This window comes from Candidatus Sulfurimonas baltica (assembly GCF_015265455.1).
GTDB lineage: Bacteria > Campylobacterota > Campylobacteria > Campylobacterales > Sulfurimonadaceae > Sulfurimonas > Sulfurimonas baltica.
This window is the reverse complement of sequence record NZ_CP054492.1, coordinates 1,439,534-1,900,906: the sequence shown is the minus strand read 5'-3', so window position 1 is coordinate 1,900,906 and position 461,373 is coordinate 1,439,534. Positions and strand designations below refer to the sequence as shown.

Sequence of the window (461,373 nt, the reverse complement as noted above, 5' to 3'; positions counted from 1 at the left end):
GAACAACTGAAAAGTGAGCTTATCAAAAATGATTTATTGGATAAAGTTTATATTCCTCCGGATGGTGAAATTTTAGAAATAGCTTTATGATAAATACTGTATTTGAAGGCAAAAAGAAGGTCTCCACAATTAGTAGGTTGTGGAGCATTCTCTAAGTTATTGAACTATAATATCAGCTACTGACACAAAAAGAAAGTTGATGCCACCCCAATATATCAAGTGAGCTATGTAAAGATGCTATCTAACCATAGCATTCTTCAAGTCTTCATCTGTAGGATTGATATATCTCATAGTTGTCTTAACATCACTATGTCCGATGAACTTACTGATGATTTTAGTATTAATTTGTTTACTTCCCATCTCTGTTATAAGACCTTGTCTAAATGAGTGTGAGGTATAGCCATTCCCCAGTATTGATTTCATCTTTGAATTTACCTGCTTAATAAACACATCATGATTGATACCTGTTCTTCCAAATTTCACTGAACCTTTTGTGATTACTCTTGCATCAAGGTCTGTTGTATTATCTATAGTAAAAAGTTTAACTATCTGTTTCTTGAACTCATCTCCTGCAAAGAGTTTTCTCTCACTTTTTGTTTTTGGTAAGATTAACTTACTACTACCTTGTTCTATTAATTCTTTTATATGGGATAGCCTCATTTGTTGAAGTTCATTCAGTCGTAGTCCTGTAAAATAGAGAATTGTAAATGTACGAAGTAAATTCTGTTGAGTGGTTTCTCTAAGAGTATCATCTCCTCTGACACTATTCATCAAATTCTTGTACTCATCTTGTGTTATGGATTCTTTGATCCTCTTAATCGTTTTTGTCTTTTTCATCGTAAACCTCTCTTTATATGCTTTTATTAGGGTAAAAAAAGATGTTTTATAATTTTACTTTTCTATCTAACCCTTGGATAGCCCTTAATTACGATAAACGACATAAACCAATGTAGTTTATGTCGTTTGGATAAACATTTTGTAAAATTTAAACTATCACTAATCTAGTCCACTATAAACCTCTCTTTGTTAAATCATCAGCTATCTCGATAAAATAGTCAATTGCAATATCTGGGATGAATGTTGTACAAGTGCCACCATCAATAGAACTCTCATCTTGCTTGTATTCTTTTTGAGAGTAGTAGATGTCGCCCTCATAATCTCCATCAGAGCGTTCTTGAATGTAGATGAAGTGATTATTATGTTTAAATTTAACCTCTTGGTATTTGAGTAGCTTGGCTACAAGTACTTCGTTATTCATTGTTTTGTGTCCTTGTTGTGGGTTTGTGGTAAGTGAAAAGAATATGTAGTTTTAAATGGCATCTCTCTTTTCTCCTTCAAGTATAATTTAGCTAGTTTCTTTTCTATTAAAGCAATTTGTGAGGTTGTTAAAACATCAGTGTAATTCATTAGTAGAAATTCTAAACCACCCTTTGCCCAGTCTTTGAATTTTATACCTTCTTCTTGTCTGTAGTATGCTTCTGATGCACTCATAATGGCACCTCTTCAATAACGACATTTACACTATCTTCAAAGTCATGATAGGTACTAGAGGTGTAATATTCGTTGATATGGGTAATAGTTTCTATCTTAGAGCCATTAAAAAACTTAGCGACGCCATCATTAGAAAAAAACTCATTTGCCAAATCTATAGCAGTAGCCTGAGCGTCAATAAGAGTGTTAACAGGTTTTAGGACTTGGATGTCATTGTGACTGAGAACAATGACAAGATATTTCATTATAGAGCCACTCATGAGTGGAGCTTCTTTACTTCTGAGAATGGTGTTGGTGTGAAATGAAAATCTCTCTCAATAGCCAGTCCTAACGGTCCATGTGTAGATTCAAGTTCTTCAAGAGAGAAGTAACCCAGCTCACTTTCCATACCTTGTACATATCCAAAGCAAGTTGAGGCATCTTCTTTTGAAAACTCTATGATGTACCAAGTCCAATTTGCAATAAAAAGTTTGATATGGCAAATTGGATCTAAACTATTTTCGGTTTCATACAAATCTGGAATATCTGATAGCAGCGCATGTGGAATAAGTTTACTCATATCTGACACCCTCTTTACATGTTAACACTCCTATTGAAAAGCCAATAATCAAACAGACAACTAAAAAGTTACTCGCTAAAGGTTTGTTATACATTTTGACCACCTTTATGCAGCTTGTTGCTGTTGAATTGGCTTGTACCACATCTTGCTAGAGCCTTCCCACCTGAAACCGCAAGCTTTGATACTGTCTCTTTTACTGAAAATATCATCGCCTATAACTACGAGATTTTGACCTTGTTCCATAATGGTTAATCCGATATTGTAAAGTGAAGAATAATCATTTGGATTATGAGATGATGGTGCTTGTTGTTGATTTGCTTGAGAGTATTGCTGTGGCTGTTGTAGTTGCTGAGCAGGTTGCTGTTGGTAGTTCTGATTTATATTCGGTGACTTGCTATATAGGTCATTACCAAATTGTCCACCTAATGAACGGAGTGATCTCTTAAGAGAATCGCTGACTGCACTTTTTGAGGCATTGTCAATTGCTTCTCCGATAGTACGAGCTGTTCCAGTTCCAACCCCAGTATCTTCTCTTTCTATGAAGTTTCTTTGGTTGTCGTATATCTTGACTTTTACTATAGCGCTAAAAGTTATGACATGATTGCCGTTTTGGTTAGTCTCTCTAGCAACTTCTTCAAGTCGAGTAATTGTGTAGTCCCACATGTAGCTAAAGATTGTGTTTGCAACATTTATGACATCATAAGTCTCAATGTACTTAAAGCTTATACCTGCCTTATCTATGGTCTTTATGCGACTTTCATCCAGTGTATACCCGAGAGCTTTTAATTGATTTTCTGAAAACATAATCTATCTCCTTTATGCTGCTACTTGCGAATCTACTAGGTTTAGTAGTTCCGTAGCTTGATTGTTTGTGCTAGAGCGTCTAGCATTAACTTTGATACGAGCTGGTGTTTCTTCTGTAGTAATGCCAACTTTTACGAATGTGTCTATCTCGTCCATACCTTCAACCGTTAGCATTGCGTCTTTTACACTCTGCTCATCCACTACCACTGAAAAGTATCCTAATTTAATAAGCGCCTCTGCGTTTATGATTTCAAAAGTTTCAGTCAGTTTTGTTTTTTTAGGAGTAATGGTTATTGAAGATATTGAAGTGCCATCAAGTCTATCTACACCATATTCTTCAAGAACTTCAGCAGTAGCAATGAGGGCTAAAGTTTTTGCGCTGGTAAGAGATTTTTTTAATACTGACATTTCTTGTATATCTGCTGTGAGGTAGTCAATTTTATTCTGAATTTCTTGGATGCTTAATCCTAGGTAGTCAGCTTTTGCATGGTATGGTTTATTAGATTCTAGAACTTGTCTTACATAATCTTTGAACCACTCTTGTTTATCCGGTTTGATATTCTCCATCTCTGTTTGGAGTCTGTAGTTTGTCATTTTCATTGTATCTCTCTTTTATGCTGCTAATGCCATCTCAGGCTCTTTAATTGAAGCTATGCGCTCTACTATGTCCCATAGACCTTGATTAACGTCAACGTCTTTCGAGATAGAGGTGATTTCTCTGCTAGTAAAACGTCTACCTGTCTCTACATTGGTACCAGATATGTTTCCACGAAGTAGATTCTCTTGGATTACATTTAGCACTGTGTATAAATCATCGTTAGTGTCTTCATCTCTATGTGGAACTAGTAAATCTTGATAATCTACTTTTAGGTGTTTATCAAATCGTAGAGGAATTGCACTTCGAGCGAATGATTCTTTTTCAAGTTGGCTTAGCTTTATGGTTTCAAGTCTTTCTATCTTCTCCATTAGTTTTGGTTTAATATTCGTTATGTTTGCAACGGCACGTGCTACATCGTTTTCCCTATCACCGAGGTGTTTTATCTTATAACTCTCAAATACGCTATCGGCTATAACGAGCCCATTAGCACAAACAAATCTGTATATACCTGCTGAGATACTGAAGCTCTTACTTCTATCATGGCTATTGAATAAAAGTAGCTCAACTGCGTTATCTTGGGGTGCTAAGAGGTCATCGAAGTGTCTGAAGCGTACGAGATGCTGCTGATATCCTTCTTTGTCTTCCTGACGGACTTTAGCTTCTGAGACTGACACTGGATACCAGTTATTAGCCTTGATTTCATTAATAACATCGATTGTTGGGATAAAGTGATATTTATCGCTTACATCGAAGTGTGGTTCCTCTGTGAAGAGTGCTGGGGCTTGTGACATTAATTCTGCGTGAGTTAGTGGAAATTTCATTGTAAACCTTTTATGTTTTTGTAATAGACTAAGAGTCTAAGTCAAATGGATTCTTTTTTGAATCAAGATTATTTACTACGATAGTAACGACTGCGATAACTAGGGTTATACATTTAGTGATGGATAGCATGATGCTCCTTTAGATTAAAGTGGTCAGTTTTTCAACTATAGAACCGTCTCCATTTGGAGACAGCTCTATGCTATATTTATTATATATGGTTATAAATATTTTAAAGTTAATTCGGAGGGTGTGGTTACTAGACTGCATTGGTAGTTTGATTGATTTTTGCAAAATTTAGAGTTATCTTCTACTAGTCGCTATTATATGATAGCTATATATTTTATCTTATAGTTATTATTTTTGATTACTCATAATGGGTTCACTACGTAACACTTTGTTATAGCTTGCTTTATACTTTTGTACATACTTACTTAATCGACTATACTTATACCAACCATGACTAATGACATTTTCATTAGGGGAGGGAGAAGGCAGGAGAGAAGAGGACGATGCGCGGAGCGGAGAGACTAGTATATGTACAAATGGTAATGTAAGTTAGTAGAAGAAACAAAACTTAGGTGCGAAGCACCTTAATAATAATAATACTCACTTAATAGGAACTTTTAAAAAGTTATATAACTAAATATAAGTAAGTGAGCTAATCTAGCTTGAATATGCTTGAAATAAGAGGTATATATAGAGAAGACCTACATAAAGCCCACTTGAACTAGGGCTTTATGCTTTTTTATAAAATATATTAGAATTTGCTAAGGTTATAATAGTGAGTAGAGCCGATATGTGACTTATTGTCATCAGTAAACAAATGATAAGGTTTAAATGCTCTAAGCTTACTCAAAATGCTTGTTGAGCTTATATTAGCTTGATATAATGCATTGTATGCCTTTTTGATATTAGCACGATTGATTTTATAGCAATTAAAATCCATTACTATATTTGCAAATAGTTCTGGATGAGTGTCTTGCAGGATATCAAAGAATGCTATGTTCATGTCTCTTATAGCATTAAAAAAGTCTTTAAGAGTGTCTTTGGTCGCATTGATTATTACATCCTTCTCTGGTGTCTGTAATGCGCTATTTGCTAATGCAATATCAACATCATAATTTTTAAGATACAGAGAAAAATCTAAAGAAAAAATACAGAAGCCATACAAAAGACTATACCCATACAGGGTATGATCGGGGGCATTTAGCGAATGACGCTTCATTTGACTATGATGAGAAAGTTGTGCGTAAAACATACTCTATGGCTAATATAATACCACAGGCTCCACAAGTTAATAGAAAGACTTGGATTAAAGCTGAAAAGCTTGAAAGAAGCGTAGCTTCAAAACTAGGTGAGGTAAGTGTAATTAATGGTGTTATATATTCTAGTAATCCAAAAAGAATTGGTAAAAATAAAATAGCAATTCCAGATGCGTTTTGGAAAATGATTTATAACGATGATAAAAAATACAAAAAATGTTTTTACTACGAGAATGATTTATCAGCTACAGTTAAAGGGGATAAGTTAAAACATCATCTTGTTGATTGTAATAAATTATAATAAATTAGATAAAATCTTATAAATAATAATAAATGGAGAAAAAAATGGAAAACACCTCTGATATAAAACAAGATGGTTTTGATGTTGCACTAGGTTTAACTCGTGATGAGATCAAAATCATTGAATCCTATAACCGTTTATATACTGGAACTGTTATTATGGGGCAGTACCATATAGATGTACATAAAGATTTAAGTACAGAATTGGAGTTATATTATAAAGAGTGTTTAGAACATTCAAATGATATGTCTAATCCTATTCATTTTAAAGACTGGGATGATCTATCTAGCATCTTTAATAGTGAAGATAAAGGAAGTGGAATAGTAGTTATTTTTTCTCATTTGAATAAAACAGATAAGAGCATGGAAGAAAGATTGGAGAATACTAATAAAGATAGCCAACTATTCAAAGTGTTAAAAAAGCTTGAGAATACATATTTAGAGCTTAAGAAAATAATAGAGAGTAGAGACACTATAAAAGATTTACTAACAGAAATATTTAAAAATATTCCAAATTACAAAGAGAAACAAGAATTAATAGCAACACTACATGAAAATGTACTAGCTGAAAGCAGTAAAATAAATCAAGTTTTTCAAGATATCAAGATCCTTAATACGAAAGATCTTTATGAAATTGATGGAGATAGTCCTATGGTAAATTATATTCAAGAGATTAAATGTTTCGAATGATAGTATCAGTATAGTATTATTAGTAGGTTGTAGCATACAAAGAATGAATCATCATCTTATTTGTTGTAGTAAGCTATAATAAATAAATTCTACTAAAAAGATACAAAAATACGCTAGTATTAGAAATAAGTATAATAAAAGTATACTTTTGTATTTTAAACCTCTACTAAACCCCTATAATACTATATATGTAATACATTTACGAAGGGTATTACTCTCAGTACTGTGCATACGATGAAAGGACAAGAATTTGATATTGTTTTTTTAATTGGTATGGATGATGGAACTTTCCCAGACTATAGAGCTGTTCAAAAAAATGGAGTTGATTTGAAACAAGAGAAAAATAATCTTTATGTTGCATTTACTAGAGCGAAGAGATTTTTATATGTAACTTATCCTATGCAAAAAACAATGCCTTGGGGTGCTCTTAAAGGCAGAACAAAATCTAGATTTTTAGAGGTTTTTGATGATTACTGCCTTTAGCCACAATCAATAGTTTAAAAAAGATATAGATACTATTTACAGTAAAGATTAAAAGTAATGCTATAGGTATTAATAGTGTAAATGAAAAATCCCTACTAATGTATTTTTATTAATACATTAGTAGGGATATGATCTCTTCTTAAAGTACTCGTTTATGGGACATAGTTGCTATTCTTTAGTAACAATATAAAGTTGTTCGTGTTTTAGTCGTTTTAAAATATCCATAACGCTGACAAAGTCTTGAAACTTTGAATCTTTATCACTTCTAAGAACTACTGTCTGCTCTTTTGAGATTTCAGATAATTTTTTCTCAAGGGCTTGTAAGTCTACTTTTTCTTTGTCAATAAAAAGCTCACCTTTAGCATTCACATAGATGGCAATCTCTTTTTTAAGTTCCTCTTTTGTGCTTGTTTTAGCACTTGGCAGGTCAACAGGGATAACACCTTGTTTTATAAAAGTAGCGGTAGTTAAAACCATAACCAGTAGTACAAGCATTATGTCAATAAACGGTATAACATTTATCTCGTCAAATCTTTTTCTCTGTTTTTTATACTTAGGCATATAGAATTACTTTATTTTTTTGTCTTGAGCTACATCAAAAACAGTCAATATCTTCTCAACTTTACGCAAAACTATTGTATATGCAACTATTGCAGGCATCGCAACTATAAGACCCATCGCAGTAGCTTTAAGTGCCAGAGCTAGACCTACCATGATTTTTTTGGCATCTACAGCTCCTGCATCGCCCATAGTATAAAATGTAAACATAATCCCCAAAACAGTCCCAAGAAGACCGACATACGGGGCATTTGAACCAATGGCACTGATTACGCTGATGTTGTCAGTTAAATCCATCTCAAGTGTGTCTCTATGGTCATAATCATCTGTTCGTACACTTGAGTAAAACATCATTCTCTCTATAAATAACCAAAAAGTAACTATACTCATAAGTAGCAATACTCCCATAACTCCATAATCTATAGCACTCTCTGCATAAGCTAAAAAATTGTTTTCCACTAATCTTCCTTGAATTTTAATATAACTGTTGTGCCGTTGTTTGGCTCTGATTTTAAATTTAATAAAACTTTATTTGAATCACAAAATCTTTTTACCATGCTAAGACCTATCCCAAAACCCTGCATATTCTCATTGCTTTGATAGTAGTTGTCAAATATTTGAACAAGTTCTACTTCATCCATTCCGCAACCGTAGTCTTTTACATGTAAAGTATAATCCTGTAATTCTACATCAATTTTATGAATGTTCTGTGAATATTTCACACCATTGTCTATAAGATTGTCTATTACTTTAGATAAACCTATTTTATCACTATGTATTTGTGTTGGTTGAAGATTTAGTTTAAACTCTACATGTGGATATATAGGCTTTAAGAACTCAACCCTTTGTCTTAGCAACTCATCAAGGCTGAAACTCTCTTTTACAATATTTGAACTCTGCAGTTTAATCATATAGTCGAGCTCGTTATACCTCTGCTGCAACATATCGCAGGCACTCTCAATTCTTAGTGCTCTTTTTAAATCCTTCTCACTATTTAAACTTTTTTTTAACATGTGGAGGTTGGTTTTTATAGTGCTGATAGGAAGGTTTAGCTCATGAAGAGTCTCTTTAGAAAGGTTTTGAAGGTTGGTCACATGTTGAGATAATGGGTCAACAGAGAGCTTAGCGATAATTAGACCGCTAAAAGTAAGAAGAACTAACAGGATTGCAACAATAAACAGATTATTTTCTACATGTACAACATTTAAAAAGTAGTACAAAATGCCCAAAAAAGTAGCGGTTGTAACGAAGTAGTATATAAAAATATGAATTTTAAGATTACGAAACAAGTTTGTATCCAATACCGCGAATATTCTCTATCGTTATTTCAGGGATTAACTGCTTTAAACGGGTTATATATACCCTTACAGCACCCTCGCTTCCACCCTCTGAACTACTCCAAAGTTCAGCTAGAATCAGCTCTTTTGGGACATTGTTATTTACATGTAGCATAAGTAAGAGAAGAAGTTCGTACTCTTTTTTTGATAACTCTAACTCTCTCTTGTCATATAAAATGCGTTTGTGAATCTCGTCATGACATAGTAAACCTATGCACTCTGTTTTGTTAGGTTTCACTCTTTTTAAAAGTGCATTAATCCTAAAAAACAGCTCATCCGTGTCAAAAGGCTTAGTTATAAAGTCATCTGCTCCACTTAAGAAACTTTTTTTAAGAACTTCTTTGTCTTTGTGTGATGTTAAAAAGATGGTTGGAGTATTGTCATTTGCCTCTCTGAGCTCTTTTAACAGAGTTATCCCATCAATAAGAGGCACATTGATATCAAGCAGATATAGATCAAACTTTTGTGAAAACGTTAAGTCTAAAGCACTCTGTCCGTTTGGAGCGTGAGTTACATGTAAGCCACTATCTTCTAGCAGATCCACAATAGTCTCTGCAAAAAGAAGATTATCCTCTAGGAGTAAAACTTTAATCGACACTCGCAATTGCCCAGTTTATAACTTCTCCTGCATACATCGGCACTACGGAGCCGTAATGTTCAGGGACAACAAATGGTCGTTTTTCTAAAGTAATCTCTTTAAACTCTGGACAGATTCCATATATTCGTTGTGCATTATCACTGATAAAATCTTGAAGGTTCTCAAGTTTGTTATACTGTTCAAATATTTCACATAGAAGCTGTAGTGCTATTGGTGCTGTAAAAACACCTGCTGCACATCCACAAGACTCTTTTTTATGTTGAGGATGAGGTGCCGAATCTGAGCCAAACATAACTTTAGGGTGGGCATTAAGCGCAACACCTAAAAGAGCATCTAAATCCTCCGGTCTTTTTGCTATAGGTTTGCAAAAAAGATGAGGTTTCATCATCCCGCCAACTACATCATCAAGAGTTAAAAGGAGGTGGTGAACAGTTATAGTCGCATAAAGGTTCTCGTATTTGTCCAACATCTCAACAGCGGCTTTTGTTGTTATATGCTCCATAATGATTTTCAATTTTGGAAAGTTTTTAGCTAAAAGCTCATAAATACTCATAAACTCAGCCTCTCTGTCCATAACAAAACCATCAGTCTCACCGTGAACGCAAAGCGGAATCTCTAACTCACTCATAACCTCTAGGGTCTCACGCATCTCCTCAATGTCAAAAGATGAGACACCACCCTCAGAGTTGGTAGTAATTCCGGCAGGGTAAAGCTTTATAGCAGTGATGTCATCAGCAACACTTTGAAGAAATGCTTTGTCGTAGTTTCTGTAAAAAAGTGTCATATATGGTTCAAAAAAATCATTAGGAACTGCCGCCATAATACGGGCTCTATAAGCTTTTACATCCTCTAGGGTATTAACAGGCGGAACTAGATTTGGCATAATAATACCACCGCTGAAACTATATGCGGTAAGTGGGGCAACATTTTCGAGCATCACCCCATCACGAAGATGAAGGTGCATATCAAGTGGCATTAAAAGAGTATGAGTTTTCATAATTTGTCCTTAAAAAGAGTTGATTTTTTATGATTTTATTATATCAAAATAAGATTAAAAAGCTATTTTAAGATTGAAAACTCTGATTAAAAGAGTATGAGAGATTCCAAATCAAGTTTGGAATGACGACATCAAGTTTGGAATGACAACACCTACGTCACCCTGAACTGGATTCAGGGTCTAGCTTATTATAAACAATAACTTCTATATACTCTCTTTAGCCTCTAAGATAAGATTGTTTATAGCTTTTTCATAAAGTTTCGCCTCTTCTTTGGAAGTTGATTCAAAACGTGTTACCAAAACAGGTGTCGTGTTACTAGCTCTAACCAATCCCCATCCGTTTTCAAAGTTTATGCGAACACCGTCTATGTCGATAATATTTCTTATTGTTGGAAAATCTTTCGCTGGGTTTTTCAGTAACTCTTTTACTCTATCTATAATTTTAAATTTCTCTTTTTCAGTTGTCTGTACTTTTATCTCCTCGGTTGAGAAAACCTGTGGAAGCTTTGCAAGTTCCTTGTCCAAGTCTATACCATCATAAATAAGTTCTAACATTCTTAGAGTTGCGTAAATTGCATCATCGTAGCCAAAGTAACGGTTTTTGAAAAAAATATGACCGCTAACTTCACATGCCAAATCTGCGTTAGTCTCTCTCATCTTTACTTTTAGGTTTGAGTGACCTGTTTTGTACATGATAGCAGTAGCACCGCGGCGCTCTAGCTCATCATACATAACTTGAGAGCATTTCACTTCGCCAATTACTGTAGGTTTGTCCATTTTCATAGAGTATAAAAGAGCCATCATATCGCCCTTTATATTGTTCTTGTGTGTCAAAACCGCAATTCTATCGGCATCGCCGTCATAGGCAAAAGCGATATCCCCTTCAGCAGCAAGTAGTTTTTTAACATCTTCAAGATTATGCTCATCGGACGGGTCAGGATGGTGATTTGGAAAAGTTCCATCAGGCTCAATATATAATCCCTTTGTTTTAAGCTCTAACCTAGAGAAAATATCTTCAGTTACAACTCCTGCAACACCATTTCCACAGTCATAAACAATTTTTGTATCCATCCCTTTTAGGTGAGCAAATTCGTTTACCAAAAAGTCAACATATCTACTCACTGCATCTATATCAGTAACATCTCTTGGGGCTACATGTGGGAACTCCATTGCATCGCATTCACGACCAAGTGCATATATCTCTTCGCCGAAAAACGGTGCTTTGTCTATAGTGATTTTAAAACCGTTATATTCACTTGGATTGTGAGAGCCTGTAATCATAACAGAAGCTGATGGAGTGATGCCACTCCACTCTTGATAGTTTGTAAAATAGTTTACAGGAGTAGGTACAAGACCCATCCCTAAAACTTTTTTGCCTCCGGCGTTAAGACCGGCAACAAGATACTCAAATAAAATAGGGGAGTGGCTTCTGGCATCATAGCCGACTGCGACATAATCACCATCGATTTTTGAAGCCAGTGCGTAACCGATACGGGTAACACTCTGCTCATTTAACTCTTTTTCGTAGATGCCTCTGATGTCATATTCTCTGTAGATGCTCATATGTTATACCTTATATATTTGTTTCGTTATTTTACAACAAACCACCTATGATATATCATATAAGAGAGTTTTATCTTGTTTTCATCCCTTTTATCTTCTCTATCAGAGAAGTTATAGACGCAATTTTTTCATTCTCTTGAGCTATTGAATTGACAGCCTTCATATGAAAAAGTTCCAGTTTATCCTCAAGATAGCTGGTAGTAAGATTTCCAGCTATAAAATCTTCATCCCTCACTATTTCTCTGTGAAGAGGTATATTTGTGGGGATACCCTCTACATGAAATTCATCCAAAGCTCTCTTGGCTTTTCTGACCGCACCTTCCCAGTCAAGTGACCAAACAATAAGTTTACCTACCATTGAGTCGTAATTTGATGGAATTGTATACCCTGTGTATGCGCTGGAGTCAATTCTAACACCTGGACCACCTGGGACTATATAGTTTGTGATAGTTCCGGCAGATGGCATAAAATTTAGCTCAGGATTTTCGGCATTTATTCTAAACTCTATCGCATATCCTCTGAAGTTTATCTCTTCTTGTGAAAATCTCAGCTTCTCTCCATCGGCAATTTTTATCATTTTCTGTATTATATCTATCCCCGATATTATCTCAGTTACTGGGTGCTCAACCTGAACTCTTGTGTTCATCTCCATAAAATACATATTATCTTTGTCGTCTAGTAAAAACTCTACAGTTCCAACACTCTCATACCCGAGTTTAAACATTGCTTTTTTAGAAATTCTGTAAAGTTCTCTTCGCACAGAATTATTTAATCCTGGTGAAGGTGCAATCTCGACTACCTTTTGATGGCGTCTTTGAATTGAGCAATCTCTATCACCTAAATGGAGTACATTTCCATACTTGTCGGCGATAATTTGTACCTCAATATGTCTAGGACCTTGTATATATTTTTCAATGAAAACATCTTTTTTACCAAAATATTTTATTGACTCATTTGTAGCGGAGTCATACATTTCATCAAACTCTTCTGCACTGTTTACAATTCTCATCCCTCTGCCACCTCCGCCAAACGCAGCTTTGATGATAATAGGAAAACCTATCTGCTCAGCAATTTTTACACCCTCTTTTTTATCTATAACCGGTTCGTCTGTCCCTTCTAAAACAGGGACACCAATCGCTTTCATAGCGGCTTTAGAAGCCATTTTGTCTCCAAATAGCGCGATGTGTTCAGGTTTTGGACCGATAAAAATTATACCTTTGTCTTCACACGCTTGTGCAAATTCAGCATTTTCTGATAAGAATCCATATCCTGGATGGATTGCATCACAATCCGCTTTAATTGCCAAAGATATAATTTTCTCATAATCAAGATAAGCAGCAAGAGGGTCTCCCATCATCGGGTAGCACTCATCGGCTTTTCTAACCCAAATTCCCTCAATATCAACTTCAGAGAATATAGCAACACTTTTAATCTCGAGCTCTTTACATGCTCTAATAATCCTAAGTGCTATCTCGCCTCTGTTCGCTATTAAAACTTTTAATATTTTTTTCATGATAATCCAATCTTTTATTGTTTTTTATAATTGTACAATATTTTTTTCTAAACACCTCTCAATCTTATTTTTCATTCCTATTTAAGTTTAGTTTCTTGAATATGCTATCATTATAAAAAATTATTAAAGAGAAATTATGAGTAAAGTTCAAACTACATATCTAAAAGATTATAAAGCGCCGGAATTTGAAATAAAAAATTGTGATTTAGTTTTTGAGTTATTTGAAGAGTATACCCAAGTTACAAATATGATGAGTATAACAAAAGTAGACAAGGGGTCTAAAAACATAGTCTTAAACAGCGTAGATTTGGAGTTAATAGAACTCTATATTAATGACTTAAAACTAAAGGAGAGCAGATATGTTATCGATAAAGAGACACTTACTGTATTAGACGTTCCGGATAATTTTAAGCTTATAGTAATTAACAAAATCTACCCTCACCTAAACAGTGAACTAGACGGTCTTTATAAATCAGGGGATATCTTTTGTACTCAAAATGAGCCGGAAGGTTTTAGAAGAATAACTCCTTATTTAGACCGTCCGGATGTAATGGCGGTTTTTAAAACAACGCTTGTTGCTAACAGAGAAAAATATCCAATTTTACTAAGCAATGGAAACACTGCATCAAACTTTAAGCTAGACGATGGAAGACATGGAATTACATGGGATGATCCACACCCAAAACCATCATACCTTTTTGCTCTTGTTGCTGGAGACTTAGGTGTTGTTAAAGATACTTTTAAGACAGCAAGCTCAAAAATAGTTAGACTTAACATATACACAGACAAAGGAAATGAGTCTAAATGTAAACACGCTATGAAGTCGCTTAAAGAGGCTATGCTTTGGGATGAGGAGAAATATGGCCGTGAGTATGATTTGACTCTCTATAATATAGTTGCCGTAGATAGTTTTAATATGGGTGCTATGGAGAACAAAGGACTAAACATTTTTAACTCAGCCTATGTTTTAGCAGATGAGGATACAGCTACCGATGCTAATTTTATGGGTATTCAGAGCGTTATCGCACATGAGTATTTTCATAACTGGACAGGAAACAGGATTACATGTAGAGATTGGTTTCAGCTGACTCTAAAAGAGGGTTTGACTGTTTTTAGAGACCAGTGTTTTTCCGCCGACTTAAACTCCAAAGAGGTTCAGCGTATAGAGGATGTAAAAGCTCTCAGAGAAAGACAGTTTGTTGAAGATGCCTCACCGACGGCTCACCCGATTCAGCCAGACTCTTATATGGCTATAAATAATTTTTATACGGCAACTGTTTATGAGAAGGGCGCTGAAATAATCCGCATGATTCATACTCTTTTGGGTGAAGAAAATTACCGTAAAGCAACAGATCTTTATTTTGATAGCTTTGATGGTCAGGCGGTAAGAACTGATGACTTTTTATGGGCTATGAGCAAGGCAAGCGGAGTTGACTTAAAAGCTTTTGAGACCTGGTACCATCAATCAGGCACACCAAAGCTGCATGTAGATGAGAGCTTTATAGATGGAGAGTATAAACTGACGCTGACTCAAGAGGTTCCAAATGCTGTTGATGGAAGTGAGCAAAAGCCATACTATTATCCTCTTAAAATAGCTCTTTTGGCTGATAGTGGAGATGAGATACTAGCAGAGACTCTGATAGTGTCAAAAGCTAAAGAGGAGTTTGTATACAAGATTGAGTCAAACCCTGTCTTGTCGATAAACAGAGACTTTTCTGCACCTATTATAATTGAACAAAAAAAGAATAATTATCCATTCCTTATGAAGTTTGATAAAAATAGTTTTGTCAAGTATGAATCGGCTCAATCTTTTGGAGTTCTAACGATAGAGTCTATCATGGAGGGTAAAGCTGTAGATGAAGAGTATATAAAATCATTCGAGTCTCTTTTAAATGGAGATATGGATCTTTCATATAAGGCTCTGATTTTGGAACTGCCAACTGTTTCCACACTTATGCAGAGGCAAGATGAAATAGATTTTGAGCTTATATATGAAGCCAAAGAGAAGTTGGAGCTTCATTTGGCGACAACATTCAAAGATGAACTTTTGGAGATGTACAAAAAATATCATAAACCTACATGTAAAGATATAAATGCGAAAAGTATTGGAGAGAGAAGTATTAAAAACCGTTGTTTAAAACTTCTCTCTGCACTCAAAAATGATGAGGTGATAGAGTTGGCCAACAATCAATATAACGACTCTATAACTATGACAGACAGAGCAGTCGCACTAGATATTTTAGAAAACACTTCATCGGCTTTTGCAAAGACTGCACTTGCTGATTTTTACAAAAAATACAAAGATGACACATTGGTTATGAATAAGTACTTCTCAATCTTAGCAGCATCACACAGAGATGGAACACTTGATAGAGTAAAACTTCTTCAAGATGATGATGTATACAATGAACTTGTGCCAAATCTAGTTCGTTCACTAATCGGGGTATTTGCAAGAAATTATAAACATTTTCATGCAAAAGATGGGAATGGATATAAGTTTGTAGTAGATAAAATAATTGAAATAGATAAAATAAATCCGCAGATAGCATCCGGACTCGCAGGAGCCTATAAAATATATGAAAAACTTAATTCTAAGAACAAGATAGCGATGAAAATTGAGCTTGACCGTGTAGTTTCTACACAATCAATCTCAAAAAATGTTTATGAAATAGTGAGCAAGATTATAAAAATTTGATTTTATTCTATGTTGAATCCCTAAAATAGGCTGTTTTAAGCATAGTATAAATTTTTAATATAATTATTATTTTTAAAGTTATAATTATTTGTATAATATTTTTGGTACAATGTTTTCAGAGTTATTTATACTTTAAATAAAGAGGATTTTTATATGGCAAGATTAGTTGTTCTTGGTGGAGGGGTTTCAGGTCATACTGCAGCTACTTTCGCGGCAAAATGGTTAGGTTCGGCGCATGAAGTAGTTGTTGTTACTCCAAATTCAAAATGGAATTGGATTCCATCGAATATTTGGGTTGGTGTTGGTCAAATGAGTAAAGAGGATGTTACTTTTGATTTAGCTCCTGTGTATGCTAAAGCTGGTATTATTTACCATCAAGCAAAAGCACTTGGTATTCATCCAGAAGGTAATGAGACAAGTGACAAACCTTATGTTGTTGTTGAATCTACTATTGATGGTGAAGATGGCAAGATTGAGAATATAGAGTATGATTATTTAATTAACGCTACAGGTCCAAAACTTAATTTTGCAGCAACACCTGGTCTTGGTGATGCTAACGGTCTTGGTGAATTTACTGTTTCAGTTTGTACAGCAGATCACGCTGTTCATGCAAATGAAGAGCTAGAGAAGACTATCGTAAAAATGAAAAACGGTGAGCGTCAAAAATTCTTAATCGGTACTGGTCATGGTCTTTGTACATGTCAAGGTGCTGCATTTGAATATATCTTCAATATTGAGCATGAGTTAAATAAAGCTGGTGTTCGTGACATGGCTGATATCAAGTGGATTTCAAATGAATCATTCCTAGGCGACTTTGGAGTTGGTGGGTTACATATGAAATCTATGGGATTTGCTGTTAGTTCAAAAATCTTTGCTGAGTCTCTATTTACAGAAAGAAACGTTGACTGGATCATCGGTGCTCACGTAAATAAAGTTGAAAAAGGAAAAGTTCACTATGAACTATTAAGTGGTGAAATGGGTGAAGAGGAGTTCGATTTTTCAATGCTTATCCCTCCATTCGCTGGTGTTGGTCTTAAAGCAATTGCTAAAGACGGCACAGATATAACTGCTACTCTTTTTGCTCCAAACGGTTTCTTAAAAGTTGATGCTAACTATGCTGCAGGTGCTTATGAGAATTGGAAAGCTTCAGATTGGCCTAAAACTTACCAAAACCCGACTTATGGAAATATCTTTGCTTGTGGTATAGCATTTGCACCACCACATCCAATTTCAAAGCCAATGAGTTCTCCAAACGGAACTCCAATTAATCCAACTCCTCCAAGAACTGGTATGCCTTCAGGTATTATCGGAAAAGCGGTAGCTCACAGTATCTGTGACCGTATTACAAAAGGTGAGAATGCTCCATTACATGAGGCTTCAATGGCTGATATGGGTGCTGCTTGTGTTGCTTCTGCTGGTAAAGGTCTATTTGACGGTACTGCGGCTGCTATGACAATCTATCCTGTTGTTCCTGATTTTGACAAGTACCCTGGTACTGGTCGTGATACAGATTATACATTTGGTGAAATTGGTCTTGCGGGTCACTGGATTAAGCATATTCTTCATCACTTGTTTATTTGGAAAGCTAAACTAAAGTTTGGTTGGACATTAATTCCAGAATAGAAATAAATATTCTGATATAAGTTTGTAAAACACTGTCAATTGGAGCTTGTTTCAATTGGCATTATAAATAATAAAAAGGAAATACTATGAGTAAGAAAGTAGAATCAAACATAAAAGCGTATGGAAATAACTTTACTACAATGACACCAGGTCCATTAGCTATTGCAATGAGAACTTGTAAAATTTGGCAATTAATCAGATTTGTTGTTATAAACATCAAAATGATTATAGTGGTAAATAAAAGCCACTAATTCTGCAGTTTATAGAGACCTTTATTATCAAAGTCTCTATAACACAAAACACATTACTCTTATTCAAAGAGTATAAATCCTATTTTTTAACAAGGTACAATAATGATTAGAGATATAATCAAATATCCTACCCCTCCAAGTGTCCAGTATGCAACGGATGTAAGATTTTTCAATGAAGAGATACACTCTTTAATAGAAGATATGAAAGATACAATAAAAGCAAATTCTTTAGATGGTCTTGCTGCTTTTCAGATAGGTAGTTATTATAATATTGTTGTTGTTAAAGAGTATGATGGTAAATATTTAGAACTTATTAATCCAAGAATAATAAGCACAAATGGTAAAGTCACAACCACAGAGAGAACAGCTTATTTTCCTGGATTAAGTGCCAATGTTACTAGATATGAGTCGATTAGTTTGGTCTATCAAGATAGAGAAGGAGATAATCACTCCTTAAAGGCTGATGGTGCCCTTAGTATTTTACTTCAAAGAAAGATTGATTATACATTCGGGTCTAGTTTTTTAAATAAATTGACAAAAGATGAAAAGAAAATATTTCAAAAGAAATTAGAGTTTGGAAGCGATGTTGCAATTTCTGAGAGTTGTCCAACAACGTTCAAAAGAGACTATATAATTAAAGCTATTAATATTTCAATGATAGTAATGGTTATTTTATTAATAGGCTCTTTTTTTATAGATAATCTTTGGTCTTATCAACTAAATCTATCTTTTGGCGTAGTAGGTTTAAATATTGTTTATTTTTTCTACGCACAATATGAAGGTAAAAAGTTTACATCATGCACAAGCTGTCAGATTGGAAATATAATAGGAACAGCTGTAGTCTCTTTGGTCAAACTTACTCTGCTTATGTCATTGTCTTATTTTATAATGTAGCCTATGAAAAAGACACTTCCCAATCTAATAAGAACACAAGACATCTTTATGGCGTCAAAAGACAATATACTCTCACAGTGGATATCTTATGAAACTCCACAAAAGATTCTACAACTTCACAATATTAACAATGAAAAATTTTTAACTGATTATGCAAGTGGTGTTTTTGACTACTTTATGGGTGTAATTGCAGGTGAGTTGGAGATAGGCGATTGTCCGGTAATGCATAGCCTTTTGGTATATTTGAAACATAGAGATATCAGAGCCGATGAACTTTTTGAAATTTGCAGTCACTTTAGACGCTCAATGATAGATTTTACTTATGATGTTCAGCTTAACTCAAAAGAGACATTTGATGAAATATCATATATTTTTGATAAAAATTTTCAAGGTGTTTTACAACATTACACAGATACTATCTTTCAAAAGGAACAAGAGATTGACAGGCATGTTGAACTTCTTAGTGAATACCAAAAGGCACTTGATGAGAGTGCGATTATCTCAAAAACTGACTCTGAAGGCAGGATTGTATACGTTAATGACAAATATGTACAATTAAGCGGATATAGCGCTTTGGAGCTTATAGGAGAAAAACACAGTATCATAAAACACGAAGATATGCCACAATACTATTTTGACGATTTATGGTTTCAGTTGAGGAATGCCGGAATATTTAGAGGAACGATTAAAAATCTTAAAAAAAATGGTGATTATTTTTACATAGATGTGACTATTGTAAAAATAAGGGACCCATATGATGACTCTATTGAATACATGTCAATTGCGAATGATGTTACAACACTTATAGATGCAAGACTCGAAGCACAAAAAGCTTCTCAGGCAAAAGAGTACTTTTTGTCAAATATGTCTCATGAAATTAGAACCCCTCTTAATGCTATTTTGGGATTTGTAAATTTATTAATTGAACAAGATCTTTCAAAGCAACATAGAAAATATTTAGAGATTATTCTAAACAGTGGTGAAAACTTATTGAGTATAATTAATGATATTTTAGACTTTTCAAAATTAAGAAGTGGTGAGTTTACAATAGAACCTAAGATATTCTCTATTCATGATGAGATTAGCCATACTTTAGAGCTTTTTGTTGCTTCTGCAAACTCAAAAGATATAACAATCACATCTTTTATAGACCCAAAAATACCAAAAGAGCTCTATGCCGATTCACTAAGAATAAAGCAGATTTTATCTAACTTTTTAAGTAATGCTATAAAATTTACAAATGTCGGCGGACACATAAGAGTTGAAGCTACATGTCAAGAGAGTGTCTTGCGGGTTAGTGTCCATGATAATGGTATAGGAATAGCAAAAGAAGATATAGTGAGTGTGTTTTCTGCATTTACGCAAGCTCAGCATGGTGGACGTGAAAACTTAGATGGGACAGGCTTAGGATTGTCAATTTGTCACCAATTGGCAGAGCATATGAACGGTAGTGTAAAAGCTGAATCAACTTTTGGGGAAGGCAGTATATTCTGGCTTGAATTACCTGTTGAAATACATAATAAAGCATGCCAAATTTTCAGTGATTTAGATGATATTAAAGCACTAAAAATAGTTTTTTACTCTGAAAATATGCAAAGCAGTTATAAATCGGAATCATTTTTAAAGTACTCTAATATTTTTAATCTTAGTATTGATATGGTGAATACTCTTAATATGGAGTATGATATAGCCATATTTTTAGAAGAGGATTCTAATCAACGTTTTAAAGAAACGATTCTAAAATCAGACAAAAAATATATTGCTCTTACTAGCAAGCCAAACGATATTTATGAGAAGTATTCACATATTACAAGTATATGTTTTCCTCTATATTGCTCAAAAATAAAAACATCTTTTGATGAGTTGTTATACCCTGACTCTTATTCCCCTTATATGAAAAGTGCAAGCATGAAGTTTGAAGGGCATATTTTAATTGCGGAAGATAATGAAGCAAATCAAGAGTTAATAAAAATTTTACTTTTAAAGTATGGTTTGAGCTATGACTTGGCATCAAATGGTTTAGAAGCATTGACACTGTATAAAAAGAACAACTATGATTTAATTTTAATGGATGAACAGATGCCGATAATGGATGGCAATGAGGCAGTTAAAAATATTTTAAAATATGAGATAGAAAAAGGTCTTAGACACACGCCAATATCTGCACTAACAGCCAATGTAATAAAGGGGGCAAAAGAGAGGGGTCTTTCAAGCGGTTTTGATTCATTTTTAGGAAAACCTATTGTAATTAAAGAGCTAGAGAGAATCTTTTTTAATTATTTAAAAGTTGCAAATGGTGAAGTGGAAAAATCAATCAACAGTAGTAATAACAAAGATGTTATAGAAGGCCTAGATTTTAAAATATTAAGCAAAGAACTTATGTTAAATGAAGATGAGATAATAATGCTTGTAGATATGTTTGTAAAAAAGATGGCAAAACAGCTGCCTGAACTAAAAAATGCAATAGAGAGTAAAGATTATAAAAAGATTTCACTCATCTCTCATAGTATAAAGGGCTCTAGCGGTAATTTTAGAATGGAGTTTTTGCAAGAGAATACTTCCATAATGGAGAGAATGGCAAAAGAGGAAAATAGTAAGTTTGATTATGAAGCTATTTTTGAAAAAATTGAAAATATATTATCTAAAATAAAAATATCTTAGAGATTAGAACTATTTTTCAATAAGATAGCCTATTCCTGAAGCATTTTTTATTATATCAGTAGGAAGCTTGTTTCTAAGTCTCCAAACTAGTGTTCTAATGCTGTTTTCAGTTGCCCCATTATCTTGCCACACATAATCTATAGCTTGTTTAAAACTTATAACACTACCTAGTTTGGCAACAAGAAGCCGCAATATAGCATACTCTTTTTTAGTAAGTTTGATTTTTTCATAATTGTAAAATATCTCATTTTTGGTGATATCCATATAATAAGCATCTCCGAAAGAGATGAACGGCTTATCTGGGTCTCTTTTTGCATATAGCAGTTTATCTAAGTGTTGTTTATCTATTTTAGAAGCATTTATTTCTTCATTTCTATCATTTTCAACGCTGAACTTAAAAATAGCCATCTGTATTGTAGCGTGTAGTGAAACTGGATCAAATGGTTTAACTATGTATCCATAAGGTTCCGTTTTTATTGCTTCAGCGATGATGTCATCATCACTGTGAGAAGTTAAATATATAAACGGTATAGAATATTTTTTTCTAATTGTTTTTGCCAACTCTATACCATCACTACTCTCCTGAAGAGATATATCTATAATAATGATATTAGGTTTGTATTCATCAATCTTTTTTTTAGCTTCAGAGGCATTGTCACATATAGCAATAATATCATACCCATGTTTTTGTAGAGAGAGTTCTAGATTAAGAGCAGTAATCTCATCATCTTCTACAATGATAATAGTGTGTTTTTTCATGTCCAGCCTAAATTAAAATATAATTATTTTGTGATAACTGATATGATAACATTATATTACATTTATTTATAATATTATAGCTATTAATTTAAATGTTGTGATAATATTGTTACAATCTTACACTAAACTTGTGTTTATTAATTAATCGTACAATACAAAATTGTATTATCAATAGCTACGCAAGTATTTAAAGAAATCATGCACAATACACCTCAAATCGTGACACTGTAAAGAGGAATAAGGATTTTACATGTATAATCGCCATACTACGAAGCACTACTTAAGATTTTAACAAAAAAGGATTTAAGATGCAAAGAATAATTGATGGTATAAATGTTAAGACTTTTGGTGAAGTTACCAACCAAGCTATAGTCTTTATACATGGGTTTCCATATGATCAAACACTTTGGGATGATGTGATAGATGAGTTTAAAGATGAGTATTATTGCATCTCGTATGATATTAGAGGTTTTGGCAAGTCTGCTCTTATCACAGCTCAATTTACAATGGAGAGTTATACCCAAGACTTAGAAAGTGTTATCTTTGGTTTAAAGTTGGATAAGCCCATTATTTTTGGATTTTCAATGGGTGGTTATATTGCACTTAGGGCAAATGAAAGAGAAAATTACAAGGCATTGATACTTGCAAACACTACAACAAGCAGTGATGATGATAAAGCAAAACTAAAACGGGCTGCCGGCATTTCAGACATAGATGCTAAAGGGCTTGAACCTTTTATAGACGGTTTTTTATCAGTTGCTTTTAGTGAAGATTTTATCAAAAAAGAGCCATTGAAGATAAAAAAAATTAAAGAAAATATCATGAGTTTTAATCCCATTTGTTGGATCACCGTCAGTGTCAAGAGACTGCAACAATACAAGAATATTTTTTATTTCTTGATCGTTAACAGTTTTTGTTCCACCAAAAAAATCAAGAGGGGATACCGGGTCAACTGATCCAGTTATGGTTCCAAGTGAAATACTTGTTCCAATCAAAAACTCAACTTGATCTCCAGCTATAAAAGAGTAATGACCACCTGCATCTGTTTGCCCCGTTAACGTACCCTTATAGTTAAGCCCTTTTACCGGAGAGTCAATAAAAGTCCCCTCCAACGCTGCTGCCGCCGTCGTATCAGCGGTATTGGAATCACTGCAACCGACAAATGTGCTTACACCCACTATTGCAATGACAGTTGCTAGTGAATTTATGATTTTTGTTTTCATAATAAAATTCCTCCAAGAATATTTTATAAAATATAAAATAACCATTTATATTTTTTATCAACAGCTAATAATATTAAAATATTAAAAATATTACATCACACTAATGGGTGAGAAGATTATATTTTTGAAAAAATATATGAAATTAGATGGGAAAGTTTATACTGTAAGTAAAGTTGTAAATTAAAAGTAAAGCTTTATGCAAAACAGGAGAGTATTCTAATGAATTCCTGTTTTTACATTTAGTAATATGCGGCAATTATCGCAAAGGCAAAAAAGAACATTAAGTGGGATATTCCCTCAAAATAGTTTGTGTGACCCTCGTCCGTTGTTTTCCATGCTAAGATTATTGTAAGAAACAGTGCCCCAATTTCAAGTGGGTTAAAATTGAGAGTAAATCTGATTCCGCTGGCATATGCAAGAGCCATTAAAATAGGAACAGTTAGTAAAATTGATACAGTTGATGCTCCCATCGCTATGTTGACAACTCTTTGTATCTCATCATTTTTGGCCGCTTTAATTGCAGTAATAATTTCAGGCGAAACAGCGACGATTGCGATTATAAGCCCTGAAATGCCTGCAGATATACCATACTCTTTTGCTAATTTAATTCCATCACTTGCGAACACTTCAGCACCTAAGGCAATAATAGCTATGAAGATGAAAATAGATAGAATAAGTCCAAGTTTATTGAATTTTTCAAAGATATAACCGTCATCCTCTTCTTGAACTTCCTCTAGGCTTTTTTCAGCCATTTTTCTTTTAATCCTAAAAATTCTGCTTCTGGCAGTTTGCTTAAAAAAGTGTGTATGAGTCTTTGTTTGAAAAATCAATATTATTATGTAAAACAGCATTAGTAAAACAGCAATAGCAATCGAGGCATTTTCAATAACTGATTGAGAATGTTTTCCTAGCCCAAGTACTCCAGGCACGAGCAGAGCAGCCCCCGTTACAAAAAGTATGGTTGTGTAGGCACTTGAAGTCTCTTTGTTGTGTTCTTGTTCAGTAAATTTAAGTCCACCTAAAAATACTGCTAGCCCAAGCAAAACATTCATATCTACAATAACCGCTGAGATAATACCACCCTTAACAGTGTTTACTACCTCCGGATCTGAAACTGCCTGAAGAAGGATAATATAAAGTAGTATTATCTCAACAATTACAGCACTTAGTGTTAATACAAAACTGCCATAAGGCTCTTGCAATCTCTCTGAAAGTATCTCTGCAATTTCTGATACGCTTAGGGAGAGTGCACCGATGCCAATTGCTGCGAAAAGTGTTGCTGCTCCACCGCTGCTTACTTTATGAAAGTAGAATGCTATTATAATACTTGCAATACCTAAAAAAATATCCCAATAATCATTTATAAAATATTTTAACTTATTATTTGTGCTGTAAGCTATTTCTTCCAATCTATCTCCTCTATAATAAAATAAGGGTAGCTAAACCCAAGAAACTAAAAAATCCAACAATATCAGTTATTGTGGTTAGTAAGACGGTGCTGCCTATTGCCGGATCAACACCTGCTTTTTGAAGAACAAGAGGTATAATACTTCCAAAAAAGCCGGCACTTACTAGGTTGATAATCATAGATATGGCTATAACCAGACCTAACATCGGTATATTGAACCAAAAATAAGAAACAATACCGATTAGTGTGGCAAAAATAAAGCCGTTAGCCAAAGATATCAACACCTCTTTAATTATTGTTTTTTTTGCATCAGCACCCTCAATATCTCCAAGAGCCATTTGACGTACCGTAACTGTCAGTGTTTGAGTGCCGGCATTTCCTCCCATTGAAGCAACTATCGGCATTAAAATTGCGAGTGCCACTAAAGACTGAATTGTGGTGTCAAACAACCCTATTACAATAGACGCAGCAATCGCTGTTAAAAGATTTAACCCTAGCCATATTGCCCTTGTTTTTCCAATCTCAAACATATTCTCTTCTTGCTCAGCCTCATCATTAACCCCTGCTAGATTAAAGATTTGTTCCGTAGCAGTCTCTTGGATAATATCATAAATATCATCTGAGGTAATCCTTCCTATGAGTCTGCCGTAGTTGTCAACAACTGGAACAGATGTCAGGTTGTAGTTTGTTACCATATCCACAACATCTTTAATATCCGTTTTGTGATTTACAAAAAAAGTTCTGTGTTTATCCAAAGATATATCTTCAAATTTTAACTCATGTTCAAAAATTATTAAATCTTCAAGACCTATGGAGCCGATGTATTTTTTTTTGTCATTTACTAGATGTACATGCCAAATATTATCTACTTCTCCGCTCTCTTTTAAATATTTCAATCTTTTAATTGCAGTACCGATATGTTCAGTGATGTTTGCACTAAAAAGTTCGGCTTGCATGTAGGAACCTGCTTCATCCTCTTCATAGGCAATAAGTTGTTCTATTAACTCTTTGTCTTCATCATTAAAAGTTTTAAGAATATGTTGTGATATCTCCTCATTCTCTTCACTAATATTTTGAATCAGAGTTGCTGCATCATCTGTATCCATTTTTGAGGCAATGTCGGCGAGTTTTTTTACACTTAGTAAATCTGCTGTCTCTTCTTGGACGTAGTCTGGAAGCTCTGAGAGTACTTCTGCAAATAAATCATGTGGTATTTTCTTTATAACTTTTACGTATTCATCACTGTTAAGCTCTCTTAGCTTTAGTAGCGACATTGCTATATCATAAGGGTGAATATTGGATATATTATCTTTATATAATTCAGTGTGTAGTGCGATTAGTTCAATGAGCGTTTCTAACTCTTCTTGATTTGTTTTCAATTTTGCCAACTAGTAATTATTTTTTTATTTGATTAGTATACAATATTATATAGCTGATATTTTGTAAAAATGATATAGTTGATAGGAAACATGGATAAAAAAAATGGGTTTACTTGATATAATCATAAATTAAATATGCAAAGATAATGATTTTGTATAAGTATAAAATAGGAAGTGTAATGCATGAAAAAATAGTAGTAGGAAAAAAAGAGTTAATATCTATTGTAGATTTAGAACTCTACAATCTAGATGCAAAAGTTGACACCGGAGCTGACTCAAATGCTTTACATTGTGATCATATATTTGTTGATAATCAAAATTTAGTCCATTTTAGATTATTGGATGAAGTTCATGAATCATATCACGGTAAAAAAATTATTATGCCGCTATATAAGATGAAGCATGTAAAAAGTTCTAACGGAACAATACAAGAGAGACCTTCGATTAAGGTCACTGTAGAGTTTTTTGGCAAGATGTACAACACAATCATCTCATTAACAAATCGTGCTGATATGAAGTATCCAATGCTAATCGGAAGAAAGTTTTTAGCAAATAAGTTTTTAGTTGATGTCTCGCAAGAGTATCTATGCAAACAAACTATAAAGGAAAAATAAATAATGAGAGTATATATATTATCTAGAAATAAAAATCTTTATTCTACAAAAAGATTGGTTGAAGCAGCCAAACAAAAAGGGTGGGAAGTTAGGGTTATAGACTACTTAAAATGCAGTATTGAAATAGCAAAAGGAAAACTGGGCATTAATTATCTGGGTGAACAGTTGCCTGTTCCGGATGCAATTATTCCAAGAATCGGAGCAAGTAGAACGTTTTATGGAACGGCTATGGTTAGACACTTTGAGATGATGGATGTTTTTAGTGTTTCAGGGAGCTTGGCTGTTTCTAGAAGCAGGGATAAGTTGAGAAGTTTGCAAATTTTGTCAAAAAACGGTGTTGATATGCCAAAAACTGTTTTTGCCTCAAATAAATCTACTGCGAAAGACGTTATTGAACTTAGCGGCGGAGCACCTTTGATATTGAAAATACTTGAGGGGACACAAGGTGTCGGGGTTGTTTTGGTTGACAGCGAAAAGGCTGCCAAATCAGTTCTTGATGCATTCTACGGAATGGATGTGAATCTACTTGTTCAAGAGTACATCGAAGAAGCAGGCGGTGCAGATATAAGAGTATTAGTTGTTGGTGGAGAAATTGTAGGAGCCATGAAACGACAGGGTGCAGAGGGTGATTTTAGGTCGAACTTGCACCAAGGTGGGAAAGCGACAGCTCATAAACTAACAAGAAAAGAAAAATCAACAGCATTATCTGCTGCAAAAGCTATGGGTCTTGGAGTTTGTGGAGTTGATATGATAGAGTCATCAAGAGGGCCTCTTGTTATGGAAGTAAACTCCTCTCCAGGTCTTGAGGGAATTGAGAAGTCAACAAATATTGACATAGCTGAAAAAATTATGGATTACATTGAAAAAAATGTCACTCCAAAAAGTGATACTAAAGTAAAACAAAAGAGAATAAAAAAAGATAGTATCGGGGCTTAGAAATGTCAAGTTCCAAATTAATTTTAGCCGGTGTAGAGATACCAAAGGGTGTCAACACAACGATTAATATCGAAATGCCAAAGCTTTATAATACCCCTACAAATCTCCCTGTAAGGGTAATAAGAGGAAAAAAAGATGGTCCAACTGTTTTTATAAGTGCAGCAATTCATGGAGATGAATTAAATGGCATAGAGATAATAAGAAGGTTTAGAAAGCTAGAGATTTTAAAAAAACTTAAAGGAACTATTATATTGGTTCCAATTGTAAATGTATATGGAATTATGACATTATCAAGATATCTGCCAGATAGAAGAGATCTAAATAGAAGTTTTCCAGGAAGTTCAAAAGGTTCATTGGCAGGTAGAGTTGCTAAAATATTTTTTGATGAAATTGTAACAAAATGTGATTTGGGGATAGATTTGCATACGGCATCTATACATAAGTCTAACCTGCCACAAGTTCGGACAAATATAGATAATGAGTATACATTCAACCTAGCAAAAGCTTTTCAGGCTCCTGTGATTTTGCACTCTGAGTTAAGAGATGGGTCACTACGTTCTGTTGCGCAAGAAGCCGGAATTCCAATTTTGCTTTATGAAGCGGGAGAAGCTCTGCGTTTTGATGAGACTTGCATTAGAATAGGGGTTCAGGGAATTGTTAACGTGCTAAGAGAAAACGATATGTTACCAATGGTATTTAGAAAAACAGCTAGAAAAACACCAATAGTTACAAGAGATAGTAAGTGGATACGTTCTAGTGAAAGTGGAATGCTGAGAACTATAAAAGCACTTGGTGATACCGTCGAAAAAGGTGAAATAATTGCATATATTGATGAGCCGTTAGATGATGAAAATTTCGAGATAATATCACCTTTTGATGGTGTTATAATAGGTAAATCAGAGATTCCGCTTGTTCAAGCCGGTGATGCAGTTTTTCATATTGCAAAGTTTAACAATCTTGAAATGGCAGATGACAAAATAGAACACTTTAATGAAAATATAATCGAACAAAGTGAATTTTACGAATTAAATAGTGAAGATATTATAGAATAATTTTTTAGAAATATATGTAGGATAAAACATGGAACGATTTTATGACATTTTAAAGCAACTTATTCGTATTCCGAGTGTAGTTGGAGCAGAACACTCTTTTTTTATGTTTATAAAAAGAGAGCTTGAAGAAATTGGTATAAAAGTTGAATATTATGATGGTGTGTTGGTAGCAAAAGGCAAGGACCCTACGAGCGGATATATCTCTGCTCACGCAGATAGGCACGGTCTTATATGTACCGGACATAATGAATTTCAGTATGCTGCTTTTATTGCAAAAAATAGAGCAGACTTAACAGGTACTTCAAACTCTGAGCAACTTTTGCATAGGTTCACATCAAGATTTGTTGATGAAAAAGTTCAAGCTTATGAGCCATGGTCAGGAAGTTATCTCGGACTAGGTGTTATTCGAGATGCTTACTTATGTGAAAGAAGAAACAATATAATTTTCAATGTTGAGGGCTTTGACTTTTTGTTTCCTGGGACACCGATAGCTTTTATGGACAAATTGGAGTTTAAAGATGACTTGATATCTGCACAGCTGGACAATGTACTCTCTGTTGCAATTATTATCTACATGTACATGACTGGCTATAAAGGAACTGCTTTTTTCACTTCCTCAGAAGAAGCTGGAAAAAGCTGGAGGTTCTTGTTGGAGTGGTTTAGAAGATTCGATATATCAACTAACGAGTTGCTAGTTCTAGATACTAGTCCATATGAAAATTTAGAAGATATAAAAAACCTAAATGTTATTTTAAGACATAGAGATGAAAACGCAGTTTTTAGGTCTCCGCTTAAAAATATAATAAAAAACATAGCAATAGAAGAGAACATAAAATATCACTTTAAAGATGCTTATCTGAAAAATAAGATGTTGCAAAGTGGCATAAAAGGCTCACTTGGAACTACAGAACTTGGAAGAATAATTCACGCTACCAAAGGAACTATCCAAGGTGCAACGCTTCAAATTCCAACTATCGGTTATCACACTGTAAATGAAACAGCTTCTATAAAAGCTGTTGAGAGTATGATAACTATTCTTAGAAGATTGTATATTGAGAAAACATGAGATTTTTAATATTAATCTTTTTAGTCTGCACTCTTTACTCTCAAGAGATATTGGGAAAAGTAGATAGATTTGATTTGCCTGAATTCAATATTTATAACATTCAGGCAAAAATAGATACGGGTGCAAAAACTTCCTCTTTACACTGTACAGAGATAACGCAGATAGAAGATAGTTTAGTAAAGTTTATAGTACTCAATAACAAAAATGAAAGATTGACAGACGGTTATGTTGTAAAGCCAATTTCAAGAATATCGGATGTAAAGAGTTCAAACGGAAAAACTGAAAAAAGATATTTTATAAAAACAAAAATAGTAATCTACAATAAAACCTACGATATAGAGGTCTCTCTTGCTTATAGAGATACAATGCGCTACCCGTTGTTGATTGGAAGAGAACTTTTAAAACAGGGCTTTGTCGTTGATGTTAATAAAAAAGATTTATCTTACAATTCAAAACAACAATAACTATTTATTACTCTTCGTCATCTTGTTTTTGTTTTGAAGATTTACTAGCACCTCTTTTAAGCACAATTGTCGGGTGTTTTTTATACTCGTTTAATAATTTTATAGTAAATTCACCTCTGTTTTTTAGAGACTCTTTGTAATGTGTTTCATACCAAATTTGAGCACTAATAGCAGTTTTAGAAGAGTTCAATTGTACAGAAAAATCATTATTTGTATTTTCATTTTGAAAAACTTCTCTGGTTATGTTTTCAATGTCTTTAAAGTCATTTTCAATATCAAAGTCTATCTCTATAAGGTCTTTTATAATCACATTTTTTGCTGTAGAGTAGTTGTTGTCATCGGCGGAGTTAAAATAGGCAGTACGGAAAGCTGCTAAAAAGTAGTTTTTACAACCAAAAGCTTAAAGAAACAAATTAATTTTGTTAAAGTCTTTTTTCAAAAATTTGGAAGGAGATGAATGCTTAAAAAAGGTGAAGTAAAAATGATTCATAAAATGCTCAAAGATGGACTTAGTAAAAGTGCCATAGCTCGTAAACTAGGCATTAACAGAGATACAGTTGCTAAATATGCAAAGATGCCTGAAGGCTATGTTCCAGTCATTAAACGAGATGCAGTTGAAACAACAGTTGATCCATACCTTCCAAATATTGCCAGAATGCTAGAAGAGGCACATAAACTAGGTGTTTCTATTCCTTCATCGTCAATTTATCAAGAGATTCAGAAATTAGGCTATAGAGGTTCACTTCGCTGGATGAATGATGTTGTGCTTCGTCATGAGCTCCGCCAAAAAGTAAAAGATGAAGAACCGCTAGTTAGGTTTGAGACAGACCCTGGTAAACAGATGCAAGTTGACTGGGTAGAATTTCCAAAAGAAGGCTTGTCTGCATTTGTGGCAACAATGGGCTATTCTCGAGCGTCATATGTTGAATATGTATCTGATGAAAAAGTAGAAACCCTAATAAAATGTCATATGAACGCATTTAGTTACTTCGGTGGAGTTCCACAAGAAGGTCTATATGACAACATGAAGACAGTAATTATTAAAAGAAATGCTTATGGATTTGGTAAGCATAAATTTAATGAGCAGTTTCGAGATTTCGCAGAGAAACATTGCGGAATGCAACTTAAAGTTTGTAAGCCATATCGTGCTCAAACTAAGGGCAAGGTTGAGAGATTTAATCACTATTTGAGATACAGTTTTCACAACATGTTTAAAACTAGACTCTCTATGATGGGTTATAAAATGACCTTGGAGAATGCAAATGCGGAAGTTATGGATTGGCTGGATTTCACAGCTAACTCTAGAATACATCAAACAACTATGCATAAGCCATTTGATATGTTGGCAGAAGAGCAATTGCATTTGCTACCTCTACCGAAGCCTTATCACGGTATCCACCCAATAAAAGCTACAGCACAAAGTGTATCAAAAAATAGCCAAACATCCAATAGAATTACCATTCATATTCCAAATCGTGATTTACAAAGCTATGATGAGTTTATCCCTGTTATGGCTTATATGCTTATTCCTGCTTATGCAGTTGGAGGTGCTTTATGGAACTAAATGAGAAGATAGAATATTTGTGTAAAGAGTTGCAACTGCCAATGTTTAACGAGTTTCATCATGAGCTTGGAAACCGTGCAGCAAAAGAAGGTTGGAAATATAGTGAATATCTTTATGAAGTGCTAAAACTCGAAGCAGACAGCAGAGCTACTCGTTCGCGTGCAACGCTCACAAAAATGGCAGGATTTCCAACTATAAAAACACTTGAGCAGTTTGACTTTGATTTCACTGTCGGAGTTAATCGTAGACAGATAGAAGAACTCTCCACTCTTGAGTTCATCAAACGCAAAGAGAACATTATATTACTTGGCCAGTCTGGAGTTGGTAAAACTCACTTAGCAATAGCACTTGCTTATCAAGCTGTTCAAAAACGCATCAAAGCCAGATTTATAACAATCTCTGACCTTATTATGCAGATGAGCAATGCCAAAAAAGAGAAACGCTATGACTCTTTTATCCGTCAGTCTATCATGACACCATCTCTGCTTGTAATAGATGAAATAGGCTACTTTCCAATGAGCAAAGAAGATGCCCATCACTTTTTTCAAGTAATATCCAAACGCTATGAAAGAGGAGCAACAATTGTCACTTCAAATCTTGTGTTTAGCCAATGGAGTGGAATATTTGCAAATGATAAAGTTGTTACTACAGCTATTTTAGACAGACTTTTACACCACTCTCATATTATAAATATACTTGGAGATTCATATCGATTGAAAGAAAAAAAAGAGGAGGGAATGGTAGATTCAGACTTGTATAAGTTTAAAGCCAAAAAATCAATCAAAGGGATAAATTAAACCATCGTCGCTTAAGGTTACAATTCGTAATATTTCTTACGAAAAACTGCCGAATTTAACTCCGCTCTTGACAGGTACAGTAAATATATTTTTCAATTAGGATACCTTGCCGATTTTTTTGCAATAAAAAGAAAAAAATAATGATTTAGCCTGAAATATTTTACGATAAATCGTAACTTGCTAGTTGATTCCAGCTTTCTACTTTTTAAAAATCCAAAAAAATATTTATTTTGGACGTATTTTAGAGCTTTTTATAATCTTTACTTAGGTTTCCTACACCCATTTTTCATTACGTTATAGTTTAAAAGCACTAAGCTTTACATCAAGCTTAGGGTCTAAAAAGAAAATATTTTTTTGTAATTTTCCTGAATTATCTAAAATATTTAAACCTCTTCCCAAATTAAAGTTCCCTTTAGTACCCATAAGTAGGAAATTTATTTTTGATATGTTCTTATCACTATTTATTACTTTAATTTTATTATAACTGTATATAGCCTTTAGATAATCATCTACCATTAGATAATAATTATCATCATCCTCAGTGACTAATGGTAAATAGGCAATAATTATATAATCATTGTTTTTTAATAAAGAGAGTTGTTCTTTTAAGTCCTTTAAGGTTGATATCTTTATATATAGATCTTTTTTATAAGGTCTATTTAGCCACTTAGGAAAGCTTTTATAACATGAATATATATCTGATATATTTATGTCTTGGCAACTATATTGTGAAAAACTTTTTCCTTCAAGAAAAAAAGTAGGGATAAAAACATTTTTACTATCAAACTCAATTTTTATTGATAAATTATTATCTTTAATATTAGTAATGTGTTCTTCTACAATATTTCTAGTAAAATATAGGTACTCTTTATTTGGAATTTTTATTGTAAGTGTAGATTTACTATCAGTATTATTTTCTTGTTTAGCTATATTACTAAGATATGCTCTATCTGTTGAAAAATCATACAATTCAGCTTCTATAGTAAATAGATTGTTTCTATTTTTAACTTTTGTTTTCATTCCTGATGGGTAATAATTTTCTTGTGATTTATCAATCTTATCTAGACTACACTGATTTATACTTATTTCCAAATTACTAACTAAACTTCTTAATCCTCGCTCATCTTCAATTAAGAAATCTATCATTCTACCTGATGAAAATGAAGAGCTTTCATATATGTTTATAAACTTAAATTTACTTCCAATAGGGTAAGTTTTAACAACAGACATATAATCCTCTTTCCCATCATTTAGATGATATGTAAAACGATATGTTTTGTTTGCACTTGAAGAACTACCAGTAAAGTTGTAGTGGTAAAGTATAGCAGGAGCAGTAAGAGTAAAATCTTTATCCTTACATTTGAAGGTACTATATTCATAAAGAGATGTATCATGAGAACTAGCATCATCAAATATAGTGAAAATTGTTGTAGCAATATACAGAATAAAAGCCACTATAAATATACTTATAATAGATAATGTAATTTTGATAATATCCACGGGAAACTCCAATATTTATATTTTTAATAACAAATATAAAGTCAACAATTATATATAAAAAACCTTAAATACAAAAAATAATATAAAAAAACAAATGACTTTCGAAATTTTACTCAAAATACTAAATATACAAAATTAATTAAACTAATCTAGGTAACAGCAACCACCTATATAACAGCTTCTAGTAAACTATTTAAGTGATTTCATATACTAAAGCGTAGATATTTTTAGCCCATAATAGGAATAATTAACATAAGTTGAATAGCTCCAGATACTGGAAATTCTTAAATAATATACAAAAAACTATAAAAGACCACAATCAAGGACTTTGTAACTCTATCAAAATTTTTTTAGGTGAAATATAGTGGGCACACTTGGGCACAGTAAGTATATAATTCAGTTGGAAAGTACGGTATTTAGGAGTTTAAAAAGTAATGGCTCCGGATACTGGATTCGAACCAGTGACCAAGTGATTAACAGTCACCTACTCTACCGCTGAGCTAATCCGGAATGTTTAAGAGGTCGAAATTATACTTTATGGTGCTTGAAAAGTCAAGGCTTTTCAAGCTACTTTTTTAGTTTTCTTTTTTCGTTTACATGTAGAATCAAAAACTCTAAATTTCCGACTATTTTTTTTACTATTTTTGACTCTTTTATTAGTGTTTGAAGTCGTTTTTTACTCTCTTCATCGAAGAGTAAGTTAATGTCATCCATAGTTAATGGTCTTTTATCAAGTGTATTTAGTATCTCTTCATTTGTGTAGTTTGAGTTGTTTGGTTCTGCATGAACCCTTGATGCTATATGTATGGGTAAAGAGCTGTCAAACTCTAAAGATGCCTCGTGTAGCTCTTTGTAGCTTATTCCGCTAACTGGGTAAGCTGGAGGTCTGTCTATCGTCCCTAGGTCTACCCTTGTAACATTCAATTGCAGTAAAACTTTATTTAGTTTTTGTATCTCTTGCTTTGTATCATTTAAACCATACACAAAAAGTATCTCTATAAAAAGTTTGCCTTTGTAAACTTTACTAAACTCTATTACTTTTTCAACAATACTTTCTACATGCATACTTTTATGCGGTCTATCTATTTTTTTAAACACATCTTCGCTTACAGCATCAAGTGAGAGTTTTACCTGGTCAAGTTTTAAAAGTGAGTTAAATACCTTTTCATCAACAAGAGTAGCGCTGTTTGTAAGTATGAGAGTTTGAGTTTTATTTTTTATTTTGTCTATCTCATCTATAAGTTCACTTAGTTGTGGATAAAGTGTAGGTTCGCCATTTGCAGTAAGTGTTATAACATCAATCTTGTCGTTTAAATGCTCTTTTAGCTCATTAATAATTGTTGGGATATCTACTGTATTTGATTGAGTATCTACAGTTGCGCTTGGTGCTAACTCGCAGTAAAGGCAGTCAAAATTACACTGTTTAAGGGCAGGGGAGAGGTCTATACCCAAAGAAGAACCAAATCTTCTTGAGTTTATAGGACCGAAAATCGTTTTCACTATTTTTTACTAACTCTTTGACACTCTTTAACAAAGTGTATAGCATTTTCAACTGGAACATCAGGTAAAATCCCGTGACCTAGGTTGAAGATATGTCTTTTAGTTCCCATAGTCTCTTGTATAACTTCTACACAGTGAGTAGTTGCTTCTTTAGAGTAAAGACGACAAGGCTCCATGTTTCCTTGAAGAACGTACTTGTCACCAAGTTTTTCTTTTGCAAGTGACATTGGAGTTGACCAATCAACACCAAATACATCAAAGTTTCCGTATACTTTATCTAAAAATGCAGGGATACCTTTAGGGAACATGATTACTGGAATATGTGGGTATTTCTCTTTTAAGTACTCAGCAATCTCTACCATGTAACTCCAAGAGAACTCATCATACTTACCCGGCTCAATAGCAGCTGCCCATGAGTCAAAGATTTGTACAACATCAATACCGGCTTGAATTTGTTTTTCCATATATAGTTTAACAACTTCAGTAACTTTTCTAAGTATATTGTGTAAAAGTTCAGGGTTTGAGTACATCATTTTTTTACAAATGTTGTAAGTTTTTGTACCTTGACCTTCAATCATGTAAGTAGCAAGAGTCCAAGGAGCACCAGTAAAACCGATAAGTGCTTTTTCATCACCTCTGGCATCAAGTTGCTCTCTTAGTAGTTCAATAGTCTCATAAACGTAAGTAAGTTTTGAAGCTGCTTCTTCACCACCTAGAAGTCTGTCTAAGTCTTCTTGAGTTGAAAGAGGGTCGTTAAACTTTGGACCTTCACCTTTGATAAACTCTAAATCCATACCCATTTCATCAGGTATAACAAGGATGTCACTAAATAAAATAGCCGCATCAACACCAACAATATCAAGTGGTTGAATAGTAACCTCTGCTGCTCTTTTAGGGTCATGACAAAGGTTTAAAAAGTTTCCTGCTTCTGCACGAACTTTCATATATTCTGGAAGATAACGACCTGCTTGTCTCATCATCCAAACTGGTGTGTATGGAGTCTCTTTTCCAAAGCATGCGTCTACAAATATTTTACTCATTTTTTTCCTTTTACTTATAATTTAATGACTTTTTCCGACTTTCCCCAAGAAGAAAAGACCAACTGCAACGGCAGTAATTGATAGCGCGAAGTATAACATATCTAAGGCACCATCATAGTGAGTATGACCTACTTTTTGAAAAAAACCAACAACAAGTACCATTACAATAACTTTTGAAATTTTATCTTTTAGTTGATCAAGGGAGTGTATAGACAATATTTTGTTTTCTCCTCCTGTATCATCTCTCGCCGCATCTATGTCAGAAATGAACAGTTCATATAGACCAAAAGAAAAAAGAAGCATAACAACACCTATTAGGTATAAATCAACAGCGCCTATGATTCCAGCTACAACATCTTCGTGAAAATTCTCTGGATGGGCGTTATTAAAGTATGTGTTTATAACAAATTTTGCAGTGTCATATATATCAAAACTAGCTACAATAAATAGTACAACTGCTCCAATAAGACCAAAAACAACAGCGAGAATTATTATAAATCTTGAGCCCCACAGGGAGTTTTCAAATAATCTTTCAATCATAACTACTTCTCCTCTTGCATCTCAGCCCATTTTTGAGCAATTCTTACAGCATTTGTAGCTGCGCCAACTCTAAGATTGTCAGCAACTATAAACAGGTGAATCATTTTTTTAGAGAAGTTGTCATTTCTTATACGTCCTACAAAAGTTTCATTCATATCCACACATGTAGCAGGCATAGGGTAGAGAGCTTCTTCTGGCTTGTCTAAAATCACAATGTTTGGTGCTTTGCTTAAAATCTCTCTAACCTTGTCTGCTTGAACATCAGAGTTAAAAGTAAGAGACAAGGCTTCTGCATGACCACGAAGAGTTGGAACACGAACACATGTAGCACTAAGAGGAATCTCTTTATGCATGATTTTAGTAGTTTCGTTAATCATCTTCATCTCCTCTTTTGTGTATCCATTTTCCATGAAAACATCAATTTGAGGGATTACATTTAGAGCAATTTGTTGGTTGAAAACTTTATGCTCAGAGTCGCTTAGTTTAAAAGCAAAAAAGTCTTGCATTTGCGTCACTAACTCTTCCATCGCCTCTTTACCAGCTCCTGATGTTGCTTGATATGTGCTAACATCAACTCTAACCAAGTCATAAGCTTCATCAAGAGGTTTTAGAACTTGTACCATCTGAATAGTTGAGCAGTTTGGATTTGCTATGATTCCGCTAGTTTCCCATTTTGCGATGTCTTCAGGGTTTACTTCAGGGACAACAAGAGGAATATTTTTATCCATTCTAAAGTGAGATGTATTGTCAATAACAACAGCACCAGCTTTAACAGCGTATGGAGCGAACTTTTCACTAATATTTCCACCAGCACTAAAAAGTGCAATTTCAATCTCTTCTTCTTCAAAAACATCAGTAGTAAGCTCTTGTATAGCTATGTCTTTTCCATTAAACTCTACAGTTTTGCCTATACTTCTAGCACTTGCCAATGGAACCAGTTTGTTTAAAGGGAAGTCAATCTCTTGTAATATTGTTAATATCTCTTCACCAACCGCCCCATTTGCTCCAACTACTGCTACATTGTATTTTCTCATTTTTCTCTCCTATAGTTTATAAGTTTTTATTTTTTTTACTAAAATCGATATACTCATTCCAAGAATCTCAGATGCTTTTTCTATATCGCCATCCTCAGAACTAAGTACTTCTTTAATTAGCTCTTTTTCCATGCTTGAAATGTCTTTGTCCTGCGTTAATCCACGAGATTCCAAAAAAAGCTCCTCGGGTGTAATCTCATCTGTTTCACTTAAAATAACGGCTCTCTCTACAACAGAGATAAGCTCTCTTATGTTTCCAGGCCAACTATAAGATAAAAGTTGTTTCTCCGCTTCACTCGAAAAACTCTTAAGATTAAAATTGTACTTTTGGCAGTTTTGCTCAAGTACTTTATAAGCAATCTCTAAAATCTCTTCCACTCTATCTTTTAGCGGTGGAATATTTAGTGGAATAGTGTTTAAACGGTAATAAAGATCTTCTCTAAATGTCCCATCTTTAATCTTGTTGTTAAGATTTGCATTTGTTGCTGAAACTACTCTTATATCTATTTTTATGCTTTTAGAAGAGCCAAGTCTTCTTACCTCTTTTTCTTGAAGGGCACGAAGCAGTTTAGCTTGGACACCATAAGGCATTTCCCCAATCTCATCTAAAAACAGTGTTCCACCTTGCGCAAGCTCAAATAGTCCTGCTTTTGCTTCACTCGCGTCAGTAAAAGCACCTTTTTCAAATCCAAAAAGCTCACTCTCAATCAAATTTTCAGGTATCGCAGCCATATTTATAGCAACAAAAGGTTTTTTTTGCTCTTGGAGAATTTTCATGGATGTAAGAGGCAAATACTTCCTTCCCAACACCACTTTGACCTAAAAGTAAAATACTTGCATCAGTTTTACACGCTTTATCGGCAATGTTTAAAACAGACTTTAGTGCTTTTGATGTTCCTAAAAAGCCGTTAGTAGTGTTCTTGGTATTAGCAATAGGGAGCTTTTTTTTGGCTTTTTGAACTTTGTCTTCTCTTCTTATTGCTGTAATTAAAGTATCTACGTCAAAAGGTTTAAGTAAAAAATCTTTCACTCCGAGATGAATAGACTCTATTGCCCTTTGGAGAGTTGCGTTTCCTGTCATCATAATAACTTCAAATTTACCATTTAAAGTTTTAATAAACTCTATACCATCCATTCCTGGCATGTTGATATCAGTTATGACTAAATCAAAACTATCATCAAGGTTTTTTAGGGCATCTTTTGCATTTTTAAATGTTTTAATTTCAAACTCTTCATAGTCGCTCATAGCAATCTCAAGAGATTTTCTCATATTAATATCATCTTCAACGATTGCAATTTTCACTAATAGCCCTATGTTTTTGGGTGATTTAAACCCTTATTTTAATGGTGAAATTCTAGCAAAATTATCATTAAAATCGACTTTGAAACAAGTTGTTTTAAGCGTGAGTATTGTTGTTGATCTGTTTTGCAAGTTTATAGTCTCTTCTTTATGTTCTACATGTAGACCAAGTTTATGTATGTACTTTAAAAAATCTTCAGAGTTTTGAGAGATGAGTTTTTTTAAATTTTTATTATTGTTGTTTTCTAAAACAAAATATTCATATGGTTTTCCATCGCATTTTGTCATAGCTTCTGATATATTAAGTGTTTCATTGTAAAGAAGAGAGTCTTTTACGACATATCGGTAGGAGATAAGGAATTCACTCGCATTTAGTGCAAGTGAATTAAAAAATATTATTGAGCAAAGTCTGAGTGTGAAATTACGATTTCCATCTCTACTTCGCATAGTCCCTCTTTAAAAGTTGTTTCAACAACATTGGCATTTCTAATCATTGCATTAACAGAAGTACGAATAACTGATCTTTGAACCATCATATTTTTGATTAAGTCTTGACCATCAATACGAACACCTTTTACTTTTTCAGCTATAGCTCTGTAAGCATCTGCAATTGCTGCTCTTTTTGCTAAAGCATAAGCTTGAGCAGGAGAAACAGTATTCATAGGGGCAACGCCTTGACCTGTAACGCTTATATGAATAGTTTGATTAGCACTTAAAACAGCTTCTCTTTGCATAGCTGCTCTTGCTTCATCAGCCTCAGCAGCACTTAAAGCTTCTTGCTCTCTCTCAAGGTTTACTTGAAGAAGATCAGCTTTTGCTTGATTCGCTTCAGCTCTTGCTTTAGCAAGCTCTGCATTTGTCTGCTCCATAACCGAAGTGTCAACTGATTGAATTTTATCAGTTCCAAATAGTGAAGAAACACTTAAAAGCAGTGCAAGTAATATAGAATATTTCATGGTTTGTCCCTTAGCATGATTTAATATAGGAGCTAAAGCAACTACTATACCAACTCACTTGGATCAAGGAGAAGATTCTCATCTTCTTCTTCATCATCTATCGGTTGTTTTGGACAACGAGAAACACTTGCAACATCATCACCCTTTACAATATATACTCCAGATGTGTTTCTGCTAGATTTTGAGATAGTCTGCATATCTACTCTAATCATCTTGCCGGCTTTTGTAAGAGCCATCATATCCATACCTTCATCAACCATCAGACATCCAACAATGTACTTTCCAGTTTTAGCAGTCATTTTCATAGCTATAACACCAGAACCACCACGATTTGTCAATCTGTATTCGCCAGCATCAGTTCTTTTTCCGATACCTTTTTCTGCAACAATTAAAATCTCCTGCTCATCACTTGCGATAATATTTGCATCAATCACTTCATCATCTTCGTGTTTGAACTTAATACCTCTTACACCACGAGTACTACGACCTTGTTCACGAGTTTTTTCAATGTCAAATTTAATACATTGAGCAAGTTTTGTTACTATAAATAGATACTTAATATCTTGATCAGCTATTTTTGCAGTAATTAGTGCATCATCATCATCAAGAACTATTGCTCTAACTCCGTTGCTTCTGATATTTGAAAACTCACTAAGGTTTGTTCGTTTAACAATACCTTTTTGTGTGAAAAATACTAGACCCTTCTCTTCACTGAAATCAGTTGTAGGGATAATAGAGCGAATTTTTTCATCAGCCATAAGGTTAAGAAGATTTACAACAGCTTTGCCTTTAGCAATTCTGCTTCCTTCAGGGATTTTGTAAACTTTCAACCAGTGTAATTGACCACGGTCTGTTACAAACAGAAGTGTATCGTGAGTGTTACATGTAAAGAATCTCTCTATAAAGTCATCTTCGTAAGTAGTTACAGCAATTTTGCCTTTTCCACCACGTTTTTGTTTTTCATAAGAAGCTAGAGGAACTCTTTTGATGTAGCCTCTGTGAGTGATAGTTACAACCATTGGCTCATTAGGGATTAAATCCTCAATATCTATATCGTCGTAATCATCCTCAATTTCTGTACGTCTAGCATCAGTATATGTAACAAGAAGTTCATCAAACTCATCATTAATTATCCCGTGTAAAATTTCTTCACTCTTTAGAATTGACTCTAGATATTCAATAAGTGTAAGAAGCTCTAGTAATTCATTTTCAATTTTCTCACGCTCTAAACCTGTAAGTTTCCCAAGACGCATATCTACAATGCTTTGTGCTTGGATTTGAGAGAATTCAAACTCTGAAACTAGATTGTCACGTGCTTCTTCTACATTTTTACTTGCTTTGATTACTTTTATAATTTGATCAATAATATCAAGTGCTTTTTTAAGACCTTCTAAAATATGCGCTCTCGCTTTTGCTTTTTCAAGGTCAAAAATTGTACGGCGAATAATAATAGTTTTACGGTGATTTATAAAGTGTTTTAATATAGTTATGATTCCAAAGATTCTTGGCTCTTGATTTAATATAGAAAGCATGATAATACCAAATGTAGTCTGCATGCTCGTTTGCTTGAAAAGATTGTTAAGAACTATTTCACTCATAGCATCTTTTTTTAGTTCAATAACAACTCTCATACCGTCACGGTCAGACTCATCACGAATCTCTGAAACACCATCAATCATTTTGTCTTTAACAAGGTTAGCTATATTCTCTATTAAACGTGCCTTATTTACTTGATAAGGAAGCTCATCAATAATAATAATATCTCTGTGCCCTTTTTTCTCTATATGGGTTTTAGCACGAACTTTTATACGGCCACGGCCAGTTTCGTACGCATCCATAATCCCTTTTTTACCAAAGATAATACCGCCGGTTGGAAAATCGGGAGCTTTGATATGTCTCATTATTTCAGACAGTTCAATATCTGGATTTTTAAGAAGAGCTTTTAATCCATTCATGATTTCAGTTGGATTATGAGGTGGAATATTTGTTGCCATACCAACTGCAATACCTGATGAACCATTTATAAGAAGGTTTGGAGCACGGGTTGGCATTACATCAGGCTCTTTTGTAGTTCCGTCGTAGTTGTCTATCATATTAACTGTGTTTTTATCAAGATCTTTTAAAAGCTCACCAGCGTACTTGGTCATACGAGCTTCTGTATATCTCATAGCAGCCGCACTGTCGCCGTCCACAGAACCGAAGTTTCCTTGACCGTCAACAAGTTGCATTCTCATAGAGAAATCCTGAGCCATACGAACAAGAGCATCATAAACTGCAGTATCGCCGTGAGGGTGGTACTGACCAATAACGTCACCGACTATACGAGCAGATTTTTTAAACTTCGCACCGTGAGAAAGGTTTAGTTTGTCCATCGCATATAGAATTCTTCTATGAACAGGTTTTAATCCGTCACGAACATCAGGGAGTGCCCGACCTACGATTACACTCATAGAGTAATCAAGGTAGCTGTTTTGAAGAGTCTCTTCAATATTTATAGTTTGTATCTCATCGTTGTTTAGCAAATCGCCCATATACACACCTAGTCTTTCAAAAATAAAATTCTTTTATAATATCTGATTGTCCCTTAAGGTATTTGTAAAATTTATAAAAAATACAAAATAAATTATTTTTTATGTAGTTGTATCTAATTTCTCTCAACAATCTTCTAGAAAAATATTTTCAAAATTCATAAACTAGATTCCAAGTCAAGCTTGGAATGACAACAACTCTGTCACTCTGAACTTGATTCAGAGTCTAATTGCTCTTTATACAAATATTTATATTCACAAAATAGCGCATTTGGTGATGTTGATTAAAAATTAATCACTTTTATGATTAATACATCACACATAACTTGTATAATTTTGGAAGTTAAACAAAAAAGGATAATAGATGAAGAGATTTTTTCTTGCTCTGTTGGCATTGCCAACATTTGTATTTGCAGAGGATACGTTAAGCAGCGGTGACACTGCTTGGATGTTAGTTGCTACGGCTTTAGTAATGTTAATGACACCTGCGGGGTTAGCACTATTTTATGGCGGTCTTACTCGTAGTAAAAATGTTATTAATACTATAAGTATGAGTTTAGGTGCTTTCGCAGTTGGTAGTTTAGTGTGGGTATTAGTTGGTTACTCAGTAGCATTTGGTGATGGTGATTTAATTGGTAGTGGTAAAGTTTTACTTTCTGGAATTACTTCAGACACTTTAAGTGGAACAATTCCTGAGTTACTGTTTGTAGCATTTCAAGGGACATTTGCAGCGATTGCAGTTGCTATTGCTAGTGGTTCAATGATTGAGAGAGTTAAATTCTCTACATTTATGGTGTTTGTTGCATTATGGATTGTAGCTGTTTATGCTCCTATTACACACTGGGCGTGGAGTGGTAATTCGACTACATTAAACTTTGGTGAGATGGACTTTGCCGGTGGTACTGTTGTTCACTTAAATGCTGGTGTTGCAGGTTTTGTTGTTGCAATGATTTTAGGAAGAAGAAAAGATTATGGAAAAGTTGCTATTAAGCCATTTTCTCCTGTATTAGTATCTTTAGGTGCTGCTCTATTATGGTTTGGTTGGTTCGGTTTTAATGCTGGATCTGAACTAGCTGCTGATGGCGTTGCTGCATCTGCTTTTTTAGTTACAAATGTTGCTGCGTCTCTTGGTGTTATAGGCTGGATTGCAGTTGAGTGGTTAGTTTACAAAAAAGCTACTCTAGTTGGTGGTGCTTCTGGTGCTGTTGCTGGTCTTGTTGCTATCACTCCTGCTGCTGGTTCTGCTGGTGTTGAGGGTGCGATTATCATAGGTTTAGTTGGTGGTGCATTAGGTTTTTATGGTGTTTCTAAGCTTAAAAACATGTTCAAAGTTGATGACTCTTTAGATGCATTCTGGATTCACGGTTTAGTTGGTATCTGGGGTTCAATTGCTACGGCAATCTTTATTGCTGATTATGCAATGGCTAAAGATTATGACATGATGTCTCAACTTCTAAGTCAATTTAAAGCAATCGGATTAACAATTGTTTACAGTGGTGTAGTAACAGCAATAGTTTACTTTATTGCGTCTGCTTTAACTGGTGGTGGTAGAGTTGATGAAGAGACTGAAGCAAAAGGTCTTGATGAAACAGTTCACGGTGAAAAAGCGATTAACCTATAACTGGAACGCTTAGAGGGAGAAGTTAATTCCCCCTTTAGGAATAGAGATATGATAAGTTGCATTAAACCTTAAATATGGTTACAATTTTAAACTAAAATTTGGAGATATTATTATGAAAAGAGTAGAAGCGGTTATTAAACCATTTAAATTAGAAGATGTAAAAGATGCCTTAGCAGAAATTGGCATCGATGGAATGACAGTAAGTGAAGTTAAAGGTTATGGTCGTCAAAAAGGTCATAGTGAACTTTACCGTGGTGCTGAGTACGTAGTAGACTTTTTACCAAAAATAAAAATGGAAATGGTAGTGTCTGATGATATGGTTGATCAAGTTACGAGTACAATTGTAGAAGCTGCTAGAACTGGTAAAATAGGTGACGGTAAAATATTCGTTACAAACATTGAAAAAATTATCCGTATACGTACTGGTGAAACTGACATCGAGGCTATATAAAACACACACTAAAAGGGAGAAATTCCTTTTAGCTGTACTTACATGTAGAGACTTCCAAAAACTTTAAATATTCACAATTGATTAAAAAATAATCAATAAAATAAAATCCTGTATAATCATTAAGCTATAATACTTCCTTAAATTTTAAAAGGATACTTACATGTTAGAAGCTGATTTTAAATATATAATCGATACTTTCTTTACGCTATTCACAATGGTCTTAATAATCTTTATGGTTCCTGGTTTTGCAATGCTTGAAGCTGGACTTGTACGTACAAAAAATGTCTCTGCCGTTCTTACAATAAATGTAATGATTTACGCAGTTGCCTCTTTGGCATTTTTGTTAGTAGGTTATGAGCTTGCTTTTGGTAGCTGGGAGAGTGATACTCAGAGTATATGGGCTGTTTTTATGTTTCAAATGGCATTTGTTGGTAAAACTGTAAATATTATGAGTGGTGGTGTTAGTGAGCGTGTTCGCATTATTCCTCTAGCTATTTTTACAGTTGTAATGGGTGCAGTAATATATCCTTTGGTAGTAAATGTCACTTGGGGTGCAGATATTATTGCAGGTACAATGCTTGATATTGACATGTATGACTTAGCAGGCTCAACTGTGATTCACTCAACAGGTGGCTGGGCTCTTCTTGCTGCTATTATGATAATGGGTCCAAGAAAGGGTCGTTATGTAGATGGAAAAATTAGAGTTATTCCAGCTTCAAACATACCACTTGTTGTTTTAGGTGCACTTCTTTTATGGATAGGTTGGTTTGGATTTAATGGTGGAAGTGTTGGCTCCATCTCTTCTGTTGAGAATGCGAACAGTGTTGCTAAAACTATTATGAATACTAATACAGCAGGTCTCGCAGGTGCAATTATCGCTGGTTTTATTATGTACTTCAGATATAAACTTCTTGATATTACTATGATTTTAAATGGTGCGCTGGGTGGTTTAGTTGCAGTTACTGCTGGACCTGATTTGTATGACATGTACACACCTATTTTAATTGGTCTTATCGGTGGTGCTTTAGTTGTCTTTGCAGTTCCTATTTTTGATAAACTAAAATTAGATGATCCTGTTGGAGCACTCTCTGTACACTTGGTGAATGGTATATGGGGAACATTGGCAGTTGGAATATTTGTAGATAGCGTCTCTTTTATGGCACAGTTAAAAGGTGTTGTAATCGTAGCGGTTTTTGCATTTAGTGTTTCATTTGTAGTTCTATATGTTATAAATAAAATATCAAGATTTAGAGCAGAAGATGATGCTCAAGTTGAAGGTATGGATGTTAACGAGTGTGGTGTAGAAGCTTATCCAGAATTCAAACGTGCTATCTAACTAGACCCTGAATCAAGTTCAGGGTGACGTAGTTGCTGTTTCAGAGTGACCGAGTTGCTGTTTCAGGTTGACGGGGTTGTCGTCATTCCAAACTTGATTTGGAATCTCATTTATTCTTTAATTCACATCTTAACAAAATAGTAACAATCTTTTTGTTACTATTACCATCATGATTAACCACAGACGCCCATTAATAATATCACTTATCTTTCACTCCATTCTTATATTAACAGTGCTGTTTACATGGAGATATTATTCTGAAAATAAAAAAGCAGAGTGTGAAACTACAATTTGTGTTCAACTCAGTGCGCTACAAGCTAAAGAAATTACCAAAGAGCCACTACATGTAGAAAATAAAAAGCCTCAAACAAAACCAAAAAATACAACCACAGAAGATAAAATTCCATCCAAAAAAATAGAGATAGCTCCAGTTATAGCGCCGATAATTGAAGAAGTTGTTGAGCCCAAAGCACAAGATAGTGAAAAAATAAAAGAGATTCACAAAATCAAAGAAAAAGTAATTGTTAAAGAAGATGTAATAGAAAAGAAAATAGTTATAGAAGAAAAAATAGCTGTAAATATTGCCGATAAAGTGTCACATGTAGAGCCTAAAAAAGAGGAAGTTGCAAAAGAGTATCTGAAAATTAACACAAAAAAAATCACCCAACTTTTACAAGATAATTTGTACTATCCAAGAAGTGCCAGAAAAAGGAACATAACCGGTGAGGTAATTATAAGATTTACACTTGGAGTTGATTGTGAAGTTTATGATATTGAGATTGTGAACTCAAAAAATAATATTTTAAGTCGTGCGGCAGTTAAAACAATAGAAGATTTATCAGGAAAATTTCCAAAACCTGATAAAAAAATCATTTTAAATGTACCGATAAATTATAACTTGAGTGAATAAACAGTTTTATATTTAATATAATAAAGATAAAATCCAATATTATATTCAAAGTAAGGGTTCTGATGTCATTAAAAAGAGTAAATTTACTGTTTGTTTTAGTCTTAGGTATAGTTATGTATGGAGGTTTTTTCTACACATACAGTGCTACTAACAAGTATTTTGAAAATGAAAGCTTACAAAGAATGAAAAAAGATATTCTTGAGCTTGGATATTCTATAGCAACTCTGATTGAAAATAACGGAGTTGAGAGTTCAAAAAAACTGCTGCAAAAAAGTTTACAGGCAAATAAAGAGTATAAAACCCTCTCTATAGCCATAGATGATAAAATAGTGGTTTCTACAGATATAAATAAAATAAATACGGATTACTATGCGGATTCTCACCTTGATACGTTATATGACTATGAACTTGAAGGGCATAAAGTTTTTTATAAAGAGTTTGCATATTTTGATAAAGGCAAAAGAGTATATTTAAATTTAATAATTGATTTAAATGATGATTATATTAAAAGTGATAATAAGGAGCTGCCTTCTTTTGTTATTACGATTTTAATATATTTTATTATTCTGATGGCAGTATTTCTTATAGCTTTGTATTATATAAATATTTTGCCGATACTCAGGCTTAGCAAATATGTAAAAAGAAATGAATTTTATCCAATAAACTTTTTTATAAAAGATTATGCCTCTCTCTATAACTCCTTTACTTCAAAATATAATGAGATTGCCCTTCTAAACAAGACACTAGAAGACAAAGTTGCCAATAGAACAAAGTTGGTCTCAAAAACTAACATACTTTTCAAAGAAGCTCAAAAACTAACAAAAATAGGCAATTGGGAGTGGAATCTATCGGACAATACAATTGTGTGGTCTGATGAAATATATGTAATTTTTGGACTGCAGCCACAAGAGTTCCTAGCAACATATGAGACATTTATAAACACTGTACATGCAGAGGATAAAGCACTGGTACAAGACGCTGTAAGTAAAGCATTGCAAAGTGGAGAGGAGTACTCTGTTAAACATAGAATTGTGCTTCCAGACGGGAGCGAAAGAGTTGTATATGAAAAAGGAAAAGTAGAGTTAGATGAAAATAACAAGCCTATTAGAATGATGGGAACAGTACAGGACATTACTCAAAGCTTTAAAAGAGAACAAGAACTTGAATTTCAGTCAAGACTGCTTAATTCTGTAACAGACTCAATACTGGTACACAATATTGATGGAAGTTTTATCTACGTTAATGAGTCTGCATATGCAACCAGAGGGTATACAAAAGATGAATTAATGAGTATGAAAGTTCAAGACCTTGATTACAGCGATGAGAAAGAGGGCAGTGAGATATATAATGAAAATATTAAAAAAATTAAAGCTCAGTTAGAAAAAAACCACCATGCCGTTTTTGAAGTATCGCACAAATGCAAGAGTGGCACTTCTATACCATTGGAAGTCACAAGCAGATTAATGAATGAAGGAAATAAAACTTATATTATCAGTATAGCAAGAGACATCAGCGAGAGAAAAATTATGGATATGAGTCTTAAAATATCAGAAAAAAGATATAGAACTTTAGTAGAAAACTCCCAAGTCGGCATTTTTACCAGTACAATCGGCGGAAAAATTATTTATGTCAATGATGCTATGGTACATATAATGGATTATGAGTCGGCAGAAGATATGTGCAGTTATAATTCATCAAGAATATATAAGTACTCTAATGAACGTATAGAATTTCTTAAAGAACTCACCGCAAAAGGTAAGGTAGAAGAGATAGAGATACATGTACTGACTAAAAATAATGATGAAAAAATAGTACTTCTAAGTGCACATATTGAAGGAGAAATAATCTCCGGAATAGTTATGGATATAACTGAATCAAAAAAATCTATGCAAGAGATAACAAAACTATCAAAAGCTATTGAAGAGATTGATGATATTATTATGATTTCCGACAGAACCGGTGTTTTAACCTTTGTTAATGATGCATATGTGGTGCATACAGGTTTTACGCGCGAGGAGAGCATAGGCAAAACAGCTAGCATATTGAAATCCGGCAAACATGATAAAACTTTTTATACTGATATGTGGAAACAGATTCTTAGCGATAAAGTTTTTCGTGGAGTTTTCGTCAATAGAAAAAAAGATGGAGAACTTTATTATGAAGAGAAAACAATAAGTGCAATCAAAAATGAAGAGGATGAAATAATCTCTTTTGTCTCAACAGGTAAAGACATCACTCAAAGAATTGAGATGCAGCAAGACCTGGAAAAACTTGCTTCAACAGATCAACTTACAGGCATTTACAACAGACATAAATTTGAAGAGTTGTTTAAATTAGAGCTTGAGCGTGTCGCAAGATATAAAAATCCACTTTCAATAATTCTTTTTGATATAGATTTTTTTAAAAAAATTAATGACACTCATGGACATGACGTAGGTGATACGGTTTTAAAAAGCATTGTAAGTGTAGTAATTGAAAATATTAGAAACATAGATATATTTGTAAGATGGGGCGGTGAAGAGTTCCTAATTTTATGCCCTGAAACTGACTCGGAAAATGCAGTGATTTTAGCGCAAAAGCTTAGAATAAAGATAGAGAGCACTACTTTTGGAGTAGCTGGAAATGTAACCTCTAGTTTTGGAGTTACATCATACAGAGAAGACGATACTGAAAACAGTTTTATAAAACGTGCAGATGATTGTCTGTACAAAGCAAAACATGAAGGTCGAAACAGAGTAGTGGCAATATTATAGGCTAAATATATTTGTAAACAAGTATAGAATTAGTTATTAATATTGTGAGATGATAAATTTTTTTTTGAATTGTTTTGAAAAGAGTTTGAAGTATTAAGTGGTGACCCCGAGGAGAATTGAACTCCTGTAACATGGATGAAAACCATGGATCCTGACCGCTAGACGACGGGGCCACAAAATAAAAAAAATGGTGTCCTGTGATGGATTCGAACCATCGGCCACATCATTAAAAGTGACGTGCTCTACCAGCTGAGCTAACAAGACTTGTTACAAACATATTGTTTGTGGATGGGAATTATAGGCAAAAATATTTTCTAAGTCAAGAAAAAAAAGGCAGAATTTGCACATATTTTAAAATTTGTTCTCTATTGCCACAGTTTTGCCGAAAATTGTTACATTTTGGCTAAAATATTGCCAATGAATTACTATAGTTTTGAACATGCATATCTGATATTATTGTTACTCCCAATCATTTACTGTCTATATAGATGTAAAGAGTATATGAAGCCAATATTTTTTGTACATCTGCAGTTTTTGTCTTCAAAAAAAAGTTTTTTAAAGCTGGAGTGGATTTTAAAGGTAATTGTTTTTATATTGCTTTGTATCGCTCTGGCTTCTCCTATAGTAATAGATAAATTCAACCCGCTTAACAGACATGGAAAAGATATAGTTTTGTGCATAGATGCAAGTGGTTCTATGAACTCATCAGGACTTGATTTTGAAAATGAACTGGGCAAAGGCGAGAGATTAAGCAGGTTTGAAATTACAAAAATAATAGCAACAGAGTTTATTCATAAAAGAGTTAGCGACAATGTTGGCGTAGTCTTGTATGGAGATTTTGCTTTTATAGCTTCTCCTATAACCTATGAAAAAGAGATTGTAAGTGATATGTTGAGTTATCTCTCTCAAGGGATGGCGGGGCAAAATACTGCAATTGGTGAAGCAGTGGCTATGAGTGTGAGAGCATTTAAACACTCCTCGGCAAAGACAAAGGTGATAATCCTCTTAACAGACGGCGAGCATAACAGCGGGAAAATTTCCCCAAAAGATGCTCTAAAGCTTGCAAAAGAGCAAAATATTAAAATCTATACAATTGGTCTTGGTAAAAAGGGCGAATCGGATGAGAAACTTTTAGAAAAAATTGCACAAGAGAGCGGAGGGAAATTTTACACTGCTGTCTCAGCAAAAGAGTTACAGAGTGTTTATGAAGAGATTGACATGCTTGAATCTTCAAAAATTAAAAGCAGAGAGTATATTTTAAAAGATTATTACTATTGGATAGTTTTACTTTTAGTTCTTCCTCTGTTACTATTTTTACTATTTAGGGAGATTGAAAAATGAGTTTTTTATCTCCTGAATATTTTTGGCTTTTAGTGCTTCTTCTGCCTCTGTTTATAAAAAAAGATTTCAGAAACTTTAGTATTACAGCAATAGGATATATTTTAACCTTTATTCTAATAGTTTTAGCTCTTTCTCGTCCGGTTATCGAGCAGGAGCCTATTAAGTCAAAGCAGGCACTTAGCGATGTTGTAGTAGCAGTCGATTTATCTTTTTCAATGTTTGCACAAGATATAGAACCCTCAAGACTTGCAAAAGCGAAAGAAGTTTTAAAAGAGCTGCTTATGTCAGAGTACAAAACTCGTTTTGGAGTTTTGGGCTTTACAACAAATGCTATTGTATTGTCCCCTCTAACACAAGATAAAGAGCTTTTGCTACATCTATTTAACTCACTTGATGAAAAGTTTATAATTACTAAAGGGAGCAACGTTATGCCGGCTCTAAAGTTAGCTAGAAAAATGTCAAATTCTAAGATGCTGAGCGTTGTTCTTTTAACAGATGGTGCAGATGAGTTTGGTTATGAGAGTGAAGCTATATACGCAAAAGAGAACTCAATGAGAGTCAATATTTTTATGCTTGGCTCAGCAATAGGAGCAACTTTAAGACTTGAAAATGGTGAGCTTTTAAAAGATGAACTTGGAGATATTGTAGTAAGCAGAGAAAATAGTGCAATTAAAGAGATATCAGATGCAACCGGGGGAGTTTATACAAAAGATTTCAGCGAACTCCTTGAGGCCATTAGTTCACAAAAAGAGAAGGACAAAGAGAGTGAAACAACAATAGTTCAAAATTTAGAACTGTTTTACTACTTTGTATTTTTGGCAATTCTTACATTTTTGGTAAGTGTGACAACACTTAAGCGGTATGTTTTGGGCTTTTTGCTTCTGGTTGGAGTTAATCTACATGCAGACAGATACACAAAGCTTTTCAGTGAGGCAAATGAGTTTTACAAAAATGGAAACTATGAAAAAGCACTAGATGGTTATAGAGGCGTGAAATCCTCACATGTAGAGATTAAATCGATAGTTTATTATAATATGGGAAATGCATATATAAGACTTCAAGAGTTTGAAAAAGCAAGAGAAGCCTACTTAAAGTCTCTTACTCTAACTTACACTAAAGAGGCAGACGAAAACTTGGCTTATATAAAAGATGTAGGTGAAAAAGTAGAGATGAATACAGGTCAGCAAAAAACAGATAAAAAATCATCATTGGCAAAAAAAGAGAAGAGCTCAAAAGAACAAAAAGAGGGCGGTGGTTCAAATATGAAAGTAAGTGCAGCAGCTAGTAGCGGAGCAGATGATGGCGGCAAAAAGAGTGAGTCCCAAAGTATGCTTGACTTAAACAGCGGCAAGGCAAAACTAAGCTCAAAACAGTATGAGCTGATTAATAAAAAGGTAATAGATGAAAAACAGCCATGGTAAGGTTCTTTTAATACTGTTAATATTTCTACATGTAGAGATATTCGCTTCAACTTATGAGTGGAGTGCGACAGCAAGTAAAAATAAAGCCTATGTAAATGAAGCAATACATCTTAGTTATATATGTAGATTCAGCGATGATGCTGAACTTTATAGTATTGAGTTTAATCCTGATGGGGATTATGAAAACTACACTATAAAACTTTTAACTAAGAGTGAAAGACTAATAAATAATAAAAAAGTAAATAGCTATGAGTTTGTTGCATTTATAAAAAAATCTATTGATGTTGACTTTGCCTTTGATACGGTTATGAAAAAAACAAATAAAGACTCTATCAAAAATACTGTTTTGGGCCGTGATAATGCTTCTTATGAAGAGTATACAAAAACAAAAATAAAACAAAAAAACTTACATGTAGAGGTAGTAAAAACAGATATAGCTCTAGTTGGAAACCTTGTACTTGAAGTTAAAAAAGATACCCCACATGTAAAAGCTTATGAGCCTTACCATATGGAGATAATAATCAAGGGTGAGGGGAATTTGGATGAGATTAAGCCCCTTGAGTTCAAAATAGATAATGTAAAAGTATTTGCCGGTAAAGTTATAAAAGACATTCAACTTACAAAAGATGGTTACAGCGGAATTTTGAGTCAAAAATTTGCGTTTGTGGGGAGTGAAGAGTTTATAATTCCTAAGTTAAATATAAAATATGTTAATTTGAAGCTAAAAAAAGAGGATGCTTTGGTTGTAAACGCCGTTAAAGTTGAGGTTGAAAAAGGTTTTAAGGCAGAGGAACTTTTAGACAAGGCTGATGAAGATTTTAAAATAAATTATGAGTATTTTTACTATTTTTTCGCCTTTGTTTTAGGATTTTTAATTTCAAAAATCAAGTTGAAAAAGCCAAAAAAACAGCTCCTTGAGGATGAAGCTTTTAAAGAGAAAGTAAAAAATACAGATTCTCTGGGGGAGCTTTCGGTTATTTTGGCTTTAAAAGATAGAAAAAAGTATGAAAAACTGATATTGGAAATAGAGACTAAAAAGGCTACAAACATAAACAAAATCAAAAAAGAAATTGGTTTAATATAGTATTAAATGCAATTGAACTAAAATGATTTAAATCTTAATAAAGTGAAAAAAATGAAAATATTTTTAATTATTATTACTCTGCTACTGACACAATCTTTTGCAGATAAAACGGTTATAAAAACAATAACTGTAAACCAGATGCTATATCCGAATAAAACACTCTCTGAGCTTAAAGAGATAGCTGTACAAAAAGCAAAACTCTCAGCCGCAAAGGAAATTTTCGGGGAATTTTTACTCTCCGAGACAGTGATGGTTAACGGAAAAATCCTTGATGATGTTGTTCGTGAAAAATCTGGAGGAGTAGTTCACATAAAAGGTGAGCCAAAGTTTCAAAACGGTGAAAATTTCGGTGACTTGCAGGTAACTATAGAGGCATATGCAACAGATGAGGAGATTCAAGATATGACTCCGCAGTTTATAAGGTTGGATGATTTTACATACACCAATGCCGATATTGCGCAAAGAGACCTAAAAGGGGCAGCAGAGGGTGCATTTATTGTTGAGGCAATATCATCAAAAAAACCTTCTGCTAGAAATACTTCTGCAGATGAGGCACGTAAGCTTGTCCTATCGGTTGAGATTACAAAAGCCAGTTATGATGAGGAGTCTGCAACCTATACTATGTCTGGAGCAGTAGAGTATATTCCGGCATTTTTAAGAAATGCTGATTTAAGCAAGAGCAACGAAGAGACAGTAGAAAACAGTAAAAATATTTTATATAGTTCCCAAGAGCGTATACAAAAAGTAAAACGTGGTTTTTATGGGGTTTGGAGTGGCTTTATTATGCGTTCAAACGGCGGAAGCGGAGATGTTATGATAGAGATAACACAAAGCGGTGTCGGGACAATTGACTACAACTCATTAAATTGCGGAGGAGAACTTATTATACAAAGCAAAACTGCAAATATAGTTAAGTTTAAAGAGATTCTTACTTATGGTGAAGATAAATGTGTAGATAAACATTTTATAGATTTAAAGAAATTAAATAATACACAACTTCTCTTGATGCAATATAATGAAGAGAATAAAGAGGTAGCCAGAGGGACTCTATATAGAGAACAATAGTCTTTTTAACAATTTGGGAGTTACATGTACAAAGTTTTTTTATTAATTTTAATCTATTTTTTTGCAGGGTGTGCTCCGGCAGTTCAAGTAAAGCCTAGTGAACAACTTCCAAAATGGGTTGATTCTCCTGACGCTTTACGAGGAGTGGGCTCGAGTGAAGTTAATTTTCAGGGTGTATATACTCAACGTCTTGCAGCTGTTAATAAGGCAAAAAGTGATTTGGCGCATAGTTTAAAATCATACATTACCTCAGTATACAACAGTAGTGAAAAAATCAATGAAGATAAAATCTTAAATAAAAACCATAATAAGATTACAGCTTTATCGGAAATTTTTTTAAATGAGAGTTATCAGGTCGATGCATACTTTGATGAGAACAGAAAACTATATGTTCTAGTGGAACTTTCAAAACCAAGGCTAAACAATCTTTTAGGCATAAAGAGCGAGTACGCAAAAACTATGCAGACTCTGCCAAAACTAAATACGAGAGCGTTTGACAAAGATGAACTTATGCAAAGCAGATGTTATCCTCAGAATATATTAAAAACAATTGATACTAAAGCCGACTTGTACCAAAACAAACCTGTATGGTTTTTTAGACCAAATCAAAATACTTATCAGGGAAGTGTCGGTATCGCAGAAAAAGAGAGTTTGAAAAGTTATGAAGAGCAAAAAAAAGTTGCTACAATCTTGGCGAAATCAGCTCTTTCAAAGCGAAAAAAAACACAAATTGCATCAGAACATGAAGCATTGGAAATCTTACATAATGATACATCAGGAGAAATCTTTGAAACATCGTCAATTGTAAGAAGTGCAAATAGATCCCAACCAACGACTGTAAAAGATATATGGCTTGATCCGCAGAGTTGTGAGCTGTATGTTTGGATTGTTAATAATTAAAAAAATAAAATACAAAGTATATAAATGAAACTATTAAAACATTTACTTTTTGTTACTCTCTTGCCTCTATTGTTCTCTGGATGTGTATCTAATCTTGCAAACTCCATAGGTGTTGATTTAAGTAACTCCTCACAGCAGGATAAAATGTATATTGCGGGTCATTACGCAGAAGCGGCAACTCTGGCATATGAGAGCAAAGATAAGAGAGCTTCATTAGATGAGGCAAATTTACTCTCAATTCTAAAAGCAGGAAACTCATATTTTTATGCAAAAGATTATATTAACAGCATTAAGATGCTTGATGAATCAGAAAATATTATCAAATTTCACCATGAGGAGACAATAGGGGGGAGTGTGGCAGACTACATGTCACAGCTGATGCTTAATGATGCGGCGATAGATTATCATGCAACTATAAGTGAAGCGATAATGGTAAACACATACAAGTCTCTCGATTATATGGCACTAGGAAAATACGCAGAGGCTAGAGTCGAACTAAACCGCGCTATTGACCGTCAAAGACGTGCAAAAGAGACATATGCAGAGTTGATAGGCAAGCAAAAAGATGCAATAGCAGAAAAAAGGAGAGAGAAAAGAAGTGCCGGGTTTGATAAAACACTCTCCAATGCAACAATTAAAAACATAGCGCAAAGAAACTACTCATCTTTGGAGCAGTTTCAGGCCTATCCTGATTTTGTGAATCCCTTTACAACCTATTTGGCAGGTCTGTTTTTTGCAATAGAGGGTGACTACTCAAAATCATCATCACTTTTAAAAGAGGTTCATGGGATGGTGCCCAAAAATAAAACAGTAAAAGCTGATTTTGAGATGGTAGAAGATGCACTCTCGGGCAAGCCCATTAGTGAAAAGTATGTATGGGTGATATACGAGAACGGTTTAGGAGCTATCAAGTCTGAGTATAGAGTAAATATACCAATGTTTCTTTTCACTCCTAAATTAGTATATGCAGGGATAGCCCTGCCAAAAATGAATACAAGAGAGCAGGCAACATCAAACATAACCGTTTTTTCTCATGGGGAAAAACTAGAAGATACATCATTAGTCGCCGACATGGACAGAGTAGTGTTAACAGAGTTTAACTATTCGTATAACGATATTTTGACCCGGGCAGTTTTCTCGGCAATATTAAAAACTTATGCGCAGTATAGGGCAAACGAGAAAGGGGGAGCTGTTCTTGGTCTCGCAACCGGCATTTTTCAGTCTTTAACTACTCATGCCGACACTAGAGTTTGGAACTCTTTGCCAAAAAATTTTCAAATTGCAAGGGTAAAAATGCCATCTGACGGAAAACTGCTTCTTAAAGCCGGAGTTAAAAATTTGGATGTAAAGATTGATATCAATGCCAAACATTCTATGATTTATGTTAAAATTCCAGCAGTAATTTCAACACCAGGCATTAGTGTTATCAGCTTTTATTAAAGGCGATAAACTGCATTTTGTTAATAACTAATTTTATACACAAAGATTCTCATGTCAACAAATACATTTAAGTACCAATTTTTACTTGTTTTAGCTTTTCTTGTTTCATTTTTTATTGTGTTCTTTGTCCTCACGAACGACAAAAAACAAAGAGTTAAAGAACACTTGCGCCAAACTATTTCAGCCAACCAGATGAATTATGATACAAATTTAAGATTGTATAAAAAAATAGCACAACATACATTTGATTTAATAGTTCAAGAGCCCGATATTTTAAATATTTTGGAAGAGGCGCTAAATGCAGACGATATCAGAAGAGGTGTTTTGAGAGAAAAACTCTATGATTTGACAAAAGGGGATTATGCAAAGTTGGTAAAATTGGGTGTTTTGCAATTTCAATTTGTCTTTCCAAACAGTCAGAATTTTTTAAGGACGCACAAGCACGAAAAATTCGGGGATGATTTGAAAGGTATTAGATACAGTTTTGATTATGTTAATAAGCACAAAGAGTTTATAGAGGGGTTTGAGGGAGGGAGAACTATACATGCCTACAGATTTGTTTATCCTGTTTTTTCAAGCAAAAACATCTACTTGGGGGCTGTTGAAATCTCATTTTCCTCAGGAGCATTGCAAAAGTCTATTGAAGAGAATCATAAAACACATACGCACTTTATTGTAAATAAAAAACTTTTTGATACAAACCTGTGGAAACCGGAGATTTTCAACAAATATCTCCAAAGTCTTGAGCATGAAGACTATTTATACACGGTCACCTCAAAACTTGATATAGAGGAGGCAAGAAAAAAAGAAAAAGCAATCATAGATAAATACATGAAAAAAGATATAGAAAAAAACTTTAAACATGAAAAGTCTTTTGCTTTGTGTCATGAGTTTGACGATTCCGTGCAGGTGGTTACTTTTATACCTGTTAGGCACACTGACAATAAAAGTGTTGTTGCATATTTTGTTTCATATGCAATGAATGATGAGCTAAAGAATATTATCAGCGACTATAAACATATTAATGCAATAATCGCTATCGCCTTAATGGTGTTATTTTATTTTCTTTATAGAATTTTAAAATCAAATATTAATATAAAGATTGCACAAAAGGAGACAAAATCAATTATTAATTTTTTGCCCTCAATAATTATACTCTATAGAAATAAAAATATTATAGAGGTCAATTTAAAGTTTTTAATGTTTTTTAATCAATATAAAGACTTGGAAGAATTTTTAAATCAATATGAGTGTGTTTGCGATTTGTTTGAAGTGCACGATGATAAAAACTATATTCAGAGTAAGTATATAAATGGAGTCTACTGGACAGACTATATAAAAAACAAAGATAAAGTACACAAAGCCATGATAATAAAAGATGGCAAAGAGTATCACTTTGCCGTTAAAGCGAGAGAAGTTATCTATCAAAATGAGACTACAGACATAATCCAGTTGATCGATATAACAAATGAAGTAGAGTTAAATAATAGTGTTAAAGACAAAGAGAAACAACTGTTTCAACAGGCTAAAATGGCCTCAATGGGAGAGATGATAGGTAATATAGCTCATCAGTGGAGACAGCCTCTAAATATAATAAGCGTTATGAATATGAAAGTGGAATTTATGTTAGAGCTAAACGGAAGCGTGAGTTATGAAGATTATAAACCGATGTCAGAGGCAATAGCAGGTCAGCTTGAGTATATGACAAAAACTATTGATGATTTCAGAAGTTATTACAATCCAAATAAATTAAAAGAAAACTTTTGTGTTAAACAAAGCATACAGGATGTTTATAATTTAATAACCCCTCAATTAAACAGCCATTCGATAACACTTAGCATTATAGATGATTCCTCCGATGAGGAGTTGATTCTGTATGGTTATGCGAATGAGTTCAAGCAAGTTATTATAAACATAGTAAACAATTCAAAAGATGCTATTTTACAGTGCCAAAACAGTGATAAAGAAAAAGTTGGACATATAGAGATAAAAATCAAAAAAATTAATGACGAAATAATTATTGCAATAGAAGATAATGGAGATGGGATACCGCTTGATATTATCGATAAAATATATGAACCCTATTTTACGACTAAACATAAATCTAAAGGGACAGGTCTTGGGCTGAATATGAGTCACCAAATCATTACTGACCATATGAATGGAACAATAGTAGTTTATAATTCAACAGAGAATAATCATGATAAAGGAGCAATCTTTATTATTACCCTACCTGTAAACAAGAACAATAATGTAAGTTGATGCCAAAGATTGTTTATGTTAGAATATAAAGAGCAATAAGGAGTGTTGATGAGGTCTCATATATTAATTGTTTTAGCATTGGTTGCTTTTTTTGGCTGTAGTAAATCGCCGGAACCTGCCGGTGCAATAGTAAAAGTTGTAGATGGGTGTGGCAGTGGAGGTATTGTCATCACAGATATAAAAGGGAGAAAAAAACCTGATGGTTTTATGCAGGCTCAGGTTATCGGTGAAAATAGTTCCAACAACTATCAGGCTCTTGAGTACCGTGTAGTTTGGCTTGATAAAGAGGGTTTTAAAATAGAGAGTATTCTCTCAGGCTGGAAAAAAGCTCCGGCATATGCAAACCAGCCTTTTTACATTAATGCAACATCACCAAATACAAAAGCGACAACGTTTCGCTTATATATAAAACAAGACAAGGAGATAACATGCGACAAACAATACGATGGACAATAATTTTAGGTGCAGTTGGACTTTTATTTAGTGGATGTGCAACAAAAACCACAAATATTGATATAAACAACGACAAAGGCGATGCTGTGATGGGTCTTGATTACCGTGATTTTCAAGGCGCGGCTCAAGACATGATAGAGTCACTTCTAGCTTCAGGAGCTGTAAATAAACCAAATGGCGAGCGTTATGTTCTTGTGGTCTCTAGAATTATCAATGATACGATGCAGCATATTGACACAGATCAGCTTGTTAAGAAAATACGTGTAGGTCTTTTGCGCAGCGGTAAAGTTGTTGTGACAACTGCTGTAGGGGCAAACGGTGCTGAAGATACGATGGCTATGAAAACGAGAAAAGAGCTTAGAGGAGATGATGAGTTTAATCAAAAAACTGTTGCAGGAAAAGGGTCTATGATAGCACCTGATTTGAGTCTCTCTGGAAAAATTCTTCAGCGTAATATTAGTGTAGATAAATCTACCCAGCGTGTTGAGTACTATTTTCAAATGTCTTTGACAGATATCAAGACAGGCTTGGCTTTTTGGGAAGATGAGCGTATTATAGGAAAACGCGGCAGTAATAAATCTGTAGCGTGGTAAAAACTTTTATGAATCTGGTAAAAAAAATATGAAATATTACATACTGGCGATTGCAACGGCAGCACTGCTAATAAGCGGGTGTGCCCAAAAGGCGACAGTTTACGCAATACAGCCAGCGGAAGTTGACCGTATGGCAAGTACTAAAAAGGTTGCGGTTAGCACTTTTTCACATGATACAGTGGGACTATCTAATAAGATTGAGGTTGAGTTGGCGGGTAAGAAGGTTGACGAAAAGAACTATTTTACAACAATCAGCCGCAGCGATATAAATAAAGTGATAGAGGAGCAACGTCTTCAAAATTCAGGTCTTTTTGATGAGTCAAGCTCTGTAAAAATGGGCAGATTGCTCGGTGCTCAAGCGCTTATCAGCGGTGATATCTCGGCAGCATCGATGAGTGACAAATCTTTTTATGAAAAAAGAACCAAATGTTCAGATGAGAAGTGCAAAGAGACTTACAAATATAGTGTTCGCTGCATAAGACGTGATATGGCTATAGTTGCTCAAATAAAAATTGTTGATATACAAAAAGGGGATATTATCTATGCAGAGACTCTAAGCAAAAATGGAGCATGGAAACATTGTTCAGATGACACAGATGATCTCCCCTCAAAAGCTTATGGTTTGAATATGTTGGCTGATGAGGTAAGCAGAAGTTTCGTTCAAAAGCTTGTTCCATATTATGCCACATACAGAGTTTTACTTCTTGATGAACCTGACATAGAGTATTCAGATAAACAAGAAGATGAACTTGAGCATGCACTTGAATATATACAGCATAAACGCTACGACAGAGCAGAAGAGCTTTTAAGCAAACTCCTTGAATCAACTTCTGATAAAAGTTATGTAGCAGCATACAATCTGGCAATAGTCAAAGAGGTTCAAGGTGACCTCACAAGTGCAAGACAACTTTTTGAACTTGCTGATTCTTTAACTGTAAAACCTGTAGAAGCCGTTGATTTGGCAATTTTACGTATAAACAGCTCAATATCGTCGCATAGACATGCTCAAGAACAGATGCAACAATGAGAATATCAGTAAACATTTTACTCGCACTGTTGGCTCTTTCATTTGGCGGATGCAGCGTGGGCAAACCATCTCAGGCTCTACATGTAGAAAAACAACTCCCTTTGTGGTATATAACTCCACCAGTGAACAACGGAGTCTTTATTTATGGTGTTGGAGATGGAATAAATAGAGAAGAAGCAATTAAAAGTGCACTGGACAACCTTGTTTCAAAGCTTGGAATTACCATATCGTCTCAGTATAACTCTGCAACAAACACTCAAAAAGGGTATAGGGAGTATTTCACACAAACTAGCAGTTCTGATATCAGAAGTGAAGTAAGTAAAATAAGAATTAGCAATTATGAGGTTGTTGAGGTTCATAAACAAAACTATAAGCACTTTGTAACTCTTGTGAGTTCAGATAAAAAAATATTGACAGAAAGTTTGTTAAAAACTTTAAATCAAATATATAAAAAGATTGAAGATAAGCAAAAATATATCAGTGATATGAATATACTAAGCCGATATTCTTTTTACAAAGAGTCGCAGCAAACACTCTCACAAACACTCTCAACACTTTTGGTTCTTGACTCATTAGATAAAGACTTTGATGATGCACCTTACTTAAAAACAATGCAGATTCTTAATAATGATTTTGATTTGTTACTTAAAAACATGAGTATCTCTTTTTCTAGCTCTAAAGAATCAAGAGCATTTGCAAATGCAGTGAAAACAGCTTTAAGTGAGACTAAAATAGCTATAAAACCAAACAGCCAAAATGATAAAAACAATATTAACATATCGCTCTCACATAAACTAGACAAAGCTTTCTCTCATGGAGTTTATATCGCCAAGAGTTCCGTGCTGATCGAGGTTAAAGATGAGAAAAAAAATATTATACACAGTGAGCAAATAAATGTTGTTGGCTACTCGCCACAAAGTGATGATATTGCTATGTCTGATTCTGTTGAAAATTTCAAACAAGAGATACAAAAAAGAGATGTTTTAAAGATTCTTGGAGTCAATTAAAAAAGCAGTTTAATATTACCATCCATTTACTCCCAATTCGTTATACTTCCCTAACTTTAACACAAGGTCTAATACTTATGATTTCTAAGATTGAGTTAATAAAAAAAGAAGTTTCTAAAGTAGTTGTAGGACAAGAGAAGATGATAGATTCTCTTCTTATAGCACTTCTTTGTGATGGACATATCCTTATCGAGGGTGTCCCTGGACTTGCAAAGACTACAACCGTAAATGCATTGGCACAAAGTTTAGGTCTTAACTTTAAACGTGCCCAATTTACTCCGGACTTACTCCCATCAGATATACTTGGTGCAGAGATTTATGACCCGCAAAATAACAGTTTTAAAATCAAAAAAGGTCCTATTTTTACAAACCTGCTATTAGCAGATGAGATTAACCGTGCTCCTGCGAAAGTACAATCTGCTCTTCTTGAGGTTATGCAAGAGAAACAGGTTACGCTAGGTGATACGACTTTTAAAATAGAGCCTCCATTTTTTGTTATGGCTACTCAAAATCCGGTTGAGCAAGAGGGTGTTTACCAGCTTCCAGAAGCTCAACTAGACAGATTTATGCTAAAACTGATAGTTGACTATAATACAAAAAAAGAGGAACTGGAGATAGCAAGACGAATCTCAAGCGGAAACTTTGAATCTATAAAAGCAGTAGTTACAAATGATGACTTGCAAGAGATAAAACAGGCCATAAAAAATGTACATGTAGATGAAGAAGTTGAAGAGTACATGATAGAACTTGTTAATGCAACCAGAAATCCTACACTTTATGGTCTTGATGATATAAAAGATTATATCCAGTTTGGTGCTTCACCTCGTGTAAGTATAGATATGTTTAAGGCTGTAAAAGCTATGGCGTTTATGCGCGGAAAAGATTTTGTTACTCCTGTTGATGTGGCATATATCGCAAAAGAGCTTATGAGACATCGTATAGTTTTAACTTATGAAGCAGAGGCTGAGGGTGTTACAACAGATGAAATTATTCAAAAAGTTTTAGAGACTGTAGCAATTCCGTAGGTCGTAAATGAGCAAGCTATCTCAATACGGTTTATCCGTGCAAAAAATATTAGTTCGAGCAAAGCGTCAAGTCTTTAGTGAAATGGTCGGTAACAACCCGTCGATTTTTCAAGGCGAGGGGTATGACTTTATAGAGCTTCGTGAGTATATGCCAGGGGATGATATCCGCCATATCGACTGGAATATTACAGCAAAACTTCAGAAGCCTTTTATTAAAATATTTCGTGAAGAGAGAGAGCTAAATGTTGTTATAGTCTCTGTTTTAAACGGAAGTGTACATTTTGGCTCAAAAAAGTTTAAACAAGAGTCTATTGCTGAAGTAGCTGCACTGCTTAGCTACTCAACTCTAAAAAATGGAGATTTGCTTAGTTCATATATTTTTACCGACGAGATGATCTCTAGCTCAAAACCAAGCAAAAAACTCCACCAGATTCAAAAAAGCGTAGAAGATATCTTAAGTTTTGATGCAATAAACAAAAAAGTAGATTTTAAAGTTATTGCAGACACTTTGTTTAAGAGACTAAAAAGAAAATCTGTAATTTTGGTTATCGGTGACTATTTTGAGATTCCAGATTTTAGACTTCTGGCTAGAAAACATGAAGTGCTCTCCATAATTGTTAGAGATAGACTAGAAGAGAATCCTCCGGCTATGGGTTTCGCCTCTTTGGTTGACCCTGAGAGCGGAGCTGTTTTAGAGGGGGACTTTAACTCTTCAAGTGTAAAAGCTTACAGTAAAAAAGTTCAGGCACACGACCACATACTTTATGACTCTCTTAGAAAAGATCAAATTAGATTTTGTAAAATATATACTGACTCTCTTGCAGGTGTAGAACTTCGCAGATTGTTTGAGGGTAGATAAATGAAAGCACAACAAGCTCAAAGTTATGACATTCCCCTACACGATATTAAGACCATAGTTGATGTGACTGAGTACTCTTTATACTATCTTTTAGGTGTAAGTTCTGTTGTGCTTATTGTTTTGTTTTTAGGGTTATATCTTTTATACATGTGGTATAAAAAAAGAAATGCTTTTAATATCAAAAAAGAGCACTACAGACTTCTGCATGAACTTGATTTAAGTGATACAAAACATAGCGCATATGCCATTACAAGTTATGGTCTGACATTTAAAGATGACAGTCCAAGGCATCAGGAGATGTATACAAATATAACCAACAGACTTGAAGTTTATAAATACAAAAAACATGTTGATAAGTTTGATAGTGAAACACTAGGTTATATAGAGCTATATAAGGGCATGATTGATGTTTGACGGACTTTATTTTGAGTTCCCATATCTGATTTTAATACTCTTGGTTTTTATGGTTTGTGCCAGAGTGTGTAAGATGAAGATACCATCTATATATTTTCCTCATACAGGGAGTTTTTTAAAGAACTCCGTTTCGGCTTCAAAACCTCTTTTATTTCTTAAATGGCTTGGAATCACGATGATGATTATAGCTCTTATGTCTCCTGTGAAAGATGAGCCTTATGAACTTGAGCCAAAAGAGGGGTATGAGATAGCTCTGATTTTAGATGCTTCCCAATCAATGCAAGCCAGAGGGTTTGACACAAACAACCCTATGCTTACAAGATTTGATGCCGTAAAAGAGATAGTTAGTGACTTTATAAATCAGAGAAAAAGCGACAATATCGGTCTTGTAGTTTTTGGAGCATACTCTTTTATTGCTTCTCCGCTAACTTATGATGAAAACATTTTAAATAAAATAGTCTCTCAACTCTACATAGGGATGGCAGGAAAATATACAGCGCTAAATACCTCTTTGGCTCAAGGTGTAAACCTTTTAAAGATGAGTAAGTCTAAAAGCAAGGTGGCAATTTTACTTACCGATGGGTACAGTACGCCAGAGATAGATAAAATTCCTCTGGATATTGCTATAGAGATGGCAAAAAAAGAGGGAGTAAAAGTTTACCCAATAGGAATAGGCAACTCTAACGAGTATAATCAACACGTTTTACTAAAAATTGCCAAGGAGACTAGTGGAGTTGCATTTGGAGCTTCAAGTGCCGCAGAGCTGAAAGCTGTATATAAAAAGATTGATGAGCTTGAAAAATCAGAGATTAAGAGCGAGAGTTTTACATATATAAACTACTATTTTATGTTTCCGCTGTTTATCTCACTAATATCTTTAATGCTATATATATTTATAAGAAACAAAAGGGGATATGCATGAGTTTTTTACACCCTGAGTTTTTATACTACATGTTGCCACCGCTATTTATACTTTTTGCTTTACTCCTTACCCAAAAGGAGTCTCAAGCAGAGTACTTTAGTGAAGAGGTGATGAGTAAATTGCGTGTAAGTGCAAACTCTCTTACTTTAAAAGCAAGAAATACTCTGTTTTTACTTATGGGAGTGTTTATGATTTTGGCACTTGCACAGCCTGTTATAAAAGAGGGTACTGTAGAAGTTAAAGCAAAGAGTGCAGATATTATGATTGCACTTGATATATCAGACTCAATGCTGGCAGAAGATATCTATCCAAACCGTTTAGAGTCTGCAAAACAAAAAGCACTAACCCTTTTAGACGAAGCGCCAAATGAGCGGATAGGAATAGTGGCATTTGCTAAAAACTCATACCTTGTCTCACCTCTGAGTTTTGATACAAGCGCTGTTTCTTTTTTGCTTCGCCAACTAGACACTACCTCTATAACAGAAAAGGGGACTGACTTTTTATCTGTGATTGATATTGTAAGTAAGTCGCAAAAAGAGCAAAAGAAAAAGTATCTGTTAATACTGAGTGACGGTGGAGATAAAAGTGACTTCTCGCAGGAGATAGAGCTGGCAAAAGAGCAGGGTGTTACTGTTTTTATCTTGGGTGTTGCTACGAAAAAAGGTGCTCCTATAAAGCTTAGTGATGGAACTTTTATAAAGCACAACGGAGATATAATCATCTCAAAACTAAATGAAAATATTATAGAGTTAGCTACAAAGACCGGCGGAGTGTACATAGAGAGTTCTACATCATCAAATGATATAAAAACAATGCTCAGAGAGATTACAAATATTAGTGATGAAAAAGAGTTAAAGAGTGAAGAGATTCAAAGATTTATACCTCTTTTTTACTATCCACTGGCAATAGCACTTATGATTTTACTGATTGCAACAAGTTCAATAAGCAAGAGGCAAAAGTCAAGTCTGCCGTCAGTTTTCGTTCTTTTTATACTGCTGTTTTCAAATCTACATGTAGAAGCAGGAATGCTCGATTTTATGGAACTGAACAAGGCAAAAGAGGCTTATGAAAAAGGTGATTTTGAGAACTCCGCAAAACTTTATGAAGAGTATGCAAAAGAGAGTGGAAGTGGCGAGGGTTATTATAATTCAGGTAACTCTTACTATAAACAAAAGAAATACAAAGAGGCATTAGAATCTTATAAGAAAGCGACTTTTGATACTCCAGAGGGCAGAGCAAAAAACTTTTCTAACATAGGAAATGCTCATGTTAAAGAAGCCTCACAAGGCTCACTTGAAAAAGCCGTTGAGGCTTATGAAAAATCTTTAGAAGAGAGTGAAGACAAAAACACAAGAGAGAATCTAGAAGCAGTTAAGAAGCTTATAGAAAAACAAAAGCAAGATTCCAAAGAGGATAATAAAGAGGATAGTGACAAAAAAGATAAAGATAAAGACCAAGATAAAAAAGATAAAGAGTCAAAAGAGAACGATAAAAAAGATGGCGACAAAAAAGAGTCTGAAGATAAACAAAAAAAAGAGTCAGATGAAAAAGATGAAAATAAAGAGGAAAAAGATAGTTCAAAAAGTGAAAACTCAGAAGATAAGCAAAAAAACAAAGATGATATGAAAAGCAAAGAAGAGAAAGAAAAAGAAGAGAAAGAGAAGAGAGAAAAAGAAAATAAAGAGAAGAAAAAAGATGATTTAAAAGAGTTGAACAAGGATGAAAAAGATAATTCTAAAGATAAAACTCAAGAGTTTGACACATCGAAAATGAGTGAAGCAGAGGAACAGAAGTGGATGCAACAGCTCAATACAGACAGTAATACATACTTATATCAGCTAAATAATGAAAAACCAAAAAACAGCGACTCAGATGAGAAACCTTGGTAGAAAAAATAAATAAAAGAGGAAACAATGAACAATATATTTAAAATACTATTTTTATTACTTATATCTGCAAATATCACACATGCAGCGGTTACAGCAAGGGTAGATTCAAAAAGTGTAGAACTAGGAGAGATGGTTACCTACTCTTTGAATGTATCTGGCGAGAATATTGCAAGACCTGTTATTCAAAGATTATGCGACACAGACGTAATATCTACAAGCTCTCAAACAAGTGTACAGATAATAAACGGAGATGTAACAAAAAGTTATATACTAAGCTATAAATTTTTGCCACTAAAGAGTTGTACAATAGAACCCGTAAAGGTTGAAATTAATTCTAAAACAGAGTTGAGCAACTCAGTCAGTGTAGAGGTCAAACCGGCAACAGCCGCAAAAGATTCAGACTTTTTGCTAACGCTAAGCAGTGAGAAAAAAGAGTTGTTTGTCGGTGAAACATTTGATTTAACTCTTACCTTTAAACAAAAAGCAGACGCTGGCGCTGTAGATAGTGAATTTTTACCACCTGAGTTAAGTGGATTTTGGATAAAAAATGAATCTAAACCGCTAAGGCATCAAGAGGGTAAATATACTATTACAAAGCTTACCTACACAATGGCTGCTCAAAGGGCAGGGAAGTTAAATATTCCAAAAGCTCAGATGCGCATAGCTTCAAGAGGTGGCAAAACTGATATTTGGGGTGCTTGGTCTCCATCAATAAAATGGAAAACATATTTTTCAAATGAGTTGGAGTTAAATATTAAACCGCTTCCAGCAGGAGTAAATTTAGTTGGCGACTTTACTATATCAACAGCGGTTGATAAAAAAGTTGTAGATGTAAATGAGGCTGTAAATATTACAATAAAGGTTTTAGGAGCCGGCAATTTAGAGGATATAAAAAGCTTTAAGCCCTCCATAGATGGAGTTAGTGTCTTTGATGAAAAAATATCTATTAAAGAGAAGTTGCTAACTCAGAACATTGCCTTTGTAGCAGAGAGAGACTTTGTTATACCATCATTTAGTATAAAGTTTTTTAATCCAAAGACAAAAGAGACAAAAACCATTGCTACAGATAAGATAAGCATAAAAGTTAATAATGCAAAATTAAAAGAGGAGTTAAATATACAAAAAGAGGAGAAGCCTCTTTCTGATGATGTGTCACATGTAAATACTCAAAATGATAGATTTACTCTGCTTGTTACTTTTTTAGCAGGCTTAACATGTGGAATTTTAATTATGCTTTTAAAGCCGTTAAAACTATTGAAAAAAAAGAAGAGCTTATCCGTAAAAGAGCCGAAAATTCTTTTGATGAAATTACTTCCATATAAAGATGATACAGAAGTTAAAGAGATAGTTGACATCTTAGAGAAAAACATCTACTCAGGGCAGAAGCTAGAGTTAGATAAAAAAGCTTTAAAAGGGCTTCTAAAGAGATATGAAATAGACTAATCTAAAATATCGTGAAGTCTGTTTCCACTTTTTATATTGTTATGAACCTCGCTCCAGTTGTCATCTTCTATATTTTTTTTAAGAAGTTTTAGCTCATCTTCAAAAAGTTCTATTGCCTCTATGAGGTTTGATTTATTTTGTCTGAAAATATCTTCCCACATGTTTGCAGAACTTTTTGCCAAACGGCTCATAGAACGAAAACCACCGGCAGCTAGGGCTAAAATATTGTGCTTATTCTCTTGGTTCATAACCGTATTGGCAATTGAGTAAGAGATAGCATGTGGCATATGCGATATAAACGCTGCATGTCTGTCGTGTTCCTCTGCATCCATAAAATATTTTTTCATTTTTAGTTCTTTAAATATTTTTTTAGCAACTTTAGTCTGTGTTTCTCCACTATTTTGTAAGTCACATAAAACTACTACCTGATTTTCATAAAGACCTTCAATCGCTGCATGTGGTCCAAAGTTCTCTGTTCCGGTCATTGGATGAGCTGCTACAAAATTTTCTCTTATCTCAGCTGGTATAGAGGAGACAATTTTAGCTTTTGTACTTCCCAAGTCTATGATAGTTGTGTTTTTTGAGACATCACAGAGATTTTGCAATGCTGAGATTACTCCATCAACAGGAATCGCAAGAAATATTACATCGTAACTTTTTATATCATCAAACTCTACAATTTTTTCAACCAAGCCGAGTTCTAATGCATCTTTTTGGTGGAGTAGATTGTGATCGCTACCGACAATACTTTTAATGAAATCTAATTTTTTTAAACTAAGGGCAAGTGAGCCACCCATAAGCCCTAACCCTACTATTGCTACATTCATATCAATTCTTTTCTTTTATTTGTCAAATTATACAAAGTTTACTTAACATTAACCTCATAAAAGGTAAAATCCCTTCTTAATTTTATAACTATGGAACCTTAATGAGAATATTTTTAGCAACATTGCTAACCCTACTAGCCGTAAACTCTTTCGCATACACAATTGAATCTATTAAATACAATGGCATGGTTCATATATCAGAGCCAGTCGCACTAAGAATGCTGAAGTTTGAAATTGGTGATACAATCGATGATGAGATGATTGATAAGTCGATTAAAACTTACTATAATCAGGGGTATTTTGAAGATGTATGGGTTGAAATGGAAAATGGAAATTTAACATTCAACTTTAAAGAGAAAGCCCTTATCTCCAAGATTGAGCTAAAAGGGTGGAAAGAGAATGATGCTGAAATTAATGACAGTGTTATTAAGATAAAAAAAGGCTCTTTGTATGATGAGCAAAAACTCGAAGAGGCAAAAAAAAGAATTATTGAGGCAATAAGTCAAGATGGTAAAATAGACAGTGTAGTTGAGATTCAAAAAGAGATTCTTGAAAATGGAAGTATTAAAATAATTTTTGTAGTGAACGAAGGTGAAGAGATTACTATAGAAAATTTAGATTACAGCGGTGTTTTTGGTCTTGAGAGTGATGAGTTTAATGAAGTTTTAGCAAATAAAGAGAGAGAGTTTATGGGCTGGTTCTGGGGGCAAAATGATGGAAAAATGAGACTTCCGGATTTAGCAAATGATCCTCTTAGAATTCGTGATTTGTATATGCAAAATGGATATCTTGATGCTGATGTAAAAGAGCCGTTTGTAAAAGTTAATTTTGATAATTACACAGCTGATATGAGTTATCAGATTAGCGAAGGTGAAGTGTATACAATTAGTGCAATAACAATCAACCAGACTAAACATGTTATTGATGATGAACTTATAAAAGAGTTGATAAAACTAGAAATCGGTAAGCCTTTTAATATTAAAACATTTCGTGATGATTCACAAAAAATTAAAACTCTTATAGCAGACTTAAGTTATGCTTTTGTTCAGGTTATCCCAGATTTGAAAAAAGATAAAGAGAAACAAACAGTTGAAGTAATTTTTAAAGTTATGCCTGGTGAGAGGGTTATGATAAGAAATGTAATAATATCAGGCAACACAAGGACGCTTGATAGAATTGTTAGAAGAGAGTTGTATTTGGGACCTAACGACATGTACTCACTTACAGACCTTACAGACTCAAGAAATGCACTTGGGCGACTTGGTTTCTTTGATGGTAACACTATTGAAGAGAGAAGAGTTGACAACAAGACTATGGACCTTGTGGTAAAGCTTAAAGAGGCACCTACTGGAAATATTCAACTAGGTGGTGGATATGGAAGCTATGGAGGTCTTCTGGTAAGTGTATCAGTTGATGACAGAAATGTTTGGGGTTCTGGTATAAATGTAGGTGTAAAAGCTGAACGTTCAGAGCTTACATCAAGCTATTCATTTAACATTTCTAATCCAAGATTAAATGATAGTGACTTTAGCGGTAACTTTTCGGTATATACAAACGATACTGAATATAATGATTACTCTGTCTCTTCAAATGGTATAAGTACCGGATTAGGACATAGATTTACTAGGCACATAAGTGGTTACCTAGGTTATGGATTTTCAGATAATAGTTACACGTTTGATCAGAATACAACAGTTGATACTACGCTCTTTGAAGATTACTCAAAAAGTTCAGTTACGGCTAGTGTTAAATTTGACAATACAGATGATTTTTATCTCCCTAGAAGTGGATTTACACTAAGTCAAAGTTTTGAAGATGCAGGAATTGGCGGAGATGCTAGTTTTATTAAAGCCAGAACAAATTTTGGTATTTTTAAAGGTCTGGAGAGCTATTTAGGTTTCGATGCCATAATAAGATATAAGGCTAGAGTTTATTATGCTAAAGAGACAGGCTTTTTACCACTGGCAGAGAGATTTTATATGGGTGGTATTGGAAGTGTAAGAGGGTATGAATCATACTCTCTATCTCCGACAACAGAGGATGATGCAGCAGTTGATAACTTAAGAAGAGTCGGCGGTGAGTTGACAGCTTCAAATAGTTTGGAGCTTAGTTTACCTCTTGTTCCAAAGGCTAAAATGCGTCTAGTTACATATCTTGACTATGGATATATAGGTGCTTCAGGTAATGAACTAAAGAGCAGTACAGGCACTTCAGTGTATAAATCAAATGATATTACCCGCGGTGGTTTTGGTTTTGGTCTAGAGTGGTTCTCTCCTGTCGGGCCGATTCAGTTGATGTTCTCAAAACCAATAGGACAAGAAGAGGGTGACAAAACAGCAGTGTTTGAGTTCACTATGGGTCAAAGGTTTTAGTCGGTTCTTTAAACCCTAAAACCATCCATTTGCCATCTATATTTTGTACGAGTAGTGTCACGCTACTTGTTTTGTTATTGTTGGTCACTTCTACATCTGCATAGGTGTTTTTTTCGGTCAATTTTTCTATTTTAATGTTTTTATACTTTAAATCTTGGTATTTTTCTTTTAAGCAGACATTAGCTAGCTTTATATCATCAGTATAACTTTTTTTATCAACACTACATGTATCTAAAGCTCTAGAGAGGAAAAAAATACTAGCATTGTCATTTGCATTCCTAGATACTTTTGCCATATCTCCTTCTTTAAGAGCATCATACATATTAGATACAGCATCTTTTGGTGAGCTACAGCCTATAAATAAAAGTCCTGGTAGTACTAGTGATATTTTCAGTAAGTTCATAATTTTCCTTTTTGTTAGTTTAAGTTTGTCCAATTAGCATCAGTCTGAGAATATATCTTTAATTTAGAGATGCTGGTATCATACCAAAGGGCACCATTAATAGGTGTTGTAGGCTCTGTAGCAGAGACTATAGCACTATTATAACCTCTTGTCTCAGTAATTATTTCGGAGCTTCCATAAAGCTTGAAATGGTTAATCTCACCAACACCAATCTCAAGCATAATATCATCTCCCTGCGAAGAAGTATGCGTAGCATTAGTATCTAGTGTTGAATCTTGACCATAACTGATTAACCTACCTGCAATATTTGAATTTGGTGATATACTTGTATTGGTATTAGCATATGTTGAATCAATCAGGTTTGTATCACCAAGGTCTATAGTAGAATAATAAATTGCTTTGCCCCAAGCATCTACTCCAATCCCTACACTTACTGGTAGCGTATTGTTTGCATCTTCTTTAAGTAGTTCAAAGTATGAGTCTCTATCTGGATCTGATGATAAATTAATTAACCTGCTTCTGATTACCTCTAGTAGAGTTTTAGTATTTTGTTGTTTAAGCAAATCTGATTGGATTTTAGTATAGTAGTTCATCATAGTAAATGCACCAGCAACAATACCAGTTATAATGATTGCAATCATTGCTTCGACTAAAAAATATCCTTTGCGCATTAGCTGAACATACCTGTTCTGCTAGCATCTATAAAACCTTTTTGTATAATAATTTGTGTTAGCACGACTGTGTAGTATTCTATAAATACAGCAAATGCCATCATGAAAATTGACATTATAGTAATCAGTCTAAAAAACTTTGTGCTTAATTTTAATGCATCAGTTCTAGCTCTATCACTTATCTCTATCATCACAGAACCTACTTGTTTTGAAGATCCAACACCTGTTAGAAGACCTTTTTCTATATCATCATATAGATGAGAGTGTAAGATTAACTTACCATTGTATTTTATATTATCTAAGGTACTTTTTATTGCTTTTTTAAATTTTGTAACTGATGTAGTAGAAATGGCAGTACTCATTGACTTTTGAAAAGAAATACCACTTTGAAGCATCTCTCCTAGCATACTAAAAAGCATAAATTTTTCAAATTTCATAACAATTGATGATGTTAATGGAAGAATTAAAGCTAGCTGCTTAGAAATTGCTTGCATATTTTTTGATTGACCAAAGAGAGAACCTAATAGAATAAAAAAGTAACTAGCAAGTACTACAAGTATTATAAACAGCACATCTGTCATTGTTTGCGCAAGTTGCAGGTGATTTTCTACCAAGTCTCTTACTAGTTTATTATATCCTGCAACTTCTTTCATTTGATACGGAACAGCAAAAAACTTTACTCCAAGCACAATGAGCGCTGCAATGCTAAAGTAAATTACTGGAAGTGTAGTTTTTTCATTCGATTCTCTTTCAAACTCATCTTTAACTTCAATATAGTGTAAAATTTTTTCTAAAGCAGCTTTAAAATCAGTACCTTTTTCAGCCATATTGATAAAATTAATTATATCAGCTGAACAAATCTTATGTATAGATAATGCTTGAGAAAGGGTATGTCCATTTTTTATATCAGTGTAAATTTTTTTAAATACTTTTTTTTCTTTTTTTGTATTAGAAGTAGTAGAAAGAAGTTGCATGCCACTTGATATACTTTTCCCATTTTTGATAGTAAAATGAAGTGTTTTAAGCATAGTGTATATATTAATCTTCATCTACATATCCTAAGGAGAATAACTCTGATGACAGTGATTCATAGTCACATAGACCTTGCTCATAAAGGTACTGAGCAGATTGGTAGTAACTAAAAGTAATTAGTTGGTCCCATGCTTGCAAAACAGTGCTATTTTTAAGTGCCATATAAAATGTATATCTAGTTTTCATATCTGGTGGTATAAATACGATATCCGTAAGCAATACTCTACTGTTGTAACCACTGAAATTACACTTTATACATCCTCTTTTGTTAAAGCCAAAATCATCTGATTTAAAATACTTTTTTCCAATTTCATCTGTTGATTGTGTCTTACATGTACATAGTTTTGGAACAAGCCTTTGAGCAATTACTCCACTAAGAGAGTATGCTAATATAAAAAGGTCACCACCTTCATCTCTGATACGCTCTAGAGCCATATATGAGTTTGTAGTGTGAAGAGTAGAGTAGACCATATGTCCACTATGCGAAGCTTTGAGAGCAATTTCAATACTTAATTTATCTCTCATCTCTCCAATTACAATAACATCTGGATCTTGACGCATTATAGACTTCATAGCAGTGTCAAAATTAAATCCAACAGCTTCATTCACTTGATATTGAGTAATAAAGTCTATTTTATACTCAATAGGGTCTTCAATTGTATAAATAACTTCATGTAGTCTGTCTCGTTGTGTGAGTATAGCATTTAGAGTTGTCGTTTTACCGCTACCAGTAGGACCAACAGCTAAGAAAAAACCATTTTTTTGATTTATGTAGCGAAAAATATGCTCACTCATAGGATGATCTTTTGGAAATAGTTGTTCAAGTGATTTAAGATTATTTGATTTATCGAGTATACGAATAACAATATTTTCACCAAAGTGTGATGGTGCTATCTCAATACGAAAATCTACATTGTCAATGCCGATATTTTCTGTAAATCCACCACTTTTTGGTGATTTTACATCTATAAGATCTATTCTTGCTTTTTCTTTTAGTATAAGAGAGAATCTGTCAGCTAAATCTTTATTTAAAAGATATTTTGCATTAATTTTCCCATTTTCTCTATATCTAAGCCATGAGAATTCTTCATAAGCATTTATATGAATATCGCTTATATTGTTTCTTACAGCATGTTTCAATATCATTCTTAATAATTCTAATATTTCAGTATCATCAGAATCAAATGCATTAAATTGTTTAATTTTTTTTTCAATTATATCAGGGTCTATGCTAAGAATTGCATCGAATTTTTCATTAAATTCTCTTACTGGAATTGAAGTCTGGATTATTTTTTTATGTAGTTGAGATTCTAGTTCTTTTAATCTATTGGGACCTAGTAGTTCTTTACACTCTATATAAAAGTTTTTTTCATCTTCATTTATGATTATTATTTCATATTTTTTTAGTAATTCTAAACTGTATTGAGCTTTTTTCTCTTTTTTCTTTATAAAATTATGTTCTATAGCTATTTGTAAAATATTTTTTTTTATACCAATACGTTGATAGTAAGATTTTTCTTCTTTACATATCTCTATTTGTTTTGGAGTTAAGATTTTGTTTATATTCATAGTTGCTTTTTTTTAAATAATTATACCATTATATTTAACGAGATAGATAGAAATTTAAATAAGCTGTTGAGGCATCATGTGTCAGTTCATATTGATTTTGAGAATACGTAGTGTTTAAATCAATTAATACTTCATCACTTGTAGAATTTATAGCTGTAGTTGTAGTAAAATAAAATTCACTGCCATTTTGTGTCGCACGATATTGTGTGAAATTTTCAAGAGCCGGTGGTATAAAACTGCCTTTACCGCCGTCGAGCAAATATGGTGTAGAAGTATTACACTCTAATGTACTTAAAAGAGTTGCACTCGCTAGTGAACCATTGTTTTGTATGGGAAATACATTACTGTACTCTTTACATTGCAAAATTACTGATGTGATAATATTTAAGTGTGATTGAAACTGAGTCTTAATGTTTTGTTTTGAGATTGAGTCTATGTCTAGGTAGAAAGATGCAGTATATGCCATAACCCCTGAGAGGGCTATAGCGAGTAAGAGTTCAAGCAGAGAAAATGCTTGACGCAATTATTGAATCTTAGTTAAGAATACTAACTGTTGACCAGCACCAGTAGTAACATTGCTATCCCAACAGAAGAATGTATTGTTACCTTGTGCTGCGCCTAAACTTAGAGTAGTCCCTAAACTAGCTTCAACTGCAGTATACAGTATTACACCATTAGATGCTATATTATTAAGAGCATTACAGAAGTCTTGTCTATCAGAACCTGTAGCGTCACCATCTAGATTGTAAGTAAGAAACTGATCTTCAGTATCTGTATCTCCCTGAGTAGTAAGAAATGTACTATTAATATCTGATACACTAGTTGATACTCTCCAGCCATATGCTGACATATCTGGAACTCTAGCAGGTACAGAAGTAATAATACTTTGAGCTACAAGCAACTCTAAACCAGTTGAAGCATTTGCATCAACTGATGTAATTGCGTCAATACCAGTTTTTACATTATATAACTCAAGACCATTTTTCAGCTGTGCAGCTTGATCAAGAATAATAGCAACTTTAATCTGTTTTGCAGCTAAGCTTGTATCATAGTAGTTTTTGTAGTATGTGAAACCTACTGACGATAAAATTCCTAGCAAAATAATTGCAACTAACATCTCCATTAAAGAGATACCTTTTCTCATTCCGATTTTATTATGACTTCTTGTCATTTTACTTCCTTGTGTCATGTGTGTGTCCTTTTTTTTTCGTATCAAGATGTACCTATATCGGCAACTATTATTTTAACTTTAACAAGTATGGTCTAAATTTGATTAAAAATCCGTAGTCGTTATCTGTACACTCCTTTCCCACACACGCGGTCATTAGATTTACTTCATCGTTTTTGATGATGTTTAGTAGTCTTTTAAGTAGAATGTATGAATAACTATTGTGAATCTCACCGCGAACAACCATAAAACTGCTATCTGCCTCAGCGATAGCATCTATATTTAGTTCTTGTATAATTTCATTGTACTTAAAAACTTTTTCTTCAATTTCTGTAGCATTCGCATAAGCCACTATAGGTTTGCCAGCTATGCGTGTTAAATCGTATAGTGATTCAACATCTTTTTTCACAAGCTTATCTTTATATATGATGTCCAAATAAAAGAAGTAGCTTGATACACTTATTGTAATCAAAATGAGAATAAATAGAATAACTATATTATATTGTTTCATAACAGTACTCCACTTTCCCATTGAGATTGTCTTTATTTTTTACACTAGTTTTTTTAGGTAACATTCCTATAAACTGCTCAATCTCCGGTGCATTTACTTTTACGCATATATCTCCTTTATTGTATTCTACTTTCTCAAGAGTAGAATGTGATGATTTTGTTAGGTGTTCAATATTCTCAAGTATGTCAACTAAATCAACTTTTTCAAGAATTTTTTCAGACTGTTTAAATTTGCTTGTCACTATCTTTTTATACTGACTTTCCAAAGATGCTTTGTTTCCGCTATTTATTTTTGTATCTTGCATGTAGTAAAAACCACTATAGAAAATTGTTGTCGTTAAAAGAATTGTAAATCCAAGAGAGACAAAACCTGCTTTTGCTGCACGGCTAGTCTTGTCTAGGTTAAATGATACTAGCTTTACACCATCAGCATTATCAACAAAAGCTGTTTCATATCCTCTCTCCTGAGCAAACTCTTTTGGTTTATCAAGTATGTAGTCTATTATTCTTCTGTATTCACATACTACGCCTACATGTTTATAGTCCAGCTCGAAAATTACTACAGTTTTATTTTTGCATTCAGAAACTTTCTTTAAAATGTTCTCTTGGTTTATTTTGTCTTTTGGCAAGAACGCTATAAAGTTTATACATGTAGGTGATTTTCTAACGGATATTTTCATTGCCGGCGAGTCGAGATCATGCTTTGCTAATTCATATACACGATTACGTATAATATTGCTATTGTTAGTAGATTCAATACATCCTGCTGTAAAAATTGCCATGACTAGTCCATCACTTCATCACATACTTAATAACTCTAGGAGTTACTATGATGACCATTTCACTTTTAGACATTGATTTATATTCACTGCCCCCAAGTATGCGAGCTTCAGTAGCTGCTAAACCAGGTATTCCTTTATACCCTTTGTCGTTTTTGTGTCTAAATAGTCCTGAAATAACAATAGGTACACCAGGTTGTACTCTTATATTATTGCTAATGGTCTTAGTGCGAACTTTTGGTTGAGTATAAGATGTATCCCCTACACTAAAGTCACTATACCCAACAATATCGTTGACTATTAAATCTATGTTTGTAATAACAGTTCCATCCATGATATTAGAGTTTAGTGTAATTTGCAGACCGCTTTGTGCAGTTGCATTTTGAGTTGTTGTTTGTATGCCAGTATCTCCAACAGCAGTAGTTGTTAAGCCAGATATGTACTGCTCTGACTGACCATCAATAAGAGTTACGTCTGTTCCTGCTATTCCAAGAAGTTTTGGTTTTTGAATACTCTCAACAGTTCCAAACTTTGTTAACGCCTCTCCTATCATGGATGCGGAAAAATACTTATTATTAAGTAATGTACCAAATACTGCTGATGTTGCTACTGCCCCTGCCGCACCAAAAGTAGAAGAAGTAGTAGAAGTAAACTCCAAGTTTCTTGCTCCTGTTGGTATCAGACTCCAGTCTATACCTAGGTTGTAGTTATCATTAAGGGCTACATCATAAATAGCTATGTCATACTCTATAACATAAAGGTTGTTTCTAAGTATTGTAAGATACTTCATTATATCTTGATACTCTTTTTCCCTTGCAGAAAATGTAACAGTTGAAGTTACGTTATCTAATACAACATTAAGTGCACCAAGAGTAGATAGTGTGCCTTTTAGTTGTGATGCTAGTTCAGTTATAGATGGTATTTTAAGAGTGACAGTTTTTACATAACCAAGGTAATATGTTCCATCATCATAGTTAATGCTAAGTTTTTCACCAACGGTCTTTTGTAGTAGTTTTCCAAATCCAATATTTGATGCTGATAAGAAAACATTAGCCGTACCTGTTTCTCTATTTCCAACATCTAAATTGGTGTCATTTGTTGTATTGTTTTGATATCTATTGTTTTGATATCTATTGTTTGTATTATTTTGATATCTATTGTTTGTATTGTTTGTATTGTTTGTATATTGATTGTTAATTCCTGATTGAGCTACTGGAGATTGAGTCTGAAATATTATATCTTGATTTGTAGCTTCACTAAGTAATGCAATTACATCATCAAGTGGCGCACCAAGAATTTTTATACGTTTTATCTGCTCGTTATCTGGAATTATATTTTCACTAACCTGAAAGTTTTCAGCACTAACTTCTATAACCTTTATAGCAGACTCTTGCGGCACTTGCTTTGTTAAATCATTGAATTCTTGCTTTAACTCTTTTTTTAGCACTTCTTTTTTATATTCATTAGAGCAACCATACATAAAAAGTGTTACTACAAATAAGATAAATAAATTAGTTTTACTTAACATTATTATTGCGCTCTTGATTATTGTACTCAGGTGTTCTTGAACTAAAGTATATTGTTTGTGGAGAATTGTATCCATCTTTTAAAATTATGAAGTTACTAGAGAGAGTAAGAACCTTTACTACTTTTTCTCCAATATACACTGAGTCTTTTTGTTTTAAGACGATATTTTTTCCATTTATTTTTACTAGAGCGAATTTCCCTTTGTTGCTCTCTATAAAACCGAAGTAATTTATTTTTATGTCTGTTCTTTTTATTTCAGGTTTCTGCTTCTGGATAATAACCTTCACCGAAGGTTCTATAGGCTTTTGAGCCTGTATGTCTGTAAAAAAAGGATTGTATGATGCATAAATAAACATAGGCATAATAATCAAAGTAATGAATATCTTTTGCATACACAAATCCCTTTTTTGCTAATTGTTTTAAATTAAAGCAATTATTGTGCCAAAAAAAGTGAAAGCGTAAAAAATGCAGGTTTTTAAGAAGAGAAAATAATGTTGAAATTTTTTAGTGAATTTAATTTTTTTACACTCTCTTTTGCCAAAAATAAACTATTTTTTGATGTAACTGTCAAGTTTTTGTCACTTAACTCAAACATAAAGTCAATATTTCTAGGTTTATGAGATAAAAGTGCAATGCTCAGTGATAAAAGGTAACTAAGTCCATTTAGTTCATCTTTGCTAGGAAGTAATTCCTTATACTTTTCTACATGTAGAGATGATGGGAATCTTTTTTTTGCATATTTTGCAAGGGTTGAAATAAGCGTTATCTGCTTATGTGTAAATCCAAACTCCAGAGCGTCTTGTATAAGAAAATAGCTGTGTCTGTTCTGTGAATAAAAGTGCATACTAGAGCCACTTATACAAAGTTTTGCAGCTATTGCTAGCTCATAGCGGTATTTTATATCTATGCCAAGTTTTTTGTGCGTTATATCAAATAATTGTTTTGAGAGCTTGCTTAGTTGATTGGAGTAAGCTGAATCATCCACATGTGAGTCAAGGATTTGTCTTACGGAGGTGTTGTAGTTAATCGGAAATTTGTCTTTTGAATTTCTAAGTAAATCAGCTAGATAAACCCCTTCTCTTAAGCCTACACCGCTTGTTATTAAATTATCTACTTTGAATTTGTTTAGAACCCTGTCTAGAATTAAAGCACCTGGTTTTATGGTGTCAAATCTTGCACTTTTAATCCCTAGTTTTTTTAATCCATTTTCATCAGATTTTAAAATTTTTGTTAAAAATTTACTAAATTCACTATAGTATGACTCATAAGCATGTAATTTTTTCATAGGGTATTTGTTATTGTTCATAAGAGCAAGTGAAATTGCCCTGAATGTTCCGCCAATTCCGATTATAGTTGATATATCAATATTATCAAGTTGCTTTAACTGCAAATCTATAAGCTCTTTTGCACCACTTATCTCATTGTTGTCAAAAAAAAGTTCTTTGAGCCTTACAGTTCCTAGGTTGAGTGATATATTGTTGGCTATATCATTTTTAGATATTATTGAAAATTCAGTTGATCCGCCACCAATATCTATACTTAAGGCTCTATCTTGTTGTGGTAATAAGTTTGCACAGGCAATGGCTCCTAGGTAAGACTCTCTTTGCCCATCAATTATTTTTATTTTTAGCCCAAGATTATGTCTGGCTTTATGTAAGAACTCTTTTTTATTCGGAGCATCTCTAAGTGCCGATGTTGCTACACACAGAGTTTTTCTTGCTTTAAATGAGGATATGATTGTTAAAAAGTTTTCAAGAGCATAAAGGGTTCTTTGCATAGCTTTTTCTTGAAGAATCCCATCATTTTGGTAGGCATTTTCAGATATTCTAACCCTGCTTTTTTCCTCATGAAGTATACGAAATGCAAAACGAGAAGTTTTTTCATAGACTACCATTCTAACTGAGTTAGAACCTATGTCTATGACTGCTACTCGTTGTGCCATAAATGCTCTTCTACTCTTCTAGTTGGAGGTTTTTGTACTTAAACTGAAGCTCAGCGATTGACTCTACATTATCTTTGTCTGGTATGATACAGTCAACAGGACAAACAGAAATACATGCAGGCTCATCATATATATTCACACACTCTGTACAGCGATCTGGATCAATATAGTATATAGGATCTCCTTCTTCAATCGCTTCTGTAGGGCACTCTTCTCGGCATGCATCGCACGCAATACACTCGTCATTTATAATTAAAGCCATTAGTTCACCTTGTAATTTAGAAGTTCATCTTGAAATATATGTTTTGATATATTTTTTGGTGTTCGATTTATAGCAAAATAAAGCTTTATTATTTTTTAAATTTTAATATTCTATTGACTTTAGGGTAAAGTACAAGAAAGTTTTGAACTTAGGTTTAAAGAAGCAATCGTTCCATTTGTCCCATCTGTTCTATTTTTTATGCTAATATTTGCTCCAAGGGCATCCGCAGCACTTTTAGCTAGAAAAAGACCCAGCCCAACTCCTTGTTTATTCCCTTGTCTTTTGAACGGTGCATATAGGTCAACGCTTTCATCTACTCCGCACCCCTCGTCAATGACTTCAATAAGTAACCCATACTTATTTAATGAACTTTGTAGCGTAACTTTGCCATCCTTAGGTGTGAATTTTAGTGCATTTTGCAAAAAGTTTTGAACTATTTGGTTCAGCAAGCCTACTTGAAGCATTGCAGTAAAACCACTGGGTTCAAAGTTCATTTGTAACTCTTTACCTTCATTTTCAGCTAGAAGTTTAAAATCATCAGCTTTTTTCGACAGAATAGCGATAACATCCACTTCTTGAGGTTTATCGAGTTGCATACCCTCTTGTCTGCCTATGTTTAGTATATTTGAAACTATGTTGTTCATCTCATCAATAGTTTTATTTGTAACTCGCAGAGCTTCTATATACTCATCAGGAGAGCGTTTTTTTAATAAGGTTACTTGATTTTTTAATTTAATGACAGCTAGCGGGGTCTTTAGCTCGTGAGCAGTACCTATAAAAAGTTCTTTTTGATACTTGACAAAATTTTGAATTCTTAAGATAAGATGATTAATTGTAGCACCTAGAGATTCAAACTCTTCAGGAAGGTTCTCGGTCTTTATCGGTCTTATTAGATGCTCATTCATATCTGAGAGTTTATTACTAAGAGCTTTGATTGGACTTACCAACATTTTAGAAAGTGTTATTGAATATACTACTGCAAGTAAAAAACCTGCAATATTTATTATAAAAATATAATGAAGAATTTTATCCAGCAGTTTTTTTGTTCCTGAAATATCCTTTGTTATTTTTAGATAACTTAAGTCATCTAAATTAAAAGGGTAAATAAGGGTAAGGTAGGTCTTGTCTATTTTGCTAGTTTGATATAAATCTTCTTCAATATGTGATTTTTTAAGTTGTACAATTTCTACATCTAACCCAAGATATAAATCCGGTATCAAAGGGGTTACTGAGTCATATAGTGATTTATTATGTGCAATATTTTTTGCATATTTCACAATCTCCTGATACTTCTCTTCTAAAATAGAATTTTCTATATAAAAATATAAAAAAGATGAAAATATAAGTATAAGAGATGCTAGAGAGAAAATTAATTTTATTAGAAAAACTTTTCTAATACTTTTTTTTGAAAACATTTTTGCCCAATTTATAAGTGATATATGTAAGTATAGCAAATTAGTTTAAAACTAATATGTTTATGCAAAATGGTGAAGTTTTTAAGGGAAGCATTTTTTTATAATGTGGAGAAAAGGAGTGAACTCCTTTTCTTATTAAAATTAGTTGATTTCTTTTGGAAAACAGAAACGGTATCCACGACGACGAACAGTTTCAATTGTAGTTATTCCTAATGGTTTGTCCATTTTTTGACGAATTTGGTTGATAGCAACTTCAATAACGTTTGGAGTAACAAGCTCTGGCTCTTCCCAAATCGCGTCTAGTAATTGCTCTTTAGAAACAATTTGATCACGGTGACGAGCTAGGTGAGTAAGAACTTCAAAAGGTTTACCTTTAAGCTCTATATCTTGCTCTTTGTAAGTAATTTTTTCTTCTTCTGGGTTGATAACTAAATCGTCTATTGAAATTATATTACTTCCTCCAAAACGAAGACGAGCTTCAATACGAGCAATAAGAACATCAAAATCGAATGGCTTTCTAATATAATCATCAGCACCGCTTCTTAATGCTTCAATTTCACTCTCGTTGTCATCTCTTGCAGATAAAACTATTACAGTAGTTTTTGGAGTCTTTGTTTTTATGTCACCTATAATATCTACAGAGTTTCCATCAGGAAGCATCCAGTCCATTAATACTAAATCGTAGTTTCTGATATCTAAGTAATATTCACCGTCTTTAAGTGTTTCAACAACATCGCTTTGGTAGCCAAATTCTTTTAATCCTTCAGCAAGCATTTTGTTTAATGTAACTTCATCTTCTATAATAAGAATGCGCATTATTTATGTCCTATATTTGAATATTTTGGCGGAATGATATCATAATTTTAGAAAACTTTAAAGAAAAATTCAATTTTCTTTAATAAAATTTTAACTTATAATTAAGATTGAGATTTATAATGATTGCCTACACTGACCTTGCAGTCGGGTAAAATCGAAGGTTTTGTTATCTTTATTTTTATGTTATTTATGGAGTTGTATTCTTTAATTAACTTTAAATTTAAGCTATTTAAAGCATCTTCTATAAGAAAAAATTCACTTTTTGTCATGTTTTCTTTGACAATTTGTACTATGTCTGCATAATTTATAAAGCCATTTTCATAGTTATAATTAATAGTCAAATTAACTATTACATCTTGCTTTTTAATTCTTTCAAAATCTAAAATTCCAATAATGCATTGGAACTTTAAATCTTCTACATGTATAGTCATTAAACTACTCTTTTTTCTTCACCTTTAATTAGACGAATAATATTTGGAATATGTTTATAAAAGAGAATAAATCCTATTAAAACAACAGGAGCGTGTGCCATCTCTGGGTGAAGAACAAAGCTAGCAGCTATTAGAGCAGCTAACGCAGTAAGTGAAGAGAGAGAAGAGATTCTTATAACTTTTGCACCAACTGCCCAAACCATAAGTGCAATTATTGTCTCGACAGGAAGCATAAACATCATTACACCCATCCCCGTTGCAACACCTTTTCCACCTTCAAAGTTAAGGTAAGGACTAAAGCAGTGACCTATTACTGCTAATACTGATATCCCCCAAAGTGTTGCTTCACTAACACCAAAAAAGTATGCTACAGCTAAAACTAAAACACCTTTAAGAGCATCAAGCGCTAAAGTTGCAGCACCTAGTTTTTTTGCTAAAACAGGGTTACTCTCTTTTACAACTCTTAAAACATTAGTAGCACCAATGCTCCCTGAGCCACTAGATTTAATATCTACTCCGGCAAACTTTTTTGCTAAAAGCAGACCAAAAGGGATTCCCCCGACTAAATAAGCTGCTATAAAAAACTGCACATTTGTGTTAAATAAAAAATCCATTAATTACCTTGTAAATTATTTTTGACATTTTACTTGATATATCATAACAAGCATATAAAATAGATTTTAATTATTTGTTTTTTTAGCTATACTTTAAAGAATATTTTTAAATAGGAATAAACGATGGTAAAAACTTTTATGAAATTTTTTAAGGCACTTAACTCTTCTCAGACACCATGGCAAATGTCGCTTGCTTTATCTTTGGGTATGGCTATGGGACTTACACCATATAGTGGTCTTCAGACAATAATCTTGATATTTATTGTTTTGGTAGTTAATATACATATAGGTCTTTTCCTAATTTCATCTGCTTTTTTCGCAGGTATAGGGTATATGTTTGATCCATACTTTGAGCAACTAGGTTATTCTTTACTAAATATGCAAGCGCTTGATGGGGTGTTTACAGCTGCGTATAACTCAGCACTTCTTCGTTTGACATACTTTAACAACACTATTGTTTTAGGCTCAAATATTATTGCGTTTATATTTGTGTTGCCAATGTTTTTTGTTTTAAACAGAGTCGTATACATTTACAGAGATAAAATTGCTTCTAAGTTGCAACAATACACAATTCTTAGAAAACTTGGCATCTCAGTAAGTGATAAAAAAGACAAATTCTTTAGAGTATCTGGAATAGGTCTATTTTTAATTCTTGGTGGTGTTGTAGTAGTATTTAATATTTTGTTTTTTGATGCACTGCTAAAATATGCCATTGAAGAAAATTTCACAAAAACTCTCAAGAAAAAAGTAACTATTGAGAATTTGGATGTGTCATTTACAGAGGGAAAAATCAATATAGACAACCTACATGTAGCAGATGATAAAAAAGCAGTAGTGAGCACTAAAAACATAAATGTTGATATAGATTTAAATCAACTTCTTTTTAAGCGTTATCATATTGAAAGTATAAATGTCTCAGGAATGGCTTTCAACAAAGAGGTGAAACCTGAACTTCTATATATTGCTCCTCAAGAAGCATCACCAGAATCAGCCCAACAAATAAAAGAAAAAAAGAGTGAAGATGTATTTAAAATCCCATCTCTCTCATTGGAAGACCCTAAGGCTTTAATAGCAAGAATGGGACTAAGTTCACTGGGTAGTTTTGATGCTACAAAAGAAAAAATTAGCGCAATTAATACAAAATATAAAAACATAATAGAAAATGATTTTTCCAAAGATGAGTTGACTAAGATAAGCAGTGAGATTAAAGATATACAAGAGAGATTAAAATCAAAAGATATTAGCTCAATGCTTCAACTAAAAGAAGATGTCTCTGCATTAAACAAAAAAATAAAAGACAAAAAAGAGCTTTTAAACAAAACTAAAAAAGAGTTTTCCCAAGATAAAAATAGCATACAACAAGATTATAAAGATTTGACTAAAGGTGCTGCAAAGGATTACAATAATTTAAAATCACAATACACTTTTGATTCAGAGGGTGGTGTAAATATTGTCGGTGTACTGTTTGGCGATAAACTAAAAACTTATTTAGGCAGTTTTTTAAAGTACTATGAAATAGCAAAGCCATATCTTAAAAGTGGTCCTAAAAAAATAGAACAACCTATTCCACCTCGTGGCGAGGGACGATGGGTGGCTTTTAAATACACAATCCCAACTGTTGATTTTTTAATCAAAAGTACAAATATTAGTGGCGAGCTTCAAAAGCAAGATTTCAAATTGGCAGTAAAAGACATAAGTTCAAATCAAAAGTTGTTAAAGGCTCCAATGACATTTTTGTTTAGCAGTGATGGGGATGAGTTAAAAGGCTTGGTAGCAAAAGGTGAAGATAATCATCTAAAAGAACATGTCAAAACTACATCGAGTTTTTCACTTGTTCAGGGTGTTTTAGAAAATACAGATATGAGTTTCATGAATTTAGAGAAGGCAAAATACAGTTTTAAGGGAGAATTAAATGCAGATGACTATATTAATTTAAACGCTCAGACAAAAATTCTGTTTTCTAATGTATCTCTTAGTTTGAAACAAACTGACAGTAAATTAATGAAAAGTCTTGCTGCTGTTGTAAGTAAAATTGATAACTTTGATTTGGATGTTAAACTAAATGGATCAGTTGAAAACCCTGAGGTGTCTGTAAAATCAAATCTGGATAAAAAACTCTCTAGCGTTTTTTCAAGTGTTTTTGAAAATGAGGTTAAAAAGTACCAAAGTGAGCTGAAGGACTTGATTGATACTCAAGTAAAAAGTAAGTTAAACGAGTTGAAAATTGGACAAGATGGTCTCGGCGATATAGATAAATTGCTAAACACTCAAGGTCTTGGACTTGAAAATATGCTCTCAGGTACAAATAAAATTGAAGATACTATTAAAAACAAGGCAGGTGACGGGCTTAAAGATAAGGCAAAAAATTTATTTAAGGGTTTTTAATAACCCCTTAACCTGCCATATACTTTTTTGTCATTTAATAAAGAGGTTTGATGCTTAAGTCCTTTATCAAGTTTTCAAATATTTCCAATATATAAACAATTATGCTGTTTATAAAATCAGTAAATAAAATATAATCATTTTGTGCTACTGATATAGAGCTGGCAACCACCGGCAACAGAATTAGTAATAGTAAAGGCAATCGTTTCATTCTCCATCCTCGTTTTAATTTAACATATATAAAACTAAATGTTTAAGAGGGTAATATTATGTTCTTACTATGAAGAAAGAGTGAAGAAACTGATATAATTACAAAAATATTTAGCAGAGGGATTGTTTTTGCAACTTACAAATGAAGAATTAAAAGATAAAATTAATGAATATAAAAAAAAGTTAAGTGTAGCTGTTGTTGCGCACTTTTATCAAAGAGATGAAGTTTTTGAGATGGCAGACATTACTGGCGATTCACTAGAGCTTGCTATTAGAACGAGAGATGATAATGCAGAATTTGTAGTTTTTTGCGGTGTCGGCTTTATGGGACAAAGCGTGAAAGTACTTTCTCCGAACAAACGAGTAGTTATGCCAAAAGCAGCTTGCTGTGCTATGGCTACCATGATTGATGGTATTCAGTTTGATGAGTCTGTAAAAGCTTTAAACGAAAGCGGTATAACTAATGACAATATTTTACCAATCACTTATATCAACTCAAATGCAGATGTAAAAGCAAAAGTCGGTGAAATGGGCGGTATGGTTTGTACCAGCTCAAATGCAAAAAAAATTATAACAACTGCACTTAAAGAGGGTAAAAAAATTCTTTTTGTACCAGACAGATGTTTAGGGCAAAATATAGCAAACCAGATGGGACTGAAATCTTGTGTTATCGGGGACGGCTCAAACCCTGCTGATTCTGACATAATCTGTTTTAATGGTTTCTGCTCAGTTCATCAGCTTTTCTCAGTAGATGACATAACCTTTTACCGTAAAAAGTTTCCAGGAATTCTTATAGCAACTCATCCTGAATGCGATCCGGCAATTTGTGACGCATCTGATTTTGTCGGTTCAACTTCTCAACTTATAAAGTATATAAAAGAGTTGCCCGCAGAGCAAAAAGTTGCTGTTGGAACAGAATTTAATATGGTAAATCGCCTTCGTCCTAGCAATACTTATATATTGTCTTCCACTAAGCCTGAATGCCCTACAATGAATGAGACAACACTTCAGGATTTATATGACATACTTAAATCAATTGATGAGGGTACACCGCTAAACGAGATACATGTAGATGAAAATACACAAAAATGGGCAAAAATTGCACTAGAGAGAATGTTGGCATTATGATGGATGATTTTGTAAAAGAGTCACTTGCTCAAGATGTTGGACGTGGAGATTTATATGCTTTAGTAGAGCCAAGTATAAGTGCAAGTGCCAGAATTATAGCCAAGAGTGATGGTATTGTCTCAGGAGTTGAATATATAAATGTTTTGGCAAAACTAGAAGATTTTGAGATTACATGGAACGTAAAAGATAGCGAAAGCTTTGTTAAAGGCGATATTTTAGCAACTATTAGTGGAACTTCACATGTACTTCTACGCATAGAGAGAACTCTCTTAAATATGCTTTTACATGCAAGTTCAATCGCAACACTTACTAGAAAGTATGTAGATGTTGTAGAACCTTATGGTGTTAAGCTTTTAGATACAAGAAAAACAAGACCGCTCTTAAGAGTCTTTGAGAAGTATGCTACGAGATGTGGAGGTGCTGTAAACCATAGAATGGGTTTAGATGACTCGCTTATGATAAAAGACACGCATTTAAAAACTATTAGAAACCTAAAAGAGTATATACAAAAGGCTAGAAAACATATCCCATTTACATCAAAGATAGAGGTTGAAGCTGAAACATTTGAGATTGCAAAAGAGGCTTTTTCCAGCGGATGTGACATAGTGATGTGTGACAATATGACGCCAGATCAGATAGTAGAAATTGTCAAATACAGAGATGAAAATTTTTCACATGTACTTTTAGAAGCAAGCGGAAATATTTCACTTGACACTATAGAGTCTTATGCTAAAACAGGTGTCGATGCTATTAGCAGTGGGGCACTGATTCATCAGGCAAATTGGATAGACTTATCTATGAAAATGGACTAAAGTTATAACCAATGGTTGCTGATGCTAAAAAAGAAGAAGATTACATTATTTTGAACGAAAAAGGGACTAGCCCCTTTTTCTGCGCTAAAGCCGCTATGGCTACTAAAGTGAAATTTTTGCAAAATTTTATTGAGTTCTTCTAGGAGATTTTAGATGGCTGATGATGCTGAAAAGACAGAAGAACCCACCCCCAAGAAGATTGAGGATGCCAGAGAAGAGGGGAATGTACCTAAGTCGCAAGATACTTCAGGTGTAATTACTCTCTTTGTTGCAATACTTGCTTTTTTAATGCTTTTTCCATATATGAGCTCACATGTAGTGTTTTTATTTAAATATTACTTTTCACTTATTGGTTCACCACTCGACAAAGCATTTATGATAGATATAGCGATTATTACAATCAGAGAGTTTCTTTTAATTATCATGCCTCTTGCTATTACGGTTGCCATATCTGGTGTTGTTGCTGCACTTGCCCAGTTTGGTTTTTTATTTACAACAAAAGCCATTATGCCAGATTTTAAAAAGATTGACCCAATTAAGGGGACAAAAAATCTTTTTTCTATGAAGAAACTTATAGAGGGCGTTAAGGTGACCTTTAAGTCTTTTACTACTCTAGGAATAGGGTTTTTATTTTTCTTTATATTTATTTTGGAACTACCTACAGTTGCACTTTTTGGACTAGGCGATCAGCTCGATTGGCTTAAGGACAAGATGTTGATAATAGCCTTTGTAATGCTTTTAATTATTTTTATTTTTGCAATAATAGATATTATTATTGTCAGAAAACAATACTTCGATGGGCTTAAAATGAGTAAGCAAGAGATTAAAGATGAGATGAAAAATATGGACGGTGATCCGCTTATAAAAGCAAAAATTCGTCAAATTCAGATGCAGGCATCAAGAAAAAGAATGATGTCGCAAGTTCCAAATGCAGATGTTGTTATAACAAATCCAACCCACTATGCAGTGGCTATAAAATATGATGAAGAGAAGTCACATGCACCCATTGTTGTAGCAAAGGGGATGGATAATATTGCTCAGCAGATTAAAAAGATAGCCCGCGAAAACAATGTACATGTAGTGCAAAATCCACCACTTGCTAGAAGTTTGTACGCCCAAGTCGAGATAGATAAACCAATACCTACCGAGCTTTTTGCAGCAGTAGCAGAGGTGTTGGCGTATGTTTACAAGATGAATAAGAAATAGTATATAATTTTAAAAATAAAAGAGCTTTATGAATGAAATTATACAAAGAATAAAGAATGCAAACCATATTGTTGTTATCTCGCATGTAAATCCTGATGCCGACTCTATTTGCAGTGCGAGTGCTATGTACACTTACCTACTTCAAGAACACAAAAAAGTTTCATGGTTTTGTAAAACTAAAAAAATAGATAGTAAATTGTCATTTATTCCATGGTTTGAGAAAATAAGAGATTCATTCCCATCATCTGCTGATTTAGCCATCTCTCTAGATTGTGGAGATATAAAGAGGTTGGGTGTAGAGTTAGAGTGTGATTTAATAAACATAGACCATCATGCAAGCAATACGAATTTTGGTATGCTTAATCTTGTTGACAGTAATGCGATAAGTACGACTATGGTCTTATTTGATTTGTTTAAAACAAACGGCATTAAGATAAATAAAAAGATGGCAACAGCTCTGTATGGTGGTCTTTTAGATGACTCCAATGGGTTTATGGATGAGAATGTTGATGGCACAATATTTGCTACAATCGGGGAATTGTTAGAGTGCGGTGCAGAGCATAATATTTGTAATAAATTTATTATGAAGAGTGTCTCTTTGGCCGCACTGAGGTTAAAAGCGATAATGTTTAAAAATATGAGACTAGAAGCCGAGGCGCGAATCGCAATCTTCTGTGTAAGTGATGAAGATATGAAATCTACCGGAGCTATCGGACAAGATTGTGAAAGTCCTCTTGAAGAGTCACTTTATTTGCCACATGTAGAAGTTGCATTGCTTTTAAAACAAAATAGTGATTTTACATTAAAAGGCTCTATCCGTTGTACCTCTGGCGTTGATGCTTCAAAAATAGCATCAAACTTTGGAGGCGGAGGACATGCCAGCAGAGCTGGTTTTAACATAAACTCTGTTGTACAGATAGAAGATGTACAAAAAGAAGTTTTAAATTTGATAAAGAAGGAATTATAGTTGAGAAAAAGAAAAAGTAAATCTTCTCTTGTTGCATCATTGTTGTTCGCAACAATAATAGTAGTGGCGTTATATGTATACAACTCTGCAATGTTTGAAAGAGAGATGCCTAATGTTTCTATTAAAAATAATGGTTATTGGAACCTGAAAAACCCACTTGAAGTTTTGATAGAAGATACAAGTGGATTAAAATCATATAAAATTACTTTGAAAAACGGTAATGACGAAACAACTTTAGAACATGAGCGGTTTTTGGTGTTTAAAGAGTCTGTAAAAACAAAAATTGAAGTTCCTAGAAGTGTGTATAACATGAAAGAGAAAGAAATTTCTATTTTAGTTGAGGCAACCGATGCAAGTAAGTGGAACTTTCTTAATGGTAACAGCACGGTAGCAGAGTATAAGTTAAAGATTGACAAGAGAAAACCAAAGCTTAATATTGTTGCACACTCTTATAAGATTAAAAAAGGGGGAGCAGCACTTGTTATTTTTAATGCTGCTGATGAGAATTTAAAAGATATTTATATCCAAACAAACTTTGGAAAAAACTTTAAAGCACAGCCATTTTATAAGGATGGTTATTATATTTCCCTGCTTGCTTGGCCAGTTACTCAGTCAGACTTTAAAGCTACTATCATTGTAAATGATTTTGCGGATAATGAGTCAAAAAGTTATATACCGCTATACCTAAAAGATAATAAATATAAATTGTCAAATATTGAGTTAAGTGATAAGTTCTTAGATGGAAAAATTGCTGAATTAGCTGCAGAATTTTCTGAGACTCAAGGTGTGACAGACAGAATTGAGCAGTTTAAGATTATTAATGAGGATATAAGAGCTAAAAATGAAAACCTTATTCATGACATAACATCTAAAATTTCAGATAATATGATTAGTGATTTTAAAATTAAAGAGATGTACCCGTTGAAAAATGCAGCTATTGTTGCACATTTTGGCGACCATAGATATTACTCCTACAAAGGAAAACAAGTAAGTGAGGCATACCATTTGGGTTTAGACATGGCAAGTAATGCAATGGCAGAGATAAAACCACAAAATGGTGGAGAAGTTGTTTATGCTGATTACAATGGACTTTATGGAAATATGCCAATAATATCTCATGGTTTAGGATTGTATACACTTTACGGTCACTGCTCAAGCCTTAATATTAACAGTGGAGACACAGTAAAGGGCGGTTCACATATAGCAAATACAGGCAAAAGCGGATATGCTATGGGAGATCATTTGCATTTTGGAGTAATAATTCAAGGTGTGGAAGTTCGTCCAGCAGAGTGGATGGACACTACTTGGATGAAGTTAAACATAAGTAATATAATAAAGAGTGCTAAAGATATTATAGACAGAGGATGAGAAATGATATTTTTTCATCAATTAGGTCTAGTTTCAGTGAGGATAATTTATCAAAGAATTCACTTCTTTGGTCAAGGAGATAAATAATGTATCAAACAACTATAAAAAAACCTGTCGAGTTAGTAGGAATTGGTCTTCATAAGGGATCAGCAGTTAAGTTAAGACTAGAACCATTGGATTCAAACAGTGGCATAATATTTTATCGCAGCGATGTAGATGTCGCAATACCTCTTATTCCGGCGAATGTAGTTGATACAAGGATGGCAACTGTAATAGGAAGAGATGGTTATGTTATCTCTACAATAGAGCATATGCTTTCTGCGGTCTACGCATATGGAATAGATAATCTTAAAATCATAGTTGATGCAGATGAAGTTCCGGTTATGGATGGAAGCAGTGCAAGTTTTTGTATGCTTTTGGACGAAGCAGGCAGACAAGAGTTGGATGAACCTAAAAAAGTAATGAAAATTAAAAAAGATGTCATAATTCAAGAGGGTGATAAGTATGTTAAACTTTCTCCATCACCTGATTTAAAGTATGATTTTACTATCAAATTTGCTCATCCGGTTATACAAAAACAAGAGTATGTTTTACATTTTAATAAGCAAAGCTACAAGGAAGAAATATCACGTGCAAGAACTTTCGGCTTTTTGCATGAGGTGCAATATTTGCGTTCAAAAGGGTTAGCTCTTGGAGGCTCACTTGAAAATGCTGTAGTATTGGATGAAAAAAAAGTTCTTAACCCAGAAGGACTGAGGTTCCCAGATGAGTTTGTTCGACATAAAATTTTAGATGCTATTGGTGATATGGCACTTATTGGTATGAATTTTGTAGGAAATTATGAGGCTATGGCAGGTAGCCATGATTTAAACCATAAGCTCACGTTGGAGCTACTAAAAAATCCGGATAATTATGAAGTAATAGAACTTGTTGGTGAAAAAACAAAAGAGTTAGAAAAAGCGTATGCTTAAGAGCGTTGATTTAGTTTTTATAACTCTCTCTTCCCCTATACAGATTGGAATATATGAAGAGAGTAAATTAATAGAGACTATACTCTCTAAAGATAAAAGTTCGGATGTTTTGCCAAAAATATTCAGTGAACTTTTGGGCAGATATAAAATAGAAAAACTTTTTTATACAAATGGACCTGGCAGCTTTATGGCTATAAAAATTGCATATATTTTTTTAAAATCAATAAGTATTTTAAAAAATATACCTCTTTTTGCTACAGATGCATTTTATTTCAATGATAATACACCAATAAAAGCGATTGGAAAGCTACATTTTGTTAAAATTTCGTCAGAAATAAAAACAATAAAGTTAGAAATAGCACCTGAGCCTAATTTTAGGCTTCCAGATGTGCTTGATTATAATGAGTTTAGCACAACAGCAACACCCGTTTATGGTATTGGAGCTGTAGGATAGGAGCAAAGTGACAATAAGTGTACCAGCAACAAGTGCCAACCTTGGACCAGGATTTGATTCATTGGGATTGGCGGTTGATTTAAGAAATATAGTTGAATTTCATCAATCGAAATTTTTTAGTGTATGTATAAAAGGCGAGGGTGAAAATAACCCAAGACTAAAAGGAAATAATCTTTTCGTTAGTATCTTTAATGAACACTACGATAGATTGACTAAAAAAAAGCAAAATTTTAAGTTTACTTTTTACAATCAAATACCAATGTCAAGAGGACTTGGAAGTTCATCTGCTGTAATTGTTTCTGCAATAGCAAGCGCACATGAAGCTGCCGGAATAAGAGTTTCTAAAAGAAGAATACTTAATCATGCCTTAGTGTATGAATCGCATCCTGACAATATTACTCCAGCCGTTATGGGTGGGTTTAATGCTGCAACAGTAGAAAAAAATAAAGTATTTTCTCAAAAAAAACATTTACCAAATTATATTAAAGCGGTTGTAGTTATTCCAAACAAACCGATTAGTACAGCTAAAGCTAGAACGCTTCTTCCAAAATCGTATTCCAAAGAGAATGCAATATATAATCTGTCACATACAGCGCTTAGTGTTGCTGCATTTTTCAATGAAGATTGGGAAATTTTAAAATTGGCATCACAAGACAGATTTCATCAAAAAGCTAGAATGAAATCTTTACCGGAACTGTTTAGTGTTCAAAAAATAGCATATGAGAGTGGGGCATTGATGAGTACTCTGTCTGGAAGCGGTTCTACGTTTTTTTCAATGGTGTATGATGAAGACTCAGCAGTTATTGCAAGTAAACTAAAGCAAAAATTTCCTGATTTTATAGTTAAAGAGTTAGATTTTGACAATGATGGTCTAATAATAGAGAGATAAGTTGTTAATATCATCTATAAATCAAGGAACTTTTAGGTACAATGGCGAAAAAATTTAACCAACCTCTTAGAATGTGTATATCTTGTAGAGAGAGAGATACGCAGAGTAATCTTCTTAGACTTCAGTGTGTTGAAACGCAACTTAGTCTTTTTAGAGGAACCGGTAGAAGTTTTTATTTATGTAAAATTTGTCAACAAGACCAAAAAAAAGTCTTAAAAGCACTTATGCGACAGTGTAAAAGTGGCGATAAAGATAAATTTTCGAATATACTAAAGGAGATCATCACTGATGACAGAAAAAGTTAGAGTACACGAAATTGCAAAAGAGCTAGGAATAGCTTCTAAAGATGTAGTTAAAAAAGCCTCAGATATGGGTATCGAAGTAAAATCAGCAAATAGTACAGTGTCTATGGAAGAAGCTGAAGGATTGATGAACTATATTATGAATGGTGAAGTTGCAGAGGCTCCTACATCGGTAAGTAAATCGCCTGCAAAAGTTACAAGTGAGACTCCTAGTGTAAACGAAACTCCTGAAAAAAACGAAGCAAATAAAGAAACTTCTGATGTTAAAAAAATTGTGCCAAATAAAGTAAAAATAGAGACACAAGAGGAGAGCCATGTCGAGAAGACTACTCCTACAGAAGAAAAAGAAGTAAAAAAAGAAGTAGCAGAAAAGCCTGAGACGGAATTAAAAGAAGTTAATAAAACTGCTCTTAATATAGTAGAACCTAAAAAAATGTTGATTAAGAGATCAGGGCTTAAGATTGTAAAAAAGAAACAGCCAAAAGTTGAAGAAAAATTTGCTCTTCCTGAAAAACAAGCAACAATATCTTCATATGGTAAAATGAGCGCAGAAGCTTTAGAAGAATTGGCTACTAAGAAAAAAACAAAGCAGCATTCCGCTACAGCTAAAAAACAAACTCAAGGTACAAAAATAGATGTTTTTGGTGGTTCAATGGCAGAAGTTTCTATGGATATGGACAATCAGGTTACACTTCTAGACCTTAACTCTACAGAGCGTAGAGATATGATGCCTGAACAACCAAGAAAACCAAGAGAGCCTAAACCAATAGGTAGAAATGCCAACAAAAAAGCAGCACCAAGAGGAAGAAAAGTTTCTCGTGATAAGAGAAAAACATACCTGAAAAATAAACCTGAAGATGTAATAGTAACTCATGTAGAGATACCCGAAGATATTCGTGTTTATGAATTTGCAGAAAAACTAAACCGTCCTATATCAGATATTATTAAAGTTCTTTTCGATCTTGGTATGATGATGACAAAAAATGATTTTTTAGGAAATGATGAGATTGAAATTCTTTCTGAAGAGTTTGGTGTAGAGGTTACTATTATTGATCCTAAAGATGAGTTTACTCATACTGAAGAAGACATAGAAGAGGATCCAGATGCTACTGAAAGACCTCCTGTAATTACGATAATGGGTCACGTAGATCATGGTAAAACTTCACTTTTAGATGCTATTCGTAAGGCAAAAGTTACTCAAGCAGAAGCTGGTGGGATAACTCAACATATTGGTGCTTATACTATAGAACAACATGGTAAAGCGATTACATTTATTGATACTCCTGGTCACGCAGCATTCTCTCATATGCGTCAGCGCGGTACAGATGTGACAGATATTATCGTAATCGTTGTTGCGGCTGATGATGGTGTTAAGCCTCAAACTGAAGAGGTTATTAAGCTTGCTAAAGAGTCGGGTGCTCCGGTTATAATAGCTTTAAATAAAATGGATAAAGAGACTGCTCAACCAGATATGGTTAAAGGTCAAATGGCAGAGCGTGGAATGAACCCTGTTGATTGGGGTGGAGATATTGAGTTTATTCCAGTTTCTGCAAAAAGCGGAATGGGAATTGATGACTTACTTGAAAATATTCTTCTTGTAGCAGATGTATTAGAGCTTAAGGCAAATGAAAATGCTATGGCTAAAGCAGCTGTTGTTGAATCATCACTTGAAAAAGGTCGTGGTCCTGTTGCAACAGTAATAGTTCAAAACGGTACACTTAAAGTTGGTGATTTTGTTGTTTGTGGTAGTGCTTATGGTCGTGTTAAAGCGCTTATAGATGAGAACAATAAACAAGTTAAATTTTTAAAACCTAGTCATACTGCTGTTGTTGCAGGTCTTAATGAAGTTCCAGCTTCAGGTGAAGTTATGATGGCTATGGCTAATGAAAAAGAAGCAAAAGAGTATGCTCAAAAAAGACATGAGTATGATAGACATAAAGAGCTTTCACATAGTACTAAGTCGTCATTAGAAGATATGACTTCTATGATTGCAGAGGGTAGACTTAAATCTCTTAAAGTTGTACTTAAAACAGATGTTCACGGTTCACTAGAGGCTATCCAAAGTTCACTTAATGAATTGAGAAATGAAGAAGTTAAAGTAAATGTAATTAGTTCTGGTGTTGGTGGAATTACAGAAAATGATGTAGAACTAGTAAACAACAGTGAAAATTGTGTACTTCTTGGTTTCAATGTTCGTCCAACAGGTAGTGTTAAGGCACTAGCAAAACAGAAAAATGTTGAGATAAAAACTTACTCAATTATCTACCAATTATTAGATGATATTACAGGAATGCTTACTGGTATGATGGCTCCTAAATACACTGAAGAAAACACTGGACAAGCAGAAGTTAAAGATGTGTTTAAAATACCAAAAGGTATGGTTGCTGGTTGTACAGTTGTGGATGGTAAACTTGTACGTGGCGGAATGGTTCGTGTTATACGTGAAGGCGTCGTAATTTACGAGGGTAAATTGACATCTCTAAAACGTTTTAAAGATGATGTTGAAGAGATTGGACGCGGTTATGAGTGTGGTGTCGTTATAAGTGGTTACGATGATGTAATAGCTGGCGATGTTATTGAAACATTCAAAAAAGTTGAGCAAAAAGTTTCTCTGTGACAGAAGCTCAAATAAAGCTAAAAAGAACAGAATCACTTCTTTTGGAGTTGATTCCTGAAGCTTTAGGCAGTTTAAATGATAAAAGGCTACATGTACTGAGTGTCATTGAAGTTAAATGTTCTCGCGGAAAAAGTGATGCTAAAGTTTATCTTGATCCAGCTTCATTTACAGAAGAAGAAAAAAAAGAGTATATGAAATTACTCCGTAATGCACGCCCGATTGTTGAAACATTTTGTCTTAAAGATCAGGGTTGGTTTCGTAGTCCGAAATTAACATTTGAGTTTGACGAACAACTAAAAAAATCTCAAAGTATAGAAGAACTTTTTAAAAAAATAGCTAAGGATTAAACATGAGTCTAGAGAGTGATATTAATTCATTAGTCAAGTCGGTTGATTTAGAACTATATGATACATCAATAGTTAGAGAAGGTGATGATACAATCTATAGAGTCAGTGTTTTGTCTTCTGAGATAGAAGATGGGAAAAGAAAAGGTGTGAGTCTCGATTCATGCGTTGAGTTGACTCATCTTATATCTCCGCTTCTTGATGTAACACCTCCAATTTCAGGAGATTACAGACTTGAAGTTGGTAGTCCTGGAATTGAGAGAAAAATATCTTCTGTTAAACAGTTTGAAATGTGTGTTGGTGAAAAAGTTTCTATTAGTTTAAAGGCTGTCGATAAAATTAGGGATAAAATTAGAGGTTTGCTTACAAAAGTTGAAGACTCTAAAATTTTTCTAGAAATTGATGGTGAAGAGATCTCTATAGATTATGGAGAAATTTCAAAAGCTAGAACATATTTTGAATGGTAATCAACGCTAACTTTTATATGGACCTAGCCGTTAGAGAGGCTTGGAGATATCAAGGTTTAACTTATCCAAATCCGGCAGTTGGCTGTACAGTTGTCGGACTTAGCGGAGAAATTCTTGCTGTAGAGGCTCATAAGCGTGCGGGGGGACCACATGCTGAAGTTGAAGCTCTTAAAACTGCATACTTTAAACTAACAAATGATGAAGGTATTTTAAATATTTTATCTTCATCTGAAATACACGCTTACCTTTTAAAAAATCACAAAAACTGTTTTAAAAATGTTTCACTTTATACAACACTAGAGCCATGTTCACACATTGGTAAAACACCATCATGTGCCACGCTTATATCTTCATTGGGGATAAAAACTCTTTTTGTCGGCTCAAATGATACAAATGAAGAAGCCTCCGGCGGCAATGAAATTCTAAGTAAATCAGGCCTACATGTAGAGATGAATATTTTAAAAGATGAGTGTGATGCTTTATTAAGACCTTTTAATAAATGGACTCAAAAAAGTTTTGTTTTTTTCAAATGGGCACAAAGGCTCAACGGCACAACAGATTGTGGAATTATAAGCTCGCAAGAGTCTAGAATAAACGTGCACGCTATGAGAGACAAATGTGATTTATTGGTTATTGGCGGAAATACTGTTAGAGTTGACAGACCAACTTTAGATGCTCGTTTGATTAACGGCAAGGCACCGGATGTTTTGATTATATCAAAAAGCAAAGATTTTGACATGAGTATCCCTCTGTTTGGTGTAAAAAATAGAAAAGTCATAATATCAGATAATTTTTCTACATGTAGAGATTATAAAAATATTATGATAGAGGGAAGTTCAAAAATGCTTGAGCTATCTCGTGACATTATTGATTATTATCTATGTTACTTAGCTCCAACAGTCGGAGGAAGTAACAGTTTCACAAAATTAGATGATAAGTTTAAGATTTTAAATGTACAAAAAGAAGCACAAGATATAATTATGTGGATGAAAAGGGAATTATAAATTATGGAAAAACAAGAAAAAATAGTATCTATGTTTGATAACATAGCTCCAACATACGATACCGCAAATCGTGTTATGAGTATGGGAGTAGACAAAAGCTGGAGACGCAAAGCTTGTGATTTAGCTTATGAGTTTTATGCTAAAGACTCTTTGGATAAAATTGTAGATGTTGCTTGTGGAACTGGTGATATGATGGACTTCTGGAAAAAAAGAGCAGAAGTAAACGGCATATCAATTGGTGAAATAGTCGGTGTTGATCCCTCTAATGGCATGGTCAATGTTGCAAGAGAAAAATATCCAAAGTTTATGTACCATATATCAAAGGCGACAGAAATCCCAATGCCAGATTGTGGTGCAGATATTTTAAGTATTACATATGGAATCAGAAATGTTGTTGAGAGAGCAGAAGCGCTAATAGAGTTCAACAGAGTTCTTAAAAAAGATGGACTTGTTGTAATATTGGAGTTTATGAAAAATGAAAATCCTTCAATATTTGGAAAAATTAGAGATTTTTATATGAATAAAATATTGCCAAAGATTGGTGGATTTATCTCTAAAAATTTAGAAGCATATGAGTATTTACCAAATTCAATAGAAGATTTTTCAACAGTTGAGAATATGAAAAAAGAGCTTGAAAATGCAGGTTTTGAAATGCTTTACGTGAAAAGTTTTTCAATGGATATTTCAACTCTTCTTATTGCTAAAAAAATATAATTTCCTACAAAGATGAAACTTTGAATATATTAAATGTTTCATCGCTGAATGAGCAGATTAAGACTCTTCTTGAGAGTACTTTCTCTCGTGTATTGGTTGATGGAGAGCTCTCCCGCATAACTTTTCATAACAGTGGACATATCTACTTCACTCTAAAAGATTCAACATCAACAATTAAAGCAGTAATGTTTAAAGGCAATGCTTCAAAGTTGAAATTTCAACTCAAAGAGGGGCTAAAAGTTATACTCGATGGTGCAGTTACTCTTTATAAACCACGCGGCGAGTATCAGATTAACTGTTTTAGCATTGAACCATCAGGACAAGGTGCTTTGGCCTTGGCCTATGAGCAACTAAAAAGTAAGTTGTCAGAACAAGGATATTTTGATACGCAAAGAAAACAACAACTTCCAAGATTTCCTAAAAAAATAGCACTTATTACCTCCGCAACTGGTGCAGCCTTGCAAGATATGTTAAGAGTAGCAAATACAAGATACAGAGCTTTGGAGATAGATATATATGATGTTTTAGTTCAAGGTGAGAGTGCGGCTTATTCCATAGCAAATGCAATTGGATATAGTGATAAAAAAGAGTATGATATTATCGTTATAGGTCGTGGCGGTGGAAGTATTGAGGATTTATGGGCTTTTAATGAAGAGATTGTAGCAGATGCAATATTTAAAGCTAAAACTCCTGTAGTCTCCGCAGTCGGTCATGAAATAGACTGGGTTATAAGTGATTTTGTTTCAGATTTGCGAGCACCAACACCTAGTGCCGCAATGGAGATGATTCTTCCAGATACCAATGAGTTGTACCAATATATGGACTCTTTATCAACGCAGTATTCACAAATATTGTCACAGAAGCTATTTAACTCAAAACAAGAACTTACTCACCTGATAAACTCATACTCGCAGCACTCTGTAGAGAGAAAAATTACGCAAAAACTTTACGAAATAAAACAGATAAAAGAGTCATTTTACCAGACAATATCGTTTAAAATGCAAAACTTTTCCAAAGAGATGCAAAGTGTTAAAGAGAGCTTCCCTCATATTATTGATTCAAAAGTAAATATTGCTAAAAATCAGATTGTTACTCTACAAAAGATGTTAGAATCTAATCATCCAAAACTAAAGAGCAAAAAAGGTTTTGCACAAATATCTAAAAATGCAAAAGTGATAGATATTTCGTCCCTACATGTAGATGAAATTTTTGATGTTCAAAGTGATAAAATAAGTATAAGTGCAAAAGTTATTAAAATAAGTAAAAAATAGGAGCTATATATGAATTATCCAGAGTTTTTCAAAAGTTTAGAGCTTATTAAAGTTCAAGACCCGCTATCAGCCATTTTAGGTGCATTCGAGATGGGGATATATGAGTTTAATTATTTGGATGTTGTAAAATCGGCAGGGCACAGTTGCCCTACGGTTGCAGGCGCTTACCTTATTACATTAGAGGCAATAAAAGCACTCTACCCAAATGGACCGGCAGTTAGAGGAGAGATAAAGGTAGAGTTTAAAGAGGAGTTACAAGAGGGCGTTGCAGGTGTTATAAGTAATGTTGTTTCTCAAATAACAGGAGCAACCGATAAGAGCGGATTTAAAGGATTGTCTGGCAAATTTGCCCGTCATTCATTAATGAACTTCAGCTCAAATATTAGTTCATCCGCAAGATTTACAAGAGTAGATAGCGGTAAAAGTGTGGATGTTTTTTATGATCCATCTCCAGTTGCTCCAAGCCCTAGTATGAATCCGCTAATGCAAAAAATTATGGGTGGTTTGGCTGAGCCAAAAGAGATAAAAGAGTTTGGTGAACTTTGGCAAGAGAGAGTAAAAAGAATTTTTGAGAATAGTTCTAGTGTAATTAGAGTTGTAGAGCTCTAATTACATCTACTTTAAGGTAAGAGCCGGAAAATATGTATGAAGAGTCACAGCAGTGCTTGCTGAGAGTTTTTTCATAAGTTTTTCGAACTTATCTTCTTTGTTCCATATTGGGTTTGCCACTCCACTTAGTTCAACAACTCTTATCTTTGCATCATAGCTCACACCGATACTATCTATTAGACCAACATCTTTTGCCTGATGCGCCGTAAATATATGAGCATTGGCATAGAAATCTCTTTTATTAATATCTAGACCTCTAGCACTTGCTACATCAGTTGTAAACAGATCGTAAGTCCCATTTATTACCTTGTTTAACTCATTTATTTCATAAGGAGCCCAAGCTCTATCACCTGTTCCGACTTTTTTATATTTACCAGCCTGCACACTTTGGGATTTTACACCTATTTTGCTCATAAGCTCACTTAAGTCAGCTCCCTGCATAATAACTCCAATACTTCCAACCATTGAACCAGGGTTTGCAATAATTTCATTTGCCCAAATACTTGCATAATAACTACCGCTTGCGATAGTTCCTCCAGCATAAGCAACAACAGGTTTTTTCTCTTTTAGTCTTTTTATTGCATATGCCACCTCTATAGATGGAGCGACAGCCCCTCCTGGAGAATCAACAACAAATAAAACACCTTTTATAGAGTCATTATAAGTTGCATCATCAATCTGCTGTAAAACTTCAGAGACCTCCATTATTGGTCCTACCAAGTTTATCTGCTGCAAATTGTTTGGTGTAAAATCTTTTTCATTATCAGGTGCGAATATCAAAAAAAGTATGAGTAAAAATATCATAGCTTTGAAGTGATTTTGAATAAATCCTAAAGTTGCAGTAATTGGTGAAAATATTGTTTTTAATGTTTGCATTAAATACCCTTTTTTAGTTTTCCGTTTATATAAATTTTAGAGACATTATATCTATGAAGTATTAAATGGATGGCTAACTCATCATTTGGTTCATTATCCAAATCTAAAACAATCATATCAGCATTTTTACCCTGACTTATCTCTCCCGTGTTAAGTCCAAGTGCCAAAGCAGCACCCTTTGTAACGCTATTTATAAGTTTTTTTGCCAACTCTAACAAAGGCATGTCAGTATGCATAAAAAGTGCAATTTTCATCTCTTCAAAAAGGTCAAGTTTATAGTTTGAGCTAAGTCCGTCGGTGGCTGTAATCCAGTTGATATTTAATTTATCAAGTTTGGCTAAATCAAGTGCTCCGTTTCCTAAAAGTCTGTTTGAAATTGGACAATGAATGACAGTATGTCCATTGGATGATATATTGTTTAGTTCTTTATCCTCAGCTTTAACCGCATGTGTAAGGAGAGTTTTTTGTCCATCGAAATATTCTAAAAATTCATGAGAATCACTAATAGCGCTATTTTGATTTAATAAGTTTTTAAAAAAATCTTTAAAATCTCCATCACTGTTGTCAAGCCACTCTCTTTCGGCTTTACTCTCCATAAAATGGGCAGTAAGTTTTAATTTTTCATTTTTAACAATACCAAGAGCTTTTTTGATTAAAACAGGATGTACAGAGTAGGGTGAATGAATCGCTACAGCCGGGTAAAATCCTTCTCTTTTTACACTTTTAGAGGCATCTAAACGAGCTAAAAAATCACCAAATAATGCGTCAGCCATAGTCGCTTGAGAACCAATAAGTTCATTGAAAAACACAACATTCTGGGGGGCATTTTGACAAGCTTCTAAATCCATTCCATGAGAGCTTATTGCCCCAAATGTTGTTATCCCTGACTCTAACATTGAGTCTATTGCTTTTACCATACAGTCGTTTTTACACCCATCTATAAGCTCTTCGCGATTCTCTATAACACTATAAAGCCAGGAGATAAAATCACCATAACTAAGGTTTGTCTTGTTGGCGCTAAACTCTACATGTACATGTGCGTTTATTAGCCCTGGCATCAAAAGTGAGTTCTCTTTTAAAATTGTAATTTCAGCATCAGGAAACTCTTCTTTAAGCTCATTAAGAGGAGCGATTTTTTTGATTGTTTTGTCAAAGGCTACTGACATATTTGAAAGTAGTTTATTTGGTGTTAAAATATAATTTGGAACTATAATTTGCATATATACTCTTTAGAAGTTGAATTTTGTATAATTTAAAATAGATTATGCTTAATTTAGATAAAATAACTCCTTAAAAGTTTAAACAATTAAATAAAAAGGTAAAAGATGAAGATAGCAGTAATTCAAGGACCAAACTTAAATATGTTAGGTGTAAGAGAGCAACAAATTTATGGTCCAATGAAGTTAGAGCAAATTCACGCTCAAATGAAAGAAGTTGCAACACAAAACAATGTAGAGATAGAGTTTTTTCAGAGTAACCTAGAGGGTGAAATTGTAGATAAAATTCAAGAGTGTTTTGGTGATGCAAACGGTATTATAATTAATGCTGCAGCCTATACTCATACATCTATCGCTATTCGTGATGCAATTGCTGCTGTAAATCTTCCAACTATAGAGGTTCATATCTCTAACATCCACCGTCGTGAAGAGTTTAGAAAAGTTAATATGATTGCGCCGGTATGTACATCATCAATCGTTGGTTTCGGTCCTTTTGGTTATCATTTGGCGATGGTTGGAATGACTCAGATAATGAATGAGATTCAAGCAGCCCAAGAAGCTCAAAGAGAAGCTGCTCAAGCTAAATAGTTATGTATTTAAAATGTAAACTTAGTAATAGTTTAACAACTTTTAAAGGTTTGCATTTTAGCACTACATGTAGAGCTAAAAGTTTTCACCGTTATACAGCAACTGTAGGTGTAGGCGGAAATATAGGTGATGTTAAACGAAGGTTTGAACATTTGTTTGTTTATTTAAAAAAAGATAAAAGAGTAGAACTGTTGCAAACATCATTGATTTTGAAAAATCCTCCATTTGGTTTTAGCAGCCAAGATGATTTTTTTAATTCAATAATTGTTATGAAAACCAGTATGCAGCCTATGGTTTTTTTAGATTATTTAATGAGATTAGAGAAAAAATTTGCTCGCAAAAGAAGTTTTGCAAATGCTCCGAGGACATTAGATTTGGATATTATATTTTTTGATAATAGAATTATAAATAAACCAAAACTGCAGGTTCCACATGTGGATTGGTCTAAACGAGAAAGTGTGTTAATACCATTAATGGATATATATAGATGAAAATACTGACTTTTACTGGTAGAACACCATCAGACGCTCTTAAAAAAGCAAGGATGGATATAAACTACGATCATATGATACACATTGATACTAAAGAGGTCCAAAAAAAATCATTGGGCAGAGAAGCTATGTATGAGATTGTTATGGGAATAGAGAACAACTCTTCTCATAATACGTATGACAAAATAGGAAATAAAAATGAAGACGAGCGCCCTCTAACTCAAACGAGCGCAGATGTTTTATTTAATATTTCCAGAGAAGCTCGACAAATTTCAAAAATAGAAGAAATTAAAGACCCACTCTATGATTATCAAGAAAAGTCTCACCATAGTTCGCTTGAGCCAAAAGAGTTAAAGGCTATAAAATCAGAAATCTCAAAACTTGGTGATAAGGTTAAAATTATTCAAAATATGTTTTGGGAAGAGAAATCTCCAGAACTTGATAGAGCAATACCATCAGAGTTTGCAGAGATATACCGTCTCGCTTCTCAAAGCGGAATGAATAAAGAACACTTAGACTCCATTATGAGAATGACACTAGAGCATATGCCATTTAAGATGAGAGAGAATTCATCTACAGTTAAGCGCTATTTTCAAACTCTTTTGAGAAAGATGGTGCCAGTAAGAAGAGAAAGTAAGGCATCTGTAGGAAATAAAAAAGTTATTATGCTTGTCGGCCCGACAGGCGTAGGTAAAACAACATCAGTTGCCAAGCTTGCTGCAAGATATTCATATTTACTTGAGAAAAAGTATAAAGTTGGGCTGGTGGTTCTAGACACTTACCGAATTGGCGCCGTTGAGCAGCTAATGCAGTATGCAAGAATGATGAAACTTGGCATTGAGATTGTTGTTGATCCTCCTGAATTTTCAAGTGCTCTTGATTCACTAAGGTATTGTGATTATATTCTTATAGATACGATGGGTTCAAGTCCATACGACAAAGGTAAAATAAAAAAAATTTATGAGTGCCTTGAGGGAAACACCACGTCATACAGCATAGATGTGGTTCTTGTAATGCCAAGTTCTATTAAATATGAAGATTTAAAAGCTACATACGATAACTTCGATTCTCTAAACGTAGATACTTTGATGTTTACAAAATTAGATGAGACAAGAGGTTTTGGAAATATTTTTTCACTTGCGTATGAAACAAAAAAACCAATAAGTTACTTTTCAGTCGGACAAGAAGTTCCTGAAGACTTGGTAGTAGCAAGCAGTGATTTTTTAATTGAATGTTTGCTTGATGGCTTTAATCGGAGTAAAGCATGATGAATCATCAAGCTAAAAAACTCGAAGAGTTAGTTGCATCAAATAAAAAGAATAAATCTAAAAAGACTCGTTTTGTAGCCATTACCAGTGGAAAAGGCGGAGTTGGCAAAAGTACAATTAGTTCTAATTTAGCTTATGTTTTGTCTCAAAGCGGTCTAAACGTTGGGATATTCGATGCTGATATAGGTCTTGCTAATTTAGATGTGATGTTCAATGTAAAAATTAAAAAGAATATTTTACATGTACTAAAAGGTGAAGCTACTGTCTCTGATATTTTAATCCCTATTACTAGAAATTTAATTTTAATTCCTGGCGAGAGTGGTGATGAGATACTAAAGTATTCTAATCAAGCTCTTTTTGAGCGTTTTATGAGTGAAGCTGAAGTTTTAGACAAGCTGGATGTTATGATAATAGATACAGGTGCAGGAATCGGTGAACATATTAGAATGTTTATAGATGCGGCTGATGATGTAATAGTAGTCACTGTTCCAGATCCAGCAGCAATAACAGATGCATACGCTACCATAAAAACAATCGCCGCATTGCGTAACGATATTGGTCTTATCATGAATCAAGTAAAGAGTGAAAAAGAAGCTGTTGCAGTATATGAAAAAATTAAAAAAGTTGCATTAGCCAATATTGGAACAAATTTAGATCTAAAATTAATTGGAAAAATCAATAGTGATATTAAAGTTTCATCTTCAGTAAAGCAAAGAGCCCTGTTCAGTGCAAACTACCCATCTTCAGGCGTCCACAAAGATATAATAGCAATAGCTGATAAAATAAGCAAAAATTTGGAACGTAATATGCTTGTAACCGCTAGTGAAAGCGGATTATCAGGGCTTTTTAGACGTTTAGTAAAACATTTTTAAATAAATTTGGGGTAAATATAGATGCTAGGTGAGAATTTTGTACATTTTTTTACTGTTCAGGGTTTTTTTGTCGGAATTATTTTCGGTATTTTAAAATCATTTGATGCAGAGGGATTATTGTTGTATACATTTGTAATAACAATATTTTTCTATCTGTTTTCACACGTAATTATCGCATTTTACTATAGAACAACAACTATCAGAACATACATTTTCCCAAAAGATGTACATGAAAGACGACTGGATATATTTGTACGTGAAATTAACAACAGAGAAAAACTTATTGATTCAGCTGTCAAAATTACAGATGTTGCAATAAAAATGAATGCTCAAGATATGGAACTTAAAAATGCTTAGTATATACACCCAAGATATTAAGCACAAAGAGGACGAACTTGCCTTACAATATCTTCCTGCGGTTAAGGCAATGTCTTTTAGGCTCAAAGAGAGACTCCCAAGCTCTGTTGATTATATGGATCTTTCAGCTATCGGAACAGAAGAACTTATAAAATTAGCCAGAAGATATGATGAAAAATTAAATGATTCTTTTTGGGGTTATGCAAAAAAAAGAGTTTATGGTGCTATGCTTGATTATCTAAGAAGCTTAGATATAGTAAGCCGCGCCAGCAGAAAACTTATTAAGGCTATTGATTACGCTGTAGAAGAGTATAGAGTTACCAATGACGAAGATCCAACAGATGAAGAGTTGGCAGTTATCTTGGATGAAAGTGTAGAAAAAATACATGATGCTAGAATTGCTTCTACGATCTATGCGGTAATGCCTCTTCATGATCAACTTCATGTTGGTGATGAGGGTGCATCAATTGTAAAAATAGAAAAAGAAGAGCTTATTGATATTATTAAAACCGTTCTTGGTGAGTATAGCGAAAGAGAACAAATGATAATACAATTTTATTATTTTGAAGAATTGACGTTAAAAGAGATAAGTGAAATTTTAAATATTACAGAATCAAGAATTTCACAAATACACAAATCAGTTATTCACAAAATCAAAGAAAGTGTAGGGGCATAACAATGGCAGATATACTTTCACAAGAGGAGATAGATGCTCTTTTAGATGTTGTTGATGATGAAGGAGATGATGCCCTTGAAGGAACAGATAATGAGTTGGGTTATCAAAGACAGGTAACACTCTACGATTTTAAAAGACCAAATAGAGTTTCAAAAGAGCAACTTCGTGCATTCCGTGGTGTGCATGATAAAATGGCAAGATCTCTAGCCTCTCAAATATCTGCAATTATGCGATCTATTGTTGAGATTCAGCTTCATTCAGTTGATCAAATGACATATGGCGAATTTTTGATGTCACTTCCAAACCCTACAAGCTTTAATGTTTTTTCAATTAAACCGCTAGAAGGAAGTGGAATTATAGAGATAAACCCATCTATAGCTTTTCCGATGTTGGATCGTCTTCTTGGTGGAAAAGGTGAGCCGTTTGATGCAAGTCGTGAGTTTTCTGATATAGAACTAAGTCTGTTTGAAACCATACTGCGGGTTATGATGGCAACGCTTAAGGAGGCATGGGCCCCTGTTATGGATATATTCCCTGTTGTAGATTCTAAAGAGTCTAGTCCGAATGTTGTGCAGATTGTTGCCCAAAATGAGATAGTTGTAATGGTCGTAATGGAGATTATAATTGGACAAAGTTCTGGAATGATGAATATATGTTATCCTGTTATTGCACTTGAACCAATTTTACCAAAGCTAGCCAGTAGAGACCTAATGCTTAATGAAAGCACTAGTAGAAAAAAAAGCAGAAATACAGAGTTGCAAGTTCTTCTTGGCGGGGCAAAAGTTTCAATAGAAGCAATGCTAGGTACCACAGAAATTAGTTTGAGAGAACTTTTAGAGTTACAAAATGGTGATATTGTTAGACTCTCTAGTGCCGCTGATGATATTGTGACCTTAAGTGTTGATGGTAAAAATAGATTTAGAGGTCAAATAGGACTAAGAAGATTTAGAAAGTCTATTCAGGTTACAGATATAATAGATACTGAAAAAGATGCAGTAAAAAGAGCTTTAGAGAATTTTGAGACATCAAGAGAAGAAAAAATATCTGGCGTAAAAGCAATGATTGACAGAGACCAAGAGACAGCAGATGAGGAGTAGGTAATGAGTGATTTTATGAAACTGTTTGAAGATGAGACAGTTGGAACTGTTGAGGCATTAATTGGTCAAGCTCCTGCATTTAGTCTAAAAGAGGAGCAAAAACTAAGTATTGTTTCAAATATTATTCCTCCAATAGTACTTCTAAAAATCGCTATTAGCGGAGATGTTAATGCTTCAGCGATGTTAGCGCTAACGCCAAATCTAGCCACTACACTTTCAGATATGATGATGGGTGAAGAAAATAGTGACAGAGAAGATGTCAGTGAGGATGATTTAGATGCTGCAAAAGAGATAGCATCAAATATATTTGGAGCTATCTCAAACAGCCTTTCAGCCCAAAAAGAGCTACCAATACTATCTTTTAGTATAGATAGTATCGAATTGATACCAGAGGATACAGAGGTTTCTTTAGATAAATTTACTAAAATGTTTGTATATAACTTCAGTATTGGCAGTATGAAGTCTCTTTTTATGTTTATTATAGATGAAAATTTAGAAAATTCTATATTTGGTTTAAAGAAATCGTTTAAAGAAGATAATATTTCAAATGTTTCAAGTTCTTCACAAAGAAGTAGCTCAAATATTTCTTTTGACTGTGATGAAATGAATAATATATCACTAATAATGGATGTTAAGCTACCGGTTAAAGTCAGAATAGGAAAGAAAAAGATGCTTTTAAAAGATGTCCTAAATATGGATATCGGTTCGGTAATAGAATTAAATCAATTAGCTAATGATCCTTTAGAGATATTAGTTGATGACCATGTTATCGCTGAGGGTGAAGTTGTTATTGTTGATGGTAATTTTGGTGTTCAAATAACTTCAATCGGCACAAAAAAAGAGATATTAAATCAACTAAAATCATAGGACTGGATAAAATATAAATGCAACACAACAAAAACGATTTAATTAAAAAATATACAAAAGAGATAAAGTCAGGTGATGTTTGGAGTGTATTCAAAATAATTGCAGATTTTGTTAAAGGTTTTGATGAACTGGGGGAACTTGGACCATCAGTGACTATTTTTGGTAGTGCTAGAACAAATAAAAATGAAACATACTATAAAAAAGCACAAAAGCTTGCTTCACTTCTAGGTTCTAGAGGTTTTAACGTAATGACAGGTGGTGGTCCAGGTATTATGGAGGCAGCCAACAAAGGCGCACATAAGCATGATGTTGAATCAATTGGTTTAAATATAGACCTCCCTTTTGAGCAGGTTGCAAACCCATACACTTCAAAAGAGCTAAGTTTTGATTACTTTTTTTCAAGAAAGGTAATGTTAGTTAAATACTCTATTGCATATGTGATTTTCCCTGGCGGCTATGGTACGTTAGATGAACTGTTTGAGGCATTAACACTAATACAAACTAGAAAAGTAACAGGTGTGAAAGTTTTCATAGTCGGAGTTGACTTTTATTCACCATTAATGGATTTTATAAAAACTAAGTTGTTAGTACATGGTATGATTGATGAAGAAGATATAGATTTAATTAGTCTAACAGATGATTTAGAGTGTATTGCCAATGATATTGAAGAGTCTTTATTGGAACAAATTCGTGTACTAAAAGAGGTTGGATTAGGAGATACTTCATATTATAAATCACTTTTAGAGTTCTCTTTAGATAAAAATATAAAAAAGAAATAGAGACCTCATTATGAAAAAAAAAGTATTAGTAGGTATGAGCGGTGGAGTTGACTCTACTATATCTGCTTTACTTTTAAAAGAAGATGGTTATGAAGTAGAGGGTTTGTATATGAAACTTCATTCAAATCCTGGATATCATGAAATTCACCTTGCCCGCGCACAAAAAGCTTCTGACTTTGTTGGAATCAAACTCCATGTATTAGATTTACAAGAAACATTTAATGAAAAAGTATTTAAACCATTTGTTGATACATACGCCCAAGGGAAGACACCAAATCCATGTGCTTTATGCAACCGAAGTTTAAAATTTGGCGAGATGGTCTCTTTTGCAGATGAAATTGGAGCTGACTATATAGCGACAGGTCATTACATAAAAACAGATGGAGAATATTTTTATGAAGCCAGCGATGATACAAAAGATCAAAGCTACTTTTTATTTTACGTGCAAAAAAAGATTTTAACAAGATTACTTTTTCCTCTAGGAGATAGAAAAAAAAGTGATATTAAAGAATTGGCCGCATCCATTTACGGACTAGAGTCATTTGCTTCTCAGGGAGAATCAAATGAAATATGTTTTGTTGACACTACATACACTGACGTGTTAAAAGATTATGTTGATGTAGATAAAGTTGGTGAAGTCTTAGATATAGATGGAAATGTCGTAGGGGAGCATAAAGGTTATATGCACTATACAATCGGCAAAAGAAAAGGTTTTACAGTAAAAGGCGCACACGAACCACATTATGTGATAGAGATAGATGCAAAAAAAAATCAAATTACTGTTGGTAAAAAAAATGATCTTCTCTGTAATAGTGTTGTCTTAAGTAATCTTAATATGTTTACAGATAAAACTGAGTTTGATACAACGGTAAAATTGCGCTTTAGAACAAAAGCGGTGGAATGTAATGTCTCTATAAAAGATGATAAAGCGTATGTTACGCTAAAAGAGAGTGTTTTTGGTGTTGCAAAAGGTCAAGCGGCTGTATTTTATGATGAAAATAAATTAATTGGCGGCGGCTGGATAGAGCAAAATTAAACGCGTTAATCTTCAAAAAAACTATACTCTCTAAAAAACTACACATAACTTTCAGCGATTAAGAAATAACTAAGCACAACTTGCCTATAATTCCCATCCACAAACACAGAGACCTTAAGTTAAGGCCTAGAGAGACTTCGAGTAGAAGCTTTTGAATATGTTTGAGATCATTGAAAACTAAGCAAGTAAACAGACGAAATAACTAATATAGTTTAGTTAGTCACTATAAGTTTACTTAGAAATAACTAATATAACAACAACCGTCTATTCTGTTTGGTCTATAGCAATATAGATACCCAATAGAAATAGATACTATACAAAAAGTCCACTAGCTATTTATAGCGAGTGGCAACAAAGCCAATGATTTAATAATCTTGGGCAATGATCAGTAATGCACAGCAATGTGTTCTTTACATAATTAATTATGGAGAGTTTGATCCTGGCTCAGAGTGAACGCTGGCGGCGTGCTTAACACATGCAAGTCGAACGATGAAGAAGAGCTTGCTCTTCTGATTAGTGGCGCACGGGTGAGTAATATATAGTTAATGTACCTTCAAGACCGGGATAGCCATTGGAAACGATGATTAATACTGGATATACCTTCTCTACTTAAGTAGAGTTGGGAAACGTTTTTTCGCTTGAAGATCAGACTATATCCCATCAGTTTGTTGGTGAGGTAAGAGCTCACCAAGGCAATGACGGGTAGCGGGTTTGAGAGGATGATCCGCCACACTGGTACTGAGACACGGACCAGACTCCTACGGGAGGCAGCAGTGAGGAATATTGCACAATGGGGGAAACCCTGATGCAGCAACGCCGCGTGGAGGATGACGCATTTCGGTGTGTAAACTCCTTTTATGAGTCAAGAAAATGACGGTAGCTCATGAATAAGCACCGGCTAACTCCGTGCCAGCAGCCGCGGTAATACGGAGGGTGCAAGCGTTACTCGGAATCACTGGGCGTAAAGGACGCGTAGGCGGGTTGGAAAGTCAGGTGTGAAATCCTACAGCTTAACTGTAGAACTGCACTTGAAACTTCCAACCTAGAGTATGGGAGGGGGAGATGGAATTAGTGGTGTAGGGGTAAAATCCGTAGATATCACTAGGAATACCTAAAGCGAAGGCGATCTCCTGGAACATTACTGACGCTAAGGCGTGAAAGCGTGGGGAGCAAACGGGATTAGATACCCCGGTAGTCCACGCCCTAAACGATGAACACTAGTCGTCGGGATGCTTGTCATCTCGGTGATGCACTTAACAGATTAAGTGTTCCGCCTGGGGAGTACGGTCGCAAGATTAAAACTCAAAGGAATAGACGGGGACCCGCACAAGTGGTGGAGCATGTGGTTTAATTCGAAGATACGCGAAGAACCTTACCTAGCCTTGACATTGATAGAACACACCAGAGATGGAGTGGTGCCCTTCGGGGAACTTGAAAACAGGTGCTGCACGGCTGTCGTCAGCTCGTGTCGTGAGATGTTGGGTTAAGTCCCGCAACGAGCGCAACCCTCGTCCTTAGTTGCCAGCAGGTTAAGCTGGGCACTCTAGGGAGACTGCCTTCGCAAGGAGGAGGAAGGTGAGGACGACGTCAAGTCATCATGGCCCTTATGGCTAGGGCTACACACGTGCTACAATGGGGCGTACAGAGAGTTGCAATACCGCGAGGTGGAGCCAATCTCACAAAGCGTCTCTCAGTTCGGATTGAAGTCTGCAACTCGACTTCATGAAGCTGGAATCACTAGTAATCGTAGATCAGCAATGCTACGGTGAATACGTTCCCGGGTCTTGTACTCACCGCCCGTCACACCATGGGAGTTGATTTCACCCGAAATTGGGAAGCTAACCTTCGGGGGGCTACCACTTACGGTGGAATTAGCGACTGGGGTGAAGTCGTAACAAGGTAACCGTAGGAGAACCTGCGGTTGGATCACCTCCTTTCTAGAGTAAAGTCAATCATTCATTTGAATTGACATACAAAGAAAATCTCACGAGAGATAATATTAGTTATTAGTTTGTTTGCTTGCTTAGTTTTCAGTGATTTGAGTTCATTTGAATTTTGTAACACACTTTAGGGCCTATAGCTCAGCTGGTTAGAGTGCACCCCTGATAAGGGTGAGGTCCCTGGTTCAAGTCCAGGTAGGCCCACCATTCAAAACAAATTTTCAAGTTTAATAAAAGAACTAACATTAGTTTTTCTATTAGACTTCAAAGTCTATCGTTCATTAAATTATTATTGTCAAAGTCAACATATATAAAAGATAAAAGAATTTATTCAATTATTAATTATATTAACTAAATAACTACAATCAACAGTACACTGACTTGCTTTAAGTAGAGATACATTAAGTAAGGTAGTGAACGCAAATTAGAAAAAAAGATATTAAGGGCCATAGGTGGATGCCTTGGCTAGTAGAGGCGATGAAAGACGTATTAGGCTGCGATAAGCCTCGGGGAGCTGCCAAAGAGCTTTGATCCGGGGATTTCTGAATGGGGCGACCCAGCATGGCGCGAGTCATGTTACCCTACGGGGGGCGAACTCAGGGAAGTGAAACATCTCAGTACCTGAAGGAAAAGAAATCAAACGAGATTCCCATAGTAGCGGCGAGCGAAATGGGATTAGGGCACTTAGTGATAATATATTTGTTAGCCGAACACTTTGGAAAGAGTGGACATAGAGGGTGATATCCCCGTAAGCGAAAACATTTATATGGTACTAGACTAAGGAACGAGTAGGTCGGGACACGTGTTATCTTGACTGAATATGGGGGGACCACCCTCCAACCCTAAATACTACTACTAGACCGATAGCGAACAAGTACCGTGAGGGAAAGGTGAAAAGGACCGCGGTGAGCGGAGTGAAATAGAACCTGAAACCTATGGCTTACAATCATTCGGAGCACTATTGTCGTAAGACAAGTGTGACGGACTGCCTTTTGCATAATGAGCCTGCGAGTTGTGGTATCTGGCAAGGTTAATCAAACGAGAAGCCGTAGCGAAAGCGAGTCTTAATAGGGCGAATTAGTCAGATGCTGCAGACCCGAAACTGAGTGATCTATCCATGAGCAGGTTGAAGCTGGTGTAAGAGCCAGTGGAGGACCGAACCCGTAAAGGTTGAAAACTTTTGGGATGACTTGTGGATAGGGGTGAAAGGCCAATCAAACTCAGTGATAGCTGGTTCTCTCCGAAATATATTTAGGTATAGCCTCGAGCATTAGCATGAAGGGGTAGAGCACTGACAGGGCTAGGGCTGCTTACCGCGGTACCAAACCCTATCAAACTCCGAATACTTCATGTGTAACCTCGGGAGTCAGGCGGTGGGTGATAAAATCCATCGTCGAGAGGGGAACAACCCAGACTAGCAGCTAAGGTCCCAAAGTCTTGTCTAAGTGGAAAAGGATGTGAAGTTGCTGTGACAACCAGGAGGTTGGCTTAGAAGCAGCCACCCTTTAAAGAAAGCGTAACAGCTCACTGGTCTAGCGATTTTGCGCCGAAAATATAACGGGGCTAAGACAAGCACCGAAGCTCTAGATTCATAGTTTACTATGAGTGGTAGGAGAGCGTTCCATTCAGCGTTGAAGGTACACCGGTAAGGAGTGCTGGAGCGGATGGAAGTGAGCATGCAGGCATGAGTAGCGAGAAAAGAAGTGAGAATCTTCTTCGCCGTAAACCCAAGGTTTCCTACGCGATGCTCGTCATCGTAGGGTTAGTCGGGACCTAAGTCGAGTCCGAAAGGGGTAGACGATGGCAAATCGGTTAATATTCCGATACCGACGGTTGTTCGTTTGAGTGATGGGGGGACGCATAGAGTTAATCGAGCTCACTGATGGAATAGTGGGTCGAAGGACGTAGGTCGACAAATAGGAAAATCCGTTTGTCATTCGACCGAGATCTTACAGGCTCTGCAATGGCTTCGGCCAGCGCGGAGAATCGATGATACTGTCGTGCCGAGAAAAGCCTCTAAACGAGAACAACCGTTGCCCGTACCGTAAACCAACACAGGTGGGTGAGATGAGTATTCTAAGGCGCGTGGATGAACCATTGTTAAGGAACTCTGCAAACTAGCACCGTATCTTCGGTATAAGGTGTGCCCTATTTGTTAGGAGATTTACTCTCCAAAGCATTGACGGGTCGCAGCAAAGTGTCCCTCCCGACTGTTTACCAAAAACACAGCACTCTGCTAACTCGTAAGAGGATGTATAGGGTGTGACGCCTGCCCGGTGCTTGAATGTTAAATGGATTTGTTAGCTCTGCGAAGCATTGAAATGAAGCACAAGTAAACGGCGGCCGTAACTATAACGGTCCTAAGGTAGCGAAATTCCTTGTCGGTTAAATACCGACCTGCATGAATGGCGTAACGAGATGGGAGCTGTCTCAACAATGGATCCAGTGAAATTGTAGTGGAGGTGAAAATTCCTCCTACCCGCGGAAAGACGGAAAGACCCCGTGCACCTTTACTATAGCTTGACACTGCTATTGGGATATTCACGTGCAGGATAGGTGGGAGCCTTTGATTCATAGACGCCAGTTTATGATGAGGCATCCTTGAGATACCACCCTTGAATATTCTGATAGCTAACTCGGTACAATTATCTTGTGCGAGGACAATGTCTGGTGGGTAGTTTGACTGGGGCGGTCGCCTCCTAAAAAGTAACGGAGGCTTACAAAGTTCGGCTCAGGTGGGTTGGAAATCCACCGTAGAGTATAATGGCACAAGCCGGACTGACTGTGAGACATACAAGTCGAGCAGAGTCGAAAGACGGTCATAGTGATCCGGTGGTTCTGTGTGGAAGGGCCATCGCTCAAAGGATAAAAGGTACGCCGGGGATAACAGGCTGATCTCCCCCAAGAGCTCACATCGACGGGGAGGTTTGGCACCTCGATGTCGGCTCATCGCATCCTGGGGCTGGAGCAGGTCCCAAGGGTATGGCTGTTCGCCATTTAAAGCGGTACGCGAGCTGGGTTCAGAACGTCGTGAGACAGTTCGGTCCCTATCTTCCGTGGGCGTAGGAACGTTGAGGAGAGCTGACCCTAGTACGAGAGGACCGGGTTGGACATGCCACTGGTGCACCAGTTGTTCTGCCAAGAGCATCGCTGGGTAGCTACGCATGGATGAGATAACCGCTGAAAGCATCTAAGCGGGAAGCCAACTCCAAGATGAACGTTCCCTGAAGTACGCTTGAAGACTACAAGCTTGATAGGCTGGGTGTGTACGCATAGTAATATGTTTAGCTGACCAGTACTAATAGTACGTTTGTCTTTTTTTACAGTTCTTTGAATAGAACACAACTTCGTTCACTACCTTACTTAGTGTAAACACACTATTTAATGAACCGTGCACTGATACAGTTATTTAGCAAAATGTTGACTTTACAATAATCTATACTAGAAATAGTATAAACACTCACTTTAATTGACTCTAGCAGTCAAATGTAAGAACATCTAGATGTCTTTACACTTGATTGTCTAGGTGGCTATAGAGAGAGGGAAACGCCTGGCTCCATTCCGAACCCAGAAGCTAAGCCTCTCATCGCTGATAATACTGCATCTTTCAGGTGTGGAAATGTAGGTCGCTGCCTAGTTGATCAATTTACTTCTTATCTTTACAAATAATCAAATTTATCTCAATCAAATCAAATTTTTTATATAATTTTTTCAATTTAATCACTTAGGTTTTTTATGCTTTTAAACAAAGAATGGTCACTATTATTACAAAATGAGATGCAGCTTCCTTATTTTAAAAAATTACAAGGTTTAGTTGAGCAAGAGTATAAAACTAAGAGAGTCTTTCCGGAATATGGAAATATATTTAGAGCTTTTAATTTAGTATCTCCGGAAAAAATAAAAGTTGTAATTATGGGTCAAGATCCATATCATGGAGTAAATCAAGCAAATGGATTGGCTTTTTCAGTTTGTGATAGTTGTAAAATTCCTCCATCACTTAATAATATTTTTAAAGAATTAGTAGATGATATAGGCTGTGCAATTCCTGCAAATGGGAATCTTACTCAATGGGCAAAAGAGGGAGTTCTCCTTATAAATAGTGTTCTTACTGTTGTAGAATCAAAACCTAATTCTCATAAAAATATTGGCTGGGAAATATTTACAGACTGTGTAATTAAAAAGTTGTCATTTGAGTATGAAAATATTGTTTTTATTTTATGGGGCGGCCCATCACAAAAAAAAGAGTCTATAATTGACACCACGAAGCACTGTGTACTAAAAGCTCCGCACCCTTCACCGCTATCTTCATATAGAGGTTTTTTTGGCTCTAAGCCATTCTCTCACTCAAATAACTATTTAAGAGAACATAATAAAAAAGAGATTGACTGGTGTCTCACTTCACAAAAAACTTTGCTGTAACTGCTAAGTGGTCTGAGTAGCCTTTACCTTTGTGTTTTTGTATATTGCCGCGTGAGAGTTGCCATCTATAAATATTTTTCTTTTTAAATAGATATTTTGCATCAAAGTTCGATGCAGTGCTATTTATATATGAGATATCTTTTTTATTTAAGAGTGATTGAGATATCAATATATTATCTAACGCCTCTTTTTTACCTCTAAATATGTATGAATACCTATCTGCCACCTCCACGTCATACCAAAGATTGTAAAAATTATCTTTTATATATTTAACATAAGAAGCTTTTTGATTTTGTTTTATACTTTTTAAAACATGATTAATAGCTGTCTTCCCATTTGTATCATTATGTTCTCTTTTTTTTATAAATTTTATATACTCTTCATAGTCTGAATTGAAATCTCCGACTAAGATAATATTTTTCTCATACCCTATCTCTTCAACCCTTTTTTTTAGAGCTTTTGCAGAGACTATTCTCATGCTCTCTGGTCCGGCTTTTGATTTCCAGTGATTTACAAATATATACAAATCTTTGCCATTTATATTAAATTTTGTCTCTAGTATATTTCTATATATATAGGATGATGTAACACTGACTTCTTTGGAATATAAAATAGGTATTTTACTTAGTATTGCTACTTTTATATTTGTATTTTTCTTATCTGCTATCTTATAGTATTTGTAATACAAACCGCCCTGAGTAAGGGTTGTTCTTAAATCTTTTAGTGCTTCAAGTGAACCTACCTCTTGTAGAGCAATTATATCAGCATCAATATCTTTTATGACTCTTGCAATATTTTGGAGTTTTATTCTGTAGTTTTTTAAGTTCCAGTTTGATTTAGAATTTGGGATATACTCCCCATATCTATTTTGACCATTCTTTAAATCAAAAAGATTTTCAATATTATAAGTTGCAATCTTCAAAGTGGTTTCTCCATATATCAACGAAATAAATAAAAATAAAAGAGCAACAATGCGCACTATTTAATGCCATTGAGTCTTAATAAATTGTCTGGATTAGGTTCTCTTCCCATAAGCTCTTTAAAGAGTACACCCATACTTTTTGCACCACCACCGTTAAGTACTACATGTAGATATTTTTTTGCCGTATTTGAGTCAATTATACCCTCATCAACTACACTGAAAAAGGCATCCGCACTTAAAACTTCAGCCCATTTGTAGCTGTAGTAGCCAGCTGCATATCCACCTGCAAATATATGTGAAAAACCATTTTGGAACTTATTGTAACTAGGCGTTTTTATTAGTGCTGTGTCTTCTCTGATACTATCTAGTAAATTTTGAACTTCATCACCTTGATAGATTTTAGAGTGAAGCTTAAAATCAAATATAGAAAATTCCAGCTGTCTTAGCATACCTGATGCAGAAAGAAAGTTTTTACTTCTAACCAGTTTATCGATCATTTCGTCTGGAATAATTTCTCCAGTTTCGTGATGGATTGCAAATAGTTTTAAAACATGAGGCTCATAGGCAAAATTTTCTAAAAACTGTGATGGAAATTCAACCGCATCCCACTCAACCCCATTGACGCCGCTAACCTCATTTTCGTCTACATTACTCAACAAATGATGAATTGCGTGACCCATCTCATGAAATAGAGTAACTACATCATCATGTCTAAGTAGTGAAGGATTTTTTTCTTTAGAAGGCGGAAAATTGCACACAATGAATGCCGAGGCTAATTGCTCATCTCCATTTTCATCTTTGCAGTGTGTTTGGAAATTATGCATCCAAGCGCCACCTTTTTTGCTCTCTCTTGCTTCTAAATCTAAATAAAGTCTGGCAACAAGTTTATCTTCTACATGTAGATTGTATGAGAATGCTTTTTTATCCCATAACTCTTCATCCACTTTTTCAAATTTAATTCCAAATAGTCTGTTTAAGAATTCAAACATACCATTAACTACACTTTTTTGCTCAAAATATGGACGGTAAAGCTCTTCATCTAAATCATATTTTTCTTTTTTTAGGATTTCACTGTAATAAGCTGTGTCAAAACTTTGAAGAGGTTCTTTGGCGATACTTTGAAGCTCTTTTAGCTCCTCTTGTGCTTGAGCTTTTGAGTTTATAATTAGTGTTTGGAGAAAATCAACAACACTCTTTTCATTTTTTGCCATTTTGCTAGCCAAGGAGTAAGAGGCATAGTTATCAAAGCCTAAAAGATTGCTCATCTCATTTTTTAGACTTAGAAGTTCATCAATAATTATTGCATTTTCCGGCGATCTTGTTACATAAGCTTTATATAGTTCTTCTCTTATTTTTGCATTTTTACCATATGTCATATAGGCAATATATGATGGCATTTGAAGTGTAAACTTATATTTTGTTTTTCCATCCTCTTCAAACTTTGCATTTTCTATGTCGCTTTGTGGTAATCCTTCTATGTCTTTTTCGTCTGTAATTATGTATTTATAGGCATTGGTGGCGTTTAAAAGATTTTGAGAAAAATTATTTGAGAGCTCACTCTTTTTTATATGTATCTCCTGAAGCCTCTCTTTGGTTTTTTCATCCAGGTGTGCACCACTGAGTTCAAAGTTCAAAATATTAAGTTCTATAACCCTTTTTTGCTCATAGTTTAGTGTCTCTTTTTCATTTTTTTCAATCTCTTTATATGCCTTGTATATATCTATGTTTTGAGATAATTTTGTTGAGTACTCTGTGATAATTGGCAAAGAATCTGCATATATATCTTGTGTTTTATCAGAATTATTTACTGAATTTATATGAGACAGAGGAGTAAAGAATTGTTCTAGATACTCTTCCATCATTTGCAATGGTTTTACAAAGTTTGTATATGTTTTTTGTTTTATTTTTAGAAGTTTTTCTACATGTAGATTATTAGCTTTTATTTTTTTATTTAAATCACTTATAAAGTCATTTAAATTGACTTTAACACTCGCAAAGTTTGACATTTTTTTCCTTGATTATTTTAAATATTATACATATTTTCAAGTAGTATAATACTTGCTTGAGCATTATAGTGTCCTGAATGTTTATCTCAATGTGATATAATTATTATAAATAAAGTTAAGAGGGTTTTTTATGAATTTTTTGAATTTAAAATTAGTGATAATATTATTTGCAATAACATTTAATTTAATAGCATCAGATATAGAAAAAGGTGCAAGAGCGTATATTAATAAAGATTATGCAGGTGCGTTTACTATGCTTGAGCCATTTGCAACCAATGGTGATGAAAGAGCTCTTTATATGCTTGCTAACATGTATTATGCCGGCAAAGGTACAAATCAAGACAAGCAAAAAGCAGTTCTTTTTTGGCATAGAGCAGCAGAGGGCGGTTTTTTGCGTGCGGAGTATAAACTTGGTAATGCTTACTACAAAGGTGAAGGGGCTAAGTTAGATAAAGCCAAAGCCTTTGAGTGGTATAAAAAATCAGCAATTCATGGAAGTGCAAAAGCACAAATGCTACTTGCGTCAATGTATGATTCTGGAGATGGAGTAGAAAAAAATCAAGGTGAAGCTTTGCTCTGGTATGAAAAAGCTGCAAATAGTGGTAATTTAGGAGCACAGTTTCTTTTGGCAATGAAGTATGAAAAAGGTGAAGGGGTTGACAAGAACTTAGAAAAGTCATTTTATTGGTACAAAAAAGCAGCTGATTCAGGCGATGCCGGAGCACAATCTTTTTTAGCTAGTATGTATGAGAGCGGCAAAGGCGCATCTGGAGATTTTAAAAAAGCATTTTATTGGTATGAAAAATCTGCAATGCAAGGATATACGAGATCTGAGCACAGGCTAGGATTGATGTACTATGATGGGGTTGGGATGCCTGTAGATAAAGAAAAAGCACAATACTGGGTTAAAAAAGCTGCTGACAAGGGGGATATAATGGCACAGTCTTCTCTTGGTGCAATCTATTGTAAAATAAATCAAGACCACAACCACGCAGAAGAGGGGCATAACCACTAAGAGTAATCTTTTTAATCCTCTTCATCCCTTTTTTGTTGCACGGCGCCATATTTGTTTATTAAAATATCATCATATTTATTTGAGTATTCTAATAACCTTTCAAGCGCTACTTTCCCTTCTTTTAGAGTTAAGGATGAGTCTATAATAAGGTATGATAGATATATGCTGTTCTCGTTTATAGAAAATCGCAGATATGAGAGTTTTTGATTTTCATTAAGCAAATAATCATATATTTCATCTATATTTTTATTTGGAATAGCACATAGTTTTGTTTCGCCTATAATAATACCATTCTCATAATAGCTTATCTCTACCCTTGCGGTTCCGCTATCAATTCTCCAAGATGCCTGACTTCTTCTTGCTAAAGTGACATTTATATTTAATGAGGCAAGTATATCTTCCATCATTTTTGTGGCACCTGTTGGAATATAGCCTTTTCTTCGTTGTTTTGCTACTTGAAGTTTAACTCCGCAAACGGGGCAATAGTCATTGACAATATCCTCTTCATTAGTGAGATTTTTACATGATGGACATTTAATAATATTTTCTTTGTTCAATTTTTTGAAATTTTCAAGTGCTTCTTTAACATAAAAATAGGGGAGTGAAAAACCTAAATTATTCGCATTTTGAATTATAAAAGTATTTACACCTATAACATCTCCATCGGCATCAAGGAGAGGGCCACCGCTGTTTCCAGGGTTTATAGCTGCATCAATCTGTATATACTCTAAATCACCTTGAAGCCTTGATGCCCTAGAGACTATACCTTCGGTAGCAGTGTAGTTTAGTCCGTATGGGTGACCGATAGCTATAGTGCTATCTCCATTTTCCACTATTTTTGTTGTAAGTTTCAAAGGATTTTTTGGTGATTCAAAGTTAAAGCTGATAAATGCTAAATCATAGTATGGATCATCATAAACAACTTTAGCGATAGTCCTTTGAACCTTTTTAGAACTTATTACGACCTCTTTTAGTCCAGAGACTACATGTGAGTTAGTTATGATTAAATCATCTATAATAAAACCGGTACCGGTTCCATAAGGCGTCATAATCTGTATGATATTTTCAATATATGTTTCGAGGATTAATTGAGTATTCATAATTTATATCTCCTCAAAGTTTAAATTTTGTAGTTGAAGGTAGAAACTATTGTTAAATTCATTCATAGAATTGAAGTTAAGTTTATTGCCAAAAGGTTGTAACAGTTTAAATTGGTTCTGATAAGGGGCAATTGCATCCTCGATTTTTGAAATAATAGCCCTTTTAGAAAATGATTTATCCTCTTCATCATATAGTGTAGCATAACCAAGTGCTTTGAAAAACTTAGGATATTGGATAGCAATAAGTGTATGAAGTAGCTCTTTTATAACTGGGTGAATACCATAGTTGTAAAGAATATAAAATGCTATATATCTGTAAATAGTAGGAATTATTTGTCTATATCGATTGTTTTTATACCATCTTATTTTTATGAGTGATTCATTTATGAAGTTGTTAATCTCTTCATTTGATGCTCTCTCCGTTGGGTTGAAGGTATATCTAGCATTATAAAAATTCTTACTAAACTCTTCAATACTTGTCTCTTGAAGTACTTCCAAATACTGTTTTAACTCATCATTTCTAGATTCGGGAGTAGTATTTTGCTCACCAAAGTACTCTTGTACTTTTTTAGTTATGTTTTGATAGATATTATATTTTGGTACAAGAAGATAATCGATTTTAAAAAGGGCAGTTAAATATATAAACGACTGCATACCTGTATTGTCATTTGATGGAAGTGTTTTAACTTTTTTATCTAGTTCTTCTATCCACTCTTTTAAAAAATCATATTTAATTTTTATTTCATCTTCGCTCAGCTCTTTTAAATGTGCTATATCTTCGAGCTCCATATCTGGAAATTCGTGTCTGATATATTCTTTGTCAAAGTCGGCATTTAGAGCTAACTCTCTTAAAGGGAAAAATATTTTTTGAGGACTCATGGTTATGTTATCGTGGAAAAGTTTTAGTTTTATATACTCTTCGTCAGTAAAGTAGCTAGCATAGGTAAATTGATAGTTTCTCTCAAGTATTTTTCTTTTTAGGGCAACATTTGCTTTGTCACTTTTCACCATAATCACTTCTGCATAAAGCTTTTCATTGGTTATTGTGCCGATGATTCTTGCACTTCCTTGGTAGATTTCAAACTCTAACTTATCATCTTCTATTTTAGTTATTATATTTTCATTTGAGATATCGTTTGTGAAGTTTTCAAGAGATTCAAAAAAGTACTTATATGCATTTATAATATCTTTTTTTTCAAATGCTTCATAAGACTTGTTAAACAGTTCTTCTTCTTCAGGATGCAGATTTGAATTTATACCTCTTCCAAAAGGGTGTCTATGTTGAGTGCTGTGTTCAAAAAAATTAAGCCAGTTCATTTGCCTACTTTATAATATTGATTTATGAATTCATCCATGTTGAGAGTATGAAATTTATAAGTGTCATTATAATAAAACCACCCTTATAAAACGCCAAAGGTGAGTGTTCTATAAGTGAAGTGGTACTGTTAAATTTTCTTTTTTGTAAAATATATAAATAAACCCAATGCCAGTATTAAGACAGAGACTCCGCCAATAAGGTAAAAGGCATGAACCATATGCGAGTAATCATCTATAGCAATTTTAAACACTACCATAAGAGATTCTATAAGCATGGCTATAATAATAGTAATGGAAAATTTTGTCAAAACCTTATACTCAGCATTGGAGTTTTTTGAGTAGCTTTTAAAAACCACTTCTTGTGCAAAAACAGTTTTTGCAAGATCAAAAATTGCCAATCCAAGAGTAAGTGCAATAACAGGTTTAAAAATCAACTCTATTGTCAAGCCCTCTTTAAAAAGAAGTGAATTTATAAATTCATACATCGCATAACCAATCGTAAAGAGTGCTAAAACCATCATAATACTTGCAGTAATGAAGTAAAAACTTTTACTTACAAGGTTAAAGCCATTGTGAATTTCAATCAAACCAAGTCTTTTAAGCAGGGCGGAGATGTTAAAATCTAAAAAATATATTTTGCCATTCTCTTTTTTAGCTACCGTAATACAAGTCTCACCTGTAGCACTGCTTATATACGCTTTAGATATTGCAATGTTAGTAGAGTCAAACTGCACTTTTTCAAGCAGATAGTTTCTATCTCTGCCTATTGGTATATCGCTTGTTTTATTTCTATATATATTTTGGGACAGCTGAAGCATACTCTCTTCATCGCAAACATACATTAACTCCAAAGATGGGAAAACTTTAAAAACATTGATAAACTTTTTGTTTTCTCTCTCACTTAGATTTCCAAGATTGAAAATAGTTTCTACTAAAAAATTTTCTATATCCTTGATGTTGTTTTTATATATATCCATAAACTCTTGCATGCTATTCCTTGTTCTTTAAATTACTACGTTGACATTTTCTTAAATCTGCATTTTTAAAATGTCTTTAAGAAATTATACGATTAAAAATATACTTAATAAGCAATGTATTGATTAATATTTATACAGATAATCTTAACTTTACATTAAACTTATACTAATATAATGGCATTAGTTTAATTGGAATGAGTTTTGTACAATGATAAAATCTGTGTGTGGTTATTGCGGTGTTGGTTGTGGGTTGGAGTATGATGAGAGTAAGCTTATCGGTGATGTTGCATATCCTGTAAATGAGGGGAAGTTATGTTCAAAAGGTGTATCAGAGCTTGTAAGCATTGACACATCGACAAGACTTCTTAGACCACAGACAAGAGATAGCATAGACGATGAGTATAAAATTAGCTCTTGGGGCGACTCTATTAGAGCTATTGCCGAGAAAGTAAAAAAAACTAAACCTAAAAAGATAGGTTTCTATCTCTCGGGACAACTTTTAACAGAAGACTACTATATTGCAAACAAGTTGGGAAAGGGTTTTATAGGTACGAATAATGTAGACACAAACACCCGTACATGTATGTCTAGTGCAGTTGTTGCTTATAAAAAATCAATCGGGGCAGACTTTGTTCCCCTTAGAATGGAAGATATTTTTAAAAGTGACCTTCTTATCCTCACGGGTGCTAATACCGCCGAATCACATGTATTGTTTCACAACCAGATAAAAAAGGCTAAAAAGCAGGGGCTAAAAGTTATTGTGATAGACCCTAGGTATACCGAAACTGCAAAAATTGCTGATTTATACCTTCCCATAAAAGCCAGCGGTGATATAGACTTTTTCAATCTAATCTCAAAGCGGTTGATTGATGAAGAGATGTATGACAAAGAGTTTGTAGACTTACATGTAAACAATTTTGAACTCTTGCAAAACAAGTTTAAAAGAGTTCCTGTAACTAAAATGCTAAAAAGAACCGGATTGAGCAAAGAGCAGTTTGAATGGTTTTGGATGTTTTATAAAAACAGTAAAAATATTATAACAGCATGGACCATGGGTCTTAACCAGTCTGTTCAGGGCGTTGATAAAAATTTGGCACTTATAAACACTCATCTTTTAACTGGAAAAATATTTAAACCTGGAAACGGGCCACTTAGCCTTACCGGTCAGCCTAACGCTATGGGTGGCAGAGAGGTTGGAGGTTTGTCCACTATGTTGGCTGTTCATTTGGGTTTTGATGTAAAGTCTATAAATAAAGTATCAAAGTTTTGGTGTACAAATAAAATTTATAGCAAGCCTGGGCTTACTGCAACGCAGATGCTTGAAGCAGATTTGGATTTGCTTATAATTTGTCACACCGACCCAATCTATCATCTCCCAAACAGACATAAGATGGAGAAGTTAATTAAAAAAATTCCTATGGTTGTGGAGATAAATGCGTATGACAATAGTGAGACTTCTAACTTTGCCCATATAAGATTACCGGCAGCTCCATGGGGTGAAAAAGAGGGTACTCAGACAAACCTAGATAGAAGTATTACAAAGCAAGAGAAGCTCTCTCGAACTTCTATTGATTGTAAAGCTGATTGGCAAATATTTCAACTTTTAGCATGGGAGCTTGGCTTTGAAAAAGAGTTTAGTTATAAAAATACAAAAGAGATTTTTCAAGAGTATCAGGAGATGACAAAGTTAAACGATTATATGGATATTCATTTTGCAAATTATGATGAGTTGTCAGATAAACCTTTTGTTTGGGGTGAAAATATCAAAGGCTTTTTAACAAAAGATAAAAAAGCAAATCTTCATTTTGTTGAGAACAGACTGCTGAGCGAGAAAACAAGTATAAAATACCCTTTTGTTCTTTTGACAGGTCGCACAAGGGACCAGTGGCATAGCGGCACAAAAACAAATCTGCCAAAAACACTGCAAAAGTGTAAAGCACTTGAATTTGTAGAGATAAATAGCGAAGATGCAAAATTGTTAAATATAAAAAGTGATGACATAGTAACGGTCACATCGCTCAGAGGAACAATAACTACTGTAGCTGTGGTAACTGATGACATAAACAGAAAAACTATTTTTATGCCAATTAGTAATAGAGATATAAATTATTTAACCAATGATTTACTAGACAGTGAGTCTTTGCAACCTGACTATAACTACAGTGCAGTGAAAATCACTAAAGTATAAGAGAGAGAGCGGTTTAATTTTATTACTGATTTTATTTAAAAAAGATGTATAATTGCGCACTCAAATTATTGGTTCACTTTAGTAGAACCTTTGGGTCAAAAGAGATACCAAAAATTGGTATTTCAGGTTTTTTTGGCTGTGTTTGGTAATGTTTATCAAACGGTAATCTCACGTAGAATAATTTATTTATGAGGGCGTAATGAACGTTTCTGATGTAGTGTTTGAAATGGAACTTGGTGGCGTTGATGAAGCAGATATTGCTGATATCGTTTTACTTTGCGAGGACAAAGGATTTAATCGTAATTTTATAGATGAAGAACTAGTTAAACTAGGTTATCCAAAACTTTTTACTATAGATTATGATGCATATAATGAATACGATGGTTGGGAAGATGATGAGTATGACTCAGTTCAAAAATTTCCACACAAACGTAGTTATACTGACTAGAAAGAAACAAATATGACAAACAAAGAACTAATTAGTGCTTATTACCAAATGTGGAATGATAAGGACTTTGACAAAGCAAATATAATTTGTGACAAAGATATTCGCTTTAGAGGCTCACTCGATATTACAGCGAATGGGATAGATGGTTTTAAAGAGTATGCACAAATGTTGATTGGTGTATTCCCAAACCTTTATCATGCTGTAGAGATGTCGGTATATGAAAATGATATGGTGGCAATTTATGTTACCTATACAGGCTCTCATGAAGGTGCACTATTTGATTATGCACCAACTGGTAGACGAATATGTTATTCTGGCGCTTCTTTTTTCCAAATAAGAGACGGTAAGATAATGAGCATAAATATATTAGGTGATTTAAACTCACTTCATAAACAACTTAGCGAGTAATAAAAGGCAGTTTTAATGGATTACCAATCAATACTAGACGAAATTTCAAATGAGATTACTCCTTTGTTTGGTACCGGAAAAGTTGCAAACTACATACCGGCCTTAGCCGGAGTAAATCCAAAACAATTCGCTATGACTCTAACACTGTTTGATGGAACTCAGTATAGTGTCGGTCAAGCAGATACACTTTTTTCAGTTCAAAGTATCTCAAAGGTTTTTACATTTACATTGGCGCTGAAGTTTTACTCTAAAGCCCTGTATAACCGCATAGGACATGAGCCATCTGGCAATCCATTTAACTCCCTTGTTCAGCTTGAATATGAAAACGGCAAACCGAGAAACCCCTTTATAAATGCAGGTGCTATCAATGTCACAGATGCACTGATGAGTCATTACGGCGGCTGTGAAGTTGCATATAGAGAAGTTGTTGAGTTTATAAGAGATATTTCAGATGATATCTCAATTGATTCAAGCGAGATAGTATCTGCCTCTGAAATGCAACATGGACACAGAAACTTAGCCCTAGCAAACTTGATGAAAAGTTTTAACAATCTTGACAACGAAGTTGAAGATGTAGTCGGTACATACTTTAAACATTGTGCTCTGGAGATGAATACTAAAATGCTCTCAAGGGCTATGCTTTACCTTGCAAATCATGGAGTTGACCCAATAACTGACAAGTGTTACATAACCCCATCTCAAGCAAAACGGATTAATGCGGTTATGCTTACATGTGGACACTATGATGCTTCTGGGGATTTTGCCTTTCATGTAGGTCTGCCTGGAAAAAGCGGAGTAGGCGGAGGCATTGTCGCTATCGTTCCCAAGCTTATGGGCATCTGTGTATTTTCACCAGAACTTAACGCACAGGGAAACTCTCTTATCGGGACTAAAGCATTGGAGCTATTTACAGATAAAACAGGTCTCTCTATTTTTTAGTCTCATCTTCCCACCAATATTAAAATCAATCAATATGCAACTTTTATTAACACATTATTCATCTTTTTTATAATATTTTGTTATTTGTTATCAAATAAAAATTAAAAATGTAAACTTGTTCAAATTTATAATATTGTAATTGAGACTTGTGAATAATTCATAAACTAGATTCCAAGTCAAGCTTGGAATGACGATATGCCGTTAATTTGAATAAGTGGTCATTGAAAACACGTCCATTATTGGAAAAATGCTGTCATTGACGACACACCCGTCATTCTGGACTTGAACCAGAATTTAGTTGCTATTTATTAGTCCCTTTTCTAATAATAGTATAAAAAGTGTCTGCATTTAGTTCTACCATTCTTGATTCATCTTCATGCCATTGCATAGCCTCAAAGTACATCTCTTTAACTGATTCATAATCATCGCAAGAGAGCTGCAGCAACATACCTCTGTGAGCTGTGTCATTGTTTAAGCTCCACCACTCAGGCAGACTCAGTGGGTAGCGTATAGCTTTTTCATGAACATCAAAATCTTCTATGTCGGCTTGGTTGCAAAGGTAGGTTATCTCCTGAGTAGTTTGAAGAGTTTTCCAGCTTTTTTGAGGTGTTTTAACCTCAAATGATTCAAACAAATCAGCAAGTATTTTAGATGAGGGAGAAAAAGCATTTTGTGTAAAAGATGTAAAGATGAGTGTTCCACCGGTTTTTACATGTGCATAAAGTATTTTAAGCGTATCTATGGGATTTGGTAAAAAAAACAGAGCGTATGAACATGTAACTATGTCATACTGCTTTTGCATGTCGAGAGTTTCAATATCACAGCAGTAAAAAGTGATATTTGTTATGTTTTGCTCTTTGGCTTTTTCTTTTGCACACTCGAGCATCTGTGTTGAGATATCAACTGCGTCAAAGTTGGCATCTGCAAAAGTTGAAGCATACTCCAAGACAACATTGCCCGTACCGCATGCTACATCTAAAACATTACTCACACCTTTACATGGGAGTAAATCAGCTATATTTTTAGCTGAAATCTTAAAAAAGTCTATATTTTCATATCTGGTTGCAACTTCATCAAACATATTTTTAACATTGTTTTTTATATCTTCATCACTCATTTTTTCTCTCCATGATGTATACATTTTAATAATTCTATCATAATGAACTTCAAAACCTTAAAACACAATTCATATTTATACTATAATTGCACCAAGGAAAAACAACATGTATAAAGAGATTGAGCTAACTGTAAAACCCGAATATATTGATGAATACAAAGATGGATACCCGCTTATATCAAAAGAGTCTATTGCAGATTTGAGTAGATTGACAAAAGAGGGGACAATAGTAAATTTAATGGACAGTAAAAAAAAGTTCATTGCTAAAGGTTACTACGGTATTCAAAACAAAGGTTACGGTTGGGTACTCTCGTCAAACAAAGATGAACAAATAGATGCGAAGTACTTTGCAAAGAGAATAAAATCTGCCATAGAGTACAGAGAAGAGTTTTTTAGCGACGAAGAGACTACGGCATTTAGAGTTTTTAACGGCGAGGGTGACGGAGTAGGCGGTTTAACCATAGACTATTTTGATGGTTTTTATATGGCTACATGGTATAGCATTGGTATATATGAACTTAAAGATGAGGTTTTAAAAGCGCTTAAATCTTCAGTAGAGTACAAAGGGATATATCAAAAGAAAAGGTTTGACGCAAAAGGTCAGTACTTGGACGATGCGGATGATTTTGTTTGCGGAACTAAATCGGATGCTCCCATCATAGTAAAAGAAAACGGTGCAAATTTTGCCATCTACCTAGACGATGGACCAATGGTCGGTGTGTTTTTAGACCAAAGAGAAGTGCGAAAAACAATACGTGACAAATACGCAAAAGGAAAGACAGTTCTCAACACTTTCTCGTACACTGGTGCATTTTCTGTTTTTGCAGCTCTTGGCGGTTCGAGCAAAACCACAAGTGTTGACTTGGCAAACAGAAGCCGCAGTAAAACAGAGGAACAGTTTAGTATAAACGCCATACATGTAGAGAGCCAAGAGATTATAGTTGAAGATGTTTTTAACTACTTTAAGTATGCCGTAAAAAAGAGTTTATTGTTTGATTTGGTAGTTCTTGACCCGCCTAGTTTTGCTAGGTCTAAAAAGGTTACATTCTCTGTGGCAAAAGACTATGTAAAACTTCTTAAAGAGGCTATACAGATAACAAACAAAGGCGGTGTGATAGTTGCCTCCACAAACTACGCAAACTTTGGGATGATGACGTTTAGAGACTTTATCTTTAAAGCATTTAAAGAGCTTGGCGGGAAATACACAGTTGAAGAGAGTTTCACTCTGCCAAAAGATTTCAGGGTTGCAGAGAAGTTCAAAGAGGGCGACTACCTCAAAGTTGTATTTATTAAAAAGGTTAAGTAATTGAAAAAGTATCTTCTGTTTGACAATGACGGTGTACTTGTAGAGACTGAAAAGTGGTATTACGAAGCTAATAAAAAATCTTTGAATGAGATAGATGTAGAACTTCCGTTTGATGTCTATATGGAGATAATGGCAAGAGGCGGAACAGCATGGGAAGTGGCAAAGAAGCATGGACACACTCAAAAAACAGTTGATAAACAAAGAAAGCGAAGAGATATCTACTACCGAGAGTTTATCTCATCAGAGCATATAGAGATAGACGGAGTAGTCGATGTTCTTGAGGAGTTGTCTAAAGAGTACAGTTTTGGGATAGTAACTACTTCAAGAAGAGTTGATTTTGACCTGATACACTCACAAAGAGAGATAGTAAAGTATATGGATTTTACACTTTGTGTTGAAGAGTATGCTCGTGCTAAGCCACATGCAGATCCATATCTTGCAGGTATGAAAAAGTTTAACGCTCTAAAAGAGGAGTGTTTAGTAATAGAAGATTCACAAAGAGGGCTTAGTTCGGCTGTCAATGCAGGGATAGATTGCGCGGTAGTAGAAAATGCATTTACAGTATCTCATGACTTTAGCAGCGCAACTTACAAGATTAAAACACTAAGAGAGTTGCCAACACTGCTCAAATCGTTGAAGCAGTAAAAATCAGCTATAATTCGCTCAAATATTAAGGAAATAACTACATGTCAGAAGAGAAAACTAAAAAACCTAGCAAAAAAAAATACTATGACAATGTAAGTGTCGGAAAACGCACTAAACAAGTAGCTTATCTAGTGAAAGAGGGCGACAAAGCTTCTATGCTTGAGTTCTTTATTAAAAACAGTGACAAAAAACAGAGTGTCGTTGTTGTAAGAAGTAAACGCAGAGCAGATGAGCTCAATGAATATCTAAAAACTAAAGATATTTCAGCTACTTCAATTCATGGCAATCATAGAGTTGAGCAACACGAAGAGGCAGCTAAAGCCTTTAACTCAGGTGAATTAAATATACTAATAACTACTGATATGATTTTGCAATCTTTGGAGTTAAACAATATACAAACTATCCTAAACTATGACCTTCCTCCTCAGCATGAGGATTATTTTAACCGCCTTATACTTGTTGACGGAGTAGGGGAATCTATATGTTTTGTATCTCCTGAAGAAGAGGGGCTGTTAAGTATTTTAGAGTTGAGGTTGAAAAATGAAATGCCACAAGAAGAGCTAGAAGGCTTCACTCCAGAAGTATCCGATGAGGTAGCTCACGTTGCTAAAGATAAGAAAAAGAAACCACGTCACCGCAAACAGATAGTAAAAAAAGTTAAAAAGAAGAAAGCAGAGTAAAAAAGTTCATTCAAATAAATGAATGACCTCTTACTTTAAGTTATTTCTCAATTATCCAAAAATGGCTGTGCCAATACCATTTTGCATCTTTGGCTTGTGCTGTACATGTATACTTGTCTCTTGGTGGTTTTAGCTCTTTATCTGCACTGATTTCAAACTCTGTTTTTGAAATCCAATTTACTTTTATAGCTTCTCCATTGGATGTATAGCACCCTATATTTTTAACTTCTTCTTTTAGCTTTATGCGTAATTTTGGTGGGTTCTCTTTTATAAATGGTTCTCTCGGCTTAATAGTTTCTATTGGGATAGGTATTGTGTTTAACTTGGTTTTAAATCCATCTGGAGTGGCAAATGCCTCTGCCATTGGAAATCTTGTTATTGCCATTAAGTCACTCTCCTCACCAACTGGACCTGATGTTTGGGTGATTCCAACATACCCTAACTCTCTTACCAACTCTGCGGTTTTCATTGTGTACTCCCCAAAAGGGTAAGAGAAGAGTTTTTGGCTGTTTACATCTTCTCCAAGCTCCTCTTTTAGGCGTTTCTCAGCACCTTGTATCTCGGCAGAAATCCATTTTTTCCACGTCTCTTCCGGCTCATTTTTTTTAGGGAGAAGAAACTCATGACTAAGTGAGTGGTTAGCAAACTCAGAACCATTTTTTTGCATCTCTCTCATCTGCTCCCATGACATGTAGGAGTTAGATTTGCTGTCAACCTGGTTAGTGCTAACAAAAACAGTAAATGGAAAACTTTTGCTCTTTAGCATAGGGTAAGCTTTTGTAAAAGTACTTATATAGGCATCATCTATTGTAATGGCAACTGTTTTTGGTGGGAGAGTTTTTTTGTTTCTTATATGGTCTATTACTTTTGATAGCGGCCAGACGTTGTAGTCGTTTTTTTGCAGGTAATCGAGTTGATACCTAAACTGCTCAATTGTAATATTGGTAGATGGGTATTTCGACTCGCCAAAACGGTGATACATAAATACAACAGCACTGTTGGCATATAGAGGAATGGTAAGAAAAAAGGTTAATATAAACAGTGCAATTCTTGAATTCATAAACTCTCCATGTTGCTATCAGATTTTAGTTATACAGGACATTATATTTTCATTACCCTTAATCAACTATTGGCATTAAAAGCATATAATGACAATATGTGAAAAATAATATATTTTAAAACGCAGGAGTGAGAAAATGATAGAACATATACCGTTTAACTCATTGTATTTAGCAGACCATGGTTGGTTAAAAAGCCGTTTTCATTTCTCATTTGCTGAATATAGAGATTTTGACAACATTCACTATGGTCCTCTTCGTGTTATGAATGATGACCTTATAAAAGGAAATGAGGGGTTTGGAGAACACCCTCACAATGATATGGAGATTATTACCTATGTATTAAGAGGTGAACTTACACATCAGGACTCTATGGGGCACATGGAGAGTCTTGGTAGAGGCTCTGTTCAGTATATGAGTGCCGGAACAGGCATCACCCATTCTGAGATAAATGCAGCAGAGCAAGAGCTTCATCTTATTCAGACATGGATTATTCCAAAAGAAAAAGGTCTGAATCCACAGTATGGCTCGAGAGAATTTGAACTAAAAGATAGACATAACAAGTGGCTACATGTAGTTGGACCTGAGGGGAGTGGTGCAAAAATAAAAATCTACCAAGATGCCTCAATGTATGCGTCAGAGATAGATGATGGAAAAAATCTGGAGTTTAAGCTTTCAAAAGGTCGAGCGCTTTATGTAAAAGTTATGGAGGGGAGTGCAAAAATAAATGGGATTGTTTTCGCACAAGGAGATGCTGCTAAAGTAGAAGATGAGAATCTACATGTACAAGCAATCAAAAATGCTCATATACTTTTACTTGACCTCGATATTAAAAACTTCATCGAGTAAAATAAGCAGCTCTTTTTTTGCAGAACCAGCAAAAGAGTTCTCTAAAAAGTGGTTTATCCCTTTGCCTGCATGTTGGACTAAAGGGATAATCTTTATGCCCGTTATCTCAGATAGAAAGTGTGACTTATCACCCTCTTCGTAGGCATGAAGCAAAATAGAGCGTGAAAAGTTGTTAAGTATATGGTAGTAGATATGCAAAAACTCAGCTTCTAGAACTTCAAGTCCGTAAAGATGAGTGGCTATCTTCCACTCGTGTGAGGCAATAGGGCGGACTTTGTCTGGCTTTACATTTATCCCTATCTCCTCTTTGACCTCTCTTACAAGTGCATCCAAAAGCTCTTCGCCCTCATCAACTGTTCCACCAGGAAAGCCCATTCGTCCATCCCATCTGTCTATCATGATTATTGCCGGACATCTCATGCTTTTAATCTCATCGTTAAAGTACTTCCACGGTGAGATTTCATTTACATATATAACTAAGAATACAGCATTCTTTTTATCTCTGTAGTGGTCACCGAACTCTACTCTTTTCATTTCGCTCATATTTGCTCATTATAAAATTTTATAGAATTTTACATCAAATAAGGGTACTTTAGTATTAATTGAAACAAGAATTTGAGTTTTAGATTAAATCTTTTTTTGTGAAGTGAAGTCCTATTAATTTTTCCAGAACTTTTAGTACTTCATCTTCATCACTTAGTGATTCAACTATTGAGTGAATACATGCATCGTAAGGGTTAAAACCTTTGGTAATAAGTTTAGCTGCATAGATTAATAGCCTTGTAGAAACTGCTTCTTGAATCTCGTTATCACTAAGTTGTCTAATCTCCCCTGCTATATTTACAAGTTTTTGCGCCACATCTGCATCTACTCCACTCTCTTTGATAATTATCTCTTTTTCAACATCAGCTTTAGGGTAATCAAAACTTAGTGAGATAAAACGCTGTTTTGTACTTGGCTTCATCCCTTTGAGTACATTTTGATAACCTGGATTATATGAAACAACAAGCATAAAGTCAGGGTGAGCTTCAATCATCTCTCCGGTTCTGTCTATTGGTAAGACTCTTCTGTAATCAGCAAGAGAGTGAAGAACGACAGTCGTATCTTTTCTTGCCTCGATTATCTCGTCAAGATAGCAAATCCCACCTTCTCGAACTGCTTTTGTAAGAGGTCCGTCTTGCCAATAAGTTCCATTTTCATCTATAAGATGGCGACCGACTAAATCGGCAGCGCTTAAGTCATCGTGGCATACTACCGTATAGACTTTGCGATTCAGCTTTTCACCCATCGCCTCTATAAATCTTGTCTTACCGCAGCCGGTAGGCCCTTTTATTAGTATAGGCAGGTTCATTTCACATGCTGCTTCAAAAAGTTCAACTTCATTTGCTTGTGATAAATAATATATATTTGACATTTTTTTCCTTATTTTGTTAAGTTCATATAAATTTCAGGTAGTACTTTAGGTAACTTTTTGCTGTCTCTGACTACAACATAGCCATTTTTTCCAAAGAGGTATGAGAGATAATCTTTTGCCTCTAAATCAATAGTAATACAAAAAGGGGTGATACCAAGTTTTCTAACCTCTTGTATAGCTTTTTTAGTGTCTTCTATCCCATATCTTCCATCATATCTGTCTACATCATTTGGTTTACCGTCACTGATAATAAGCAGAAGTTTGTTTTGACTCTGTTGTTTGTTTAAAATTTTTCCGCTCTCTCTAATTGCAGCACCCAACCTTGTGTAGTAGCCTGGTTTAATGCTATCTATTCTTCCGCGTATTAAGTTAGAGTACTTCTCTTTAAAATTTTTTATAATATGAAAACGCACATTTTTATTTTTAATAGATGAAAAGGCATATATAGCAAACCTGTCCTGCAATCTTTCAAGGGACTCCGAAAAGACCATTAGTCCATCTTTAATCATGTCAATAATACGAATCTCTTGAGTGATTCCAGCTTCAGTAGAGAGTGAAATATCTGCCAGAATCAGAGTTGACATGTCACGCGTTTTTTTAACAAAACTCTCATAAAACTTTTGATGATGTCCAGATTTGTTTTGATGACATTTGTAGTCAATCCATGTATCTATATTTATCTCATCACCATATGGCAATTTATTGTTTTTTACACGGTCAAGTTCCATTAAATCAAGTTCGCTTTGAATCTTTTTTACCATGTTTTGTAGACGCTTAGGTAAAGGAATCGGTTCTATATTTGTAGTGATTATAGGTTTTATACATACATAGTTTTTTAGATAAATTTCTTTAGAGTAGTCCCATTCATCAATAAAGTGACCTTTTCCAAGAGGGTACTCTTCACTGCTGTTTGTCGTTAAATCAAGGTCCATCTTTAGTCTTGCAGATAGATTTGCTTTTTTTCTACCTAGAGTTATTTCATCTAAATCTTCGGCATTGTAAAGAGCATCTTCATCAAAACTGTCATCTTCGCTTCTATCTACATTTACCTGCTCCATAATGCTCATAAGTGAATCAGGAAGAAAAGCTAAAAGACCGTCTGTCTCTTTTTTGTCATCTATCTGATTTGCCTGTTTTTTCATCTTTAGAGTATCTGTCTTATTTGGCTTCTCTTCACCTCTGACAGCTTCTTCCTCATCCTCAAAATCACTGTATTTGTTTTTGCCAGACAAAGATGGGTATATCCACATCGGAGATGGATAAGTTTCACCATATTTCAGGTTGAGATAATCTGTAGCTGTCTCATAAAAGTTTTTAAAACCGGGGTATTTTTTTAGCAGAATTTGAGATGCAATTATATTTTTATCTTCATGAGAACCTCCGTTTGCATCTACTTTTGTAGCTTGAGCAATCAGCCAAAAATATAGCATCTCATTTTGCTCTTTTGTCGGAAAATAGGCAAGTGATGCAGGGAGGTAAATACCTTTTTCATCTTGATTAGCAAGAAAAAAAGTGTCACCAGCACCCGATATTTTTTCTAAAAATGAACGTGAGGTATCTATAAAACGCTTATCGGTAACTTTCAAATCTTTGCCTTTTTCACCACCTAAAAGGTGATAAAAAATCTGTAAAGATTTGCTTTTATCTGTAAAAAAAACTTGGCTCTCATTGTGAGACTTACTTGTTTTTTTATTTAAAAATTTGTTCCAAACCTTACCAATGCTCTCTTCCATATGTTTTTCTTATGCTTTTACTATTGCTGTCTCTTTAACAAAGAAACTGTAAAGGTATGCTAAAAGACCGGCAAGTGTAACTACTCCAAACACTAAACGAACCATGTAAACAGGAATTATTTCAGCCTGTGTTGCCATAAAACTAAGCGCATCTACATCCGGCCAACGCTGTAACATTATTTGTATAGCTCCGGCTACTGTAAGAGCTACCGTAACACCAAGCATACCAATTACCATCATCCAAAAACCTTTAAGCTCCATACTTTGGGATTTAGGGCCATTTCCATGAGGACGACCACGCATAATCGGCATAGCATAAGAAATGATTGTAAACATTATCATGATATATGCACCAAAGAATGCCAAGTGACCGTGTGCAGCGGTCAGCTGTGTCCCATGAGTGTAGAAATTAACGGGAGCTAAAGTGTGTAAAAAGCCCCAAACACCAGCACCTAAAAATGCCATTACCGCTGTACCTTTAGCCCAAGTAAGTGCTATTTTATTGTCATGATCTATTCGACGTTGTTTAGCCATGGTAAATGCATAAAGTACCATTAAAAAGAAAGGCAAAGGCTCAACAGCTGAGGCAATAGAGCCAATCCATAACCAGTAAGATGGTGTACCTATATAAAAATAGTGATGACCAGTACCAACAATTCCAGAAACAAGTGTCATAGCAATAATAAGGTAAAGCCACTTATCGATATGTTCACGATCCACGCCTGTAACTTTAATAAGTACAAATGAGAGTATAGCTCCTAAAATAAGCTCCCAAACACCCTCAACCCATAAGTGAACCACATACCACCAGAAAAATTTATCTAAAACTAGATTCTCAGGGAGATAAAACGCAAATAAAAAGAAAACCGCCAGACCAAGAAGACCGGTTAAAAGTACAACAGTAATAACAGTTTTTCTACCTTTGATTACAGTCATACCAACGTTTAACACAAAGGCCAAAGCAACTATAACAATACCAATCTTCGTAATTGTAGGCTGTTCTAAAAACTCTCTCCCCATTGTCGGCAATAAGCTGTTGTATGTGATCTCTGCCAAGGTTGCGTAAGGAACAAGCAGATAACCTAAAATAGTCATAACACCGGCTGCAGCAAATATCCAAAAGGTAACTTTTGCAAGCCATGGACTCCACAGCTCTCTTTCTGATTCTTCAGGCACCAAGTAGTAAGTAGCACCCATAAAAGCAAATAGTATAAGAACTATAAGTAGGTTTGTGTGAACCATTCTTGCAACATTAAACGGGATATGTGGAAACAAGAAGTCTCCGTTAATATACTGTGTTCCAAGTATTAGACCAAAAAGTATCTCTCCGGCTAGAAGAGCTAATGCAAAAATAAAATATGGCTTTGCTACCATTTGTGAACTGTACTTCATCTTTAATTATCCTTCGATGTTTGGTGGCCATTCGTTATCGTCAATACGAGATGTCCAGATTAAAAAGTCAGAAATATTATTTACTTCTTCTTCACTTAAGTTAAATTGAGGCATTTTTCTTCTGCCTGGCTCACTTAGCGGCTGTGCAGCCATCCAGCCAATCATATATGATTTAAAAACTTCTTCATTTTTTAGGCCTCTTCTGTCAAATACATTAGCAAGTTCCGGTGCATAGTAAGCGCCTTCTCCCATAATTGTATGACATCCCACACAGTTGTTAACTTCCCACAAATTCTTTCCGCGGGCAACAGACTCGGTGATTTTGTCACTGTTAGTCAGTTTTGGGATCTTTTGCACAGTATCCACAGTAAGACCGGCAAATAATAAAATAGCAAAAAGACTTCCGCCAAAGTAAATATTTCTAGCCATATTTTTAGTAATACGTTCACTCATAATAACTCTCCTTATAAATTCTACCACTAAGTAGTATTTGAAATTGTAGCAAGAAAATATTAATTCTACCTTTTAGTAGTATTTAAATGTATTAATAGATATTTAGTATATAATGTTAAATTCAAAGGGGAGAATATGCAATTAAGTAATACATCTCAATATGCAATTAGAGTCTTGAGTTATATTGCCAATATAAATGACACTAAGCTTTGCAGTGCAAAAGAGTTGTCACAAATGCTTGATATTCCATATAAGTTTTTGACAAAAATTATGACTCAATTGGTAAAAGCAGAATTTATTATATCTGTACAGGGAAGAGAGGGCGGTTATAAGTTGGCTAAACCTGCATCAAACATAAGTGTGATTGATATTTTAAATGAATTCAACGAACAAATCAATAATCAACAATGTTTACTTGGTATTGGCATGTGTGATGGAAAAAATAGATGCTCTTTGCATGATCAGTGGGCAGAACCCAAGAAACTGATAAAGAAAATGTTTGAAAATAGTACACTAGAAAGTATTAAAGGTGAAAATTTCAAATTATAATAAAAGATAATATAAAATTTTTATAAATTTAAACTTCCGATTTATCTATCTTTTCTTTCTCTTCGGATTCTTGTTTTTGTTGTTTAAATTGTTTTATTTTAACATCTTCATTTGATATATGATCAATAAGAGCACGTTTTGCAAATACTCGCATTTTAGTCTTGATAATTTCAAGTTTTGCAGGGGTGCTAATAATCTCAATCAAAAGTTTTCTAAAGCTTTCATGTGTCTCTTTTTGCTGCTCTAGTTCAGGAAAGCCAATATAAGACATATACTTCTCCTCAGCTGCAAAATGAACATTTATATAATCATTAAACTCATATAAAATTTTTTTAAGATCATCTTTTGTGTTTTTTATTTCATCTAGGTCATATAGCTTATTTACTAATGCAAACAAATTTTTATGTTGGTTGTCAATTGTGTCTACATCAATGGAATAAGAATCGTCCCATTGTATTTTTGTATCAGATGACATATATAAAGCCCCTTTTTGTCACTTAGAATATTTAGTGAAGCTATTATATTCCTATTGAACTTAAAACATTGATAATACTATAGAACCAAGTCCTACATGTGAGTTTCTATAAAACTTTATCTTTTATTTCACTGCAATATATTCAAAGCAATATCAAAGCCATTGTTAAGTATACTTCGCGGATTTTATATAAAGGAATTTCATGGCTAACAAACGAGTATTGGTTAAGTTTTCAGGTGAAGCATTAGCAGGTGAAGCAGGTCATGGAATCGACACACAGATTTTAAACTATATTTCTCAAGAGATTAAGTCATTGGTGGACGCGGGGATTGAAGTCGGTATAGTTATTGGAGGCGGTAATATAATTCGTGGCGTAACGGCTGCTAAAGATGGTATTATTAAAAGAACATCTGGTGACTATATGGGGATGTTGGCGACTGTTATAAATGGTGTTGCTATGCAAGAAGCGTGCGAACATGCAGGACTTCAGGTCCGCATGCAGACAGCTATCAAAATGGAACAGATAGCAGAGCCTTACATTAACCGCCGTGCAGTTCGTCATTTAGAGAAGGGCCGCGTTGTTATTTTTGCAGCAGGAACAGGAAATCCATACTTTACCACAGATACGGCTGCAACTCTTAGAGCAGTAGAAATAGGGGCAGAAGTTATTATTAAAGCCACAAAAGTTGATGGTGTTTATGATAAAGACCCTAAAAAGTTCAGTGATGCTGTTAAATTGCCGACATTATCTTATGAGCAGGCACTTAGTGACAATATCAAAGTTATGGATGACACATCTATAGCATTGGCAAAAGACAATTCATTACCAATTCTAATATGTGACATGTTTAAAAAAGGCAATCTTTTGGATATACTAAACGGTAATATGCAAAACTGCTCAATCGTAAAATAAATTTAAGGAAAAAGAATGAAAGTAGAAGAATTAACAGCGAAAATTTTAGACAACAACCCAAATATGGATCGTTACCAAATAGCCTTAGCTGTAGCAAAAAGAACAGATCAGCTTTTAAACGGTGCGACTAGTAAACTTAGTGTTTCAAAAAATATAAAAGCAGCAGATTTAGCTTTAATGGAAATTGCTGAGGGCCTTATAATAATTAAAGGCTTTGTTGACATAGAGAAATAATACTTTGAGTTTGAGTCAAGTCAATATCGAAAAAGTTAAACATATACATGATGTTGACTCGGCTATAACTTACCTTTTTTCACAAATAACCCCAAGCGATGCTCTTCACAATGCGTTAGAGTACTCAAAAAAAGCCCACACAGATCAGCTCAGAAAAAGTGGTCAGCCTTACATAATTCATCCAATTTTAGTAGCAAGTATTGTCGCCTCAATAACTGATGATGAAGCTATGACTATAGCAGCACTTCTCCATGATATTGTTGAAGATACAGAAGTTTCTATTGATGAAATTAAAGAGCTTTTTGGTGATGATGTAGCGCACTTAGTTGAAGGCCTTACAAAAATAGATACCATTCGGGACTCTGAGCTTATTCCGTCAAATTCAAATGAACGATTAGTTGTATCTGCTCTTTCTTTTAGAAAGATGCTTTTAGCAAGTACAGAAGACGTTAGAGTGCTAGTTGTAAAACTTTGTGATAGATTACATAATATGCTAACTCTTGATGCCCTTCCAGAGCATAAACAAAAACGTATAGCCGAAGAAACACTTGTTGTTTATGGTCCAATTGCACATCGTTTGGGTATATCTTTTTTGAAAAATATATTAGAAGATTTAAGCTTCTCATATCTTTTTAAAGAAGAAAAACACCACATAGATAACTATCTTGATACAAATTATCATGCAATTGAGATGAAATTAGATGAGTTTAAACAGTCAATAAGTAAAATTTTAGTTCAAAATGGTTTTTTTGAAGATGACTTTGAGATACTTTCTCGTGTAAAACACCGCTACTCTATATATCTGAAAATGCAAAGAAAAGGTATAGGCATTGAGGAGGTATTAGATCTTTTAGCTGTTAGAATATTAACTAAAGATTCTGTGAAATGCTACAATATTTTAGGCCTGATTCATCTTCATTTTCAACCTCTTAGTTCAAGATTTAAAGACTACATAGCTGTTGCTAAGGATAATGGTTATCAAACTATACATACCACTGTTTTTTACAATACTGCTATTTTTGAAGTACAAATTAGAACTTATGATATGCATAATACTGCAGAACTTGGTGTTGCCGCTCATTGGAAATATAAGAGTGGCGGAAATAATAGTATTAAATTGGACTGGTTAAATAATTTGGGTTATCAAAATGAGTCAGTGGAAGATTTTTATGATTTAATTAAAAATGACTTATATAGTGATGATATATCCGTATTTTCTCCAACTGGTCAAGCTTTTATGCTTCCTCGTGGAGCAATTGTTCTTGATTTTGCTTATGTTGTTCACACTTATGTTGGGGACCATGCAAAGTCAGCTCTTATAAATAAAACAAAAGCTCCACTTTTAAGTGAATTGCATAATGGTGATATCGTTAAAATAGAAATGAGTGAAAACCCTATCACAAGATGTAGTTGGATAGATGCCGTAAAAACATCTAAAGCCAAAGCAAGTATGAGGCAAAACTGTAATTTAAGAGTGAGAGAGATTAATGCAAAATCAAGTGTAAATATCTTAGCAACTGCAATGAATTTGAACACTTCAAGAGTTCTTGAGTGGCTAGAGACGCACAGCAGTGAAAAAAAAGCTGCAATTCCCACAGATATAGATCATTTTCGTGAAGTTATCCATAAGTTTGTAATGGATATAAGTCAAAATAATCGTTTCAAAAGATTTCTCTCTTCTCATAGATTTAAATTAAAACAGTATATATCAAGAGGAATTGAAATATATAGTACCTCAAACATAAGTGACGTTGTATTTGATTACTGCTGTCATCCAAAAACTGGTGATGAAATAGTTGCACTTTTAGAAAAAGGCAAAGTTCATGTTCATCATAAAATGTGTAAAAGTGCGATTAAAGATATAGATAAACATGTGCCAATGGTGTTCGTAAAATGGGAAAAACAAAATATTTACAATTACAATATGATTGTTTCACTTCATATCGGCAAAGGAACTCTGGCAGATTTTTTAAATTTTTTGGTAAAATTAAATATTGATATAAATTCAATTGAACTTGGAAAAAATAAAAGTGAATCAACAAGATATTGTGAGCTTGGCTTTGAGTCAAAAGAATCGGATATTAATTCCCTTCGTGCTAAAATGGAACAAAAAATAAAAGTTATACATCTTATACGAACAGATGATGCATATAGAAATTAAATAGGAAGATATGAAATGGTTAGTGAAGCTTTAAGAGAAATAAATAGAGGTTGTGCAGAGATTATTGATAATGAAAGAATTGAAAAATTATTAAAAGCATACTTTGATGAAGGCAAGACTTATACAGTAAAAGCTGGTTTTGATCCAACTGCACCTGATTTGCATTTAGGACATACTGTTCTTTTACAAAAATTAGCAACTTTTCAAAAATATGGTGGCAGAGTTCAGTTTTTAATAGGTGATTTTACAGCTCAAATAGGTGATCCAACAGGTAAAAGTGCTACAAGAAAAGTACTCTCAAAAGAAGATATAAAAAAGAACATAAAGTCTTATACAACACAAGCCTTTAAGATATTAGATAAAGACAAAACAGATATAGTTTACAACAATGACTGGTTAGAAGCACTAGGTGCGGCAGGGATGCTTGAATTGTCGTCAACATTAACAGTAGCAAGAATGTTAGAGCGTGATGATTTTTCAAAGAGATTTGCTTCACAAACACCAATCGCAGTAAGTGAGTTTATGTACCCACTTCTTCAGGGTTATGACAGTGTTCATCTTAAAAGTGATATAGAAATTGGTGGGACTGACCAAAAATTCAATCTTCTAATGGGAAGACAGCTTCAAAAAGTTTATGATATAAAAAAACAACAAGCTATTTTAATGATGCCTATTTTAGAGGGTCTTGATGGCGTTCAAAAAATGAGTAAATCTTTAAATAACTATATTGGTGTTACTGATGAGCCAAATGACATGTTTGGAAAAGTTCTTAGTATTTCAGATGATTTGATGTGGAGATTTTACGAGCTGCTTAGTACAAAAACTTTGGATGAAATTTCAGAGATAAAAACAGGCGTAGAAAATGGTTCTCTTCACCCTAAAACAGTAAAAGAAGATTTAGCGTTAGAAATTACTACAAGATTTCATTCCGAAATTCAAGCGCAAAATGCAAAGTCTGAGTTTGATAGAGTACACTCAAATAGCCAAATTCCAACAGAAATAGATGAATTTAGTTGCGATGGAGAAGTCTGGATTGCAAAAGCCTTGGTAGATTGTAACATTGAGCCATCTACTTCCCAAGCTAGGAGAGATATTAAGCAAGGTGCTGTTAAAATTAACCAAGAAAAAGTATCTGATGAGCAGTTACAATTATCGCGCGGTGAGTATATACTTCAAGTTGGAAAAAGAAAATTTGCAAAGCTAAAGGTGAATTAATGGGTTTTAAGTCATTAAAAATTGGTAAACATATAATAGAGAAGCCCATAGTTCAAGGCGGAATGGGTGTCGGCATAAGTTGGGATAAATTAGCCGGTAGTGTTTCAAAAGAGGGCGGTCTCGGTGTAATCAGTTCAGTGGGGACAGGTTATTACGAGGATAAGAAATATGCAACAAAATTAGTGGCTGGCAGGCCACTTGATGCTTTAGGTTTTTACTCAAAAGATGGTTTCAATGCTATAGTGAAAAATGCCAGAAAGATATGTGCAGAGAAACCCCTTGCTGCAAATATTTTATATGCTATTAATGATTATGGTCGTGTTGTTACAGACGCCTGTGAAGCAGGTATTAACATCATTATAACAGGTGCTGGACTTCCAACAAATATGCCAGAGTTTACAGAGGGTTATCCTGATGTTGCTCTTGTGCCGATTGTTTCATCTGCAAAAGCTCTTAAAATTATATGTAAAAGATGGCAAAAAAGATACAACAGACTTCCAGATGCAGTAGTTCTTGAAGGACCAAAGAGTGGTGGACATCAAGGTTTTACGTATGAGCAGTGTTCAATGCCTGAGAATCAGCTAGAAAATCTTGTTAAACCAGTTGTTGAAGAAGCAGCCTTGTGGGGAGATATTCCGGTAATAGCTGCGGGCGGTGTTTGGGATAAAAATGATATAGAAGAGATGATATCCCTTGGTGCTTCAGGGGTTCAGATGGGCACCCGTTTTATTGGAACCTTTGAGTGTGATGCTCATGAAAATCTTAAACAAGTTCTAGTAGGGGCTAAAAAAGAGGATATTCAACTTATGGCATCTCCTGTTGGGTACCCGGCACAAGGGGTTAGAACTAACCTTACAGAGTTAGTAGAAAAAAGAGAAGGCCCTGCAATAAAGTGTATTTCTAACTGTGTTGCACCATGTAATCGCGGCGTAGAAGCAAAAGAGGTTGGTTTTTGCATAGCAGACAGACTTAGTGATGCTTTTGAAGGCAATCTTGAGACGGGTCTATTCTTCTCCGGTACAAATGGATATAGGTTAGATAAAATCATTTCCGTAAAAGAGCTGATGGAAAAACTCACAGAGGGTGAATAGTAAATAGATGATTCGCTCTTTTTTTTTACTCTTACTTTTCGTTATATCGCTTCAGGCTCTCAGTAATAGTGAAATATTAAAGAGAGCAGAAGGTTTAATGAAAACTTCCTCTCAGAGTGATCATTTTCGTGCATACAATGACTATAAAAACCTCTATTTAAAAGCAATAATGGAAGAGGACTCCAACTTAAGATTAAGTGCTTTACAGGGGATTGTAAGAAGCGGAAAAAAACTTCATATAGACGTTGAGCAGTATTCTAAAGAACTTAAAAAGTTGTCAACTGATAAAATATACACTACTCACAACATAAAAGCAAATCTAAAAAAAGATAAAAATAAAAAAATAGAACTTAAATCTTCTCATAAATTAAAGTCTGTATTCTGGAGAGATAGCAAACTAGTCCTTAAGTTTGACAAAGAACTTGAGAAGAATCAGATTAATTATTTTACTCTACATGAATCAGAGAGCAAAGTTTTCAGATATATATTTGATATAGAACCATCAACGCTCACAAAATCTCAAAATCTTAGAAAAGATGGCATTCGTAAGATTAAATTAGCACAGTTTAAGCCGGATATTCTCAGGCTTGTCATTGAGAATGACTCGGGTACAAATGTAGATTTTATAAAAGAATCAGATGAATTAGTTATAAATATTGAAAAAATAAAACCTATGCCAGCATATCAACCACCTTTAAAAGTTGATAGAGAGAAAGTAATTGTTATAGATGCAGGGCATGGAGGTAAAGATCCAGGGGCAGTAGGATATAAAAAATACAGAGAAAAAGTAGTTGTTTTTAAAATAGCAAAAGAGTTGGCAAAAATATTAAAGTCTCGCGGATATAAAGTTTTTATGACTAGAGACAGGGATAGATTCGTAAAACTCAGCAAAAGAACGCAGTATGCAAATGAGAAGAGTGCAAATATATTTGTAAGTATTCATGCTAATGCTGTTGATAAAAAAAATGCAAACAGTGCCAGCGGTATAGAGTGCTATTTTTTATCTCCCTCCCGTTCAAGTAGAGCTAAAAGAGTAGCAGCACAGGAGAATTCAGCAGATATGAGTGATATGAATATGTATGGAAAAGACAGCTATTTAAATCTTCTCAACCACCATAATATATTGGCTTCAAACAAACTTGCTATTGATCTGCAAAGGGGAATGCTCGGTTTGCTTAGCGGTAAATACAAAGACGTTAAAGACGGGGGAGTCAGAGAGGGACCTTTTTGGGTTTTAGTCGGGGCTCAAATGCCTTCTGTTTTGGTTGAAGTTGGCTTCATATCAAATCCAAAAGAGGCAAAAATGCTAGTGAATAACGAGTATAGAAAAACAATGGCTCAAGGTATGGCAAATGGTATAGAGAGATATTTTGCTAATAACTAGGTATTTATAAGTGAGCCCTTTTTAAGACTCTTTTTTATACTCTAAATCACCAGCAACAGCCTCTTTTTCATTGATAATCTTTTCTATCTGTTTTTTGACTTTATCATAATGGTATTGCTCTTTAAAACCGATAATGCGACCGCCTGCTGCATTAGGATGTCCTCCACCATTTGACCACTCTTTTGATATCTGTGAAACACTGACCTTATTGTTGGCTCTGAGGCTCATTGTCCCTCTGTAGCTGACATCTACAATAAAATCATATTCAGGATATGCCAATAAAAAACCATTTCCTATGATAGAAGTATTACCAACCCCATAGCTTAAATAGCCTCTGTAACCTTTATAGTAGATTGTTTTTTCATCTCTACTCTGACCTAAAAGTTCAACTATGAACTCTGTTGCCAAGTTATCTAAAGTGTCATTTTTGCCACGCTTAAAAAACTCTTTTTTTATTAGATGAATTTTTTCGTCTAAAACTATAGGAGCATTCTCTTCATCTATATATTTTGTAGCTTCAAGCAGGAGTGATATTTTATAGTTGTTATCAACATTGGCAAACATGACTTTATTGAGTTCTCTTGTCTCAGTTATAAGACGCATACAAACTTTTCCGTACTCAAAGTTAGCTTCTTCGTCCATTTTCCATAAATCAACAGCATTTACTATATTTACAAACTTATTCATCCAAGAAGGTTCATTAAATTCAAAGTTCTCTTTTACGTAGTCATATGTAATCTTAGTTGCACATCTGTTTGTGTCAAGAAAATACCACTCATACTTACTTGCACTATCTTCACCGCTTCCATGATGGTCTAAGAGGGTAAGAGTTATATCTTTTTTTGCTTCATTTAATTTATTGACTTCACTGTTTAGCCATCTCGATTCATCTGCGGTTAAATTTAGATCAGTGATTAAAATCGTAGCACTTGTTTCATCTTTAACAATGTTTTCTAAGATTACGTCTAGCGTCTGTTTCACTTCGGCACCATAATTAGCGTTGTAATTAAACAGTTTATAGGGAGTGTACTTCATAACTAGCTGACAGCTATAGCCGTCAAGGTCTGTGTGTGATAAGTGGTGGATTGTCTTTGTGTTCATTATTTTCCTTAAATTATTTTTCTTTTTGGCTGATAGATATTGAACCCATCACTTCAAATGTTGCACTTGAGTCTATCTCTGCATGTGACAGAGTTACGACATCAAGAGAGAATCTCTCAAATATCTCTGCTATCCCTTTGCGAAGCTGCGGGTCAACTATAATAACAACAGGAGATACACCTTTTTGCAGCATTTCGGCCGCTTTGGCACTGGTTGCCTGTACAAGAGCATTTATCTCACCAACATTGAGAAGAAGATTTCTTGTTCCATCCTGCTCCTGGGATTTTTCTAACATTAACTGCTCAGAGGATGTGTCAAACGTAAGAAGTCTTATCACTCCATCCTCACTTGAGTACATTTTAGTAATAATTCGAGAGAGTCTAGCACGAACCTGCTCGGTAATTACATCTACATTTTTAGTAAACTCTGCTATATCTGCAATAGTCTCTAATATTGTAAGCATATCTTTAAGAGGTATTTTTTCATGTAAAAGAGCTTTTAATATTCTCTGTATAAGACCAATTGAGGCAACTTTTTGCACATCGTCAATAATAACAGGGAAATCATTTTTTATTTTATCAATAAGTGTTTGAACCTCTTGACGAGTAAGTAAATCTTCAGCATTCTTTTTAACAAGCTCACTCATGTGGGTAGATATAACGGTTGATGGGTCAACAACTGTGTAGCCATTTATTATGGCATCCTCTTTTTGTTGAGGAAATATCCACATTGCATCAAGTCCAAAAGCCGGCTCTTTTGTCGCTTCTCCAGATATTTCACCTGTTGCCATGCCGCTGTCCATAGCTAAAAATTTATCAGGCATAATCATACCTTCACCTATAGAGATTCCTTTTAAAAGTATTTGGTACTGCTGAGGCTGCAGGTGCAAGTTGTCCCGAATACGAACTTGAGGCATTAAAAAACCAAAATCTGATGCTATTTTACGTCTCATAGAGCGAATACGCTCTAGTAGATCACCGCCTTGAGATTTATCTGCTAAGCGGATAAGCTGATATCCAAGGGTTAGCTCCAGCATCTCAACTTTTAGTATATCCTCGAGAGCCGTTTCTTCCTCTTTTGCAATCTCTTCATTCGTTTTTTCAGGTCTAGTAGCTTTTTCTTTGTCTTGCTGATCTTTAGTTTTAGCTGATAGCGTGCTACCGATATTAAGTATGGTAAGTTCGCCTTTTTCGTATTTGTATATTGACCATCCAAGTCCGGCAAATAAAATCCCAACAAAACCCATAGAAGCTGTCGGAAGACCGGGAACTAAAGCAAATAAAATCATAATGAAACCAACAATCATCATGATTTTTGCATTACCAACCATTTGGTTTATCGCGCCATCTGCAAAGTTGTCACCCTCACCGGACGAACGTGTAATCATAATACCTGTAGCGGTTGAGATTATAAGTGCAGGTATCTGACCGACTAAACCATCACCTATAGTCAAAAGTGTAAATGTTGAGGCACTATCTCCAACACTCATGTCATTTTGAAATACACCGATTAAAAATCCACCGATAATATTGATTAGAGTAATGATAATACCAGCAACAGCATCACCTTTTACAAACTTGCTAGAACCATCCATAGCTCCATAAAAGTTGGCATCTTGAAGGATTTCGGCGCGCCGCTGCTTTGCCTGAGCATCATCTATAAGCCCTGCATTTAAGTCAGCATCAACTGCCATCTGTTTACCCGGCATTGAATCAAGTGTAAAACGAGCCGCAACTTCTGCAACTCTTGTTGAACCCTTTGTTATAACCATAAAGTTAATAAGAACTAAAATTGAAAAAACAATAATACCTATAACAAAGTTTCCGCCTACAACAAAGTCTCCAAAACTTGTAATAATACTACTAACAGCCTCCGGACCTTTGCTCCCTTCGCTTAATATCATCCTTGTTGTTGCTATGTTCAGAGATAGCCTAAAAAGTGTGAGGATAAGTATAAGTGTTGGAAATGTTGTTAAATCAGTAGGCTTGGGAACATAAAGCGATATAAGCAATATTAAAACAGCCAAAGCCATGGAGACTGTTAGTAGCACATCTAAAATTGCTGATGGCAAGGGAACGATAATAATCGCTAAAATCGCCATAACAAATATAACGACACTTAAATCTTTTTGACCAAGTAAAAAGTTTAAGGTTACACCTATCTGTTGTCTTGTTGTATATTTTTTTGCCAAGCTCTATACCCCTGCTTGTTGTAATGCAATAAAAGTTATGTACATGTAGGGTAGTTACTTTTTGAGAATATCAGCTAAAGTCATCTCTGCTAAAAATGAATCTATCTTTATTTGAAGTTTACTTAAAAATGGCCAGATAGAACACAGGTGGGCTTTTTCCGATGGACAATCAATATCTGATATTGAGCAATCAAAAACAGTTGGAGTCTTGCCCTCTACACAAGCCATAACTTGCAACATGTTGATATCTTCTGGGTCAAGCAAAAGAGCAAACCCGCCATTCACCCCTTTGTATGATTTTAATATTTTTGACTTGGCGAGAGATTGCAGAATTTTTGCTAAAAAACTCTTAGGTATCGAGAGTTGCTTAGACAGGGTTTCGCTGTCCATTGGAGAATCTGCTTTTGACAAAACTATTAGGGAAAGAATCGCATATTCACTAGCACGAGTTATTAACATATTATTACTTTAAGATTATATTTCTAAGATTATATCAAAAGAAGTTGAAACAAAAGAAAAAATTTAGATATAATTCCACTTCAACTTTATACATTTAAGTGTAAATGTTAGATTACATACCTTTTGGAGGCTATCATGGCTTTAAATTCGGCTAAAATACAAGAACTTGTGACAACATATGGTCGCAAAGAAAACGACACTGGTTCAAGTGAAGTTCAAATTGCTCTATTAACAGAGAGAATCAGAGATTTAACTGAACACTTAAAAGTGTTTAAAAAAGATCACGCATCTAGACTTGGTTTATTAAAACTAGTTGGTCAACGTCGTCGTTTAATGAAATATTTCAAAAGAAAAGATAAAGATTCTTATCTTAAACTAGTGGAAAATTTAGGTATTCGCGATAACATCTAATTTATATCTAGCATATCTAGCCGAGCTAAGCTCGGTTGGTATTTAAAGAAAAATCTCCATCGCTCTTTGCAAATCCTCTTTCGTATCTATTCCAAATCCTGTACTCGCCACTTTTACCATAGTTATCTTTTTTTGATGATAAATTGCACGAAGCTGTTCTAGTTTCTCTATGTCCTCTATGGGTGCATCACTAAGGTTGCAAAACTCCTTGAGAGATTTTTTAGTAAATCCGTAAATACCGATATGACCAAAATATTTAGCACCTCCGCCTTGATTAAAAGGTATTTTTGCACGGGAAAAATATATAGCGTTATCTTTGCTGTCTAAAACAACTTTTACAAGGTTTGGATCCTCTGCAGATTCGGCATTGATGGAGTTGTAGCAACTTCCCATTATAAAACTCTCGTTGTTCTCTTTAAGTGTTTTTAATCTGTTTATGAGAGACTCAACAACTTCAGGCTCAATAAAGGGCTCATCAGCCTGAATATTTATAATAAGTTCATTATCATCTACATGTAAAATATTTGCACACTCGTTTATACGGTCTGTGCCGCTTTTATGTGTTGTAGATGTTAGCATTGCTTCTATTCCATGCTCTTTACATGTAGCTATAATCAGTTCATCATCTGCTGCGACTACGACTCTGTCTAGGTGTGCTACTCTTTTAGCTGTTCTGACAACCATGGGTAAACCGCCAATATCTGCAAGTACTTTTTGTGGAAATCTTGTTGAGGCCAATCTAGCTGGAATAATAATCATTTAATGCCTTTATTTAATTGCTTTGAGATATAATTCCGTAATTATACTAAAAAAGGTTTTCTTTTGCTTCTTTATCAGCCAGAATCAGGTTATTGCTACAATAGTGATTCTGTTTTTTTATACGATTTTATATCATCTTTTAAACCCAGCGGCAGAGTTTTGGATGTTGGAGCCGGATGCGGAGTTGTGGGACTTTTAGTAGCAAGAGACAATCCAAAAGTCCAACTTGAGGCCGTAGAGAAACAAGACGTCTTTATAGAGTATGCAGCAATAAATGCCAGAGTCAATAAAATAGAGTATAAGTTGCATAAAAAAGATTTTTTAGAACTTGACGAAGAGATAAAATATGACTATATTATCTCTAATCCCCCTTTTTATCATGACGGTGTAACCAAAAGTGAAAACAAAATATTGTTTAATGCAAGGTATAATGTAAACTTACCACTAAAAAAGTTTTTTAAAAAAATTTCAAGAGTTTTAAAACCGAACTCTCATTTTATTTTTTGTTATGATGCATCTCAGTTTGGATTGATTTGTTCAGAACTTGATAGTGTTAAAATGAGGGTTGTTGATGTTCAGTTTGTCCACTCCAAAGTAGATAGAGTTGCATCACTTGTGATGGTTCATGCTAGAAATGGATCAAAGTCATTTATGAAAGTTTGGCCTCCTTTTATTAGTTTTAATGGCGAAGAGTTTAGTGAAATGGCTAAAAAGATTTATAAAAAAGCAAAAACACAGAGTATAAAATGTCAAATATAGTAAAAAAAGATGGATACAGCTACTCCTTTGATGTTGATGCATGTTCTACATGTAAAGGCAGATGTTGTACGGGAGAGAGTGGCTATATATATGTCACGATGACAGAAATAGAAAATATCTCCAAGTTGCTAAATTTAGAGGTAAAAGATTTTGCACAAGAGTATCTATTTAAAAAACTTTATAAGTACTCAATTAAAGAGAATAAATTTGGTGAAAGTTATGAGTGTGTATTTTATGATAGAGAATCAAATGGTTGTAAAATTTATGAAGCTAGACCTCTACAGTGTAAAACATTCCCATTTTGGGACTATTTTAAGCAAAGGGTTGATGAGTTGAAACTAGAGTGCCCCGGAGTTATTGATGTTTAATTACTTAAAATTATTTATATCTTTGGTACTATTAATGGTGCTTGCCGGCTGTGGAGCAAGACCATCATCTGAAGTAAAAGGGCATGAGAAAATTTTTGAAAATGAAGATTTATATATCATGTCTGCACTGAGAGCTGAGGAGATAAAAGACTATAACACTTCATCTGCTATATTTAACACTCTGTACAAAGAATCAAATAAGGATGAGTACTTTTATCGCTCTTTACAAAATGATTTGGCTGCTGATGAAAATCATAGAGCATTATCGAGAATTAATGATGTTATATCTGATAAAATTGAAAACTTTGCACTTGTCAGACTGAAAATTATTGCTTTAATAAAACTAGAAAGAACAGATGAAGCAAAAGAATTAGCTATAAAACTAGTAGAAAAATCTAGAGAGATAGACGATTATCTTCTTGTCAGTGAGGTCTATGTCAAGGCTAAAGAGTTTGATTTGGCGGTTAAATATCTTGAAAGTGCATATATTAAAGATTTTAATGAAAAGATACTTGATAAAATGGCAATAATCTTATATGTTAATCTTCAAAGACAAAAAGATGCCATAGCACAGCTGGAAACGCACTCGAGGATTCGCGGGTGCTCTAAGCTTATATGTGCGAGATTGATTGGTTTTTATAGCAATGAAAATAATATAGATGGACTTTTATCTACTTATTTGAGAATATATAAAATAGATTCAAATAGCGAAATTGCAAAAAAAATAGTTCAGATTTACGGATATAAAAAAGAGTATCTTAATATGATGAATTTTTTAGTTGAGAGTAAAGCCGATGATGAGCTGCTTTTGCAACTGTATGTACAGTTAAAAAAATATAAAGAGGCATCGCTTTTATCTGAAAAACTTTATAAAGATGGTGCAGACATACGGTATTTAGGTCAAAGTGCTATTTTTGAGTATGAAAGTAGTAGCAACAAAAATGATAAAAATATGCAACAAAGTGTTGTTAAAAAACTTGAAGAAGTTACAAAAGTAATAAATGATGGGCTTTATCTTAATTATCTCGGTTATCTTCTTATAGATCATGAAATAGATGTCAAAAAAGGGATGCATTATGTTGAGCAGGCATTAAAGATAGAAGCTAATTCGGCATACTACCTGGACTCTTTGGCATGGGGTTACTATAAACTGGGAAAATGTAATAAAGCCCAAGAGATTATTAGTAGAGTGGCAAAAATGAAAGGAAATGACAATCCTGAAGTCATTAAGCATATAAAGATGATAAAAAATTGCAAAAAAGGTAAAAAGAGAAAATGATTCTAGATGATATTATCAAAAAAACTAAAGAGGATTTAGTAAAAAGAGAAAAGGAATTTTCTTTAGATTGGCTTGGTCGTTCACTCGCTTTTAATGCACGTGCCCCAAGAGATGTTATTCCATATCTAAAAGCAACAGAGCAAGATCCATATAGAATTATTGCAGAGGTCAAGAAAGCTTCACCCTCAAAAGGTGTTATCCGTGAAGATTTTGATCCTTTGGCAATAGCTCAATCTTACGAGAGAGGCGGAGCAAGCGCAATTTCTGTTTTAACAGAACCCCATTTTTTTCAAGGCAATTTGGACTATCTTGGTGGAATTAGAAGATATGTTTCTATTCCACTTCTTAGAAAAGATTTTATAATATCAAAGTATCAAATTTTGGAAGCTATGGTTCACGGGGCTGATTTTATTTTACTTATAGCGGCGGCCTTGTCAAAAAAAGAGTTAAAAGAACTTTTAGCATACACTAGACATCTTGGTATGGAAGCTTTGGTTGAAGTTCATGATAAGCCAGATTTAGTAAAAGCCATATATGCAGGGAGTGATATCATTGGTATTAATCATAGAAACCTTCAAACATTTGAGATGAATATGAATTTATCATATGAATTAATACCTTTAATTCCAAACGGCAAAATAATTGTTGCAGAGAGTGGGATATATGAGCATGGACAGCTTGAAGATTTAAGTAAGGCTGGCGTAGATGCATTTTTGGTTGGTGAATCTTTAATGCGTCAGGATGACGAAGAAGAGGCTTTACGCAAGTTAAAATTCGGATAAAAATCACTTAATTAGTAAGCTAAAGGAATTATTTCCTTTAGCTTACTAACCTAATAAACTCTTAGCGCACTCGTTAATTCTTTTTCCATCAGCTTTGCCTGATAGCTCTTTAGAAGCCATACCCATAACTTTTCCAATATCCTTGATTGTTACTGCCCCAACTTTAGAAATTATTTCTTTAAGTGCAATCGAGAGCTCTTCATCATTAATCTGTGCCGGCAAATATGTAGTATAAAAAGCAATTTCATCAAGTTCTATTTGTAATAAGTCATCACGGCCAGCGTCTTTATATTGAGATGCTGAATCATTTCTTCTTTTAACCTGAGTCTGTATGATTTTAATTACATCTTCATCTGTTAGCTCTTTTCTCTCATCTACTTCTACCTGTTTAAAAGCACTAGTAAGAAGTCTAAGAGCATCTCTTTTTTTTGTTTCTTTGGCTTTCATTGCATTTTTAATATCTTGATTAATCGTCTCTCTTAAATTCATAATAAATTTACCTTTGTTTGGAACTATATTTGCTAGTATTATAACTAAATAAACACCTTAAAATAGAGAGATAATAATGAAAAAACAACTTTTAATATATTTAATACCTTTTTATGCTATACTTTTTTTATCGGGGTGTACTGCGAATTTAACTGAACCTGAGATAGATTTTAAGCCTCCAACTTATGTTGAAGAGATGCCTTCTCGTGAGGATAAAAAAGATTTTTCTTCGGTTGGAAGTGTATTTGGACAAGGTGATAACCCTCTGTTTTCGGATCATAAAGCGATGCATGTAAATGACATTGTGACTGTTGTGATATCAGAGAGTGCTACTAGTTCAAACGCAGGCACTAAGCAGCTTAGTGAGAATGATACTTCATCTTTGGGTGGTGGAGCCTTTACATCAGCAGGTAATAATTCAGCGGTTAATTCTGCTGTAGCAAAGCTCAACGGTATTGCAAACATTGGTCTTTCTAGTGCATCCAATAACTCATATAAAGGGCAGGGAAGTGCTACGAAAGATGCATCTTTCAATACTACTGTGTCAGCTAGAATAGTAAAAGTACTAATGAATGGTAACTATTTCATATCCGGAAAGAGAGAGATTCTAGTTGATAATCAAAAACAGATTATACAAATAGGTGGAGTTATACGTCCATATGATATAGACCAAAACAATAGAATAAGCTCTACACAGATGAGTGAAGCGAAAATTCTTTATAAAACAGAGGGAGATGTAGGACGTGCAACAGAGCAAGGTTGGGGAACTAAAATCATTCAGTCGGTTTGGCCATTTTAGTTTACTAATCCTGTTGTCATGCGCTACTCTTAACGCTCAGAGTTTTTCTGATTTTAAAAGGTCTCAATCAAAATCTTTTAATACATACAAAGATGAACGAGATAATGCTTTTGACAACTATCTAAAAGGACAATGGAACGCTTATGAAGCGTATACTGGTGAACCATTGTACGAAGAGAAAAAACCAAAAGAGATAGCCCCATCAAAGTTAAAAGCATCAAAGCCTGTTGGCCCAAAAATTACTATAAAAATAGAAAAAACAGTAGATTTAGAGTTAAAACCTGAAGTTAAAAAAATAGAGCCACTGCAAGAACCATTGGCAAAGAGCAAGGATATAAATTTTGATTTTTATGGCGCACAACTAGGGTTTAACGTGCCAAGTGGAATAAAGCATTCGAATTATTATCCTCAAAACCAAAAAGGGGTAGGAAATTTTTTTAGTAGTGCGGCTTCTAGCGAATATGATAGTTTTATTTCTGAGATTGATAAAGCCTCAAAAAATATGAACCTAAATGATTGGGGGATTTATCTTCTAATTACAAAAATTTCTGATTCTATTTTTACTAATCAAGATAATTCAAAATTACTTAGTTGGTTTATATTTAATAAAATGGGCTACGCAGTAAAAGTTGGATTAGCAAAGCAGCATATAGTTTTAATGCACTATTGCGATAAGGTGATATATTCTACTCCCAACTACAACTTTTCAGATAAAAAATATTATGCTATATCGAGCTATGATAAAGAGAGCGCAGGGAGAGTCTTTTCATATAAGCAGGATTATCCGGACTCAACTAAAGCACTTGATTTGTCACTTGTCTCGTTGCCAAAATTACCATTAGATACAAAAACAAAAACTTTGAATTTTAGGCACTTTGCACAAGAGTACAGTGTCTCATTTGAGTATAACAAAAATCTTATTGATTTTATGTCTACATACCCTCAAGCTGATTACCAAACATATTTTAATGCCCCTTTGGAACATAAAACTTATGAAGACATAGCTTCATCACTAAAAAAATATATAGATGGGAGAAAAGCAAGCGATGCGATGAATTTTGTACTGGCATTTGTGCAAAAATCTTTTAAATATGAGCGCGATAATGAGCAGTTTGCAAGAGAGAAAGTTATGTTTGCAGCTGAGACCCTCTATTATGATAAGTCAGATTGTGAAGATAGAGCAGTTTTGTATTCGTATTTAGTAAGAGAGCTGTTTCATGTTCCAGTTGTGGGTTTAAAATACAAAAACCACATGTCAACAGCGATATATGTTCCAATGGATGGCGATAGTGTAAAAGTAGGATCAAGAAAATTTATTATTGCAGATCCAACATATGTGAATGCAACAATTGGTATGAGTATGCCAAGCTATAAGTCAATAAAACCTCAAAGTTATATAGAAATTGGCAAGAAATAGTATGATTAAAAAAGAGAAAATATATATAGATCAACTAACAAATATTCAAAACAGATTTGCTCTTATGGAGTATCTTGAAGATATTACACATGGAAATGCCTTTCTGATAAATATAGACAACTTTAGCAATATTAATAACGCTTACGGCTTTGATTTAGGAGATAAAGTTTTGATAGAAATATCAAAATTAATTAATATAGCTAAGCCAATATCATGTAAACTTTTTCGGATAAATTCTGATGAGTTTGTATTGTTAAATGAAATAAATATGAGCAATCGTGAGTTAGAAGAAACAGCGAGTGCTTTAGTGTCATTTTTTGATCAAATGGATATTGAGATTTGTGAAGACATAGAAATTAGAGTCTCTATAAGTATAGGAATAGCTTCAGGAAGCTCTAGTGAAGTGCTTAATGAGGCAAGAGTTGCTATAAAAGAGTTACGTGAATATAAAAGGGGATCTTATAAGATTTTTAATCCAAACTCAACATTTATAAAAAAACAACAAGAGAATATATATTGGATACATAAAATTAAAGATGCATTTGCTGAAGAAAATATAATAGCATTTTATCAACCTATTATAAATAATAAAACAAAAAAAATAGAAAAATTCGAGTGTCTAGCGAGAATAAATGATAAAGGAGTACTTATCTCTCCTATTAGATTTTTGGAGGCATCAAAGCTCACTGGGACACTAACATTGTTAACAAGAACTATTATTCAAAAAAGTTTTGAAATGTTTGCCGATACTGATTATGATTTTTCCATAAATATAACAAGTACTGATTTTCATTTTAATTATTTACAAGAGTATCTTCTTAATTATTCAAAAAGACATAATATAAATCCATCAAGAGTAATTTTAGAGATACTTGAAGATATAACTACACTTGAAACTCCTGGCATACTTGAGCAATTAAACTCATTGCGCGAGGAAGGATTTAGGATTGCCATTGATGATTTTGGCAGTTTAAGTTCAAATTTTTCCAGACTGTTGGAGTTTTCACCTGATTACCTAAAAATTGACGGGTCATTTATTAAAAATATTTTAACCGATAATAAGAGTTTAATTATTGTTGAAGCTATAGTTTTGCTATGTCAAAAAAGCGGCATTAAAACAGTGGCTGAGTTTGTCCATAGTAAAGATGTTCAAGCTAAGGTTGAAGAGCTGGGGATAGATTACTCTCAAGGCTACTATTTTAGCAAGCCTCAAGCTGAATTGGTAACACTGTAAAATAGAGTTTATTTATTTTTATTTACTATGAAATCTGCTATTTGTTCACGTTCTTGCGTATTGTATTTTTTTAAGATTATTTTCATTAAACCTTTTCTTCCTCCATCTGGAGCCTTGTCATATTTATCAAATACTTCCATTAACTCTGATTTAGAAAAAAGACCTATCTGCCTTGTTGCATGTAAAACTTTTTTTTCAAAATCTTCACCATGGCATTTTTGACATTTTTTAACAGTTTGTTCAAGGTTGAAATTTTTTGCCGATAAAAAGTTTGGAAATAGTAAAGCAGATAGTAGTACACTTCCAATAACAACTTTTTTTATAAACATATATATTCCTTTTTTATTTTAGAAAATTATACCTACTCTTTTACAAATATGGCTTAAATGAATGTTTTGACTTGTCAATTACTCTATTAGTAGTTATACGCAACCTTGTATGTTGGATCATCCTCTTCATATGAGCAGTGAGGACCAGCTTTTTTAAGTATTGCTTTACAGTCGGCACTTAGATGGCGAAGGAGTAAATTCTTACCTGCATCTTCATATTTTTTTGTTATAGCATCTATCGCTTCAACGCCTGATGAATCCATAACTCTTGCATTTTTAAAATCAATTACAACCCTTGGCGGATCATTTGGTATATCAAAATTGTCCGCAAATGTGGTGGCACTGCCAAAAAACAGAGGTCCATCAAGCTCATATACTCTAGTGCCATCTGCCTCTACATGAGTCTTTGACCATATTTTCGCATGTCTCCAAGCAAAAGCTAAAGCAGATATTATTACACCTGCAATAACTGCGATAGCCAGATCTTCAACAACTGTAATAATGGTAACAGCAACCATAACAAAAGCATCTGTTCTTGGCATATGACTAAGTCTTGAGAAGCTTGACCACTCAAATGTTCCAATACTAACCATAAACATAATTCCAACCAAAACAGCAACAGGAATAGCATTTAAAACACCACTCATGGAAACAACCAGGATTATAAGACCAACAGCAGCCACAAAAGATGAAAGCCTTCCAATGCCGCCTGATGTGTAGTTGATGATAGATTGACCAATCATGGCACAACCAGCCATACCGCCAAAGAAACCACATGTAATATTTCCAGTTCCTTGAGCAATACACTCTTTGTTTGCAGAACCACGGGTGTTGCTAAGCTCATCTAAAACAGAAAGGGTAAGTAGTGATTCTATAATACCAACCATTGCTACTATAACTGCATATGGAAGAACTATAAAAATAGCATCTAAACTAAAAAGATATTGGGGAATTCCAAAAGTAGGAAGTTGACCGGCATATTTACTCATATCATCCAAACCACTTAAAAGAAGTGTCTCAGTTTTTGTAAAATAAACACCCAATGTAATTACAATAATTGCAACAAGTCCGGCCGGTATTGCTTTTGTAAGCTTTGGAAGGAGGTACATAATAGCCATAGTAACAGCTACTAAAATATACATCATTGCCCCTTGACCATCAAAGAACTTAAATTGAGCAGTTCCAATAACTATGGCAAGACCGTTTACAAAACCGTGAATAGCAGGTGTTGGAACAAGACGTATAAATTTACCAAGCTTTAATGCTCCTATGCTTATTTGAATTAGCCCGGCAATAACCGTTGCTAGTAAAATATAGTGAAGGACTCCCATAGCAAGAGCTTCACCAGCTAGACCTTGGTTGGATAAAAGAACATTTGCTTCTATACTGAGACCGACTAAAACAATGGCAACAGCGCCGGTAGCACCTGAAATCATACCTGGTTTACCACCGATAAGTGCAGTGATTAAACCCAATATAAAAGCAGTATACAGACCGACAATAGGACTGACATTAGCAATAAAACTAAACGCAATCGCTTCAGGGACAAGAGCAACTGCTACAACCAAACCAGATAAAACATCATTTTTTATATTGGCTGATGAGTATTTTTTTAAATCAAATAATTCGTTGGCTTTCAATAGACTAACCCTTGAGCGAGCTTAGTTGCTCTAAAACTTTTTCTTGCTTCGTTCTTGCATCTTCTAATGCACTTCTATTTTTAACTAAAACATCTTCTGGCGCATTTGCTACGAAGCGCTCATTATTAAGCATACCATTTAGCTTGTCTATCTCTTTTTGAAGTTTCTCATCCTGTTTTTCAAGTTTAGATATGATTGATGATAAATCAATAGAATCAGTAGGTATAAATGTCTCACATGTATCTGCAATATCACTTACAGCATTATCAATTTTTTTATCAGTAAACTCTACCACTTCAACTTTTGCCAGTCTTGCAATAAAAGGGAGCATCATTTCCTTGTCAGCATCGGAGATGCCGTCTATTTTAACAAATGCTTTTTCCACTTTTTGGTTAGCTAAATCAACTAAAACTTTTGCACGTCTTATTGATACAATCGCATCCATGATGATTTCAAATTTTTTCTCTTCTTTGCGTTGTTTGATTTTAAAAGGGTATTTTTTAATCATGATAGAATCTGACTCTTCAAGAGTTGTTCCTGAAAGCTCATGGTAAAGATACTCTGTAATAAATGGCATAAAAGGGTGAAGAAGCTTCATAGCCTCTTTAAATATAGCACCAAGATCAACAATAGAGCCTTTATCAGCCTTACTTAGTTCAATACCCCAGTCACAAAACTCATTCCAAAGAAAACGGTACATAACTAAGGCTGCATCATTAAACTTGTACTCATCAAGATTGGCACGAACCTCTTTAGTTGCATAGTTTAGACGGCTCATCATGTATCTGCCCAAGTCAGTCTCAACACAAAAACCTGCCATGTCAGGGAAAGTATCTACATTCATTTGCAAGTATTTCGTTGCATTGTAAAGTTTGTTTGTAAAGTTACGGTTTTGCTCTAGTTTCTCTGTGCTCATACGTATGTCACGACCTTGAGCGGCAGAGATAGCAAGTGTAAATCTAAGTATGTCGGCACTGTATTTATTAACCATATCTAAAGGGTCGATTACATTCCCTTTAGACTTACTCATCTTTTCACCTTTTTCATCACGAACAAGTGCGTGAAGATAGATGTGGTTAAATGGAAGTTTGCCGTTAAAGTGTTCACCCATCATCATCATTCTAGCTACCCAGAAGAAAAGGATGTCAAAACCTGTGATAAGTAGAGTGTTTGGATAGAAGTCTTTCATATCATTTGATTGAAATAGTTTATCCATTTCAGCATCACCATTTCCCCAGCCTAAAGTTGAAAAAGGCCATAAAGCAGAGCTGAACCAAGTATCTAAAACATCCGGGTCTTGAGTAAAGTTTTTAGAAGCACATTTTGGACAAGCGTCCGGTCTCTCCTCTTGAGAAGCAAATTCATGGTCACAATCTCCGCAGTAAAATACTGGAATCTGATGTCCCCACCAAAGTTGACGTGAGATACACCAGTCTCTTAGGTCACCCATCCAAGAGTTGTAGGAGTTAATCCAGTGAGGAGGGAAAAACTGAGCCTCACCGGCATTTGTTTTTTCTATAGACTTTGCAGCCACCTCTTTTCTTACAAACCATTGCTTGGAAATATAAGGCTCTACAATATTTTTACATCTGTAGCAGTGTCCTACCTGATGCTTATGCTCTTCTACTTTAACAATGAAGCCTTCTTCTTCAAGTCTTTTTACAATTATGTCACGAGCCTCTAGTCTCTCTAAACCTTTGAACTCTTCTGCGTAGTCGTTTAGTATCCCTTTTTCATCAAATACTGTAATAAACTCTAAGTCATGGCGTTTACCAACTTCATAGTCATTTTGGTCATGTGCGGGAGTAACTTTAACGACACCGGTTCCAAAATCCATATCTACATGTGAGTCAGCAATGATTGCTACTTCCCTATCTATAAGTGGCAGTTTTATTTTTTTGCCGATTAAGTCTTTATATCTCTCATCATCAGGGTGAACCATAACAGCCGTATCGCCAAAATATGTTTCTGGTCTTGTAGTTGCAACTTCTACAAAACCGCTTCCATCGGCAAAAGGGTATTTAATGTGGTAAAACTTACCATCATGGTCTTCGTGCTCAACTTCGATATCGCTAAGCGCGCCATCGTGTGTACACCAGTTAACCATATAGTTTCCACGAATAATAAGACCTTCATTATAAAGATGAACAAAAGCCTCTTTTACTGATTTTTGAAGCCCTGCGTCCATGGTAAAACGCTCACGCTCCCAAGCGGGAGAGACACCCATATGTCTAAGTTGCTCCGTCATGATTCCGGCAGATTCCTCTTTCCATGCCCAAACTCTCTCTAAAAATTTCTCGCGTCCCAGCTCTTCTTTGGTTATCCCCTCTGCAAGAAGTTGTTTCTCTACAACATTCTGAGTAGCGATTCCGGCGTGGTCTGTTCCTGGCTGCCAAAGAGTTTTGTAACCATCCATTCTTTTGTATCTAGTTATTATGTCTTGAAGTGTAAATGTTAGCGCATGACCGATGTGTAATCTGCCTGTAACATTTGGAGGCGGCATCATTATAGAGAAGTTTTTTCCCTCTTTTTGAATAGCTTTATTACCGTCAATCTCGAAGTATTTTCTATCTTCGCAAATTTGGTAAAATTTGTTTTCTACTTCTTGTGGTTCGTAGTTATTTGCTGACATTTCTTAACCTTATAAACATTTTCTAGTATTTTCGCGATTATATCTAAAAAGTGGTGAGGGTATGCTTATGTGAGATACTTATATTATTAATTGTTATAAAAGATTGTTTAAATTATTGTTCAAAAAGTTAAGTAATTATTTATGTTTATTTATGATATAATTTGTTTGAGAATAAATTTAAAGGAGTTACAATGTCACAAAAACTTATTATCGTCGCTGATTTGCAGCGTTTTAAACTGTTTACAAGCAAAAAGGATCCGATGGGTAGGGAGTCAGTTGAACTTCTTGAAAGCGGTGATAGTTTTGATGCCCATCAAAAGCTGAGTGAAAAAGTTTCTGATCAGCATGGGAATTTCAAGGGGGTTGGTGCTAGCGGTGCCGGTGAAGACCATAACTTAAAAACCGAATGGGAGCGCCGCAGGGTTAAGGAGATAGGGGAGCAGATTTCTAACGTATTGCACAAACACAACCATGATTCATGGTATTTTGCGGCACCAAAGGCTATAAATCACCAGATTTTGGATGTGCTTGATGCAAACGAGAAAAAAAATATGAAAATAAATCTTCCTTCTGATTTGACAAAAATTCCAAACAGCAGGTTACTGGAACACTTTGTAAAATAAAAACACAAAACTGATTAAATATGAAATAAATTTTAGTCAGTTCTCTTAGATGGAGGGGACTCTTTTTTTAATCTCTGTTTTGTCTTGTTTCATATTTTTATCCGCTTTTTCTATTACTTTATCGATGGCATCATCTTCTTTAAAATCAATAACTCCAAAGGAAAAACTCACCTTAAAAGAGGCATCGTCGGCTTTTATTTGTTTTTTTATAATATTTTCCCTAATTGCATTAAGTTGTTTCACTGCACTGAGTTTTGAAGTTGAGGCAGAAAAAATAACAATAAAAACATCTCTTTCATACCTGAGTACCGGTTCATTTAGTTTTTTTAATTTATTGGCAATAAATTTTAAGACTTTATCTCCTATGATATGTCCGTAAGTGTCATTGATAGTTTTAAAATAGTTTACATCAACTATAGCCAGTGTGCCGGCTTCTTTAAAATTTTTGTTATCTTCTTTTAAAAATTTATCATACAGCCATTTTTTGCTATATATATTAGTGAGCTGGTCTACGTAAATAGATACTTTGAGTTTTTTTAATTCTTTTCTTAATTTTTTTGTATCTTTTAAAATTTTTTCTAGAGTCTTTTCATCTTTATCAAGTATGGCTGATATTGATTTTTCTGCATTAGCGCTCAGAATATGGGCATTTTTAGTTGCTTGTTTTTGAAGGTTTGTATATAAAGTTATTCTTTCATTAAGTAACTCATCCGTCATTACTTCTTCATTGTTTAGTTTTATTTTATATGGGGAGGCATATTTTGAAAAAATATTTGAATAGATAGTCGGAGTTACAATTTTAATCTCACTAATGACATTTTTAGTTTGATTGGAGATTATTTGAAGTTTTTCTTCATGTGTCAACATATATCATAACCTTTTGAGTATTAATTTTAAATGTAGTTTAGCACATAAAATTATTATTATTACTTTATGTTCTAAATATTAGTTCAGTAATCAATAGTTCAGTTATGAATTACACTAATTCAGTATGTAATGCTCATATCTTTTTTTCTTTCAAGGATTTTAAAAAGAAAAGAGTTAATAAAATTATAGCACCTGTTAATCTCATGTTCTAACTCTTCAAGATAAAAAAGATACTCAATATTGTTTAAGATATCATGTTCAATATCTTTTATAAAAGAGTAACTGTCTTTTATCTCCGTAAATGGCAAAAATATAAAGTTAAAGTAGGATTCACCTATTTTTATAACTTTTAGACCATCACTGAGCCTTATGTTTTTTTTTATCTCCAAAGATATATCTTGTTCAGTATAAAATAATACTAAAGTTACAGGCACCTTATAACGCTTGATGTTGTAAGTGAAGAATTCAATTGGAGTTTTTAATTGACCAATTAGAATATTTGTAGTAGATATTTGTGATAAACCAGTTTTTAAAAAATTACCATCATCAACAATCATATTTTGAATCACCTTATATAATAAAATACAATAAAAATGTATGCTTATTGTATCTAAATACTTATTACTTAATTGTTTAAAATGTAAAAGCGGTCTAATCCTGTAAGTTTGACATTGTATAATCACACTCTTAAAAATTTGCAGGAGCTAATATTTGCCACTATCTCGTCTGAATCAAGAGCAGTATGCTGCAGCAACTTCCACAGAATCACAAAACCTAATTATTGCATCCGCAGGAACAGGTAAAACATCCACAATTGTAGGAAGAATTGGATACCTTCTCGGCACAGGTGTTAAGCCACAAGAGATTTTGCTTCTAACCTTTACAAACAAAGCTGCTGCTGAGATGGTTTCTCGTGTAGCAGAGTATTTCGGCAAAGACGTAGCCTCTAAAATAGATGCGGGAACTTTTCATGCAGTTAGCTACAGATGGCTAAAAAAGCAGGATAAAAAGGTTGTTTTAAAGCAACAAAGAGAGTTGAAAACACTTTTTAGAAGCGTATTTGAAAAGCGTTCATTTGATCATATAGGCGCTGAGATTACCCCTTATGGAGGAAACTATCTTTATGATTTATACTCTTTTTATCAAAATACGGAGTTAGAGAACAGTTTTGATAATTGGGTTATAAATAAATATCCCGAACATGAGCTGTTTGCTATGATATATGCAGATATAGTTGATGAGTTTGAAAAGTTGAAAAAAGAGTATGGCTTTGTAAACTTTAACGACTTGCTTTTGAACTTTAGAAAAATATGTAAAACTAAAGATTTAGGGTATAAAGAGGTTCTCGTAGATGAATATCAGGATACAAATGCACTTCAGGGGACGCTTATAGAGGCAATAAAACCGCCATCTCTTTTTTGCGTCGGGGACTATGACCAAAGTATTTATGCTTTTAACGGCGCCGATATATCAATAATCGGCTCATTTGCTACAAAATTTCCAAATGCCATAGTCCACACACTTACAAAAAATTATCGCTCTACAATGCCGATTCTTTCACTTGCAACAAAAGTTATTAATCATAACGAAAGAATCTATGAAAAAAAACTAGAGGTAACGAGAGTGAAAGAGTCGCAGGCTCCAAGGCTTTTGGCTTATGATGAGCTTTTTGACCAGTACCACGCAATGGCGGCACAAATAAGAGACAGCCAGACTCCAAGAGAGGAGATAGCGGTTATATTTAGAAATAACTCCTCTGCAGATGGGATTGAAGTTGGTCTAAGGGAGCTTGGAATTCCTTGTAAGAGAAAAGGGGGGACAAGTTTTTTTGACTCACGTGAGGTTAAAGCTGTTCTTGATTTTTACACTCTGCTTGTAAATGAGTCAGATATGATGTCCTTTATACATATATTTGAATTTGCCCGCGGTATAGGAAGTGCAATGGCAAAAGAGATTTATATTGCACTAAAGACTTTAGGTCACGGAAGTATATTTTATGGTTTATATGCACCTGATGAATCAATGAAAAATCCTTTTGAAAAACGAAAGTTAAATCATCAACTAGGTCTTTTTGATGACTTTATAGAACTAGGAGCTGTTGGGAAATTTGCAAAGCTTGGGTTTGAAGCAAAGTTTATGAAAAATCCAATTTTAAAACATCCAAAACTTACAAAGGACTCGGCAACATTCTTGCATGATTTTTATCTTTTGTATCGTGATTTAAAAGGTGTAAAACAACCCAGAACTATAGTGAAAAAGATAGCTGCTTCTTCAGTTTATAAATATATATCTGAAATTTTGTCCAGCAAAAGAGCACAGCTCAAAGATGGAACTATTGACGAAAAGCAAAAAACGGAATCTCTTTCTAAGATAAGCAGAAAGATGGTTCTTTTAGAGGAATTATCAAAACCGTACTCTGAGCATGAGAGATTTTTAAATGCAATGATTTTGGGTTCATCAGATTTAACACAAGGAGAGGGTGTAAACCTACTAAGTGTTCATGCTTCTAAAGGGTTGGAATATAAAGAGGTGTATGTAATTGATTTGATGGACGGAAGATTTCCTAACAGAAAACTTATGCAAAGAGGCGGCTCACTAGATGAAGAGAGACGTCTCTTTTATGTTGCAGTCACAAGGGCAAAGGACATACTATATCTGAGCTATGCAAAATTTGACAAAATAAAAAAGACAAACTTTGTCCCATCCCAGTTTTTATATGAAGCAGGACTAGTTCCAAAAGATGAGGCTTATAGAGCTTTAATTGAAAAAGAGATGGAGAAAGAGGAAGAGAAATAGATATTCAGTCCCCGAATTTCATAATATATTACTCATATTTGTTACCATTATATTCCAACCAACCACCAACATGACTCTTTTGGTGCCAAATCAATATTGTGAGCTATTAATAGAGTTTGTCCAGATGACAATCTTATTATAAACCTTTGATGACGGCTACCTGTATTGTCATCACTAAGTACTCTGATAACATCTCCAGAATCGCACATTTGTGAACCAGCATATATTTCCAAGCTCATAAGTAGTATAAAGAATATTTTTTTCATTTTAAACTCCAATTTTATTTTTTCATACAACAGAAGCACAGCGTCCGAGATATCGGTTAACTTCAGCGATGCTTTCTTTGCGTTCGTTGCAAGGTCTTGTTATATCTTCTAATTAGTTGGCTTGTTTTGGTTAAATATGCGTAGCACTTCAATCGTATTTTTTTGAAAGCTAACTTTATAAGTTATCGTATAACCTTTATAGGTCATATCTCTTACATTTTAATTATTGAAGTAGATTGAAGATTTGTATTTTAATGGGTTGTCAGGAATTAAAAATATCAATTTTTCAAGTTCATTTGCAAACTTTATAATTGCACTAGGTTTATCTTGAGCTATATAATTTATAATATGTAGTAATTGCTTTTCAAAAGTTTTTTTGTAAATTATTTGCATTAATTATTTTACAGATTTTAGATGGTTGTTTATATTATTCCATAAATCATTGTGTGAAATCATTTCAGCCTTTTCGCTTTCAACTTCTTCTAAATCTAGTTGTAACTGTTTTTGTCTTTCATAAAAGTAAGGGTCATATTCTAGATTTTTATCTTTTGTGATAGTTATGCCATCACTATGATTATTTACATAGTTTATAAAGTCATTAACATAGTCATCTTGGATTTGTATTGCCATGGTTTGCATAATATATTCCTATAGTTAAATAGTACATATTATAGCAAAACTTAAGTGAACTTCACTTGAATTACACCTCTGTGAAGAATGGCACTAACTTAAGCTATTTATCTCACAAAATAGGGCTATAAACTATTTTAATATCAATTATACAACAGTCAGATTTTTAGTTTTGCTCCATACTTTTGGGTAATAGATGAAGAAGATGTATATTACTAACACCTATAGTATATGCTTTAAATATCTTGTATTAGGGAATTTACTGCTTAAGTTAGTGCCATTCTTCACTGGGGTGTAGTTTGACAATTTAGATTTACCACCAACCCGACCAATTGGACTTTTTAATGTAGCGGTTTTTTGTACAATATTTTTATTCATAATCTAATAGTTAAAATATAAAGTGACTATATTATAAACATAAAAAAGTGTTTGTCAAATTTATTTTAAAGTTCCCTACTTCGTAATTCTAAAACAATCATAAGATATGTTTGTAAAAATTCTTTAACGCCTTGCTCAAAATTTGCTTTATTCTTTTTAAGTTTTTTAGCATCTTTTTCAAGCCTTTCAAGAAGTAGCATAAGTTGTGCAATATCCATCGCAAACTCTTCTCCAAATATTTTAGAACATTCCAATATAAAATCTTGACTAAATTGATTTAAATTATGGTGGAGTTTCAATATATCAAATATAAACGCCGGAAGAATATGTAATTTTTGTACGGTATTAAACGGTTTGGGAGTGTTTGCTAAAGCAAATAGTGAGTCTATCATATGCATATATTCATCAGCAAGATTGTCTCTTGAAGCACCGACTGTATCAAGTTGTGTGAATTCTTCATATGTTGTTAAAACGCTATCGATTAGCTTTTCATATAATTGCGTATAGCTTGTTCTAAGTGTACCAAGCAAGGGGTGTTTTTGCATCAGAGCATCTACAACACTACTTTTTGGAGCTAATGGAATGTGTGCGTATTGTGCAAATAGGTACATAGTGACTTCAAAGAGATTTATATCTAATTTATTTTGTCTTATCTCATCTTGAAATGTTTTGAGAAGTTTTTTGGAGAGCACTAAATTTTTATTTATTGCATGTTTTTCACTTATAAAATTATCTAGTAAGGCACTTTTTGCAAATGTATCTTTTTGCGGATATTTAGCAGTTTGCATATCAATAAGTCCAAGAGGTAAAAAAAGTCTCTCAAATAGTCGAGTTTCTGCTATAGATGCAAAAATATTCAGCTTATCTTTTTCTCCATAATCCAAGAGCTCAAGTGCTTCAATACCATCATCTAGTATTGGGTAAGCATCAAGCAATAAAGCCGTATATACTTCTACTGTGCGAAAGTTCTTATCTTTATCTCTTAAAAGATGTAGCATAATTAGTGAAGAGTTGTGGACAGAAAGCGCTTCTTGATGCCTGTCAAAGTAGCCGATATTTATGCCTAGCATAATATTAAAGAGGATTATATACTGCTCATGAGGAGTCAAAGAGAGAAATTCATTCCCTTTTTTAGTGAGCAATAATTTTCCTTTTTGCACTTTAATCAGTTTTAGAGTTTCTGATACAACTCGTGCCATATTGGCACTGAGATTTTCTTCTTCATAAAATCTTGTCTGAACGCTTAAATATCGTTTGTCTGATTCTGTAGCTGCTACTTCTACAATACTTTTTACTACTTTTGTGGGCAAAAATCCATTTTTTGTGAGTGTTAAACCTTTTAAATCAATACTTTGGAGTAATACATTTATACCTTTGAGTAAAGGTGCTTCAAACTTTTCTAAATTAAAAAACTCGTCATTTAACTTTATGCCTATTTTTTTTAAATTCTTTAAGCTCTCTAAATACATTTATATGCCTATATTTTTATTTTTTAATCTGTATACTATGCACATTATACAGATATCCTACTAAATATTCCAGCCACGATATCTACAATCCATCAATTTAAAATCATTTTGACAAGTATTCTTTTATTAAAGACATGCGCCTTTTTGTTCGAAACCACCAGCCCTTATTTTGTTGAAATGCTTCAATTCTCAATAGAATTTCTACGAATATTTCTGTTGCTTTACTTTCGTCTGGAGTGAATGAACGATAGTCAAGGATCTCACTCATTGTAGAAAGTTTTACTGACGTATCAACGTATAAATCTTGCAAATCTTCTTTAGGCATTTTTTCTATCATAGCTTGAATATCTTCATGTTCAGCTCTTGTTATCATAAATATTCCTCACTATGGGATAACGTTTGAATAGAGCCAATAAGTGACCACTAGGTAACTTATTGGCTCCTATGTTTTGTTATATCTTCTGTTAACTTCTGTCTTTCCAGTAGTTTGGTTTTCTGTTTAGTTGCATCACAGCTAAAATAATTATTTCATCATCTTTTTGAAAATAAATTATCCCAAATGGGAATCTATTTGTTAAACATCTTCTTATGTCTTTATCTAGCTTTTGCCAAGCGGTTGGATATTCTAAAATTCTTTGGATTGTTTTTTGAACTTCATATGCAAACTCTGAACCAAGCCCATCTTTACACTCTTGATAATAATCAACAGAAGCATTTAATTCAAGTTCAGCATCTGGGTGGAAAGAGTATGTCATTTATGAATTGAGTCTTTGAGATATTTTTTTGAAAACTTCATCTCCATCAACTAATGTAATGGACTTTGACTCAATCTCTTGTTTTCTTTTGTTGGCTTCTTTTATCCATAGTTTATCTATTTCACTGTTTAAAGGCGTGATACTAGCTAATATCTTATCAACAATTTTAGTTTTCAAATCTATTGGTAAAATATCTATCTCGTCAAAAAGTTGTTCTTGTTTTAAAGCTAACATAATAAACTCCAATATTTAAAATATGCACCATTTTACCAAAATGATGTATATTTTATCATTAAATAAAACTATTCAACAATCGTAAGTGTTATTAATAAAAAAGTATGTCGTTCAACTTTCTTATTATCAAACCAAATACAAGTTGCCGAATCATCATCAATTTCTTCAATTGTCATTATCTCGCCACCCGATTTTAATTGTACTGTATCTCCAGCATTAAAACTCATTATTTAGACCTTAATTTAAATTTACCAATTTACTTTCATAAATAGGCATATTCAAACTTCCAAATAATGTGGCTACTTGGATATAACGGTTGACTTGAGAAATAGTTTTGCCCGCAGGGTAAACTATTTCTCTCCAAGGTTTTGTTATAAGTTTCATTTAAATATATTACTAGCTATTTGGATTATTGTTAGTAGCCCTGCAATACTTGCAATAACTAAGCTAACTTCATTTAGACCTATAGTTGTTTTCTTTTTATCATATGTATTTATTTTAATATATGGAAATATTAATTGCTTTTGCATCAATGGAAAAGCAATGGTTAAAATTATAAACATTAAAATAGGTAAAATCATCGATATATATTTGTCTTCAGAAAATAAGTATGCAGCATAAAATAAAAAAAGCATACTGAATCCACCAAACCAAGTATATATTCTTATCAGAAAAGAATACCATGGCTTTCTTTTCTGAAAAAAATCTTTAATTTGATGTTTCTTTCCATAGTACCAAGTACTATCAGATGAATTTAGTTGAAAATCTGCATGGTTAAAATTTAATGATATATAAACTCCACTGATTATATTTTTATCTGCCCATTTATGCATACTTAAAGAAAATCTGTTACATGTAAGAGGCAAGTCCTCTTCTAAAAATAATTCATCAATAGTATTCGCGGAATAAGTTGTATTGTCATGTTTAATATCTATAGTTAGTTTATCAGCTTCTTTATCTTGAACTATAATATTTTCCAATTCAAGTAAATCTTTTTTATATAAAACTATTGGTTCTAAGTTGATTATTTCTCGATATTCTTTCTTTGTTGACATTACAATCCTTTTATCTTATAACGACTATCGTGAGCAATAATTTTCCCGCTAGGGTAAATTATTGGTCTCCTCGTACTTGTTATATGTTTATGTTAGTTCTACAACTTTGATACTTTTTGAATACTTTAATGCTTCATCAATAAAGATTTTCATTACTTCTCCAACAGTCTTTTGGTCAACTAGATTATCCAATAAATAAAAGCCATAATCTTTCACTGCATAGTTATATATTTCTGTCATTTGACTACTAATTGGTGATGGTAGTTTATTTAAAACTTCACGTGATTTGTATGCTTTTGGCATATCAAAAATTATTTTATATTCTTTTTTCATTTTCTCTCTTTGTTATATGTATTACTTTTTTGATATTTTCTTTACGATTCTCAAACCTTTCTTGGAAGTAGATTTTTTCTTTTCTTCTTCAATTAGATTTTTAAAAATCTCAATTTCATTTCTACTAATAAGTTGCTTCTTCTTATCTTCTTCTTCAATTATTTTTTGTTCTTTAATCATACTCTTAAAAATACTAATTGTACTTTCAGTAGAATATTTTTCTACATATTTTAGCCATCTTTCCATATCTGGCTTATTATCAAATCTTTGACAACCAGAGTCAGAAACTCCATTTATCATTGATTTTACTTTACTCCAGCTATGCTCAATTGAAATACCTTTAGGAGTAAATACATAATAAAAATTCATTATTCACCTTTCATATAACGGGCGCGCGGGTGAGTGACGACGACATCTGAAAATTTATTTTCTGATGTCGTTGCTCGCTCCTCCCGCTTGTTGTCTGATGCTTTAGCATCAGGCGACTAGTGGGTGTTCAACCCGCGCGCCCGTTGTCTGAATGCGAAGCGTTCAGACAACGTTTGAAGATAGCCAATAAATTGCCGCTAGGTAATTTATTGGCTACTCTGTTTTGTTAGTCTTGTGCAGTTATATAAATAGTTCTGGATTAGAATCTTTATCATAGATTGCATTAATTGTCTTATTTTTAATTACTCCATCTTTTCTCTTTATTTCTAAGTCAAGATATATTGTTTTACCCATATTTTCAAATAATAAATTCTTTCTCATAGTGTCTAAATCATTATTTTTCAATTGAATTGAAAAATCTTTACCTGCTTTATTAATTAACCAAAACGTAGTTAAAGCACGGCTTTCACTAGCACCTTTTACCCCATCAACAGTATATAGTCCCTTTAAGTTTTCTGTTTCTATTAGAGGTTTTATTTTTAGTTCTTTTGCTTGTTCAGATGTGATAACTTCTTCTTGAGTTTTCAATGTATTGTCAGGGTATGCATAAAGAGGTTTATGTAATGCTTCTTGTTTTTTTCTATCAAACTTATTATTAAGTAGATTTTTTTGCATATCTTTGAAAGTACTATAAAGTTCTTTTTCTCTTTCTATATTTGCTATAGGTACTGTTACTTCAATTTTTTTTGTTTCAATTTTCTCAAATGTGTCAGCTAGTTTATCGACTGAAAGATAACCAGCGATGATAAGAGCTACTAGTACTACTTGTGTGCCATTCATCTTTTGTACTCCTTCTTTTAATAAATTATTAAAGATGTCAACCTTTTCAAAAGCTGTTTGGATAATATCACTTCCATCATCAATTTTAAATTTTAGGCTTAATGCTGCTTTCTCTTCATCGGTTAAAAAAACTAAGTTTTCTTCTCTACCTGTAATAGCTAAATAAGCGTAAAAAACACTCTCTTGATATTCAGAAAGCATTTCTATATATGGTGTTGTTAATTCACCTTTTAATATAGGATCTTCATATAAAATTTTAAAATTTATATTTCTTACTATTTCTTCAGCTGATATATCATTTTCAAGATAAGTTTTTAATAATTCTTCTATACTCTCAATATCTTGTTTTTTCATGGACACCCTTTTAATATATTTATGTTTGGAGACTAACGGTTTAATAGAGCTAATAAGTTGCCGCAGGTAACTTATTAGCTCCTATGTTTTGTTATAAATTTTCTAATAACTTCTTTGTTATTCCAAATAATTTACTACTTTGTTCCTCTGTGATTGATATACTAAAATCATCATTGATTATTGAATACAATTGCATAGGATTAGTTACATTTATGATTTCAGTATGATTTTCACTTATTTTGTGATAACTATTATTTCTCAATGAAAGTGTTATATCTTCAAGTTTTAAGGCGATTACAAAATTATTTACAAAGACTGCATTTGGATGATTTGAAGAATAAAAATTTCCCATGATACAGTCTGCTTGCGTATAGTTTTCTAAATTGAACTTATACAAAGTAAAGTATCCTTTTTGGGTTGATAGCTCTAGCTGAAATTCATTGCCATTATTTTTGATGATTCTATATCCTTGATTAGAATCGTTTAATATATCTATTTTAATAGGTGTTTTAGGACACATTGCACCAAAACCGACATCAACAATATATTTATCACCATCTTGTTCCAACAATGTAATACGATGAGTTCTTGGTGTGTCTATATCTTGATTGTTAACTACTCTTGCTACTAAAATACGCACATTAAATCCTAATGATTGGAGTACATCGTGAATCAATTTATTGTGCTCAAAACAATATCCACCAAAGTTATTGATGACAATTTTATTTATAATATCTTCTATCTCTAATGATATTGGTTGCTTGAGCAATACTGAAATATTATTAAAACTAAAACTTTCAAGGTGCTTTTTTTGTATATCTTTAACTAATTGAAGTGATGGTTGCTTTTCTTCAATATTTAGTTTTTTATAGTAAGGTTGAAATATTGTTTATCCTTTTTTTGATGGATTGTATTTATAACGTTAGACTTGAGAAATATGAAGCCATGCATTGGCTTCATATTTCTCTCCAAGATTTTGTTATACATTTTATTTATCGAACTTTAATTCTTTTGCTTCACCTGTACAGGTATTTAATTGATATGTTTTTCCATTAATCTCTTTAATTTCAAAACATTTTGTTTGAGGATTTAAGTGACCATCCCATTTTGAACCAAAGAATACTGCTGCCATCATTAATGCCATTCCAAACATGAATAGTCCACCACCTATACCATCTCCTATTGCAACTAAGCCCTTACTGTCTGATATTTTTTCTACTGACTTGGAAATAACTTCTGCTTTTGACATTTTATCTTCACTCAATATGAAACTCCTACAATTTGTTATACTATCTTAGTTTAGAAACCAAGCTTTTTCGCTTTTATCCCACTCAATATTATTTTCTTTTTTAAACTTATTAAATGCAGTTAAAACTTTTTTTTCTATTGCCATATTTCCATTTTCATTTTGATACACAAACTCATTTCCATAAGTGGTTTCAATATCGTGTACAATATCATATTGATATAATGAATTGCTTTCTTCTAATTTATCAAACATAAACTGTGCAACATCTTTTGTATCTACCATATTCTTATCCTTTTTGGTTCATATTAAAATTCTGATGAACTTTAGTATAACGGCTGTCTTGAGAAATAAGTCGCCGCAGGCTACTTATTTCTCTCCAAGTACTTGTTATATCGTTACTTTATTAGTTTCGTATAAGCTAATGCATCTTGTCCAGAATATGCATCTTTACATTTCTTTGGTGAATTTGAAATTATGTTTGATGCAATTTTTTGAGAAACTTCATTATCTGTTCCAATAATTGCTTCTAAGTAAAATTCTTTTATATTATTTCTTCCTAAGCCATTTTTTAATTCGATAATACTTTTTTTCAATATATCTTGTGCAAACCCTTGGTTGCGGTATTTTTTTGGTACAGCATATCCTAGGTTTAAACAAACTGTCCCATCTATTGGCTCTGCCATAACAAATACGGTGTAAGATTGAATCTCACCGTTTAGAATTTTTGCATAACTAAAACGCACTATTCCTTCTGGCTGATCAACATGCATAACAATGTCTTGAGATAACTCACAATTAGTGAATTCAACTAGTTTTTTATTTAATGCATCTTGCAAACTTATTAACCCGTCTGTGGGATCTATCATATGTGCCATTAGTATTCCTTATTAATATAACGTTTGAAGTGAGCTAATAAATTGCCCGTAGGGTAATTTATTAGCTCCTCTGATTTGTTGGCTTAAGCATTTTGCAGGTTAGTTACTAAATTGAAATAATATTCATCTCTAACACGCTTTATCTTATTTGCAAATCTTTCAATCATGGAAGTTATAATAATATCTTTGGGTATCGATTTAATATTGCAAAATCGTTTACATATATAACTTATTACAGTCATAGAAAGGGCTTCTAAAAGTTTTCCATAGTTGGTCATAAACGGACAGATATTTGGCCCAGAAAAAGTTGTCATTCTTGGTTTATCTAATAGAACTTTTTTTTCTTTTAAAACTTGAAAAAACTGCTCTTTATTTATCACGGCATGTGTTTTAGCATTAAAAAAGCGTTCACCATTCATATTAGAAATAAACTTGACACCATTTTTTCTAAACATAATTTCTAGTTTTGCCAAGTTTTTTCCAATTCTTTTAAAGTCATTAAATGCTTTATCAATAATGGAGTTTACTTCCTCTGGAGTTTCTGCAGTTAAAAGCATATTTTCTATCTGCTCGTGTGTTAAATCTTTAATAAATACATCATTTTCCCAACTATACCCTTTGGTATAGAGAATAAATGGTGAAGTATAGATAGTATCTACATATTCATCAAGATCACGATCTTTTGCAACAACAATATTGTGAATTTCACCATTTACAATTTTTTCACAAAATGATTTTGAAGCAGTTTTTGAGCCAATCGCTCTAAAACTTACTTTTTTTTCTAACCCATTTATGTCAAAGATATTTTTCCAGAATTTAATATCAACTGAGTATGTATTGTGCTTGCCTTCTTCAATTTCTTGCAAAGTGAATGTTTGAGTACCACCTTCTGTGAAAACAATTAAATCTGAGTCATAAAAAAGGTGTAAATTTGATAATCCGGATCTGGTTCTTGTAAATGACATTAGAACATATTCTCCATATCAAATACTTTATTGTCAAAAATACTAACGACATCAGGGGAGTGTGTTGCAAATATTATTTGTGAGTTTGGATTGATTGCTCGAAGATTTTCAACCAAATTTTCTTGCCAACGTACATGTAAAGATAATTCAGGCTCATCTGCAATATAAACCCAAGTTCTTTTTTCTTGAAGTAAAGCTTCCCCTAATACAATGATTAACTGTTTTTCTCCAGAAGAAAGTCGATGAATTGGTAAATTTTTACCAGATTGGGTGGTCACTTGAAGCTCATTTTGTGAGTTAATAGAAAATTCCTTTCTTTGCATCATTTCATTAATAATGGAAAGGAAGGTGTCTTTTGGTTCTAAAATAGCTTTTCTTTCTTCTAAAAGTCTATTCCACTCATCAACAATATAGTCAATTCGTTCGGTAGACATTAAAACAGAAATATCTTGTGTAGATAAACCTTCTTTATTTTCTTCTAATCCTAAAAGTTTATTTTTAGCTGTTTTAAGTGCATTGAAATGATTATCTAACTTACTTTGAAAATCTTTTGATGGAACTTTAAATTGACTAAAAATACCTTCGAGCGCTCTTTTTTCTTCTTCAAGCTTAATGCCTTTTACTTCAGCAAAAAGTGGCTTGTTGTTTTTTCTGTACAACATAGACAAAAATACTGTCTTTTGAAAATTTTCAACTAGTTCGGAACCATCCTTATTTAAGGATGAGAAATATCTTACAAGGCGGTTAGATAGTTCTTTAAGTTTGCGATCAACTGTAGACTCATATCTTTCATCTTCATTGCGCGATGCACTAGCTCTTTGTACTGAGAGCCAGCTAACATTAACTAGTTTATTTAAAATAGAAGCTATATTACTTCCATGACGTCTATATAGTTCTCTCTCTAAAAGATGTTTAGGATAACGCCTAAGCATCATTTGCTCTTCAAAATCATCTAAAGAAAGTGTGTGTGGTTTATCGCTAGCTGATTCTTTGATTTCATATTCAATAGACGCAAAAGGTTGTTCTTTTACATCGTTTTTTGTAATTGTAACAGATGGCTTTTTTCTACTATTTTTAGACTTGAGTTTAATCTCTATTTTGGAAAATTCCAAACTATCTAATTCAGAAAAATCTGCAGTTAATGCTGCAACAATAATATTGACAGCTGTAGTTTTACCTGATCCATTTATCCCAATAATAAAATTAACATCATCATTAAAATCAAATATTAAGGTTCGTTCTCCCCAAAAGCCTTCGATAGTTACTTTTTCAATGTAATTCATTTTTTCTCCAATTATTTATATGAGTAAGCCAACGGTTGACTTGAGAAATAAGTGACCCGCTAGGGTCACTTATTTCTCTCCAAAGCTTTGTTAGCAGTTCATTTATTTTATTAGTTAAATATTATTTTCACTAAAAATCATTTTTAATTGATTTTCATCAAAGATATGTGTCTTGTATTCTCGTATGGTGCTTGGTTGAGTGTTGTTGTTATTTGTAAAATCTATTTCTACATGTAAGAATGTGTATTTATTAGTATCATGTCTTATACCTATAGTATGTCTTGCTAATAGCTCTTTTAATTTATTTAATGTGTTTTTATTTTCTCTTACATATTCTTCAATATTTACTTTATTTTTTAATGGATGTTGTGCATGTAAAATTTTACCACAATTGCTATATGCTTTAATAAAGTCATCTTGAGAAAGGGCATGTTTATAACCAATTGGAATTAGAACAGGTTGTTCATTATTATTACTTGGTGGAAATATATGACTTGGAAAAGGATAAAAAATAGTAGTCATTTCAGTAAGGGTTTTAATTATTTTTTCAGCATGATATTCTTTTCTGCTCTTATGATTTAATTTTTCATTATTAACTAATACCGATAAGTATGCAATTAATTCTAATATTTTTCTAATTTGTAATGATGTTGATTCAATAAACACAAGATTTTTATTTTCTTCAGATAGCATCTCTGCTGATAATATTCTTTCTCTAATTTCTTTTACAATGTCTGCGTATTGATCTATAGGAAAATTTCTCATTTTAGATACCTTTATTTTCACTGCTAACGTTCATCTTCAGTGACGCTATGCGTTCACTGCTAGTACTTGTTGTGTGTTTTGCTTACCTTGTATCTTTGTCTATTTGTTCAAGCAATATATCAAAATCACTCTGATATGATTTATTTTGTATAACTTTATATTTTTCAAATTCGCTTATAGCAAACTCTTTTGCAATTTGTGCTGTAACTTTTCCAGCATCTTGTAAGATATCATGTTCATTGAACACTAAAAAAGTATTTAGTTTTTTACTCCAATCGTTCATGGTCATAGGTATTTGACGTTCTGCTTGATGTTCTGCATAATCAAGATACATAGTTACAATTCTATTTAATGTTTTCAATTCTTTTTCTTCTAGGTAATTTTTGGCTACAACAACATCAGTTTTTCTTATTCTTCCACTTGGGGCATTTTTCCAAGTGCTTAATCCCATGTTTTCTTTTTCATGATTTGCTCTTGAATATATTATTTCAGATGCTGTTTGTTTTGTAATAGCCCAATGCAATTTATTTTGAACTGTGGCAAAAAAATCTTTTGTAGCTTTTGAGTTTTTGTCATAATCAATACTGCATTCTGAATAAATATCTGTAATTTGTTGATAAAATCTTCTCTCACTTGAACGAATATCTTTTATACGTTCTAATTGCTCTTTAAAATAATCTTTTCCAAATGGTTGTTCAGGATTTTTAAGTCTTTCATCATCCATAGTAAAACCTTTGATGATATACTCTTGCAGCCTTTTAGTAGCCCATTGTCTAAATCTTACACCTTGGATTGATTTTACTCTATATCCAACAGAAATAATTGTATCTAGATTATAATAGTTTGGTGCTTTTTGCTGAAATTCGGAATTTCCGAATTTCTGCATAACATCAAATTCTATAAGCTCTTCATCTTTAAAAATATTTTTAATATGTTCATTTATTGTTGATTTTGCTTTACCAAACAACTGTGCCATCTGTTCTTGTGTAAGCCAAATATTTTCATCATGTAAAAGCACATCTACTTTTACATCTTGATTATCTGATTTGTAGATTAGGAACTCTGCTGTTGAGTTACTTATAGTTAGGTTTTTAAGCATGATTAGAATCTTTACTATATATAATAAATTTAGCTCTTTCATAAAGTTCATCAAATGTTATTATCTCAGGATTTAATGTATTTTTTCTAAATAATTCAAATGACCTAAATTTATCCTCATTTGGAGCATTATTACCTATTAATTGAGATAGAGAACCTATTATTAAAAATGATTTTGGTTGGAAATTAAAAAATTCTTCACCTGTTAAATCACCAGTATCTTTATCTTTTATTTGAGTTTTACCATATATTTTTTTTAAATTTAAAGATACAGTATTTTGAATTTGAGTAACTCCACCTATTAACTCATTAGAAACAGCCCAACACCCAGCTCTATAAGGTTTACTTTGTAATAATTCTGTCTTATGCGTTTTTATTTCAACAAAACAAAGAGAGTTTATCAATCCTGCTGTTTTAAGTATCGCATCTACTCGTTTTCCTGAACTATTAAAGTCAAAGCCACTAACAACTTGTTCTAGTTTCTTTTCATCTAAACCATTATGAAAGATATAAGAAAGTCCATATCCAAATATCCAATTATTTTTTTCAAAAAATTGTTGCCAATTAGATTCATTTAAATTATTATTTAGTAGCATCTCTTTAAATAATTTAAGTTGTTTTTTTCTATATCCTAAAGATGTTATATCACTTTCATCAATTTCATTTTCAACAATACTTTTTATTAATGATGGATTATCTTTTAAAAAGTTAATAACTGTTTCTTTATCAATATTAATACTCTTATCAACTTGTTGTAATGCAAAATCAATAGGTAGTGTGACTCGATTCTTTCCATTTAAGGGTATTCCTTTTAATGAGTTTACAAAATCTAAAATCAGCTTTAATTGCTTACCATAAAGAACCATATATTCTTTATGTGGATTACCTGTTTTGGTCATCCACCTTTGAATTGTTAATGTTTGGATATTTCTTGTATCCTCATAAAAGTAAGCTTTTATCTCTTGATGTCCAGTATCCGTAGTTTTTAAATGGATTTCTAAACCATCTTTAGTTTCAATTTTTTTATGAATTTTATGGTCAGCGCTATCTCCAAACTTCATAGAAACAGCTCTCACAGGGTTTTCTATTTCTTTTCCATCAACTATATCTTTGGATGGGATTTGTGGACTTACACTTAATGTGTTTTCTTCTAATTTACTATAATAATAGTATTCTTTATCATCACTTGACATTTATATTATCCTCTATTATTCCAATTTCATCACCACTCAACCCATAAAGCTCATAAACCAAACTATCAATCTCATTAACACTATTTAAAACCAAGGTTTCTAACTTCTCTATCTCTTCTTGTATCTCTATTTTATCAACAGCATTTAAACTATCAAAGTGTTTTTTATATTTTGTTATTTTTTCTTTTGATTCTATGATGGTATTTACTAAGTTTATAAATGGTTCTTGTTCTTCTTTTGATATATCTGGAATTGGTAGTTTTCCAACTCCATTGGGAAAATATTCAAAACTTCCACCACCTGTTTGCTTGCCAATACTTTTATATCTAAAATTTAAAACTTTAGAGTTTAAAAGAGCTAATAAATATTTTAAATCAAAATTATCATTTGTATCAAAAATAGTTGTCATATTTGAAAATGCTAAATATTCATTATTACAATCTATCACAAATGTATTTTCAAATGCTCTTCTGCTACAAAATATTTTATTATGATGATAGAGTTCTTTATGAATAGGAAACGTAAATCTCCACCATTTAGAATGTTTACTTCGTTTTATTTGAGCTCTATTTTTTAAAAAATCTTTATTTTCAATTAAATGATTTTGTATTGAATTAGGCAAATCTTCAAAATTTTCAATATCTTCAAAATATAAAATATATGTTTCATTATTGCTAATACTGTATCTTTCTATATTTTTACCTGTTACTCTAGGCTTTATAAATTCTTTTGGAAATTGGCTGGGATATTCTTTAAACAAAAAAACTTTATCAGCCGCTGTTTCCATGCCTTTACCAATTTTAAACAAAGTGTCTAATTTTGGATGTATACTATCTATTTTATCATTCATGGCACTTATCTTTTTATCTACCAAGGCAAAAACATCATCTTTTTTTAAAGTTACCTCAAAATAGTTTTTTATATCAGAAATTGTATTATTGATATCATTTACATCATAATCTTTATCTTTAAAATTATATGCTAAACATTCACTATCTTTTTTATTTTTATTAAATTCAATAATAGCAGAAGTGATGGAAGCATCTTCAAAAACCATATATTTTTCAAAATTTACAATTTTTGAAATTGGTGCATTTTCTAAAATATAATTTCGTAATTTTACAGCTTTAGCAGAATGTAAAAAAGCGTTTGACGTTATAAATCCAACTTTACTTTTTGTTATTTCAATGGCTTTAGCTATAAAATAAAAAAGTATGTCGCTTTTATCTTGCCAAATATGTGGATAGGTTTTTTGTATCTCTTTTGCTACTTCTGATTTCGCTCCCAATGTTTGAATATTAAAATACGGAGGATTACCAATAACACAATCAAATCCACCATTTGCCATAATATCAGGAAATAACTCGTTCCAATCTGTTGTAAGTGAATTTGCACTTTTAATATTGTTCATAAGATTAGAAAGTGGTCTATCTCTTTTAGCGGTTTGAAGCCAAAGGCTAAGTTTAGCTATTCCAACACTAGCGTTATTTATATCTACACCAAAAAGATTATTTTCTATGATTTGCTTGTCTATGTCGTGATAATCAAAAAGTCCAGCTTCATATTTGAAAAGTTCATTTTGTATCCATTTATGCTCATCTAATAAAAATCTAAAACAAGCAGTTAAAAAAGCTCCACTTCCACATGCCGGGTCAACTATCTTTAAACTTTCTAAATATTCTCTGTACAGGTGTAAAGTATCTCTTCTTTTCTCTTTTGCTTTTGTTGTATCTTTTACTTCATCAAAAAGTTTTAAAACCTCTTTTTTGTCATTACAAAGTTTTGCCACTGTATTGTTAATGATATATTCAGTAATAAATTTAGGAGTATAAAAAACACCATCTTTTTTTCTAGTATCAACGATTTTATGTTCTTCAAAAAGTGACTCTTTTATCTTCTCCAAGTCATTTAAAGACTGCTCAAAAATATGCCCTAAAACCTCTACATCAACATCATCACTAAAGTCTTTAGCACTAAGTGCTGATAAGTCTTCTTTGATTATGTGGTCATCAATGATTAGATTTTCTAATCGCTCGTCCGGTTTAAATAGATTACCATTATATTTAGGGATATTTATATCATAATTTCCAATATCTATATAATGAAAATATCTTTTATAATACTCATATAGTGGCTTATTATCGCCCCATTTTTTATCATTTTTATATTTGTTTATAATAGCATCTATACTATTTGGAGGTATCAGCCCTCTATCTTCGGCAAATAATATAAACATAAATCTGTCAAGTAGTTTATTTGCACATTCAAATATACTTTCACGTGATAATTCTTTGTTGTTTTCTATAAGATTATTTAAAAGTTTTAGTCTAAAACTACTATACTCTTTATAGACTTCTTTTGTTATCTCTTCTTGTGACTTTGAATATTTTTTGAGTCTTGCTATTTCGTTTGTTTCTAGTGAAGATTGACAAAGTAGGGCATAAAGAATTGTATAGCTTTGTGAGGAAGTCATGTCTAAACTAAAACATACATCACTGCTCTCACTGTAAATATCTAAGCTTACAAAGTTTGAAACTATCACATATTTACAAGTTGGCTTTTCATTTTTATATCTGAAAGCTTGAGCGATAATATCGCGATTTGATATTTTCTTATCACTTGATTTAAGCTCAATTATCGCTATGGGGTCGTTGTTCTTATCGTAAATTACAGCATCAGCTTTTTTCATATCTGTAAGGTTTTTAACTTCTCTTGTACAGTTAGTCCAATTTAGCATTTTTGATAATAATGATATAAATTCAGCACCATTTGCATCTTCTGCAATAAATTTATCTTTTGTAATTAGATTGATAATATCATTATAATTTGGAGTATTAAAAGATTTTATAAAATTTTTAAGTAATGATTTTTGGAACATTTAATAACCTCTGTTTATTTATCTTGTTATTTTATCCAAAACTAGATTTAAAGTTTATTTGTACACACAACTATTTATTCAAGGAACACTATAACACAAAGACACTGAATAGTAATTATTAAAGGAACATGAAAAATGTCCTCTTCAAAATATAAATTCAAGTAATTATATGACAAACTGTCATATTTTTGATATCTTTTTATCTTTTATATTATTATCCTTAATGAAAAGAGTGTCCACTTAGCACGAAATTATCCGTTATTTGGACAAAGTGTTCCGTTATTTGTCATATAACCCATTAAAAGGACATGATGTCCCTTAAGCGAGAGGTATTAATTATGGAGATTAAGAAAAAATTATTAGATATTGTCCGTGATAAAATCAGGTTTAAACATTACAGTATTTCTACTGAGAGAACTTATGTTCATTGGATAAAACATTATATATTTTTTCATAATAAAAAGCATCCAATTGAAATGGGAAAGTTAGAAATAGAGCAATTTCTTACTTCTTTGGCAGTTGAAAAAAAAGTCTCTCCAACAACTCAAAATCAGGCATTTTCTGCTATTTTATTTTTGTATAAAGAAGTTTTGGGTGTTGATTTAAGCCATGAAAACATCCAAGCATTGAGAGCACAAGAGAGAAAGCATATTCCTGTTGTTTTGACGAAAGAAGAGGTATTGAAAGTGGTTGAAAATATTGGTGGTATATACAATCTTGTCGTTTCTCTAATGTATGGTTGTGGGCTTCGCATGAGTGAAGTTTTAAGTCTAAGAATTAAAGATATAGATATAGGCTTTGATAAAGTATATATTTGGGACAGTAAATCACTTAAAGATAGAACTGTTCCTTTGCCATTAAAATTAAAACAGAGGCTACTTTCACAAATCGAAACTGTTTGTGAAATTCATAAGAAAGACTTAGCTGATGGTTATGGAACTGTTTTTATGCCTTACGCTTTAGAGAAAAAATATCCACAGTCAAAAAGTGAAACTAAATGGCAATTTTTATTTCCTATGACAAACGTTTCAAAAGATCCGAGGAGCGAAACGCTTAGACGACATCATATCCATCCTAAAACATTGGGAAGAAATATTAAGGTAGCTTCTCAAAAAGCAAATATTTTTAAGCGAGTAACTTCACATATTTTTAGGCATTCTTACGCTACACATCTACTGCAAGCCGGAATTGATTTACGAAGCATACAAGAACTCTTAGGCCATAAAAGCGTTGAAACTACGATGGTATACACTCATGTAGTCTCTGAGATGAACAAGGGTAAAGTCATCAGCCCTTTAGATTTCTAACTATAAAAAAGTATAATTGCACACGATAAGAGAGTATAGAGCTCACATGATAGAGCTACTCTTGCTCTCTCAACTTCCTAACCTCTAAAAAGTAAGTATGTCCCAAGTAAATCACATAAAACACTGCTCCAAAAAATATGGCAAACGGTATTAGTGAGACAACGTAAAGTGCTAAAGTCTTCATTCTCAAGCTATTTTTACTAAAGTATTTTATTTGTTTATCTTCCTCTTTTGTACACAAGTTGGATGATATGTCAAATGTAATCATTTTGTGGAAGAAGTAGTATAACGGAAGGTTTAAAGCTACTATGTTTACCAACGGTATAAAGTAAAATGGGATAAGCAGTATAAACATAAGCAGCATTGTTAGTGTCCATTTTATAGCTAAAAAAAGAGTAGTAAAAATATTTGAATGACCGATCATCTCTACATCGCTGTAGTGTCTTTTTTGAAGCTCTCTCATAACCAGCGGAGTTAAAAAACCAATTATAATAACTGCTACAAATATAGAAGCATATAGAGTTAAAAAACCTCCAATCGCGTAGACAAAAAAAGTCGCTATCCATGAGGTTATGGCAGAACTCATCAAAAACTTAATTATTGCACTCCCCTCTAACTGAGTAGATATACTCTCGGTATGGGGAATGCCATTTTGTATAGTTGTTTGAGTGCTTTGAACGTTTAATGTGCCTAGTTGGTCTACACCTATCCCCGCTATGACAAAAAAGAGAATATACATTACAACTAGTGTAACAATAAAAGGTAGTATCGCATACTTGAGCATCTTGGGTGTAAAAAAATCTTTTGTACTTTGTATAAGTAGGTTTTGTTCACTCATCTTTTGCTCCATAATTTTTGGTTTAATTTTAACTCTTGTACAATTCCTATCGCAAGATGGAGCGTTTGGACATACTCCATTGCAACTTTGTAATCCAGCAGAGAACTGAATATAGCAGGTTCAAACAGGTCTTTATTATATTCAACTGCCATATGAATATGAGAACCTATAAACGATACATGTAGAGGGTGCTTAGATTTGTGCTTAAAAGCAAGCAGTTTTTTCATAAGCGAATGGGAGAGTATATATCTAGCTTCTATTTGATTGGTAGAATATACCACAAACTCTTTTTCAAACTCAGGGTCATCCATCTTGACGAGTTCGTCTCTAGTCATGTTGTTTGATTGTAGCCAGCTTCCTATAAGTTCCCCAAAAGTACTCTGTGCAGAATCAGGCAAAATTACCGTCTCACCGGCAAAGTGTTTGTTAAACTCCGCAACTATAAACAGACCTTTAAATATTGTGCTCCAGCTATCTTTTCCCTTTGAGTTTCGATTTCTTTTCTCAGCAAGAATATCTGAAAACTCAATATTTATATCATTAACCTTTCCTTTAACAAAGTCATTTCCACTCATTCTCTCAGGCTCAGAGAAAAGCTTAGAACGGTTGAAAATATATTCTGAAACATGAGTTGTGGAGGAGTAAAGAAGAGTGTTATCTATAGCGTGAATAAGCGGTTTTATAATACTCATTTTAAATTCGTGAGTATAATCTTTGACAAGAAATTTGTATATAATAACACCCAAAGCAATATATATAAAAATAATTATATCTATATTGTTAATAAAAAAACTGGCTAAAATAGCAGAAATAATAGTATATATAACTCCAACTATAATGATTTTATATCTAAGTTTTTTTCTATCATCTTCAAGCTTTTGAAGTGTTGGAAAAAGATTTTTATAATAAAAGTCCGTTAATTCACTTACACTTTTCATCTACATGTAGCCTTTAGTTGAAAAGCTCTTTAACATCTACATTTTTACGCTCTGCTTCAACTATCTCAAATACCTGTTTTCTTTTGTAGTTCATAGCATTTGCCATAAAGTTTGTTGGAACCATCTCTATAGCGTTGTTGTAGTCGGTTACACTTTGGTTGTAGGCACGTCTTGCGGCTGATATCTGCTCTTCTACCTCATGAAGCGTATGCTGAAGATGCATCACATTTTCATTTGCTTTAAGTTCTGGGTAGTTCTCAACGGCAATCATTATAGAGCCAAGAGCAGAGCTTACTTTCGCATCAAGAGCTATTTTATGCTCATCGCTGATATTTGGCTTATTTGCCTCAGCGCGAAGTTTTGTAACCTCCTCAAAAAGAGATTTTTCATGCTCCATATATTTGCCCACAGATGCAACAAGATTTGGGATTAGGTCATATCTTTTTTTAAGAACCGTATCTACGCTTGCGAAGATATTTTCTACCTGATTTTTCTTTGCAACTAAAGAGTTGTACATCAAAACTAAAACTAGTATAACGACGATAAGAACAATAAGTGATGTCGACATGTGAAATTCCTGTTATTAATATAGTGTGTAGTTTATCTAAAAAAATCTAAGATTTTGTTATCTCTTTTGCAGCCAAGTGCCCACTTGCCCAGGCAAAGGCAAAGTTATAACCGCCACGTCTGCCAACGACATCCAAAACCTCTCCGCAGAAGTATAGGTTTTTTTGTTTTAGCGACTCCATAGTTTTAGGGTTTACTTCAGTTGTGTCTACTCCGCCGCCGCAAACCTCTGCGTGACGAAAACCGTGTGTATCACTTACTTCAAAGCGCCAGTTTAACATCTGGTTGGCTATTTTTTTGCTTAGTTTTGTCCCGATATCATGACTGCGCCCCAAGTGCACTTCCTCGTTCCTCACAGCGCATGTAGAGGTTGGAATCTTTAAATCCTCTAAAAGACCGTGAACTATTTTAACAGGAATTAGACCGGACAATATATCAGCTATTGTAAACTCAGGCACGCTTAAAGCCACTTTGCTTATATGAGCAGATAGTTTTTGCGCATTGAAGTTTGGAAGCAGATTTATCGCTATATCAACTTTTGCATACTCCATCAGAGCAACACTAGCACGTTGGGAAATATCGAGTATAGCAAAGCCTGAAACTCCATAGTTTGTAAAGAGAATATCACCGCTACATGTAGACTCTTTTTTGTTGTTAACAAAAAGTGTGACTTCCCCATTTAGCTTTGCTCCGCTCATCTTTTGAGCTACATGTGAGTTTAGATGAAGCTGAACCAAAGATGGATAGGTCGCAACGATGTTGTGTCCAAACTCTTGTGCAAAATCGAGTCCGTCACGGTTTCCGCCAAGATGAGAAGCAGCTTCAGAACCGGTAGCAATAACGACAGAGTCATAATCATTTAGGAGTTTTTTTATGTCTGTGATTTTTGAATCTACATGTATGTTTACCCCAAGGTTTGTGGCGTGGCTTAAAAGTAACGAAGCAACGCTTTTTGCTTCGTTACTAAGGGGATATGCACGTCCGTCATCTTTTACTTCAAGTAAAAGACCGATGCTTTCACAGAATTTTTCAAACTCTTTAAATCCAAACTCTTTTAGTGCAAACTCTGTAAATGACGGGTTGTCACTGAAAAAATCATTTGAACTTAAGTCTCTATTTGTAATATTACATCGCCCATTTCCAGAGACTAAAATCTTTTTAGCACACTTTGAATTTTGCTCGAATATATCTACATATAGATTTTTTTTAGCACAAAAAATTGCACACAAAAGTCCAGATGCTCCACCTCCGATTATTGCTACTCTTTTTGTTTTCATTATTAAACTTTATTTTCTAGGATAAGTTGATCTACGTATTTAACTGCCGCAGAGAATTTTTTAAACACATTCTCTTCGCCAATCATGGCTATTATATGGTGTTGCATCAAGTCTTTAAAAACAGTGTTGTTTGTCCCTGACATAATTACAATAATACCTGTGTCTCTTAGAGCCTTTATGGTCTCTTTGAGATTATGCAAAGCTGTAGTGTCAATAAAGGGAACATGTCTCATGCGGATTATTAAAACCTTGGAAGAAAAACCTACTGTTTTTATGGTTTGGGCATATTGTCTAGCAGATGCAAAAAACAGTGGACCGCCTATCTCGTATACAGAGATGCCTTCGGACAAATCGGAGTAGTTTTCTACGGTATCACTATCATCCTCTATCGGTATATTAGTATTTATATCTGACATCCGTTTCATAAATATCAGTGAAGATAAAACCACACCGACTTGTATTGCGACTGTTAAATCAACCAAAACAGTCAGTAAAAAGGTTGTGAGTAAAACAATGGAATCAAATGGTGAACCTTTTAAGATAGAGACAAAAGAGCGCCATTCACTCATATTGTAGGCTACAACCAGTAAAATACCTGCCAGACATGACATAGGAATCAGTTTTGCAAAATCTATAAAAAACAACATTATTAAGAGTAAAGTTAAAGCGTGAACCATCCCGGCGATTGGTGTTCTCCCTCCATTTTGCACATTCGTCGCGGTTCTGGCAATTGCTCCTGTTGCCGGTATCCCTCCAAAAAGAGGAGTTGCAATATTTGCAATGCCTTGGGCTATTAGTTCAGTGTTTGATCTGTGGTTTGAGCCTATCATACCATCAGCTACAACAGCAGAGAGAAGGGACTCTATACCCCCTAAAAGTGCTATAATCAAAGCGGGTGCAAGATACATAGTGAAATTATTTAAATCAAAATGGGGCAGGGAGAAAGTTATCTCATTTGAAATTGTTCCAAAAAAAGTCTCTATTGTCGTAACTGGAATATTAAATATATTAACCGTTGCCGTAATAAAAATAATTGCTATAAAAGAGCCAGGTATTTTTGCAGTTATATGTTTAGAGTAGATAATTATCATCATTGTCACGAGCGTTATGGCTAACGCATATAGATTCATGTCGCTGAGATGAGTAAAATAGAGTTCCCACTTTTGCAAAAATTCAGAGGGAAGTTTTTCTATGTTTAGTCCAAAAGCATCTTTCATCTGTGTTGAAACTATAACTACGGCAATCCCGCTTGTAAAGCCAACAATCAGAGGATGTGGAAAATATTTAAGGAGTGTACCAAGTCTGAGTAGACCAAACAAGACTAGAATAACACCAGCCATCATAGTAGAGATAAGAAGACCTTCTATCCCGTACTGATGGACAATACCAAGTAAAATTATAATAAAAGCTCCAGTAGGTCCGCCAATCTGAACTCTACTTCCGCCTAAAAGTGATATTATAAATCCGGCGACAATTGCTGTTATTATACCTTTTTCAGGTGAGACACCAGAGGCAACTGCAAATGCTATTGCAAGAGGCAACGCTACAATACCTACAATAATTCCGGCAAAAATATCTGATATAACCTGTTCTTTAGTAATGCCTTCTTTTAGCAGAGTGAAGAATTTTGGTTTAAAAATATCGTTCATTTTTCCCTCGTTAGATAATTATATATAATTTAAAGTGTAACAATCTTGGCGCCAAAACCGCCGGCATATTGTGGTGCGTCTTCAAACTTTTTAACTTTCGGATGAGCTTTTAGAAAGTTTTTAACAGCATATGAGAGTTTCCCTGTACCTATACCGTGATAGATTATAACTTCATCCCAACCGTTTATAAGTGCATCTGAAATAAATTTGTCTAAAACCTCTATTGCTTCATCTGCCCTCATTCCGTGAAGGTCACACTTTAGTCCGGCTCTTTTTTCAACGTTTACATTTACGTCTGTACGCGGTTTTTGTTTTACGATTTGAGTATGACGAAGTTGTGAAGTTTTTACACGAACTCTCATCCCTTCAATCTCTAAAATGGCATCTTTATTACTGCTTATAGAGACTATAACACCTTTTTTGCTGTGGTATTTAACACTCTCTCCAACTTTGAACTCTTGTTGAATGATGTCTTGTTCTTTTTTCTCTTTAGGGAGCTTCTTGTTCGCCTTATCCATAGCTCTGTGAATAGCCTTTGTATCACCGGCGCGTGCAGCTGTTTTGGCTTCATTTATTGCAACATCGTAGCTTTTTTTCAGCGCATCTCTCTGCTCTTGAAGTTCAGAAAAAAGCTTTTCTCTTTGAGCTTTTATATCTAACTCTTTTGCTTTTAACTCTTCTAGTTTCTCGTCAACTTTTTTGTGCTTTTGTTTTAGTTCACGCTCTAACTGTGAGCCTCTCTCAATGAGCAGGCTCAGCTTTTCGCTGTTGTCACCGTAAACAATCTTTGCTTCATTGACTATGTTGTTTGAGATCCCGTATCTGCTCGCCGTTTCAAAAGCGTAACTTTTACCTATAATCCCATGCATAAACTCATATGTTGGAACTCTGTTAGCCTCATCATATATTGCAGCCATAAGTTCTACATCGTCACGGTCAGCCATAAGAGCAGCTAAACGTTTATGATGGGTAGTAACTACAACTTTTTGACCCCTTTTAATCAAATCATCCAGAATTACTTTAAACAGGGCAGCAGCTTCGTCGCTGTCAGTTCCGAGTTCTATCTCATCTACACCGACAAGAGCCTCTTTGTGCTCAAATATTTTTGAAAACTCTTGCATTCGCCCTGCAAAAGTTGAGATATCATTTTTAACATTTTGCGGGTCATCTATAATTGCTAAAATACTTTTAAAACTTCCTACATGTGACCTGTTTTCATTGAGCCTCATCGGTATTATATATTTCGCCATAAAAGCAGCCGCCAATATAGACTTTAAAAGCATAGTCTTACCTCCGGCATTCACGCCGGTAATCATAAGTATATTTTTAGAGAAGTCTACATGTATGGGTTTTGCATTGTGGATAGCAGGGTGGTAAAAGGCATCTAAAATTATTTTAGAATCTTTTTTTGACTTGATAATCTGCAGGTTTGAAGAGCGGGCAAACAAAACTCTAGCCTGATAGTTGTCAAATTTTGTAAACTCTTTGTCTATAAAAGCTATGAAAAGCTGAAGTTCAGAAAGTTTGCCGGAAAACTCTTTTGCATATCTGTAAAATATCGCTTCTCTCTCTTGGTTGATATATCGTATCTGCTCTTTAGATTTCAAAATAGAATCAGGTGAGACAAAAAAGCCTCCGCTACTGCTTCTGCTAATTACTGCACCTTTAAGCACATGATTAAATCCGCCACGAACTAAAACACACTCCTCATCGTTTATTAAATGTACTTGTGAGTCTATTAGATATGAAGATAGTTTTGAACTAAGCAGTAGCCTCTTTAAAGAGCCACTCATATTGGCCTTATGCTCTCTTATCCTCGCACCCAAACCAAATAGCACTTCATCAAGGTTCTCTTCAAATTTTCCATCATGAGTGAAGTACTTCTCTACTTCATTGAACTTCTCATCAATTATAAACTTACTCATCCACTCACCGATGATACCGTCTAATTCACGGCTTTTAAAGTAACGAAAATATCTGACAACTTTTACAATCTCAAAAATCTGTTCAAAATTCAAAACACCATGTTTTTTCAGATGCCCTTTAATAGTAAAAAAGTCGGCTACTTTAGGCGGTGCTTTAAACTCTATGGTGTCAAGTGATTTTATGTATTTGTAGTGAAGTTCTTGGTCACCCTCAATGTACAGAGAGCTCTCTCTTGAGAAAAACTGCTTAAATGAGTTTATATGTTCATTTAAGTCGAGCTGATTGATTAGGTGATCAATCTTTGAAGTTTTTTCTACTCGCATGTAGATGCGCTAATCATCTGGCCGTAGTTTGGAGTTTTCTCTTTGCCTATGAAAGTGTATGTTCCAATGCTCAGTGTATAGTTACTGCTGTTTACATCAATGCCATCGCATTTAATTGTTTTTTCTTGGTTAAATTTCATAACAGCATTTAGCATGCTTTGTGTTTGATGATTGCTGTATTTATTAAACCCGATTGCTGAGAGTACAACAACCAATACACTTAATGTTACTAAAGTTTTTTGATGTTTTGTTAATTCCGTAAAGTAGTGTAAGGTTAAAAAGAAAAACCCTACAATTACAAGTCCTGCAATATATGCCACTAGATAGCACCTCTTATTTGATAAGTTATATCTCCGGCACCAAAACCGATAATAAGGCCTTTATCTAAAGTCTTAAGCGCCTCTTTGTCTTTCATGACAGTAATGGTGTTGTTGGCTCTTGTGATGTTGTCTGCCATAGTGAGGTTGTATCTTTTAAACTTCTCTTTAAAGTCAATCTCTCTAGTTGCTTCACCGGCAGGCCAGACAGGCAGAATTATAAGCTCCGCAGCCCCTTCAAAACACTTTATAAACTCTTCAAGATTATCTATTGTGCGAGAGTATTTATGCGGTTGCCAAATAGCAGTTATTTTGTCGAAACCTTTTAAAAGTGCATACTCTTTAACTGACTCAAAGGTTGCTTTTATCTCTGTTGGATGGTGCCCATAATCATCTATTATTACGCTTCCTTGTTCCGCTCCGACTATATCAAAACGTTTTTTTATCCCCTTGAATGAGAGTAGATTTTCTCTAATCTCTTCAATATCCATAGATTCATTTGCAGCAAGAATTGCCAAAGCCGCATCTAGAGCGATATGCTTTCCAAATCCCCAAACATCAAAGTTACCTAAATCTTTAAGTGTAAACCTTGTATGCGGCTCATCATTAATAAGTATAAACTCTATATTTGTAATATCTTTTGTCGGGTAGAGCCAGCTTGCATCTATCTCATCTTGTAATGTAGCCAAAAATGGGTCTTCAGCGTTGAGTACACGACAGGGAGCAGATTCTATAAAAGTCTTATATGACTCATAAAAACGCTTGTAGTTGTAGTCATAATACTCCATATGTTCAGGTTCAGCATTGATTACAATTGCGCAGTGTGGATTTGAATTTATAAAACTTCCATCACTCTCATCAGCTTCAAAAAGCATGATATCTGTATCTGCGTTATATCTGACATTTGAGCCAAAAGCTTTTGATTCTGCACCGATAATTGCAGAACCGCACATTATAGCTGCTAGTATTGCTGTCGTTGTGCTCTTTCCATGAGCACCTGCAACGGAGTATACTTTTGATGTGTCAAGAATTTTAAGTAAAGCTTCACGACGAGCAAGAACTTCAATCCCTTTTGCTTTTGCCTCTACAATTTCTGGATTGTCAGGACTTATAATTGCAGAGTGAATAACCAAATCCTGGTTATTTATTGCACTAGCAGAGTGAGGAACTGTAACTGCTATGCCGAGTGAGCTAAGTTTTTTTGTAATTACACTCTCAGAGATGTCAGAGCCACTGACCTCGTGCCCTTTGAAATGCATGTACTGTGCAAGACCTGATATGCCGATCCCACCGATTCCAATAAAATGTATTTTCATGCGCTTACTCCCCATCTATTTGGGATTTGTCCAGCAATTTTTGTGCCTCTTTTGTAAAGCAGCTAATATAAAAAGTTCCAGCTGCTTGAGTAGCATCAATATCTGCTATGTTTGCCAGAAAATCGTCCAAAGATAAGTTCTCTTTAGAGGCTACCCAGTGGAACTTTAATGCATTTGAAAATTTTGTGTCACCTGTAAGTCCGCTAAGCACTTCAAACAATGCACTTGCATCTGCTACAGCGCCAGCACTGTAATGCTCTATCGCATACTCATAGAGTGCTCTGATGGTAGCAAAATCCTGAACTTCATTCATGTCCATAACTCTATGAGCTTCTAATGTGTCCGTCAGCTTTTCAAGCGCCAAATCAAGTATATTTGCATAAAATCCATTTAGTGTATCTTCATCAAAAGTCTCATGTGCACGCTGTTCTAAAATATACAGTGAAGCTATGTCGGCACTTTGTTGGGCTTTAAGAACCTCTGCTTTTAATTTTTCTATTTTACTCATGATAGGCACTCCTTGATTCTTAACAATGCATCTTTGGTTTTTTCTACATTTTCTACTAAAGCAATTCTAATAAAGCCTTCTCCAGGGTTTACGCCACTTCTGTTTTCTCTGCCGAGATACTCACCCGGGAGCACTTTTACGTTGTACTCTCTGTAGAGTTTTTTTGTAAAATCTATTGCGTTTGGAACTTTGAGCCATATGTAAAAAGTTGCATCTGGAGTAGCTACCCCTAAAATCTCTTTTGCCAGTTTAAAATTTTCTTTGTAGATTTCTCTCGCCGCTTCTACATGTTCTTCATCCATCCAGGCTGCTGTAGCCGCATATTGAAGGGGAAGAGGGGAAGCACAACCAATATATGTTCTGTATTTCATATACTCTTTTAAGATATTTTCATCGCCGGCAATAAATCCCGAGCGAAGTCCGGGCGCAGATGAACGCTTGGATATGGAGTTGATTACTAAAATATTTTTAAAGGTATTATTCCCTACATGTAGGGATGCCTCAAGGAGTGAAGGGATAGGTTTTTCTGTATATATTTCACTGTAGCACTCATCATTTATAAGCACAAAATTATGTTTTAAAGCTAGTAAAACCCACGCTCCAAGCTCATCAATGGTTAGAGTAGAAGTTGTGGGATTGTTTGGAAAGTTTAAAATAACAAGATCACATGTAGATAACTTCTCTTCATCTATCTCCGGCTTAAAATTGTTCTCTTCATTTAGGTCCAGGTGAATTGTTTTAGCTCTCGATGCTATGGCTGCACCCTCGTAAATCTGATAAAAAGGGTTTGTAAATGCAATAGTGGGCTCTTCTTTGTCAAATAGAAAAAATTGGGGAAAGTTAAATAGCACTTCGCGTGTTCCAAAAGTCGGTATTATCTGGGCATCACTAAGCTCTACGCAAAATCTTTTCAATACAAATCCACGCTGAGCTTCTCTTAGTTTTGCTTCGCCTGTCGTAAGGGGGTATTTTTTCAGCAGATTAGAGCTTTGACAAAGAGCTTTTTGTATAAATTCCGGAGTTTCAAACTGCGGCTCACCTATGGTCAAAGCAGATGGAGAATAGTTTTTGTTTGGTGTTATCTCTTGAAGTAAATTGTTTAGTTTTTCAAATGGATATGGTTCAAAATTCATATTTTATCGCCTTTATATAATCGCGGTATTATAGCTTAAATGTATAAACTACTCATTAAATTCATTTGCCAGACATGGGGCAACCCCTTCTGAATCTCTGCAAAACTTTGCATCTCTGTCGAAAAAAATCAAATATGGTCTGAGTTTAATATTAAGGCTCTTGGCAAATTTTGAAATGTCATCAATAATTTGCAATGTTTTTTCATTTGCTTCAAACTCGTCAAAATCTATAAATGTGTTATTGTTAAGCATTATCTCTAAAAGTGTGGACTTAGGATTCTCAGATTGATAAATATATTGGATAAACTCAATGGATTCAAATCTTGTAAGCTCAAGTAGAAAAATATGATAAGTATTTTGTAACTGAAGTGATTTATCTTCATAAATTTTAGTTATGTATTTCTGTGAGAGTGAACATAGCGGGTCAACAAAAACATAAATATCGCTGTCTGAACCGCTGCCAATGTTTATTTCATATTTAGAGATGGAATCTAAAAAGCTTAAAGAAGTTTTTTCATCTGCCTTATGCTCGTTCGCAAATAGATTAAAACAGAGTAATACTATATAAAAAAGTTTCACTTTTAGCACTTTGGAAGTCCAAACTTTTGAGTAACAAGTTCTCCCTCATTATTAAAAAACAGATAATAAAGCTTGTCTTTTTGCACACTCAAACCGGCGAGATATCTAAGTGCCAAGTTCGCCTGAAGTGAAGCAATATGCATAACAATAGGTGCAGCAATTCCAGCTGGAGTTTGAGAAGTTATTTTAAAGGCATCAGTAAAAAGAGAGCTCTCAAAAAAGCACACCTGTCCATGAAAAGCCTCTACGCTCCCGTAAACCCAAGGTCTGTTTTTACTTTTTGCGTAATTGTCAATTTCTGCTCTGGTTTGAAGATTGTCTGTTGCATCTATGATTAAATCGACTTCAATATTTTTTTTACTAAACTCATCAAAGTTACACTCATGAGCAATAGATTTTACATAGGGACATCTTTGCTCAATAATTTCTGCATTAATAAGTGCTTTATTCTTCCCCTCATCACCCATTTTAAAGGCTATCTGACGGTGTATATTATGTAGGCTCACTTCGTCAAAATCAACAATATGAATCTCACCGATGCCACTGGCACCAAGAGCAAAAGCCAAAGAACTTCCAAGCCCGCCTGCACCAACTATAACAATTTTTTTGGTTTGAAGCAACTCTTGAGTCTCTTCTCCCCAAAGTTGTATTTGACGGTTGAAGTATTTAATCATAGTGAGTTCCTTTTATTTATTGCCTCTTTAAATCCCCAAGAGCGCCTTGCATAAACAACCTCTGCATGACTCATATCTACTATCATCAACTCTTCTTTGTTCCCTAAATGCTCAAGAAGTTCACCATCTGGCGATGCTAGGAGTGAATCTCCATAAAATTTCCAACTGAACTCTTTATCTATGTACTCACCAATACGGTTTGCTCTTAATATGTAGCAGTTTTGTGTAAAAGCACGGGAAAGAATAAGTGATTTCCACCTCTGAAATGAATCAAAAGTAGAAACGCTTGGAAGTAAAATACAGTCTATATTTTTGGAAGATATTTGCTCAAACATTTTATCAAAATGAAGTTCAAATCCACTCATAACGGCAAATTTGAAACCATCAATTTTAAAAACAAGAGGTGCTGCAATCGGTTTTATATCATTACTGAAAAATTTCTCTTCATTCCAATGGGTATAATTAATCAGAATCTGCTGCTGATAATAAGAGGTTGATGATGGAGAGAATTTTGCTATTGTTTTATAAACTTTTTGTTTTTTTACAACTACCAAAGGTGCAATAATTGTCATATTGTACTTTACAGCCAACTCTCTTAAAATCTTGCTTTGATGAAGCCCTTGCTCTTTTATCATACTTATAGTCAGAGTTTGTAGCTCTTTAAAAAATGGGTTTAGTATATACTCACCAAGAAGTAAAATTTGAACCCCTTTTTTATGTGCAATTCTAATGTAGTTATATAGCTTTGTGGAGCTCATCCCCTGAGCACTAAGTTGTAAAACAGCCGCTTTCACTATTTCTCTTTTATCTCTGTAATCTTAATGACTGCATCTTCGAGAATTTTCTGTGCCTTATTTAGCTCACTCATCCCTTTTTCATAAGCCTCTACACTCTCTTGCAAAGTTATATCTGGGTTCATAAGTGTTTCTAAAATTTGTTTAGCACTCTCTAGTTTTGATTCAAAACCTTCGGTTTCTTTAGTAAAACCTTCGGTTTCTTTAGTAAGTTTTTCTTTAGCCATTTTTTATCCTATTGATATGTTTATTGATTATCTTCTCTGTATGCTGTTAAAAATTGACATGTCAAATAATCTATTGCTTCAAAAGTATCCTCATACGGGTTTTCTGATTCAATAAGAGTGTCTTGCAAATAAGTAAAAGCGTGTGTTTTTATGTTGTTCTCTCGATTTGTGGTTACTTCTTCAGCTAAGCCAATGAAAATACTTATAATGTACTCTTCTTCAGCCACTTCTCTCGCTTTTATTTTTACAACAAATGAAATTGGATCAACTTCTCCAAAAGTAAATCCCTCTTTTTGAAGTTTATTTACAATAAGCTTTTTAATACTCTCATTCTCTTCTTTTTTCATAAAAGTTGTATAGTTTGTGAAATGAAATTTTAGTTTTTTAACGTTGTCTAGTGTAAACATTGAAGAGGAGAAGAGTGAGCTACATGTAAACAGGATAATGAGTAGTTTTTTAATCATTTTGATTTCTCCTTATAAATGGCTATTGCTTCATTTATATTTGATAAAAAATCTTTTTTATTGACATAAGAGATAGATTTAAATAAGCTGTTTTCACTTTTGGGGTCAATAAAAAATACAGCAGGAATCGATGAATTGCTATATATGCTCGGATAATGCTCTTTTTCTCTGTATTTGTCTACAATTACAGGGATAAAATCTTGTTTTATTTTAGTTGAAAGAGGTGAACTTTGCAGGGTTTTTCTCTGAAATTTTTTGCACCACGGGCAATAATCGGCCACCAAAAGAAGCATAACCATTTTGTTCTCTTTTTTTGCTATTTTTAGAGCGGAAACATATTCTCTCATGTATCCAGCCTCTTTAGCAAATTCATCAATGCGAGCTCCAAGAAGAGAAGTGATAAATAAAAGTGTTATTATGAAAATTTTCATACTAGCTCCTTGTTTATTTTAGTACATCCGATACATAATCTTGAAATTTATCAAGCTCAACTAAGAAAGCATCGTGTCCATAATCACTATCTACATCAATATAGTGGTGGTTTTTATTTCCAACTTCTGTAAGTGTATCACTTAGTTCTTTCATTTCAAAGTTTTTAAAAAGCTGGTCATTTCTAAAACTGATAAGGTGCAGCTCTGCAGTAACTTTTGTCATGGCTTCACTAAGTGAGTCAAATCCACGAGATAAATCAAAAAGATTAATAGCTTTTGTAATGTATAGATATGCTAAAGGGTCAAACCATTTTGTGAAATTATATCCGTTATACTCTAGGTACGATTCAACTTGGAACTTACCAAACAACTCATAAAGACCATCATCTCTTTTATACTCTCTGCCAAATTTTTTTCTCATTGATTCGTGTGATAAAAAACTAATATGACCTGCCATGCGACCAACTGCCATACCTGACAGCCCTTGTTCTTTTATAACTTCAGGGTCATAATAACCCTGCTTGAAGTCGGGGTCTTTAAGTATAGATTCTTGAGCAACTTTATTAAAAGCTATGGCCCATGGCTGAGTCGCATGTGTTGCCGCCATAGAGATGATTTTTGTTGCAAAATTAGGATAATGTATAGCAAATTGTAAGGCCTGCATTCCACCCATTGACCCCCCAATAATTGCATGTACCCTGTGAATATCTAGTCTGTCAAAAAGAATTCTTTGAGCTTTTACCATGTCTTTAATTGTGACAACCGGAAACTTATAGCGATAAGGTTCGTGATGTGGAACTTTAGGACTCATAGGGCCAGATGAACCAAAACAGCTCCCAATGACATTCGTGCATATTACAAAATATTTATCTGTGTCTATAGCTTTTCCTGAACCGATAAGACCATCCCACCATCCAGCTTTGTTTTCATTCTCATAAATGCCGGCACAATGGTGAGAACCTGTAAGTGCATGACAAATCACAATAACATTGCTTTTGTCATCATTGAGTTCACCGTATGTCTCATAAGTTATGTCATAAGGCTCTAAAATACGTCCACTCTCCAGATAGAGCGGGTTAGTAAAGTGTTCCGTATGTGTTTTTAAATTCAGTGACAAGTTCTTAACTCTCCATAAAATAATAGTGTTATTCTAGCGAAAACGACTTAATGCTAATATATAGGTTATAGCCTAAGCCTCCAATGCTTGTTTCATATCTGCTATTAAATCAGCAGAACTCTCTAAACCGCAAGATATTCTAATAAGTCCCTGAGGTACTCCACATGCAATTAACTCTTCATTTGAGAGCTGTTGATGAGTTGTAGAAGCAGGGTGAGTTATAATTGATTTTGAATCACCGATATTTACAACCAGTGAATAGAGTTTTGTAGCGTTTACTATTTTTGTTGCACGCTCTAAGCTATCTACCTCAAAACTTAAAAGTCCGCTACATGCTCCATCTTCAAAATACTTTTGAGCATTTTTATAGTTTGAGTTACTTTTTAGACCTGGGTAATTAACTTTTTTCACATCTACATGTGACTCTAAAAACTCAGCTAAAGCAAGAGCATTTTTAGAGTGTTCTCTCATGCGAAGAGATAGTGTTTCTATACCCTGAATAAATAGCCAAGAGTTAAACGGAGATACAACAGCACCTAAATCACGAAGCAGAGAAAGACGTGCACGTAGCGTAAAAGGAGGCAGACCTACTTCTGTGTATACTAAACCGTGGTAAGAGGCATCCGGCTCATTAAAGTGGGCATAGCGAGGGTTGTTTTTTAACTTATTTACCAACTCTTTTCTCTCAACTAAAATACCACCGATAGCCAATCCTTGACCGGTTGTATATTTGCTTGCACTGTGAACTGTAATATCTGCTCCAAATTCAAAAGGACGACACAAAACAGGTGTTGCAACAGTATTATCCACGACGGTTAAAATTCCATGCTTATTCGCAACTTTTGTAATAGCTTCAATATCCGCAACATCAATACTTGGGTTTGTTAAAGACTCAAAAAATATAACCTTTGTTTTGTCATCTATAAGAGTCTCTATCTGCTCTGGTTTATGAACATCAAAAAACCTAGCCTCAATACCGAACCTTTTAAGAGTGTGAGTATTTAAAGTTAGACTTCCACCATAAAGCTGTTTTGCGCACACTATGTTATCACCAGCCTCAGCAGCGTTAGCAATAGCATAAAAAATTGCGCTCATTCCGCTTGATGTTGCAATAGCAGCTTCCCCACCCTCAAGCTGGGCAAATCTTTTTTCAAACACATCAGTAGTAGGATTGTTAAGGCGAGTATAGATGTTTCCCAACTCTTTTAAAGCAAACAAATTTGCAGCATGTTCTACGTCACGAAACTCATAAGCAGTAGTCATATAAATAGGAACTGCCATAGTCCCCTGAGAATCTTTTTCATAACCTGCATGTAGCGCTTTTGTTTGTAAATCCATTGTGTTTTCCTAGTGTTAAAAAAATATTGTTATTTTATCAAAAATGACTTAATATTTGGACATTTTGATTTTAAGTAAAAACAGCGCTAGATATCTTCTGTGTAGTCATAAATGACTACAGTTCCAGCTAAAAGGTCATGAAGTCCTCTTTTATCTTTTCTAAATGCAACCATTAAAAAACCGATGAGAAAAGCTAAAGTAGAGACTATATAGCCAAATGAGCGGGTTATTGCCTGTTTATTGTCAATGTCTTGAAAAGTTTTAGCATCTACAATCTTTACATGTAGATATTTTTTACCAGGAGTTGCTCCTCTCCATCTTCTCCAAAAAATCATAGTCACTATTAAGACTGAAACTTCAAAAAGAAGTTCCCACTTCATTGACATTTGTGGTTGTGACGATAGAGCTTTGCTTGCATTTCCACTCATCGCATAAGCCATGTTTTTTTGATATTGTGCAAAGTCAAACCAGTTTCCATCACTTAAAAAATAGATAATTATAGCTACTGGAAGAGCTAAAAGAATAGTATCAAGTAGAGATGCAAAAAAACGAATCCAAAATCCAGCATATCTTATTTCACTCATTACAGCAGTCCATAACTATCAGCACTTTTAGGCTCGCCATAATAGTAACCTTGAATATAATCAATACCAAGCTCTCTAACACTGTCGTCTAACTCTTTCGTGCTGACATATTCTGCTATAGTTTTAATATTTGCATTTTTTGAATATGAAATAATCCCCTTAATCATATGCTTAATATTTAGATCAATATTTATCTTTTCTATCAATGAGCCATCAAGTTTAATATAGTCAATATCTAGTTGTGTTATGTTTGTAAAGTTTGAATATCCAGAACCAAAATCATCAATAGAGATTTTGCATCCAAACTCTTTAACCATTGAGATAAATTCTTTTATTCTTTTATAGTCGAGTATATCTTCAGATTCTACAATTTCAAAAGTGATACCATCTCCTCCATACTTATTTAGCCTGTTTTTGATGTATTCAAGCATAGTTTTAGACGTAATGTTTTCATAGGTAAGGTTTATTGACATATTTACATCATTTTTTTCAAATACATTAAATACTTTTTGCATCATCTGTCTTGTGAAAAATTCAAAAGTCTTATCTTCTTTTGCAGAATCCAAAAAGTAATATGGAGATATTATCTCCCCATCATCTGTTTCTAGTCTGGCTAGTGCTTCATATTTAATTATTGAGTTATCTAAAGTATCTATAATTGGCTGAAAATAAGGGATTATTTTTCCTTTGTGAAGGGCATTTTTATAGATGCTTAATCTGTCAAGATTGTCTTTTTGCAGTTGTTTTGCTGTTTGATTACTGCTGTAGATTTTATAATTTTCTTTAGAAATTATTGCATCTTGAAGTACAATATCAGCATGATTAAATACATTTAAAATACCGTATGAAACTCCAGCTGTAAAATCAGCAAGAATATTTGTGCTTATGCTATTTTCATCTTCATCATTAGGCATTAAGATAGAGTGTATTAAAAGTGAAAAATACTTCTCAAATAATTTTTTATTTGTTACTAAGATAGCAAATTCATTTAAGTTGAGACTATAAAGTGAAGCTTCTTCTTCTTTTAGTACATATAGTAATTCTTTTGATTTTTGTATTACTAGATCTGTTGCATACTTATCTCCATAAATATCTTTTAGTGAGTTAAGTTGATTAATATGTAGTAGTACTAGCATTGCTTCTTCTTGCAACACTGAAATATCTTGTAGTAAAGCAATCCTGTTTGGAAGTTTTGTTACTCTATCTATATTTTTTAATTTTTCAACATAGGAGTGGTCAATTTTAAGGAGTATGTTATTTCTTCCATTAAGTTTTGCTTGATTAAGATTAGCATCAGCTATATTATATAAATTGTTGTTGCTTATATTATAGAGTATGGTATCAAGATTGACTCCCCCAATTGTGGCAGTCAAATATTTTGACACATTACTTTGGCAATTATCTATTTTTAGAGCCTCAATAGAATTAAGCAAGTCATAGGAGAAATTTTCTATAAAAGCGTCATCTTTATTTAAAATTATAACCGCAAACTCTTCTTCGCTGATTTTAAATATATTGTATGTTTTTGAATCAGTATATTTATTTAATATACTGGATATTTTGATAAGTGCATTATCTGCTTTAGCATTTCCATAAGTGTTTTTAAACTCTGTATAGTAATCTATCTCAATTAGTAACAGTGCAAAATTTTCTTTCTTCCAGATTGAGTTCTTGAGTTCTTTTTTTATAAAATAATCAAAATTTCTTTTGTTGTAGAGCATTGTAAGCGGGTCTTTAATGGATAGTTCTTCTAATCTTTTTTGATTGGTAATATCTTCTTTTATTGAGGTATAGCCTATTTTTACATTTTCTTCATTGTACAAAGGGGTAATAGTAGTGTTAATCCAGTACTCTTCACCGCTGCTCTTATTGTTTTTTAATTCACCTACCCATATTCTGTCTTTTAAGATAGTATCCCATAAGTTTTGAACAATATTATTATCTAAATCTTGATTCCTGAAAATACTGTGATTTTTTCCAATCACTTCTTCCATTTTATAGCCTGTGAAATCTAAATAAGCTTTTGATATATCTGTGATTTTTCCATTTATGTCTGAGGATGTGAAATATACATGTTTATCAATAATTTTCTTTTTTTGTCTAAGTAAAAACTCTTTATTGTTAAGTTTATTTTGCAGTATTGTTTTTTTTGCTAAATCTATTAACGTATGTTTTATACTTTCAAGGCTGAGGATTGGCTTTAGTATAAAGTTGTCAACACCTATACCAATAGCATCTAAATAATATTTTGAATCACTGCTTGTAGTTGTAACAGCAATAACCTGATTTTTGTTAAATTCCTTAATCTCCTTACACATTTTTAGACCGTTCATATTTGGCATATCAACATTAGAAAGGATAATGTCATAATAATGGTGAGTGTCGGAGAAATATTTTTTATATAGCTCTATAGCTTCGATAGTACTTTTTGCAACAACTACCTCTAGAAACAAATCTTTAATTATGTGGAGTGTAGAGGCCACTGTCTCTTCATCGCACTCAACATATAAAAGTTTTAATTTTGCAGTATGTTTTGAAATATTCATTTAGTGTTTCTCCGACATAATATTTTGCAAAATTAGTATTTTAATATCATAGTAGCAGCAATTATATATAATATTTCTTTATATACGATTAATTGTTTTAAACACTTACTTAGAGCAAAAAATGCTCTAAAGTTAGAAGGGGAGGGTTGATAGCAAAACAGGTGGTTAAATCTGATAGTTTGGTGCTTCTTGAGTGATAATAACGTCATGAACATGACTCTCTTTTAGTCCTGCACTTGTTATCTCAACAAACTCTGCTTTATCCCAAAAAGTTTCTATATCCTTGCTGCCGCAGTAGCCCATAGAAGCGCGAAGTCCGCCCATCATCTGGTGAACAATTCCTGCAATACTTCCACGAAATGGTACACGACCTTCAATTCCCTCTGGAACTAGCTTATCAGCTGCTGTTCCTTCTTGGAAATATCTATCATTTGAACCTTTTTGCATAGCACCAATACTTCCCATACCGCGGTATGATTTATATTGACGACCTTGGAACATTATAGTTTCACCAGGAGACTCTTCTGTACCTGCTAAAAGTGAGCCAGCCATAATACAAGATGCACCAACTGCTAAAGCTTTAGCAATGTCACCTGAGTATTTTATACCACCATCGGCAATAACAGGAACCCCATGTTTTTTTGCAGCTTCAGCACATTCAGCTATTGCTGACATTTGAGGAACACCAACACCGGCAACAATTCTTGTAGTACAAATAGAACCAGGCCCTATACCTACTTTTACTGCATCTGCACCAGCTTCAATAAGTGCTTCCACTGCTTCGGCTGTTGCAATATTTCCTGCAATAACATCAATTTCCATTGTCTCTTTGATTTTTCTTACAGTATCTAAAATACCTTTTGAATGACCATGCGCAGAGTCAAGTACTAAAACATCACAACCGGCATCAACAAGTGCTTTTGCACGGTCAAATTGACCAACACCTATAGCTCCACCGACTACAAGTCTACCAAAAGCATCTTTGTTTGAATTAGGATATTCTATACGTTTTTTAATGTCTTTGATAGTTACAAGACCTTTTAAAAATCCATCTTTATCAATAATAGGTAGTTTTTCAATCTTGTTTTTATGCATAATATCAGCTGCATCATCTAGTGATATCCCATTTTCAGCAGTAATAAGAGGCATTTTTGTCATAACTTCATCTGCACGCTTACTCATATCTTTTTCAAATCTCATATCACGATTTGTTAATATACCAAGCAGTCTATTATGAGCATCAATAACAGGAACTCCTGAGATTTTATACTCATTCATCAGTGCATCTGCGTCTGCTAGAGTAGCATCTGGATGTACATAAATTGGGTCTATAATAATACCGCTCTCGCTTTTTTTCACTTTTTTAATCTGCTTGCATTGAGCTTCAATATCCATGTTTTTATGGATAATGCCGATGCCACCTAGTCTAGCCATAGCAATAGCCGCTCTGTACTCAGTTACAGTATCCATAGCAGCAGAAACCATTGGAATCTTAAGTGATATGTTACGAGTCAATTTACTCTCAAGTGAGACCTCTTTTGGAAGTACTTCAGAATACTGCGGTACTAATAATACATCTTCAAATGTCAATGCTCTTTTACGAATTCTCATGGTTATCCTTTGGTGCTAAGAATATAATATGCTTATTTCTTTATAATTTTTGGATTATAGCTTTTTTGTGGTTAAAAAAAGGTAAATCAGTTTTTGTACTATCTAAATACAGCTATATTTCATTGTTGTTCCAAGCGTAGATTGCATCTTGAAGAGTTTCAAAACCACTAACTCTTCCTATGATAAAAACCTCGTCAAAAACATAACAGCATATATTGCCGTTTAGCTCTAACATAAAGACAGCATACTCGTCATCACGCACATCTTTTGATATTACTCTCATGCCATCAACAATATCGTTAATCTCTACTATATCGTCATACTCAACATCAAGTAGTTCTTTTCCGTTACTAATATATGTAGCCATTTTTTGCCTCTTATATAGAGTTTTACTTAGCGTAGTTTATCTGTTTTTCTAAGCCAAGAGCACCATCAAAAAGTGTCTGTTCATCATAGGCTTTAGCGATTAGTTGAAGCCCGACAGGCATACCGTTTGCACCTTTGTTTATAGGAAGACAAATTGCCGGAAGGCCTGCCAAGTTTACACTGATAGAATAGAGATCACTCAGATACATGTCCATAGGGTTTTTAAGCTCTCCGAATTTTGGTGCAGTACCAGGTGCGATTGGAGAAAGTATCAAATCTACATCTTCGAAAATCTTAGCATACTCATCTTTGATAATATGACGTACTTTTTGTGCTTTTACATAGTACGCTTCATAGTATCCGCTTGAAAGTACAAAGTTTCCTAGTAATATACGACGTTTAACTTCATCGCCGAAGCCATTGCTACGAGTCTGAATGAAAGTGTCTTCAAGGTTTTTTCCTGTTACGCGGTTTCCGTAACGGATACCGTCATAACGAGCCAGATTTGTAGTAGCTTCCGCAGTTGCAGTTATATAGTAAGCAGAGATATCAAACTTAGCATCCATCAACTCTTTTTCAACTATCTCATGACCTGCATTTTTAAGTTCAGTTATTGCCAGTTCGTAAGCTTTTTTGACATCTTCGCTTGCATTTTCAATATGTTTAGGAAGAACAGCAATCTTGAGCTTTCTCGAAGCGTCTAATTTATCTGAAACTTTATCGTTCATATTTGCAGAAGTTGAATCTTTTTCGTCATGACCGCTTATTATGTCATATAAAATCGCCGCATCTTCAACATTTTGCGTCATAGGCCCAATCTGGTCAAGAGAAGAAGCGTAAGCACCTAAGCCATAACGGCTTACTCTTCCGTAAGTTGGTTTCATCCCAACAATTCCACAAAATGAAGCAGGTTGACGGATACTTCCGCCAGTGTCACTGCCAAGAGCTGCTATAGCTAAACCAGCAGCAACAGCAGCAGCAGAACCGCCAGAACTTCCTCCCGGTACATAGTCACTATTGTGGGGATTTAGAGTTTTACCGTAAAAACTAGACTCTGTAGTTGAACCCATAGCAAACTCATCCATATTTGTTCTACCAAAAGGGGTTAGTCCAGCTTTTGCCATTTTATTGATTACAGTCGCGTTATATGGTGCAATGTAACCTTGAAGAATATTTGATCCAGATGTTACAGACCAGTCTTGTACTTGAATATTATCTTTAACAGCTATTGGAACACCATCACCAGCATTGATTACGTCAAGATATGCATTGAGTTCAGGTTTTGCTTCAATCTTAGATTTTAAATCTTCTTTAAATTTTTTTAATTCATCTTTAGATAATTTTAGGGCTTCTTTTAATGTTATCACTAAACTTCCTTTGTCTGTATTTTTGTGCAAAAATGGAATAAGTCCCATTTTCTACGCTAGCCGCTATGGCACTAAAGCTTGTCGCCAAAGCGACAGATTTTATCTCTTGAATTGTTTCACTGCAAATATACCAATGCCAATAAGAACAAATATTATTACTATAGTAGTTATAATAAATGAACTCTCTACAGGCTGGGTAAAATTAGTCATTTAAGACCTTAGAACATCTCTTACATGTAGAGACCTCGTCAGCCGATTGGTATTTCCAACATCTTGGACATTTGTGCTCAGTTGATTTTGATATAACAAAAGTATCGTTATCAACTTTAAAAGTTCCAAGTATATTTTGCTCTGCATTTTCTTCAATTATTCCTGAAACTACAAACCAATCCTCAGCTTCAGTTTTATCCATTTTAAGAGCTACATGTGAGTCCGTTGAAATAACCAACTCTAAAGTGTTTTTGATTGTTTTTTCTTTTTTTAGTGCATCAACAATTGTTCCAAAGGCTTCTCTGGCTTTAGTCATGTAAACTGCATTAAAATTAGACTCACTAGTTTGAATCTCTTCATAAACAAAATCAAAAATATCAACTGCATTACCTTTAATGATTGCCGGAGCATTATCTATAATCTCATCTGCAGTGTAAGTCAATATTGGCGCTATTAAAACTAAAAGAGATTTTGTCATAATTGCCATTGCACTTTGACTAGAGTTTCTTTTAGCATCTTTTAAACCGTCACAATAGAGAGAGTCTTTTGTTATATCTATGTAGATTCCACTTAACTCATTTACAATAAAGTTGTTTAAAAGGCTCATACCGTGAACAAAGTTATACTCACTAAATGATTTATGAACAGAATTAAATACATTTTTAGCGTGAGTTAAAATCCATTTGTCTAACTCTCCCATCTCAGAATATGGAGTCAGAGTCTCTAAATCGTTAATGTTTGCCAACATTATTCTAAAAGTATTTCTAAGTTTTCTATAGTTTTCAGAAGTCTGTTTTAAGATCCCTTGAGAGATTTTTAAATCACTTTGATAATCACTTGAAGCAACCCAAAGACGAAGAATTTCACTGCCGTACTCTTTTAAAACAGCGTCAGGAGCAACTACATTACCCTTAGACTTAGACATCTTCTCACCTTTTTCATCTACTGTAAAGCCGTGAGTAAGAACTGCTTTGTAAGGTGCTTTGTGCTCAACAGCACAACTTAAAAACATTGATGATTGGAACCAGCCACGATGTTGATCAGAACCCTCAACATATAAATCTGCTTGATACTCTCCTGCATCGTAATTGCGAGATTTTAAAACAGAGTTCCAAGTTGAACCACTGTCAAACCACACATCCAAAATATCAGTCACTTTTTCAAGCTCATCCGCCTTGTATCCTGAACCTGGATAAAGAAGCTGTTCTGTTGGCATTGAGTACCAAGCATCACTCCCTTGCATCTCGAAAATCATCGCAGTAAAGTTTAGAACTTTCTCTTCAAGTAAAACCTCTCCGGTAGCTTTTACTCTAAAAAATGCGATTGGAACTCCCCAGTCTCTTTGGCGTGATATACACCAGTCGGGTCTGTTTTCAACCATTGATTTTAGTCTGTTTCTTCCGCTTTGAGGGTAGAAAAGAGTTCTCTCCACTTCACTAAGAGCAATATTTCTAAGAGTGTTGTACTCACCTTCAGGCTTCTCATCAACAGAGATAAACCACTGTTTTGTTGCACGGAAGATTAATGGAGTGTGACTTCTCCAGCAGTGTGGGTACGAGTGCATAAATTTGGATACATGTAGAACACTCTCTCCCATAAGTTCAAGGATTGCTTCATTACATTTAAAAATATGCTTTCCGACAAACTCTTCAGCGTTTGGAATTAATCCATCACGAACAACTGTATTGTCATAACATCCAGTCTCATCAACAGGCATAACAACTTCTAAACCATAAACAAGTCCTACACGGTAGTCATCTTCACCGTGACCAGGAGCTGTATGAACACAGCCGGTTCCATTTTCAACTAAAACATGCTCTCCTAAAACTATACGAGAATTTCTTCCATTTAGTGGGTTTATAGCAAGTAGATTTTCAAACTCTACAGCTTTAAAAGTTTTAACAGCCTGTCCACTTAAAACAGCAGTTTCATTTAGCAAGTTAAGTAGTTTTTTAGCAACGATGTATCCAGAATCAGTTAGAACATACTCTTCATGTGGGTTTAAAGAAATACCTGTGTTTGCCGGAATAGTCCAAGGTGTTGTTGTCCAAATAACTGGAGCAGCTTTTCCTTCTATGCCAAGTTTTGCTTTTGCTTCATCACTGAGTTCAAAAGCAACGAACATTGAATAATCCTCTTTATCTTCATACTCAACTTCAGCCTCTGCAAGTGCTGTTCTCTCTGCCCAAGACCAAAAAACAGGTTTACTGCGTTCAATTAAAAGACCTTTTTTAGCAACACTACAAAGTGTTCTATAAATATTTGCCTCAAATTTATAGTCCATAGTTACATATGGATTGTTCCAGTCAGCCAAGATGCCAAGTTGCTTGAACTCTTCTTTTTGAATATCAACAAATTTAGCAGCATGCTCACGACAAAGCTCTCTGACTTTTGCTGTCTCTAGAAGCTCTTTTTTCTGTTTGCCACCAAGCTTTTTCTCAACCTGCTGCTCAATTGGAAGACCATGACAATCCCAGCCCGGAGTAAAGCGGACAGATTTGCCATTGAAATAGTTGTGTTTTATAATGATGTCTTTTAGAATCTTATTTAAGGCATGACCGATATGTATATTTCCATTCGCATATGGAGGTCCATCGTGAAGAGTAAAGCTTGGAGCATCTTTACGATTACTCTTCATTTTCTCATATATTTTATTTTCATCCCAAGCAGCATATCTTTTTGGTTCATTGTTTATCAAATTGCCTCTCATGGCAAAGTCTGTAGTAGGTAATAGTAGTGTGTCTTTATAGTCCATCTGTACCTCAAAAGTGTATTAAAATTTTTGGATTATATCTTTTATGTCTTTAAATACCACTTTAAATAGTAAAAACAGTGCTATAATAAGCGAACAAAATTTGCTGAAGAGGGCTTTTTACTATATGAAACTACATCTTATATTCATTGGAAATAAATTTATATATAACACTCCATTAAGAGAGTATGTAATAAGAAAAATTGAACAAAAAACAGATTTTATTGATTCTATAACATTTTTTAAAGAGAGTGATAATTCTCTTTTCTTATATTTAGAAGAAGAACTAAACTCATTAAACCAACTTATAGTAGTAACAACAAAACAGCATTTCTCAACAATCGGGAAGGTTATTTGCACAGCAACCGGTGACAATCAGATTCTAAAAGAAAACATGCTTATACCCTCTAAGTGCTCAGTTTTCGAGGATAGAAGTTATCTCTTAGAACATAATAGCTCTCAAATAAATGTTCTACATGTAGACGAGATGCAAAAACTTCCAGAGATACTGCTTTACTTTCATGACTCTAAAGCCACACTGCATCTTTTTGAAGAGGATAAGGAGAGCGCTGTAGCATTACTTAGCCCAATTGCACAAACATATGACGTAAATATAGATATAGTAAATATAATTGATGGATGGCTTCGCATTGATGTTAGAAGTAAAAAATATGGTGATATATCTAAGTTTATAAACTCAGCAAAGCAGCTATTGCCAAAAAAACTTATACCAGCATCTTGTGTGGTAGGTTATATAATTGATAAGTTGTCTGCCAATAAAAAGAAGCTGAGTTTTGCCGAGAGTTGTACGGGAGGTCTTTTAGCTTACTACTTTACAAAAAACAATGGAGCATCAAAAATGTTCGATGGTTCTTTGATTACTTATTCAAATACTTTAAAAGAGAACTGGCTTGGTGTTGAAAACGCAATACTTGAAAAGAGTGGTGCAGTAAGTAAAGAAGTTGTCTCAGAGATGAGTGATGGTGCCATGAATGTCAGTAGTTCTGACTACTCAATATCAATAAGTGGTATTGCAGGTGAGGGTGGAGGAACAGAACATAAACCAGTAGGTACAATATATATAGGTGTAAGAAGTAAAAAACAGCACGCAGAAGAGCATCTAAATTTAAGTGGAGATAGAAACTATATTCAGCATCAGAGCGTACTTTTTGGCATTAAAATGTTGCTATTAGTTGATAAAGATATGTTTTTTTAAATTTAGCTCTTTTTGTCTTGACAATTGAAATCTATTTGCCTATAATTTCGACCTCTTAACAAATAGAGGAAAACGTCTTGTTAGCTCAGCTGGTAGAGCACGTCACTTTTAATGATGTGGCCGATGGTTCGAATCCATCACAGGACACCATTTTAAACTTAAAAATAATATATGCGGTGGTAGTTCAGTTGGTTAGAATACCTGCCTGTCACGCAGGGGGTCGCGAGTTCGAGTCTCGTCCACCGCGCCATTAGTTTTTCTGTTTAATTTGGGCGCTTAGCTCAGTTGGTAGAGCGCTACCCTTACAAGGTAGATGTCACTGGTTCGAGTCCAGTAGTGCCCACCATAGTTGTAAACCTTATTGTTTATGAAAGTGACCCTTTCGTCTAGTGGCCAAGGACACTATCACTTCATGGTAGGGACAGAGGTTCAAATCCTTTAGGGGTCGCCACAAATTGGTGTAGAAAAGTTAATAAATGGGCGCTTAGCTCAGTTGGTAGAGCGCTACCCTTACAAGGTAGATGTCACTGGTTCGAGTCCAGTAGTGCCCACCATTTAGTGACAAGTTTTACTTTTTGTAAAACACTCTTTTTAATTATAGGTGCGGTGGTAGTTCAGTTGGTTAGAATACCTGCCTGTCACGCAGGGGGTCGCGAGTTCGAGTCTCGTCCACCGCGCCACCTCTTTTTTTCTCATTTATTTTCAATATTAATTTATTTAGACTTATGTTCTAGGATACTCTTTAGATAGTTTATATGTAAAAATTTTAGTATCTTCTGTTACGATATGATTAACAAGTATCTGTTTTGCAAGTACGTTCATCTCTGTCTTTATAGTATTTATATCTGCCGGTGTGTTTATTATTAAAGCAAGGCTCTCAACTAGCTTTTGATGTAATTCTCTGTGTTGTTTAATGTCAGGGTATCCAATTGACAACATATATATCTCTTCATCATCAAAATGGGTTCTCATATAATCACTAAATTCATATAATATTATTTTAATCTCTTCTGTTTCATTTGAACTAATTTCTAAGGATAACAAACGATTTACTATCTCAAACAGTTTTTTGTGTTGAGTGTCAATATTTTCTATCCCTACGCTGTATACATTATTCCATTTTATTTCATCATTTATTTGCACATTAATCCTTTGTTTTTATTGTAGTGTATAAAAAATTAAATAAATATATATAAAACGTTTTATAAAAAACTTTTTGTTCCTCTGTCATCGTACATATCTTTATATCTAAAAGTTATAAGGTTTTGCATGATAGCAAAAAGAATTATAAAGTTTAAAAAACTACTTCCTCCATAGCTAAACATTGGCAGTGGCAATCCAACAACAGGTGCATATCCTATAGTCATTGCAATATTAACACCCATATAAATAAATATCATAAAAGATATAGATATAGTTACAACTTTTATATAGTAATCAGTGTTAAAGACACTCAAACTCAATAGATGTAAGATAAGCATAACATATATAAGTATGATCCCTAAAGCACCTAAAAAACCACTTCTCTCAACAAGAAAGGCAAAAATAAAGTCACTTGTAGCGATAGGTAAAAATCTCATTTGCGTTTGTGTTGCTTCATCTTTTGATTTACCTGTTAATCCACCTGAGCCTATGGCTATAATTGATTGTTGAACATGATAAGAAGGTTTTTCACTTAAAAAGTCTTTTATTCTAAGTTTTTGATAGTCATGAAGTAAATATTGATATACAAGTGGTGAAGAAAGAAGAATTGTTCCTATAATAACGGCCCATATTTTCCAGTAGACACCTATGAAAAAAAGAACTCCATACCCAATTAGAAGAAGAACAAGAGCGGTACCTAGATCTGGCTCTTTTGCTATAAGGATAAAAGGCAAAAGTATATAAAAGCTAATTTTTAAAAAATCTTTTATTCTATAGCCTTGTTTTGGAGGAGGGGACTTATGAATAAGGTATGCAAGCATTAAAATAAGCGCCGGTTTAACAAATTCAGATGGTTGTATGGTTGCATTTATAAAAGGTATCTCAATCCACCTTTGTGCACCAAGTCTGGCGTGACCAAAAAATTCAACCGCTAGTAGCAAACCTATATTTATCCAGTATATTAGGGGAATTAACCAACTCATTCTGCGAATAGGGAGCAAAAATACGCCAATAAATGCTAAAAAAGCTACACCAACATAGGCTGTTTGTTTTTGGGCGAGAGCAGGAACAACCTCATTAATCAACCAATTTGAAGTAATGATTAGCGGAAGAATTAAGATAATAGAAAAAAAATCAAATTGTGCTAAAATACGTTTATCAATTCTCCACAAGTTGTAACTCCAAAATAAATTATGAAATTGTATCACAAAACTTGCAGTAGCGGTTTTATGTATAAAAAAGTTTCTTTAAAAAAGGTCTAGAAAATGGGTGAAGTAGAAAGTTATGTTTGCGAAGAGGCTCAACGCTTAGATATATTTTTGGCGTCTGTAATAGGGCAGAGTCGTTCACAAATAGCGCAGTTAATTAAAAAAGAGTGTGTATATGTTGATGATAAAATAGTTGCTCGCGCCGGTGTTAAGCTAAAAGCAAACCAGAATGTAAGAGTTGAATTTCCATATGTTGATAAAAAACCAGCACTGGCAATTGACTTTGATGTTGAAATACTTTATGAAGACGATGATGTATTGGTTATAAATAAACCAACTGGTGTTACAGTTCATCCAGCTCCTAGTGTTAAAGAAGCAACCTTGGTTGATTGGCTAAAACATAAAGGTATTAGACTCTCTACAATAAGCGGAGAAGAGCGACACGGTATAGTCCATAGACTCGATAAGGGTACAAGTGGAACAATGGTCGTTGCTAAAAATAATGAAGCTCATGAGTTTTTATCTGCGCAACTTCAAGATAAAAGTATGGGACGATATTACATTGCGGTAATTAATCCGCCGCTAAAAGATGATATAACCACCATAGACAAACATATAACCAGAAGTGTTAGCAACAGGCTTAAAATGGCATGTTCGGACAATAATGGTAAAAACGCTACAACAATGTTTAAAGCTCTGACTCTCTCAAGTGATGAAAAAAATCAACTTGTTGCATGTAAGCTATTTACTGGTAGAACTCATCAAATCCGTGTTCATTTGGAAAGTATAAATCGTCATATAATTGGTGACCATATTTATGCTGTAAGCCCAAAACAAGAGAAATCGGAACGAATTTTGCTCCACGCTTATATAATATACTTTATCCATCCAACGAGCAAGGAAAAACTATCTTTTATTGCACCATTTGATGCAGATATGAGAGAGTATATGGATAAAAAATTTAATCCGGAGCAAATAAATGAAGTTATTGACCCTAGTTACATTCTGCACAGCTTCACTACTGATTCTTAGTGGTTGTGGTGCTAAACCTACACCAAAAAAAGAGCCAACTGTTGATGAATCACTGCCATTAGTTAATCTTACTCAAAGCGGAACTATACTTGAGAGTAATGCTATAGCTCTTGAGTGGGGATTAATAGAAGATCAAAGAGTTAAAGGTGTTTATATTTACAAGGTACCACTGGATGAAAAATTCAATGGTAAAGATGAGTATTATGATACAGTAAACAACCGTTTTTCTACTCATTATCTTGATTTGAAAATTAAACCTAGCTCAAAATATAGGTATTATTTTAAAACTTATAGCGACAATGCAGAATCAACACCAAGTAAATCGACCATATTAACCTCTCTTGATGTTATGGACTCTGTTACATGGCTTTACGCTGGAACAGGTATGCCAAGAAGTGCAAAAATAATCTGGAGACCGCATACAAACCAAAAAGTAAAGGCATATATAATTCAAAGAAGAACTTTGGAAGAAAATGTCTGGACAGATATTGCAACGGTTGAGGGAAGACTTAGTGCGGAGTATATAGATGCCAAGCTAAAAGATAAGTATACTTATATATACCGTATACGTGCTTTTACTTATGACGGTATTACTTCAAAGCCAAGTGAAGAAGTTAAAGTTACAACAAAAGCATTGCCTCAAGATATAAGTAAAATAAGCGCAACAACTGACCTTTCAAGAAGAGTTGAAATTAGATGGGAAAAAAGTGAAGCTGAAGATTTTTTAAAATATAACTTATACAGGGCTTCAAACATAGATGGAAGTTACAAACTGCTAGCAATTTTAGTTAATAACTCTTATATTGATACAATCGAAGAAGATGGCAAGCAGTACTTTTACAGGGTAAGTGTAGTAGATAAAGATGGTCTAGAGAGTAAAAATGATAAACAGTCTGTAATGGGTACAACGTTGGTTAAACCAAAAACACCTTCATTGGTTGAGGCAAAATTAATTGACGGTAAAGTCAAAATATCATGGAGTAAAGAAGACACTAGGATTAAAAGTTATATTGTTCAAAAGAGGTATAAGAAAAGTTTATTTGATGAATCAATTGCAGATTTCGAAGGTATCAATGGCTTAGAGTTTATAGACTCAGAGATAGAATCAGATAAAATTTATTACTATAAAGTGTTTGGTGTAGATATCAATGGCATTAAATCTGAGTCTAGTATTGAAGTTGAACTTAAAGTTGGAGATTTATTAGTTATAGATGCATTTATACAATCTCCAAAGATATTAGAAAAAGAGCAAGTAAACTCTAAAAAAGACTTAATTACACCTTTACAAGATTTTAACTAAAAGAACGAGAATAATGCCACATTTACATATATCAGAATTTAAAGAGATAAAATTTCCAGCACAAGAAGGTGGGGTCTCTTTTAACTTTATAGCAGATAACATAAATCACGAAGAAGAGAAATTAATTTCAGTCACAGTAGAGGATGATGTGTTTTTTCTGCTTGTTAAAGAAGAAGAGAATAGAAGCCTTTTAAAGACTGATAAACTAACAAGACCCGCATCTATATATAATGTACACAAAGCATTGTTGGCTTATGCAAAACTAGCTGAGTTGAAAATTATAAGTTCAAATGTTCCAGAACACCAAAAAAATGTACATCTTGAAGAAGTTAGTGCTTTGAAAAAAATTGAGTATTTTGCTTCAAATTTTCAAATAGATAAAGAGATTAGAGTTGAAGTTGGTTTTGGTTCAGGAAGACATCTTCTGCATCAAGCTGCAAACAATCCTGATATTATGTTCATAGGTATTGAAATACATAGACCATCGATAGAGCAGGTTCTAAAGCAGATAACAATTCAAAACCTTAATAACTTGCTTGTTCTTGATTATGATGCTAGACTTTTTATGGAACTGATACCTTCAAATATAGTTGGCAAGATTTATGTACACTTCCCTGTTCCATGGGATAAAAAACCTCACAGAAGAGTTATATCAACATCATTTATTAAAGAAGCTAACAGAGTTTTAAAGGTTGGTGGGAAGTTAGAACTTCGAACTGATAGTGAAAATTATTACGCATACTCTTATGAGACATTTATCTCCTTTAATAAAACTACACTACATATCAATAAAAACAAAGATATTGCCATTAGTTCAAAGTATGAAGATAGATGGAAAAAAATGGAAAAAAATATCTATGATATTACTATGATTAATGAAGAAGAGTCTGAGTTACTATCTTTAGATGGTGATTTCAGCTTTTTTGATGTAAAACTCTCAAGTGATGATATTTTAAAACTAGATAAAAATATAGCAAAATTTGATGGTGGATTTATTCATTTTGAGCGCTCTTATAGATTAAATGACGGTGTTATGCTTCGTATTTCAATTGGAAGTTTTGATAGACCTGAACATCTATATCTTATTGTTAAGGGTAATGAGGCAAAATATTTTCCGTCTCTTCCACTTAAATCAAAAAGTAATTTACTTGCACATGAATATTTAAACGGAATACTTCATGGATAAAGTAATAATTGCCAAAGACTTATCTCTATCATATTCCAACAATGAGACAATTATTAATAAAGCGAACTTTTCAATTAGTTCAGGTAGCTTTGTTTTTATAACAGGAGCAAGTGGCAGTGGCAAATCTACACTCTTGAAGTCTCTTTATGGAGGGTTGAAATTAAAGCAAGGCAGTCTTACTGTTGGGGGCGTAGAGCTAGGTAATGTTTCTCGCTCAAAGTTAAATTTTTTAAGAAGACACATTGGAATAGTTTTTCAAGATTACAAGCTTGTCAAAGAGTGGAGTATAGATAAAAATATAATGCTTCCCCTATTAATAAGCGGTTATGTGAAAGGTGTTGCTCAAAATCAGGTTGATAAGCTTTTAAAACATGTTAGACTTAACCATCAATCAGGAAAGTATCCATTGGAACTTAGTGGTGGTGAGCAGCAGAGAGTTGCTATGGCTAGAGCACTTGCCCATAATCCTATTATTATTTTGGCAGATGAGCCTACAGGTAATCTTGATGAATATTCATCTGAGCTTATTTGGAAGCTACTCGAAGGTGCTAATGAACAGCTAAACACTACGGTTATTGTTGTTACTCATCATATTCCAAGTTCTTTAAACGTTGATTATAAGCATTTACATATCGAGTATGGAAGTATTCATGAAGTCTGTTAGAAATCACCTATCGCTTGTAATCGCACTCTTGAGTATACTTTTTTCAATGCAGGTTTTTCAAATAGTTGACAGATCAATTGATGCATATAAAAAGAATCTGGCAAATAATTATTCTGTTATAGCAGTTAGTCAAAAAAAGCTGGCAAATGATGAAATAATGTGTATAAATAAATTAATATCAAATGCTGAAGAGTTGTCTCCTGATTCGGTTATAAAAAGATTTAACAACGGTATGAAAAGTAGTAATTTAGAGCTTTTAAAAATTACTTTGCCAAAATTTTATAAATTAAGTCTTGAATACTATCCAACACCGCAAGAGGTAAAAAAACTAACAAAAGATTTATTAAAAAACAGTTCAATTACAAAAGTAGAAGATTTCTCCCATAATCATGATACTACGTACAAACTTTTGCTTTTATTTAAAAATGTTGTTGCACTTTTTGCCATAGTAGTTCTTGTCGTTACACTCCTTCTTATCTTTAAAGAACTTAAAATTTGGCAGTATAAGCATAATGAGCGTATGAATATTATGGGACTTTTTGGAGCAGCTATGTGGCTACGTTCTGCAGTATTATTCAGACTTGCAATTGTAGATGCCCTTATTGCCAGCTTTTTAGCATTTGGAGTGTTTATTTACGTATCTTCATCCTCTTGGGTTCTGCAACAGCTTGATAACATTGGAATAAGTATAGTTATTTTTAACCCAGTAGATGACTACTTATTAATACTTGGCGTAGCAATGTCTATCTCAATACTTTTGGCATCTTTAATAGTAATAGGGCACAAAGAAGAGGTATGATTCATTTATTAATTATGTCTCTTTTGATTTCTCTGAATTTAGAGGCAAAAACAAGTGTTGACAGTAAAATTGCAACTGCAAGTTCTAAAATAATTTACTACAGTAAAAACCATGAAGATATAAATAAAAAGATGGATGATACTGCAGACGCAATAAAAAAACAAAAAAAAGAGATTCAAATTCAACAAAAACATCTTAAAGATTTACAAGATGAACTCGCTGAAAAAGAGGGTAGCTATCAATCAAATGTTGAGCATTTAAAAGAGATGAAGAGTTCTCAAGATATTTTGATAAAAGATGGAAATGAATTAGAAGAAGAACTAGTATTTACAATAGCTCAAAGTGTCTCTTTATCAATTATTTTAGAAGAAGAGTACACAGCAAGCGAAGAGTCTCTTATTGAATATGAAGTACTTCAGCTAATGTTGAAAAATTCTAAAACAAAGATAAAAGAGCTAAATGAAATTTTTTATAACAATGCTAAAAATATAAATATTTTAAGTGAACATACAAATGCTTTGGAAGCGGCAATTGCAAATATTGATGCAAAAAGAATAGAATTAGTAAAAACTCAAGAAGAAAATAAGCAGTCACTAAAAAAGCTAGAAATGGCAAAATCGTCATATAAAAATGAGTTAAAGAAAATTTTAGATAAGCAAGATATGCTAAAGAAAACTTTAGCACAATTAAATATTATTAAAATTGATGAGATAAAAAAGGCTAAAGAGGAAGAAGCTAGAGCCAAAGCTTTTAATAGAGTAGATATAATTTCTGATAAAGATTTACCTAAAGTTAAAAAACACGGAAGCAGTTATCAGGCTGTAAAAACTAAAAACTACAATGGAGAAAAAACTATTGCACCATTTGAACCATATAAGATCACTAAACAGTATGGAACCTATACAGACCCAATTTATGGAATAAAAGTATTTAATGAATCTATTTCATTAAAGCCTAATCAAAAGAATACAAAAGTTAAAACGGTGTTCAATGGTAAAGTTATTTATGCTGATAAAACGGCTGTGCTTGATAATATTGTAATCGTAGAGCATGATAACGGACTACATACTATATATGCAAATCTCTCTCAAATTTCACCTAATATTAAAAAAGGTAAAAAAATTAAAAAGGGCTATACAATTGGACGGGTTAGTGATGAGCTGATATTTGAGGCTACACAAAAATCATTCCACATAAATCCTGCAAAACTTTTTCAATAAATTAAAATAAGTTTATATATTTATTTACTTCCAGTAATGGATATAAAATAAAATATTTTTAAATGTATAATAACCCTGTATAAGTAATTTATCAAAAAGGTGTATTTATGGATTCTAAAGAGGATATGGAAGTTCATCATAATAATCTATTGTACTATAATCAGATGCTCGATAATAATCATACTATAAAAGAGAATGTAGTCGTACAGAAAAAAGGCTCAAGTTCTTTTAGTTCACAAAAAGTTGATTTTAGTTCTTATATGGCATCACCAGAGGGGTATGAGATGGTTGTGTATCCTTTATACTTTCTTTTTATACCATATGTTGTTGGAGCATTATTCATTTTTTTATTTATAGCAAGCGGAAATTTTTCAGTTTTTCAGCAGTTGGATATGAGTGCATTTTTAATTGTCTGGATGATAGGGTATGAGATAGTAGCGACTGCTTTGCTTGTTGGTATTTTAGTTAATTTTTTAAAGTATGATGATAATCAAAATAAGAGAAGAAATTTTTAAGCAGCTGTAAGTTCAAAGATGCGCATGTATAAAAATATATTTTTTGATATAATTTCAAAAAATTAATTAATAGAGAAAAATATGAACTTTATTCAAACTCGTGGACACGATAAAAACAGACCTCAATATGTTACATTTTCACAAGCTATTTTAAGCCCTATTGCCTCTTTTGGCGGTCTTTATGTGCCAGAGAACTTGCCTGAACTTGGAGAAGAATTTTTAAATAAACATCTTAATTCCTCATACAAAGAGTTAGCATCAGATATGTTGAGTCGTTTTGAGATTGATATTGATAAAAGTGTTATAGAAGAAGCGTTAGACTTATATGATAATTTTGATGACGCTAGTAATCCTGTTCCAGTAAAAAAAGTAAAAGAAAATCTTTATATAAGTGAGCTTTATCACGGTCCTACACGTGCCTTTAAAGATATGGCACTTCAGCCTTTTGGCGTTGTTTTGTCATCAATCGCGCAAAAAAGAAATGAAAACTATCTTATCTTGGCTGCAACAAGTGGTGACACCGGACCTGCTGCTCTTGAGACATTCAAAAATCGTGCAAATGTTCAAGTTGCATGTCTCTATCCAGATGGTGGAACCAGTGATGTTCAAAGACTTCAGATGGTTACAGAAGATGCACCGAACTTGAAAGTTATAGGAATTAATGGCGTTTTTGATGATGCACAAAATGCACTAAAAAGACTTTTAGCTTCTGATGATTTTAGAGTAGAGCTAAAAGCAAAAAACATCTCTCTTTCAGCTGCAAACTCTGTAAACTTTGGAAGAATAATTTTTCAGATTATTTATCATATTCATAGTTATTTGGAGTTAGTTCGTCAAGGTGCTACTGTTATGGGTGAAAAAGTGTATTTAAATGTTCCAAGTGGAAATTTTGGTAACGCACTTGGTGGATATTATGCTTGGAAGATGGGAGTTCCTGTTGAGAAGATTATTATATCTTCTAATGAGAATAATGTCTTAACGAAACTTATTAAAACTGGAAAATATGATTTAAGAGATTTACATGTAGTAGGTACAACTTCACCTGCCATGGATATTTTAAAATCATCAAATGTTGAAAGAATTTTGTATGATATGTTCGGGTTTGAGAGAACCAGAGAGCTTATGGAAGATTTGGAAACAAAAAACTTTTATGAATTGACACAAGATGAACTCGTAAAGCTTCAAAACAGTTTCGATGCTGACTTTTGTAATGGAGAAGAGGGTAAGAAGTACATTAAAGATACTTTCAATCAAGAAGGTTACTTAATGGATCCACATACAGCTACATGTATGAAATCTTATGAGACTTGCTCAAGTCCAAAAATCAAGACAATAGCATATTCGACAGCAGAATGGACAAAGTTCTCTCCAGTAATAGCAAACGCTTTAACTGGTGAAGTTGACGCCAATGATGTAGATGCACTCGAATCAATCTCGAAGGTTGCTTCTTTAGAAATCCCAGATATGGTAAAAGGGCTGTTTTCTAAAAAAATCGCTCAAAATACTATTATAGAAAAAGAAGATATTGAAAAAGAGATACTTAAGTTTTTATAGATTTAATTCTACATGTAGATATCAAGCCTACATGTAAGATGTTTTACAGCTCTTTTGCTCTTTTAAATGCTTTTTCAATAGCATTTATACATGCAGCTCTAACATTTCCATCTTCTAAAGCACCGTACCCAGCAGCAGTAGTTCCACCAGGACTCATTACCCCGTCTTTTAAAATTGCAGGGTGAACATCTTGTATAAGCTCACCAAAGCCACCAAAAAGACCTCGCATAATATTCATAGCATCATCCCTTCTTAGACCTTGCTTTACAGCACCGTCTGCAAGTGCTTCGGCAATAAGCGCTAGATAAGCTGGTCCACTTCCAGCTAAAGCAGTGGCAATATCCAACTCTTTTTCGCTAGATAACCATCTTGTAGAACCTATCGCTCCAAGAAGTTCATGCGCTTCTTCTTGAAACTCTAAATCTCCTGTAAGTGTTGTCATAGATCTATTTACACTTGCGCACAAGTTCGGCATAGTTCTTACAACAGCCATTGGGTTTAGGTTTGTTCTTAGTTTTTCAACTGTAGTCCCAGCAAGAACAGAGTAGACTACTCTTGCACAACCTTTAAGCTTTTTAGATACCTCTTCAACATTCGCAGGCTTTACACAAAACATTACTGTTTTTCCTTCAACACTGCAGTTATCCATAAGTTCTTTTGTTATTTTAACACCAAGTTCATTTTCAAATTTGTTTAGTTTTTCTAGATTTCTACCAATAACTTCAATCTTGTAGTTCTCTTTTAGCCCCTTAGCAATGCTAAGTGCCATATTTCCATTTCCAATAAAAGTGATAGTTTTCATAATAATCCTAATTTTTTTTGTAGTATAACATTTAACCAACTAATTGCTATGCTTTAAGCACCGACTGTACCGTTTTTTTAAAATTTCATCATATTACTTAAAAAAAGATATCGTAAAACAAGCTTCATCATCAGTATTTTCCATCTCAAAGAACCATTTAGATATTTTCAATAATTGTAATTACTAATTATTCAGAGAGTTCAATTAGTTAATGATATCTATACTAAACTATAAAATATTTTGCAAATAGGTTTAAAATATATCATTGCCACTTTGTGGTAGTATGACATAATTAGAAATAAGGTGAAAGCATGGAACAATTTTTAGAAGAAGCAAAATCTGCAAGTAGAGTCCTATCTACTCTAAGCGGGTCAGAAAAAAATAGAATATTAAAAGAGATGGCAAATGCTCTTAGAAGTAATACAATGGACTTGCTTGAAGCAAACGCGATTGATATGTCTGATGCAGACAAAAACGATTTAAGTTCAGCACTAAAGGATAGACTGCTTTTAGATGAATCACGTATAGAAGGTATGGCTATAGCAATTGAAGAGATAGCAGCACTTAAAGAGCCTGTAGGCAGAGTGATTGATGGTTGGGTGACAGAAGATGGACTTAAAATAGAAAAGACTTCAATACCTATCGGGGTAATAGGAATTATCTATGAGTCTCGCCCTAATGTTACAAGTGATACAGCAGCATTATGCTTTAAAAGCTCTAATGTGTGTGTCTTAAAAGGTGGCAAAGAGGCTGAAAATTCTAACAAAGCTATAGCAAAAGTACTTCAGGCGGTTTTATCTAAAAATAATCTTCCAGTATCATTGATTTCACTTATACCAGACTCTTCAAGAGAGGGTGTTGCAAAGCTTATTAAGATGGATAAATATGTTGATTTAATAATTCCTCGTGGCGGGGCAGGGCTTATTAAATATGTAAGTGATAATGCAACCGTAAGTGTGGTTAAGCATGATAAAGGACAGTGTCACACTTATATAGACAAAGATGCCAAACTTGATAACGCAATAGCTATTGCAATAAATGCAAAAGTGCAAAGACCGGGTGTTTGTAATGCAATGGAAACACTTTTAGTAGATAGTGCTATAGCTTCAGATGCACTGCCAAAGTTAAAAGCAGAGTTTGACAGAGCTCACACGGAGTTAAAAGGTTGTCTGAAAACGCAAAGCATAATTGAAGTAGCAAATGCTACTGATGAGGATTATGACACTGAGTATTTAGCAAATATTTTAAATATAAAAGTAGTAGACGGAGTTGATGGCGCAATTGAACATGTAATTAAATTTACATCAGGACACTCTGAAGCAATTATTACCGAGAACATAACGGTGGCTGAGAAGTTTTTAAACTCTATTGATGCGGCAGTTGTTTATGTAAATGCTTCAACTCGTTTCACGGATGGCGGAGCATTTGGTTTTGGTGCAGAGGTTGGAATAAGCACAAATAAACTTCATGCTCGAGGACCAATGGGAATAGAGGGGCTAACCACATATAAGTTTAAAATTTACGGAAGCGGTCAAATAAGAAAATAACAATTAGTTTTGTTCATATTCTTTTATAGCATCACAAACTTCTTGTAGTGATCTTTTGTATTTTTTCAGGCTAGAAATATACTCTAGATCTTCAGGTTTTGCGATGTCATTTTTTAGCTCCATTGCTACATCGTGCAAGTATATGGCGCCTATATTTGCTGCAACACCTGCAATATCTAGTAACATTTTGTCAGCATTTAAGGCATCTTTGTTATTTATGAACTCTTGGAGTTTTTTAGAAGAATCTGTATATCTAGATATAAAGTCATTTAGTATTTCAATGTAAAATTCTTTATCTCCGCCACAAATATCCAATCCATATTCGATATCAAATTTTGCGGCTGTTGCATTAGCTTGTCTAGGAGTATTGTTCTCCTCTTCACCTGAAGTATACATATATAAAACATCGTAAAGTGCATCCATCTTTATAGGTTTTTCTAGGTGCTGTTCCATTCCAACATTAAACATATTATTAATGTCATCTGTCGCCGTATCTCCACTAAGTGCTATAACAGGTATATGGTTGTAATCTGGATTTTGACGAATAAGTCTTGTAGCTTGAAAGCCATCAACATTTGGCATATGAGCATCCATTAATATTAATGAAAAATTAGAATCTTCTTTTAAAATATCTAAGGCAATTTGTCCATCACTTGCCATGGTTATGTCAATTCCTGAGCTTGCTAAAAGAGCTGTAATTACTTTTTGATTAATAATATTATCTTCAGCAACTAAAATTTTAACACCTTTAAATATTTCAAAATCATCTTTTTTTATTTTATCATGGTAAACCGCAGTTCTCTTAATTCTTTTTGTATCAATAACAACCGGTGCATCGACATTAACGCTTTCTTCTACTGTTTTTATGTCATCTTTAGTATCGAAATCATCTACTGTAATATCTTCTATACTATCAGCAACTTCTTCTTCAGATATTTGTTTAGGTTTTTTCATTAAAAAATATGTCACAAGAATGGTAACTATGGCAATTGCAACAACAATTTCAATTAAATATTCATTAATTATTTCCATAACGGCTCTCTTTTTTTATTTTATGATACTGTAATAAAAATTAAATTTTACAAAGTTAATGTATAATATAAAAAAATATAGGCCTAGCATGCAAATTATTCCACATATCCCAGTTCTATATAAACAAGTTTTAGAAACATTTGATAATATGGAAAGTGGCATTATTATTGATTGCACTATGGGGTATGGTGGGCACTCTTCTATGATTCTTGAAGCAAATCCACATATAACACTTATTGGTATTGATCAGGACCAGACTGCAATAGATTTTTCAACAACAAGACTTGAACAATATAAAGATAGAGTAGAGATTAAAAAAGGCCGTTTCTCATCTGTTATAAAAGATATTTTAAAAGAATATGACATTAAAAATATTAAAGGTATCTTGGCAGATATAGGGGTTTCTTCACTTCAGTTAGACCAAAAAGATAGAGGTTTTTCATACGATAGTGATAACCTTGATATGAGAATGGACAAAGATTCACCACTTAGCGCTTTAGAAGTTGTAAACGATTACTCAACAACTGAACTAGAGAGAATATTATTAGAGTATGGAGAGCTTAGGAACTATAAAAAAATAGCATCTTTTATTGTAAAGAATAGACCATTTAGTTCAGCTAAAGAGTTGGCAGAAGCGCTAAAGCCAATGATGCCACAAGGTAAAAAAATTCATCCAGCGACACTCTTAATGCAGGCTATTCGAATAGAAGTTAATGATGAACTTGGTGAATTGAAATCACTTTTAAAAACAATTGAAGAAGCAAAATTTCCAAATGCAAAAGTAGCAATTATATCTTTTCACTCTCTTGAAGATAGAATTGTAAAACAAACTTTTGGCGATTGGAAGAAAAACTGTATCTGTCATGAAGAAGCTATGAGATGTACATGTACAAACGATAACTCGCTTGGAAAAGTAATAACAAAGAAGCCTATTGTGGCAAATAATGATGAGTTAAAAGAGAATGTTAGAAGCCGTAGTGCTAAGATGAGAGTATTTGAAATGGGTAAAAACAGTGAGTAAAGAATTAAACTTACTAGATGAAGTAGATTTAGTCTTAAATCCAAAAAAAATGCTAGATGCTAGATATCTTGTATATGTTGTCTTGTCTATAGTGTTTGTTGGAGTTGTTCTTTTTCCAAAGATTTACATTCAGCAACAGATATATTTTAAGAGCAGAGATATTTCAAAACTAAAAGGTGAATATGACACTCTCAAAGAGGAAAATATTCTTATAAGTACCTCAGTAGAGTCTATACGCTTTAAAAATCAGATTTTTGATACAATTTTTTAGAAAGTTATTATTATGATTCGTCGTTTCCTAGAGTTTGCAATTGATAAACCACTTTTAAATCACATACTTCTCACCTTTATAGTATTGCTCTCTATTTTTGCATATGTTAATATTCCAAAAGAGATATTTCCACCTATGAACATGGATAAAGTAACTATTTCTGGTGGATATGCTGGAACATCTGCTGATGTTTTAGACAAAATGGTTGTTAAAACAATAGAAGATGATTTACAAAATATAGATGAGCTAGATACTATAAAAACTACCATTAAAAATGGCTCATTTACGATTTTTGTTGATATAAAGCCAGGCTCTGACAATATAAGTGTACTCAATGATGTAAAAGATATTATAAGTAGTGTAAAAAAAGATTTGCCGGCAGATATGGCTGAGCCAATTGCTAAGGTTAGGCTTCACAGTTTTCCTCTTGTTCTTATCGCATTGGCAGGGGATAAAACAAAAAAAGAGTTGCTGGAGAGGGCAGATGAATTAAAGAGTGAACTTAGCAGATTTAAAGACTTAAGTGAAATATCAATTCGCGGCGATGCAGAAGATGAACTGGTAATAAAAATAAATGAACAAAAACTTTTAGCTTTTGGACTCTCACCAGCTTTAGTAATTGACTCTTTAAGAAATATAAGCTCAATTTTTCCAATAGGAACCATTAAAGAGAGGGGTTCACATTTATATATTTCAACATATAACGGTGAAAAAAATAAAGAGAGTGTTGAGAGTACAGTTATAGGTGTTGGAGAATATCGTGTTCGAATTGGCGACATAGCAGATGTCTCATTTAAACTAAGTGATGAATCTGAACTCTCACATTATAATGGTGTCCGCAATGTATCTTTGAATATTGCAAAATCAGAAAATGGAAATTCAATAGAGTTAGTAAAACAGATTAGAGAGTTGCTAAAAGAGAGTTCAAAAAAGCATCCAGAACTTCAGTATGAGATATATACAGACACATCTATATGGATAAAAAATCGTTTAAATACAGTTTTTGCAAATATTGCCTTTGGACTTATGCTTGTCTTTGTAGCAATGCTGATTTTTATAAATCGTGGAATTGCTATGGTTGTAGCCATTGGTATTCCTGTAAGCTTTATGATAGGTCTAATAGTTACTGAACTGATGGGCGATAGTTTGAATATGCTCTCTCTTCTTGGGGCTTTAATTGCGCTTGGAATGCTCGTTGATGAAGCAATAGTTGTAGCTGAAAATATATATAGACATTTAGAAAATGGGATGGCGAGAAGAGAAGCAGCAATACTTGGAGCATCCGAGATGTTTCCAGCGGTTTTAGCAGCTACATTGACAACAGTGTTTGCATTTTTGCCTATGTTGTTGCTGAGTGGAGAAATGGGAATGTTTATAAAAATAATCCCCATAATGATAACAGTACTTCTTCTCTCCTCACTTCTTGAAGCTTTTTATTTTTTACCTCTACATGCACATGACTTTTTAAAAGTTTCACATGATGAGAGTTTTACAAAAAATATTTGGAAAAAGTTGGGTTCTTGGCATAATGCTGCATTACATTTTGTTTTTAAAAAAAAGTGGCTCTCTTTAATAGTTATAGTTGTAACAATACTATCCTTAACATTTGTGCTTATTAAAAACTCAAAATTTCAGCTATTTCCAGATTTTGATACTACTCAAATATATGTTTATGGTAAAGTCAATATAAACAGTGAGTTAGAAGACACGGAAAAAATCATAACTGATTTAGAAAAAAAGTTATTAGCAAACATGAAAAGTGATGATGTTTCTTCAATAACTTCTGTGATAGGGTTTACTCTTGATGCAAAAAATATGGCAGAAACAGGAGAGCATCTTTTTCATATATTTATTGATTTACATGAGCGTGCACCTACTAATGTTTTTGATACATACATAAGTCCATATTTATCTATTGAATATAGTGGTAATGCTTTAAAAAGGAATAGATCCGCAAAAGAGATAGCGGTTGAAGTAGAGTCTATTGTTAAACCATTTAGAAATTTAAAAGATAAAGATGGCTTGGTTTATGATGAAGTAGTTGTAAGAGTTCCAGGCGCAGGTGTTGTAGCCTCTGACATAGAAGTAAGTCTAAATGGTGAAAATGAGCAAAAGACCAAAGATGGTGTAGAAAAATTAGAAAAAGCATTAGCTGAAATATCAGGAGTAAATAATATTTCAAATGATGCAAATATCGGTGAAAAAGAGCTAAAACTTCGAGTAAATGAGTATGGTCAGCAGTTAGGCTTTAATGAAGAGTTAATATCTAGAGAGTTGAGGTCATATTACCTAAAAGGTGAATATGCAAAGATGTTTAACGACAGTGGTTTGGTGCGTATAAAGATTGAGAGTGACATAAAAGAGCAAATTAGCTCTATTGACACTATCGAGGTTCAAGTACCGTCATCAAGCAAGTTTGTACTACTGAGTGATGTTTGTGACTTTATAATGATACAAGGCTTTGTGGCTCTTAAAAAAGAGGATGGAGTTAGAATTCGTACAGTTGTTGCCTCTTTAGATAAAAAAATTCAAACTTCCGCTGAGGTTATGAAAAAATTAGAACCAACTTTTGAAAAACTAAAAAGTGATGGTTATAAAATAGATATAAAAGGTGAAGAAAAAGAGAATAATAAAAACAAAAAAGAGATGATGCGTTCAGCTGTTATAGCGATATTTCTTATTTTTATTACTTTAGTTTGGTTGTTTGATTCTATAAAAAAATCCCTTATAGTTATAAGTACTATCCCACTAGTTTTACTTGGTGTGTATTTTGGACATATGGTTATGGGGATTAACTTAACAATGCCTGGAATGATAGGTATTGTAGGTCTTGCAGGTGTCGTAGTAAATGATGGTCTTATAGTTGTTAACTTTATAAAAAATGTTAACAATACTGAGGAGCTAATGCAAAAGGCACAAACCAGACTAAGACCAATACTCCTTACATCTTTAACAACTGTTTTAGGACTATCAACTTTGATATTTTTTGCTTCAGGACAAGCTATGATACTTCAGCCAATGGCGATTTCATTAGGGTTTGGTATAGCTTGGGCAACAGTTCTTAATCTAATTTATGTGCCACTACTTTATGCAGTTGTGTTTAAAATAAAAGATAAAGAGCAAATAAGTAAAATCTAAGCTATTGTTGAATATAATTCCGCTCTACAAATAGTGGGTCTTTAGCTCAGTTGGTTAGAGCCCTCCGCTCATAACGGAGTGGTCGCGTGTTCGAGTCACGCAGGACCCACCACTTGTTTATCCCCTTAATTACAAACTTTCAAAGACTTTAGCAGCACAAATTAGAGTAAGACTAAAAATAGCTTACCCCACTTTTTACCCCACTTTAATATATTTTATTTTAATTTTTCATCGTATGTGATAATATAGGTATGCAGCGATACTAACTACTACTACTACAACAGAAATGATATAAGTCCAAGTAGGTTTGTTTTTATTGAAATTTACAAAGACTATTTCACCTGCATTATTTAAAAAATCATTCGAATGTTTGATTGTTAATACAATATCTTTATGAATTGAACCATCTTCATTCATGATAGGAATGTTAAGTATTTTTAATAAGCCTTCTAGATACTGTATATGCTTCTGAATTAACAATTGTTGTTCATTTGTATATCTGTTATAGTTGTCTCCAGTATGATGTCTTATATGATCTGTTTGTTTATTTAATTTTATACACTCAGTATTGTATTTTTGGATGATGAAAATAACGTTATCAATAAATTTCGATAGTTCATCAAATTTTTGAATAACTTGGTCTGCATTATTAGCATATTGCGTAGCTTCTTTGTGTGCCTTATCAACTTCTTCAACTTCATTTTTATAGTTAAACTTACCTTTGTAGGCCATATAGGAAACTGCAGGGATTATTGCAAGACCACCTAAAACAATTGTTCCAAGAGCTATCCCGCCACCACCTACAGCGAGTGCTCCTCCACCTAGCCAAGCTAGCGTTGCATTACTAGCTGCAATCCCAGAAAGACCAGCAATTCCAGCACTAGTTGAAGCTGTCATCGGCGGAGTTAAAATAGGCAGTACGGAAAGCTGCTAAAAAGTAGTTTTTACAACCAAAAGCTTAAAGAAACAAATTAATTTTGTTAAAGTCTTTTTTCAAAAATTTGGAAGGAGATGAATGCTTAAAAAAGGTGAAGTAAAAATGATTCATAAAATGCTCAAAGATGGACTTAGTAAAAGTGCCATAGCTCGTAAACTAGGCATTAACAGAGATACAGTTGCTAAATATGCAAAGATGCCTGAAGGCTATGTTCCAGTCATTAAACGAGATGCAGTTGAAACAACAGTTGATCCATACCTTCCAAATATTGCCAGAATGCTAGAAGAGGCACATAAACTAGGTGTTTCTATTCCTTCATCGTCAATTTATCAAGAGATTCAGAAATTAGGCTATAGAGGTTCACTTCGCTGGATGAATGATGTTGTGCTTCGTCATGAGCTCCGCCAAAAAGTAAAAGATGAAGAACCGCTAGTTAGGTTTGAGACAGACCCTGGTAAACAGATGCAAGTTGACTGGGTAGAATTTCCAAAAGAAGGCTTGTCTGCATTTGTGGCAACAATGGGCTATTCTCGAGCGTCATATGTTGAGTATGTATCTGATGAAAAAGTAGAAACCCTAATAAAATGTCATATGAACGCATTTAGTTACTTCGGTGGAGTTCCACAAGAAGGTCTATATGACAACATGAAGACAGTAATTATTAAAAGAAATGCTTATGGATTTGGTAAGCATAAATTTAATGAGCAGTTTCGAGACTTTGCAGAGAAACATTGCGGAATGCAACTTAAAGTTTGTAAGCCATATCGTGCTCAAACTAAGGGCAAGGTTGAGAGATTTAATCACTATTTGAGATACAGTTTTCACAACATGTTTAAAACTAGACTCTCTATGATGGGTTATAAAATGACCTTGGAGAATGCAAATGCGGAAGTTATGGATTGGCTGGATTTCACAGCTAACTCTAGAATACATCAAACAACTATGCATAAGCCATTTGATATGTTGGCAGAAGAGCAATTGCATTTGCTACCTCTACCGAAGCCTTATCACGGTATCCACCCAATAAAAGCTACAGCACAAAGTGTATCAAAAAATAGCCAAACATCCAATAGAATTACCATTCATATTCCAAATCGTGATTTACAAAGCTATGATGAGTTTATCCCTGTTATGGCTTATATGCTTATTCCTGCTTATGCAGTTGGAGGTGCTTTATGGAACTAAATGAGAAGATAGAATATTTGTGTAAAGAGTTGCAACTGCCAATGTTTAACGAGTTTCATCATGAGCTTGGAAACCGTGCAGCAAAAGAAGGTTGGAAATATAGTGAATATCTTTATGAAGTGCTAAAACTCGAAGCAGACAGCAGAGCTACTCGTTCGCGTGCAACGCTCACAAAAATGGCAGGATTTCCAACTATAAAAACACTTGAGCAGTTTGACTTTGATTTCACTGTCGGAGTTAATCGTAGACAGATAGAAGAACTCTCCACTCTTGAGTTCATCAAACGCAAAGAGAACATTATATTACTTGGCCAGTCTGGAGTTGGTAAAACTCACTTAGCAATAGCACTTGCTTATCAAGCTGTTCAAAAACGCATCAAAGCCAGATTTATAACAATCTCTGACCTTATTATGCAGATGAGCAATGCCAAAAAAGAGAAACGCTATGACTCTTTTATCCGTCAGTCTATCATGACACCATCTCTGCTTGTAATAGATGAAATAGGCTACTTTCCAATGAGCAAAGAAGATGCCCATCACTTTTTTCAAGTAATATCCAAACGCTATGAAAGAGGAGCAACAATTGTCACTTCAAATCTTGTGTTTAGCCAATGGAGTGGAATATTTGCAAATGATAAAGTTGTTACTACAGCTATTTTAGACAGACTTTTACACCACTCTCATATTATAAATATACTTGGAGATTCATATCGATTGAAAGAAAAAAAAGAGGAGGGAATGGTAGATTCAGACTTGTATAAGTTTAAAGCCAAAAAATCAATCAAAGGGATAAATTAAACCATCGTCGCTTAAGGTTACAATTCGTAATATTTCTTACGAAAAACTGCCGAATTTAACTCCGCTCTTGACAATAATTTGCCTATATTTAAAAAAATAATAATAAAACTTATCAATTAAGTAACCATTACCTCCGCCATTGACGCCTATTTGGAATCCATCTAGAGCGTTTAAAAATCTGTGTAAGCTATATTAAGTGGCGTAAAGCCACACATCTAAATTTTCAACAAGCTTCCTTTATAAATTGTCTATTGGAACAATAGAATGAATCAATTGTTCTATATTCTTGACTGAATTATCAGGAATTATTTTAAGCTTTGCAAATCTGGAGTTTAGGCTTAATGAAAAACATGGGGGTCTAAAAAGTGCTTGAAAGTATGTTATATTGGTAGTAAACAAAGGTTTATTTATAAATGGTTGTAAAAAACTGCAAAGATATGTCCAAGTTGTCAAAAAAACAACACTAAAAAGATAGGTATAAGACGAGGTATTCAGAGATACAGATGTAATGATTGCAACAAGAAATTTCAGTCCAAAAGAAGACCAAAAAACTTACAAGAAGTTATCTTTAAAAAGTATGTTTATAGAAGACAAATCCTACTTCATTTAGCTGAAGATTATAAACACAGTATTCCATGGATTAGAAAGCAAATACTTGAATATGAGCCAATAGAAAAAGCTCATACTCCAAGGGAGGTAGTTGTGGTTTGTGATGCTACCTTTTATGGCAAGAAGAAAGACAAGCTTGGTACTTTAGTTTTCAAAGATATTTTATCTGGTGAGATTCTTATGTGGAAACATGTTCAAAGTGAACTTACAAAAGACTATAAACAACTTCTCCAAAGACTTTTAGATATAGGCTATGAAGTAAAAGCTATCATAATTGATGGTAAAAGAGGCTTATATAAGGCTTTCAAAGATTACCCAGTACAAATGTGTCACTTTCATCAAAAGAAAGTAATACAGAGATATATAACAATGCACCCAAGACTAGAAGCTGGTAAAGATCTTCAAAAAATTATGTACAACCTAACATTAACAACTCAAACTATTTTTACAAAAAAGCTAAATGAATGGTATGAAAAGCATAAAGATTTTTTAGCAGAAAAGACTATAAATCCTGACACATTCAAAGAGTCATTTACTCATCAAAAACTTGTATCCGCTTACAAGAGTTTAAAGACAAATCTACCTTACCTTTTTACTTACAAAAATGAGAAAAATATTAAAATACATAACACGACAAATGCAATAGATGGCGGTGTATTTTCTCCCATGAAAAAGTTACTCAAAATACATAATGGATTTACTAAAAGCTTGAAGTTAAAAATGGTCGATGATTATTTAGTAAGTTATAAGAAAAAATGATTATTCAGACCCCCCCCGAATTTTTCATTAAGCCACAAATTATGATGGATGAAAATCCAAAAAAAGCAAAGCATTTTTCTGTGTTATTTTTGTAGTGAAGAGTGATTTTTTTATACTAAAGTTTAATCATAAGTTTCATGGAAATTTTATGCTTAATTTTAGTATTAAAACGAGTGCTTATTTGTATACTGATTTCGTTAGAAATTTGTGTACACAATAGGCAAACTCGCTCACTCTCAAAATAGTACCTTTTTAGACCTCTTTTTAGACCTCTTTTTAGACCTCTTTTTTTCATCTTTTTTTCGTCAACTTTGGAGCTTTTTTTTGCTCGCCTTTGGTTTCTTGCGCCAAAAAATGAAAACGTCTATATTAAGGTTCTGTTTGTGGTGAATAATCGAAGTGCTTATCTTGAAAACTTTTCAGCTATCGTCCATACTGTTATCAAGAATGATGTTAGAACTTTCTCACAAAAATACTCCAAAAAGCAGCCAAAAATAGAGTTTTTAAAATCTATTTCTCGCCCTCTAATCATTTTGTTAAACAATCTATTTCCTTTATCTGAGCAGCTTTATTTAATAAACACCCTTGATAAAAAAGTTTCTGTATCTCATCCTACTTATGTTAAATTTTTAAATGAGTGTTTATTTGATGATTTTGAGAGGTATAAAATTAATAGGCTTTTTGCTACTCAAACATCAAAAATAAAAGATCTTATAATCTCTTATCCAGATCAACCAGACAATCAGTACAAACATCTTAATTTTAAGAACAAATCTACTACTACTTTTAACGACTATAAATTGTTTTTGGATAAATATTATTCCTCGAAGGATGATGTTCTTTTTGAAGCAAAGCAAATTGAGCGCTATACGACTTCAGAAAAAATTCTAAATTTTGACAGTAAAGAAAAATACAAAACCATTACTCATAACGCAGATAGCTTCGGTTCTGTACTTGGTAATATTGAGAAAAATTCCGTAATTTCTCCTGTTTCTGTAAAACTGAAACAAGAAGTTTCCTCAGGAAACTTAGTTAAAACAAATGGATTTAATGTTTATGAGAGCTTTAAATCTAGAAAAGAGCTTTACAATGAGAAAGGCTTTCTAAAGGTTAAATTGCTTAAGGGCGCTTCCCTTGATAGCATCACAGAGCTATTTGAGGTTGTTGAAAATCACAACAACTTACCTGGTTAAATAAATAATTATGATTTTTTATATGAAAAGACAAGAGTTAATTAAAGATTTTGTTTATTTCAGCGATGTGATTTAAAGTAAAATATTTCAGGCTGAGAAGTGCTTAAAAGTACGGTATAGTAGGAATAAATGTCAACGGCGGAACTAAAAACAGCACAATTTTTTACATACATGCCTTTAGATTGGTGTTTTGTTTTAAAATATGTGCTGAAACTAAGTCCGCCGTTGACAATCGTTATCTGTTGGAGAGTTAGAGCTAGAAGATAAAACTTTTCCATCCGTAATTATTGACTATCTTTTTGTAGATTACTGACACAGAAATACAATACATAATCATTTAGGTGAATAAGTTTCTAAAATGCTTTTGATTTATGCAATTCAAATGGCGATGGAAATATCAAAACTTGCAGGTGTCAGATATCTGATTTTACGACCTGATAGCGGTAAAGAGCATCAAAGTTTAGTTTCATTTTATGAATCAATGGAATTTAGATATATGACCGATAAACATGAATGGATGTATCTAAAATTAACCTAATAAGAAGATTTGCTTACTTTTTATTAACTATCCCTAAAAACACATCAACAGCATCTTTAGCCATTAATTCTTTTTGATTGCTATATCTTTGCGTAGTTGTGATTTTAGAGTGTCCTAACGCTCTTGAAATACTCTCAAGAGGTACATTATTGTTTACAAGGGTAAAGCCAAGCAAATGTCTAAAATCGTGTATTCGCATTTTAATTCCTACTTCTTTTTGAATTCTAGCCCACATTTTTTTTGGAATTGCTGTTAATTTTTCGCCAGTAACAGGTGATTTGAATATTAAGCCTTTTTTCTCTCTAATAATTTCAAGATGTTCTATCAGCTCAGCATCTAACATGTAAGTTAGATTTTTACGTGTTTTATTATTTTCATCTCGTACAGTATATAATTTATTTTCAAAATCAATATCTTCAAAACAAAGAGTTCGTATTTCATTACTTCTACGACCTCGTAAAAGAAACATAAACAGAACTTTATAATGATTATCCGGAATATTCATAATTGCATTTATTAGTTCTTTAATTTTATCTTCTGGCAATGAAAAATATTTGATATTGTCATATTTTGGAAATTTTAAATAATCAGTTATATTTTTTTCTACTAAACCAAATTCAATCGCTTTTTTAAATAACGGAGAAAATATTTCTTTTACAGTTACAATATAACTTCCTTTTTTACCTTCATTTATCATATGATTAATTATTTTTTGAAGGTCATCACTATCGACATAGTTCATATGTTTCTTTTTAAGAGAATCGGACACATATTTACTATAAAAATAAAATGCACTTTTCCACCTATTCTGAGAAATAGTCTCTTTTCTCATATCTTGAAATTCATTAAAAAAAGTATCAAGCGTAGGATTGTCAGCTCTTTTAGTTGATTTACCTGCTTTATGTGTGTTTATAAGCTCTACACGTCGATTAAATGCTAAAGATGGATTAGTTTTATACCTATCATTAGAATAGCCTACAATCTGTTCTATTTCAGTTCCGTTGACTTTTGCACGCGCTAAATATGTTTTTATTTTTGTTTTTGAATCTTCTTTGACATATATACCTGTGTATTTTGTTTTAATATAATCTTTTCTTGTTCCCATGAAAGTAGTATATCAGAAAACCCCACTTTTTACCCCACTTTTTTATTAAAAAATAGGTATATTTAATAAATATAGATAAAATAACTTTTTACTGAAAGGCTCTAAATAGTCCATAAATGAAGTGGTTTGTAAGAGTTTGTAAATTTTAGTAAAGTAGAGAGCCTTGACGCTCATAACGGAGTGGTCGCGTGTTCGAGTCACGCAGGACCCACCACTATTTCATCGTACTTTCAAGCCTTCCTAAAATCATTATATTTATCAAGTGTGCTAGATTTGTGACATACCTCTTTAAACAGACTAATTTTTGTATCAACTTTTAAATGATTCGCCAATTCAAATAGTATTTGCACTTTAAACTTGAATTGGTGTTATGCTATAAAGCAGATATGTTTTAATGTGCTACAATGCTGTTTATTAAGGACTATAATGAGAGAAAAACATAAAATAAGCAATTATCCAAGTAAAAATATAAAAACTGAAACTTATAAACTTGGTGAAACATTTGTTACAAAGAATTATTATGACGCTAAAGATGCATATGTTAGAGAGCTGATTAATGAAGAAAATGGGGTTAAGGAAGTTAAACATTTCACAGTAAAAGGTGTTTTGGCAAAGTTAGAATATTTCATAGAAGATAAGAGACACGGTGTAGAAACAAAATATTTTATTCCAAAAGCAAATAAAAGTGTAAAAAGCACTAAAACATATGATGATGGAAAGTTACATGGTGAGTGTATAACATATAATGATAATGATGAAATAATTAAACAGGAAGTTTACGCTGCAGGAAAACTAATATTAAGATATTTACGAAATGATAGCAATACTAACGATATAACAAATATTCAAATTGTTGATAAGGACAATATCGAGAATTTACCAAAAATAGAATACGAAAAGCTACAAGATAATATGGAAAAAAATTCAGATTGGTTTGCAGACTAATTAATACTTTGAATGTCCCCTATAAACTAGATAATTACTAACCCAGTAAAAACCTAACTTTTGAGACCACTCAGAGTTTTGTGTCAGTAACCGATAGTCATTAAAATTGTATCATAGTTCAACAATTTAGTTTGAAACTTAGAGAAAGTTCCAAAACCTACAGTTTCAGAGATATTGATAGCTAAGCATTTAAGTGAAGAAGAAGTAACAAGAATTGTAAAATTTTTAGATGCTTTGAGTGAGCCTATATTAGATTTAAATTAGGACCTTATGAAATTTTTTTGCTCCTTAAGTTAAGCTGAATAACTTAGGCCTCGTTGTCAAATCAGGGACATACTTTCATTTAGAAACATAGCCCTTTTCTTATCATCTCGTTTAATATATCGAGCATACATACTTAGTGTCATTGTCGAATCAGTATGACCTAACATATTAGACACCCAAAGTATATCTTCACCATTTTCCAACATCACAGTGGCCAGACCCATAGTATCGCGGGTACGCTTACCGCTACCACAATGATTTCCAGCAGTAGTCCCATGCGCCAGTAATCGCCAAAGCGAAAGCCACTTGGTCCAAGGATCAAGGTATTGTTCTGGTGACCGATAGGTGTTAAAAAAGCGCAGGAAGCTCCCACTGCAATAGCCATTAAAAAGGCATCGGGATTTACCTCAAGTTGCGCCGCGGTACTAATTGCAATTGGGCACATTACCGCTGCCGTGGCAGCATTGTTCACTAGGTCAGAAAGAAACATTGTAACCACTAGCAGTGTTATTAGCCCAAGAATAGCATTCCCCTGCGTTACATTATCCAACAAAAAATGCGCAATAGTGTCAGCTGCACCAGTAGAGGCGACAGCACCGGCGACCGGAAGCATCGCTGCTAACAATACAATCACCGGCCAATCGATAGTTGTGTACACAGATCGAAGTGGCACGATGCCAAGCATTATATAGGCAAACACTGCGCCGGCAAACAACACAGGCACGGGGAATAGACCTAATATAGTAGCGCCAACTGTAATAGCCATGATAAATGCAGCGATAACTGCCTGTCCTTTTTTCGGAACCCGGATGTCACGCGGAGCAAGCGGCAGACAGCCGAATAAGGAGGCAAAACCGGCAATCGCTTCAGGTGAGCCTTGCATAAGTAACACATCACCAGCCTTGATAGAAGTAGACCTTAATCGTTGAATCGAACGACGACCCTCTCGCGATATAGCCAATAGGCTAATACCGTAGCGAGTTCGAAGGTCAAGAGCTAGGGCCGTGCGGCCGATCAAAATTGCGTATGGCTTTACCACCAGTTCCTGGATTACAACCTCTGATAATTTATCCCTGTCACTATCGTTTTTCTCATTATTAGCCTCCCTGATTGTTCCCGTCTCTGCTAGTAGTGGTTCCACCTCTTCTTCGGTGTTGCTCATCCTTTCATCGGCTAACACTAGATCCTCTTCCAGCTTGAGGCCCAGGCTTGAAAGTACGGACGATAGTGACTCTGGCTCCACTTCAATAACCAGGATGTCGCCTTCCTTTAATACACGCCAGGAATTTGGTGTAGAAATATGGACGTCATGACGTATCATGCTGACAATCTGGGCATCGGCTTCTTCGAGCATTTGTTCAACCTCACGCAGGTGCTTATTTACCGCTTTACTGCCTTCAACAATACGAACTTCACTAAGATATTTGGCACTGTCAAAGCTGCCAGTATCTGCCTGTTGTCGCGTGGGTACAAGTCGCCAGCCGACAAAGCCAATAAAAACAATACCAAAGACAGCAACTACAAGGCCAATAGGGGTAAAATCAAACATACTGAAGCTTTCCATTCCCGTTGTCGCTCGGAACTCGGAAACAATCAGGTTGGGCGGCGTCCCGATGAGTGTGGTCATGCCACCAAGAATTGAACCAAAGGCCAGTGGCATAAGAATTTTACCAGGCGGTAGGTTCTGTTTGGCAGCCATCTGAATAGCCACAGGCATCAGCACTGCTAAGGCGCCAACATTGTTCATGAAAGCCGACAACAGAGCGGCCAAACCAATGAGTGCAAAAATGCTAACAGTTGGTCCTGCTGATGCTGGAATGAATCGCTGGGATAGTATATCAATCGCACCGGAGATCAAAAGGCCATGACCGAGTATGAGCACACAGGCCACCGTAATTACCGCCGGGTGAGCAAATCCGGAAAAAGCTTCATTACCAGGTACCAGACCAGTGACTATACAAACCAACAAAGCACTCATGGCAACCAGGTCATGACGCCAACGTCCCCAAAGGAAGATGAGCATAGTTGCAAATAACACAGCAATAACTATAACTTGATCGTTTGTCATAAAAAATCTCTTGTATTAATTAAAAGTGTTGTGATCAGTAGAGTACTATCACTACAATTTTTATATTATCAGTATATCGAATATGTCCTATTATTTCTTAAACATAACAATAATACAGTCAACTAAAATATTAATTCCATTTTGCAACTGTAATAGATGGTATATTCCTACGCAGTTTTTTAACATTATTGGTACCAATAAAAGTTTAAAAATATTGGGAGAATCGGGATATAAAAATGCTTTAATCATTAAATGGATACAAAAAAGATGTTCGTCTTAATAAAAAAAGTGTAAGATAGAAAAATCTAAAGAATGTATGTATTAAAGAAAGAAAAAAGAAAGGTATATGATGAAAGAACTAAAAAGAATTGTTGTAGGAATAGATGTTATTGAAAAATCAAATAACGTTTTAAAAAGAGCATTTATCTTGGCAAAAGAGAATAAGGCTCAATTGTTTGTTATTCATGCTGTACAAATACCTTGGTTAGCTATGCCAAACTACTTTAATACAGGTGAAATATCCATTGACAAAAGTGGTATCAAAAAAAAGATAGAGAAAAAGATAAAAGGACTGAATTCAGATGGCAAGATAACTTGTTCAGTCTCCGTAAAAGAAGGTGATGCTGATGATGTGATACTTCATGCAGCAAAGTCATATAAAGCAGATATGATTATTATAGGGGCACACAGCAAGTCAAAAGGCGCAAATCGTTTGCTGGGAACAACCGCACAAAAAGTAGCACATCAAAGCCAGTCGCCAGTTTTAATTGTCAAGAAGAGTGTCGAAGGGAACTATCAAAATATTTTAGCTCCAACAGATTTTGAAATACAATCAAAACAGAGTATCTTGATTGCAAAAAATATTTTTCCAAAAGCAAAAATAAGTGTAATTCATGCCTCCGAAACAATCGATATGGAAGGTCCCTATACTGAACATGGATATGATTTAGCACACTATAATAAAATGGCGAAAGCTCGTGCTAAAAAAGAGATGAAGGATTTCATAAAAAATGTCTCTGCTGAAAAAGGAAAAGTGATTGATGGAAAGCTAGATAATAAAAAAGTAATACTTCAATACATAAAAAAAGACTCTTGCGATCTTGTACTTATAGGCTCACAGGGTACTGCAGGACTTAAAGCACTATTGGGGAGTGTTGCTTCATATATCTTAAACACATCTCCATGTGATGTGTTGATTTATGTGCTTAAAGATTGATTTTATCAAAGAGGAGAGAATTGTATTTCAATTCTCTCCTGTACTGCCAGCAAGTTTAAATATAGTATAAAAATGAACCATATTTTGATGAAAAAATATCTTCTTCTATAATGGCCTGAATATTTAAAACAAAAATTCAGGCTATCATATTAAAGAGCTTAAAATAGATCGTTATCAAGGCTTTTTCTTCTCAAAACCATTAGATAAGGACAGTTAAATTCCCTTAAAAACTCTTTTATTCTCCTGCTTTTTAATCTCTGAAAAATTATCTAGATAATCGAGATAAGTAATCAAGTATTTTCTACTTAATGGATGTTTCTCTTTAAAGTTTTGTATGTTTATATATCCGTCTTTTTTGATGATGTTTTTCATATCATTAACAAGCCCGCTTAAACAAGAAGAGTGGATGAAAAGATTATGCTGAAGTCTTATTACCTGCTTTTTAGAACAGAGAGATTTTAAAATCTCATCACCCATTTTTCTGTCTATATCTAAATTGTCATATATATTATACGGAGCAGTTGGAGATATATTTTCCTCTTCTAAACGTTTTAACATTATTTGCTCAAGAGAGCTTCTAAAGTCTTCTTTGATATTTGCATTCTTGTAGAGGTTCCCATCTTTTATTAAAAAATCTTCTTCTACAAGTTCATTTAATACCAGCTGTATAAAACCTTCACTAGCCCACTTTAGTCTGAGCTTGATAGAGGTGTTTGAAAGAAGTGCATAGCTATTTTTAGTGTATATGCTTTTAATATTATTGTAAATTATCTCTTTCGTAGAGATTGGGTAAATGATAAGTTCTTTTTCGTCTACAAAGCAGTTTTGAAGCTCTTTAGCATTTATCAGTGCCTCTTGATGTGAGAGTGCGAACCTTTGTGCTGATGAGATTAGCCCCAAACCTTTTTTATGTGCATTTAGAAGTATTAAGTAGGCTTTAGGGATATTTTTATCTTTGAGTGCTTCGAGCAGATGCAGTTTCTGACTCTTCTTCATAGGGTCGCTTACCGGGTTTAAGACCACTCCTCCGGCCACAGTGAAATTTCCATCTCTTATAATTAACTTCTCGTCATAAATGCTAAAGATATCCTCTTTGCTATTAATAGAAGCAAATCCATTACTCAAAGAATCTTCTGAATTAAAAAGCAGTACCTTTGCATCTATTTTTCTTGAGCCTATGTAGACAGAGTAGTGTCTGTTGTGATGCAAAAGCTTATCTTTGAGTGCAGTAAATGAGATGTCAATTGAGCTAAAACCCCTGAGATATCCTTTTTTGCTTATGACAAAACCACGTTTTATATTTTTAGCATCTACATTGCTTAAGTTTATAGCTGTACGGTTTGAGATATTAGCCATTGGCGCATCTACGCCGTGGACTTGCAGGTTTTTTATTTTGGATTCTTTTTGTATGTCACTGATAAAAATTTGTTCATTAACTGCTATAGGTTTTCCAAGTACAGTTCCAGTTACAATAGTTCCTGCACCTTTAGCACTAAAGACTCTGTCTACATAGTATCTGAAAAAATTCTCTTGTATTTTTGTACTTGCATTTAGACTAAAAAGTTTTTCTTTGAGGTTTTCAATACAAGCCTCATCGTAGATAGAGACTCCCATACTAAATTTCAAATCAAAATCATATTTTGTTATAAACTCTTCAGCCTCAATAAGCTTTTTGTCTAACTCTGACTCATTTATCAAGTCTTTTTTTGTAACAACTAGGACAGCATTTTTTACACCAAGCAGATTTAAAATCTCAAGATGCTCTACGGTCTGTGGTTTTATTCCCTCAACCGCACTCACAACTATAAGTACGCAGTCAAAAGAAAATGCTCCTGCTATCATGTTTTTTACAAGTTTTTCATGTCCTGGAACATCTATAAAAGCTATATTTTTATCATCTTTGGCAATATTGGAAAAACTAAGATCTATAGTTATTCCGCGCTCTTTTTCTTCTTTTGTAGTGTCACCCTCAAAACCGTTAAGTGCTTTTATAAGTGCTGTTTTACCGTGGTCAATATGTCCACATGTACCTATAATGAAGTTAGACATCTGCTATCTCTTTTACGATGTTTATTATTTGTGCTATCTCACTTTTTTGTATAGCTCTAAAATCAAGTAAAAACTTGTCATCTTGTATTCGACCTATTATTTTTTTCTCTCTAAATAATTTTTCCATTTTGTTTTGTTTATAGTTTTTTATTTTTATGCTCAGTGCTATGCTTGGAATTGTTCTGTTTGGAGTAGTACCGCCACCTATGACAGTTTTAGTCTCTATTATTTCAGACTCGCTAATATCTTTTATCTTCTCTTGCATGTAAAGAGCATTTTCTCTCAACTCTTCTATAGAAGTAAACAACATCTTAAGGGTAGGAATATCATCTATTTTGTTAAGTAAAACTGACGTTATATTCTCTTCTAACAGTGCAAGGGTAAGTTTATCTACTCTTAGCATTCTAAGAAGTTGATTCTTTTTGAGTTTAGCTATGTGCTCTTTTTTCCCTACTATAATTCCTGCTTGTACACTTCCTAAAAGCTTATCACCTGAGAAACTAAGAAGTGATGGATTTTCTTGCATACACTTCAGTACTGAGGGTTCATATTGATCTAGTCCATAAGGAAGATCAACTAGATGACCGCTTCCCATGTCGTAATAGTCTATAAGATTTTTCTCTTTTGCAAGCTTAACCAACTCTTTAAATCCCACCTCAGAGCTAAACCCTTCTATAGAGTAGTTAGATTTATGTACTTTCATAAGCATTGATGTATTCTCAGTTATGGCATCTTCATAGTCATATAGATGTGTTTTGTTTGTAGCTCCGACTTCAACAAGTTTTGCCCCACTATGTTTCATGACATCAGGTATTCTAAAACTTCCACCTATCTCTACAAGTTCGCCACGACTGACTATAACCTCTTTTTTCTTTACAAAGGTATTGAGGATTAAAAATACGGCACTTGCATTGTTGTTAACTATGAGAACATCTTCACAGCCAAGAAGTCTGCATATTACGTCTGAGATATGGGAGTATCTCTCCCCCCTTTTTCCTTTAACTAAATCGTATTCTAAATTGTTGTAACTGGTAACTATCTCTTTTACTTTGTCAAATGTTTTTGCATCTATTAGGCTTCGTCCTAAGTTTGTATGTACTATTACTCCTGTTGCATTGATTAACTTTTGCAAAGATGGTTTAGTAAGCTCATCATACTTTTGTAAAACTGTTTGAACTAACTCATCTTCAGTGAAAGACTCTACCTTGTTTTTTAAAATATTTTCTCTTAAGTCTTGAAGAACTTCTTGAGTAATACTAACTACAAGAGACAAGGCTAAATCATTAAATTTATCATTTTCTATGAACTTGTCTACTTTCGGAATAGATTTTAGTAAAAACATTTTTACCCTTTTTTAGATAGTTTTTATATTATATATAGTAAACTTCAGTTGTACAAGATTTGGGGGGCATGTGACCCTGGTGGGCACCACAGGTTTCAAACCTGATTGGAGGTTTTTGTGTAAACGCCTCGGGGGGTTCGATTCCTTCGCCTTCTCACCAAACTTAGTACACGATTATCGGTCTATCTCCCCTTGGGATTATAGAACCAATTATGCACGCGTAACCATAAGTCAAATCTTCAACTCTTTTTACATACTCTAAAGCATCTTTTTCATTCATAGATATTAAAAGTCCTCCTGATGTTTGTGCATCACAAAACATTAGTTTATACTTTATAGCATCTCCCACAAATGTAACCTTATCTTCTAAATACTTCATATTTCTCTTTGTTCCACCCGGAACTACATCTCTATCTGCTAAATCAAATGCATCTGCCATAACAGGGACACTTTTAGCATCTATACTAAGGCTCACAGCATCATTTGTAGACTCAAAAGCATGACCGAGCAGACCAAAACCAGTGATATCTGTACAAGCACTCACATCATACTCACTAAGAAGTTTTGATGGCAAGTAGCTGAGAGTTTCCATAACCTTCACTGCCTCAAGAGTAGTCTCAATTTTAAGCAAGTCTCTCTTTATCGCAGTTGTTAAGATACCCATACCAATAGGTTTAGTTAATACTAAAACGTGTCCTATTTTAGGAGTATTGTTTCTTAGAATTTTACTAGGGTGTATCATCCCCGTAACACTAAGTCCATAGTACATTTCAGGTGACTCAATAGTATGACCGCCGATTAAAACACCACCACACTCTTTTATCTTTTCATTTCCGCCTCTAAGTATTTCGCTAAGAACTTCATAGCCATGGTTAGTTTTATCAAAGCCTACAATGTTTAGAGCCGTTTTTACCTCTGCTCCCATTGCAAATATATCTGATAAAGAGTTTGCTGCTGCAATTTTCCCATACACGAAAGGGTCATCAACAACAGGTGTAATAAAATCAACAGTTTGGACTAATGCTTCATTTTCATTTATCTTAAAAACAGAAGCGTCCTCGCTATTTTCAAATCCTACAAGCACATTTTCATTATCTGGAATAAGTGAGCGAATTGTATGTTTTAGATCTCCCGGACCCATCTTCGCTGCTCAACCAGCTGCTTGAACGAATTTAGTTAATTTAGATTCGTTATTCATGTTTAGCCTTAAAAAAAGTATTTTATGGAGTAAATGTAAGAAGTGTAGTAAAAAGAGTTTATTACATTTATGTACACCTAGTCCATAGGTTAATGCTTTTGTATTTTACTAGTTATAAAATTAAAGCAATATTAATATAGTAAAATATTTTTTACCTTTTTATAAAAACTTAAGAATTCTTTCAATACAATTATCTTTAGATTTGTGGTACAAATAGACATTTGATTTTTCTTTCTTTTTTAATTTCATTCTTGTCACCTTAGAGTTTTTTACAAAAAATTTACTTATTGGAGAGAAAATGAACTTTATAGAAGAGTTGAAGAAATATCTAGTTTCTTTTTGGCAACCGGTCCCAGCAGTTATTGCACTTGGGGTTTTATCTGTTTACTACTTTGGAATTACGGGAACATATTGGGCTGTAACAGGCGAGTTTACAAGGTGGGGTGGTCACGCCTTAGAATTTGTCGGTGTTGATATTAGTGATTGGGGCTATTTTAAAATCATGCATATGGAGGGTAATATTTTTACTCGTGTGGATGGTGTTATGATTATTGGTATGTTTGCAGGAGTTATCGCAGCGGCCTTTTGGGGTAACAATGTAAAATGGAGAATGCCAGCTAGTAAAATAAGAATTTATCAAGCACTTATAGGCGGAATCATCGCAGGATTTGGAGCAAGACTTGGTATGGGCTGTAACTTGGCTAGTTTATTTACAGGTATACCTCAGTTTACGGCTCACGCTTGGTTTTTCACTTTTGCTATGATCGCTGGCGTATACTTGGGAGTAAAGGTAACACAACTTCCATTTTTCCAATCAAAAGTTAAATTACAAAAATTATCTTGCAGTATTCCTATTCAATCAAATGAGGGTAGCGATGCAGACAAAGTAAAACAATTTTTTACTATTGGAACTTTTGTATTTTTAGGCATGATGGTTTGGGCAATATATCTTATCTTTGTTGGACATGAAAAACTTGGTCTTGCTATGCTTTTTGGAGGTGCGTTTGGACTTATAATTGCCAAAGCACAAGTTTGTTTTACATCAGCATTTAGAGATATTTTTACAACTGGTAGAAGCCAAATGGCAAGAGCTATTGTTCTTGGAATGTTAGTTTCTAGCATCGGTATTTTTAGTTACATCATGATAGGAGTTCCGCCAAAAATTATGTGGGCTGGACCAAATGCTATTATTGGTGGAGCTTTATTTGGCTTTGGTATTGTTGTAGCTGGTGCTTGTGAGTGTGGCTGGATGTATAGAGCAGTAGAAGGTCAAATTCATTTTTGGATAGTTGGAGTTGGGAATGTTATAGGGGCGACTCTGCTTGCTTTTGTATGGGATGATATCTCTGGGCCACTTGCAACATCTTGGCCAAAAATAAATCTACTTGAGTCATTTGGTAATTATGGTGGACTTCTTATGAACTATGCTCTACTTGCTTTATTGTTTTTACTAGTGTTAAAACTAGAAAAAAATTATCTTAAAAAATTAAAAGGAAATGCAAACAATGAAAAATAATACTAAAGCTCCTACACCAACTCATCGTTTGGATATGCATGGTGAACCATGTCCATATCCTGCCATAAAAACATTAGAAGCACTAAGAAGTCTTGATGATGATGATATACTTGAAATTATCAGCGATTGTCCTCAAAGTATAAATAATATACCAATGGATGTTCAAAATCACGGATTTCAAGTCCTACATGTAGACACAAGTACACCATCGGTTAGATATTTTGTAAAAAGATAACAATTAATTATACTTTTACCTAAATTAATTCTAATGATTTATCATTAAATCTATAAGTTTTATGTGCAACTTTTACTAAAATCTTTTTCTCTGAGAGTTCTTTAAAAAGTTTTATAAGAGTTGGTTTAGATATGGAGATCTGTTGCATTATGTCGCTGTATGAAGCGATAAGTTCATTATTTTCATTTAAGTTATCAAATAAAAATTTAACAACTTCAACTTGTTTAGAATCAGTTATTGCAGATATAGTTCTGATTATGTTTGAGTTTTTTTGTATTTCTATTTCTTGTATTAGAGGCAAAAGTATGTCGTGAAGAGTATTTAGTAACTCTTTTAAGTTTATTGGTTTAACGATGTAATTTTCTACTTTTAGTTTTATTGCATCGAGCAAATATTTTGTATCTGTATGGGCAGTTGTTAAAATTGCCGGTATATTTATATCTTCTTCTTTTAACTCTCTTAAAAAATCTATTCCATTTTCATTTTCAAGTAGGATATCTGAGATTATAACATCGACTTTTTTCTGCTTAATCACCTGCTTTGCTTCCGCTGAAGTTTTTACAGCATATACATTTTTTAAAAAGTCACTTAACATGTCTCTTGTTTGTTTTAGTAAAGAGTCATCATCTTCTAGATAGAGTACATTAAATTCATTTAGTATATTTAAATTTCTAGTCATTATTTTTATCGCCTTTATTAGCAGGAATTGTAATTGTAAAGAGAGTACAGTTCTCAAAATTTTGATTTGCTATTTTATAATAAACATTCTTACAATCAATTGTTCCTAGCATATGTTTTTCTATGATTTGCTTTGACATGTAAAGACCTATTCCTGTCCCCGCACTTTTGTATTTAGTAGTGTAGTATGGCTCAAAAATATGTGGAAGAACCTTTGCATTTATTCCGCCACCATTATCTACTATATTTATTCTTATCTTATTTTTTGATTTTTTAACTGTTATCTCTATAAGTCTTTTATGCTCTTTTGATATAAGAGCATCTTTAGAGTTTGTGATAATATTTAAAAATACATGTGAGAGCTCATTGTAAAAGCCATGTATTTTTACATCGTGGAGTATCTTTAAGTGAAATTCTATCTTCTCTTTATCTAAAACATATTTTGAGAGCTCAAATGAGTTTTTAATACAATCTTTTAAAGAGAACTCTTCCTCATCTCTATTGGGCTTGAAAAAACTTTTAAAATCCTCAAGAGTATTAGACATATTGTTCGCTAGTAAAATAGCATCGTTTACTTTTTCTTCAACAATTTCTGGAGTCAACTTTCCTAGCTCCATTTTAGTTTGAATCCCTTGAACTATCATCATAAGTGAACCTAAAGGTTGTCTCCATTGATGAGCTATGTTTGCAATCATCTCACCTAAGCTAGCAAGTCTTGACTGTTGAAACATTATCAAATCTTTTTTTCGTGAGCCTGCTACTTCATTTTGGATTCTTTTTTCTAGTGAATCATTTAAAGCTTGAAGCTCTTTTGTTTTTTCATTTACAGCTTCTTCTAAACCAAAATGAAGTCTTTTAAAATGTATGATTATCACTATTGAAAGTATTATTGAAAATAAAAATACCCATACGATAGAAATATTTAAAATCATAGATAGGGTATTAAATACATTTTGTGTGTCTTTTCTCTCGCTTATAGCCATCTTTAAATCGTAATTAGTCAAATTTGTAATATATATGGAGATTGTATTTATTTCAATATTAACATGTTCTATTAGAGATGATGCAGCATCATAATTTTTATTTGATAACTCTGAAATTATCTCATTAACAATCACTTCTATGTTCTTGTTTTTGTCATTAATATTTGAAATAATACTATTTTGTAATATTTTATTTTTATCTGGGATGCCTATAATAAAAAACTTTTTGATTATTTTTGTCACCAAAGACGTTTCATACTCTTTGGAAAAAGTAATTTCCAAATATTTATTCCAGTTTTTTTCAATAAGCTGTTTGCCTAAATTTAAAACATCATAGGATTGCTCTAAAGTTATGTTTTTATGATAAACATCATGTAGTGTGTCATGTATATTAACCACATATGCATCTTTTATAGCTTCTAATTTAATAATTGGTTTAGTTCTCTTTTCAAATAAAATATCAAAGTCGTGTTTTACAGTGTAGATAGATATTTGAGACAATATTATTATCAGTATCATCCCTCCTATAATTATAAAAAGTAATATAGATGTCTTGTATGTAAAAGATATTTTATCAATGAATGAGAATATATTTTTAATTTTCATTGTGAACTTCTATGAATTTAGAATTTTTATATTTAAACAAATAGACTTTATTGTGGAGTTGAGTGTTTTTATAATCTATATCAACACCATCTAAAATATTTTTTGGAAGACTTTTGATTTTTTTTATAAATTTCTCCCTTGTAATAGATCCATCTATGTTCTTTAGTGCTTGAACAACTGATTTAGCTGCTAAGAATGCTTCTAAAGATATAAAACCCAATGGCTGATTTGGAAAATACCTTTTCATTGCATCTTTGTACTCTAAAATTACAGGTTTAACACTATCTTTATAGCTTGGGACAACTTGAGAAAAAAGTAAATTTTTTGTATTGTAATCTAACTCTCTTATCATCTCATCTGCATCTCCAAAAGAGATATTACAAAAAAGTGTATTTTTAAAAACAGGATCTTTTTTCGCTGTTTTAATAAATAGAGCATTTGCTTTATATGCTCCAATCATAAAAACTGCTTCTGGTTTTGAACTTTTTATTTCATAAAAAGCATGTCTTATAGAAAGAGTATTTCTTTTATATGTCCCTTCTCCTGCTAAAGTCAAGCCTCTCTCATTTAGTGAGTAAAGAAGAGAGACAAAGCCTTCTTCCCCATAATCATCATTTTGGTAAAAAACAGCGAATCTTGATATATCTCTTTTATTTCGTAAATACTCAACTATATAATCAATCTCTTCTTTATAAGAACTTCTGAAATTAACAACATCGATGCCTTCATTATTTCTTAAAAAAGAAGCTCCTGTAAATGGAGCTATTAAAGGTATTTCTGCATTCCTAAGAATAGGTAATATATTTTTTACTGTAGGAGTTCCAACTAAACCAAAAAAGGCAAAAATATTTTTATCAATAAGTTTTTTAATATTCTCCATGGCTAGGTCTGGTTCATATTTATCATCATAAACAATAAGATCAATTTTGATATTTTTTAGCGTATTGTTTTGGTTGGCATGTAAAAAGTATGCATTGGCGCCACTGTATACAGCATCACCTACAGCATGCATAATTCCACTTCTTGGCACCGATAAGCCGAGCTTTAAAGAATTTCCATCAAACTCATCATCTCTAATGTTTATGAAAATTAGTACAAAGGCAAGCAACGTAGGAATTATATATTTAAACACTCAAACTCTTTTTTTACTGATTATAACATAAATCAAAATATATGAAAATATACTTTGAGAAATTGGTAAAAAATAATTTACGTTTTAAGGATCAAGTAAGTTTTATGTAGATAAAATGGTAATATATTTTTTACCTAAAAGGGGTGTGTATGCAAGAATTTGTCTATTTTAGCGATAGAGGGCTTGACTTTCCACTCCCTGAAAATATACTTGTAACCTCCACACTTTCAACTGCTTCAAATAACAACTTTATAGTATCAAATTCAAAAAATGTTTATGGCGAGATAATTGCAGATGAAATTGATTTTTATATTAGCAATTCAAAAGACACCATTGCAAACAAGATTAAGAATGTAGAAAAATTATATGAGATAAATGCTATCAGATTTGATATGGCTCAGGACATAAAATATACTCAAAAAATATCAACAGATGTTTTACTTGTATCTACTAAAGAACAAAAAGAAGAGTTTTTAAAATCTATGATTCCTAATGAGTTTAATCTCTTACATGTAACACCTGATGTTGTAAAATCTATATCTGGACATATTGGAAATTTAACGGTAATTGCAAATGATAACTTCAAAGATGCAACTCTTCACGTTTCTCAAATAGTATGGTATGACCAAGAAGAAATTGCAACTAAACAAAGTGGAACTTTTGATCCACTAGAGAGTTCACTCGATGATGTTCTTGCAACTTTGCGTACAAATATAAGTAATTATGAGTATAAAAAAGCTATTGTTTACAATCAAAATATTTGTCAGTATCATGGAAGAAGAGAAGTTACATGTGGCAAGTGTGCAGAGGTATGTCCAACAGTCGCAATACAAAGAGATGATAATGTAAAACATCTTTTATTCTCACAAATAGATTGTCACGGTTGTGGCGGATGTATATCTGTATGTCCATCTGGAGCACTTGATTATGCTTCTTTAAATAGAGAAAGTATTTATGACATCTCAAGATATTTTAGAGGGCATATCCCTTTAGTTATTCCTCAAAAAATGAACATTAAAGAGCTACATGTAGAGCTAAAAGAAAATGTTTTACCTTTTGCTATAGAGGGTGAAAAGTTCTTACATGAAGGGACACTACTAACTATTACACAAGAGTCAGGTTCACAAGTAATCTTTTACTCTGATTTCCTCTCAAAGGGGACTAAAGATGCGATTAGAATTTTAAATGACATATATCAAAAGAGACACAATCTCGATGCGATTATTGTAGCAATGAATAAAGATGAACTTATAGATGCCTTGCAGAGAGTGAGTTTAGTCGAAGGTTCAAAACATTCAATAAATGAACTTAATATAAATAAAAGAGAAATTTTCGCAACAAGACTTAAAAACATTGTAGGTGAAGATGACTTAGGTGAGGTTAAAACAGGTGAGCACATTCACTATGCAAAAGTAAATGTAAATGAAGCCAACTGTACTTTGTGTTTAGCTTGTGTAGGTGCATGTAACGTAGATGCACTAGTGGCAAATGTAGATGACAATTCACTAAGAATAAATCCAAGTATCTGTACTGCATGTGGCTTTTGTGAACTCTCATGCCCGGAAAAAGATTGTTTAACTATTGAAAAGGATGTAATAAAACTAAATCCTACTTGGTTTAAAGAACAAGTGTTGGCAAAAGACACGCTGTTTGCATGTGTTGAGTGTGGTAAAGAGTTTGCCACAACAAAAGCTATAGAAAAAATTGCTTCCATTATGTCTCCTATCTTTGCTAAAGATCCAGTGAAAGAGAAAACTCTCTATTGCTGTGAAAGCTGTAAACCTAAGATAATGATGAGTAGTTACATGGAAAATAAAAATCTATACAAATCACCAGGAGATATGTAATGAATGAAGAAAAAATGAACAAAGCGAGAGCTTTATACTATGCGATGTTTTCAAGATTTTTTGTTTTTACAATTGACAATAAAAGATATTTTGAGCTGATTAATTTTATAGATATTTTGAGAGAAAGCCCATTAGATAAAAGCTCGGCTTTAGCCTTTGAAAATATAAGAGCCGTTGTTAAATCTGAATCTAATATTGCATTTATGAAAGAGTTTGATGCAATCTTCCACTCTCCTGAGAGTCAAACGGTAAGAACTACTGCCTCATACTACGATGAAGATATAGAGAGTGGGAAGAAAAGAGTTGAGATGCAAAATTTTCTAGCTAAAACAAAAATCAGAAGAGACGAAAAAGCTTATTCTGACTATGAAGATCATATCGGTTTTATCTTTTCAGTAATGAGTGAGCTTTGTGAACTGATAGCTAATGGAGAAGAGCAATATAAAAGTACGGCACATTGTATTTTTGAACAAATATTAAATGAGTTTGTTGACAAGTTTTCCAAAGAACTTTATGAGCATGAAAATGCAGATATCTTTAAAAATATAGTTGTTCTGCTTAAGTCATTTATAGAGTTTGAGAGAGTTTATTTGGAAGTGCAAACGCCTCTACATGTAAAGAGTAAAGCTAAGCCTAAAGTTAAGGATGATTCTCTTCCTGAGGAAGAAATTGCAAGAAGAGAGAGAAATAGACTTTTAAGACAAAAAGGGCCAAAACAAGAACAAAGTGCTTGTTCTATAGATGTGATTCGTGATGTTGAGGATGACATTTAGTCATCCTACATGTGAGACTTAAGTAAGTCAATTAAGTTGGTTTATTTAAGTCTCATAATTAATTTATGGGGCTAATCACAAACAAAAAGGAGACAACGATGCAAGAAAGTAGAAGAAACTTCCTCAAAAAAAGTGCATTAGTTGTTGGAACTGCTGCTGTCAGTGCCACGGCGTTAGCTGCTAATAAAGGAGAGGCTTTAGAAGCTGATTCAAACGGAGTTGTTGTAGGGACATCTACTAAAAAAGAGATTCTTTACAAAAAAACAAAAGCTTGGGAAGATTTTTATAAACAAGCTTTATAGCAAATAAGGAGAGAGTATGTTAGTTGACACATATGAAACACTTAAAGCTCAAATCGGTAGAAGGTCATTTATGAAAATGGCAGCTGTCGCTACGGCTACTGGTGTTACTAGTGCATTTGCTAATGATGGTGTAACAAGAGCTGCTACACAAGAGGAAGTAAAAAATCCTTTTCCTGGCTCTAAAAATGTTAAAACTATCTGTACTGCATGTTCGGTTGGATGTGGTATTATCGCAGAAGTACAAAACGGCGTTTGGGTAAGACAAGAGGTCGCGCAAGACCATCCTATTTCTTTAGGTGGACATTGCTGTAAAGGCGCTGATATGATTGATATGGTTAGGTCTGAGATTAGACTTAAGCATCCAATGGTAAAAGAAGCTGGAATATGGAAAAGATTAAGTTGGGACGATGCACTAGACAGAATCGCAACTAAATTAAGAGATTCTCATAAAACAGCAGGACCAGACTCAGCAATGTTTTTAGGATCTGCAAAAATGAGTACTGAACAGGCATATTATTTTAGAAAATTTGCCGCAATGTATGGAACGAATAATATAGATCACCAAGCTAGAATTTGACATAGTGCAACAGTCGCCGGTGTGGCGAATACATGGGGTTATGGCGCTATGACCAATTCACTTGGAGATATACAAAATTCAAAGGCAATTATAATTTTTGGAGCGAATCCTGCGGTAAATCACCCAGTTGGATTTCAACATTTTTTAAAGGCCAAGGAAAGAAACAACGCAAAAATTATTGTAATAGATCCAGTATTTACTAAAACTGCTGCAAAAGCAGACCATTATTGCCGTATAAGACCTGGTACAGATATCCCATTTATGTATGGAATGCTGCATCTAATCTTCAAAAATGGCTGGCATGATGAAAAGTTTATCAAAGACAGAGTTTATGGTATGCAAGACATTATGGAAGAAGCTAAAAAGTGGAATCCGAAAAAAGTTGAAGATGTAACAGGTGTGCCTGCTGCTCAACTTATTCAAGTTACAACATTATATGCTAGATCTAATCCTGGTACATTGATTTGGGCTATGGGTTTAACTCAGCATTCAAACGGAAGTTCTAATACTAGACTTGCTCCTATTTTACAACTAGCTCTTGGAAACATGGGTGTTGAAGGTGGTGGAACTAATATTCTTAGAGGTCACGACAATGTTCAAGGTGCTACAGATATGGCATGTTTATCTGACACGTTACCAGGGTACTATGGCCTAGCTGAAGGTTCATGGAAGTACTTTGCAAAATCCTGGGGTGTTGACTACGATTGGTTAACTGGAAGATTTAAGTCTAAAGAATGGATGGGTAAAAAAGGATTTACTCTTGCTCGTTGGTGGGCTGGTGTGCTAGATGGTAAAGATGGCAACGATAAGATACATAATGCCGGTACTAATCTTAAAAATCTTTTTGTAATGGGTAATGGTATTACATCAATTGCTCAACAAGCTAAAGTAAAAGAAGGATTAGACAACTTAGACATGATTGTTCTTTGTGACCCTTTTGTTAATGAAGCAGCAATTTTAACTGACAAGCAGGATAATGTGTTTATTTTACCAGCTGCAACTCAGTTTGAAACATCTGGAACTGTAACTGCAACTAATAGATCAGTTCAGTGGAGATCAAAAGTTGTAGAACCTATGTATGAGTCAAAAACTGACCATGACATTATGTTTGAACTGGCAAAAAGACTCGGTTTTTATGACGAGTATACAGCCGGTATGAAGATTAAAGAGAATAAAAAAGATTTTACATGGCCTGAAGATGCTACTGATGAAATTGCAAGAATCATTAAAACCATTGGTTTGACTGGTTGGACGGCTGCGAGAATCAAAAGGCAAACTGAAAACTGGCATATGTTTGATCAAATCTCTGGACGTGGATATGGCAAAATGAAGGGTGAATATTATGGTTTACCTTGGCCAGCATGGACTGAGACACATGGTGGAAGTCCATTATTATATAACATAAACAGAAGTGTTGTAGATGGTGGTATGGGATTTAGAAATAGATTTGGCTTAGAACATGATGGTCAAGATTTACTTGCAGCTGCAGGAAGTGCTCCAAAAGACTCTGCAAATAAAGACGGTTACCCTGAGATAACAGCTGAGAATATAGAAAAAGTTCTTGGAATTACTCTAACAGCTGATGAAAAAAGTAAAATTGGTAAAAACTGGAAAGTTGATACTTCTAATATTATTGCCCAAAAATGTATGCAAAAAGGTATAGCTCCTTTTGGAAATGCAAGAGCTAGAACTAAAGTATGGGGATTTGCAGACGAAATTCCAATACACAGAGAGCCTTTACACTCTCCAAGACAAGATTTAGCAAAGGCATATCCTTCTTTTGCGGATAAAACAGATCACTTTAGAGTTGATACTAAATATATTTCGAAGCAGACGGAGAAAGACTGGTCAAAAGAGTTCCCAATTAACTTAGTTACGGGAAGACTTGTAAATATGAACGGTGCAGGTATGGAAAATAGAGCTTCTAAGTATTTAGCTGCCTTGTCTCCAGAGATGTTTTGTAGTATTAACCCTGATTTAGCAGGTAAGTATGGAATTAGAGATGGTTCAATGATGTGGATTCATTCACCAGAAGGTACGAAAATTAAAGTTAAGGCTAAGTACTCACATGCAGTTACTGAAGACAGAATCTTTATGCCGTTCCATTTTGCTGGTCATTTCCAAGGTGAGGATTTATCTCATAAATATCCAAAAGGTACAAAACCTTATGCTGTGGGCGAGAGTGCTAATACTGTTACTAATTACGGTTATGACATTGTTACTCAAATCCCTGAAACTAAAGGCGGATTATGCCGCATAGAATACGCGTAAGGAGTTGGTTATGAGTGAAAGTTCAAGATTAAAGTTTTTTTGTGATGAGCACAGATGTATTTCTTGTGATGGTTGTTCTGTAGCTTGTGCCCAAGCGCACGAGTTACCAGCGGGCATTAACAGAAGAAAAGTAATTGCCATGAATGAAGGTATTGCTGGGTTAGAATACTCTTTATCTATTGCTTGTATGCACTGTACAGATGCTCCTTGTGAGCAAGTTTGTCCTACTGATTGTTTCTATATCAGAGAGGACGGTATCGTTTTACACGACAAAGAAAAATGTATTGGCTGTGCTTACTGTCTATACGCTTGTCCTTTTGGCGCTCCTCAATTCCCACAGGATGGGGCTTTTGGAGTTAAAGGCGTAATGGACAAATGTACTATGTGTGCTGGTGGTCCCCAAGAGACTAACTCACACAAAGAGAGAGAAATGTACGGTCAAAATAGAATCGCAGAAGGTAAAGTACCTGTTTGTGCTTCTATGTGTGCTACTAAAGCATTACTTGTTGGTGATTCAGAAGCAATCTCTGCTATTTATAGAGAGAGAGTATTATCAGTTGGCCATGGCGCTAAAACACAACCTTATGGATGGTCAACAGCATATGGTTCTAAAATATAGGACATTATTATGAAAAGTAAATATATCATAATCGCTCTTATCGCACTCTCTTCACTAGCCTTCGGGTATAGTGAGAGTGTTGTATGGAGCGATAATCTGATTGATAATATCCTTGGTTACGATAAGAAGGGTTCATTACATTTAGGACAATATTTTACTATATTACAAAGTACATATTTTAAACCACTGTTTTTGGGTGTTTTATTTGGAGTGCCAGCTGTATTCGTTGTACATTATCTGGTAATTGGTCCAATGATTTTCTCTCATGATAGAAAGAAAATTTATGTATTTACTCTGTTTCATAGAGTTATTCATACTATCGCAGGTATATCGTTCATCTTACTTATTCCTACGGGTCTAATTATGATGTTTGGTAGTACTTTTGGTGGTGGAGAATTTGTAAGAGTAAATAAAGAGATTCATGCAATCTCAACACTTCTTTTTATAGTAAGTATTGTACCTATGTTTTTTATGTGGCTGAGATGGATGTTCCTTCATTGGGATGACATTAAGTGGCTAATGATAGTAGGCGGTTATTTAAATAAAGATAAAAAGCCGGTTCCTGCAGGTAGATTTAATGCTGGGCAGAAAACTTGGTATTGGTTAGCTACTCTTGGTGGCTTTTTAATGATAGTTACGGGTGTGGCTATGTATTTTCAAGACTTTAGATTTGAAATACTAAATACATACCATATCTCTCAAATTGACTTTTTAAGAGCAAGTGCTATTGTTCATAATGTTTTAGGATTAGCTATTTTAGCTCTTTTCTTTGTACATATCTACATGGCAGTATTTGCGATTAAAGGTGCTATCCACAGTATGATAAACGGTTATAAAGAAGAAGAAGAAGTTGAAGTTCTTCATAGTTCTTATTATAGAGAGCTAAAAGAAAAAGGCGAAGTTTAAGATATTAATTAGTTCATTCCTCCATTTTGGTGGAGTGTTCTTTTTAAAGACTTTAAATATGCAAAACTAGCATATTAATAATTTAAAATATGCAAAATTTGCATAGTTAAGAGGGGATAAAATGCCAAATAGTAAATATTTAAAAACTATCATCATTGACAGAGTAAACGGTGATGAGATAACAGAAGTAGAAGATGTAACTATTGAAGAAGCAAGACTAAATGTTTACCTAAATGGTGAAAAAATCATATCTATGATGTGTATACCTAAAGATCAAAAGGCACATGCAATTGGCTTTTTGATGAGTGAAAATGTAATCACTCACGTAAGTGATGTGGAGTCTATAGAAGTAAGTGAAGATGGTTTAAGAGTAGATATCAAAGCAGCAGTTGATACAGACTCACTACAAAACCTATATAAAGAAAAAACACTAGTAAGCGGTTGTGGTGGAGGAATTACCGGTAATGTTGCCGGAAGTCTGGAAATTCCATTTAATCAAACTAGTTTTGTGATTAGCCCAGAGACTATTAGCGATGAAGTTAAAAAATTCTACGCTGATAGCGAACTGTATACACTGACAGGTTGTGTTCATAAAGCAACGCTGTTTTTAGAAGATAAAAGTACTGTTACTGCCGAAGACATAGGTAGACACAACGCAATAGATAAAGTTGTTGGTAAATGCAAAATAGATGGACTTGACACAACAAAATCAGTTTTATTTGTTAGTGGAAGACTAAGTTCTGAAATGGTTGTAAAAGCAGTTATGCATAGAATTCCCATAGTGGTATCTAGAACTGCTCCGACATACCTTGGAGTACAAACAGCCAATAAACACGGAATAACCCTTATAGGCTTTGCTAGAGGAAGAAAAATGAACATATATACACATAGTGGAAGAGTTCATGGATAACATAGAGCAAATTTTAAAGCAATATCTAAATGATGATGGAAAGATTAATTGTTTAGATGCTTTTAAATTGGCTAGAGAGCTACATGTAGAACCAAAAGAGATAGCTGAGATTACTAAAAAACATGGTATCAGAATTGACAACTGCGAACTTGGCGTTTTTGGCAGTAAAGATTTTGGCGATGCAATAGATGATATATATGAAAAACTATCTTCAAAAGCTAACAGTGAAAAAAAACTAGAGTGTAGTGCTGCCTGGGAGGTAGCTAAAGAATTTTCTTTGAATAGAGTTGGTTCTACTACTAAAAAAAGTGACATTGAAGTTATATATTGTCAACTTGGATGTTTTAGAACAAGGATTCATCATGGTAGTAAAAGTTAAGACCTGGATAGAAGATGACAATGAGCATCTAGTCTTTGGTGGTGGTAAAACTCAAATCTTAGAACTAATCGATGAAACAGGTTCTATCTCAGAAGCTTCCAAGAGAGTTGGGATGAACTATAAAAAAGCTTGGTCTCACATAAAGATACTTCAAGAGTATATTGAAGATGATTTAGTGGTGGTTAAAAAAGGAAGAGATTCCGGCGGAACAGCACTAACACCCAAAGCAAAAGAACTTATACTCAAGTATAAACTCTTAGAAAAAGAAGTTAGAGATTTTTCAACTAAAAGATTTGAAGAGATTTTTATGGCAGATGGAGAGATTATTAATTGTACAAAGGGGAGTCAAGATGTATAAATTAAACTGTTTGAATTATCCTGAGGCAAATGATTTGTCAGTATCAAAAACGCTGAGTATTGAACCTTTGAGTACTAATGTAGAATTTGAAGAGATGAGTAAAGATTTAACATCAAGATTTAACTTTTCATCTTTACACAGTTTCTCTTTTTCAAAAGAAGGTTTTTTAGGTTTAATGCTGGAATTAAAGTCAGACATTGCCGTAAACCTTGGTGAGAGCGAAGCAGTCGTTCAAGCAGCCCAGCTTTATGAGTCATTAGGTTTTAGTGTTACGTATATAAACCTTATGCCTGATGGAACAATTGACTACAAGGCGATTAGCTCCATAAAAGAGGAGTATCTGTTTGTCTCACCATACATAATCGATACTTTTGTAAAGGTTGATTTACAAAAGATCAAAGAAGTTTTTAGTGGAACTGTTATCTCTAATATATCAGCAACACTAGATGCTACTCATTGTGACGTGGCTTATTTTGATGTATACAAACTTAGTGGTTATTTCACTCACTCAATATTGCTTCACAACAATCTATTTAAAGAACAAAATTTAGCGAGTATTGATACTGTAGGACTAAAGCTTATCGCAGATGCCATAAACAAAGGCAAGGAAGCAGTTACATGTAAAGAAGAGTTTATCAATGTTTTAAAAGAGAGTTTAAAAGGTGACATTATCTTCTTTGTCGATTCAGACTTAACACTAAATAATGTTGTTCATTTTGGACTTAAAGGGATTAAAGCGAGAGAAGTAATCAGAAACTTAAGTCTCTCAAGTATATTTGTAACAAATGGGGAAGGGTGCTCTTTAGGTCTCTCTCGTCCTTCTAGAATTATTCAAGCAATGGGTTATACGGAATTACAAAGCAGACAAGCTCTATCTTTGTCTTTTTGCAAAAATTTAAACAGCGAAGAGATTCTACATGTAGCTTCAAAAATAGGTAAATCTTACAGACAAATAAAGGCTTTACATGTATAAGTATTTAGATTTTAAAGATGCTGTTTCTTTGTCACTAGAAATAGCAGAGATTACCGGTATAGAGGAAATAGTTCATATACAAGACTCTCTTGGAAGAGTTTTGGCACAAGATATTTCCTGTATAAAGAATCTACCATCTTTTAATAACTCTGCCATGGATGGTTTTGCCATAAAAGCAACAGATGCAGGTAAAAGACTTAAAGTTGTAAAAACAATTTTAGCTGGTGAAGACTCTGCTGAATGTTTAAATGAAAATGAGTGTTATAAAATCATGACAGGTGCAAAAGTACCAGATGATGCAGATACTATCATCCCAATAGAAGATGTTTTAGAGTACAAAAATGATGAGGTTACAATTAAACAAAATGTTGTGAAAAATTCATGTTTAAGATTTAAAGGTGAAGAAAAAGCTTTAGAAGATGCATTGTTTAGCAAAGGTGAAGTTGTTACATCGGCTATGGTCGCAATATTGGCCTCTCAAGGTATCACAATGCTCTGTTTATACAAAAAGCTAAACATTGCTGTTGTATCTACTGGAAACGAGTTAAAAGAGCCATGGGAGAGAGCAGGTGAGAGTGAGATATACAACTGTAACTCTTATGCGATCATTTCACTTTTAAAAGAGAAAGGTTTTGATGCAACTTACACTGGTGTTGTGCCTGACTCTTTGGAGAAGTCTATATCATTTGTGAAGGGTCTTGAAAGCTATGACGTCATCATCACTACAGGCGGTATCTCAATGGGAGATGCAGACTTTATGGCCGAAGCTTTTGAGAGTAACGGTTTAAACATAGCTTTTCATGGTGTAAATATAAAACCTGGTCGTCCTATTATGATGGGAAAAATGCAAAAAACTTTTGTTATGTGTTTACCTGGAAACCCACTAACTGCAATGGTAAACATGCACTTGTTCTCACTTCCTGTTTTAAACAAGATGCAAGGCTCTTTGAGCGTTTTTCATGACATAGATATTGCAAAAAACATCAAAAGTTTTAAAACAAAAGCTGGTCGAGTAAATGTTGTACTTGGCTTTTATAAAAATGGAGAATACAGAGTAACTCAAGATAATAAATATGGCTCAGGGATGATTACAGTCTTACATGTAAGCAATTGTATTCTTGTGACAAATGAGTCAACAGCTTCAATCTCAGAACAAGAGAGTGTAAAGGTAATTAAATTTAATTGCCTATATACAAAAGATAAAACAGATTTATTTAATTAAGGAAAATGAGATGAATAAAAAAATATTACTAACATCAGTATTAAGTGCTTTATTGGCATCTAGCTTGTTCGCAAAAGAGAAAATAACTGTATTGCATGCTGGTAGTTTAGCTGTTCCATTTGCAGAAATAGAAAAAGCATTTGAAGCCAAATATCCACAGTATGATGTACAAAGAGAAGCTAGTGGAAGTAAGGCAGCTGCTAGAAAAATCTCTGAAATCGGTAAAGCTGCTGATGTAATGGCTAGTGCTGATTACAATGTAATAAATAACTTGCTTATTCCAAACCATGCAAAATTTAATGCACAGTTTGCAACCAATGAGATGGCAATAGCTTATACCTCAAAAGCAAAGTACGCAGATGAGATAAATGAACAAAATTGGCCAGAAATCTTTTTAAGAGAGGGTGTTAAAGTTGGACACTCAAATCCAAATATGGACCCATGTGGGTATAGATCAATTTTAGTAACAAAGCTTGCAGAAAAGTATTATAAAACTCCAGGTTTTTTTGATAAATTGTTTGGATATGGTGATTCATACGAAGTTGGTGAAGAAGATAGAAACAAAGTTATAGTTAGACCAAAAGAGACAGATTTACTAGGACTAATCGAAGCTAATGCTTATGATTATCTTTACATATACAAGTCAGTTGCCCAGCAGCATGGACTGAATTATATTACTCTGCCAAAGCAAGTCTCTTTAAAAGATAATGAGTTTAAAGAGTTCTATGAAACTGCCTCGTTTGATATAAGTGGAAAAAAACCGGGTCAGTTCATCATTAAAAAAGGTGGAGCGATGATTTACGGTATTACAGTTGCGCAAAATAAAAAGTCACCAGCAAACAAAGAAGGTGCAATCAAGTTTGTAAACTTTGTACTCTCAGAGCAAGGTCAAGAGATTATGATTAAAAATGGTCAGGGAGTAATCTCTCCAGCAATTATTACCGGAGATGCTTCCATAATAGGAAAGTAAAAAATGGATAATTTAAAAATACAAAACTTATCATGTAGCACAGGTAATTTTTCACTTAAAGACATAAACCTAGATATAAAAAATAATGAATATTTTGTTCTTCTTGGTCAAAGTGGAAGTGGAAAGACAATGTTACTAGAGACCATTGCCGGATTAAATACATGTAGTGGAAATATAATTTATAAAGGTAAAGAGATCTCTTTGGTAGCAACAGAAAAGAGAGATATCGGTTTTGTATATCAGGACTTTGCACTATTTCCAAATCTAAATGTTCAAGAGAATATTAGGTTCTCATCTAGATATAAAAAGATAGAAAAAGCAGATGAACTGTTTAAAGATATAGTTGAATTTTTAAAATTAGAAACTTTGCTTGAACGTGATACTCAAGATTTAAGTGGTGGAGAAAAACAACGTGTAGCAATAGCTAGAGCTATATTTTCAAGACCTAAAATTTTACTTTTGGATGAGCCATTAAGTGCAATTGACCCAACTTTTAGAAATGCGATTATGAAGAGTTTAAAGGATATCCATAGAAGATATAACGTTATTACCATACATGTAACACATAACTTTAGAGAAGCTTCTTACCTGGCTGATAAAATCGCAATTATTATGGATGGTGAAATCAAGCAAGTTGGAGCAGCAAAAGATGTTTTGAACCATCCTGCAAACATAGAAGTAGCAAAATTTTTAGGTTTTAAAAATATTTTCCCGGCAATTATGCTTGGATATGAATCTTCTACAAAGGTTTACTCTGTAGATCCAAATGTAATCAAAGTAGCTAAAAATGGGGATATTCAAGCCGATTATGTTTTTGAAGGTGTCGTTGATGAATGTATGGGGATAGTTGACCATTACAAACTTTTTGTAAAAGTTAAGCAACATCAGTTTTTTATAAAAATTTTAAAAAGAGACTATGAAGGGTGTTATACAGATAGAACAAAGACAATACAAATAGGGTTTGATAAAAAAGATATTAGTTTTATATAGATTGAGACCTCTGATTAATTCATAAACTAGATTCCAAGTCAAGCTTGGAATGACGATAGCTCCGTCACTCTGGACTTGATCCAGAGTCTAATAGCTAATTATTCAGAGGGTTTGATTATAAAAAAAGGAAGTACAGTGAAAGCAATAAACAAAAGCAATTTATTTAACATAACATTAATAGTCTTAGCACTGATTATAGTGTTTTTTCTAAGCATTCCTATCATTAAAATATTTATTGGTGTGGGAAGTGAAAAGCTGCTTGAGACCATAAAAGATGGTGAAGCAATAGATTCAATAATTCTTACTATGAAAGTATCTGCGTGGGCAATGGTTTTTGTACTTTTTACAGGTTTGCCACTCGCTTATGTAATAGCCAGATATGATTTTTATGGCAAAAGCGCAGTTGAATCACTTATTGATATTCCGGTTATGATACCTCACACTGCTGCAGGTATCGCACTTCTTACAACTTTTGGAGACACACAAATAGGTGAATTTTTTAAATTTTTTGGCATTGAGTTTATAGGAACCGAGTACGGAATCATGATAGCTATGATGTTTTTGTCAGCTCCATTTTTAATAAACAGTGCAAAAGACGGATTTAGAAAAGTAGATGTCAAACTTGAAAAAACAGCAAGAACATTAGGGGCCTCTCCTATTAGTGTATTTTTTAGAGTTACGATACCTAATGCAAAAAAAGACATAATAAATGGTGCTTTAATGATGTGGAGCAGGGGTCTTGGCGAGTTTGGTGCAATAGTTATTTTGGTTTACCACCCTATGACAACACCTGTTCTTATTTTTGACAGATTCAACAGTTATGGTCTCAGCTATAGTGCACCATTAGCAGCAGTAATCATAGGTTTTAGTATGCTGGTATTTTTAGTAGTTAGATTTATTACAAATCGCTTATAGTTAAAAATCCTTTTTTAACTATAGATAATAGCTATCTTCATCATCAGTATAATCATAAGACTCTTCTTCGTAAGTGCAATCGTATTCATAACTATTTTCTGTTTCCTCATTCTCATTATCTAACTCTTCATCATACTTCTCGTATTCAATATAAACTAACATGATAAATCCTTTTATTCATAAAGCTAAGTATATATCGTACAATTTGCATTTTTTATGTAGGGTTTTAATTAGAAAAGATAATTTTAAATAGTTGTGTTAAATATCTAAATAAGGTGTTAATCTATATCCTATTCCATAAATACTTTCTATGCAGTTGTCTGGCAGTTTTTTTCTGAGTTTAGAGACAAGCTTTCTTATATTTGTTGTATCTAAGCACTCATTGAGAGAACAATAGTGAGCTGTTATATCTTCATTTGAATATATTTTTCCAATATTTTGGATAAGTATTTGTAAGAAAATTATTTCATATTTTGTTATTGGAATCGCAGTACCGTTATTTAAAATAAGATTACTTTCTTTATTAAATGTAAATGAATCATTTAGCTTTATAATTGAGAATTCATCCTTATCTTTTTTATTTGATAATTTTACATTCTTAGATGCATTTAGCAGTGCTTGAAGTAAGTTTTGATAATCTATTGGCTTTTTAATAAACTGTTCAATTCCTAAGTTTATTAAAGGCAGTAAGTATTTAGAATCATCATATGCGGATAAAATTATAACTTTTTGATTTGAATTTATATTGTAAATGTTTGCTACTAATTCAACGCCATTTAATCGAGGCATCTGAATATCAGAAAGTATAATATCATAGTAGGTAGAGTTTTCATTGTGATAGTCTTTATATTTTTTAAGTGCATCTTCCCCATTGACAGCAGTATCAACTCTTTTAAAAAAATTTTTTAAAATTTCAGATGTATTTGCTCTTAAATCTTCAATATCTTCTACGAAAAGAATAGACAACTCTCTAGTGTAAACTAGCAATTCTTTAGAATTTAGCATTATTATCACTTTATGTATATTTTATGAACGATTATACCTATTTATATATTATATATTCAATAAAGTAAGATATTATTACAATAAAAAGAGATAACAATGAAAATAATTATAAATGGCGAAATAAAAGAGTTTGCTCAAGACTTAACCCTTGAAATTATTTTGACAGAGCTTGATTTGACTAATAAAGTTATGGCAGCGGCAGTTAATATGGAGATAGTAAAACAAGAAAATTGGAGTTCATATAAATTATGTGATGGAGATAAGTTGGAGTTATTAGATTTTGTTGGTGGTGGATGATTCGATAGCTACTACAGCTATAGCATATTCACCATCGTGCGTTATTGATAGACTACTATCTGTTATTTTAAAGTTGTCAATGATTTTTTTTGAGAACTTTAAAATAGGGGCACCTTTTACAGTTTTTTCAATTTGTATATCATGAAAACCACATTCTGAGCCTATTCCAACTCCAAGAGCTTTTGAACATGCCTCTTTAGCTGCCCAAAATCCAGAAGCAGTTTTATAGTTTTTAACAAGATTGATTTCATCTGGGCAAAGAAATTTTAGAAGTGCTTTTTCGCCAAATCGCTCTATTAAGCGATTCATACGAGAGGTTTTAATTAAGTCTATACCAATCATTTACTGAATAACAAAATCTGTAAAGTATATACCTTCCACATTTCCATCAACAATCATAGAATTTAGTGTGTCCATGATTTGTTCTGAAACTTTTTGTTTACCCTTTTTCGACGAAATCTCTTCCAATGTCTTTGATGTTAAAATTCTAATAATTCTGTCTCTAATAACAGGAGATTTATTATCAAGTTCCATACTTAATTCTTTGCCATTTAATTCCAGTGATATTGTCGCTTTTAAATAACGACGACCAGCATCACTTTTTAAATTAACAGTAAATGTATCAAGTGGATATAAAATACCAATTTCGCTAAGTTTTTTTGAAGGTTCTATGTCCGAACTTCTTCTTGATCTATCTGAAGTAGTTTTTTCTTGCATCTGAGGAGCACTTTTTTGTTGAACTTGAGCTTCTTCTCCACCCATTAAGAGGACAGCAACAACAGCACCACCAATAATAATAAGAACCAAGACTGCTATGATAATTATCATTAGCATATTTTTCGGTTTTTTATCTGCCCCTGTTGTTTCTTCTTTATTCTCTTCTTCAGCCATTGTATCTTCCTTGATTTTAGTTCTGTTAGTATATCAAAATTTATACGTTTTTATAAACAGTTGTTTTATTAATATTAATTAATCACACTTTCTTATATTTAAACTTTTTATAATTTTTTCAAATATATCACCTGACTCGCGAGTTGAATCATCATGGTATTCAATAACTAATACCTCTCTATTATTTGAAATAGTACATGTATAAGTTTCAGGTTTAGTAGTATACTCAGCAATTATTTTCTCTACACATGAATTAACAATTTCTTTCTCTTCTTTTCCCTCATACGCTAATGATAATTTTGAAAATCTCTCTTCACTTCTAAACTCAGCATCAATCATCTCTATCCCTTTGTATAAATGTTTTTGAAATTATACATCTTTTATAGTTAAAAGTGGTTTTAAATTAGTACCATTCAATTAGTTTGGTAACTTCATCGACTAGAAAAATTTTCATACTAGTTTTTTCAAGTGGTTTTTTTGCTAATAATACTTTTGTAATATTTTGCATTTTGGCCTCCTTAAGTCTGGCATCCATCGCATAAACTTCTCTTACATCACCAACAAGAGAAACTTCCCCTATAAAAACTGTCTCTTTTGATATTACCCTATTCCTAAAACTACTTATTATTGCTGCTAATACTGCTAAATCTGCAGATGTTTCAGTTATTTTTATTCCACCAGTTATGTTAATAAATACATCATAACCAGAAAGTGGAATTTCTAGCTTTCTCTCTAGTAATGCTAAGAGCATATTTAACCTATTGTTGTCAAATCCGGTTGCCTGTCTTTTTGAATTATTAGTGTGAGACTCTGATACAAGTGCTTGAACTTCTAGTATTATTGGGCGAGAACCTTCCATAATTACAGTTAAAGCTGAGCCTGCTTGCTCTGAGTTTCGATTGAAAAATCTTGAAGCAACATCAGTAGCAGAGACCAAACCATCGCTTCTCATCTCAAAAACACCTATTTCACTAGTTGGTCCAAAACGGTTTTTAAAGCCCCTTAGTATTCTAAGTTCCTGTGAAGAATCTCCTTCAAAATACAGCACTGTGTCAACCATGTGTTCTAACACTCTAGGACCAGCTATAGAACCCTCTTTTGTGATATGTCCAATAATAAATATTGCTATACCTTTGTCTTTTGCTATTCTCATTAACTCAAATGTTATCTGCCTTACCTGTGTTACGGAGCCGGGTGCAGAACTAATCGCTTCAGAATATAGTGTCTGAATTGAATCAATAATTAAAAAATCATAATCTCTGTGCTCAAGTTCAACTAAAACTTGTTCAAGTCTGATTTCAGCTAAAAGGTATAGAGAATTTTGATTTGCCTTTAGACGATTTGCGCGCATTTTAATCTGTCCGCTAGACTCTTCTCCTGTTACATAAAGAACATTTTTTCCACTAGATGCAATATCACCTCCTACTTTTAAAAGTAGTGTAGATTTACCAACTCCAGGACTTCCTCCAATAAGTGTAAGAGAGCCAGGAACAACTCCACCGCCAAGAACCATATCGAGCTCTTTGTCGTGAGAACTAAATCTGTAAATATCTTCTTCTTTTATATCATTTATACTTACTGCTTTTGAAGAGCTGTTGGATGCAGACTTTGTCTGCTTAACAACTTCTTGTTGATGTTCGTTAAGTTCTACAAGTGAATCCCAAGCTCCACAGTTTGTACATTTACCCATCCATTTTGGAGTAGTCATTCCACAATGTTGACATTCAAAAAGAATTTTTATTTTAGCCATGAAGCGAGCCTTATATTTAATTATTAAAAATTATACATAGTTTTACATGTAGAAGATTAAAGTATTGCAAAATGTCATAATTTTGTAATTGTTATAGTATAAAACTTTTAAAAGGCTAGATTATTCTATTTTGAGCACAATTAATTCTATGAATATGTATTCATAGAATTAATTGTTGTTTTATGTTATTTAAGCATATTTACAGTATATTACGAGAATTATATAAAGGAAAATAATGGGTAGTTTAACAGATATATCACTAAAAACCAAAACAATTGCTTTGTTGATAGGTGCTATGATTTTTATGGCAGTGTCAATGACAGTTATTATTTCAGCACAGAGTAAAGATGTAATTTTGAAGAAATCTTATAACTCTTTAGTCTCTTCTAGAGAGGTTAAGGCAAATGAAATAGAGCGTTTTTTCTCTAAAACAATAGTTGATATAAATGTCTTAGCTCTTAATGCGAATGTGATGAAGATTCTTTCTGAATTAATAATATTACACAGAGAACTTAAAGTACAAGCTACAGATCCTTACCCCGTAGAGGACATGGATGTAGATGATATAATTGACAAGTATGATGAGTTTTTTCAATATTATGCAAAAGGATATAAATATAGTGATTTATATATTATCTGTAAAGATCATGGTCATGTTATGTACTCTCAGGCAAAAAAGTCAGATATTGGAGCAAATCTAAGTAGTGGACATCTTAAAAACTCTGCTTTAGGCGAAGTCTGGAAAAAAGTTAAAGATTTAAAACGCCCTGTTTTTGTTGATATGCAACCTTATACTCCGAATAAGAGTGAGCCTACGATGTTTGTTGGGGCACCTATTATGGTAAATGGTTTTCTTAAAGGTATTTTAGTATTTCAAATATCCGAAAAGTCAATTAATGAAATTATGACATTTAGAGATGGATATGGAGAGTCTCAGGAGGATTATCTTATAGGAAAAGATAATCTTATGAGAAGTGATAGTTTTCTTAATCCTACAGAACGATCAATTAAAGCATCATTTGCTAATCCTACATTAGGTTCTGTAAAAACACAAGCTGCTTCAAATGTTTTATCTGGAAAAACAGACATACAAATTGTTTCAGACAATAATAAAAAATCAATTTTATCTGCATATAGACCTATAAAAATTGGCAAAGACTTAACTTGGGCCATTATGAGTGAGATTGATGAGATTGAAGTTATGAAAGAGCCGGATAACTTACGAAACACTATGATTATAATATCTGGAGTAATTTTTATAATATCTCTAATAGCTTCTTCTCTCTTATTGACTGTAGTTTTGGTTCGTCCTCTAAAAGAGTTGGAAGATAGAGCAGAAGATTTAGCTCATGGGGAAGGTGATCTTACGCAAAGGTTAAATATTCAAGGTAACAATGAAATTGCCAGAGTTAGTAACCATGTTAATGATTTTATTAAAAAAGTTCAAGATACTATTGTACATGCAAAGTTTACAAGTAACGAAAATTTATCCGTTTCTGAAGAGTTGGCAAAAACATCCAAAGAAATTGGTAAAAAAGCTGAAGAGGAGTCTGAAATTGTAAGCAATGTCAGCTCCCATGGAAAAAGGCTTCAAGGTGTTCTTCAGGGCTCTATTGAGAATGCAAAAGCTACAAAATATGAAATAGACAGCGCTGAATCAACAATGTTAAGCACAAGTAAAATTATAGTAGCTCTTTCTGATGACATCAGAACAAGAAGTGAAGTTGAATCGGAATTAGCAGGCAGACTTCTAAATTTGAGTTCTGATGCACAACAGGTAAAAGCTATTTTAGGAGTTATCTCCGATATAGCAGATCAGACAAACCTATTAGCACTAAACGCTGCAATTGAAGCAGCACGTGCAGGTGAACATGGGAGAGGATTTGCAGTAGTAGCAGACGAGGTTAGAAAACTAGCAGATAGAACACAAAAGTCACTATCAGAGATTAACGCTACTATAAGTGTTATTGTTCAATCAATTTCAGATGTTAGTGAAGCTATTTCAGAAAATTCATTAGCAATAGAGAAGTTATCAGAAAATGCGATTAATGCTCAAGATGAAATATCTAACAGTGTAACACTTATGGGAAGCGCTGTCATTAAAGTTGATGATATGGTTCAAGGATATATTGACAACGGCAAAGCAATCGAAGATATAATTATGAAAGTTGACATTGTAAAAGAATTGTCCGTTTCAAATACTAAGAGTGTTGAGGGAATTGCATCTGCCTCTAATCAGTTATCTTCAATGACTACAAAACTAAACACTCTTTTAGAGTCTTACAAAACTTAGAACTTAGAGAGTAAACTTCTCTTTGTCTTTACTCTTCTATAAAAATAATATCCAATAAACCATCAACAAACTCATACTTGTCAAATGGAGTTAAGTTTTCTGGTTGCTCACCTGTTCCAACATAAAGTATAGGAAGTTCAAGCGCATAGGCTATGCTGAATATACTTCCACCTTTTGCAGTACCGTCTAGCTTTGTGATTATAATACCATCTATCCCTATCATCTCATTAAATGCTTTAGCTTGTGCAATAGCTGAATTACCCTGTGTTCCGTCTATGACAAGAACTGTTCTGTGAGGTGCTCCTGCATGAGCTTTATCACAGATACGTTTTATTTTTTTAAGTTCATTAGATAAGTTTGTCTGCGTATGAAGTCTGCCGGCTGTATCAATGATAACATTATCAAAACCTTTTGATTTCGCAGAGTCTATAGCATCATAAGCTACAGCAGAGCTGTCGTGTCCTTGTTTTGATGCAACGATAGGAATATCAAGCTTTTTAGACCATAAAGTTAGTTGCTCTATTGCAGCAGCTCTAAAAGTGTCTCCCGCACCTAGTAAAACTTTTTTGCCTTCATTTTTATACCTAGATGCAAGTTTTGAGATAGTTGTTGTTTTTCCAGCACCGTTTACGCCCACTATCAATTCTACAAAAGGTGCATTGAATTCAGGTTCTTTGTATGAAGTGTAAGCCAAAGTTGCTAAAAGCTTTGAGCGTAAAATATCACGCGTAATTTTACTTTGATACATCTCATTTAGAATAATCTCAACCAGTGCATATTCAACGTCAGCTTCTAGTAGAATATCTTCAAGTTCTTCTTTTGTGAACGATATTTTTCTTTTTGGTGCTACTGCTTTTATTGCTTCTGCAGTTTTAGCAAGAGATTTTTTTATAAAACCAAACATTGGTAATTCCTTATTTTCCTAAAGCTCTCTTGATGTCACTCTCTATAAACTCTTCTTCAGTTGCGCCTATAAAATGGTTGATTAGTACACCATCTTTGTACATTGCCATTGTTGGAATTGGATATCTGTCTCCAAGCTCTAGTTCAAAAGCGATAGCATTTGTTAAACGACGATTTTGGTCTGAATTTACCAAAGTATAGTTTGCTGTATACTCTTTTGCAAAATCCAATAGTTTTTCATTTGAAATTTTGTCTTCAATTGTTATGCCGATAATTATAAGGTCATCTTTATATTTTTCTTGAAGTGAACTTAAGTGTGTAGCAGCTGCTTTACATGGTGGACACCAAGTTGCAAATATATCAAAGATTACTACTTTTCCTTTCGCGCCCTCTAGAACAAATCCGTTATCTTTTTTCTTTACAACATACTGTTTTGAATCAAGTCCAGTTAGTACATACTCATTTACTGATATCATGTCGTTAGCACTTTTAGTGACATCCTTATTTTCATCGTTTGAACAACCTTGAAAAATAAGAGTTGATAGTATGGATATAAATAAAATTGATTTTTTTAACATTTTGTCACCTTGTTTTCTGTTTTTAGAGTAAAATTAGCGAAATTATATCCATAAAGATTTAATATGTCCCTATCCAAAACAATATTTAGACGCAATTGTTTAAAAAAGATAAAAAATAGCTCCAAAATAAATAATATATATAAAAATTCAAAATTAAATTCAAAATTATTAGATAAAATTTTGGGTTTAAAAAAGAAAAAAATACTTCTATTTATACCACTTCCCTTTGAAGCAAATATAACTAAAACAATGAATAAATTGAGAAAAAAGCATGACATTTTTGTTCCGTTTATGGAAGGCGAAAGTTTTAAGATGGTACCATTTAGATTACCGCTTAGGAAGAAAAAATTTGGTATTTATGAAGCGGGAAATAGTTTAAGAGAAATAAAAAATATAGATATAGCCGTTGTGCCTATAGTAGGTATGGATGGTAAATTACAAAGAGTTGGGTTTGGAAAAGGAATGTATGACCGTTTCTTTGCAAGGTTAAAAAAGAGACCATATATAATTTTTGTACAAACAGAATTTTGTCAAACAAAAGAATTTATTTGTGATGATTATGACATCACATGTGATTTATTAATAACGCCACATGTTCAAGTTGAAAATAAATACTTAACAAGGGCTAAAAACAGGAAATGAAATGTTAAGCGAAATACTAATAGGTAGCTCAATAGCAACCTTTAGTGGGCTTGCAGGTTTTTTGATTTCTAGAAAAATAACTAACGCTAATTTTGATATTTATGTCGATAAAGCCAAGGCAAAAGCAAGTGCTATTGAGAATGAAGCACATATACTTTTAAGCAAATCTAACATAAAAGCTCAAGAGATTGAGTTAGAAGCAAATAAAAAGTATGAAAGTGCAAAAGCAAGGGCTAAGGAAGACCTTCATCAAAGAGAAGATGATGTAATACGAAAAGAAGACAGCTTTAAAAGGTACAAGCAAAGTGAAGAAAAAAAACTTTATGAAGATAGTGCTACTTTAAAAGCTAGAAAAGTTGATTTACAAAGAAATGAAAAATCTCTAAACTCACTAAAAATGAGATATGAAAAAAAGATTGATGAAGCACTCCACAATATAGAACATTGTGCAGGAATGACAGAAGATGAAGCAAGAGCTGTTTTACTTGAAAAAGTAGAAGAAAAATCTCGTGCAGAGATAGCACATATTGTTAGGCGTTATGAAAATGAAGCAAAAAAAGAGGCTAAAAAGAAAGCAAATTATATTTTAGCGCAAGCAACAAGTAGATTTGCAGGAGAATTTGCTTCGGAGAGACTTACTAATTTAATTCACCTTGATAATGATGAATTGAAGGGTCGTATAATCGGTAAAGAGGGTAGAAACATAAAAGCCCTAGAGACACTTTTGGGTGTTGATATAATTATTGATGATACTCCAAATGCTATACTTGTTAGTAGTTTTAATCTCTACCGTAGAGCAATTGCTACTAAGACAATAGAACTTCTTATAGAAGATGGTCGTATTCAGCCGGCACGTATTGAAGAAATCTACACAAAAGTTTGTGATGAATTTGAAGCTTCTATATTAGCCGAGGGTGAAAATCTTCTTGCAGATATGGATATAGGTGCTATGCATCCAGAGCTTGTAAAACTAATTGGAAAATTGCGTTATCGTGCAAGTTATGGACAAAATGCATTGGCACACACTCTTGAAGTTGCTCATTTAGCTGGAATAATGGCTGCTGAAATGGGTGGAGATTCAAGGCTGGCAAAAAGAGCAGGACTACTTCATGATATAGGTAAAGCTTTGACTCATGATCATGATGGTAATCATGTTGATTTGGGGGCAAATATTTGTAACCGCTACAATGAGCATACTGTAGTTATTAACGCTATTTATGCTCATCATGGTCATGAAGAGATAAATTCTATAGAGTGTGGAGCAGTTTGTGCGGCAGATGCACTATCAGCTGCAAGACCAGGGGCCAGACGAGAAGTATTAGAGAGTTTCCTAAAAAGAGTTACAGAAATAGAGGAAATAGCTTCGGAGCACATAGGCGTAAGCCAAGCTTATGCTATAAATGCCGGAAGAGAAGTGAGAGTATTAGTTAACGCTTCGCTTGTGAACGATGATGAGTCTATTTTGCTTGCAAATGAGATAGCTAAAGAGATAGAGGCAAGAGTTCAATATCCAGGTGAAATTAAAGTTAATGTTATTAGAGAGAGTAGAGCTGTTGTGTTCGCAAGATAGTTCTATGTAAAGTAGTCGTAAAGACTACTTTTTAAGAGGACTGTTTGTGCTGTCTTTAGCGAAACGCTTCAAGAAAACATTCATATATGGAAGTCTTTTTTGATATCTTTCAGTTTCAAAATATGGTTTAAGTTTTTTCTCTGCTTGGATACTTTTGTATTGATTGCTGTTTATATGTCTTAATCCAATATCTTTACCATCGTTTACCATAAAGTCTTCCCACTGTTTCATTGTATAATTTACTACAAAAACACTACTGCCTCCGTGACAGACCCTGCATTGCTGAAGATACTCTTTTTGCCCACCAAAATAGTGCATCTCTTTTGCATAAGCAGAACTGGAGATAGTTAGCATAACTGAAAATAAAATAATTTTTTTCATATAAAGTCCATTTTTAAATTAATTAAAATTATATCTTTGTATCTCTGATAAGATACTTAATCTATCTAATACACATCTTCAACATCATTGATTTCTGAATCATCATAAGGATCCATGTGAACAATAATATGAACATTTTTGTCTTCAAAAAGTTCTTTTATTCTAAGCTCCAGCTTGTCTGAGACTACATGTGCATCATAAAGAGAAATACTAACATTAAAGACTACATGTACGGATATATATATATGTGAACCAGATTCTCTTGTTTGTAGGTAGTGATAGTCTGTTGTAGCTACTTCACTCTCTAAAATCTTTATTATTTTTTGTATATCTTCTTCAGGCAATGCAGCGTCGAGAAGCATTAACACACCCTCTTTTATAATAGGAAAAGCTGAGTAAATCATATAGATGGCAATACCTATACCAAGTATTGGATCTATCAGCATCTCCCCTGTCATCGAAATAAGAGCTAGTGCAACAAGTACTGCACCGTTAGAAAATAAATCTGTTTTGTAGTGTAGAGCATCTGCTTTTATTACCATATTTTTTGTTTTTTTGGCAACATAATTTAAAAATACAACCAATACAGCCGTAATAATTATAGAAGCAGTCATAACCCAGATACTTTCACTCATAAAGTTCATTTCTCTTGGATATGCTATTTTTACAAGCGCTTCATAAAGTATAAAAAGTGCTGATAAAGATATAACAGTACCTTCAATTACTGCAGCAAGAGGTTCAATTTTACTTCGTCCAAAGTTAAAGTTGTCATCTGGATTTTTCTCTGAATTATGTAGAGCAAAATAATTAAAAAGTGAAACTGTTAAATCTAGTAAAGAGTCTATTGCAGATGCTAAAACAGCAATTGAACCGCTTAATATACCAACTGTCATTTTCATAAGTACGAGCACTGCTGCTACTGATGTTGAAATTACCGTAGCTTTTTTTTCTAATCTCATTTAGCCGTCCTATTAGTTTTAGGGTACAATTATAATAAAATAAATATATTATAGTGATTAAAATGAATTTAAATATATTAAAAAAAATATTTTAAAATAAGGTAGAGATGTAATATTATGGATTTACAAGAGTTGAGAATGCAGCGAGAAAAATGGATGAGTTGGAAGAACATTGCTCCTCTTCGTGAAGCATTAAGCAGTTTAGAAGATGGTAGTTGGGATGTAAAGCTCGGAGATGAAGTTAAAATTAGTGGTAAAGCTCCAAATAACATCGAAGAAGTTGCAAAACTTATGATGCCTTGGAGAAAGGGCCCATTTGAACTTTTTGATACCTATATAGATTCTGAGTGGAAAAGTAATATAAAATATAATCTCCTACGAAGACATTTTAGTTTAAAAGATAAGAGAGTTGCCGATATAGGATGCAACAATGGGTATTATATGTTTAGAATGCAAGAAGATAAACCAAAACTGTTAGTAGGTTTTGATCCATCTCCATTGTATAAAACGCAGTTTGATTTTATAAACCATTTTGTAAAAAGTGAAATAGTCTATGAACTTTTGGGCGTTGAGCATTTAGAATTTTATGAAGAGAAGTTTGACACAATATTTTGTTTAGGCGTGCTTTATCACAGAAGTGACCCTGTCGCAATGTTAAAATCACTTTATAAAGGGCTAGATAAGCAAGGTGAGGTTATTTTAGACACTTTTTATATAGAGGGCGATGATGAGATGTGTCTATGTCCTGAGTCATCATATTCAAAGATACCAAATATCTATTTTGTTCCAACTATTAAAGCTTTGAAGAACTGGTGTATAAGAGCCGGCTTCATTGGTTTTGAAGTTTTGGAGACATCAAAAACCGATGCAAATGAGCAGAGAAAAACTCCTTGGATTGATGGTCAATCGCTAGAAGATTTTTTAGATGAAAAAGATAACTCTAAGACAGTTGAGGGGTATCCGGCACCAGCACGGGTGTATGTTAAACTTATTAAGGATAAGAGATGAATGAGATGCAAGAAGCAAATAATGTAGATGAAGATAGTGAACTCGATATTAATGAGTACAAAGAAGAAAATAAAGTAATTCTAAAGACTCACGAAATAGTAAATATTGATTTGAATGGGACAATAGAAAAACTTGATAACGGGTATGTTGAGTCTAAATTAGTTACTATACCTGAAATGGTTGCTGACGATTTGGGATTGATTCATGGCGGGTTTATTTTCAGTGCAGCTGACTTTGCCGCTATGGTCGCTGTAAATGAAAAGAATGTCGTGTTGGTAGCTTGTGAGTGTCAATTTTTATCTCCTGTTAAGTTTGGTGATATTGTTTATTTCAAGGCAAAAGTTCGTCACAAAGAGGGTAGAAAGAGAAATGTGCATGTTACCGGATATGTACTGGATATAAAAGTTTTTGAGGGTGAATTTAAAACAGTTGTAACAGAGAGACATGTTTTAAAGCTGAAGCTTATTGATGAAGAAAACGAAGGATAGTTTTATACATGTAGAACATTCTACATGTAAAGATTTATCTCTGGGCAGTTAATAAAAATACACCAAAATCTCTGTCTGGCTTATTTATTGTGTTTATATTTTCAAATTTTATATTAAAAAAACCCGCATCTTTAGCAATATTCACTAGACCTACTTTATCAAATCCAAAGTGAAACACACCAGTGTTGTCAGAGTGAAAAGTTCCATCCTCTGTTTCTAAATCGGCTATAGCAATAAATCCGCCACTATTGATATTTTTGTATATTGTTTCAAAAAAAAGCTTTAAATTTTCTACATGATGAAGAGTCATTGAGCTGATAACTCCATCAAAAGTTCTATCAAGTGGATCTAGCACAATATCCTGAGTGTATGTTTCTATATAAAGACTTGAAGTGTTTTTTTCTTGAAGTTTTTCTATCATCTTTGGAGATGTGTCAACACCGTAAACTTTTTTTACATTTTTTGCAATATCAAAGCCTAAAAGTCCGGTACCAACGCCAAAATCTAAAAGCTCCATGTTGTTTGTGAGTTTAATCTCTTTAGTTATTGCATCAGCTATTTTCTTTGCACCTTTGACTTGCATCTCTCCTGCATCCCAAATTTCTGCTTTATCTTTAAAATGATCTTTCATTATAAATTTCCTATCCAGTAGTCTGCATACTGCTGCTCTTGTTTTATTGTTGTTGTATTTCCATGACCTGGATATATTGTTTTGTCGTAGTCCAATTTTTTAAACCTCTCTAGTGAAGCTCTCATATCATCAGGTGATGAGTATGGAAAATCTGTTCTTCCAATAGAGCGCTCAAATATAAAATCACCGCTAAACATAGCATCACCTATCTCTATGGTTGAACAGCCGGGACAGTGTCCGGGAAAGTGACGAAATTTTACATTTACACCATTAAAATCAAACTCTTGGTTTGGTTCTACTTCTACATCTGGTTTTGACGGAGGTAGGTCTGGTCTCCAAGTACTTCCAGAGAGAAGCATAACATCACCTTTTGGAGTATAAAGAGGAATATTTAATTTCTTTTGAAGCTCGTCGTTGCTCCAAACATGGTCAAAGTGTCCGTGAGTATTTAGTATGGCAACGGGGTTTGTGACATTTTCACAAACCCACTCAGTCGCACCTATGCCCGGGTCTATAATAAAATCTTTTCCATCTACTGTAGCGATGTAGCAATTAGTTTGGTACTCTCCCATTGGTTGAACTTTAACAGTCATAATCTCTCTTTTTTAGATAATTGTATCAAAAATAGATTAATTGCCAATTATAAAATTGGTGTGTTGTTACCAAACTTTGATATAATATTTTTTGTTAAAGTTTATTAAAGGTTACTGATGAAAAAGTATGAGCAGATAACAATTTATCTGCAGCATTTTTTAGATAATGAAGTTCGCAAAACTGGACTAAATAGAGTAGTTCTCGGACTAAGTGGAGGGCTTGATTCCGCGGTTGTGGCGGTACTTGCTCAGAGAGTATTTAAAGATGATCTTCTTTGTGTGAAAATGCCATCTCAATACTCTTCTCAAAGCTCACTCGAAGATGCGGATGAGCTTTGTCGCGATTTTGGTATTAAAGCCATAACCGCTTCGATAGAGCCTATGTTAAAAGCTTATGAAGAGTTAAATCCGGATATGGATAGCCTAAGAAAAGGTAATGTGTCTTCGCGACTTAGAATGACTACACTTTTTGATATTTCAGCTAGAGAAAACGCTTTAGTGCTAGGAACAAGCAATAAAAGTGAGCTGATGCTGGGTTATGGAACACTCTACGGTGATCTCTCAAGTGCCGTAAATCCAATTGGAGATCTGTATAAAAGTGAAGTGTATGAGTTGGCAGAGTATCTCGGGGTTGCAAAAAGTATTATTAAAAAAGCTCCCTCTGCAGATTTGTGGGATGGTCAAAGTGACGAAGATGATTTAGGGTACACATATGCCCAACTAGATGAAGTTATGAAGCTATATGTGGAAGATAGGCTAAGTAAAGAAGAGATAGTAAATCAGGGTTTTGACAAAGATATGCTTGATATGATTATAAAGAGAATATTTCGTAACCATTTTAAGAGAAAAATGCCAATTATTGCAAAGTTGACATCAAGAACTATGAACCACGATTTCAACTATCCAAGAGATATAACACTATAAAGGATTAGAATATGAAAATTCCATTTTGTAAGTATGAAAGCAGTAGAGACGCACACTCAAATGTGAGTGATGTTTTAGATGGTGAAGATTTAGATCAGGTTGATGAGTTAGAGAATGATTTTATATCTTATATAGGAGCAGACTATGCATTAGCGACTTCGCATGGTACCTCTGCGCTTCACTTAGCAATGTTGGCTTTAGACCTTAAGCGTGGTGATAAAATAGTATGTTCTGTAAATACTCACCCTAGTGTTCCTGAAGTGGTTCGTCATTTTGATGCAGAACCTACTTTTATAGATATAGATGCTCAAACATACAATATTAATCTTGACAAACTTGAAGTTTATTTGCAAGATAATAAATCTAAAAAACTAAAGGCTGTTATTGTTACTCATGTTGCTGGACAATGTGTAGATTTAGATAGACTTTATAAAATGGCTAAAATTTATGATGTAAAAATTGTAGAAGATGCAAGTGAAGCTTTAGGTGCAACATACAATGGTAATAAAATAGGCTCAACTGGTGCAGATATTACTTGTTTCAACTTCTCTTCTCACCTTAAAAAAGATGTTTGCAATGGCGGTATGCTTGTCTGTAACTCTGCGGAAATTATAAAGAGAGCTAAACTTTTAAGTTCACATGCTATGGTTCGAGATGAAGACTCTTTGGAATATATCTATGATGTTACAGACATTGGATTTGATTATTCAATGAGTCAGTTAGATGCGGCGTATATTAGAGCACAGATAAAAGAGCAAGATAATAATCTCAAAAGAGTGAAAGAGATTGCCAACACGTACAGTGATGCTCTTGAAAAAGTTGAACATATATCTATACCTAAAGCAATTAGTGATGAACATCCATACTCTCTTTATATTATAAAAATAGATAAGAACAGAGACTCATTTGCATTAGAACTTAAAAAACAAGGTATTGAGGTTGGACTCCACTATATTCCGCTTCATTTTTTAACGTACTATAAAAATAAGTATTCTTTAAAGATAAATAATTTCCCTACAGCACTTACTAGTTATCAGCAAATTATGTCGTTGCCTATTTATCCAAGTATGACAGATAAAGATGTTAAATTTGTAATAGAGAAAATCAAGTTAGTTGCTTCAACAAGAGTTTAAAAAGATAAATATTGAAAAAAATCATAGTCTTTTGGGTTGAAAAATATTTTTACAGCCCAAATCTTGCTCAAAAGCTTCTCTCACTTTTGCTACTACCTCTAAGTTGGATTTACTGTTTAGTGATGTTTTTAAGATTTAAAAGCAAAGTTGCGGAAGATTTTGGTGTAGATATCGTAAGCATTGGAAACCTTAGTGTAGGTGGAAGTGGAAAAACACCGCTAGTTACTTCACTTGCAAACAGATACAAAAATGTGGCAATTGTCCTTCGCGGATACGGACGAGATAGTAGTGGGCTGTTTGTTATAAGTGATGGAGATAAAATATTACACGATGTCAAAACAAGTGGTGATGAAGCTATGATATATGCTCACAAAGTCCCACATGCAGTAGTTATAGTAAGTGAAGACAGAAAAGTAGGGATACATAAAGCAAAAGAACTTGGATGTAAGATTATATTTTTAGATGATGCTTACTCAAAGCATGAAATAAAAAAATTGGACTTACTCATAGAAGTAAATTGTAGCAATAATTTTTGTTTGCCATCAGGTCCATTTCGAGAGAGACTTTGGGCTTCAAAACAGAGTGTTGTAGTAAGAGAAGGAATTGACTTTAAACGCCAGGTAAAGCTTGTAAATAAATATGATAAAATGTCATTAGTAACAGCCATAGCAAGACCAACACGTTTAGAAGATTATCTGCCACATGTAGTTAGTAGAAACTACTTTGAAGATCACCACTCATTTGTAAAAAGTGAGATAGAGGAGATACTTAAAAAAGATGCTTCGCAATCGGTTTTAGTGACATATAAAGACTTTGTAAAATTAGAGTCGTTTAATCTGCCACTTTCGTTATTGGACTTACATGTAGAAGTTGATGAAAAAATATTTAAGATTATAGATAATTATAGAAGGAACAATAGTGCAAAAAAAAATTGAAACTGTAAAAACACTGCTTGAGGCCCTGCCGTTTATTAAAAAGTTTAATAAAGAGATTGTTGTTATTAAATATGGCGGTTCAGCGCAAGAATCACCTCAATTAAAAGAGAAATTTGCTCAAGATATTTTACTTATGTATTTAGTTGGAATAAAGCCGGTTGTAATACATGGTGGAGGAAGACAGATTAATGAGATGCTTGATGCCTTATGTATTGAATCAAAATTTATAGATGGACAAAGGGTGACTTCAAAAGAGGTTATGAGAATTGTAGAGATGGTACTAAGCGGAGAGATAAATAAAGAGATTGTTTCACTATTGAATTCTCATGGAGCCAAAGCTATAGGTATTAGCGGTAAAGATGCTCATTTTATTACTGCAAAAGCAAAAGATTTTACTAAATGGGGACTTACCGGAAATATCACAGATGTTAAGGCTGACGTTATTTCTAATTTAATTGCAGAAAAATTTATTCCAGTAATTGCGCCTATTGCAGCCGGCGATGAGATGGGACATCCTGGATTTAACATAAATGCAGACCTTTGTGCATCATACGTAGCCAAAGCAATCGGTGCAAATAAAATAATATTTTTAACAGATACAGCAGGTGTTCTAAATAATGATAAAGAGTTGTTGAACACACTCACAAAAGATGAAGTTGAAGCTCTTAAAGCTGATGGAACTATCCACGGCGGTATGGTTCCAAAAGTTGATGCTTGTCTTGAAGCTATCGAGGGTGGAGTTCAAAAAGCTCACATTATTGATGGAAGAATAGAACACTCACTATTGCTAGAACTCTTTACTTCAGAGGGTGTTGGGACGCAAATAGTTAAATAATTATTTTCTTGCTGTTTTATAAAAAAGCTTTAAAGTAGATACCTCTTTTGGTATCTCTTTATTGTTCAAAATATTTTCAGTTAATACCTCTGCCAAATAAGGACCTAGTACAAAACCTCTTGAACCAAGCGCATTTATTATATAAACATTATCATGATACTCCAAAGACTCAGCTGGTATTTTAGTTCCATTTTTTATGGATGGATGTTTTTCTAATGACCCACTAAAATCAACTGCTTTACCAATTACTGGAAAGTAGCTTTTTATAGTGGCACGTGCCCCTTTAAAGCTTTTTACTACTTCTAGGTCTTCTAGTTTTATCAGCTCATTAGCTTGAGTTAGAAGAGACTCTATTTGCTCATCTTCAATATCAACATAGAGTCCGCACTTATCGCAAGTTGTGTAACACTCTATCTCATTTGTAGCAAAGTGTCTTATCTGAGTTGCACCAATAGCAACAGTTCCATCGCTTTTGTTTGTTGAGACAGAGATTGATTTATGTATGTTAAAAGGAATCTTTGTTGTAGTTTTAACATCTATCTTGAGACCAAATACATGAGTTATGTACATGTAAGGAGTTTTAACCAAAGAAGTGCTTCCACCTTGGGCTAAAATAATATTATTTGCTTTAATATCATCAAATATATAATAATCATCTTCTTTTGTTAATTCTTTAACATTTTTCTTATAAAAATCACAATTTTCTAATAGTTTTGTACATACTGTTAGAGGATTAACGATAGCAGCATTTTCATAAAAATATCCATCTATATCTCTAAAATTATTTGATATTTCATGAAGTTCTTTGCTCAGTATATGCTTATATGACAAAGCATTTTCTTCAAGCTTTTGTTTGTCAAAATTATCGTTTTCAACTCTTAGGACACCTTTTTTATCAATCTCATTAGGAATTAGTTTTTCATAAAAGTTTATAGAAAAATCAAGTGCTTGGTTTATAAATGAATTGTATTGGTTTTTTTTTCCAGGAAGAGGGGATAGGAAAGCACCTGCAGCACCACTTGCACCTTGGGCAATTCCGTATCTATCAATTACAGCTACTTTTTTTCCATTTCGTTGCAGAGAATGAGCCATATTACATCCTGCACTGCCAGCTCCAATTATTATATAGTCATATGTTTTCATTTTTGTATTGTATAAAAATAAGACTTAATAAGAGGGGTTAAGCAACTATTATTATTGTGATGATATAATCGCTGTAATATTTAAAATTTAAGGAATTATATATGAAATATAGTGCACTATTTGAAGATGAAGATGATGTATTTTTAGGTTCTCCAGAGAGTAAACTTATGGATATCGTATTTACGGCTAATAACGATGTTGTTAGATTTGATTTAGCAAATTTTATTAAAAAAAGAGCTGCCATGGAATTGGTACTAAATGAGCATTTTGGTGATGACTTTGATGATAAAGTTAAAATGCTAATGGTTACAAATCGTGATGAAGTAGAAAGTAAAATGAAAAGTTTATGTATTGAACTTATGGGTGAAATAGTTTCAAAAAGTGAATAATTGAAGCAACTTTTAAAAGTTTTCACTCTTTTACTGTTTAGCTTTAGTGTCATTTTTGCTAATGAGTTTAAAGAAATTAAAGAAATATCCTTGAAAAAGGATGAGCAAAAGAAAATTCTTGTAAAATACGACGATAAAGAAAAGCTTTTTGAATTCAGATGGACACTTTACAAAAATGGTGGTCTTGTTATTTTAAGGTCATACGACACAATAGTGGCTCAAAACGTACTTTACTTAAGAAACAGAAATAAAAGTTTTAGAGTTATTTTAAAGCCTAGCGGGTCCAATTTTTACACTGAACCCTATGTGTTGGTTAGGTTTAAAGAGTTTAATCATGAGACAGGAGAAGCAAATCTGGAGCTTCTTCTGTCTGATGGTACCGGAAATATTGAGTTGAAGTATTTAAAAAACAATTAAAGAGAGATAATGCATAGAGTAGAAGACGAAATAGCAAGATTGATTAAAGAGATAGATTATGATGAAGTTACTCGTCTTTTTGAGATGTTATCTGGCGGAAAAAGACTTCGGGCAAAGTTGATTTTAAAGATTGCAAGCAGTTCTCCTCAAGCTCCTCTTTTAGCTGCTATTGTAGAACTTATTCATGCTGCCAGCCTACTGCATGATGATGTCATTGATGAATCTAACCTTAGACGTGGAATCCCTTCTGTTAATGCTACAGACGGTAGTAAAACAGCTGTTATGCTAGGTGATATTCTATACTCGAAAGCTTTTACTGAATTGGTTTCATTTGACAAAGATGTTGCTAGGGTAATAGCATCTTCAGTAACCGCTCTTTCTAAGGGTGAGATGATGGATGTTAAGATGGCAGATGAGTTCAATTCTGATGAAGAGACATATCTTGACATGTTATATCTCAAGACTGCTACCTTAATAGAGGCTGCATCTGAAGCCAGTGCTATTCTAGTTGGAAAAGATGCTTCTTCTCATGCACTTTATGGGAGAAACCTTGGACTCTCTTTTCAAATTATTGATGATATTTTAGATATTACAGCAGATGCGGCAACCATAGGAAAACCTGCGATGAATGATTATGTCGAAGGTAAATGCACACTTCCGTACATATACTTGTATAAACTCTTAGATGCTGGGGATAAAAAACGGTTAATATCTCTTCATGCACAACCTCTGAACGAGGAAGATACCACTTGGATTAAAATGAAGATGAGTGAGCATAAAACAATAGAAAAATCATTTGAATTGGCTGCAAAACTTTCAAATGAAGCTATGAATGCCATGAAAGATGACTCCGAATTGGTCTCAATACTACAAACTATGATAAAAAGAAGTTACTGATGCACTATTTAAATATAAGTTTTTCACATAAAAATTCAACTATGGAGATTAGAGAAAAGTTATCTTACTCTGATCAATATCATTTAAATGCATGCTTAACAAAGCTACATAATCATGAAGCTATAAATGAAGTTATGCTTATATCTACATGTAATAGGATGGAAGTGTTTGCTAGCTGCAATGATGTGAGATCAGCTACAGAACATGTCTTCGCAATGCTAAGTGAACACTCAGAAATAAGTGTAGATGAGCTTGAGGGGCGTGCCGATGTATTTGATGACAGTAGCGCTATACATCATCTATTTGCAGTTGCATCTTCTCTTGACTCTATTGTAGTTGGTGAGACGCAGATCGCAGGTCAAATAAAAGATGCATTTAGATACGCAGGGGATCATAATTTTGGTGGTAAAAAACTGGCACGTGCAGTTCATCATGCTTTTAAGTGTGCAGCAAAAGTTAGAAATGTAACAGATATTTCTTCTAAGCCTGTCTCCATAGCAAGTGTTGCAGTATCACTGCTAAAGTCTGTTTTGAAAGATATAGATGGCAAAAAAGCACTAATAATTGGTGTAGGAGAGATGTCGGAAATAACTGCCAAGCATTTGCTCTCAAGTGGTGCAGATGTATATGTTATGAATAGAACTAAAGAACACGCAGATGGTTTTGCAGAGGCTAATGGCACTAAAGTTTTAGACTATAGTGAATTGCCAACTGCAGTAAACGAGTTTGAAATTTTATTTACTGCAACATCAGCACCTAAAGCTATTATTACAGATGAGATAATAAAACCTTGCGATTTTGATAGATATTGGTTTGATATGGCATTGCCTCGTGATATTAGTTGCCATAAAGATGAACGAATTAATTTATATGTTATAGACGATTTAAAAAATATTGTTGATGAAAATATGAGTGCTAGAGAAGATAGCGCAAGAATGGCCCATGGGATTGTTGGAAGAAGTACTGTTGAATTCTTTGAATTACTAGATACTCTTGATGTTGAACCAATTATAAAAGAGATATATAGTAAAGCTTTTGAAGCTGCTAATGCGGAGAGTGACAGAGTTATAAATAGTGGCTATATTCCAAAAGAGTATTCTGATCAAGTTCGTAAAATGGGGGAACAGGTAATAAAAAGATTTTTGCATGATATGACATATAAGATGAGAAATAATTCTGACGAGTCAAAGTCAGATACAATGGCTGGTGCAATGCTATCTAGTATGAAAAAGCATACTTGTGAAGCCCCACATGGTCATGCCTGTCAATTTTTTGTTAAAGGAAAGATAAATGAGAAGAAGTAGAGCGTTTATACCAACAACAAAAGAAGCTCCTTCTGATGCAACTTTGCCATCACACCAGTTTTTGGTGCGAGGCGGTTTTATAAACCAGCAAGGTGCTGGACTTTATAACTTTATGCCATTAGGAAAGATTGTATTAGAAAAGATTAGAAATATTGTAAAAGAGGAGTTGGATAACGCCGGTTGCAATGAAGTACAACTTAGTTTTGTAACGCCTATTAGTTTATGGGAGAGAAGCGGTCGTGCTGATACTATGGGAAAAGAGATGCTTCGCATTTCTGATAGACACCAAAATGATTTTGTACTAAGCCCTACAAATGAAGAAGCTATGGTAGAGTTAGTTAAAAATAGAGTAACTAGCTATAAAGACTTACCTATCAACTTATACCAAATTAATACTAAATTTCGTGATGAAGCAAGACCTAGATATGGACTTTTACGTGGTCGTGAGTTTTTAATGAAAGATGGATACTCTTTTCACGCATCACAAGAAGATATGATTAGAGAATTTAACTTGATGGAAGTGACTTATAAAAAGATTTTTACAAGACTTGGACTTGATTTTAGAGTAGTAGAGGCTGATAGCGGAGCTATTGGAGGAACTGGAAGTAAAGAGTTCCATGTTTTAGCTGATAGTGGTGAAGATACTATAGTTGTTTGTAAAAGTTGTGATTACGGCGCAAACATAGAGACTATCTTTACAAATGAAGAAGAGATTGATGCTTTAAATGAGAAATCGTATGAAGAGTTACAAACACAAGAACTAAGTGATAAATGTGTTTGCGGTGGAGAACTTAACTTTAAAAAAGGTATTGAAGTTGGACACATTTTCCAACTTGGAGATAAATACTCAAGTGCTTTAGAAGCAAACTTTAGTGATGAAAATGGAAAACCAAAACCTTTTGAGATGGCAACATTTGGTATAGGGGTAAGTAGACTGGTTGCTGCGGTTATAGAGCAAAATCATGATGAAAACGGTTGTATCTGGACAAAAGAGACAGCTCCATATATAGTAAATATTATGATTTCTAATATTAAGGATGAAGCACAAAATACGCTTGGAGAAGAGTTATACTTGAAACTTTTAGGTGAAAATGTTGAAGTTATGCTTGATGACAGAAAAGAGAGATTTGGCTTCAAAATGAAAGATGCAGAACTTATTGGTTTCCCATATACTGTAATTATTGGAAAAGAGTTGGACAATGGACATGTTCAAGTCTACAATAGAAAAACGCAAGAGAAAACTTCAATTAATACGGGTGATATTTATAAGCATATTATGGGATTAATATAACATGATATATTTTGTAATATATCTATTTTTAGAAGTACTAATCTCTGTAAATATTTCATCTGCTATTGGCGGTTTGGCGACATTTTTTGAAATAATATTAAGTGCTTTTTTTGGTATATCTATTTTAATAAATTTTAGAAAAACATTAGCTGAAAATATGACAGCAGTCTCTTACAGCTGTATAGACTTAGAACAATTTCAAAGATTAAATCTTTTTACAATACTTGGCGGTATTTTACTAATAATACCAGGGTTTTTAACAGATATACTTGGTGTATTATTACAATTTAGTGCTTTTACTACTATGGCGGTTAATCGTTATAATGTAAAATCAGGAAAGTGTAAAACAAATTTTGAAACTAAAAATATAAAAAAGGATACAAATGTCATCGATGTTGAAATTATTAGCGATAACAGTTCTATTAAGTAGTATATTAGAAGCAGGTTCTGCAAGTGAAAAAGTTGAGGATTTTTTAAAAAATAATTTTAGCAATAATCCAAGCTTAGAGTCGGTAAACGTTAGAGTCATAAATGAGGTTATCGTAAAACAAAGAGAAGAGTGGACGGCATATTTTGTTGAGTTGGATGCAGTAGTTAAAAAAGATAAACGAAAAGTTACTCAAAAAATGGTTTGGTTTTCTGATGGCAATGTGATAACAAAAGAGTTGTATGATATTGAAAGTAGTAGCAATGTCGGTGACTTGGTTTCATTGCCATTTAAAGATGAATATTACAGCAAAGAGAACTTGATTTATGGCGATAGCAATGCTAAGCATAAGGTAGTTATTTTTTCAGATCCGTTATGCCCATTTTGTAGGAGTTATGTACCAGAGGCAATTAACTATATGAAAAAATATCCAAAAAAGTTTGCAATATATTATTACCATTTTCCACTTCCGTCACTTCATCCGGCAGCTGTAGAGCTGGTTAAAGCAGCTGTAGCTCTTGAACTTAAAGGTGAAAAAAATGTGCTTCTTAGCCTTTACAAAGTAGAAGTTGATCCAAGAGAAAAATCAGTTGATGTAATATTGGAAAAATTCAATAAAACAATGAATTCAAACATAAATAAGTCAGATTTGCTCTCAAAAAAAGTTTCACAGCATATAGAACATGATTTAAAAGTGGCCGACCTTGTAATGGTCAGAGGAACACCAACAATATTTTTTGATGGCGATATGGATAGAACTAAAAATAAATATAAAGAAGCTAAATAGATGAAAAAATTAACAATAGCAACAAGAGTCTCTGATTTAGCACTTTGGCAGGCGTATCATATTAAAGATAGAATAGAAGCATCTTATCCTGATATAACAGTTGAGTTAAATAAAATTGTGAGTAATGGGGATAAAGTTTTAGACAAGCCGCTAGCTTTGATTGGCGGAAAAGGTCATTTTACAAAAGAGCTTGAAGATGAGATGCTAGCAGGCAACGCAGACATAGCAGTACATAGTCTAAAAGATGTTCCGACATATATACCAAAAGGTCTAGAATTGGTAGCTGTTACTCAAAGACAAGACCAAAGTGATGTCTTTTTATCACACAAGTATGAATCTCTTGAGAAGTTGCCCCAAGGTGCAGTAGTTGGAACGACAAGCCTGAGAAGAAGAATGCAACTTTTGAAACAACGACCAGACTTAAAAGTAAAAGATTTAAGAGGTAATGTAAATACAAGACTTAGAAAACTAGGTGAAGCTCAATATGATGCGATTATATTGGCTTGGATAGGACTTAATAGACTAGATTTGCTTAAAGATATTCCATACACGCAAAAACTCTCACTTGATATGATGATACCTCCGATGGGGCAAGCAGCACTTGGAATTGAGATAGTCTGTGGAGATGATAAAATTCGTGAGATAGCTATGAGTCTAAACGATGAAGACACTCTTATCTGTACAAAAATAGAGAGAGATTTTATTAGTAAAATTGGAGCAGGGTGTTCAGCACCTGTTGCATGTAACGCGGTAAAAAACAAAGACGAAATAACTTTTAGAGTTATGCTTGGTTTTCCTAATGGAACAAATATTATGAATGAAAAAGTAGTGTTACATGTAGATGAATCCAAAAATCTGGGTTTTGAGATGGCAAAAAAAATGATAGATAATGGCGCACTAGAACTATTGAAAAAAGCAGAAGAAACAGCATTTAAAGATGAAATGCCACAAAGATTATAAACAATTACTGAATAAAATAAATAAAAATAAAGAAAAATTATGAAAAAAACGATAGAACTTTTAAAAAAAAACGATGAACTAAAAATTATTGATTTAGAGCTAGATATATATTTAGAGATTCCTCATATTGCCTATGCAGAGGTAAAGAAAAAGGATGGCGGTAAAGCCCTTCTTTTTACAAATGTTGTAGATAAAAAAAGCGGTGTAAAATTTGATGAGCCGGTATTTATGAATGTATTTGGCTCTTATAGACGCTGTGAGCTACTTTTTGGCAGAACTATTGAGTCTGTAGCTGATGAGATAACTAAACTTCTCCATATGAAACCACCATCTAGTTTTATGGACAAAGTCTCAATGGCAAGTGAGCTTTTTTCACTAAAAAATATTTTTCCAAAACGTTTAAAAGGTGAGGGTGCTTGTCAGAAAGTTAAGTATCTCGAAGATGATATAGACCTTTATAAATTGCCTGTATTAACTACTTGGGAACAAGACGGTGGCCCTTTTATTACTATGGGGCAAGTATATACGCAAAGTTTAGATGGTGATATGGTAAATCTTGGAATGTATAGACTTCAGGTTTATGATAAAAATCATTTAGGAATGCATTGGCAAATTCACAAAGACTCTTCACACTTTTTTGATCAGTATCAAAAAGCTGGCAAAAAGATGCCTGTTAGTATAGCTATTGGTGGCGATCCACTATACACTTGGTGTGCGACAGCTCCTCTTCCATATGGTGTTAATGAGTTGCTTATGTATGGTCTGATTACTAAAACTCCAGCAAAGCTTGTTAAATCTATAACAACACCTCTTTATATACCTGCTGATGTTGATTATGTGATTGAAGGTTGGGTAGATACGCAAGAGCTTAAAGTAGAGGGTCCGTTTGGTGACCATACTGGTTACTATACGCTAGAAGAGCCTTATCCTGTCATGGAAGTCTATGCAATTACAACTAAAAAAGATAAGGTATTTTTGGCAACAGTAGTTGGTAAGCCACCTTTAGAAGATAAATATATGGGTTGGGCTACTGGCAAGATTTTTTTCCCGCTTTTAAAGACTACCGTACCTGCATTAGTTGATTATCATATGCCTGAAAATGCAGGTTTTCATAATCTGATTTTGGCAAAAATGCAACCACAGTATAAGGGTCATGCAAAACAGTTTATGCACGCTTTTTGGGGTGCAGGTCAGATGAGCTTTGTTAAGCATGCAATCTTTTTGGATGAAAATGCTCCAAAGCTAGATAATTATGGAGCGCTAACTTCATATATCCTAGACAGGTTTACCCCAAAATCACTTTTTATATCTGAAGGAATTTTAGATGCACTTGATCACTCTTCACCTGAAACGCTTGTTGGTGGAAAACTAGGCATTGATTCAACAGCTGCTAATAGAGTGGAAGCCCCACAACTTTTGGGTGATGAAGAGTTACTAAAAAGAGTTAAAGAGGTGATTCCAGATGCTGTGAATCTTCACCAATTTATGAGAAGAACAAAAAATCCTATTACAGTTATATCTGTAAATAAAACAAAAAATGCTAAAGAGTATTTTAACGCTCTTGTAGGCTTGAGCACAAATATTAGAATTGTTGTTTTTGTTGATGAGAAAAAGAATGACATATTTAATGCTTACATGCTAATCTGGAGAGTTTCAAATAATATTGATGCCCTTAGAGATATATTTATATCTGGACTAATGGTTGGGGTAGATGGAACTAATAAAAATATGTTAGATGGATTCAGCAGAGAATGGCCAGATGATGTTGATTGTACACCAAGTGTTGTGGAGTTATTAAAGCAAAAGGGTGTCTGGGATTTAGATGACAAAACGTATGAAAAGTTTCAATTATAACTACTAATATCAAATAATACTTATTTGTGTTGTGTATAAGGTTAATATAATAAATACTAATGTAATATTGACTATTATTAAATTTTGAGGTTTATATATGAGCAAGTTTTCTGTCCTTTTACTGTCTATATTTGTTTTTACGTCGCTTACTTCTAGTGCGGCTGTATATAAAGGTCAAAGAGAGTTTGTGAAAAAATGCGTGAAGTGCCACAAGGGTGGACAGGCGTTTATTGCTACTAAGAAAAAAAGAGAATGGAAAAAGTTGATGGCAAATAAAGGTGAAAAGTTGGCAGAAATTCATCTGCAAAGCGAAAACACAAAAGCCAAACACTCTGTAAAATATTTTAATGATAAAAAATATAAGAAAAAAGTTAAACATTTACAACATTTTTTAGTTGAATATGCAAAAGACAGTGGTAATGTACCTGCATGTGATTAATCAACACTACGATATATATTTTAGATAGAACCACTCCCTATCTACCTTTCTACTTCTATGCCTTTGTAAAATAAATTAATTTCGCTAAAATACCAAACTTTTAAATAACTACAAGGCACTATGGTTATGTACATTTTGCCAAAACAAATATGAAATTAATTTAAGGAAATTATTATGGATAAAATGTGGTCAGGTCGTTTTTCGACAGGTGCTTCATCTCTTTTAGATAAATTTAATGCGTCAATAATGTTTGATAGAAAACTATATATAGAAGATATTGAAGGCTCATTGGCTCATGCCCAAATGCTTACAAAACAAAATATTTTAACTACTGAAGAACTTACTAAAATAACGGATGGATTGAACCAAATTATTGTAGAGATAGAGTCAGATGTCTTTGAATGGAATATTCACGATGAAGATTTGCATATGGGAATTGAAAAAAGATTAACTGCTCTTATTGGTGATGCTGGAAAGAAACTTCATACTGCAAGAAGCAGAAATGATCAGGTTGCAGTTGATTTTCGTCGCTATGTTTTAAAGAGAAATCTAGAAATTGTAGAAGGTTTAAAACTTTTAATGAGTGAAGTTTTAGTTGTAGCCCATAAACACACTGAGACATTGATACCAGGTATGACTCATCTGCAACATGCACAGCCAACAAACTTTGCTTTTCATTTGTGTGCTTACCTCTCTATGTTTAAACGAGATATAGAGAGATTTGAAGATTCATACAAAAGAAATAATGTTTCTCCTCTTGGTTGTGCAGCACTAGCCGGTACTCCTCATAAAATTGACAGAGACATGACAGCAAAGCTTTTAGGGTTTGACAGCGTAAGTATAAATTGCTTAGATACAGTTAGTGACAGAGATTTTGCATTAGAGATTTTGTTTAATATCTCTACTATGATGATGCATATTTCTCGTCTAAGTGAAGAGTTAGTAATGTGGTCTAGTTATGAGTTTGGTTTTGTAGAGTTAAGCGATGAATATTCAACAGGTTCATCAATAATGCCACAAAAGAAAAATCCTGATGTTCCAGAACTCCTTAGAGGTAAAACAGGTCGTGTTTATGGTTCTTTAATGGGTCTTTTGACTGTGATGAAAGGTTTACCTTTAGCTTACAACAAGGATACTCAAGAGGATAAAGAGGGTGTTTTTGACTCTGTAGAGACTGCTCAAATATCATTGGAGATTCTAAAAGAAGCTATTAAGACAATGGAAGTAAAAGCTCATAATATGAAAAGTGCGTGTTCTGTAGGTCACTTGGCAGCTACAGATTTAGCTGATTATTTGGTTGAGAAATGTGATATTCCTTTCCGTGAAGCACACTTTATTACAGGAAAAGCTGTCGCAAAAAGTGAAGAGTTGAAAATAGATTTGAGTGACATTGAATTTAAATATCTTCATGAGATTGACTCGAGAATAAGCGAAGATGTGCTTGAGTTTTTAATACTGAAAAACTCAATGAATGCTAGAACTTCAGCTGGCGGCACATCAACTGTAAGAACTAAAGAACAGCTCTCATATTTTGAAACTTTTTTACAAGGGTAAAATATAATGAAAGTAACTGTAACACATAAAGAAGATATGAAGTTTGAAGCTAAAACCGTAAACAGCAGTTTTACAATTAATGTACCTGACATTTCCCCGCTAGAGTATTTTTTAGCAGGGATTATTACATGTAGCGCTACTGATATCGTCTCGCTTCCTAAAAATCAAAATAAAACTGTTTCAAATTTAGTAATTGAAAGTGATGTTGTTAGAAATGCAGATTTTCCAAAAAAATTTAATGAACTATTTTTAAATTTTAGTTTTGACTCTGATGCAGATGATACTATGGCTGCTAGATGGGTTATGGCTTCGCTGGAGACATATTGCTCAACAATCAATACTATTAGAGACTCAGTCCGTATTTCATACTCTATTACTCACAATTCAAAGTTGATTCGTGAAAATGAAAAGATGATTTCCGGTGGTGGAGTAAAGATAGACATGGGTGAAATAGAAGCTTGCCCATCATAATAATATGACAAATTGACATATTATTCGCACTTTATGATTTTATACTCTATTATATAAAAAATATATAAGGAGTCTATCATGTTGGAGATAGCAACAGTATTATTAGCTAGTGGAGCTTTATTGATTATGGCTTATGAGTTGACATATTTATTAAGCAAGAAAAGAGAGTGGGGAGAAAATTACAGAGGCTTTTTTTAGTCTCGATGATTATATAAGTATTTTTTATAGTCCATATATTTTATGATAAGCACTCATTCTTTTTGAAACTTTCTTTAAATACTCTTTTGGCTCATCATATCTTAAATCTTTAATGAGCTTATTATATACCTGCTCCGGTGTCAAAGCATTGATTAGTGGGGCTGCTTTATTCATGTTATGAGTTTTAGTGAATGCCCATGCAATGTTACCGGCTCCGGTATTATATGCAGCTATTGTGCAGTAGAGGCGGCTGTCATTATTTTTTATATCTTTTAAATATTTGTAATAGAGTATATGTAAGTATCCACTTCCCATTGTTATATTGTTTTTGCTATTATATAAATAAGTGCCAGATACAAGCTTTTTCTTTTTATAAAGGTATTGATACGTGTCAATTCCTGCAGACTTTGGAACAATCTGCATTAAGCCATACGCGGGTATATGTGATCTTGCTCTTGGATTAAAACTGCTTTCAGAGTGCATAATAGCAAAAACCAAAGGTACAGGGAGTTCCTGTACTTTAGCTTGTTTTTTTACCTCAGTATAGTAAAGTTTTGACCTTTTAATCATTGCATCTTTAGGCATTTTAACCTTTAGAGTGTAAACTTTTGAGTGTTTGATTTTATTTGATTTAACCGACTTTACTTTACTACTCTCTATAGTCTTTTTAACATAACTTGCTACATCTTCTTTTGTTGGAGTTTTGTTAAATATAACAGTTGATAAAATAGGTTCAGATTTTACTTCGCTAATTACAATAGAAGATGGTGTTCTTATTTTTGAGAGTCTAACCTCAAGAGGGTCATTTTCCTGAACAGTCTTAGTGTCTACAGTGATTACTTTTGCCAATGCTATTTGAAGGTTCTCATTAGCTTCTTTTTGGGAGTTTGCTATAGTTTGTACAACAATTATCTCTTCTTCAAAGTTTACATTCGTTCTGGTTTTTTTATCTTTGGTGTATGCAATCCAACTCTTTTTGGTCGACATTTCAGGGTTTTCCCAGTAGTTGCTCAGTTCTTTTTTATAATTATTATATTCTTTTAGGTGTTCTTCTTGATAGCGCTCAAACTCTAGTTCAAGATTTTTTTTGTAATCATTAAACTCAGTTTTTTCATTTGTAAAATTTTGCATCTGCTGTTTTTGAAACTCACTGGCGGTTTGAGCAAAAATAACTGTCGCTAATGATAAGCTAATGATTATTTTTTTAATCATAAGCTTAAATTAGACCTTTTGGATCAACATCACTTAAGTGACCCCACTTTAGTTTTGCCCCGCCAAGTATATGAAAATGAAGATGCTTGACCTCTTGCCCGCCATCGTCACCAATATTTGTTATAACTCTGTAGCCGCTATTTTCAATATTAACTTCTTTTGCTACTTCATGAATAAACGATGTCATCTTTGCCATCATCTCAGGAGAGGTATCATTAAAACTATCTACATGTAGTTTTGGTATTGCTAAAATATGTACAGGAGCTTTTGGATTAATATCATGAAACGCTAAAAATTCATCATTCTCCGCAATAATATTTGATGGTATTTCTTTACTTATTATTTTACAAAATAGACACATTTCACTTCCTTTTTTTATTTATTGTAACATATAAATTGATAAATGAAGCTATATATAAATTATATTTGACTATAATCTTTTTTAAAATTTATGTGGTGTTAACCACCAGTATGGAGACTCTATTGAAAGAGTGGTATGATGCAATAAAAGAAGCACAGAGTGTTGATAAAATCGAAGAGATTCGGATTTCTGTGTTTGGAAAAAAAGGTGTGTTAGCAGAGCAGTTTGCTAAGATGAAAACAGCACCAAATGAAGAAAAATCAAAAATAGCACAAGAGTTGAACACCCATAAAAGTGGGCTGATGAATGAACTTACGGCAAGAAAAATAACTCTTCAAACATTAGAATTACAAGCTGCTATGAAAGCTGAATCTATTGATGTTTCTATGTTTAGCTCAAGCTCTGAATCCGGTGCACTTCATCCTGTTATGGAGACAATGGACAAAATAGTTGAATATTTTTCTTCTATGAACTTTGCTGTTAAAACAGGTAATATGGTTGAGGATGATTTTAATAATTTTGAGGCTCTTAACCTTCCTAAATATCATCCGGCTCGGGATATGCAGGATACATTTTATTTTAAAGATGAAATGCTTCTTCGTACTCATACTTCACCGGTTCAAATCAGAACTATGATGAATACTAAACCACCAATTCGTATGATTGCTCCAGGTGCTGTGTTTCGCCGTGATTATGACATTACTCATACGCCAATGTTCCATCAGGTTGAAGGACTTTTGGTAGATGATGAAGGTAAAGTTTCATTTGCTAATTTAAAATATATATTAGAAGATTTTTTAAAGTATATGTTTGGTGATGTAGAAGTTAGATTTCGTCCATCTTTCTTCCCTTTTACAGAGCCATCGGCAGAGGTTGATATTTCCTGTGTATTTTGTAAAGGTTCTGGTTGTCGTGTATGTTCTAAAACAGGCTGGTTAGAAGTATTGGGATGTGGAATAGTGGATCCAAATGTATTTGAAGCAGTTAAATATGAGAATGTTAGTGGATATGCTTTTGGCTTAGGCGTTGAAAGATTTGCCATGCTGATTCATCAGATAGGTGATCTTCGTTCTCTTTTTGAAGGAGATATTAAATTGTTGGAGCAGTTTCAATGATAGTTACTAGAAGTTGGCTAAACGAGTGGATAGATTTAGACGGTATTACAACAGATGAGTTGGCTAAAAAATTAAACTCTATTGGTTTAGAAGTTGATAGTCTTAAAAGTTATAATATACCAAAAAAAATAATATTTGGAAAAGTTTTAGAGTGTGAAAAGCATCCTGATGCTGATAAACTAAATGTTTGTCAGGTAGATATAGGATCAAGTATTCGTCAAATCGTATGTGGCGCTTCAAATGTTAGAGCTGGACTTGATGTAATAGTTGCTACAATCGGTGCTGTTATGCCAGACGGTACCGTGATTAAGCCAGTAAAACTCCGTGGTGTTGAGTCAGAAGGGATGATATGCTCTGCTTCAGAGATTGGACTAGAGGATTGTCAAGAAGGAATTGTAGAACTCGATAGCAGTATTGGAAGATATATCTTAGGTGAGGAAGTCTGTGAAAATTCTATTTTCAGTGATGATTTAATAGAGATAGAGCTAACTGCTAATCGTGGAGACTGCCTTAGTATAAGAGGTGTAGCAAGAGATTTAAGTGCAGCTTTTGACAGACCATTAAGAGAAAACAATATAGAAGAGAGTGATGAAAAAAGAGTTGGAATTGGAAGAATTTTAACTCTCTCACATGATAATAATTTAAATGTAAATCTTCGCTACAAAGCAGTTGATCTTAAAGATTTGAATTTGCCATTTGTAGTGAAGCTTAGACTTGCCCAAATAGAAGAAAAAAGAGAGACAGACATTGAGTCAATTATTTTATATGCAACTCATAGCAGCGGTGTTATATTAAGGGCATATAATTTTGGTTTTTTCTGCGCTCAAAATGAAACTATGGCAAAGATTGAATTAGTAGAAGATGAGAATGGTTATGCATCCATTATGTCAAATACAAAAGCTTCAACAGTTGGAATAATTCAAGAAGATGTGTCAAAAGTGACATATAATGAAGGTACTGTTTTAATAGAAGCTAGTTACATCCCACCTGACGTAATCTCTAAAAAGATGCATGAAAATAAAATAGTTTCAGGACCTATGTACTATAAAACTTCAAGAGGAAGTGAGCCTGAACTAAATCAAGGGTTGAGCTTTTGTTTAAACCTTCTGGAATCAAATTCAGACTCTTCATTTTTTGGAGGTACTATTGAGCTTTGTGATACATGTGAAGATAGAATAATCAGTATTTCAAAAAAAGAGATTGACGATATTATCGGTGCTAGTATTGATAAGGTTAAGATAACTAAAATATTGAAAAACTTAGGTTTTAATGCAAGGAAATCATCAGCCGATACTTTTGTAATCACTGTTCCTAGATATAGACATGATATACAAAATAAGCAAGATATAGTTGAAGAGATTGTTCGTCTCATCGGTATTGACAATATACCTTCAAAGGCTTTTAAGTTTACAGAAGAGAATAGACTTAAAGATGATTATTTCACATACAAAAAGAGAAAAGCATATAGACACAAAGCAGCATATAGTGGGTTTTTTGAGTCTGTGCATTTTGTTTTTGATGAGAAAAAAATTCTTACTGAGTATGGATTTGAAACTGTTAGTGATGATTTAGAACTTCTTAATCCTATAGTCAGCACTCTTGATACTTTAAGGTCAACACTTTTAACAGGACTTTTAAAAGCAGCATCAAATAACAGTAAAAACGGATATACATCTGTTAGACTTTTTGAAGTTGGCTCACTATTTAATTCCAAAAGAGAAGAGTCTGTTAAGATGGCTATGTTATTTTCAGGAGACAGAGAAAAAGAGAGTCTCTCAAACGTTGGAAAACCAAGTAAAGTTGATTTTGCTTACTTCGCTCAAAAAGTATCAGACATAATTGGGAAGTTTGAACTTCGTGAATATAAAACTAAACACTCATTATCTCACATGTACCAGTGTGCTGAAGTAATAATAGATGGTGAATCAGTAGGGGAGTTGTTCCGCGTTCACCCAAATGTTGAAGATGCTTATAATTTAGAAGTTACATTTATGTGTGAACTTGATTTTAACAAATTGCCATACGGTCTAAAAACAGCAAAACAATCTTCAAAATATCAAGCATCTTTTAAAGATTTGAGTTTGATTATGCCTCAAGATATGAGTTATGAAAAGGTTAAAACAGTAATTAGCACAGCTGAAATAGCTAATTTAGTTCGTTTTTATCCAGTTGATAAATACAGTGATGAATCATTAGGTGATAATATGAGTCTCTCAATTCGTTTTGTGCTTCAATCGAATGATAAAACTCTTGAAGAAGAGGATATTACTTCATCTATGGATGCTATTTTACAAACACTCAAAAGTGAATTAGGAATTGGACTTAGATGAGTAGAGTAGAAGTAAGTAAAGCATCTCCGTTTTCACTTTCAATTAGTGAAATTGCTCCAGATAAGTCTATCTCGCATAGAAGTGTTATGTTTAGCATGTTGGCAAATGGAACAAGTGAAATTACTAACTTTTTAAGAGCAGAAGATACTATGAACTCTTTAGAAATTGTAAAAAACCTCGGTGCTAAAGTTGAAGATGACGGCGTGACTATTCAAATCTCTTCTGACGGAATTAAAGAGCCTTTTGAGATACTAGATTGTGGAAACTCAGGAACAGGAATGAGACTCTTTTGTGGTCTTTTAAGTTCCGCAAATGGTCATTTTGTTCTTACTGGCGATAAATACTTGCGCAAACGCCCAATGAAGCGTGTAACAACTCCGCTTCGTGAAATTGGTGCAATATTTGACGGTAGAGAAGATGCAAATCTAGCTCCACTTAGTATTAGAGGATCGTCTTTAAAAGCTTTTAATTATGATAGTAAAATTGCCTCTGCTCAGGTAAAGAGCTGTATGATTCTTGCTGCACTTCGTGCTAATGGAACATGTACGTACACAGAGCCTGAACTATCACGTGACCATACAGAGAGAATGTTAAAAGGTATGGGCGCAGATATACATGTAGATGGTTTAAAGACAACTATAAACCCTATGAAAGAGCTTCTTTCTCCACTGAAAATCAGAGTTCCTGCTGATCCATCAAGTGCCTTTTTCTTTGCTGTTGCGTGCGCTATCACACCTGATTCTAGTATTGTTCTTGAAGGTGTTACCCTTAATCCAACCCGTATAGAAGCATTTAAGGCTTTACAGAGAATGGGTGCAGATATAAAATATGAAACAACAGATAGTAAGTATGAGCCAATAGGAAATATACATGTAAAGTATGCTCCTCTAAAAGCTATAACTATTGAAGATAATATTTCTTGGCTTATAGATGAACTCCCAGCTCTTTCAATTGCAATGGCTTGTGCAGAGGGTACTAGCGTTGTTAAAAATGCAGAGGAACTTCGTGTAAAAGAGAGTGATAGAATTTCTACAGTTGTTGATGGCTTAAATGCTTGTGGTATATCTACTACTGAATATGAAGATGGTTATACAGTTACTGGCGGAGAATTAAAAAAAGCCACTGTTGACAGTGATGGTGACCATAGAATTGCAATGAGTTTTATTGTAGCAGGTCTTAGATGTGGAATGAATGTAACTGATTTAGACTGTATAAATACATCATTTCCAAACTTTTTTGAATTACTTCAAAGAATTACAAAGATAGAATTTAAGTAGATGAAAATTGAATTGGCTGAAAAATATGGTTTTTGTTTTGGTGTTAAAAGGGCTATAAAAATAGCTGAAGAAAATACAGACTCTTCCACTTATGGACCATTGATTCATAATAATAAAGAAATTGAGAGACTTCAAAAAGATTTTAAAGTTGGTCTTACTGATGACCATAGAAGCTTTAAATCTGGTGATAAAGCAGTTATTCGTACACACGGAATACCTAAAAATGAGCTACAAGAGTTAAAAGAAAACAATGTGAATGTTGTTGACGCTACATGTCCTTATGTGACTAAACCACAACAAATCTGCCAGGATATGAGCGAAGAGGGCTATGATATTATTATTTTTGGAGATGAAGCTCATCCCGAAATAAAAGGTGTTAAAAGTTATGCTACCCATGGCGCGAGGGTTGTTACATGTTCTAAGGATCTAGAAGGTGTTAAGCTAAAAGATAAAATAGCTTTAGTCGCACAAACCACAAGAAAAGTCGAAGATTATATGGAAGTTGCGAACTACTTGATTCCACGCTATAAAGAGGTGAGAGTCTTTAATACTATCTGTAATGCAACATTTGAAAATCAAGAAGCCGTCAGAAAAATATCTACAAAAGCAGATATTATGATAATCATTGGCGGTAAAAATTCATCAAATACAAAACAGCTTTTTAGTATATCGCATGACAATTGCAGTGATAGTTATCATATCGAAGATGAAAACGATTTAGATTATAAATGGTTTATAAATAAAAAATTCTGCGGTATAAGCGCTGGTGCATCTACTCCCGATTGGATTATACAAAATGTTGTAAATTCAATAAAAAAAGGTTCTTAAGGAATTAAGAAACTTTTTTATAATACCTAAATTTATTCTTAATTAATAGTAATATAATCATTATTTAGGTACAATCACGAAATTTTTATGTAACAAGAGGATAGGTAATGGCGTTCGATAACGAATCATTTGAAGAAGAAGAAAATTTTGCAGAGATGTTTGCTGCAACTGAAAAACAGCAAGAGACGACTCGCATCGTAGAGGGTGAGATTGTTGAAATACAAGCGGATGAAAATAGAGCATTAGTTGGTGTTGGCGATAAGCTAGAAGGTATTCTTAGCTTAGATGAAATCAGTGAAAATGGCGTACTAAAGTTTAATACTGGTGATAAAATTAAAGTTATGGTTACAGGATACTACAATGAGCGTCCTAAAATATCTTATAAAAAAGTTTTAGAGCTACAAAAAACTATTGATTTTATTGATGCACACAAAGAAGACTTCGAAGATGTGACTATTGAAGGTATTATAACTAAGAAAAATCGTGGTGGCTACGTAGTAGAAGCTGACGAAGTCTCTTTCTTTATGCCTCGTTCATTAGCTGCTTTTAAAGATACTGACGATGTGATTGGTCGTAAGATTAAAGCACAAGTTGTTAAGATTGATGAAGAGCAAAACTCAATTGTGGTTTCTCGTCGTAAACTTTTTAATGAAGAGCGTAAAAAGAAAAAAGATATTATTGACAAACTTATGGAAGAAGATACATTTGTAGAAGGTTCTATCAAGAAAATTACTAGCTACGGTATGTTCGTAGATATTGGTGGCGTTGATGGTTTAGTTCACTACAATGAAATCAGCTACAAAGGTCCAGTTAACCCATCTAAACTTTACAAAGAGGGTGATGTTGTAACTGTAAAAGCAATCTCTTACGACAAAGATAAGAGACATCTTTCATTATCTATTAAAGCTGTTCAGTCTGACCCTTGGGCTGAAGTTGAGAGCGAATTAGATGAAGGTGATACAATTACTGTAACCGTTTCAAACATTGAAGCATATGGTGTATTTGTTGACTTAGGAAATGATATCGAAGGTTTCTTACATATCTCAGAAATTTCTTGGAACAAAAATGTTAAGAATCCTAATGATTACCTAACTGTAGGTCAAGAAATTGATGTTGAAGTAATCGAAATAAATTCTAAGACTCATAAGCTTCGTGTTTCACTAAAAAGACTTCTACCAAAACCTTTTGATGAATTTATGAAAAACTTTAAAGAGGGTGATGTTGTTACTGGTACAGTTACTTCATTAACTGATTTTGGTGCATTTGTTCGTATTGATGGAGTTGAAGGTCTTTTACATAATCAAGATATCTCTTGGGATAAAAACGTTAAATGTAAAGATGTTTTAAAATCTGGAGACGAAGTTGAAGTAAAAATTGCTAAAGTCAACCAAGAAGATCAAAAGATATCTCTAAATAGAAAAGCTCTTCTAGAGTCTCCTATTGATAAATTTGCAACAACGCATAAAGTAAACAGTATCGTTACCGGTACTATCCGTGACATAAAAGATTTTGGTGTATTCGTTTCTTTAGAGGATGGCGTTGATGCTTTAATTCGTGATGAAGATTTAGCACCGTTAGAAAAAAGTGAATTAGTTTCTGGACAAGAAATAGAAGCAGCTATTGCAGTTATAGATACTCGTAATGACCGCATTCGCCTCTCTGTTAAAAAACTAGATTATATTAAAAATCAAGCTATGCTTGAAGAGATTAATGATAATGAATCACACTCTTTAGGTGACCTTATTAAAGATAAATTTAAGTAAATATTATGCAAAAGATTTTAAAATGGTTTACTCCACTCATTGCAGTCGGAGTAGCTGTTTTTATCATCTTTTTTCTTATTTCAATCAATTCAAATGAAACTCAAATCAACCTAGACCCTCTAGAACACAAGAGTGAAGTTGTTATCAAAGAACCAAAGAAAATTTGGTTAAACCACTTTTCTCAAACTGAGAGATTGGGATACTTCTACCCTGTAAATGAAGTTTTTATAAAAGTTGATTTGAATGACAATGTTATTAGTAAATCCATATACAAACTCTCCGCAACTATTTTAGACCCATACCAGCTTTTTTGCCTAAATGAAGAACTTGGACAACATAAGTTAAAGTATTATCTATCAAGAGATAAAAATGGTGTAGAATTACTGATATATTCACAAGATATAAAAAAATTAAATTCTTTAGTCAATGCGCTAAAAAAATACCAAATTTCAGCCAATGTTGGGCTATACAAAGAGGATACATAATGAAAAAACATACTATAGTAGTTTGTGACCATATTCACGAAGCTGGTTTAGAGATGCTTCGTAATGATGAAAATATTAATTTTATAATGGCAGCCGATGAAGATAAGGTAAAACTTTTAGATATTATCGCTAATGCTGATGTAGCTATTACTAGAAGTTCAACTGATGTTGATGATAATTTTATAAAAGCTGCAAAAAATATGAAAGCTATTGTTAGAGCTGGCGTTGGTGTTGACAATGTTGATATCCCAGGTTGTTCAAAAGAGGGAATTATTGTAATGAATGTCCCTACTGCAAATACTATTGCTGCAGTTGAACTAACAATGGCGCACATGCTTTCATGTATGAGAATGTTCCCATACTCACATGACCATCTTAAAAACCAAAGAGTTTGGAAAAGAGAGAAGTGGTACGGTTATGAGATGAAGGGTAAAAAGCTTGGTGTTATAGGTTTTGGTAATATTGGCTCTCGTGTTGCAAAACGAGCAGCATCTTTTGAGATGGATATCGTTGCGTATGACCCATATATAAACCCATCAAAAGTTACTGACCTTGATATGACTTATACCAAAAACTTCGAAGATATTTTAGCTTGTGATATTATTACTATTCACACTCCTAAAAATCAAGAAACTACAAATATGATTACTGCTGATGAGATTGCAAAGATGAAAGACGGTGTAGTTTTAATCAACTGTGCTAGAGGTGGTCTTTACAATGAGGAAGCACTTTATAACGGACTTAAAAGCGGTAAAATCCGTTTCGCAGGTATTGATGTATTTAACAAAGAACCTGCTACTGATCATCCTCTTTTAGATCTTGATAATATTGTTGTTTCTCCTCATTTAGGTGCAAATACTTATGAGTCTCAGTACAACATTGGCACTCAAGCAGCTGAGAATGCAATTGCAGCAGCTAAAGGCATCTCTTATGCTCATGCTATGAATTTACCAATTGATGAGAGTAAAATCCCACCATTTGTTAAGCCATTTTTAGAGATGGGTCAGAAGATAGGTTTCTTAGAATCTCAGATTAACAAATCTCAAATAATTGCTATAAAAGTAAGCGGTCAAGGTGAGATAGCTAAGTATGTAGAGTCTCTTGCTACTTTCGTTGCTGTTGGTGCGATGAGTCAAACGAGTGATGACACAATCAACTATGTTAATGCTGATTTTATAGCGAAAGAGAAGGGTATCAAAGTAGAATTTGAAGCTCTTGTTGATTCAACTGTTTATAAAAACCTCATTACTATCAAGCTTACTACGGCTGAGGGTGGAACTACTACAATTAGTGCAACAATATTTGACGATAATGTATTTCGTATAGTTGCAATTGATGGTTTTGATATTGAAGTAGCACTTAAAGGTGATTTGGTAATACTCAAAAATCGTGATGTTCCCGGCGTAATAGGGAGCATAGGGTCAATCTTAGCAAATCATAACGTAAATATTGCAGACTTCTCTCTTGCACGAAACAATAAAGCACAAGCTATCGCTGTTATTCTTGTTGACAGCATAGTGAAAGAGGCAGCTCTTAATGAACTTCTACAGCTAGAAGCTTGCTCAAGCGTTAACTACGCACGTATATAAATCTAACTTCTCTTTTTATATTCTACATGTCAGTTTTGACATGTAGAAACACTATATAATTATTTACTCAACTTTCGCACATAAAACCTAACTCTTTTTGAGTATAAGCACTGAGCACAGCGATAATATTGAGTAAATTTTTATTATCCTTGACAACATTTTGGATTTCAGAGATTTTTGTCAGTATTTTAATAAAGAGTTGCATTGATATTGCCAGTGTTTCAAGCTCACATTCTAAATCTCTAAAGAGTTCTCCAAGAGTTTGTGGTTCATGCTTTATACGGTTAATATAACTTACAATGTTATATGCAAACATAGATAGTGTTATTTTTGCAATTAGTGATTCATAGATACGATTTTCTTCTTTTCCAAAACCGAAGAGGTTTCTGAGATCTTTATAGCCTTGTTCAATATTCCATCTCTTTTTATAAGTTGCTAGAATCTCTTTGCCTGCAATAGTAATATCACTTGAGATAAAAACTAACAACTCTTTACCTGTGTGTAAAAATACGAGCTTGACTTTACCTAAAACTGCATGTTCTACAATGGCATCGAAATATTTGTACGATATTTTGCCATGTTTACCACTACTTTTGTGACGATAGTTTTTCATACTGTCATAGATTGCATTCATAGTTTTATGTTTGCCTTTAAAGTTCCAAATAAGTTTATTGTTTGGAAGTCTTGCTATTACTGGCATACCAAGTTCATTAGCTTGATGTATGAAATTCGGTTTAGCATACCAGCTATCTACGAGCAAGTAATCTGCATCAACACCGTTATCCAAAGCTCTTTGCAGCATCTCAATAGCTAGTATATTTTTGCCTTTAGTAATTTCACTCTTTCTCTGATATGCATTACTTCTGTGATGTAGCTTATTTGTGAACTCTGAAATATCTTTTCTATTGCTACCATTCATTTTTATAGAAAAATCTAATTGAAAAGTTGAATGTGAATCTGCATAATTTAGAGATACGATATTGAGCGCATTGATACTCCTATGTTCTTTATTGCTCCAAATATATTTACAGCTTCCCTCAATGTATTTACCTCTCTTAGACTCTACTGTATCGTCAATAATGAGTAAGCGATGTTCACCATTTTTATGTAGTGGTTTTATTCTTTGCAAAAGTGCAGTAGTACTTAGCATTAAAAACTTTCGCCAGTTGTAACGACTATCTTTGATAAATCTGTAATAGGCATCTTTCCCAAATGCACTATCGCTCTTTTTTATAAATGTTGACTGGCGTTTTTGCATCACTAACATATAAACGAAGTGTAATATTATTTGAAATGGTGGATAGCCAACATTTCGTTTAATGAAGTTGCTCTGCTTAAGTATTTTTGTGATTTTTATCTCTGTTAGCACTTCAAGTATTGGATTCTTTAATATGCTTCTCACTGCAGTTTGTATATAATTGTCAAGTTCCATAAAATAGCCTTGTATTTTTGATGTTGTGGTGACAAAATTATACTAAAAAGTGGCTATTTATGGGCTTTAATACTCAAATTAAGTTCGTGGATTTAGTGAAATCTATGTGCGAAAGTTGAGTAAGTTTACTCTTTTGAGAATTAAACTTTAGAAATAGTTGTTTGATTTTTCTGGGGTAGTATATTGCCAATTGCAGCAGTTTCATCAGCAGTATTCTTTTTTATTCTAAAAGTAATAGTTGGAATATAAAAAGTAAACTAAAGATTTTGTTTCAAGCTTTAAATGATAGCTTAGATATAATCTCTATTAAGATTGAGACTAATAAACTAGATTCCAAGTCAAGCTTGGAATGACGATAACTTTGTCAAGCTTGGAATGACGATAACTCCGTCACTCTGAACTTGATTCAGAGTCTAGTAGCTAATTATTCAGAGAATTTGATTAAAAAACGGAGCAAAAATGACAAATAAGAAATCACCAATAAAGCACTTTTTAGAGGTAACACTTCAAGGGGTATTTTGGCTTCTTCCTATAGTAGCGGTTGTAATGATTGTGCTATGGCTATATAATAAAGTTGATTTATTGGCACACGGTGTATTTACGCTTATTGGTTTTGCACCACAAAATGACGGATTTTTATGGCTGGTTATTGTTGTGGCTATATTTTTGTTACTTTTGTATCTTGTCGGTCACTTGATGGAGACAAGAGTAGCTACTTTTTTAGAGACATTAATCTCAAAGATACCAGGCTACTCAACAATCAAAGACATTATAGGTATCTTTAACTCTTCAAAAAAAGGTGAAACACAAGTTTTAGTAGTGGCTATAAGAGGTTTCGCAAATGAGGGGTATAACATAGGGCTTATGTATTCTCAAAAAGAGAGCATTATAAAAGAACATTACACTGTGACATTATCGCAAACACCAATCCCAAACGGTGGATATATGTTTGAAGTACATAAAGATAATATTTTTGTTATTGAAGAAGCAAAGTTTGATGACAACTTAAAGTATTTACTCTCCATGGGTGTGAAAAGTATGTCTGATATTGTAAAAATACAACCAAAGCAAATAAGTGATTTTATTTCGCTAAGCGACTGGCTGGGGAGAAAAAATGGGCTTAGAGATTGAAAGAAAATTTTTAATAGATATAGACAAAGTTGAAAATCTACAAAACGGATATGAAATTAAGCAGGGTTATATTCAGACTAAAGATAAAACTACTGTTCGTGTGAGAGTAAGGGGTGACGAGGCATTTATAACCATAAAAGGTAAAAATGTAGGTGCATCAAGAGTTGAGTTTGAGTACTCTATACCGCTCGATGATGCAAATGAAATGTTAGAGAAGTTGTGCTTAAAACCATTTATAGATAAGAAAAGGTATCTGGTTGAGCATAAAAACCATACCTGGGAAATAGATGTATTTTATAATGAAAACGAAGGTCTCATAGTTGCAGAAGTAGAGCTTGAAGATGAAAATGAGAGTGTTGAATTACCTGAATGGGTTGTAAAAGAAGTAACCGGTGATGCCAGATACTACAACTCTAATCTTTTAGAAAATCCATTTTCAAAATGGAAAACCAATTTGTAAAGCTACATGTAGAGAGTTCTACATGTAAGAATTAATCTAAATTAAAATGCCTTTGTAAGTCTGCTTTATACATAAGTATCGGCACAACTATAAGTGAAGCCACAACAGCCGCAATTGTTCCAAATATCAGAGCAACTCCAAGACCGCCAAACACAGCGTCACCAGCCAAAAGTGTTGAAGCAAGGATAATTGCTGCCGCAGTTAAAAAGATAGGCTTAGCACGTGTCGCTGTTGCGTATGCGATAGCTTCAGCCTTTGGCATCTTCTTTTCATCCATCAGAGATTTTGTAAAGTCAATAAGAAGAAGTGAGTTACGAGAACTAATACCTATTAGAGCGATAAACCCGATAAGAGAAGTTGCTGTCAAAAAGAAAGTGTCTGCTGTGAAAACATCCATAATCCAGTGACCTACAATTACACCTATAATTGAGAGGAATGAGCCTAGAAGTATGATACCGCTAAGAGTATAACTTTTATAGTAAATTACCATAAGTAAAAAGATAAGAACAAGAGCCGCTATAAACGCAGCACCAAGCTCAACAAAAGTATCCAGTGTTACTTCCATCTCTCCATCCCAGATTAGCTTATATACTTTAGATGTTTGTTTATCAGTTAGTCTTAGGTTGAAAAGACCTATTTTTTCAATCTCATACTTATCTGTAAATGTGTTTAAAATCACATTTCTAGCGTCCATAAGAGGGTAAACCTGAGAAACCATATCTGTCTCAGCCATAACATTTGTCATTTGGTGAAGGTTTTTACTCATAATCATAGGATTTGATTTTTTAGCAGTCACTTCTACAAGCTCTGTAACAGGTATCATCATCCCCATTTTATTCATCAGTTTCAACGATGAAAGCTTTGCTTTTATAGAGTTGATATCTTTAGACGAAAACTTTTTAGACTCTTTGCTTAAGGAGAGGTAGATAGGGATTTGATCACTTATAGTATCTGAGTTTTTAACAGCTATCTGCATACCTTCAAAAGATAAGTAAAGTATGTCATTTAACTGTTTTATGTTTACTTCAGATTTTGCAATTTTTGTACTTAAAACTTTCAGCTCAAAAGTATCGTAAATCTCATCTTGCATTACTTCTACATCAACTAGACCGCTTGTTGTTTTAAAAACGTCTGCAACTCTGTTTGATAGCTCTCTTATGCCTTTAGCATCATTTCCGTAAATCTCAGCAACTATTGCCGCTAAAACAGGAGGTCCAGCTGGAGGCTCAACAAAAGATATATCTGTACCTTCATATATAGAGCCACAGTTTTTAAGTATGCTCGGTCTCATTCTTTGAACCATAAAGTATGACGGCTCAACTCTGTCATGTTTTTTTGTAAGATTTAAAACTATTTCGGCAACATTCTCACTATTTTTAAAGTGTGAACCCTTGATAAGTCCTGCAAAGTCAAGAGGAGCACCCATCCCTAAAAATACCTCTAAGTCTGTGACCTCTTTTTCTTTTTGAACTAAACCAACTACACAGTCTGTTACCTCTTTTGTCTGCTGAATAGAACTCCCTTCAACAAGTGTAGTATAAATACTGAATGTATCGTTATTTTTTCCAGGGAGCATTTTTGCCAGAACCATTTTTGTTGGAGCTATCATCATTACAGATAGTATAAAACCTAAAAGAGTTCCCATAAGTATAAAGTTTCTTTTTTTTGGACTCTGTATGCCATTTAAAACAGCATTGTGAAATTTTTCAAACATTAGTGATTATCCTTGCTGCTGTGGTCTGGTTTTTTAAGCATTCTAGCTGCTAAGTAAGGTGTAAATATATATGCTACAAATAGTGAAGCAACAAGAGCAACAGGAACATTTGCGGGAATTGGCTTCATAAACTGACCCATCATTTGCCCAACAAACGCCATTGGAACCATAGTCATAATAATTGCTAAAGTTGCAATATTTGTAGGTGGTCCAATCTCATCAGTAGCTTCTACCATAAGATTATCGAGTGTTTTATTTGCCGAATCTTTTGAGTGTAAGTGTCTGTGGATGTTTTCAATAACAATAATTGCAGCATCAACCAAAAGACCAAGTGAAAGTAAAAATGCAAATAGAGTAATTCGATTAATAGTCTGATCAGTTAAATAAGCAACAAAAAGGGTAATTGCTAAAATTGCCGGAACTGTAAAAGTAACAATAAGAGACTCTCTCCAGCCAAGAACTAAGATAAGTAAGATAGCTATAATAACAATAGAGAGAACAAGGTGATAAACAAGTTCATTTACAGCCTCATTTGCTCTTTGTCCATCATTTCTAGTTATCGTGTATCCGATTCCCTCTTTGTTTAAAACCTCTCTGTAAGTTTCAAGCTCTGTTTTAACAGCATCTGCAATTATTACGGCATTTGTCCCCTGAAGTTTTGAAACAGTAAGGGTAACCTGCTCTTGAAGTGGCATGAAATTACCGCCTTCATCTCTTTGACTAATGTGAGCTGATTTAAAGTTTTGAATATCATATGAGTCTTCTACTTTTGCTATCTGCTTTAGATAGATTGGTGAGCCCATATATTGAGCTACTATTATATCTCCAATGTCATCAGCACTCTCAATCGCATTTTTGACACCAAGTATAATAAGCTTGTTCTCCTCAGTTCTGTTTTTTACAGCTGGAACACTGTAAGAAAGTGAATTTACACCCTCTACAATTTGACCCATGGAGATATTGTAACCAGAGAGTTTGTTAATATCTACTTCTATATTAAACTGGTGTCTGTTACCACCTTTTAGCTCCGTAACAGCTACATTGTTTAGACCATTTATATGGTGCTGAATATCTTTTACTTTGTCATATAGCTCAGTTTTGCTCATTTGCTTATTTTTTGAGTAAAAAGCAACAGAGACAACGGGAATATCAACATCAATATCAAGAGGTTTTATAATAGGGTTCATAGCCCCTTTTGGAAACATACCGGAGTTTTGCATAATCTTGTCATATACTTTAAGATTTGAGCCCTCTTTCTCCTCGCCAATAAAAAATGCGGCATTTACAATTCCAACATTATCCATAGCCATTCCTGAGATATGCTCAACTCCCTTTACCTCTTTAAGCTTTCGCTCTAGAGGTTTAACAATTACTTTTTCTATCTCAGCTGCACTAGCACCCGGCAGAGCAACAATAACAGTAGAGCCACTTACAACCATTTGAGGGTTTTCTTCTCTTGGCATAATCATAAGAGCAAGATATCCAATGGAGAGTAAAAATATGCCCAATACAATAGTTAGAGGATTCCTTAAAAATCCAGCTGCCAGTTTTCCGGCTATATCATTTGGTTTATAATTATTCATAAACAGTGCCTTATTTAACAATTACAGTAGCGTACATACCAGGATATACTGATTTGTAAGTGTTTTTAAATGAAACTTTTATCTCAAATGTGTGTGTCATCGGATTTGAATTAGGGATAATTGCACTTACAGTCCCTATAGCTTTTATATTTTGTGATGGTATATTTATAGTAACCTTTGTTCCATGCTTTATTCGGCTTAAATCATTTTCAGCTATTTCAGCAGCTATTTTAAGGTTAGTTAAATCTGAAAGTATAATAGCTGGCATTCCTGGCATAGCCATCTCACCCACTTTTATATTTTTGTTTACAATAACACCGTCATTTGGTGCTTCTACATTTAGGTATTTGTACTGGTTTTTAACTTCTGCTAATTGTGCTTCTGCCTGCGTAACCTGTTTTTTTGCAATATCTGTCATATTTGCTAAGTTTTGTTCAGCAAGTGCTAGGTTTTCAACTTCAAACTTTGAAACCATGTCTTTTTCAAGAAGTCTCTTGTGGCGCTCTAGATTTAGTTTTACATTTGTGTATTGATTTTGATACATTTGAAGGGAGAGTTGCGCTTGTGAAATACCAAGTTGAACCTGAGTAAGAGCAGAGTCAATCTCTTTTGAATCAATAGAATAAAGAAGGTCTCCTTTTTTTACAAAGTCGCCCTCGGAAACTTTAACTTCAGTTACAAAGCCCATGAAACGGCTTGTTATCATCTTTTTGTTATCACTAATAACTGTTCCTGAAAGTGTTATGCTCTCTGCTATAAGCGAAGCTCCCAGTGCTAAAAATATTAAAAATCTCTTCATTTTTCTTCTCCATTTGCTAATTTTTCTAATGCGAATATTCTTTCGTTTCTTTTGTTTCTTGCTTGATTAAGTTGCAGAATTTTTTGAATTTGTTCAGACTGCTTTATGATTACGTCACTCATTGAAGATAGCTTCTCTTTATATCTTCCCTCGTAGTTTTTGTAAATCTCATCTGAAAGAGCCAACTCTTTTTCTAGAGAGATAATATCGTGATTGTAAGTGTCAATCTCTGTTTTAATTTTATCTATCTGAAGCGATATTCCGCTATTTGCAAGTTGAACCTCAGTTTTTGTTTTTATAAAATCAAGACGGGCTTTCTCAACATTTGCACTATCTATCCCACCGTTAAAAATATTCCAAGTAAGTCTTGCTCCAACCGTGTAAGCTGTATGGTCAGACGCTTCACCCAAAAATGAATCATCGGCTGTTGCTACTTCTGCAAAAGCCCCTATCATAGGGTAGTATGAAGCCTCAGAGAGTTGTACCATACTTTTTCTAATCTCTAGTCCATTATTTGCTCTTTTTATATCTATGTTAGAATTTAAAATATCATCATTTGTGTATGATGGCATCGGCATATCCATAGATGGAGTTTGGATTTCTGTGACTTTTTGGTTTAGTAAAAAGCTGATAAAGTGGTAAAGAAGTTTTTGATTAGAGTCCATTTGAGAAATAAGTCTCTCAACATTTCCCTTTTTCGCTTTTACTTCAAGCAGGTCTACTTTTTTTGCATAACCAACTTCTATCATATTTTTTGTAACAAGCTCAAGAGTGTTAATGTTTTGTAAAATCGTATTGAGATTTTCACTTGAGTTTTTAAGAAGAGCCATATCGTAAAAACTTTTTCTGATTTGATAAATTTTTTCGTTTACAACTTGCTTTTTTTCAAGAGTTTTCATTTTCATCATAGCGTTCATAATATCTGTATAGCTAGAGATTTTAAACCCTGTAAAAATAGGCACTTCATATTTTAGTTTACTCTGAAAAAAGTTTCTTGAGTCTGGGTAGTTTAGGTCATCTGGCTGTGTAGCCAAAACTTTTTCACCTGCACCTGGTGTTCCAGCTATTAAAGCAGGCATTTGAGCTAAAAACTCATTAAATCCAAAATCACCAAAAGTAGCCTCTCTAGAGGTTAGTTTAAAGCCAAAAACATTTCCGGCATCATCAGAGTTTGCAAAATCCTGAATAAAATCAAGCTTCCCCCAATGGTTTCCAGAAGCTGTTTTTACATCTTCTTTGGCTGATTGCAACTCCAACGAGGCACTTTTTATCTCTAAGTTCTCTCTTTTTAAAATTTCTATAGCAGCAGTCAAGTCGAGAGAATCTGAGGCATATACAATTGATGAATTAAGGATAAACGCAGTAAAGAGCAGACCGAATCTTTTTTTCATAAAGTTCCTTTGTTTTTATCTTATTAAATTAAGCTTTGATTATAACATATATGTCTTTAAGTTATATTGATAGAATATAGCAACTCTAATTTAACTAATCTTGTTTGAAGTAAATTGTATTTAACATTCTCAAAAGAACTACTTAAACTATGGATAGTTTTGATAGAATAAGATATTAATTACAAAGGCAAACACATAGAGATGCAAATGGTAGTAGATTCCTTGAGAGCCAAGGGGAAGATTTATAAAAAAATGTTAGAGATATCTCCCAAAGAGTTGGGAGTACGAAACAGGATTAAAATATTTAAAGCTACGGATATCACAGGTTATTTTTGGGCAATATTTGCGGTTAGCCAAAAGAGCAGAATACTTATGAAAGATGTACATAAATTTGAAGAGATTTATGCAAAGTTAACCATTTTTTGCGGGCATAATTTTAAACACAAAATTATTTTTATAGATGCTCCGTTATGTTCCAAAGCTAGTGAGGCATTTAAAAAGCAAGGTTGGAAGATTCACTAATGCTACTTTGTGATATTGGAAATACTTCGTTTCATTTTCTTGACTCTGATGAAGATTACAAAAAAGATGTTAAAACTTTTAACCCCTCAACGGTAAAAGAGATTGTTTTTTATATTTGCGTTAACCCAAAAGTCTTAAACATTTTAAAACCTTTAAAAAATTGGGTTGATTTGTCTGTACATGTAGATATGTCAAAATACTATGAAACAATCGGTATAGATAGAGTTATGGCATGTGAAGATATAGGCGATGGTATTGTCATAGATGCCGGAAGTGCAATTACGGTTGACCTTGTAAAAAGTGGAAAATATGAGGGTGGTTTTATATATCCAGGGCTTATGGCTATGAGTAACGCATATAAAAATATATCAACAGTTTTGGATTACTCATTTAACTTTGAGCTAGATTTAGATAAAATGCCAAAAAATTCCAGAGATTCCATAAGTTATGGATATCTTAAAACACTTCAGAGTGAAGTTCTCTCTCATAATATGAAAATAGTTTTAACGGGTGGAGATGCAAAAGAGTTTGCGAAAATCTTTACTGAAGCAATAATCGACGAGAGAGTAGTGTTTAACGGGATGAAAAAGATAATGAAAAAGGCAAATATATGTTAACAGTTGCACTTCCAAAAGGTCGTATCGCAAAAGAGACTTTAGAAATTTTTGAGACAATCTTTGGTGACACTTTTAAGTTTGATGATAGAAAGCTTATTTTAGATACTCCTAAATTTCGTTTTTTACTTGTTAGAAACCAAGATGTGGCTACATATGTTTATCATCAAGCGGCTGACATAGGCGTTGTCGGACTCGATACTTTAGAAGAGCAGGGGTTAGATGTTATTCGTCTTCTTGACCTTAAACGTGGGATTTGTAAAGTTTCAATCGGCATGAAAAAAGGTGAAAAACTTGACCTTGATAAGCCGGACATTAAAGTTGCATCAAAAATGGTAAACATTACAAAGCGTTACTTTGAAGAGCGCGCTGTATCTGTTGATATAATCAAACTTTACGGCTCTATAGAACTTGCTCCAATTATTGGACTTGCTGACATGATTGTTGATGTTGTTGAGACAGGTGCTACAATGAAACAAAACGGACTAGAAGTTGTTGAAGACATAATGACTTCTTCGACTTACCTGATTGCCAACAAAAACAGCTATATTGCAAAAAAAGATGAAGTTTTAGATATATATGCAAAAATTAACAAAGTTATCAAAGCTGAACAAGAAGCTAAATAATTATGACTAATCTAGATTTATACGCAAAAGCTGAACACCTTCTAGGTATTGAAGAGGCTACTGAAGCACTCTATGACCTTTACCGCTCTGAGCTTGATGAGCTTAATGTAAAAACACTGCTGGATGTCGGTTGTGGGCGTGGCGGATTTATGCAACGTATGATTAGTGATGGCGTTACATGTAAGGGAGTTGATCTTAGCTCTGTTATGGTAGAGGAGTGCAAGCTAAAAGGTCTTGACGCAGAATGTATCGATGTTAGTGAAGTCTCTGGCAAGTACGATGCTGTTGTAAGTATATTTGATGTGCTTAACTTTTTAGACAATGACGCTCTGATAAAGTTCTTAGATGCAGTAGCTGAAAAACTTAAAGATGATGGAATTTTTATAGCAGATATAAACACCCGTTACGGTTTTAGTGATGTGGCTGAGGGGACTATGAGCAATGACACGGATGATGAGTTTTTAAGCGTAGATGCAGTGTTTGAAAATGATGAACTTCATACAAAGTTTACTCTGTTTGAAAAAATAGAAGATGACATGTATAAAAAACATCAAGACACAATAGTGCAGTATTTTCACAAACTCAAGATTTTCCAAAATCTATCTGGCTTAAAGCTTGCAGATAAACAGACTTTCTCTCTTTATGACACCAAGGACAAGACGCTTCTTATATTTAAGAAGAGATAGTATATTAGTAGATTTTTATATTAAACCTTAGCCCAAACATCTCTGATGTGGTTAAAAAATCCAGTTTTATATATTCGTTTTTGTAGTAAAGAAGCGGCAAGATAATTACACTTTTATCATCACTGTTCTCTTGACACTCAACTGATTTAAGATCGCTAAAACAGTAACCCTTCTGATACCATCCAATCATATGTAAACCAAAAGATTTATTTAGCTCAAATAGATATCCAACTCCGATAGCATCAGTTTCTCTCTCTCTTGAATTTGTAAAATGGTTATAGGTAAATGTGTATTTATTGTCTGTGATATACTCTATGCCGTAAGCATTATGTTTCTCATTGAACTCTTCAGAACTGCTGTCTCTATCTTTAAAATGTGAAGAGAATATATAAGCAGTTATATATAGCTCATCTGCGTTTACAGAAATAAAAAGAAGTAATAAAAGTATAAAAGATTTCATAAGTAATTGTAGCTAAAAAACTACTCTTGGATAATTTCTTTATTTTTCAGGCAATTGTAGTTCATTAATTAGATTCCAAATCAAGTTTGGAATGACGACATCTCCGTCACCCTGAACTTGATTCAGGGCCTAGTTACTAATTATTCACATAGTAAAATTCTTGATATACTGTCAAAAAAATAATATAAATTTTTCGGAGAATGAAATGGAATTGATTCCAGCACAAAACCTTCTTTATATGCTTCTTCCTCTCTCGTTAGTGTGGTATTTTTATTATAAATGGATTGATGACAGCAAAGAGATACTCTATGCCAGCAGTAGAATGGTTGTTCAACTGTTGCTGATTGGTTATGCACTAATCTATATTTTTGAGAATGATTCATGGTTTATAGGACTTTTTATAATTTTAATAATGATTACGATGTCGAGTCTTATTGTTTTAAGAAACCTGCATAATAAAACTCTTTATGTGTATTCTGTAATAGTTTTTGCTATAGCAATCGGAGGAAGTGTAAACCTAGTTTTAGTTATAAAATTTGTATTGGAACTCACCCCATTTTATGAGCCAAGGTATGTTGTGCCCATAGCAGGAATGATATATGCAAACTCTATGAATGCAGTCTCTTTGGCAGCAGAGAGATTTGAAAAAGAGTTGTTGATTTCAACATACGAGCAAGCAAGAAAAGTTGTCTTTAAGGCTTCATTAATACCTACGATAAATACATTTTTAGCAGTTGGAATAGTTTCACTTCCCGGTATGATGACAGGACAGATTCTTTCAGGAATAGACCCTTTGATTGCCGTGAGATACCAGATAGTTGTTATGGCTATGATTTTAGGAAGTGCTGGGATTAGCGTAGTTTTATATCTTTTGATGATAAATAAGCAAAGATAGTCTTTCTAACATATAAAAACAAAATATATATATTAAAGTTATTAAATTTAACAATGCTTTTATAAACCAGCAGTTATACTTTTCTATGTCTAAAAAAATTAAAGAAGGATTTTCATGTTAAAAGTTATTGTTTCAATAGTATTCGCAGTATCACTGCTAAATGCTGGGCAGTCTGCCTCTACAAATGGTTGTGAGTTGTCGCAAGTTGGTGATTTTGGTGTAAATTTCACAGCGTTTAAAACTCCTAGTAAGCTTGGTGTTGGTGGTGGATTTGACAGTGTAAACTACAAAACTGCATCACTTAGCTCAAAAAGTTTACAAGAGTTATTTGTCGGTTCTTCAGTAGATATAGATACCAAAAGTGTAAATTCAAAAAATCCGGCTCGTGATGCCAAACTTATTGAGTCTTTCTTTTATGTAATGATTGGAAAAAATATCGGTGCTAAAATCATAGCTATCGTAGATGACAAAACAGCAAAAAAGGGAGAGAAAAAAGGCTCACTAATAGTTGAGATTAAAATGAATAACATAATCAAAGAAGTGCCTATGAAATACACTTATAACGGGGAAGTATTTGAAGCGGAGGGTGTTATAGACCTTTTTGATTTTAACGCTAACAAAGCATTATATTCAATAAATAAAGCGTGTTTTGGCTTACATCAAGGAAAAACTTGGAATGATGTCAATATAGGGTTTACAACTAACATCAAATCGGCAGGTTGTAAATAAATACTGATAGATAAGGGTTTGTATGAGCCATAGACATAAAGTTAAGATAGAAAAGTTATTTGAGCATCCGGTATCTGGAAATATTGATGGGAGAAAGGTGCTTAGCGCGTTGGAACATTATGGTGCTAGAGTAGAGATGACAAAGCATAACAAGGCAAAAATATTTATCAAAGATAAAGAGCTGATTATGGCACTCGCACATAGCAGCATTTTAACAAAAGACACAATCTTAAAACTTAGACACTTTTTAGAAGAGGTTGGATTAGTCCCTGATAGTATAAAGTAGGCGGGGGTTAAATCTCCGCTTGTATAACTATCTCTGTTATCTCCGAAGAAGCACCGAGCCTCATCGGCGGACCCCAAAAACCTGTCCCTTTATTTACATATATCTGCAGTTTTTCATTGTGTTGGTGAAGTCCTGCGATGTACGGCTGTTGCAGTTTTACCAAAAGCCTAAAAGGGTAGAGTTGACCGCCGTGGGTATGTCCGCTTAAAACCAAGTCAACACCATCTTTTACCTCTTCTATATATCTAGGTTGGTGTGCTAGAAGTATAGTAGGAGAATCTTTTTTACCACGAAGTGCTTTTTGTAAATCTGGCATATGCGTTTTGGCTCTGTATCCAAATATATCATAGACGCCAGCGAGATTGAACCCTTGTGCATCCTCTCCAATATATACATTTTCATTTTCAAGGACTCTTATGCCTATAGATTTTACTCTGTCGATGATTTTTGTGATATTGTGAAAATATTCATGGTTTCCTACAATGAAAAAAGTTCCATATTTAGAGTTTAAAGATTTTAGCTCATGTAGAGTATCTTTTGCATGGTCTATATCTATATCTATTAAATCTCCTGTTATAACTACAATATCTGGCCCAAGAGCATTTACCCTTTTAACTATATCTTTTATAAATTTTGCATTGATAAGACCGCTTATGTGAATGTCGCTGAGTTGAACTATTTTATATGGGCGTTTTAAATCTTTGATTTTTATAGTTACACGCTCAAGCTTTACAAATCTTGCCTCATATATTGACTTTAGAGTAAGAGTTGTAGCAACTGCAAGTGAAGAGATGTCTAAAGATTTTTTAAAAAACTTTCTTCTTGAGTCTGAGATTGGCGCAAACGAGAGAACGACCCTTGAGATATCGTAAATAAGAGTTGTGCAAAAGAGTAAAAAAAGTATTCCGATTGGGAGCGAGAGCATAAAATACAGCCAGTTTGGAATATTGATATAATACCGACCAGATGCGTAACCTATAATCCCCAAGAGGTTAACAATAAGGAAGATACGAAAGTAGCGTTTCGTAGCAGTTTTAATATCCAGTTTTGCAATAAGTCGCTTGGATATATACATGTTGAGAAGAATAAAAACACCGAAAAAGGCTGTGAAAAATAGTATAGGATTCATAAGTTGAAGTATATCAAAGATAATGGTATGATTGCATAAAAAAGATTTTTACTTATGAATAGTTGCAAAATATGTGCAGGTGATACAGTTGCTATAACTGATGAGAAGAGCAAAAAGATATATCATAAGTGCTCTACATGTAGATATATTTTCTTAGATGAGCAGTTTTATATAGATGAAGAGCGCGAGAAAAAACACTACGACAAACACCACAACAACTTTGAATCATTAGGGTATGTCAAAATGTTTGATGAATTATTGGATGAGTTTGTAGAGCCACATCTGCAAAACATAGAAAATGCGCTGGATTTTGGATGCGGCGAGGGTGAAGTGTTGCCTATACTTTTAGAGCGCAGAGGTGTTACATGTGACAGATACGATCTTTTTTATTTTCCAGCAAAAATTTATGAAGATAAAAAGTACAACCTAATCTGCTCTACCGAGGTGCTTGAACACTTGCAAAATCCGCTTGAGATATTAAAAAAACTACTTCTACATGTAGAGAAAAACGGCTACCTTTTGCTTATGAGTGCTTTTCACCCAAACAACGATGATAAATTTTTAAAATGGTGGTATATTCGTGACATTACACACATAGGTTTTTTTGATATTTTAACATTTGAGTATTTGGCTAGGGAGCTAAATTTGAGGATTGTCAAACACAATAGCAAAAATACTATTATGTTTGAAAAACTAAGTTAGTCTATAAACTCTACGACATCTTTGAATGGGCGTCTTACTTGCTCTGACTGCTCATTTATTCTATAGCCAAAAGGTAAAAGCATAGCTAACTGATGTTTTGTTGTATCAAGTTCTAAAATCTCTTCAACTCTATCTTTGTCAAAGCCCTCAATTGGACATGAGTCTATGCCAACAAATGCTGCCGCACTCATCATATTGGCTGCTGCTATATATGTCTGTTTTGCTGTCCACGCATAGATGTTCTCATCACTGCTTAGAGTTTTTTTCAGGTGTTGTGAGTAGATACTTAGATACATATCTAACATCTCTTTTTTCATCTTTCTTCTTGCAAACCGTTTTTTTGGCAAGCCTGACTCTATTTTTGCAGACTCAATTCCAGCTAAAACAACAACCAAATGTGAACATGTAGTGATTTGCGCCTGATTCCAGCACTCAGGTTTTAGTTTGGCTTTTAACTCTTCGTTTGTTATAACCAAGAACTTCCACGCCTCCATGCCAAAAGAGGAGGGTGACTTTCTAGCGCACTCTAGTATATAGTTTATATCTTCATCAGATATTTTTTTAGTATCATCAAAAACTTTACAAGCGTGTCGAAAGTCCATAGCATTTAAAAAATCATTTTTCATATAGTAGCCCTTGAAAATATTTGGGTTAGTTTATCATAAAAGTGTTAATTGAGAGTTTTGATTAAGGGGAAATTAGATTCCAAGTCAAGCTTGGAATGACGATGTGTCAAGCTTGAAATGACGACACTCCCGTCACCCTGAACTTGATTCAGGGTCTAGTTTAGCAAAGACGATAAGAAGCTAAATGCCTAGAAAAATGCATTAACTTTTAAGTAAAAGTTTTCTTGTACTGAATCTTGTTTAAGACTGTCTGCTCCGGTAGTTGTTCCAAAGTGCAAACCTGTACCAGTATAGTCAGATTGAATTCTAAGGTAACCAAAACGAGCAGAGATATTGTTTGTAATTGGTTGAATTACATATGCCTCATGAACAGTACCACGAGTAGCTAACTTGTTAAAAGGATCTTCTGAGCCCTGAGTCGCTGACCACCAGCTCTCATCACCCATGTTGAACTCATAACCAAGTTTAGTTTCCCAGCTAGATTTTGTGTCGTACTTAACACCTAGGTAGAGTGCTGAACCATTGTCTTGCAGTAGTGTACCACCAGCAATACTTTCATAGTAACCACCAGGATTTCTAACGTTTCCAATAGTTGATGATGCACAGTTAGTTAAAGCATTAGTACTGTAATTTACACACTCTCCATTTGAATCTGGGTCAGATATAGCATAGTGAAAGAAAGCATCAAGTTTGCCATCAGCCATACTGGTAGCCTCTATACCAAAACCGTAGTTAGTGATATCACCAAGATTTTTTTGAGTGACGATTGATGTGTTATAAAGTACATTTGCAGTACTTGAACCAAATAAGAAAGGTGTAGCTTTAATATCAGCATTTTTGTTTATACCAATCCAAAAAGTGTTTTCAACACCAAATAAAGGTAGTTCTGTCTCTAAAAATAGACCCATTACATTTATGTTTTGAATGTTTTCACGATTACACTGGTAGTAATAACCATCATCATTAAGTGTAAAAGCTTTACCGTAGATTGCACGTAGGTAAGTTTTGTCCATTCCTGTAACTTTTGAAAGGTCACCAGTTAAGATAGCACCCTGAACGTTGCTCTCAAACATAATACTTGGAAAAACAGACTTACGAGGCTTATCTTCCATCATATTTAGACTTAAACCACCAGTAGTTGGAAGTATTCCTAAACTAGCAATCATAGGGACAGCACCATCTTTGTTGAACTTGTAATCAAAATATGCTCTGTCTAAATCTATAGCACGAAATTTTGTAGAACTTGCAGATGGAAGCTCATCACCAATATTTTGTGGGCTTAAAATACAAAGTCTTTGTTCATTTTGAGAACTCCAGTTAATAATCATACGGCCGTTAAAGCTTGTATCGTTAGTAAACTGTGCTTTAGCATCAAGTTTAAGACTTCCAGAGTAGTGCGGGTCCCATTTTTTCTCTTGTGGAAAAGCGTATTCTCTTGCCGCTGCTTTATCTGCTGTAGTAAGACCATCGCCTGGAACAGGATCTACAAATTGCGTTCCTATATTATTGCCCATACCATTGTTATCAAAAGAGAATGAGTCTACACGAAAACCAAGGTCAGCAGACCAGCTAAGTTTATTTGAGAAAGCTTTAGTCTCAACTTTTTCAGAAACTTCCCAAAGCTCTGCTCTGTCTTTTTCTGCTTTTTCAAGTTTTTCTTGAATAAGGTTCATTTGAGCTTTTAAATCTTCTAGCTCACCTGCGAAAAGTGTACTACCAGCTAATAATAGTGATATTGTAATTGTCGATAATTTCATTTATATTCTCCTTAGTGTCTATTTAGGTACTGTTGACTGATCTTTATCAGCAGAACGCTCGTTTAAATATTTTAACAATGCAGAACGGTCTGCTTCACTTAATCCATCAATTCCAAATGCTGCAAGTTTATCCGGCTTTGAAAAATAACGAGACCACTGAGCCTCAGTCTTATTTCCACCAGCTTTTGCATAAACACCTTGTGCCAAAGCACCTAAGTCTGCTCCTACTAATTGAGTTGCAAGCAATGTTGCAGCTACCAATGATACGATTGTTCTTTTGTTCATAGTTTTCTTCCTTTTTTTATGGTTTGGTTTATAACTAACAGTTCACACTCTACTTAAATCTGCTCCTTTTAAATTTTAAACTGATTTGCTTCTTGAGAGAGCAATTCACTGGTTTGTATTAATTTTGAAGATGCAGAAATAGTATCAACGCTTAACAATTTACTATCTTCACTTAGTTTTGCAATTTCTAAATTATCTTGGTATAGTAAATTCATAATTTCTTCTACTTCTTTAGAGTGTGTAACCGTCATAGAGACATCTTTACGTACATTGTAAATCATATCTGAAGCTTCAGTAAGTGTATTGTTTATCAACAGTACATCTTCAGATAAAGCTTGTGACTCTTTTGCTCCTGCTGCCGTTTGCTCAGATGAATCTTGAATCCCTTGAACAACAACAGAGATACTTGCACTTATCTCCGAAAGACTGTTTTGAGTTCTCTCTGCAAGTTTTCTTACTTCATCGGCAACAACCGCGAAACCACGTCCATGTTCACCTGCACGAGCAGCTTCAATAGCAGCATTTAAAGCAAGTAGGTTAGTTTGGTCTGCAATGTCATTTATAATGCCTAAAACATTTTTAACATCTTCAGCATCACTGCTTAGTGATCTTAGTTTATCTGCCAAATCTGTAAAGTGTTCTGCAGAATCATTAGCTTGAATATTGAGTTTTTTCGATTTGTTTTTTGCATCATCAATTGATTCAACTGCTGCATTGATTTTTTCATCAGCTTCTATAGCAGAGTTCTTAGACTCTTCCACTTTTGTTAATGAGTGTTTAGCATGCTCACCTGAAGAAGTTGTTTTCTTTAAAATTGTCTCTGATGAAACACCAACTTTTTTTGATAAAACATCAATGTTTTCTGATGAGTGAAGGACATCTCTTGAAGCATCAGTAACCTTTTTAATAGCAGAAGAGAAAGATTGTGTTAAATCATGAATAGAGTCAGAGATTTTTAATAGTTCAGGCTCCAGCATAGTTTGACAACTTCTTCCCAAATCTTTGTTTTTACTTATGTCATTGAGTAAATTAGATATGTTGTTTATAGAGCCGGTAATCCCTTTTTGAATGAAAAGCGAAAAAAGAATCTGTACGAGTGCCGCTGCTAAACTGATTGTTATTAATTGGGTGTTTGCATCTTTTAGCGCATTTTCGATTGCTACCTCTTTAGCAGCTTTGTTTTCAGCCACAAATTTAGTAAAAATCGTCATCTCTTTAAAAAGATTATCAATAAGCTTATTTAATTCACCTGTTTCAAAAGTTGCCTCTGAAGGGTCATCAATTACATTTTTGATAAAACTCTTCCCATTTTTAAAAAATGTCACATACATAAGTCTTACTTTTTCAAGCTCCTCTTGTAACTGTTTTTTGTCTTCAGGATCTTGAAAAGTTTCAGTTTTTGCTGAGAGGTCATTAATAAGAAAGTTTATATTGTCGTTTTCACTCCCCAAACTGGCAAGTTCAGCCTCTTTTTTTAGAGCACCTTCATAAAAGTTACCCCTTATGGTATTAAGTTTGATTTCAAGATTCATAGTTGACTCAAAAAAAGAGTTCAACTGCGTCTTCTCATCGTTCTTCTCTTTAAACAAAGAGAACGCACCAGTAGCTATCAAAAATATAACCGACATTGAAACGATACCGATAAAAGACAACAGAATCAACTTTAGCTTTATGCTACATTTCTCTTTAGTGCTAAACATACAAAATGACATTCAAATTCCTTTTTTTATGTGCCTAGTAAATATTATATAGCGTTACTAAGCATTAATTTAATTACAATAGATAATTCTAGCAAGTTGAACTGCTGTCTTAGCTTAAATTATTAAATATAGTGACACTATGTCGACATTTGACACAAATATGACTTTAATGTGATGTTTTTATAGAGTTTTTAACGGCATTTATATAACTGAGAGTTTTGGCATCACCCTTGTATGCAATGTCAAAGGCTGTTCCATGGTCTACAGATGTTCTTATTATTGGAAGGTTGAGAGAGATGTTTATGCTCTCATCAAAGTAGAGTGCTTTTAGCGGTGCAAGCCCTTGGTCGTGGTACATTGCGACAAAATATTTAAATTTTTTTCTAAACTCCGGGGTAAAGGCTATGTCGGGGACTATTGGACCTATAAACTGCTCAAACCCAACTTGTATGTTTGCACTTTTTAATGCCTTGTGTATTATTAACTCTTCATCTCCAAGTACGCCGTTATCTCCTGCATGTGGATTTAGTCCCAAAACTGCAATTTTTTCATTTGGGATAGAGCTGTGCAAATCTAAAAAGAATTGTTTCAACTTTTTATACTCTATAGAGGAAGCAACATCTTTTAGCGGAATATGCTCAGTAAAGAGTGCTACAAACATCTCCTCGCACCCAAGCATCATAATGGCATCTTTTTTAAAGTATTTGCGAAGTGCGTCCGTGTGACCTTTGTACTCAAGCCCTGCCATCATCCAAGCCTCTTTGTGTATCGGCATAGTGACAACAGCCTGTGTCTCTTTGGTCTCACAAAGTCTTACTGCATGCATAAAAGAGTCAAATGAGTAGTTTCCGGATTTTGCAGAGACTTTCCCTGGTTCTATATTGAAATCACCATCTACAAAAGATGTTTGAAAATCATCAGGAATCTCTACATGTAGAAGTTTTGAGGCTTGTTGCAACATGTATTTGTTTATGCAGTAAACGGGAGTGCAGTACTGGGAAATCTCTTTGTGAGCTTTTAGAATTATCTCAATGCCAACACCATTTAAGTCACCAACGCTTACAGATATCTTTGGCTTGCTCATCTCGAAGTCAACCTTTTCATCTCTTTGACAGCATCAGCTAAACCGCTAAAAACACTTCTGGCAATTATGCTTTGACCGATGTTTAGTTCCGTTATCTCTTGTATCTTCATCATATAAGACACATTATGATAGTTTAACCCATGTCCTGCTGCTACTTCAAGACCAAGTTTTTTGGCATGTTTGGCAGCGTTTACGATCTCCTCTATAGAGTTCTCAAGTCTCTCTTGAAGCTCATAGCGTGGGAGTTCAAGCTCTTTTACAGAGTGGTTTGAGTGGGAGAGTGAAGAGTTAAGCATAGCAAATATATTTGCAAAACTTCCGGTATGAAGCTCAACCATCTCAGCACCCAACTCTTTTGACTTTTCCATAGCTTGTAAAGTTGGGTCAACAAATAATGAAACAGGAATTATAGAGTCGTGAAGCTGCTCAATAGCATAAGAGATTTCATCCTCATAAGAAAAAACATCAAGACCACCCTCCGTAGTTACCTCTTCTCTTTTTTCAGGAACCAACGTTGCACGGTGGGGCTTAAGTTTGCAAACTATACTTAATATATTTTTGTCTATAGAACACTCAAGGTTCACAGGGAGAGTGGAGTGCTTTATAATGTTTAGAGCATCAATGTCTTGTATATGTCTTCTGTCTTCGCGAAGATGTATGGTTATCTGGTCGGCACCGTTTGTACATGCAACATAAAGCGCATTTAAAATATCGGGGTCATTTACCCTCCTTGCCTCTCTTAAAACTGCTACATGGTCGATGTTTACACCTAGTGTCATACTCAAATTATCATCCTCAATTTTTATAGCAGCAATTATATCAAAGTAAATATAAGATTAATAATAATTAAGTCTAGTGAGACTATTAATATTATATTATTTTCGAAGTTACTATTAAGGTTGGTTCTTGAAAGATTTAAAAGAGTTACAGCGCGAAGCTAAAGATTTAAAAGTTTTATATGTAGAAGATAATGATGCTTTGAGAGAAAAAGCGAGCAAGCTGATAGGTAAATTTTTTGACAATTTATATGTTGCGTATGATGGAGTTAATGGACTTGAACTTTTTAAAGAGCACCTCCCTCAGATAGTCATAACAGATATCAATATGCCAAAGATGAACGGCATAGATATGTCTAGGCATATTAAGGAGATTGCTCCCGATACTAAGATTATTATTATGTCCGCTTTTGATGATAAAGAGTACCTCTTTAAAGCCATAGAGATTGGTGTGTATAGATATCTAAACAAGCCTGTAGAAATTGCTCAATTTAAAGAGGTTATTTTTTCGGTAGTCGATGAGATGAAAAAAGAGCAAGACACTCAACTTTTTAATACAAACCTAAAAAATGTTTTTAACTACCAAAGCTCGATTGTGCTGATGCTGAAAAATTCGGAACCAACCTTTGCAAATCAGGTATTTTTGGAATATTTTGGGGTAAAAAATATTGAAGAGTTTGTAGAAAAACATGGAGACATTGGAAGCCTTTTATTGAAACATGACGGTTTTTTATACAACAAACCGGAGAAAAACTGGTTTGATGAGATTAGTCAACATTCTCAAAAATTATATAATATAAAGATTAAAGACAAAAATGAAAATTTAAGACATTTTGTATTGAAATATCAAAAAATTCCAAATAAAGAGTCTTACGGAATTTTGTCATTTGATGACTTGACGCAACTCAACCTATTAAAACTTTATGACGATTCACAGATTAAAAGCAAGAATAACGTTGAAGATACAAAAGCGATGTTTAAACTTTTGGAAATTATTCAAAGAAACAGTGCAAAGGTGCAGCTTCATAACTATTATTATGGTTTGAGTATTACCAATGACGCTTCTATAGTGGAGCTTAAAGAGAATAGCATAGTTTTAAAAACTAACTTTTTACAACTAAAGTCTATACAAATAGAGTTACAAAGCATTATCACATCAGATGCTTTACCGGAAGCTATTGAAGGCAAATATGTAAATATCAACTTTAAAGACCAAACCGTTGAGCTTAAAGAGCTCTCTTTTTCTGCTAGTTCGGCAGTTAATAGAAAAACTGTTCGCATAGCTCCGGAAGAAAAACATAATATATCACTTTTTTTAGGAGAAAATAAATTTTTAGGAAATATAAAGATAGAAGATATTTCACTAGATGCAGTAAGATTAAAACTAGACTCTCTTCCTGCGGGTTTGAAAATTGACGGAGAAGTTGTTGTTGAGATGTTTTTAAGTATGGATGAAAAATCCTTAAATATTAAAACAAAAGCAGTGATATTTAAAAAAAGTGAGAGCGAACATGCTTTTGAGGTTATACTTATTTTTAAGCTAACGTCTCAAAGCAGAACTGATTTGATAAAATATATAACAAACAGACAGATGGCGATAATCAGAGAATTTAAAGGTAAGCAAAATGGGTAAAAAGATTGTCGCAATAGGTGTAATCTCTACATTATTATTTATATTATCAGCCAGCATGTACTATATATATAAAAGTAAAGAATTAAAGAGTGACATCTATCAAAAACAGAGTGAAAGTATGAAAAATAAACTTTCACAATTGATAGACGAAAAACAGGGCAGCACAGAGTCTATAGCTTTTGTTTTAAGTAAAAACAAGTCTGTAGAAGAAGCACTTTTAAAAAAAGATAAATCATTACTTGATTTCAGTGAGATAATAAAGGGTTTACAAAAAAATAAAGAACTTGAAAATGTATGGATTCAGATAATTGATATTGACGGAAACTCTTTATACAGAAGTTGGACGAACAATACAGGGGATAGTGTAGCAAAGGCTAGAGTTGATATAGCAGAATTTTTTTTAAATCCACAGCCCATGAATCCTATTAGTTCAGGAAAGTTTGATTTAACATTTAAGTCTATACAGCCGGTTTATAAAAACAATAAACTTATCGGGATAATAGAGTTGATTTCAAAATTTAACTCTATATCTGAAAAACTTGTACATGTTGGGATAGAGCCAATTATGTTAGTTGAGAAATCTTTAACGAAAAAAATAACAAAACCATTTAGAAAACTATTTTTAGATGGACACTATGTTGTTAATTTAAATGCATCTAAAGAGTTGATGAAAAAGATTGAAAAAGCAGGTACTGAACGTTTTCTTAGTATAGAGAACTTTATACTGTTTGAAAATTATATAGTCACAACATATAACTTATATACTGTTAGAGGTGAATTAATGGCTCATAATATTCTTTTTTTTAAAAAAGAAAATATTGATACTACAGACTTAAAGTCATTTCAGTTATATTTTTTTATATTTATATTTTTATTTTTTGCCATAATCACTATAGCAATGTGGATATATATATTAATCTACAATTCAAAAAGCCTAAAAAAATTTAATAAAGTTATTAAAGAGAGTGAGCATATGCTAAGAGAGTCTCAGAGAATTGCTAAGATTGGCAGTTTGAATCTTGACTTGACAACAGGCAGTTTAAAATGTTCGGATGAAATTTTTGATATCTACAATCTAGATAAAGAGAGTTTTGACTTTAGATATGAATCGCTCTCAGCTCTTGTTCATGAAGATGATTTACAAGCGCTAAAAGATGCATATATAGATTCACTTATAGATAGACAACCATACAGTTTAACTCACCGTATAGTCTTGAAAAATGGAGTCACTAAATATATATATGAGAGTTGTGAAACAGTTTTTGATGAGGATGACAATCCTGTCTCTTCGATGAGAGTTATTCAGGATATTACAACACAAAAAAAGTTAGAAGACAAAATCAACAAAGCTAAAGAGTATCTTGAATCAGTTTTTGAAGCGGTGCCCTCAATTGTTATTACGACAAACGGGATGAGGCTTCATACGGCGAATAAGGCCATGCTTGAGTTTACAAAATATAAAACAGTAGAAGATTTTTTAGAAGATCACACATGTATATGCGATCTTTTCATTAAAGAAGATGGATATCTGCAAACTGAAATGGACGGAGTCAACTGGATAGAATATATAAATCAAAATAAAGACAGCGTCCATAAGGCTAAAATGCTAAAAGAGGGTGAAGTTCATATTTTTGTGGTAAATGTAAAAAATATTTACTTTGACGACAAAGATAGAAGTTTGGTTGTTTTTACAGATATTACTGAAATAGAGAAGCTGAGTGAGAGGTTGGAATATGCTGTCGGCGGTACAAGCGACGGGATATGGGACAGAAATTTAGAGTTAAATGAGGTTTACTACTCACCAAGGTGGAAAAGTATGCTTGGGTATGAGGATTATGAACTTGTGAATGAGTTTGATACATGGATAGAACTGCTGCATCCAGATGATTTGGAGAAGGCTACTGATGATATGTCACAAGCATATAAAAATCCAAAAAGGCAGTTTGAGAGTATTTATAGATTGAAACATAAAGATGGACATTGGATATGGATACTCGATCGCGCACAAATAATTAGTAATCTAGAAGGAAAAGCCATAAGAATGGTAGGTTTTCATACAGATATAACTGAGATTAAAAAGCTTGAAGAAGAACTTGGCGATAAAGAAGAGATAATGATAGCCCAGTCCCGCCATGCCGCAATGGGAGAGATGATAAGTATGATAGCCCACCAGTGGAGACAACCAATTTCCGTTATATCTATGGATGCAAATAATATATTAACGGATATAGAGCTGGAGATGATAGATGAAGCGTCTCTTAAGAGTGATTCAGAAGATATCATAAAACAAACTCAAGAGTTGTCAAAAACCATAGATGATTTTAGAAACTTTTTTAGACCGGGGAAAACTAAAGATGAGGTGTTGTTGCAGGATGTGATAAATGATACGCTTAAAGTAATTGGAAAATCTTTAGAAACAAACGGTATAGAACTCATTCTGGAATTGGGTGAAGATATAAAAATTGAGACATTCTCAAGAGAATTGATGCAGGTTGTAATAAACATTGTAAAAAATGCAAAAGAGGCACTTATAGGCAATAAGATAGAGAGTGGAAAAATATTTATATCTGTAGAAGATGAAATTGAGAGTCTAAAAATTAAAATCTGCGATAATGCCGGAGGAATAGGAGACGGGGTAATAAAGAAAATTTTTGAACCTTACTTTTCAACCAAGGGGGAGAAAGACGGGACAGGACTGGGTCTTTATATGAGCAAAACAATAATCGAGAAGCATATAGGAGGAGCGTTGTCTGTATATAACTCAGACGATGGTGCTTGTTTTGTTATAAAACTACCTCTAAGCATAAAAGTTTAGGGGTAGTTGCATAGAATTACTTGTTGTTACTGCGGTATCCAGGATGTTGGTAGTCGTTGCGTTCACATGCAGTGAACATACTTGCAAAACCAAGTGCTAAAATAAGAGTTAATATAACTTTTTTCATCTTCTTTCCTTTTTATAGTTAAAAACTTTTGGCGATTATATCATTAATATTGTTTAGATTTTCTATGCTGGCAAAACAGCTTTTTGTTCCGCAAATCATAAAATCTTTCTCATCAGCGGCTTTTTGTTGTATAAAAGGGTAGCTGATTGAGCTAAGTTTAAAAGCATTGTTTTGAAGATTTTTTATGTTTGATTTTATAATTCTGTCACCCTTTAAATACCTGAGCATTTGACGTAACATGTAAGGATAAACAACAGGGCGGCGTGCTAGTTCAAAAGAGTTGTACTCCAGCGTTTTAAATGCAAAGTGAGCATATTTTTCATCTTCAAGAAGAGTGCTTAAAGATATTAGTACATCTATCATAATACTTACCGAGCTAGTGTATGTGTTGTCTGCTATATCGGCTTTTGTCTCAAACTCTCCTGTGCTGAATTTCCAAACACCGTTTTTGTAAAACTCTTCGAGTGCCATATTTGCAAAGTGCTGGGCTTTAACTAGATACACTTCATCTTGAGTTGAATTGAATGCTAAAATTAGAGCCTGTGCAAGATAAGCGTAGTCCTCCAAAAAAGCTTCCACTTTTGGTCTTTTATGTATAAGTGTTGTATGGTAAAGATTTCCCTCAATAAACATAGTTTTTAGTAGTGCATCAAGGCTTTTTTTAGCTCTATCTTTATATTTTGTATCAATGTTCCCTAAAACAAAAAGAGATTTTATCATCATACTTGACCATGAGGTTTGAATTTTTTTATCACAAAACGGGTACTCTCTCGAGGCTCTTAAATCACCTAGGAGGACTTTTATAGTTTCAAACTCTTTTGGTGCCTCTGCATCTTTAAATCTGATAATATTTTTCCCATCGAAATTTCCATTTTTTGTAACACTAAGACTTCGTAGAATATCTTCAATATTCTCATAGTTGTTCACCTGTAAAATATTATAAACTTCCTCATAGGTATAAATAAAGTAAGTTCCCTCTTCGCCCTCACTGTCTGCATCACTCGCACTGTAAAAAAGGTTGTCTTCACTCATAAAGTTTTGCCAAAAATCTGCAATATCTTTGGCTACATGTAGAAAACTCTCATCCATGTATGTTAGGTAGGCATTTGCATAAACTTCACAAAGCAGGGCGTTATCATAAAGCATCTTCTCAAAGTGAGGAACTATCCACTCGTTGTCAACGGAGTAGCGACAAAACCCACCGTCAACCAAGTCATACATGCCACCCTTTTTCATACTGTTTAAAGTATGAAGCAACATGGAAGAGGCCTCTTTGTCGCCATATAGTTTGTCAATAGTAAGGAGTGTTCCAAGTGTGCTTACATGTGGAAACTTAGGTGCAACCGAGAAACCTCCATCTTTTGTCTGATAGTTGTTCTTAACCTGAAGCATAAAGTTCTTGACGAAATCCTCTTTTAGTAGAGTTGCCTCTTTTGGGTGTTCAATATGATTTAGAAAACCTTCAATTTCATCTGCATTTTTATAAATTTGTTCATCATTTTGGGCTATCTTCTCACCAATAAGTTTTGTAAGTTCTATAAACCCCATCCCTTGAATGCTCCCACCTTGAGACTCTGGAGGTATATAAGTTCCTGCAAAAAATGGTTTGTTTTGTGGGGTACAAAAAATAGATGTTGGCCAACCTCCGGCACGACGGTTGAGCAACATGTGAACTTCCTGATAGTGTTTATCTATATCTGGACGCTCTTCACGGTCAACCTTTATAGATACGAAATGCTCATTTAAAATATCTGCACATATCTGGTTCTCAAATACAGTCTCTTCCATTACATGACACCAGTGACATGAACTGTAACCTATAGATATAAATATTGCTTTGTTCTCTTTTTTTGCCTTAAGAAATGCTTCGTCACCCCAAGGATACCAATCAACAGGATTATCTTTGTGTTGTTGCAGATATGGTGAGTCTTGTGTAGCTAATTTGTTTGACATTGTTTTATTACCTCGTCACTCTCAGGCTTGGCTGGGAGTCTAGTTTATTTCTTTGTAGAGTATGAAAATATCGCTAATATTGTACTTAAACAAATAGTTTTAATATTATGTTTATGTAAATATAATTTATATATAAAATCAATTTTCAAAATAATAAGCAACTAGATTCTGGATCAAGTCCAGAATGACGGGTGTGTCGTCAATGACAGCGTTTTTCCAATAATGGACGTGTTTTCAATGACCACTTATTCAAATTGACGGCATATCGTCATTCCAAGCTTGACTTGGAATCTAGTTTATAAGCAAAATCAGTTTCTCAAAACCAAGCTTAGATTAATCTTAATAGGATTGCAATACCTGACGCAGCACAAAATAGTTGTTTGTTTTTGCTAAATACATTTAAAGGAAAGTATATGAAAATTTCAAAACTTGTTTTATCATTTATTTTAAGTATATCTCTGTTTTCAGGGGTTTTATCAGCACAAATGGCTTCTACAGATGCACTTGTAGGAAATTATGCTTCTGCATCTTCTAAAGATAAACTTGCCCAGATTATCTCCCGTGAGGACGTTGTAAAAAGATTTGAAGAGTTGGGTGTAGATTCGAAAATGATTGAGGCTAGAGTTGCTTCTATGACTGATGAAGAGGCTTCAAAAATCGCATATCAAATTGACACATTGCCTGCAGGTGCAGATGGCGGCGCGTCTATAATAGGTGCCATTGTTTTTATTTTTATAGTTTTGTTGATTACCGATATTCTTGGAGTAACAAAAGTTTTTAACTTTACTAAACCTATAACTAATAACTAGACAGTAGAGTGAATAACATAAGTAAGTCACTCTCCTTAATTTTTGCAGCAGCCACTTTGATTATTTCAAGTGGCTGTGTGCCAAAGAATCCTCTGCCATTAGGTAATAATTACCAATCATCTAGCATAAATATCCCTTTTATTTCACCACGTTCTAATCTTTGTGGCTCAACATCTATTGAGATGGTTTCATCTTTTTGGCAATCAACAACTTCTTATGTCCCACATCTCACGCTTGAAGAATTGGATGAACGGACATTGATTCCTGAAAAAGGGGGTACCTTGCAGATAGAACTCATTTCTGCTGCTAGGGCTAACGGTATGATTGCTTATCCTTTGGAACCAACATTTGATGCACTTTTTTCTGAACTCTCACAACACCATCCGGTTATTGTATTGGTAAACCGTAGTTACTCATGGTACCCACTTTGGCACTACTCTCCAATCACTGGTTATGATGCTATAGAGGAGAAAATTTTGATGCATTTCGCCGATAAAGCAAATGAAGCAGTGCCGATAGGTACATTTGCTGCATTATGGGAGAGAAGTGGTAACTGGGGAGTTGTTCTATTGCCTCCGCAAGAACTCCCTGCAACTGCTTCACCAAAAAAGTTTCTGCACTCTGCTTACGATCTTGAAAAAACAGGTATGAGGGATGAAGCCATCATTGCCTACAAAAGTGCCCTTATCCGTTGGCCCGAAGATGTAGGTATCCTATTTGCATTGGGAAATGCCTATTATAGCTCGCAGCAGATAAATAATGCCGAACAGATATATCGTGAAATCTTATTGATAGATTTTACACATCCTATTACTCTGAACAACCTAGCAGATCTTTTATATCACACCGGCAGACCTGTTGAAGCTTTAAAATTACTTGATAAAGCTGTGACAGATGACATAGAGATAGAGTCTATTATAAAAGCCACACGCGAAGAGATTATTAAGGGGTGTATTTTTTAGGCTAAAAAGTGAGTTTTTAAACAAAGTTTTTAGCCTAAAGAAGAGAGAGTTCTAGTCTTGAGCTTTTTTCGTTTTTTTATCATTGCGCTTTTCTTTTAGACTTTTTGTCGCTGTTTTCTTAACTGTTTTTTTTGCATCTTGACCTTTTGCCATAACGTCCCCTTTATTTGGATTTGTAAATCATATATCTGTATACACATTCTATACGACTTATGCTTAAAATCTTAATGCAAACTTTATTAATTTTGTATATAATTGACTATAGCTAAGTTTACATTCTAGTTCAGGGGGTGTTTTATGGTAACTGTTACATCATACGGAGCGGCAAAAACTGTGACAGGTTCTTGTCATCTACTAAAAATTGGCTCAATAAAAATTTTAATTGATTGTGGTATGTTTCAAGGTGATGGCGGAAGTGAAAAAAATTATGAGCCTTTTGGATTTGACCCTGCAAAAATACACTATCTTATTTTGACTCATGCTCATCTTGATCATATTGGGAGAGTAGCAAAGCTAATTAAAGATGGATTTAATGGAGAGATTATCTCTACCAAAGCTACTCGTGATATTTCTAAAATTATGCTTCTTGACAGCGCTGGTATATTGTTGGAAGAGTATAAAACTATAAGAAGAAAAGCTCGTAGACATGGCGATGAGGAGAGTGTGCAAGAGCCACTATATACCAAGGATGATGTCAAGCAGGTTTATACAAAACAATGGCGTACGTTGGAGTATTTTGAAGAGCATAAACTAAAGCAACATATAAGAGTTTCATTCGGTAATGCTGGTCATATTATGGGAAGTGCTTTTGTTATGATTGATTATCAGGAGCAAAACAATCATAAACGTATAGTCTTTTCAGGTGATATTGGCTCTACGGAGAGATTGGTTATTGACAACCATGACAAGCTGGACGAAGCTGATACACTGTTTATAGAATCAACTTATGGAGATCGCACACATAAACTGCTAGATGAGAGTATAGAAGAGTTTAAAGAAGCGGTTGTATCAACTTTGAAAAAAAATGGTAATGTACTTATTCCATCTTTTGCACTGGAGAGAACCCAAGAGATACTTTGGTTGCTTCATGAGATGCATGACAATGGGGAGTTGCCAAAATGTCAGGTGTTTCTTGATAGTCCGCTGGCAATTAAAGCAACAAAGCTTTATAACCAATACACAACTCATTTAAGCGATAAGCTTCAATACAGTCCAGGAAGCAAAAAGGATCCTTTTTCATTTGCATGGCTTAAGCCAATCACTTCTAGAGACCAATCTATTGCTATCAACAAAGTTACTAAAAAAGCTATCATTATTGCAGGAAGCGGTATGTGTAATGGTGGTCGTATTATGCATCATCTAAAACATAGACTTTGGAATCCTAAAAATTCACTTATTTTTGTTGGTTTTCAAGTTGAAGGAACATTGGGGCGAAACATAGTCGATGGGGCAGGTTCAGTTCAAATCTACGGAGAAGATATTGTAACAAAAGCTAAGGTTTACACGATTAACGGTTTTTCGGCTCATGCAGATCAAGGTGAGTTAATAGAGTGGATGCGTCGAGTTAAAAATATTAAAAAGCTCTGTTTAATCCATGGAGAAGTTGAAAAAATGGAGATATTTGCAAATGTTATTAAAAATGAGCTGGGATATGAGGCTCATATAATGGAACTTGGTATTCCGTTAAGTATATAAAAATTTCATAATTCCTCCATAAATTAAATATATAGTTTCCGTAAAATATAAAAATTTTGAAAGGATTGAAGATGAAAAAACTTTTAACAAGTCTCTTTGGAGGTTTTTCTTTAATGGGTGCTGTTGCTCTGGCGGCAGAAGAGTTTTTAAAACCTCTTATAGCGACCTAAATTGTTGAAAACACTATTTTATATTAAACCTTTATCTACCATAGAGATAACCATAGGTATATTTATTCCGTCATTATAATAACCTTCGTTGGTACATGCTTCGCAAACGTCTCCCATAGGGCAGTCGCTGTTTGCAAGGAGTTCTTCCAAGGTTGTAAAATTATTTTTCTTTATACATGTAGCTATATCTTTTATGCTTAAAGAGTTGCAAACACATACTTCTATGTCTAAATCAATCATCGCTCAATTCCATAGATTTTTCAGAATTCTCTTTTGGCTTAAATCTCTTATCGTGAAACTTATACCACTTACACTTTTTTTTACTTTTTATGCTGTATATATTATAGGTAAATTTTCTACCGCACTCCTGACACTCAAATGTAGCACGGTTTTTAAATTTATTGTAGTTAACAAATAAGAAGTTTCCAACTTGATCGCCTTTTTTGTAAATAATTTTTTCATTTTTTGCGTAAGAGCTTTCAGCAATAAGGGCATCTTCACGCTGTTTTACAAGCCAAGTCGGTTCTTCGTCTTCTTCAAATTCGTAGTTCATATAGAGTAAAGATGCTTTACTGAGAGTTTACGGTTCTAATAACTGAATTTTTAACATCAAATATATTCCCATACTCATCTTCAACAATAGCTACACCAATATCTGAAAATACTGTAATAACTTTGATTTGTTTGCCTTCGTATGTTTGTCTGTAGCCAGAGTCATAAGAGTGTGAAATTTCTGGGTTTGTCTGGTATGTCATATTAAATCCTTAAAAGATATATATTAAGCTATGCAATTTTTATTCCAATTGTAAGGGTTGATTTGTGAGCGTTAGGATAAAATACTAAATGATAAACTACTCACACCCACTATTTAGACCGCCTGCAGAAGCTGATAACGTAATTATTCAAGCAACATACGGTTGTAGTTACAATAACTGCAGCTTTTGTTCCATGTATAAAACAAAGAGCTATAAAGTAAGAGATATGGAAGATGTTTTTAAAGATATAGATAAATTGGCTACACATTATCCAGCGGCAAGTAAAATTTTTCTAGCCGATGGTGATGCGCTCTCTTTGGATACAAGCTATCTGGTTAAATTACTTCAATACCTCCAGAAATCATTTGTTAAACTAAGGAGGGTGTCGCTGTATGCATCTGCACAAAATCTTCTTGAAAAATCACAAGAGGAGCTAGAACTTCTTGTGTTTAACAAACTAAACTTAATCTACTATGGAGTTGAGTCAGGAAGCGATACAGTACTAAAAAAGATTACTAAAGGTGTTAACTCAAGCCAAATCATAGAGTCTCTAAATAGAGCCTCTGCTTCTGGTATGAAAATATCAGCAACAGTTATTTTAGGTATAGGAGGAGAGAAGTATACAACTGAGCATATCCAAGATACTGCTAAGATTGTAAATGCTACAACTCTCAACTATCTATCAACTCTGCAGTTAGGTTTAGAAGATGATGCTAAAGATAATTTTTATAAACACTTTAATGATTTTACTATGCTTGACGATTATCAGATATTGGATGAGCAGAAGAGATTTTTACAACTACTAGACCCTTGCAATAAAGTAATATTTCGCTCCAACCACGCCTCTAATGCTCTGCATCTCTCAGGAACAATCCCAAAGGATAGAGAGAGGCTAATAGAGGAGTTAAACACAGCATTGGAAATAGGCAAAGATGCTTTAGTTCCTGAGATATTTAGAAGTTTTTAAAAGTATAATGGCGAATATGAAAAACCTCCCGATAAACGAAGTCTTAGAAGATATAAAAAGCACACTAAGCGCTAACTCGACACTTATACTGCAAGCTCCTCCAGGAGCAGGAAAAAGTACACTTGTTCCAATTTCTTTGCTTGGAGAGTCTTGGCTTGGCGAGAAGATGATAATTATGCTTGAGCCAAGAAGAGTTGCGGCTAGAATGGTTGCTACTCAAATGGCTAAACTTTTAGGTGAAGATGTCGGAGAGAGTGTTGGGTATCAGGTTAAAATGGATAGTTGTTATAGTGAAAAAACAAAAATCCTTGTAGTAACTGAAGCTATATTGGTTCGCATGCTTCAAGCAGACCAAACACTTGAAAAAGTAGCTTTGGTTATCTTTGATGAGTTTCATGAGAGAAGCATTAACAGCGACCTCTCTTTGGCTTTGTCTCTGCAAGTTCAAGAGCTACTGCGAGATGATTTAAAAATTTTAATAATGTCAGCAACGCTTAACTCACAAGAGATTTCAAAACTGCTTGAGAGTGCTCCTGTTATCACTTCACAAGGTAGAACCTATGAGGTGGAAGTCAATTATTTAAATATAAATACAAAGCAGCCAGACAGCAGGTCAGCAAATGCTCTAGTATTAAGTACAATTCTTAACTCTGTAAAAGATGACGAGGGGGATATTTTAGTTTTTTTACCTGGAGTCAAAGAGATAAAAAACTTGCAAAACTCACTACATGTAGCTTTAAAAAACAAAGATATTTCAGTTTTTCCTCTATACTCAGCACTGGGTAAAAAAGAGCAGGATAGAGCCTTGCAAAACTCTACATGTAGAAAAATTATTCTCTCAACAAACATAGCCCAGACATCTTTGACCATTGAGGGTGTAAGGGTTGTCATTGATACCGGTTTTGAAAAACTATCAAGATATAACCACTCAAACGCTATGGACCATCTGGAGATGTCCTTTATATCTAAAGAGTCAGCCATACAAAGGTCAGGAAGGGCTGGACGTGTCTCAAACGGAAAGTGCTACAGACTTTGGCATGAGGGGAAAGTTTTACTTGAATCAACAAAGCCTGAAATACTAAGGTCAGATTTAAGTTCACTGCTTTTAGACCTTGCTTTGTGGGGAGTTGATGATTTTAATGAACTTAAGTGGCTTGATATTCCAAGTGAGAAGCTTATAAAAGAGAGCAGGGGTGTATTGCAAGAGTTGCAAATGTTAGATGACTCTTATAAAATCACTCCCTTTGGAAGAGAGGCTTTGAGTCTTGGAGTGCATCCCCGCTTCTCTTATATGATATTAAAAGCAAATGATATGGGGTTTGCTTATGAGGCATCTCTTTTGGCAGCACTTTTGATTGAAAAAGATATTTTAAAAAATTCACGTATAGACAGCAATATACTCTCAAGATTTGTCCATCTTTACGAAAAAGATTTTGATGAAAACTATATACATGTAGGTAGAGCGAGAGAGGTATTGAAACAGGCAGATTTCTTTTACTCCAAACTAAAAAAGATTAAAAAAGTGGGTAACAAAAACACTTCTTTAAATAAAGATATATTAGTGGTATTGCTTCTTATGGCTTACCCAGACAGACTTGCAAAGCAAAGAGCTAGAGGTGAGAACAGATATAAACTCAGTAACGGCAAAGGGGCAATCCTACATGTAGAAGATTCTCTGTATAACGAGGAGTTCTTAGTTGTACCAAATTTAAATGCAAACGAAAGCGACTCTTTTATAAATTTGTCTATGGGAGTATCATTATGGCAGATTGAGGAGTATTTTGCAGATTTTATAAAACAGAGTGAGTCCATAAACTACAATAAAGAAAACAAAAAATTTGACATAAGAGATAACAGTTATTTTTTACAGTTGCAGCTTCACTCATCTGTAAGTAAACAAAGCTCAAAGCACAACTACAAAAAACTGATTTTAGAGTTAATTAAAAAAGAGGGCTTGGGACTTCTAACATGGAGTAAAAAAGCAACTAGCTTAATGGCAAGGGTAAACTTTGTAAACAGACATCTGGAATTGATGTTTGAAGATTTAAGCGATGAGACTCTAATGAGTAGTTTAGACAGTTGGCTGGAGCCGTATCTTGATGGTGTCACTACGGTTAAAGAGCTTGAGAGCTTGGACATGTATGCAATTCTCTTGGCTTTAATATCATGGGATAATCAACAGCGTTTAGAAGCTCTCGCACCTTTACATGTAAAAGTTCCAAGCGGTTCAAATATTTATATAGACTACTCAGACCCGGATAAGCCATCTGTAAGTGTGAAGATTCAAGAAGTTTTCGGACTGCTTGAGATGCCAAAGGTACTAAAAAGCACTATGCCTTTGCAGATTCATCTTTTGTCGCCGGCTATGCGACCTATTCAAATAACATACGATTTAAAAAGCTTTTGGCAAAACTCGTACGTTGAGGTGGCAAAAGAGCTTAGAGGTAAGTATAAAAGACATTACTGGCCTGAGAACCCGTATGAAGCAGTTGCGACTAATAAAACAAAAAAAAATATGTAGTTAAACCATCTGAATGATGAGGCGGTTAGATTCCAAATCAAGTTTGGAATGACGAGAGTTTGCTTTGGAGTGACGTCACCCGCGTCACCCTGAACTTGATTCAGGGTCTAGTTGAGTTTTTCAATAATTTTCTTAAGGCGTACTCTAAAACATGTTCCATTATCTTTGTTTATAACTTCAATAACTCCATGAAGGTGATTTTCAATAATCATTTTGCTCATGTACAGACCCAAGCCTGTTCCGTTCTTCTCATTTTTTGTGCTGAAATATGGATTGAATATCTTAGATAATATTTTTTCATCTATACCGATTCCATTGTCGCATATTTCAGTATTTACATACTTTTCATCTTCATAGACTTTTATGTTTATTGTCGCCTCATCGTTATGATGTATAGATAGTGCATCTTTGGCGTTATTTATAATATTTACAAATACCTGCATCAACTCTCTTGGGTATGCCTCTACTTCAGAATCGGATTCATATACAGTGTTTATTTTAATGTTATTATTAACTAAGCTGTCGTTTATAATAACATATGTTTTTTCCAAAATATCTTTTAGTTTTACAACAGAGATAGCTTTGTCAGGTTTAAAAAAGTTTCTAAAGTCATCTATTGTATCTGATAAATGTTTCGTATGTTTCATAATATTTTTTGAGTACTCTTGTGCTTTTGTCTCATTAAATTCACCAAGTTCAATATCTAAATATATATTGTTGGCAGTCATTGAAATCACACTAAGAGGTTGTCTCCATTGATGAGCTATCATCCCAATCATCTCCCCCATAGCGGCGTGGCGAGACTGAACAATTAACAGTTCATCTTTTCTTTTTAGCTCGGTTACATCCATAGCAGAAGAGATTACCGTGCGTTTACCATCTCTTATCCCTAGAGGAGCGGAACTAAACTGCCATGTAACAATGTTTCCATTATTTGTGCGAAGATTATATTCTCCCTGATCAGATGGCTTATTCATGGCATAGAGTTTATCAATATATTTTTTTACAAATAACAATTTTTTGCCATAAGCTATTTCAACCCATTTTTCTATTGTATTTATCTCTTTATAGTTATATCCGGTTAGTCTCTCCCAGACTTTGTTTACCATGAGAATATCTCCATCTTCATTATGTATCATAATAGGGTTAGGAGCTTCTTGAATTATTGTTTTCAAGTCTTGTGATTCTTTTTGTAGTTCAAAAGAGGCTTTTTCAATAGCAGATTTGAGATAAACTTGCCTATTAGCTACAATATAAACAATAGAGCTTAACATAAGAGCAATAATAAATACGATTGAGTTAATTATCCAATGAAGATTATCATAATAGAAGTTTGTAGCAGGATATGCTATTAAATCTACATATTTGTCAAAAATTATAACTCTATGTTTAACTTGAACTGCTGATTTCTCTTTAATTGAGCCAGCAATAATCTTGTTATCCATACTACGCACAGTAATATCAAAATTAGATTTTGATGACAATATACCTGCTTCTAATAAAATATTTGGCAAATCAAGAACGATAGCAATAATTCCCCAAAAATTTTCATCTTTGAATATAGCTAAGCGTAAAACTACTCCTAGTCCACCTTGGCGCAACTCGTAAGGTCCGTCAAGTATTGGCTCTTTTGTCTCTATAGTTTTTTTAATATTTTCAACAACGGAGATTCGTGGGTCGCTTAAAAGATTGTGCCCTAGAACTTCTTCGTTATTTTCAGCCGGATATACGAAGCTTTGTATTGCGTTTTGTGCAATAGTTATGTTCCTGATTGCTGATGAATATTCGTGCATAGATTTTGCAAAGTTGAAAATTTCAGAATCATTTAAATCCAGATTTCCTTGAGTTTCATTAAGTTGAACCTCTATATATGTTTTGAGTCCATAAAGTAGAGCAAAACGTTTATCAAGCGCCTCTTTTAATGTGTTTCCATGAGCAGTCAATTCGGTTATAATATTTTTATTGTGATGTTCAATGATGTTAGAAACATACCAAGAACCAAGCTGCTTAAGAGAGATGAAAATTATAATAAAAAGAAGAAAAGACCATAAAAAAACAGATCTTTTTATAAAATACAAGTATTTTCCCATATATTAACTATTCCCATAAAATTTTATAATTGCAATTGAATTCGAACGGATTATAGCTAGAAAAAATGTAATAGAAGATAGCGTTTTAAACTGTAAAGAAATTGTAAAGAAATGTTTAAACTAAATTGACACCCTTCTTCTATACTTTTAATATCAAGAAATTAAAGGAGTTAGAAATGAATAAAGTAATTATAACTTTATCTATTGTATTTTCATTGTCTCAAGCAACAGCTCTAAATACTGAGATGCAGAAGTATATGAAAACTTTAGATAATGAAGCAAAAAAAGAAAATCCAAGTTTTAGTGGATTTGATTATAAAAGAGGTGAGAAGATTTTTACTTCTGAGCATATTGGCAAAAACAACAAGCTTATATCATGTGTCTCTTGTCATACAAATGAGTTGTCAAAACAAGGACTAAACGAGCATACTAACAAAGTTATAGAGCCGCTTTCTCCATCTGCTAATGCTAAGAGGTTTACAGATGTTAAAGATGTCCAAAAGTGGTTGCGCAGAAACTTTAAAGATGTTTATGCCAGAGAGGGCAGTGCTCAGGAAAAAGGCGATGTAATCACTTACATCATAAGCAAAAAATAAAGGATAAATGATGAAAAAATTAATATTACTGCCACTATTTGTAGCAGCAAGCGTGTATGCAAGTTCATTGGGTTTTAATGAAAATAGAGGTGTAGCTCCTGTAACAGATAAGTTTTATATCAAAGAGTGTGCAAGTTGTCACTTTGCATATCAGCCAGGACTTCTTCCTGAGCGATCATGGGTAAAGCTAATGAAAAATCTTGAAAACCACTTTGGTACAGATGCAACATTGGAACCACAAGATAACAAAAAAATACTGAACTATCTTGTTGACAATTCAGCAGATAAGTTTACAAACTATAAAAGAAGTGCAAAGATAAACAACAGTATAGGAGGTGATGAAACGCCGATAGCCGTAACTGATACACGCTATTTTATAAAAAAGCATAGAGAAATTCGCCAAAATCTTATAACACAAAAAGAGGTTGGCTCTTTATCAAACTGCATGGCCTGTCATACAACAGCTGACAAAGGTTCATATAGTGAGAGAGATATAAATATCCCAAATTATGGTAAATGGGAAAATGACTAAGATTTATGTATGGAGTCTTTTTACAAGACTCTTTCATATACTGCTTGTGATTGCTGTTGGAGTGGTATTTGTACTTGCAGAATTTGAAAACTTACTCAGCTACCATGCTATAGTTGGCTACACAATTGGTTTGCTTTTTTTGTTTCGAATTATTTGGGGTTTTATGGATGTTAGATACTCTAAGTTTAAAGATTTCAACTTTAACTTGAAAGATTTAATAGAGTATATGTTTGGTTTATTTGGAGAAAAAAAAGAGTATATGGGTCACAATCCGGCTTCAAGCTGGGCAATAGTGGCCATGATTATTTTAGGTTTGGCCTCAGTTGTAACGGGGGTTGTTGTATATGGGACACAAGAGGGGATGGGACTACTCTCTTTTTTAAATATCTCACTATTTAAAGATATGGATTTTTTTGAAGATGTGCATGAGCTATTCTCCAATGCATTTATGGGTGTGATATTTATACATGTAGCAGGTGTAGTAATTGATAAACTTCTTCATAAATCAAAAGCCGTTGAGTCAATGGTAGATGGATATAAATATGGTGATGAGAAAAGTTTAAAACTTACACTTTTGCAAAAACTGTTTGGTGTTTTATGGATAGCTTCATCTATTTTTCTTTTGATATACCTTTTGAGTAATCCATCTAACGTTTTAGTGGCTGACAATAACAGAGCTGTAAATTATAAAGTAGAACATAAACTGTTCTACGATGAGTGTGTAAGCTGTCATACTCTTTATCCACCTAATTTATTGCCAAGTAGCTCTTGGGTAAAAATGATGGATAATGAGACCACTGCACAGTAAATAACCCCAGAACATCAAGGAAAACTCCCTAAAACAAGCACTTTAACAGCACTTTTTGGCTAAAATATCTGCTATAAACAAGGTAGAGACATGGCATTTAAAGATACAAACAACACATTTTCAGATATAGCAATAACATCAAGACTCCATAAGGTAAATTCGTTTCTTAAAGAGTTAGATTCAATAATAAACTTTGAGAAACTAAGACCAATACTAAATAAAAATGGTAGAGGCGGAAAGAATGCTACTGGCTCGCCTGCTTATGACAATGTGTTAATGTTTAGAATACTCCTCGTGCAAAAATACTACAACCTCAGTGATCAATCAATGGAAGATGCACTTTATGTCAATTTATTGTTTATAAGGTTTGTTGGACTTAGTTTAGAAGATACCGTACCAGACGAATCTACAATTTGTAGATTTAGAAACTCACTACTTGCAAATAAACTATATGATAAGCTTTTTAATGCAGTCAACAAACAACTAGAAGATAATAACTTTATCGCCAAAGAGGGTAAATCAGTATTAGTAGATGCTTCTCTTATCAAAAGTGAAAACACTCAAATCAACAATAAAACTAAAGAGCAAAAAAGTGAAGATAAATTAAAAGTAGAAACTGATAATAGCAAACTAGACATTCAAATAAATGAAGAGCTAAAATCAAGAACACCTTCAAAAAAGAAAATAGAAAAATTGTTAAACGCTAAAGAATACAATTCAAAAACAATGAAAAACGCTCAACTGGACACACTTCAAGATATAGATACTAAAGATGTAAAAATTTCTCAAGAGATTATTGAAAATGAGAAAGATAGCTATGAGCATAAGAATAAAATAGATACAGATATAAGAATAGGTTACCAATCCTCAAAAAAACAATATACACAAGGATATAAAACTCATATTGCATCAGATGAAGAGAGCGGAGTGATTCTAAAAACAATGACTACATTTGCTAACACTTCAGATATAGATGTGCTTGAACCATTTATAGAATCAATTCCAAATGTAAAAGCTTGTTATGCCGATAAAGCCTATAAGTCCAAAGAGATAGATGAGCTTCTGCAATCAAAAGATATTGAGAATATGATATGTCTTAAAGAGAAGCAGAAAATGAGCAGTGATGAGAGAAAAATCCAGCGAGAAGATGAGAAACCAAAACACAAGATAAGAGCAAAAGTTGAACATAGATTCGCAGATTTGAAAGTTCAAATGAAAGGACATACTACAAGATTTATAGGTTTGGTTAGAAACAATATGAATTTTACCATCGCTTGTATAGCAGCTAACCTAAGATTATTGGCATATAGACAGATGAACATGAGAAAGAGTGTTAATAGATGAAAGAGATAGAAGTAAATATCTCAAATATCCATAATATTAATGGAATATATTATCAATTTGGAATATACGAAAGTGTATTTTTTTAAATATTTGCAAAATTAGATGCAAATGAACTTCTTGTTGTTATGCAGTGCTCCCATAATTTAGAAAACCACTTTGGTGATGATGCATCTCTTGATGAAGCAGATGTCCTCTCTATAAAAGAGTATCTAGTAAAAAACAGTAGTGATAACTCCAGTAAAGAGGCATCATTTAAAATTTTGAATAGTATGGATGGCAATGATACTATAGCTATAACAAAGACTCCATACTGGAAAGAGAGACATAAAGATATAGAAGTTGGTATATTTAAACGTAAAAGCATAGGTAATATTTCAAACTGTAAAGCATGTCATGTAAACTTTGAACAAGGTTTATTAAATGATAAAGATATTAAAATACCTAAAAGGTGAATATTATGAAATATTTTATTATGATATTATTTATTGTGACCGCTCTGTTTTCAGACAGTAATGAACATTATAATGAACGCCATATAAATAAAGAACTTTCTCATTTGAACTTATCCAAAACACAGACTATAAAAGTAAAAAAGATTTTAAAAGATTTTATGTCTCATTTAAAAGAGTTTAGAGAGTATAAAGAAGAGATAAAAGCAAAAAGAGAAAAATTGTTTATTGATGATGTTTTTAAAGTTGATGAGATAGATAGATTAAACAAAGCATTGGATGCTAAGTCACATGAGATAGAAAACCGGTTATTGGAGAGTTTACACTCAATTTTAAGCCAACAACAAAGAAAAGATTTTATATACTATTTTGATGATTGGGAAGTTGAATGATGCAAAAGATTTTACTGATTGAAGACGATTTGGATATGCAGACGCTAATTAGTGATTATTTGATTAAATACGATTTTGAAGTTATTTCATTTGAAAAACCAAAAGAAGCTTTGCAAAACCTTGAGAAAAATACAAATCTATATGACATTGTAGTACTTGATTTAATGCTACCTCAGATGGATGGCTTTGATGTGTGTAAAAGGATTAGACAGCTCTCCTCTGTGCCTATTATTATATCATCTGCCAGAAGTGAACTAAGTGATAAAATTTTGGGTTTTGATTTTGGTGCAGATGACTATTTGGCAAAACCTTATGAACCAAGAGAATTGGTTATCCGAATAAATGCGATTTTGAGAAGGTCTTTAAGCAGTGCTAAAACAATAGGTGATTTTGAGATTGATGAAGAGAAGCATGAGATAAAAATAGAGGGTTTGTTACTTGACTTAACAAAAATAGAGTACGATATTTTACATCTATTTTTACAAAACCAAGGGAAAGTGTTATCAAGAGAGTCAATATCAAACAGTGTGACCGGAATAGAGTACAACTCAAAAGAGAGAACTATAGATATGCATATAAGCAATATTAGACAAAAGATAGGTGATGACTCAAAAGACCCAAAATATATAAAGTCTGTATGGGGCATTGGATATAAATTTATAGGTTGATACATGTCAATTTTTAGTAAAGTTTTAATACTCTTTTTAATAAGTTTCTCTTTGATGATTTTTGTGTCAAATGAGACAAACAAACTGACACAAAGGACAATGGAGTCTTTTTTAAAAGAGAAGTACATCCAAGTGTCCCAAGAACTCTTTACATACCTCTCAAATAATGATAAAAATGCTTTAGAAAAAAAATTAAAAGAACTAAAGTTTAAAAAAATAGAAGATAAACAACACTACTTTAAATCATCCAAAGTAGTACATAGATATGAGACAGAACTCTCAACTATAAATATTTTAAAACACGAAGATGATAAGTACCTGCTATATATGAAGTATTTGGATGATGACATCTTAGTTATTGATATCTCTCAAGATGATAATTTTACAAAAAAAGAGCTATTGCATTATATGATTTTAGCTGATATAACTATTTTAATAATTATGTTTTTGATTATATTGAAAATTATATACCCACTAAGAGGTATATCTAAAAGCATAAAAAACTTTGGTGATGGAGACTACAGTCTAAGAATAGAGAACAGTTCCAAAGACGAGATAGGAAAGGTCTCTAACACCTTTAACTCAATGGCTGCAAATATAGAGGAGCTAATTACATCCAGAGAGATTCTGTTGCGTGATATTGGACATGAGCTTAAAACCCCAATATTAAAATCTAAACTTGCAGCTGAGATGATAGAAGATTCTAAATATAAAAGTATATTAAAAAGAGCATTATCTCAAATTGACGAGATGACTAGTGAGCTTTTATATTTAGAAAAACTAAATGCAAACCAGTATAAACTGGATGTGCAAAAGTTTAGCTGTGAGACTCTAATAGCTGAGTCACTCTCAAAACTTTTCATTGAGGATGAGACACTGATAGATGTAAAAGTAGAATCAAACTTTTATATAAATGCAGACCTGAATTACCTCTCTATTGCGCTAAAAAACCTTATTGACAATGCACTCAAATATAGCACCAAAAAACCTGTTTATATTGTTGCACAAGAAGGAGAAATTTTAGTAAAGAGTAGCGGTAAAGAGTTAGATAAATCTTTGGAGTTTTACTGTGAAGCTTTCACTCAGGGAGACAACTCAAGAAATCAGGCTGGATATGGATTAGGGCTTAGTTTAGTAAAAAGAATTTTACAAAAGCACTCTTTCAAGCTTTTATATTACTATAAAAATGGATTTAATGTGTTTGTTCTGCATATAAATTAGAATAAATTGTCTAAGATGATAAATAGATTTCATTGTGATATAATTCACATTACATGAAATTACATAAGGTTACAGATGCTTGATATGAGTGAGAAGATAAAAATTTTTAAAGCCCTTGGAAACGAGACAAGATTTAAGATTTTTAAAAATATTTTCAGCGGAGGGTATGCTTGTTCAATTGATGGAACAAAACCAAAAGATGACATAATAGCCCAAGCTACATGTGTGACGAGTATTGCCAACGAATTTGATTTCGCGCTTCCAACGATTTCACGTCATCTAAAAGAGTTAAAAGATGCAAAAATAATTACTATGACAAAAAGTAAGAATAAGATTTATATTGAACCTAATGTTGAGACAATGAAAGAGATATCTGAATGTCTAAATGCATTAATAAAAGATTATGAAAAAGGGGTTGTATATCAATTTGACAACACTAAGTAGAATTTTATACTGAAGTTGTATTAATTTTTTATATTTTACTGTTAACTTTGCTATAATATTATCACATTTACACCATATGAAAGATTCTTAATGAAAAAAATTATACTTTTTGTACTCTCCTCTATTTTACTATTTGGAGCACAGCCTAAATTTTTAATGCCTGAAGAGGCTTTTAATCCAACTGCTAAAATTAATGACAATACACAAATAGAAGCTAAAATAGAGATAGCAAAAGAGATATATTTATATAAAGATGCTGTTAAGTTAATTATTAAAGATGGAAGCGGTATAAGCATTAAAAACATCAAGTCGCCTAAAAGTGTTGAACACGATGGAGACATGGTTTACCTTGAGTCGCCGACTTTCTTTATAGATTTAAAAAAGGAAAGTGGTGTTACCGGCATAAAAAGTGTTGAGTTTGAACTTACGTATCAGGGTTGCTCAGAGCTAGGCTTGTGTTACGAGCCATATACAAACTCTTTTAAGTTTGATGTAGATAGTTCAAGACTATCTTCAGAAGGACAAAATCTTCCGTTGCAAAAATCAGAGGTTGCAGAAGATGTATCTGAGAGTGACTCTATAGCCAATACAATAAAGTCAGGTAGTGTTATTGTAATTCTTTTGACTTTTTTAGGCTTTGGACTTTTGTTGGCTTTGACTCCTTGTGTGTTTCCAATGATACCGATTATATCTGGAGTTATTATAAGTCAAGGTGAGGGGATAACTACCAAGAAGGCATTTATGCTATCTATCGTTTATGTTCTTGCTATGGCTGTAGCTTACACGATTGCCGGTGTGTTAGCCGGTCTGTTTGGCTCAAACCTTCAAGCAGCACTTCAAACTCCTTGGGTTATATACTCTTTTTCTGGAGTTTTTGTAGTACTTGCTATGAGTATGTTCGGATTTTTTGAGCTTAAACTTCCAAACTTTATAATTGAAAAAGTTAGTTCAAACAATAACCCTAATGGGTATATCGGTGTTGCAATAATGGGATTTTTATCAGCTCTTATAGTTGGTCCATGTGTGGCAGCTCCACTCGCTGGTGCCTTAGTCTACATTGGGCAGACAGGTGATGCTGTTCTTGGTGGAATGGCTCTATTTTCTATGAGTATTGGAATGGGTCTTCCTCTTATTGTTGTAGGAGTTAGTGCTGGTAAGTTTATGCCAAAACCTGGAGCATGGATGACCATGGTTAGCGCAGTATTTGGTGTAATGATGCTTGGTGTCGCTGTTTGGATGCTAGAGCGTATTGTAGATGCTCAAATTACCACGCTTTTATACTCTGTTCTTGGGATTGGTTTTGCAATTTACTTAGGTGCTCTTGAGCGTGATGGACATATATTTAAAAGAACTACCGCTGTAATCATATTTGTTTACTCTATAGCTCTTTTTATTGGGGTTATGGCTGGTTCAAGCAGTATGACAAAGCCACTTTGGTTTTTAAACTCTCCCTCGGCTACGGTTGGCAGCCAGAATGTTACTTCACATGTAAAGTTTGAAAAGGTGACTTCAGTAAAAGAGTTAGATGCACTTTTGGCTAAGAACAGCGGCAAAAAAATAATGCTTGACTTTAGTGCTGATTGGTGTGCATCTTGTAAAGAGTTGGATGAGATTACATTTGCAGACGAAAGAGTAAAGGCTAAGCTTGGCGAGTTTGTCCTAATTAGGGCAGATTTAACAGATAATGAGCAGGCTCAAAAAGAGCTTAGTAAAAAGTATGGTGTTTTTGGACCGCCGGTAATGATATTTTTTGATGAAAACTTAAAAGTATTAAGCGCTAAAACTATTGTAGGTTTTATAGAGCCAGATGAATTTTTGGCTCATCTTGGCAAGATTTAGTTTTTGATTACTTGAACTATAAAGTCTTGCTCTGTTTCTGTTAGAAAAGCACTCATAGGCAGTGACATTATTTGTGAAGATATTTTTTCACTTACAGGGTAGTTTCCCTCGTTGTAGCCTAGTTTTTTGAACGCTTCTTGAAGGTGAAGAGGAGTAGGGTAATAAATAATAGTTGGAATTTCTTCATCTCTTAACTTCTCCATCATAGCCTCTCTATCTTCAACTCTTATAGAGTAGTGAGAAAATACACATGTATTTGACCCTGAGATTTTTGGAACTATTACATTTGCATCTTCAAGCAGGTCATTGTATCTTGTACCTATCTCATCTCGAAGTCTTACCTCTTTATCAAAATGTTTTAGTTTTACACCAAGTATTGCTGCTTGAGTCTCATCGAGACAGCCATATATCTTATGTTCCAAAAGAGCTCTAGTTTTTGTTGCCAGCTCCTCATCATTTGTAAAAACTGCTCCGCCGTTGCCATAAGCGCCCAGTGGTTTTGATGGGTAAAAACTTGTATAACCTATTGTTGAGAGGTTGCATGATTTTTTGCCATTATAAGTTGCGCCAAAGCTCTGAGAAGCATCTTCTATTACGGGTAAATTACACTCTTTTGCTATTTCATTGATTGCATCCATATCTGCACACTGTCCAAAAAGTGAGACAGGTATGATTACTTTGGTTTTTTCAGTTATAGCATTTCTTATTTTTAGAGGGTCAATATTGTAACTATCTTCATCAATGTCTACAAAAACAATATGTGCACCTAAAAGTGAGATTACTTCGGCAGTTGAGCTCGATGCAAATGGAGTAGTTATGACTTCGTCGCCATGCCCAATGTTTAAAGCAACTAAGGATAGCATAAGGGCATCAGTGCCACTTTCGCAACCAATAGCGTGTTTTGCTCCAGTATATATAGCTAAACTTGTTTCTAATGATTTTAATTTCTCTCCATACAAGAACTCGGCTGATCTAAATACATCTAAAACTTCAGTTTCTATTTCTGATTGATACTCTCTATATTGTGCTTTTAAATTTACAAAATCAATTTTCATTATTTTCCCTCTATTATTAATGCAACATTTTTTGAACTTCCATGTTGCAAGTATTTTCTTAATGCTTTTGAGTCACTTAAAAATTCACTTCTGTCATACTCACTGAAGGCTTTAAGTAAATTATCTACCGTAACATTATCTTGGATAAACTCAGGGTGCATATCTCTCTTGTTAAACTTTGTAAACATTATATTACTAAGTCCTATATGGTTTAATTTTACAAGTTTGCTTGCTATAAAGTAGTCAAGTGGTTTTGCTATATATGTTAATATAAAAGGAGTTCCAATAAGTGCTGCTTCTAGCGTAGCAGTTCCACTGCATATAAATGCAAAGTCAGAATCCAGAAGTGTTTTATGTGCGTTGTGAGCTATTTTAAAGCCGCTTAAATCACCATAAAGTTCTTTTATATCGTGTTGGCTGAAATGTTCTGGTATAACAATAGTAGCTTCTACATGTAGCTTTTTTTGAAGCTCTTTATATATGGGCATAAGCTTGTTTATCTCACCTTTTCTACTTCCTGGCATAAAGGCAATTTTTTCTACATGTAGATTTAGTTCCTCTTTATACTCTTTTATAATATCAAGAAGAGGGTGCCCTACATAGGTGATTGGAGCATTTTTTGAGTAATACCCTTTTTCAAACGGAAGTATAGAAGCTAAATGGTCTATGGTTTTTTCAAGCACTGGTATACGCTTTGGTTTCCAAGCCCATGCCTGAGGTAAAATATAGTAGATTATCTCTTTATCGGGGTGCATTTTTTTAATTTTTTTAGCAAGAGGCAGGTTAAAGCCTGATGAGTCTATAAGTAAAACTTTATCTACATCTTTAGCTAAGTTTGCCATCTGAGTGTTTAATTTAAAGAAAAATCTCAGTTTTTTAATAGCATCGACAAAACCCATAATAGCAAGGCTTCTTAAATCAATAATGCTATCACCGAGTTCACTGTCAAATATACCAACAAACTCTACATCTTCACTTAACTCTTTTTTTAGAGATTTCAGGTGTATATTTGCAGAGTGCTCTAAGGCACTAACTAAAATCTTCATGATCCACCGTCTCCTGATGTTTGAAAGCTGTCATCATATCTTTGTGCACTCTCATCCTTTACAAACTCATACATGTAGGTTGTTAAATTGTCTATATCTGCATCACTTAGACCAGAGGCATAAGCTATCATCATCTCTTGTTGCTGTGTGTCTGCTTTTTTGGAGCGGAAGTATTTAAGTTTGTAACTCATATAGCCCTTGGCTCTATTTGCCAGATGTGGGTACTCATGCAAACCTTCGAGATTATTGCCATGGCAACTATAGCACCCTTTTTGTATATATATATATTTCCCTGCTTCGTAAGGTGTCTGAGCTTGGGACAAAGAGAGTAATAAAAACAGTATAAGAAAAAAACGCAATCTAAGCCTTAATAGAATATAATTTTATCATTATAGCAAAGGTGGTCTGAAATGGTTATACAAAATGCAGTAATCTGTGACTGTGATGGGCAAAGAGAAGCTGATATTCGCATAGAAGATGGAGTTATTACACAGATAGATGTAAATCTATCAGATGCTCATATTGTTGATGCTAAGGGCTCATACTTTATGCCGCTTTTAGTAGAGACAAACATAAGACTGCAAGACTCGATTTTAAACTCTAAAAACATCAGGTCTATCGCAGAACAAGCACTTAGCGGTGGGGTGGGACATGTTGTGTTAAATGCAGACAGCACTCCTGCAATAGATAGTGAAATAGTTTTAGAATTTGCTCAAAATGGTCTTCATGACTTAAGTGGTGCAAAGGTTGACTTGATGATTAACACACTAAAAGAGGATGCAACCCTTAGCAATATAGCAATTCTTTTAAAAAGAGGCGCAATAGCTCCCTATATGAGTACGATTGCCAAAAATGATGTGGCAATTAAAATAGCTCAGTATTGTCAGATGTATGATGTTACTCTGTTTTGTAAAGCGGAGGATAACTCACTTATTAAAAGTGGTGTGATGCTCGATGGAGATGTAAGCTCGAAACTAGGTCTAGCAGGGATACCGGACCTTAGTGAAGTTTTGCATGTATCTCGTATGATTGAGATAGCAAGACACTTTAAAATCAGAATTCTTTTTAAATCAATCGCTTCTCCTCACTCTGTCTCTTTAATAACTCAGGCAAAAAAAGATGGTGTAGATGTAAGGTGTGAAGTCTCTATTCATCATCTTATAAAGTCAGATGAGGCTTGTGAAAACTTCAATACAACTGCAAAACTTGACCCGCCACTTGCTTGTAAAAGTGATGTAAAACTTCTGCAAGAAGCACTTAAAAACAATCAGATAGATGTGCTTACTACTCTGCACCAGCCAAGTTCTCCTGTAAATAAAGAGGTTGCTTTTTTTGATGCAGCTTATGGGTGTGAAGCACTTAGTGAAGCGATGCCACTTTACTACACAAAACTTGTAGAGTCAAAAATGATTAACATGAGTGAGTTAGTAAAACTTGCAGCTAAAAATAGTGCCAAGAGTATTAAACAAGATTATGGAACTATACATGTAGGTCAGAGTGTAAGCGCAATGTTGTTTAATCCGAATATAAAAGTAACTATCACAAATGAACAGTCACTTTATAATGGTGAAGAGCTTAGCGGAAAAGTAACTGCTATATTTGACGGAAATAGAGTAACTGAGTTTTAAGAGCGTTTTTTATAAAACTCTGTTTTAAACTCTGCAAATCTATCTTCAAGTATAGCCTCTCTCATCTCTCTCATTAGATTTAGATAGTAGTGAAGGTTGTGAATAGTTGCTAGTCTAAAGTATGAGAGCTCTTTTGCTCTGATAAGATGGTTGATATATGAGCGAGTATATCTTTTACATGTAAGACATGTACACTCCGGATCTATCGGCAGCTCGTCCTCTTTAAACTTTGCCCCTTTAATGTTTATTTTACCAAATGATGTAAAAAGAGTTCCATTTCTAGCATTTCTTGTGGGCATTACACAGTCAAACATGTCGATACCGCGCTCAACGTTTTCTACTAGGTCTTCAGGAGTTCCAACACCCATTAGGTAGCGAGGTTTGTCTTTTGGCATATATTGGACAGTATGCTCAACTGTATCGTACATGTCCTGATTTGCCTCTCCAACACTTAGTCCGCCGATAGCAAAACCGTCATAGTCTGTTAAAGCGCAAAGTTCAGTTGCACTCTTAGTCCTGAAAGCTTTGTCCGTTCCACCTTGAATAATTGCAAAGATGTTTTGCTCTGTGCCGATTCCTTTTGCCTGATTTGCTTTATGGTACTCTATTGACTCTTGCGCCCACTTTGTTGTTCTGTCAATAGAGAGAGCAATTCTCTCCTGAGTAGCAGGAAGAGCAACTAAATCATCTAATATCATCATGATATCTGAGCCAAGATTGTTTTGAATATCTATAACTTTACTAGGAGTAAAAAGGTGTTTTGAGCCATCTATGTGAGAGCGAAATTCAATGCCGTTTTCTTTATGTTTGGTCATGCTGCTAAGGCTAAATGCTTGAAACCCTCCGCTGTCTGTTAAAAAACTTTTAGGGAAGGTCGTAAACTTGTGCAGTTTACCCATTTTAGCAACGGTCTTATCGCCAGGTCTTAAGTACATGTGATAAGTGTTTGCAAGAATTATCTCAGCTCCAAGTATATCAAGAACATCCTCCATGTCAAGTGACTTAACACTCCCAACAGTCCCAACTGGCATAAAAACCGGTGTTTTAATAGTTGAGTGAGCTGTTTTAATTGTACAAGCGCGAGCATTTTTTGAAGTGGCATCTAAAGTAAATTCCATATTTTATAAATCCGTAAATTTTTTTGACATTATAGCATTCTAAGCCCATTTAGTGTAGAATCCGCAAAAATACTTAACTAAAGGTGTGTCTATGGCAACTATCGGAATGAGCGATATCAAAAAAAATGTTCGTCTAATTGTAGGTGAAGTACCATATAAAGTGGTAGAGTTTCAACATGTTAAACCAGGTAAGGGTGCAGCATTTGTACGTATGAAAATGAAAAGTTTTTTAAATGGTAAAGTTGTTGACAAAACAGTTCATGCCGGTGATAAGTTTGAAGTTCCGATAATTGATTTCAAAACAATGCAGTACCTTTATGATGATGGTGAAATGTACCAGTTTATGGACAATGAAACTTATGACCAACTTGGTCTATCGTATGAGCAGTGTGACGATGCTGCAAAATGGTTAAAAGACGGAACTAATGTTGATATGATTTTCTTTAAAGGCAATGCTATTTCAGTTGCTGCTCCTGAAACAATGGAGTTAATTATTACTGAGACTCCTCCAAACTTTAAAGGCGATACTTCAAGCGGAAGTAAAAAACCGGCAACTCTTGAGACAGGGGCTGTTGTTCAAGTTCCTTACCATGTTTTAGAGGGTGACTTAGTAAAAGTAAACACTGTTGATTGTGAATATTTAGAAAAAGTTAAATAATTGTTTTACATGTAGAATTTCTACATGTAAAATCTCTACATGTAAAATCTACTCTCAAAAAAAACTCAAAATTCTTTCTTGCACTCTATTAAATGATATTAAACAATAAATTAGAAAGATTTATGTAGTATTTGAAATCAAATTTACATATGGCTATCTAATGAAAAAACAAACTTATTTACAGATTTTATTTTTTATTACAGCTATGGGAATAATCTTTTTTTACAATTCTAAATATCATATTACTTTAAACGAGGACGCTTTTCCGATAACTATAGAGGAACATGCTGATAAAGCAACTGTTGAGCTAATACAAATTGAAACAGAAGAAGTATCTGTAAAAGCTGAAACAGATTCCAATCTATCTGTTGTGCAAGATAAAAACACAACTGTTGTAAAAAAAGAAATTATAAGTAGTGTAAAAAAAATAGATAAAAAAATAGAAAAACCAATCCTAGAACATAAACCAAAGCTTGTAAATAAAAATAGAAAATTTATAGAAGTTGCAAAAGTAGAAGAGATACCTTTGGATATTTACAATAAATATGATGCAAAAACTACAAAAAAACAAAAAATATATAAAAAAGAAATTATTGTTTTGGACAATACTAATTTTGATATTGTTGATTCACCCATCCCTGATGAAATTTTAACTAATCCTAGAAAATCTTATAAACAAAAGCAGTATAAAGATGAAAAAGCACCTAAGAAACTAGAAGATATTAAAAGAGTTGCAGTTTTGTCTGATTATAAAAAGATTAAAGTAAAAAAAATAGATAAACCGGTAGAAAATGTAAGAAATATTAAAAGAAATGTTTCAGTATCTTTGAAGCCTGATGGAGAAAATATATATTCAAACAGGTGTAGGTTATGTCATGGCAAAAGTGAAAGTTTAATAGAAAAATACACCGCAGAGAGATGGAGAGAATTGCTTGCAAATGACGGCTCAAGTCTAAACTCAGTGCATGAAAAAACAATGGTCTCAAAATTAACTCAGAGCTTTTATAAGAGCAAAAACTATTCAGCACAGTTTGCTTCTCTTAAAGATTTTATTATCAGTTCTTTAAAGTGAGAGTGGTATAAAACATCAGTAAAATAAATTACTAAAGCTTAAGACAATTTCACTATAATCAAAAAATAATTTATAAAATATAGGCAATAATATGAGTGCACAACCTTTCACACATTTACATCTTCATACTGAGTATTCACTACTAGATGGTGCAAACAAACTAAGCAATTTAGTCTCTCGCGTTAAAGAGCTTGGTATGACTTCGGTTGCTATGACTGACCATGGAAATATGTTCGGTGCAATCGACTTTTATCAGCAGATGAAAGGTGCGGGAATTAAACCCATTATTGGAATGGAAGGTTATATTCATAATGGCGACACACTAGATGACAAAAGTACAAAACAGCGTTTTCACATCTGCCTTTTTGCTAAAAATCAAAAGGGTTATGAGAACCTTATGTATCTATCCTCTAAAGCTTTTATAGATGGCTTTTACTATTTTCCCCGCATAAATAAAAAAGAGCTTCGTGAACATAGCGAAGGGCTTATCTGTACATCTGCATGTCTTCAGGGTGAAGTAAACTGGCACCTTAACCTGCAAAATGAGAGAAATGTAAGAAATGGCGCTTTGGGATACGTCGGAGCGGTTGCTGTTGCACAAGAGTATAAGGATATATTCGGCGATGACTTTTACCTTGAGCTTATGCGTCATGGTATAGGTGACCAGCTATTTATAGATGATCAGGTACTTAAGATATCAAAAGAGTTAGATATAAAAATAGTTGCTACAAATGACACTCACTACACATACCCGGGTGATGCTCAGTATCATGAAGCGTTTATGTGCATAGGGATGAATAAACTCTATGATGACCCTAACCGTATGCGCCACTCAGTACATGAGTTTTACTTGAAATCTCCAGAGCAGATGGCAAGAATATTTGCAGATATTCCAGAAGCACTCACACACACTCAGGAGATAGTTGATAAGTGTAACTTAGAGCTTAAGCTGGGTGACCCGATTCCGCCAAATTTTAAATTTACTCCTGAGTACTCTAAAAATGATGGTCTAGATATAAATCATGAAGATGATTCTCCACTTGCATCCGATGCCTCACTAGAAGATAAAAAAAAGTGGTTTAGCGGGATTGACAAGAATGATGCAGAGTACTTTATACATCGTTGTGAAGTTGGCCTTATAGAGAGACTTAAGCATGTGTCAGAAGAAAAGCATGAAGAGTATAGAGATAGACTTAAGTTTGAGATGGATGTAATAAACTCAATGAAGTTTCCCGGCTATATGTTGATTGTTTGGGATTTTGTAAAGGTTGCTAAAGAGAGAGGTATAGCGGTTGGTCCTGGTCGTGGTTCTGCTGCTGGGAGTCTGGTTGCATATTCACTAGATATTACAGACATTGACCCTATGAAATACGACCTCCTCTTTGAGAGATTCCTAAATCCTGAACGTGTTTCAATGCCCGATATAGATATGGACTTTATGCAAGCACGTCGCGGAGAGGTTATAGACTATGTTGTTGAGAAGTACGGACGTAATCAGGTAGCTCAGATTATTACCTTTGGTTCTCTACTAGCTAAAGGGGTTATAAGAGATGTTGCCCGTGTACTTGATATGCCGCTTTCTCAAGCTGACAAGATGGCAAAACTTATACCTGATGAACTTGGTATTACTCTAAATGGTAAAACAAAAAACGGCGACTTTATAGCTGGGGCTTTTCAAAAAGAGCCAAAACTCCAAGAGCTTATAGAGAGCGATGCAAACTCAAAGAGAGTATGGGAATTTGCTAAGAAGCTAGAGGGTCTTAAACGTAACTCAGGTATACATGCAGCGGGTGTTGTTATCTCTAATGAAGAGCTATGGTATAAGACACCTATATATAAACCTTCAGGTGAGACAACCTTTGTAACTCAGTACTCACTTAACTATCTTGAAGATGTTGACCTTATAAAATTTGACTTCCTTGGTCTTAAAACTCTTGATGTTATAGATAATGCTATTAAGCTGATAAAGAGAAGATATGACAAAGATGTAGTTTGGCATAAAATAGATGAGAATGACCCTAAGGTTTATGATGTAATCCGTGGAGGAGACACTGTAGGAATGTTTCAAATAGAGTCCTCCGGTATGCAGGATTTAAATAAACGACTAAAGCCGGACAACTTTGAGGACTTGATTGCGGTCTTGGCACTTTACCGTCCTGGTCCTATGGAGTCTGGAATGCTTGACAGTTTTATTGAGAGAAAGCATGGGCGTGAGGCTATTGAGTACACTTTTGACACTATGGAGTCTATTCTTGGAAAGACTTACGGGGTCATCGTTTATCAAGAACAGGTAATGCAGATAGTTCAGACTATCGGTGGTTTTTCTCTTGGATATTCTGACATTATCCGTCGTGCCATGGGTAAGAAAAAAGACATGAGTGTTTTTAATCATGAGTTTAGTGACGGTGCACAAAAGCAGGGTTATGATTATGATAAGGCCTCAAAACTATTTGATTTGATTGAGAAGTTTGCAGGGTATGGTTTTAACAAGTCTCACTCGGCAGCCTATGCGATGATTACCTTTCAGACTGCATGGCTGAAGACATACTATCCAAATGAGTTTATGGCGGCACTTTTAACCTCGGACAAGGACAACACAGATAAAGTTGTTCGTTATATCGATGAGGTAAAGAGAATGGGAATTGAGCTCTCTCCTCCTGATGTAAATGACTCATACATGGAGTTTTCCGCAATAACTAAAGATGACAAAGAGATAATTCTTTTTGGTTTAGGTGCCATTAAGGGAGTAGGTGGGGCTGCTGTTGAGTCGATTATTCAAACTAGGGAACAAGATGGTGAGTTTACCTCGATTGAGAATTTTGTAAACCGTATAGACCCATCAAAAGTAAATAAACGATTTGTAGAATCAAGTATAAAGTCAGGTGGTTTTGACAGGTTTGGCTACTCGAGAAAAGCTCTTTTAGACCAGATAGAACTAATAGTTGAAACTGCTAAAGATGCTGCAACTGCCAGAAAAAATGCCGTTGGCAGTCTCTTTGGCGATGATGAAGAGATTACCACTGTAAAATTATCTCTTAAAAACTCGGATGAATATGAGCTAAAAGAGATTTTGGAATTTGAAAAGGAGACCTTGGGATTTTACGTATCAGGACATCCGCTTGATAAGTATAGAGAACAGATGTCTGAATTAAACTACACTATGTCATCAGAGATTGAGAGTGTAAAAGACGGCTCCAGTGCGATTTTTATTGGAAAAGTAGAAGAGATACAAAAAAAAGTATCTAAAAAAGGAAATCAGTTTGGTATAGTAAATCTTATGGACTTTCATGGAAATGTCGAGATTATGCTTTTCTCGGATAAGCTCGATGAACTAAACGAGATGAACCTAGAAGAACCTGTGGCATTTAAAACTAAAATAACACACACAGAGATGTTTACTCGTATAGGCGTAAGTAAGATAATGACACTAAAAGAGGCAATTAAAGAGACTAAAAAGACTAAAAAAGAGGTTAGAGAAGCACCACTTGAGCCTATACATTTGGCAATTAGACTAGATAGTGAAACAACAATTTTAGATGAGCTTTATACACTTGTCCGCCAAAATCCAGGTAACAGAGAACTAAAACTTACGATAATTTCTAAGCTTCAAAACGTTGTGATTGACTCTGCCATAAGAGTTGACAGTAAGATATTGACTGCTTTAGACGGCAATCTACATGTAGATATATTAAGTTAAGGAAAACAGATGAATAAACAAGATTTTAATGAAGGGTTGTTAGGCTTTTTAGATGCTTCGCCGACACCTTTTCATGCTACGAAAAATATGGCAATGATGTTTTCTAATGCCGGATTTACCAAGCTTGATGAAGCCGGTAAATGGGAGTTGCAAAAGGGAGAGAAGTACTACCTTACTAGAAACGACTCTTCGATTATAGCTTTTACATATTCTGATAATAAAAACTACACGATGGTAGGGACGCACACCGACTCCCCAAATCTGAAGCTAAAACCAAATCCTGTTATAAAAGAGCATGGGGTTGTAAAACTTGGAGTTGAACCTTACGGCGGGCTACTTTTAAACCCTTGGTTTGACAGAGATTTATCTCTGGCGGGAAGAGTGACATACTTAAATTCACAAAACATTATAAAAGATGCCCTGATAGATGTTAAAAAAGCTATTGCTGTTATCCCCTCTCTCGCTATCCACTTAGACAGAGAAGTTAACAACACTAAAAGCATAAATGCACAAACAGATATAACTCCTGTTCTTACATGTAATGAAGATTTTACTAAAGAAACCGGAGGTTTTGAATTTGACAATTTTATAAAAGAACAGCTTCTACATGTAGGGATTGACGATGTAAAAGAACTATATGCGAATGAGCTTAGTTTTTATGACACTCAAAATGCCTCTTTTGTCGGGTTGAATGATGATTTTATAGCAAGTGCGAGAGTTGACAATCTTCTTAGCTGTTACGTTGGGATGCTAAGTATTTGCAGTGTTGATGCGCAGACACCTATGCTTTTTATTGCAAGCGACCATGAAGAGGTGGGAAGTGCTTCCACCTCAGGTGCAGCAGGTTCATTTTTGGAAAATACACTTAGAAGACTCTATAGTGATTACGAAGAGTATATGCAGTTAATAAGAACATCACTCTTTATCTCTGCGGACAATGCACATGCAGTCCATCCAAACTACCCATCTAAGCACGACAAAGAGCACTCTCCATACATAAATAGAGGGAGCGTTATAAAAGTAAATGCAAATCAGAGATATGCTTCAAACTCTAAAACAATTTCAAGGTTTTTAAATGTAGCATCTTCTCTGGGTGAGCCAACTCAAAACTATGTAACAAGAAGTGATATGGGATGCGGCTCAACAGTAGGTCCAATAACAGCTACAAGGCTTGGTATTGACACCTTAGACGTGGGACTTCCTACTTTTGCCATGCACTCAATAAGGGAGCTTTGCGGAGCAGATGATGCCTACTCTTTGTATAATATTATTTTAGGGTTTAATGACTGATGTCCAGTATAACACCCCAAGAGTTAAACCTCTTAATAGAGCAGACTTACAAGGTTGAGAATGATTTTAATGAGCTAAAAAGCTCTTATGCCCATCTGCAAGATACAGTAGAGAAAGTTGTAGAGTTTTTGCCAAATGCCATCTGGATACTAAACGATGATGGTTCTGTTTTTTTGCAAAACTCACAGGCTAAATCTTTATCTGAACTGTTGGAACTTCTTGAGCCTAAAAACAATGACTATGAAGTATCATTTAATAAAAATTCCTACTTGATAAAAAGCTCATCTTACAAAGATAAAGTGATGCTTAGTGCTACAGATATAACAGAGCAAAAAAGAAAAGAGAACCTCGCAACTATGGGGCAAATGGCCGCTCATCTCTCACACGAGATAAGAAATCCAATCGGTTCTATATCCCTTTTAAATTCAACTCTTAAAAATAGAGTTCTACCAGAAAACTTGCCAATAGTCGAAGAGATACAAAAATCAGTCTCTAGAATTGAGCGGATTATCAAGGCAACGCTAATGTTTAGTAAAGGAGTTGAAGCAAACATATCCCCTTTTATGTGGAGTGACCTTCAAGAAGAGTTAAATATGTTAGTCGGGTATTACGGCTACACCAAAGATATAACTTTTATTTTCCCAACTCAAAAATTTATACTCAATGCAGATAAGGGTCTTTTAGAGATGCTTTTTTCTAATTTTTTGGCAAATGCTATCGATGCAATAGAGTTGGATGAGAATGAAGATGGGATTGTGGAAATTATTTACAAAAAAAAGGGCAACTTTCACGTTTTTTATATATATGACACAGGTGTTGAAATTGAAAATACTACAGAGCTGTTTGAAGCATTTAAAAGTACTAAAGTTAAAGGTAACGGGCTTGGACTGGTTTTGTCGAGACAAATTGCACAAGCGCATGGGGGCAGTGTTGAACTTTTACGAGGAGAAAAAAAAGGGTTTGAGATAAAAATAGCTGTTTAAAAAATGGAATATGAATTGCTTATTAAATATATAATATATTCAGGAATAAGCATGTTCAAAAACAGTGAAAAAATAGTTCCGCTGCTCGATTATGTGAAAATAGACAGATTTTATGTGGTTTGTCATTTTAAATGTAAAATTAAAGATAAAACAATTGTCTCAACTGTGCCGTTTGAGCCGTATGATGGCAAAATAGAGATAACTTGGCAAGATATACTGCTACACCCAATTGAATCATATAACAGATATTACCATACTCCTATAACCATCTACGGCAATGATTGTCATGAGACAATTGTTTTAAAAGCTTTTGAGAAAGTTTCCAATTATTTTGATTGGAATCAGGAAGAGCAGAAGTATATATATCACTAAAAGAGAGAAGCATGAAAAAAGAGTTAATTGAATTAAGAAGAGCAACACTAGACATATACAAGTATGAAAAAGAGGGGCTGACTTTTTATGAGTTTGACGCAACTGAGTGCGAACCTCCAGAACCTATGGTTAATACAATTGTCGCAATCAGTTTACTAAAAACGAAAGAGGATAGGTTGGTTGGTATATATTTTCATGAGCCGTATCCGCTATATGAGAGGCTTCCTAAAAATATATCCCATGAATCTAAAGAACTCCCAAGTGGTGACTTTAGAGTAACTTTTAAAATAGACTAAACTTCAATAAAGGTTTTTTTATGGGAAAAGTTTTAATACTCACAGGTGCAGGTATAAGTGCCGAATCCGGAATATCCACATTTAGAGATAGCGATGGGCTATGGGAAAAGCACCGAATTGAAGATGTTTGCAGTGCAGGATGTTTGGAAACAAACAAAGAGGGGACTAAAAACTTTTATGATGCCAGACGTGCAGATATAAAAGATAAAAAACCAAATTATGCACACAAAACTATTGTAAAACTCAAACATAAGTATCCAGATTATATATCTGTATTAACTCAAAATGTAGATGATTTGTTTGAAAAAGCCGGTATAAAAAAAGATGAAATTGTCCATTTGCACGGTTTTTTACCAGAGATTAGATGTAGGGGATGTGATGCCATTTTTGATATAGGGTGTGAAAAGCAAGATGACTTTGCACAGAGCTGTCCTATCTGTGGCGCACCACTCAGACCTAATATCATTTTTTTTGGTGAACAAGCCCCAAAATATTCACTACTTACAAAAAAGTTAAATGAGTGTGAGCTTCTGGTTATCATCGGAACAAGTGGAAATGTTTTGGATGTGACCTATTTTGCACAGTTGAGTGAAAAATCTATTTTAAATAATCTAGAGCAAAGCAACGCGATAGATGACAGCTACTTTACTAAGGTGTATTATGCAAAAGCTACCGAAGCAATTGCTGATATAGCAGAGTATATTGAAGATTTTTTGAATTAAAGAGATGAGTTTTATTGTCCATTAGTTAATTTTAACTAGAATATCCTTTTAATTTAAGGATATATCTATGAAACAACTTCTCTCTGTTTTAAGCTCCATGAAAACAATGGTAATTATGATGCTAATCTTTGCATTTTCCGTTGGTTATGCAACATTTGTTGAAAATGACTATGGGACTATTACTGCAAAGGCAGATATTTACAATGCAAGATGGTTTGAGGTGCTTTTAACACTTTTAACTGTGAACCTCATGCTAAATATGTATAAATTCAACATGTTTAGTATAAAAAAAGCCCCAATATTTATTTTTCACCTCTCTTTTTTAATTATAATTATCGGCGCTGCTGTAACTCGTTTTTATGGTTTTGAAGGGACAATGTTTATCCGTGAGGGCGAAACTGCTTCAACAATGGAGAGTAAAGATACTTATTTTAACATTACCGCAACAGCAGGCAATGAAAAAGCTACAAGTTCAGAATTTGTCTATTTATCAAAAAAATCTACAAACTCATTGTCGTCATCTTTAAGTGTTGGCGGTAAAAATGTACATGTAGAGTTGATTGACTATATACCAGATGCAATTGAAACGTTAGAGGAGGGAACTGAGGGTGGTTTTGAAGTAGCTGAGATAATGATAACCGGCAATGGCTCCAGCGAGTCTATCAAGCTAAAAAAAGGTACATACTATGAAAATAACTTTGTAGCTTTGGATTTTGCCTCCGGTAAAATGCTATTAAAGCCAACTATATCAGTTTTTGAAGAGGGCGGTAAGCTCTACATGCAACATGATATGCCTCTTAGCTGGATGAAAATGGATGGTGGGGCAAAAGGTGAGATGCCTAAAAGTGATAGAGATGAGTTTGCTACAAGAACACTCTTTGGCGTAGATGGCAGTAATTTTGTTTTACGCAAGTTTTACAGACATGCGACTGAAAAAATAGTCTCCAATCCGGAGGCAAAAGCCTCAAGACCAGGACAAGATGCACTGAAATTTAAAATCAGCGTAGATGATATATCAAAAGAAGTTATGATTTTTGGACAAGCTGGAAGAATGGCACGTGAGTCTCATAATGAGTTTAATGGAGTAGACGTGCATGTATCTTACGGTTCTAAAATTATAACACTTCCGTTTGGAGTTAAGCTTATAGATTTTCAGCTTGACAGATACCCGGGTTCTATGTCTCCGGCATCATATGCAAGTGAAGTTGAACTTATAGACAAAGAGCAGGGTATCAATATGCCGTACAGAATTTTTATGAATAATATTTTAGAACACCGCGGATATAGATTTTTTCAATCTTCATACGATCAAGATGAAAAGGGGACAGTTTTGTCTGTAAATAATGATCCTGGAACACTTCCAACATATATAGGTTATTTTCTTTTAGGCTTGGGTATGTTTTGGTCACTTTTTTCAAGAGGAAATAGATTTTCAAAGCTTTCAGAAAAAGCAAAAAAAGCAAGTGAAGCAAAAACATTAGGGTTGTTACTCTCTATTGGTTTATTATTTAGTGTAACACCTTCTTACGCGGAAGAAATAAGCCCTTCGATTAAAACTATACTCTCATTGGATAAAGAGCATTCTAAAAAATTTGGTCAGCTGATTGTTCAAGATAGTGCAGGAAGAATGAAGCCAATGGATACTCTGACGACTGAAATATTGGCGAAGATACACAGAGGCTCATATGTGCAAGTCGGAAGCGAAAAATTGGATTCAAACCAAGTGGTGCTTGGAATGATGATGAAGCCCGATATCTACAGAGACGTTAAAATCATCAGAACAAAAAATGAAATTATAAACAAAATGATTGGTGCAAAAGCAGATTCAAAATATGCTTCATTCTCTCAATTTTTTGTTGATCCTGATAATTTACGTGATTATAAATTGGCTGATGCTGTTGATGCAGCAGTTAGAAAAGAGCCAAAACATAGAGACTTGTTTGATAAAGAGGTTTTAAAAGTTGATGAGCGTGTTAACATATCTTATGCAATATACTCTGGTAATCTTTTACAGATATGGCCTAAGCCAAATGATGTTAATGATAAGTGGTTTTCTACCATAGAAGCACTACAAACATTTTCCCCAGAGAATGTAGAACGTGTTAAGGCAATTGTTTATAGCTATTTTTCAACACTTGACAAAGCGGTTTCTAGCGGAAATTGGAATGATGCAAATAGTGAAATAGAGAAAATAGTTGAGTATCAAAAATTTTATGGTTCATCTATACTCCCATCTGAAGGAAGAATTAGAGCGGAAGTTTTTTATAATGAAGCAGATATATTTGAAACTATTTACCCTATATACCTTTTAATGGGTTTTGTACTTCTTATTCTAAGTTTTACTAAAATTTTAAAACCAAGTTTTAATTTGGCTATTTATTCAAAAATTTCTTTACTAATTCTTGTTGCTCTTTTTGCAGCTCACACAGTTGGACTTGGTTTAAGATGGTATATTGCAGAACATGCTCCATGGTCAAATGGGTATGAGTCTATGGTTTACATCGCTTGGGCAACTGTGTTAGCAGGATTTATCTTCTCTAAGCGCTCAACTATGACTATGGCTTCAACTGCGATATTGACAGGACTTATCCTCTTTGTTGCACACTTAAACTGGATGGATCCTCAGGTTACTAACTTAGTTCCTGTTCTAAACTCTTACTGGCTGAGCATACATGTATCAATAATTACGGCAAGTTACGGTTTTTTAGGTCTGGGTGCACTTCTTGGGTTTATAACAATACTTCTTTTTGTACTTAAAAATGAGAAAAATGAGAAACATATATCTTTATCAATTAAAGAGTTAAATGCTATTAATGAGATGAGTTTAATGGTAGGTTTAGTGCTTTTAACTTTTGGAAATTTCCTAGGTGGTGTTTGGGCAAATGAGTCTTGGGGAAGATACTGGGGATGGGATCCAAAAGAGACTTGGGCTTTAGTAACTATTCTTGTATATGCTGTTGTAGTTCATTTAAGATTTATAAAGTCAGTATATAGTGAGTTTAATTATAGTGTAATCTCATTACTCTCTTTTTCAACAGTTATAATGACATATTTCGGAGTAAATTATTACCTTGCGGGAATGCACTCTTATGCTAAAGGTGACCCAGTACCTATTCCTGATTTTGTTCCTATTACTTATGCAATTATATTTGTGGTAATTGCTTTGGCTTTTAGAAATAGAAAAATAGCTTAAAAGGCTACATGTGGATTTTAAAGGCTTCTCTAATAAAACACTCCCTTTTTTGAGAGCCATCCGCGAAAACAACAATAAAGAGTGGTTTGAAGCTCATAAAACAGAGTATGAGAATTATATTCTAAACCCATCACGCTCCTTCGTTGAGGAGTTTGGTGAGCATCTTATGGCTCTTGAACCAACTATAAACTTTTCCCCAAAAATAAATAAATCACTTTTCAGAATTTATAGAGACACTCGCAGAATGGGTGCAAATAAAGAGCCATTAAAGAGTCGCATTGGTATTATTTTTTGGCAGGGAAATGGAAGCAGGATGCAGACGTCATCTTTTTACATGCACTTCTCTCCTGAAGAACTTTTTGTCGGAGTAGGTGTAAGATGGTTTGAAAAGCCTATGTTGGATGCGTATCGAGAATATATAAAAGATTCACGCAAGAGAGAAGCACTGAATAAACTGCTTCACTCTTTGATGGACAAGGGTTACAGTGTTATTGAGAAAGGGTATAAAAGATACCCTGCAGGTATAAATAAAGAGATGATGTTTTCACATCTGTTTTTATATAAGGGTATGGCAACCTATAAGATATTAGAGCCAAGTTTAATAGAAAATGGTGAAGAACTGATAGAAACACTTTATAAGATATATGAAGATATGTTACCATTGCAACAAGTTGTTTATGAGATAAGTTTGAGAGTCAAAGAGGAAGGCAAATGAAAAAAGAAGCAGTTATTTTACTAAATATGGGTGGACCAAACAACCTTGAAGAGGTTGAGATGTTTTTAAAAAATATGTTTGCCGATAAAAATATATTGACTATGAAAAGTAATCTTTTGAGAAAGTTTATCGGTGGATTAATAGTTTTTAATAGGACTGAAAGTTCACAAGAGATATACAGGCAACTTGGTGGCAAGTCACCAATAGTAGGACATACGAAATCTCTAGTAAAAAAACTTCAAGAGAGACTTGGAGAGAATGTGATAGTTGATTTTGCTATGCGTTATACACCCCCTTTTGCGCCTGAAGTTATAGATAGAATAAACAAAGAAAAAGTACAAAAGATATACTTGATTCCTCTGTACCCTCAACAATCAACAACAACTATAAAATCATCACTTGAAGACTTTGAAGAGAATTACCACAGCAGTGAAGGAAGTGCTGTTTTGGTGGAAATAAAACATTTTTTTGAAAACAAAACATATAACAAAGCCATAATTGAGAGAATAAAAGAAAAAATGGGCAGTGACGACTATAATGATTTTGATATTATATTTTCAGCACATGGATTACCTAAAAAAATAGTAGATGCGGGTGATGTCTATGAGAGACATGTCCAAAAGCATGTTGAGATTTTAAAAGAGATGCTAAAAGATGAAAAAATGAATTTTCATGCTACACATTTGGCGTATCAATCAAAAGTTGGACCTATGGAGTGGTTGAAACCATCTTTGCAGGAGAAACTTGAAACTATAAGAAATAGGGGTGTAATTATATTTCCTATAGCTTTCACTATTGATAACTCTGAAACAGATTTTGAGCTAGAGATAGAGTATCGAGAGATAGCAGAAGAGTTAGGTTTTAAAGAGTATAGAGTTTGTAGATGTCCAAATGACAGCAATCTCTTTATTGATGCTCTTGAAGAGATATATAATAAGATGAAGTAGGGTAGTTTATGAAAGTTGTTATCTTTGACATGGATGGTACTCTGTTGGATTCAAAAAAAGATATTACTATCTCTATAAATCATATAAGAGAATCACACTACAATCTACCTCCTCTTAGTGAAGAGTTTATAGTTGAAGCTATAAATATGGAGGTTAGAAATTTACCTAAACTTTTTTATGATACTGAAGTTTATCATGAGAGAGATAAAAATGCTTTTGAAGTTCATTATGCTATTCAGTGTATACAAAATCCATATCTTTATGATGGGATAAAAGATATGCTTCTTGAGTTGGTTAATAATGGAATAAAAATTTCTGTAGCTACAAATGCTCCAACTCCATTTGCTCTTAGAATGTTAAAGCATTTGGGAGTTTATGAGCTTTTTGATGTGATTATAGGAGCAGATAAGGTGGCTATTTCAAAACCAAACCCAGAGATGCTCGAAAATATTTTAAAGTTTTATGGATTTGACAAGGGCAGTCATAAGGCCTGGATGGTCGGTGATAATTCAAAAGATATGCTAAGTGCAAAAAGTGCTGGCATAGATTCAATTTTTGCAACTTGGGGATTTAGTCCAAAAAGTAATCATAGCTTGGTCATAAGTAATCCAAAAGAGATATTAGATATTGTTTTATAAATTTTTATGATAGAATATATGCATATTATAACAAGGACTTGATGTGTTTGATGCTGATTTACTACTTGCTTATGCGTTTATGGCACTACTCTTTTTAAGACAAATTTCTATATTAAAACAACCAAATAAGATAAATTATGCGCCGATTATGATAGGAATAGGAGCTGTTAGCAGCCTCGTGCATTTCATAATACATCCTGAAGTTATTGATACACTCAATGTAATGAAGGAGAGCTTTTTTCCTTTGTTGATCTCCATGTTACTTTATATTGTTATGAATATATTTCACCAAACAAAGCAATCTCAGCTTGAAAAAACACAATTTGAGTTTACAAAAGCTTTGATAGAACAAATAACACAGCTAAAAGAATTTGCATCTGAGCTTGAAAAGAAAATGATTTTAAACAAAGATGAAGATAGAGAGTCTCAGCAAGAAATAAGAGAAAAGTTCAAGCAAGATATAAAAGCACTAGATGCAATACAGATAAATCAAGGCAAGTTTTTAGATAAATTTTTAGAGATGGACGAGTGGCACAAAGATGTCTCAAAATCATTTACTAATTTCACAGAAGTTCAACTACCATCTTTGGATGATGTTGTACATAAACACATAGATATTCTTAGAATTGCTGAACAAGACCACTTTAACAAAGTTAAAAGTACACTTGAAAAAGCTGTAGAGAGTAGATATGATATGATAAAAGATATAGAAGAGATGAAGTATAACCTAGAGAGTATTGGTAATATTTCGCAAACAATAGCAAATAATATTACCAATCAAACGATTGAACAGCTCTCACATGTAACGAAACCATTCGAAAAGCAGATTTTATCACTTAAATCACATACTGAAGGCGTTGCTACATCTTTATATGAGGGTGAAAGTAAGCTCAGCGCTATTAAAGAACAGAGTGAGATGATAATGAAGCAAATGATTTTATCATCAAAAAAGATGAGTGTATTAGAGGGACAAAATAGTTCTTTACATGACCTCTATGGAAGTATAAAAGAGCTTGTAAGTGATATAGAAATTGTAAAAGGTGAGTATGTAAAATCACAATCACAATTAAGTCTGATTGTAAATGATCTTAAAATAGCTCAACTTAACGAGATTAATAGTGTGAAAGAGCAGATGGAATCTTTGACAGTAGAACTTACAGTAAGGATAGATAACTCTCTTGAAAAATTACACAAGCATTACAATATCGCAAGTGAAGATATATCAAAAAGTGTTCAATTTTTGGCTAAACAGGCTCAAGTTAAAAGAAGCTATTCTGACCTAGATAGATAATATTATTAAGAGAGGGTATATAAAAAGTCCAATATAAGGCAAAAAGTTATTTATTGGTGCTAAAAGTATAAGGGTCAAATCTTGAGAAAGTTCTCTTTTTGTAAATACTTGTTCTATTAGAACTATTTTTGTCGCTATATCTACAGTTTTAATAAAAAGTAAAATCATTGCAAAAGTGTTGTAGTTGCTTAATATTGCAAAACATATTGCAAATATAAATGTTGGCTGCATTATTAAAAACAGCAATACATTTCTAGAATAATATTTATTCATGCGTATAATCATACCCATAATGCTAGGTGCTTTTTGCCAGCTTATTTCATAAGCTTCAAGAAAAACAAAAAGAAGTATGTAGTTTAAAACCAAATCATTTATCATCTTGAAATTCTACAATAATTTTTGCATAATATAATCAAAATTTCGAGCATAAAACCACACTTTTTAAATTCAAATAATAATATAAACAAATAAATAAAAATATTTTAATACCAAAGTACTATTTACATATTATATCACTTATGTTAACATTTAAAAATTATTATATTTTATGGGGGTGTGAGATGTCTACAGGTAAAGTAATAGGACAGATACAAGTATCACTTGGTAATGTGAAAATTGTTGGTTTGGATGGTGTTATTCGTGATACTGCATATGATGGGCTCATGTATGAGGGTGAGCAGATAGTAAGTGGTGATCCTAAGGCACTATTTCAGATTAAGTATACAGCACTTCCCGAGGCAACTGCTTATGATGGTATATTTAGAGTTTTAGCTGACGGCTCAGTTATAGCTGGTATTGATGCCATGGATAGCATTGCTAGTGATGAGAATCTTATGGACTTATTGGAAACAGCGGCCGGAGAAGAAGGTATAGATCCAAGTTCTGCATTTATTCCAATTGATGTCGTTGCCGACTCCAGTGTGCAAGGTTTTGAAAGAGGTTCAAATTCTGGAGTTTTGGGTGCAGATGGGATTGGTTCGGCAATAGAATTCTCAGATGATTTAAATGACTTTGCTCCAACCGCAGAAGATGGTATCAATGTAGCCATGGAAGATAATCCGGCAAATGTAACAGGTCAATTAACTGGTGCAGACGCTGATGGTAATGCTTTTACTTTTGTAGTAGTAGATGAACCTACAGAGGGTGGAGTGGTAACCTTATTTCATACATAGAATTTAAATAATTCTAAGTTAAAATAAAACGAATAAAGGTAGTCCATGAGAACTAGTAAATACACCAAAGAATTTAAAGATTCCACAATTCAATTAATACTTAATAATAACGAGAGTGTCTCAAAGATAGCAGCTGATTTAGATATACATGTAAAGACTTTATATAACTGGATGAGCAGTTATAAAAAAGAGCATAGAATACCAATGAGAGTTGTAAATACATCATCTTCAACAGAGACACTAGATGAAGAGAATAAACGCCTCAGACGAGAGGTAAAGCTTTTAAAGCAAGAGCGTGACATTTTAAAAAAGGCGACCGCGTACTTCGCCAAAGAAGTTCTATAAAGTACGCCTGGATGTATGAACATAGAAAAAGTTTTAGTATTAATCTTATGAGTAAAGTGCTCAAGGTAGATAGGACATCTTATTATCATTGGATAAAAACTGGATGCATTACTAAAAAAGTAGACGAGCAACTCAATGATTTGATTGAAGTTATATTTATTCAAGGTAGAAAAAACTATGGCACAAGAAGAATTCAAGACAAACTAAAAGAACTCTACGGTGTATTAGTATCAAGAAAGCGTATCTCCAGTATCATGAAAGAACTGGGTCTAAAAGTGAACATGAAAAGAAGATATAAAAATACGACAGATTCTAATCATAACTTACCAATAGCTCCTAATCTCCTAAACATGGATTTTTATGCATCTGCTCCAGATGAAAAATATGTAGGAGATATTACATATATCCATACAGGTGAAGGTTGGCTCTATCTGGCTACTGTGATTGATTTATACTCAAGAAAAGTTGTCGGTTGGTCTATGGATGACACTATGAAAGTTTCACTTGTAAATGATGCCTTAAGCATGGCTATTAAGCATAGAAACCCTTCCGAAGGGTTACTATGGCACACAGATAGAGGGAGTCAATATGCTTCTTATGCACATAAAGATTTATTGGAAAAACACTCTATAATTCAAAGCATGAGCAGAAAAGGCAACTGCTGGGATAATGCAGTGGCTGAGAGCTTCTTTAAAACACTCAAAAGTGATTTAGTGTATCAGACATATTTTTATACGAAGAGGCAGGCAAAACAAGAGATATTTGAATATATAGAATTTCATTATAACAGAGTCAGATCACATAGTTATCTTGGAAACTTATCACCTGTTAAATTTGAAGAAATAAACAAAGTGTTACAAATGGAAATGGTTGCTTAGAATTTATAAAAAAGTGTATGAATTTAAGTTACCATTCCATAGTTCTTTCACAGTCTCTACTGATTTTGGAACAATTTATCGATGTAAAAGATGAATAACTTGATTTTAGCATTTCTTTTTACAGGAATTAGTACAGTTTGTAGTGCTTATTTTAGTTTTAGCTTCATCATTTACTTCATATATTTTAATTAATGATTGAAGTGCTAACATTAGACACACTTAAAAAGTGTATCTAACACCAAGATTAAGATTGTTAGCAGAGCTATGAACGAGTTCAGTTTTTGCACTTCCAGATTCTAACTGTGTAGTATGTTTGGCATAGTTGTACATGTACTCTAAACTCAAGTCAAAATCATCTGTTAAAGGGTAAAGGACCCCGAGTCTAGCACCTAATAAAAGAGTACCTGAGGTAGAGTCGTTATCTTTAGTATTTATAGGATTTTTTGACCATGTAAGAGTAGAACTTCCTAAATTTCCTCCTATATAAGGAGTCATTTTTTTATAGTTTGCAAATAGATAATCTATCCCTAGATAAACATTATTCTCATTAGTATCATCCATTGCGACACTTTGATAATTCACTGTTAATTGTAGGTAGTCTCTGTACTTGACTCCGACTCTTAGCTCTGCATTGTATCCAGTGTTTTCGAGTGTACTTCCAAGTATCATAGAACCGACCTTATCAGTTTGTTCTACATTTAAACTAGTATAGCCTAAAGAACCTCCTGCTATAAACTTATAGTCTTGTGCAAGAAGTGAACTACTAAGAAGTAATGCACAAACTGATACTGTTTTAAATAACTTATTTTTCATTGTAATCCCCTTTTTATCTTAGTAAATGCGCTGAGCTACCATTATTGATCAGACAGATCTTTTTTGTTCCATTAGCATCATGGTAGATACTTATAGTCGCATTATCATCATCCTTTACTATCGTGTCACCACTTAGTAGTGTTGTATAGTTAGCTATATCTGTACTAGTTGGTGTTGTCACACAGTCCACACCTACTAGAGAGATGACTGTTACACCATTCTTAAAAGAGGCATCACCTTCATCACTACAAGATGTAAACCATACTGTTAAAAAAACTACTGTTAATGTAATCATATATTTTTTCATGTTATCTCCTTACTCTACTACTAGATTTTCAGCAAGTGGTGTTGTTACTTGAATGTAAAGAACTCCACCAACCTCTAAAATGTTAACACTATTTCCAAGAGTAAATGCACTGTTTATATGTAGTGTGTTTCCACTTGTACTTACATCGTTAGCATCACTTTGTGAAACTTTTATAAATTTGGTAGTTGTTTTACCATCTGGCTTAGTTATAGCTACTGCTTTTATGTCGTAGCCATTTCCATCATCTACTTGGCCTGCAGTCGTTTCTACATCACCTGTTGTTTTAATGATTGTACTTGCACCAGTAACATTCGAGTCTACAATTGATTCTTTACCTGAAAACACTACTTTATGTGTAGCTGTTCCATCTGCTTTTGCAGTTACTGATACTGTACTGTTTGCATTAACAGCGACAGAAGTTAGTATCTCTACTTCATTATTTATATCTCTATAAACTCTAGTTACTGCCCCAATAAATTCAGATATTGCTCTAGTTATGGCACCTGAAAGAGTATTAGTCATCTCATGTGTAGCTTTACCAGTTAGTGTCGCGTTTACTTCTAGTGAAACATTTACATCACTATATGTAGTGCGTACACCTGATTGCATAAACTCTACCACTGAAGTGTTCAACTCAGATACTGCACTTACTGAAACACCTGAGATGGTTACTTCATGGGCAACTGTTCCATTGACATCATCTATAGTCTTCATACTTAATCCAGGAGCCACACCTAATGTTATAGTCGTACTATTTTCATCTTTGGTAACCGTAATATTATTTTCCATTACATCTTGGCCATCATCAATAGGTAAAATGAAGAAGTTAAACTCTCTTGAAATGTTAAAGTCGTTATCAGAAGCATAAACAGTAATATTTGTATCTCCTGCTACTGGTGTATCCTGCGAGATTATTGTCATGATATTAGATGAGAAAGTTACATCTTTTATAAGTGATGGATCATCTACAACTGCACTATAAGTTAGATTCGAATTGTCAACGTCACTTACCCCTAAGGTAATATTTGTTTCTGAAAAGTCTTGATAAACAGCAATATTACTCATAGCAAGCCATACCGGAGCATCATTAACGGCCATTACATTTACATCATAAAAAGTAGTGGAGTTTTTATCTCCATCATTTACCATAACGGTAATTCTTACTAGTCCATTTGCATCTTGCGCCGTAGTCAGGTTGAAGTCTAACGCAACTCCATCATATGCACCTTGATTTAACAAGCCACTCCATGAAGGAGATACCGTTAATATATCTGTATTGTTTGAATCAACTGTAATGTTAAGGTCTTCACCTTCTATGTCCGTCGCGTTTAATTCATAAGATATGGTTCCGTTGTCTTCGTTAACGCTAAACGAGATTAAGTCCGTTACGAATGTTGGAGCATCGTTTACACCACTTATGCTTATTGAAAAAATTTGAGATACGTTTCCATCATCTGACGTTACTATGAAGTTATCTACTCCTATGTCTCCACCAGCTAACTCTTGCACAGATGAAAGAGAACTGTTTATATCGTAAGTCCAGCTACCATTTGTATCTAACACGAATGTTCCATAAGTTCCCGTAGCGTTAACGTCTTGGAAAATATTTTCACCTGTATCATTATCATCTATTGATATTGTTCCTGAACTTTGCGTTCCAATATCTTCTGTAGCCGTTCCAGCAAATGTTCCGCTAAACACCGGTATGTCATTTACAGCACTTACATTGATATCATATGTAGTAGAACTACTTACTATTCCATCATTAGCCGTAATTGTAATTTGTACTATTCCATTAGCATGTTGCACCGTACTAAGATTAAAATCAAGTAAACTTGCATATTGCGCTGCGGTTTGATCTCCACTCCATGAAGGACTTACCGTGATGATACTTGTATCGTTAGAGTCAACTGTAATGTTTAGATCATCTGCATCGACATCAGTCGCGTTTAGTTCATAAGAAATTGTTCCGTTGTCTTCGTTTATGGTAATTGCGATTAGGTTTGTTGAAAATGTTGGCATATCATTAACGGCCATTACATTTACATCATAAAAAGTAGTGGAGTTTTTATCTCCATCATTTACCATAACGGTAATTCTTACTAGTCCATTTGCATCTTGCGCCGTAGTCAGGTTGAAGTCTAACGCAACTCCATCATATGCACCTTGATTTAACAAGCCACTCCATGAAGGAGATACCGTTAATATATCTGTATTGTTTGAATCAACTGTAATGTTAAGGTCTTCACCTTCTATGTCCGTCGCGTTTAATTCATAAGATATGGTTCCGTTGTCTTCGTTAACGCTAAACGAGATTAAGTCCGTTACGAATGTTGGAGCATCGTTTACACCACTTATGCTTATTGAAAAAATTTGAGATACGTTTCCATCATCTGACGTTACTATGAAGTTATCTACTCCTATGTCTCCACCAGCTAACTCTTGCACAGATGAAAGAGAACTGTTTATATCGTAAGTCCAGCTACCATTTGTATCTAACACGAATGTTCCATAAGTTCCCGTAGCGTTAACGTCTTGGAAAATATTTTCACCTGTATCATTATCATCTATTGATATTGTTCCTGAACTTTGCGTTCCAATATCTTCTGTAGCCGTTCCAGCAAATGTTCCGCTAAACACCGGTATGTCATTTACAGCACTTACATTGATATCATATGTGTTTGAAGTTGTTACCGTCCCGTCGTTCACACTGACTGTAATTTGCACTGAACCATACGCATGATTTACCGTAGTAAGGTTAAAGTCTAGTGAATTTGCATACTGAGCTGCAGTTTGATTCCCAGTCCAAGATGGGCTTACCATCATAATACTTGTATCGTTAGAATCGACAGTGATGTTTAAGTCATCACTATCTGTGTCTGTCGCATTTATCTCGTACGAGATTGTTCCATTATCTTCGTTTATGCTTATCGCGCTTAGATTTATTGTGTAGGTTGGAGCAGTGTTTGGTAACCATAAAAGATATGGATAAGTATCATTTATAGAACTATTAGTATCCCAGACTGTTGAAAAATCAAAACCTGTAAATGTAGGTTCTACTTTCATCTCAGCTGTAGTTTTACCCACTAGATTCACTACATTTGTATTATAGTAACCGTTTGTAGTACCGCTTAAGTCAGTATCCCAATAGCTGTCAGCAAAAGTAGGTGCTGTGCTAGAAGAAACATAACCACCAAAGCCCCCACCAAGAGTTCCAGCTACTGTTGATGCAGCATACGTATTTTCAAAGTTTTGTGCAACAGTAGATGCTACTATATAGCCATAGAAACCTCCTGAACGAACAGCAGTAGTAGTGATACCATTTTTGGAATATGAATCACTTATATAAGTATTTGAATAAGAAAATGCACCAATAAATCCACCAACGGCATAGCCATTTGAATTTATTGTAGTCGTAGTAAATGATTCTTTAATTCTATTTTTACTTAGTATTTCACCAATAAATCCACCAACAGTTTGCTTAGCTGTATCTGTTGTTGTAATTGATCCAGCAGAACTTGAACGAGTGATATTAGTAACTACTGTATTGTCACTATTTAATTCCCCAATCAAACCACCTATTTTATTAGTTAAAGTTGTGTCTTGAGACACAATAGTAGCACTAACATTACAGTTATCAACTGAAATTGTGTTGGAAGCCGAACCAATCAGAGCACCTACTTTAGAATATGCAGTATCAACACTTGCTAATGTTAAACTACCTCCTGTGACATTGACATCTTCAAATACTATAGTTTTCTGATTATCATTTACATGACCAGCTAAAATACCAAGACCATTAGAGTATTGATTTGGCATATTTCCTGTAATGTTGGCATCTTGTATATTTAGATGTTTAACACTTGCGTCATTATTTAAGTAGCCAATGTGTCCAAACAGACCAATATACTGTACACTTTTATTTATGTAAAGATTTGAAATCGTGTGACCACCACCATCATAGTGACCTATAAATGAGTTAGCTAGATTACCTATAGGAGTCAAACCTCCTGTTATATTTTGAAGATTGCTTGCGTTTATATCAGTGGTTTGAGTAAAGTATTTTCCATCCCATGAAGAAGAGTTTTCGCTTACCCAAACAAGATTATTTAAAGTCGCTATTTGATAAGGATCGCCTGACGTACCTGTTCCACTTGGAGCTTCGGCTGTTGGTATAACTTTATAAGAAACACTTGTGCCGTTTTCCCAAGCTAAAAATGGATAACCATTGTTTATGGTCCCATTAATGTTGTCCATATCCCAAATGTTAGCAGTACCGTTTGCTATTTCAACTTCAAAATCCCAACCAGCACCTGTAAATGTTGAGGGGGTTTTCATCTCAGCAGTTGTTTTTCCTGTGACATTAGAATCAGAAGCCTCACCTCCAACACCCGTTGCATTGTTCGTAGTATCTGTATCCCAAAAATTATTATCAAAAACTGGATCAGCTGTAAGATTATAGATTATTCCTCCAAATCCACCATCTGAGTTTGATGCGATAGTTGTAGCAGCATAATTTCTACGGAAAATTGCAGTACTATAAATATAACCAACAAAACCAGCAGCTATTGTACCTGTATCGCTAAGAACAATAGTACCTATAGTATAGTTGTCTTTTAATTCTACTGTACCATCAACTCGTCCAACAAATCCACCTACATATGAATCATCATTAGCATTACCAGTAGTAATTGTTCCGCTAGAGAAGTTTTGTGATACTACAGCTGTGTTCCATGCTATACTAAATTCTCCTGTGAAACCACCTATATTTGTTACTTGTGCATTACTAGGTGTATTATGAGTAACATTACCTGTTGCACTTGAATTAGTAATACTAAATGTATAAGGGTCATAACTATCTTCAACATATCCTAACAATCCACCCACAGATGCTCCAGCAGCATTGAGACCACTCACTTCTACATTTGCACTTGAGTGGCAGTTGGAGACACTAGTTCCATTTGAGTATGCAATTAGTGGAGCAACATGACCCTTACCACTTGTTAAATCGTTAAAGGTTAAAGTTCCACCTGAAATATTAATATCAGACACCGTGCTTGAATATGCTGAGCCTATAGCAATTGCAATACTACTTTTAACAGTATCGTATGTCCCCTCTCCTCTAGTTATACTAAAATCTTTTAATACAATGTTTTGAATTGTCGACTCTCTTATCCTGCCAAATAGTGCCACTTCATATAATGTAGTATTGTTATCTGCGAACAAGTTTGAAATAGTATGACCTTGACCATCATAGTTACCATAGAACCATGTAGTAAGACCTGTATTATTTGCATAACCTATCGATGACCAACCTTCGCCACCAACTATTTCATTCGTAGTAGAAGCATTAATATCTGCTGTTTGTTTAAAATTACATGGACCTCCACTACATCCTGTCTTTGACCAAACACCTTGTGTTTGACTTATCCAGTATAGATTATCCAAAGTGGCAATCTCATATGGAGTTCCTGATGAACCATCTCCTGCAGCTGGTGCAACTGCTGTCGGAGCAACTGCATAAGCATCAGTATTAAAAAAGAGCAACAAAGCACTTACTTGAAAAAACAACTTACATGCATTTTTACTTTTTTCTTTTAAATTGGTAAATAAAACCATAGTTCTCATTGGTATTCCTTTTGTGAGAAAATTAATACTCATATATTAACAGAGTAAAAAAGCATCAAAGTGTCATATAAATGTTAATCTTGCTACTATTTTGCTACTATTTATTTCAGAAAGTGGTGTTATTTCTTTTATATAAATAATACAATAGCCATTATTTTAGCTATAATGTAATTAATTAAATTAAAAGAGTTAATATGTTATCTATAAATATACAGACACCTTCATCTATAATGATTGAGTTAAAAGACAAGTTCAAAGAGAGGAGACTCTTTTTAGAGCTTACCCAAGAGGGTTTATCTTCAAGAAGTGGAGTGAGTTTGGGAAGTCTAAAAAGGTTTGAATCTACTGGACAGATATCACTAGAGTCACTTTTAAAACTTTCTCTTGTATTAGAATGCTTAGATGACTTTAGCTTACTAGCCAATATAAAAACACCAACTATCACTTCCATAGACGATTTGATAAACAAGAGTAAGAATCAGTCTACTCCAGCAAAAAGAGGAAAAATCAAATGAGTGTTAAAACTGTAAATATTTTTCTTCACCTTAGTAATGATAAAATAGTTGTAGGAACACTTGCGTTTAAAGATGGCATTATATATTTTGAATATGATGATAGTTTTATAGAGAAAAATTTACAAATATCTCCGTATAAACTTCCTCTTAAACGCGGTGTGCATATTTGTGATGACAAAGTGTTTGAAGGACTGTTTGGAGTCTTTGGAGATTCCTTACCTGATGGATGGGGAAGACTGTTACTCGATAGACACTTCTTAAAAGGAGGGGTATCATACAGTGACATAAGCCCCCTTGATAGACTTAGCTATATTGGTCAGTTTGGTGTCGGTGCATTAAGCTATGAGCCAATCATAGACGATATAGATTCATCTTCAAACGCGACTATAGTTTTGGATGAACTAGCCTTTGCCTCATCAGAGATTCTCCAAGGTAGTAGTGAAGAGATGATTGATAGTTTACTTACTCTTGGTGGTTCATCAGCAGGAGCAAGACCAAAAGTTATGCTTCAGCTTTCACAAGACAAAAAACAGATACTACATAGTTCACAAAAACTACATAATGGTTATGAGCATTGGATGGTAAAGTTCGCATCTTCACATGATTCATCTGAGATAGGGAAAATAGAGTATGTTTACTCCCTAATGGCTAAAGATGCAAACATAGAGATGAGCGAAACGACCATACTTCATGGAGAAGACAGTTCCTACTTTGCAACAAAAAGATTTGACAGAGATGGCGATAGTAGAGTTCATATACATTCTGTGGCAGGTTTAACACATAGTGACTTTAGAATGCCGAGTGTAGATTATGATGACTTACTAGCACTAACTCTTCACCTCACAAAAGATGTAAACGAACAGGTTAAAATGTTTAGACTCGCTGCGTTTAATCTTTTTACTCACAACAGAGATGATCATGCTAAAAACTTCTCATTTATAATGAATGAAGATGGCGTTTGGAAGTTGAGTCCTGCTTATGACCTAACATTTTCATATGGACCGGGAGGTGAGCATAGTACAACTTATCTTGGAGAAGGGAAGAACCCTACATCAAAGCATCTACTAGACTTAGCTAAAAAGCACAATATTAAAGAAGCCCAAATCATCATAGATGGCATTAAACGAGTTGTGGATAATTTCAAGCTATATGCGAAGAAAGTGGATGTTAAGTCATCTTCATTTTCAACTATTGATTTAGTTTTGAAAGAACTTACCTAAGTTCCTTTGCTACTATTTTGGTGTATAGTAAACTATCAATTTTTTTAATGGGAATTTTATGACGGAAGAAAAACTAAGTAGACTCAAACTATATACTCTTTTACTTGTAGAAGACGATGAAGAACTTTTAAACAAACTAAATATTATACTGTCTATATTTTTTAAAGAGGTCATCACTATGCCTGATGGTAAGGATGCTTTAGATGTATACAAAACTCAAAAAATAGATATGATAATCTCTGACTATTCTATGCCTCATATGAGTGGTTACGAGCTTTTTAAAGAGATCAGAAAAGAAAACAAGAAAATTCCTTTAGTCATCATGAGTAACTATAGCGATAGTGAAAAACTTTTAAACTCCATTCCACTTTCGCTTGCTCATTACCTAGTCAAACCTGTAGACTATACGACACTTACATCCACTTTAGTGTCCATGGTCGAAAGACTAGAAGAATCCGAAGTGTTGACATATAAAATATCTGATGAGTTAAGCTATGACACTTCAAAAAAAGAGTTACATGATTCTGAAAAAGTAGTTCCACTATCTAAAAGTGAGATTATCACTTTAGAGCTTCTTTTGCAAAATAAAGATAAAATCGTTTCAAACAACGAAATAGAGCTTAACCTTGATCCAACTGAAAACAAATCAGAACAAGCTATCAAAAGTTTAATTTATCGACTAAGAAAAAAAGTAGGAAAGGATAAGATTTTAAATATTTCCGGATTCGGATTTATGTTAAAATTATAAACATATGAGATTTTTATTTATAACTTTTACTCTGTTTGTTCACCTCTTTGGGTACGACACTTTTGAAATAAAAAGTGCTTTAAAAAGCTTTAACTCCGCTCCCTTTACTTTCTATATTCAAGACCGTAATAATTCTCTTACTCCCGAGGATGTTTTAAATCATAAAAATTTAACGCAACTCAAAAGAAATGGTCAGCTTCCAAATCTACAAGGTCCATTTTGGAGTAGGTTTGAGATAAAAAACAGCACAGCTGAACTACAACATCTCATACTTCACAATATTTTACCCGGCACAAACTACATTGATGTCTATATCTACAAAAACAATTCTTTAGTAAAAAAACATCTTTTAGGAGATATGAGAGCACAATCAAGTAAAGAGTTACTTGGTAGACACTCCATGTTCGAACTTAGTCTTAAGGCAGATGAAACTTTTACAATTATCTCAAAAGTGGATAATTTTAATGTTGTAAACCTCTCCTGGATTGTTAGTCAAAGTGATTCTTTTATGAATAAAGAGTCAAAAGAATTAATTATTTTTGGGTTGACAGGTGGCTTCTTTCTCCTGTTTAGCCTTTTAAGTTTTATTTTGTATGGAATTTATAGAGTTTGGGCTTACTTTACTATTGGGCTTCACACGTTAGGTCTGCTCTTTTATATACTCGCACTACAAGGGATACTTTACAACCTTGATATAGGCATAAACTTAACGCTATTAACCTATGTTGCTTGGGTGGGTCCTTCTATAACCACTATAGTGTTTTTAATTTTTACATATCAGTTTTTCTCTATGAAGAAGCAATACAAGAAGTTTTACTATGTGATGATAGGACTCATGGTTTTTCATGCATTTGTAATATGTGTTATTAGTTATGCTCTGTTCATTGATCCTATATATATTAAATACAGTTCTTTGACAGGGATTTCAATAATAATAAACAGTATATACCTCTTAATAGCGGGTATATACATGAAAGAAGTAGGGTCAAAGTTTTATCTTCTTGGACAGATTCTGCTAATCCTTGCAGTCTTGTTTAGTACACTTAGTATTTTTGGAATCATCACCTATTATGATATTTATAGACACCTCGTAAGTATTGCTTTATCTATAGATATTATACTTTTACTTATTGCTCAGTCATTTAAAACTCAACATAATCTATATCTTTTAAATAACAGTAAAATTGCATTGATGGAAAATTCTCGATTTAGTTCAATGGGACTTGCAATAAATAACATCACTCACCAATGGAAACACCCACTAACACATTTAGGAATGTCCTTTACCCTTATAGAGTCTGTACTAAAAAATAAAAAAGAAGACGAAGCAATAGAATATATAAGCGATGAACTACCAAAAGTGGCTTATTCTATAGAACTAATGAAAAAAACCTTAGATGAGTTTTCAGGTTATTATTCTGAAAATATTCAAATATGTGATTTTTCACCACGAGATACTGCCAATCAGGTAGTCCATATTTTAAATTCAAAAGTATTGATAAAAAAAGCAGTATTCACTTTAGATATAGAACATGGTTTGATAATGCACGATTATGAGCATATCTTTTCAAATATATTGATGATACTTATAGATAACTCTCTCGATGAGTTTAACTCAGGATCACAAGAAAATAAAATATCCATTTCTATCCGCAAAGACAATGCTCTGCAAAAATACATTTTGATATATACAGATAACGCAGGTGGAATAAAAATTAAACCTATAGACAAAGTATTTGAGTACTTTGCAAGCACAAAAAAAGACAATACAACACATGGGTCAGGCTTAGCTATGGTGAAAATGCTTATAGAAGAAAGATTAAACGGCCAAATTAGTGTTCAAAACAGAGATGATGGAGCAGAGTTTACAGTTCTTATGCCTGAGATTAAAAACCTTGACTCAGAGTAAAACCTAAAACTCGAGGATCACCAAAGTGATAGTAGTCATTACTTGGTGTATAAATCATAAAGTCGACATACTCTTCATTAAAAATATTATTAGTATATAGTAGTATTTCTAAGCCATCTTTTTTATATCCAAATCCAAGATTGAAGAGAGTATAGTCATTTTCTTTTGCACTGTTTGCAATGTTGTAGTAACGTTCACCCATATACTTTAAGTCTGATTGAATATAGTAATTTTGGAACAATGTATATCTTCCACCTATGTTCGCAGTTATATTTGGCACGCCAATGATTTTGTTTCCTTCATATTCAGGATTTGTATCCATTTGTGTCATTTTTGTTTGGATAATTCCAGCTGTCATAAATAAGTAAAGTGCATCTTTTTTATAGTTTACTTCTATCTCTGCTCCATAGCTATAAGCTTCTTGTGCATTTAAAGTTGTATTTGCCAAGTTATCATCAAAAGTATTTACACGTAGATTTTCTATGTAATTATAAAAAAGTGCTGCGTTTAAACTACCATGTTTGTTAATAAATCTTTTATGTCCTAGTTCTAAAGAGTTTGTAGTTTCTGGTTCATATGGTACAAGTGCATCTACACTTCTGTAGTTATACCCTCCTGGACGATATCCTTGTGAGTATGTCAAGTAGGTATGTGAATCATCTTCTGTATAATATGAAAGTGATAGTGTCGGTAAAGCATGTGACCATACTGTCTCACTGCTAGCTTGGGTAGATGGTGCACCAAAATTGTTCATTTCTCGAGAGAATGAGCGTTTAGTTTCTTGGTATCTAATACCTGCCATTACTAAGTAGTTTTCACCTATGTAGTGTTTGTACTGAGTAAAGAGAGCTATATTTTCATCTGGATTTTTCAAAGAGTTATTACTTGAAAGAGGAATTGATAAGAGTGTTTGATTTTCTACATAGTCAAACTGCAATTTATCACTATAAAATGCTCCAACTACAAGGTCGCTATTTTCAAAAGATTGTTTTAGTCGAAACTCTTGTGTTATTTCTTGAATATTTATATCAAAATCCATATTTAAACCACCGAGAATGGCTACATAGTCATTTTTGAGTACAGTCTGCTTAGAGTAACTTGTTGCAGAAGTAAAAGTGTAGTTATTTGTCTTATATCTCATCACGAGCGAAAGCATATCTATATCCATATTTACACTGTCGTCAGTCGGTTCGTTATCGATTAAGTAAGGATTCTCTTTAGTATTTATTTTAAAAGGTGAACCACCATCATCACTGAGAGATTTTGTATAGCCTAAGGTTATGTCAAGGGGTGAAGATGGGTTGTAACGAAGTTTTGTATTAAAGGATGTAAAATCTTTTGTATCGAAATTATTTTGAGTTAATTCGTTTTTTGAAAATCCATCAGAACTCTCTTTTGTGATTGCAAATATATAGGACCAGTCAGTATTTGCAAGAGGACCTGATACTCGACCGTAAAACTCTTGTGTATTATAAGAGCCATAACCTAGCCTTAGCCTGAAACTTTTTAGTAGGTTTATTTGTGTAAATGTTAATAACACCTGATTCAGCACCTTTACCAAAGAGTGTTCCTTGTGCCCCTTTTAAGACTTCTATAGTTTTAATGTTATGCATATCAACCATACCAAATCCATAGCTAAATGGTATTGGAACATCATCTATGTACATGGCAACACTACTTTCATATGCTACATAATTACTTATGCCTCTAATCGTGAAAGTTTTATCGCTTCTATTTCCAATGCCAGATATATTAGTATTTGATATGACTGAAGATAAGTCTTTTATGCTTTTAACTGATGTGATTGCTAGTTTTTTTTTGTCAATTATATTTACAGTACTTGTACTTTCTTGGGAGGTTTCTTCTAGTTTTGAAGATTCAATAGTAACTACAGGTAATTCTATTGCGCTAAGTACTATGGCAAATGTATTCAAAAATAACATAATAATTTTTTTCATTAATGGATCTTAATATAATTTTTGACAGTATACAGAATGTTATATTTGATTAACTATAAATATAGTAACTAGGGGCAATGAGAACATGAAGCTATCCAAAAAAATAATAATTGTAAGATTATTTGACCTTGTTTACTTAAATCTTTCAATATAAGCCTCCTAAACCTCTTATACTTGGAACAGTTTTTAGTAACAGCAACGTTGTTCCAAATAGAGTTGAATTTTGGAACATGCTCCACAAAGTACTATTAATGGGAAAAGTATAAAATTTCTTTAATAAACTATTTTTGGGACTGTAAATAATTCTGTGTCAATAAGATAAAATATTGAATACAGAAGGAAGTACAGATGAAAATAGAAATAGATGTTGCGGATTTTGCAGAGAAAATAAAATCAGGTAAAGGTTTGTCAGGCAAAGATGGAGCTTTGACAGATTTAGTTAGACAGATTACAGAGATGACCTTACAAGCAGAGCTAGAATCTCATCTAGCTCAAGACCTCCAAAAGAACCGTAAAAATGGTTATATGTCAAAAACCATGAGAACCGAACATGGCGAGTTCGAGCTAGAAACCCCAAGAGACCGTAACGGTAGTTTCGAGCCTCAAATCGTAAAAAAAAGCCAGACGTATTTATCAGATGAGATAGAAAAAAAGATGCTTTCTCTCTTTAGCTTGGGAAGCAGCTACTCTCAGATTAGTGAACACATAGAAGATATCTATGGCGTGCACTTCTCCAAGCCAGCTATTACAACTGTTACCGATAAACTAATACCTATGCTTGAAGAGTGGAAAATAAGACCGCTAGACGCCATATATCCGTTTATATATTTGGACGCCATTCACTATAAAGTGAGAGAAGACGGTCACTATGTGTCAAAGGCTTTTTATACCGTACTCGGCATAAACCTTGAAGGTAAAAAAGAGATATTAGGATTATATCTCAATGAAAGTGAAGGTGCTAAGTTCTGGCTGCAGGTGCTTACAGACTTACAGAACCGTGGAGTGCAAGATATACTCATCGCTTCCGTTGATGGGCTAAAGGGCTTTCCTGAAGCCATAAATGCTGTCTTTCCAGAGACTGAAGTGCAACTCTGCATAGTCCATCAAATACGCAACAGCGTTAAATACATTGCATCTAAAGATCAGAAAATATTCGTAGGTGAACTTAAAAGTGTTTACCAGGCTTTCACAAAAGAAGAAGCTGAACTGGCATTAGATAAACTTGAGTCAAAATGGGGCAAAAAATACCCTATTGTATTTGAATCTTGGAGAAATAAGTGGGATAATTTATCTAACTATTTTAAGTATCCAGAGCCTATTAGACGCATTATCTACACTACCAATATCATTGAATCCATACATCGCCAATTTAGAACATTGACAAAGACAAAAGGAGCCTTCCCAAATGATAATAGCCTATTAAAATTACTGTTTGCTGGAATAAGAAACGCTGAGAAAAAATGGACTATGCCGATACATAATTGGAGCCTCACAATCTCTCAACTCAATATATTTTTTAAGGAGAGATTAAAAGACGCTTTAGGATTAGGTCTGTAAAATGCCATTGGCTAGCATTTTTATGATACAATTTTAAGAGAAATTAGGTGTTGACACAGAATTTATTACACTCCCCTATTTTTTCAAACTCACCAACACCATTATTTTTAAATGGAAGATACTCCATACCAATTTTAAAAAAGCCATTCTCTAAACTATTTCTCGCAAATAAATTATGAGTAAACTCAAAATCATTTTTTATAGATTCATGTATTTCTGTAGGTTTCCAATTTGAAAAAATTATTCCACTTATATTTTCATATTCATTTGTAGTAAATAAATTTGTTTTTATTTTTGAACCATTTGCACTTTCAATATTAAATCTGGAAGAATTAAAAGATTCTTTTTTCTTAAAATTATAAGATAAATTTCCAATACCATATAATGCTTTATGAATGAGTGAATTATCCATTTGAGCAATTTTTGCTAAATTTAATTCACCAGTATTAATTGCTATGATAACTATATCATTTTGACCAATAACACCATTATCAATTTGTTTATTAATCTGTTCATTTTTTGTAGCAATTGCAGATGTTATTCTAGATATATAATCTTCATCATTAAGTGTATGTATTTCGCCATCTTCATACTCAACAACAGCATTATCCCCCTTCGAGATAGTTGTACATTCAATCCATATCGTTTCTTCTTTATGTATAAGTTTTAAGTCTGGATGTCCTTTAGCTTTTGGACAACTTATATCAAAATTTAATTCTTTTAATTGAGTTGCAAAGTATAACTCCCATACTCTGGTATACCATTGTTTTTCTAAACCATCTAAAAAATTTGATTCTTCGCATTGTTCTTTTTGATATGTTTCATATAAATCTTGATAATATTTTTTAGCTTGCATTGCTAATTCAGATTTTTCTTCTGCAATATTTCTGTATGCTTGATGATAATTTATTTCTTCTCTTAAAATAAACAGTTTATCCAACTAATTATCTTTAGTTTTTTTTAGAATTTAATATTTTCAATAGTGCTTGTGCTGTTTCAGAATCTCCACTAGCGACTGCTTTATTGATTAAATTTTGTAAATCTGATTCGTCTTCTGAATTATCCATTGATTTTTTGACACTAACTCTTATGGATTCTTCTTCTGCAATTGTCTTGATTTTATATTCATATATTTTTCTTTTATACTCTTGAGTTTTTGCAACAACTTTACGATAAATAAATAGTAATAGTTTTTTGACAGTAAAATATCCAATTATTAATAGAATAATAGAAATATAGGTTTTATAGTCAAATAAAGTGTGCATTGCAAATGTTATGACTTTTAGTTCTGCAAAATCACCATAATTGTTTAGTGTATAAACTATATTATGTAGATTACTTTTTTCTAATTTTGCCAATTTAATTAAATTCTTTAAATGTTCAATATTCTTAGCTTGTGCAATTGTTGAATAATCATTAATCACTAAATTATTTTCATCTAAGATATTCATAATCTGACTATCACTAATATTGAATTTTATATCGTTTTTAAAACCAGAATTATATTTTTGATTATTAATAAACATACCTAAATCAGTGAAATAGAATACACCACTTACTCCTGACCACTTAGAAGAAGTGTTGACTGATTTTCGAACTTTTTCATATCGTTCTATCTTGTCATATGTATTCGTATATCCAAAAGAACTTTTTTGAGGGGCTTCTAAATAATAATCTACTTGCATATTCATATGCCATCTGGTATTCTGAATTGTTACTATAGATATAATGAATATACTTAATAACTCAACTTTCGCACATAGATTTCACTAAATCCACGAACTTAATTTGAGTATTAAAGCCCATAAATAGCCACTTTTTAGTATAATTTTGTCACCACAACATCAAAAATACAAGGCTATTTTATGGAACTTGACAATTATATACAAACTGCAGTGAGAAGCATATTAAAGAATCCAATACTTGAAGTGCTAACAGAGATAAAAATCACAAAAATACTTAAGCAGAGCAACTTCATTAAACGAAATGTTGGCTATCCACCATTTCAAATAATATTACACTTCGTTTATATGTTAGTGATGCAAAAACGCCAGTCAACATTTATAAAAAAGAGCGATAGTGCATTTGGGAAAGATGCCTATTACAGATTTATCAAAGATAGTCGTTACAACTGGCGAAAGTTTTTAATGCTAAGTACTACTGCACTTTTGCAAAGAATAAAACCACTACATAAAAATGGTGAACATCGCTTACTCATTATTGACGATACAGTAGAGTCTAAGAGAGGTAAATACATTGAGGGAAGCTGTAAATATATTTGGAGCAATAAAGAACATAGGAGTATCAATGCGCTCAATATCGTATCTCTAAATTATGCAGATTCACATTCAACTTTTCAATTAGATTTTTCTATAAAAATGAATGGTAGCAATAGAAAAGATATTTCAGAGTTCACAAATAAGCTACATCACAGAAGTAATGCATATCAGAGAAAGAGTGAAATTACTAAAGGCAAAAATATACTAGCTATTGAGATGCTGCAAAGAGCTTTGGATAACGGTGTTGATGCAGATTACTTGCTCGTAGATAGCTGGTATGCTAAACCGAATTTCATACATCAAGCTAATGAACTTGGTATGCCAGTAATAGCAAGACTTCCAAACAATAAACTTATTTGGAACTTTAAAGGCAAACATAAAACTATGAATGCAATCTATGACAGTATGAAAAACTATCGTCACAAAAGTAGTGGTAAACATGGCAAAATATCGTACAAATATTTCGATGCCATTGTAGAACATGCAGTTTTAGGTAAAGTCAAGCTCGTATTTTTACACACAAGTAAAGAGTTGTTAGTTTTTATCTCAAGTGATATTACTATTGCAGGCAAAGAGATTCTAGCAACTTATAAAAAGAGATGGAATATTGAACAAGGCTATAAAGATCTCAGAAACCTCTTCGGTTTTGGAAAAGAAGAAAATCGTATCTATGAATCACTAATTGCAAAAATAACACTATCTATGTTTGCATATAACATTGTAAGTTATATTAACCGTATAAAGCATGAACCACAAACTCTTGGAGAACTCTTTAGAGATTTAGAATGTGAGCTTGAAACACTGGCAATATCAATGCAACTCTTTATTAAAATACTGACAAAAATCTCTGAAATCCAAAATGTTGTCAAGGATAATAAAAATTTACTCAATATTATCGCTGTGCTCAGTGCTTATACTCAAAAAGAGTTAGGTTTTATGTGCGAAAGTTGAGTAACTTATTTAATTCATTCCAAAGTAATGTGTGACTTTGCTTGTCTAAGTGTCCAGTTGATGCTACTTTCATTATTATACTTTCAATATATGCATTGTTTACGGTTGCTTTAGCGTTCAAAATATTTAATAATAAAACTAAATTATTTTTTTCATTAAAAATCCCTTTTTATTTATGTTTCATGTATATATAGCTAAATATCAGTTATTTTTTGAGGCCTTCTTTTTAATTAGATAAGCTATTATAGCTCCCATAATATATCCTATAACGTTAAAAGCCATTATCGTAGGGTTACTACTTAGTGACACTATTAGTAAAATTACCCCTAAAGTTATTAGTATCTTACCTCCACGTACAATTGCATATCCTGCCATAATTGATATTGTCATATATACTAATATTACTAATTCCATTTTTAAATCCTTTTAGCTTTTTTACTTTGTTATTCTAAGTATATAATTTATCGAGATATTAGACAAGGGCATAAATACACTAATAAAAATAAACTCACAAAGTGCATGAGGTTAAACTATTTTTGTATTATCTCTCTTTTAGCTTTCTTCATTAAGATTTCATCATCTATTCTAACAGCATAAGCAAGGACTATCATCAGCATATTCATCGTTGTTGCATTTAAAATTTCTATCATTTCTGAATCTGTAAAAGAAGATGCTATATAATTTTCATCTAGACATCTTGAAAGCATATGCCATCCACCATGTGTATAACTATGCAAGGCATTAATATTATTTTTATGAACTCTTGAAAAAAAGTCATCAGTTAACAATACATCAATTTGTTTACACATTTTTTCAAGTCCTTTAAATTTATATTCATCTTTATAAATTTTATTGGCTATAACTTCATTACCTTTAAAAGCCAACCAAGTACCACGAACCATAGCATCGTATTGTGGACGTACTAAAGCTGCTGCAGATATTCGTCTATTATCTTCAATCAGATTAATAATTGAGTGTTGATGCTCTTTTGTGATTAAAACATATGCTCCAACTACTTTCTCAAGTAATCCTATATCCACAGTTAATCCATCTAACCAGTCAGCCACGTTATTAGTTTGTTCAATTGCTAGCCTTAATGCTATTTTAATATCTGTACTTTCATTCTGCATTATAAAATCCTTGAAGTCATTATACAAAAATATCTTCAGTGTCTCACAAAGCAGACTCCTAATACACTTTTCACAAAACCATCTAATATGTATAATAAATATCTCAAGTCCTGTCTTATGAAAGTGTTTCTGAACCTCTTATATTTGGAACAATTTTTAGTAACAGAAAGATTGTTCCAAATAGAGTTGGATTTTTGAACATTATGAAGTAGTCAAACTGACTACTTCTTTTTAGCTACATCTTTAATAGCTCTATAGATCGTATTACGAGCAACATGGAAGAATTTTGACAGCCATGCCACAGACTTTCCTTTTTCGTGTTCCTTATATATGACATTTTTCTCTTTACTATTTAGAATAGCTTTTCTTCCAAATTGAACGCCTTTTTTCTTTGCAGCTTCAATTCCTTCTCTAACTCGCTCGTTAATAAGATCTCTTTCAAACTCTGCAATAGCACCTAGCATTGTAAATAATAATCTTCCTGCCGGTGTTGTAGTATCAATGCTTTGTTGAATGACTTTGAGATCAATATTTTTATCTTCTAAAGACTTCGCTATATTCTGAAGGTCTATTACAGACCTTGCTAATCTATCAAGCTTTGTAATAAAAAGTATATCTCCCTCTCGAACGAAATCCATCATGATATTGAACTGCTGACGATCAGCTTTATTTTTACCAGATTTTTTTTCAGAGAAAATCTTTACACAGCCAGCATCTTTAAGTTGATCAATTTGATTCTCAAGATTTTGGCTAGAAGTTGAAACTCTTGCATAACCTACGTTCATAGTTCATCCTTTGTGTTGAACTTACTATTTATCTCATATATCAATAGGTTTGTAAAGAGTATTGGTATTTCTATAAGAATTTTGTTATTGACAGATATGTATCTAATTAGATACAATATAAACATGTATATGATTAAACAAACTGAAATATTCTCTAAATGGCTACTCAAGTTAAAAGATACAAAAGCTAAAGTAGCTATTTTAAGAAGAATTCAAAGAGCTCAAGAGGGTAATTTTGGAGATTATAAATCAATCTCTTCAGAGATTAGCGAACTTCGAATTACTACTGGACCAGGGTATAGAGTTTATTACACCATACGAAAGGAAGAAATAGTGATTCTTCTTATTGCTGGAGATAAATCTACCCAGTCAGAAGATATTGTAAAAGCTAAAAAAATAGCAAAGGAGTTATAAGATGACTAAGTTAACAACATTCGATGTGTCTCAATATTTAGATTCTAAAGAGATGATAGCAGAGTATCTCACTCAAGTACTTGAAGATGGTGATATGAATGAACTGCTAGAAGCTATTGGAAATATAGCAAAAGCTAAAGGTATGAGCCAAATAGCAAAAGATACAGGCCTAGGACGTGAAAGTCTCTACAAAACATTTAGTGCTGACTCTAAACCTAGGTTTGAAACTATAATGAAAGTACTAGATAGTTTTGGTGTGAAACTTCAAGCTAGTGCATAGTAAATTGACCCTTATTTAGAAGAGCTTTCTTAACATAAGAAGTTAAAAGCTCCAAAACCTACAGAGACTGTGAAACACTGATACATCACATTAAATTCTATATCAGAGCACAAGCAAATGAAGCTATATTTGAATATATATTGAATAAAATTAGAATTAAAAAGCCAGTAAATAGCGTGCATGAGACAATGTTTTTAAAAAAGTTTTATACAGTGCTTATTAATACACTCTATAGGTAACCTAAATGACAGATAATTACAAAACAATAGAACACCAACTTCGCAAGTACAGCTTTGAGTTTTTAAAAGTAAGTCCTGAGCCTTTAAATATGTTAGAAACTCTAAACAAAAATAATCCACAAATGATACAAGATGCTCAAAAACCAAATCTTTTGGCTGGGGCAATTGTTTATATCTATCTTAAACGAAATAACCTTAACGGTAGAGGTGGTATCACTGCAAAAAGTGTTGGAGAGTATTTTGATGTTAAAGGCTCTGCCATTACACAAAAAGCATTTGATGTAGAGTTTTGGTTAGAGGGCAGAGCAAAGCATCTGCGAACTGATGAACCTTATGAGTTTATAGATAAAGACAGGTTTGAAGTGAATGAGCTTTACTGGGAGTTTATAGAATCTCCTGAAGCTGATGATGTCAAAAAGAGCATTAAAGCTTTAAAAGGCATTGTTAAAAAAGATGCTGACTACTTTGATCCATACATAACACTCCATGAATACCACTTAATGGATCGTGATTTTAAAAATGCTATAAAGATTATGGAAGAAGGTTTTAAAAGAGCAATAGACCTCATAGACAACAATGGTAGATTTCCAGATGAACTTCCTTGGGGATTTATAGAAAATAGACATATTATACGGATGATATTTAACTATGGAATGTTTATATGGGCAAACGAAGATAAAGATATTGCTTTAAATATTTTTATGGAACTTTTAAAATCTAACCATAACGACAATATTGGTGCAAGATACTCGATTGTTGCAATACTAGAGGGCTTTGGCTCGCAAGAGGAATACGAAGAACAGTTTGAGAGTAAAAACGGCATGGGTCTTGATGGAATGGCACTTGAAGAGTGGTTTTACAAAGCAGCCCAAAAACATAAAAATGTGATTGGCTGGTGGCTTAATCTAGAGGATTAGATTAAGATAATGCTCGATAGTCATTAAAATTGAGAGTGTAAAAAATTGTATCATAGTTAAACAATTTAGTTTGGAACTTATAGAAAAGTTCCAAAAATAACTAGTTCTGGAACTTAAACAGAAATGTTAATATTTAAAACCCATTCCTTAGTATAAGCTCTAACTCATCAGCAGGAATAGGTTTAGAATAAAAATATCCTTGAATTTTCTTACAGCCATTTTCAACTAAAAAGTCTCTTTGTTCTTTAGTCTCAACACCTTCTGCTATTACTTTGAGATTTAAACTTTTTGAAAGAGCAATAACAGCTTTTGTAATTACTGCATCTTCTTCATCGTCTGGTAAATCTCTTATAAACGCTTGGTCTATTTTTAGTTTATCTATTGGTAACCTTTTGAGGTATGCTAATGAAGAGTATCCAGTTCCAAAGTCATCTACTGCTAATTCTATACCTAAGTCACTAATCTCGTTTAGTATTTTAATAGATTCTTCAGGGTGTGTCATAATTTTACCTTCTGTTACTTCTAGTTCTAGCCACTCTGCTTGACAGTTTGTCTCTTGCATTAGTTCTTTAAACATTGGGATAAAGTCTTGTCTTTGAAATTGTTTTATAGCAAGATTCATTGCTAATACTCCAGGGTTGAGCCCTTGCTCATACCACTGTGATATTTGCATCATTGCTCTTTTCATAACATATCTATCTAATTCAACTATTAGTCCTGTAGATTCCGCAAGGGGGATGAACTTATCTGGAGCTACTAAGCCCATAGTTGGGTGTTGCCATCTAACTAATGCTTCCATTCCTATGAGCTTATCTGTAGCACCATTTACTTGTGGTTGATAGTAGACTATAAATTCATTGTTTTTTAAAGCAGCTCTTAAACTTGTCTCCATTACAACTCTTTCAAATGCTAATTCTGTCATGCTAGCGTTATAATATTGGAAGTTATTTCTCCCATCATCTTTTGCTTTATACATTGCAGAATCCGCAAACTTAAGAAGGTCTTTAGCAGATACTCCATCGTCAGGATAAATACTGATTCCAATACTACTTGATACATATAGAACATTGTCATTGATATGCATAGATTTAGCTAAACTCTCTAATAGTTTAGCTGCTATAGAAGAAGCATCTTGTCCTTGATTTAGGTCTTCTAGTATTACTGTAAACTCATCTCCACCAAGTCTTGCTACTGTATCTTCATCTCTTATTGTTCCCCTGAGTCTATGTGTAACTTCTTTTAAAATTTCATCCCCTATGTCATGACCGAGTGAATCGTTTATCTCTTTAAAGTGGTCTAGGTCTATAAAAAGTAATGCTAATTTTAATTTATTACGTTTAGATTTTTCTATAGCTTGAGAAAGTCTATCGTTAAAAAGAACTCTGTTGGGTAATCCTGTTAAGGCATCATGATGTGCTTGATGGTCTAAAATATTTTTTGTTTACTGAGTTCATTCTCTGCATTCTTTCTATCGGTTATATCATTAATATATCCATTCCATAAAATACTTCCATCTTCAAGTTTTTCAGGTTTTGAGAATCCTTCCAGCCAACGCACACCTTTTATTGGTAAATTAACTCTATATTGTATACTCCAGTCATTCATAGTGTTAGCTGAGTGTCGAATAGAAGTTGCTATCATCTCCAAGTCATCTGGATGTAAAATATCAAATACTGGTTGGGCATCATTGACTATATCTTTAGGCTCAACTTCATATACCTCTCTTATTCCATTACTAGCATAAGGAAAGCTTGCATGTCCATCTGGGAAAAGTCTGTACTGATAAATAGCCCCAGGTACATTTTGGCTAAGTTTACTTAACATTTCATGACTAGATTTAAGTTCTTTACCTAGTTCATGTCTTTTTGTGATATCTTGAGCATAACCAACCATTTGTATGGGCGTTCCAGTTTCATCTCTTAGTAATGAAATCGAGAGAGATGCCCATACTGTTTTTTTGGATTTTGTAATAAATTGTAGCTCTGAACTATATGCACCTGTTTGCATTAAAGTTTCTATACTTGAGGAAAAATCTTCTAGGTCTTCTTTTCGATATACCATAGATATATGTTTTCCAATGGCTTCTTCTTCCTTATATCCAAAGAGTAATTCCGAACCATGATTCCAAGTAAGTATATTACCTTCTAAATCTGTAGAAATCATACTGTCATGTGTCTGTTTTATCATTTGCGTTTGCTGAGATAAAACATCTTTTTGTTTTTTAAGTATCTCATTTTGTTCTTCAAGTTCATCTTCAGCTAATAGTCTATTTTCTTGAAGTAGTAAAACCCACCAGACTAGTGTACTTACGATAAGTGCAATAATAAAAAAGATAGTTGTAAATGATTCTTTAAAGTATATAATTACATCTGGGCTTAGATGTTTAATTTGTGAAGAGTAAACCATCCAAATAGCAATAACTATTGTAAAGAGCAGTAAAGAAAGGATAATCGTAAAGTCAAATATTCTTAGCGATGCCATAGTAGATATTTTTCCAAAGAATAGTTTTCCAATTAAGTTCCCTGTTTGTTCACGAAGAGATTTCTGACTGCTTTTTTTACATACATCATGACAAAGAGAATCCAAAGAACAGCATAAAGAACATATTTCAACTTCATGTAAAGGACAATAGGACATATCTTCTTTTTCATAATCATTGTCACATATTTCACAATGATAATTTGTTTCCTCGGTATCTTGTAGTGTATTTGGACGAGCTATATAATATTTCCCTTTTGTCATATAAGCGATTAAAGGGGAAAGAGAAAATGCCATAAACATAGCAATAATAGAAGAGTAACTCTGAGCCATATCTCCAAACATTCCCATAAAGCTAAGAATCGAGACAACTGATGCTATACCCATACTTCCAACACCAACAGGATTAAAGTTGTAAAGATAAGCACGTTTAAACTCAATAATTTTTGGACTTAGTCCTAGTGGCTTGTTGATAATTAAATCTGCTGTAATCGCACTAATCCACGCAATAGCTACATTTGAATAAAGTCCAAGAACACTCTCAAGTGCATCAAAAAGTCCAAGTTCCATTAGAAGAAGAGCAATACCTATATTAAAGACCATCCAAACAACACGACCTGGATGAGAATGCGTTACACGAGAAAAGAAGTTAGACCAGGCAAGTGAACCTGCATAAGCATTTGTAACATTAATCTTAATCTGAGAAACCACTACAAAAAATGTTGCAGCAGCTAAAGCAATTTGGGGATTATCAAAAATATACTGATATCCCGTGTAGTACATCTGAATAGGAGTTTTTGCTTCATGTAAAGAGAACCCGGCTAGAAGAACAAGACCTGCTAATAATATACCACCCATCTGCTTTAAAAAGCCAAGTATAATCCATCCTGGACCAGCTATTAACATCGATGTCCACCATTTAAAGCGATTCTCTTTTGTTAAAGATGGCATAAATCGTAAGTAATCAACTTGTTCGCCTATTTGAGCAATAAGTGCAAGAGATACCCCTACTGCAAAGCCAAAATAGTAAATATTAAATTCACTACTTCCAGAAATGGTTCCATTAAAATTCAAGAATGTCTCTACGGCTTGAGGTTCCTTAAGTAAAACTGCCACAAAAGGTGCAATCATCATTAGTAACCAAATGGGCTGAGTCCATAAATGAAGTTTATTTATCAGTGTTATTCCATAAAAAACTAAGGGGATAATAATGAGTGAACTAAGTAAATATCCCCAAGCTAAAGGAAGTCCAAAATAGAGTTCAAGAGCTTGTGCCATAATTGCAGCTTCTAGTGCAAAAAATATAAAACTAAAAGAGGCATAGATAAGCGAAGTGATAGTTGAACCAACATAACCAAATCCAGCACCTCGTGTAATAAGGTCAATATCTATATTGTATTTAGCGGCATGATAACTTATAGGAATAGCTGTTAAAAATATAATAATAGATGCAGTAAGAATTGCCAAAAATGCAGTAGAAAATCCGTAACTAATTGCGATAGAAGCACCAATAACTTCAAGTGCTAAAAATGAGATACTCCCAATAGCAGTATTTGCTATAAGTAACTCAGAGAATTTTCTAAATGATTTTGGAGTATAGCGAAGAGAATAATCTTCTATCGTCTCATCAGCAACAAGACGGTTATATTCACGGCGTTTATTTTTAATATTTTCTCCTATGCATACAAGTAATTAACTCAACTTTCGCACATAGATTTCACTAAATCCACGAACTTAATTTGAGTATTAAAGCCCATAAATAGCCACTTTTTAGTATAATTTTGTCACCACAACATCAAAAATACAAGGCTATTTTATGGAACTTGACAATTATATACAAACTGCAGTGAGAAGCATATTAAAGAATCCAATACTTGAAGTGCTAACAGAGATAAAAATCACAAAAATACTTAAGCAGAGCAACTTCATTAAACGAAATGTTGGCTATCCACCATTTCAAATAATATTACACTTCGTTTATATGTTAGTGATGCAAAAACGCCAGTCAACATTTATAAAAAAGAGCGATAGTGCATTTGGGAAAGATGCCTATTACAGATTTATCAAAGATAGTCGTTACAACTGGCGAAAGTTTTTAATGCTAAGTACTACTGCACTTTTGCAAAGAATAAAACCACTACATAAAAATGGTGAACATCGCTTACTCATTATTGACGATACAGTAGAGTCTAAGAGAGGTAAATACATTGAGGGAAGCTGTAAATATATTTGGAGCAATAAAGAACATAGGAGTATCAATGCGCTCAATATCGTATCTCTAAATTATGCAGATTCACATTCAACTTTTCAATTAGATTTTTCTATAAAAATGAATGGTAGCAATAGAAAAGATATTTCAGAGTTCACAAATAAGCTACATCACAGAAGTAATGCATATCAGAGAAAGAGTGAAATTACTAAAGGCAAAAATATACTAGCTATTGAGATGCTGCAAAGAGCTTTGGATAACGGTGTTGATGCAGATTACTTGCTCGTAGATAGCTGGTATGCTAAACCGAATTTCATACATCAAGCTAATGAACTTGGTATGCCAGTAATAGCAAGACTTCCAAACAATAAACTTATTTGGAACTTTAAAGGCAAACATAAAACTATGAATGCAATCTATGACAGTATGAAAAACTATCGTCACAAAAGTAGTGGTAAACATGGCAAAATATCGTACAAATATTTCGATGCCATTGTAGAACATGCAGTTTTAGGTAAAGTCAAGCTCGTATTTTTACACACAGGTAAAGAGTTGTTAGTTTTTATCTCAAGTGATATTACTATTGCAGGCAAAGAGATTCTAGCAACTTATAAAAAGAGATGGAATATTGAACAAGGCTATAAAGATCTCAGAAACCTCTTCGGTTTTGGAAAAGAAGAAAATCGTATCTATGAATCACTAATTGCAAAAATAACACTATCTATGTTTGCATATAACATTGTAAGTTATATTAACCGTATAAAGCATGAACCACAAACTCTTGGAGAACTCTTTAGAGATTTAGAATGTGAGCTTGAAACACTGGCAATATCAATGCAACTCTTTATTAAAATACTGACAAAAATCTCTGAAATCCAAAATGTTGTCAAGGATAATAAAAATTTACTCAATATTATCGCTGTGCTCAGTGCTTATACTCAAAAAGAGTTAGGTTTTATGTGCGAAAGTTGAGTAATTAAAATGTTATAACTTGATGTTTCTTTACTTATTATATAACAAAATATCTTAATTGTCTTATACTACCAAAGTTTCACTGGCGCAGAATAGATAGTATACTCTCGTCTTTCATTGCTCTTGCTAGCAAGCCTATAATATAAATCTCATAACCTCTTATACTTGGAACAGTTTTTAGTAACAGCAACGTTGTTCCAAATAGAGTTGAATTTTGGAACATGCTCCACAAAGTACTGAGACTGTGAAAGAACTAATCATGTATCAGTAAAAAGTGTCGAGCTTAAGAATATTTTTAAGGTTCAGGCGGAAAAACTCATTTTTTGACGAAAAAATGTCCTAAAAAAGTATAAAACTGCAAGATACTCCGCTATTTCTTGCTTGATACTCTCAAGATTGCCACTTTTTAACGCTTTCATAAGCTTTTGAAACAGTGCAATGCCAATCAGGTTCAACAATCTTCTGAAATTATAGGTGAGCATAATGAGAGCATTTTCTCCAGCAACTTTTGTTTTACCACGCATCAGAAAGTGGCTCCAGCCAAGATTTTGTTTGATTGTACCAAAAGGATGTTCTGCCAAAGCGGCACGTTGTTTAATCATAGTTCTAGCCTTGGGTGTCTGCATCTTTGTACGGTGTTCGACAATGAGTGCTTCATGCTCCCAGCGCCAGAGACGTTTTGCAGGTGTTTTCTCAGGAAGACACTCTGAACGTAATGGACAGACTTTACATACAGAGTGGGTACCGAAATACATAAAACGCTTGATACCCTTATTCTCATAAATAGTTTTTTTTCGCTTTAACACTTTGTTGTTTGGGCAGTGATAGCAATCGTTGGCTTCATCATAATGAAATGCATCACGAGGAAACTTTCCTCTGTCTACTTGCTTTTTTTGCTTATCTTGTATGGGTACATAAACATCTATTCCCTCATCAACACATCTCTTAATCTCTTTTGGATTGTAGTAACCTGCATCAGCTACGACTTTGATATGTTTATTGCCTGTAGCTTCTTTAGCTTGAGTTGCTAGAGGATAAAGTTGATCTAAGTCAACTCCTTTGGTGGAGATGTCAGTAGCGACAATAAACTTGTATTTACCATCAACAGCAATCTGGGTATTATAGGCCATAAGATGATGTGCCGGTTTACGCATCAAGGTAGCATCGGGATCACTTTTGCAATATTGTGTTACATTACGCTCTTTCAATGTGTGTAGATTACTGTTCAATTTTGATTTATATTTTTTAAGTCGATCCAGATATTGCTTGTGTACTACTGGTGCTATCTCTTTCTTCTCACAGCTATCGCTATACTCTAGTGAACTTAAATACTCTGCTATTTTCTCATCAACAGATTCTATATCCTTACGAGTCATTGTTTCAGAGATAAGTTGATTCTTTGATGCATTAGCCCGTAAAAAGGCACCGTCAATGGCAACGACTTCTCCATCAATCAAATCGACAGAACGGCATAGCATTACAAAGTCACGAAATAATTGTTTCAGTACCTTGGGATTATCTTTGCGAAAGTTAGCAATAGTCTTGTATCCAGGAGTAAGTCCAGCACAAAGCCACATCATCTCAACATTGCGTTTAAGTTCACGTTCGAGCTTTCTAGAACTTCGGATACTATTGAGATATCCATAGAGATAAATCTTCAAAAGTAGTGCTGGATGATATGCTGGTTGACCATCCAAACTACCACTACTTGTAAAGACTCCAAAGGCAGCCATATCTATACTGTCAACATAACTATCAATAGCTCTTACTAGATTATTCTCATCAACATACTCATCCAGACTGGGTGGAAAAAGAAGTTGTTGATTACGGTTTAAACCTTCTTTGTAATTTGGCATTGTTAAGCCTTTTTCGTAGATATATAATATATCTATTTTAGCTTATTTGTGATTATCACTTGCTTTGGGAGTTCTTTCACAGTCTCTACTGATTGTGGAACTTTTTACACTTATCTTTTTATCCCTACTTTTTTAGTATCTTTAGGAATAAGAAAATAAATTTTACTGGTTTGATTTTAGAGGTTCATCATAGTGGATTTTAGGAAAAGTATTAGTTTTTTATAATTTAAGCTAAGAATCCTAAAGATTACCCATTATTCCAGAAAGCATAGCAAGATTATTGTAACTAGTAGTAGTATCTGGATGCTTCTCCCCTAATACTTTTACTCTTATTGCTAAAGCTTTTTTATAAAGTGGCAGAGCTTCATCATAATTCCCCATAGACTCTAAAAGAGATGCAATATTATTATAACTAGTAGCAGTATCTGGATGCTCTTCGCCTAATATTTTTTCTCTTACTAAAATCGCTTTTTTAAAAAGAAGTAGTGCTTCTTCATAGTTCCCTATTAATTTATAAACTATCGCAAGGTTATTGCAACTAGTAGCTGTATCAAGATGTTTTTCTCCAAGTAGTTTTTGTCTAATTAATAAAGCTTTTTTATGTACTACTAATGACTCGCTATAGTTACCAATTGACGTATAAACAACTGCTATATTGTTATAGCTAGTAGCAATGCGTGGGTCATTTTCACCCAATAGAGACTTACTGATAGATAAAGCTTTTTTATGAAGGAAAAGAGCTTCATCATAATTACCCATATATTCATATATAAATGCTAAATTATTATAACTACCTGCTGTATCTGGATGTTTTATTCCGAGGATATTAATATTAATTTTCAAAGCTTCTTTGTATAAAGGTAAAGCTTCTTTATACTGACCTATTGACTCATAAACCCATGCTAAATGATCATTAACTGTTGCAGTAAAGTGATATTGATCTGTCATTTCCTTTGTTAATAAACTTTGTAATTTAATAGATAGGTTTATTATAACTTTGTACTTGGCAGCAGTTATAAATTTCGTAAAAGGTTTACCATACCAATCACTTAGTGCTTTAACATCACCCATTTGCTCTTTATGATAAAAAGCTTCAGGAAGAGCTTCTATACTATTTTGAGAAATATTTTTAATATCTAAATCTTGAAGAAAGATATCATAGTGATTAAATAAAAACTCATTTACATCTTGATTTAGTTCATCATGCTGGAAAGAGATTAAATTTTTTCTCATTAAATCATGAATAAAGAATGATTTATCTTCTTCTCTGATAAAAGAGAATGTATTGAGTTGATACATTGCTGTAACAGGATAGCCTGTTTTAAACTCTTCTATGAGAAGTGAGAACAGCTCTTTAGTATAAAATCTAGCATTAGCCAATACTTTTAGTGTCTCTTGTTCTTGGGGACTAAGATAGCGCATAAATCTTTCAAATATTTCATCTTGACCGACTTCACTAAAGTATTTTGCTGAGGGAGTATTCCCACTGTCTTTTATTTTATAGTATGTATCAACACAAAGGTCTAAGTAATAAGGTAAGCCTTCACTACTCTCAATCATCTCATCTTGGATATCTGTATCTACTATTTCACAGCTATTTAAAAAAGATTTTGCATCATCTTCACTAAGATTTCCAAGTATATGCTGATTTAAGTCTTCTTTCCATTCCTTATCTACTTCTTCCCATCTTATCTTTTCTCTTCCACATATTACAAATAATACATTTGGTAACTCAGATACAAAGTCTCTTATCCATTCATCTTGACTTAGACGATTTGCATCACTTCTCTTATTTTGCCAAAGAGCTTCATAGGTATCTAAAAATATAACTACTTTTTTTTCTGGACTTGTCTTTTTATAAGTATCAAGGTCATGAGCAAAAAATAGGGGAAGCTTTTCTTCAATCTGTGTTTCATCAAGTGTATTTAAGTTTTTTAGTTCCGTTTGAAGATTACTATCAAAAGAAATTTCTTTAGATTTTTTAAATGCATAATCTAAAATATTTAATGCAGCCCCTGCTATACCTCCAACATCTGCAAAAGTATCAACGATAGAGGATAGATGGCTTCCTTCTTCTAAAAATGGTAATCCATCTTTCTTTATATCATGATCAGGATATGCTTTACTCCAATATATAATGTAGGCCATATCAAATACTGTAAATTTTATTTTAAAATTTGATTTAAAGTTTTGGGAGAGAATACGTAAAGCTCTATGTTGAACTCTATCCGCTTCTATATCAAAATCAACAGAACTATAAACAGCATCTTTATTATTATCTAGATGTTCAGCCTTTAGGTGTCTTTGTAGTGAACTTTTTCCAATACCTCCAACACCATAATAAGTTAGTATACTATACTCTCTATTATTTACATCAGCTAATGATTTTATAAATGATTTTTGAGGTTCTTCTCTGTCAGTGAATTGCCTTTGAGCTGGTGCAGTGTTTATTTGTCCAAGTATGGTTTTTTGTTTTCTAGCCATTTGTAACCTTTGTCATACTTTCTAATTTATTGAAGATATTATCTAATAATTTATTAAAATACTATTATGTGCTAAGTGTACTAGAAGAATATGAAAGCTTGTGTCTCTACAAGTATATTGGCTGCTTACCAACTAAGTAATTGTACGATGATAGCTATTCTAAGTTCTTAAGTTATCTCCATTTAAAGAGATTTAACTTAAACCCTTAACCTCTTATATTTGGAACAATTTTTAGTAACAGGAAGATTACTCCAAATAGAGTTGAATTTTGGAACATGCTCCATAAGGTACTGTTTATGGAGCTTACATTTTCCATTAATACAGCTATTTGCTTAACAATATACTGCTATACTTCTCAAAAACATATAAGAGGTTTAAATGCTAGGACAATGCACACCCTATGGATTTATAATCAAGTTCGTTATCATATTTTCATTAGCAGCAGTTGCAGTAACTATTACACAATTATTTACTAGCAACTCTATAATAAGCCTTGTAGTGTTTGCAGTCACCTATGGTGGTGCTGCGTATTTCTATCCTAAAGCTAAAGATTGCCAAATATAACTATATATTGAACATCTTTGCATCGGATATAGTTTTTTTTAGCATGTATTTTAAGTATAAGCTTTTAGTATAGTAATATTATGTAGATTTGACTCCGGATTTTGATTAGCCGTTGACATAGAGAAAGTCTGATTATACGTTTAGAAATACTCAATCATAAATTTGTAAAACGTCTCGAACGTTTTTTTTAACTTTTGATGTTCTACCTAAGTTATTATATCTTATTCAATGATAATTCTCTATCTTTTTAATTACTTCATCATTATTTAACATTGAAAGCACTCGACTTTCATAAATCTCAAAGCTCTCTGCACTTTGACGTTCATTCTTATACATAAGCATTATTTTTTTCACTATATATTTTGCCTCTATTAAAGGTATACTTTTATAAATAACACGAGATTCTTTAGCCTCATAAGAAGCTTTTCCTCCTAGAAGGATATGAACTCCATAACATGTATTTCCATCTTCATCTTTAGCTTTACACCCTTCAAAACCAATATCTGCTATGCCGTGAATTCCACAGCCTTTTGGACATGCTGACCAGTACATTCTTACTTTTGCATTTGTTAGAGGAACTTCTTTATGTAAAAATTCTGCCATCTCTACAGCATCGGGTTTATTTGGAATAACTCCAAATGAACATGTAGCCGTTCCGGCACAGGCAATTTGATGCACAAAATACGGATTTTGGTATTTTTCATACTTTTTATAAATAGGCGTCGCTTTTATCTGCTCTATCTTTTCATTTTTACACACCATGTAAAAACTCTGCTCTATCGACAAACGAAGTTCACCCTCAGCTTCTTTTGTACACTCGGCAGAATAAATAAGATCACTTCCACAAAAAATACCTGAGGGTATGCTAAAAAGAACTGCTGATTTATCATCAAGTAACTCCACACAGCCATCTTGATTTATTTTATGTTCATTACTCAGTAGTAACTCACCTCCACTTTGAAGAGTTGCTTTAGATACTTGAATAATAGCATCTCTAAAAACATCCATTCCTACTGCTTCTATAAGAAAATGAAGTCTATTTTTGTTTCTGTTATCACGAAATCCAAACTCTTTAAAAAGAGAAATAACCGCTAAAAATACCTCTTTCACTTCTTCTGGCTTTATAAATAAGTTAATGTCTTCAGCTTGCATTCCGACTCTACCACCAAGATAAAGGTTAAATCCAAGTTCTTCATCTTTTTTAGCAGCTATAAAACAACAGTCATGTCCAAAAATATTACAATCATTTGTAGCACTCCCTAAAATGGCAGCATTAAACTTACGCGGTAAAACGCCTGTCCACTCCTCTTTGTGTAAAAATACTCCTTGTAATTCTTCTATAATCGGCATACACTCAACAAAACTGTCACTGCTCAGACCATCAAAAGAAGAAGTAACTATGTTTCTGAAATTATCAATTCCTGTTTGAAATGTAGTTATTCCAACAGCATCCAGCTTTGTTAAAACCTTATGTAAATTCTCAAATTTTATGTATCTAAGTTCTATTTGTTGACGGGTTGTAATATCAATATAATCATTCCCATACTCTTTAGATATCTCACCAATTACAAGTGCTTTTTCTATACTAAGTTGCCCGCCGGCAATTCGAACACGAATCATAAAGGTTCCATCATTTTTATCAAATAAGCCAAAACACTTTAAAAAGTATTTACTGTCTTCATCTTTTAAGTTTTCATAGCCTGCCGCGCAAATAGCCTGCAAATTATCATAAACAGCTTTTGGAGTATTTAACTCTTTTAACTGTTCGATTTTATTTATTTTTTTACTACGCTCTTGATAAGCCTCATGCAGTTTTTTCATTGAAAGTCTCCGTTTCGCACTCATACTGAGGCAAGATTTTATGTAAGTTAACAACATCACCAAACACTATTATCCCAGGTTTTGGAGCATCTTTAGCAGCATATGGAAGTTGTTCTAGAGTTGTTATGATTCTCTTTTGATTAGGACGTGATGCATTTGAGATAATAGCAGTTGGTAGAGAGCCATCTGCTCCGGCTTCAAGAGCAGCCTGCACAATTTCATCTGCTCGCGAAAGACCCATTAAAACTATAGTTGTATGGTTTTTCATTTTTAGCAAATCAATCCACTGAGTGTTTATGCTGTCCCCAGCCAGGTGAGCTGATACTATAGAGAGGTTTGTAGCATAACCTCTCGCGGTTGGAGCGATACCGGCACTTAGTGGTCCTGCAATTGCGGATGAGATACCAGGAATTACATCAACTCTGATATTTTGTTCCATAAGCGCCTGAGCCTCTTCAGCTCCGCGACCAAATATATATGGATCTCCAGCTTTTAGTCTTGCAATATCAAAACCTTTTGAAGCATATTCAATCAACATTTCGTTAATTGTCTCTTGCTTTACACTATGTGCACCTTTTTTCTTACCAACTGAGATCTTCATCGTGTTTGTCGGAATAATCTCAATTATCTCCTTACTTATCAGATGGTCAATAAAAACAACATCCGCATTTTGAATAGATTTATATGCCTTGATAGTTAGTAAATCTACATCACCTGTTCCACAACCAACAAGGGTAACTTTTCCAAGCATTTTAGAAGTCTGTTTTTTTGCTTCTTTAATATCTATCAAGCCAATATCACGTTTTGTTTGCAATTGATTGGTCAGTTCTTCTAAACCACGAGGTAACATTCTAGCAATTTTGTCTCTAACACTTTGAGCCAAAGTCGGACTTGCACCTGCTGATGAAACAGCAACTTTTAGTGCTCCGTGTTCTATTAGAGCTGCAAAGAAAAAGTCACATACATCTGGAACATCAACACAGTTATATAAAAAATTATTGCACTTTTTATGCTCTAATATCTGTTTCATAACATCATCTGAGCCTGTTGCATCTATTACAACTGAGTAAGAGTTAATATCTTCAATTGTAAAATATTTAGTAATCTTTTCTACGCTAATAGCTTTAAACTCTGCTATATAGTCGTTTGATATACATTTAAAATCAATCTTATTTCTTACTAATACTTTTGCTTTTTGAAGAGCAACCTTTCCACCGCCGATTAGAAGGATTTTTATATCTTTTAAAATAATTGGTAATGTAGCGTATTTCATAACTTTTCCTTATTGGATAAACTTTAAAGCTTAAATTCTACCGCCGGCACTAACACCCCAAGTAGTTCTCCATCTAGTTTTTACTAAAGATATTCCTGATAGAGCTACTAGAACAACAACTGCAAATATCATAAAACCTGCTGAATAACCATCAAATGCACCTTTAGACCATCCAAGTGTTTGAATAAGAGCTGTACCGCCAAGACCACCAGCAGCACCGATAATTCCCGTCATAATTCCAATATCTTTACCAAATCTTTGTGGAACAAGTTGGAAAACCGCACCATTAGCCATACCAAGGTTAGCCATGATTAAAAACAGAACTACAATAGCTATACCAAATAGTAGTGTCACTGTTGCGTTTAAAATCGCTAAAATAATAACTGTCCCAAAGAAGATGTAAAGTGATTTGATACCACCAAGTTTATCTGCAACAGCCCCACCTACAGGACGTAAAACTGCACCTGCAAATATACATAAAGCTCCAAAGTAACCAGCAACAACTTTAACGTTGCTCTCATCAAGCACATCCAGACCAAAAGCACTCATATCAGCTTGATAAGTGTTCATAAGATAAACTTTCATATATCCGGCAAAACCAACGAAACCACCAAAACTTACTGCATAGAAAAGGTTAAACCACCATGTATCTTTATCTTTAAGAAGTTTTCCATAATCTTTTAACTTTTTAGGGCGTGCAGTATAAACATCTGCAGGAGCATTTTTAGCTAAAAAAGCATAAGCAATAAGAACAACAATAGCCATTGCCGCACCTACCCCAAATACTGATTCCCAACCCCAAATCTCTGCGATTTTAGGAGCGAATAAAAAGTCAATAACAACACCAATATTTCCAGCACCAGCAATTCCTAAAACAACACCTTGAAGTTTTGGCGGGTACCATTGACCAGCTTGTGGAAGTGCAACTGCAAAAGAAGCCCCTGCGAAACCAAGACCAAGTGCAACAATTAGTAATGCATTATATGTAATATTACTACCCATGAAAAAAGCAGTTAATAAAGCAGCAATAACAACAGTCTGTGCCATAAGTGCCGTTGTTTTTGCACCAAGTTTATCAACACCAAATCCAAGTAGGATTCTTAAAAGTGCACCTGAAAGAATAGGAAGAGAAAGAAGAGTTGCTTTTTCCCCAGCTGTCATTATATGTCCACCAAGAGCAAGTGCTTCACTAATCTCTGTACTTAATGGACCAAGCATAGTCCAAACCATAAAACTCATATCGAAGTATAAAAAAGCCATAAACAGCGTTGGTGCGTGTCCTTGCCCTTTTAAATCTTTTAATCCTGCCATCTTTTTTCCTTTATAAACTTAATTTTTCATTAAATAGTGTTTATGTGAAAAATTATACCGCTATTAAAACTTATATTAATCACTTAATTGTATAATATTTATACAATTAATTATTAATTTTACATTAAAGATATAATGAAGATATATTTTGAGGAGAGTGTGAAGTTTGAATAAATGAAAAAATAAGTGAAGAAGTTATAAGTATCTAAATAGCCTATAACTAGCTGTTTTGATACCCTATTAATAAAAGCAGTGCCATATTTATAATAGTAACGACTATAAATCCGACTCTATAAAACATCAAAGGTGATCTCTCGATAAGTGATGCATTTTTAGGAAAATATGGTTTTACTTTTGAAGGAAATTTCAATTCATAAGCTATCTCTGAATAGTGTTCATATCTTCTCTCTTTATCTATTGCAATTGAGCGAAGTATTACACTGTCTAACCAATCTGGAATATTTTTATTGTAAGTACTTGGTTTTTTGGCAGCTTTAAATGTAGGATTTTGAAAAGGCTCAATTTCTCCATAAGGATATTTGCTTGTTAGTGCCAAATAGAGAGTTACACCGATGGAGAAAATTTCTGTTGTCTCGCTAATAGCTTCGTTTTGAAATCTCTCAGGAGATAAATAGCTCGGTGTACCAGCTTTCGTGTCTGTGGAAAATATCTCTGTCATACTTCCAAAATCTATAATTTTAAACTCTATGTTTTCATTATTATCTTTTGTAAGCATTATATTATTAGGTTTTATATCTCCATTAACTAAATCATATTTAAGGAGATACTGAGACATATTTAAAAGTGTTGAAGCTAGATTAACTCCATCATCAATACTAAGCAGCTTATTTTCCAGATAACTATTTAAATCTTCACCTTTAAACAGCTGCATTACATAGTATCTTTGGGTTCTATTTTTTGGTAATACTGCTTTTGCAAAGAAGTGAGCTTTTAACCGTTTTGCATTCCACTCCTCTTTTACAAAAAAGTCTAATATCTCTTCATTATCAATCGCTTCAAGTGGAGCAAATTTAACTACATATTTTTTTGTTTTTTTAGAACATAGCCAAGTTCTATTATTTTGAATAAGAGATTTCTCAAGCGTGTACCCATCAACAACTTGACCTTGCTTTAGAGTTAGTGGAATAAGTAGATTTTGCTGTTTTAGTATTGCAACTTCATTTGCAGCTACAATTTCTATAACTACTGCTGTAGTGTCATCAGGTAGGCAGTCATCTACTGATTTACTAGCTTTTGTAACTAAAGAGTGAGCACCTAAACTTATTCCTGATTCTAGTTGCTCTTTACTCATCAGGTTATATAGCCCATCGCTGCAAAGTAAAATTTTGTCATCTTTTTCAACAATATTTTCAAAATAAAAAGGTTCTATTGTCTGCTCAATTCCTATAGCCTGAGTAAGAACATTTTCATATCCTTGCTCATCCATCGCATGATCACAGGAGAGTTGATTAATTGTGTTGTTTCTGTAAAGATAAACTCTGCTATCTCCTACATTAGCACCATAAAGCCTGTTTCCTTCTACAACTACAACTGTAAGTGTAGTAACTAATTCAGGTCGTTCATAATTAACCATAGACTCTTTATAAAGAATAGAATTGATTGATTTTGTGAAAGATTTGATTGATTTTTCTATAGACCAGCCTTTTGGTCTAATTTTGAAGTTATTTATAAGATAATTTGTAGCTCTTTTAGCAGCTTCAGCACCAGCATCTGCACTGCCGACTCCATCACAAACTACTGCGATAGTTAAGTTGCCTATACTCTTCATATCGTAAAAATCATCACCCGTTAACTCTTTACCTTTAGATAGTGAAAAACCAGATAACTTAATATTGCTTTGTATCATTTGTAAATATATCCGTAAAACATTATTTTAAAAATTTATATTATGTCTTAATATTACATCCTATATTTTCTAATGAAAAATTATATCTTAACTATTTTTATTATTAAACTATATATTGATTCATATTTATACAATACAATCTTAACTTTACATTAAAACATAAGATATAATACTTTTATAATATATGTGGAGTCTTAAATGATTAAATCAGTTTGTGGTTATTGTGGGGTTGGTTGTGGTTTAGAATTTGATAAAGATAAGCTTATAGGTGATGTTACTTATCCTATTAATGAAGGTAGTCTCTGCTCTAAAGGAATCTCTGAACTTATAAGTATAGATACTTCTACAAGACTTCTAAGACCACATATAAGAGATAATATAAATGATGAATATAAAGTTTCATCATGGGAAAAGTCAATAGACATAATTGCAAATAAAATTAAAGAGACTCCAAAAGATAAAATAGGCTTTTATCTATCAGGGCAACTTCTTACTGAAGATTACTACATAGCAAATAAACTTGGAAAAGGGTTCATCGGTACAAATAATGTAGATACTAACAGCCGTACTTGTATGTCAAGTGCAGTTTTGGCTTATAAGAAATCTATAGGTGCTGACTTTGTGCCTGTGAGGATGAATGATATTTTTAAATCAGACCTACTTATACTAGCAGGTGCTAACACAGCAGAAGCACATGTTGTCTTTCATAACCAAATTAAAAAGGCAAAAAAGGGAGGCCTAAAAATTGTAGTTATTGACCCACGCTATACTGATACTGCAAAAGTTGCTGATATATATTTGCCTATAAAGGTAGGAAGTGACATTGACTTTTTTAATCTAATTTCAAAAAGATTAATAGATGATGAGCTATATAATAAAGAGTTTGTAGATAATCACATAAATAATTTTGAGCTATTAAAAAATAAATTCAAAAGAGTTCCTGTAACTAAAATGCTAAAAAGAACAGGTTTGACGCACGAGCAGTTTGAAGATTTTTTTGAACTCTATACAAGTAGTGAAAATATTATAACAGCCTGGACTATGGGCTTAAACCAATCTGTTCAAGGAGTAGATAAAAACTTGGCACTTATAAATACACACCTCTTAACGGGAAATATATTCAAAGACGGGAACGGTCCTCTGAGTCTTACTGGTCAGCCAAATGCTATGGGTGGAAGAGAAGTAGGAGGGCTTTCAACTATGCTAGCAGTTCATTTAGGTTTTGACAAAAAAAGTATTAAAAAAGTTTCTAAATTTTGGAAAACTGACAAAATAGACAACAAGCCAGGACTTACTGCAACCCAGATGCTAGAAGCAAACTTAGATGTTTTAATCATCTGCCACACAGACCCGGTTTATCATCTTCCAAATAGAAACAGAGTTGAGGAATTAATACAAAATATCCCTATGGTTGTTGAGATAAATGCATATAGTAACTCTGAAACTTCTAAATTCGCGCATGTTTTACTTCCGGCTGCTCCATGGGGAGAGAAAGAGGGAACTCAAACCAACCTTGATAGAACTATTACAAAACAGGAAAAATTAACCCGTACGTCTATAGAATGCAAACCTGACTGGGAAATATTTAAACTCTTGGCATGTGGATTGGGCTACGAAAAAGAGTTTGACTATGCAAATACTAAAGAGATATTTCAAGAATACCAAGAGATGACAAAACTCAATAATTATATGGATATGAGCGAAATATCTTATGATAAACTCGCAGCACAACCATTTATCTGGGGGAAAGATATAAAGACATTTCTGACACCTGACAAAAAAGGAAATCTGTTTTTCGTAGAGAATAAACTCTTAAGTGAAAAAACAAATTTGGAGTTCCCGTTTATACTTTTAACAGGCAGAACAAGAGACCAGTGGCATAGCGGAACCAAGACAAATCTGCCAAAAACATTACTGAAATATAAAGAGTTGAATTTTTGTGAAATCAATCCCGAAGATGCCGAGATACTAAACATAAAAAATGGCGATGCCATAAAAGTTATCTCGCGTCGAGGTGAGCTAACTACTAAAGCTCTTATTACTGATACTATAAGAGAAAAAACTCTCTTTATTCCTATTAGTAACCGCGATGTAAATTACTTGACTAACGATTTACTTGACCGTGAGTCTTTACAACCCGATTACAATCATAGTGCAACGAGAATAGAACGAGTATAACTACACTGCAATGAAGAATTTTGATAATATTCTTTAGGCTGTCCTCATGAGTATTGAAATTTTAAAGTGATAAATAGCTTCACAACCTCTTATATTTGGAACAATTTTTAGTAACAGAAAGATTGTTCCAAATAGAGTTGGATTTTTGAACATTATGAAGTAGTCAAACTGACTACTTCTTTTTAGCTACATCTTTAATAGCTCTATAGATCGTATTACGAGCAACATGGAAGAATTTTGACAGCCATGCCACAGACTTTCCTTTTTCGTGTTCCTTATATATGACATTTTTCTCTTTACTATTTAGAATAGCTTTTCTTCCAAATTGAACGCCTTTTTTCTTTGCAGCTTCAATTCCTTCTCTCACTCGCTCGTTAATAAGATCTCTTTCAAACTCTGCAATAGCACCTAACATTGTAAATAATAATCTACCTGCTGGTGTTGTAGTATCAATGTTTTGTTGAATGACCTTTAGATCTACATTTTTATCTTCTAAAGACTTAGCAATATTTTGAAGGTCTATTACAGACCTTGCTAATCTATCAAGCTTTGTAATAAAAAGTATATCTCCCTCTCGAACGAAATCCATCATGATATTGAACTGCTGACGATCAGCTTTATTTTTACCAGATTTTTTTTCAGAGAAAATCTTTACACAGCCAGCATCTTTAAGTTGATCAATTTGATTCTCAAGATTTTGGCTAGAAGTTGAAACTCTTGCATAACCTACGTTCATAGTTCATCCTTTTAATAATTTTAGATGCATATAGCATGACATCCGTGATATTATGATATAATGTCATATGATTGTTTCTTTTAAAGATGTAGTAACAGAAAATATATTTAACGGTGTTACCAGTAAACAGGCAATGAAACGATTGCCAAATAAACTATGGAAGATAGCTGCGAGAAAACTCGATCAACTTGATTCTGTAATAATACTAGATGAACTAAAAGTTCCTCCTGGGAATCACTTAGAGAAACTAAGTGGTGACAGAAATGGCCAATGCAGTATACGCATTAACCAACAATACCGAATCTGTTTTATGTGGACTGTCAGTGGTCCAGACAAAGTTGAAATAATAGATTATCATTAAAAAGGAGAAAAGATGCGTATTCCAACTCATAGAGAACCAACACATCCAGGTGAAATGCTTTTAGAAGAGTTTTTAGAACCTATGAACCTCACACAACGTATGCTTGCTGATGCGATACATGTTCCTTACCAACGTATTAATGAAATAGTAAATATGAAACGTGGGGTTACTCCTAGTACAGCTCTAAGACTTGCAAAATATTTTGGGGTAAGTGAAGATTTTTGGTTAAACCTTCAAACACGCTGGGATATATATCGCTCAAAAAAAATTGAGGCCGAAGAGTTAGAACGCATCAAGCCTTTAGCTTCTTAAGGTAAGGGCTTGTACCAAAAGGTACAGGTTGTAGAGCATAATATTGTGTAATACTATCAACTATATTAATTCAACTCTATTCCTACCTTTCTCTTTAGCTTTATAAAGTAATTTGTCTGCTAAAAGATATGTTTCTTCACAGTTTAGTAAAATTTCATTTTTTCTTATTATGAGTCCTGCTGATGCTGTTACATATTTACTTGCTGTATTTCTTTTGTGCTCTATTTTTAAATCTTCTATAGCTTTTAATACATTTTGAGCAAACTCTAGTGAATCTGATTCATTTAATCCTGAGAATAAAATTCCAAATTCTTCTCCACCTAATCTAAATGAAAAATCACTTGCTCTTTGAGTATATTCAGTTAATACTTTTCCTATTTCTTGAAGAACTATATCTCCTTTTTGATGACCGTATGTGTCGTTATAAAGTTTGAAGTGGTCGATGTCCATCATCAAAAAGCCTAAGTATTTTCCATCACGTTTTGCTCTTGATATCTCTTTTTCAATTGTTGTATTGAAATACCTTCTATTATAAAGATTAGTTAATGAATCAGTTATAGATAAAATTTCTATATTTTTTTTATCTGTAATATCCTGCCTAACTGCAGTAAAACAGTGTAGCGTTCCATCACTATCAAATTGGGGTGTGACAGTAGCAGCTACCCAATAGCCAGAGCCATCTTTTTTTCTGTTGAGTAATTCACCATTCCACACCTTACCACTGTTAATAGTTTTCCATAAAACATTATATATTTTAATTGATTGGTCAGGATGTCTAACAATATTATGGTTCATACCTATCAATTCATCTTTTGAATAGCCACTAATATCACAAAATGCCTGACTTACGCTTAAAATATTTCCTTCTAAATCAGTAGTTGATGTAATAACATTTTTATCGACAATATCAAGGAATTCAACTATTTTTTCATTTGCCATTTCGAGATCTTCGTTTGTTTGTTCTACTTCTTTAATCTCATTACGATATTCACTATATAAAAAATAAAATGCAATTATATAGGCAGACAGTCTTAATACATGCCATAACCACCATTGCATATCCCATACTACTGACGATACAAAAAGTACACCTGCAATACCAAATAACATAGTGTGTCCAGCAAATAATATTTCATCAGTATTTTGAGTTTTTATATAGTTAAGTACAAACTTTAATGATGCAATAAAAAATCCCAATCCTCCAATAATATTTAAAACATTTGCAGTCGTACTAAATGTTTTGTCTGCATTTAACATATCTGGAACTAGGTGAGAAAAATAAATTGAGAGTAATGAAAATAAAATAGGAAAAATTATAAATATAATAGGAATTAAGGAATATACTTTTTTTGATACGTGTATCTCTTTTAGCCAAACACTCATAAAAAAAATACCACCAAAGAACACAGCCGTAGAGTGTAACCATACAAACATTTTACCAGGCATAACAGAAGCATGGAATATGTCTATAATCCCCATTGCTAAAAGTGCTATTGTTGAATAGTTAAAGTGAGTAATAACAAGATTTTTAGAGTATTTTATATAAAAAATCATTGCAATAACAATAGCTATGACACCACCTGATGCTTCAATAGCAGAATGAAGAGGAATACTTATAATCACCATATGGAAATAACTATGTAAAAACTTTCCTAAGATGATTGGCATAGCTATTGTTAATAATATTGTTAATAATATATTCGTTTTTATATTTTCTTTTGAAATCATTATTCAATTAACCTTGTATCTGTAATTAAAAGTAAGTATAGCATATTAAGTTTATTAATTAAGCTTGATAGTTATCGTGATTTTAGGGGCATTAAAAAATCAAAAATCACTAGATTTTGGAGCAATCTTTAGTCACAGGATTATTGTTCAAAATAGAGTTGAATTTTGGAACATACTCCAAAACCTACTATTAATGTAACAACGTTGCTGTTACTAGACACTGTATAAAACCTTTAGTATCAAAAACTTCAGTAATTAATGTTAATCCTACATAAATAGTTAAAATAAATCTTAATTTAATAATAAACATATATACTAAATATTTTATTTTAAACTAATGGATAAACATGACTTTACTGAACTATAATTATATAGATTTTCATTCTCTTAAAAAATTCATAGGAACAAACTCCATTCCAAATACAAACTCTGTACTCATTCAGATATTTTATTCCAATACAGATGTAAACAGTGTTTATTCACTCAGAGAAGAACTTTTATCAATACTTCCAAATGCTTCACTTATTGTAACTTCAACTGCTGGAACTATTGCTGATGGTTCTATTAATGATAGTGGTATGTCAATCTCATTTTCTGTATTTGAATCATCTAGTACAAAATCAATGAGTTACTGCTCTTTAAGCAACAATGAAATCATAGAAAGACTTTCAAAAGACCTTATTACAGATAGAACAAAACTTCTTTTATTATACGCAAATACTTTTTTATTTGATTCAGAGAGTTTACTAAAAAAAATAACTCAAGAATATCCAAATATTGTAATCGCTGGTGGAAATGCTGGAGATGACTTTAAGTTTGAAAAGTGTGAGATTTTTTCACATACATGTAATGATTGTAATGTTGTTTTTGCTGCTGTAGATTCAGATGTTTTAGAAGTACAAACTAAATTCCTTTTTAATTGGCAAACAATTGGTAAAGAACTTACTATTACTAAATGTGAAGGTAATAGAGTTTATGAGATAGACAACAAAAGAGTAATAGATATATATAGTCACTATTTAGGAGAAGATGTTGTTGAAAATATTTTAGTTCATGGAACTGAGTTTCCTCTAATTTTTCAAGACAATGGCACAGACGTAGGAAGAGCACCCATTATTGCACATGAAGACGGCTCTCTTACTTTTAGGGGAGCTATGTATTGTGGGCAGATGGTGAAGTTTGGTTATGCTAATGTTGATTTTATCAACCAATACAACAAACAAAAATTACTTAATGAAATGCAATACAAAAACGAAGCAATCTATATTTATAGCTGTAGTGCAAGACGTTCTATGCTTGGAACATTTTTGGATGAAGAGGTCGAAATCATAAATAATTTAGCTCCTACTTCAGGCTTTGTTACTTATGGAGAATTTTTTCATGATGCCAAAAGTTGTTCAAATAATCTTTTAAATATAACAACGACCTATGTCATTCTAAATGAAGGACAAAATAATCAAAAAAAATTAACAGCACCTAAAACTTCAAAAACTTCAAATGCTAAAGATATAACACTCAAAGCTTTAACAACATTAATCTCAAAAACAAGCGAAGAGCTTGATGGAACTATTAATTACTTAGAACAGTTTCGACATGCAGTAGATGAAGCATCTATTTTTTCAGTTGCTGATAAAAAAGGGATTATCAAAGATGTCAATAAAAACTTTGAAATCATTTCTGGGTATACTAAAGAAGAGCTTATAGGTAAGCCACATAATATTGTAAGACATCAGGATGTTAGTAGTGAAGTTTTTAAAGATATGTGGGAGACTATACAAAGTGGGAAAAGCTGGAAAGGTCTTGTAAAAAATAGACGTAAAGATGGAAGTCCTTATTATGTTTTATCTGAAATTACTCCTATCTATAATAAAGATGGCTCTTTTAAAGAATACATAGGTATTAGAAATGATGTGACTGAGCTTGAAGAGTATAAGCATATACTTAAAAATGAACTAGACACTACCAATAAAAGCTTGGAAGATAATTTAAATTATACAGCTCAATATGAAGATGCAATTAATACAACAACAGCAATCTTGAAAACAGATACAAATAATATTATTAAGTATGCTAATGAAAGATTTTGTGAACTTAGCGGATATTCATTAGAAAAGCTTATCGGTAAAAATTGTGAAGAATTAAGACATGAAAAGCATAGAGAAACTCAAAAATGTGCAAAAATAAGAGAGAAACTTCAAAGTAAACAAATCGTTCAAGAGATTATGACAAATGTCACAAAAGATAAACAAGAATTTGTGGTTAATAATCTATTCTATCCAATTATTGACTTAAAAGGTAATATAGTTGAAGTTCTTCAAATCATGTATGATATAACAGAAATAATCACTCTAAATGAAGAGATAACCAATACACAAAGAGAAGTAGTTATGACTATGGGTGCCATTGGTGAGACAAGAAGTAAAGAGACAGGACAGCATGTAAAAAGAGTTGCAGAATATTCCTATCTTTTAGCAAAATTAGCAGGACTTAGTGAAGAAGATGCACTTCTTCTAAAACAAGCAAGCCCAATGCATGATATAGGTAAAGTTGGTATACCTGATAGCATTTTAAACAAACCTGGCAAATTAACATTTGAAGAATTTGAAACTATGAAAACTCATTCAAGTATTGGTTACGAAATGCTTAAACATTCAAACAGACAAATCCTTCAAGCTTCTGCTTTAGTTGCTAGAACACACCATGAAAAATGGAATGGAACTGGTTATCCAAACTCTTTAGAAGGTGAAGATATACCTATTTTTGGAAGGATAACTGCGGTTGCAGATGTATTTGATGCTCTTGGACATGACAGAGTATATAAAAAAGCTTGGGAATTAAAAGATATTTTAAATCTTTTTAAACAAGAGAGTGGAAAACATTTTGACCCAAATCTAATCAATTTATTTTTTGAAGATTTAGATGAGTTTTTAGCTCTGCGTAATCAATATGAAGATGCTTAAAAATATAGGAGTTATTCACGAGCATAGATGTTAATTAAAACTCTTATATCTAGAACAATTTTTAGCAACGGAAAGATTGCTCCAAATAGAGTTGAATTTTTGAACATACTCCAAAAGGTACAGTTTAAGTAAATGTCTAGTTTGTAAAGGACATTCCAATCATGGAAAATAATCAAAACAAAGATGAGACTATCCATATTCCAGAAGTTTTAAAACCTTAGTTATGGAATTATACAAAACATGTTAAAATAGTTAAAGTAATTACTAACTAGAGGAGAAATTATGAGGAAGTTACATATTATACTTGCTGCAATCAACATGTCTATTTTAGATGATGAAGTTATGAAAAGAGCGATGTTTACTGCAAAAGAAACAAATGCACAACTACACTTCATTCATACGATTGATATACCACTAATGGATATAGAAATAACCTCCCAATATTTAGGAAAGAAAATTGACAAAGATGCTATCAAAAAGAAGATAGTCCATAAAATAAATGCACTAAATGAGTCTAAATCTGTTGAATATATTGTTAATATCACTATAGGGGATGCTTCCGAACAAGTTATGCATATGGCCGAAAAAATTCATGCTGATTTGATTATTCTTGGTTCACATTCAAAAGCAAAAATTGAGGACTACTATCTTGGGTCTACTGTACAAAAAATTGCAGAAGAAAGCGGGCGTCCTATTTTAGTAATTAAAAATAGTTTTCAAGGAGCTTACAAAAATATTTTAGCACCAACAGACTTCTCGAGTTCTTCTAAAAAAAGTGTTCTATTCACACAAATAGCATTTAAATCTTCTCCTATTATACTTATACATGCTTATAAAAGTTTAGATGATTTTACAATGGAATTTTATACACTCAAGTCAAATAATGAAGAAGAGTACCCAGACTTCTTAGGTCGGTCATATGCAGATATCTTTAAACAAGATGTAGGTATTAGGCATATAGATATGATTAAAAGTTTTTCATCTATTAATAAGAGTTTACTTGAGTATGTTCAAAATAAACAAAGTGATCTTATTGTTCTTGGTTCTAGTGGATCTGACATTGTAGGTTCATTTCTTAGTTCTACTGCTTCTTATCTACTTAGAAACACTTTTACAGATGTGTTAATTTACATTCCCCTGAATCAAGAGTAAATAAATTATTTAACAAGGAAATATAATGAATATTCATGACGAACTACCGACAGAGCATGAAGATGCTTTAATCGCATTTTTACATAAAATAATAAAGATAGCGGTAAAAGTATTAGCAATATTAATGGTACTTGTAATATTTTGGGGTGTAGGGGATGTTGTATATGTACTTTATCAAAATCTAATGGCTCCACCATTTATGTTACTTAGTATATCAGACATATTTAAAACCTTTGCAGCTTTTCTTGTTGTACTTATAGCCATAGAAATTTATCAAAATATTGTTATGTATCTAAGAACAGATGTAATACCAATTAAATTAGTAGTTGCAACGGCATTGATGGCAATTGCTAGAAAAGTAATTATAATAGACTTTAGTACTATAACCCCAATGTATATTTTTGCTACAGCTGCAGTAGTTTTAGCGCTTGGTATCACTTATTATCTTATAGGGAAACATCATAAAGAAAAGATTCTAGATCAAAGAAAAGGTGCTACTGATACAGATTGATTAAAGAGGATATAGCATTTTCAAAATATACTTACTTTTGGAGCAGTTTTTACTAAAAATTATCCTGTTCCAAATAGAGTTGAATTTTGGAGCATACTCCAAAAGGTACAGAGACTGTGAAAGAACTCCCAAAGCAAGTGATAATCACAAATAAGCTAAAATAGATATATTATATATCTACGAAAAAGGCTTAACAATGCCAAATTACAAAGAAGGTTTAAACCGTAATCAACAACTTCTTTTTCCACCCAGTCTGGATGAGTATGTTGATGAGAATAATCTAGTAAGAGCTATTGATAGTTATGTTGACAGTATAGATATGGCTGCCTTTGGAGTCTTTACAAGTAGTGGTAGTTTGGATGGTCAACCAGCATATCATCCAGCACTACTTTTGAAGATTTATCTCTATGGATATCTCAATAGTATCCGAAGTTCTAGAAAGCTCGAACGTGAACTTAAACGCAATGTTGAGATGATGTGGCTTTGTGCTGGACTTACTCCTGGATACAAGACTATTGCTAACTTTCGCAAAGATAATCCCAAGGTACTGAAACAATTATTTCGTGACTTTGTAATGCTATGCCGTTCTGTCGATTTGATTGATGGAGAAGTCGTTGCCATTGACGGTGCCTTTTTACGGGCTAATGCATCAAAGAATCAACTTATCTCTGAAACAATGACTCGTAAGGATATAGAATCTGTTGATGAGAAAATAGCAGAGTATTTAAGTTCACTAGAGTATAGCGATAGCTGTGAGAAGAAAGAGATAGCACCAGTAGTACACAAGCAATATCTGGATCGACTTAAAAAATATAAATCAAAATTGAACAGTAATCTACACACATTGAAAGAGCGTAATGTAACACAATATTGCAAAAGTGATCCCGATGCTACCTTGATGCGTAAACCGGCACATCATCTTATGGCCTATAATACCCAGATTGCTGTTGATGGTAAATACAAGTTTATTGTCGCTACTGACATCTCCACCAAAGGAGTTGACTTAGATCAACTTTATCCTCTAGCAACTCAAGCTAAAGAAGCTACAGGCAATAAACATATCAAAGTCGTAGCTGATGCAGGTTACTACAATCCAAAAGAGATTAAGAGATGTGTTGATGAGGGAATAGATGTTTATGTACCCATACAAGATAAGCAAAAAAAGCAAGTAGACAGAGGAAAGTTTCCTCGTGATGCATTTCATTATGATGAAGCCAACGATTGCTATCACTGCCCAAACAACAAAGTGTTAAAGCGAAAAAAAACTATTTATGAGAATAAGGGTATCAAGCGTTTTATGTATTTCGGTACCCACTCTGTATGTAAAGTCTGTCCATTACGTTCAGAGTGTCTTCCTGAGAAAACACCTGCAAAACGTCTCTGGCGCTGGGAGCATGAAGCACTCATTGTCGAACACCGTACAAAGATGCAGACACCCAAGGCTAGAACTATGATTAAACAACGTGCCGCTTTGGCAGAACATCCTTTTGGTACAATCAAACAAAATCTTGGCTGGAGCCACTTTCTGATGCGTGGTAAAACAAAAGTTGCTGGAGAAAATGCTCTCATTATGCTCACCTATAATTTCAGAAGATTGTTGAACCTGATTGGCATTGCACTGTTTCAAAAGCTTATGAAAGCGTTAAAAAGTGGCAATCTTGAGAGTATCAAGCAAGAAATAGCGGAGTATCTTGCAGTTTTATACTTTTTTAGGACATTTTTTCGTCAAAAAATGAGTTTTTCCGCCTGAACCTTAAAAATATTCTTAAGCTCGACACTTTTTACTGATACATGATTAGTTCTTTCACAGTCTCTACAGGTTGTAGAACATAATATTGTATGACACTATCAACTATATTAGCTCAACTCTATTCCTACCATTCTCTTTAGCAATATATAAGTCTTCATCACATATTTGAAACATAGATTTTAGTATATCGCCACTTCTATATTGAGTTATTCCAAAACTTGCTGTTTGGAGTGGTAACTTAAATTCATACACTTTTTTATAAATTCTAAGCAACCATTTCCATTTGTAACACTTTGTTTATTTCTTCAAATTTAACAGGTGATAAGTTTCCAAGATAACTATGTGATCTGACTCTGTTATAATGAAATTCTATATATTCAAATATCTCTTGTTTTGCCTGCCTCTTCGTATAAAAATATGTCTGATACACTAAATCACTTTTGAGTGTTTTAAAGAAGCTCTCAGCCACTGCATTATCCCAGCAGTTGCCTTTTCTGCTCATGCTTTGAATTATAGAGTGTTTTTCCAATAAATCTTTATGTGCATAAGAAGCATATTGACTCCCTCTATCTGTGTGCCATAGTAACCCTTCGGAAGGGTTTCTATGCTTAATAGCCATGCTTAAGGCATCATTTACAAGTGAAACTTTCATAGTGTCATCCATAGACCAACCGACAACTTTTCTTGAGTATAAATCAATCACAGTAGCCAGATAGAGCCAACCTTCACCTGTATGGATATATGTAATATCTCCTACATATTTTTCATCTGGAGCAGATGCATAAAAATCCATGTTTAGGAGATTAGGAGCTATTGGTAAGTTATGATTAGAATCTGTCGTATTTTTATATCTTCTTTTCATGTTCACTTTTAGACCCAGTTCTTTCATGATACTGGAGATACGCTTTCTTGATACTAATACACCGTAGAGTTCTTTTAGTTTGTCTTGAATTCTTCTTGTGCCATAGTTTTTTCTACCTTGAATAAATATAACTTCAATCAAATCATTGAGTTGCTCGTCTACTTTTTTAGTAATGCATCCAGTTTTTATCCAATGATAATAAGATGTCCTATCTACCTTGAGCACTTTACTCATAAGATTAATACTAAAACTTTTTCTATGTTCATACATCCAGGCGTACTTTATAGAACTTCTTTGGCGAAGTACGCGGTCGCCTTTTTTAAAATGTCACGCTCTTGCTTTAAAAGCTTTACCTCTCGTCTGAGGCGTTTATTCTCTTCATCTAGTGTCTCTGTTGAAGATGATGTATTTACAACTCTCATTGGTATTCTATGCTCTTTTTTATAACTGCTCATCCAGTTATATAAAGTCTTTACATGTATATCTAAATCAGCTGCTATCTTTGAGACACTCTCGTTATTATTAAGTATTAATTGAATTGTGGAATCTTTAAATTCTTTGGTGTATTTACTAGTTCTCATGGACTACCTTTATTCGTTTTATTTTAACTTAGAATTATTTAAATTCTATGTATGAAATAAGGTTACCACTCCAGTTATTTTACCTGCTATATGATGCTCATTTTTTTCTATACTGTCTTTTAATGTTTCAGCTATATTTTTTGCAGTTATAGCATCTGTATGTATAAATAGTATCACAAATTCTTCACCACTCCAAACTTATTAGCCTCGAATCAATAGCACAAAACCTCTTGGTATATGAACTTTAATCTCTGACTCATAGTCAGATATTTGTTTCTGAATCCAACCAGTACTTCTCTTATAGTCTTCTGCTAAATCACTTAGAGTTTGCCGTTTATAAATATACTTTTAAAAAATGACTTATTTGAGTTTATCTGGTCTTCTTTTGGATGAAAAATTTGTATTACAATTTAAACATTTATATCTTTGGATTCAATGTTTTTTACCATTTTTCTTTGTCTCTTTTTCGGAGCAGTTTGGACAAATTTTAGTGCTTTTTTACAGCGCAGTATAAATAAACCTTTGTTTACTCCTACTATAGTGTATTTTAAGTACTTTTTAGCCTGAAATATTTTACTTTAAATCAAATTACCATTTCTGCGTCCTAATAAGTGTAGCCAAATCATTGCGTCGATTTTTACTTCTTGATAGAATATGTAGTTTTTATATCACTGCCGATAAATTTATAATTATTTTAGTATACATTATATATACTCGTGTAATGAATAATCCTCAATTGTGTATAGCTTATGATTAATAAACAAGACATTCCCACATTAGAGCAAAATGAGTCAAAAGAATTAGCTATTCAAATGTCTCTTGCCCTAGATACTTGTAAAGTTGGAGTATGGAACAGGGATATAGAATCAAACATTACTATATGGGATGATAGAATGTTTGAAATATATGGTTTAGAAAAAATAGTTCCTATGCCCTATGATAACTGGATGAATGCAGTGCTCCCAGAAGATCGTGCTGATGCCGAAACAGTAGTCGAACAAGTTATTTTAACTAAAACTAGAAATACTAGTGTACTTCGAATCATTAAACCTGATGGTAGTATCAGATATATAGAGTCAGCAGCAGATGCTATATGTGATGATTTAGGAAAAGTTATCCGCGTGATTGGAATTAATATTGATATTACCGAGAAGAAAGTTTTAGAACAAGAACGTGAAAAAAGCAATGAAGCACTTCATAAACTAACAAACAATATGCCTGGAGCTATTTATCAATATAGACTTTATCCCGATGGAAGGATGACCTTTCCTTATCTAAGTAATGGTATTGAAGATATATATGAAATACCTCCTGATGACTTACTTAATGACTCATCAATTGCATTTAACAGGATTCATGAAGATGATTTAGCAATGTTTGTAACTTCTATTGAAGATTCAGCAAAAACTATGAAAGATTGGAACATGGAGTATAGAGTTTATTTACCAAAAAAAGGTCTCTGTTGGATTGAAGGACATTCAAAGCCAGAAAAACTTGAAGACGGAAGCATCTTATGGCAAGGTTACCTTAGTGATATAACTGAGCGAAAATCTACAGAGAAAAAGCTATTAAACCAATATAACCTACTACAAAATATTATAAATACTGTTCCCGCACGTATTTTTTGGAAAGATAAAGAAGGTACCTACCTTGGAGCAAATAAGTTATTTCTACAAGATGCCCAATTAGAATCAGTTGATGAAATTATTGGAAAAAATGATTTTGAAATGCCTTGGGGAGAGACAGAAGGACAATTATATAGAGATGATGACTTATCCATTATGAATAGTGGCAATTCGAAGATTAATTTTGAAGAAATACAAACAGATGATAAAGGTAATATTATTGCAGTATTGACTTCTAAGGTTCCACTGGAAGATGAACATGGGAAAACAATTGGTTTACTAGGTACTTATACTGATATTTCCGAGCAAAGAAATACAGAAAATGAACTAATAGAATTGAATAAATCCTTAGACGAAAGAGTTAAAAAAGCAGTTCAAGTGAATAAAGAAAAAGACATAAAAATACTGCAAGTAGCTAAAGAAAAAAATAAAGAGCTAAATAAGAGTAGATCTGATCTGTCAAATCAATTAAATATAACTAAAACCATTATCGATTCAGTACCCATTCGAATATTTTGGAAAGATAAATATGGTATCTACTTAGGGGCTAATCAACTATTTATAGATGACGCAGAACTAAATAATGAATCCGATATCATAGGTAAGAGTGATTTTGAAATGACATGGAGAGAAAGCGCTCAGCAATTTATAGAAGATGATGCCGATGTTGTAAACAGTGGTGTCCCTAGATTGAATTATGAAGAGGTACAACCAAAAGAAGATGGTAGTGCCATTTATATAAGAACTTCAAAAGTTCCTTTAGTGGATATAGATAACAATACACTAGGTATTTTAGGTATTTACGATGACATTACCGAGTCAAAAAAAATGGAAACCGACCTTCAAGAAGCAAAAAATATTGCTGAAAAAGCGAATGAATCTAAGTCCGCCTTCCTTGCAAATATGAGTCATGAGATCAGAACGCCTATGAATTCTATTATTGGGTTTATAGAGCTTATTAAAAATGATTCCAAAGAAGAAACAATTTCCAAATACGCGAATATTGCATATATTTCAAGCCAAGGCTTATTAAAAATCATTGAAGACATACTAGATATTTCTAAAATTGAAAGTGGAAAAATAGATATAGAAATAATAACATTTGATACTAGTGATGAAATAGAGTCTATTGGAAGTTTATTTGGTGATAAAGCATCTCAAAAGAATATAACATTAAATATTACTACTGATAAAGCTTTTCCAAAATACTTAAAAAGTGATCCATACAGAATACGACAAATAGTCTCTAACCTTCTGAGTAATGCTATAAAGTTCACAGAAAGTGGCAAGAATATAGATGTTAATTTATCATATAAAAACAAAGTTTTATGCATATCGGTAAAAGATGAAGGTAAAGGCATAGCGGCAGATAAGATAGAGCATATATTTGAAGCTTTTAATCAAGAAGATGTGTCGACTACGCGAGAATATGGTGGTACGGGACTAGGTTTATCAATTAGTTATGAACTTGTAAGCCTCTTAGGCGGAAAACTTCAAGTTAATAGTGAGCTCGGGGTTGGTAGTGAGTTCTTTTTATGCATACCCGCAGAGGAAGGAGAAGCCATAGTTAAAGCTGATACTCAGCGAGTAGTATCTGATAGAAGTAAGAATATCAAAGTTTTATTAGTAGAAGATAATAAATCAAATCAGCTCTTTATGAAAGTCATCTTCAAAAAACTCAATGTAGAATTTGAAATTGCGGAAAATGGCCTCGAAGCATTAGAAAAATTTAAATCTAATCTATACGACTTAGTCTTAATGGATGAGAATATGCCAATTATGGGTGGTATCGAGTCTACTAAAAATATATTAGAATATGAAAAAGAAAATGATTTAGTTCATACGCCTATTGTAGCTTTAACCGCTAATGCTATCGAAGGTGATAGAGAGAAGTTTTTAGCTGCTGGGATGGATGAATATTTAACTAAACCAGTGAGTAAAGATACTCTAGAAAAGGTATTGAGTGTTTTTTAATGCTCTTCTCGTAAATATACAATTTTAATGTTTAATAATTTTAAATAAAAGGATGAAAGTTGAATTACTTAATTAACTTAAAAGATATAGCTGATGAATTAGATTTTGATGTAGAAGATGTTGAAATGATAATGGACTCCTTTATGGAAGAGTCTAAAAGTAATTTAAAACAACTTAAAATAGCCGTAGAGTCTAATGATATAGAACAAATCACTCAAAGTTCTCACGCTATAAAAGGAAGTGCATCTAATATATTACTTAATGATATTACTTCAGCTGCCAAAGAGATAGAAGACAATACACGTGAAGGAAACTCAATCGATTATATGGGAAAATATATAAAACTTGAGAAACTACTCCAAGGTTTAATAGATGAGGAATAATAACTATACAATCCTTTATGTAGAAGATTCATCATCTATCCGAGAATTTGTAAAAGTTATATTTAAAAAAAACAAGATTGATAATGTAATCTATGCAAATAATGGTGCTGAAGCTCTTAACCTTTATAAAAACAACACTTTTAATTTAGTCATAACAGATATGATAATGCCTATTATGGATGGGTTTGAACTAATAAAAGAAATAAAAAAGATAAATAAACAACAGGTCTTTATGATGGTAACAGGTATGGATAATAGAAAAGATCTTGTAAGAGCAATAGAACTTCGAGTGAATTTCTTTATTGAAAAGCCAATTAAACCTAAAAAGTTTATGCAAGTACTGGATGAAAGTTTAAATTTAGTACGACAAAAATATGATGCGGAGTTGTCAAATCTAATTCTTGATCAATACAAAAAAACAATTGATAATACTGCTATCGTCTCTAAAGCAGATTTAAATGGAAATATTACATATGTAAATAAAAAGTTTTGTGAGATTTCAAAATATACGCAAGAAGAACTTATTGGACAAAACCATCGCTTACTTAAATCTGGTGAAATGCCAAATGGATTTTTTGAAAACTTATGGAAAACTATTAGTTCTAAAAAAACATGGCAAGGTATCATTAAAAATAAAAATAAAGATGGAGATACCTATGTTGTTGATAGTGTTATTATGCCTCTACTGGATATGGATAATAATATTATAGAGTATATAAGTATTAGAAATGACATTACAGAATTTGAACTCTATAAAGACGATTTGAAAAAGCAACTAGATTTAGCGGTTTTTGATGTGGTAAATACTCAAAAAGAAGTTGTGAACACTATGGGTGCGATTGGTGAGACTAGGAGTAAAGAAACCGGTAATCATGTAAAGAGAGTTGCTAAGTACTCTTATCTATTAGCGAAACTCGTAGGTTTGTCTGAGGAGGAATCTCAGCTTCTAGAACTTGCATCTCCTATGCACGATATTGGTAAAGTCGGTATCCCTGACAATATTTTAAATAAACCGGGAAAATTAACGTTTGATGAATTTGAAATCATGAAAACACATTCGTATTTAGGTTATGATATGCTCAAAGACTCTAAGCGAGAAATTTTAATGGCATCGGCAACCGTTGCGCATGAACATCATGAAAAGTGGGATGGTAGCGGATATCCAAGAGGCTTGAAAGGTACAGATATTCATATATTTGGAAGAATTACAGCAATTTGTGATGTTTTTGATGCATTAGGGGCCGATAGATGCTACAAGAAAGCTTGGGAATTAGACAAAATTTTAGATTTACTTAAAGATGGAAAAGGGACACACTTTGATGCGAAGTTAATAGATCTTTTCCTAAGCAATCTAGATGAATTCTTATTTATAAAAGATAAATACAAGGACATGTTTTAAATGGACAACTTAAACCAGGTTGTTAGTAAGCTCACTCCTTTAGTTAAAGCATATGCTAGAAATATGAAAATATTAATAGTTGAAGACCAATCATCCAACCTTGATTTTTACAAGGTACTTTGGAAAGTACTTTAATGTGTGTGATACTGCTTTAAATGGACAAGAAGCACTTATATTTGGAACAATTTTTAGTAACAGGAAGATTACTCCAAATAGAGTTGAATTTTGGAACATTATGAAGTAGTCAATTTGACTACTTCTTTTTAGCTACATCTTTAATAGCTCTATAAATCGTATTACGAGCAACATGAAAGAATTTTGACAGCCATGCCACAGACTTTCCTTTTTCGTGTTCCTTATATATTAAACTATGGAACATTGGCAATTCCTAATTGAGCATAACGTTTAAAGATAGCCAATAAATTGCCGCTAGGTAATTTATTGGCTACTCTGTTTTGTTAGATTCTTTGTCTGAATCATCAATAAGTTTTTGTATCTGTTCGGATAATAGAAGTGTTTCTTCAATCTTTTTATGCACACTATCTTCTTGAAACATTACATCACTGTGATGAACTAACATATTTCTAAAAGTCACTAGCTCTAAAATTTCTTTTCTCATTTGACTAGAAATTAAAGATTGAGTTTTCTTTAGTCGATTAAGTAGACTTCTTATATTAGGAGCACTTTTAATGACTTTTTCTTGTTCATCTTCTATATCAGTTGATATATAAGATAATTGAAATAATGATTGATGTAGATTATTCCATGATTCTAAAAATAAACTGTATAGATTATTTACATTACTAGCTACATTTTCAGCAATTTGATCTTTGTCTTCTTCTGGAACATTAATATTTTCAAAGTTATCAATTGCACTTTTTAAAATAGGTTTAACTTCAGAAATTAGTATTTCAATATCAAGATAATCTTTTTTAGTAATAAATTTATTGTGAGCAACTTTAATTCTCAAATCATATAACTCTTTCCATTTTTTTTGAAAAAAGTCAGGCTCACAATTAATGATAGGGTCAAAATATCTTTCCCAATTTGATTTAGGAATTAAAGACTTTATTTCATCTAAGTCAATCTCAGTATTGGCACTTGATGATTTTATTTTTTTAAATATATTTTTTGTATTTGCAGTAGTATATTCTTTAAATAAAAAATTAGATAGTTGAATAAAATCTACTTCATATAAGTAATTTTCTGAACTTCCCGTGCTCTTTGATTTAATGGAGTCTATAACTTCTTTGGGAACAGTTTCAGTAGCCCATCCAAGCCCAATCTTAATTAACATAAACTTTGTTATTAACTTTCTCATTGTATTTTCAATATTATGTATTAATGGGTAGGCTTTATTAGCATAGTGTAAGCTAACATCATCCCATAAAACTTGTGGTTGTTTATTGTTTGCTTTATACAGTAATGTTCTAATAATTTTTAAAAGTGATTCAAAAATATCTAAATCATTATCATCTTCACATGATAATGAAAGATGAAAATAATTATGATTGCTATTTGTTGTACCTTGTTCTAACTCAAAGTTATAGTTGTTTTCTTTATAAATAATTTTAGAATCATCAATTTTTATATCATCATTTGATAATAAAAGATGAAGAAGTGATTCTGGAGTCTTGCAAAATGCATCATTGGACTCTACTATTATTAAGTATTCTACGGTTATCACTATTTGTTCCTTTGTAATCTAACTATTTATTCAAACATATTATATGTAAAACAACTTTAATTCGCATGATTAACCTACACAACATTTGTTAGTTAATTAACAGAATATATGACAGATTGTCCTATATTTAATAAAAAAGAGAAAAAATGCATATTATTCTTAAAGTTTGAGTGTTCGTTTAATACTGTATATTCAAATTAAATCACATTTTGTGTGTTAATTGTCAAATATCTTACATAACTTACAGGTTTAGTAATTGTCTAGTTTACAAGGGTATTCCAATGTATAGTTGTAGTTTTTAAAAGTGAATATGTACCTATGGAGTGTAGTTTCCTGTACAATTAGATATAATTAGTAAAATACTAAATTTTAGATTTTATCCACTGTATTAAAAGGAAAAACTTGATAGAAAAAACCTTACTTGCTATAAATAGTAAAGAAATATTAGAGTTTGAAATTAGCATTAAATCAGTAATTAACTATTGTGAAAAAAATAATATTGAAATTCAATTAGTTAAAGATGTACTTTTTGTTGAGTTTGAGAAGAAGTCAATACAAATTACTTCAAAGGAAAATATAGATGAGTCCTTTTCCTTATGGGAATGTTATTAGTTACAATTATTCTCTACTTTGTTTAATCGAGGGGTCAGGTGAATCCTACTTTTTAATTTAAACACCCTGTCATATGCCATTTATATTTACCTAAAGCACCACCTCCCTATAAAGTAGACAGTTTTATGTATTCAACAACCTCTTATATTTGAAACAATTTTTAGTAACGGAAGGATTGTTCCAAATAGCATTGAATTTTTGAACATGCTCCATAAGGTACAGTTTTTGAACAATTTATCGATGTAAAAGATTAAGAACTTGATTTTTACTGCGCATGACGCTCAAACGGGCCACCAATCGCGGAGACATCCGGCCACCCTCTAAGAAAATATTTTCTGTAGCATCATTTTAACATAAAGTGGCCGGATGTTGATTTTTAGTATTCCACATTTTGTGCAAGTGAATTCATTTTTCTCATAGATGGGCCACTTAGTTGTATCCTATGAGATGAGTGAACAATCCTATCTAAAATTGCATCTGCAACTGTATTATTATTGAGATAGCTGTACCATTCACTTACCGGAAGTTGTGAAGTGATGATAGTTGAGTTTATAGAAGTTCTATCTTCAATGATTTCAAATAAGTTTGTTGCATCATTATCTGCCATAGGTATAACGCCGAAATCATCAAGTACCAGTAGTTGGAATCGTGAATATTTTTTAAGAACATTGATATAAGTTCCATCAATTCGAGCAAGTCGTATCTCTTCAAGTAGTGATGGCATCCGCACGTAACAGACCTTGTATGAATAATGAATTGCATGATTGGCATAGGCTTGGGCTAAATAACTCTTGCCTGTGCCGGTTTTTCCAGTAATAATAATATTTTGTTTCGCAGTAATGAAGTTGAGTTGAGCAAGAGATTGGATTTGTGCTTTATCCAAATGCCTTTTTGGATTATACTCTATAGCATCAAGTGCTGCTTGTTTGTCTTTAATCTTAGAAAGTCTGTGATTCATTGTAATCTTTTTATTTTTTAAAAAGATGTCTTGTGCATCAAGCAATTGATAGAGCCTTTCTTCGAAACTCATTTTTGTATAGTTGATATCCTCACACTGTCGCTCATAAGATTCTTTTAACCCTTTATAGCCTAAATCTTCTATCTTTTGTAATAGTTGTGAATGTGTCATTTTTTAAATCCTTATTTTTTATTTGTACTCATCAGCACCACGAAGGTTCTCATGGGTATTGAAAAGTGTAGGTGTCATATAGTCTCTATTATTTGAACTTTTTTGTAAATAAAGTCGCTTATCAAGTACCGAACGAATAGACTTGACTCTTGTAAGATTATGTTCTAGTGCATACATTAAGGCTAATTCAAACTCTGTATATCCATACTCTTTTGCCATTTTTAAAACAGACATAATCTTTCTAAACGCTTGTTCTTTATACCCCACAGATTCAAAGCAATCTTCTATAAACACAGAGCTGTACTCTCCAATACTTTTTGCCCAAGAACGTAAGCGTTCTGGATTCCATTTGTTATGGATATATTCATGATCTGGGGAACGATGCTCATTGAGGGTAGAGAATGTACCGACTGTTCTTAATCTTGGATGTGTTGCAATAATTTCATTGCTGTAGTATATTCGCACATGATGTGTGGAATATCGAACTTCAACCTCTTTTTGCATATATTGAAATGGCACTGAGTAGTTGCACTTTTCTAACGTAATGTGATAATCAATGCCTACTTTGGCTCGTTTGTATTGCTCATAGATATAGCGATTCGCAGGGAGTGCTTGGAGCTCATCTTTCTCAAGTTCTTCAAAGAGTTGTGTACGGCTCTTATTGATATGTTTCATCACTTTATTGTTGTATCTATCCATAAGAGAAGCTATAGCATCATTAAGCTCATCTACACTAAAAAACTTTGTATGACGAAAGCAGGCTAAAATATATCGTTGTATCCCTTGAACTCCTTGTTCAGCTTTGGACTTATCTTTAGGTTTATAAGGACGCGCTGGTTCTACTCTCATAGAGTAATGCCTTGCTAATGCTGCGTAACTTTCATTGATAACTATTCCATTTTTATTGTTGGAGATGACAGCACTTTTAAGATTATCTGGGACTACGATCTGCGGCACTCCACCAAAGAATAGGTAAGCTAAAGTATGTGAAAGTATAAAGTCTTCTTGTTTTTGGCTAGGTGTTGCGTGTACAAATGTGTAACCACTAGCACTAAGTACTGCAACAAATATTTGTGCACTATCTATTTCACCAGTTTTTTGGTTATAAATAGGGATAGTAACACCACTATAATCTACAAACACCTTCTCTCCTGCTATATGTATTTGACGCATTGATGGATTGAGTCTTTGTTTATAACGTCTGTAGTAAACCCGAAACTGTGTGTATGCATACGCTTGTTCACTATATGTTGCTTTATACTCTTCCCATAGAAGCATCAGTGTAACTTTTGTTTTTTTCTTACGCTTCATCTCTTGATGAACGCTATTGTAGTCTGGCATTATTTTAGAAGGATTTGGAGTGATTGTTGCAGATGCTGTACCGAATAGTTTTTGATTGAGTGTTTCATCATTGAGGCTTGTAAGCATATCGTATGAAACAATATCGCTTTCATTACATCGTTTGATATACTCTTGGACGGTTGTTCTAGCTACGCCTGTAGCACCTTGAATTTTGCGAGCAGAGAGGCTTGCAAGCAAATGCAGTCTCAATACTTCTCGAATCTGTTTCATATCTATTTTCCTCATTGCAACACCCTTGTAAGTTTTACAAAGAGTGTAGGTAAATTTAGAAAATATCTCTTGGATTATTCAGCTAATTCTTAACTGAATATAAAATCGCGCACTCAGGCACAAAGTGGCCCGATTAGCTCCGCCATCACTGGCCGGGTATCAAGCGACATAGGTGGCCGGATAAAAACGCGATTAGTGGCCCGTTTGGTGCGTTTTTTGCAATTTTTACCATTTCTTTTTACAGGAATTAGTGCAGTTTGTAGTGCTTATTTTAGTTTTAGCTTCATCATTTAATTGACCAAGAAGTGTGGTTACCGGTGCAAGCAACTTACCGTGAAATCCCTTCAATCAGCAACACAAGAGAGTTCCAAGCAAGACGTGCGAAAATCCGTTTCAAAGATGGAAAGAAAAATAGCTTTGTAAATACACTTAACGGTAGTTCTCTTGCTGTTCGTAGAACTTTAGTAGCTATCATGGAAAACAATCAACAAGAAGATGGAAGTATTACTATTCCTAAGGGAGTGTAATAAATTCTGTGTCAACACCTAATTTCTCTTAAAATTGTATCATAATCCTAAAGCGTCTTTTAATCTCTCCTTGAAAAATATATTGAGTTGAGAGATTGTGAGGCTCCAATTATGTATCGGCATAGTCCATTTTTTCTCAGCGTTTCTTATTCCAGCAAACAGTAATTTTAATAGGCTATTATCATTTGGGAAGGCTCCTTTTGTCTTTGTCAATGTTCTAAATTGGCGATGTATGGATTCAATGATATTGGTAGTGTAGATAATGCGTCTAATAGGCTCTGGATACTTAAAATAGTTAGATAAATTATCCCACTTATTTCTCCAAGATTCAAATACAATAGGGTATTTTTTGCCCCATTTTGACTCAAGTTTATCTAATGCCAGTTCAGCTTCTTCTTTTGTGAAAGCTTGATAAACGCTTTTAAGCTCGCCTACGAATATTTTCTGATCTTTAGATGCAATGTATTTAACGCTGTTGCGTATTTGATGGACTATACAGAGTTGAATTTCTGTATCTGGAAATACAGCATTAATAGCTTCAGGAAACCCCTTTAGCCCATCTATGGAAGCAATGAGAATATCCTGTACTCCACGGTTCTGTAAGTCAGTAAGAACCTGTAGCCAAAATTTAGCGCCTTCACTTTCATTGAGATATAATCCTAATATCTCTTTTTTGCCTTCGAGATTTACCCCGAGTACGGTATAAAAAGCTTTAGAAATGTAATGACCATCTTCTCTCACTTTATAGTGAATAGCGTCCAGGTATATGAATGGATATATCGCGTCAAGCGGTTTTATTTTCCACTCTTCAAGCATTGGTATTAGTTTATCAGTAACGGTGGTAATAGCTGGCTTAGAGAAGTGTACACCATAGATATCTTCTATGTGTTCGGTAATCTGCGAGTAGCTGCTTCCTAAGCTAAAGAGTGAAAGCATCTTTTTTTCTATTTCATCTGATAGATGTGTTTGGCTTTTTTTCACAATTTGAGGCTCAAAACTTCCATTGCGGTCTCTTGGAGTCTCTAGTTCAAACTCGCCATGCTCAGTTCTCATGGTTTTTGACATATAACCATTTTTACGATTCTTTTGAAGGTCTTGAGCTAGATGAGATTCTAGCTCTGCTTGTAGTGTCATCTCTGTAATCTGTCTAACTAAATCTGTCAGAGCGCCATCTTTACCAGATAAGCCTTTTCCTGATTTTATCTTCTCTGCAAAATCCGCAACATCTATTTCTATTTTCATCTGTATTTCCTTCTGTGTGTTCAATTTTACCAAATTGACACAGAATTATTTACAGTCCCATTCCTAAAGTTTTGAAGCCTTATTTGGGGATGTAGATTCTTCTTTTTATACTGAATAGGCAGATTGAACTGCCTATTAACTGCCACTATTCTCTCCTAAAATAGATACCTAAACCCAACATTCACATTGTGAGCACTGTTATGTGTTAATTGTGATTGTGCATTGAGTAGGTCTATCATAGTTGTATGATTCATAAAGTTGAGTTCATACTTCATAGTAAGTTCTATATTGTTTGAAAGTGGGTATCTTGCACCTAGGTTAATACCACCCATGTATGAGTCTGAGTGTATATCATTATCTGTAGTGTTTACAGGGTTTTTAGACCATGTAAGTTGTGAGTATCCAAGTTGTGCACCAATGAAGGGTGTGACTTGATTGTACTCTCCTACTTTAAACTCTGTAGCTAGGTAGAAGTTATTTTCATAGGTATCATCTTGTTCTACTCTTTGGTAGTTAAGAGATATATCTACATTTTTAGAGTGGTGGTATCCTGCTTGAAGTGTAAGGTTGTATCCACTCTCTTGTATCTCATTTCCTAGGATGATTACTCCTACATTATCTCTTTGGTCAACATTCAAGTAAGAGTATCCTGCGCTTACTCCTACGAATGTATTTTTTAGGTAATTACTATCTGCTGTAGCTACACTTCCTAAGAGGAGTGTAGTTATAAGTGTTACTTTCATATAAGACATATCTATTCTCCTTTATCTTACTATATGAGCGACTCCGCTCACAAGGCATATCTTTTTATTTCCATCTATATCATGGTAAATACTTACTGTTGTATTGTCATCATCTTTAACGATAGCATCTGCGCTTAGGAGTGTTTCGTAGTTATCTATATCTGTTGCGGTTGGTGTTGTTTCACATGCAATAGTAATTGGTATAATAGTTTCACCATTTGCAAACGAGGCATCACCGCCTTCTCCACTACAAGCGTTAAAGCCTATAGTGATTAGTACTAATGTCATGATTGATATTGTATTTTTCATAGTATCTCCTTACTCTATCACTAAGTCTGTAGTGAGGTGTGCTTGTGTTTTTATATATAAAACACCATTGATGTCATCGATTTGAACATTGTTTCCAGCATCGAATGCTGTTGACTCTTTAAGAGTTCTTGAGACAATTGTTCTATCATTTTTATCTGTTGTGCTTACCCTTTCAAACTGTGTATGGGTTGTTCCATCTGTGTTGGTAATAACTACTGCTCTTATAGCGTAACCAGCTACTTCAGTAGTACCAACTTCTGTTTGTACTTCACCTGTAGCTTTAATAACTGTTGCGGCACCAACTACCTTTGAGGTAGCGATAGATGTTCCGCTTGGAGTTACAACACTATGTTCTGCAGTTCCATCAGCTTTTGCTTTTACAGAAACTTGAGTTCCATTTACATCTACTGAAGTTACAATCTCTATAGAACCATTTACATCTTTATTTATACGAGTTGAAGCTCCTACTTTTTCTGAAGTTGCTGTTGTAGTTTTACCAGCGACTGTTAGAATATGACTTGCTTCTCCTGTTACGCTTGCGTTTACTTCTAGAGATAGATTTACATCTGAGTATGTTGTTTTTACTCCACTCTCTGTAAAGGCTACTTCTGAACCATTTAGATCTGAAGTAGCTGTTATAACTTTTCCAGCCACTGTTATCTCGTGGGTTACTGTTCCGTTTGTGTCTTCTTTAGTAGAAATCGTAAGATTATTGTCAATGCTGAGTGTTGTCGTTGTACCATTTTCATCAGACTCATAATCTACAACTCCAACTTTCTCTACATCCTCTCCATCTTCGAGTGGTAGGACAGTAAAGTGAAGTATATTTGATACATTTAAATCTCCATCGCTTAGAGTAATATTTATATCACTAGAGCCTACTGCTCCATCTATAGCTTCGAAGATAAGAACATTATTAGTAAATGACACGCTTGCAAGAGAATCATCTTCTATTACTGCAGTGTATGTAAGAGGATCTTCCTCTACATCTGTACCAAGAAGAGTTATATTTACATCTACAAAGTTTTTATAAACGATTTTAGTCTCAGCTATAGCAAACTCTGGTGCATCATTTACAGGAGTTACATCTACTGTAAAAGTTTTAGATACTGCTGCATCATTTTCATCTCTTACAGTTACAGTAATAGTCACTTCACCATTAGCATCTGCTACAGTTGTTAGGTTGTAGTCAAGTGTTTGACTCCATGCTGCTTGATCTAAAGGGTTTGTCCAGTTTGGTGAAACCATAAGAATGCCAGAGTCACTTGAGGTCATTGTTACAGTTAGTGCATCGCCATCTACATCAGATATATTCAAGTCATAGCTACTAGTTCCATTATCTTCTTGAATATTTATATCAGCAAAAATTGTATCAATTGATGACATATCATTTACACCTGTTAATGCCACATCAAAAGTTTCTAATGTATCTTTCCCGTTTGATGTTGCTCTTATAGTAACCGTAACTACTCCATTTGCATCTTCTAGTGGTGTAATTACTACTTTCCCATCTACTATAGTTACTGTTACTTTAGAATTATCACTAGAAGTTACTAAGTAACTAATTTCATCACCTTCAGCATCAACAGCGTTTAGCGTTACGTTAAAGTCATTAGAATCTTCATCTTTAATAAAGTTACCAATAGTATCTATAACAGGAGCATCATCTACTGCATTTACATTTATAGTAGCTGTATAAGCAGATGTTGAGTTACTTTCACCATCATTTACTTTAAAACCTATAGTTGCATATGGAGTGCCATTTGCATTTGCAACTGGTGTGAACTTTAGGTTTGGTATATCTGCTACATTAATACCTTGATTTAGCGTTACATTTACATCACTTAGCGTTAAAGCTCCTGCAGATGGTAAAGTTGTAATATAGATAGAATCTAAACTATCTCCAACATCTATATCTGTAAAGTTAAAATCATTTGACTCAAATGTTTTATTAGTGTCTTCATCTATTGTGAAATTAAAATCATTTGCAGTTGGTGCATCGTTTACATTGTTTACTGTGATTGTAAAGTTATGGTCTACACTGTTTGTACCATCACTTAAAACTAAACTAACATTATGCTCACCTACATCTGCACTTGTTGGTGTTCCGCTTATCATATATGATGTTTCTAAAGTAGCTAATTTATTTTGTTCATTAATAGACCAAACTAATCGTCCACTTGGTGTAAGCTCAATTCCTAGTATACTTCCAGTAGTTGAGATATCACTCATTGATGAGAAATCCGCTTCTACTTTTTTTACACCTACTGCATCTGCATAGTCAGTACCAAAGTTAAACATTGGTACATATATACTTCCATCAGAAGTAATTGCTACACCTGTTGGTAAACCTACAAAATCTATACTAGCAATTTTAGTTGTGCCATCATATTTTTCTAGTTTTCTTCCTGTATATGTTGCCACATAAAGCTTACCACTAGAATCAAATTTTGGATATCCATAAACACCTGAGAGATAAACGCTAGATATACCTGTCGAAATCTCTACTTTTGATATTTTGCTTGTTCCAGCTTCACCTACATATAAAAAACCATCTTTGTAAGTTAAGCCCATTGGTGCACTCATCACTTTAAAAAGTGTTTCTCCATTCTGCGGATTTGACAAAGAGATAGTTGTGATTTTACCACTATTATAATCTGAGATATAAATATTGTCACCCACAATTTCCATATCATGTATATTTCTAGCTGATGCTTCAATATCTAAAGTTGCAAACTCTGCTGTAGTTGAGTCTGGTGTTATTTTGTAAATTGATAGTGCTACAGCTGGGTCTGTATCTGGGTATAAATAAGATTGTGCTACATATATGTTTCCCTCACTATCCATCGCTGTACCTGCAGCTCTTAGAACACTAGCTCCATAGGTTTCTATAGTAGTACTAGGCTGTGTTAATGTCAACCAGCTTGGCAATGTAGTCCCAAGACTCCATGTTAAATTATCACCATCTACATCACTTCCACCTAAAGTATAACTATAAGTACTATCCTTATCAACACTTGTGATAGGTCTACTTATAATAGTCGGTACATCATCTACTGCAGTTACATTTATAGTAACAGTATACTCACTTGTAGAGTTTAGATTACCATTATTTACTTTAAAACCAAAGCTATCATAAGGTGTACCGTTTCCATTTACAACTGGAGTGTATTTTAGGTTTGAGAGTTCTGTTGCTAAAACTCTTTGATTTAGTGTTACATTTACATCACTAAGTGTAAGAGTACCTTTTGTAGGTAAAGTTGTAACATACATAGAGTCAAAAGCATCGCCGTTTGCATCATAAAAATTTATTGCATTTGCTTCTGTATCTCCAAATATTTTAGATGTATCTTCATCTGTTGTTACAGTTATGTTTTGTGCAGTTGGAGCGGTATTATTAATGATTGTTGTATTTAAGTTTTCAGGCCATACATCGATAGGATACCCACTATCATCAGCAGGAAAATGAATATCAGATGTCAGTATTGTATATGTACCAGCAGTCGCTGGATTATTAATATCTTTTAGTACAATTTCAACGGTTGAACTAGCAGGTATTTCTTGATCTATTTTCATCTCTAATACTTTATTATTCCAACTACGACAAGTTGTGGTAAAACCAGACATATTGCTTATAGTCATACTTTGAATTGATTGATTACAATCTATTTCGTTATTATTTGCTGAAGAGTCTATAACATGCGAAAAAGTAAAAGGATAACTATACAAATTTCGATAATAAACTGAATTACCAACTGGAATCACAGTTTGGGTAGTAAATTTTACCGTATAGTTTGTTTTTGCACCTGCTAGATAGCTATCTGCTACATACGAAGTATTTGAAAGCGTCCCGGCTTGTAACACTGTGGTAAGAACCAACATTAGCATAAAAGCTTTTAATCTAAAAACTTTCATATTCTATCCCTTGTATTTATTTTGTTTGTTTTCATCTTTCTTCCTCTATTAGAATTTAAGCATAGTATACCAAAACGGTGACGGAGCGGTGACGGAGCGGTGACGGATTGGTGACGGAAAATGAATTTTTTCGTGTGCTATAATTGCACTTACAAAAAATACAGCTCTAAAATACTCCTTTAATGGATAAAAAGTGAAACGCACATGATTAAATATATTTTTACTTTTCTCTTTTTTATCACAACTCTATTTTCAGATTCAAACATTATAGTTGGTGCAAATCATAATATAAATGATAGGTTCAAGATTTCTTACATCAAAGATGAATCTGCACTTTTAAAAATTGAAGATGTAACAAACGAAGAGTTCTCCAAAACTACTACAAATAACTTTACACTAGGATATACAAAAGGTGCTCTCTGGCTTAAGTTCAGTGTCACAAATGCAAGCTTAGAAGAGCGTTTTATCATCTCACTTAATGAGAGTTTTTATGAAGTAGCAAATCTTTACTACTTCGATAAAAAATGGATAAAAAAGTCAAATGGAGTTTTTGTACCCATTCAAACTAGAGAGGTAAAAGAGAGCAAACTCTCGTTTGAGGTACCAATAGCTACTGGACAAACTCAGACTTTTTACGTACAGCTTCAAGGAAAGTACTCTTGCTTTGGTAAAGTCACTGTAGAAAAAAAGAGCTTCCTTCATTACAATAGTATTCTTAGCATGAACACTATAAATATTCTTTTATTTGGCATCTTGCTAATGATTGTACTTTTTAATCTTTTTTTATATCTCAAACTAAAAGAGAAGATATTTCTATACTATGTCGGTTACAGCTTTTTTAACCTTGTGTACATTGTAAACATGAGTGGTCTTTTAAGTTATGTAGGTTTAGGAAAGTACATCTATCACTTTCACCTCTCAGCTGCCTTTATGATAGGATTTTTAGTTCTCTTTTCACTCGAGTATCTTAAAGTAAAAAAATATCTCAAAAACTACTATAAAGCATTAAGACTACTCTCTGGAATCTTTTTTATTTTAGGTATTCTTGTATTATTCTCTTATCAACCATGGAATAAAGTTATTAACAATTTAGCAGGATTGACAAGTATTATTCTTATACTCATTTCAGTGATTATCTATTTTAAGGGCTACTCTAAATCAAAATATTATATTTTAGCCATGATGACTTACTTTGTATTTGTTGTGCTATTTACCTTTATGGTAGTGGGGCAGTTCGAGTATACATTTACTACAAGATATGGTTTTATCATTGCTTCTGCAATCGAAGCGATTATATTTTCTCTAATGTTAGCTGACAGATACAACGAGATGAAAGATGAAACGATTGCAACACAAAAAGTGCTAATAGACATAAAAAACACTACACAAGATCAACTAAAAAAAGAAGTGAGAAACAGAACAGATGATTTAACAAAGACAAATAAACAGCTAAAGCTACTCATAGATGAGAGAGAGTTGCTTTTAAGAGAAGTCTATCACAGGGTAAAAAATAACTTTCATGTCATCATCGGAATGCTATGGTTTGAAAATACAAAAGTAAGCAGTGATGCTCAAAAGTTTACAGAACTGATTAATCGTATAAAATCCATGTCTATGATACATGAGCACCTTTACAATTCCTCAGACTTAGTAAATATTAACCTTAAAGAGTATCTTGAGAAAATCGTTAGAAACCTCTCTGCCTCTTACGGAGATATAAACTTGCAAATGAGTGATATGTCAAATAAAGTTATTGTTGAGTTTGACCATGCAATCTCCATTGGAATTCTTGTAAATGAAGTTTTGACAAATGCTGTAAAACATAATCAAGAGAATAAAAATCTCAGCATTAAAATAGCCTTGTATAGTGAAGAAAATAGAATTTTTTTAATTATTCAAGACAATGGTTTAGAGTTTAAAAAAGCGAAAAATGAAGATGGCTTAGGCTTAAAACTCATAGATCAATTTTGCAAAAAACTGCCAAATTCAAACTATACTTTTAGCTTCGACAATGGCACAAAATTTAAACTTAACTTTGAGGGCACACATGCAGACTTATAATATTTTAGTAGTAGAAGATGATGTCTTTGGTCTGCAATACATGAAACATATACTTAGAACCTTAGGTTACAAAAATATATTTGAAGCGACAAATAAAGATGAAGCATTCAATATAGTTCAAAACCAGACTATAGACCTTGTCTTTATGGATATAAACATAGATGGGTCAGTAGATGGCATTACCTCTGCTCATCTTTTAAATGAACTCTATTTTCTTCCCATTATATTTACGACTGCATATGGGGACTCTGCTACTATTTCAGATGCCAGTGACACAAATATTTTTGGCTATTTAATCAAACCTTTTGAATTAAGTGATGTAGAAGCAACACTGACAGTCGCACTCAAAAAGATAAAATATGTTCATCAAAGTATCCTAAAAGTACTTAGTCCTAATAAATTTATTGATTTAGGCAACAATCAATTATATAATCTTACAAAAAAAACATTTTTCATAGACAATATGCCTGTTGATTTGACAAACAAAGAACTTAATCTGCTAGATCTACTATGCAAAAATATAAATAATAACGTCTCTAATGAAACTATTAAAACAATACTATGGGAGAACAAAAATATCTCAAACTCCACTTTAAGAGATACAATGTCAAGACTTAGGAGAAAAGTCCCTTTATTACAAATTGAAAATATTGTCAATTATGGATATATTTTAAAAGGTAGTAATACTTTTTCTAGTACAAATTTGGCATAGTTCCAAATTTAATAAAATATAGTAAAATTCACTTTTAAATATTCAATATTTACATCATCTATTATTTTATATTTTAGGCACTATACGCGTTAATGGTTGGTACTACTTTTAGTAAAATAAATATCATATTGATAGAGGAGAAATACACTGTTTTATAACGCACACGCATAGCATAAACTCCACAGCATCTCTAGCATTGCCAGTACAGAGACCTCTATCAAGTTCATTTTCTTCTTATATTTGGAACACGAAGCACTCATATTAGTTTTCAATGTTCCACAAAGTGTTCAAAAAGTAAAAACTGCAAAGTTCCACAAACCTTAAGGGATTATGGAACAAAAAAAGTTACCTTTCAAATCAGATATTTAAATCATCATCCAATCTCCCTTGAAAAAATATAAGCAATTGAAAAAGTGTTAAATTTCAGTTCCAAATACCATTGATCACTTTTTACTTGCATTTTGGATACCCATATAAAACGGAATGAAAAATGTTAGTACTCATTTAGCTATTTAATGGAAGATAAATTGAAACAAGTAGATATAGGTCCCTGGAATGGTAACTTAAATTCATACACTTTTTTATAAATTCTAAGCAACCATTTCCATTTGTAACACTTTGTTTATTTCTTCAAATTTAACAGGTGATAAGTTTCCAAGATAACTATGTGATCTGACTCTGTTATAATGAAATTCTATATATTCAAATATCTCTTGTTTTGCCTGCCTCTTCGTATAAAAATATGTCTGATACACTAAATCACTTTTGAGTGTTTTAAAGAAGCTCTCAGCCACTGCATTATCCCAGCAGTTGCCTTTTCTGCTCATGCTTTGAATTATAGAGTGTTTTTCCAATAAATCTTTATGTGCATAAGAAGCATATTGACTCCCTCTATCTGTGTGCCATAGTAACCCTTCGGAAGGGTTTCTATGCTTAATAGCCATGCTTAAGGCATCATTTACAAGTGAAACTTTCATAGTGTCATCCATAGACCAACCGACAACTTTTCTTGAGTATAAATCAATCACAGTAGCCAGATAGAGCCAACCTTCACCTGTATGGATATATGTAATATCTCCTACATATTTTTCATCTGGAGCAGATGCATAAAAATCCATGTTTAGGAGATTAGGAGCTATTGGTAAGTTATGATTAGAATCTGTCGTATTTTTATATCTTCTTTTCATGTTCACTTTTAGACCCAGTTCTTTCATGATACTGGAGATACGCTTTCTTGATACTAATACACCGTAGAGTTCTTTTAGTTTGTCTTGAATTCTTCTTGTGCCATAGTTTTTTCTACCTTGAATAAATATAACTTCAATCAAATCATTGAGTTGCTCGTCTACTTTTTTAGTAATGCATCCAGTTTTTATCCAATGATAATAAGATGTCCTATCTACCTTGAGCACTTTACTCATAAGATTAATACTAAAACTTTTTCTATGTTCATACATCCAGGCGTACTTTATAGAACTTCTTTGGCGAAGTACGCGGTCGCCTTTTTTAAAATGTCACGCTCTTGCTTTAAAAGCTTTACCTCTCGTCTGAGGCGTTTATTCTCTTCATCTAGTGTCTCTGTTGAAGATGATGTATTTACAACTCTCATTGGTATTCTATGCTCTTTTTTATAACTGCTCATCCAGTTATATAAAGTCTTTACATGTATATCTAAATCAGCTGCTATCTTTGAGACACTCTCGTTATTATTAAGTATTAATTGAATTGTGGAATCTTTAAATTCTTTGGTGTATTTACTAGTTCTCATGGACTACCTTTATTCGTTTTATTTTAACTTAGAATTATTTAAATTCTATGTATGAAATAAGGTTACCACTCCATGTGTGAAAGGATTCACAGTTTCATTTTCACTATAAGTAAAAAACTGATTTTTAACTTTTGGGGATGGTACGCTATCAAAAGGATTTTTGAGAACTAACTCATTTTGTAGTGCGCGAGTATAGATAGAGTAAAAAATGCTTCTGTATTTTCTAACACTAAGAACTTTGTATTTTGTCAATAAACGGTTTTGCCAAGATTCAATTTCCATAGGTTTTATGGAATTTAACTGTCGACCTTTGAAGTAGGGTAATATCAATCTATTATAATTACTGAGTTGCCTTATATATACATGAGGACGAACAGTTTCCTTATGAAGTAAAAAATGGATATCAGCAACACTCTCAAGAGTCGAATTATCACTTTCGACTATTACACTCGATTGTGTAGAGCTTTTTAATGCTATGAGTTCTTGAGCAAACTGTGGAAGAATCTCATTTTTTACAACAATCAAATTCTTTTTAGTTGCTTCAAGACCTGTGGATCTATTTTTTCTTTTGGCATCTATATTAAAAGCAATATGAAGCTTGCCGTACTTTTCTTTAATGGTAAATTTTATTCCTAGAACAGTAACATATGTGTTGTTATCTACTTTCATTATGCCACCCCTATAAGCATATTTGACACAATTGGATTATTTACTCTTTCAATTGGCTTTTTAAGAGATGGCAAAACTGATTTTGTCTCAACAGCTTTTACACCCTTTTTAAACTCAATAACTCCAGATGGAATAAATGTTGGAGTTCTTTTATTATTTCTATAAAAATGTTTATCTTCTATAAAATTTCCATCTTTTATATAGTTATAAATAGTTTTACGTGTTACTCCTAAAAATTTTGCAACATCATTATATGTAGTTAAACTATTTGATTGTTCTATATGTAACTGTAAAAGTAGATTCACATTCGCCTCTATTTTATTTATTTTTTCGATTAGCTCTTCAAACATGAGTAATCCTTTTTTGATTGTATTTGATTCGAAATGAAAGAACACGTACAAACGCATTCATCTTTTCTTTATCATATAGATTTGTTAGGTGAGGGTATTAACGGACACTAAAAATATCTCTATTTTTAACTCATCAAAAACAGTGTTTGATTTAAGTACAATTACACCAATAAAAAAGAAAAGAGCTTTCAGTTTCAAACATTTTAGTGGTCGTTTTTGTGTCCGCGAAATGATGGAACAGCTAGAAAGTGCCGTATACAAAGGGGTTTAGCATGAAGATAAGGGTCTATTACGATTACCCATCTTTTCCTGTAATTGCTGGAAATAGTAGGAAATAAAGGCTTCTTTTTGATTAATTTTCCTGTATATTAGGAAATTAAGTGAAGTTTAGTGTCCGGTTTAGGTGCCGTTTTATACTCTGAAAAGGTAACAATCAGACTTTCAGGAACTCTTCTTTTAATTAAGTCTTTTACTCTAACAATTCTCTATTTAAAAGCATTCGCTTTATCTCTTCGAAGCTTAAAGTGTTTCAAATATATCTTTTTTTAATATTTTCTCATAATATTTTGTGTTAATTTAGGGAAATAATAGCATACTAATATTTAACTTTAATGAAGAGCAAAAAAGACAGAAGGAAAGCAGTGCAAAAATGTCCAGAGTGTGGTGGTGAGATTAAGGAGAATGAAAAGTTTTATGAGTGTATTGATAATGAAGATTGCGGTTATAGAATAAATAAAGTAAAATTTCAAAAACAGAGTCAACACTGGTTAGAAACAACCATAGAAGATGAGTCTCTTTGGAATAAACCTATTTTTGGTACAGACATTCCTATTATTTCCGCTGAATATAAAAGACTGTATGAGCTTTGTGAAAACAAACAGAGCTTTGGTATGCTCTTAGAGATAAAAGATATATTTGAGATACTCATTAAACTTCCAACCCTTCTAACTGCGTCAGCTATATATATAAAAAGTAGTTTTAGTGAAGTCGAAAGTAAACTTCTAATAGCAATGTTAGAAAAGCAACTATCTCTCGGTACTTGGGAAAGTATAGCTCGTAGTTCTCAAGAATTAAATATTGATAATCCTATTGAAAATTGGCTGACTAATATTATCCAAGTATTTAAAGATGGTCGTATTACTCAATGGAGAAATGAAGAGATAGGTCATGGGGCATTATCACTAGACGAAACAGATGTGTTTCAAGAAGATATAAAAAGTAAACTAAGCATACTAAAGAAATTTTTTGAAGAAAATATATCAACTCTCATAATGCTAAAAGAACCTGTATATCAAGAGTTGATGGAATCTATATACTTTGAAAAAGATACCAACAACAATATTCACTTTTTTGATAGTTATGGGTATGGAAAAACATCAAGAGTTGACTATAGAAATGGTACGTACAGTAAAAAAATAGAAAGTCAATTTACAAGCTTATCTAATAGTCTTAGTATCTCACAAAGTACAAATAGACTAGATGGTTGTGCTGATGGTGGAGTAAGAGAGGCTGTTGTTCAAAAAATGTTTGAAGAGCTTCATAAAGTGGATGATTATGAAACGCCAACTTATTTAGTTGATTGGTTAAAGACCAATATGAATAACCATAAAAAGGGTCTGTTTCTTTTACAAATGCAAAGAGGTATGGGTAAGAGTATGTTCTCAAGAGCATTAGACCAACTCTCACTAACTAAAATAAAAATACCAAACACATTAGTAAGAGCTTATTACATCAACGATGTATATAGCTATAAACTAGATGAATTCACATCTGTTGTAGATAGACAAATACTAAACAAACAGCTTTTAGATAAAAGAATAGAAGATAAGATAGTTGGTTCTGCAATCCCGAAGAGTTTAGATAGTAAATCTCAAGCTAAAGATTTGACTAATATGCTTCATGAGTATAAAAAAGTATATGGGGAAGAAAATATACTTTTTATTATAGATGGATTAGATGAAATACCAGTGACTCAAGAAAAAAGTATCTTAGGTATATTGCCATCAGATGATGATCTACCAGAGGGAGTGTTTATACTCTTTACTTCAAGAGTGAAGTTATCACAAAAAATCCAAACTAAACTCGATAGCATTAGTTTCACAGATAAAAAAAGTGTGTTAAAAGATGATGCTGATTATATTTCAAATACAAACAAATACATCAGAAAATACATCAAACTAGATTTAGATGATACAACTTTAGTGTTTATCAAAGAGAGAAGTGATAGCAGGTATGTCTATATAAAACTCATAAAAGAGCTTGTAAAAACTATAGGTTTAGAGATTGAAGATATCCCTAATGCAGATAAAATTATAGAGCTATACCTTAGTAATCTCAAAGCGAAATATGGGGATAAGTTTTTTACAAACATCACAAATCTCTTAGCAGTAGTTTCAACACAGTATGAGCCACTAACGTTACAAGAGATAGCATATATGTTACAAGATGAGTGTATAAGCTTTAAACTACTTGCCTGGATAAATGATACAAGAGGCTTTTTTAGATTTGAAAGAAGTTATAGAGGTAACATTATCTCTATAGAGCATGCTGATATAAAGTCATATCTAACAAAAGATAAGAGTGTCTTAGATGCTATGAATTATATTCTTAGTATATTAGTTGAAAATATCACTAACGAAAAGCATACTATTGATCTCCAAATCGATGGAGAGAGTTATCTATTATCTCATATTTGGGATTATGCTAAGAATAAAGATACTAATAATAAACTTAAGAATCTAATCTTCATAGGTAGTGTGCTAGATAGTCTTGAAAATGTGGAAAAGCAAGATAAGTTACTTTTAAATAGATCCATAAAGATATATTCACAACTGATAATTATAATGCAGAAGCTAAATCAAGATGAGAATAGTCACTTAGATAGAAATTACTTGGCTGGCGCTTTTATGAATAGAGGAATTACCAATGAGTCTCTTGGAAAGCCAACTGAAGCACTGAATGATTATGACAGAGCTATAGAGATAATGATGATTCTAGAACAAGATGAAACTATCCACTTTGATAAAAGTAATTTAGCTAAAGCGTTTATGAATAGAGGAAATACTAATAAGTCTCTTGGAAAAGTAACAGAAGCATTAGATGATTATGACAGAGCTATAGAGATAATGATGATTTTAGAGCAAGATGAAACTATTCACTTTGATAAAATTGATTTAGCTAAAGCTTTTATAAACAGAGGAAATGCCAATGACTTTCTTGGAAATCCAACCGAAGCACTAGAAGATTATGATAGAGTTATTGAGATAAGAGAGCGTCTAAACAAAGGTGAGACTATTCACTTTGATAAAAATTATTTAGCTTTATTTTTCATGAATAGAGGAAATGTTAATGCCTCTCTAGGAAAACCAACTGAAGCACTGAATGATTATGATAGAGCTATAGAGATCATGATGATTCTAGAACAAGATGAAACTATCCACTTTGATAAAAGTAATTTAGCTTTAGCCTTTTTGAGCAGAGGAACTGGGCATTATTCTCTAGGAAAACTAACTGAAGCACTGAATGACTATGATAGAGCTATCGAGATAATGATGATTCTAGATCAAGATGAAACTATTTACTTTGATAAAATTGATTTAGCTAAAGCGTTTATGAATAGAGGAATTGCCAATGAGTCTCTAGGAAAACCAACTGAAGCACTGAATGATTATGATAGAGCTATAGAGATAATGATGATTCTAGAACAAGATGAAACTATTCACTTTGATAAAAGTTATTTAGCTAAAGCTTTTATGAAAAGAGGAGATGCCAATGCCTCTCTAGCAAAATATACTAAGTCATTAGATGATTACAGTGATTTTATTGAGATAATACAGATCCTAGGTCAAAGTGAGAGTATTCACTTTGATAGGAAAGATATAGCTTTAGTTTTTATGAATAGAGGTTATGCTAATGCCTCTCTAGAAAAACCAACTAAAGCACTCGCTGATTATGATAGAGCTATAGAGATAATGATGATTCTAGAACAAGATGAAACTATTTATTTTGATAAAAGCAATTTAGCTAAAGCTTATATAAATAGAGCGGATACAAATCACGTTCTAGAAAAACCAACCGAGGAACTGGATGATTATGATAAGGCTATAGAGATAAGAGAAAACCTAGATAAAGAAAAGATTATATACTTTGATAAGAATGATTTAGCTTCAGCTTACATCGATAGAGGAGTTTTTTACCATTCACGAGATGACACTTTAAAAAGAAATCAAGATTTCGATAAATTTTTTAATATTGTTGTTGAATTAATATATTTTCATTTTGAGTCAGGAAATACAGAAAAAGCCATTCAAATATTTCAGAAAAACTACCAAAATATAGACATGATGTTAGACAATAATATGCTTAGAAATCAAGAAAATATTCAGCGATATAAAGCCTTAAGTGAAGAGTAGAATAGTGATAAAATATAAGTTTAACCTTTATGGAACAGTTTCAAAAGCAAAAAAGAATGTTTTACTTTTAGACAACGGGAACAAACTCACTAAAGGTATCATAGATCATCATCAGCCATCAGCTCCAAAACACTCGGCTACTATGCTTACTTTTTTGTACCCTAAACTAATAGGTGAAAATATACAAAGAATTGAGCTTCATATATCTCCTGACTTGGATTGTGTTGCTAGCTCTTACCTGGCATCTTACTACATCAAAAACAAATCTTTTCCAAAGTTTGCAGAAAAATTAGCAAAGTATTTAGATAAGGTTGATTTTGGTCAAAGCAGTAAGTATAAAGTCTCTCTATCTTCCATATTTTCCTTTTTAAAAAATGAATGTAAGAGTGATCTTGAGATAGTGAAAAGAGGACATATACTCATAAAAGAGTGTGTTAAGTATGGTTTTGAAAGTGGGAGCTTACCACCAAAGTATCATAGATACATTAAATCGATTAGAGATGATTATATAACATATGAAGCTGATCTTAAAAGGGCTTCTATAAAATCGATACAAGTTAAACGTAGAAATACTAGTAGGTTTATACAAACACAAGCGCTGATCGTTTTTTTACCCAAAAGTAAGCTATTTACAGAATGGGCAAGGAATGATTCTGTTCATACAAAAAATGGTTTTGATCTTTTAGTAACATCTTTATCCTCAAAAAGAACTATTATCTCAGTCAAGCCTGATGGAGTTACTACTTTAAAAGGTTTTGGGGATGTTTTAAATAGTATGGAAACTAAAAGAAGAAAAGAAAAAGGTATAGTTTTAAAAGAAGAAAACAGAGTAGGATACGATATCCCAGATCCATGGTATGACGGTCGTAACCCAAGTCATAACTATACTATCATTGACTCCCCAAGAAGAGGCAGTGAACTAGAATTTACAGAGATACTCAAAGCATTAGAAGAATGGAGTAATTATGCAGGAAACTAACGAACTAACTATAACAAGACAAGAAGCTATGGATGCTATTGGTAAAGTCATACCAAGTAGACACACATCTTTTTTTATTATACCTATTCCTCATGGAGTATTTGATGGTATTGTAGATAAAAAAAACTTCCAAAGAGACAAAACTACTTCTAAAATTTATAATAATTTTTTTGTAAATGGACGAGGGGAAAGTTTTGTGAAGGTGATAAAAGGTAATGGCTGGGAGTTTTTAAACGAAAGTAGTAAAGAAAAAAAGCCTGGATATGAAGATATAAAAGAGTACATATACACAAGGTTCTTTTCTCAATATAACGAAGAAACGAAAAGTGCTTTTTTTCATAATAAAAATAATATGATTTTTCAAAAACAACAAGAAAATACTGACTGGAAACTAAAGCTTGATTCTCACGATATTAACTTTAAAATGGATAGTTTACAATTATGGATACTTGATAATAACATTGCTTTTTTAGTGCTTGAAACATCCTTGCATAACACTCACAAGATAGCGGACATATCTTCTGTATTTAATCAAAAAATGAGAGACTTTATTCAACTAAACATAGATTTTAAAGAAAAGATTGTTGTTTATAGCAGTGCAAATACTGATTTTTTAAAGACTCTCTTTAAATCTTTTTCTACAGATCAATTTTCTGGTGATGAACTCTTTAATATCGACCTAGAGCATATAGATAAAACCAACAAGTATCATGCTATCTATAAAAGTGCGGTAACTGCTAAAATGATAAGCATGACCCATATCAATGAAGATGGGTTTGAGAAAGTTAATGACACAGTGCATTGCGTGAACGCTAAAGAGAGAGTTAATGATACAATCTTAATCCAAACTCCTGTAACAAATGAAATAAAGTACACAGAGATAAACTCTATTGATTACATGAGCGAAAGTACCTATGCTCTAGCAACATTTTCAAGTTTTAATAGTGAAGAGTGGCTTTCAGAGTCTAGTGAATCATATATATATGAAAAAATATCTAACAGTAGTTATTCGCCTTTTAAATACTGGAATGCTCTTGCACTTAAAGACTCGCTTACATTTTTAGGTATTAGAGAAGGCAATGATTATTATTTTAATGAAGGGCAAAAAAATGAAGTATTTTTAATCTATATGTTAAATCTTTATATAAATTACAATATTAAAATATTTGAACAAAAACTCATCGATAGTGAATTTACAGATATAGACAGACATAATGAGCTCTACAAACAGATGCAAAGACTTAAAAATGAATACTTTTCTAGTGAAGTAGCGAGACGGTTTCAGCCTAAT

At 33.6% G+C, this 461,373-nt stretch carries 433 protein-coding genes, 12 tRNA genes, 3 rRNA genes and 3 pseudogenes (2 of these 451 only partly in view); 245 read left to right on the top strand and 206 right to left on the bottom strand.

The window, feature by feature from the left end; translation table 11 throughout:
• Positions 1 to 90, top strand: the end of a protein-coding gene (locus HUE88_RS09530) for an MBL fold metallo-hydrolase (protein ID WP_194368473.1). It extends 708 nt beyond the left edge of the window; 90 of the gene's 798 nt are visible here — the last part of the coding sequence; its start codon lies beyond the left edge, outside the window; it ends in the stop codon at positions 88 to 90.
• Positions 91 to 237: 147 nt separating this feature from the next.
• On the opposite strand, the gene HUE88_RS09525 is transcribed toward HUE88_RS09530, so the two are convergent.
• The 9 genes from HUE88_RS09525 to HUE88_RS09485 all read right to left on the bottom strand — a co-directional run bounded on the left by HUE88_RS09525 (position 238) and on the right by HUE88_RS09485 (position 5,532).
• Positions 238 to 837, bottom strand: a complete 600-nt coding sequence (locus HUE88_RS09525) for a tyrosine-type recombinase/integrase (protein ID WP_194368472.1) — start codon at positions 835 to 837, stop codon at positions 238 to 240.
• 172 nt (positions 838 to 1,009) lie between these two features.
• A complete protein-coding gene (locus HUE88_RS09520) occupies positions 1,010 to 1,258 on the bottom strand; it encodes a hypothetical protein (protein ID WP_194368471.1) in 249 nt (82 codons plus the stop codon).
• Complete coding sequence (locus HUE88_RS09515) at positions 1,255 to 1,491, bottom strand: hypothetical protein (protein ID WP_194368470.1); 237 nt, start codon at positions 1,489 to 1,491, stop codon at positions 1,255 to 1,257. Before HUE88_RS09515 ends, HUE88_RS09520 begins: the two co-directional genes overlap by 4 nt.
• Positions 1,488 to 1,751 carry a hypothetical protein gene (locus tag HUE88_RS09510; protein WP_194368468.1) on the bottom strand — a complete coding sequence of 88 codons (264 nt, stop codon included), beginning with the start codon at positions 1,749 to 1,751 and terminating at the stop codon, positions 1,488 to 1,490. Before HUE88_RS09510 ends, HUE88_RS09515 begins: the two co-directional genes overlap by 4 nt.
• Positions 1,748 to 2,050, bottom strand: a complete 303-nt coding sequence (locus HUE88_RS09505) for a DUF2958 domain-containing protein (RefSeq protein WP_194368467.1) — start codon at positions 2,048 to 2,050, stop codon at positions 1,748 to 1,750. Before HUE88_RS09505 ends, HUE88_RS09510 begins: the two co-directional genes overlap by 4 nt.
• A 105-nt stretch (positions 2,051 to 2,155) precedes the next feature.
• Positions 2,156 to 2,854, bottom strand: a complete 699-nt coding sequence (locus HUE88_RS09500) for a Rad52/Rad22 family DNA repair protein (RefSeq protein WP_194368466.1) — start codon at positions 2,852 to 2,854, stop codon at positions 2,156 to 2,158.
• A gap of 12 nt (positions 2,855 to 2,866) precedes the next feature.
• On the bottom strand, positions 2,867 to 3,454 hold the full coding sequence (locus HUE88_RS09495) for a hypothetical protein (protein ID WP_194368464.1): 588 nt from the start codon (positions 3,452 to 3,454) through the stop codon (positions 2,867 to 2,869).
• Between the two features lie 12 nt (positions 3,455 to 3,466).
• Entirely contained in the window at positions 3,467 to 4,273 is an 807-nt protein-coding gene (locus tag HUE88_RS09490; protein WP_194368463.1) for a DUF932 domain-containing protein, read from the bottom strand.
• Between the two features lie 758 nt (positions 4,274 to 5,031).
• Positions 5,032 to 5,532: a hypothetical protein gene (locus HUE88_RS09485; RefSeq protein WP_194368462.1), complete on the bottom strand. Its 501-nt coding sequence runs from the start codon at positions 5,530 to 5,532 to the stop codon at positions 5,032 to 5,034.
• On the opposite strand from HUE88_RS09485, the pseudogene HUE88_RS09480 reads away from it, so the two are divergent.
• The 3 genes and pseudogenes from HUE88_RS09480 to HUE88_RS09470 all read left to right on the top strand — a co-directional run.
• Positions 5,469 to 5,837: pseudogene (locus tag HUE88_RS09480) on the top strand (DNA/RNA non-specific endonuclease); the annotation flags it as partial. The gene HUE88_RS09485 and the pseudogene HUE88_RS09480 overlap by 64 nt on opposite strands.
• Before the next feature lie 44 nt (positions 5,838 to 5,881).
• Positions 5,882 to 6,526: a hypothetical protein gene (locus tag HUE88_RS09475; RefSeq protein WP_194368461.1), complete on the top strand. Its 645-nt coding sequence runs from the start codon at positions 5,882 to 5,884 to the stop codon at positions 6,524 to 6,526.
• A 186-nt stretch (positions 6,527 to 6,712) separates the two neighbouring features.
• Positions 6,713 to 7,009, top strand: coding sequence for a 3'-5' exonuclease (locus tag HUE88_RS09470; RefSeq protein WP_347401033.1), 297 nt, complete (start codon positions 6,713 to 6,715; stop codon positions 7,007 to 7,009).
• Positions 7,010 to 7,177: 168 nt separating this feature from the next.
• Here HUE88_RS09470 and exbD read toward each other — a convergent pair whose 3' ends face one another.
• From exbD to HUE88_RS09435, 7 genes are all read right to left on the bottom strand, one after another.
• On the bottom strand, positions 7,178 to 7,570 hold the full coding sequence (gene exbD, locus HUE88_RS09465) for a TonB system transport protein ExbD (RefSeq protein ID WP_194368459.1): 393 nt from the start codon (positions 7,568 to 7,570) through the stop codon (positions 7,178 to 7,180).
• A gap of 6 nt (positions 7,571 to 7,576) precedes the next feature.
• On the bottom strand, positions 7,577 to 8,026 hold the full coding sequence (gene exbB, locus HUE88_RS09460; RefSeq protein WP_194368458.1) for a TonB-system energizer ExbB: 450 nt from the start codon (positions 8,024 to 8,026) through the stop codon (positions 7,577 to 7,579).
• A complete protein-coding gene (locus HUE88_RS09455) occupies positions 8,026 to 8,856 on the bottom strand; it encodes a sensor histidine kinase (RefSeq protein WP_194368457.1) in 831 nt (276 codons plus the stop codon). The genes exbB and HUE88_RS09455 overlap by 1 nt, the downstream gene beginning before the upstream one ends.
• Entirely contained in the window at positions 8,846 to 9,502 is a 657-nt protein-coding gene (locus HUE88_RS09450) for a response regulator transcription factor (RefSeq protein ID WP_194368456.1), read from the bottom strand. Before HUE88_RS09450 ends, HUE88_RS09455 begins: the two co-directional genes overlap by 11 nt.
• Positions 9,492 to 10,499 carry a dihydroorotase gene (gene pyrC / locus HUE88_RS09445; protein WP_194368455.1) on the bottom strand — a complete coding sequence of 336 codons (1,008 nt, stop codon included), beginning with the start codon at positions 10,497 to 10,499 and terminating at the stop codon, positions 9,492 to 9,494. Before pyrC ends, HUE88_RS09450 begins: the two co-directional genes overlap by 11 nt.
• A 204-nt stretch (positions 10,500 to 10,703) precedes the next feature.
• The gene (locus HUE88_RS09440) at positions 10,704 to 12,062 is read right to left on the bottom strand and encodes a phosphomannomutase/phosphoglucomutase (protein WP_194368454.1); all 1,359 of its coding nucleotides are present in this window, start codon (positions 12,060 to 12,062) and stop codon (positions 10,704 to 10,706) included.
• 70 nt (positions 12,063 to 12,132) lie between these two features.
• Positions 12,133 to 13,575, bottom strand: a complete 1,443-nt coding sequence (locus HUE88_RS09435) for an acetyl-CoA carboxylase biotin carboxylase subunit (protein WP_194368453.1) — start codon at positions 13,573 to 13,575, stop codon at positions 12,133 to 12,135.
• 136 nt (positions 13,576 to 13,711) lie between these two features.
• Between HUE88_RS09435 and pepN the strand changes: the two genes are divergently transcribed.
• The 5 genes from pepN (at position 13,712) to HUE88_RS09410 (ending at position 21,699) form a co-directional block, all read left to right on the top strand.
• Positions 13,712 to 16,270 (top strand): aminopeptidase N, encoded by a 2,559-nt coding sequence (gene pepN / locus HUE88_RS09430; RefSeq protein WP_194368452.1) that lies wholly within the window; start codon positions 13,712 to 13,714, stop codon positions 16,268 to 16,270.
• A gap of 153 nt (positions 16,271 to 16,423) precedes the next feature.
• Entirely contained in the window at positions 16,424 to 17,893 is a 1,470-nt protein-coding gene (locus tag HUE88_RS09425; protein ID WP_194368451.1) for an NAD(P)/FAD-dependent oxidoreductase, read from the top strand.
• 86 nt (positions 17,894 to 17,979) lie between these two features.
• Positions 17,980 to 18,144 carry a hypothetical protein gene (locus HUE88_RS09420; protein WP_194368450.1) on the top strand — a complete coding sequence of 55 codons (165 nt, stop codon included), beginning with the start codon at positions 17,980 to 17,982 and terminating at the stop codon, positions 18,142 to 18,144.
• A gap of 102 nt (positions 18,145 to 18,246) precedes the next feature.
• A complete protein-coding gene (locus HUE88_RS09415) occupies positions 18,247 to 19,038 on the top strand; it encodes a peptide deformylase (protein ID WP_194368449.1) in 792 nt (263 codons plus the stop codon).
• Between the two features lie 3 nt (positions 19,039 to 19,041).
• Entirely contained in the window at positions 19,042 to 21,699 is a 2,658-nt protein-coding gene (locus tag HUE88_RS09410) for a hybrid sensor histidine kinase/response regulator (RefSeq protein WP_194368448.1), read from the top strand.
• Positions 21,700 to 21,708: 9 nt separating this feature from the next.
• Here the strand turns inward: HUE88_RS09410 and HUE88_RS09405 are convergent, their stop codons facing one another.
• Positions 21,709 to 22,458 (bottom strand): response regulator transcription factor, encoded by a 750-nt coding sequence (locus HUE88_RS09405; protein WP_194368447.1) that lies wholly within the window; start codon positions 22,456 to 22,458, stop codon positions 21,709 to 21,711.
• Positions 22,459 to 22,766: 308 nt separating this feature from the next.
• Here HUE88_RS09405 and HUE88_RS09400 point away from each other — a divergent pair, with 308 nt between their 5' ends.
• Positions 22,767 to 23,414, top strand: coding sequence for an alpha/beta fold hydrolase (locus HUE88_RS09400; protein ID WP_194368446.1), 648 nt, complete (start codon positions 22,767 to 22,769; stop codon positions 23,412 to 23,414).
• 506 nt (positions 23,415 to 23,920) lie between these two features.
• On the opposite strand, the gene HUE88_RS09395 is transcribed toward HUE88_RS09400, so the two are convergent.
• Positions 23,921 to 25,090 carry a calcium:cation antiporter gene (locus tag HUE88_RS09395; RefSeq protein WP_229860062.1) on the bottom strand — a complete coding sequence of 390 codons (1,170 nt, stop codon included), beginning with the start codon at positions 25,088 to 25,090 and terminating at the stop codon, positions 23,921 to 23,923.
• Positions 25,091 to 25,100: 10 nt separating this feature from the next.
• Complete coding sequence (gene mgtE / locus HUE88_RS09390) at positions 25,101 to 26,468, bottom strand: magnesium transporter (RefSeq protein ID WP_194372611.1); 1,368 nt, start codon at positions 26,466 to 26,468, stop codon at positions 25,101 to 25,103.
• A gap of 179 nt (positions 26,469 to 26,647) precedes the next feature.
• Here mgtE and HUE88_RS09385 point away from each other — a divergent pair, with 179 nt between their 5' ends.
• Genes HUE88_RS09385 through HUE88_RS09365 form a run of 5 tightly spaced genes read left to right on the top strand, consistent with a single transcriptional unit; the run spans position 26,648 to position 30,600 of the window.
• Positions 26,648 to 27,082: an ATP-dependent zinc protease family protein gene (locus HUE88_RS09385; RefSeq protein ID WP_194368445.1), complete on the top strand. Its 435-nt coding sequence runs from the start codon at positions 26,648 to 26,650 to the stop codon at positions 27,080 to 27,082.
• 3 nt (positions 27,083 to 27,085) lie between these two features.
• A complete protein-coding gene (rimK, locus tag HUE88_RS09380) occupies positions 27,086 to 28,018 on the top strand; it encodes a 30S ribosomal protein S6--L-glutamate ligase (RefSeq protein ID WP_194368444.1) in 933 nt (310 codons plus the stop codon).
• A gap of 2 nt (positions 28,019 to 28,020) precedes the next feature.
• The gene (locus HUE88_RS09375) at positions 28,021 to 29,070 is read left to right on the top strand and encodes a succinylglutamate desuccinylase/aspartoacylase family protein (RefSeq protein ID WP_194368443.1); all 1,050 of its coding nucleotides are present in this window, start codon (positions 28,021 to 28,023) and stop codon (positions 29,068 to 29,070) included.
• A 28-nt stretch (positions 29,071 to 29,098) separates the two neighbouring features.
• Positions 29,099 to 30,136 carry a peptidase M42 gene (locus HUE88_RS09370; RefSeq protein ID WP_194368442.1) on the top strand — a complete coding sequence of 346 codons (1,038 nt, stop codon included), beginning with the start codon at positions 29,099 to 29,101 and terminating at the stop codon, positions 30,134 to 30,136.
• On the top strand, positions 30,133 to 30,600 hold the full coding sequence (locus HUE88_RS09365; protein WP_194368441.1) for an ATP-dependent zinc protease family protein: 468 nt from the start codon (positions 30,133 to 30,135) through the stop codon (positions 30,598 to 30,600). Before HUE88_RS09370 ends, HUE88_RS09365 begins: the two co-directional genes overlap by 4 nt.
• 7 nt (positions 30,601 to 30,607) lie before the next feature.
• Here the strand turns inward: HUE88_RS09365 and HUE88_RS09360 are convergent, their stop codons facing one another.
• Positions 30,608 to 30,910: a hypothetical protein gene (locus tag HUE88_RS09360; protein WP_194368440.1), complete on the bottom strand. Its 303-nt coding sequence runs from the start codon at positions 30,908 to 30,910 to the stop codon at positions 30,608 to 30,610.
• A 147-nt stretch (positions 30,911 to 31,057) separates the two neighbouring features.
• On the opposite strand from HUE88_RS09360, the gene istA (HUE88_RS09355) reads away from it, so the two are divergent.
• Complete coding sequence (gene istA, locus HUE88_RS09355) at positions 31,058 to 32,164, top strand: IS21 family transposase (protein ID WP_194368257.1); 1,107 nt, start codon at positions 31,058 to 31,060, stop codon at positions 32,162 to 32,164.
• A complete protein-coding gene (gene istB, locus HUE88_RS09350; protein ID WP_194368256.1) occupies positions 32,155 to 32,961 on the top strand; it encodes an IS21-like element helper ATPase IstB in 807 nt (268 codons plus the stop codon). The genes istA (HUE88_RS09355) and istB (HUE88_RS09350) overlap by 10 nt, the downstream gene beginning before the upstream one ends.
• 294 nt (positions 32,962 to 33,255) lie before the next feature.
• On the opposite strand, the gene HUE88_RS09345 is transcribed toward istB (HUE88_RS09350), so the two are convergent.
• The 10 genes and pseudogenes from HUE88_RS09345 to gyrA all read right to left on the bottom strand — a co-directional run bounded on the left by HUE88_RS09345 (position 33,256) and on the right by gyrA (position 43,362).
• Positions 33,256 to 34,461, bottom strand: coding sequence for a hypothetical protein (locus HUE88_RS09345; RefSeq protein WP_194368439.1), 1,206 nt, complete (start codon positions 34,459 to 34,461; stop codon positions 33,256 to 33,258).
• 435 nt (positions 34,462 to 34,896) lie between these two features.
• A tRNA-Asn gene (locus HUE88_RS09340) sits at positions 34,897 to 34,971 on the bottom strand.
• Positions 34,972 to 35,028: 57 nt separating this feature from the next.
• Complete coding sequence (locus HUE88_RS09335; RefSeq protein WP_194368438.1) at positions 35,029 to 35,961, bottom strand: radical SAM protein; 933 nt, start codon at positions 35,959 to 35,961, stop codon at positions 35,029 to 35,031.
• Positions 35,961 to 37,001: a uroporphyrinogen decarboxylase gene (hemE, locus tag HUE88_RS09330; protein ID WP_194368437.1), complete on the bottom strand. Its 1,041-nt coding sequence runs from the start codon at positions 36,999 to 37,001 to the stop codon at positions 35,961 to 35,963. The genes HUE88_RS09335 and hemE overlap by 1 nt, the downstream gene beginning before the upstream one ends.
• 21 nt (positions 37,002 to 37,022) lie before the next feature.
• Positions 37,023 to 37,541 (bottom strand): YqhA family protein, encoded by a 519-nt coding sequence (locus tag HUE88_RS09325; RefSeq protein WP_194368436.1) that lies wholly within the window; start codon positions 37,539 to 37,541, stop codon positions 37,023 to 37,025.
• A 2-nt stretch (positions 37,542 to 37,543) separates the two neighbouring features.
• Entirely contained in the window at positions 37,544 to 38,575 is a 1,032-nt protein-coding gene (locus HUE88_RS09320; RefSeq protein ID WP_194368435.1) for an aspartate-semialdehyde dehydrogenase, read from the bottom strand.
• A 9-nt stretch (positions 38,576 to 38,584) separates the two neighbouring features.
• Positions 38,585 to 39,878: pseudogene (locus HUE88_RS09315) on the bottom strand (sigma-54-dependent transcriptional regulator).
• A 33-nt stretch (positions 39,879 to 39,911) separates the two neighbouring features.
• Complete coding sequence (locus HUE88_RS09310) at positions 39,912 to 40,322, bottom strand: hypothetical protein (protein ID WP_194368434.1); 411 nt, start codon at positions 40,320 to 40,322, stop codon at positions 39,912 to 39,914.
• On the bottom strand, positions 40,271 to 40,831 hold the full coding sequence (locus HUE88_RS09305) for an LPP20 family lipoprotein (RefSeq protein WP_194368433.1): 561 nt from the start codon (positions 40,829 to 40,831) through the stop codon (positions 40,271 to 40,273). Before HUE88_RS09305 ends, HUE88_RS09310 begins: the two co-directional genes overlap by 52 nt.
• A gap of 44 nt (positions 40,832 to 40,875) precedes the next feature.
• On the bottom strand, positions 40,876 to 43,362 hold the full coding sequence (gene gyrA, locus HUE88_RS09300) for a DNA gyrase subunit A (RefSeq protein ID WP_194368432.1): 2,487 nt from the start codon (positions 43,360 to 43,362) through the stop codon (positions 40,876 to 40,878).
• A gap of 361 nt (positions 43,363 to 43,723) precedes the next feature.
• On the opposite strand from gyrA, the gene HUE88_RS09295 reads away from it, so the two are divergent.
• The 5 genes from HUE88_RS09295 (at position 43,724) to HUE88_RS09275 (ending at position 50,430) form a co-directional block, all read left to right on the top strand.
• Positions 43,724 to 44,980 carry an ammonium transporter gene (locus tag HUE88_RS09295; RefSeq protein ID WP_194368431.1) on the top strand — a complete coding sequence of 419 codons (1,257 nt, stop codon included), beginning with the start codon at positions 43,724 to 43,726 and terminating at the stop codon, positions 44,978 to 44,980.
• Positions 44,981 to 45,092: 112 nt separating this feature from the next.
• Positions 45,093 to 45,431: a P-II family nitrogen regulator gene (locus HUE88_RS09290; protein ID WP_194368430.1), complete on the top strand. Its 339-nt coding sequence runs from the start codon at positions 45,093 to 45,095 to the stop codon at positions 45,429 to 45,431.
• 160 nt (positions 45,432 to 45,591) lie between these two features.
• A complete protein-coding gene (locus HUE88_RS09285; protein WP_194368429.1) occupies positions 45,592 to 46,767 on the top strand; it encodes an ammonium transporter family protein in 1,176 nt (391 codons plus the stop codon).
• Between the two features lie 169 nt (positions 46,768 to 46,936).
• Positions 46,937 to 47,677, top strand: a complete 741-nt coding sequence (tolA, locus tag HUE88_RS09280) for a cell envelope integrity protein TolA (protein WP_194368428.1) — start codon at positions 46,937 to 46,939, stop codon at positions 47,675 to 47,677.
• Positions 47,678 to 47,739: 62 nt separating this feature from the next.
• Complete coding sequence (locus HUE88_RS09275) at positions 47,740 to 50,430, top strand: sensor domain-containing diguanylate cyclase (protein ID WP_194368427.1); 2,691 nt, start codon at positions 47,740 to 47,742, stop codon at positions 50,428 to 50,430.
• A 98-nt stretch (positions 50,431 to 50,528) separates the two neighbouring features.
• Here the strand turns inward: HUE88_RS09275 and HUE88_RS09270 are convergent.
• Positions 50,529 to 50,603: transfer RNA gene (locus HUE88_RS09270), tRNA-Glu, on the bottom strand.
• Positions 50,604 to 50,618: 15 nt separating this feature from the next.
• A tRNA-Lys gene (locus tag HUE88_RS09265) sits at positions 50,619 to 50,694 on the bottom strand.
• 237 nt (positions 50,695 to 50,931) lie between these two features.
• Between HUE88_RS09265 and HUE88_RS09260 the strand changes: the two genes are divergently transcribed.
• The 17 genes from HUE88_RS09260 to HUE88_RS09180 all read left to right on the top strand — a co-directional run bounded on the left by HUE88_RS09260 (position 50,932) and on the right by HUE88_RS09180 (position 69,575).
• Positions 50,932 to 51,771 (top strand): VWA domain-containing protein, encoded by an 840-nt coding sequence (locus tag HUE88_RS09260; RefSeq protein ID WP_194368426.1) that lies wholly within the window; start codon positions 50,932 to 50,934, stop codon positions 51,769 to 51,771.
• Entirely contained in the window at positions 51,768 to 53,192 is a 1,425-nt protein-coding gene (locus HUE88_RS09255) for a VWA domain-containing protein (RefSeq protein WP_194368425.1), read from the top strand. The genes HUE88_RS09260 and HUE88_RS09255 overlap by 4 nt, the downstream gene beginning before the upstream one ends.
• Complete coding sequence (locus HUE88_RS09250; protein WP_194368424.1) at positions 53,173 to 54,276, top strand: BatD family protein; 1,104 nt, start codon at positions 53,173 to 53,175, stop codon at positions 54,274 to 54,276. The genes HUE88_RS09255 and HUE88_RS09250 overlap by 20 nt, the downstream gene beginning before the upstream one ends.
• A gap of 51 nt (positions 54,277 to 54,327) precedes the next feature.
• A complete protein-coding gene (locus tag HUE88_RS09245) occupies positions 54,328 to 55,341 on the top strand; it encodes a hypothetical protein (protein WP_194368423.1) in 1,014 nt (337 codons plus the stop codon).
• 24 nt (positions 55,342 to 55,365) lie between these two features.
• Entirely contained in the window at positions 55,366 to 56,241 is an 876-nt protein-coding gene (locus tag HUE88_RS09240; protein ID WP_194368422.1) for an LPP20 family lipoprotein, read from the top strand.
• 24 nt (positions 56,242 to 56,265) lie between these two features.
• Positions 56,266 to 57,681, top strand: coding sequence for a COG3014 family protein (locus HUE88_RS09235; RefSeq protein WP_194368421.1), 1,416 nt, complete (start codon positions 56,266 to 56,268; stop codon positions 57,679 to 57,681).
• 51 nt (positions 57,682 to 57,732) lie between these two features.
• Positions 57,733 to 59,943, top strand: a complete 2,211-nt coding sequence (locus tag HUE88_RS09230; protein ID WP_194368420.1) for a sensor histidine kinase — start codon at positions 57,733 to 57,735, stop codon at positions 59,941 to 59,943.
• Positions 59,944 to 59,991: 48 nt separating this feature from the next.
• Positions 59,992 to 60,399: a YcfL family putative periplasmic lipoprotein gene (locus HUE88_RS09225; RefSeq protein ID WP_194368419.1), complete on the top strand. Its 408-nt coding sequence runs from the start codon at positions 59,992 to 59,994 to the stop codon at positions 60,397 to 60,399.
• Positions 60,372 to 60,989 carry a penicillin-binding protein activator LpoB gene (lpoB, locus tag HUE88_RS09220; RefSeq protein WP_194368418.1) on the top strand — a complete coding sequence of 206 codons (618 nt, stop codon included), beginning with the start codon at positions 60,372 to 60,374 and terminating at the stop codon, positions 60,987 to 60,989. The genes HUE88_RS09225 and lpoB overlap by 28 nt, the downstream gene beginning before the upstream one ends.
• 28 nt (positions 60,990 to 61,017) lie before the next feature.
• Positions 61,018 to 62,016, top strand: coding sequence for a DUF6340 family protein (locus HUE88_RS09215; protein ID WP_194368417.1), 999 nt, complete (start codon positions 61,018 to 61,020; stop codon positions 62,014 to 62,016).
• Complete coding sequence (locus HUE88_RS09210; RefSeq protein WP_194368416.1) at positions 62,013 to 63,023, top strand: LPP20 family lipoprotein; 1,011 nt, start codon at positions 62,013 to 62,015, stop codon at positions 63,021 to 63,023. The genes HUE88_RS09215 and HUE88_RS09210 overlap by 4 nt, the downstream gene beginning before the upstream one ends.
• Before the next feature lie 77 nt (positions 63,024 to 63,100).
• Positions 63,101 to 64,048, top strand: a complete 948-nt coding sequence (locus HUE88_RS09205; protein ID WP_194368415.1) for an AAA family ATPase — start codon at positions 63,101 to 63,103, stop codon at positions 64,046 to 64,048.
• Positions 64,049 to 64,085: 37 nt separating this feature from the next.
• Positions 64,086 to 64,907, top strand: coding sequence for a DUF58 domain-containing protein (locus HUE88_RS09200; RefSeq protein WP_229860061.1), 822 nt, complete (start codon positions 64,086 to 64,088; stop codon positions 64,905 to 64,907).
• On the top strand, positions 64,908 to 65,321 hold the full coding sequence (locus HUE88_RS09195; RefSeq protein ID WP_194368414.1) for a hypothetical protein: 414 nt from the start codon (positions 64,908 to 64,910) through the stop codon (positions 65,319 to 65,321).
• Complete coding sequence (locus HUE88_RS09190) at positions 65,314 to 66,243, top strand: VWA domain-containing protein (protein ID WP_194368413.1); 930 nt, start codon at positions 65,314 to 65,316, stop codon at positions 66,241 to 66,243. The genes HUE88_RS09195 and HUE88_RS09190 overlap by 8 nt, the downstream gene beginning before the upstream one ends.
• Complete coding sequence (locus HUE88_RS09185; RefSeq protein ID WP_194368412.1) at positions 66,240 to 68,132, top strand: VWA domain-containing protein; 1,893 nt, start codon at positions 66,240 to 66,242, stop codon at positions 68,130 to 68,132. The genes HUE88_RS09190 and HUE88_RS09185 overlap by 4 nt, the downstream gene beginning before the upstream one ends.
• Positions 68,133 to 68,156: 24 nt before the next feature.
• A complete protein-coding gene (locus tag HUE88_RS09180) occupies positions 68,157 to 69,575 on the top strand; it encodes a BatD family protein (protein ID WP_194368411.1) in 1,419 nt (472 codons plus the stop codon).
• On the opposite strand, the gene HUE88_RS09175 is transcribed toward HUE88_RS09180, so the two are convergent.
• Positions 69,572 to 70,402 (bottom strand): prephenate dehydrogenase, encoded by an 831-nt coding sequence (locus HUE88_RS09175; RefSeq protein ID WP_194368410.1) that lies wholly within the window; start codon positions 70,400 to 70,402, stop codon positions 69,572 to 69,574. The two genes, HUE88_RS09180 and HUE88_RS09175, sit on opposite strands and share 4 nt — an antisense overlap.
• Before the next feature lie 101 nt (positions 70,403 to 70,503).
• Between HUE88_RS09175 and bamA the strand changes: the two genes are divergently transcribed.
• The gene (gene bamA / locus HUE88_RS09170) at positions 70,504 to 72,774 is read left to right on the top strand and encodes an outer membrane protein assembly factor BamA (protein WP_194368409.1); all 2,271 of its coding nucleotides are present in this window, start codon (positions 70,504 to 70,506) and stop codon (positions 72,772 to 72,774) included.
• On the opposite strand, the gene HUE88_RS09165 is transcribed toward bamA, so the two are convergent.
• The 16 genes from HUE88_RS09165 to plsY form a co-directional block, all read right to left on the bottom strand.
• A complete protein-coding gene (locus HUE88_RS09165) occupies positions 72,755 to 73,177 on the bottom strand; it encodes a nuclear transport factor 2 family protein (protein ID WP_194368408.1) in 423 nt (140 codons plus the stop codon). The two genes, bamA and HUE88_RS09165, sit on opposite strands and share 20 nt — an antisense overlap.
• A gap of 14 nt (positions 73,178 to 73,191) precedes the next feature.
• Positions 73,192 to 73,848 (bottom strand): type II secretion system protein, encoded by a 657-nt coding sequence (locus HUE88_RS09160; RefSeq protein WP_194368407.1) that lies wholly within the window; start codon positions 73,846 to 73,848, stop codon positions 73,192 to 73,194.
• Positions 73,848 to 74,897: a type II secretion system F family protein gene (locus HUE88_RS09155; protein WP_194368406.1), complete on the bottom strand. Its 1,050-nt coding sequence runs from the start codon at positions 74,895 to 74,897 to the stop codon at positions 73,848 to 73,850. Before HUE88_RS09155 ends, HUE88_RS09160 begins: the two co-directional genes overlap by 1 nt.
• Complete coding sequence (locus HUE88_RS09150) at positions 74,887 to 76,449, bottom strand: GspE/PulE family protein (RefSeq protein WP_194368405.1); 1,563 nt, start codon at positions 76,447 to 76,449, stop codon at positions 74,887 to 74,889. The genes HUE88_RS09155 and HUE88_RS09150 overlap by 11 nt, the downstream gene beginning before the upstream one ends.
• A gap of 34 nt (positions 76,450 to 76,483) precedes the next feature.
• Positions 76,484 to 76,972, bottom strand: coding sequence for a prepilin-type N-terminal cleavage/methylation domain-containing protein (locus HUE88_RS09145; protein ID WP_194368404.1), 489 nt, complete (start codon positions 76,970 to 76,972; stop codon positions 76,484 to 76,486).
• Positions 76,973 to 77,620, bottom strand: a complete 648-nt coding sequence (locus tag HUE88_RS09140; protein ID WP_194368403.1) for a type II secretion system protein — start codon at positions 77,618 to 77,620, stop codon at positions 76,973 to 76,975.
• A 67-nt stretch (positions 77,621 to 77,687) separates the two neighbouring features.
• Positions 77,688 to 78,026: a hypothetical protein gene (locus HUE88_RS09135; RefSeq protein WP_194368402.1), complete on the bottom strand. Its 339-nt coding sequence runs from the start codon at positions 78,024 to 78,026 to the stop codon at positions 77,688 to 77,690.
• An 88-nt stretch (positions 78,027 to 78,114) separates the two neighbouring features.
• Positions 78,115 to 78,909, bottom strand: coding sequence for a hypothetical protein (locus HUE88_RS09130; protein ID WP_194368401.1), 795 nt, complete (start codon positions 78,907 to 78,909; stop codon positions 78,115 to 78,117).
• A 10-nt stretch (positions 78,910 to 78,919) separates the two neighbouring features.
• Entirely contained in the window at positions 78,920 to 80,434 is a 1,515-nt protein-coding gene (locus HUE88_RS09125; RefSeq protein ID WP_194368400.1) for a type II secretion system protein GspD, read from the bottom strand.
• On the bottom strand, positions 80,424 to 80,825 hold the full coding sequence (locus HUE88_RS09120; RefSeq protein ID WP_194368399.1) for a hypothetical protein: 402 nt from the start codon (positions 80,823 to 80,825) through the stop codon (positions 80,424 to 80,426). Before HUE88_RS09120 ends, HUE88_RS09125 begins: the two co-directional genes overlap by 11 nt.
• Before the next feature lie 83 nt (positions 80,826 to 80,908).
• Complete coding sequence (locus tag HUE88_RS09115) at positions 80,909 to 82,375, bottom strand: Ppx/GppA phosphatase family protein (RefSeq protein WP_194368398.1); 1,467 nt, start codon at positions 82,373 to 82,375, stop codon at positions 80,909 to 80,911.
• Between the two features lie 10 nt (positions 82,376 to 82,385).
• A complete protein-coding gene (locus tag HUE88_RS09110; protein ID WP_194368397.1) occupies positions 82,386 to 82,637 on the bottom strand; it encodes a YfhL family 4Fe-4S dicluster ferredoxin in 252 nt (83 codons plus the stop codon).
• A 119-nt stretch (positions 82,638 to 82,756) separates the two neighbouring features.
• The gene (locus HUE88_RS09105; RefSeq protein ID WP_194368396.1) at positions 82,757 to 84,052 is read right to left on the bottom strand and encodes a sensor histidine kinase; all 1,296 of its coding nucleotides are present in this window, start codon (positions 84,050 to 84,052) and stop codon (positions 82,757 to 82,759) included.
• 141 nt (positions 84,053 to 84,193) lie between these two features.
• Positions 84,194 to 84,868, bottom strand: a complete 675-nt coding sequence (gene hsrA / locus HUE88_RS09100; RefSeq protein WP_194368395.1) for a homeostatic response regulator transcription factor HsrA — start codon at positions 84,866 to 84,868, stop codon at positions 84,194 to 84,196.
• Between the two features lie 101 nt (positions 84,869 to 84,969).
• Positions 84,970 to 85,299 (bottom strand): dihydroneopterin aldolase, encoded by a 330-nt coding sequence (locus tag HUE88_RS09095; protein ID WP_194368394.1) that lies wholly within the window; start codon positions 85,297 to 85,299, stop codon positions 84,970 to 84,972.
• A complete protein-coding gene (gene plsY, locus HUE88_RS09090; protein WP_194368393.1) occupies positions 85,299 to 85,913 on the bottom strand; it encodes a glycerol-3-phosphate 1-O-acyltransferase PlsY in 615 nt (204 codons plus the stop codon). The genes HUE88_RS09095 and plsY overlap by 1 nt, the downstream gene beginning before the upstream one ends.
• A 123-nt stretch (positions 85,914 to 86,036) precedes the next feature.
• Between plsY and HUE88_RS09085 the strand changes: the two genes are divergently transcribed.
• The 18 genes from HUE88_RS09085 to HUE88_RS09005 all read left to right on the top strand — a co-directional run bounded on the left by HUE88_RS09085 (position 86,037) and on the right by HUE88_RS09005 (position 103,628).
• Positions 86,037 to 88,298 (top strand): TIGR03545 family protein, encoded by a 2,262-nt coding sequence (locus HUE88_RS09085; protein ID WP_194368392.1) that lies wholly within the window; start codon positions 86,037 to 86,039, stop codon positions 88,296 to 88,298.
• A 336-nt stretch (positions 88,299 to 88,634) separates the two neighbouring features.
• Complete coding sequence (gene nadA / locus HUE88_RS09080; RefSeq protein ID WP_194368391.1) at positions 88,635 to 89,633, top strand: quinolinate synthase NadA; 999 nt, start codon at positions 88,635 to 88,637, stop codon at positions 89,631 to 89,633.
• Entirely contained in the window at positions 89,630 to 90,445 is an 816-nt protein-coding gene (nadC, locus tag HUE88_RS09075; RefSeq protein WP_194372607.1) for a carboxylating nicotinate-nucleotide diphosphorylase, read from the top strand. Before nadA ends, nadC begins: the two co-directional genes overlap by 4 nt.
• Positions 90,446 to 90,456: 11 nt before the next feature.
• A complete protein-coding gene (locus HUE88_RS14030; RefSeq protein ID WP_268245914.1) occupies positions 90,457 to 90,588 on the top strand; it encodes a hypothetical protein in 132 nt (43 codons plus the stop codon).
• 10 nt (positions 90,589 to 90,598) lie between these two features.
• Positions 90,599 to 91,651: a flagellar biosynthesis protein FlhB gene (gene flhB / locus HUE88_RS09070; RefSeq protein ID WP_194368390.1), complete on the top strand. Its 1,053-nt coding sequence runs from the start codon at positions 90,599 to 90,601 to the stop codon at positions 91,649 to 91,651.
• A 28-nt stretch (positions 91,652 to 91,679) separates the two neighbouring features.
• Complete coding sequence (locus HUE88_RS09065) at positions 91,680 to 92,618, top strand: DHH family phosphoesterase (protein WP_194368389.1); 939 nt, start codon at positions 91,680 to 91,682, stop codon at positions 92,616 to 92,618.
• The gene (gene pgp6, locus HUE88_RS09060; RefSeq protein ID WP_194368388.1) at positions 92,619 to 93,986 is read left to right on the top strand and encodes a peptidoglycan metallopeptidase Pgp6; all 1,368 of its coding nucleotides are present in this window, start codon (positions 92,619 to 92,621) and stop codon (positions 93,984 to 93,986) included.
• Positions 93,987 to 94,072: 86 nt separating this feature from the next.
• Positions 94,073 to 94,957 (top strand): UDP-3-O-acyl-N-acetylglucosamine deacetylase, encoded by an 885-nt coding sequence (gene lpxC / locus HUE88_RS09055; protein ID WP_194368387.1) that lies wholly within the window; start codon positions 94,073 to 94,075, stop codon positions 94,955 to 94,957.
• Complete coding sequence (locus tag HUE88_RS09050; protein WP_194368386.1) at positions 94,950 to 95,411, top strand: hypothetical protein; 462 nt, start codon at positions 94,950 to 94,952, stop codon at positions 95,409 to 95,411. The genes lpxC and HUE88_RS09050 overlap by 8 nt, the downstream gene beginning before the upstream one ends.
• A 7-nt stretch (positions 95,412 to 95,418) precedes the next feature.
• Positions 95,419 to 96,300 (top strand): homoserine kinase, encoded by an 882-nt coding sequence (gene thrB, locus HUE88_RS09045; protein ID WP_194368385.1) that lies wholly within the window; start codon positions 95,419 to 95,421, stop codon positions 96,298 to 96,300.
• Between the two features lie 41 nt (positions 96,301 to 96,341).
• Entirely contained in the window at positions 96,342 to 96,605 is a 264-nt protein-coding gene (locus tag HUE88_RS09040) for a YlxR family protein (RefSeq protein WP_194368384.1), read from the top strand.
• On the top strand, positions 96,589 to 99,219 hold the full coding sequence (infB, locus tag HUE88_RS09035; RefSeq protein WP_194368383.1) for a translation initiation factor IF-2: 2,631 nt from the start codon (positions 96,589 to 96,591) through the stop codon (positions 99,217 to 99,219). Before HUE88_RS09040 ends, infB begins: the two co-directional genes overlap by 17 nt.
• Positions 99,216 to 99,566 carry a 30S ribosome-binding factor RbfA gene (rbfA, locus tag HUE88_RS09030; RefSeq protein ID WP_194368382.1) on the top strand — a complete coding sequence of 117 codons (351 nt, stop codon included), beginning with the start codon at positions 99,216 to 99,218 and terminating at the stop codon, positions 99,564 to 99,566. Before infB ends, rbfA begins: the two co-directional genes overlap by 4 nt.
• A 2-nt stretch (positions 99,567 to 99,568) precedes the next feature.
• Entirely contained in the window at positions 99,569 to 100,030 is a 462-nt protein-coding gene (locus HUE88_RS09025) for a ribosome maturation factor RimP (RefSeq protein WP_194368381.1), read from the top strand.
• Positions 100,024 to 101,034, top strand: a complete 1,011-nt coding sequence (gene ribD, locus HUE88_RS09020; protein ID WP_194368380.1) for a bifunctional diaminohydroxyphosphoribosylaminopyrimidine deaminase/5-amino-6-(5-phosphoribosylamino)uracil reductase RibD — start codon at positions 100,024 to 100,026, stop codon at positions 101,032 to 101,034. Before HUE88_RS09025 ends, ribD begins: the two co-directional genes overlap by 7 nt.
• A 3-nt stretch (positions 101,035 to 101,037) precedes the next feature.
• The gene (gene ubiE, locus HUE88_RS09015) at positions 101,038 to 101,748 is read left to right on the top strand and encodes a bifunctional demethylmenaquinone methyltransferase/2-methoxy-6-polyprenyl-1,4-benzoquinol methylase UbiE (protein WP_194368379.1); all 711 of its coding nucleotides are present in this window, start codon (positions 101,038 to 101,040) and stop codon (positions 101,746 to 101,748) included.
• 20 nt (positions 101,749 to 101,768) lie between these two features.
• The gene (gene xseA, locus HUE88_RS09010) at positions 101,769 to 103,019 is read left to right on the top strand and encodes an exodeoxyribonuclease VII large subunit (RefSeq protein ID WP_194368378.1); all 1,251 of its coding nucleotides are present in this window, start codon (positions 101,769 to 101,771) and stop codon (positions 103,017 to 103,019) included.
• A 9-nt stretch (positions 103,020 to 103,028) separates the two neighbouring features.
• Positions 103,029 to 103,628, top strand: coding sequence for a hypothetical protein (locus HUE88_RS09005; protein ID WP_194368377.1), 600 nt, complete (start codon positions 103,029 to 103,031; stop codon positions 103,626 to 103,628).
• A gap of 6 nt (positions 103,629 to 103,634) precedes the next feature.
• Here the strand turns inward: HUE88_RS09005 and sppA are convergent, their stop codons facing one another.
• Both sppA and mqnF read right to left on the bottom strand, forming a co-directional pair.
• Positions 103,635 to 104,504: a signal peptide peptidase SppA gene (gene sppA / locus HUE88_RS09000; RefSeq protein WP_194368376.1), complete on the bottom strand. Its 870-nt coding sequence runs from the start codon at positions 104,502 to 104,504 to the stop codon at positions 103,635 to 103,637.
• A complete protein-coding gene (gene mqnF, locus HUE88_RS08995) occupies positions 104,504 to 105,724 on the bottom strand; it encodes an aminofutalosine deaminase family hydrolase (protein ID WP_194368375.1) in 1,221 nt (406 codons plus the stop codon). Before mqnF ends, sppA begins: the two co-directional genes overlap by 1 nt.
• 105 nt (positions 105,725 to 105,829) lie before the next feature.
• Between mqnF and aroQ the strand changes: the two genes are divergently transcribed.
• The 15 genes from aroQ to HUE88_RS08920 all read left to right on the top strand — a co-directional run bounded on the left by aroQ (position 105,830) and on the right by HUE88_RS08920 (position 120,111).
• Positions 105,830 to 106,309: a type II 3-dehydroquinate dehydratase gene (gene aroQ / locus HUE88_RS08990; protein WP_194368374.1), complete on the top strand. Its 480-nt coding sequence runs from the start codon at positions 105,830 to 105,832 to the stop codon at positions 106,307 to 106,309.
• Positions 106,310 to 106,311: 2 nt separating this feature from the next.
• Complete coding sequence (gene folK / locus HUE88_RS08985) at positions 106,312 to 106,800, top strand: 2-amino-4-hydroxy-6-hydroxymethyldihydropteridine diphosphokinase (RefSeq protein WP_194368373.1); 489 nt, start codon at positions 106,312 to 106,314, stop codon at positions 106,798 to 106,800.
• On the top strand, positions 106,797 to 108,068 hold the full coding sequence (gene flhF / locus HUE88_RS08980; RefSeq protein ID WP_194368372.1) for a flagellar biosynthesis GTPase FlhF: 1,272 nt from the start codon (positions 106,797 to 106,799) through the stop codon (positions 108,066 to 108,068). The genes folK and flhF overlap by 4 nt, the downstream gene beginning before the upstream one ends.
• Positions 108,065 to 108,940, top strand: a complete 876-nt coding sequence (locus HUE88_RS08975) for a P-loop NTPase (protein ID WP_272872700.1) — start codon at positions 108,065 to 108,067, stop codon at positions 108,938 to 108,940. The genes flhF and HUE88_RS08975 overlap by 4 nt, the downstream gene beginning before the upstream one ends.
• 21 nt (positions 108,941 to 108,961) lie before the next feature.
• Positions 108,962 to 109,297, top strand: coding sequence for a hypothetical protein (locus HUE88_RS08970; RefSeq protein ID WP_194368371.1), 336 nt, complete (start codon positions 108,962 to 108,964; stop codon positions 109,295 to 109,297).
• Positions 109,290 to 109,973 carry an RNA polymerase sigma factor FliA gene (locus HUE88_RS08965; RefSeq protein WP_194368370.1) on the top strand — a complete coding sequence of 228 codons (684 nt, stop codon included), beginning with the start codon at positions 109,290 to 109,292 and terminating at the stop codon, positions 109,971 to 109,973. Before HUE88_RS08970 ends, HUE88_RS08965 begins: the two co-directional genes overlap by 8 nt.
• Before the next feature lie 2 nt (positions 109,974 to 109,975).
• Entirely contained in the window at positions 109,976 to 111,070 is a 1,095-nt protein-coding gene (gene fliM / locus HUE88_RS08960) for a flagellar motor switch protein FliM (RefSeq protein WP_194368369.1), read from the top strand.
• A 3-nt stretch (positions 111,071 to 111,073) separates the two neighbouring features.
• On the top strand, positions 111,074 to 111,937 hold the full coding sequence (gene fliY, locus HUE88_RS08955) for a flagellar motor switch protein FliY (RefSeq protein ID WP_194368368.1): 864 nt from the start codon (positions 111,074 to 111,076) through the stop codon (positions 111,935 to 111,937).
• A gap of 17 nt (positions 111,938 to 111,954) precedes the next feature.
• The gene (locus tag HUE88_RS08950) at positions 111,955 to 112,716 is read left to right on the top strand and encodes an LOG family protein (protein WP_194368367.1); all 762 of its coding nucleotides are present in this window, start codon (positions 111,955 to 111,957) and stop codon (positions 112,714 to 112,716) included.
• 10 nt (positions 112,717 to 112,726) lie between these two features.
• On the top strand, positions 112,727 to 113,752 hold the full coding sequence (gene mnmA, locus HUE88_RS08945; RefSeq protein WP_194368366.1) for a tRNA 2-thiouridine(34) synthase MnmA: 1,026 nt from the start codon (positions 112,727 to 112,729) through the stop codon (positions 113,750 to 113,752).
• A gap of 421 nt (positions 113,753 to 114,173) precedes the next feature.
• Positions 114,174 to 115,689, top strand: a 16S ribosomal RNA gene (locus tag HUE88_RS08940).
• A gap of 133 nt (positions 115,690 to 115,822) precedes the next feature.
• Positions 115,823 to 115,899, top strand: a tRNA-Ile gene (locus HUE88_RS08935).
• 222 nt (positions 115,900 to 116,121) lie between these two features.
• Positions 116,122 to 119,015 (top strand): 23S ribosomal RNA (locus HUE88_RS08930).
• A gap of 199 nt (positions 119,016 to 119,214) precedes the next feature.
• Positions 119,215 to 119,330, top strand: a 5S ribosomal RNA gene (gene rrf, locus HUE88_RS08925).
• The 16S, 23S and 5S rRNA genes sit together here with 1 tRNA gene alongside, the layout of an rRNA operon.
• Before the next feature lie 97 nt (positions 119,331 to 119,427).
• Entirely contained in the window at positions 119,428 to 120,111 is a 684-nt protein-coding gene (locus tag HUE88_RS08920) for a uracil-DNA glycosylase (RefSeq protein ID WP_194368365.1), read from the top strand.
• On the opposite strand, the gene HUE88_RS08915 is transcribed toward HUE88_RS08920, so the two are convergent.
• Together HUE88_RS08915 and HUE88_RS08910 are read right to left on the bottom strand one after the other, a co-directional pair.
• Positions 120,086 to 121,033 carry an endonuclease/exonuclease/phosphatase family protein gene (locus tag HUE88_RS08915; protein WP_229860060.1) on the bottom strand — a complete coding sequence of 316 codons (948 nt, stop codon included), beginning with the start codon at positions 121,031 to 121,033 and terminating at the stop codon, positions 120,086 to 120,088. The genes HUE88_RS08920 and HUE88_RS08915 overlap by 26 nt on opposite strands.
• A gap of 56 nt (positions 121,034 to 121,089) precedes the next feature.
• A complete protein-coding gene (locus HUE88_RS08910; protein WP_194368363.1) occupies positions 121,090 to 123,039 on the bottom strand; it encodes a M3 family metallopeptidase in 1,950 nt (649 codons plus the stop codon).
• A 130-nt stretch (positions 123,040 to 123,169) separates the two neighbouring features.
• Here HUE88_RS08910 and HUE88_RS08905 point away from each other — a divergent pair, with 130 nt between their 5' ends.
• Positions 123,170 to 124,054, top strand: coding sequence for a tetratricopeptide repeat protein (locus tag HUE88_RS08905; protein ID WP_194368362.1), 885 nt, complete (start codon positions 123,170 to 123,172; stop codon positions 124,052 to 124,054).
• Between the two features lie 11 nt (positions 124,055 to 124,065).
• Here HUE88_RS08905 and HUE88_RS08900 read toward each other — a convergent pair whose 3' ends face one another.
• From HUE88_RS08900 to HUE88_RS08890, 3 genes are all read right to left on the bottom strand, one after another.
• The gene (locus tag HUE88_RS08900) at positions 124,066 to 125,154 is read right to left on the bottom strand and encodes a trypsin-like peptidase domain-containing protein (RefSeq protein WP_194368361.1); all 1,089 of its coding nucleotides are present in this window, start codon (positions 125,152 to 125,154) and stop codon (positions 124,066 to 124,068) included.
• 3 nt (positions 125,155 to 125,157) lie between these two features.
• Positions 125,158 to 126,471 (bottom strand): hypothetical protein, encoded by a 1,314-nt coding sequence (locus tag HUE88_RS08895; RefSeq protein ID WP_194368360.1) that lies wholly within the window; start codon positions 126,469 to 126,471, stop codon positions 125,158 to 125,160.
• A 128-nt stretch (positions 126,472 to 126,599) separates the two neighbouring features.
• Positions 126,600 to 127,460, bottom strand: a complete 861-nt coding sequence (locus HUE88_RS08890; RefSeq protein ID WP_194368359.1) for a PDC sensor domain-containing protein — start codon at positions 127,458 to 127,460, stop codon at positions 126,600 to 126,602.
• A 196-nt stretch (positions 127,461 to 127,656) separates the two neighbouring features.
• Between HUE88_RS08890 and HUE88_RS08885 the strand changes: the two genes are divergently transcribed.
• From HUE88_RS08885 to HUE88_RS08870, 4 genes are all read left to right on the top strand, one after another.
• Positions 127,657 to 129,636 (top strand): molybdopterin oxidoreductase family protein, encoded by a 1,980-nt coding sequence (locus HUE88_RS08885; protein WP_194368358.1) that lies wholly within the window; start codon positions 127,657 to 127,659, stop codon positions 129,634 to 129,636.
• A gap of 199 nt (positions 129,637 to 129,835) precedes the next feature.
• Complete coding sequence (locus HUE88_RS08880) at positions 129,836 to 130,084, top strand: hypothetical protein (protein ID WP_194367503.1); 249 nt, start codon at positions 129,836 to 129,838, stop codon at positions 130,082 to 130,084.
• A 12-nt stretch (positions 130,085 to 130,096) separates the two neighbouring features.
• Positions 130,097 to 130,492, top strand: coding sequence for an ester cyclase (locus HUE88_RS08875; protein WP_194368357.1), 396 nt, complete (start codon positions 130,097 to 130,099; stop codon positions 130,490 to 130,492).
• 15 nt (positions 130,493 to 130,507) lie between these two features.
• Positions 130,508 to 131,431: a glutaminase gene (locus tag HUE88_RS08870; protein ID WP_194368356.1), complete on the top strand. Its 924-nt coding sequence runs from the start codon at positions 130,508 to 130,510 to the stop codon at positions 131,429 to 131,431.
• A gap of 301 nt (positions 131,432 to 131,732) precedes the next feature.
• On the opposite strand, the gene HUE88_RS08865 is transcribed toward HUE88_RS08870, so the two are convergent.
• On the bottom strand, positions 131,733 to 132,572 hold the full coding sequence (locus tag HUE88_RS08865; RefSeq protein ID WP_194368355.1) for a class I SAM-dependent methyltransferase: 840 nt from the start codon (positions 132,570 to 132,572) through the stop codon (positions 131,733 to 131,735).
• 82 nt (positions 132,573 to 132,654) lie between these two features.
• On the opposite strand from HUE88_RS08865, the gene HUE88_RS08860 reads away from it, so the two are divergent.
• The 3 genes from HUE88_RS08860 to HUE88_RS08850 are packed head-to-tail and all read left to right on the top strand — an operon-like array spanning position 132,655 to position 135,179.
• On the top strand, positions 132,655 to 133,854 hold the full coding sequence (locus HUE88_RS08860) for a class I SAM-dependent rRNA methyltransferase (protein ID WP_194368354.1): 1,200 nt from the start codon (positions 132,655 to 132,657) through the stop codon (positions 133,852 to 133,854).
• Positions 133,855 to 134,499 carry an HAD family hydrolase gene (locus HUE88_RS08855; RefSeq protein WP_194368353.1) on the top strand — a complete coding sequence of 215 codons (645 nt, stop codon included), beginning with the start codon at positions 133,855 to 133,857 and terminating at the stop codon, positions 134,497 to 134,499.
• A 41-nt stretch (positions 134,500 to 134,540) separates the two neighbouring features.
• Entirely contained in the window at positions 134,541 to 135,179 is a 639-nt protein-coding gene (locus HUE88_RS08850) for a helicase-related protein (RefSeq protein ID WP_194368352.1), read from the top strand.
• 40 nt (positions 135,180 to 135,219) lie between these two features.
• Here HUE88_RS08850 and HUE88_RS08845 read toward each other — a convergent pair whose 3' ends face one another.
• On the bottom strand, positions 135,220 to 136,239 hold the full coding sequence (locus tag HUE88_RS08845) for a polysaccharide deacetylase family protein (protein ID WP_194368351.1): 1,020 nt from the start codon (positions 136,237 to 136,239) through the stop codon (positions 135,220 to 135,222).
• A 136-nt stretch (positions 136,240 to 136,375) separates the two neighbouring features.
• Between HUE88_RS08845 and HUE88_RS08840 the strand changes: the two genes are divergently transcribed.
• Positions 136,376 to 137,086, top strand: coding sequence for a pirin family protein (locus HUE88_RS08840; RefSeq protein WP_194368350.1), 711 nt, complete (start codon positions 136,376 to 136,378; stop codon positions 137,084 to 137,086).
• Here HUE88_RS08840 and HUE88_RS08835 read toward each other — a convergent pair.
• The 5 genes from HUE88_RS08835 to HUE88_RS08815 all read right to left on the bottom strand — a co-directional run bounded on the left by HUE88_RS08835 (position 137,051) and on the right by HUE88_RS08815 (position 142,078).
• A complete protein-coding gene (locus tag HUE88_RS08835) occupies positions 137,051 to 137,629 on the bottom strand; it encodes an NUDIX domain-containing protein (RefSeq protein WP_229860058.1) in 579 nt (192 codons plus the stop codon). The genes HUE88_RS08840 and HUE88_RS08835 overlap by 36 nt on opposite strands.
• 79 nt (positions 137,630 to 137,708) lie before the next feature.
• Positions 137,709 to 138,500, bottom strand: a complete 792-nt coding sequence (locus HUE88_RS08830) for a CbbQ/NirQ/NorQ/GpvN family protein (protein WP_194368349.1) — start codon at positions 138,498 to 138,500, stop codon at positions 137,709 to 137,711.
• Between the two features lie 8 nt (positions 138,501 to 138,508).
• Positions 138,509 to 140,233 carry a nitric oxide reductase activation protein NorD gene (locus HUE88_RS08825; RefSeq protein ID WP_194368348.1) on the bottom strand — a complete coding sequence of 575 codons (1,725 nt, stop codon included), beginning with the start codon at positions 140,231 to 140,233 and terminating at the stop codon, positions 138,509 to 138,511.
• 9 nt (positions 140,234 to 140,242) lie between these two features.
• On the bottom strand, positions 140,243 to 141,625 hold the full coding sequence (locus HUE88_RS08820) for a cbb3-type cytochrome c oxidase subunit I (protein WP_194368347.1): 1,383 nt from the start codon (positions 141,623 to 141,625) through the stop codon (positions 140,243 to 140,245).
• A gap of 6 nt (positions 141,626 to 141,631) precedes the next feature.
• The gene (locus HUE88_RS08815) at positions 141,632 to 142,078 is read right to left on the bottom strand and encodes a c-type cytochrome (protein ID WP_194368346.1); all 447 of its coding nucleotides are present in this window, start codon (positions 142,076 to 142,078) and stop codon (positions 141,632 to 141,634) included.
• A 135-nt stretch (positions 142,079 to 142,213) separates the two neighbouring features.
• Here HUE88_RS08815 and HUE88_RS08810 point away from each other — a divergent pair, with 135 nt between their 5' ends.
• Complete coding sequence (locus HUE88_RS08810; RefSeq protein ID WP_194368345.1) at positions 142,214 to 142,627, top strand: RrF2 family transcriptional regulator; 414 nt, start codon at positions 142,214 to 142,216, stop codon at positions 142,625 to 142,627.
• 28 nt (positions 142,628 to 142,655) lie between these two features.
• Here HUE88_RS08810 and HUE88_RS08805 read toward each other — a convergent pair whose 3' ends face one another.
• Entirely contained in the window at positions 142,656 to 143,102 is a 447-nt protein-coding gene (locus HUE88_RS08805) for a bacteriohemerythrin (RefSeq protein ID WP_194368344.1), read from the bottom strand.
• A 202-nt stretch (positions 143,103 to 143,304) separates the two neighbouring features.
• Between HUE88_RS08805 and pyrH the strand changes: the two genes are divergently transcribed.
• The 6 genes from pyrH to HUE88_RS08775 all read left to right on the top strand — a co-directional run bounded on the left by pyrH (position 143,305) and on the right by HUE88_RS08775 (position 150,100).
• Positions 143,305 to 144,015, top strand: a complete 711-nt coding sequence (gene pyrH, locus HUE88_RS08800) for a UMP kinase (RefSeq protein ID WP_194368343.1) — start codon at positions 143,305 to 143,307, stop codon at positions 144,013 to 144,015.
• 15 nt (positions 144,016 to 144,030) lie between these two features.
• On the top strand, positions 144,031 to 144,249 hold the full coding sequence (locus tag HUE88_RS08795; RefSeq protein ID WP_194368342.1) for a DNA-directed RNA polymerase subunit omega: 219 nt from the start codon (positions 144,031 to 144,033) through the stop codon (positions 144,247 to 144,249).
• Between the two features lie 4 nt (positions 144,250 to 144,253).
• On the top strand, positions 144,254 to 146,410 hold the full coding sequence (locus HUE88_RS08790; RefSeq protein ID WP_194368341.1) for a RelA/SpoT family protein: 2,157 nt from the start codon (positions 144,254 to 144,256) through the stop codon (positions 146,408 to 146,410).
• Positions 146,411 to 146,425: 15 nt separating this feature from the next.
• Positions 146,426 to 147,625 (top strand): tyrosine--tRNA ligase, encoded by a 1,200-nt coding sequence (tyrS, locus tag HUE88_RS08785; protein ID WP_194368340.1) that lies wholly within the window; start codon positions 146,426 to 146,428, stop codon positions 147,623 to 147,625.
• Complete coding sequence (locus tag HUE88_RS08780) at positions 147,625 to 148,716, top strand: nitronate monooxygenase (RefSeq protein WP_194368339.1); 1,092 nt, start codon at positions 147,625 to 147,627, stop codon at positions 148,714 to 148,716. Before tyrS ends, HUE88_RS08780 begins: the two co-directional genes overlap by 1 nt.
• Positions 148,717 to 148,813: 97 nt before the next feature.
• Positions 148,814 to 150,100 (top strand): N-acetylmuramoyl-L-alanine amidase, encoded by a 1,287-nt coding sequence (locus tag HUE88_RS08775; RefSeq protein ID WP_229860056.1) that lies wholly within the window; start codon positions 148,814 to 148,816, stop codon positions 150,098 to 150,100.
• Between the two features lie 21 nt (positions 150,101 to 150,121).
• Here the strand turns inward: HUE88_RS08775 and HUE88_RS08770 are convergent, their stop codons facing one another.
• Genes HUE88_RS08770 through HUE88_RS08760 form a run of 3 tightly spaced genes read right to left on the bottom strand, consistent with a single transcriptional unit; the run spans position 150,122 to position 153,851 of the window.
• Positions 150,122 to 151,201, bottom strand: a complete 1,080-nt coding sequence (locus HUE88_RS08770) for a DHH family phosphoesterase (RefSeq protein ID WP_194368337.1) — start codon at positions 151,199 to 151,201, stop codon at positions 150,122 to 150,124.
• 13 nt (positions 151,202 to 151,214) lie between these two features.
• On the bottom strand, positions 151,215 to 153,392 hold the full coding sequence (gene flhA / locus HUE88_RS08765; protein WP_194368336.1) for a flagellar biosynthesis protein FlhA: 2,178 nt from the start codon (positions 153,390 to 153,392) through the stop codon (positions 151,215 to 151,217).
• A gap of 54 nt (positions 153,393 to 153,446) precedes the next feature.
• Positions 153,447 to 153,851, bottom strand: a complete 405-nt coding sequence (locus HUE88_RS08760) for an RrF2 family transcriptional regulator (RefSeq protein WP_194368335.1) — start codon at positions 153,849 to 153,851, stop codon at positions 153,447 to 153,449.
• A gap of 135 nt (positions 153,852 to 153,986) precedes the next feature.
• On the opposite strand from HUE88_RS08760, the gene rpsO reads away from it, so the two are divergent.
• Positions 153,987 to 154,262, top strand: a complete 276-nt coding sequence (rpsO, locus tag HUE88_RS08755; protein WP_194368334.1) for a 30S ribosomal protein S15 — start codon at positions 153,987 to 153,989, stop codon at positions 154,260 to 154,262.
• A 42-nt stretch (positions 154,263 to 154,304) separates the two neighbouring features.
• On the opposite strand, the gene kdsB is transcribed toward rpsO, so the two are convergent.
• Positions 154,305 to 155,021, bottom strand: coding sequence for a 3-deoxy-manno-octulosonate cytidylyltransferase (gene kdsB / locus HUE88_RS08750; protein WP_194368333.1), 717 nt, complete (start codon positions 155,019 to 155,021; stop codon positions 154,305 to 154,307).
• A gap of 63 nt (positions 155,022 to 155,084) precedes the next feature.
• Between kdsB and HUE88_RS08745 the strand changes: the two genes are divergently transcribed.
• The 4 genes from HUE88_RS08745 to trpC are packed head-to-tail and all read left to right on the top strand — an operon-like array spanning position 155,085 to position 158,209.
• Positions 155,085 to 155,780, top strand: a complete 696-nt coding sequence (locus HUE88_RS08745) for a tRNA1(Val) (adenine(37)-N6)-methyltransferase (RefSeq protein ID WP_194368332.1) — start codon at positions 155,085 to 155,087, stop codon at positions 155,778 to 155,780.
• Positions 155,768 to 156,148: a YkgJ family cysteine cluster protein gene (locus HUE88_RS08740; protein WP_194368331.1), complete on the top strand. Its 381-nt coding sequence runs from the start codon at positions 155,768 to 155,770 to the stop codon at positions 156,146 to 156,148. The genes HUE88_RS08745 and HUE88_RS08740 overlap by 13 nt, the downstream gene beginning before the upstream one ends.
• On the top strand, positions 156,141 to 157,427 hold the full coding sequence (locus HUE88_RS08735; RefSeq protein ID WP_194368330.1) for a tetratricopeptide repeat protein: 1,287 nt from the start codon (positions 156,141 to 156,143) through the stop codon (positions 157,425 to 157,427). The genes HUE88_RS08740 and HUE88_RS08735 overlap by 8 nt, the downstream gene beginning before the upstream one ends.
• On the top strand, positions 157,424 to 158,209 hold the full coding sequence (trpC, locus tag HUE88_RS08730; RefSeq protein ID WP_194368329.1) for an indole-3-glycerol phosphate synthase TrpC: 786 nt from the start codon (positions 157,424 to 157,426) through the stop codon (positions 158,207 to 158,209). The genes HUE88_RS08735 and trpC overlap by 4 nt, the downstream gene beginning before the upstream one ends.
• 45 nt (positions 158,210 to 158,254) lie before the next feature.
• Here trpC and HUE88_RS08725 read toward each other — a convergent pair whose 3' ends face one another.
• Entirely contained in the window at positions 158,255 to 158,698 is a 444-nt protein-coding gene (locus HUE88_RS08725) for a GatB/YqeY domain-containing protein (RefSeq protein ID WP_194368328.1), read from the bottom strand.
• Positions 158,699 to 158,774: 76 nt separating this feature from the next.
• Here HUE88_RS08725 and flgH point away from each other — a divergent pair, with 76 nt between their 5' ends.
• From flgH to HUE88_RS08710, 3 genes are read left to right on the top strand one after another with little or no spacing between them, the layout of a single operon-like run.
• Positions 158,775 to 159,497: a flagellar basal body L-ring protein FlgH gene (gene flgH, locus HUE88_RS08720; protein ID WP_194368327.1), complete on the top strand. Its 723-nt coding sequence runs from the start codon at positions 158,775 to 158,777 to the stop codon at positions 159,495 to 159,497.
• Positions 159,498 to 159,510: 13 nt separating this feature from the next.
• Positions 159,511 to 160,914: a hypothetical protein gene (locus tag HUE88_RS08715; protein WP_229860054.1), complete on the top strand. Its 1,404-nt coding sequence runs from the start codon at positions 159,511 to 159,513 to the stop codon at positions 160,912 to 160,914.
• Position 160,915: 1 nt separating this feature from the next.
• On the top strand, positions 160,916 to 162,148 hold the full coding sequence (locus tag HUE88_RS08710) for an EAL domain-containing protein (protein ID WP_194368326.1): 1,233 nt from the start codon (positions 160,916 to 160,918) through the stop codon (positions 162,146 to 162,148).
• Between the two features lie 8 nt (positions 162,149 to 162,156).
• Here the strand turns inward: HUE88_RS08710 and HUE88_RS08705 are convergent, their stop codons facing one another.
• The 3 genes from HUE88_RS08705 to HUE88_RS08695 form a co-directional block, all read right to left on the bottom strand.
• Positions 162,157 to 162,477, bottom strand: coding sequence for a hypothetical protein (locus HUE88_RS08705; RefSeq protein WP_194368325.1), 321 nt, complete (start codon positions 162,475 to 162,477; stop codon positions 162,157 to 162,159).
• A gap of 86 nt (positions 162,478 to 162,563) precedes the next feature.
• Positions 162,564 to 164,117, bottom strand: a complete 1,554-nt coding sequence (locus HUE88_RS08700; protein ID WP_194368324.1) for a SulP family inorganic anion transporter — start codon at positions 164,115 to 164,117, stop codon at positions 162,564 to 162,566.
• A gap of 4 nt (positions 164,118 to 164,121) precedes the next feature.
• The gene (locus HUE88_RS08695) at positions 164,122 to 166,749 is read right to left on the bottom strand and encodes a valine--tRNA ligase (RefSeq protein ID WP_194368323.1); all 2,628 of its coding nucleotides are present in this window, start codon (positions 166,747 to 166,749) and stop codon (positions 164,122 to 164,124) included.
• A 191-nt stretch (positions 166,750 to 166,940) separates the two neighbouring features.
• On the opposite strand from HUE88_RS08695, the gene HUE88_RS08690 reads away from it, so the two are divergent.
• Positions 166,941 to 167,372 carry a host attachment protein gene (locus HUE88_RS08690; protein ID WP_194368322.1) on the top strand — a complete coding sequence of 144 codons (432 nt, stop codon included), beginning with the start codon at positions 166,941 to 166,943 and terminating at the stop codon, positions 167,370 to 167,372.
• A 45-nt stretch (positions 167,373 to 167,417) separates the two neighbouring features.
• On the opposite strand, the gene HUE88_RS08685 is transcribed toward HUE88_RS08690, so the two are convergent.
• The gene (locus HUE88_RS08685) at positions 167,418 to 168,239 is read right to left on the bottom strand and encodes a GGDEF domain-containing protein (RefSeq protein WP_194368321.1); all 822 of its coding nucleotides are present in this window, start codon (positions 168,237 to 168,239) and stop codon (positions 167,418 to 167,420) included.
• Positions 168,240 to 168,358: 119 nt separating this feature from the next.
• Positions 168,359 to 168,796 (bottom strand): hypothetical protein, encoded by a 438-nt coding sequence (locus HUE88_RS08680; protein ID WP_194368320.1) that lies wholly within the window; start codon positions 168,794 to 168,796, stop codon positions 168,359 to 168,361.
• A 154-nt stretch (positions 168,797 to 168,950) separates the two neighbouring features.
• Here HUE88_RS08680 and HUE88_RS08675 point away from each other — a divergent pair, with 154 nt between their 5' ends.
• A complete protein-coding gene (locus HUE88_RS08675) occupies positions 168,951 to 171,035 on the top strand; it encodes an ATP-dependent helicase (protein WP_194368319.1) in 2,085 nt (694 codons plus the stop codon).
• Positions 171,036 to 171,082: 47 nt separating this feature from the next.
• On the opposite strand, the gene HUE88_RS08670 is transcribed toward HUE88_RS08675, so the two are convergent.
• From HUE88_RS08670 to HUE88_RS08565, 22 genes are all read right to left on the bottom strand, one after another.
• Complete coding sequence (locus HUE88_RS08670; RefSeq protein ID WP_194368318.1) at positions 171,083 to 171,301, bottom strand: DUF3465 domain-containing protein; 219 nt, start codon at positions 171,299 to 171,301, stop codon at positions 171,083 to 171,085.
• A 219-nt stretch (positions 171,302 to 171,520) separates the two neighbouring features.
• Positions 171,521 to 171,694, bottom strand: a complete 174-nt coding sequence (locus HUE88_RS08665; protein WP_194368317.1) for a type II toxin-antitoxin system RelE/ParE family toxin — start codon at positions 171,692 to 171,694, stop codon at positions 171,521 to 171,523.
• 3 nt (positions 171,695 to 171,697) lie between these two features.
• On the bottom strand, positions 171,698 to 171,940 hold the full coding sequence (locus tag HUE88_RS08660) for a hypothetical protein (protein ID WP_194368316.1): 243 nt from the start codon (positions 171,938 to 171,940) through the stop codon (positions 171,698 to 171,700).
• Between the two features lie 434 nt (positions 171,941 to 172,374).
• Positions 172,375 to 173,778 (bottom strand): hypothetical protein, encoded by a 1,404-nt coding sequence (locus HUE88_RS08655; RefSeq protein WP_194368315.1) that lies wholly within the window; start codon positions 173,776 to 173,778, stop codon positions 172,375 to 172,377.
• Positions 173,779 to 173,881: 103 nt separating this feature from the next.
• Positions 173,882 to 174,151 (bottom strand): hypothetical protein, encoded by a 270-nt coding sequence (locus HUE88_RS08650; RefSeq protein ID WP_194368314.1) that lies wholly within the window; start codon positions 174,149 to 174,151, stop codon positions 173,882 to 173,884.
• A 91-nt stretch (positions 174,152 to 174,242) separates the two neighbouring features.
• On the bottom strand, positions 174,243 to 174,533 hold the full coding sequence (locus HUE88_RS08645) for a type II toxin-antitoxin system RelE/ParE family toxin (protein WP_194368313.1): 291 nt from the start codon (positions 174,531 to 174,533) through the stop codon (positions 174,243 to 174,245).
• Complete coding sequence (locus tag HUE88_RS08640) at positions 174,534 to 174,767, bottom strand: addiction module protein (RefSeq protein ID WP_194368312.1); 234 nt, start codon at positions 174,765 to 174,767, stop codon at positions 174,534 to 174,536.
• Between the two features lie 68 nt (positions 174,768 to 174,835).
• On the bottom strand, positions 174,836 to 174,994 hold the full coding sequence (locus tag HUE88_RS08635) for a YodC family protein (protein WP_194368311.1): 159 nt from the start codon (positions 174,992 to 174,994) through the stop codon (positions 174,836 to 174,838).
• Between the two features lie 153 nt (positions 174,995 to 175,147).
• Complete coding sequence (locus HUE88_RS08630; protein WP_194368310.1) at positions 175,148 to 175,822, bottom strand: hypothetical protein; 675 nt, start codon at positions 175,820 to 175,822, stop codon at positions 175,148 to 175,150.
• An 87-nt stretch (positions 175,823 to 175,909) separates the two neighbouring features.
• The gene (locus HUE88_RS08625; RefSeq protein WP_194368309.1) at positions 175,910 to 176,155 is read right to left on the bottom strand and encodes a hypothetical protein; all 246 of its coding nucleotides are present in this window, start codon (positions 176,153 to 176,155) and stop codon (positions 175,910 to 175,912) included.
• Between the two features lie 21 nt (positions 176,156 to 176,176).
• Positions 176,177 to 176,524, bottom strand: coding sequence for a hypothetical protein (locus HUE88_RS08620; RefSeq protein WP_194368308.1), 348 nt, complete (start codon positions 176,522 to 176,524; stop codon positions 176,177 to 176,179).
• 240 nt (positions 176,525 to 176,764) lie between these two features.
• Positions 176,765 to 177,718 carry a hypothetical protein gene (locus HUE88_RS08615; RefSeq protein WP_194368307.1) on the bottom strand — a complete coding sequence of 318 codons (954 nt, stop codon included), beginning with the start codon at positions 177,716 to 177,718 and terminating at the stop codon, positions 176,765 to 176,767.
• Positions 177,719 to 177,809: 91 nt separating this feature from the next.
• Entirely contained in the window at positions 177,810 to 178,574 is a 765-nt protein-coding gene (locus HUE88_RS08610) for an arylamine N-acetyltransferase family protein (RefSeq protein WP_268245933.1), read from the bottom strand.
• Between the two features lie 132 nt (positions 178,575 to 178,706).
• Positions 178,707 to 178,982 carry a hypothetical protein gene (locus HUE88_RS08605; protein ID WP_194368306.1) on the bottom strand — a complete coding sequence of 92 codons (276 nt, stop codon included), beginning with the start codon at positions 178,980 to 178,982 and terminating at the stop codon, positions 178,707 to 178,709.
• A gap of 30 nt (positions 178,983 to 179,012) precedes the next feature.
• On the bottom strand, positions 179,013 to 179,249 hold the full coding sequence (locus tag HUE88_RS08600) for a DUF6953 family protein (protein ID WP_194368305.1): 237 nt from the start codon (positions 179,247 to 179,249) through the stop codon (positions 179,013 to 179,015).
• A gap of 113 nt (positions 179,250 to 179,362) precedes the next feature.
• On the bottom strand, positions 179,363 to 179,842 hold the full coding sequence (locus tag HUE88_RS08595; protein ID WP_194368304.1) for an N-acetyltransferase: 480 nt from the start codon (positions 179,840 to 179,842) through the stop codon (positions 179,363 to 179,365).
• An 83-nt stretch (positions 179,843 to 179,925) separates the two neighbouring features.
• Positions 179,926 to 180,807, bottom strand: a complete 882-nt coding sequence (locus HUE88_RS08590) for a hypothetical protein (protein WP_194368303.1) — start codon at positions 180,805 to 180,807, stop codon at positions 179,926 to 179,928.
• Positions 180,807 to 182,090: an AAA family ATPase gene (locus HUE88_RS08585; RefSeq protein ID WP_194368302.1), complete on the bottom strand. Its 1,284-nt coding sequence runs from the start codon at positions 182,088 to 182,090 to the stop codon at positions 180,807 to 180,809. The genes HUE88_RS08590 and HUE88_RS08585 overlap by 1 nt, the downstream gene beginning before the upstream one ends.
• Positions 182,091 to 182,204: 114 nt before the next feature.
• Positions 182,205 to 182,855 carry a hypothetical protein gene (locus HUE88_RS08580; RefSeq protein ID WP_194368301.1) on the bottom strand — a complete coding sequence of 217 codons (651 nt, stop codon included), beginning with the start codon at positions 182,853 to 182,855 and terminating at the stop codon, positions 182,205 to 182,207.
• Positions 182,856 to 182,937: 82 nt separating this feature from the next.
• Complete coding sequence (rhuM, locus tag HUE88_RS08575; protein ID WP_194368300.1) at positions 182,938 to 183,954, bottom strand: virulence RhuM family protein; 1,017 nt, start codon at positions 183,952 to 183,954, stop codon at positions 182,938 to 182,940.
• The gene (locus HUE88_RS08570; RefSeq protein ID WP_194368299.1) at positions 183,947 to 185,146 is read right to left on the bottom strand and encodes a Shedu immune nuclease family protein; all 1,200 of its coding nucleotides are present in this window, start codon (positions 185,144 to 185,146) and stop codon (positions 183,947 to 183,949) included. The genes rhuM and HUE88_RS08570 overlap by 8 nt, the downstream gene beginning before the upstream one ends.
• Positions 185,136 to 188,024: an Eco57I restriction-modification methylase domain-containing protein gene (locus HUE88_RS08565; protein ID WP_194368298.1), complete on the bottom strand. Its 2,889-nt coding sequence runs from the start codon at positions 188,022 to 188,024 to the stop codon at positions 185,136 to 185,138. Before HUE88_RS08565 ends, HUE88_RS08570 begins: the two co-directional genes overlap by 11 nt.
• Before the next feature lie 338 nt (positions 188,025 to 188,362).
• On the opposite strand from HUE88_RS08565, the gene HUE88_RS08560 reads away from it, so the two are divergent.
• The gene (locus HUE88_RS08560) at positions 188,363 to 189,331 is read left to right on the top strand and encodes an integron integrase (RefSeq protein WP_194368297.1); all 969 of its coding nucleotides are present in this window, start codon (positions 188,363 to 188,365) and stop codon (positions 189,329 to 189,331) included.
• 55 nt (positions 189,332 to 189,386) lie between these two features.
• On the opposite strand, the gene HUE88_RS08555 is transcribed toward HUE88_RS08560, so the two are convergent.
• The 24 genes from HUE88_RS08555 to ileS all read right to left on the bottom strand — a co-directional run bounded on the left by HUE88_RS08555 (position 189,387) and on the right by ileS (position 215,186).
• Positions 189,387 to 190,169, bottom strand: a complete 783-nt coding sequence (locus tag HUE88_RS08555; RefSeq protein WP_194368296.1) for an EI24 domain-containing protein — start codon at positions 190,167 to 190,169, stop codon at positions 189,387 to 189,389.
• A complete protein-coding gene (locus tag HUE88_RS08550; RefSeq protein ID WP_194368295.1) occupies positions 190,166 to 191,107 on the bottom strand; it encodes a DUF3137 domain-containing protein in 942 nt (313 codons plus the stop codon). The genes HUE88_RS08555 and HUE88_RS08550 overlap by 4 nt, the downstream gene beginning before the upstream one ends.
• A gap of 13 nt (positions 191,108 to 191,120) precedes the next feature.
• On the bottom strand, positions 191,121 to 191,675 hold the full coding sequence (locus HUE88_RS08545; RefSeq protein WP_194368294.1) for a LemA family protein: 555 nt from the start codon (positions 191,673 to 191,675) through the stop codon (positions 191,121 to 191,123).
• Positions 191,676 to 191,721: 46 nt separating this feature from the next.
• A complete protein-coding gene (locus HUE88_RS08540) occupies positions 191,722 to 192,951 on the bottom strand; it encodes a BaiN/RdsA family NAD(P)/FAD-dependent oxidoreductase (protein ID WP_194368293.1) in 1,230 nt (409 codons plus the stop codon).
• Between the two features lie 2 nt (positions 192,952 to 192,953).
• A complete protein-coding gene (locus HUE88_RS08535; RefSeq protein WP_194368292.1) occupies positions 192,954 to 194,600 on the bottom strand; it encodes a SulP family inorganic anion transporter in 1,647 nt (548 codons plus the stop codon).
• A 29-nt stretch (positions 194,601 to 194,629) separates the two neighbouring features.
• On the bottom strand, positions 194,630 to 196,849 hold the full coding sequence (locus HUE88_RS08530) for an endonuclease MutS2 (RefSeq protein ID WP_194368291.1): 2,220 nt from the start codon (positions 196,847 to 196,849) through the stop codon (positions 194,630 to 194,632).
• Positions 196,840 to 197,169, bottom strand: coding sequence for a hypothetical protein (locus tag HUE88_RS08525; RefSeq protein WP_194368290.1), 330 nt, complete (start codon positions 197,167 to 197,169; stop codon positions 196,840 to 196,842). The genes HUE88_RS08530 and HUE88_RS08525 overlap by 10 nt, the downstream gene beginning before the upstream one ends.
• Positions 197,169 to 198,482, bottom strand: coding sequence for a UDP-N-acetylmuramate--L-alanine ligase (murC, locus tag HUE88_RS08520; RefSeq protein ID WP_194368289.1), 1,314 nt, complete (start codon positions 198,480 to 198,482; stop codon positions 197,169 to 197,171). The genes HUE88_RS08525 and murC overlap by 1 nt, the downstream gene beginning before the upstream one ends.
• 4 nt (positions 198,483 to 198,486) lie before the next feature.
• Positions 198,487 to 198,990 carry a hypothetical protein gene (locus HUE88_RS08515; protein WP_194368288.1) on the bottom strand — a complete coding sequence of 168 codons (504 nt, stop codon included), beginning with the start codon at positions 198,988 to 198,990 and terminating at the stop codon, positions 198,487 to 198,489.
• On the bottom strand, positions 198,987 to 200,123 hold the full coding sequence (locus HUE88_RS08510) for a succinyldiaminopimelate transaminase (RefSeq protein ID WP_194368287.1): 1,137 nt from the start codon (positions 200,121 to 200,123) through the stop codon (positions 198,987 to 198,989). The genes HUE88_RS08515 and HUE88_RS08510 overlap by 4 nt, the downstream gene beginning before the upstream one ends.
• 48 nt (positions 200,124 to 200,171) lie before the next feature.
• On the bottom strand, positions 200,172 to 200,702 hold the full coding sequence (locus HUE88_RS08505; RefSeq protein WP_194368286.1) for a hypothetical protein: 531 nt from the start codon (positions 200,700 to 200,702) through the stop codon (positions 200,172 to 200,174).
• A gap of 2 nt (positions 200,703 to 200,704) precedes the next feature.
• Complete coding sequence (locus HUE88_RS08500; RefSeq protein WP_194368285.1) at positions 200,705 to 201,376, bottom strand: HesA/MoeB/ThiF family protein; 672 nt, start codon at positions 201,374 to 201,376, stop codon at positions 200,705 to 200,707.
• Entirely contained in the window at positions 201,373 to 202,170 is a 798-nt protein-coding gene (locus tag HUE88_RS08495) for a carbon-nitrogen hydrolase family protein (RefSeq protein ID WP_194368284.1), read from the bottom strand. The genes HUE88_RS08500 and HUE88_RS08495 overlap by 4 nt, the downstream gene beginning before the upstream one ends.
• The gene (gene xseB, locus HUE88_RS08490; RefSeq protein ID WP_194368283.1) at positions 202,170 to 202,397 is read right to left on the bottom strand and encodes an exodeoxyribonuclease VII small subunit; all 228 of its coding nucleotides are present in this window, start codon (positions 202,395 to 202,397) and stop codon (positions 202,170 to 202,172) included. Before xseB ends, HUE88_RS08495 begins: the two co-directional genes overlap by 1 nt.
• 20 nt (positions 202,398 to 202,417) lie before the next feature.
• Positions 202,418 to 202,861 carry a hypothetical protein gene (locus tag HUE88_RS08485; protein WP_194368282.1) on the bottom strand — a complete coding sequence of 148 codons (444 nt, stop codon included), beginning with the start codon at positions 202,859 to 202,861 and terminating at the stop codon, positions 202,418 to 202,420.
• Positions 202,858 to 203,292: a thioredoxin family protein gene (locus HUE88_RS08480; RefSeq protein WP_194368281.1), complete on the bottom strand. Its 435-nt coding sequence runs from the start codon at positions 203,290 to 203,292 to the stop codon at positions 202,858 to 202,860. Before HUE88_RS08480 ends, HUE88_RS08485 begins: the two co-directional genes overlap by 4 nt.
• A 13-nt stretch (positions 203,293 to 203,305) precedes the next feature.
• The gene (gene metX, locus HUE88_RS08475) at positions 203,306 to 204,409 is read right to left on the bottom strand and encodes a homoserine O-acetyltransferase MetX (RefSeq protein ID WP_194368280.1); all 1,104 of its coding nucleotides are present in this window, start codon (positions 204,407 to 204,409) and stop codon (positions 203,306 to 203,308) included.
• Between the two features lie 72 nt (positions 204,410 to 204,481).
• Positions 204,482 to 205,747 (bottom strand): O-acetylhomoserine aminocarboxypropyltransferase/cysteine synthase family protein, encoded by a 1,266-nt coding sequence (locus HUE88_RS08470; RefSeq protein ID WP_194368279.1) that lies wholly within the window; start codon positions 205,745 to 205,747, stop codon positions 204,482 to 204,484.
• Positions 205,748 to 205,833: 86 nt separating this feature from the next.
• Complete coding sequence (locus HUE88_RS08465) at positions 205,834 to 206,331, bottom strand: RDD family protein (protein WP_194368278.1); 498 nt, start codon at positions 206,329 to 206,331, stop codon at positions 205,834 to 205,836.
• Positions 206,331 to 208,877, bottom strand: a complete 2,547-nt coding sequence (locus HUE88_RS08460) for an EAL domain-containing protein (protein ID WP_194368277.1) — start codon at positions 208,875 to 208,877, stop codon at positions 206,331 to 206,333. The genes HUE88_RS08465 and HUE88_RS08460 overlap by 1 nt, the downstream gene beginning before the upstream one ends.
• Before the next feature lie 165 nt (positions 208,878 to 209,042).
• A complete protein-coding gene (guaB, locus tag HUE88_RS08455) occupies positions 209,043 to 210,488 on the bottom strand; it encodes an IMP dehydrogenase (RefSeq protein ID WP_194368276.1) in 1,446 nt (481 codons plus the stop codon).
• Between the two features lie 112 nt (positions 210,489 to 210,600).
• A complete protein-coding gene (locus HUE88_RS08450) occupies positions 210,601 to 210,855 on the bottom strand; it encodes a hypothetical protein (RefSeq protein ID WP_194368275.1) in 255 nt (84 codons plus the stop codon).
• A 22-nt stretch (positions 210,856 to 210,877) separates the two neighbouring features.
• Positions 210,878 to 212,221, bottom strand: coding sequence for an Asp-tRNA(Asn)/Glu-tRNA(Gln) amidotransferase subunit GatA (gene gatA, locus HUE88_RS08445; RefSeq protein WP_194368274.1), 1,344 nt, complete (start codon positions 212,219 to 212,221; stop codon positions 210,878 to 210,880).
• A gap of 202 nt (positions 212,222 to 212,423) precedes the next feature.
• Positions 212,424 to 215,186, bottom strand: a complete 2,763-nt coding sequence (gene ileS / locus HUE88_RS08440) for an isoleucine--tRNA ligase (protein ID WP_194368273.1) — start codon at positions 215,184 to 215,186, stop codon at positions 212,424 to 212,426.
• Positions 215,187 to 215,310: 124 nt separating this feature from the next.
• On the opposite strand from ileS, the gene HUE88_RS08435 reads away from it, so the two are divergent.
• From HUE88_RS08435 to HUE88_RS08405, 7 genes are all read left to right on the top strand, one after another.
• Positions 215,311 to 216,399 carry a CinA family protein gene (locus tag HUE88_RS08435; protein WP_194368272.1) on the top strand — a complete coding sequence of 363 codons (1,089 nt, stop codon included), beginning with the start codon at positions 215,311 to 215,313 and terminating at the stop codon, positions 216,397 to 216,399.
• Positions 216,400 to 216,473: 74 nt separating this feature from the next.
• Positions 216,474 to 216,549: transfer RNA gene (locus HUE88_RS08430), tRNA-Lys, on the top strand.
• 23 nt (positions 216,550 to 216,572) lie between these two features.
• Positions 216,573 to 216,649 (top strand) — tRNA-Asp (locus HUE88_RS08425).
• A 20-nt stretch (positions 216,650 to 216,669) separates the two neighbouring features.
• Positions 216,670 to 216,745 (top strand) — tRNA-Val (locus HUE88_RS08420).
• Positions 216,746 to 216,774: 29 nt separating this feature from the next.
• Positions 216,775 to 216,850, top strand: a tRNA-Glu gene (locus HUE88_RS08415).
• 27 nt (positions 216,851 to 216,877) lie between these two features.
• Positions 216,878 to 216,953: transfer RNA gene (locus tag HUE88_RS08410), tRNA-Val, on the top strand.
• Between the two features lie 49 nt (positions 216,954 to 217,002).
• Positions 217,003 to 217,079: transfer RNA gene (locus tag HUE88_RS08405), tRNA-Asp, on the top strand.
• A 43-nt stretch (positions 217,080 to 217,122) separates the two neighbouring features.
• Here the strand turns inward: HUE88_RS08405 and HUE88_RS08400 are convergent.
• Both HUE88_RS08400 and HUE88_RS08395 read right to left on the bottom strand, forming a co-directional pair.
• Complete coding sequence (locus HUE88_RS08400) at positions 217,123 to 217,542, bottom strand: bacteriohemerythrin (protein WP_194368271.1); 420 nt, start codon at positions 217,540 to 217,542, stop codon at positions 217,123 to 217,125.
• A 59-nt stretch (positions 217,543 to 217,601) separates the two neighbouring features.
• Positions 217,602 to 218,714: an FtsW/RodA/SpoVE family cell cycle protein gene (locus tag HUE88_RS08395; protein ID WP_194372597.1), complete on the bottom strand. Its 1,113-nt coding sequence runs from the start codon at positions 218,712 to 218,714 to the stop codon at positions 217,602 to 217,604.
• Positions 218,715 to 218,807: 93 nt separating this feature from the next.
• Between HUE88_RS08395 and HUE88_RS08390 the strand changes: the two genes are divergently transcribed.
• The 8 genes from HUE88_RS08390 to thrC all read left to right on the top strand — a co-directional run bounded on the left by HUE88_RS08390 (position 218,808) and on the right by thrC (position 227,020).
• Positions 218,808 to 219,782, top strand: a complete 975-nt coding sequence (locus HUE88_RS08390) for an RluA family pseudouridine synthase (protein WP_194368270.1) — start codon at positions 218,808 to 218,810, stop codon at positions 219,780 to 219,782.
• Positions 219,730 to 221,082 (top strand): fibronectin type III domain-containing protein, encoded by a 1,353-nt coding sequence (locus tag HUE88_RS08385; protein ID WP_229860052.1) that lies wholly within the window; start codon positions 219,730 to 219,732, stop codon positions 221,080 to 221,082. The genes HUE88_RS08390 and HUE88_RS08385 overlap by 53 nt, the downstream gene beginning before the upstream one ends.
• A 13-nt stretch (positions 221,083 to 221,095) precedes the next feature.
• Entirely contained in the window at positions 221,096 to 222,268 is a 1,173-nt protein-coding gene (trmB, locus tag HUE88_RS08380; RefSeq protein ID WP_194368269.1) for a tRNA (guanosine(46)-N7)-methyltransferase TrmB, read from the top strand.
• Positions 222,261 to 222,932, top strand: coding sequence for a cell division ATP-binding protein FtsE (locus HUE88_RS08375; protein WP_194368268.1), 672 nt, complete (start codon positions 222,261 to 222,263; stop codon positions 222,930 to 222,932). The genes trmB and HUE88_RS08375 overlap by 8 nt, the downstream gene beginning before the upstream one ends.
• Entirely contained in the window at positions 222,919 to 223,731 is an 813-nt protein-coding gene (locus tag HUE88_RS08370; protein WP_194368267.1) for a cell division protein FtsX, read from the top strand. The genes HUE88_RS08375 and HUE88_RS08370 overlap by 14 nt, the downstream gene beginning before the upstream one ends.
• Entirely contained in the window at positions 223,728 to 224,951 is a 1,224-nt protein-coding gene (locus tag HUE88_RS08365; protein ID WP_194368266.1) for a murein hydrolase activator EnvC family protein, read from the top strand. Before HUE88_RS08370 ends, HUE88_RS08365 begins: the two co-directional genes overlap by 4 nt.
• Positions 224,952 to 225,058: 107 nt before the next feature.
• Positions 225,059 to 225,466 (top strand): hypothetical protein, encoded by a 408-nt coding sequence (locus HUE88_RS08360; RefSeq protein WP_194368265.1) that lies wholly within the window; start codon positions 225,059 to 225,061, stop codon positions 225,464 to 225,466.
• Positions 225,467 to 225,547: 81 nt separating this feature from the next.
• The gene (gene thrC / locus HUE88_RS08355) at positions 225,548 to 227,020 is read left to right on the top strand and encodes a threonine synthase (protein ID WP_194368264.1); all 1,473 of its coding nucleotides are present in this window, start codon (positions 225,548 to 225,550) and stop codon (positions 227,018 to 227,020) included.
• 43 nt (positions 227,021 to 227,063) lie between these two features.
• On the opposite strand, the gene HUE88_RS08350 is transcribed toward thrC, so the two are convergent.
• Complete coding sequence (locus HUE88_RS08350) at positions 227,064 to 227,822, bottom strand: pyrroline-5-carboxylate reductase (RefSeq protein WP_194368263.1); 759 nt, start codon at positions 227,820 to 227,822, stop codon at positions 227,064 to 227,066.
• Between the two features lie 311 nt (positions 227,823 to 228,133).
• Between HUE88_RS08350 and HUE88_RS08345 the strand changes: the two genes are divergently transcribed.
• Entirely contained in the window at positions 228,134 to 229,369 is a 1,236-nt protein-coding gene (locus HUE88_RS08345) for a glutamate-5-semialdehyde dehydrogenase (RefSeq protein ID WP_194368262.1), read from the top strand.
• 3 nt (positions 229,370 to 229,372) lie between these two features.
• Here HUE88_RS08345 and HUE88_RS08340 read toward each other — a convergent pair whose 3' ends face one another.
• The gene (locus HUE88_RS08340; RefSeq protein WP_194368261.1) at positions 229,373 to 230,401 is read right to left on the bottom strand and encodes a response regulator; all 1,029 of its coding nucleotides are present in this window, start codon (positions 230,399 to 230,401) and stop codon (positions 229,373 to 229,375) included.
• Positions 230,402 to 230,489: 88 nt separating this feature from the next.
• Here HUE88_RS08340 and rsmH point away from each other — a divergent pair, with 88 nt between their 5' ends.
• The 4 genes from rsmH (at position 230,490) to HUE88_RS08320 (ending at position 234,943) form a co-directional block, all read left to right on the top strand.
• Positions 230,490 to 231,422: a 16S rRNA (cytosine(1402)-N(4))-methyltransferase RsmH gene (rsmH, locus tag HUE88_RS08335; RefSeq protein ID WP_194368260.1), complete on the top strand. Its 933-nt coding sequence runs from the start codon at positions 230,490 to 230,492 to the stop codon at positions 231,420 to 231,422.
• Positions 231,415 to 231,693, top strand: a complete 279-nt coding sequence (locus tag HUE88_RS08330) for a hypothetical protein (RefSeq protein ID WP_194368259.1) — start codon at positions 231,415 to 231,417, stop codon at positions 231,691 to 231,693. Before rsmH ends, HUE88_RS08330 begins: the two co-directional genes overlap by 8 nt.
• 12 nt (positions 231,694 to 231,705) lie before the next feature.
• Positions 231,706 to 234,831 carry an efflux RND transporter permease subunit gene (locus HUE88_RS08325; RefSeq protein ID WP_194368258.1) on the top strand — a complete coding sequence of 1,042 codons (3,126 nt, stop codon included), beginning with the start codon at positions 231,706 to 231,708 and terminating at the stop codon, positions 234,829 to 234,831.
• Between the two features lie 35 nt (positions 234,832 to 234,866).
• Positions 234,867 to 234,943 (top strand) — tRNA-Ile (locus HUE88_RS08320).
• Between the two features lie 116 nt (positions 234,944 to 235,059).
• Here HUE88_RS08320 and HUE88_RS08315 read toward each other — a convergent pair.
• Positions 235,060 to 235,728 (bottom strand): hypothetical protein, encoded by a 669-nt coding sequence (locus HUE88_RS08315; protein WP_194372717.1) that lies wholly within the window; start codon positions 235,726 to 235,728, stop codon positions 235,060 to 235,062.
• Positions 235,729 to 235,846: 118 nt separating this feature from the next.
• Here HUE88_RS08315 and istA (HUE88_RS08310) point away from each other — a divergent pair, with 118 nt between their 5' ends.
• The 5 genes from istA (HUE88_RS08310) (at position 235,847) to HUE88_RS08290 (ending at position 240,849) form a co-directional block, all read left to right on the top strand.
• Positions 235,847 to 236,953 carry an IS21 family transposase gene (gene istA / locus HUE88_RS08310; protein ID WP_194368257.1) on the top strand — a complete coding sequence of 369 codons (1,107 nt, stop codon included), beginning with the start codon at positions 235,847 to 235,849 and terminating at the stop codon, positions 236,951 to 236,953.
• Entirely contained in the window at positions 236,944 to 237,750 is an 807-nt protein-coding gene (istB, locus tag HUE88_RS08305) for an IS21-like element helper ATPase IstB (RefSeq protein WP_194368256.1), read from the top strand. Before istA (HUE88_RS08310) ends, istB (HUE88_RS08305) begins: the two co-directional genes overlap by 10 nt.
• Positions 237,751 to 238,185: 435 nt before the next feature.
• The gene (locus HUE88_RS08300) at positions 238,186 to 239,118 is read left to right on the top strand and encodes an IS256 family transposase, variant Zn-binding type (protein ID WP_430733203.1); all 933 of its coding nucleotides are present in this window, start codon (positions 238,186 to 238,188) and stop codon (positions 239,116 to 239,118) included.
• A gap of 386 nt (positions 239,119 to 239,504) precedes the next feature.
• On the top strand, positions 239,505 to 240,311 hold the full coding sequence (locus HUE88_RS08295; protein WP_194368254.1) for a hypothetical protein: 807 nt from the start codon (positions 239,505 to 239,507) through the stop codon (positions 240,309 to 240,311).
• 382 nt (positions 240,312 to 240,693) lie between these two features.
• On the top strand, positions 240,694 to 240,849 hold the full coding sequence (locus HUE88_RS08290) for a hypothetical protein (protein WP_194368253.1): 156 nt from the start codon (positions 240,694 to 240,696) through the stop codon (positions 240,847 to 240,849).
• A gap of 13 nt (positions 240,850 to 240,862) precedes the next feature.
• Here the strand turns inward: HUE88_RS08290 and HUE88_RS08285 are convergent, their stop codons facing one another.
• Positions 240,863 to 241,954 (bottom strand): tyrosine-type recombinase/integrase, encoded by a 1,092-nt coding sequence (locus tag HUE88_RS08285; protein WP_194368252.1) that lies wholly within the window; start codon positions 241,952 to 241,954, stop codon positions 240,863 to 240,865.
• Between the two features lie 426 nt (positions 241,955 to 242,380).
• Between HUE88_RS08285 and HUE88_RS08280 the strand changes: the two genes are divergently transcribed.
• Entirely contained in the window at positions 242,381 to 242,899 is a 519-nt protein-coding gene (locus HUE88_RS08280) for a toxin-antitoxin system YwqK family antitoxin (protein ID WP_194368251.1), read from the top strand.
• Positions 242,900 to 243,368: 469 nt separating this feature from the next.
• On the opposite strand, the gene HUE88_RS08275 is transcribed toward HUE88_RS08280, so the two are convergent.
• Positions 243,369 to 245,231 (bottom strand): SLC13 family permease, encoded by a 1,863-nt coding sequence (locus HUE88_RS08275; protein WP_194368250.1) that lies wholly within the window; start codon positions 245,229 to 245,231, stop codon positions 243,369 to 243,371.
• 346 nt (positions 245,232 to 245,577) lie between these two features.
• On the opposite strand from HUE88_RS08275, the gene HUE88_RS08270 reads away from it, so the two are divergent.
• Positions 245,578 to 246,447, top strand: a complete 870-nt coding sequence (locus HUE88_RS08270) for a universal stress protein (RefSeq protein ID WP_194368249.1) — start codon at positions 245,578 to 245,580, stop codon at positions 246,445 to 246,447.
• A 213-nt stretch (positions 246,448 to 246,660) separates the two neighbouring features.
• On the opposite strand, the gene selB is transcribed toward HUE88_RS08270, so the two are convergent.
• A complete protein-coding gene (selB, locus tag HUE88_RS08265; protein ID WP_194368248.1) occupies positions 246,661 to 248,496 on the bottom strand; it encodes a selenocysteine-specific translation elongation factor in 1,836 nt (611 codons plus the stop codon).
• Positions 248,489 to 249,838 (bottom strand): L-seryl-tRNA(Sec) selenium transferase, encoded by a 1,350-nt coding sequence (selA, locus tag HUE88_RS08260; RefSeq protein ID WP_194368247.1) that lies wholly within the window; start codon positions 249,836 to 249,838, stop codon positions 248,489 to 248,491. Before selA ends, selB begins: the two co-directional genes overlap by 8 nt.
• 61 nt (positions 249,839 to 249,899) lie before the next feature.
• Between selA and HUE88_RS08255 the strand changes: the two genes are divergently transcribed.
• Positions 249,900 to 249,998: transfer RNA gene (locus HUE88_RS08255), tRNA-Sec, on the top strand.
• Between the two features lie 3 nt (positions 249,999 to 250,001).
• Here the strand turns inward: HUE88_RS08255 and selD are convergent.
• Positions 250,002 to 251,036 (bottom strand): selenide, water dikinase SelD, encoded by a 1,035-nt coding sequence (gene selD, locus HUE88_RS08250; RefSeq protein WP_229860050.1) that lies wholly within the window; start codon positions 251,034 to 251,036, stop codon positions 250,002 to 250,004.
• A gap of 298 nt (positions 251,037 to 251,334) precedes the next feature.
• Here selD and yedE point away from each other — a divergent pair, with 298 nt between their 5' ends.
• Positions 251,335 to 252,552 (top strand): selenium metabolism membrane protein YedE/FdhT, encoded by a 1,218-nt coding sequence (gene yedE, locus HUE88_RS08245; RefSeq protein ID WP_194368245.1) that lies wholly within the window; start codon positions 251,335 to 251,337, stop codon positions 252,550 to 252,552.
• A complete protein-coding gene (yedF, locus tag HUE88_RS08240) occupies positions 252,542 to 252,787 on the top strand; it encodes a sulfurtransferase-like selenium metabolism protein YedF (RefSeq protein WP_194368244.1) in 246 nt (81 codons plus the stop codon). The genes yedE and yedF overlap by 11 nt, the downstream gene beginning before the upstream one ends.
• 19 nt (positions 252,788 to 252,806) lie before the next feature.
• Here yedF and HUE88_RS08235 read toward each other — a convergent pair whose 3' ends face one another.
• From HUE88_RS08235 to HUE88_RS08225, 3 genes are read right to left on the bottom strand one after another with little or no spacing between them, the layout of a single operon-like run.
• Complete coding sequence (locus tag HUE88_RS08235; protein ID WP_194372593.1) at positions 252,807 to 253,469, bottom strand: response regulator; 663 nt, start codon at positions 253,467 to 253,469, stop codon at positions 252,807 to 252,809.
• Positions 253,459 to 255,054 carry a sensor histidine kinase gene (locus HUE88_RS08230; protein ID WP_194368243.1) on the bottom strand — a complete coding sequence of 532 codons (1,596 nt, stop codon included), beginning with the start codon at positions 255,052 to 255,054 and terminating at the stop codon, positions 253,459 to 253,461. Before HUE88_RS08230 ends, HUE88_RS08235 begins: the two co-directional genes overlap by 11 nt.
• Entirely contained in the window at positions 255,044 to 256,186 is a 1,143-nt protein-coding gene (locus tag HUE88_RS08225) for an ABC transporter substrate-binding protein (protein ID WP_194368242.1), read from the bottom strand. The genes HUE88_RS08230 and HUE88_RS08225 overlap by 11 nt, the downstream gene beginning before the upstream one ends.
• Before the next feature lie 149 nt (positions 256,187 to 256,335).
• Here HUE88_RS08225 and HUE88_RS08220 point away from each other — a divergent pair, with 149 nt between their 5' ends.
• From HUE88_RS08220 to HUE88_RS08155, 14 genes are all read left to right on the top strand, one after another.
• Positions 256,336 to 258,033, top strand: a complete 1,698-nt coding sequence (locus HUE88_RS08220) for a 4Fe-4S binding protein (RefSeq protein ID WP_194368241.1) — start codon at positions 256,336 to 256,338, stop codon at positions 258,031 to 258,033.
• Entirely contained in the window at positions 258,033 to 258,806 is a 774-nt protein-coding gene (locus HUE88_RS08215; RefSeq protein WP_194368240.1) for a TorD/DmsD family molecular chaperone, read from the top strand. Before HUE88_RS08220 ends, HUE88_RS08215 begins: the two co-directional genes overlap by 1 nt.
• Before the next feature lie 98 nt (positions 258,807 to 258,904).
• Positions 258,905 to 259,108 carry a twin-arginine translocation signal domain-containing protein gene (locus tag HUE88_RS08210; RefSeq protein WP_194368239.1) on the top strand — a complete coding sequence of 68 codons (204 nt, stop codon included), beginning with the start codon at positions 258,905 to 258,907 and terminating at the stop codon, positions 259,106 to 259,108.
• A 16-nt stretch (positions 259,109 to 259,124) separates the two neighbouring features.
• Complete coding sequence (locus HUE88_RS08205) at positions 259,125 to 261,956, top strand: formate dehydrogenase subunit alpha (RefSeq protein ID WP_194368238.1); 2,832 nt, start codon at positions 259,125 to 259,127, stop codon at positions 261,954 to 261,956.
• A 10-nt stretch (positions 261,957 to 261,966) separates the two neighbouring features.
• Positions 261,967 to 262,575 (top strand): formate dehydrogenase FDH3 subunit beta, encoded by a 609-nt coding sequence (gene fdh3B, locus HUE88_RS08200; RefSeq protein WP_194368237.1) that lies wholly within the window; start codon positions 261,967 to 261,969, stop codon positions 262,573 to 262,575.
• 9 nt (positions 262,576 to 262,584) lie between these two features.
• Positions 262,585 to 263,481, top strand: a complete 897-nt coding sequence (locus HUE88_RS08195) for a formate dehydrogenase subunit gamma (protein ID WP_194368236.1) — start codon at positions 262,585 to 262,587, stop codon at positions 263,479 to 263,481.
• A gap of 121 nt (positions 263,482 to 263,602) precedes the next feature.
• Positions 263,603 to 264,391, top strand: a complete 789-nt coding sequence (gene fdhD, locus HUE88_RS08190) for a formate dehydrogenase accessory sulfurtransferase FdhD (protein WP_194368235.1) — start codon at positions 263,603 to 263,605, stop codon at positions 264,389 to 264,391.
• On the top strand, positions 264,384 to 264,770 hold the full coding sequence (locus HUE88_RS08185; protein WP_229860043.1) for a ModE family transcriptional regulator: 387 nt from the start codon (positions 264,384 to 264,386) through the stop codon (positions 264,768 to 264,770). Before fdhD ends, HUE88_RS08185 begins: the two co-directional genes overlap by 8 nt.
• Positions 264,754 to 265,128 (top strand): winged helix-turn-helix domain-containing protein, encoded by a 375-nt coding sequence (locus tag HUE88_RS08180; RefSeq protein ID WP_194368234.1) that lies wholly within the window; start codon positions 264,754 to 264,756, stop codon positions 265,126 to 265,128. The genes HUE88_RS08185 and HUE88_RS08180 overlap by 17 nt, the downstream gene beginning before the upstream one ends.
• Positions 265,121 to 266,101 carry a cysteine desulfurase gene (locus tag HUE88_RS08175; RefSeq protein WP_194368233.1) on the top strand — a complete coding sequence of 327 codons (981 nt, stop codon included), beginning with the start codon at positions 265,121 to 265,123 and terminating at the stop codon, positions 266,099 to 266,101. The genes HUE88_RS08180 and HUE88_RS08175 overlap by 8 nt, the downstream gene beginning before the upstream one ends.
• Positions 266,094 to 267,323 (top strand): molybdopterin molybdotransferase MoeA, encoded by a 1,230-nt coding sequence (locus HUE88_RS08170; RefSeq protein ID WP_194368232.1) that lies wholly within the window; start codon positions 266,094 to 266,096, stop codon positions 267,321 to 267,323. Before HUE88_RS08175 ends, HUE88_RS08170 begins: the two co-directional genes overlap by 8 nt.
• A 10-nt stretch (positions 267,324 to 267,333) precedes the next feature.
• Positions 267,334 to 268,293, top strand: a complete 960-nt coding sequence (gene wtpA / locus HUE88_RS08165) for a tungstate ABC transporter substrate-binding protein WtpA (RefSeq protein ID WP_194368231.1) — start codon at positions 267,334 to 267,336, stop codon at positions 268,291 to 268,293.
• Between the two features lie 3 nt (positions 268,294 to 268,296).
• Positions 268,297 to 269,283 (top strand): ABC transporter ATP-binding protein, encoded by a 987-nt coding sequence (locus HUE88_RS08160; protein WP_194368230.1) that lies wholly within the window; start codon positions 268,297 to 268,299, stop codon positions 269,281 to 269,283.
• 135 nt (positions 269,284 to 269,418) lie between these two features.
• Positions 269,419 to 270,198 (top strand): ABC transporter permease, encoded by a 780-nt coding sequence (locus HUE88_RS08155; protein WP_194368229.1) that lies wholly within the window; start codon positions 269,419 to 269,421, stop codon positions 270,196 to 270,198.
• Between the two features lie 18 nt (positions 270,199 to 270,216).
• On the opposite strand, the gene HUE88_RS08150 is transcribed toward HUE88_RS08155, so the two are convergent.
• Positions 270,217 to 270,360, bottom strand: a complete 144-nt coding sequence (locus HUE88_RS08150) for a hypothetical protein (protein WP_194368228.1) — start codon at positions 270,358 to 270,360, stop codon at positions 270,217 to 270,219.
• Between the two features lie 96 nt (positions 270,361 to 270,456).
• Positions 270,457 to 271,203, bottom strand: a complete 747-nt coding sequence (locus HUE88_RS08145; protein WP_194368227.1) for a response regulator transcription factor — start codon at positions 271,201 to 271,203, stop codon at positions 270,457 to 270,459.
• A gap of 96 nt (positions 271,204 to 271,299) precedes the next feature.
• Between HUE88_RS08145 and thiS the strand changes: the two genes are divergently transcribed.
• Positions 271,300 to 271,500, top strand: coding sequence for a sulfur carrier protein ThiS (thiS, locus tag HUE88_RS08140; protein ID WP_194368226.1), 201 nt, complete (start codon positions 271,300 to 271,302; stop codon positions 271,498 to 271,500).
• Here the strand turns inward: thiS and acpS are convergent.
• The 4 genes from acpS to radA all read right to left on the bottom strand — a co-directional run bounded on the left by acpS (position 271,477) and on the right by radA (position 274,141).
• The gene (gene acpS, locus HUE88_RS08135) at positions 271,477 to 271,842 is read right to left on the bottom strand and encodes a holo-ACP synthase (RefSeq protein ID WP_194368225.1); all 366 of its coding nucleotides are present in this window, start codon (positions 271,840 to 271,842) and stop codon (positions 271,477 to 271,479) included. The genes thiS and acpS overlap by 24 nt on opposite strands.
• Positions 271,843 to 272,391, bottom strand: coding sequence for a flagellar basal body-associated protein FliL (gene fliL, locus HUE88_RS08130; RefSeq protein ID WP_194368224.1), 549 nt, complete (start codon positions 272,389 to 272,391; stop codon positions 271,843 to 271,845). It abuts the gene before it with no gap.
• 78 nt (positions 272,392 to 272,469) lie between these two features.
• Complete coding sequence (locus HUE88_RS08125; RefSeq protein ID WP_194368223.1) at positions 272,470 to 272,730, bottom strand: hypothetical protein; 261 nt, start codon at positions 272,728 to 272,730, stop codon at positions 272,470 to 272,472.
• 64 nt (positions 272,731 to 272,794) lie between these two features.
• The gene (gene radA, locus HUE88_RS08120; RefSeq protein ID WP_194368222.1) at positions 272,795 to 274,141 is read right to left on the bottom strand and encodes a DNA repair protein RadA; all 1,347 of its coding nucleotides are present in this window, start codon (positions 274,139 to 274,141) and stop codon (positions 272,795 to 272,797) included.
• A 235-nt stretch (positions 274,142 to 274,376) separates the two neighbouring features.
• Here radA and HUE88_RS14105 point away from each other — a divergent pair, with 235 nt between their 5' ends.
• Positions 274,377 to 276,434 (top strand): methyl-accepting chemotaxis protein, encoded by a 2,058-nt coding sequence (locus HUE88_RS14105; protein WP_194368221.1) that lies wholly within the window; start codon positions 274,377 to 274,379, stop codon positions 276,432 to 276,434.
• 28 nt (positions 276,435 to 276,462) lie between these two features.
• On the opposite strand, the gene ftsY is transcribed toward HUE88_RS14105, so the two are convergent.
• Together ftsY and HUE88_RS08105 are read right to left on the bottom strand one after the other, a co-directional pair.
• A complete protein-coding gene (gene ftsY / locus HUE88_RS08110) occupies positions 276,463 to 277,338 on the bottom strand; it encodes a signal recognition particle-docking protein FtsY (RefSeq protein ID WP_194368220.1) in 876 nt (291 codons plus the stop codon).
• 10 nt (positions 277,339 to 277,348) lie between these two features.
• Positions 277,349 to 277,915, bottom strand: a complete 567-nt coding sequence (locus HUE88_RS08105) for a TlpA family protein disulfide reductase (protein WP_194368219.1) — start codon at positions 277,913 to 277,915, stop codon at positions 277,349 to 277,351.
• 63 nt (positions 277,916 to 277,978) lie between these two features.
• Here HUE88_RS08105 and HUE88_RS08100 point away from each other — a divergent pair, with 63 nt between their 5' ends.
• Together HUE88_RS08100 and rny are read left to right on the top strand one after the other, a co-directional pair.
• Positions 277,979 to 278,557, top strand: a complete 579-nt coding sequence (locus HUE88_RS08100; protein WP_194368218.1) for a 5-formyltetrahydrofolate cyclo-ligase — start codon at positions 277,979 to 277,981, stop codon at positions 278,555 to 278,557.
• 1 nt (position 278,558) lies between these two features.
• A complete protein-coding gene (gene rny / locus HUE88_RS08095) occupies positions 278,559 to 280,127 on the top strand; it encodes a ribonuclease Y (protein ID WP_194368217.1) in 1,569 nt (522 codons plus the stop codon).
• Positions 280,128 to 280,151: 24 nt separating this feature from the next.
• On the opposite strand, the gene HUE88_RS08090 is transcribed toward rny, so the two are convergent.
• Complete coding sequence (locus tag HUE88_RS08090) at positions 280,152 to 280,508, bottom strand: hypothetical protein (RefSeq protein WP_194368216.1); 357 nt, start codon at positions 280,506 to 280,508, stop codon at positions 280,152 to 280,154.
• 65 nt (positions 280,509 to 280,573) lie between these two features.
• Positions 280,574 to 281,467 carry a cation diffusion facilitator family transporter gene (locus tag HUE88_RS08085; RefSeq protein ID WP_194368215.1) on the bottom strand — a complete coding sequence of 298 codons (894 nt, stop codon included), beginning with the start codon at positions 281,465 to 281,467 and terminating at the stop codon, positions 280,574 to 280,576.
• 117 nt (positions 281,468 to 281,584) lie between these two features.
• Between HUE88_RS08085 and cmoB the strand changes: the two genes are divergently transcribed.
• Together cmoB and HUE88_RS08075 are read left to right on the top strand one after the other, a co-directional pair.
• Positions 281,585 to 282,475 carry a tRNA 5-methoxyuridine(34)/uridine 5-oxyacetic acid(34) synthase CmoB gene (gene cmoB / locus HUE88_RS08080; protein ID WP_194368214.1) on the top strand — a complete coding sequence of 297 codons (891 nt, stop codon included), beginning with the start codon at positions 281,585 to 281,587 and terminating at the stop codon, positions 282,473 to 282,475.
• A complete protein-coding gene (locus tag HUE88_RS08075; RefSeq protein WP_229860041.1) occupies positions 282,472 to 282,963 on the top strand; it encodes a PaaI family thioesterase in 492 nt (163 codons plus the stop codon). Before cmoB ends, HUE88_RS08075 begins: the two co-directional genes overlap by 4 nt.
• A 34-nt stretch (positions 282,964 to 282,997) precedes the next feature.
• Here the strand turns inward: HUE88_RS08075 and HUE88_RS08070 are convergent, their stop codons facing one another.
• Positions 282,998 to 283,594: a class I SAM-dependent DNA methyltransferase gene (locus HUE88_RS08070; RefSeq protein WP_194368213.1), complete on the bottom strand. Its 597-nt coding sequence runs from the start codon at positions 283,592 to 283,594 to the stop codon at positions 282,998 to 283,000.
• Positions 283,594 to 284,187: an MBL fold metallo-hydrolase gene (locus tag HUE88_RS08065; RefSeq protein ID WP_194368212.1), complete on the bottom strand. Its 594-nt coding sequence runs from the start codon at positions 284,185 to 284,187 to the stop codon at positions 283,594 to 283,596. Before HUE88_RS08065 ends, HUE88_RS08070 begins: the two co-directional genes overlap by 1 nt.
• A 117-nt stretch (positions 284,188 to 284,304) precedes the next feature.
• On the opposite strand from HUE88_RS08065, the gene HUE88_RS08060 reads away from it, so the two are divergent.
• From HUE88_RS08060 to argB, 4 genes are read left to right on the top strand one after another with little or no spacing between them, the layout of a single operon-like run.
• The gene (locus HUE88_RS08060) at positions 284,305 to 285,111 is read left to right on the top strand and encodes an NAD+ synthase (RefSeq protein WP_194368211.1); all 807 of its coding nucleotides are present in this window, start codon (positions 284,305 to 284,307) and stop codon (positions 285,109 to 285,111) included.
• A gap of 11 nt (positions 285,112 to 285,122) precedes the next feature.
• A complete protein-coding gene (locus HUE88_RS08055) occupies positions 285,123 to 286,244 on the top strand; it encodes a DegT/DnrJ/EryC1/StrS family aminotransferase (protein WP_194368210.1) in 1,122 nt (373 codons plus the stop codon).
• An 11-nt stretch (positions 286,245 to 286,255) separates the two neighbouring features.
• A complete protein-coding gene (locus tag HUE88_RS08050) occupies positions 286,256 to 287,179 on the top strand; it encodes a tetraacyldisaccharide 4'-kinase (RefSeq protein ID WP_194368209.1) in 924 nt (307 codons plus the stop codon).
• Positions 287,163 to 288,014, top strand: a complete 852-nt coding sequence (gene argB, locus HUE88_RS08045; RefSeq protein ID WP_194368208.1) for an acetylglutamate kinase — start codon at positions 287,163 to 287,165, stop codon at positions 288,012 to 288,014. The genes HUE88_RS08050 and argB overlap by 17 nt, the downstream gene beginning before the upstream one ends.
• On the opposite strand, the gene HUE88_RS08040 is transcribed toward argB, so the two are convergent.
• Entirely contained in the window at positions 288,015 to 289,157 is a 1,143-nt protein-coding gene (locus tag HUE88_RS08040) for an NAD(P)/FAD-dependent oxidoreductase (protein WP_194368207.1), read from the bottom strand.
• A gap of 101 nt (positions 289,158 to 289,258) precedes the next feature.
• Here HUE88_RS08040 and HUE88_RS08035 point away from each other — a divergent pair, with 101 nt between their 5' ends.
• From HUE88_RS08035 to HUE88_RS07980, 12 genes are all read left to right on the top strand, one after another.
• Entirely contained in the window at positions 289,259 to 289,546 is a 288-nt protein-coding gene (locus HUE88_RS08035) for a DUF2018 family protein (RefSeq protein WP_194368206.1), read from the top strand.
• Positions 289,547 to 289,963, top strand: a complete 417-nt coding sequence (locus HUE88_RS08030; protein ID WP_194368205.1) for a hypothetical protein — start codon at positions 289,547 to 289,549, stop codon at positions 289,961 to 289,963.
• Between the two features lie 9 nt (positions 289,964 to 289,972).
• Positions 289,973 to 290,860 (top strand): polyprenyl synthetase family protein, encoded by an 888-nt coding sequence (locus HUE88_RS08025; RefSeq protein ID WP_194368204.1) that lies wholly within the window; start codon positions 289,973 to 289,975, stop codon positions 290,858 to 290,860.
• Positions 290,860 to 292,164 carry a glutamyl-tRNA reductase gene (gene hemA / locus HUE88_RS08020; protein ID WP_194368203.1) on the top strand — a complete coding sequence of 435 codons (1,305 nt, stop codon included), beginning with the start codon at positions 290,860 to 290,862 and terminating at the stop codon, positions 292,162 to 292,164. Before HUE88_RS08025 ends, hemA begins: the two co-directional genes overlap by 1 nt.
• On the top strand, positions 292,151 to 293,455 hold the full coding sequence (gene proS, locus HUE88_RS08015) for a proline--tRNA ligase (RefSeq protein WP_194368202.1): 1,305 nt from the start codon (positions 292,151 to 292,153) through the stop codon (positions 293,453 to 293,455). Before hemA ends, proS begins: the two co-directional genes overlap by 14 nt.
• A gap of 1 nt (position 293,456) precedes the next feature.
• Complete coding sequence (locus HUE88_RS08010; RefSeq protein ID WP_194368201.1) at positions 293,457 to 293,885, top strand: FxsA family protein; 429 nt, start codon at positions 293,457 to 293,459, stop codon at positions 293,883 to 293,885.
• Complete coding sequence (locus HUE88_RS08005; RefSeq protein WP_229860039.1) at positions 293,848 to 294,669, top strand: DsbA family protein; 822 nt, start codon at positions 293,848 to 293,850, stop codon at positions 294,667 to 294,669. The genes HUE88_RS08010 and HUE88_RS08005 overlap by 38 nt, the downstream gene beginning before the upstream one ends.
• Positions 294,670 to 295,629, top strand: coding sequence for a hydroxymethylbilane synthase (gene hemC / locus HUE88_RS08000; protein ID WP_194368199.1), 960 nt, complete (start codon positions 294,670 to 294,672; stop codon positions 295,627 to 295,629). It abuts the gene before it with no gap.
• Between the two features lie 39 nt (positions 295,630 to 295,668).
• Entirely contained in the window at positions 295,669 to 297,483 is a 1,815-nt protein-coding gene (locus tag HUE88_RS07995; protein ID WP_194368198.1) for a menaquinone biosynthesis decarboxylase, read from the top strand.
• Positions 297,484 to 297,580: 97 nt separating this feature from the next.
• Complete coding sequence (locus tag HUE88_RS07990) at positions 297,581 to 297,922, top strand: cytochrome c family protein (protein ID WP_194368197.1); 342 nt, start codon at positions 297,581 to 297,583, stop codon at positions 297,920 to 297,922.
• A 174-nt stretch (positions 297,923 to 298,096) separates the two neighbouring features.
• Positions 298,097 to 299,476, top strand: coding sequence for an argininosuccinate lyase (gene argH, locus HUE88_RS07985; protein WP_194368196.1), 1,380 nt, complete (start codon positions 298,097 to 298,099; stop codon positions 299,474 to 299,476).
• A gap of 6 nt (positions 299,477 to 299,482) precedes the next feature.
• Entirely contained in the window at positions 299,483 to 299,947 is a 465-nt protein-coding gene (locus tag HUE88_RS07980) for an OsmC family protein (RefSeq protein ID WP_194368195.1), read from the top strand.
• Positions 299,948 to 300,169: 222 nt separating this feature from the next.
• Here the strand turns inward: HUE88_RS07980 and HUE88_RS07975 are convergent, their stop codons facing one another.
• Both HUE88_RS07975 and HUE88_RS07970 read right to left on the bottom strand, forming a co-directional pair.
• Positions 300,170 to 301,357 carry a transglycosylase SLT domain-containing protein gene (locus HUE88_RS07975; RefSeq protein WP_194368194.1) on the bottom strand — a complete coding sequence of 396 codons (1,188 nt, stop codon included), beginning with the start codon at positions 301,355 to 301,357 and terminating at the stop codon, positions 300,170 to 300,172.
• Between the two features lie 4 nt (positions 301,358 to 301,361).
• The gene (locus tag HUE88_RS07970) at positions 301,362 to 301,718 is read right to left on the bottom strand and encodes a histidine triad nucleotide-binding protein (protein WP_194368193.1); all 357 of its coding nucleotides are present in this window, start codon (positions 301,716 to 301,718) and stop codon (positions 301,362 to 301,364) included.
• A gap of 122 nt (positions 301,719 to 301,840) precedes the next feature.
• On the opposite strand from HUE88_RS07970, the gene pheS reads away from it, so the two are divergent.
• The 7 genes from pheS to serA all read left to right on the top strand — a co-directional run bounded on the left by pheS (position 301,841) and on the right by serA (position 311,105).
• A complete protein-coding gene (gene pheS, locus HUE88_RS07965) occupies positions 301,841 to 302,833 on the top strand; it encodes a phenylalanine--tRNA ligase subunit alpha (RefSeq protein WP_229860037.1) in 993 nt (330 codons plus the stop codon).
• Positions 302,830 to 305,163 carry a phenylalanine--tRNA ligase subunit beta gene (gene pheT / locus HUE88_RS07960; protein WP_194368191.1) on the top strand — a complete coding sequence of 778 codons (2,334 nt, stop codon included), beginning with the start codon at positions 302,830 to 302,832 and terminating at the stop codon, positions 305,161 to 305,163. The genes pheS and pheT overlap by 4 nt, the downstream gene beginning before the upstream one ends.
• Complete coding sequence (gene aroA, locus HUE88_RS07955) at positions 305,160 to 306,440, top strand: 3-phosphoshikimate 1-carboxyvinyltransferase (protein ID WP_194368190.1); 1,281 nt, start codon at positions 305,160 to 305,162, stop codon at positions 306,438 to 306,440. The genes pheT and aroA overlap by 4 nt, the downstream gene beginning before the upstream one ends.
• The gene (locus HUE88_RS07950; RefSeq protein ID WP_194368189.1) at positions 306,441 to 307,268 is read left to right on the top strand and encodes a 4-hydroxy-3-methylbut-2-enyl diphosphate reductase; all 828 of its coding nucleotides are present in this window, start codon (positions 306,441 to 306,443) and stop codon (positions 307,266 to 307,268) included.
• A gap of 107 nt (positions 307,269 to 307,375) precedes the next feature.
• Positions 307,376 to 309,031, top strand: coding sequence for a 30S ribosomal protein S1 (locus HUE88_RS07945; RefSeq protein ID WP_194368188.1), 1,656 nt, complete (start codon positions 307,376 to 307,378; stop codon positions 309,029 to 309,031).
• Between the two features lie 5 nt (positions 309,032 to 309,036).
• Positions 309,037 to 309,516, top strand: a complete 480-nt coding sequence (locus tag HUE88_RS07940) for a hypothetical protein (protein WP_194368187.1) — start codon at positions 309,037 to 309,039, stop codon at positions 309,514 to 309,516.
• A complete protein-coding gene (serA, locus tag HUE88_RS07935) occupies positions 309,516 to 311,105 on the top strand; it encodes a phosphoglycerate dehydrogenase (RefSeq protein ID WP_194368186.1) in 1,590 nt (529 codons plus the stop codon). The genes HUE88_RS07940 and serA overlap by 1 nt, the downstream gene beginning before the upstream one ends.
• Positions 311,106 to 311,172: 67 nt before the next feature.
• On the opposite strand, the gene HUE88_RS07930 is transcribed toward serA, so the two are convergent.
• The gene (locus HUE88_RS07930; protein WP_194368107.1) at positions 311,173 to 312,537 is read right to left on the bottom strand and encodes an IS4 family transposase; all 1,365 of its coding nucleotides are present in this window, start codon (positions 312,535 to 312,537) and stop codon (positions 311,173 to 311,175) included.
• Positions 312,538 to 312,996: 459 nt separating this feature from the next.
• On the opposite strand from HUE88_RS07930, the gene HUE88_RS07925 reads away from it, so the two are divergent.
• Positions 312,997 to 313,668 carry a DUF502 domain-containing protein gene (locus HUE88_RS07925; RefSeq protein WP_194368185.1) on the top strand — a complete coding sequence of 224 codons (672 nt, stop codon included), beginning with the start codon at positions 312,997 to 312,999 and terminating at the stop codon, positions 313,666 to 313,668.
• Entirely contained in the window at positions 313,652 to 314,128 is a 477-nt protein-coding gene (locus HUE88_RS07920) for a CYTH domain-containing protein (protein ID WP_194368184.1), read from the top strand. The genes HUE88_RS07925 and HUE88_RS07920 overlap by 17 nt, the downstream gene beginning before the upstream one ends.
• Positions 314,129 to 314,159: 31 nt before the next feature.
• Here the strand turns inward: HUE88_RS07920 and HUE88_RS14025 are convergent, their stop codons facing one another.
• Genes HUE88_RS14025 through HUE88_RS07900 form a run of 4 tightly spaced genes read right to left on the bottom strand, consistent with a single transcriptional unit; the run spans position 314,160 to position 319,615 of the window.
• Positions 314,160 to 315,842: an efflux RND transporter permease subunit gene (locus tag HUE88_RS14025; protein WP_194368183.1), complete on the bottom strand. Its 1,683-nt coding sequence runs from the start codon at positions 315,840 to 315,842 to the stop codon at positions 314,160 to 314,162.
• A complete protein-coding gene (locus tag HUE88_RS14020; protein ID WP_194368182.1) occupies positions 315,842 to 317,425 on the bottom strand; it encodes an efflux RND transporter permease subunit in 1,584 nt (527 codons plus the stop codon). Before HUE88_RS14020 ends, HUE88_RS14025 begins: the two co-directional genes overlap by 1 nt.
• Positions 317,426 to 317,435: 10 nt before the next feature.
• The gene (locus HUE88_RS07905) at positions 317,436 to 318,224 is read right to left on the bottom strand and encodes an efflux RND transporter periplasmic adaptor subunit (RefSeq protein ID WP_194368181.1); all 789 of its coding nucleotides are present in this window, start codon (positions 318,222 to 318,224) and stop codon (positions 317,436 to 317,438) included.
• Entirely contained in the window at positions 318,221 to 319,615 is a 1,395-nt protein-coding gene (locus HUE88_RS07900; RefSeq protein ID WP_194368180.1) for a TolC family protein, read from the bottom strand. Before HUE88_RS07900 ends, HUE88_RS07905 begins: the two co-directional genes overlap by 4 nt.
• Positions 319,616 to 319,822: 207 nt before the next feature.
• Between HUE88_RS07900 and HUE88_RS07895 the strand changes: the two genes are divergently transcribed.
• Genes HUE88_RS07895 through HUE88_RS07880 form a run of 4 tightly spaced genes read left to right on the top strand, consistent with a single transcriptional unit; the run spans position 319,823 to position 322,063 of the window.
• On the top strand, positions 319,823 to 320,137 hold the full coding sequence (locus tag HUE88_RS07895) for a hypothetical protein (RefSeq protein WP_229860035.1): 315 nt from the start codon (positions 319,823 to 319,825) through the stop codon (positions 320,135 to 320,137).
• Positions 320,122 to 320,754 (top strand): type III pantothenate kinase, encoded by a 633-nt coding sequence (locus HUE88_RS07890; RefSeq protein WP_229860033.1) that lies wholly within the window; start codon positions 320,122 to 320,124, stop codon positions 320,752 to 320,754. The genes HUE88_RS07895 and HUE88_RS07890 overlap by 16 nt, the downstream gene beginning before the upstream one ends.
• Positions 320,748 to 321,377, top strand: a complete 630-nt coding sequence (hisG, locus tag HUE88_RS07885; protein ID WP_194368178.1) for an ATP phosphoribosyltransferase — start codon at positions 320,748 to 320,750, stop codon at positions 321,375 to 321,377. The genes HUE88_RS07890 and hisG overlap by 7 nt, the downstream gene beginning before the upstream one ends.
• A 2-nt stretch (positions 321,378 to 321,379) precedes the next feature.
• The gene (locus tag HUE88_RS07880; RefSeq protein ID WP_194368177.1) at positions 321,380 to 322,063 is read left to right on the top strand and encodes a class I SAM-dependent DNA methyltransferase; all 684 of its coding nucleotides are present in this window, start codon (positions 321,380 to 321,382) and stop codon (positions 322,061 to 322,063) included.
• A gap of 4 nt (positions 322,064 to 322,067) precedes the next feature.
• Here the strand turns inward: HUE88_RS07880 and HUE88_RS07875 are convergent, their stop codons facing one another.
• Entirely contained in the window at positions 322,068 to 322,523 is a 456-nt protein-coding gene (locus tag HUE88_RS07875) for a hypothetical protein (RefSeq protein ID WP_194368176.1), read from the bottom strand.
• Positions 322,524 to 322,728: 205 nt separating this feature from the next.
• Here HUE88_RS07875 and HUE88_RS07870 point away from each other — a divergent pair, with 205 nt between their 5' ends.
• The 3 genes from HUE88_RS07870 to HUE88_RS07860 all read left to right on the top strand — a co-directional run bounded on the left by HUE88_RS07870 (position 322,729) and on the right by HUE88_RS07860 (position 324,433).
• Positions 322,729 to 323,418, top strand: a complete 690-nt coding sequence (locus HUE88_RS07870; protein ID WP_194368175.1) for an ABC transporter permease — start codon at positions 322,729 to 322,731, stop codon at positions 323,416 to 323,418.
• A gap of 114 nt (positions 323,419 to 323,532) precedes the next feature.
• The gene (locus HUE88_RS07865) at positions 323,533 to 324,147 is read left to right on the top strand and encodes a YceI family protein (protein ID WP_194368174.1); all 615 of its coding nucleotides are present in this window, start codon (positions 323,533 to 323,535) and stop codon (positions 324,145 to 324,147) included.
• Positions 324,148 to 324,169: 22 nt separating this feature from the next.
• Positions 324,170 to 324,433, top strand: a complete 264-nt coding sequence (locus HUE88_RS07860; RefSeq protein WP_194368173.1) for a hypothetical protein — start codon at positions 324,170 to 324,172, stop codon at positions 324,431 to 324,433.
• A gap of 7 nt (positions 324,434 to 324,440) precedes the next feature.
• Here HUE88_RS07860 and HUE88_RS07855 read toward each other — a convergent pair whose 3' ends face one another.
• A complete protein-coding gene (locus HUE88_RS07855; protein WP_194368172.1) occupies positions 324,441 to 325,562 on the bottom strand; it encodes a metallophosphoesterase in 1,122 nt (373 codons plus the stop codon).
• A 54-nt stretch (positions 325,563 to 325,616) separates the two neighbouring features.
• On the opposite strand from HUE88_RS07855, the gene HUE88_RS07850 reads away from it, so the two are divergent.
• Positions 325,617 to 326,264, top strand: coding sequence for a class I SAM-dependent methyltransferase (locus HUE88_RS07850; protein WP_194368171.1), 648 nt, complete (start codon positions 325,617 to 325,619; stop codon positions 326,262 to 326,264).
• On the opposite strand, the gene HUE88_RS07845 is transcribed toward HUE88_RS07850, so the two are convergent.
• The 6 genes from HUE88_RS07845 to HUE88_RS07820 form a co-directional block, all read right to left on the bottom strand.
• Positions 326,261 to 326,890, bottom strand: a complete 630-nt coding sequence (locus HUE88_RS07845; RefSeq protein ID WP_194368170.1) for an NAD(P)H-dependent oxidoreductase — start codon at positions 326,888 to 326,890, stop codon at positions 326,261 to 326,263. The genes HUE88_RS07850 and HUE88_RS07845 overlap by 4 nt on opposite strands.
• A 188-nt stretch (positions 326,891 to 327,078) precedes the next feature.
• Positions 327,079 to 328,647 carry a DUF3373 family protein gene (locus HUE88_RS07840; RefSeq protein WP_194368169.1) on the bottom strand — a complete coding sequence of 523 codons (1,569 nt, stop codon included), beginning with the start codon at positions 328,645 to 328,647 and terminating at the stop codon, positions 327,079 to 327,081.
• An 18-nt stretch (positions 328,648 to 328,665) separates the two neighbouring features.
• Entirely contained in the window at positions 328,666 to 328,932 is a 267-nt protein-coding gene (locus HUE88_RS07835) for a hypothetical protein (RefSeq protein WP_194368168.1), read from the bottom strand.
• Positions 328,933 to 329,000: 68 nt separating this feature from the next.
• On the bottom strand, positions 329,001 to 330,644 hold the full coding sequence (locus HUE88_RS14185; protein WP_194368167.1) for a methyl-accepting chemotaxis protein: 1,644 nt from the start codon (positions 330,642 to 330,644) through the stop codon (positions 329,001 to 329,003).
• A 154-nt stretch (positions 330,645 to 330,798) separates the two neighbouring features.
• Complete coding sequence (gene pdxA / locus HUE88_RS07825; RefSeq protein ID WP_194368166.1) at positions 330,799 to 331,716, bottom strand: 4-hydroxythreonine-4-phosphate dehydrogenase; 918 nt, start codon at positions 331,714 to 331,716, stop codon at positions 330,799 to 330,801.
• On the bottom strand, positions 331,713 to 332,495 hold the full coding sequence (locus tag HUE88_RS07820; RefSeq protein ID WP_194372586.1) for a pyridoxine 5'-phosphate synthase: 783 nt from the start codon (positions 332,493 to 332,495) through the stop codon (positions 331,713 to 331,715). Before HUE88_RS07820 ends, pdxA begins: the two co-directional genes overlap by 4 nt.
• A 127-nt stretch (positions 332,496 to 332,622) precedes the next feature.
• Here HUE88_RS07820 and HUE88_RS07815 point away from each other — a divergent pair, with 127 nt between their 5' ends.
• Together HUE88_RS07815 and HUE88_RS07810 are read left to right on the top strand one after the other, a co-directional pair.
• Positions 332,623 to 334,125, top strand: coding sequence for a response regulator transcription factor (locus HUE88_RS07815; protein WP_194368165.1), 1,503 nt, complete (start codon positions 332,623 to 332,625; stop codon positions 334,123 to 334,125).
• Entirely contained in the window at positions 334,118 to 336,940 is a 2,823-nt protein-coding gene (locus HUE88_RS07810; RefSeq protein ID WP_194368164.1) for a PAS domain-containing protein, read from the top strand. The genes HUE88_RS07815 and HUE88_RS07810 overlap by 8 nt, the downstream gene beginning before the upstream one ends.
• 145 nt (positions 336,941 to 337,085) lie before the next feature.
• Here HUE88_RS07810 and HUE88_RS07805 read toward each other — a convergent pair whose 3' ends face one another.
• Complete coding sequence (locus HUE88_RS07805; RefSeq protein ID WP_194368163.1) at positions 337,086 to 339,020, bottom strand: thioredoxin domain-containing protein; 1,935 nt, start codon at positions 339,018 to 339,020, stop codon at positions 337,086 to 337,088.
• A gap of 413 nt (positions 339,021 to 339,433) precedes the next feature.
• On the opposite strand from HUE88_RS07805, the gene HUE88_RS07800 reads away from it, so the two are divergent.
• From HUE88_RS07800 to HUE88_RS07790, 3 genes are all read left to right on the top strand, one after another.
• On the top strand, positions 339,434 to 339,829 hold the full coding sequence (locus HUE88_RS07800; protein WP_194368162.1) for a PA2779 family protein: 396 nt from the start codon (positions 339,434 to 339,436) through the stop codon (positions 339,827 to 339,829).
• 8 nt (positions 339,830 to 339,837) lie between these two features.
• A complete protein-coding gene (locus tag HUE88_RS07795; RefSeq protein ID WP_194368161.1) occupies positions 339,838 to 340,791 on the top strand; it encodes a PA2778 family cysteine peptidase in 954 nt (317 codons plus the stop codon).
• A gap of 297 nt (positions 340,792 to 341,088) precedes the next feature.
• Entirely contained in the window at positions 341,089 to 342,486 is a 1,398-nt protein-coding gene (locus HUE88_RS07790) for an MBL fold metallo-hydrolase RNA specificity domain-containing protein (RefSeq protein ID WP_194368160.1), read from the top strand.
• A gap of 188 nt (positions 342,487 to 342,674) precedes the next feature.
• Here the strand turns inward: HUE88_RS07790 and HUE88_RS07785 are convergent, their stop codons facing one another.
• From HUE88_RS07785 to HUE88_RS07775, 3 genes are read right to left on the bottom strand one after another with little or no spacing between them, the layout of a single operon-like run.
• Positions 342,675 to 342,896: a (2Fe-2S)-binding protein gene (locus tag HUE88_RS07785; protein ID WP_194368159.1), complete on the bottom strand. Its 222-nt coding sequence runs from the start codon at positions 342,894 to 342,896 to the stop codon at positions 342,675 to 342,677.
• Complete coding sequence (locus HUE88_RS07780; RefSeq protein ID WP_194368158.1) at positions 342,889 to 343,209, bottom strand: hypothetical protein; 321 nt, start codon at positions 343,207 to 343,209, stop codon at positions 342,889 to 342,891. Before HUE88_RS07780 ends, HUE88_RS07785 begins: the two co-directional genes overlap by 8 nt.
• Before the next feature lie 16 nt (positions 343,210 to 343,225).
• Positions 343,226 to 343,411 (bottom strand): hypothetical protein, encoded by a 186-nt coding sequence (locus HUE88_RS07775; protein ID WP_194368157.1) that lies wholly within the window; start codon positions 343,409 to 343,411, stop codon positions 343,226 to 343,228.
• 88 nt (positions 343,412 to 343,499) lie between these two features.
• Here HUE88_RS07775 and HUE88_RS07770 point away from each other — a divergent pair, with 88 nt between their 5' ends.
• Together HUE88_RS07770 and hrpB are read left to right on the top strand one after the other, a co-directional pair.
• Positions 343,500 to 344,378: a radical SAM protein gene (locus tag HUE88_RS07770; RefSeq protein ID WP_194368156.1), complete on the top strand. Its 879-nt coding sequence runs from the start codon at positions 343,500 to 343,502 to the stop codon at positions 344,376 to 344,378.
• Between the two features lie 7 nt (positions 344,379 to 344,385).
• Entirely contained in the window at positions 344,386 to 346,899 is a 2,514-nt protein-coding gene (hrpB, locus tag HUE88_RS07765; RefSeq protein ID WP_194368155.1) for an ATP-dependent helicase HrpB, read from the top strand.
• Between the two features lie 107 nt (positions 346,900 to 347,006).
• Here hrpB and HUE88_RS07760 read toward each other — a convergent pair whose 3' ends face one another.
• Entirely contained in the window at positions 347,007 to 348,989 is a 1,983-nt protein-coding gene (locus HUE88_RS07760) for an ATP-binding protein (protein ID WP_194368154.1), read from the bottom strand.
• A 176-nt stretch (positions 348,990 to 349,165) separates the two neighbouring features.
• On the opposite strand from HUE88_RS07760, the gene HUE88_RS07755 reads away from it, so the two are divergent.
• The 10 genes from HUE88_RS07755 to dsbD all read left to right on the top strand — a co-directional run bounded on the left by HUE88_RS07755 (position 349,166) and on the right by dsbD (position 357,282).
• Complete coding sequence (locus HUE88_RS07755; protein ID WP_194368153.1) at positions 349,166 to 349,585, top strand: DUF1924 domain-containing protein; 420 nt, start codon at positions 349,166 to 349,168, stop codon at positions 349,583 to 349,585.
• Between the two features lie 10 nt (positions 349,586 to 349,595).
• Positions 349,596 to 350,117, top strand: coding sequence for a diheme cytochrome c (locus HUE88_RS07750; protein WP_194368152.1), 522 nt, complete (start codon positions 349,596 to 349,598; stop codon positions 350,115 to 350,117).
• Positions 350,110 to 350,925 (top strand): cytochrome b/b6 domain-containing protein, encoded by an 816-nt coding sequence (locus HUE88_RS07745; protein WP_194368151.1) that lies wholly within the window; start codon positions 350,110 to 350,112, stop codon positions 350,923 to 350,925. Before HUE88_RS07750 ends, HUE88_RS07745 begins: the two co-directional genes overlap by 8 nt.
• Before the next feature lie 90 nt (positions 350,926 to 351,015).
• Positions 351,016 to 352,269: an IS5 family transposase gene (locus tag HUE88_RS07740; RefSeq protein ID WP_194368150.1), complete on the top strand. Its 1,254-nt coding sequence runs from the start codon at positions 351,016 to 351,018 to the stop codon at positions 352,267 to 352,269.
• A gap of 125 nt (positions 352,270 to 352,394) precedes the next feature.
• The gene (locus tag HUE88_RS07735; protein WP_194368149.1) at positions 352,395 to 352,721 is read left to right on the top strand and encodes a cytochrome C; all 327 of its coding nucleotides are present in this window, start codon (positions 352,395 to 352,397) and stop codon (positions 352,719 to 352,721) included.
• Positions 352,722 to 352,726: 5 nt separating this feature from the next.
• Positions 352,727 to 353,110, top strand: a complete 384-nt coding sequence (locus HUE88_RS07730) for a hypothetical protein (RefSeq protein ID WP_194368148.1) — start codon at positions 352,727 to 352,729, stop codon at positions 353,108 to 353,110.
• Complete coding sequence (locus HUE88_RS07725) at positions 353,107 to 353,778, top strand: response regulator transcription factor (RefSeq protein ID WP_229860031.1); 672 nt, start codon at positions 353,107 to 353,109, stop codon at positions 353,776 to 353,778. Before HUE88_RS07730 ends, HUE88_RS07725 begins: the two co-directional genes overlap by 4 nt.
• 3 nt (positions 353,779 to 353,781) lie before the next feature.
• Positions 353,782 to 354,999: an ArsS family sensor histidine kinase gene (locus HUE88_RS07720; protein ID WP_194368147.1), complete on the top strand. Its 1,218-nt coding sequence runs from the start codon at positions 353,782 to 353,784 to the stop codon at positions 354,997 to 354,999.
• Positions 355,000 to 355,074: 75 nt separating this feature from the next.
• Positions 355,075 to 355,443: an ArsR/SmtB family transcription factor gene (locus HUE88_RS07715; protein WP_194368146.1), complete on the top strand. Its 369-nt coding sequence runs from the start codon at positions 355,075 to 355,077 to the stop codon at positions 355,441 to 355,443.
• 90 nt (positions 355,444 to 355,533) lie between these two features.
• Positions 355,534 to 357,282, top strand: coding sequence for a protein-disulfide reductase DsbD (gene dsbD / locus HUE88_RS07710; protein ID WP_194368145.1), 1,749 nt, complete (start codon positions 355,534 to 355,536; stop codon positions 357,280 to 357,282).
• On the opposite strand, the gene HUE88_RS07705 is transcribed toward dsbD, so the two are convergent.
• The 3 genes from HUE88_RS07705 to HUE88_RS07695 are packed head-to-tail and all read right to left on the bottom strand — an operon-like array spanning position 357,279 to position 359,742.
• A complete protein-coding gene (locus HUE88_RS07705; protein ID WP_194368144.1) occupies positions 357,279 to 358,337 on the bottom strand; it encodes a DegT/DnrJ/EryC1/StrS family aminotransferase in 1,059 nt (352 codons plus the stop codon). The two genes, dsbD and HUE88_RS07705, sit on opposite strands and share 4 nt — an antisense overlap.
• Complete coding sequence (gene lpxB / locus HUE88_RS07700) at positions 358,337 to 359,383, bottom strand: lipid-A-disaccharide synthase (protein WP_194368143.1); 1,047 nt, start codon at positions 359,381 to 359,383, stop codon at positions 358,337 to 358,339. The genes HUE88_RS07705 and lpxB overlap by 1 nt, the downstream gene beginning before the upstream one ends.
• Positions 359,380 to 359,742 carry a c-type cytochrome gene (locus tag HUE88_RS07695; protein ID WP_194368142.1) on the bottom strand — a complete coding sequence of 121 codons (363 nt, stop codon included), beginning with the start codon at positions 359,740 to 359,742 and terminating at the stop codon, positions 359,380 to 359,382. The genes lpxB and HUE88_RS07695 overlap by 4 nt, the downstream gene beginning before the upstream one ends.
• A gap of 51 nt (positions 359,743 to 359,793) precedes the next feature.
• Between HUE88_RS07695 and HUE88_RS07690 the strand changes: the two genes are divergently transcribed.
• Positions 359,794 to 361,011 (top strand): amidohydrolase family protein, encoded by a 1,218-nt coding sequence (locus tag HUE88_RS07690; protein WP_194368141.1) that lies wholly within the window; start codon positions 359,794 to 359,796, stop codon positions 361,009 to 361,011.
• On the opposite strand, the gene tgt is transcribed toward HUE88_RS07690, so the two are convergent.
• Positions 361,008 to 362,129 carry a tRNA guanosine(34) transglycosylase Tgt gene (tgt, locus tag HUE88_RS07685; protein WP_194368140.1) on the bottom strand — a complete coding sequence of 374 codons (1,122 nt, stop codon included), beginning with the start codon at positions 362,127 to 362,129 and terminating at the stop codon, positions 361,008 to 361,010. The genes HUE88_RS07690 and tgt overlap by 4 nt on opposite strands.
• Before the next feature lie 91 nt (positions 362,130 to 362,220).
• Between tgt and efp the strand changes: the two genes are divergently transcribed.
• The 13 genes from efp to HUE88_RS07620 all read left to right on the top strand — a co-directional run bounded on the left by efp (position 362,221) and on the right by HUE88_RS07620 (position 378,003).
• Positions 362,221 to 362,787, top strand: a complete 567-nt coding sequence (gene efp, locus HUE88_RS07680; protein WP_194368139.1) for an elongation factor P — start codon at positions 362,221 to 362,223, stop codon at positions 362,785 to 362,787.
• Positions 362,788 to 362,947: 160 nt separating this feature from the next.
• Positions 362,948 to 363,859 (top strand): hypothetical protein, encoded by a 912-nt coding sequence (locus HUE88_RS07675; protein ID WP_194368138.1) that lies wholly within the window; start codon positions 362,948 to 362,950, stop codon positions 363,857 to 363,859.
• Positions 363,860 to 363,950: 91 nt separating this feature from the next.
• The gene (gene dnaE / locus HUE88_RS07670; RefSeq protein WP_194368137.1) at positions 363,951 to 367,556 is read left to right on the top strand and encodes a DNA polymerase III subunit alpha; all 3,606 of its coding nucleotides are present in this window, start codon (positions 363,951 to 363,953) and stop codon (positions 367,554 to 367,556) included.
• A gap of 9 nt (positions 367,557 to 367,565) precedes the next feature.
• Entirely contained in the window at positions 367,566 to 368,846 is a 1,281-nt protein-coding gene (locus HUE88_RS07665) for a M18 family aminopeptidase (protein WP_194368136.1), read from the top strand.
• Positions 368,846 to 369,829 carry a sensor histidine kinase gene (locus HUE88_RS07660; protein WP_194368135.1) on the top strand — a complete coding sequence of 328 codons (984 nt, stop codon included), beginning with the start codon at positions 368,846 to 368,848 and terminating at the stop codon, positions 369,827 to 369,829. Before HUE88_RS07665 ends, HUE88_RS07660 begins: the two co-directional genes overlap by 1 nt.
• 51 nt (positions 369,830 to 369,880) lie before the next feature.
• Positions 369,881 to 370,201 (top strand): hypothetical protein, encoded by a 321-nt coding sequence (locus tag HUE88_RS07655; protein ID WP_194368134.1) that lies wholly within the window; start codon positions 369,881 to 369,883, stop codon positions 370,199 to 370,201.
• Between the two features lie 11 nt (positions 370,202 to 370,212).
• Positions 370,213 to 370,497 (top strand): sulfurtransferase TusA family protein, encoded by a 285-nt coding sequence (locus HUE88_RS07650; protein WP_194368133.1) that lies wholly within the window; start codon positions 370,213 to 370,215, stop codon positions 370,495 to 370,497.
• Between the two features lie 20 nt (positions 370,498 to 370,517).
• Positions 370,518 to 371,219, top strand: a complete 702-nt coding sequence (locus tag HUE88_RS07645; RefSeq protein ID WP_194368132.1) for an SIR2 family NAD-dependent protein deacylase — start codon at positions 370,518 to 370,520, stop codon at positions 371,217 to 371,219.
• A 67-nt stretch (positions 371,220 to 371,286) separates the two neighbouring features.
• Positions 371,287 to 374,412: a cytochrome c biogenesis protein gene (locus tag HUE88_RS07640; RefSeq protein ID WP_194368131.1), complete on the top strand. Its 3,126-nt coding sequence runs from the start codon at positions 371,287 to 371,289 to the stop codon at positions 374,410 to 374,412.
• 10 nt (positions 374,413 to 374,422) lie between these two features.
• Complete coding sequence (locus tag HUE88_RS07635; RefSeq protein ID WP_194368130.1) at positions 374,423 to 375,127, top strand: DUF2461 domain-containing protein; 705 nt, start codon at positions 374,423 to 374,425, stop codon at positions 375,125 to 375,127.
• On the top strand, positions 375,124 to 376,074 hold the full coding sequence (hemH, locus tag HUE88_RS07630) for a ferrochelatase (protein WP_194368129.1): 951 nt from the start codon (positions 375,124 to 375,126) through the stop codon (positions 376,072 to 376,074). The genes HUE88_RS07635 and hemH overlap by 4 nt, the downstream gene beginning before the upstream one ends.
• Positions 376,075 to 376,082: 8 nt before the next feature.
• Positions 376,083 to 376,712, top strand: a complete 630-nt coding sequence (locus tag HUE88_RS07625; RefSeq protein ID WP_194368128.1) for an HAD family hydrolase — start codon at positions 376,083 to 376,085, stop codon at positions 376,710 to 376,712.
• 43 nt (positions 376,713 to 376,755) lie between these two features.
• Positions 376,756 to 378,003, top strand: a complete 1,248-nt coding sequence (locus HUE88_RS07620; RefSeq protein ID WP_194368127.1) for a hypothetical protein — start codon at positions 376,756 to 376,758, stop codon at positions 378,001 to 378,003.
• Here the strand turns inward: HUE88_RS07620 and HUE88_RS07615 are convergent.
• Entirely contained in the window at positions 377,992 to 378,381 is a 390-nt protein-coding gene (locus tag HUE88_RS07615) for a hypothetical protein (protein WP_229860030.1), read from the bottom strand. The two genes, HUE88_RS07620 and HUE88_RS07615, sit on opposite strands and share 12 nt — an antisense overlap.
• A 182-nt stretch (positions 378,382 to 378,563) precedes the next feature.
• Between HUE88_RS07615 and HUE88_RS07610 the strand changes: the two genes are divergently transcribed.
• The 3 genes from HUE88_RS07610 to HUE88_RS07600 are packed head-to-tail and all read left to right on the top strand — an operon-like array spanning position 378,564 to position 380,398.
• Positions 378,564 to 379,175, top strand: coding sequence for a hypothetical protein (locus HUE88_RS07610; protein ID WP_194368126.1), 612 nt, complete (start codon positions 378,564 to 378,566; stop codon positions 379,173 to 379,175).
• Positions 379,176 to 379,220: 45 nt separating this feature from the next.
• Complete coding sequence (locus HUE88_RS07605) at positions 379,221 to 379,520, top strand: transposase (RefSeq protein WP_194368079.1); 300 nt, start codon at positions 379,221 to 379,223, stop codon at positions 379,518 to 379,520.
• Positions 379,521 to 379,531: 11 nt separating this feature from the next.
• A complete protein-coding gene (locus tag HUE88_RS07600; protein WP_229860027.1) occupies positions 379,532 to 380,398 on the top strand; it encodes an IS3 family transposase in 867 nt (288 codons plus the stop codon).
• A gap of 219 nt (positions 380,399 to 380,617) precedes the next feature.
• Here the strand turns inward: HUE88_RS07600 and HUE88_RS07595 are convergent, their stop codons facing one another.
• From HUE88_RS07595 to HUE88_RS07585, 3 genes are read right to left on the bottom strand one after another with little or no spacing between them, the layout of a single operon-like run.
• Positions 380,618 to 381,211, bottom strand: a complete 594-nt coding sequence (locus tag HUE88_RS07595; RefSeq protein WP_194368125.1) for an outer membrane protein — start codon at positions 381,209 to 381,211, stop codon at positions 380,618 to 380,620.
• A gap of 13 nt (positions 381,212 to 381,224) precedes the next feature.
• Positions 381,225 to 381,518: a hypothetical protein gene (locus tag HUE88_RS07590; RefSeq protein ID WP_194368124.1), complete on the bottom strand. Its 294-nt coding sequence runs from the start codon at positions 381,516 to 381,518 to the stop codon at positions 381,225 to 381,227.
• Between the two features lie 9 nt (positions 381,519 to 381,527).
• On the bottom strand, positions 381,528 to 387,146 hold the full coding sequence (locus HUE88_RS07585) for a beta strand repeat-containing protein (RefSeq protein ID WP_194368123.1): 5,619 nt from the start codon (positions 387,144 to 387,146) through the stop codon (positions 381,528 to 381,530).
• Positions 387,147 to 387,340: 194 nt separating this feature from the next.
• Here HUE88_RS07585 and HUE88_RS07580 point away from each other — a divergent pair, with 194 nt between their 5' ends.
• From HUE88_RS07580 to HUE88_RS07565, 4 genes are read left to right on the top strand one after another with little or no spacing between them, the layout of a single operon-like run.
• Positions 387,341 to 387,661 carry an XRE family transcriptional regulator gene (locus HUE88_RS07580; protein ID WP_194368122.1) on the top strand — a complete coding sequence of 107 codons (321 nt, stop codon included), beginning with the start codon at positions 387,341 to 387,343 and terminating at the stop codon, positions 387,659 to 387,661.
• Entirely contained in the window at positions 387,658 to 388,881 is a 1,224-nt protein-coding gene (locus HUE88_RS07575) for a type II toxin-antitoxin system HipA family toxin (protein WP_194368121.1), read from the top strand. Before HUE88_RS07580 ends, HUE88_RS07575 begins: the two co-directional genes overlap by 4 nt.
• 58 nt (positions 388,882 to 388,939) lie before the next feature.
• Positions 388,940 to 389,629, top strand: coding sequence for a response regulator transcription factor (locus tag HUE88_RS07570; protein WP_194368120.1), 690 nt, complete (start codon positions 388,940 to 388,942; stop codon positions 389,627 to 389,629).
• Between the two features lie 4 nt (positions 389,630 to 389,633).
• Positions 389,634 to 391,538, top strand: coding sequence for a sensor histidine kinase (locus HUE88_RS07565; protein ID WP_194368119.1), 1,905 nt, complete (start codon positions 389,634 to 389,636; stop codon positions 391,536 to 391,538).
• Here HUE88_RS07565 and HUE88_RS07560 read toward each other — a convergent pair.
• Both HUE88_RS07560 and HUE88_RS07555 read right to left on the bottom strand, forming a co-directional pair.
• On the bottom strand, positions 391,516 to 393,078 hold the full coding sequence (locus HUE88_RS07560; RefSeq protein WP_194368118.1) for a TonB-dependent receptor: 1,563 nt from the start codon (positions 393,076 to 393,078) through the stop codon (positions 391,516 to 391,518). The two genes, HUE88_RS07565 and HUE88_RS07560, sit on opposite strands and share 23 nt — an antisense overlap.
• Positions 393,008 to 393,496 carry a TonB-dependent receptor plug domain-containing protein gene (locus HUE88_RS07555; protein ID WP_194368117.1) on the bottom strand — a complete coding sequence of 163 codons (489 nt, stop codon included), beginning with the start codon at positions 393,494 to 393,496 and terminating at the stop codon, positions 393,008 to 393,010. Before HUE88_RS07555 ends, HUE88_RS07560 begins: the two co-directional genes overlap by 71 nt.
• A gap of 348 nt (positions 393,497 to 393,844) precedes the next feature.
• Between HUE88_RS07555 and HUE88_RS07550 the strand changes: the two genes are divergently transcribed.
• On the top strand, positions 393,845 to 395,053 hold the full coding sequence (locus tag HUE88_RS07550) for an IS256 family transposase (protein ID WP_194368116.1): 1,209 nt from the start codon (positions 393,845 to 393,847) through the stop codon (positions 395,051 to 395,053).
• Between the two features lie 43 nt (positions 395,054 to 395,096).
• Here the strand turns inward: HUE88_RS07550 and HUE88_RS07545 are convergent, their stop codons facing one another.
• On the bottom strand, positions 395,097 to 395,993 hold the full coding sequence (locus HUE88_RS07545; RefSeq protein ID WP_194368115.1) for a hypothetical protein: 897 nt from the start codon (positions 395,991 to 395,993) through the stop codon (positions 395,097 to 395,099).
• Positions 395,994 to 396,003: 10 nt separating this feature from the next.
• The gene (locus HUE88_RS07540) at positions 396,004 to 396,744 is read right to left on the bottom strand and encodes a hypothetical protein (protein WP_194368114.1); all 741 of its coding nucleotides are present in this window, start codon (positions 396,742 to 396,744) and stop codon (positions 396,004 to 396,006) included.
• Positions 396,745 to 396,918: 174 nt separating this feature from the next.
• Between HUE88_RS07540 and HUE88_RS07535 the strand changes: the two genes are divergently transcribed.
• A complete protein-coding gene (locus HUE88_RS07535; RefSeq protein WP_194368113.1) occupies positions 396,919 to 398,283 on the top strand; it encodes an IS4 family transposase in 1,365 nt (454 codons plus the stop codon).
• 201 nt (positions 398,284 to 398,484) lie between these two features.
• On the opposite strand, the gene HUE88_RS07530 is transcribed toward HUE88_RS07535, so the two are convergent.
• The 3 genes from HUE88_RS07530 to HUE88_RS07520 form a co-directional block, all read right to left on the bottom strand.
• The gene (locus HUE88_RS07530; RefSeq protein WP_194368112.1) at positions 398,485 to 398,697 is read right to left on the bottom strand and encodes a hypothetical protein; all 213 of its coding nucleotides are present in this window, start codon (positions 398,695 to 398,697) and stop codon (positions 398,485 to 398,487) included.
• 116 nt (positions 398,698 to 398,813) lie between these two features.
• Positions 398,814 to 399,413 carry a DUF6988 family protein gene (locus HUE88_RS07525; protein ID WP_194368111.1) on the bottom strand — a complete coding sequence of 200 codons (600 nt, stop codon included), beginning with the start codon at positions 399,411 to 399,413 and terminating at the stop codon, positions 398,814 to 398,816.
• Between the two features lie 221 nt (positions 399,414 to 399,634).
• Positions 399,635 to 400,198 (bottom strand): recombinase family protein, encoded by a 564-nt coding sequence (locus HUE88_RS07520; RefSeq protein WP_194368110.1) that lies wholly within the window; start codon positions 400,196 to 400,198, stop codon positions 399,635 to 399,637.
• A 129-nt stretch (positions 400,199 to 400,327) separates the two neighbouring features.
• Here HUE88_RS07520 and HUE88_RS07515 point away from each other — a divergent pair, with 129 nt between their 5' ends.
• From HUE88_RS07515 to HUE88_RS07505, 3 genes are all read left to right on the top strand, one after another.
• Positions 400,328 to 400,612, top strand: coding sequence for a type II toxin-antitoxin system RelE/ParE family toxin (locus tag HUE88_RS07515; protein ID WP_268245913.1), 285 nt, complete (start codon positions 400,328 to 400,330; stop codon positions 400,610 to 400,612).
• A gap of 1 nt (position 400,613) precedes the next feature.
• Positions 400,614 to 400,892: an addiction module antidote protein gene (locus HUE88_RS07510; RefSeq protein WP_194368109.1), complete on the top strand. Its 279-nt coding sequence runs from the start codon at positions 400,614 to 400,616 to the stop codon at positions 400,890 to 400,892.
• A 244-nt stretch (positions 400,893 to 401,136) separates the two neighbouring features.
• A complete protein-coding gene (locus tag HUE88_RS07505; RefSeq protein WP_194368108.1) occupies positions 401,137 to 402,048 on the top strand; it encodes a hypothetical protein in 912 nt (303 codons plus the stop codon).
• A gap of 133 nt (positions 402,049 to 402,181) precedes the next feature.
• Here HUE88_RS07505 and HUE88_RS07500 read toward each other — a convergent pair whose 3' ends face one another.
• On the bottom strand, positions 402,182 to 403,480 hold the full coding sequence (locus tag HUE88_RS07500; protein WP_229860196.1) for a putative bifunctional diguanylate cyclase/phosphodiesterase: 1,299 nt from the start codon (positions 403,478 to 403,480) through the stop codon (positions 402,182 to 402,184).
• Positions 403,474 to 405,993, bottom strand: coding sequence for a PAS domain S-box protein (locus HUE88_RS07495; protein ID WP_229860028.1), 2,520 nt, complete (start codon positions 405,991 to 405,993; stop codon positions 403,474 to 403,476). Before HUE88_RS07495 ends, HUE88_RS07500 begins: the two co-directional genes overlap by 7 nt.
• 349 nt (positions 405,994 to 406,342) lie before the next feature.
• Between HUE88_RS07495 and HUE88_RS07490 the strand changes: the two genes are divergently transcribed.
• The gene (locus HUE88_RS07490) at positions 406,343 to 407,707 is read left to right on the top strand and encodes an IS4 family transposase (RefSeq protein ID WP_194368107.1); all 1,365 of its coding nucleotides are present in this window, start codon (positions 406,343 to 406,345) and stop codon (positions 407,705 to 407,707) included.
• Between the two features lie 302 nt (positions 407,708 to 408,009).
• On the opposite strand, the gene HUE88_RS07485 is transcribed toward HUE88_RS07490, so the two are convergent.
• From HUE88_RS07485 to HUE88_RS07460, 6 genes are all read right to left on the bottom strand, one after another.
• Positions 408,010 to 409,563 (bottom strand): IS1182 family transposase, encoded by a 1,554-nt coding sequence (locus tag HUE88_RS07485; RefSeq protein WP_194368094.1) that lies wholly within the window; start codon positions 409,561 to 409,563, stop codon positions 408,010 to 408,012.
• A 240-nt stretch (positions 409,564 to 409,803) separates the two neighbouring features.
• Positions 409,804 to 412,047 carry a tetratricopeptide repeat protein gene (locus tag HUE88_RS07480; protein ID WP_194368106.1) on the bottom strand — a complete coding sequence of 748 codons (2,244 nt, stop codon included), beginning with the start codon at positions 412,045 to 412,047 and terminating at the stop codon, positions 409,804 to 409,806.
• Between the two features lie 789 nt (positions 412,048 to 412,836).
• On the bottom strand, positions 412,837 to 414,432 hold the full coding sequence (locus HUE88_RS07475; protein WP_194368105.1) for a ferredoxin--nitrite reductase: 1,596 nt from the start codon (positions 414,430 to 414,432) through the stop codon (positions 412,837 to 412,839).
• Positions 414,416 to 415,705, bottom strand: coding sequence for a uroporphyrinogen-III C-methyltransferase (cobA, locus tag HUE88_RS07470; protein ID WP_194368104.1), 1,290 nt, complete (start codon positions 415,703 to 415,705; stop codon positions 414,416 to 414,418). The genes HUE88_RS07475 and cobA overlap by 17 nt, the downstream gene beginning before the upstream one ends.
• A gap of 30 nt (positions 415,706 to 415,735) precedes the next feature.
• Positions 415,736 to 417,016 (bottom strand): MFS transporter, encoded by a 1,281-nt coding sequence (locus HUE88_RS07465; RefSeq protein ID WP_194368103.1) that lies wholly within the window; start codon positions 417,014 to 417,016, stop codon positions 415,736 to 415,738.
• A 220-nt stretch (positions 417,017 to 417,236) separates the two neighbouring features.
• Positions 417,237 to 418,883, bottom strand: a complete 1,647-nt coding sequence (locus HUE88_RS07460) for a protein kinase domain-containing protein (protein ID WP_194368102.1) — start codon at positions 418,881 to 418,883, stop codon at positions 417,237 to 417,239.
• Positions 418,884 to 419,081: 198 nt separating this feature from the next.
• On the opposite strand from HUE88_RS07460, the gene HUE88_RS07455 reads away from it, so the two are divergent.
• Entirely contained in the window at positions 419,082 to 421,061 is a 1,980-nt protein-coding gene (locus tag HUE88_RS07455) for a molybdopterin oxidoreductase family protein (protein WP_194368101.1), read from the top strand.
• 172 nt (positions 421,062 to 421,233) lie between these two features.
• Here the strand turns inward: HUE88_RS07455 and HUE88_RS07450 are convergent, their stop codons facing one another.
• Positions 421,234 to 421,797 (bottom strand): recombinase family protein, encoded by a 564-nt coding sequence (locus HUE88_RS07450; protein WP_194368100.1) that lies wholly within the window; start codon positions 421,795 to 421,797, stop codon positions 421,234 to 421,236.
• A 67-nt stretch (positions 421,798 to 421,864) separates the two neighbouring features.
• Between HUE88_RS07450 and HUE88_RS07445 the strand changes: the two genes are divergently transcribed.
• Both HUE88_RS07445 and HUE88_RS07440 read left to right on the top strand, forming a co-directional pair.
• Positions 421,865 to 422,158, top strand: a complete 294-nt coding sequence (locus HUE88_RS07445; RefSeq protein WP_194368099.1) for a type II toxin-antitoxin system RelE/ParE family toxin — start codon at positions 421,865 to 421,867, stop codon at positions 422,156 to 422,158.
• 12 nt (positions 422,159 to 422,170) lie between these two features.
• The gene (locus tag HUE88_RS07440; protein ID WP_194368098.1) at positions 422,171 to 422,470 is read left to right on the top strand and encodes a HigA family addiction module antitoxin; all 300 of its coding nucleotides are present in this window, start codon (positions 422,171 to 422,173) and stop codon (positions 422,468 to 422,470) included.
• A gap of 60 nt (positions 422,471 to 422,530) precedes the next feature.
• Here HUE88_RS07440 and HUE88_RS07435 read toward each other — a convergent pair whose 3' ends face one another.
• Entirely contained in the window at positions 422,531 to 424,198 is a 1,668-nt protein-coding gene (locus tag HUE88_RS07435; protein WP_194368097.1) for a diguanylate cyclase, read from the bottom strand.
• Positions 424,199 to 424,545: 347 nt separating this feature from the next.
• Between HUE88_RS07435 and HUE88_RS07430 the strand changes: the two genes are divergently transcribed.
• From HUE88_RS07430 to HUE88_RS07415, 4 genes are all read left to right on the top strand, one after another.
• On the top strand, positions 424,546 to 427,158 hold the full coding sequence (locus HUE88_RS07430) for a PAS domain S-box protein (RefSeq protein WP_194368096.1): 2,613 nt from the start codon (positions 424,546 to 424,548) through the stop codon (positions 427,156 to 427,158).
• A gap of 282 nt (positions 427,159 to 427,440) precedes the next feature.
• On the top strand, positions 427,441 to 428,310 hold the full coding sequence (locus HUE88_RS07425; protein WP_194368095.1) for a universal stress protein: 870 nt from the start codon (positions 427,441 to 427,443) through the stop codon (positions 428,308 to 428,310).
• Between the two features lie 25 nt (positions 428,311 to 428,335).
• A complete protein-coding gene (locus HUE88_RS07420) occupies positions 428,336 to 428,821 on the top strand; it encodes a phosphate-starvation-inducible PsiE family protein (protein WP_194368052.1) in 486 nt (161 codons plus the stop codon).
• Between the two features lie 196 nt (positions 428,822 to 429,017).
• Complete coding sequence (locus HUE88_RS07415) at positions 429,018 to 430,571, top strand: IS1182 family transposase (RefSeq protein WP_194368094.1); 1,554 nt, start codon at positions 429,018 to 429,020, stop codon at positions 430,569 to 430,571.
• Between the two features lie 102 nt (positions 430,572 to 430,673).
• Here HUE88_RS07415 and HUE88_RS07410 read toward each other — a convergent pair whose 3' ends face one another.
• From HUE88_RS07410 to HUE88_RS14015, 4 genes are read right to left on the bottom strand one after another with little or no spacing between them, the layout of a single operon-like run.
• Positions 430,674 to 430,844, bottom strand: coding sequence for a hypothetical protein (locus HUE88_RS07410; RefSeq protein ID WP_194368093.1), 171 nt, complete (start codon positions 430,842 to 430,844; stop codon positions 430,674 to 430,676).
• The gene (locus tag HUE88_RS07405) at positions 430,837 to 431,703 is read right to left on the bottom strand and encodes an IS3 family transposase (protein ID WP_229860027.1); all 867 of its coding nucleotides are present in this window, start codon (positions 431,701 to 431,703) and stop codon (positions 430,837 to 430,839) included. The genes HUE88_RS07410 and HUE88_RS07405 overlap by 8 nt, the downstream gene beginning before the upstream one ends.
• Positions 431,704 to 431,714: 11 nt before the next feature.
• On the bottom strand, positions 431,715 to 432,014 hold the full coding sequence (locus tag HUE88_RS07400) for a transposase (RefSeq protein ID WP_194368079.1): 300 nt from the start codon (positions 432,012 to 432,014) through the stop codon (positions 431,715 to 431,717).
• Between the two features lie 45 nt (positions 432,015 to 432,059).
• Complete coding sequence (locus HUE88_RS14015; protein ID WP_268245912.1) at positions 432,060 to 432,191, bottom strand: hypothetical protein; 132 nt, start codon at positions 432,189 to 432,191, stop codon at positions 432,060 to 432,062.
• Between the two features lie 572 nt (positions 432,192 to 432,763).
• Here HUE88_RS14015 and HUE88_RS07395 point away from each other — a divergent pair.
• The 4 genes from HUE88_RS07395 to HUE88_RS14010 are packed head-to-tail and all read left to right on the top strand — an operon-like array spanning position 432,764 to position 437,530.
• The gene (locus HUE88_RS07395; protein WP_194368092.1) at positions 432,764 to 435,613 is read left to right on the top strand and encodes a PAS domain-containing hybrid sensor histidine kinase/response regulator; all 2,850 of its coding nucleotides are present in this window, start codon (positions 432,764 to 432,766) and stop codon (positions 435,611 to 435,613) included.
• Positions 435,614 to 435,672: 59 nt separating this feature from the next.
• A complete protein-coding gene (locus HUE88_RS07390; protein ID WP_194368091.1) occupies positions 435,673 to 435,996 on the top strand; it encodes an Hpt domain-containing protein in 324 nt (107 codons plus the stop codon).
• The gene (locus tag HUE88_RS07385) at positions 435,986 to 437,395 is read left to right on the top strand and encodes an HD domain-containing phosphohydrolase (RefSeq protein ID WP_194368090.1); all 1,410 of its coding nucleotides are present in this window, start codon (positions 435,986 to 435,988) and stop codon (positions 437,393 to 437,395) included. Before HUE88_RS07390 ends, HUE88_RS07385 begins: the two co-directional genes overlap by 11 nt.
• Positions 437,396 to 437,530: a hypothetical protein gene (locus HUE88_RS14010; protein ID WP_268245911.1), complete on the top strand. Its 135-nt coding sequence runs from the start codon at positions 437,396 to 437,398 to the stop codon at positions 437,528 to 437,530. It abuts the gene before it with no gap.
• Between the two features lie 310 nt (positions 437,531 to 437,840).
• Here the strand turns inward: HUE88_RS14010 and HUE88_RS07380 are convergent, their stop codons facing one another.
• Positions 437,841 to 439,082 (bottom strand): HEPN domain-containing protein, encoded by a 1,242-nt coding sequence (locus tag HUE88_RS07380; RefSeq protein WP_194368089.1) that lies wholly within the window; start codon positions 439,080 to 439,082, stop codon positions 437,841 to 437,843.
• A gap of 402 nt (positions 439,083 to 439,484) precedes the next feature.
• Between HUE88_RS07380 and HUE88_RS07375 the strand changes: the two genes are divergently transcribed.
• Positions 439,485 to 439,694 (top strand): hypothetical protein, encoded by a 210-nt coding sequence (locus tag HUE88_RS07375; protein WP_194368088.1) that lies wholly within the window; start codon positions 439,485 to 439,487, stop codon positions 439,692 to 439,694.
• A 376-nt stretch (positions 439,695 to 440,070) separates the two neighbouring features.
• On the opposite strand, the gene istB (HUE88_RS07370) is transcribed toward HUE88_RS07375, so the two are convergent.
• Together istB (HUE88_RS07370) and istA (HUE88_RS07365) are read right to left on the bottom strand one after the other, a co-directional pair.
• The gene (gene istB / locus HUE88_RS07370; protein ID WP_194368087.1) at positions 440,071 to 440,823 is read right to left on the bottom strand and encodes an IS21-like element helper ATPase IstB; all 753 of its coding nucleotides are present in this window, start codon (positions 440,821 to 440,823) and stop codon (positions 440,071 to 440,073) included.
• Positions 440,824 to 440,841: 18 nt separating this feature from the next.
• Positions 440,842 to 442,410, bottom strand: a complete 1,569-nt coding sequence (gene istA, locus HUE88_RS07365) for an IS21 family transposase (RefSeq protein ID WP_194368086.1) — start codon at positions 442,408 to 442,410, stop codon at positions 440,842 to 440,844.
• 278 nt (positions 442,411 to 442,688) lie between these two features.
• Between istA (HUE88_RS07365) and HUE88_RS07360 the strand changes: the two are divergent.
• Positions 442,689 to 442,922: pseudogene (locus HUE88_RS07360) on the top strand (aminoacyl--tRNA ligase-related protein); the annotation flags it as partial.
• 39 nt (positions 442,923 to 442,961) lie between these two features.
• Here HUE88_RS07360 and HUE88_RS07355 read toward each other — a convergent pair.
• The 4 genes from HUE88_RS07355 to HUE88_RS07340 form a co-directional block, all read right to left on the bottom strand.
• Complete coding sequence (locus HUE88_RS07355) at positions 442,962 to 444,164, bottom strand: IS256 family transposase (protein WP_194368085.1); 1,203 nt, start codon at positions 444,162 to 444,164, stop codon at positions 442,962 to 442,964.
• 155 nt (positions 444,165 to 444,319) lie between these two features.
• On the bottom strand, positions 444,320 to 444,916 hold the full coding sequence (locus HUE88_RS07350; RefSeq protein WP_194368084.1) for an outer membrane protein: 597 nt from the start codon (positions 444,914 to 444,916) through the stop codon (positions 444,320 to 444,322).
• Positions 444,917 to 444,928: 12 nt separating this feature from the next.
• Positions 444,929 to 445,216 (bottom strand): hypothetical protein, encoded by a 288-nt coding sequence (locus HUE88_RS07345; RefSeq protein WP_194368083.1) that lies wholly within the window; start codon positions 445,214 to 445,216, stop codon positions 444,929 to 444,931.
• A 9-nt stretch (positions 445,217 to 445,225) separates the two neighbouring features.
• Positions 445,226 to 449,131, bottom strand: coding sequence for an Ig-like domain-containing protein (locus tag HUE88_RS07340; protein WP_194368082.1), 3,906 nt, complete (start codon positions 449,129 to 449,131; stop codon positions 445,226 to 445,228).
• Between the two features lie 204 nt (positions 449,132 to 449,335).
• On the opposite strand from HUE88_RS07340, the gene HUE88_RS07335 reads away from it, so the two are divergent.
• Entirely contained in the window at positions 449,336 to 451,192 is a 1,857-nt protein-coding gene (locus HUE88_RS07335; protein ID WP_194368081.1) for a 7TM diverse intracellular signaling domain-containing protein, read from the top strand.
• Complete coding sequence (locus tag HUE88_RS07330; protein WP_194368080.1) at positions 451,179 to 451,904, top strand: response regulator; 726 nt, start codon at positions 451,179 to 451,181, stop codon at positions 451,902 to 451,904. The genes HUE88_RS07335 and HUE88_RS07330 overlap by 14 nt, the downstream gene beginning before the upstream one ends.
• A 590-nt stretch (positions 451,905 to 452,494) precedes the next feature.
• Here the strand turns inward: HUE88_RS07330 and HUE88_RS07325 are convergent.
• Genes HUE88_RS07325 through HUE88_RS07310 form a run of 4 tightly spaced genes read right to left on the bottom strand, consistent with a single transcriptional unit; the run spans position 452,495 to position 454,691 of the window.
• Positions 452,495 to 453,361, bottom strand: coding sequence for an IS3 family transposase (locus tag HUE88_RS07325; RefSeq protein ID WP_229860027.1), 867 nt, complete (start codon positions 453,359 to 453,361; stop codon positions 452,495 to 452,497).
• A gap of 11 nt (positions 453,362 to 453,372) precedes the next feature.
• Complete coding sequence (locus HUE88_RS07320) at positions 453,373 to 453,672, bottom strand: transposase (protein WP_194368079.1); 300 nt, start codon at positions 453,670 to 453,672, stop codon at positions 453,373 to 453,375.
• Between the two features lie 45 nt (positions 453,673 to 453,717).
• Positions 453,718 to 454,341, bottom strand: a complete 624-nt coding sequence (locus HUE88_RS07315) for an N-terminal phage integrase SAM-like domain-containing protein (RefSeq protein WP_194368078.1) — start codon at positions 454,339 to 454,341, stop codon at positions 453,718 to 453,720.
• A complete protein-coding gene (locus HUE88_RS07310) occupies positions 454,341 to 454,691 on the bottom strand; it encodes a helix-turn-helix transcriptional regulator (protein ID WP_194368054.1) in 351 nt (116 codons plus the stop codon). The genes HUE88_RS07315 and HUE88_RS07310 overlap by 1 nt, the downstream gene beginning before the upstream one ends.
• Before the next feature lie 641 nt (positions 454,692 to 455,332).
• Here HUE88_RS07310 and HUE88_RS07305 point away from each other — a divergent pair.
• The 3 genes in view from HUE88_RS07305 to HUE88_RS07295 are tightly spaced (each overlapping or abutting the next) and all read left to right on the top strand, a layout consistent with a single transcriptional unit that may run on beyond the window.
• Entirely contained in the window at positions 455,333 to 459,103 is a 3,771-nt protein-coding gene (locus HUE88_RS07305) for a tetratricopeptide repeat protein (protein WP_194368077.1), read from the top strand.
• Positions 459,093 to 460,082, top strand: coding sequence for a hypothetical protein (locus tag HUE88_RS07300; protein WP_194368076.1), 990 nt, complete (start codon positions 459,093 to 459,095; stop codon positions 460,080 to 460,082). The genes HUE88_RS07305 and HUE88_RS07300 overlap by 11 nt, the downstream gene beginning before the upstream one ends.
• Positions 460,069 to 461,373: the 5' portion of a hypothetical protein gene (locus HUE88_RS07295; protein WP_194368075.1), read on the top strand. It continues 336 nt past the right edge of the window; only the first 1,305 of its 1,641 coding nucleotides appear in the window; it begins with the start codon at positions 460,069 to 460,071; its stop codon lies off the right edge, out of view. Before HUE88_RS07300 ends, HUE88_RS07295 begins: the two co-directional genes overlap by 14 nt.

Coding starts and splice junctions, on each gene's coding strand:
- aroA (WP_194368190.1), top strand. CDS start 305,160: ATGAGTAGAGTAGAAGTAAGTAAAGCATCTCCGTTTTCACTTTCAATT.
- istA (WP_194368257.1), top strand. CDS start 31,058: ATGCTTAAAAAAGGTGAAGTAAAAATGATTCATAAAATGCTCAAAGAT.
- HUE88_RS07785 (WP_194368159.1), bottom strand. CDS start 342,896: ATGATTGATTTAGACATAGAAGTATGTGTTTGCAACTCTTTAAGCATA.
- HUE88_RS08845 (WP_194368351.1), bottom strand. CDS start 136,239: ATGAATTCAAGAATTGCACTGTTTATATTAACCTTTTTTCTTACCATT.
- HUE88_RS08145 (WP_194368227.1), bottom strand. CDS start 271,203: ATGCTAAATTCTAAAGAATTGCTAGTTTACACTAGAGAGTTGTCTATT.
- flhF (WP_194368372.1), top strand. CDS start 106,797: ATGAAAATACTGACTTTTACTGGTAGAACACCATCAGACGCTCTTAAA.
- HUE88_RS08725 (WP_194368328.1), bottom strand. CDS start 158,698: ATGAATTTAAGAGAGACGATTAATCAAGATATTAAAAATGCAATGAAA.
- gyrA (WP_194368432.1), bottom strand. CDS start 43,362: ATGGGCGATTTGCTAAACAACGATGAGATACAAACTATAAATATTGAA.
- HUE88_RS07310 (WP_194368054.1), bottom strand. CDS start 454,691: ATGTTTGAAGAGCTAATCGAAAAAATAAATAAAATAGAGGCGAATGTG.
- HUE88_RS08545 (WP_194368294.1), bottom strand. CDS start 191,675: ATGTCGACATCACTTATTGTTCTTATCGTCGTTATACTAGTTTTAGTT.
- HUE88_RS09125 (WP_194368400.1), bottom strand. CDS start 80,434: ATGTTAAGTAAAACTAATTTATTTATCTTATTTGTAGTAACACTTTTT.
- HUE88_RS07730 (WP_194368148.1), top strand. CDS start 352,727: ATGAAATATTTTATTATGATATTATTTATTGTGACCGCTCTGTTTTCA.
- HUE88_RS08760 (WP_194368335.1), bottom strand. CDS start 153,851: ATGTTAATAACTCGTGCTAGTGAATATGCGATTCTTTCCCTAATAGTT.
- wtpA (WP_194368231.1), top strand. CDS start 267,334: ATGAATAAAAAAATATTACTAACATCAGTATTAAGTGCTTTATTGGCA.
- HUE88_RS07690 (WP_194368141.1), top strand. CDS start 359,794: ATGGTTATACAAAATGCAGTAATCTGTGACTGTGATGGGCAAAGAGAA.
- HUE88_RS07995 (WP_194368198.1), top strand. CDS start 295,669: ATGAAAAAAACGATAGAACTTTTAAAAAAAAACGATGAACTAAAAATT.
- HUE88_RS09435 (WP_194368453.1), bottom strand. CDS start 13,575: ATGAAAAAAATATTAAAAGTTTTAATAGCGAACAGAGGCGAGATAGCA.
- pyrC (WP_194368455.1), bottom strand. CDS start 10,499: ATGAAAACTCATACTCTTTTAATGCCACTTGATATGCACCTTCATCTT.
- HUE88_RS09425 (WP_194368451.1), top strand. CDS start 16,424: ATGGCAAGATTAGTTGTTCTTGGTGGAGGGGTTTCAGGTCATACTGCA.
- HUE88_RS07435 (WP_194368097.1), bottom strand. CDS start 424,198: ATGATTTCAAAAGAAAATATAAAAACGAATATATTATTAACAATATTA.
- HUE88_RS09110 (WP_194368397.1), bottom strand. CDS start 82,637: ATGGCTTTAATTATAAATGACGAGTGTATTGCGTGCGATGCATGCCGA.
- thrC (WP_194368264.1), top strand. CDS start 225,548: ATGAACTTTATTCAAACTCGTGGACACGATAAAAACAGACCTCAATAT.
- HUE88_RS07860 (WP_194368173.1), top strand. CDS start 324,170: ATGAGCCATAGACATAAAGTTAAGATAGAAAAGTTATTTGAGCATCCG.
- HUE88_RS08590 (WP_194368303.1), bottom strand. CDS start 180,807: ATGTCATTTACAAGAACCAGATCCGGATTATCAAATTTACACCTTTTT.
- HUE88_RS09185 (WP_194368412.1), top strand. CDS start 66,240: ATGAGTTTTTTACACCCTGAGTTTTTATACTACATGTTGCCACCGCTA.
- HUE88_RS07780 (WP_194368158.1), bottom strand. CDS start 343,209: ATGAACTACGAATTTGAAGAAGACGAAGAACCGACTTGGCTTGTAAAA.
- HUE88_RS08920 (WP_194368365.1), top strand. CDS start 119,428: ATGCTTTTAAACAAAGAATGGTCACTATTATTACAAAATGAGATGCAG.
- HUE88_RS07725 (WP_229860031.1), top strand. CDS start 353,107: ATGATGCAAAAGATTTTACTGATTGAAGACGATTTGGATATGCAGACG.
- HUE88_RS07775 (WP_194368157.1), bottom strand. CDS start 343,411: ATGACATACCAGACAAACCCAGAAATTTCACACTCTTATGACTCTGGC.
- hemC (WP_194368199.1), top strand. CDS start 294,670: ATGAAAAAATTAACAATAGCAACAAGAGTCTCTGATTTAGCACTTTGG.
- HUE88_RS08085 (WP_194368215.1), bottom strand. CDS start 281,467: ATGAGATTAGAAAAAAAAGCTACGGTAATTTCAACATCAGTAGCAGCA.
- HUE88_RS08340 (WP_194368261.1), bottom strand. CDS start 230,401: ATGGAAATAATTAATGAATATTTAATTGAAATTGTTGTTGCAATTGCC.
- serA (WP_194368186.1), top strand. CDS start 309,516: ATGAAAAAACATACTATAGTAGTTTGTGACCATATTCACGAAGCTGGT.
- HUE88_RS07595 (WP_194368125.1), bottom strand. CDS start 381,211: ATGAAAAATAAGTTATTTAAAACAGTATCAGTTTGTGCATTACTTCTT.
- HUE88_RS07575 (WP_194368121.1), top strand. CDS start 387,658: ATGAGTGTTAAAACTGTAAATATTTTTCTTCACCTTAGTAATGATAAA.
- HUE88_RS07440 (WP_194368098.1), top strand. CDS start 422,171: ATGCGTATTCCAACTCATAGAGAACCAACACATCCAGGTGAAATGCTT.
- trmB (WP_194368269.1), top strand. CDS start 221,096: ATGCCACATTTACATATATCAGAATTTAAAGAGATAAAATTTCCAGCA.
- HUE88_RS09210 (WP_194368416.1), top strand. CDS start 62,013: ATGAGAATATCAGTAAACATTTTACTCGCACTGTTGGCTCTTTCATTT.
- HUE88_RS09490 (WP_194368463.1), bottom strand. CDS start 4,273: ATGAAATTTCCACTAACTCACGCAGAATTAATGTCACAAGCCCCAGCA.
- HUE88_RS09215 (WP_194368417.1), top strand. CDS start 61,018: ATGAAATATTACATACTGGCGATTGCAACGGCAGCACTGCTAATAAGC.
- HUE88_RS08860 (WP_194368354.1), top strand. CDS start 132,655: ATGTATAAAGAGATTGAGCTAACTGTAAAACCCGAATATATTGATGAA.
- hemE (WP_194368437.1), bottom strand. CDS start 37,001: ATGAGTAAAATATTTGTAGACGCATGCTTTGGAAAAGAGACTCCATAC.
- HUE88_RS07565 (WP_194368119.1), top strand. CDS start 389,634: ATGAGATTTTTATTTATAACTTTTACTCTGTTTGTTCACCTCTTTGGG.
- HUE88_RS09065 (WP_194368389.1), top strand. CDS start 91,680: ATGAATGAAATTATACAAAGAATAAAGAATGCAAACCATATTGTTGTT.
- HUE88_RS09205 (WP_194368415.1), top strand. CDS start 63,101: ATGATTTCTAAGATTGAGTTAATAAAAAAAGAAGTTTCTAAAGTAGTT.
- HUE88_RS08620 (WP_194368308.1), bottom strand. CDS start 176,524: ATGAATTTTTATTATGTATTTACTCCTAAAGGTATTTCAATTGAGCAT.
- dnaE (WP_194368137.1), top strand. CDS start 363,951: ATGAGTGCACAACCTTTCACACATTTACATCTTCATACTGAGTATTCA.
- HUE88_RS08515 (WP_194368288.1), bottom strand. CDS start 198,990: ATGAGTAAAATAGAAAAATTAAAAGCAGAGGTTCTTAAAGCCCAACAA.
- HUE88_RS08875 (WP_194368357.1), top strand. CDS start 130,097: ATGACAAACAAAGAACTAATTAGTGCTTATTACCAAATGTGGAATGAT.
- HUE88_RS08500 (WP_194368285.1), bottom strand. CDS start 201,376: ATGATTAAATACTTCAACCGTCAAATACAACTTTGGGGAGAAGAGACT.
- HUE88_RS08595 (WP_194368304.1), bottom strand. CDS start 179,842: ATGGCACATATGATAGATCCCACAGACGGGTTAATAAGTTTGCAAGAT.
- HUE88_RS08840 (WP_194368350.1), top strand. CDS start 136,376: ATGATAGAACATATACCGTTTAACTCATTGTATTTAGCAGACCATGGT.
- HUE88_RS07515 (WP_268245913.1), top strand. CDS start 400,328: ATGATTAAACAAACTGAAATATTCTCTAAATGGCTACTCAAGTTAAAA.
- HUE88_RS08280 (WP_194368251.1), top strand. CDS start 242,381: ATGAGAGAAAAACATAAAATAAGCAATTATCCAAGTAAAAATATAAAA.
- ileS (WP_194368273.1), bottom strand. CDS start 215,186: ATGGACTATAAAGACACACTACTATTACCTACTACAGACTTTGCCATG.
- HUE88_RS08660 (WP_194368316.1), bottom strand. CDS start 171,940: ATGCAAACCATGGCAATACAAATCCAAGATGACTATGTTAATGACTTT.
- HUE88_RS07660 (WP_194368135.1), top strand. CDS start 368,846: ATGTCCAGTATAACACCCCAAGAGTTAAACCTCTTAATAGAGCAGACT.
- HUE88_RS08285 (WP_194368252.1), bottom strand. CDS start 241,954: ATGGGAACAAGAAAAGATTATATTAAAACAAAATACACAGGTATATAT.
- HUE88_RS07400 (WP_194368079.1), bottom strand. CDS start 432,014: ATGAGAACTAGTAAATACACCAAAGAATTTAAAGATTCCACAATTCAA.
- HUE88_RS09165 (WP_194368408.1), bottom strand. CDS start 73,177: ATGAACTTACTGAAAATATCACTAGTACTACCAGGACTTTTATTTATA.
- ribD (WP_194368380.1), top strand. CDS start 100,024: ATGGTAATCAACGCTAACTTTTATATGGACCTAGCCGTTAGAGAGGCT.
- HUE88_RS08195 (WP_194368236.1), top strand. CDS start 262,585: ATGAAAAGTAAATATATCATAATCGCTCTTATCGCACTCTCTTCACTA.
- HUE88_RS08220 (WP_194368241.1), top strand. CDS start 256,336: ATGCAAGAATTTGTCTATTTTAGCGATAGAGGGCTTGACTTTCCACTC.
- HUE88_RS08055 (WP_194368210.1), top strand. CDS start 285,123: ATGAAAATTCCATTTTGTAAGTATGAAAGCAGTAGAGACGCACACTCA.
- lpxB (WP_194368143.1), bottom strand. CDS start 359,383: ATGAAGATTTTAGTTAGTGCCTTAGAGCACTCTGCAAATATACACCTG.
- HUE88_RS09505 (WP_194368467.1), bottom strand. CDS start 2,050: ATGAGTAAACTTATTCCACATGCGCTGCTATCAGATATTCCAGATTTG.
- HUE88_RS07875 (WP_194368176.1), bottom strand. CDS start 322,523: ATGAAATCTTTTATACTTTTATTACTTCTTTTTATTTCTGTAAACGCA.
- HUE88_RS09180 (WP_194368411.1), top strand. CDS start 68,157: ATGAACAATATATTTAAAATACTATTTTTATTACTTATATCTGCAAAT.
- HUE88_RS08075 (WP_229860041.1), top strand. CDS start 282,472: ATGAATGAGATGCAAGAAGCAAATAATGTAGATGAAGATAGTGAACTC.
- HUE88_RS08775 (WP_229860056.1), top strand. CDS start 148,814: ATGAAAACTTCCTCTCAGAGTGATCATTTTCGTGCATACAATGACTAT.
- HUE88_RS07325 (WP_229860027.1), bottom strand. CDS start 453,361: ATGTATGAACATAGAAAAAGTTTTAGTATTAATCTTATGAGTAAAGTG.
- fliM (WP_194368369.1), top strand. CDS start 109,976: ATGGCAGATATACTTTCACAAGAGGAGATAGATGCTCTTTTAGATGTT.
- infB (WP_194368383.1), top strand. CDS start 96,589: ATGACAGAAAAAGTTAGAGTACACGAAATTGCAAAAGAGCTAGGAATA.
- HUE88_RS09050 (WP_194368386.1), top strand. CDS start 94,950: ATGCTTAAGAGCGTTGATTTAGTTTTTATAACTCTCTCTTCCCCTATA.
- HUE88_RS07530 (WP_194368112.1), bottom strand. CDS start 398,697: ATGGAATTAGTAATATTAGTATATATGACAATATCAATTATGGCAGGA.
- HUE88_RS08970 (WP_194368371.1), top strand. CDS start 108,962: ATGCTAGGTGAGAATTTTGTACATTTTTTTACTGTTCAGGGTTTTTTT.
- HUE88_RS08025 (WP_194368204.1), top strand. CDS start 289,973: ATGCATAGAGTAGAAGACGAAATAGCAAGATTGATTAAAGAGATAGAT.
- HUE88_RS09130 (WP_194368401.1), bottom strand. CDS start 78,909: ATGGCAATTTTTACAGCAGGATGTATTGAATCTACTAACAATAGCAAT.
- HUE88_RS07790 (WP_194368160.1), top strand. CDS start 341,089: ATGGTAACTGTTACATCATACGGAGCGGCAAAAACTGTGACAGGTTCT.
- HUE88_RS08865 (WP_194368355.1), bottom strand. CDS start 132,572: ATGTATACATCATGGAGAGAAAAAATGAGTGATGAAGATATAAAAAAC.
- HUE88_RS07350 (WP_194368084.1), bottom strand. CDS start 444,916: ATGTCTTATATGAAAGTAACACTTATAACTACACTCCTCTTAGGAAGT.
- HUE88_RS08690 (WP_194368322.1), top strand. CDS start 166,941: ATGTCACAAAAACTTATTATCGTCGCTGATTTGCAGCGTTTTAAACTG.
- HUE88_RS07585 (WP_194368123.1), bottom strand. CDS start 387,146: ATGAGAACTATGGTTTTATTTACCAATTTAAAAGAAAAAAGTAAAAAT.
- HUE88_RS07535 (WP_194368113.1), top strand. CDS start 396,919: ATGGAACTTGACAATTATATACAAACTGCAGTGAGAAGCATATTAAAG.
- pheT (WP_194368191.1), top strand. CDS start 302,830: ATGATAGTTACTAGAAGTTGGCTAAACGAGTGGATAGATTTAGACGGT.
- HUE88_RS07645 (WP_194368132.1), top strand. CDS start 370,518: ATGGGAAAAGTTTTAATACTCACAGGTGCAGGTATAAGTGCCGAATCC.
- hemH (WP_194368129.1), top strand. CDS start 375,124: ATGAAAAAAGAAGCAGTTATTTTACTAAATATGGGTGGACCAAACAAC.
- HUE88_RS07945 (WP_194368188.1), top strand. CDS start 307,376: ATGGCGTTCGATAACGAATCATTTGAAGAAGAAGAAAATTTTGCAGAG.
- HUE88_RS08655 (WP_194368315.1), bottom strand. CDS start 173,778: ATGTATTTAGAGAGCTTAAAGAATTTAAAAAAAATAGGCATAAAGTTA.
- HUE88_RS09405 (WP_194368447.1), bottom strand. CDS start 22,458: ATGAAAAAACACACTATTATCATTGTAGAAGATGATGAGATTACTGCT.
- cobA (WP_194368104.1), bottom strand. CDS start 415,705: ATGAAATACGCTACATTACCAATTATTTTAAAAGATATAAAAATCCTT.
- HUE88_RS09325 (WP_194368436.1), bottom strand. CDS start 37,541: ATGATTGAAAGATTATTTGAAAACTCCCTGTGGGGCTCAAGATTTATA.
- HUE88_RS09040 (WP_194368384.1), top strand. CDS start 96,342: ATGGCGAAAAAATTTAACCAACCTCTTAGAATGTGTATATCTTGTAGA.
- HUE88_RS07755 (WP_194368153.1), top strand. CDS start 349,166: ATGAATAAAGTAATTATAACTTTATCTATTGTATTTTCATTGTCTCAA.
- HUE88_RS08485 (WP_194368282.1), bottom strand. CDS start 202,861: ATGATTAAAAAACTACTCATTATCCTGTTTACATGTAGCTCACTCTTC.
- HUE88_RS07925 (WP_194368185.1), top strand. CDS start 312,997: ATGACAAATAAGAAATCACCAATAAAGCACTTTTTAGAGGTAACACTT.
- mnmA (WP_194368366.1), top strand. CDS start 112,727: ATGAAAAAAAAAGTATTAGTAGGTATGAGCGGTGGAGTTGACTCTACT.
- HUE88_RS08600 (WP_194368305.1), bottom strand. CDS start 179,249: ATGGTAGATACAAAAGATGTTGCACAGTTTATGTTTGATAAATTAGAA.
- HUE88_RS07970 (WP_194368193.1), bottom strand. CDS start 301,718: ATGTGTCTATTTTGTAAAATAATAAGTAAAGAAATACCATCAAATATT.
- fliY (WP_194368368.1), top strand. CDS start 111,074: ATGAGTGATTTTATGAAACTGTTTGAAGATGAGACAGTTGGAACTGTT.
- HUE88_RS08385 (WP_229860052.1), top strand. CDS start 219,730: ATGAAGTTATTGACCCTAGTTACATTCTGCACAGCTTCACTACTGATT.
- HUE88_RS07880 (WP_194368177.1), top strand. CDS start 321,380: ATGACTAATCTAGATTTATACGCAAAAGCTGAACACCTTCTAGGTATT.
- HUE88_RS08710 (WP_194368326.1), top strand. CDS start 160,916: ATGATTAAAAAAGAGAAAATATATATAGATCAACTAACAAATATTCAA.
- nadC (WP_194372607.1), top strand. CDS start 89,630: ATGATGGATGATTTTGTAAAAGAGTCACTTGCTCAAGATGTTGGACGT.
- HUE88_RS08175 (WP_194368233.1), top strand. CDS start 265,121: ATGTATAAATTAAACTGTTTGAATTATCCTGAGGCAAATGATTTGTCA.
- HUE88_RS09140 (WP_194368403.1), bottom strand. CDS start 77,620: ATGACAAGAAGTCATAATAAAATCGGAATGAGAAAAGGTATCTCTTTA.
- HUE88_RS07720 (WP_194368147.1), top strand. CDS start 353,782: ATGTCAATTTTTAGTAAAGTTTTAATACTCTTTTTAATAAGTTTCTCT.
- HUE88_RS09260 (WP_194368426.1), top strand. CDS start 50,932: ATGAAGCCAATATTTTTTGTACATCTGCAGTTTTTGTCTTCAAAAAAA.
- HUE88_RS09095 (WP_194368394.1), bottom strand. CDS start 85,299: ATGACTATACATGTAGAAGATTTAAAGTTCCAATGCATTATTGGAATT.
- HUE88_RS07760 (WP_194368154.1), bottom strand. CDS start 348,989: ATGGGAAAATACTTGTATTTTATAAAAAGATCTGTTTTTTTATGGTCT.
- HUE88_RS07425 (WP_194368095.1), top strand. CDS start 427,441: ATGAGGAAGTTACATATTATACTTGCTGCAATCAACATGTCTATTTTA.
- HUE88_RS07355 (WP_194368085.1), bottom strand. CDS start 444,164: ATGAAAATAGAAATAGATGTTGCGGATTTTGCAGAGAAGATAAAATCA.
- HUE88_RS09305 (WP_194368433.1), bottom strand. CDS start 40,831: ATGAAATATTCTATATTACTTGCACTGCTTTTAAGTGTTTCTTCACTA.
- HUE88_RS07820 (WP_194372586.1), bottom strand. CDS start 332,495: ATGACACTAGGTGTAAACATCGACCATGTAGCAGTTTTAAGAGAGGCA.
- HUE88_RS08805 (WP_194368344.1), bottom strand. CDS start 143,102: ATGTCATCTGATACAAAAATACAATGGGACGATTCTTATTCCATTGAT.
- HUE88_RS07455 (WP_194368101.1), top strand. CDS start 419,082: ATGATTAAATCAGTTTGTGGTTATTGTGGGGTTGGTTGTGGTTTAGAA.
- HUE88_RS08345 (WP_194368262.1), top strand. CDS start 228,134: ATGGAACAATTTTTAGAAGAAGCAAAATCTGCAAGTAGAGTCCTATCT.
- yedF (WP_194368244.1), top strand. CDS start 252,542: ATGAAAAATAATACTAAAGCTCCTACACCAACTCATCGTTTGGATATG.
- HUE88_RS07405 (WP_229860027.1), bottom strand. CDS start 431,703: ATGTATGAACATAGAAAAAGTTTTAGTATTAATCTTATGAGTAAAGTG.
- HUE88_RS07485 (WP_194368094.1), bottom strand. CDS start 409,563: ATGCCAAATTACAAAGAAGGTTTAAACCGTAATCAACAACTTCTTTTT.
- HUE88_RS09120 (WP_194368399.1), bottom strand. CDS start 80,825: ATGCAAAAGATATTCATTACTTTGATTATTATGCCTATGTTTATTTAT.
- HUE88_RS08570 (WP_194368299.1), bottom strand. CDS start 185,146: ATGTCAAGTGATGATAAAGAATACTATTATTATAGTAAATTAGAAGAA.
- HUE88_RS09370 (WP_194368442.1), top strand. CDS start 29,099: ATGGAACGATTTTATGACATTTTAAAGCAACTTATTCGTATTCCGAGT.
- HUE88_RS07525 (WP_194368111.1), bottom strand. CDS start 399,413: ATGCAGAATGAAAGTACAGATATTAAAATAGCATTAAGGCTAGCAATT.
- HUE88_RS07385 (WP_194368090.1), top strand. CDS start 435,986: ATGAGGAATAATAACTATACAATCCTTTATGTAGAAGATTCATCATCT.
- HUE88_RS07655 (WP_194368134.1), top strand. CDS start 369,881: ATGTTCAAAAACAGTGAAAAAATAGTTCCGCTGCTCGATTATGTGAAA.
- HUE88_RS07845 (WP_194368170.1), bottom strand. CDS start 326,890: ATGAAAAATGATTTTTTAAATGCTATGGACTTTCGACACGCTTGTAAA.
- HUE88_RS07625 (WP_194368128.1), top strand. CDS start 376,083: ATGAAAGTTGTTATCTTTGACATGGATGGTACTCTGTTGGATTCAAAA.
- HUE88_RS09235 (WP_194368421.1), top strand. CDS start 56,266: ATGAAACTATTAAAACATTTACTTTTTGTTACTCTCTTGCCTCTATTG.
- HUE88_RS07345 (WP_194368083.1), bottom strand. CDS start 445,216: ATGAAAAATACAATATCAATCATGACATTAGTACTAATCACTATAGGC.
- HUE88_RS07750 (WP_194368152.1), top strand. CDS start 349,596: ATGAAAAAATTAATATTACTGCCACTATTTGTAGCAGCAAGCGTGTAT.
- guaB (WP_194368276.1), bottom strand. CDS start 210,488: ATGAGAATTCGTAAAAGAGCATTGACATTTGAAGATGTATTATTAGTA.
- HUE88_RS07465 (WP_194368103.1), bottom strand. CDS start 417,016: ATGGCAGGATTAAAAGATTTAAAAGGGCAAGGACACGCACCAACGCTG.
- tyrS (WP_194368340.1), top strand. CDS start 146,426: ATGGTTAGTGAAGCTTTAAGAGAAATAAATAGAGGTTGTGCAGAGATT.
- folK (WP_194368373.1), top strand. CDS start 106,312: ATGTATTTAAAATGTAAACTTAGTAATAGTTTAACAACTTTTAAAGGT.
- proS (WP_194368202.1), top strand. CDS start 292,151: ATGAGAAGAAGTAGAGCGTTTATACCAACAACAAAAGAAGCTCCTTCT.
- thiS (WP_194368226.1), top strand. CDS start 271,300: ATGAAAATAATTATAAATGGCGAAATAAAAGAGTTTGCTCAAGACTTA.
- hisG (WP_194368178.1), top strand. CDS start 320,748: ATGTTAACAGTTGCACTTCCAAAAGGTCGTATCGCAAAAGAGACTTTA.
- HUE88_RS08850 (WP_194368352.1), top strand. CDS start 134,541: ATGTCAGAAGAGAAAACTAAAAAACCTAGCAAAAAAAAATACTATGAC.
- HUE88_RS08740 (WP_194368331.1), top strand. CDS start 155,768: ATGTCAAATATAGTAAAAAAAGATGGATACAGCTACTCCTTTGATGTT.
- HUE88_RS07605 (WP_194368079.1), top strand. CDS start 379,221: ATGAGAACTAGTAAATACACCAAAGAATTTAAAGATTCCACAATTCAA.
- HUE88_RS08585 (WP_194368302.1), bottom strand. CDS start 182,090: ATGAATTACATTGAAAAAGTAACTATCGAAGGCTTTTGGGGAGAACGA.
- HUE88_RS08070 (WP_194368213.1), bottom strand. CDS start 283,594: ATGAAAGATCATTTTAAAGATAAAGCAGAAATTTGGGATGCAGGAGAG.
- HUE88_RS07415 (WP_194368094.1), top strand. CDS start 429,018: ATGCCAAATTACAAAGAAGGTTTAAACCGTAATCAACAACTTCTTTTT.
- HUE88_RS09290 (WP_194368430.1), top strand. CDS start 45,093: ATGAAAAGAGTAGAAGCGGTTATTAAACCATTTAAATTAGAAGATGTA.
- HUE88_RS07480 (WP_194368106.1), bottom strand. CDS start 412,047: ATGGCTAGAAAACAAAAAACCATACTTGGACAAATAAACACTGCACCA.
- HUE88_RS08090 (WP_194368216.1), bottom strand. CDS start 280,508: ATGAAAAAAATTATTTTATTTTCAGTTATGCTAACTATCTCCAGTTCT.
- HUE88_RS07395 (WP_194368092.1), top strand. CDS start 432,764: ATGATTAATAAACAAGACATTCCCACATTAGAGCAAAATGAGTCAAAA.
- HUE88_RS08680 (WP_194368320.1), bottom strand. CDS start 168,796: ATGATTGTTGATGATGGTAATTTTTTAAAAACTGGTTTATCACAAATA.
- HUE88_RS07320 (WP_194368079.1), bottom strand. CDS start 453,672: ATGAGAACTAGTAAATACACCAAAGAATTTAAAGATTCCACAATTCAA.
- ubiE (WP_194368379.1), top strand. CDS start 101,038: ATGGAAAAACAAGAAAAAATAGTATCTATGTTTGATAACATAGCTCCA.
- lpxC (WP_194368387.1), top strand. CDS start 94,073: ATGTATCAAACAACTATAAAAAAACCTGTCGAGTTAGTAGGAATTGGT.
- HUE88_RS07615 (WP_229860030.1), bottom strand. CDS start 378,381: ATGATAAATGATTTGGTTTTAAACTACATACTTCTTTTTGTTTTTCTT.
- HUE88_RS08470 (WP_194368279.1), bottom strand. CDS start 205,747: ATGGATTTACAAACAAAAGCGCTACATGCAGGTTATGAAAAAGATTCT.
- HUE88_RS07900 (WP_194368180.1), bottom strand. CDS start 319,615: ATGAAAAAAAGATTCGGTCTGCTCTTTACTGCGTTTATCCTTAATTCA.
- HUE88_RS14185 (WP_194368167.1), bottom strand. CDS start 330,644: ATGTCATTTTGTATGTTTAGCACTAAAGAGAAATGTAGCATAAAGCTA.
- tgt (WP_194368140.1), bottom strand. CDS start 362,129: ATGGAATTTACTTTAGATGCCACTTCAAAAAATGCTCGCGCTTGTACA.
- HUE88_RS08215 (WP_194368240.1), top strand. CDS start 258,033: ATGAATGAAGAAAAAATGAACAAAGCGAGAGCTTTATACTATGCGATG.
- HUE88_RS08645 (WP_194368313.1), bottom strand. CDS start 174,533: ATGACATACTCTTTCCACCCAGATGCTGAACTTGAATTAAATGCTTCT.
- istB (WP_194368256.1), top strand. CDS start 32,155: ATGGAACTAAATGAGAAGATAGAATATTTGTGTAAAGAGTTGCAACTG.
- HUE88_RS08290 (WP_194368253.1), top strand. CDS start 240,694: ATGGCGATGGAAATATCAAAACTTGCAGGTGTCAGATATCTGATTTTA.
- kdsB (WP_194368333.1), bottom strand. CDS start 155,021: ATGATTATTATTCCAGCTAGATTGGCCTCAACAAGATTTCCACAAAAA.
- HUE88_RS09420 (WP_194368450.1), top strand. CDS start 17,980: ATGAGTAAGAAAGTAGAATCAAACATAAAAGCGTATGGAAATAACTTT.
- HUE88_RS07650 (WP_194368133.1), top strand. CDS start 370,213: ATGAAAAAAGAGTTAATTGAATTAAGAAGAGCAACACTAGACATATAC.
- istA (WP_194368086.1), bottom strand. CDS start 442,410: ATGAGGAAAATAGATATGAAACAGATTCGAGAAGTATTGAGACTGCAT.
- HUE88_RS08370 (WP_194368267.1), top strand. CDS start 222,919: ATGAAGTCTGTTAGAAATCACCTATCGCTTGTAATCGCACTCTTGAGT.
- fliL (WP_194368224.1), bottom strand. CDS start 272,391: ATGGCTGAAGAAGAGAATAAAGAAGAAACAACAGGGGCAGATAAAAAA.
- HUE88_RS08975 (WP_272872700.1), top strand. CDS start 108,065: ATGATGAATCATCAAGCTAAAAAACTCGAAGAGTTAGTTGCATCAAAT.
- istB (WP_194368087.1), bottom strand. CDS start 440,823: ATGACACATTCACAACTATTACAAAAGATAGAAGATTTAGGCTATAAA.
- trpC (WP_194368329.1), top strand. CDS start 157,424: ATGATTCTAGATGATATTATCAAAAAAACTAAAGAGGATTTAGTAAAA.
- HUE88_RS08450 (WP_194368275.1), bottom strand. CDS start 210,855: ATGGCTACATATATTAGTAACGGAAAAGAACTACTTGATGTTGAGTAT.
- HUE88_RS08360 (WP_194368265.1), top strand. CDS start 225,059: ATGGATTCTAAAGAGGATATGGAAGTTCATCATAATAATCTATTGTAC.
- HUE88_RS07340 (WP_194368082.1), bottom strand. CDS start 449,131: ATGAAAGTTTTTAGATTAAAAGCTTTTATGCTAATGTTGGTTCTTACC.
- rhuM (WP_194368300.1), bottom strand. CDS start 183,954: ATGCTTAAAAACCTAACTATAAGTAACTCAACAGCAGAGTTCCTAATC.
- lpoB (WP_194368418.1), top strand. CDS start 60,372: ATGCGACAAACAATACGATGGACAATAATTTTAGGTGCAGTTGGACTT.
- HUE88_RS07580 (WP_194368122.1), top strand. CDS start 387,341: ATGTTATCTATAAATATACAGACACCTTCATCTATAATGATTGAGTTA.
- HUE88_RS07805 (WP_194368163.1), bottom strand. CDS start 339,020: ATGTCAAACAAATTAGCTACACAAGACTCACCATATCTGCAACAACAC.
- HUE88_RS09385 (WP_194368445.1), top strand. CDS start 26,648: ATGCATGAAAAAATAGTAGTAGGAAAAAAAGAGTTAATATCTATTGTA.
- HUE88_RS07445 (WP_194368099.1), top strand. CDS start 421,865: ATGATTGTTTCTTTTAAAGATGTAGTAACAGAAAATATATTTAACGGT.
- HUE88_RS08040 (WP_194368207.1), bottom strand. CDS start 289,157: ATGAAAACATATGACTATATAATAATTGGAGCTGGCAGTGCAGGATGT.
- HUE88_RS08170 (WP_194368232.1), top strand. CDS start 266,094: ATGTATAAGTATTTAGATTTTAAAGATGCTGTTTCTTTGTCACTAGAA.
- HUE88_RS07510 (WP_194368109.1), top strand. CDS start 400,614: ATGACTAAGTTAACAACATTCGATGTGTCTCAATATTTAGATTCTAAA.
- HUE88_RS07550 (WP_194368116.1), top strand. CDS start 393,845: ATGAAAATAGAAATAGATGTTGCGGATTTTGCAGAGAAAATAAAATCA.
- HUE88_RS08510 (WP_194368287.1), bottom strand. CDS start 200,123: ATGAATTTTGAACCATATCCATTTGAAAAACTAAACAATTTACTTCAA.
- HUE88_RS08390 (WP_194368270.1), top strand. CDS start 218,808: ATGGGTGAAGTAGAAAGTTATGTTTGCGAAGAGGCTCAACGCTTAGAT.
- HUE88_RS08580 (WP_194368301.1), bottom strand. CDS start 182,855: ATGAGAAATTTTCCTATAGATCAATACGCAGACATTGTAAAAGAAATT.
- HUE88_RS08530 (WP_194368291.1), bottom strand. CDS start 196,849: ATGCGAGTAGAAAAAACTTCAAAGATTGATCACCTAATCAATCAGCTC.
- HUE88_RS14010 (WP_268245911.1), top strand. CDS start 437,396: ATGGACAACTTAAACCAGGTTGTTAGTAAGCTCACTCCTTTAGTTAAA.
- flhB (WP_194368390.1), top strand. CDS start 90,599: ATGGCTGATGATGCTGAAAAGACAGAAGAACCCACCCCCAAGAAGATT.
- HUE88_RS07570 (WP_194368120.1), top strand. CDS start 388,940: ATGACGGAAGAAAAACTAAGTAGACTCAAACTATATACTCTTTTACTT.
- pdxA (WP_194368166.1), bottom strand. CDS start 331,716: ATGAGCAAGCCAAAGATATCTGTAAGCGTTGGTGACTTAAATGGTGTT.
- HUE88_RS07505 (WP_194368108.1), top strand. CDS start 401,137: ATGACAGATAATTACAAAACAATAGAACACCAACTTCGCAAGTACAGC.
- HUE88_RS07850 (WP_194368171.1), top strand. CDS start 325,617: ATGAATAGTTGCAAAATATGTGCAGGTGATACAGTTGCTATAACTGAT.
- HUE88_RS07715 (WP_194368146.1), top strand. CDS start 355,075: ATGCTTGATATGAGTGAGAAGATAAAAATTTTTAAAGCCCTTGGAAAC.
- HUE88_RS07490 (WP_194368107.1), top strand. CDS start 406,343: ATGGAACTTGACAATTATATACAAACTGCAGTGAGAAGCATATTAAAG.
- HUE88_RS08565 (WP_194368298.1), bottom strand. CDS start 188,024: ATGTTCCAAAAATCATTACTTAAAAATTTTATAAAATCTTTTAATACT.
- HUE88_RS07940 (WP_194368187.1), top strand. CDS start 309,037: ATGCAAAAGATTTTAAAATGGTTTACTCCACTCATTGCAGTCGGAGTA.
- HUE88_RS08735 (WP_194368330.1), top strand. CDS start 156,141: ATGTTTAATTACTTAAAATTATTTATATCTTTGGTACTATTAATGGTG.
- HUE88_RS08460 (WP_194368277.1), bottom strand. CDS start 208,877: ATGAATATTTCAAAACATACTGCAAAATTAAAACTTTTATATGTTGAG.
- HUE88_RS09295 (WP_194368431.1), top strand. CDS start 43,724: ATGAAGAGATTTTTTCTTGCTCTGTTGGCATTGCCAACATTTGTATTT.
- HUE88_RS09475 (WP_194368461.1), top strand. CDS start 5,882: ATGGAAAACACCTCTGATATAAAACAAGATGGTTTTGATGTTGCACTA.
- HUE88_RS07895 (WP_229860035.1), top strand. CDS start 319,823: ATGGTAGTAGATTCCTTGAGAGCCAAGGGGAAGATTTATAAAAAAATG.
- HUE88_RS08635 (WP_194368311.1), bottom strand. CDS start 174,994: ATGAGTTTTAATGCTGGAGATACAGTACAATTAAAATCGGGTGGCGAG.
- HUE88_RS09440 (WP_194368454.1), bottom strand. CDS start 12,062: ATGAGCATCTACAGAGAATATGACATCAGAGGCATCTACGAAAAAGAG.
- HUE88_RS08325 (WP_194368258.1), top strand. CDS start 231,706: ATGATTCGTCGTTTCCTAGAGTTTGCAATTGATAAACCACTTTTAAAT.
- HUE88_RS08780 (WP_194368339.1), top strand. CDS start 147,625: ATGGGTTTTAAGTCATTAAAAATTGGTAAACATATAATAGAGAAGCCC.
- HUE88_RS08560 (WP_194368297.1), top strand. CDS start 188,363: ATGGAGATTAAGAAAAAATTATTAGATATTGTCCGTGATAAAATCAGG.
- HUE88_RS08005 (WP_229860039.1), top strand. CDS start 293,848: ATGTTGAAATTATTAGCGATAACAGTTCTATTAAGTAGTATATTAGAA.
- HUE88_RS07665 (WP_194368136.1), top strand. CDS start 367,566: ATGAATAAACAAGATTTTAATGAAGGGTTGTTAGGCTTTTTAGATGCT.
- HUE88_RS09515 (WP_194368470.1), bottom strand. CDS start 1,491: ATGAGTGCATCAGAAGCATACTACAGACAAGAAGAAGGTATAAAATTC.
- HUE88_RS08150 (WP_194368228.1), bottom strand. CDS start 270,360: ATGTTAGTTTATATTGAATACGAGAAGTATGATGAAGAGTTAGATAAT.
- HUE88_RS09500 (WP_194368466.1), bottom strand. CDS start 2,854: ATGTTTTCAGAAAATCAATTAAAAGCTCTCGGGTATACACTGGATGAA.
- HUE88_RS08625 (WP_194368309.1), bottom strand. CDS start 176,155: ATGAAAAAAGAATATAAAATAATTTTTGATATGCCAAAAGCATACAAA.
- HUE88_RS08230 (WP_194368243.1), bottom strand. CDS start 255,054: ATGAAAATTAAAAATATATTCTCATTCATTGATAAAATATCTTTTACA.
- HUE88_RS07810 (WP_194368164.1), top strand. CDS start 334,118: ATGGGTAAAAAGATTGTCGCAATAGGTGTAATCTCTACATTATTATTT.
- HUE88_RS08180 (WP_194368234.1), top strand. CDS start 264,754: ATGGTAGTAAAAGTTAAGACCTGGATAGAAGATGACAATGAGCATCTA.
- HUE88_RS07705 (WP_194368144.1), bottom strand. CDS start 358,337: ATGAAAATTGATTTTGTAAATTTAAAAGCACAATATAGAGAGTATCAA.
- HUE88_RS07335 (WP_194368081.1), top strand. CDS start 449,336: ATGATTAAATATATTTTTACTTTTCTCTTTTTTATCACAACTCTATTT.
- HUE88_RS09275 (WP_194368427.1), top strand. CDS start 47,740: ATGTCATTAAAAAGAGTAAATTTACTGTTTGTTTTAGTCTTAGGTATA.
- HUE88_RS09155 (WP_194368406.1), bottom strand. CDS start 74,897: ATGAAGATTAATATATACACTATGCTTAAAACACTTCATTTTACTATC.
- HUE88_RS08950 (WP_194368367.1), top strand. CDS start 111,955: ATGCAACACAACAAAAACGATTTAATTAAAAAATATACAAAAGAGATA.
- HUE88_RS09375 (WP_194368443.1), top strand. CDS start 28,021: ATGTCAAGTTCCAAATTAATTTTAGCCGGTGTAGAGATACCAAAGGGT.
- HUE88_RS08910 (WP_194368363.1), bottom strand. CDS start 123,039: ATGTCAAACTTTGCGAGTGTTAAAGTCAATTTAAATGACTTTATAAGT.
- HUE88_RS08185 (WP_229860043.1), top strand. CDS start 264,384: ATGGATAACATAGAGCAAATTTTAAAGCAATATCTAAATGATGATGGA.
- acpS (WP_194368225.1), bottom strand. CDS start 271,842: ATGATTGGTATAGACTTAATTAAAACCTCTCGTATGAATCGCTTAATA.
- HUE88_RS08060 (WP_194368211.1), top strand. CDS start 284,305: ATGAAAAAGTATGAGCAGATAACAATTTATCTGCAGCATTTTTTAGAT.
- HUE88_RS09365 (WP_194368441.1), top strand. CDS start 30,133: ATGAGATTTTTAATATTAATCTTTTTAGTCTGCACTCTTTACTCTCAA.
- HUE88_RS08880 (WP_194367503.1), top strand. CDS start 129,836: ATGAACGTTTCTGATGTAGTGTTTGAAATGGAACTTGGTGGCGTTGAT.
- efp (WP_194368139.1), top strand. CDS start 362,221: ATGGCAACTATCGGAATGAGCGATATCAAAAAAAATGTTCGTCTAATT.
- HUE88_RS08270 (WP_194368249.1), top strand. CDS start 245,578: ATGATGAAAGAACTAAAAAGAATTGTTGTAGGAATAGATGTTATTGAA.
- HUE88_RS09225 (WP_194368419.1), top strand. CDS start 59,992: ATGAGGTCTCATATATTAATTGTTTTAGCATTGGTTGCTTTTTTTGGC.
- HUE88_RS07740 (WP_194368150.1), top strand. CDS start 351,016: ATGGCATTTAAAGATACAAACAACACATTTTCAGATATAGCAATAACA.
- HUE88_RS07450 (WP_194368100.1), bottom strand. CDS start 421,797: ATGAACGTAGGTTATGCAAGAGTTTCAACTTCTAGCCAAAATCTTGAG.
- cmoB (WP_194368214.1), top strand. CDS start 281,585: ATGGATTTACAAGAGTTGAGAATGCAGCGAGAAAAATGGATGAGTTGG.
- sppA (WP_194368376.1), bottom strand. CDS start 104,504: ATGCAAACATTAAAAACAATATTTTCACCAATTACTGCAACTTTAGGA.
- HUE88_RS08890 (WP_194368359.1), bottom strand. CDS start 127,460: ATGCAAGAGTTTATGGATATATATAAAAACAACATCAAGGATATAGAA.
- HUE88_RS09175 (WP_194368410.1), bottom strand. CDS start 70,402: ATGAATGTAGCAATAGTAGGGTTAGGGCTTATGGGTGGCTCACTTGCC.
- HUE88_RS07315 (WP_194368078.1), bottom strand. CDS start 454,341: ATGAAAGTAGATAACAACACATATGTTACTGTTCTAGGAATAAAATTT.
- hrpB (WP_194368155.1), top strand. CDS start 344,386: ATGGCGAATATGAAAAACCTCCCGATAAACGAAGTCTTAGAAGATATA.
- HUE88_RS08035 (WP_194368206.1), top strand. CDS start 289,259: ATGAAATATAGTGCACTATTTGAAGATGAAGATGATGTATTTTTAGGT.
- HUE88_RS09105 (WP_194368396.1), bottom strand. CDS start 84,052: ATGTTTTCAAAAAAAAGTATTAGAAAAGTTTTTCTAATAAAATTAATT.
- HUE88_RS08810 (WP_194368345.1), top strand. CDS start 142,214: ATGCAATTAAGTAATACATCTCAATATGCAATTAGAGTCTTGAGTTAT.
- HUE88_RS07930 (WP_194368107.1), bottom strand. CDS start 312,537: ATGGAACTTGACAATTATATACAAACTGCAGTGAGAAGCATATTAAAG.
- HUE88_RS07975 (WP_194368194.1), bottom strand. CDS start 301,357: ATGATTAAAAAAATAATCATTAGCTTATCATTAGCGACAGTTATTTTT.
- HUE88_RS09415 (WP_194368449.1), top strand. CDS start 18,247: ATGATTAGAGATATAATCAAATATCCTACCCCTCCAAGTGTCCAGTAT.
- aroQ (WP_194368374.1), top strand. CDS start 105,830: ATGAAGATAGCAGTAATTCAAGGACCAAACTTAAATATGTTAGGTGTA.
- HUE88_RS08160 (WP_194368230.1), top strand. CDS start 268,297: ATGGATAATTTAAAAATACAAAACTTATCATGTAGCACAGGTAATTTT.
- fdhD (WP_194368235.1), top strand. CDS start 263,603: ATGCCAAATAGTAAATATTTAAAAACTATCATCATTGACAGAGTAAAC.
- HUE88_RS07870 (WP_194368175.1), top strand. CDS start 322,729: ATGGAATTGATTCCAGCACAAAACCTTCTTTATATGCTTCTTCCTCTC.
- HUE88_RS07745 (WP_194368151.1), top strand. CDS start 350,110: ATGACTAAGATTTATGTATGGAGTCTTTTTACAAGACTCTTTCATATA.
- HUE88_RS08615 (WP_194368307.1), bottom strand. CDS start 177,718: ATGAAAAAACAAGATATTGAGAGTATAGAAGAATTATTAAAAACTTAT.
- tolA (WP_194368428.1), top strand. CDS start 46,937: ATGATTAACCACAGACGCCCATTAATAATATCACTTATCTTTCACTCC.
- HUE88_RS14105 (WP_194368221.1), top strand. CDS start 274,377: ATGGGTAGTTTAACAGATATATCACTAAAAACCAAAACAATTGCTTTG.
- HUE88_RS08315 (WP_194372717.1), bottom strand. CDS start 235,728: ATGACAGCTTCAACTAGTGCTGGAATTGCTGGTCTTTCTGGGATTGCA.
- HUE88_RS08830 (WP_194368349.1), bottom strand. CDS start 138,500: ATGTCAAATATATATTATTTATCACAAGCAAATGAAGTTGAACTTTTT.
- HUE88_RS07735 (WP_194368149.1), top strand. CDS start 352,395: ATGCAGTGCTCCCATAATTTAGAAAACCACTTTGGTGATGATGCATCT.
- HUE88_RS07460 (WP_194368102.1), bottom strand. CDS start 418,883: ATGATACAAAGCAATATTAAGTTATCTGGTTTTTCACTATCTAAAGGT.
- HUE88_RS09230 (WP_194368420.1), top strand. CDS start 57,733: ATGTCAACAAATACATTTAAGTACCAATTTTTACTTGTTTTAGCTTTT.
- HUE88_RS09250 (WP_194368424.1), top strand. CDS start 53,173: ATGAAAAACAGCCATGGTAAGGTTCTTTTAATACTGTTAATATTTCTA.
- HUE88_RS07640 (WP_194368131.1), top strand. CDS start 371,287: ATGAAACAACTTCTCTCTGTTTTAAGCTCCATGAAAACAATGGTAATT.
- HUE88_RS09485 (WP_194368462.1), bottom strand. CDS start 5,532: ATGTTTTACGCACAACTTTCTCATCATAGTCAAATGAAGCGTCATTCG.
- HUE88_RS08900 (WP_194368361.1), bottom strand. CDS start 125,154: ATGAATACTCAATTAATCCTCGAAACATATATTGAAAATATCATACAG.
- HUE88_RS08835 (WP_229860058.1), bottom strand. CDS start 137,629: ATGAGCGAAATGAAAAGAGTAGAGTTCGGTGACCACTACAGAGATAAA.
- HUE88_RS08770 (WP_194368337.1), bottom strand. CDS start 151,201: ATGAACACAAAGACAATCCACCACTTATCACACACAGACCTTGACGGC.
- yedE (WP_194368245.1), top strand. CDS start 251,335: ATGAACTTTATAGAAGAGTTGAAGAAATATCTAGTTTCTTTTTGGCAA.
- pepN (WP_194368452.1), top strand. CDS start 13,712: ATGAGTAAAGTTCAAACTACATATCTAAAAGATTATAAAGCGCCGGAA.
- HUE88_RS07675 (WP_194368138.1), top strand. CDS start 362,948: ATGAAAAAACAAACTTATTTACAGATTTTATTTTTTATTACAGCTATG.
- HUE88_RS07835 (WP_194368168.1), bottom strand. CDS start 328,932: ATGAACAAAAGAACAATCGTATCATTGGTAGCTGCAACATTGCTTGCA.
- HUE88_RS07950 (WP_194368189.1), top strand. CDS start 306,441: ATGAAAATTGAATTGGCTGAAAAATATGGTTTTTGTTTTGGTGTTAAA.
- HUE88_RS07590 (WP_194368124.1), bottom strand. CDS start 381,518: ATGAAAAAATATATGATTACATTAACAGTAGTTTTTTTAACAGTATGG.
- HUE88_RS09495 (WP_194368464.1), bottom strand. CDS start 3,454: ATGAAAATGACAAACTACAGACTCCAAACAGAGATGGAGAATATCAAA.
- HUE88_RS08210 (WP_194368239.1), top strand. CDS start 258,905: ATGCAAGAAAGTAGAAGAAACTTCCTCAAAAAAAGTGCATTAGTTGTT.
- istA (WP_194368257.1), top strand. CDS start 235,847: ATGCTTAAAAAAGGTGAAGTAAAAATGATTCATAAAATGCTCAAAGAT.
- HUE88_RS09160 (WP_194368407.1), bottom strand. CDS start 73,848: ATGCGCAAAGGATATTTTTTAGTCGAAGCAATGATTGCAATCATTATA.
- selB (WP_194368248.1), bottom strand. CDS start 248,496: ATGTCTAACTTCATTATAGGTACATGTGGACATATTGACCACGGTAAA.
- murC (WP_194368289.1), bottom strand. CDS start 198,482: ATGAAAATACATTTTATTGGAATCGGTGGGATCGGCATATCAGGTCTT.
- HUE88_RS08705 (WP_194368325.1), bottom strand. CDS start 162,477: ATGTTTATAAAAAAAGTTGTTATTGGAAGTGTACTACTATCTGCTTTA.
- HUE88_RS07520 (WP_194368110.1), bottom strand. CDS start 400,198: ATGAACGTAGGTTATGCAAGAGTTTCAACTTCTAGCCAAAATCTTGAG.
- HUE88_RS07840 (WP_194368169.1), bottom strand. CDS start 328,647: ATGAAATTATCGACAATTACAATATCACTATTATTAGCTGGTAGTACA.
- HUE88_RS08550 (WP_194368295.1), bottom strand. CDS start 191,107: ATGAAAAGTGTAAGTGAATTAACGGACTTTTATTATAAAAATCTTTTT.
- HUE88_RS09400 (WP_194368446.1), top strand. CDS start 22,767: ATGCAAAGAATAATTGATGGTATAAATGTTAAGACTTTTGGTGAAGTT.
- HUE88_RS09195 (WP_194368414.1), top strand. CDS start 64,908: ATGAAAGCACAACAAGCTCAAAGTTATGACATTCCCCTACACGATATT.
- HUE88_RS08065 (WP_194368212.1), bottom strand. CDS start 284,187: ATGACTGTTAAAGTTCAACCAATGGGAGAGTACCAAACTAATTGCTAC.
- fdh3B (WP_194368237.1), top strand. CDS start 261,967: ATGAGTGAAAGTTCAAGATTAAAGTTTTTTTGTGATGAGCACAGATGT.
- HUE88_RS07800 (WP_194368162.1), top strand. CDS start 339,434: ATGAAAATTTCAAAACTTGTTTTATCATTTATTTTAAGTATATCTCTG.
- HUE88_RS08795 (WP_194368342.1), top strand. CDS start 144,031: ATGAAAGTAGAAGAATTAACAGCGAAAATTTTAGACAACAACCCAAAT.
- HUE88_RS09240 (WP_194368422.1), top strand. CDS start 55,366: ATGTACAAAGTTTTTTTATTAATTTTAATCTATTTTTTTGCAGGGTGT.
- mqnF (WP_194368375.1), bottom strand. CDS start 105,724: ATGCAAATTATAGTTCCAAATTATATTTTAACACCAAATAAACTACTT.
- HUE88_RS08100 (WP_194368218.1), top strand. CDS start 277,979: ATGTCCCTATCCAAAACAATATTTAGACGCAATTGTTTAAAAAAGATA.
- hsrA (WP_194368395.1), bottom strand. CDS start 84,868: ATGCGCATTCTTATTATAGAAGATGAAGTTACATTAAACAAAATGCTT.
- HUE88_RS07865 (WP_194368174.1), top strand. CDS start 323,533: ATGTTAAAAGTTATTGTTTCAATAGTATTCGCAGTATCACTGCTAAAT.
- HUE88_RS08640 (WP_194368312.1), bottom strand. CDS start 174,767: ATGTTAGCTTTAAAACAAGAACAACTTTTTGACGAGATAGATATTTTA.
- HUE88_RS08465 (WP_194368278.1), bottom strand. CDS start 206,331: ATGAGTGAAATAAGATATGCTGGATTTTGGATTCGTTTTTTTGCATCT.
- HUE88_RS08275 (WP_194368250.1), bottom strand. CDS start 245,231: ATGACAAACGATCAAGTTATAGTTATTGCTGTGTTATTTGCAACTATG.
- HUE88_RS14030 (WP_268245914.1), top strand. CDS start 90,457: ATGGTTGCTGATGCTAAAAAAGAAGAAGATTACATTATTTTGAACGAA.
- HUE88_RS09520 (WP_194368471.1), bottom strand. CDS start 1,258: ATGAATAACGAAGTACTTGTAGCCAAGCTACTCAAATACCAAGAGGTT.
- HUE88_RS09410 (WP_194368448.1), top strand. CDS start 19,042: ATGAAAAAGACACTTCCCAATCTAATAAGAACACAAGACATCTTTATG.
- rsmH (WP_194368260.1), top strand. CDS start 230,490: ATGCAAATTATTCCACATATCCCAGTTCTATATAAACAAGTTTTAGAA.
- radA (WP_194368222.1), bottom strand. CDS start 274,141: ATGGCTAAAATAAAAATTCTTTTTGAATGTCAACATTGTGGAATGACT.
- HUE88_RS09255 (WP_194368425.1), top strand. CDS start 51,768: ATGAGTTTTTTATCTCCTGAATATTTTTGGCTTTTAGTGCTTCTTCTG.
- hemA (WP_194368203.1), top strand. CDS start 290,860: ATGCACTATTTAAATATAAGTTTTTCACATAAAAATTCAACTATGGAG.
- HUE88_RS08105 (WP_194368219.1), bottom strand. CDS start 277,915: ATGTTAAAAAAATCAATTTTATTTATATCCATACTATCAACTCTTATT.
- exbD (WP_194368459.1), bottom strand. CDS start 7,570: ATGCCTAAGTATAAAAAACAGAGAAAAAGATTTGACGAGATAAATGTT.
- HUE88_RS09310 (WP_194368434.1), bottom strand. CDS start 40,322: ATGCGAAGTAGAGATGGAAATCGTAATTTCACACTCAGACTTTGCTCA.
- HUE88_RS09510 (WP_194368468.1), bottom strand. CDS start 1,751: ATGAGTGGCTCTATAATGAAATATCTTGTCATTGTTCTCAGTCACAAT.
- bamA (WP_194368409.1), top strand. CDS start 70,504: ATGAGAATATTTTTAGCAACATTGCTAACCCTACTAGCCGTAAACTCT.
- selA (WP_194368247.1), bottom strand. CDS start 249,838: ATGTTTTTACTAAAATCTATTCCGAAAGTAGACAAGTTCATAGAAAAT.
- HUE88_RS08630 (WP_194368310.1), bottom strand. CDS start 175,822: ATGTCAACAAAGAAAGAATATCGAGAAATAATCAACTTAGAACCAATA.
- HUE88_RS08695 (WP_194368323.1), bottom strand. CDS start 166,749: ATGTCAGCAAATAACTACGAACCACAAGAAGTAGAAAACAAATTTTAC.
- HUE88_RS09285 (WP_194368429.1), top strand. CDS start 45,592: ATGTTAGAAGCTGATTTTAAATATATAATCGATACTTTCTTTACGCTA.
- HUE88_RS09025 (WP_194368381.1), top strand. CDS start 99,569: ATGAGTCTAGAGAGTGATATTAATTCATTAGTCAAGTCGGTTGATTTA.
- HUE88_RS08820 (WP_194368347.1), bottom strand. CDS start 141,625: ATGAAGTACAGTTCACAAATGGTAGCAAAGCCATATTTTATTTTTGCA.
- HUE88_RS07990 (WP_194368197.1), top strand. CDS start 297,581: ATGAGCAAGTTTTCTGTCCTTTTACTGTCTATATTTGTTTTTACGTCG.
- flgH (WP_194368327.1), top strand. CDS start 158,775: ATGAAAAAACAACTTTTAATATATTTAATACCTTTTTATGCTATACTT.
- HUE88_RS08965 (WP_194368370.1), top strand. CDS start 109,290: ATGCTTAGTATATACACCCAAGATATTAAGCACAAAGAGGACGAACTT.
- HUE88_RS08010 (WP_194368201.1), top strand. CDS start 293,457: ATGATATATTTTGTAATATATCTATTTTTAGAAGTACTAATCTCTGTA.
- HUE88_RS07980 (WP_194368195.1), top strand. CDS start 299,483: ATGAAAGTAACTGTAACACATAAAGAAGATATGAAGTTTGAAGCTAAA.
- HUE88_RS09085 (WP_194368392.1), top strand. CDS start 86,037: ATGGTAAAAACTTTTATGAAATTTTTTAAGGCACTTAACTCTTCTCAG.
- HUE88_RS07920 (WP_194368184.1), top strand. CDS start 313,652: ATGGGCTTAGAGATTGAAAGAAAATTTTTAATAGATATAGACAAAGTT.
- HUE88_RS14020 (WP_194368182.1), bottom strand. CDS start 317,425: ATGAATAATTATAAACCAAATGATATAGCCGGAAAACTGGCAGCTGGA.
- ftsY (WP_194368220.1), bottom strand. CDS start 277,338: ATGTTTGGTTTTATAAAAAAATCTCTTGCTAAAACTGCAGAAGCAATA.
- HUE88_RS08670 (WP_194368318.1), bottom strand. CDS start 171,301: ATGAAAAAAATATTCTTTATACTACTTATGAGCTTGGAAATATATGCT.
- HUE88_RS09245 (WP_194368423.1), top strand. CDS start 54,328: ATGAAAATATTTTTAATTATTATTACTCTGCTACTGACACAATCTTTT.
- HUE88_RS07770 (WP_194368156.1), top strand. CDS start 343,500: ATGATAAACTACTCACACCCACTATTTAGACCGCCTGCAGAAGCTGAT.
- HUE88_RS07475 (WP_194368105.1), bottom strand. CDS start 414,432: ATGAAAAAACTGCATGAGGCTTATCAAGAGCGTAGTAAAAAAATAAAT.
- HUE88_RS08895 (WP_194368360.1), bottom strand. CDS start 126,471: ATGAACTGGCTTAATTTTTTTGAACACAGCACTCAACATAGACACCCT.
- HUE88_RS09525 (WP_194368472.1), bottom strand. CDS start 837: ATGAAAAAGACAAAAACGATTAAGAGGATCAAAGAATCCATAACACAA.
- HUE88_RS08815 (WP_194368346.1), bottom strand. CDS start 142,078: ATGAGTGAACGTATTACTAAAAATATGGCTAGAAATATTTACTTTGGC.
- HUE88_RS09115 (WP_194368398.1), bottom strand. CDS start 82,375: ATGGCACAACGAGTAGCAGTCATAGACATAGGTTCTAACTCAGTTAGA.
- HUE88_RS07430 (WP_194368096.1), top strand. CDS start 424,546: ATGACTTTACTGAACTATAATTATATAGATTTTCATTCTCTTAAAAAA.
- HUE88_RS08885 (WP_194368358.1), top strand. CDS start 127,657: ATGATAAAATCTGTGTGTGGTTATTGCGGTGTTGGTTGTGGGTTGGAG.
- HUE88_RS14025 (WP_194368183.1), bottom strand. CDS start 315,842: ATGTTTGAAAAATTTCACAATGCTGTTTTAAATGGCATACAGAGTCCA.
- HUE88_RS08825 (WP_194368348.1), bottom strand. CDS start 140,233: ATGGAAGAGAGCATTGGTAAGGTTTGGAACAAATTTTTAAATAAAAAA.
- HUE88_RS07855 (WP_194368172.1), bottom strand. CDS start 325,562: ATGAATCCTATACTATTTTTCACAGCCTTTTTCGGTGTTTTTATTCTT.
- rpsO (WP_194368334.1), top strand. CDS start 153,987: ATGGCTTTAAATTCGGCTAAAATACAAGAACTTGTGACAACATATGGT.
- rny (WP_194368217.1), top strand. CDS start 278,559: ATGTTAAGCGAAATACTAATAGGTAGCTCAATAGCAACCTTTAGTGGG.
- HUE88_RS09320 (WP_194368435.1), bottom strand. CDS start 38,575: ATGAGAAAATACAATGTAGCAGTAGTTGGAGCAAATGGGGCGGTTGGT.
- HUE88_RS08365 (WP_194368266.1), top strand. CDS start 223,728: ATGATTCATTTATTAATTATGTCTCTTTTGATTTCTCTGAATTTAGAG.
- pyrH (WP_194368343.1), top strand. CDS start 143,305: ATGGCTAACAAACGAGTATTGGTTAAGTTTTCAGGTGAAGCATTAGCA.
- HUE88_RS08125 (WP_194368223.1), bottom strand. CDS start 272,730: ATGATTGATGCTGAGTTTAGAAGTGAAGAGAGATTTTCAAAATTATCA.
- HUE88_RS07610 (WP_194368126.1), top strand. CDS start 378,564: ATGTCTACAGGTAAAGTAATAGGACAGATACAAGTATCACTTGGTAAT.
- plsY (WP_194368393.1), bottom strand. CDS start 85,913: ATGGATTTTTTATTTAACACAAATGTGCAGTTTTTTATAGCAGCTTAT.
- HUE88_RS08435 (WP_194368272.1), top strand. CDS start 215,311: ATGAAACTACATCTTATATTCATTGGAAATAAATTTATATATAACACT.
- HUE88_RS08650 (WP_194368314.1), bottom strand. CDS start 174,151: ATGATAACAAGAGCTGAACATGAAGATATTCAAGCTATGATAGAAAAA.
- HUE88_RS09150 (WP_194368405.1), bottom strand. CDS start 76,449: ATGAATATAAACAAAATCTTAACTCCAAAACAAATAGAGATATGTAAA.
- HUE88_RS08350 (WP_194368263.1), bottom strand. CDS start 227,822: ATGAAAACTATCACTTTTATTGGAAATGGAAATATGGCACTTAGCATT.
- HUE88_RS08555 (WP_194368296.1), bottom strand. CDS start 190,169: ATGAGTGAACAAAACCTACTTATACAAAGTACAAAAGATTTTTTTACA.
- dsbD (WP_194368145.1), top strand. CDS start 355,534: ATGAAAAAAATTATACTTTTTGTACTCTCCTCTATTTTACTATTTGGA.
- HUE88_RS08870 (WP_194368356.1), top strand. CDS start 130,508: ATGGATTACCAATCAATACTAGACGAAATTTCAAATGAGATTACTCCT.
- HUE88_RS08375 (WP_194368268.1), top strand. CDS start 222,261: ATGGATAAAGTAATAATTGCCAAAGACTTATCTCTATCATATTCCAAC.
- HUE88_RS07555 (WP_194368117.1), bottom strand. CDS start 393,496: ATGAAAAAAATTATTATGTTATTTTTGAATACATTTGCCATAGTACTT.
- xseB (WP_194368283.1), bottom strand. CDS start 202,397: ATGGCTAAAGAAAAACTTACTAAAGAAACCGAAGGTTTTACTAAAGAA.
- HUE88_RS08480 (WP_194368281.1), bottom strand. CDS start 203,292: ATGAAAATTTTCATAATAACACTTTTATTTATCACTTCTCTTCTTGGA.
- argH (WP_194368196.1), top strand. CDS start 298,097: ATGGATAAAATGTGGTCAGGTCGTTTTTCGACAGGTGCTTCATCTCTT.
- HUE88_RS09005 (WP_194368377.1), top strand. CDS start 103,029: ATGAATTATCCAGAGTTTTTCAAAAGTTTAGAGCTTATTAAAGTTCAA.
- HUE88_RS08540 (WP_194368293.1), bottom strand. CDS start 192,951: ATGAAAACAAAAAGAGTAGCAATAATCGGAGGTGGAGCATCTGGACTT.
- HUE88_RS07540 (WP_194368114.1), bottom strand. CDS start 396,744: ATGAATATGCAAGTAGATTATTATTTAGAAGCCCCTCAAAAAAGTTCT.
- istB (WP_194368256.1), top strand. CDS start 236,944: ATGGAACTAAATGAGAAGATAGAATATTTGTGTAAAGAGTTGCAACTG.
- HUE88_RS08665 (WP_194368317.1), bottom strand. CDS start 171,694: ATGCAAATAATTTACAAAAAAACTTTTGAAAAGCAATTACTACATATT.
- HUE88_RS08535 (WP_194368292.1), bottom strand. CDS start 194,600: ATGAACGATATTTTTAAACCAAAATTCTTCACTCTGCTAAAAGAAGGC.
- HUE88_RS09190 (WP_194368413.1), top strand. CDS start 65,314: ATGTTTGACGGACTTTATTTTGAGTTCCCATATCTGATTTTAATACTC.
- HUE88_RS07330 (WP_194368080.1), top strand. CDS start 451,179: ATGCAGACTTATAATATTTTAGTAGTAGAAGATGATGTCTTTGGTCTG.
- HUE88_RS08905 (WP_194368362.1), top strand. CDS start 123,170: ATGAATTTTTTGAATTTAAAATTAGTGATAATATTATTTGCAATAACA.
- HUE88_RS07600 (WP_229860027.1), top strand. CDS start 379,532: ATGTATGAACATAGAAAAAGTTTTAGTATTAATCTTATGAGTAAAGTG.
- HUE88_RS07905 (WP_194368181.1), bottom strand. CDS start 318,224: ATGAAGAGATTTTTAATATTTTTAGCACTGGGAGCTTCGCTTATAGCA.
- HUE88_RS08685 (WP_194368321.1), bottom strand. CDS start 168,239: ATGTTGACACATGAAGAAAAACTTCAAATAATCTCCAATCAAACTAAA.
- HUE88_RS07420 (WP_194368052.1), top strand. CDS start 428,336: ATGAATATTCATGACGAACTACCGACAGAGCATGAAGATGCTTTAATC.
- rimK (WP_194368444.1), top strand. CDS start 27,086: ATGAGAGTATATATATTATCTAGAAATAAAAATCTTTATTCTACAAAA.